This window comes from Leptospira ellinghausenii, assembly GCF_003114815.1.
Classification (GTDB): Bacteria; Spirochaetota; Leptospiria; order Leptospirales; family Leptospiraceae; genus Leptospira_A; species Leptospira_A ellinghausenii.
In genome coordinates, this window is record NZ_BFAZ01000009.1 from 1,095,758 (window position 1) to 1,557,130 (window position 461,373).

A 461,373-nucleotide genomic window follows, 5' to 3' on the forward strand; every position below is an offset into this window, starting at 1 on the left:
GACTTTATTTTATCTAAGTTTCCTTCAAAGGAAAACAAATAGGAAAAATCAAATGAAATGATAGAAGAATCTGGAATATTTCTTTTTTCTAAACTTCTTTGGATCCAGAATGATTTACCAATTCCACGGTCCCCAACGATTAAGATTGGCAATGTGGAGTTAGAAATTTCTAACCATTGTTTTTTGATTTTTTCAATGTCAGAACCTTTCGTAATCCACTCAAGATTGGCCTTATCTTTTCTTAATGACACTCACTGTTCCTTGCAGATATCCATTAAATTCTCTAATTTTATTTACATCTAAAAACTTTTTAGCCTGAGAAGGTTTTACCATCAATGTTTTCGGATAAGAGTAATTTGTTTTCAATAAGTTCGTTTCCGCTGGGACATTTTTAATCCCCCAAGTTGATAATGGATCCAATACAAAAGTTGTTTGGATTAGGTATTCCTTTCCCTTTGATACTTGCACATCATAAGGTAGTTGGATCCAAATGGCTTCTCCTTTTGACTCAACAAGTACCGTTTGGAATCTATCTTTTTCTAACAATTCAGAGTTTGATTCGGTTCTCAATATGGCTTCTAAATCAGTTTTAATTTCTTCCTTTTCCAATACTCGTTTTTCACTGATTTTTTCATACGCCATATAAAGATTATACGGTGAGACTACATCCACTGCTGCTCTTACAAGAGATGCATCATATTTTTTGATATTGTTTTGGTTCCATTGGAATGGAAACTGTAACTCTTCTTGAGATGAATATACATTAAATTGGTTTAAGTATAAGTATTCGTATCCATCTTGCGTTCCAATTTTTTGGTAATCGGTAATACCAACGACTCTGGAATTACTTGCTTTCCCTATTCTCTGCAATTCACGAATGGTCGAAAGATCTGAATGATTCGGAATTAAGATGATTGGTTCGATTTCCATATGACGGAGATCATTGAGAGCCATAATGATAGAACCAGATTTGTCTTTTACACTAGAAGAAAGTAATAGGAACAATTTTCTAGATTCTTTTTTGCCAGTAGAAAACTTTCCTTTTAAACCTTGTAACGCTCCTAAAACAGATTCAGATTGGTTTGATCCTTGCCACCCTGTTTCTTCCATAATTTTTTTAATTTCAGCATGTTCTTTTGTAGGAGGTATGGTAAGAGTCTTATCTTTTTTGACTAAAGTAACACCTAAGTACAAACCATCTTGGTCATACATCGAGTTTAAACTTTTCACTATGTCTTTTTTATAATAGGCGTATGAAGAATGGACATCGATGAATAAATTGATTTCGTAATAGACCGGGTTTTTACTTTTTTTCTCATAATAACGAGGAGGTAAAAATCGAAAACTTTTCTCATTATGTTTTTCATACGCCATAACAAAATTCGAAATTAATTTAGATTGGATGATTTGTTTTGATAGATTTTTACAGTTGAAAATGACCGTTTTAACTAAGATCGGATTACCAAAGTCAATCTGATCCTGGACTACAAAATGAGAATCCCATTCGTTACAATAGGAATTAAAATCCTCATCTTTCAGATCCGCTTCTTCATTCCATTCGGTTTCATTCAGATAATTTTCTATTAGTTTTGGGTCAGTGATTTCAGTAAAAAAATTTCGTTTTAGATAATGTCGCGAAAGGCGGGACAATTCAAAACCAGCCTCTTTTTTTGACCCGAGAACAGGTGGTACTTCTCCCGAAATATAAGCAGGTAGGATAGAAATTTCTTTCGCATAAACATTTTTAGGGAAGAACGCAAAAAAAATAAGCAACGATGCAATAACATGCAAAGATAGGAATCGAGACATAAAATTAGAATTGGTCTATTGTGAGAAAATGTAAATCTTTATCCTACAAGCGAAATTCGTTTTCTTTGATAAAAGATTGACAAGTGTTATGAATCAGATCAAATTCTTCGGAAAAGGAGTAGATTCTTTATGAAGAAATCACTTATCGTATGTGCCTCTCTAATCGCATTTGTTGTATCTTGCGGATCCAATGATGGAGGCAGAAGAGACGCTACGACCGTAGGTAAAAATGGTTGGATTTTTGAAGGTTGGGCTTGTGCCCCAGACGCGGCGGCTGCAAAACGTGGTCAAAGCCCTGCTGAGTACTGCAAAGGAAAAGAAAAAGAGTTCGATTATCTTTACATGAAATTTTCTGCACGTGCATCTGACAAAGCAATCAAAGCGAATTCAGTAGCGATGAAACAATCCACTTGCCGTGAAGCAGCTCGTTTACAAGTTGCTGGTGATGGTTTGAAAAAAATCCTAGGTGAATACTTAGAACAAGCTTCTGGTGTGTCCGATGGTCAATCTACTGGTTCTGTAATCGTATCTGAATCAAAAGGTATTATCAAAGGTGTTGGAGTTTATGACTGCTGCTCTCTAAACAATGAAACAGGAATCTGCGCGAACGTAGGTGAGCCTGAGACTTGGGAAGAATGTCAGTGTGTTGGTTACCTCAGATATGCAGGTGGACAAAAAGCTCTCGAAGCAAAAGCAACTGCTGCTCAGTAACCTGACAATAGCCCTTTGTTACGAAAAAGCCTCCTTTGTGGGAGGCTTTTTTTTTGCCCTGATCCAAATGAATTCCGTGGAAATGGAATTTTTTGGACAAGCAGGTAAACATATCTTCTATTTTATTTTTTCACTTTTGGATCAAAGTAATGTTTATGGATAAACTCTTGTACAACTTTGTGTTCTGAAGCAGCAAGTGGCTTAAAGATGACAGAAGTTGTTTTCCCTGCGGTTCTGTGAACGGTTCCTAAAATTTCTAATGGGTTTTGGTTAAGTGAAAATTGAATTTTGACTTGGTCACCTTCATAAAAAATTGCTGTTGTTTGAAAAGCAAGTCCACCTGTCCCCAAATCAGAAAGGTGTCCAGTCACTGGGCCTGACTTTGTTTTTACCAACTCAACAGTGCATGGAACATCTAATTTCACACGAGCATCTTTTCTTTTTTGTTTTGCTCCGCCATATTTACTGTAACTATCGGAGAATATCGATTGTTTTGAATCAGCCATTTCAGGTTCCTTATACAAGACTTACAAACGTTTCGCAGTTTATACTCTCGTTTTTGATTTCGCTTGTTTCCAAAAATTTTGAGTCCATTTGAACGGATTCTAATCTATTTTTAAATTCATCCACGGAAGTAACTGTTAGCAGTTCTCTTTTTGTGTCTTCCGGGAATCCTGTATTTTCTATATATTTAATGAAATGTTTTCTAAATAAAACCAGCGCATAATCATCATTTGATGGATAAAAGTCCAACATCAAATCGAGGTGTTCAAGTATTACTGATTGAATCTCATTCCATTGTACCAATTCTTTTGGAGTGTTGCCAAAGACCCAAGGATTTCCAATTGCTTTTCTACCAATGAGAACTAAATCAACACCATACTGTTTCTTTTTTTCAATTGCTTCCGCATATGATTTCACATCCCCATTTCCATAAATTGGTACATTGGTACGTGATTTGATTTCACCAATGGCATTCCAATCTGCCAAACCAGTATATGCCATGACCTTTGTCCTACCATGAACAGAGATAGCAGAAACTCCTGAATCTTCTAATACTTTGACTGTTTCTAGATAATTCAAAGAATTAGAATCCCAGCCCAATCGAATTTTTGCAGTAACAGGCAAACTTGTTCTTTTTCGAATCCCTTCGATCATATTTCCCGCTAAACGAACATTTTTCAAAAGACCAGCACCAGATCCATTATGTGATACTTTTGCTACAGAACATCCCATGTTTAAATCGATGATATCTGGTTTTCGTTCGGCTGCAATCTCCGAAGCATAAACAACAGTATCTAGATCAGAACCGAAAATTTGGAAAACAAGAGGCCGTTCCATTTCTTGGTATCGAAACATATCCAAAGACTTTACATTTCCTATTTTAATTTGTTCTGTTGATACAAACTCTGTGTAAGAAAACGCAGAACCAAACCTTCTTGTGATTTGTCGGTAAGGGCTATCGGAAATGCCAGCCATTGGTGATAAAGCTACATCACCTTCGATTGTTACATTCCCAATCTTTACCATATTACAAATTCCTAATTACGATTCCGCTTGGTCCGAATCCGTTTCGCGAACAACCGCAAAATCTTTAACAAAATCTTCATCCTTGGTATTAACAACCTTCACTCCCATAGCAGACCTACCTACCATGGAAATTGTTTTCACTTCGACACGTATCGCCATGCCTGATTGCGTGATCACAAGTAATTCATCTTCTTCTTTTACTGAAGAGATACCAACAGCCCTTCCATTTTTTTCGCCAATTTTGAGGTAAGTCATACCTTTTCCACCGCGGCCTTTGGTAGAGAATTCTTCGAAGTCAGTTCGTTTTCCAAATCCATTTTCTGAAATACAAAATAAATGGGTGTTAGGTTCCACCTTTGTAATTCCTGCAATGGCATCATCATCTTCCAACTTCATAGCTGTAACACCAGATGCTGTTCTTCCTTGGGACCTGAGTTCATTTAAATTCATTCGAATTGCGAGTCCATTTTTACTACCTATAAACACATCGTAATTATTTGGATTGGCGATCACATCAATGAGTTCGTCACCATCTCGAAGTCCAATCGCAATGATCCCTGATTTTTTAGTATTTGTGAATTCATCCAATTGAATTTTTTTCACAAATCCTTCTTTGGTTACCATGAGTAGATACGAGTCATCAAAGTTTCTGAAGGTAAATAACGAAGTAATCGTTTCATCATCATTAAGGTTGATCACAGCCTTTAATGATTTTCCACGAGCTTCTTTTGAACCAATTGGTAGTTCATAGACTTTTAGTAGAAATGCCCTTCCCTTATTGGAAAATAACATCAGATTATCATGAGTCATCGCACTACTTAGTTTTTTAACAAAGTCTTCCCTTTTGGTAGAGATACCTTGGACACCTTTGCCACCTCGTTTTTGACGGCGGAATGTATCCATCGGAAGGCGTTTGATGAACATATCTTCGGAAAGTTGGACAACCACTTCTTCATCTGCAATCAAATCTTCTGCATTAAAAGTAGAAGATTCCAAAGACTCTAAACTGATTTCTGTTGAGCGAGTGTTGCCAAAGGATTGTGATACTTTTCCAAGTTCATCACATATGATTGATTTTACTCTATCTGGTTTTGCTAAAATGTCTTCAAGATCTGCAATGAGAAGTCTCACTTGTTCTAATTCATCAATGATTTTTTGGACTTCTAAAGAAGTTAGTCTTTGAAGTCGCATCTCTAAAATGGCATCAGCTTGTAATTCAGATAAAGCAAACGTAGCCATGAGGGAACTTTGAGCTTCTCTTACATCTTTAGACGCACGAATGATACGAATTACTTCATCGATATTTTCTAAAGCGATCCTGAGTCCTTCTAAGATGTGTGCTCTTTTTTGTGCTTTGTCTAAATCAAATTCAGTTCGCCTAACAACAACTTCGCGTCTATGTTCAGCATATGATTTAAGAATCTCTTTTAAAGAGAAAATTTTGGGACGATTGTCCAAAATCGCAAGCATCGTGATTCCATAACTCACTTGGAGTTGTGTTAACTTAAATAATTGGTTTAGGATTACTTGTGCGTTTGCGTCTTTTTTAACATGAATTTCGACACGAATCCCCTTTCGATCAGAAAGGTCTAAAATTTCAGAAATCCCTTCGATCAGCTTTTCATTCACAAGATCACCGATTTTTTCAAGCAGGTTCTTCTTATTTACCTGATAGGGAATTTCATGAATGACGATGATTTCGCGACCTTTGTTATTTTCAATGATCTCGACTTTGGAACGAATGCGAATGGAACCTTTACCCGTTGCATAGGCTTGGTACAAACCTTCTCCGCCAATGATGATACCACCTGTTGGGAAATCAGGGCCCGGTAAAATCTTCATGAGCTCAGGTAGAGTGATATCTGGATTTTGGATCATCGCAATCACTGCGTTTACAGCCTCTTTCAGGTTATGTGGTGGGATATTGGTTGCCATCCCCACAGCAATACCCGTAGATCCATTGACTAAAATATTAGGAAAATTTGCCGGTAGAACGTCTGGTTGTTGTCTCGTATCATCGAAGTTAGGTGAAAAACTCACTGTATTCTTTTCGATATCTTTGAGTAATTCTTCAGCAAGTTTCGTGAGTCGTGCTTCTGTATAACGATAAGCAGCAGCATTATCGCCATCGACAGATCCAAAGTTCCCTTGACCATCAATCAAAGTTTCTCGCATGGAGAAGGTTTGTGCCATACGAACCATGGTTTCGTAAACAGCGGAGTCTCCGTGAGGGTGATAGTTACCAATCACTTCCCCGACAATTTTTGCTGACTTTACATAAGGTCTATCAGAACGCCAAGCCCTTTCATTCATCGCATGAAGAACACGTCTATGCACAGGTTTTAAACCATCGCGCACATCTGGTAAAGCTCGACCTACGATGACACTCATCGCATAATCAAGGTAAGCTTCCTTCATTTGGTCTTCGATTTCTACCGGAATGACCCTGACTCCAGCTTTTAAGGCACCGGCTACGTCTGGTCTACCGGATAAATTGAGTGCTAAGGTTTTGTTTGATTCGTTTTCTTGGCCGTTTTGTTCGGTCATTTGATTTTCCTAATTCCGATTAAAGATCTAAATTTGCTACTTTGTAAGAGTTCGCTTCAATGAAACGACGACGAGGTGAAACTTCATCACCCATAAGGATATTGAATGTATCTTCTGCTTCCACAAAGTCTTGTAACTTTACTTGTAACATGACTCTTTCTTTAGGATCCATTGTGGTGTCCCAAAGTTGTTCTGGGTTCATCTCTCCAAGTCCTTTGTACCGTTGGATCACAACTTTATCATTTGGTCTGGCTTTTAAGATTTCATCTTTTTCACGGTCTGAATATACATACACCGCTTCTTTACCAAACTTCAATAGATACAAAGGTGGTTGTGCTACATAGAGAGATCCACGTTCAATAATAGGTTTCATATAACGGAAGAAAAACGTTAATAACAAAGTTCGAATGTGAGAACCATCAACGTCGGCATCTGTCATGATGATGATTTTTCGATATCGGAGTTTCTCTACATTAAACTCATCATCACCGATTCCGGTTCCCATAACAGTAATTAATGTCCGGATTTCTTCATTCGAAAGGATTTTATCCAAACGTGCTTTTTCTACGTTCAGAATTTTACCTTTGAGAGGAAGGATCGCTTGTGTATTTCGATCTCGTCCTTGTTTGGCTGATCCACCCGCAGAATCACCCTCCACAAGGAAAAGTTCGCAGTGTTCGGGATCTTTTTCGGAACAGTCAGCAAGTTTCCCTGGAAGGCCACCACCCTCTAATACTGTTTTACGACGAGTGAGGTCTCGTGCTCGTCTTGCAGCTTCTCTTGCTTTCGATGCTAAGATACATTTTTCGAGAATCTTTTTGATGATGGCAGGATTTTCCTCAAAGTAACGATTGAGTCCTTCTCCCGTGATGGTTTGCATTAGACCTTTCACTTCCGCATTCACTAACTTCTCTTTTGTTTGAGAGTTAAACTGAGGTTGCGGAATTTTAATGGAGATGACTGCACAGATTCCTTCTTTGATGTCATCTCCTTGTAAACCATTAGGTTGTTTTTTGAATAAGGTTTGGTCTTTTTTAAGATGGTCGTTTAGGGTTCTAGTAAGAGCAGTTCGGAAACCTTCTAAGTGTGTTCCACCTAAGTTGTTGTTAATGGCATTCGTAAAACAAAAAATATTTTCGCTATACGTGTCGCAATATTGAAGAGCGATTTCTGCCCAAACATTTTCTTTTTCCCCAACAAAGTGTAATACTTTATGTAGCGGGTGTTTGGATTCTGTAATGTATTCCACAAAGGAAACAATTCCACCATCAAACTTAAATTCGTGTTTTGCGATTTCTTCTTTTCTTTGGTCTTCTATGCGAATGAGAAGTCCTTTGTTTAAAAAAGCAATTTCTCTAAACCTTGCAGAAAGAGTATCAAAGGAAAAATCTACAGTGGTAAAAATGGTATCATCTGGTTTAAAACGAACAACTGTTCCACGGTGTGTAGTTTCACCTATGATTTTTACATCTTCGATAGGAACACCTGTTTGGTATTTTTGGTAATGGAGTTTTCCCTCTTGGTGAACTTCCACTTCCAAATAGGTAGAGAGTGCGTTTACAACAGAAACCCCAACCCCGTGTAATCCACCTGAAACTTTGTAAGCATCGTTTTCAAACTTACCACCAGCGTGAAGGATAGTAAGAACCACTTCAATGGTTGACTTACCTTTGTCAGGGTGGATCCCAGTTGGAATCCCTCGTCCATTGTCTCGGACTTCTATGATATTTTCTGGTAAAATACGAACGTCAATTTCAGTACAATGGCCAGCCATTGCTTCGTCGACAGAGTTGTCTACGACCTCATACACCATCTTATGGAGGCCCGACTCATCTTGGGTTCCGATATACATTCCGGGGCGTTTCCGGACCGCCTCTAGACCCTCTAGGATCTTGATTTTTGAGGCTGAATAGGCGTTTTGATCGGTTTGGTTGGACATAGAATTTTAAGATACCCTATAGGAAGTATCCTAGAAACACTCTCGAAGGGCAAGTGAAATCGGGGGGAATTGGTAGGTTTAAGACCTTGGATTTTGGAATTCATTTCCTGTTTTAAAGTGGATTTTTTCCAATAAAACTGGGCTTGTGATTCGATTGATTTTTTGTAAAAGATCCGATTTTTGGAACTCCAATTCTTGTGACACCATCGAGTGACGACAAACAACTGTCAGTTTTTTTCCATCAATGGATTTAGGATAACTCTGTTTGCCAAAAACTTCTCCTACAATGTCGTTCCATTGTAATCGAAGTTTTTTGAGGATTTGGTCTTGGAAAACGGATTCCCTATCGAGACCTAGTTTTTCGAGACTTTGGAAGAGCTCAGAGAGTTCTACTTTTTTCATATTCCAGTGAGCTCCTTCACTTTACCCGATTCGATTTGGTATATTTCTTTATCAACTGTTAGGTTTCCAACATATTCATTGATTCCTTCTAAATCTGTGGTGGTAAAAAATGCCTGTCCACATTCTGAAATCAAATTTACAAAGTATTCCCTTCTTTTCACATCGAGTTCCCTAATGATATCATCTATGAGAAGAACGGGTGCTTCACCAGTAGTATCACGAATCATTTGGAAACAGGCAGTCTTTAAAGCAATGACTGCACTTCGTTTTTGACCTTGGGATCCAAAACCACTTAAATCTTTATCATCAAATCCTATCGGTAAAGTATCACGGTGGTTTCCACAACTTGTGTAACCAATGGCTTTGTCTTTTCTTAAGTTATCGAATAGTTTCTGTCTATGTTCTTCCTTGGAAGTTACATTTGGTTTATAGGTAAGATAAAATGGATCTTTTCCGGAACTTAGTTGTAAAAGATTTTGATGGAAGTAACCTGCTAAAGTTTCGATGGTTTTCGTTCGAATTTCACGAATTTCCGAGTCATGTTCGATGATCGGTTCATCCCAAATTCCAATTTCACGATCACTCGCATTCTCTTTTTTTAAAGCAGCATTTCGTTGTTTTACCAATCGATCATATTCAATGAGTTGTTTTAAATAATAACGATTTGTCGAAGAGATGAAAGCGTCTAAAAATCTGCGCCTTTCTACATTACCATCTTCTATGATGAGTATATCAGGTGGGCTCATTACAATTGAACGAAAGTATCCTACATAGTCGGAGATTTTTTTGAACTCTTCTCCATTCACTTTTAGTTTTTTTCGTTTCGTATGGGAATGTTCAATTCCATATTCAAAAAGATAATCATTCCCTTCTGATTCAAATTCAGCGCGGATGAATGTGTCAGATGTATCCCAACGTAAGAGTTGGTTTTGGTCTGATTCACGAAAACTCTTTAAGTAAGATAAGAGAGATATGGATTCTAGTAAGTTTGTTTTGCCTTCTCCATTGTTTCCAATGAAGAAGACAAGACGAGATCGAAAGGTAAGTTGTGTTTCTTCGTGGTTACGAAAATTCTTAATGTAGATTTTCTTAAGAAACATTAAAGTTTCATTGGCATGATGACAGAAACAAAGTCACTGTCAGAAGGATCCTTAAACAACACAGGAGCACTGGACGTTGTGAATTCCAATATTACTTCAGGGTCATCTACTGCTTTTACCACATCACTTAAATAATCCCCTTTGAACGCAATAGTGATGGCTTCACCATTGTATTCAATTGGCATATTGTGATCAAACATCATGGTTCCTGGATTGGAAGAGCTGATGTTGACATTTCCTTTTGTGAATGCCAAACGAATTTGTTTGGATGGTTCTTCTGCAGAGATCAATGCTTGTTTCAAGAAGGTTAAAAAGTCAGCTTTCACAACACGAACCGATTCCGTTGTTTGTTTTGGAATCACTTGTTCGTAATCAGGGAAGTTTCCATCAATCAGTTTGAAAAGGAGTTCTACGTTTCCAGACGAAACATAAATTTGTTCTTCCACAAAACCAATCTTTGCTGTTTCTTTTCCTTCCATCATTTTAAGCATTTCACGAACTGCTTTATGAGGAATGATCACACCATTTTTGAATGGAAATTGTTTTGGAAACTTGCGAACAATTTTAGACAAACGTCTACCATCTGTTCCTACAACAATGAGATCAGTGTTATCCGGTTTTAAAAATAATCCATTGAATACAAAACGTGTTTCTTCAATTGCCATTGCATAAGAAGTTTTACGAAACATTTCTCGAATCGTTTGACAAGGGAATTCAACCACACTTGAGTCTTCTACTTTCGGAATGGTTTTGATATCTTCTGAATCTATTCCGTTCACTTTGAACTTTGTATCCATTTTTCCAGAAGCATCTGTGATAGTGGTTTCTGAACTTTCAGACTGCTCTGTGGTTGTGAGTAAACTTGTATCAAAGTTTAAATTTTTAAAAATACTAGAAAGTTGTTTTGCTGGAAGGGATGCAGTTCCCTTTTCTCCAATGGTTGATGGAACTGAAGTTTTGATTGCGATCTCTAAATCCGTCGCAGATAAATACACTTCGTTGTCCCCAGTTTGGATTTTTAAATTGGAGAGAGCAGACTTGATCTCTCGAACTGAGATCACTCCATCCACTGAGTTAATTGCTTTTAGGAATTCTGTAGTATTGACAGTGAATTTCATTTTTCCTCTTTTTCTTAATTATATTATATATCTTTATATATATTATGTCGTTTCCGTTGGTTCTGTCAGTATGTCGATAAAGCCTGGAAAGTTCAATTTTTATTGAATTATGTCAGTTTTTTTCCATTTGGCAAGTGTGAATATTTATGTCCCTTTGAACAGTTTATCGGAGAAAGTTGGAACCATAACTCCTAACTATGTCCTATCGACAGTTTATCGACAGGCTATCGCGTTATTAGTCACAGTTTATTGGAAGCTAATCTTGTGTTTGATGGTCTGAAAGAGATCTTCCCAAAGAGGCTCAGATGCCTTTCGTTCTTTGAATTTATCGATCCCATGAATGACTGTCGAATGGGTAGTCGAAAAAATCCGACCAATTTGGGCTTTTGGTACATTTAAAACATCGTGAAGGAGGAGCATACAAAGATGGCGTGGCGGAATGAAGTCAGCTTTTCTACTTTTCCCGAGTAAATCCTTTCTTGCTATATTTGTCCTTTCACATACTAAATCGATGACCATATCCGGACTAAATCCAATTCGTTTTTTATTCGTGAGAAAACGAGCTTCGGCAATTTCTTTGATTTTGTCTTCGGTGAGTAAAAAATACTCATACGCTTTTTTGTACATCACCAAATCATTTACAATTCCAATCAGGGCACGGGAATCACCTTCTAAACGTTCGGCGAGCCAATGGAGTAGTCCGTCACTAGCAGGAATATTGTATTCAGAAAAATTAGATTTTAATAATGACTTTCGAAGTTCCAAATCATGTGATTTGATGTCGGCTTGTAATCCATGCACAAATCGAGATTTGAGCCTTTCATGGAGAGGAAGTTCGTAACTAGGTCGGTCTGATGCGATGACAATTTGTCGTTTACGATCATATAAAAAATTAAAGAGGGCAAAAAACTCTTCTTGGGTTTTTTCTGCTCCTCCATTCAAAAACTGAATGTCATCAAAAAGCAAAACATTATATGACTGGTAACGAATCTTAAACGATTCCAAAGATTCTCGATTGTTTTGTCTGACAGTAAAAATGAATTCATTCAAAAACGAGGTACTATTTACGTACCTAACTGTTTTCCATGGATCCTTCTTTTTGATTTCATTTCCAATTGCGTGGAGTAAATGTGTTTTACCAACACCAACTGGTCCAAACAAATACAGAGGGTTGTATTTTCCAGGTTGTTCCACTACACTTTTTGCGGCAGTGAAAGCAATCCGGTTGGAATCTGAAGTGATATAATTGTTAAAAATATACTCAGGATTTAAATCCGAGTCAGAATCATCAAATTTGGATTGGATGACTTCTTTTAAAACATGCGAAGATGTTTCTGATTCTGTAAGAATGGTTACTTTAAATTTATCTCCAACGACTTGGTAGACAGCGTCTTCAATGAAACTCACATATTTTGTTTCCACATGGCGTTTGATTCCACTCGATGGGGCAGTTAAGTGAACCACTTGGTTCTCCCATTTGTCAAATCGAAGTGGTGCAATGAAATTGGAAAAGTACTTGGGAGGTATCTGTTTCGATATTTCTTCTAAAATTTCTTCCCAACGTTTGTCCAAGTTTCTCCGCCCTAAATGTGAAATCGGGTACTATACTTTTAGCAAGTAGGCAGAATTCAAATGAAAAATCGGGAAACGTTCCAAACTGTTAAAAATAGTAGAACCGAATAAAAAAATTATGTCCCTTATTCTATTTGACAGAATTTCACCACATGTTATGCGTTAGGTGTTCTTTATTCCTTCAGATAGAAGGTGCATTCATTCCATTTAAATTCGATTAAGTTGCAAGTCGTAAGAATAGTTGTGATAATAGAACATATTCTAATGCAGGAATTTCATAATGGAGTTTCAATTTGAAATCGAGGATGGCTTCGATTCTTCCGATATTGGCTTCAAAGTTTTTTTGTCTGTATTCATAGAGTAATAACAAACAAATCATTTCTAAAAAATCAATTCCAGTGAGACCTTCTTTATTCGAACGAAACTCACCTAATTGGTCTCTTATCCAATTTTCCAATTTAAATAATAGAATGGAATCATGGCAATGTTCTCTTACGTTCTCATGCCACTCTTCTAAAAATTCATCCGCAATTTCAAACGGATTGAGGGATCCACCATAATACAATTTTGATTCCGCGATTTCATTCCTTCTGATTTTTTTAATCTCTTCTTGTGGTAGGTAATGAAACGGAATACAAACCGAACGAGATACAATCGTCTGTTTTAAATTGTGAAGGTCATTGACTATGAGAATGAATTTTGTATGAGGTGGTGGTTCTTCTAACGTTTTTAATAAAGTTGTTTCTGCTTCATTGTTGATCCGATTGGCTTCTGGAAATAAAACAATTCGATAATCGGATGTATGTGGTTTATAAGGAATTCTTGCGGATAGTAACCAACGAATCGTAAACTCTTCTGGGTCCTTTTCTTTTCCGATCGCAATATTTTTTCGACGAGGAAATTGAATGTAATCGGGATGAACACCTCTCATAAATTGCCTACAGGAATCACAAATCCCACAAGAGGTTCCTTCTAAACAAAGGATTTGCCTTGCGAATCTTTCTGCTGCAAGCCACTTCCCTACACCATCAGGTCCGTGAAAGATAATGGAACCTGGTATTTTGGAACGGTCTTTTAAAAAAGATTCTATATATGTCAGTGCAACGTCTTGGCCTGACACCTGCTCAAATGAAAACAATGCATCAGCCATTTTTTCTTAATACACCGGAGTCAGCCAATTCATGTAACTTGGTTGTTCACCACGTACGGTTTCAAAAAAGATGGATTGGATTTTTTTAGTGATTGGTCCTATGTTTCCATTTCCGATCACACGTCTGTCCACTTCCTTTACCCAAGCCACTTGCACTCCCGTTCCTGAGAAAAACAATTCGTCAGCAATATAAAGTTCAGATCTTGCGATGTCACGTTCGATGACTTGGTATCCCAAATCTTTTGCGATTTGAATGATACTTCGTCGTGTGATCCCTTCAAGAATAGAAGAAGGAATCGTTGGAGTATGGATCACACCATCACGAACGATGAATAAATTTTCGGCAGAACCCTCTGATACAAAACCTCTTGCATCAAGAAAGATTGCTTCATCCATTCCATTTTGAACTGCTTCTGATTTAGCTAACGCAGAGTTTACATACCCACCACTTACTTTGGATAAAGTTGGGATTTGGTTGTCTGAGAATCGTTGCCAAGAGGACACCATTGTTGTGAGTCCATTTTGTGTATCTAAGTAGTCATCAAGTTTTAAAGCATATACTGTGATGTCTGCTTTAACGTCGTGGAACCGTGGTGAAAGTTGTAATGCTGAAGTATAAATGAAAGGACGTAAGTAAACATTTTGTTTGGCTTCATTTTTTCTGAGAAGCTCCAAGATGATAGATTGGATTTCTTCAGGTGTGATTTTGATTTGAAGTTGCATGATCTTTGTGGAGTTCACAAGTCGTTTGCAATGTTCTGGTAACCGAAACACATAAAGATTTTTTATTGCTTCGTTATAGTAACCTCTGATCCCACCAAAGACACCAGTGCCATATTGGAGAGCGTGGGTTTGGACACTTATTTTTGCGTCTTCTGACGGAACAATTTTGCCTTCAAAGTATGTGTATGGAAATGAATTCTGAGCCATTGAGATTCCTATCCTTCCAATCTTCAGGAGTTTCAAAATTAGAAAATGAATTTTATCTTTTTTTCTCTCGAAGCATACGCAGATGATTTTGATATCGTTCTAGAGAGTAGTCTGAACTCTCCTTATTTTTCATAAGACATAAGAATCGTTACACTAAGAAGACATAATATGAATCCTTCCTTTTATCCCAACCAATTTGATTGTATCGTTGTAGGTGCCGGTCACGCCGGAACCGAAGCCGCTTATATCTCAGCCAAAGCAGGCCTCAAAACTTTACTCATCACAATGAACTTAGATACCATTGGGCAGATGAGTTGTAATCCTGCGATCGGCGGAATTGCCAAAGGCCATATGGTGCGAGAAGTGGATGCCCTTGGTGGTCTTATGGGTCGGGTGATCGATCAAACTGGGATTCAATTTAAAATGTTAAACACTTCAAAAGGTCCTTCTGTGTGGGCACCACGTGCACAAGCAGAGAAAAAACAATACCAACTGATGGTGAAACACCAATTGGAAAAATTAAAACACCTCTCCATCAGGCAAGACACGGTAGAAGATTTAATTGTAGAAGGAAACCAAGTGACTGGTGTCATCACAGGTCGTGGGTTTACGTTCTATACAAACCATGTGATCTTAACCACGGGAACTTTCTTATCAAGTGTGATTCACATTGGAACTTACCAAAAAGAATCAGGAAGGATAGGCGAACCAACCACCAAAGGTTTGTCTCACACACTGGCACGATTTGAATTGCGACTAGGTCGCTTGAAAACAGGAACCCCAGCTCGTGTTCATAAAAACTCCATCAACTTGGATGGACTTGAAATCCAAGACGGTGATGAAAACCCACGTCCGTTTTCTTTCTCCACTAAGAAGATTGATCGCAGACAAATTCCTTGTTACATCACTTACACAAACGACACCACTCATGAACTGATCAAACAAAACTTAGAATACTCACCGATGTACTCGGGTCAGATCAAAAGTGTCGGCCCAAGATATTGTCCTTCGATTGAAGATAAGGTGGTTCGTTTTGCCGAGAGAGACCGACACCAAATCTTTATCGAACCAGAAGGTTATGAAACCAATGAGATGTATCTCAATGGTGTCTCGACAAGTTTACCAGAAGAAGTGCAATGGAAGTTTTTACGAAGCATCAAAGGTTTAGAAGAAGTAGAACTCATGAGACCTGGTTATGCCATTGAATATGATTATGTAGATCCAACTGAACTCAATCCAACTCTCGAAACAAAAAAGGTAAAAGGTCTTTATCATGCAGGCCAGATCAATGGGACCACTGGTTATGAAGAAGCGGCGGCTCAAGGACTCGTTGCAGCTTATAATGTGATTCGCTCTGTGCGAAAAGAAGAACCCATTGTATTCAAACGAAGTGAATCCTATATTGGAGTACTTGTGGATGATCTTGTCTATAAAGGTGTGGAAGATCCCTATCGTATGTTCACAAGCCGAGCCGAATATCGTCTACTACTCAGACAAGACAACGCGGACCAAAGACTCATGCAATACGGATATGAGATGGGTCTTGTAGATGAGTCTTTGTTCAACGAGATGAAAGATCGGTATGCAAGAATCGAAAAGATCAAATCACACCTTTTTGTTTCCGCAATGAAACCATCGGAAGAACTGACGAAGGTACTGGAAGAAAAGCAAATTACAAATTATAAATTTGGCCATTCTCTTGCTTCTTTTTTGAAACGTTCGGATATCAAAATTAAAGACATTGAACCAATTGTTTCTGAACTTTCGATTTTGAATGAAGATGAGAAAGCGGTGTTGGAGATGGAAGTTAAGTATGAAGGGTATTTAAAACGTGAACTGGAAACGATTGAGTACCGTAAGAAGTTTTTAAACTTTCAAATTCCAACCGACTTTGATTATGCAAGTGTAAAAGGTTTGAAGACAGAAGCGATTGTGAAATTGGAAAAACATCGGCCACTCAATTTAGAAACGGCGTTACATATTTCAGGTGTTGATCCATCCGATGTGGATTTACTTCTTTATCATTTGGTCGATCGAAGATAAACGAGAGGAATCTTTTTCATCCAATCGGCTCATCTTTTACGAAACGAGCGTTGATTCTAAACCAAGGAGATTTCCCTTCTTGGTTTTTTTATGCCTAAAGGGACTCACTAGAGTTTTAAGAAAACGTAATCATCAAGAGCAGTTTTGATCAAAGGAGATGCAGAATTGTTTTTAAGATTAAGAATAAGCAAGCCTCTCCTTTTCGATGTGTAATCAAAGAGAACAGATAATTACAAAAGTAAACTTTGCTGTGACTCCGGGTTGGATGATTCAGAATCAATTGAATTTATATTTTAAATTTTAAAATGGATTCTTTGAAGATGAAAGCAAGGTGTTAGACAGGACAACAAGAGATGAATTGTTTTCGAAAACTGTTCCATTTGAGAGGAATGAACAGTTTAGTTTCGAATGACTTTCGCTGGCAAAACTTTTTACCTTGCCAACGAAAATGTATTTCTGGGTGACTTTAAAACTCAGTCATAAACAAGGACATGTGTTTTCTCTAGGATCCAATTGTCTCCCTGTTTCACGTGAAACGAGTGGGATTCTAAACTTCCATCAGCCTTATATTTCAATTTGTGAACTCTACGGTTTTCGCCTTGGAAAAATTCTCTTTCGACTAAGTTTCCTTTCGGATCAAATTTGAAGTGGATTTCACCAAGACCTTTCTTTTTATCGTCTGTTAAAAATTGGATTTGTACATTAGGTCTTTTCGGATCAATTTCAAAACGAAAGGATTCTGTGTCTTTGGTTTCTAAGTTTTTTCCTTCAGCAGCAAAGACGTTCCCATCTCCGTCGCTTTCAATGGAATAAACCATTACGAGTTTTCCTTCTGCATCTTTTACATTCATTTTCTTCAAAGCCCGACCTTTGAATTGGAAGTCCTTACGTTCAACAAGGTGACCACCATTATCATACACTTCTTCGCTGGTTAATAATCCATCTGTGTAGCGAAAAGTAGTCTTACCATCACCCTTCCCTTCTTTGTCTGAATAAGTTTCAGCGATTAATTTTCCATCAGAGTTGTATTCATATTCTGCGACATAAATCACTTGGCCTTCTGCATTACGAACGATCTCTTTGTTTGGAACTTTTTTAACTTTTTTAAAGATGTAGGCATCTTTGTGGGACCATTTGCCTGGAGTGTAACCTAAGATGGGAAAGGATACGATGATGAAAAAAATAAACAATCGAAACATGGAAATGATTTCTCCTACAGGAGACATCGGCGAAATTCTATAAAACGATAATACGATTATGTCAGAAAAAACCATCCAAGAAGAAATCCAATCAATCATCCCAGAACTCTTTCCATTAATCGAACCAGAATTTGATTGGGAGCTTGTTAAAAACTTTTATGAGTTTTTAAAACGAGATAATGAGAAAGGAGGATTCTTTTCCAGAAACGATTCAGAAAAGATTCTAGAGAGACATATTCTGGAATCGATGATCTTTGTTTGGAAATTGAAAACTACAGGATATGTTTCACGTGAAACAAATGTAGCTGATGTCGGAACAGGACCAGGGCTGCCTGGATTTCTATTTGCTCTCTTGAAAAAAGCACCTCACGTCTTCTTGGTAGATTCTCAAAAAAGAAAATTAGCTTTATTGGAGACGGAAGTCGCTTCTGGAGGACTTACTAAAGTTTCAAAACGTATTGAGTTTATCTATGCACGCACGGAAGAGATCAATTCCAATTTCGATGTAGTCACTTCCAGAGCAATGGTTCCCTATCCTTACATCGCTGAAGTCACTACCCGGATGGTGAAACAGAAAGGAATCTTATGTCCCTTTCTTGCACAACCGTATACAGATTTGGACAAAGAAGCAGAGGTTCTTACGAATAACGGATTTATGATGAAAAAAGAAATTCCCATTCCTGAATTAGAGTTTGTTGGAAAGAGACATATCAAAATACTGCAAAAGAATTCACTTCCGAAAAAGGGATACCCCCGCGACTGGAAAGAAATCGTAAAGGAGACAAAAAACAAGAATGGGTAAAATCGTATCGATCAGTAACCAAAAGGGTGGCGTTGGCAAAACAACAACTGCGATCAACTTAGCATCCAATCTTGTTGATCTGGGAAAAAAAGTTCTTCTGCTTGATATAGATCCACAAGGCAATTCTGGATCTGGACTTGGTTTAGAAGTGCAGTCACTGAATAAAACAACCTATGAAGTGATGATTGGAGAGTTATCAGCAAGAGAAGCGATCCAAAAAACCTTTGTTCCAAATCTAGACATCATTCCTTCGAACATCAACCTCTCCGGACTTGAAGTAGACTTTCTTGGGATCGAGAAAAAAGAATTCAAACTCAAAGATGCTCTTGCTTCCATCAAAGAATCTTATGATTATATTTTAATCGATTGTCCTCCTTCTCTTGGGGTCTTAACCATCAATGCACTTTGTGCTTCTCAATCGGTGATGATCACTTTGCAAACAGAGTACTTCGCACTCGAAGGACTTTCACAACTCATGAGAATTATTTCCTTAGTGCAGTCACAATGGAATCCATCTCTTGCACTTGAAGGTGTTCTTCTTACTATGTATGACAAACGAACGAACCTCGCAAACCAAGTTGCAGATGATGTTAGAAACTATTTCAAAGAAAAAGTTTATGAAACTGTCATTCCTCGAAATGTAAAATTATCAGAAGCACCTTCCTTTGGAAAACCAATCAACTATTATGATCCTGATGGCGTTGGTGCAAAAAGTTATAAAAGTTTAGCGGAAGAAATTGTAGGGAGGGCATAAGTAATGGCACTCGGCAAAGGAAAAGTTTTAGGAAGAGGACTTGGTAATTTAATTCCAGTTAATGAGAACAATGTTGAAATTTCTAAGGACGAACAATCAGGACTTCGTGAAATCAAAGTAACTGAAATATCACCAAACCCTCACCAACCTAGAAAACAATTTTCAGACGCATCCATCCAAGAGTTATCCAATACAATTGTTGAACATGGTGTGATCCAACCAATCGTTGTTCAAAAAAATCCATCCGGTTCTGGGTTTCTTTTGGTGGCTGGGGAAAGAAGGTTACGTGCGTGTAAACTGGCTGGTTTTGCAAAAATTCCTGCCATCGTTCGTGATCTTTCCGAAGCAGACATGATGGAACTTGCTCTCATTGAAAATATCCAAAGAGAAAATTTAAATCCAATGGATGAAGCTTATGCTTACCAAGCTATCATCGACAAACGAGGGTTAAAGATAACAGATCTTGCGACTCGTGTGGGAAAAAACAGAGCAACGATTTCCAATTTGATCCGACTCCTTGCATTACCAAAACCTTTACAAGATTGGGTCAAAGAAGGAAAACTTTCGGAAGGACAAGCACGCCCTCTTCTTTCGATTCCGGATGCTAAAAAACAATTTGAAGTCGCACAAAAGGTGATCGCTGAAGGTTGGAATGTTCGCGAGGTTGAAAACTATGTTTCTAATCTTTTGAACCCAGAAAAAAAATCCAGTTCCTCGACCAGTGTATCGGATAAACGTGATGCTAGTATTGTAAAACTAGAAACAAAGTTAAGAAACAAATTTAGTTCCAAGGTGGAAGTGTCCCACAATGAAACCAATGGCAAAGGTAAAATTGTTTTTTCCTATGCCAACCTAAGTGATATGGAAAGAATTTTAGAGCAACTCGGTGTGAAATTGTAATTTCGCTAAACGCTCATACAACTCACTTGTTCGTAAGAGTTCGTCGTGTGTTCCAACGGACTCAATTTCTCCTTCCTTAATCACAACAATTTGATCTGATTTCACAACTGTTGAGAGACGATGTGCAATCATGATAGTTGTCCTTTCCTTCACTAAAAAATCCAAAGCTCTTTGGATCATCTGTTCGGATTCTGAATCAAGTGCTGATGTTGCTTCATCAAGTAGAAGGATTCTTGGATTACGAAGGATGGCTCTTGCGATAGCGATCCTTTGTTTTTGTCCTCCAGATAATCTTGTTCCCAAGTGTCCTAAGTTAGTATCAAAACCATCTGGTAACTGGTTAAAAAATTCCATCACATAAGCATTTTCTGCTGCAGTTTGGATCTCTTCGAAACTAGCAGTTGGTTTTCCATAAGCAATATTCTCTCGGAGTGTTCCACTGAAAAGAATTGGTTGTTGGGGAACAAATCCAATGAGTGATCGTAAGTCTTCTAAATCTAAATCTTTAATATTGATTCCGCCGATGGAAATGGAACCTGAAGTTGGGTCATAAAAACGAAGTATGAGTTCGAATAACGTACTCTTTCCTCCTCCTGATGGTCCAACAAGTGCTGTAGTTTTATTGGCAGGAATTTCTAAATTGATTCCTTTGATGGCCTTTGTTTCGGGACGAGAAGGATACGAAAATGTTAAATCCTTTAAAAGGATCGTAAGTCCATTTTGTTTCTCTGAAACGTTATTTAAAACTGCAGAGTTTTGGTAATGGTATACTTCTGAAATAGGCTTTGGATGAATGGGACCTTTGATTTCCGATTCGGATAACAAGAGTTCCATGAGTCTTTCTGTGGCACCTGCTGCTCTTTGTAAATCACCCAGAACTTCGGAAACGGCTCCGACACTGTTAGCTACCATAATGGCATAAAAGGAAAACGCGATGAGTTCTCCCCCTGTGATTTTTCCTTCGAGGACATCAGTTCCTCCCACCCATAACATAAAACTAATTCCTGTAAGAATGAATAAAATGACAGTCCCGATCAGAAGTGCTCGTTGTCTGATCCTTGCAACAGCAACGGTAAAAGCGTCTTCCACTGTTTTGGAGAATACATCGATATCAACTTTTTGGTGGTGGAAAGATTGTAAGATTTTGATGTTGAGAAGGGATTCACTTACATATGTTCCAATATTTGCAATTTTATCCTGAGTGTTTCGGGAAAGGTTTCTCACTCGTTTTCCGTAGAAAAGAATTGGAAACACAATGAAGGGAACGCTGATAAGGACTATCATCGTAAGTTTTGCGTTGGTGATAAAAAGAAAAATAATCCCACCTACAAACATCAAAATATTTCGGAGGGCAATGGAGGCAGATGACCCAATGACCGTTTGGATGAGAGTGGTGTCGGTTGTAATCCTAGATTGGATTTCCCCGGGAGAGTTGGATTCAAAAAAACTGGGATGGATGAAGATGATGTGTTTGAATACATCAATGCGAATGTCAGAAGCAACTCTTTCACCGATCCATGAAACTGTATAATGGCGAATGTAGGTTCCAATTGCGAGTAGGATTCCAACGAAAATGATGAAGACAAGTGCATAACCTAATTCTTGTTTGGATTTAGCTGAAAATCCTGCATCTACCAAATGGCGTAATCCTTGGCCTAGACCCAAAGTAACTCCCGCTGTGAAAAGGAGTGCAAACGAAGACAGGATCATTTGGATTCGGTATGGTCTTAAATAGGAAAAAGTTTTTGAAAGGACTCGGAGGTTTTTTGACTTAGGTCGGTCAGGTGTTTGCAAAGAATTATCCTTTTAGATCAATGAGTAGACCTCTGATTTCATCTAATTGTTTCAAAATAACAAATGCACTGTTGTTGGGTGAAAACATGGTTTTTGCCAAAAGATCCAATTTTTCATCCACTACCTTCACATAACGAACGTCTTTTTGGTCATTTCGTCCGCGTTGGGCTGCCTGCATCACTTTGTAGTTTTTCTTGAGAATAAGTTCTGCTATTTGTTTGATATGTTTTTTGTAAGATTCGAGGTTTTTGTGATTCGGATCTTTGATCAGGTCTTTTTCCAAATCTGGTAAATCTTTCCAAAGTTCATTCAGTTCTCTTGTTTCTTCTTTTCCAGAAGGAACAATCGACTCTAAAATTTCTAAAAAACTTTGTTTGGCTTCATCGACGGGAGCAAAGGAAGCATTTAGTTTTTCTTTGGAACCTTTTTTTGCCTGAGTCGAGACCGACTTAGGGTTGTTGTTTTGGATGATCATAATCCCGCCTAATGACGAGTGGGGTTAATTGTACATTTCCCATGGAACACTACACCTTCTTCGACGATGAGGCGAGGTGTCACAATGTCCCCTTCTAATCGACAACTTGAAAGTAGTGTTACACGTTCAGTTGCATAAATATTTCCGCGGATTTCTCCACCTGCAACCACAACTCGTGCTTTGATATCAGTATCGACGATTCCGGACTTTCCGATAAGGACCTTTCCTGTAGTTTCGAGAACTCCACGGAATTTTCCATCGATACGGATGAGGCCAGGGAACTTAAATTCACCAGTGAACTCAGCCCCTTCTCCGATGATGCTATTAACTAAAAATTCTTCTTCTGTTGATGGATTCGACATTATTCTTGGATTTGGTTGAGAAACGAAAACGGATTCAACGCTTGGGTACCAACATGTACTTCATAATGAAGGTGGTAAATCGGATTTTCAGGAGATTTTCCTACATATCCAAGAATGTCACCCTTAGAGAGTTTTTCGTTTTTCTTAACACGGATTCGATCTAAATTTGAGTAGATCGTTTTCCAACCAAATCTGTGGGAAATTTTTACATAATATCCAGTCGCTGGTGAGTAACCAGTATCAAACACTAAACCAGGTGCAGTTGCGATGACTTCTGCTCCAGGAAAAGATCCAATATCCAAACCACGATTGATTTCTTCTTTGCCAGTAATCGGTGAAATGTACTTTCCAAAGGGAAACAATACATACCCTTTTGTTGGCCAAATCGATGGTGTGTTTTTGATGATGCTCTTTCTTTTTTTAATGAGTTTGATGATCTCTTCAGAAAGCTCTGATGATAATTTTAAATTATGAATGTCTTCTTTGATGCGAAAGGATTCATCTGTGATGTCAGTTTGAGGTGTTCCTTGGAGTGCAAGGAATTGTCCTGCTTGTCCACCCATCCCTTTGGATACTCGAGATGGATCTCCACCTAATTTGATATAAAGATTGGAGATACGGTCATAATAGTATTGTATGGTTTCGTGAAGAGAGTTTACCTCTTCTTTCATCTTAGATGATTGTCTAATAAAGTCTTTATTGGTTAAATTGAGTTCGGTGAGTTGGTGGATGGATCCACTATGAGATAAAACGTTTACCGCACTGATGACAAGTAAAACAACCATGATACCAATGAAGATAGAAATGGCCTTGTAAGAGATAACAAAGTTGATGGTTTTTCGGTCAGTATGAGGAATGACCATGATGGTCAGTTTTTCACGACCTTTTTTGTCCAAATCTTCGTAACGTTGGGACAACTTAAGCTTCCATTCCTGGACTTTATACCGAAGTCGGTAAAAAATTAAATGTAGTCTTTGTTTTACTTCCACGTTCGTTTTAGACCTACGATGATTTAAACAAAAGTTAATCTACCCACTATATCTTTCGATTGAATTTTCATTTTCATCCAGTGGAAATTACAAATCTTGCTATTTATGGGATATTCGTTGATCGACACACATTGCCACTTAGACATAATTCGAGAACAAGGACAAAGTATCGAAGAAACCCTGGAGAAATCCCGAATCGCAGGAGTAGACCAACTGGTTCAAATCGGTATCGATTTGCCAAGTTCAAACGAAGCAGTTCGTATATCAGAAACGTATTCAACAGATGCACTAAAAATTTCTTATTCGATTGGTTGTCACCCAACGGAAACCCATGAGTTTCCCAATGCTGATCAAATTTTAGATTTAGCCAAATCCCGAATGAACGATCCTAAGTTCGCAGCAATTGGTGAAATTGGTGTGGATCTTTATCATGACGCAAGCACTCGTTCTCAACAAAATGATGTATTGCGAAAGTTTTTGGATTTTTCTTCAGAGTACCAATTGCCCGTTGTCATTCATTCACGAGATGCTTTTTTGGATACGTATGAAGCTTTAAAAGAATATAAGACAAAGGCATTTGGTGTGATCCATTGTTTTACTTACGATTATGAAGCTGCAAAACAATTTGTTGATCTTGGGTATTATATTTCTTTTTCGGGAATTGTTACTTTTAAATCAGCGGTGGAGATCCAAGAAGCTGCTAAAAAAATTCCACTCGAATCCATTTTGATTGAAACAGATGCACCATTTTTATCACCAATGCCTCACCGTGGAAAACGAAATGATTCTTCACATTTGCCTTTTGTATTAGAGAAAATGTATTCATTACGTACAGAACCAAATACAGAAGTAGAAGAACGTATTTATAAAAATTCACTAAAATTTACAGAAAGAAAGGCTTATCATCATGCTTGATATCAATCGTATTGTTCAGAACCCAGAAGAACTACTTTCCACCTTACAAAAACGTGGTGTTGTCTCTACTGACATAGAAGCAAAAATTAAATCTGTTTCTGAAAAACAAAGAAAATTAAAATTAGAAGTGGAAGAACTTCGTGCGGAACGAAACCGCGTTTCTAAAGAAATTGGAATCCAAAAATCACAAGGAAAAGACATTACTGAAATATCGAATTCAATGAAAGGAGTTGGAGAACGCATCAAAGCAATCGAAGAAGAACTTTCAAAAGAAGAAGAATCTTTACATGATCTTAATTTAGGACTACCTAATTTATTAGACCCTTCAGTTCCAGAAGGAAAGTCTGAAGAAGATAACGTCCTAATCAGACAATGGGGTGAAATTAAAAAACACTCTTTTGAGGCAAAAACCCATTTTGATATTGGTGAGAAACTAGGTATTTTTGATTTTGAACGAGGAGTAAAACTTTCTGGTGCCAGATTTTACACCTATCGAGGTTTAGGTGCAAAATTAGAACGTGCCTTAATGAATTTAATGCTCGATACGCACACATCTGAAAATGGATATGAAGAAATGTGGGTTCCTGTTCTTGTAAACGACGAATCCATGACAGCTACTGGCCAACTCCCAAAGTTTGCCGAAGATTTTTATCGATTAGAGAAAGATGGATTGAATCTCATTCCAACAGCCGAGGTGCCTCTCACCAACTATTACCGAGATGAAATCATCCAAGAAAAAGAATTACCTATCTCTGTTTGTGCACACACATCCTGTTTTAGAAGAGAGGCTGGATCCTATGGAAGAGATACACGTGGACTTGTGCGTGTTCACCAATTCCAAAAAGTCGAGCTTGTTAAATTTGTAGAACCAGAAAAGTCAGTGGAAGAACACGAAAAGATGTTAAAAGATGCAGAATCCATTCTGCAAAAATTAAATCTGCCGTATCGTGTGATGTTACTTTGTAGCAAAGATATGTCGAGTGCTTCCTCCAAAACTTATGATATCGAAGTGTGGATGCCTGGACTTGGACGATTTATGGAAATTTCTTCAGTTTCGAACTTCAAAGACTATCAAGCAAGACGAGGAAAAATTCGATACAAGTCAAAGGAAGGAAAAAACCTGCTCGTCCATACTTTGAATGGTTCTGGTCTTGCGATCGGTCGAACACTGGCAGCAGTGATTGAAAATTACCAATTAGAAGATGGAACCTTCCAAATTCCGGATGTCTTAAAACAATATATCCGATAAGAATTTTTGGGCAGATGACCGAGGTGTCAAATGCCCAATCAACTCACTCACCTAAATTTCGATTTTGCGATCAAAAAACATAAATCCATTATAATTAATAAATCTGGTTTTAAACGTAAATCGGTTAATAACTCTGAATGTGGAATGAAACGTATTAGAATTAATTTACCAACGAAGCCATTTAAACGAGCTACAATTAACGCACTATTTTTAATTTTTAAACGAATTACGATTCAATCCCTTCAATTTTTTTATAAACGAAAACTCATCCATTTGACGATAGGTTTATTTCTTACATCTATGATGGCTTCATCAGTATTTGCTCAAACAAGGGAAGGTGAAGATACGTTAGTCGTAAGTCCGATCAAAGGCCCTATCAATTCAGAGTTTCAAGAGTTTGGTCCAACCATGACTCCTGATGCAAAAACTTTATATTTTTATTCGAAACGATCAGAACGCAGTTTTACAGAAATTTTCAAATCGGAACGAAAGAAAGATGGAACATGGGATTTTCCTGAAGAAGTTAGTGTTTTAAATTCACCATTCGATGACCAAAGTCCGTTTATAACTCGCGATGGAAAAATGATCCTTCTTTCATCAAATCGAGATGGATCAATTGAAGTGATGTTAGCAGATGGGAAAGTCGGTATTTCGAGAGATTTGTATGTTTCCAATTGGAACGGAAAAACATGGTCAGTTCCTACTGCTTTACCTTCCCCTATCAATACAGAGGAAATTGAAGAAAATCCGCATTTGTTAGGTGATACTCTCCTATTCACTCGATACCCATTCGGAAAACCAAACTTAGCAAAAATTTATTATAGTCAGTTTAAAAACAATCAGTGGACAAAACCAAAACTTTTGCCTTCACCAATCAATGACCAACATGCAACAATAGCTGCTGCCTTTAACGATGATGGCAAAATACTATTTTTCTCATCCAACCGTCCTGGTGGATTTGGCGGATTTGATTTGTATATGGCAAAAATCGAAGGGGAAAAATTTACGAATGTAGAGAATTTAGGAAGTCCTATTAACTCTTCTGAAGATGAAGCCTATATTGTGTTTCAGCAGGTGAAAAAAACCTTTCTATTCTGCCGGCGAGTGGAAGGAAAATCATTTGATATTTTCACAGCATCCGTTCCTAAACAGGAAAATTTGGTTCAAAAGAAATTAGAAGAGACAAAGAAAATTTCGCTCGATTCAGTCTATTTTGAAAGAGCTTCATCTATTTTGAAACCAGAATCATCAATTCCCTTGGATTCAATTGTAGATTACCTTCATGAGAATTCCGAACAAAAAATGAAAATCATCGGACATACTGACCTAACTGGTAATTTTGAAGACAATATGAATTTGTCTAAAGAAAGAGCTGAATCCGTTAAACAATATTTAGTCTCTAAAGGTGTTGATCCTAACCGGTTGGTGACAGAAGGAAAAGGACCCACACAACCTATGGTGCAGGGAACAGATGAAGCTTCATCGAAAAAAAATCGACGGACAGAATTTGTCTTACTAAATCCTTAATTTTTCCTTGCCGTTTCTCTTTCCAAAAAGAAGGTTAATTGGATGTTCCCTAATTACCTTCGAATTGTTTGGAAAATATTGGTAGCCTTTCTATTTGTCCCAACATTGCTTATGGGACAATCCAGTCCAACTCTGGAAAAAATTAAAAAAACCAAAACATTAACTGTATCCGTTAATGAATTTTACGATCCATTTTATATTGAAAATCCAAATGAAGAGTTTCCTGGACTAGATGTTGAATTGGCTCAAGAATATGCAAAATTTTTAGATGTTGATTTAAAGATTATTCCCTTACGTACATTTGACCAACACGCTCGTATGTTAGAAAAAGGAGATAGCCAAATTGCAATGGCTGGAATCTCTTCTTCAATCAATCGTTTTCGTGATGTTTATTTTACAGATCCATATTTAATTTCGACACCTTCTGCTTTAGTGAACCGTACAGCACTTCCACCTGAACCGGAAGGACAAATTGTGACAGTACAACTTTTTAGAAATTTAAATGATTTAACGAATATTACAGGAATTTCATATTCAGTTTTAGCAAATAGTTCCAACCATCAATTTTTACGTGAAGCATTTCCTAAAGCTCAAGTATTTTCTTATTTCACAAATGAAGCAGCTTTAAACGAATTAAAGAAAAATAACGTAAATGCATTTGTTGCTGATTCATTTTACATCCAAGCACTACTACAAAAAGATTCTTCTCTACGAGCTAATTATTTACCAATCTTAGGTGTAGTGCAAGAAGATCATATAAGTATGGCAATTGCAAAAAGAGACATTGAATTTCTTTATAACCTCAACTTTTTCATTAAGGAACTAAAACGTACGGGCAAAATCCAACAGTTGATTAACAAATACTTTAAATCAAATAAATGGGTAAAAAAAGAGTAATTTGAAAATGTTTACTCGTTTACTGACTGTTTGTATTTTATTTCTACTTCCATTGGGATTCTTATATTCTCAAGAAGAAGAATCTCAAAGAACAATTATGAATTTTAACGGTTCGTTTCGTGTTCGAGCAACGAATGTGGGGCGAGATGTTTTACTTGAACGTAAAACTCCAGTAACACCAATCACTAATTTAGAAAAAGAAAATGCGGAACGATTACAATCGGAACAACAAACAGTTCAAACTGATTTAGAAAGAAGGCAAAAAGGATTACCAAGCCAAATTACACCTCGTAAAGAAGATGTAAGTTATTACGACTCGCGTTTCCTTTATAATATGAGCTTTTCTGCAAACAAATATGTAGAAGGGATCTGGGGGATGCAAGTAGGTGATATTCCGTTTGGAGGTAGAGGCTTAAGGTCAACAGGGCCAGATGGATTCGATCCTGGTTTAGTTGGTCCAGGTTCTGGTGGGGAACGTGGTCGTACTGCTGCTGTTAACGTACAAACTAACTTTTTGTATTTAAATTTTAGAATACCAGAATCAGGATTGTTTATCAAAGTCGGACAACAATTGTTTAGTTCCGCACAAGGCCGCGTTTTATTCTCTACTGGAACCGGAGTTAGTGTTCTAAAAAATTTTCAATTTTTACGGTTATCACTAGAAGGGGGAATCCTTCGTGCTAGAGACCAAAGTTTTTTAGATGTTGATAAAAATGGTTTTGCTGATAAAAATTATCAAAGTTCAAATATCTACTACAATCGTTTAAAATTTGAGTACTTTAGAAATATCAGAAATGAAGTGTATGCATATTTTTTAGACGATAATGATAAATCAGATAATGAAACAGCAAGACTTGCATGGTATGGGTTGCACAATGAATTTAATTTTCAGAAATTTTCATTCATTGTACATGGTATTTTGAATACTGGAACTGTAAAAAAATTAAAACCAATCACTGATTCAAACGATGTAACAATCTATAACACAACTCAAAGGCATTTTGTGAAAGGTGGTATGTATGATTTTCAGTTCACATATCGATGGAATGAATCTTTAAATTTTAACCTTATCGCCTTAGGAACAACAGGACGACCAGGTTACGATGCAAATGGTGAAGAAGCAAACTTAAAGGGAAATGGTTATAGAACTCTTGCACCAGGGTTTTCCATTTCCAACATTGCCACTGACTTCACTGGAGGTTATGCTTTATTCAATGGATCCAGTTTTTCTGGATTGAATGAGTATGGATTGTATTCCAATATCATTGCATTCGGACCATATCAATTTACGTTAGGTTATTACCAACTATGGGCAACAAAATCTCCCGAAATTAAAATAAACCGCGAATTCAGCGAAAGGAATGGGTACCAGACTTCTACTTATATGGGTATGGAATATAATTTCAACATCCGTTATAACGTAACTTCCGATTTCCAAATTATCTTTCGTTCGGGTTATTTTGTCGCAGGAGATGCGTTGTTTGTTTTATTAGATTCAAAATATGGACGTGTTTTACGAGAAGCGTTTATTGTGTTTGAGCACCGGTTTTAAAGGAAATAAAAGACAAATTCTTTTATAACTTATGTTCAATCAAATTTCTTTTCTTAAAATCCTGACTCTTTTTTCGTTAATTTTCGAAACTTTGTTTTTGATCGATCTTTGTTTTCTAGAAGATATCGAAGTAAAAGGAGTAATCCAATATATATCTTTTTCTAAAGTTCGTGAAACTTGTTTTGAATCATTGAAAAATATCCGCCCTATTAATGAACATGCCGTTTATCTGTTTATATTGATTTATATTTCTTTCGTTGGTTATTTCGAAATTGAAAGAAAAGTTAAATTCCAATTTTTTGGGGAAAATTTAGAATTCGAAATTGTAGAATCAAAGTAGATTCAAACTAGTTTGATCCAAAGAATATGTTTATAATGTCAATCGCGACTTGATTGCTTTTCCTAATGTATACTGGTCGGAATATTCCAAAGTACCACCAATAGTTATTCCGTGTGCAATCCTTGTGATTTTGATTTCCATCGGTTTGATCACGGTTGATAAGTAAGAAGCAGTTGCATCACCTTCGAGTGTTGGATTTGTTGCAATGAGAACTTCCTTGATCTCACCAGTATCCAATCGCGACATGAGTTGTTTGATGCGCAATTGTTCTGGTCCAATTCCATCCAAGGGAGAGATTGCTCCATTGAGAACATGATATTTACCTGAGTATTCTTTTGTGTTTTCGATAAAAAAGATATCCTCTGGTTGTTCCACAACACAAAGAATTCCGTTATCCCTTCGATCAGATAAACAAATGGAACAAATTGGTTCCTCAGTAAGTCCTCCACAATCATCACAAAATCGAAGTTTGGTTTTGGCCTCTTCAATATGATGTAACCAAGATTGGAATGTGCTAGGGTCCATTCGTAATATATGAAATCCGATACGAGTGGCACTTTTTTTTCCAATTCCTGGAAGGCTTGAAAAGGCTTGGATTAGTTTTTGGAATTGTGGATCAGACAGGAGGAAACCCTCCATCCTTTTGGATTTGATTGAATACACCTTCAAAATCACTAGGATTAAAACCTAAGACATTTTTCATTTCGTGTGCCATGGTTTCTTTTGCTTTTCGTTGCACTTCGTTAGTTGCAGATAAGATCAAATCTTCTAACATTTTTTTATCATCCGCATTAAACATAATGGGATTGATATTTAAATTTGTAAGAGTTCCATCAGCAGATGCAGTGACTTCTACCATTCCAGCTCCGGCTGATGCAGTGACTCGAATCTGCGCGAGTCGTTTTTGAAGTTCTTCTTGTTTTTCTTTGATGTTTCCCAGTTGCGAAAATGCTTCTCGCATCTGTTTCATTTGGTCAAAAATACCCATACTAACCTTTGGACTTATAAATTTTTAAATTGTTTTGGATCTACTTCCATACCAGAAAATTTTTCTTTTAATAATTTCTCCATATCCTCCGGGTGATTCCCACTTGGACTTGGTTCTTTGGCATTTTGATTCTTATCCATTGTGGGAGAATTCGGAATTTGTGTTTTTATTTCTGGTGTTGGTGATTCTATTTTTGCAATAGGTTGTGTGTTTGTGTTTGGAATTGGTTTTTCCTGAGTGGGAATTGCAGTTTGGCTTTGTTTTTTAACTGGTTCAATCGAATCAGGAATGGTGCTAATGTCCCCCTGTACTAGTTTTGTTAATTCTGAAATTTTTGCTAATAATCCGGAAACACTTGGTTTCTCTCTGTCCAATATTAATTTGCGAAATTGAATTTCCAGATAGACTTTCATCTCATACGAACTTCGAAGTTTCATTAAATTCAATTTTTCGTGTATGGAAAAAATTCTTTCAGCGAGTAAAACTAAAATTTCACGATCAAGTTCGCGGTAGTTTTGTTTGAGTTTTTGTAAGTCTTCTTGGGGAATGTTAATTGATTCGCGATCAGCTAAATTGTCTTTGATGAGAAGTAGTGAATTTAAAAATTCGATAAAATCCCAAATAAATTTACTAAGATCAATACCTGCTTGGAATAAATTTTCCAAAGTTTCGAAAATTTGAGCACTTTGTGAAGTATCTATGAGTTGGTTAAGGAAATCAGTAAAGGTATCAATTCCATGATACCCAATCATTTTTCTTAGTTTAGCTCCTGTTAAATTCCCGTCAGTGAATATAACCGCTTGTTCCATAAAGGATAAGGTATCTCGAACAGACCCATCACCTTTTTTTGCGATCCAAAATAATCCTTCTGAATCATATTTGAGTCCTTCCTTTGTACAAAGTGTTTCGATGTAAGATTGTAAAACCGTTACTGGAACTTTTCGGAAATGAAAGTCTTGGCAACGCGATAAAATAGTTTCAGGGATTTTATGATACTCAGTTGTTGCTAAAATAAAAACTACATGGGCAGGAGGTTCTTCTAATGTTTTGAGAAGCGCATTGAAAGCAGCTCCACTGAGCATGTGTACCTCGTCCAAAATATATACGCGGTACTTTCCCCCCATCGCATTGAATTTTACATTTTCTCTTAATTCACGGATATTATCAACACCACTGTTGGATGCCGCATCAATTTCAAAAACATCATTAGAATTTCCTTTTGTGATTTCTAAACAAGAAGTACATTCATTACAAGGTTCAACACCATCGGGGCGTTCACAGTTGAGCCTTTTTGCAAGGATCCTTGCGATGGTTGTTTTTCCAACACCTCTTGGCCCTATGAAAATATATGCATGTCCAATTTTTTTAGATTTAAATGCGTTTTGTAAAGAACCAACAGCAAGGTCTTGGTAAATCACATCCCGAAAGAACTGTGGTCGGTATTTTCGAAAGAGTACTTGGTGGTTTTCGCTCATTTAATTCTTTGTTTTACTTTCAGTAAGATTTGAATTTTGGATTTCCCTTTGAGTATGAAAATTCATGGCTTGGAAGCAATGAAATAATTTTCAAGAGAGGTGCAATTTTAGGGAGTTGTGGGTGGAAAAAGTGGCGGAGAGACCGGGATTCGAACCCGGGGTGCTTTTGGCACACATGCTTTCCAAGCATGCACAATAGACCACTCTGACATCTCTCCAGTGATTTCTACTGCCTTCCATAAAAAGAAACGGTCTTAGGAATTCTACCTTTTCTCTTTGAAAAAACTAAGAAATTCAAATTTTATTTGCGACTTTGGTATGAGAGTGCATTTTGGAAAATGGTTCAAGAGGTAAATGGATTCTGTTGTGTAAGAGGAAATTCCTTCTCCAGGTTTTGCTGGAACGAAGTATACTACCTCGGGAAGTTTCACTCGTAAAATAGCACCCGCACAGAGTAAACATGGCTCAAGAGCAGTGAGTAAAATATGGTCTGAAAGGTAACGCCCATCGGTAAGAGAAAGTGCAGCTTCGATGGCTAAAATTTCGCTGTGTTTTGTTGGATTTAATGTTTGTTCGACGGAATTAAAAGAAGAAGTCAGAAACTCTCCATCTTTTGTTAAAACTTCAGAATAGGAAGGGATTTCGTTTTTATGTTTGGAAACTTCTATTGAATATCGTTCTAAAAACGATTCATAGATATCCACGCGCGCCCAAGAGGATTTGAACCTCTAACCTTCTGATCCGTAGTCAGATACTCTATCCAGTTGAGCTATGGGCGCAATCAATGCTTGGAGCATTTTTACCCAGTCCGAAAGAACGGGTATCACTATGGTTTTTTGCAAGCGGATGGAGTAAATCAAAAATCCCGCAATTCCTAGATAAAGTAATACGGAAATGAGGTGTAAGGTAGCTGCAAGGTAAAGTCCCACAAAAGGTAGGAGTGATAGGATTTGTGCGAGAACAATCCCTATTAAAAACAAACAAGTATTAACCGCGGAATACAAAGAAAGGGACACAAATTCAGGAAATTGGCGTTTCCAAGTAAAAATGGGAACCCAGGAAAAATACAGAGGTAAGCTCGCAAAGATTTTTGCTGCTTCATCAGTCAGAAGGTAGATTTTAATTTTCTGGATTTTTTCTTTGAATTGGGTGAATTTCATGGCGGTAACAACGGAGACGCAGGGATTCGAACCCTGGGTACGATTGCTCGTACGACGGTTTAGCAAACCGCTCCTTTCGGCCACTCAGGCACGTCTCCAGCGACTCGGAGAAGGTAGGATTCGAACCCACGGTGGGATTACCACGACGGTTTTCAAGACCGCTGCTTTAGACCACTCAGCCACTTCTCCAAGAGTACTTATCCGTTATGTTAAATGCGAGTGCAGTGTCAAATGAATATTCAATGAATGGTCTACAAGAATGGAAAAGTTGCAGATAAAATTAGAAAAGTGGGCGAATGGTGGTTACTGTCTAGCTCACTATGATGGGCATGCTGTGTTTGTAGAAGGTGGGATCCCAGGTGAAACTGTGGACATAACTCTTACCAAACAAGGCAATAAGGAATGGTTTGGTATTGTAGATTCAGTGATTGAATCTTCACCATTAAGGGTTCCCTCTGACTGCCCTGTGTATTTAGAATGTGGCGGGTGTAGTTACCGACACATTTCCTACGAAGAGGAAGTGAAAGTGAAGACTTCCCTATTGGAATTTATGTTCCTGGAATGGATTGGAAAAGTAGAGGTGACAACGGGACCAAGTGTTGGGTATCGCAATAATGTACAATGGCAAGTGGAAGGTGGACAAATTGGTTTTTTTGCAAAAAACACCCACCGGATCATTCCAAATTCTTCCTCTATTTGTAAGAATGTCGATAAACGGTTGTTAATTGAAAATCCAAACGATTTTGCTATTTTTTCCAAACAGAAGCCTAAACAAAACCGATTGCCAAAAATGCAAAAACAAGCGAATTCGCTTTCCTTACGTTTGTCCCAAAATGCAGTTGTGTTGTACGAAAAAGAAGAAACAAAGTTTGAATTTTTGAGTACAAAACTTACGGTGCCTGCAAAAGGCTTTTTTCAAATCAACCAATTCTTAGTGGAATCTTGGATTCAGAAAATTAAGTCCTTGTTACCTAAGGATGCAAATGTTTTGGAACTGTTTTGTGGATGTGGAACCATTGGCATTACCTTACGCGATAGAATCAAATCGCTTTATGGAATCGAATCTCATGAAAAAAGCATTCAATATGCAAATCAAAATGCAAAAGCCAATGGAATCACAACCTATCAATATGCAGTTTTGGATCTTTACCAAAAACATATACCCAAAGATCTTAAAACCTATCCTACATGGATCGTGAATCCACCAAGGGCGGGTTTATCGAAAGGAATCATTGAAACTGCAGAAATGTTAAAACCAAAGGAGATTGTTTATTCCAGCTGTAATCCAAGTACTTTGCGTAGGGATGTAACTTCCCTGAAAGAAATTGGTTATGAAATGGACCATTTGAGTTTGTTTGATTTTTTTCCAAGGACGAATCATTATGAGGTGTTAGTGCGATTACGGAAACGAAAATGAACAACTCATTTTGTTCTCAATGAGTTGTTATCTTTTGATAGAAATGCAAAGGAAAATCTAAGTTTATTTTCCTTTGGTTGTAATCTTAAAAGGTAGGTATGCTGGACAAAAGCCAATTGCTGAAGTCGCAATCATCACTAAACCAATTACGAACAATACAATTGCAGTGGTTCCTTCCACAACACCACCTAAATACAAACCGCCTAACACAAGGCCTACTACAACACGAATGACTCTGTCATATAATCCCATATTTTGAAACATACTAAGTCTCCTTAACCAATCCGACGATTTTTTGGCGAAATTTCTATCTATTTTTTTCTATCCACTCTAAGATAAGTTTGGTGACTTCTTCTCTTTTTTCCCAATGCAGGAAGTGACCAGCATGATCAAATCCAATCTTTCGAAATCCACATGGAAAATCAGATTCATTTAATAGGTGTTCAAATAAATTTTTATGAAAACACCCATCATTCAATCCATAAAGTACTTGGGTGGGAACTGTAATATGTGTATCAAAAATTCCTATGATACTTTCTCTCCCTGATTCTGTGAATAAATCATTCAAGTTTCGGTAATATGCAAGAGCCGAGGAAAGGATCCCTGGATTTTGGAAATTCGATTTGATTTCGGCCAAATGGTCCTGGTTAGGAGTGAATCCTGGTGACCAGTCTTTCCATAAAAAATCAACTAAGGCAAATTGATTCGAACGAATTGTTAATTCAGCTAAATAAGGAATCTGAAAAAGTGCAACATACCAGGAATGAAATGTTTGTAAGGGTGCCCAAATAAAAGAATCTTGAAATGTTTTGAGTAATGGGACTCCCAAACTTGTGATGGATCGAAAACGATTTGGATAGTACATCCCAGCAGCGTAGGCTATGATTGCACCCCAATTGTGTCCCACCAAATGGACAGAATCCCATCTGCGATCATCCATCCATCCTAATACATCATTCACTAAATCAACAACATGTAGTTTGTTCGCATGTGAAATGGTGGATGGTTCATATCCACGCATCACAGGAGCTATACACTGATAACCTTTTTTAGCAATTGATTCCATGATTGGAGAAAATGTTTTATGGTTATCAGGAAAACCATGTAAAAATAAGACAGGGTCACCAGAACCTGTTTCTAATGTGGTAAAGACGGTGGATGAATTTCTAATTTCCGAATGATGCATTGTTTACCAACTTTTCTTTAGATTCTGTTTTTCGGAAAAATTGTAACACAATCTCTCTCGTATCCAAGTCCTTACTTAGGTATCCATATTGTTTTTCATTTTGGTAATAAAATCCGTTAGGCCAAATATGCCCACCACCAGGAATTAAATAACCTTCCACGACTTCATCCCCAGAACAATCGGATACTTTCGAATATTCAATGTCTCGTTTCCAAAAACGATTCATATGACGTTTTTTTGTTTTGATTTCTTCTTTGCAGGGAAAAGCAGAACTCCAATACGAAAGTGAGTCTACAAATGACAAAACTTCTCCAGCAGGAATTCGTTCTGCCTTTGGGCTCATATCTTTTGGTATGGATACAATGCCTCCCGAAAAAGGGACAACATCATCAGAAGTTCCCATGATAAAACCAATTGATTTTATTGGAGGTTTGGGACAAATTTCAGTTAACCCTTTTGATGTAACGGCAGCAACAGAATATCCAGAATGGAACAAATCATTTGCTTCGCATAACAAACGTTGTGTCATAAATCCACCATTGGAAATACCAACAGCATGGATGCGACTTGTATCCACTGGGATTTTTTTATCGAGGAATTGAACCATATCGCGAAAAAATTGTACATCTTTTGTATTTCTTTTGTCAGTGAGAGAATGTGGAATTTTCCTTCCATCATTCCATCGATTCCCATATCCATCGGGATAGACGACAATAAACCCGTATTCTTCTGCTTTTTCCGTCATACGTGAAAGATAAATCATTCCTTCACCACTACCTCCGCCGCCGTGTAAAACAAAAACAACAGGTAACTTGGATTCATTTCTATTTTTTGGAATGTAATATCGGAAATTACGGATGATCCCATCAGAAACTATGGATTCCAAAGTATGGTCCTTCACTGGAACAATCGAAGGAAGAGATTTACAAAAAAAAGAAAATGGAGTTGTTAACATGAATACAATTGAATAAAAAAAGATACGCCTAACAATTCCCATCATATAAATAGGGACTCAAAATATTGAATAGTTTCTGTGACTTTGGAATCTCCCTCAAGCGGATACTTCGGGTGGAATTCTTTATCGATTGTTGGATCGTAGGGACCTGATTTTCCCTCAAAACAAACAGCTACATCTGACAGACAGACCAAACTATGCCAAACTCCTGGTTGTAAATCGATCCCTCGTTTTGGTCCCTGTGAAGATAATTTGTGAAATTCTTTGATACTTCCATCTTCTGAAAAAATTAAAAATCCAATTTCGCCTTCTAGAACAACAAAGGTTTCTGGTTTTGGGTCCGACAAGTGTCTGTGAGGTGAGATGTATGTATTCTTAGATAGAACATTGAGAAACCTTTGGTACACTTCCTTCTGATCATGGAAGTTATGGTTTGTTCGTTTCCGTTCTGTGTTTTGTGCTTTTGAAATGAGGTTTCCGATTAAATCGGAATCAATGATTTGTATTTCCTGCAAGTTGGCCTTCCAATTCTCGTTCGATGAAGGCTAACATATCCGGAACACAAGCCGTACAAGTATCTGCCGCTCCCATCTCACGGGCGACTTCTAGTATAGGGCGATTTGTTTCTTTGACAACATTTAAGATGGTTTCAAAGAAAACTTCTGCACAGTGACACTTGATCATGGTTCTGAGAATCAGTCTCTTGCCCTTTTGCAAGGATGACAAGAATTTTTCCTGCTCTAACGTTGAAATTTTTGCAAACGGAAAAGACAAAGACGAGGGACATAATCTAGAAACAAATCGATTGGAAACACGAAAACCGACCCTTCAATGACTGGGAGAAACTATCTCAATTGTTTTTTGTACAAAACCTCGAGAGTTTTTAATGCATTCGTCCAAGTGAACGATTTGGCATTCTCTTTCCCGAGTTTTCTCAATTCAGAAAGACGAGTTTTGTCGTTGAGAAGGGAAAGAAGTTGGTTGGTAAAGGAAATTGGTTCTTTAGGATCAAACGCTTCAAAACCTACTCCTAACACTTCTGGTAACACCGTCGCATTGGAAGAAAAGACGGGAGTTCCTATCGCTTGTGCCTCCAAAACGGGAAAACCAAACCCTTCAAATAAAGATGGATATACAAACAAGGTTGCTGCTTGGTAAGCTAGAGGTAACTCATCGTATGGCAAATGAGGGAGGAAATAAATTCGGTTTGGATTTTGTTTTTGGAATTCCAATAATTCTTTTGGAATTTCTTTACTAATCCCACCTACCACAAGGGGAAGTATGAGGTGTTTTTTATTCCATAATGATTCCAGTTGTGATAATAAGAATGGAAAATTTTTATGAGATTTGCCGATCCCAACGGTAAAGAGATACTGTTTTGGCAAATTATGTTTTTTTAAAAACACATTCAGTTGTGTCTCTGATCGTTTTGAAAAATTTTTTAAATCAATCCCGTTATAAATAACAGTAATTCGATCCCTTCTAAAACCAAAACATTTGATTAGATCTTCTTTTGTATAATTAGAAACAGTGATAATAGTTTTTGCAAACCACTGAATGGAACGAAAAACAATTTGTAAATACAATCGTTTTACAAAGGAACTATGGGTTTCCTTAAAGTGATAAGGGATTAAGTCATGAATGGTAACGATACATTTACGAAGGAACTTGATTGGAACATTAAAATGGGGAATGTCCAAGACATCCATCTCCGCCATTTTTGGATGACCCAAAAATTCCTTAGGTGAATAAATTTTTGTTTTGTATTCTATGATTTCTGCATGTTTTGGAACTTCATATTTTTTGAGAAGAATAGGATCTCCGAATAGATAAAGTTTGGCGTCCTTTTCAGTTAAAGGCCAAAATTTTAATATATGTTGGATGCGAATTCCTATCCCAGAATTTTCGATCATCCTTGCATCGTAGCCAATTTTTTTTTGCATTTGTTTGATGATTATGTCCTTTCGAATCAAAAAAAGGAAATGTATCTTTTCCTAAGAAGCCAAGTCTAGTCAAATAAGTAGTGAATATTCTGCATTCAAATTTTGAAGGGCAGGTTCACATAGAACTTACTTTCAAAAAGGAATCGGATGGAAAACTTAATCGAAGAAATCCTGAAACAAATTGGTGAAGACCCAAATCGAGAGGGTCTTGTGAAAACGCCCAACCGAGTCAAAAAGGCGTATGACTTTTTAACCAGTGGATACAAAGCGGACATCAACCAATTGGTAAACGGGGCTATTTTTGAAGAGAGTACAACGGGAATGGTGCTTGTTCGTGATATCGAAATGTATTCTTTATGTGAACACCACTTACTTCCTTTTTATGGAAGAGCACATGTTGCATACATTCCAAATAAAAAAATCATTGGGATTAGTAAAATTCCAAGAATTGTCGACGTATTTGCACGTCGGTTACAAGTTCAGGAACGACTTACCGATCAAATTGCACAGGCGATCCAAGAAACTTTGGACCCACTGGGAGTCGGTGTTGTCATCAAAGCAAAACATTTGTGTATGATGATGCGAGGTGTCGAAAAACAAAACTCGGAACTATTCACTTCTAGTTTGCTTGGTGTTTTTAAAACAGATCCTACCACACGAAGCGAATTTTTAGATCTGATCCGAACCGGTTCCCACTAAGTTCATTTTTTAAATTCTTTTTTACGATTCATGCTGGACTTTTTTCTAAAAAAGTTCAGTCTTTTTCCTCTAGAGGGAAACTATGCCGAAAGAAAGAATCGTGGCACCATCCAAAGAATTTGCCAAACTTGCAAATGTTAGCTTAAAAGAATACAAAGCCAAATACAAAGAATCGATTGAAAAACCAGAAAAATTTTGGGCAGAACAAGCGAAACGCCTAACATGGTTTAAAAAATGGACAAAGGTTTTAAAACATGATTTTGCTAAAGCCAAAGCAGAATGGTTTGTCGGTGGAAAACTAAATGTTTCTTATAATTGTTTAGACCGTCACCTTGATTCTCCTCTGAAAAACAAAGCCGCACTGATTTGGGAAGGAGACAATCCAGACGAATCAAAAGTTCTCACATACCATGATTTACACCGAGAGGTGAATCACTTTGCTAATGTTTTAAAAAAGTTCAAAGTGAAAAAAGGGGATCGTGTCCTCATTTACCTTCCTATGATCCCTGAACTTGCCATTAGCACACTTGCTTGTACTCGCATTGGGGCGGTTCACTCCGTCGTATTTGGAGGATTTTCTCCAGAAGCCCTACTTGGTCGTATTGAAGATTGTAAACCTACACTCGTCATTACAGCTGATGGTGGGTACCGCGGTGGCAAACCAATTGAACTGAAAAAAAATGTGGATGTTGCCTTATCAGAAACCAAGTTCCAAGTGAATGATGTCATCGTTGTCAAACGAACTGGAGACGAAGGCAATCTGAATTGGAAAGAGGGCCGTGACCACTGGTACCATTATCTCATGAAAGACCCAGAGGTGAAAAAGGAATGTCCCGCTGTTCCTATGGACTCAGAAGATCCACTCTTCATCCTTTACACTTCAGGTTCCACTGGGAAACCAAAAGGTGTCTTACATACAACCGCAGGATATTTGTTAGGTGCTAATCTTACATTTGCAACTATCTTTGATTATAAAGACACTGATACTTACTGGTGTACGGCAGATATCGGATGGATCACAGGGCACAGTTATATTTTATATGGACCTCTTTCTAATGGAGCAACTTCACTTATGTTTGAAGGGGTTCCAAGTTACCCAGATATGGGTAGATTTTGGGACGTGATCGATAAATATAAAGTTACAGTATTTTATACGGCACCAACGGCCATTCGGGCACTCATGCGAGAAGGACTCGAACCAATCAAAAAACGTTCACTCGCATCACTACGGTTACTTGGTTCGGTGGGTGAACCAATCAATCCAGAAGCCTGGGAATGGTATTATGCCAATATCGGGAAATCAAAATGCCCGATTGTCGATACATGGTGGCAAACAGAAACGGGATCCATCATGATTTCAGGAATCCCTGGAGCGATCCCACAAAAACCTGGTTCGGCCAGTTGGCCCTTTTACGGAATCCAACCAGTCCTTGTGGACAATGAAGGAGTCGAGATCAAAGACAAGGGAGAAATCTCTGGAAATCTTTGTATTGCAAAACCTTGGCCATCGATGATGCGAGGTGTGTATGGAGATTCCAAACGCTTTTTTGATACTTATTTTTCCCAATTCAAAGGGTATTATTTTACGGGAGATGGGGCAAACCGAGACAAAGAAGGTTACTTTCGCATCACAGGAAGAGTTGATGATGTACTGAATGTTTCTGGTCACCGCATAGGTTCAGCAGAAGTAGAAAGTGCCCTTGTCGAACATAAATCCGTGGCAGAAGCTGCTGTGGTTGGTTTCCCACATGATATCAAAGGCCAAGGGATTTATGCCTATGTCACTGTAAAACAAGGGGTTGTGACAAACGACCAATTGAAAAAAGAACTCATTGCCATGGTGGAAAAAATGATTGGGAAAATTGCAAGACCTGACGTGATCCACTGGGCACCAGGACTTCCCAAAACTCGTTCAGGGAAAATCATGCGTAGGATCTTACGAAAAATTGCCAACAACGAATTTGATACGTTAGGTGATATTAGTACACTTGCCGATCCATCTGTTGTACAATCCTTAATTGATGATAAAAAGAAGTATCACAGTTAAGCAGATCATTTCGTAAGAAAGAACTCCTTCCAATTCCTGGATAACTAGTCTGGCTTTGGAAGGAGTTCATTTGATGTCGATTTTAGAATCGAGTGCAAGGTTTCAATATACAAACGTAAATTTTGTGTTAGGAATCTCTGAGTCGGTAACCAGAAATTGGAGATTCGGGTTCCTTGTTTTGAAATTTAAAATACTATAATTCGTTTCCTTTATAAATCTTGTGGTAGTGCCGCAAAAGGGCCCATCACACGAAGGAATTCCGATTCTTCAAATTCCAAATCACGTTCCTTTAGTTTCCTTCGGTATTCATTTGCCTTGGTTTCATTTCGCGAAGAAAACCAATGGATCGCAAAAAGCAAATATTCTCTATTTTTTCGATATGTGGAAACATGGTTTTCAAGATCAGATCCAGTGAGTTGCTTTTGGTTTTGGAAATCTTTGACTAAGGAATCAATTGCTAAGGTGTCACGGTCTTTTCCGAGATTCGCATAACTTTGGCGGATGAGAAATAAAATTTCTTTGGCATCTGAATTTGGATCATTTTTAAGAAGGTTGTAAAATCCTCGCCGAAACAAAGTTAAGGATTCCAAATACCTTTGTTTCTCTTGGAGGTAAACTCCATAACGTGTGAAGTATCTTGTTTCTTTTAAAAAAATTGTAGAAGTCCAAATGTAAGCTTGTTCAAGTGAATCCGAATTTCGACCACGCCTTGCTAGGATCAAAGTTTCATACATACCTTCTTCTCGTGGAAAGTAAACAAGATATCGTAAACTCAAATCATCTGCTTCTTTCCATTTTCTATTTTTGATGTTTTTAAGAAGGCTAGTTTGTAAGGCTTCTTTTTCGGAAACAAAAGTTTTGTCATTTTCCAAATTTTGGATGTACATTTCGTAATCGGATTCCAATCCCAATTGGCGAGAAAGGATAGCGGCCAAATACAATCTGTACTTTGCATTTGGTTTTTGTTCTAAATACAGTTTGGTATAAAAAAGTGCTTCTCTCGGTTTTTTCTCTTTTTCATAAAAATCGGCAATGTACAAAACCAAATCCAATTGGTCTTTTTTCCGTTTGATGGATTCTTCATAAGCATGGATCCCATCAAAAATCTGGCCTAATTTCATGTGGGCCTGGGCAGATAGATTGTAATACCTGTAATCGGGGTCAGGGTTTAATTCTTTTGCTTTGATGAGAAAATCAAAAGCTTTGGCAGGAGTTTCTTGGACAATTTTGTCCTCAGCCATCCGCAGTAGGTCTTCGTAACCATAAAACGCTTTAACGGGATTTAAGGGCTCTGGTTCAGCTAAAATTGAAGGTACAACAAGAAATAGACTTGTTACCAAAACACTAAATTGCCATATTCTCCTAGACCGAAGTATCATCTATGGATTCTCATCGGTCATCTTCTAAAATTTCTTAGAAATACAAATAAACAATCTCAAAGAGGATCTCATGAATGTAGAGTTAATCATTATCGTCATGGCACTGGTCTCCATCGCCACGGCGATTTTCTACGCCGCACGTGTTATACGTATCCAAGTGGGCGCAGAGGGTGGCAACGACAAAGAAACCGCCAAATTAAAAGAAATCTCCGCCGCGATCGCAGAAGGGGCTATGGCCTTCCTTCTCAGAGAATACCGTGTCATTCTGCTTTTTATCAGCTTCATGACGGTTCTCATTTATCTTTTATTAGATAATCCCAACACAGAATTCAATGAAGGAATTTATACTTCGATCGCTTTTGTTTCGGGAGCTCTCATTTCTTGCCTTTCTGGTTTTATCGGGATGAAAATTGCGACTGCTGGAAACGTAAGAACTGCCCAAGCTGCAAAAACTTCTCTTTCAAAAGCCTTCCGAGTCGCATTTGACTCTGGAGCTGTCATGGGTTTTGGACTGATTGGTCTTGCTGTTCTTGGCATGATTGGTTTATTCCTACTTTTCACAGGTTCCAATCCAACTGTTGCAAAACACATCCTCATGGAATCTCTTGCTGGTTTTGGCCTTGGTGGATCATCAGTGGCACTCTTTGGACGTGTGGGTGGTGGTATTTACACAAAAGCTGCAGACGTTGGTGCTGACTTAGTTGGAAAAGTGGAAAAAGGAATCCCGGAAGATGACCCTCGTAACCCTGCAACCATTGCAGATAACGTAGGAGACAACGTGGGTGACATTGCTGGTATGGGTGCTGACCTTTTTGGTTCGGCAGCGGAAGCAACTTGTGCGGCACTTGTAATTGGTGCAACAGCTTCAGCTCTTGCAGATAATAACTCAGCTCTTCTTTATCCTCTTTTGATTTCTGCGATTGGAATTCCAGCTTCACTCATCACAACTTTTTTTGCGCGAGTGAAAGAAGGTGGAAACGTAGAAAAAGCTCTCAAACTCCAACTTTGGATTTCAACATTCATTGTGGCAGGTGCTCTTTACTTCGCTACTGACCTGTTTATGATCGATAGTTTCCAAATCGGCGACAAAACCATCACAAAATGGAATGTATACACTTCAGTCGCATTAGGTTTGTTTGCTGGTATGTTTATCGGTTGGATCACTGAGATTTATACCTCTCACTCGTATAAACCTGTACGTGAAGTTGCAGATGCTTGTGAGACTGGTGCTGCAACCAACATCATTTATGGATTAGCTCTTGGTTACAAATCCACTGTAGTTCCAGTCATTTTACTTGTGATCGTAATTGTGGTTTCCAATATCCTTGCTGGGATGTATGGAATTGCGATTTCTGCAATTGGTATGATCTCTACCATTGCGATTGGCCTTACTATCGATGCTTACGGCCCTGTATCAGATAATGCAGGTGGGATTGCTGAAATGGCAGAACTTGGAAAAGACGTTCGTGACAGAACCGATACTTTGGATGCAGCAGGAAACACAACTGCGGCGGTTGGAAAGGGATTTGCGATTGGATCTGCGGCTCTTACTTCACTTGCTCTATTTGCTGCGTTTATCACAAGAACTCAAAATGCTTCCAAGGAAATGGGAGAGGGAGCAATTGATTTAACATCAATCGAACTCCTTGATCCGCTTGTATTCGGTGGTCTTCTTTTTGGAGCGATGCTTCCTTTTATTTTCTCTGCTATGACCATGAAGTCAGTCGGAAAGGCAGCTCTTGATATGGTAAAAGAAGTACGTCGCCAATTCAAAGAGATCCCTGGACTTATGGAAGGAAAAGCAAAACCAGAGTATGCAAAATGTGTGGATATTTCCACTTCAGCTGCCCTTCGTGAAATGATTCCTCCAGGTCTTCTCGTACTCCTTAGCCCAATAGTTGTGGGTTATTTGTTTGGTGTTAAGTCTCTTGCGGGTTTACTTGCGGGGGCGCTTGTGTCAGGTGTCGTGCTTGCAATCTCTTCTGCTAACTCTGGTGGAGCCTGGGACAACGCGAAAAAATACATCGAAAAAACTGCTGGTGGAAAAGGTTCTGAAAAACACAAAGCAGCGGTTGTCGGTGATACAGTAGGTGATCCGTTTAAAGATACATCTGGACCTGCAATCAACATCCTTATCAAACTGATGGCAATCACATCACTTGTGTTTGCTGAGTTTTTTGTGACAAAAGGTGGAATCGTATTAAATTTCTTTAAATAAGAAAGGAATACATTCAATCAGATCGAAAAGTAATTGTCCTTCTGAATCAAAAGGGCAGTTTCCATTTTGATGATCCAATTTTATTTTAGATGAATTGGATTTCTGGAAAAGCCGGCGTAACATCGTCGGCTTTTTTATTTCATAAAGTTGTAAAACTAAAACTAGTATTGGTTCCTAAGGTAAGTCCAAAGGTGGATTGGATGTTTTGGTTTAAGGTGATTGTATACGTAATCCCAGAAGTGAGTGCACTGGTTGGTGTGAGAGTGATTGTACGATTCGATGATCCACCAGTCAGGCTTGGGCAAGAAGGAGAGCAGGAAATATTTGTATTGAGAGATGTGGGTTCAATGGCTTGGGTCATGATGATGGTGATCGTTGGATTAAGGCTCACACCCGTGGCTCCATTAGCTGGTGTTGTGGATTCAATGGTAAAGGTTGCAGAAGTTTGTGTGACAAGCGGTAACACAAGAATACCCAGTAAGGAAGGTGAAGGTTCCGGCAAACAATGTACGGAAGAAAATACAAATAGAAATAACAATCTGATTCTTTTCCACATGACCATTGGCTCTATCCTTAGTTTCGACTAATTTCCTCTAGTTACCGTACATAGTTTTGCGTAAATCCCGAAGAAATTATAGGTTTCTAATTCAATTGACGTAATTTCTTTGATGTTTCCTTGGCGTTGTGCCATTTCGATTGATGCGTCGCCATAGGCGACAAGTCCTAAATAAGATATCGAACAGGAAAAACCCTCTTTTGTGGCAGTAAGACCTGTTTCCATCATTGAGATCCTTTGGTTTTCATAAAGAAGGCCTTGTGTGCCAAATCCTGAACTGGCACATTGAATGAGAAACATAAGAATGAAGAATTGGAGGAACCGAAAGCCCAAAAATGATCCTTTGTTAAGAGAAAATATACGTGAATGGAAATGGCAATTGTAACGAAATTGAACACATAAATGTGATAGGAAAGAATTAAGATTTTTAGGAATATTGGGTAATAAGAAAATTTTATTTTTGCAATTCTTTGTCCAAAAGATTGGAAAGTTGGTTTTGTAAAAGGATGATATCATCATAAAGTTTTTCGATTTGTTCTTCTTTTTTTCGAATTTTTGAGGACAAAGCATCAAGTGACTTATTCGGTTTTGTGTTCTTTTTGGAGTGAAACTCTTTTAGTTTAGATTCAATTTCTTCGTAAATCAAACCACTCTTTAATTTCTTCGAAAACTCTTTCAGTGAATCAATGTTTTGTTTCATATTCCTGTTACCCGCAAACAAAGTTCTTGGAAAAAGAAATATTGGTTTTTATAGATATGATCCACGCTATGGATTTCTTTTAGCTGGGATCTTTTCGTTACCCATTCGTAACTAGCATTCCCTACACTCACAAGACCAAAATAATTCGTGGTACAGGATTCTACATAGGTATCCCCAGGAACTGGAATTTTCCCAGGCGTATACCATCCAGATTGTCCTTTGTTTTGGAAAACAGTGAAAGATGGATTTCCAATTTGGATACTAAGACAGTTCCCTAATAAAAAAATCCACCCAACACATAGGAATCTCTTCATACGAAATTAGTTGGTGTCAAAAAAGTAAAAATAAGAAAATCGAATCCCGCGGTCCATAGCATTATCTGCTTTTGGCAACACACCAAACATTAGGCTAAAACTAAATGTTCCCATACTCTCCGTATTCATCGAGATACCTGGAAAAAAATTAAAGTAACGTAGGTTTTTATCGGCTGTTTTATCAATCGGTTCTCTGTATTCTAATTCGGTGAAAATGCGAACTGAGTCTGCAATGCCGAAGGAAGGTGCGATACCAACTTGGTAATACCGTTTGAATTCATCTAATTTTGATTCACGTCCGTGTTTGTTTGTTTCTGTTTGGAAACGAAGTTCGGTCATGATTTGGAAAATTCCATATTTATAACCAAGTCCAAAATTGGGGCGAATCAAATAATATTCAGGGTTTTCATGTTCTCTAAATAAAGAATTTCTTTTTTTATCGTAAATACGGAGACCACCACCAATTAAAAATTGAGAATTTCCAGCATCAAAAATTTTACCATATTTGAGACCCACATTGTATCTGTCCCAAGTAACTTCTTTGGTTGTATCCGTTTGTGAATATTCAGTCCTTCCTACTGAGGAAATCACTGAAAAAGAATCACTAAACTTATATTCACCTTCGACACTTACGTTTTTGTTAATCTCTTTTACTTGGTTGTAATCCTTGTCCCAGTAACTTAAGTTTCCTCTCACTTTAGAATACACGGCAACAGGTTCTATCTGAAGAGGATGTGCAAATCCTTTATTATTAAACTGTGAAAATACACTCGAAACAAAACTGAAAAATAAAATTAGAAATAAATATATCTGTTTCATGGTTATAATCCTATATTAGTGACTGGGTAAATTAATCTCGCCAATTTATCTGCTAGAAGAGTATACCCTAAATTATTTGCATGAATACAATCTAACATCAATTCGGCTCTTGAAGCTGGTTTCCCACCCAAAGTATTTCTTAAGTCAACATAAATAAGTGAAGGTTCTTCTCTTGTGATATCAACAAGTAAGTTGTTAAAAGCATCAAGCTGAGTGGAAGTAAATACACCTGCATCAGGAACAATCAATCCAATTCGATCAAATTTAGATTTACAACCTTCATCAGAACCTGCAATGACTGGCGTCATATATGGATTTGGATAATCATACCCATGTATGATCCACTTGATTGGTGGACCACCAAAACGCGAGATTTTATATGCATTACCAGTAATGATGAGTTGTTTTAAATTAGCTTTGAAGGTTGCAAATCTTTGAGCTTGGACAGTGTTGATATTTCCTATGTATTCGTTTAGATTTGCCTGGATATCATTTCCACCTAGTGAAAGTAATACTACTTTCATATCGGCACCACCTTGGTCGATCACTTGGAACTGGAGTCCTTGGCTGACTACTTGTTGTAGAGTTTTTCCACCCAAAGTTGCACCCGCAAATTTATAATTATATCGATTTTCCAATTGAGGTCTTAAGGTTTCGACGAATGGGAATCCTAATAAAAGGTCGGTCCAACTATCACCAATGATTCCGGTTTTTGCTGGTGTTTCTCCATTACAAATTGCAAGGGTAGTACAGAGTAAATTTGTTTCAAAATCATTTACTGGATCCTTTTTTTTGTCGCAGTGTATGAGAAATACTGTGACCCCAATTAAAAATATGAATCTAAGCTTTTTCATAATTATTTTTCTTCCTTCCAGATATGGTCCATGATATAAGCGCAAGAGAGGTCGCCGGTCAGATTTACTGAAGTTCTACACATATCCAAAAAGCGGTCAACACCAAAAAGAATTGTGATACCTTCTATGGGTATATGGAACGTATACAGGATAGAAGAAAGAATTACGAGACCTACTCCAGGAGTGGCTGCTGTTCCTATGGAAGCTGCTGTCACCGTTCCAACTAACAAAAATAAATCTATTGAACTTAATTCAATTTGGTACACCTGACTTAAAAATACAGTCGCTACCGCTTGGTATAGGGCTGTTCCATCCATATTGATTGTGGCCCCCAATGGTAAAACAAAATCAGCTACTGTTTCTTTTAGCTTTAACTTCTCTTTTGCTACTTTGAGTGAATAGGGCAAAACAGAACTCGAACTCGATGTGGAAAAACCCAAAATGGGGATCTCACGAATTAAATAAAAAAAATGAATTGGGTTTTTTTTTGTAAAAACGAACACCATCAATCCATAAAATAACAAAATCAAAAATAGTCCAACTAACACAGTCAAAATGTAAGTAATCAAACCCATCACTAGAGTAAAACCTATTTGAACCATTGCATAACTCATCAGTCCCAATACAGCGAGAGGAGCAAGTTTCATTGCCAAAGAAACTACCCATAGGCAAAAACTTTCTAAGGAATGACAAAACGCTTTGAGGGCTGTTCCAGATTCTTTGGATGTTAGAAAAAAAATTCCTAACATCATTCCCAAAAATACGATCGATAACATTTGTTGTTTCGACCAAACATTAATTATGTTTTTCGGAATGATATTTGTTATGATTTCAGGAATCGATTCTTCTTTATCCTTCGATACATTGGTCGTGATGGAATCTGTGGTTGATTGATTTTGAATTTTGTTTTGGATTTGGTTCCCAGGTTTGGAAACCAAAGTGAGCGTAATCCCAATGCTTACCGAAATTATGGTTGTGAAGATAAAATAAATAAGGGTTTTACTTCCTAAATTCCAAAGGTCTTTCAGATTTTTTAGACTAGAAACTCCTAAAGCTATGGAAACAATCACAAGTGGAATCATGATCATTTGTAATAAGTTTAAAAATATATCACCTGGAAGTTTAAGCCATGGTAAATAGGGAATTATCGATTCTTTAGAAACGATTCCGGATTCAGGATTTAAACTAATTCCTAAAGATAAACCTAACACTAAAGCGATGAGAATTTGTTTCCAAAAGGCAATTTTGGGAAGTGACATTCCCAAATTTTTTCCTTTTGAAATTCTATGTAAATGAATTTAAATGCAGATATAAGTTTGGAAAAGTTGGATCCTGTGGAAAATTTTAGCTCCATTTTTAATTTTGCGCATTTCTACAGTGTATTCATCCTTTGCCCTCTGGATTTCCTTCATTGTTTTATGAAGCACTGCTTTTTTTTCAGGTCGGTTGTCCCATTTGTAAGCAGCTTCTTGGCGCATTAATTTTTCTTCCAATTGTCGAATCGTTTTTTGATGAGATAGTTCTACTTTGTATTCTTCCTTTTGGAAAATGGAGAGTGTTTCTTTACGTAAGATTTCTTTTTTGTTCTCTGCTTCAGATTCTACGATGGGATAACATTGAATAAATGCTTCTTCGAGTTTGGAAAGGGCGATTTCCTTTTCAGGTACGTATGTTTTGCCCTCCATCCATTCTTTGGGTTTGTCAGTGAATACAACAGATCTCTTTTTTTTCAAATCGTATTCAATGAAAAATAAATCCTTTCGTTTGAGTGAAAAATCAAACTCTACTTGGAAGACAAAAAGGATTTTTTGATTGAGATCTTTGGAGTATAAGTATTTTTTCTTACGACCAACATCACTTTGAGTTAAAAGTTCTGTTACCTTCTCTACAAATGGATGACCAAATGCCATAAACTCCAAAGAATCATTGGTAAGTGCTAAATCAGAATCAAAAGTTGCTTTTTTAACTTTTCCTTCTAAATTTTTATACTCATAAGCTCCTTTGCTAACGGCCGTTAAGGAACCAGGTAGTTGGTTTTGGAAAAATTTCGATCCTTCGGAAACCACTTCTTCTAAGTGACTATTGTTCCATTCTCTTTCTTCAAGAGTGTGATCATAATAATCTTTTAAATTAAAATCCAATACCTTCGGTGTAACAAGGGCATTCAGTTTTTCAAAACCTTTTTGAGCAACCTGGATACGAAGGTCAAATTCGGTTTCTAATTCTTCTTTAGTTTTTGTACCTGTGATAAATTTCATCAAACTAGAGTTAAAATCTAATTCTTCTTCGATTGTACCGAGTAAATCATCGGAAGCACCAATGGATTCTTCAAACAAACGGATTTTGTTGGTTAATACTTCTAAAATTCGTTCAGCTACTGTGTCTTTGGATGCGAAGTTAAAGATATACACATTGTCTTTTTGGCCAAAACGATGGATCCTACCGATTCTTTGTTCAATTTTTAAAGGACTCCAAGGAAGATCGTAATTAAAAAGTATGTTTGCGAATTGTAAATTACGCCCCTCTCCACCAGCTTCTGTACAGATTAAAATTTCGTAGTCTTCTTTGAATTTTTGGATGGCGACTTCTTTTTCGTCCATACTCAGTGAACCATGGAATGGTGAAACTTTAAAGTCTGGTTCCAATACTGATTGTAAATGGTCTTGTGTGGTTCTAAATTGTGTGAAGATGATAAACTTTTTATGACCTTCTTTTTTCAATCGATAGAGAGTTTCTTTGAGTTTCTGTGTTTTTTTATCTTCTTTGATTTGTTTCCCTAAATGGATCAATCGATTGAGTGTGAATAATTCACGTTTGATCCTTTGGAAACTAGACATCTCTTCGTCTTCCAGTTCTGTGATAAAATCTTCCACACCTTCTGTTTCATCTAAATCCCAATCATCAAGGTTTGTTTCATGTTCCTTCATGTAATGGAATTTGGATTCCAACATAAACTTTCTTTTTTGGAGAGCAGAGAGTAATGCAATGACTGAAGAATCGAGTAATTTTTGGAAAACCACCATTACAAATCCAATGGCACGGTTTTTAGTTCCCATAGCCATATTGTATTCACGTTTTACATACTCAGTGGTTTCATCATAAAACGCCCGTTCAATGGGAGATAAATCGATTCGAACGGTTTTTGCAAATCGTTTGGTAAATCCACCCACTTCCACTTTTCGACGGCGGAGTAATACTTTGGAGATTTTTTCCTTAAGATCCCCTTTTTGGCCAACTACATAATCGTTGATAAACGTGTGATAAGGACCCAAAATATTTGGATCTACCAGATGTAATAGGTAAAATAACTCTTCCAATTTTCCCCGAAATGGTGTGGCAGTGAGAAGGAGTAAACATTCTGTTTTACGAGCAATTTTTTCAGCAAATAGATAACCACGTGTAATTTTAGAATAATCACGTCGGAGCCTATGTGCTTCGTCGAAAACAACAATGTCCCATTTAGTAGCCAAAATTTCTTCTGCATACCTTGGGTTTTTGATAAAGTCGATGGAAGTGATGATTTTATTAAAATTTTTCCAATGATCAGGTCCGTTTGTCACAAAATTACGGCGACGAACAATAGCAAATTCTTCGTTGAATTTGTTTTTCATCTCTTGTTGCCATTGGACAAGGAGAGGTGATGGAGCTACAACTAACACGCGTTTCAATCCGCGTCGAAACATCAATTCTTTAACGGCAAGGCCTGCTTCGATGGTTTTCCCAAGGCCCACTTCATCGGCTAAAATAAAACGAGGTTTTAAACTATTGGCAACGATAAAAGTGGATTCGATTTGGTGAGGAAGTAATCGAGTTCTAGAATTCGATAGTGATGAAAGTTTATTAAAATTATAAGTAAGTTTGAGTTGGCTTGCAGTGAGAGCAAGGTCCATCGCTTTGGGAAATTCTTCCCAAACTCGAAGTGATTCCGGGTATTGGTTTAAAAAATGTAAATTACGATTGGATTTATTGACAGTTCTAAATAATTCTTTGGATTCGAAGAATAATTCTACTGAGGTAGTAGTTTCTTTTGTAACTTTTGCTAGACCTAACTCTGGTTCGTCGATTAAAAACCCATACTCTTTCGATTGTTTTGGTTCAACCGCTGTTTCAAAATCTAAACTTAATTGAGTAGGGATATCCATCAAACTCCTTTCTGATTTCCCCAAAGCACTTTATGAATCTGAAGCGACAAACGACACTTAGGTGGGTTGTCTATTTTTATCCATTCAACTAGTTCTTTGGCATCCACTTCACCGTGGACTGGCGAATACAATATATTTGTCTGTATTTTTTGTTCGCGAATGACTTCGATACTTCTATCAAAGTCGATTCTATCTCGCACAACGAACTTAATTTCGTCAAGTGAATTATGTCTCTTTTCTAAGATCTTGAAATTTTCTGAATCCATACGATTTTCCATCCCGGAACCAGGTAATTTGTAATCCATGGTGTATATAAAAAATGGATCGAGAGAGATTCGTTCACTTCCATTGGTTTCCACACGTGAAGCTGGATAAGGTTTTCCCTTTTGTGTACGGTATGTAAAAATATGTTCTGCAATTGAAATGGATAAATCCCGGTTTTGACCTTCTAAAGGTTCACCACCAGTAAGTAAAATTTGAAATCCATGGTCTTTGTCGAATTGTTCGATTTCTTCTATAATGGAAACAAATGGTTTTGATTCTCCTTGGTTTGGGCCAAGTGCATAGGGAGTGTCACACCACAAGGTCCTTGAATCTGTTTTACCACAACGTAAACTACACCCTGCAAACCGAACAAAAACCGTAGGGATTCCTTGAGAGATTCCCTCCCCAGAAATGGATGAATAAATTTCATGAATTTTTCCGTGCATGGTCGTTTCCCTTCTTGTCAGTTTCTTTGAAATTGTTCTTGCGAAAACATTAATTCGGAATTTGCTTTTGAGGTCATGTTTTTAGAAGCAAAATTGGAATACCCAATCATCCAAGAGAGAGAAATCCAAGAAAACCATCTCTTGTTACGATTTCGAACTCCTGCCAATCCCAAGGTAGAAGATAGAAAACCTCTGGTGATTGGGCTTGCGATTGATAAAAGTTGGTCAATGAAAGGAGAAAAAATGGAAGCAGTCATTGATGCTTCTTGTGCTCTTGTCAATTGGTTAACTAGACATGATGCTGTTTCCATTGTAGCTTATTCTTCCGATGTTCAACTCATCCAACCAGTCACTCACCTAACAGAAAAAGTTTCTGTCACTGATAAAATTCGAAACATTCAGGTGGCAACGTCTACAAATTTAAGTGGTGGATGGTTATCTGCACTTAAGAGTCTTACTCAAACAAAAATTCCCAATGCATACAAACGTGTATTACTATTAACAGATGGAAATCCTACATCAGGACTTAAAGAAAAGGAAGCACTTGTGGGAATAGCAAGTGATCATTTAGCAATGGGAATCTCTACCACAACGATTGGTGTAGGTAATGATTTTAACGAAGAAATGTTGGTGGAAATAGCAAAGGCAGGTGGGGGTAATTTTCATTACATCGACAATCCGGAAAATGCATCAGATATTTTTTTTGAAGAATTTGGTGATATTGGAGCTTTGTATGCACAGGCAATCGATGTAGAACTCCAACTTGCACCTGGTGTTCGTTTGAAACAGGTATTGTCAGAAACAACCCACCAAGTGTTTGAAGAATTTGATGAATTTATAGGGGATGCCAAAACCATATCTCGTCAAAAAATCAATCTACAGTTAGGTGATTTGAGAGCTGATGACCTTCGGAATTTGGTATTACGATTAGAGATTGATGACCGTGTTCATAAAACAGAAACTCCCTTTTGCGAAGTGAATGTTTCTTATTACAATTTATTAAAGCAAAATCATTTAGAGAACGTGAAAGAGTCCTATTCGTTTGAAAGAGGGAATAACCGAGGAAAACAAGACCCTGATGTGCTCGTTGAAATTTTAATTGCAAATGCAACTTTGGGTATCAAAGAAATCACAGAGTTTGTAAAACGAGAACAAATTGAAGACGCCAAAACGATGTTATTTGGTTTAATCCAAGATATCAAAAATAATCTTCATTTTGCACCGAATGCATTGGGTTCATTACTCAACAGATTATTAGTTTTGGAATCCAAAATGGCAACGAAGTCTGATGATTTACATAAACATTTATTCATGAATTCACAAATTTTATCAAAAGGAACTGATAAAATTGATTTAAAAGATGTTGTGGTTCATAACCAAATTTTTGAATACCAGACAGCTGGTGATATTGATTTGTACAAATGCCCTGAGATCAAACAACTGATGGAACAAAAAATTGCAGAAGGTTTCCGATATATGATTATTGATTTTTCCAGAACGTCTCACATCGATTCTTCTGCAATTGGTATGGTAATTCAAATTGTGGGATGGTTACGTAGAAGGGGTGGAGAACTTGTTGTCACAAACATTCGTGATTCTGTGAAAAAAATCTTTGAGATTACGAGGTTGTACAATCACATCCGAGTCGCAGAAAATTTGGCCTCTGCAAAAGAAATTTTACAGAGGATTGTTTATGCAAATGAAGGGGATCAAATCATTTGAATTGATTAGGCTAACCAGCGCTCGGCTTCCTCAATTGCTTCTTTTAATTCACTAACAAGAGTAGGTGCAATGGCAATCCCTTTCTGGGTTGGTTTTAGTTCTCCATTGGGATCTGTATACCAAACTCGAATGTTAAAAAAAGTTTGTCCTTTGTACTCGGAAATCTCCACTCGGATGACTTCCCCTCTTCCTTTGTCAATGTCTCGGATGATACCTGTTTTTGCCATGTTAGTACGTCTCTACAAATAATTGTTCTTTTTCTTCCAGGTCCTTTTTGAATGCTTCGTAGGTAAGTTCAGTGTTACATGCAGACATGATTTCCTGAATCACTCCCTTTTCCATTCCCTTAGGACCGCCACAAATATAAAACTTACCGTTTCCATTCACAGCATTTTTAATGGCTTCAGCATTTTCTTTTGCACGGTGGGTGATATACATCTTTCCACCATCAAAACTGTTTTTCTCTTCACGGCTGATTGCCGTAACAAAATGAAACTCAGGGTGTTCTTTTGCTTTTTCTTCAAAATAATCACGAAGGACAATTTCATCTGAATAAGGTGCACCATAAATTAACCAAAGTTGGCCTTGGAATTGGATAAGTTTTTGGACGAGTAATTCTTCCACCATTCCAAAAAAAGGACTAATCCCTGTTCCTGTCGCAAAAAAGAAAATATCACCTTTAAAATCCGTTTGAGGTAAAAGGAATTTTTTCCCTGCAGGACCAGTCATCGTCACCACATCTCCAGGTTTTAGATCACAGATATAATTGGAACATACCCCTTTATGGACAAGATTTCCATTTTCATCATACACATTGTCACGTTTGACGATGAACTCGATATTGTCTTTGGTTTGGCCAAAACTATAGGATGGAGACGCAATGGAATAGAGACGGACAGTATAACTGGCATCAGCTAGGCCTTTTGCTTGTTTTTCTGGATCTTGGCCTGGAGGAATGATCCCAGCACTTTGCCCAATCATATACGGGTATACAGAATGGTCGATGGCAACTGTGATGCGGTGGACTGCAGCCTCACCTTCCTTGGATTGGCGTTTCCCTTTGCCGAGTTCGGGAGTCAAACGGGTGTTTGCTAAGACTTGGGCTTGGATGGGATTGGATTTTTTGAATAAATTAATCTGAGGGGTAAGCAAAGTCGTCCTCGTAACAGGTGGTTTTACGTCAAGTTTGGCAAGGTTGGGGTTCGGGAAAAGGAGAACTTGGATCTTTGATTTTTCGTCCGAAGAATTATGTCTCTTCCTTGACTCAAAATTTGGATTTTTTAAACTTTAGTCATTCCGGCTCTCCCGCCGATCCTTAAACCAAAGGGAAAACATTTGCATGAGATCGACAGAAGTACAAGAAAAGAAGTCCTATCCATTTCCTAACTCCGTCCTTCACCAAAAATTGGAGAGTTTTACGAATACAATGCTCCAGTCTCTGCAAACTGAAACCAAAACTGAAACCACATGGGCAGTCATTTCCATGACAGGTGAAGTTTTAGTCCGTGGTTCCGAGCACCCTCACATCGACCGTAGTTCCGAGTCCCTTTTTACATTTTAAACTAGGAGTTGTTTATGAATACTTTTTGCGGTAGGACATTTCTATTTCTCCACATAACATTTATTAGTTTATTTTTACTCTTTAACAATCAACCTATACTAGCAGAGTCTTATGGAATGGCAGGTTGTGGACTTGGTTCCATGGTTCCTGTTTGGAAGAATGACATCGGGCAAGTCCTTGCCGCCACAACGAATGTCAGTTTTTCATCTCAAACCTTCGGGATTACTTCAGGTACCTCCAATTGTACAACTGATGGAATTGTGAAACAAGAAATGGCACAGGAAGTATTCATTGCCTATAATGAAGGTGCGTTAGAGTTAGAGACAACAAAAGGAAGTGGTGAAAGGATTAGAGCCATGGCGACACTACTCGGTTGTCCAACTCATGCAAATGAATTGGGTAAATTAATGAAAGAAAATCATTCCTATTTATTTAGTAAGACAGATTTGGAAAATCAATATCGATCGAAGGAAATTTTAACTCGCCTCAAAACACAAATTGCATCCCATTCTAATTTAAAATCTGTTTGTATGCATTAGTCGCGTATCACTCGGGAGATTTCCGAATTATAACGATACGCAGCATCAGATTGGCTTAAAAAACCATAAGCACCAAGTTCAAATAAAAACGATGCTGTGATTCCGTAACCTCCATCTGGAACAGAGTCACACCCTTTTTTGCCGGCTGGGTGGATTTTCCAATCGCGGGTATTAAGATAAGGAAAATCATCAGGGCAAACCACATGGCTATAATTTTTACCATCTGCATGCCTTGCTTCATGTAATAAAACTAGTACCCGATCCAAACGGTTGAGGTTAAAAAACCCCCTTCCCAAAAGAATTTCGCCATCTTGGTACATGGCAACGTAATCCCCGGTGGACCCAAATGTATATTTTTTACTTCGTGATTGGATCCAACGGGAAAGTTTTTTACCCGAAAAAGAAAATTTAAAAAACGATTCGAACTGACTGTGTCGGTTGTAAGTGGTTTTATCGATTTTGATCCGTTTGGGTTCTAATGTTTCTAAATAGGCAAATGTTTCTTTTAAAATTTTGTTCTGTTTTGCATTTAACTTCGATTCATCGGAAAATAAAGGTTGGTTGGAGAAAATATATAAAAAAATGCCTAAGGGTAAGAGGAAAAGCGAACTGAATTTAGAATGTAGCTTGGAGTCCGCCATAGTAAAACCTTGGACGAATAGGATTGTAAGTAAGCTCGTATTGGTCCAAAACATTGTCTACTCCTAAAAATAGTGACATCCTCCCTTCAAAAAATTTTTTCTCCATTCGAACGTTCAGAAGTGTGAATGCTTTTCCATACACCACTTTGTTATTCTCTTCAACACTCTTTGTTTGTTGGTCAATGAGAGCAGTGCTTGTCCCTGCCGTAAAATCATTCGTTGTGCTATAAAAAGGACGTTTATCAAGCCGTTTGGCACGTAGAGCGAATTCCCAACCACCTGGCGCATTCACAAAAAAGTTCATAGTACCTTGGTGGAGGGCACGACCTTCTAAAGGTCTATCCGTTGTTAGGTCCCTTGTATCAGTTTGGTTATATCCAAGTTCTAATGCAAAATACTTTAAAAAACGAACACGTGAACCTGCTTCCACACCTCTTGTATACGCACGTTGTACATTCTTTAATTGGAAGGTGGCAAATTCACTGGTACGAGTACCAAAACTATATTGGATTAGGTCGGTGATATCATTTCGAAACACACTAAGAGATAATGTCCAAAATTTGTAAGGAGTGTATTCGAGATCAGCATTCACTGTGGTTGATTTTTCAGGTCGGAGATTGTCATTTCCTTCGACGGTATAACCAACACCAGGGTTTTCAAAACGTAAGTACAATTCTCGAAACGAAGGTGGTCGAAATCCTTTTCCGTAACTTGCTCGAAACACAAGATTGCTTGTGATATCTACTTTCGTTGCAATTTTAGGAGTGGTTTGCCCGCCAAATTGTGAATCCACATCATGCCTAACTCCAGGAACTAATCGCCAAACAAAACCTTGGCGCCAAACAACCCATTCATCTTGGATAAAAGCAGCACGTCTTGTTCGGTATGCATTCCTTCGTTCCAATCGATCTGTTTGTAATTCTTCAGAAAACGATTCAAAACCAGCTGTGATCATATGATCTTTGTGAACCTCATGATCTATCTGGGCGACACCTTGCGAAGAAAATTCATTGGTAATTTCTTTTACATCGAGCTCATTTGAATTTCTTTGGTCCAATTTGTAATGGTTTTCCCAACGAGAAAAATTACCTCGTAGTGAAACCATATTTCGTTTCCCATACGCATATTCAAGAGCACCTAACGCTAAAAAGTCGTTAGTCATATTGGTACGGTCAAACACACCACCAGTAGCTCTTGAATCTACACCAGCTTGGTTACGATTTAGATAATTGATTCCTGTTTTAACCTTAAATTGCCCATCGGGATTAAAGGTCATGTTCCCTCCAAGATTATTGTCTTGGAAGGAGTTACCTGTGGTTGCAGGTGTTTTTGGATCTAAGTCGTATGCTGCAGATTGATTGAAACCACCAAAAAAATTAGTCGCTACGAAATCATTTTTGAAACCAACATCTGCGATCATGTTTTTTTCGCCTTGGGATCCAAAATTCATTTGGCGGCCATTTCCATAGGAGGTACGGAATTGGTAATGTTCTGGTTTTTCTGCTTGTTTGGTGATGATATTGATCACACCCCCAATGGCATCGGCACCGTATAAGGAGGAAGAACTTCCTTTTACAATTTCAATCCGTTCGATATTTTGCACTTTAAATCGTGTTAAATCGATAGTGTTGTTGAGTCGCCCGGCAACCCGTTGCCCATCCACTAAAAATAATACATACTTAGAATCAAGACCCAACATTTGAACTTGTGATCCACCAAAAAATGGAGTTACATTGATTCCAAGTTGGGTATCTAACACCTCACCTAAGTTCCGCGCACCTGTTTGTTCAATTCGTTTGCGGGAGATCACTTCTGTGGCAACAGCTGAGTCTTTGAGGCGACGTTCTCCACGTGAACCAGTGACAACAATTCCGTTTTTATTATCTAACTCTTTAAATCGATCCTCTTCTGTGTTTTCTTCTGGTTTTGATTCAACAGTTCCAGTTTGTGTTTTTTCTTTACTCAGTTCTTGTCCTGGGTCGGATTTCGTATCTACAGGAGGATTCGGTTGTGGATTTGGTGCTGTAGTCTCTGTGTTAGGTGTTGGTTTTGTTGTTTTTCCATTTATGCGAGTTTGTGCATGGAGTTCTCCTAAAAAGAGTAAAAACAAACATATTATGGGGAATAAAAATTGTAAATTTGTTATCATTAAGGAAGTTTTTTCCAACGAATAGTAGGATAACCTGAAGTTCCCGCATCACTATAATAATTTTCAATATGAACTGCGTATATTGACGCCCCTGTACCAGAACGGATGAGAAAGATATCAGGTTTTGGAGATAAAAAACCAATCGTATAATTATACCATTCAGTGACGAGTGGATTGCCTATGTAAACTGCACCAGCTCCACCAATTCCTTGTGTCGTTGTGGAGATGTCTGTTGTGAAATTTGTACAACCTTGCGAAGTTGCAGAAGTGGAACTAGCGATTCCAAAATCAGTGGTATTACTTTTACACCCACCACCTAGTCCAAACCGATTGGTGTCGCCTGAATTTGTAGCCACCTTATAACGATTAAATGCAATATCCCAAGTGAGTTTGTCTTTGTCTGAAAAAGGAATTTGTTTATTCGCTTCAAATTGGAAATAAATGTAAAAATCTAAATTGGTTGCGTTAAAGCGAGTCGTATAACTCCCATCCCCGTTGGAACGGGAGAAAACGATTTTGTCCAAAGCATTGGGATTTCCAGCATTCACAATGCTCGTGATCAAATTGTTCACAAGCAAATCTTGGTCTGTTAAGGCAGCTTTCTGCCTTGCACATGACACAGATAGAATTAGAATCCCAAATACAAAGTATTTCAAAGTGTTTATAGGTTAGTTACAGTATACGATAAATTTGCAGTTTGTCCTCTGGAAGGAATTGCATAGATGAATATGTAATAATCTCCCGCAGTATTAAATGTGATCGTACCTGAGTTACTCAAAAGGTAAGAATTGGTAAATTCGCTAGAAGCCGAGAGACTAGTAGTTGCAAAACCTGATGTCGTTGAAGTCGTTAATGGACAAGAGGATGATTGGTATACAATTAGGAAGGCACTTCCACCGGAAAATGCGACAGCAGTTGTGTTTTTCGCAGTGAGTTTTAAAGCCGCGTTCTTATGAGCTACAACAGGTACAGTTCCAGTTTGGGAAATTGTCCCTGACCCGTTTGCTGTAATGGCTGTTGTAAATGTGTTGATACTCGCTCTTGGGGGAGCGTTGACTGTACAGTCACCTGCAGAGCTAAAAATAGCAGCGAGTGCCGCAATCGTCACTGTATCTTGGTTATCTTCTTTTTTTTCACACTGGAAGGTGAGTCCACCTAAGAGAGCCAGTAGAAGTAATGTTTTAAACTTTGTAGCTAAGAAATTCATGAGAACCTCGGTCTTTTTTATCCAAACTTCCGTACTGTTATTGAGAATCAATTTCATTTTATAGGGAATGATCTTTTTTTCGAACCATGACAGTACTGTGACAGAAAGAGTCTATTTTCCTTATGTTTGGTCATACGGTACTCACAAACAATGGATCGATGGCTCTCCTGTCGCATACGCGTATGGTTAAAAAAATCTATTGTAAGGAAAAGGATTTTTCGTCTACTATGCCTAGATCATGTCACTGAAACAGATCACAATCTATATAGAAGAATCTGATCATAACTTCTATAATCGGCTGTTACGTGACATAACGAACATTGAAACTTGTCATGTACATAGTTTCCCATCGATCTTAAAAATCAAACCAGGGTCCATCCAAGAATCAGCAGTCTTTTTATTTTGGAATGATTCCAATGCGATGGATAAACAAAAATTTATTTTTGAACATTTTCCTGAGTCTCCTTACATCATTTTATCGCCTAACATTCTTTCTCCTGAAGAACTGTCTCAAGTTGCTCATCCCACATTTTTACATTTAGCGGAACCAATATATTCGGTTGGAACATTAGATTTGGTGCTAAACTTCGCAGAACGCTTGATAGAAGATATGAACCGATCGATTGCCTATGATAAAATTCGCGAAAAGGTTGTGGTTTTAGAAAATGTCTTTGAAGAGTCTTTAGACATTCTAATGCAAATCGACCCAACTACCAAACAAATCATCAATGCGAACAAACAAGCAGTCGTTGTTTTGGAATATGCGTTGGATGAGATTATTGGAAAAGAATTTTCATACTTCATGCCTCCCGTTGAAGTTGATGAAGATGCAGAGTTTGAAGGAAACTTAATCGAAAGTGCTGCACTCAGAACAAAATCAGGTAGATTGATTCCTACTGAGTCTTCTTTCCGTTTGTTTCCAGTGAATGGTAAGATGGCGATATGGGCAACGTTTCGAGATATCACAGAACGAAAACGATCACAAGAACAAGTCAAAAACCAAAAAGCCTTTTATGAATTTATTTTGGATAATTTGGACTCGGATATTGCGGTGTTAAATTCAAATTTTGAATATGAATATACAAACCCAGTATTTTTATCCAATAAAGAAATCCGTAAATGGTTATTCAAAAAAACTGATGTTGATCTTGCTGAAAAATTGGATTTACCTCCAGAGTTTTATGAACGTAGGAAAAAATTTTTAGAAGTCGCTGCGAAAGAAAATGAAATCGTTGAATTCGAAGAACTCATCCAAGATCATAATGATAAAGTTACTTATCTCTTAAGAAAGTACATTCCAATTGATGATTCCGAAACCAAACAAAAACGTTTTATTAGTTTTGGTGTAGATATTACGGAACGTAAATTATCGGAAGAAAGAATTACCTACCTAGCTTATTACGATGCATTAACAGGACTATCGAATCGTACTCTTTTTATTGATCATGCGAACCAGGCGCTTAAAAATCATAAATCAACAGAAACCTTACTAGCGTTTTACTTTTTTGATATCGATAATTTTAAATTCATCAATGATAGTTTGGGTCATACCAAAGGTGATATTTTATTACAAATGGTAGGAGCAAGACTCAAACGAGTGATGACGGAAGTAGATACCGTTGCTCGTTTTGGTGGAGATGAATTTGCGATTTTGAAAGTGGATGTCCCAAATAAAAGTGCGGCCGCTGAATTTGCACAAAAAATTTTAGATATCTTAAGCCAACCGTTTCATATCATGGGAAGGGATTTATTCACCACCATTAGTATGGGAATTGCACTTTCACCCAATGACGGTGTAACTTCCGCCGAGTTATTAAAAAATTCTGACATGGCCATGTACAAAGCAAAAGAATTAGGCCGAAATAATTATAAATTCTATACAAACGAACTCATCTTACGATCCGAAAAACGATTGTACATTGAAAACTCTCTCAGAAAGGCAATTCAGAACGAAGAGTTAATTTTATTTTTCCAACCAAAAATATCTACAATTACAAACCAAGTTTGCGGAGCAGAAGCTCTCATCCGGTGGAAACATCCGGAAAGAGGTTGGGTTCCACCAATTGAATTCATTCCCGTTGCAGAAGATTCGGGTATCATCGAGAGGATTGGGGATTGGGTTTTAGAAGAAGCCTGTCGGTTGAAAAAAACTTGGTGCGAAATGAATTTACCAAGTTTTCCACTCAGCATCAATGTAAGTGGAAAACAACTAGCGCGCGCTAACTGGTCCCACCGAGTTCAAGCTACGATTTTACAATTTGGAATCAATCCAGAAGAAATTGAGTTAGAACTTACCGAAAGTTCGATCATGGAAAATCCGGAAAAAAGTATCGAAGCATTTGAGTATTTATCCGAGCTCGGGATCAAAGTTTCAATTGATGATTTTGGAACTGGTTATAGTTCACTTAGTTATCTCAAAAAAATCAACGCGGATGTGATCAAAATTGATCGATCGTTTGTTGTTGATTTAGAACTCAATGAAGATGATCGAGCTATTTGTAAGGCCATCATCAATATGGCACATTCTTTAGGTTTAGAAGTGATTGCGGAAGGTGTTGAGAACCCTGCTCAAAGGGATTTGTTACATGACTTGGGTTGCCATATGATCCAAGGGTATTTGTATAGCAAACCATTACCTGAGCCAGAATTTGTTGCGTTTGTGCAAAAATTTAACGAATCCGCCAAAACAAAATAGCCGAAATTTGGAGAGATGGTTCGTTATTTTTCTATATTCTTCATAATCATTTTCTTTGTCCAAGCAGTACCAGCTGAATCACGTGAAAATAAAAAGAAATCTCCCAAACATATAACGTCTTCAGGTAATTATTTTGTAAAAAAAGAAGAGAAAAATTTTTCGCTTCTAATGGAAGCTCGCAGGTTTGGCCGTGGTGAGGTAATTTATTTACGATTAACTCCAAAGGATAAAAAATGGATCAATGAATCTTATAAAGTGAGTTGGTTAGGAAAAGATGTCATATTAACAAAACGTGAAAATAGTATGATCGCCTTTTTGCCAATCTCTCCAGATACTCCAGCAGGAGCGATGACCTTAGAGATTGTTTCCAAAATCTTTTTTGTCAAACGTGGCCAAAAACAATACCAAATTATCTTAGAACCAACCAAGTTCCAAGTGATCAAAAAAAACCAACAAATCAAAGTCGATGAAAAGTTTGTCACAAAGGAATTACCGAAGGAAGTATTGGATTTTATCCAAGAATGCAAAAACGCCAAAGAATTAGCATTTTCAAAATCGAGCCAATTACAATTCCAGAAGAATTTTAAAAATCCTTTAGAGTCTATCTACATCACAAGTAAATTCTATGTAAGACGTGATTATAATAACAAACAAGGTCGCCCTCACGGTGGTGTTGATTTTAGAGGGAAAACGGGAACTCCCGTTTATGCCATTCAAGATGGAACAGTTGTATTAGCGCAAAAAACATATTATGAAGGAAATTTTACCATCATCGATCATGGGAATAAAATCTTTTCTTTTTATATGCACCAAGATGAAATCAAAGTGAAAGTGGGTGAACAAGTGAAACAAGGGCAACAAATTGGAACTGTAGGGACTACTGGTATGTCCACAGGCCCTCATTTACATTTAGGTGCAAAAATCAATGGAGTGTTAGTTGATCCACTTTCACTCATTGCATTACAATCAATTTCTGAATCGAATTGATGCCAAAAATTCACGAATGACCGATTCGTGAATTTCTCCTTTTTCTAAATTTTCAGTTATATGCAACAAAAGTTTATCGTGATTATTTGTTTCTATAATCATAAAACCTGTTTTTGAATAACGGGGCCGTAACAAATCATAAAAAGTCCAAAATTTACTGAGTAAGATAAATTCTTCGATTTCCTTTTGTTGGATTTCTTGTAAGTCCTCAATGTCACCTTTACTCACTTGTATTTTTAAAAATTCTGAAAATTCTTGGATCGCTTGTTCTTTTTGAAACCCGACATAATCAGGAAAATAAAAAATCCTTACAAATGGATACCGTTCTGCATCATGATCGCTAAATGATAAGAGACCAGCGATTTGACCTACACCTGTTTTGTTTTCCAAGGTTAAATCATCTGGTTTATAAAAGAACATTCCTTCTGGTAAAGTAAATCCAAATTGAAGTTCTTCATTCCAATGTTCTTTTTCATTGGTGATAACCCAATTGTTTAAGTTTTTTTCTTCTATTTGGTATTTGTTTTTAAAAAGTAAATACGAAGATAAAATTTCAGCACCTTGTAATGCTTTAAATGAAATGAAAGCATTACTCGCTACAAGACAAAACGCAAGTAAAAGCCTTGCATATTCAGTTAATTGTAAGATCCGAATGAAAAATGCGATGATGACAAAAATAAATAAAAATACAGTGCCTGCTTCAAAGATCAACACTTCTGCTAACCAAAGAGCAAAGATAAAGAGGATTAACACTCCAATTTCAATCAATGGATGAAACGTTTCTCTCCAGTACAATTGGATGATATATAAACTTATGTAAGTAATGAGAAGTCCGACGAATAAAGAGACCAAACATAAAACTAACACATAATGCCATGGAAGATGGGATTCATGATAAACGAAAAATGGTACCACCAAAATCGTATACAATACGAGTAAATTTCTTGTGGTGCTAGGTGAGATAAATCGGACAAAGAAACCACTTGCCTGATTTTTGATTTTGTTTAGTATTTGGTTCATGTCAGCGATCACAGACTTCTTTCAAAAAATCCAAAACCAAATTGTTGAAATCCAAACCACGATCAATCAGATCAAAACCAGTTGGGAAAACTTTCAAAAGTTTTGGGATTTATTTTTTACATTAGTCCCTTGGGAAGTTCTCCTTTTACTGATCTTTTCTGTCATCCTCCTTTCTATTTTTAACTCAATCTCTCCTAGTACACCGAAAGCCAATTTGACTGTTTCGGTTGTTTTACTTTCTGCACTTTGGCTATACTTCTGGGGTTTGTTTGCCAAAGAAGTATCCTATAGCAAGGTCATCATTGCTTCATTGTATATCCTCGTACCATTACATGCGATTGGTATGGGTCAATGGCTCTATGGCATCGGCAAGAGGGTGTATTGGAAAAAAAGACGGATTGCTCCCAAACAATGGGATGCAGCTCTCCACCAGGTTTCTCTTGACTACCACGAGCTTATGGGCAAAGCACATGGTTTTCATAATGTGATACAAGAAAATCGAGAATCCATTCAAAAGGAAATCGAACGATTGGAACAATCCTTACAAGGAATGAAAGGACTATTACTCCAAAGGAAATCGGTGGCGACGGAAAACAAAGATACAAACGGGTAATCTGGAATGTTCATTTAGGAAATCTCAACAGGATCATCCGTTGTTTTCGTCGATTTTGGATTCCTAATAGATCCTCACTTTCAAATTGTCCTGCTCATTCCATCGTCAAAAGTTTATTACCACCGATTACTTTTGGATAAAACCCAAGTGGGAGTTGTGTATCATAGTCATGGGCAGGGATGACTTTGAGTCCGGGGTTATCGATTAGAAGCTTATGGACACGGACAATTTCTTCTCCAAGTGTCGGCACATCAAAATCTACAATCCATCTTGCGCCACGAGGTTTGTGTTTGAGATTCACAAAACCTTCTTTCCGCCAAACAATATCACCTGTTAAAAAGTATGTTTCTCCATTTTCAGTATGTAAAAATAAACCAACTGAGCCTTCACTATGTCCTTTCATAGGAACAAAAACAACAGTTCCATCTCCATACCAATCGATACTTTTCGCATAAGAAGCATAAGGTGTATTAGAAAAATTTAGATATTTCCATTTTACCGATTCACCTTCAAATTGTGAAGGAATGTAACCTAGTTCAATCTTTGGATTGTTTAATTCTTCTTTCACACTATGAATGTTTGCATTTGGAAAATCCTTAAGCCCACTGGCATGGTCCCAATGTAGGTGTGAAAAAAATACATCTTCAATCGAATTTATATCAACTTTATTGGATTGTAATTGGGATTTTGTTGTTTCAATCAGTTTGTATTCCATTAATAGTTTTAAGTAAAAAGGAAATACTGTGAACTGTTCTTCGATATTGGTTCCAAGGCCAGTATCAAAAAGAAAATTTCCCTTTGGGTGTTGGATGTAAAAACTGGAATGGGAAACAGTGACCATTTTCAAAATCGATCCACCTTCAATGACAAACCCTTCTAGAGTTTTTGCTTCTCCCGTTTTTAAGATGGAAAATACCAAATTGGATTTACCCTTTGGTTTAGGAATTTGATTTGTGATTGGATTTGAAGATACATCCCATTGGATGTTTTCATTCGGATACCCTAAAAAAAACAACGTAAAACTAACTAATACGATGAAGGTGAGTATCGAGATCGACTTTGGTTTTGATAGATGTTTCATTTATTTCATTTCCTATGATTTGATTGTAACGTTGATTTTGAATTTTAGATAATATAGTTTTTCATTTTAAGTTTTTAGCAAAAGATCTGCGGTTTTTTGAGCCAATCGAAGGGGTTCGGCAGACTTTTGGATTTTCGATAACAGAAGGGCACCTTCCCATAACGAGAGGATGGAAACCGAAAGTGTTTTTGCAACTCGTGAATTGTATCCATTTTGTACCAGATAAGATTCAATTGTTTTTGACCATAAAGCATACACTTCCTTACAAGCATTTGCTACAAGGATCGATTGGTTAGCTGACTCCATTGCTGTCGTGGCAATGGGGCATCCTTTTCTGTATTGGCTTGAAACAATCCGATCTTCCAAAGCAGAGAACACTTGTTTGATGGCATGAGTTGGGCTTTCACTTTTTGAGAGTACTAAATTAAAAAATTCATTTAATTGTTCTCCTGAGTGTAAGATGGCAAGACTTGTCAGTTCATCCTTCCCACCAGGAAAGTGAAAGTACAGTGAACCTTTTGGAGTATCTGTTTCCTTTCCCAATTCGCTAAGGCCTGTTGCTTCATACCCGTTTTCTTCCAAAAGTCCGGCCATGACTTCAATGATCCTTTGTTTGGTAACACTTCCTTTTTTGCCCACAAAACCCATTTGCTATAAAAATAATAGACCGGTCAACATAAAATATTTCTCACATCCAGTGAGAAACAAAATTTGGCAGAATGCGGGAAATTTCTCCCAGAATAAATCTCATTGTTTTTTTCAGAGTCCGCCGATAAACTAAGTAGTACGGATTTCGGGAAGAAGTATGATCAATAAGAAGCCATCGCTCACAGGAAGACAAAAGGCCGCCATCTTTTTGGTTGCGGTTGGAAACGAAGTGGCCTCCGAAATCTTCAAACATCTAAGAGAAGACGAGATCGAACAAATCACGTTCGAAATTGCTCGTTTAGATAAAATCACTCCAGAAGACAAAGAGAAGGTACTCGTTGAGTTCAATGAACTCATGATGGCACAAGAGTTTATCACCAATGGTGGTATTGACTTTGCACGGGGACTACTTGAAAAAGCGCTCGGGAACCAAAAAGCCATTGATATCATCAACCGGCTCACTTCGTCCTTACAAGTTAGGCCGTTTGACTTCATTCGTAGAACAGACCCGGCCCACCTTCTCAACTTTATCCAGGGGGAACACCCTCAGACCATCGCCCTTATTTTATCCTATTTGGATCCGCAAAAAGCATCCAATATCCTTTCGAACCTTCCACACCAAATCCAAGCGGAAGTGGCCAAACGGATTGCAACGATGGACCGTGTGTCACCAGACGTACTCCGTGAAGTAGAACGGGTGTTAGAACGTAAACTCTCTACTCTTGCTTCCGAAGATTATACCTCTGCTGGGGGTATTGACTCTGTTGTGGAAATTTTGAACTTAGTAGACCGCGGAACAGAAAAGACCATCATCGAAGCTTTGGAAGAAGAAGATCCCGAACTTGCCGAAGAGATCAAAAAACGGATGTTCGTATTCGAAGATATCGTTTTACTCGACGACCGTGCGATCCAAAAGGTAATGCGCGAAGTTGATAACACGGATTTGGCGAAAGCACTCAAGTCCGTAGATTCCGAAGTACAAGATAAGATCTTTAAAAACATGTCCAAACGTGCTGCCAACTTACTCCGAGAGGATATGGACTTTATGGGTCCAGTCCGATTGAAAGACGTGGAAGACGCTCAGCAAAAAATTGTAAACATCATTCGAAAACTGGAAGAAGCGGGCGAGATCGTTGTGGCTCGTGCGGGAGAAGACGAACTTGTGGTTTAGTCCACAGGTTTAGTTTCGAAATTTTCTCTAGTTACTTCGGTTGCTAAACTTTCCCCACTTCGGTGGAAATTCAACAAGTGCATCCTTTGTGCTAATTTCACCACGTTCCAATTTTTGATTGAGTGTGATGAGTTTGTGCAAACTTCCCATCGAAAAGGAAAGTTCTGTCACGTCAAAATCATCTAACCGTACTTTGGCATTCCGACAGAAAAGTTTGAGTTCTGATAAGATCAAAGTGACTCTTGCATTGGCATAACGAGCTACAATTTCTTCAAATTCTTCCTCATTAAAAAACTCTCTTTCTAAATCGTAGTCAAATTCATTCCGAATGAGATCAATGAGTGAGAGACCCAGCTCTTTAGAAACCAAAACGACATAATCAAATTTAGAGCGGATCCACTCTTCTGATTCCAATAACTCAATGGCTGATCGTGGAATATTCAATTTTTCTGATAATTGAATGCGTGTGAGATTTCTTCTCTCTCTATAATTTCTGAAATGATTTACTTTTTCCATGAGTTCCCAAAAAAAATTGTAAAAAACCGTTATTTACGTTCTGAAAAGGCTCCAAAAACGTTAAGAACGGTTTGGATGTATAAGATTCGCATGGATAAGGTTGACTTAGTTTTGAAAATTTGCGTTACGCTGAAATTACGCTAAATTTCCTTTCTGGAGCCACCACCGATGTTACCGTAGGTGGTGTGCTCGTTTTTTCCATTCTTTTCCTTTTTGAGACAGGCAAAAGAAGACAAAAAGAAACAATCCATGCAATTCTTCAATCTGCGAATCATTTCAATTTTTTTGTAAAATCGAAACTTTTTTCTTACTTGATGCAATAAAATAAATCAGTGGAATTTTGCAAAAGCAGGTAACCTTTGATGAAATTGATTCTCTCATTTAGTAAACTCTACATGGCCGTGAGTTTTTTTAGTTTGTTGGTTGTGAATTGTGCAACAGTTGAAGCTCCCAATCGTTTGCGTAAAGACATCGACTTACAGGGACACCGTGGTGCACGCGGATTAAAACCGGAAAATACATGGCCTGCGTTTGAAGAAGCAATCAAATATAAAATGGTTACTTTAGAATTAGATACCGTTTTAACAAAAGACAAACGTGTGGTCATCCATCATGATTCTGATACGAATCCTGTTATTTGCCAAAATGTTGATGGAACCCAAATCCAAAAAAAATCATTGTATGATCTTACGCTTGCCGAATTACAAGCATTAGATTGTGGTTCTAAACAAAATCCAAATTTTCCGAAACAAATTCCTGTACCTGGAACAAAACTTTTATCGCTCGAAGAATTTTTTGAATTGGTTTTGAAACATGAAAAGAAATCGAAAGAAGTATTTGAATTTAATATCGAAACCAAATTTCCAGATGATGGATCTGCACCTGATAGTTTAGTCAAAGACCATACTGAAAAACTAATTCAAATTATTGAAAAGTATAAAGTGGTAGATCGTTCGACAATCCAATCATTTGATATGAGAACACTTTCAGTGTCGAAACTAAAGAATCCAAAGATCAAAACAAGTGCATTGTTTGTGCCTACATATTTCCAAGGATTTTTAATGACCATTGGACTTGGGAATGGATATAGAGAGGCAATTCTTGGTTTAGCAAAAGAGAAACAAGCAGATATCATCTCACCATATTTTTTATATATAACACCAAAGTTTGTCAAAACTTCTCATGACAAAGGGATGATGGTGATTCCTTGGACAGTGAATACAGAAAAAGAAATGAATCGTTTGGTAACTTGTGGAGTTGATGGAATTATATCTGATTATCCAGATATGTTAGATAAAGTGGTTCGTAAAAAAAACTAAATCCCCCAAACAACAGTACATAAAGTAGAATAGAGAGAGAGGTAATTTGTTGCCTCTTTTTCGATTCGGAACACTTCTAGGATTCCTCCTTCTTGTGCTGCGGATAAAATACTCCCATCTCCCGTCACATAAAAGAATCCAATCCGTTTTAGGCATGCCTTTCCTTGTTTTAATGTCTGTTTGGGGAGAGGTCTTTCCGAAACAGCAAGGGTATATGATGCATATAGAAGCCCTGTTGGGCCTAAACCTTGTGGTTGGCCTAAATTAGCACAAGAGCTAAAGTAAGATAAGAAGAGAAAATAGACAAAATAAAATTGATTGCTTTTTAGTTTTACGTTCATTCGTTTCCAGAGATCTCAACACATAGATTGGCATACACACCAAGAACAACAAGAGTTGTCCAATTGGTTTCTGTGACAGTTTGGATTTTGGACCTAGATTTTAGAAATTCAAATGATGCATTCCCAAATGAAAATAATCCAAGAATGGAATGGACACAGGAAGTGACTCGTCTTTTGGAAGGTTCTCCTGTACCAAACACTCCGATTTTTGTTTTTGTGAATAAAAATCCTCTTGGACCAAATCCTGGTGATGCACAACTAACAAAAAACAGCTGAAGTAGAATCAACAATAAGAAACTCAATAATATTTTTTTTTGAACCAAAGTTTGATCCTTTATTGAGTCATTAATTCTTTATGTTTGTATTTCATTTGAATGCACTTCTTCTCTGAATCGATTTGTTTTAGTAAGGTTTTTTTAACTGAAGCTGGCAATTTTGGGTGATTGTTTGTGAATTTTTTTAAAATTAACAAAGTTTCATCAGCGCAAAAATCAGGTGATAAACTTTTTGCAAATGCATCCAAGTAGTTTTCATCATCTGTGTGTTGGAACTTATCCAAAGCATCAAAATATTGGTCTAAAAATTGTAGTTGGATGTTCTTTTGGTATTCAGGGAATAAAGAATAAGAAACCACTCTGAGTGTAGAAGATGAAAGGTTACTTGTCTTTGGATTTAATAATACGTGGATCCATTTTTGTTTTACTTCTGGATTCGGTTCTGAAGCTTCTGCCGCTAAACTTGAGTTTACACCTCGACTGGAAGGATCTAATTTTTTTTCACGATCAAGGAAGAACTGAATTTTGTTTCGATCTTTTTCGAGAGAGCTAAGTTTGATGATTATATTCCAACGTAAATCTTGATCGAGTTTTAAGCCTGAAAAACTGAGTTTATTTTCCAAAATATCATACAATCTTTTTTGACTCATTTCGGTATAAGTTGAATCGATGAGTGACAGAAATAAATACCTTTGTTCATCACTTCCCGCTTTAACTTTTTTTAATTCCTCTAAAAGAAAATTTTGTAAGGAATCTAAATCCGTGTTACGTTTGGATTCAGGAAACCAAAATCGACTAGTTAGATATGTATAACCATTATCACTCGCTAACTTGGATAAAATCCATCGTTTGATTTTTGTATCCGTTTCTATTTGGTACAAACGAATGGCACTATCTTTGAATTCATCGAATGTGATGTTTGCAAGTGATACTTGCCTGAAGTAGTCAGTCCATAAGATAAGTTTTCGCATTGGGTCTTTGTCATACTCCAATACAAATTCTAAATTTTGTTTATTAACATCTGTCCATTTCCAAATCACAAAGTCATGGTCTTCTGCATTGAACAATACATAATCAGGGCACGATTTGACTTCCAGAATGGCTTCACTCGATCTACCGGAATAAACAACGGGAAATTGTTCGTATGAAACTTGTTTGTTGGTCTTATCAAAAAAATAGAGACCTAAAATTGTTTTATGATCACGTAGTTTGTTCTCAGGGCCTGGAGCTGCTTGGATAATTTTTCCATATAGATGATTATCTGCACAAACGGTTGTGAGTTCAATTTGATTTGTACCTTTTGTTTCTAACCAATCTTTGGACCATTTTTTCATAGAGAACCCACTCACAAATTCGAGTTCTTTTAAAAAATCGAGTAAGGTAGAATTGGAATAGGAGTATTTTCTTAAATAGTTTTGAACTCCTTTTTGAAAACTTTCTTCTCCTATAAAAAAGACTAATTGTTTGATTACAGAAGCACCTTTTCCATATGTAATGCCATCAAACTGTGTAAATGCTTCTTCGGTATCATTTACCTTTGCTTCTACTGGATGGTTTGTGCTATAACCATCTTCTTCATAAGCCCATTGTTTCATCTTTTCAAAAAAACTAATCCATGTCTCTTGGAATTCGGAATTTTTAGCTTGGGCTAAACTTGCCATATAAGTTGCAAAACTTTCGTTTAACCAGAGTCCATTCCACCATTTCATTGTGACCAAATCCCCAAACCACATATGTGCCATTTCATGTAAAATCACATCTGATAAATTTTCTCTTTGGGAACGTGTCATAGGTGAACGTGAAACAAATCGTTCTGAAAATGTAACGGCCGCTACATTTTCCATAGCTCCAAAATTAAATTCAGGTACAATGACTTGGTCGTATTTTTCGAATGGATATGGAATTCCGAAGTAAGAATTAAAAAAAGCAAATCCTTCTTTTGTAAACGTAAACCAATCTTTTGGTTCTACATATTTCGCGAGAGATTTACGAACAAAAAGGCGAAGGGGAATGGATTCAGTTTTGTCCTCCCAAACTTGGTAAGGACCTGCGTGTAAGGAAAAAACATATGTTGAAATTTTTTTCGATTCAGGGAAAAGGTGTAATACTTCTTCCGGATTTTCCGTTTTGTTTTGTGAAGTGGGAAGAGTTGTGGAGATCACTTTCCAATTTTTTGGTGCTGTCACTTGGAGTTGGAAAGTTGCCTTTAGATCTGGTTGGTCAAAACAAGGAAACATTTTGTTTGCATGAAATGCTTCAAATTGTGAATAGATATACGTTTCTTTATCGTCAGGGTCTAGGAATTTGTGCAGTCCATTCCCAGTTTTAGCATATGGTGTTTCAAAGGAAACAGAAAGTGTATTGTTGCCAATCATCAATCGATTCGAAGGAAGTTGGACTTGTCCTTTTTTATATTCAAAATCAGTAAGAGCTTCACCATTCAATATGATGGATTTGATTTCACCTTGGAAATAATCCAAACGTAAGTCTCTGATTTTTTTTCCAACAAACTCTATGTTTACTTTTCCCGTAAAACTTTCTTTAGGTGAGAGATTGATTTCTAAATTGTATTTTATATTTTCAATGGTTTCGTATCGGTATTCAGCCTCTTGTAAAGTAAGGTGATAGTTTGGTTGGTTGAACTTACAATTGATTAAAAATAGTAAACTTCCAAGAGTAAAAATGCTGAATATTTGTTTCATCGGATTTTCCTTATTATGGTTGAAAATTGCGGTATAAAATGGCCCAGTCCATGGCACTTCGATTTTTCCATTCTGGTTCTGGAAAGTATTTCCCACCAATCGAATTTAAGATGAGTTCCATATATTCTTCCCCTGGATCAAAGTCTTTTGCATTGAGGAAGATTGAACCACCCCATTTTTTTTTGGCTTGGGTATGGCTAAAAACTCCACTTAAATCTTCCAACCTTTCATTGGATAAGGGAATTTTGTACTTAGATGTTAGTTCTAACACAAGGTCTTTTACTTTTTGGATTTGTTCTGGTTGTTTGAGTAATTCTTCAGTGTCTTTTGCGACAATTTCGATTTGGATACAATTGTCATTTGTCCCAGTGGCTGCGGCCGCTCGGTCTTCAATCACATCCACAAGTTGGTAGGCTTTTCCATTGTTATCAACCATGATGGAAGCAGTGAGGTTCCTTGCTTCTAAGGTTCGAAGAGATCGAAAGTAATCTGGTATAGCAGTATAATGTAATACCACACAACTTGGTTTGATTTTCCCACGGAAGGTATACTTCACTCGGTACTCTTCAGGTGTGAAACCTTTGTCTGTTTTCTCTATTTGAGAAAATATGATTTTTTCTGCTTTGGTGATCCCTCGTCCATTGGTTGGATGGAATGATTCCTTCAAAAGGTCTTTGTTTTCTTTTTTTAAAACCCAGCCTGTGACAAATCGATCCTTCCAATCATCCTCTTCATAAAAGGTCCCTCCAATTTCTTTGAGGATTTGATTGAGTGCTAACTCACTTCCGCAAGGAGAAAAATCCACAAAGCCACCAAACCTACGTTTGGCTTGGTTGTGAGTGAAAATTCCCTTTTTGGAGATGATGTCAAAATTGGATTTGGGAATGTACAAAGATTCAGCCAAGTATTGGATGGTTTTTTGTAACACTTCCCTTTGTTTATTTTGGTTATAGAGAGTTTCCTGAGTTCCTTCATAAACAATATGGATGGATTCAGTATCGATCCCAGGTGAGGCGGTCCATTCCCGAGTTAAAAACATCGGGTCACCATAGATGGTACCATTGGAATCGATGTACAAATGGAATAAAAATTGATTCTCCACTGACAATCGAAAGAAATCAGAGAACTTTCGTTTGCCTGAATTGTGTAAGATGATTGCTGAAATTAAGTTTTGGTCTCTTGGTTTTGCTAATTTTTGCCACTGGTCTTTTTTGATCCCTTCTGCTTCTGAGAAAGGAATTAAATTAGGAATTTGGATGGATGCAAAGTTTGGTGTCCTTACAAAAAAACGACTACATCCAGTCGAAATAAGGAAAATGAGTGATATTTTTACAAGATTCTGACACAATGGGTTCAAATCTAACTGAAGGAAATGAGATTTGGAGCCACATACACCATTCCTACTTTCACGAAATCGTTTCTTAAAATTTTCTCTCAAATGTTTTGCCTTAACCGCTGTTTCCATACAGGGTGTGAATTGTGGTCCAGGAGTGAACACTCCCACCCTTAGGGGAATTTCACCAGAACAATACCACAGTTTTCGCAGTTTGCAAGAAGTCTTCTTACAAGACAACCCCATTCCCAATTTTGATCTAGGACTTGCGTTAGATAATTATGTTTATGGTCATCCATATCCAATAGAAACAGAAAGCGTTATACAGCTGTTAGCTAGTGTTCCATCTTCTATTTTAGCAGCAATGGCACTTGATTTTTCTTTTACACCGATTGTCAAACTCCCACCTGAAGAACGTATCAAACGTTTGCTTGAATGGAAACATTCTTCACTTGGAATCAAACGTGGTGTTTATGCCATCCTAAGACAAATTTCATTTTTCCTTCTCAGTTCTGACAAAGAATACCAAAAATTTGTCGGTTACATCCAATAAGGCGGACGATACATGGGAATCTCAATTCATAACGAAAAAATCATCACTCCAAAAAAACACGCAGAAACAATCAAAACCCACCAAATCCAAAATGGAAAATGGGAACTAACTGCGGATGTTGTCATCATCGGATCTGGAGCTGGCGGAGCGGTTGCCGCAAGAGAACTTGCAAAAAATGGATGGAAAGTAATCCTGATTGAAGAAGGTAGTTATTTCACTCCAGCACAATTTAGTTCTGACGAATTTGTATCACAAGCAAGACTCTACCGAGATGCTGGATTTATTGTAACCGAAGAACAGACGTTATCGATTTTACAAGGTAAGTCTATCGGAGGTTCAACAACAGTAAACTGGCAAACATCTCTCTACCCACCTGATTATGTTACCAATGAATGGAACGAACGATTTGGGTGGCAAGGTTATTCGAGAGAAGAAATGGATCCCTATGTTTCAGAAGTACATGAAAGATTAGGTGTCCACGAAGTACCAGATAACTTGATCAATGCGAACAATAATGTATTACGTGTTGGTGGTAAAAAAATAGGATTAACACCGCAAGTTTTAAGAAATAATAATCGTGGCTGTATTGGTCTTGGAAGGTGTGGACTTGGTTGCCCAATCAATGCAAAACAATCTACATTTCTCACTTGGATCCCTGATGCAATAGAAGCGGGAGCTACCGTTGTTTCCAATATGCGTGCGGTTAAAATTCGAGATGGAAAAATGAAAACAGTCGTTGCCGAATTTACACCCGATGCATATGAAAAAGCACCAACTGAAATCATTGAAACGATGGAAATCAAAGCTCCTGTTGTCATTGTGAGTGCCGGTGCTATTGAAGGACCTGCTCTATTACAAAGGAGTGGAATTGGAAATGGATGGGTAGGAAGGAATTTAAAAGTCCACCCAACCTCCACTATTTTTGGTAAATTTGATTCCGAAATCAAAATGTTCCAAGGCCCACCACAATCCATTGTGATTAAGGATGGACATAACCAAAATGGAACTGGTTACGGTTACTGGTTAGAAGCGGCTCCTTACAGGCCAACCCTTGCTTCTTCTTTGGTTCCTTTTTACGGCAAACAACAGTTTGATGTTATGAAAGATTATACAAAGTACAATGCTGGTATTGTTTTAGTTCGTGATGGTGCGGATGGAGAAGCCAATGCAAGTGTGAAGTACAGTTTAGGAAGAAGAAAAGTTTACTTTGAACTCACTCCAACTGATGGAATGAATATGCTAAAAGGATTAAAGGCATTAGCTGAAGTGACTGTGGCTGCTGGAGCAAAAGAATTGATTTTTCCTTTCACACGTTTTACAGAACCATACAAAGTGACAGGAAACGATAACTTTGATTGGATTCTGAAAGAGAGCACAAAACCAGGTGATTTGACAGTTGGATCAGCACACCCACATGGATCCATTCAGTCTGCTAACGACCCAGAGAAGGGAGCAGTTGATTTAAATTTGGAAATTTATGGTCATAAAAACATATTTGTCATGGATGCCTCAGTTTACCCTACAGGACTTTCGGTGAACCCACAAATAACGACCATGAGTATCGTTCTCAGAGCTTCGCGTAACTTAGCTTCACAAAAAGAAGAAAGAACGAAGATCTAACTTTTTTCCAAAAATCCCTTTCATTCCCATGGGTTCCAACTAGTTTGGAATCCGTGCGGAAATATCTTTCCTTAGTTCTCAGTTTTGTCATCTTTCAAACTACAGTATTCGCTATAGACAGCGATGCTATGAAAGAAGGTAAAAAAGCTTTTTCAAAAAAAGCATATGGCGAAGCCATTAAAAAATTTACCAAACATGCCGACTCACACCCGCAAGACGGTGAAGCATACATGTATTTAGGATATATCTATGAATACAAAAAAGATTATCCGAAATCCATTCAAAATTTTCGAAGAGCAGCTGATTTGGATTTGGACAAAGACCAAAGAAAGACAGTACTTCTAAAGTTAGCTTTGTTTTTCAATTACCACCAAGATTGGAATTTATCTGCCACGTATGCATCACGTTACCTTAAGTATGATCCTAAAAATGAAGAAGTTCAAAAAATATATAACCGTGCTGTAGGAAATAAAGGGAATCCTTCTTCCACAACGCATACATACACACAACATACAAAAATTGAACCTAAACACCCAGAACCCAAAAATACTGAAAATAAGAAAGACCTAGTAAAAAAACCTGACGAAAGTATCGAGGGTAAAGAAACTACCAAACCTAGTGAATCTTACGAACAAATTTTAGCAAACCAACCTCATTTAGAAGATGTACGTTGGGATTATGTTTTAGCATTATTTGAAGAAAAAAAATACGAAAAAGCAGAATCGAATTTAAACATATTAATCGAAAAAAATCCAACACGTTCGAGATACCATTACAAAATGGGTATCATAAAGTTAAGATTAGATGATCCTAAATCTGCAATTGATTCCTTTGAAAAAGCTAAAAAAAATCCATTCTCAAAAGATACAAATGTCTTTCTATATTATGTATTTCTAAATGAAGGGATTGCTTATCAAAAATTAGCAGAAATTGAGAAAGCAGAATTATCCTTTCAAGAAGCTTTCAGACAAGTTCAAAAAGACACTCCACTACTTGCACTGGCAAGGTTATACGAACAAAAATCTGATTGGGAAAAATGTATCCAATCATCCGATAAAGCACTATCCTTTAATCCAAATCAAATTGAATCCCACATGTTTCGATTTGTTTGTATGTTTGAAGCCGGAAATAAAACTAAAAAATTTGAAACTAGTTTCGCAAAATATTCTGAATTCATTACAATGAAATTTCCAGATTTATCTCAAACACCTGAAAAGTTTCAAGTTGGGTTTTTAAAATTAGCGAGAAAATATACGGAAAACAATGCTTTTGATACAGCCGAAAGTTATTTTGCCGTTTTGGAAAAAGACCAAACAATTTCCAATGGAAGGGAATACATTTTTTATAGAGGAAGGAATTATTTTTACAGCGGAAAAGTTGATTTAGCAATTCCTTACCTGCAAAAAACAAATGGTTCCTCTGCAGCACACTACCTCTTGGCACGTTGTTTTGCTAAGAAAAATGACATCACCAAAACCAAAGAACAGTTTCAGATGGCAGCGGATTTAAAACCTGAATATTGGACATCTGCAAGTTTAGAAAAAGATTTCAAAGAAGTTTGGAAGGAACAATCGTTTCGTGAATTTATTAACACAAAAGGTGGAAAGGTACCAGGAACGAATCTTTCCACTCCTGGATCAAATTAATAACAAATAGGAAGAACCATTATTCTTCCTTTGAATCCTTCCCTGAAGTTGAATGTGGACTTTTGAATAAGTCCGCACGTAGTTTTTTAAAAGTATCCACCGAAATTTGTCCAGGTGCTTTTGGTTCACCTAATGTCATATAGGTGAAAGATGAATTAAACTTATCACCAAATACTCTTGAAATAATTCCAAGTTCACCCATACAAATTCCGATCATTGTTTGAGTTTTTGATAAAAGTTTGATATCATTTAAAAAGTCAGCAGTTTCTTCAATGTTTTCGGGTGTGATTGCAAACTTATAAATGGGATTCTTTTTTTTGACCGGTTTTGATTTTGCAATGAATTGGTTCATTTCATTTGCCAAAATTGATTTTTTAAAAGAATGGTAAGAATAAATGATTCGATAGTTTAAGGTCTCATAATTTCGAAAAATTGTATCTTCTCTATTCAGTTCGATATCCAAATAATTGGCATTGTCATTGAAATCTTTAATGATGCCTTCAACATCTTCTGGGAATAATTTCACATAGGATCGAACACTACTATCTTCGGCTCTTCTGTATGTAAAAAGCACTGGTAAACCAAGTGCTTTGATTTTCTTTTTCATTTCTTTCTGGATGTAATTTCTAGAGAATAAATCCAATCGAACTTCGATCACATCTACATCTTTTACATCTTTTTTTTGAAGGTGGCGTAATTCATCCTCACCGACAGAGGCTATGATTTTATAAGAATCTGGCATAAAGTTTATAATCCTTTTTGTAATAAATCGTGGAGAGAAATCATCCCAACAAAAATCCCATTTTCATCCACAACAGGAGCAACAGAAATTGGCCTTTCGCGTCCTTCCATTTTGATTAAAACATCATAAGCCTTTTCATTTGGTCGAAAACTATTAGGATTCGAGTTCATCATTTCTTTTGCTGTTACATCAGGAGATAAGGTATGTTTTGTGAGGTATTTACGAATATCATAATCGGTAATCAGTCCTACAAGTTTTGAATTTGAATCCACAACTCCAGTAGCACCAATTCCTTTTTCTGTAATTTCTTTTAAAATAGTTTCTAAGTTTGCATTAATGGGAATAGAGGCATTTCTTTCTCCTTTTCGCATAACATCTGTCAAATATAAGGAAAGTCGTTTTCCTAATCGGCCGGCAGGATGGTACAATGCAAAATCGTCTGCTTTAAATTCTTTTAATTCCATTAAAGCAACAGCAATTGCATCTCCCAGTACAAGGGCAATGGTTGTGCTAGAAGTGGGAGCAAGATCTAATGGACATGCTTCCTTTAAAACAGGAGTGATAATGACAACATCCGATAATTCTGCTAACTTAGATTTGGCGTTTGCAGTGATGCCTACAATTTTTGCTCCGATTTTGCGAAGAGTCGGTAGGATATAATTTAGCTCTTCTGATTCACCACTTTTTCCAATGGCAAGTACCACATCGTCTGGTCCAACAATTCCAGAATCCCCATGTGATGCATCTGTTGGGTGTAAAAAATATGCTGAAGTTCCAGTCGAAGAAAGTGTATGTGAGATTTTTTTGGCAATATCACCAGACTTACCAACGCCAGTGACAATCACTTTTCCTTTTGATTTTAGGATCAGATCGATACAGTCTTTGACTGAAGGGTCTAGTTGTTCACGGAAGTGAACGAGAGATGAAATTTCATCGTCAAGCGCTTGTTTTACTATAGTTAAAGTATCTTTATTTGTCATACAAGTAATTCCTCCCAAGCTAAGTGATCCATATTGATCTCATAAGAGAAAACGGTTTCTACACCAGGAATTCTTAAAACTACAAGAGTTTTGTTTTTTACTTTAAGTATTTCCATGGTTTTACCAGCAAATGAACCATCGATCACTTTCACCATTTTGCCTTTTTGAAATAATAGTTCTCTGTTCATTTTCAAAGATTCCGCATAATCTTTAAGGCCTTGTTCCAAAACATCTAAATCATTTTGTTCCACAATGGCTGGTTGACCTTTATGAAATACAAACTGAACAGATCCAGGTAATTGTAAGACCTTATTTTTATCTCTCCAAAAGACAATCCTTACAAAAATATAGGAAGGTAATATTGGTACTTGGATCCATTTGAATCGATCTGTCCATTTTTTCCGTTCTTTCCGTATTGGTAAGTAGTTTTCGATTTTGTATTTGTTCAGAAGTTCACTGAGTTTTTTCTCTGCACGAGGTTTGGTATAAACAATATACCAAGCAACTTCTTCCGATTGTGGATTAGTCTCTGACATCTAAACGGAACCTAATGGGTAAAACAAATTCTTTGCCTTTGGTGTATTGGAACTTCCAGTCGGAAAGTTGACGACGCACCTGTTGATCAAAAACCGCATACCTACATGCTGTGACCACTGCAATTTTTTCCAAACTGCCGTCTTCTTTTACGGAAAGTCGGTAAACACAATGATCTTCAAGTTTTTGTTCCAATGCCAAACTGGGATAACTAAGACAATTTTGGAATTCAGAGATTTCATCTTCTGTGGTTTTGGTTCCATCATTCTGCGATTGCTTTGGTGTGGTTGATTCCTTACTTTCTCCCAATCCGGTAGAAAAATGAAGTTGGAAAGAGGAAAAATTTCCACCTTCCTTGAGTTTGATGTGAGTAGAATCTATGTCACTTCGGTATTCCATTGCCAAATAAGACAAAAGAATCAATAGATGCACCCCAATGCTAAGGGTGATAGCCTTATATTTGGGTCCATCAAAGAGTAAATGCATTCCAAGTTCATGAAAAACTTTATTGGAGAGAATGCAATCTCCATTTTCATTGTCCGTATATGCCATCAAGTTGGGGAAAAATTTTTCGAGTATCTACCTATGGAGAATCTCACGGAACATCCGTTGGAGTTGTTGTGGATGGAGTGCCAGCGGGACTTCCATTTCCAGAAGAAGAAATCCAAAAAGATCTAACACGTCGAAGACCAGGTCAAAATGATCTGACAACTCCGAGAGATGAAAAAGATCGAATGGTAGTTGAGTCTGGAGTTTTTGAAGGCAAAACCACTGGAAGCCCCATTCTCATGAAGGTAAATAACCAAAATACCATTGGCAGCGATTATGATGAGATGGCACATGTGTTTCGCCCGTCTCACGCTGATTATACTTATTCTGAAAAATATGGCCACCGAGCCCATGTAGGTGGTGGTCGTTCCTCTGTCCGTGAAACCATTGGTCGAGTTGCAGCTGCAGGTCTTGCCCGAGTGATTTTAGAAAACGAATTGGGTATTTCAACCGTTGGATTTGTGGATTCGATTGGTCCAATTGATTCTTTGATTGCAGAGGATGAATACCCAAACTCCAGGGACATCGTTGACCAATTTCCGACACGTTGTCCGAAACCTTCTGCCAATGACGAGATGGAAACTCTCATCCGAAAACTCCGTGATGAAGGAGATTCCGTTGGGGGAGTTGTAAAAGTTGTGGTTCGTAATTTACCTCCAGGACTTGGAGATCCCGTTTATGATAAGTTAGACGCTGATTTAGCCAAAGCCATTTTATCCATTTCTGCTTGTAAAGGTTTTGAAGTTGGTTCTGGATTTTCTGGTACTCGCCAAACAGGTAGTACACACAATGATGAATTTTACATCGAAGAAGGAACAGGAAAAGTCAAAACAAGAACCAATCGTTCCGGTGGAATCCAAGGTGGAATTTCTAACGGAATGGATCTTGTCATTCGAGCAGCTTTTAAACCTACTTCTACAATTAAAAAAGAACAAAAAACAGTGAACGACCAAAACAAAGAAACCATTCTCAAGGCAAAAGGTCGTCATGATCCATGTGTTTTACCAAGGGCGGTTCCGATTGTTGAAGCTGTCGTAAACTTAGTATTAGTTGATGCTTACTTATACCAAAGAGCCTTACAACCAAAATGGTTTATGAAGTATGCGAATTTAAACGCCATTCCAAACCAATAGAGGAAATCGAATCGAATGAATCGCCCAAAAGTTTATAAAATTTTACTCTTAGAAGATGATGAGAGTAGTGCAAAACTATTATTACATACTTTAGAGAGATATAACTTTGATGTGACTCATGTTGTAGATGGAATGTCAGGTCTTACCAAAATCCGAAACAATAGTTATGATTTGATCATCAGTGATGTGAACATGCCTTATTTGGATGGGATCAGTTTTCTCGAAAAAGGAAAGGACATGTTAAAAATGACACCCGTCATCATGTTAACGGCTGTTGGAGAAAAGGACCAAGTGAAACGGGCAGCATTAAGTCATGTCACTGCTTATTTATTAAAACCCATTGCGAACCAAGCTCTCCTCGAAAAAATAGCACTCGTTTTACAACTCAAACCCGAAAACATCATAGATAAAAAGGATTTTCCTTTGCAAATCAATGTGACGGAACTTTCTATTTCGCAGATGCAACTCGACATAAAAGGATGTCCTGGTAAAAAATCCACAGAAGAGATATATGACAGGTTTATGCTTACCTTAGCAGGAAGGGCAAGTTTCACCAATTTGAGAATCAATCTCGATAACGCATTTTTTTATGAAGTCCGTGCCTTACAAATTTTAGATGATTTGATCGCCAAAATTCTAAAACAGACCAATATCAGAGCCAGTTCCCTATTTGTAGATTCCGAATTTTTTAGTAATCACGTCGTGGACTTACAACCATACACGTATCTTTCCGAGGTAAATATAATTTCCAAATGAAGGTTTGACAAAATCAAAAGACCTAAGTCTAATCAAACCTAGGGGGTCTGTTCTTTGGTTAAGATAAAGATAGACGGAGTCGAATACGAAGTCGACGAAAAGAAAAACCTCATTGATGCAACAAAAGAAGTAGGAGTGGAAATTCCCTACTTCTGTTACCACCCAGCTCTGAGCATTGTCGGTATGTGTCGAATGTGTCTCATTGAGATTGAAGGTGTACCGCGTTTACAAGCCGCATGTAATACTCCTGTAAAAGAGGGAATGGGTATCATTACTAAATCCGATCGTGTGAAAGAAGCACGTGCAGGTACCATGGAATTCCTTCTCGCCAATCACCCGTTAGATTGTCCTGTTTGTGATAAAGCAGGAGAATGCCGTTTGCAAGACAATGCTTTTGGTTCTGGATCTGGCCATTCCCGTTTTGAATTTGAAAAACGAAATATCCCTCAAGAAGAAATTGGAACGAACCTCATCATCAATCACAATCGATGTATCGTTTGTTATCGTTGTGTTCGTTTTGAAGAAGAAAAAGTAGGTGAATCTAACTTAGGTCTTTTTGAAAGAGGGAACCATTCAATCATTGGTCTTGCAAAATCAGAACCAATTGATCATAACTACCAAGGTGCGCTTGCAGACATTTGTCCTGTGGGAGCCCTACTCAATAATAAAACACTTTTTAAATCACGTGTTTGGTGGTATAAATCACACAAATCCGTTTGCCATGGTTGTTCCACAGGTTGCAATGTAACAACAAACGTACGAGACAATAAAATGTATCGTTACATGGTACGTGAAAACTTTGATCAAGGAATGTTTTTCCTCTGTGACAAAGGTCGTTTTGATTTGGATTGGATGAACGAAAATCGTTTGTTTAGTTATTTGGAAAATGGAAAAAATTCCACATCACAAGTGGTGGTCTCCAAAATCATTGATCGATTAAAAGAAGCAAAATCCATTGCCGTTCTCGGTGGAGCTCACGAATCCAATGAAACTTTAGAAACATTGAAACAAAATCTAAACTCCCTCTCGCAAGCATTAGGTGGGAAATCCATCCAATGGGAAACTCGTGTGACGGATGCACAAAATAAAGAAACTGAACAAGTAGACTTTTTACTCACAAAAGACAACCACCCGAATACAAAAGGAGCAATAGACTTAGGTCTTACAACTCCTTCTGGAATTAAAGGAATTGTTTCAGCAGTCAAACAAGGTTCAGTGGACTTAGTGATCCTGATCAAAGAATCCATCCCAGATGGCATTGATCCAAGTCAGGTGATTTGTTTTGATACCAATTTGACCGAAGCTGCAATAAACGCGAGTTTATCTGCTCCAATACAAATTTTCTGTGAAGCGCAAGGAAGTTTTACCAACAAAAATGGCCTCAGACAAAACTTTGAGAAGTCAATGAATCCCATCCAAGGGTTGTTAACTTCTGCCGGTGTTGTAGAACTAATTCTGAATACGATGACTAAAAAAATGGAGGCATCCGTTGGGAACCGTTAATGTCGTCAACGTAGCCAAAAAACACCAGTTTTCTTGGTATGAAAAATTTTACTTTTGGTCCATAGGCAAAGGCCTTTGGATCACAATCAAACATTTTGTAAAAGTTGCTTTGTTTAATAAACAGGTAACGATTGAATACCCCGACAAAAAACGTCAGTATTCTACTCGGTTTCGCGGGATGCACTCGATGAAACGAGATGAACAAGGTAGGGAACGTTGTACGGCTTGTTTTTGTTGTATGTGGATTTGCCCTGCTAATGCGATTCACATCGAAGCTGCAGAGGTGACTTCAGAACGCCAACACCTTCACCCAGAAGACAAATATGCCAAAAAATTTGAAATCAATTTACTTCGTTGCATCTTCTGTGGGTTATGCGAAGAGGCTTGTCCGAAAGGAGCAATTTATTTGGATGGAACGGGTGAGATGGCGGCTGACAACCGAGAAGATTTGTTTTTAACCAAAGAAAGAATGATGGAAAAAACAGGTGGTCCCATCCTCGGCCAAAGGAATTAAGATTTCAATTTATCTTCGAAGCAAAAACCCGGACTTGTATGTTCTCATTACATCCGGGTTTCTACTCTAATCATTTCATACCAGTATTTGTGTTTTCTAAATTTTCCACATTCACAAGAGTTTTAGTCAGTCTGAATGTAATTTTGATTCAACATTTACGCGTTCGCATCTCTTTGATTTTTTTCATTTGTTCCTTTGGAATCGGTATTGGATATTTCTCTCCTTTGGTTGCTGAAACCACCATCATTGAAAATGAAGAAGATGAAAAACGTGTTTTAGAAAACCATGCGTTTGAAAAATTGCGCTTCGGTCTTGCCAATCATATCCACTATTACAAAGTCAAAAAAACAAAAAACACCGTTGTCGAACAACGGTCTGGTCGAAAACGATTGTATGATCATAATTTGATTTTACGGTCTATGTTTCGGAATCGAATTCTGCACCACAAGTATGGATCCATTGGACGGCTGTTAGATGGTGCTAGTTTTATCGATTTTGGCAGTGCTATCTTATATGAGGAAGGAGCAGTGACTGTGCGAGATTTATACGAAGACCAGTTCCTCGCTCGTTACATCAAAAAAATTGTGGCAACGGATATCAATGACCCTGAATACGATCACACTCGTTACATCGAAATCCACTTCACGGAACGAGATCCCTTTCCTTTCGCCTTCAATGAAATTCCTTACCGATTGGATGACCCATCTTACATTCGGATATTGACGAAACTCTACACACCAAATGAATTTTCGCCTGTGATCTTTCGGAGTACCAATTCTGGACCTGATTTATTTTACACTGTCGAGGAAATGAAGGAACACTTTCGCTCTGTTTTGGATGCCAATCCGCACCGAACGATTTTGTACTTTTTCAATCGTTACATTTTTTTCCGAACTCCCTGCGAGTCCAAGTTCCAACTCATTGGAACCATCGATGAAAAGGTTGGAGTGAACCATAGTTTCAGCGCCTGGCGGTATGTGGACTGGAATAAACGGGAATTTGCGGAAGCAATCGACCCCAATTTTCGGTACATCCGGATCGCCGATGAACGAAATGAAAGTAAGGCAGACCGGATCGATGCGATGATTTCGGGGTATTCTTGCCAAATCCAAGCGAAAATGAAGTTCTACCGTCACAAATTCACAAAAACTATGACGAAATGATGATTTTTTTACTTTTCTTGTGAGGCGAACTCTGTACGTTTTTCCTAGAACACCCAGAGAGAGGTAAACCCATGGGGAATTCCTATATTATTGATGCTGTCCGAACTCCGAGAGGAAAGGGCAAAAAACGCGGGACACTTGCATCCGTCCATCCACAAGAATTAGCTGCTGCCACATTAAAAGCCATCCAAACCCGAACAGGAATCGATCCAAAAACGGTAGAAGAAGTTGTAATGGGTTGTGTATCCCAAGTTGCTGACCAAGCTGCATGTATCGCACGTTATGCGGTTATGGCGGCTCATTGGCCAAAAGATGTTCCTGGTTATACAGTAAACCGTTTTTGCGGATCTGGATTACAAGCACTCAACAACGTAGCAAACCATGTAGCTTCTGGAGCAATGGAAATTGGTGTTGGTGGTGGAGTTGAATCCATGAGCCGAGTGAAAATGGGTGATGATATGCTTGGTCGTGACTTCAATGTTGGTAACGATAAAATTGCTGCTCACTACAATCTTGTTCCACAAGGGATTTCTGCTGACTTAATTGCTACGAAGTATGATATTTCTCGTGAAGAAGCAGATCGTTTTGCAGAATCTTCACAACAAAAAGCTCATGCAGCAATCCAAAATGGTTATTTCAAGAAATCTGTGATCCCAATTACATTGGATGATGGGACGGTTGTAACAGAAGAAGAGAACCCACGATTGGAATCTGATTATGCATTCCTTTCTGGACTTGGCCCTGTTTTCAAAACAATTGGTGAAAAGGAACTCGATGCAATTGCACTTCGTTCCTACCCAGAAATTAAAAAAATCAATCACATCCATACACTTGGTAACTCATCTGGAATCGTGGATGGTGCTGCTGCGATTTTAGTAACAAATGATGATGGATTGAAAAAATACGGTTTAAAACCTCGTGCAAAAATCCTTGCTACTGTTGCTACTGGTGAAGACCCAACCATTATGTTAACTGGTCCAGTTTCTGCTTCACAAAAAGCATTAAAACAAGCTGGTCTTACAGTAAAAGACATTGATCTTTGGGAAATCAACGAAGCTTTCGCATCTGTAGTGTTATACGTAAAGAAAACACTCGGAATCGATGAATCCAAAATCAATGTGAATGGTGGAGCGATTGCTCTTGGACACCCACTCGGAGCAACTGGTGCAATCCTAACAGGAACTGTTCTTGACGAGTTGGAAAGAAGAGACCTTCGTTACGGACTCATCACTCTTTGTATTGGTGGTGGCATGGGAATTGCGACAATCATCGAACGATTGAAGTAAAATCTATTTAATTTTAGTTCCTTTCAACAGGAAACACATTTGGATCTGAAAATCTGGATCCAAATGTGTTTTATCACTAGCTCCATATCTATTTTCTGCAAAAGTCTTAATAAAAAAACAATACTTTATAAATTCCTAATTTTATTAATTTTCATAACGAAAGTCTAAAATCAAAACTTTTTCCCAATTTTCAAGATCAACCTACAGTTGTTAGATTTTTTTATTCATTAACGTAAAAATTGGTTTACAAATATAATAATTTATGAATCTGATCTACAGATGCGAAAAATTATATTCCTTATGTTTACATTAATTAGGTGTTCTTCTTACGAAAGTTACACTGTACCCGACTTAAAATACACTCAAATTTCACCTGAAAGGAAAATTGCCTTAGTTGGTTTCCTTCCTTATAATTATCTAATGCAAAAAGACCGACAGGGTGAACTTTATCGGTCATCAGCAACTATCGATTATAAAAATTCCATGAAACTGCTTTTTCTCGATGGAAAAGATATTGTTAGTTATGTTTCTAGGAATGGTAATCCAAAAATCACAAGAGACAATTGTTTAGATTTCGTATATTCGTATTTGAACGTTGTAAAAGATTCTGGACAAATGGAACTTCAGAAATTTATAGACTATGAATTAACTCCAGATCTTTCTAAATCAAAATGTATCGTAAAAACTGTAAATGTTGATTTCTACATTCTTGGAATTCCTGGTAAATCTATCAATCCTTGGAGAAATTATGATGAAAGCATCTTTGGATTTTTCAAAAGTGCTTTTTCGGTTTTAACTTTTTTTATTTACCCAACAAAACAAGTCGAACCAGTTAATGCTTCCTTTCATATTTATGATTCAAATTTAAATCTAATCGAAAAATTTGAATATCAAAAACATGTCATAGTAACTACATCTTGGTGGTTTAATTTAAATTTAGATAACAACAGAGTATCTAAAGATATTATATCAAGCATAAGGCAATCACAAGAGAGCATTACTAAAGAGTTTTCGTATGATTTCAACGTAAAATATAAAAAAAAATTTAAGGAACCAATATAAATTTAACGGATGAATAAAATGAGATATAAGATAGGATTACTTTTCTTACTAACTATAGTTTCTCTTCATAACTGCGTTTTAGTGCCAGATTATTCAAAGAACTTTAGAAAATATGAAGTTAAGTCAGTTAAACGTTCAATTTCAGTGACAAAGCCTGAAAGTAGGTTTGAATTTTTTGCAAAAGACTTTTATTATATTTTGGCTGCATATTTAATAGAAGAAAATTTAAAATATTCGGAACTGTTCTCTGAAGTGAAAGAAAAAGATGGCGAATATCTACTTACAGCAGAGAAAATTGAAGATATAGGCTCCGATGATAGCATAGAAGTAACGTATTATATTAAAGTGGAATATTCGCTATATTTAAATAATAAGTTAGTTTTTAAAAATACTTATGAGGGTTCTGCAATATCAGAGCCTTCAGAAAATTTAATGTATGGATTTAGAGCGAGATTGGCAAGAGAAAGAGCACTCCAAGTTACAATGAATAAATTGCTAGATGATTTTGTTAACATGAAAATTTTGAAATAGTATAATGGTCATTAGTTTGTAATTCCTATTCAAGGTATTTGTTTCAAACAAAGCTTAAAGATTTCGCAAAAATTAGAGTTTTTTAAGGAAGGTATTTAAATGTTTAAAAAAAGATCCATTTTATTATTAATTTTATCACTCAATCTGATTTCGTATTGTGCCTCATTTCGAGAGAACAATATTTCTATGGTAAAAGATAGTGATTATAAAGCTAACAAAGCTGAAAAAATAAAAGTCTTTCGTAAATGGAAATATCAATCTAATGGTCCCGATGCGATTCCTAGAGCTGATTTTCATAAAAGCTGGTTTGATAAAGCAATGGTAGATTCTGGATGTTGCATCATTGTTGAAAAGCCAACGGAAGCCACATTGGTTGTCGATGGAATTGCTGCTAACCACATTCATCCGATGAGAGATTTTTTCAATTTATTAAGTGTAGCTACAGCCACAGTTTTACCTTATTGGGCAACAACAAATGTTGATATTCAAGTAACGGTAATGAAAGGAAATAAGAAACACGAATATAAACTAAAAGATTCTTTTACTATGGTACAATGGTTGCCTATGATTTTTGTTTTTCCGTTTACGGGAACCCCAATTAAAAATAGAGACGAACTTTATTTAAATACATATCAAGAACTAGTTGTTCAGATGAAAAAAGATGGAGTCATTTAGAGTCAATTTAAGAGACAACTGAAATGTAAATCCAAAATGAAAGAAAAATGATCATATCTTATTTGCAAATTGGCTTTCAGTATTTTTTCTTAGTTCCCAAAACTCTATAGAAACAGTTTGCATTTAATTTCGCCAAATATGAGTAATGGTATTATGAGCGCAACAGTCACATTGACTGGCATTGTTTGTAACAAATGCCATTTTAAGGTAGCGGAAGTGTTAGATGGATGTCCATCATGCGGAAGTGAATCGATCGAGAAGGTGGAGTTAAAACCAACAGGTCATATCGATTCCTTTACCGTCGTGCATGTTGGGTTTGGTCACATGGCCGAAAGAGCTCCTTATGTTCTTGCGATCGTACAAACGGAAGAAAATGTAAAATTGACAACAGTGATTGAAGGTGTATCCGATTTTGCTTCTGTGAAAATTGGAGATCAAGTTCGTTTGAAAACAATCGACGAAAAAATCGGGCCCATTTTTCAATACTAAGAATAAATTCTATTTAAAAGACAAGATCGCAATAAAGGTAAAGAAAAATATTTCGATTATAACTTGATATCCAAATTCATTTCACAAGAAACTAAAGACTTTCTATGACAAAGAAGATAGTCAAATTGACAGAAGAAGTGATTTCTCTCTTAAAATTTAAGAAAATGGAAAAGTAGAAGTTAAGTTATTTGCATTGGTGTGCTTTACTTCGGGCGTCCATCACCTAAACGCCCAAATCGAATTTTGGAAAAAACGTATATTTTATAAATTCGTTGTTTTAAAAACTTCCATTTTTCCTTTCGGCATCCATTTCTTTTTGGCCTCGCCATCCACCACCCAGTGCTTTATACAAACCTACATTTGCTTCTAAGAGATTGTATTTTAGTTCAAGTGCTTCAACTTGGGCTTCTAAAAAATCTCTTTGGCTAAACAAAACATCGATGTAATCAATTCTACCTGCTTTAAACAAAATATTCGAAATCTCAACGGACTCTCTTAAATTTTGAACCTGTTTATTTTTTGCATCATATTTCTGAGATAAATTTTTGATTTTCAGAATCTGATTTGTTACTTCAGTAAATGCTTTTAGAAGAGAAACTTCATAATTGTAAATGGCTTGGATTTGTAAGTTGTTTGCAGTTGCATAATTTGCTTCAATCGCTTTTCGATTGATGAGTGGTGCGATGATACCTCCACCTAACCCGTATGCTAACGAAACTGGAGTCCCTTTGAAATGTTTTGAATTAAAAGCTTCATATCCAATATTCCCATCAATCTTAAGTGAAGGGTAAAACCTTGCTCTTGCTACTTCAATGTCTAATTTTCGTGATTCTAAAACCAAACTTGCCTGTTTGATATCAGGCCTATTCTCTAAAAGATCAACAGGAACTGATTTTTGAATTTCAGGAAGTGTAATTTCCAAAAAGTCATCAGACTTTCTTGTAATTCTTTCTGGGAAACGTCCTAAAAGAAAATTAAGTCTGTTTTCAGTAATGGCTATTCTTTGGACAATATCATATTTACGAGCCAGGTTTTTTGCTACCTCAGCTTCAAAACGTTTTACAGCCAAGGATGTTGTTCTACCAGCTTCCCTTTGCAATACAACCATATCTTTTACTTTAGAGAGAACGTCTATATAGTTCTCAATTAATGTTAATTGATTATCAAGGGATTTTAGTTCGAAATACGTATCTGAAATTTCTGCTACTAAATTGGTAACAACGTACCGCTTACCTTCAATACTTGCGAGGTAAAGTAGGTAAGCGGATTTCGTTGCATTTCTTAATTTCTTCCAAATGTCAATTTCCCAACTCATTACAAGCCCACCATGAGCAAATAATGTCGGTGAATTGGCGTTAGGTGTGCTAAATCTCTCTTTCTGTTCGAATCCTCCGTCTGCTTGGAGAGATAATTTTGGTAAATATTCCCCTTGCCTTGAAAATACTTCGTTATTCGCGATACTTATTTCTTGTTCTAGTATTGCGAGTTCCTGGTTGTTTTCGATCGCAGTGTCGATTAATGATATCAATTGTGGTTCATTAAAAAACTGGTTCCAAATTTCAGTTTGTAACTTCTGAGCTTTCTCAGAAGATTCCCAATTTTCAAATTGTTCTGGAAGTTTTAAATCTTCCTTATCTCTTTCATAAAGAGCAGGAATACAGGAAACATTCCATAAAACTAAGCATGTGATAACGATTCGTTTCATCTTATTTTTTTCCTTTCCTGGATTTTTTTCGTTCCAATTCAGAAGTTACATACATTCTGTCTGACTCTGAAAGTGGCATGTTGTCTTCATGGTAGATTAGATTTTTGCCTTTTGCGATGTTTGCAAAGATAATGTAGAGTCCAGGCACTACAATGACTCCAAAGACAGTTCCAAATAACATACCACCTAATGCACAGGCACCAATCGTGTGATTGGCAATCGCACCAGGACCAGTTGCTAGAACAAGTGGAATCAATCCAGCTACGAAAGCAAAGGAAGTCATTAAAATAGGTCTAAACCTTGCTTTTGCTCCTTCTAATGCTGCATCAAACACACTCAGTCCTGATTCTTGTCTTTGCCTTGCAAACTCTACGATCAAAACGGCGTTTTTACCGAGTAAACCAATTAACATGATCATCCCGATCTGGGCGTAAATGTCATTGGCAAGACCTAACAATCGTAATAAGAAGAAGGATCCAAAAATTCCTGGTGGGAGTGAAAAAATGACTGAAAAAGGTATGATGAAACTTTCATACTGTGCAGATAACACAAGGTATACGAACACAATTACAATAATGAAAATGAAAATGGCTTCATTTCCGCGAGAGGCTTCATCATAAGAAAGTCCTTCCCAACCTACTTCAAATCCTTTCGGGAGATTTTTGGATACTTCTCTAATGGCATCAATCGCATCGCCGGTAGTGTAACCTTTGCTAGGTAAAACGTTGATTACAGATGATGTATAAGCATTGTATCTTGTGATCTCGTTTGCACCTTGTTTTTGTTCAAGGGACAAAAAGGAAGAATATGGAACCATTTCTCCTTTGTCATTTGGTGTAAATAAACCTAGGATATCGGTTGGTAATCTTCGATATTCAGGTGCAGATTGAACGTATACTTTGAAGAACTGATTGAATCGAATGAATCCTTGTTCATACGTACTACCAACGAGGATGTCCAAGTTGTCCATTGCATCACCAATGTTAACTCCTTTTTGCATCGCAAGTTTTCGATCAAGTTTCACTTCCAATTGCGGAAATTTTGCAGAGTAAAATGAGAAGAGACCCGTTAGTTCCTCACGTTTTTTTAACTCTTCCATAAACTCTACGTGAACTTTATCGAAGGCAGTATAATCACCACTATTGGTTTTATCCAATAATCGAAACATAACTCCACCTGCTGCTCCAAAACCAGGAACCGCTGGTGGTTCAAAGAATTCGATGATGGCACCGAAATTCTTTGTTTTGTGCTCTAATTCTTCCATTACATCATGGACAGAGTTTTTTCTTTGAGACCAATCTTTTAAACTGATGAGACATGTTCCAGCGTTGGATCCTTCCCCTTCCGTTAGGATTTCGTATCCTGCAAGTGATGCCACTGAATCAACACCTTCAATCTTTAAGGCAATCTCTTGGAGTTTTCTTGCGACATCATTTGTTTTTTCAATGGTTGACCCTGGTGGTGTTTGGATCACTGCGTAGATCATACCTTGGTCTTCTCCAGGAACAAACCCTGCAGGAACCAACTGCGATAAGAAAACAAAACCAACCGCAAAGAATAGTAACAATGAAACAATAAATACTTTTGAACCTGAAAATCTGTGCATTAAGTTCACATATTTTTCTGTCATAATTTCAAAGTAAAAATTGAATTTTTCTAAGAAAATATCAATTGGGTTATGAGTTATTTTGTTATGATTATGTGGTTTTAAAATCATCGCCGTTAAAACAGGCGTTAATGTTAAAGCGACAATTCCAGAAAGCACAATTGAAGTGGCCATTGTGATCGCAAATTGACGATAAAAAACCCCAACAGGACCTGGTAAAAAAGTTACTGGCACAAATACTGCTGTCATGAGTAAGGTAATCGCAATCACCGCGCCACTAATTTCGCCTAATACTGCTTTAACGGATAAATACACACTCAAATGGTCATCGGCCATTTTTGCATGAACTGCTTCCACAACAACAATGGCGTCATCCACAACAATACCGATCGCAAGAACCATCGCAAACAAAGTGATTAGGTTAATGGTAAGTCCCAATGCCATCATAAAGGAAAAGGCACCTATGAGGGATACAGGAACTGCTATGATAGGAATTAAAGTTGAGCGCCAATCGCCCAAAAAGATAAATACAACAATCGCCACTAAAATAAAGGCTTCTACTAATGTATGGATTACTTTTTCGATGGCTGCATCGATAAAGTTCGATACATCATAACTTAATTTGTAATCCATTTCTGGTGGAAAAGTTTGTTTTAATTCTTCTAGTTTTGATTTGATATCTTCAATAACAACTTTGGCATTACTTCCTTCCGTTTGTTTGAACATAATCGCAGCTGCAGGATGTCCGTCAACATCGGAGTAAATATTGTAAAACTCACTATCAAGTTCAACCTTGGAAATATCTTTGAGGTAAAGTAATTCACCTCCATTTTTAGCTCGGATGATGATATTCTCATATTGCTGAGGTTCGTTAAACCAACCTTCATATGTAAGAGTGTATTCTAATGATTGTGCTTGTTTTCCAGAACTTTGGCCAAGTCGCCCAGGTCTTGCAATGATACTTTGGTCTTCAATTGCCTTCATCACTTCAGCAGTTGTTACATTATAAGCACGCATTCTATCTGGATTTAACCAAACACGCATTGCATATTGTCTAGTTCCTAAAATCTTTGCTTGTCCGATCCCATGAATCCTTTTTAATTCAGGTAATAGAAACACTGTCGCATAGTTGTATAAAAACTTCTCACTCGCATTTGGATCTTTGCTGTATAAGTTTACATACAATAACATACTTGGTTGGACAGGTTGTACAAATATACCTTCCAAACGTACGAGTTCTGGTACTCGATACATCATTTGGTCTACCCTAGTTTTCACTTGTACTAAGGCATCATTTGGATTTGTTCCAGGATCGAACAAAACTTGTATGATTGCATCTCCAGAACTTGTGGAAGAAGAAATCATATATCTCATTCCAGCAACCCCGTTGATTGCTTGTTCCAATGTTGTAATTGTTGATTGGACTAGTACTTGTGCACTGGCACCTGGAAAGGATAGAGTGATTGTTACCCGAGGAGGGGCAATTTCAGGGAATTGTGAAACAGGTATGTTCTTAATCGAAATTAATCCGACGAACACAACTAATACGGATATAACTATAGCGAGAACGGGTCTCTGGAGAAATTTTGTAAACATACAATATCTCCTAGTGAGCCTGTAACTCGAAACTTTTCATGACGTTCTCACGAGTTTCGATGTTAAATTTCACAGTATCACCATCATGAACTTTACCAAGACCTTCTAAAAGGATGATGTCGCTGTCAGTAATACCAGATTCTACGACAAACAAGTGAGGAATTTCGTGTGAGACTTTTATCTCAGTCGATTTTAACTTACCTTTACTTGATATTGTGTATACATAACGTTTATCTAATACTTCAAAAGTAGCCTTTTGTGGAATGAGTAAGGCTTCCTTTAAATTTTCTTTGATCACAACATTTCCCGTTTCTCCATGACGTAATAATCTTTCTGGATTTGGAAAGGTTGCTCTAAAAGGAATGGTTCCTGTTTCACTATCGAATTCTCCTTCGATCGTGTCAGCGTTTCCTTCTTGATTGAAGTATTCACCATTTGCCATTAAAAATTTAACTTTTAATGGTTTGTCCCCTGATCTGCGGGCATTGGAAAAGTTTAGGTAATCCTTTTCTGAAACATTGAAATATACCCAAAGTTTTGAAATGTCAGAGATTGTAGTTAAAAGAGTTCCTTCTTCCACTAAACTTCCAAGTCGAACTTGGAGTCGATCCGTGATCCCAGAGAATGGAGCAGTTACAGTTGCCAAATTTAAGTGAACTTGCGCTAATTCCATAGCAGCTTTATTTTTTTTCAATCTGGCTTTGATAAGAGATAATTCTGTTTGGGAAACAACGTTTTCTTTGAATAACTTCTCAGTATTCTCATATTCGATTTGTGTTGATTCGTATTCTGCTTTTGCTTTTTCGTATTGTGCAGTAACTAACATAGGCATTACTTGGAAAAGTTTCTGACCTTTTTTTACGATCTTACCTTCATCCATATAGATATGGGTTAAATATCCTTTTTCGAATGCTCTGATTTCGATACGTTGGATTGCTTTCACTTGCGCTACATAGTTTTTATCAATAATTACATCTTGTTTCCATGGATACGTGGCCATGAGTGCGTTTTTATCTTCATGGTTCTTTGTATGACAATTCATTTGAAAAAAAGATGTTAATACAAATACTGTAACCAGTATCTTTGAAGTGAAAGAGTGCTTAAGCCCTTTGAGAAGTTTCATTGTGTCCCCACTTTGTCTAACGTTTGTTAGGCAAAATTTAAAAAATCATCGAACGCAATTTAATTTGGATTGCGATCTTCCGAGAAAAAAATCTTTGTTAAGTGAGGATGGGAGGTGCGCGGTCTTTGACGCTATTTTTGGTTAAAAATGAATTCGGAAAAGAGAATAGGACAGGTTTTAGTTCAGTATCAAATATAAGTGATATATTGAGAAAAAATGCGAAGGAATGATTTAATTCGTTTTCGCGGTGGGAATTAATCTCCGCTTCTTCCTCACTATTTTCACTTACTTCTTTGATGACATAAGAAAAATCATATAAACTACTATGTTTATACGTTTGGTTTTTTTGGTAGCTGTCAAGATGGAATACATAGCCCTCAGTATTAGTACTGATGAATACAAAAGAGAGAAGCAAAATTGCCAATCGACTTATCAATGTATTTACCATCATCAAGCGCATCTAATGCCAGCGAATTCCCAAATCGATTATTGTCAACAGTTTAAGCGAACAGTTCTAAGTCTCATTTAAAACAAAAAAACTGCGGTATTCACGTCAATCTTATCGAAGTGTCGATTGTAGCGGAAATCCTTTCCTCTCATCATTAGACATCGAATGAGAGAAAAAGTAGGAAAGTTTGCAATGCAAAGAAAGGTCTTTTAGCAATTCATGTTATGTGATGAAACCAACTAAGGTACTAAAGTCATTTGGATGTAATTTATTTTGCAAATATGACTGATTCATTTGGGAGCAAAAGTAAATCGCCTGTATCCAATTCCTTTTCTAACTCAAAAGATGCATTTCGATTCTTAGAACTGAATAAAATTTGATTCAGATTCCATTTTCTTGGGTAAGAAACTCGAACTGGTTTGGATGAAAAATTCAAAAAAATATATGTCTCCTCTTTTCCATCCCTCCTTCTGTAGTATAACGCATGTTTATCGTCACTCAAGAGGATTTTTAATTTCCCTTTACGAAGTGATTTACGATCTTTCCGTATTTGAATCAATTTTTTATATGTGAAAAAAAGTGAATTGGGATCTTGTTTTTGAGATTCAACATTGAGAGTATCTGAATCTTCATAGAGGGGAAGCCAAGGTTTGCCAGTTGTAAATCCCGTTGTATCGGAACCATCCCAAGGCATAGGGATTCGTTCCGGATCTCGCCCAGGATGGAAAGGCCAATACCGTTTCCCAACTGGATCTTGGATTTTATTGAATGGAACTTTTTGGCGTTTCATACCAATTTCCTCTCCATAGTATAAGAAAGGAGTTCCACGTAACGTTAACATCATGCAAGCGGCAAGTTTGGCTCGATCCAATGTATCTTCACCCTTTTCGTAACGAGTGATATGCCGTGGAAAATCATGATTGGATAAAGTATAGTTTGGCCAATTATCTTCCCCTAATGCTGATTCAAAGTCCTTAACAATTTGGAAAAATCGTTCCGCCTTCCAAGGTGAAAATAAAAACATAAAATTAAAGGCAAGGTGAAGTTCATCATTACGACCACAGTAAGTTGCAGGAAGTAAAACATTACCAGGGAAATCTTGCATTATCTCTCCAACAAACATACGTTTTTCGGAATAAGAATCTAACAGTTTTCTCATCCTTCTTAAAATTCCATGCATTTCAGGTCTATCACGATCGTATGTATGAACTTGTTTATCGTAAGGCCTTGGACCTTTCATAAAATAAGAAGCATTGTTTCGAAAAAATTCATCTTTTACATATAAGTTGACAACATCTAAACGGAATCCATCCACTCCCATATCGAGCCAATATTTCATCATCCGAAAGATAGCGTCTTCCACATCTGGATTACGCCAATTAAGATCAGGTTGTTCTTTTAAAAAAGAGTGAAAATAATATTCACCAGTACGTTTGTCATATTCCCAACCAGATCCACCAAATGCACCCAACCAATTGTTAGGTGGCCCATTATGGTTTGCTTGTTTCCAAATGTACCAATCTCGTTTTGGACTATTGACAGACGATCTGGATTCAATAAACCATGGGTGAAGGTGGGAGGTATGATTCACTACCAAATCCATGATAATGCGAATCCCTCGTTTATGAGCTTCCTTTAACAAACGTTTGAAAGTTTGAATATCTCCAAATACGGGATCTATTTCTTCATAGTCTGAAATATCATATCCAAAATCAAACATAGGAGAAGGATAAACTGGAGATAACCAAATAGCATCGATACCGAGTGAGTCTTTGGAACCTGCTAAATAATCCAAACGTTGGATGATTCCTTCTAGGTCTCCGATCCCATCCCCATTGGAATCTTGGAAACTACGTGGATAAATTTGATAAATGACTGCTTCTTTCCACCATGCCATATTAAAAACTAATCTCCATGATACCTTGGTTTTCTTTGACTCTTGCTACTGAGAGAATTTTTTCCTTAATTGAAAGGAGTAGACCAGTATCTTCTATTTTTTTACCATTTTTAGTTTGGATGTGAAAGGAGTCATATGCAAAATCAGCACTTGTCGAGATTCTAACAAAGATTACTTCCAATTCTAAATCGATTAAAGTTTTGAGAATACGATACACTAATCCTATTGAATCAGGTACTCTTACTTCTAATACAGAATAAGTATCTGATAAATCATTTGCAAACTTGACAAGTTCTTCGACCATTCCTTCTGGAATTTGTGGTAAGGTTTTCCAAATATTGATAGTGGAAGCCAAATCTTCAATATTCACTTTCCCTTCAATACAATCGGCAAGAGTGGACTCAATTTCGTTTATTTGTGGTTCGGCGATTTCTCCACTTCCGAATTCATCAGTGATTTGCGCTTGTAGAATCAAATGTTCATTTTCACTTCGGAACAACCTTAGGCCTACTAAATTTAACCCAAGACTGGAAATAATTCCTGAAAGATACAGTAACATTCGTTTGTCAGCCTTTGCAAAAAGAGACAATGTAACAAAGGCTGGTTCTTTTTCAGAAAGTAATCGAAATGTGGAACCTGATTGTATCCATTCATGTAAAAATACAAAGTGTTGGTATACTCTGCGTGGGGTATTATAGTTCAAATAAGAACTGGGGCGAATTTGCATCCCAAACGAAACAATTTGTTCTGCTTGTTCAGTTGTAAGTCCTTCTTTTTCGATTAGATAGGATTCAAGAGTATTCTCGATGCGTTCCTGGTTATCGGGACGATTCGTTTTGTTTTGTAAGTATGTCAATGTGGATGTAAATAAAAAATGTAAAATTTCTTTTTTCCAATTGGTAAGAACTGATTGGCCAACTGATTTTGTATCAATGATTGTCATTACATATAACAACCGTAAAGTGTTTTCATTGGAAAATTGTTCTGCAAACGAAGAAATTAGATTTGGGTCATAAATATCTCGTTTGGATGAGAGTTCAGACATGACGATATGTTCTGCGACTAAAAATCGCAAGAGTTCTGTATCTTCTTCTGAAAATCGGAACCTTTCCGCGATGATGAGTGCAAGTTCGGCACCATATTGGCAGTGATCACCTTCTTTTACTTTCCCTGCATCGTGAATCAGGATTGCCAAAGCCAAAATTTCAATTTTTTCGCAAGAATTAAATACGTCTTGGACTTGTGGGTCTTCCCATAAATCAGCAATCAATACATCTAACTCGCGTAATATGAGCAATGTATGTTCATCAACTGTGTATTGGTGGTGGTAACTAAAGAGGGGAAAGTTGGTACAAGCTCCAAATTCAGGAATGAGTTTTCCTAGCACATTACATTCATGCATGAGTGTGAGTGTATGCCCAATACGTTTTTTGTGGCGTAACATCTCCATAAAACAATCCAAAACTGATTTTTGGTTTTTAAAATCATCATCGAGAAAATGTGATGCAAAACGGATTTCGTTTAAATCGATCCGAGATGGTTCCTCTTCGTTTTTTTGTGATTCGCTGAAAAATTGAATGATGTCATCGTATAAAGTATCTGGATTGGAAAGTTCTTTGTGGATCCGTTTTTTATTCAGATTGGTTTTTTCATCCAAGTAGGTTCCAATATAAAAATAAACATCCTTTTGGGCTTTATAAAATTGGCTCATAAAACGTTCTAAGGTTTTAATTTCGTTCTTAGGACCAAATCCTAAAAACTCAGCAACTTCTGCTTGTAAGCCTAAATCTAATCTGTCATTTTTACGGCCACTGATGATATGGAGAGCGGATCTAGTTAAAAGTAAAAAATCATAAGCCGACAGTAAAGTTAAACTATCACCAATTAAATAAAAATCAAAAATCCCACCATCAGCACTATCAGCGAGTGGATTTGTTTTTTCGATCCAATACATTTGTTGGATGTCACGAAGTCCTAATGGATCGTTTTTAATATTGGGTTCTGAAAGTAAAATTGGATTATAAGAATTGATAATTCTTTCTCTGAGATAAGATAGTTTCCATTCATTGTATTCTTTGATGGTTTTTTCAGGAATTTTGCCCAGGAATTCGTTTTTGAATTTTTGGAATAAAACTTCAGATCCTACAAGAAACCGAGCATCAAGTACTGCATGGTAGGTTTCGATTTGGTTTAAGTATAAAAATGATTCTTTGATCGTACGGCAGCTATGACCCACTTCCTTATCATTGTTATATAAGAACGTATTGATTTTGGAAATGATTTCACTTAAGATTTTGTCTGAAAGTTTTCCATCATGAAGGTATAATAAATCAATATCCGAATGAGGTGCAAGTTCCCTTCTTCCATAACCTCCTACGGCAATGAGGCAGAGGTGGTCTTTTATGGGGATTTCGTTTGACACTTCCAAAAAAACTTGTCGTATTGAATCGTCGATCAGGTTACTCAACTGACGGGTAAACAACCTTCCTGAAGAGACTGTTTTGGCTTTTGGAAAGGTCCGTTGCAGTTTTGCCTTGAGTTCTGATTTCATCATGTAAAGATTACCTTATTGGACAACTTTAACATGAATCCGAAGATTAAAATCACAATTCAGTTTATTTTCAGCCATCTTTTGGCTTATCTCCTTGTTTCCATCCCTTACTTTCAATTGGTGATGAAAGATTATTATGAAGGTGAGTCTGCTGTGTTTCCTCTTTTTTTAGTTACATCGAGTGATGGTGCAGCTTGGTCGAGAGCGATGGCTTGGTTATTTCCAACCTTACTCCTCCAAGCACTACTGATTGTGAGTTTTTTACATCTGATTTGGGATTGGTTCCAAAAACAATCTTTCAACAAACAAATGTTTGTTTTGGTATGGATGAGAACCGTTTTAGGTGGACTGGCAGCAATTTCTCCTTCTGTAGGAAGTTTGGAAGGAATGGTATTTATGATTTCTGAAGTGACCCTATCGATCCACATGTATGTTTTATTTGAAATTTTTTTACAATCAATTGTCCAAGCGGGGATTTTCCTTTGGTTAGCGAAACGGTTTTTAATCCTTCAAAGGAAATAGTTTTTTTAAGATAGGTCATTATGGTTACGAATCAAACTTACTTTCGAATCCGTTTTTGGGTAATAATATTTCTTGTTGGATTTAAATTCGCAAATCCTTTGTCAAGCGATGGGTGGGAGTCTTCGATTTGGAAGGAAAAAAACTACCAAAACAAACGAATCTCAAGTGCGGATCCAACAAATGGAAATGATGATTTTATCAAAATTCCAAAAAAATCAACCATCACGATTGCTGAGATCAAAGGGCGAGGGATCATCAAACACATTTGGATGACATTGGCCAGTAAAGACCCTATGGCTAGGAAAAATGTTGTGATTCGTATGTATTGGGACAATCATTCTTATCCTTCCGTAGAAGTTCCGTTAGGTGAATTTTTTGGACAAGGTTGGGGAGAAGAATACATACTCAATTCGTTACCACTTGTCGCAGCACCTAAAAAAGGAAAGTCAATGAACTCATATTTTCCTATGCCATTTGAATCGAGTGCGAAAATTCAAATTGAAAACGAATCGGATGAAGACATTAGTAATTTTTATTTTTACATTGATTATGAAGAATGGAAATCACCTCTCGATTCCCCTTTACGATTCCATGCACAATGGAACAGAAGTATCACAAAACCGAACACTTCGAACCAAAGAGAAAATGAATGGGGATTACTTGGGGAAACTGAAAAAACAAAATTTAACAAAGAAAACTACTTCTCCGTTCTTGAAACCGAAGGAAAAGGCCAATTCATTGGACTTAATTTATATGTGGATTCTCCTACTCCTTTGTGGTATGGCGAAGGAGATGATCTAATCTTTATTGATGGAAACCAAACAAGTGCTACACTAAAAGGAACAGGAACCGAAGATGTGTTTAATACGGCTTGGTCACCAAAAGAAGTGTTTATGCATCCTTATTTTGGATACCCTCGGGTTTCCGATTCAATAGGTTGGTTGGGTAGAACCCATTTGTATCGATTTTGGGTAGAATCCCCCATTCGGTTTGAAAAAAATTTCCTATTCTTATTGGAACATGGTCATGCAAATTCCTTGACCTTAGATTTGATCTCTGTTGCTTATTGGTATCAGAGTCTGAATCCAAAACCAATGAAGGTTTTGCCGAAAAAAGAATTTAGGGTGAACCAACCTGAGATCAATTTTCGTCACATCCATAAATGGCGGGATTCATTCCGAAGTGAAAAAGGAAATGGGGAAATTTGGGGAAATGAATGATTTTAATACAGAAACACTGGCTAAGGAAATTGTTTCCCAATCCATCGATGCAATTGTTGTTTTAGACACAAACCAACAGATATTATTTAGTAACATAGCGTTACAATCGTTAACTGGATATTCAGAAGAAGAATTGTTTGGTAAATCATTTTCTTTTTTATTCCCACCGAATGAAAAAGGAGAACAAACATCAATAGAAGCATTCGTTAGTTCCAACGAAGCACATTACATTGCAGGATTTTTAAAAGAATTAGAACTCATCACAAAACCAAAAGGTACGATTCCCGTGGAAATTCGTGCTTTTACCATCCACCAAGAGAACAAAGAGTATTACGCGGCGATTATCCGAGATGTGAGAGAACGTAGGCGTTTAGAAGAACAAAAAAATGTACTCATCAATAGTTTGAAACGTTTGGCTTATATGGACGAACTTACGATGTTACCAAATCGTCGTTCCTTCTCAGACACCCTCCAAAAAACCATCGCAACCGTCAAACGTCGTAACCGGGAATCGGTGCTTGCGGTAATGGACATAGACCATTTTAAGGTGATCAATGACACCTACGGACATGACATTGGGGATCTGGTACTCAAAAAAATGGCCAATATCTTTGTGGATTGCCTACGGGAAGAGGACACAGTGGGAAGGCTTGGTGGAGAGGAATTTGGGTGTATTTTGCCAGACACCACCACCGAAGGGGCAACCATCGTCCTTGACCGCCTCCGCGAATCGGTCGAAACACACCGCTTTTTTATCTTTGATAACTACTATCTGAACGTCACCTTGAGCATTGGTTACACCAAGGTTCATCCCATCCAAAAACCAGAAGAAGTTCTGAAGTTTGCTGACATCGCCCTCTACCAGGCAAAAAACCACGGCAGAAACCAAATCCAAGTCTATCCCGTTTGAAAAATTTTAGCAGTTTCTTTGAAAGTCTGCTAAAATTCGCAACTTGGATGGACAACGTGCTTGACGAAAAAAACGGAAATTCGTAAACTTTAAGCATAGATTAGCACTCTAATCATCAGAGTGCTAAAGGAAGTGCTTGGAGGCTATGGACCTTTCCCCTAGACATCGTTCCATTTTGAAAGCATTGGTTGAGGAGTTTGTTTCAGACAACAAACCTGTCGGCTCCAAAACCCTTTCTGAAAAGTACGATATCGGACTATCACCAGCCACCATTCGGTCCTGCTTGGCAGAACTCGAGGACATGGGTTACATAGTAGCTCGTCATACTTCGGGTGGTCGGGTGCCAACAGAACGAGGGTATCGGTTGTATGTGGATAGCCTTGTGACTCTTTTTGAGCTCACAATGCGTGAAAAACAAAGGATCCAAGAAGAGTATCTTCGGATGCAATTTCGTTTGGACCAGGTTCTCATTGCAACCTCCAAGGTACTCGCTTCCCTTTCGCAATCGGCAAGTGTGGTTTTAGGTCCGGAAGGATCTCTCGACACATTAAAACATATAGAACTCATCCATGTAAATGGAGGAGAAGTTCTTATGATCCTTGTTATGCGGTCTGGAACTGTGCTGAATCGAAATATATTTTTCGATTTTCACATCTCACAAGAGAGTCTGTACCAAATTTCACGGTATTTGAATGATAACGTCAAAGGATTTGATGTTCATGAAATTCAAAGTAATCTGATCCCTCAGATGATGTTGAAAAAAGAAGGCCCAGAAGGATTTTCTTTGTTCGCTCCATCGATTGCGAGAGCAATGGGAACAGATAGTATGTCTGTTGATAACTTGTATATCGACGGATTAAAAAACTTATATGAAAACTTTAAGGATGAAGAGGAACAATTAGAAAACATCCTGCATCTATTTGATGAAAAACAGTTCCTCAAAGAGTTTTTTAGTGATTATGTTCCGATGGATGGTGTTTATACCATTATCGGAAAAGACGGTAATGAAAAGTTAGGTGGTGTTACCATCATTACAACGAATTATCGTATGGGTGAAAAAAGGATCGGTTCCATGGGAATTATAGGTCCTCAGAGGATGAATTACAATAAGGCATTACCTTTGATTGAATTCACTTCGAAGTTAGTTTCAGAAATGATAACGAAATTGAGTAGGTAGTAGGAGGCGAAATGGCAGAAGAAACGAACGGGTCCCTAGAAGATCAAAATGTGCAAGTGGAAGAAGGGCAAACCATTTCTGACGAAGCCATTGAACAAGCGGTAGAAGGAGCTGAAAAAGAACTCGATAATGCAAAAAAAGAAATCGAATCTTTAAAGGACTCTTGGCTCAGAGAACGTGCGGAGTTTCAAAACTACAAACGTCGAACAGCTAACGATTTGTTAAATGCAAGAAAAGAATCCATCAAGAAGTTTGCGGAAGGACTGACAGGTGCTTTGGATAATTTGGAACGTGTTTCGAATGTTCCTAACCAAACACCTGAAGTGGTTGCTTTTGTGGAAGGTATCAAGATGGTACAAAAGGAATTTTATTCCGTATTGGAAAGAGAAGGAATCAAACGATTGGATCCGAAAGGAATGCCGTTTGACCCTATGCTCATGGAAGCAATTGCTTCCGAAGAAAGTGCAGAGTATACAGAAGAGACTGTTATCGAAACCTACCAAGCTGGTTATTACCACGAAGAAGGTGAAAACAAACAATCGATTCGTCCTGCACGTGTGAGAGTGGGAAAACCACAAAGTTAATATAAGTAAGAAGGAGAAAGACTATGTCTAAGGAAAAAATCATAGGTATCGATTTAGGAACCACTAACTCATGTGTGGCGGTTATGGAAGGTGGAGATCCCGTTGTCATTCAAAACTCTGAAGGGGCAAGAACCACTCCTTCGATCGTTGCTTTTACAGCAAAGGGTGAAACCATTGTTGGACAGTTTGCAAAGAACCAAGCGATCACAAACGCGGTAAATACGATTCGTTCTGCGAAACGTTTTATCGGCCGTCGTTTTAACGAAGCTGGGGATGAAGCAAAAATGGTATCATACAAAGTGATCCGTGCTGGAAATGATGGTGTTAAATTTGAAACCGTATCTGGTGAATTCACTCCACAAGAAATTGCAGCTCGTGTCCTTCAAAAAATGAAAAAAACAGCGGAAGACTTTCTTGGCCATGAAGTAAAAAAAGCAGTCGTAACAGTTCCTGCTTACTTCAATGACGAACAAAGACAAGCAACAAAAGACGCTGGTCGTATTGCTGGACTTGAAGTAGAACGGATCATCAACGAACCAACTGCTGCGGCTCTTGCTTATGGTTTTGATAAGAAAAAAACCAATGCAAAGATCGCTGTATACGACTTAGGTGGTGGAACATTTGACGTTTCTATCCTGGAACTTGGTGACGGTGTATTTGAAGTAAAATCAACTAACGGTGATACTCACCTTGGTGGTGACGACTTTGATAACGTGGTCATGCAGTGGATGATTGATGAATTCAAAAAACAAACTGGAATTGATATTTCTGGAGATAAAAACACAGTACAACGATTGAAAGAAGCTGCTGAAAAAGCTAAAATCGAATTGTCTGGAACATCTTCCACTCAAATCAATCTTCCATTCATCACGGCTGATGCGTCTGGTCCAAAACACTTGGACATGACACTCACCAAAGCAAAGTTTGATGAAATCACAAGATCTCTTGTCGAAAGAACTCGTATTCCATGTATCAATGCATTAAAAGATGCAGGTTTGTCTGCAAGTGAAATCGATGAAGTCATCCTTGTGGGTGGATCTACTCGTATCCCAGCAGTACAAGCTCTTGTAAAAGAGATTTTTGCAAAAGAACCAAACAAATCAGTAAACCCGGATGAAGTAGTCGCAATTGGTGCTGCGATCCAAGGTGGTGTTCTTGCAGGTGATGTAACAGATGTATTGTTACTTGATGTCACTCCACTTTCTCTTGGTATTGAAACTTTAGGTGGTGTGATGACAAAACTCATCGAAAGAAACACAACCATTCCTACAAGAAAGTCACAAGTATTCTCCACTGCGGCAGACAACCAAACAACTGTTTCTGTTCACGTCTTACAAGGGGAACGAGAAATGGCAAGTGCGAACAGAACCCTCGGTCGTTTTGACTTAGTGGGAATTCCGTCAGCACCAAGAGGTGTTCCTCAAATCGAAGTGACATTTGATATTGATGCGAACGGTATCGTTCACGTGTCTGCAAAAGATTTGGGAACTGGCAAAGAACAAAAGATTCGTATTGAATCATCTTCTGGACTCTCTGAAGAAGAAATCAAAAAGATGGTAAAAGATGCAGAAGCTCACGCAGAAGAAGATAAAAAACTTCGCGAGGCTGCTGACACTAAAAACGAATTGGAAGCCATTGTTTACCAATTGGAAAAAACCATCGGTGAATCCGCTGACAAACTCGATGAATCAGAAAAACAAAGAGCTCAAGACGAAATCAAACGCGGCCGTGAAGCAATGGAATCTGGTGACCTCGAACGTATGAAAGCATCGAGAGATTCCATCCAACAAGTTGCGATGCAAATTGGACAAAAAATCTATAGCCAAGCAGGTCCTGAACAAGGAGCTCCTGGAGCAGAAGCTGGTGCAGGTGCAAACCAAGGCGCAAGCGATTCCAATGCAAGTGGCGAGAAGGTAGTCGATGCGGATTACACTGTCGTGGATGAAGACAAAAAATAAATAGAGATAAAGAAGTAAAACTATGAGCGACCGTGGTTACTACGAAGTATTAGGCGTTTCGAAAGGTGCCTCTGATGATGAGATCAAGAGCGCCTATCGTAAGTTAGCCATCAAATATCACCCTGATAAAAATAAGGGTGATAAAGAAGCGGAAGAAAAATTCAAAGAGGCTACTGAAGCCTACGAAGTGTTACGCGATCCGCAAAAACGCCAAGCTTATGACCAATTTGGAAAAGCTGGTGTGAATGCAGGTGCAGGAGGAGGGTATGGAGCGGGAGCTTATACCGACTTCTCTGATATCTTTGGAGACTTCGGTGATATCTTCAGTGAATTTTTCGGAGGCGGAGGTGGTGGTAGCCGCGGTGGTGGTAGAAGGTCTGGTCCTCAAAGGGGATCAGATCTCCGTTATAATTTAGAAGTTAGTTTAGAAGATGCGGCTCTTGGAAAAGAGTACAAAATTGAAATTCCAAGACTCGAAACCTGTGTTGATTGTTCGGGTTCCGGAGCATCCAAAGGATCTTCTCCAACCGTTTGCCCTGATTGTTCAGGCACAGGCCAAGTGAGACGAACCCAAGGATTTTTTAGTGTCACAACAACTTGCCCACGTTGTAAGGGAAAAGGAAAAGTCATTTCCAATCCTTGTAAAACATGTAAGGGCGAGGGTCTAACAGAGAAAAGACGAACCATACATATTAAAATCCCTGCTGGTGTAGAATCGGGAAGCCGACTCAAAGTTTCTGGTGAAGGGGAATCCGGTCCAAACGGTGGCCCAAGTGGTGATTTGTATGTGGTAACACATATCAAAAAACACCCAACGTTTGAACGCCAAGGAAATGACCTCATTGTCCAAAAATCCATTTCTTTATCCATGGCTTGCCTCGGTGGCGAAATCGAAGTGCCTTCGATTGACGGAAAAACCATCCAATTAAAAATCCCTGAAGGGACGGAAAGTGGTCAAATTTTCCGCCTTAAAGGCCATGGAATCCCATACCTAGGTTCTTATGGCAAGGGAGACCAACATGTCATCATCAAAGTCGAAATTCCTAAGAAACTTTCTAAAAAACAGAGAGAACTAATGGAAGAATTTGCCCGTGAGTCCGGCGAAAAGGTTGGTAGCGGGGGAAAATCGAAGTTGTTTTTCCGCTAAACCTTTAAAATATTGAGAGCATCTATGGATAAAAAAGTCCGACTCGGAGTCATTGGTACAGGCCATATGGGTCAGTACCACGTAAACGTTGCCAAACAATTAACCGATGCAGAACTCATCGGGATTTTTGATGCCAATGCGGAACGTGCCACACAAATTGCTGAAAAACACAAAACAAAAGCATTTGGAACGATTGAAGAATTACTGAAAGTTACCGATGCAATCATCATTGCAGCACCCACTTTCTTACATCACAAAATCGCAAAACAGGCGCTTACTGAAAAGAAGCATGTTTTGGTAGAAAAACCCATTTCCCAGACAGTGGAAGAAGCGAAAGAACTCGTAACTTTATCAAAACAAAACAATTTGATTTTGCAAGTAGGTCACGTAGAACGATTTAATGGTGCGGTATTGGAGTTAGGCAAAATTGCAGAACACCCAATCCTCATTGAATCGAGACGGATCGCTCCCTACAATAGTCGGATTACTGATGTCGGTGTGGTTCTCGATATGATGATCCACGATATCGACATTGTTCTTAACTTAGTAAAATCAGATGTAACAGAAGTGAAAGCTGTTGGATCTTCTGTTGTTTCGAATCATGAGGATATTGCAAGTGTGGTTTTAAAATTTGCAAATGGTTGTGTTGCCTCGCTCAATGCTTCTCGCTCTTCTCAGGCAAAAATTAGAACTCTTAACATTTCTCAAAAAGATTCGTATGTATTTTTAGATTTTACAAACCAAGAAATTGAACTGCACAGACAAGCAAGTTCAACCACACAACTGGGAAGTGGAGAAATCAAATACAGACAAGAATCCATTGTGGAAAAAATCTTTGTTCACAAAGATAACCCTCTTAAACAAGAACACGAACACTTTGTAAAATGTATCAAAGGAGAATCCGAACCGATGGTGAAAGGTGATTCCGATATTAAAACATTAGAAGTGGCATATCGTATCTTAGAAGAAATTCACGGCAAAAAATAATGACAGATCATCCTGATTCAACGCGAGGAAAGTTACTCATTTCCAATTCTAGTGTGATTCAGGATTTTTTTCATAAATCCGTTGTCCTGATGGTAGACCATGATGACGACGGGGCCTTTGGTCTGGTTTTAAACAAACCTACTGATCAAACCATGGAATCGCTCATCAAAAACCTACCAGATACAGTTCATTCCAACAAACCGGTGTATGCTGGTGGACCTGTAGACAATTTGTTTGTATCAATTTTGCATAATGGAAAACAAACATCGGATCCAGGTGTAGAAGTGGTTCCAGGGATTTATATGGCACGAAGTTTTGATACAATGTTAGAAGTTTTATCTTCTGACCAAATCCAATTTCGTGTCTTACAAGGCTATGCTGGTTGGTCTTCTGGACAATTAGAAAGTGAATTTGACAGATTGTCTTGGGTTGTTTCTGATTTGGTAGATGATTCTATCGTATTTAAAGAAGATGATTCAGAATCGATTTGGCGAGAAGCTCTTCGAAATAAAGGTGGAATTTACAAATACTTTGTAGACCATACCAAAGATCCTTCCCTTAATTAAAGTATCATCACTCAATCATCATGAAACTTTCTTCTAAAAAAATTGTATTAACCAATGGATCATCTGATTTAGGAAAAGAACTTTTATCAATTTTACTTTCCCAAGGTGCCTTGGTAGTTGTTGGGGATGTTACTCCTGAAGAAATTCCAAGTCATGCAAATTTACAAAAATACAAAATAGATCCATCAAAACCTGATCAGATTGAGAGATTAATTGAATCTGCAATCGAAACATTAGATAAAATAGATGTGTTTATCATCAATTCAGAAGAATTAACATTTGCCGAAGATGATAAGGAAAATTGGAACCAACTAAAACATTTATTCCAAACAAATTCTCTCGGTCCCATTTTTGCGATTCAAAAGTTGACAAACCTTATCTCTGTTGGACTCCATATAATTTCTGTTAGTTCTAATATTTCCATTTATCCCACTCCTGGTTATGGATTGTACGGATCTTCCAAACTCGCTTTTGATTATTTTTGGGATTCTTACCGCAAACAAATTGGCAAATCATTCCAATTCTCACGTGTGTTGGCTGATGTGCCATCCAACTCAAGACCCAACCAACTGGCAAAAAAGGTAGTTCAGTCAATTTTGAAACCAAAACGATCTCGGTATGAATCTTGGAAACTTTGGATTCAGGTTCTTTTTCTTCGAATTTTACCTTTTTCACATTTTTTTCGCAGTTTCTATTATAGATTTCGCTTAAAAGAAGAGAAAAAAAAGAAAAATTCACCTTCTCACTCTACCTTTCCAACAGAAGTTTAATCATTCTGTAGAGATTCTACACACTCCTTTCTTCCTTCCTTCCTCGTTGCTTATTTATTAAGCGTAAATCCAGCCGGTTTTATATTTCTTATGTCGGATAGACCAGATACTCCTGGTTTCCCGACATTTTTTCCATTTGGTACAAATATTGCTACTTAAGTTAGCAGAGGCCAAACCATGTTTATCGCAGACTATAGCGCAAAAAATATCTATGATGAGATGTTTTCCAATGAAGGATTTCCACGTAAAAGTTATGATTTTGTGAAAACAAAAATGGAAAGTTTAGGTGGGATTGAATTACTCAAACGTAGTAGTTCCGCCGAACGTGCATTAATGTCATTAGGGATCACCTTTACGTTGTATGGTGATGGTGGCGAACAAGAACGAATTATGCCCTTTGATGTGATTCCTCGTATTGTTCCAAGTGAGGAATGGATTAGTATTGAAAAAGGATTAAAACAAAGAATCCTTGCTCTGAATTTATTTTTAAATGATATTTATGGCGAACAAAAGATCCTTAAGGATAAAATCATTCCTCGGGACATCATTGAGTCAAGTACAGGTTTTCTCAAACAATGTATAGGTTTAAAACCACCAAAAGACATTTGGATTCATATTACAGGAACTGACCTAGTTCGTGATGGAGCCGGTAAATTTCATGTATTAGAAGATAACCTACGTTGCCCTTCTGGTGTTTCTTATGTATTGGAAAATCGTGAAGTGATGAAACGAACCTTTCCAGAACTTTTTGAAAAATTAACCATTCGACAAGTTTACGATTATCCTTACCACTTACGTTCTATGTTAGAAAATCTAACGGATGTTAGTGATCCGGTAATTGCAGTCTGGACACCGGGTGTATATAACTCAGCATATTATGAACATAGTTTTTTGGCTCAAAAGATGGGTGTATATTTGGTGGAAGGATCAGATCTTGTTGTGGAAAACCATAAGGTATACATGAAAACTACAAAAGGTCTCCGTAAAGTAGATGTCGTGTATCGAAGAATCGATGATACGTTTATGGATCCATCAAGTTTTCGTGAGGATTCTTTACTTGGAGTTAAAGGTATTTTCGAAGCATATAAACGAGGAAATGTTGCCCTTGCCAATGCACCAGGAACTGGTGTAGCAGATGATAAGGTAATTTATTCTTATGTGCCAAAGATCATCAAATATTACTTAGGTGAAGACTCTATCATTCCAAATGTTCCAACGTATTTATGTTCAGAAGATTCTGATCTAAAATATGTATTGGATAATATTCATAACTTAGTTGTCAAAGCGGCAAATGGTGCTGGTGGCTATGGTATGATCATTGGTCCAAAATCTTCTAAACAAGAACAGGAAGATTTTAAGGAATTAATTAAAGCGGATCCAAGAAACTATATCGCTCAACCAGTTTTAAATCTTTCAACAGTTCCCACATTAATTTCAGATAAAATTGAATCGAGACATGTGGATTTAAGACCGTTCATTTTGTACGGTAAAGATATCTATGTAATGCCTGGTGGATTGACACGCGTGGCATTACGTAAAGGTTCTTTAGTTGTGAATTCATCCCAGGGAGGCGGTTCAAAAGACACCTGGGTTTTAGGATAAGGTGTTTTTATGTTAAGCCGAGTTGCTGAATCTGTTTTTTGGATGAATCGTTATATTGAAAGAGCGGAGAACTATTCCCGCTTTATCGATGTCAATCATCAATTGTCTTTGGATTTAAATGAAGAAGTTCCAAACCAGTGGTTACCACTTGTGCATACGACTGGGGATTATGAATTATTTGCCAAAAAATATGCAGAACCTTCTCCCGTAAATGTGATTCGATTTATGACCTTTGAAGAAGAGAATCCAAATTCTATTTTTCAATGTTTATCGAAAGCACGTGAAAATGCCCGCACAATTCGTGAAAACATTTCCACATCAATGTGGGAAGTATTAAATGAATTTTACCTTTATGTAAAAGACTATCGTAAACTCTATTTGGAAACGAATGGAGATCATGGAGATACTTTGTCCATGGGACTTTCGGATTTTTTAAGTACAGTTCGCAAAAGTTGCCAAAGTTTTTATGGATGTTCTGATGCTACGATCTCTCACGATGAAGTTTGGAATTTTGCTTTATTAGGAAGATTTTTAGAACGCGCTGATAAAACCACTCGTATCTTAGATATGAAGTATTTTATCCTTCTTCCATCAGTGCATGATGTAGGATCTACATTGGATTTACTACAGTGGTTATCGTTACTAAAATCTGCAAGCGCACATGAAATGTACAATCGTAGGTATAAAAAAATCGATCCTACTGATATTGCAGAGTTTTTAATCTTAAATGATACTTTCCCAAGATCAATTATCTTTTGTATCCAAGAGATGCAAGAAGCCTTGGAAAAAATTTCGGGATTAAAGGAAGGGTTACCTCGAAATTCTGCTCAAGATGCAACAACAGTTTATTTAAATAGATTACGATCTGAAAATATCAAATCCATTTTTGATAAAGGATTACACGAATATCTGGATGATATTCAAATTGAACTCAATCAAATCGGATCGAAGATTGTAGAACGATTTTTTACCAACTAATTATGAGTATACGAGTTGCCTTAACCCACATCACAACATACCAGTATGATAAATCGATATCACTATCTCCACATGTAATTCGATTACGACCTGCACCGCATACAAAGAATCATATTGTTTCCTATTCTTTAAATATTTTGCCTGAACAAAAATTTTTGAACTGGCAACAAGATCCATTTGGCAACTACCTGGCCCGTTTGGTGTTTCCAGAAAAAACCAATATTTTGCAAGTGGCAGTTGATTTGGTAACCGATTTGAAGGTTATCAATCCATTTGATTTTTTTGTCGAAGAGTATGCAGAAAATTATCCATTTTCATATGACAAAATATTAAAAAAAGAACTCACTCCATATCTCAAACCTAAAAAACCAGGAAAATTTCTATCAGCTTACCTCAAGTCGATCAAAATAGAGAAAAAAAGGGTCGTTGAATTTCTTGTGGCACTGAATGCAAAAGTATACAATGACATCGGTTATGTGATACGGATGGAACCTGGAGTTCAATCCACTGAAGTTACTCTTTCCAAACGAATGGGTTCTTGTCGTGACTCCGCATATTTACTCGTACAGATATTAAGGCATCTTGGACTTGCTGCTCGTTTTGTTTCTGGTTATCTCATCCAATTAAAGGCAGATGTAAAATCATTAGATGGTCCATCAGGTACAGAGGTAGATTTTACAGACCTTCATGCGTGGGCAGAAGTATACTTACCAGGAGCAGGTTGGGTAGGACTTGATCCCACATCAGGGTTATTCACAGGAGAAGGCCATATCCCTCTAGCAGCCACTCCAGAACCTGAATCAGCTGGTCCCATCTATGGATTTGCTGAAAAAGCAAAAATGGAATTTTCATTCTCTATGCACGTGGAACGAGTATTGGAAACTCCTAGAGTCACATTACCTTATTTGGAAGAAGATTGGAATCGTATTCTAAAGTTAGGTGATTCAATTAACAAACGAATCAAAAAGAATGATATTCGATTAACAATTGGTGGCGAACCTACTTTTGTTTCTACGGAAAATAGAGAAGCCCCGGAGTGGAATTTTGATGCTCTTGGGTTTGAAAAGTATTCCAAATCGGAACAACTCATCAAACGATTGGGAAAACATTTTGCAGAAGGAGGATTACTGCAATATGGACAAGGGAAATGGTATCCAGGAGAACCAATTCCAAGGTGGGCAATGATTTCTTATTGGCGCAAAGATAAGGAACCATTATGGACAAACCCTCATTTACTTGCTGATGATCGTTATACAGGATCGGCAAACACCGATGATGCGAGAAAATTTGTTTCGAGTTTAGTCAAATATCTAAATGTATCTTCTAGTTCTGTTTTACCTGCTTATGAAGATAATTTATATTATTTATGGCAAGAATCTAACTTACCAGAAGAGACCGAAACTTTATTGGATAATCTAAATTCATATGATGTTTTGGAAAGAGAACGGATTATAAGAGTTTTAGACCAAGGCCTTCATAAAGAAGTCGGATATGTTTTACCTTTGGATTATGATGCATTTCAAAAGGTTTGGGTATCGGATGAATGGAAATTTCGCAGAAAAAAAATGTTCTTAATTCCTGGTGATTCACCAATTGGATTGCGATTACCATTACAATCATTAGGTGGAAAATCGTATTATACAAATCCTGAGGATCCATTTTCGCCTAAATCACCCCTTCCAAAGGTAAAAGAATTAAGCCAATACCCATTAACTATGACAAACGTAAGTTATCCATGGGGTGGAGTTCACACTCGCACAGCACTTTGTGTAGAACCTAGGAATGGGAATTTAAGAGTATTTTTGCCTCCAATCCAATCCTTAGAAGGTTGGTTACATTTGATTTATGCCATTGAACAAACAGCTTTAGAGACAGATTTACCAATTGTAATTGAAGGATACGAAGCTCCTAAAGATCCAAGGTTAAATCGATTTAAGATCACACCCGATCCAGGTGTGATTGAAGTTAATTTTCATCCTTCGAGTCAGTTTGAAGAAATTGTAGAAAAAACAAAAATTCTATATGAAGAAGCATATCAGTTAAGACTGACTGCTGAAAAATTTTTAATTGATGGTAGGCATTCTGGGACAGGTGGTGGAAATCATATCACGTTAGGTGGTGAGACTGCGAGTGACAGTCCATTTTTAAGAAAACCATCCTTGCTTAGAAGTGTTGTATCTTATTGGCAAAATCATCCAGGGCTTTCCTACTTATTCTCTGGTTTATTCATTGGACCAACCTCACAATCACCGAGAGTTGATGAAGCAAGGAATGATTCATTACATGAATTAAAAATTGCCTTTCAACAAATTGATTCTAGTAAAACAACTCCGCCTTGGTTATTGGATCGATTATTAAGGAATATATTGATCGATGTAACAGGAAATACACATAGAACAGAAATATCGATAGATAAATTATTCGATCCAGGATCTCCAACCGGCCGTCTTGGGTTAATTGAAATGAGAGCATTTGAAATGCCACCTCATTTTCAAATGAGTGTAGTCCAACAAGCTTTTATGATGGCGATCATTTGTAAGTTTTGGGAAGAACCATACTATGGAAATACGATCAATTGGAACACAGAACTGCATGATCGATATATGTTACCTTATTTCGTCTATAGGGATTTTAAAGAAGTTATCTTCGATTTACAAAACCAAGGTTTTTCATTTTTATCAAAAGATTTTGATCCTTTTTTTGAGTTTCGATTTCCTCAATATGGAGTTTGTTACTTAGATGGAATGGAAATTGAATTGAGAATGGCTCTTGAACCCTGGAATGTGTTAGGTGAGGAGAATACTTCTCAAGGAACATCTCGAGGTGTTGATTCAGCCACTGAAAGAGTACAAGTGAAAATAAAAGGATTTCATCCTGAACGTTACAAACTCAGCTGTAATGGTTATGAAGTTCCATTACAGGCAACTTCTGTACAGAATGAGTTTGTTGCAGGTGTTCGTTTTAAAGCTTGGAATCCTGTTTTTACTTTACATCCACAATTGCCATCCCAACAATCATTGGTATTCGATGTTTACGATACTTGGAATCATCGCTCGCTCGGAGGTTGTACTTACCATGTTTCACACCCTGGGGGTTTATCTTACCAAACAATTCCAATTAATGCTTATGAAGCGGAATCCAGAAGGATTTCTCGATTTTGGACTCACGGTCATAAAATAGGAAAAAGTTTGCCACCTGTTCGTTTGGAAAATAAAGCCTTTCCATGTACCTTAGATTTACGTATGGTTACTTCTAAGTAATGATGACTAAAGATCCATATCATCTAATTGATAATTATAAAACCATTCCTGGTGTGTATGATGAGTTGTATGACGCTGATGGTCAAATTCGAAACAAATATAAATTCTTAGTCAAATCTTTCCAAGAGTTAGGACCTGCTGAATTAATCAATCGTAGACGCGATACTGATCGAATCTTAAGAGAAAATGGAGTTACTTATAATCTCTATCAGTCAGAACAAATTGAAGCTAAAGAAAGACCTTGGGAACTCGATTTATTTCCTTTGGTGATGGAAAGTGAAGAGTGGAGAATTTTAGAAAGGGGATTAAACCAAAGAGCAGATTTATTAGATGCCCTTGTCCGTGATGTATATTCGAAAAGAAGGTTGTTATATGAGAAGAAAATTCCGGCAGAAATTTTGTTCAATGAATCATCTTTTTTGCGTGCTTGTGATGGGATGTATGATTCAAATCATTTTTTAGCAAAAAATCCAGCATTATTATTCTTTGTTTGTGATTTGATCCGAGCAGCTGACGGAAATTTTTACGTATTAAATGACAGAGTGCAAGCTCCATCTGGTTCAGGGTATTCATTAGAAAATAGAATTGTTCTGTCTCGAATTTTTCCAAGTATGTATCGAGATGCGATGGTTCATCGTGTTGCAGTTTATTTTCGATCCCTTCGAAAATCCTTAACGCAGTTATCCGGTGTTAGTGGAAAAGAACCAGTTATTGTTTTGTTAACTCCTGGTCCATCCAATGAAACTTATTTTGAACATGCATATCTCGCAGGATATTTGGGTTACACTCTTGTACAAGGTGAAGATTTAACGGTTCGAAAGAATAAAGTGTATATGAAAACCGTTGAAGGGTTACAACAAGTAGATTTGATTTTACGCAGAGTAGATGATGATTTTATGGACCCTCTAGAACTTAAGGGGGATTCTTTATTAGGAGTACCTGGTTTATTAGAATCGGTACGTTCCGGAAATGTAAAAATTGCAAATCCAATCGGAACTGGATTTTTAGAAAATCGTGCGCTATTACCTTTTTATTCTGAGTTGTGTAGATTTTACTTAGGTGAGGATTTATTACTGCCTATGGCACCTACATATTGGTTGGGTAATAAAGAACAATTTCATTTGGTTTTACAAAACCCAGAGAAATATGTTTTTAAAACAGTATCAAGAACTGATGAAGAAACTCCAGTTACCTTTGTTGAACTCAGTGGAGAAAGAAAAGATAGTTTTTTAGAAAAATTAAATCATGCTCCAAAAAGATTCATCGCTCAAGAAATGATTGAATCTGCCACTGTTCCAGTGTTAGGTGATAGTGGGTTTCGTCCTGGCCGTGCCATTATGAGAACTTTTGTATCTTCTTCTGGATCTGGTTACCAAACTATGGCTGGAGGTCTTGTTCGAGTTTCTCCTTCCCTTGATGAATTTTTTATTACAAGCCAACGTGGTGCTTGGAGTAAAGACTTGTGGGTACTGTCCACTGAAACTCAGAAAGAAGAATCATTACTTGTACCTAAATCGGACCAAATCTTGATCTCTCGAAAAAGTTCGGGTGTTCCAAGTAGAGTTGCAGACAATTTGTTTTGGTTAGCACGTTATCTAGAAAGATCAGAAAATCAAACAAGAGTGATACGAGAGGCAGTTTTCAAAATCCTTCAGGTTGAAGATGGATATGAAAAAGAATCTTTAGAAAATATTTTGAAATTGGTAACACATGTTACAAATAGTTATCCAGGCTTTTTAGGTGACGATTCTGGAGAACTTTTTGCAAATCCATTCCCAGAGTTACAACGTTTGACAGTTGATAAAAATATTGTTGGAAGTTTGGGTTTTCACTTAAGGAGTTTGGTGATTGCTTCAAAATCAGTAAGAGATCGTTTGTCAGATGATATGAAAAAAATCCTTCTTCATTTGGAAGATCAATCTTCACATAATATTGAATCATATGACCAAATCATTGATTTCCTCCAAAAAATTATTGTTAACTTATCTTCTCTTACAGGTTTATCATTTGAAAATATGAGTCGTGAAGCAGGTTGGTACTTCTTAAACTTAGGAAGAAGAATTGAACGATCAATTAACATGATTTTGATGTTGCAAGGTATGATCCAATGGAAAAGTTTTGAAGACAAATCTTCCTTTGAGACATTCTTAAGAATCAGTGACATACGCCTCACATACAATCGAAGGTATTCTGGAAAAATTGACCAAGAATCTGTCTTAGACATACTACTGTTTGATACAACCAATCCAAGATCATTGGCTTATCAATTGGAACAGATCAATAGTGATTTACAATTTTTACCAGGTAAAGATAAAAAAATTGTTTATTCAGAAGATAGAGCTGCGTTGCAATTGTATACCCATTTTAAAATGAAGGATATAGCCATATTCTTCGAATCAGAAACTCCATTAACGGCAGTTTCAGTATGGTTAGAAGAGTTACACGGGTATTTAAGACTTTTATCAGATGCACTTTCTTCACGGTACTTCAATTACACAGAAGAACAAACTAGAATTGGTGATACCAATGGCTGATTTTAGAGTGATACATAAAACAAAATACAGTTATGATGATTTAGTCGCTTATTGTCATAACATGGCACATATGTATCCTTTGACAACAAACCATCAGGATTGTTACAGAACTCATGTAACAGTAAATCCTAAACCGGTTGTGTCTTCCTTTCGAAGGGATTATTTTGGAAACCAAGTGTTTTTATTTTCGGTTGAGGACCCACATCGCTTTTTAGAAGTAGTAGTTGAGTCAACTGTAAGAACACATCAAAGTTTTGATTTTGATTTATCAAAATCTACTCCTTGGGAGAGTATTTATGAAATCATCCATGAGTCAACACTTGATGCCGATCTACAAGCAATTGAGTTTCTTCAACCTTCTCCATATATTTCTTCGAAATCAACTTATGCGGATTTTGCTAAATTTCTATTTAGTGAATACAAACCAGTGTATGTCGCGGCTCTTGAACTAACGAGATATATTTTTGAAAATTTTAAATATGATCCAAAGGCAACTAATATTAATACTCCACTAGAACAAGTGTTAATGGAGAAAAAAGGTGTTTGTCAGGACTTTTCTCACCTGATGATTGCCACTTTACGTTCATTAAAAATTCCATGTCGTTATGTAAGCGGGTATTTAGAAACGTTTCCTCCTCCTGGAACTCAAAAATTACAGGGTAGTGATGCAACGCATGCTTGGGTATCCGTGTATTGCCCAACACTCGGTTGGTTGGATTTTGATCCTACGAATGGAAAATTGATTACGGAAGAATACATCATTACAGCAATAGGTCGAGATTATTCAGACGTTTCCCCTCTAAAAGGGATTTTGTTTGGCGGTGGTAAACACAAATTGAAAGTTGAAGTTGATGTGATCCGCGAGCAAATATGAACTTTTTAAAAGAATAATTTGTAAGTTAGAGAATCAGTTTGTTTGAATCGATGGTATGTGATAGAGAGGACGTATTGGGTGGCGGGTCTAGTTCCCCACCCTAATCAGGGCGGGGATACCAATTTCACGCAACTCACCTAAAACTGTTCCCCCCATTCCCCTTCCTTAAAGCCTACCAAATACCATCCGTCTCCAACGACAAACGGCCTTTTCACTAAATTTCCATTTGAGGATAGTTCTTTATAAATTTGGTCTTCGTTAAGTTTTCCCAATTTTTCTTTCCAATTTCCATCGCGGTAATCTTTGCCAGAGGTATTAAAAAGTTTTTTAATATCACCTAAGTATTGTTTTGCTTTCTTTAATTCAGTAACTGAGGGTGGAGTTTCGCGAATGGGAATTTGTTCAAATTCGATTTTTTTGGAATTTAAATATTTGAGTGCATTTCTGCACGTACTACAGCCAGAATATTCGTAAACTTTCAGTTTGGATCGACCCATAGAACCGATTTTCTTACTTACTATTTTTGAGGAAACTTTTTATTGGAACTATGTTGGTCCAAAATAATATCCCTCTCGCTCCCTATACAACATTTCGATTAGGTGGCGAAGCAAAGTATTTTATATCGATTAAAACAATAGAAGATATTAAAAATGCCTTAGTCTATTGCCAAAATCAAAAACTCCCTTATATGATACTAGGCGGTGGATCAAATACAATCATTCGAGATTCTGGATTTGATGGAGTTGTCTTACATATACAAATTCCGGGAATTAGATGTTTAGATGCAAATGAATCATCTGTCATTTATAAAGTAGGTGCTGGGGTCATTTGGGACCAATTTGTTGAATTTGTCGTAAAACAAGGATTAACTGGAATTGAATGCCTATCGGGAATCCCGGGATCTGTTGGAGCTTCACCCATTCAAAATATTGGCGCATACGGCCAAGAAGTAAAAGATACAATCATTTCGATTCAATGTTTAGATGAAGTTGGAAATGAAATAACAATTTCTAATGAAGACTGTAATTTTATCTATCGTAATAGCGAATTCAAATCTGGAAAGTTTCGAAATTGGATTGTATGTTCTGTTACGTTTCAACTTTCAAAACAAAAAGAACCTTGTCTACTTTATCCAGAAGTCAAAAAACAATGGGATGTTTTAATCTCAGAAAGTAAAGAATTCAATACAAATGAAAATTTGCGTATTTTGCAATTAGAATCTCTCAGAAATTTGATTATAGGATTGAGAAAGAAAAAATCCATGGTACTAGATGAAAATGATCCTAACACTCGTTCTGCTGGTTCTTTTTTCACTAACCCAATCTTAGCAGATTCAGAGATTCAGAAATTTTTAATCCAAACTAACAAATTAGGATTCATTGATCCGCCAATTTTTAATGAATCAAATGGAACTAAAAAACTTTCAGCAGCATGGCTCATTGAACATTCTGGAATCAAAAAAGGTGATATTTTTCCAGGTGGAGTGGGTATCTCCACGAACCACTGTTTGGGTCTAATTAATATCAATGGAACCACAAATGCATTATTGGCCATGGCGGAATCGATCCAAAATCGAGTGCTTGAAACTTTTTCCATCCATTTGGAGAGGGAACCAGTCGTAAGACCCTAAAAAAGATTTGGTAATTGTCGATAGTTGCAGAAGGATGGGGAAGGAATGAACTCAAAAGTTAAAAAATACCTGATACTTTCAGGATTAGGTGCTGCTTTACTCTTAGTTTTGGCACTCATCAGTTTTTTCGTCGTGGATGAAATAAAGGGCGGAGCTGTTGGAGACGGTCAAAACAAATACGAACTCATCATTGATTCCGGTGAACCTTCTTCCAGTGTTGTAAGAGAATTAGCGAGTGCTGGAATGATTAAATCTAGCGTATACTTTAATTATCTCATCAAATTTACAAGAGCTGGAAACAAAATCAAACAAGGTGTTTATGACATCAATGATGGAATGAGCTCTCGTAAGATTTTAGATGTCATTATTTCAGGAAAAGTCAAACTCATCACATTCACTGTACCTGAAGGTTATAACAATCGTCAGATAGGTGATCTCTTAGTCACAAAAAAACTTTCTCCATCAAGAGAAGAATTTTTAAAAGTTACTCAAAGCCAAGCATTACTTACGAAATACAATATTCCTGCGAATACTTTAGAAGGTTATTTATTTCCTGAAACATATTCAGTTCCGTTAAATTACCCTCTAGAACGTATCACTGAAATGATGATCAAACGTTTTTATAAAAAATTGGAGAGCATTCCTGAAGCAAAAGGAATAAAACCCGCTGATCTACATTTTAGAGTTGTACTTGCTTCGATTGTGGAAAGAGAAGCAGTGAGAAAAGAAGAAAGACCTATGATGGCTGGTGTATTTCTCACCCGAATTGAAAAAAATATCAATTTAGAATCATGTGCCACCATACAGTATTTATTCGATAAGCCGAAAAAAAGACTATTTGAGTCTGATTTGAAAATAGTATCACCATACAATACATATATGAATGGTGGTTGGCCTCCAGGTCCAATTTCGAACCCAGGTTTACCAGCACTCGAAGCATCCTTTCGACCAATGAAATCTGATAAATTGTTTTTTCTTTTGAAACCAGATGGATCCCATTATTTTTCTTCGACCTTCAAGGAACATTTGGAAGCTAAGAAAAAATTCATCGATGTTTTGTATCAATAGATTCAAAAAGTATAATAAAATGGTAATTCATTAGATTCAATATGGATGAAAACATCGTCGAATTGAATATCGCAATCGGAGGAATTTCCAAAGAACTTTTGGATGTACAAAAGGCTTTGGATGCTTACCGTGAAAAACAATTGCGAAAAGAAGCCATCGATGAAGAAGCAATTGTTTTTGTCACCAAAGCCGAACGTGTGATCGAAAAAGCAGAATCTGGCGAACTACAGTTAACTCCTGACCAAATTCGTAGGATTAAAAGTAATCTCGTTAAAATTCTAAACCGCCTCCAAACTTAATCATTCTTTCATGAAACGTTTACGAAACCTTCACCAGCTTGTCATCCCTCTGTAACAAATAAAGAACATAGTTTCTATTGCTAGAGGGAGAATTTTTGCGAATCCCTTTCCGGGAAGACCCGCTAGCGAAACAAATTCGAATTTTTTCGAAAGAGGAACAAAATGAAAAATTCATTCAAAAAAGGCCTGGTGCTTCTTTTCATCGCGATGATGGGATTCACGATGATCAATTGCCCAGGAAAGAAAAAAGATGATACTGCATTGTTTCTTGGTTTAGCAGCTTTGTTAAACCAGCCAGAATACACTGTAGTCATGACTGGTACTTTAAAAACATCTGGTGGTCTTCCGATCAAAGATGGTAAGGTGACAATTGCAGATTCCAGTGGTATTTTATCTAGTGGCCAATCTGCATTATCTGACTTCACAACTTGTCAAACAAACTCATATGTAGCTGCGGCAGGAGCAGGTGCTCTTGATGGAGAATTTGTAATTAGCTTTAGACTAACCTCTTTAACGGGTAATCTAACTATGTCAGCTGTAGAAGCAGTTGGAGCAGATAATACGACAGCTTGCAGTACAGTAACAAACTTAGCTTCAACAGCTTTTACCAATTCCTTAGGTGACGGAACTTTAGGTGTGAACATAGACTTAAGTAACCGAACCAACGTTAACGCATTTCCCATTACGGCAGCAGGATATTCTATAACTCTTAAATCAGTGAATGTATTCGTAAAAGGCGAATATCCAATTGTTAGCCCAACAGTAGGTGAGAACGTATGTGATGGTCGCAGATTACTTGGTGGTCCTGCGATCAAAACTGGATCCATTTCTGGATCCGAGACGTGGTCTGGTGGAATCCTTCTCCAAGGAACTGTATTCGTAGAATCTGGAGCAACTATCACTGTAACTCCTGGAACAGCGATTTTTGGTCAAAGAGGATCTTCTCTGTTCTTCAAACAAGGTTCAAAATTAGTTTCGAATGGAACTGCTGCCGACCCGATTTGTTGGTCTTCCGCTGCTTCACTTGGATCTCGTTTCCCAGGAGATTGGGGTGGAATTGTTGTTATCGGAACAAGTGGTGCTTCTAGAGCATCGAACACGGAAGGAACCACACCACAAGGATACGGTGGAGCAATTGGGTCTGATGTTGAAAATTTGAATATGTCATATAACATTGTAGAATTTGCAGGGAACGAGGTAGCTCCTGGTGATGAGTTAAACAACTTATCGATTTATGCTTCTAAATCAGTACTAAGTCACGTTCAAGTTCATAGAGGTTTGGATGACGGGGTTGAGGCTTGGGGTGGATCTGGAACATGGTCAAATCTCTTAGCAACTGGTGGTTTGGATGACGACTACGACTTAGATGAAGCTTTCACTGGAACAATGACAAACTTGATTGGCCATAAATACCCATCATCTTGTGGTGGTTCCTTCTCAACCGATCCACATGGATTTGAGATGGATGGAACTGATGCAACTAGTGGTTCTGGCTCTTCATGTTCCTCTGGTTCACTCAATCGATGCACAAATCCAACAATTACAAATGTGACTTTATTAGGCGCAGGTATTGCTGGAGGACAAGGTATGAGATTGAGAGAAGGGTTTGCAGGAACAATCAATAGAGCGATTGTTTTTGGGTTTGCTGATGCTGCGGCAGTGAGCACAACAACTTCTGGAACTTATCCTGCTGTGAGTGGAACGATTTCAAATCTTGCATACGAAAATGGAAAAACAACAGCCATTACTCCAACAGGCTCAACTACGATAACTGTTACTCCGATTACTTCAGATGGATCAACATCTAATTGCGGATTTGGAGATTCTAAACCTGACTATAGAACAATTAGTTCATTATCAGGAACGTATGTGGGTGGTGCTTCTACGGAATGGTACAGAGATTGGGCAGTTTTTAGAGCTCGATAATTAATTTAAAACTTTACCTAGTGGCCTCACTTAAGGTCACTAGGATTTATGATGCGTAATCTTCTTCTATTAATCTCCCTATTCAGTTTTTCTTTTTGTAGCCAAGAAGATTGGCGCGAACAAATGGAAGCTGAAAACAAAAAAGTAATTCTAAGAGTCGAAAAAGACCATCAACTCATTAGAGCAAATGCTTTTAAGGGAAGTGATTGGGTAAAATCTTCAAAAACAAAAGAACTTGCAGTTCAAAATTTTTTACATGAAGTCATTCAAAACAAATCACAAAATGATTATTATGTGAGTTGGGATGAAAAAATGAATATAATTTTTCCAAATATTTTGGGTAAAGGCACTCTTCTTGATACTACTCCATTGCTGGATTATAAAAAAGTTTTGGAAACAAGAGAAACATTCGCAATCACAGAAATTAAAAATCGTATCCAAGGTAAACAATATAGAATCACTTCAATAGATTGGGAAAAACCTAGAATGTATGGAGATATCGTTGGACACAAACCTAAAACAATAAAGATTCAAATTGAAAAACAAGTCATAATTCTTGATCAAATTAAAATGGTCTTCGGAACAAAAGCTGGTTTCAAAGTGGGAGTGATTGGACCTTAGTTTTTGTAATCTGTTTGTAACAATTAGTTCACATAAACGTAACTCAATCTAATCCCCTTTTCATTTACGTACACGTAAATTCTAGAAGCTTGGCTCTGAAGGAATTTATGAAATCAATCAAAACTCTTCTTACCATATCCTTATTGGTTTTTATTTCAATTTTTGGCTTATCTGCTCAAAGTAATGGATCAATCCGAGGAACTATTATTGATTCTGAAAACGGAGAACCTGTTTTTGGTGCGACCATTGTTATACGATCTGAAAAAAATTCGCAAAAACTGACTTTGACGGAAAATACATTTTAGAGATACCTCCTGGCACTTACCAAGTTGAATACCAAATGTATGGTTATGGTCCGCAAAACAGATCTGTTGTTGTAACCGCTGGAAAACCCAGCCAAATGAATGTAACATTTGGTGCACAAGTATTACAAACTGTCGAAGTTAAAGACCGTGCCATCAACGAATCTGATGCAGCTCTTTTGCAGTTACAAAAAAAGTCGGCAACAGTCTCCGATTCAATTGGCGCTGAATCGATTAAAAAATCACCAGATTCATCAGCCAGCGATGTTATAAAACGTGTAACAGGAATTACAATCGTAGGTGGAAAATTCGTTTTTGTTCGAGGATTAGGTGAAAGATATTCGTCAACTTATTTAAATGATGCATACATTCCTTCCACTGAACCAGACAAACGAGTGGTTCCATTGGATTTATTTCCTGCATCATTAATTAAAAATATTCGAGTGATTAAATCTTTTGTTCCAGAAGAGTCAGGTGAATTTTCGGGTGGATTGGTAAAAATTGAGACTAAAGAATACCCCGACCAACTAACTGTTAATTTTGGAATGGGCGTTGGATACAATTCCAACACAACTCGCAATAAATGGTTAACGTTTAAAGGTGGAGATTTTTTTGGTAGACCAACTGCAAACCAAGAACTTCCTTCTGCAGTAAAAGCTGTACCAGATTTTTTACCATTTGAACCAGGATCGCGTTTTGGTGGGCTTAACCCAACGCTTGTTAATGTTGGTGGGGTTACCTTTCCTTCTCAATGGTCACCTGATCAAACAAAAGCACCTTATGATAAAAATTTTAATTTTACTATTGGTAATACATTCAAATTGACTGAATCAGGACAACGCTTGGGCGTAATTTTTGGTACAACTCATTCTGTTGACTACCGATTCAAAAGACAAAAGGATGTACGTTATATTCCTGGTAACCCAGTTAACCTTTCTGTAAAAGATTTAACAACGGTTACACCGTTACAAACACAAGATGCTGATATCTATTTAGAAGAAAGGCTTTTCGGTAATAATTTAAACTTGGCTTATGAACCAACAGCAGGACAACAATTCTTTCTGAAGAATTTTTACTCAGTATCTTCCGAAAAATCAGTAAGAGAATCTGTTGGAACTAACAACATTGACAATTTTCAATTTTTTTCTCAAACAAATGATTTCATCAGTCGCCAACTATTCAATACAAGTTTCGGTGGAAAACATGCTGTCAATTTAGGTTCGATGAATCGACCACATACATTAGATTGGCAAATGAATTATGGGGAAGCTAAACGTGATGAACCAAATTTAACGCAACAAGTATGGAGAAGGCCTCAAACTAGCCCTGTCACAACGATTCCAACGCGACTTGGAAATAACCCAGATGGATCTAGATTTTATTCAACTTCTAATGACACAGTGAGAAGTTTCAGTGTAGCTTACGAAATTCCATTTGATCAGTGGAATGGTTTAAAATCTTCATTTAAATTCGGTGGTTCTGCACTTGATCGATTTAAATCATTTACCTTTCGAGAATTCGGTTCAAAATCCAATATTGGAACAGGAGTGGGTGATCTTTACTTAGTTCCGGGAGAAATCACTTATAATCCTATTGAATTTTTGAGAACTAATAGTTCTGGACTTGCCAACAGAACATTTTCTGAAAGACAAGTGGAGCCTAACGCTTACGACGCATACCAGAAGTTACATTCTTATTTCTCTCAGTTTGATATTCCTCTATTTCCGAAATTTAGATTTATCGGTGGTGCACGTTATGAAGACTCTTACCAAAAAGTAAAAACATTCGTACTCAAAGAACAATTTGATGTGAGAAGGCCTGGATATGGTTGTGATGTAGGATCTGAAGGGGAAAGAATTCTTTTAGTTAAAAATAATATTTGTTCTGCTGATAATAATGGCATTGGAGAGATTAGAACTAAAGACGTTTTACCTAGTGTAAATTTAGTTTATGAATTCCTTCAGGATCAAAATTTACGATTTGGTTATTCACAAACACTAACAAGACCAGATTTTAGAGAAATGTCTCCTTTTGCTTTCACTCCTTATTTTGGTGGTGATAGAATTCGCGGTAATCCAAACCTTCAAAGAACATATATTCATAACTTTGATTTTCGTTATGAATACTTTATGGGTGGCTCAAACTATGTTGGAGCAGGAGCTTTCTTAAAAGATCTATCCAATCCGATTGAATTAATTGGACAACCTGTTGCCGGACAAATTTCACCATTCTTTACTTACGCAAATGCTAGTCGTGCAACCATTCGCGGTGTTGAGTTAGATTTTAGGAGAGAATTTTTCGATAAATTTAGATTTGAGACAAATGTGTTTTTTATCAAATCGCTCGTGAATGTAATTTCGTGGGAACAATATACAGTAGGAAAAGCGGGTATCTTAGATCCAATTGATAGAAGTTTTTCCTATGATCCTACCAACATAAGAAGACCTCTGCAGGGACAATCTGACTTTGTTGCGAATCTTAAATTTGATATTTTCCTAAACAAACTAAAAACGACAACATTAGGATTCTACTACAACTACTTTGGTGATCGAATATTTGTAGTAGGGGCCAATGGAACACCTGATGCATATGAAAGAGGTGTTGGTTTAACTGATATAGTTTTTTCACATAAAATGGATGATAAGTTAGATTTCAAATTCGCTGCAAAAAACGTTACAGACCAAAGATTCAAAATCTATGTTAAAGACGAATTATTAAATGAAGAAAAACTTTTCCGTTCTTATCGAGAAGGCGTTTCCTTTTCGATGTCAATGGCGTATAAGTTTTAATTAACTGATGAACTTAATGCACTTAGAATTATTTGTATTGTATGTAATTTTCCCTAAGTGCATTAAATCTGAAAAACTTGCAATCTATTTGTAAACATTTTCTATCAAATTCATCCACATAACTTGAATTATTATATTGACTTTCCAAATTTCAAAAATTTATTTAGGGAATCTGGAAAATCATATGAAAAAATTTATAACATTATTACTACTTCTTCTCTTTGGATGCAATCCATTTGCAGCAAAACGAGGGTTAAATGATTTCTTGGCAATTGCCATGGGAATTTTGACTTTTTCACAAAATGACGGACATTTACCACCACCTGTAGATATCGTTGCCGAACCAATTCTTTCTTTACCATCAAATACAATCTTTGATTCTCCAGACCTTTCTGTTTTGGTCAGAAATTCTGCGATAGCCACCCCTAGTCAAATTGGAGGATTAAATGTTCCTATTGGAAAAGTATATGATATCGAAATTAATGTTAAATTTACTGACGAAGTTAGCATGTCTTCGATCAAATCAGTTGCATTTGATGAACCAGTTGTTTTGGAATATCAGTATAATAAAAAAGAAATTGAGAACGCAGGATTTCTAGAAGAGTTTCAAGTCTTTTACTTTAGTAAAATCTCAAATCATTGGGAACCCATACGCGATGTTATCGTAGATCATGAGAATGGAAAAATTTATGCAAAAACAGATCATTTTACTCCATTTATTCTCACTGCCGTACCTAAATTAGAAGGCACAGGAGTAATCGCTGCCCCGGCGTGCCTATCTTCTGAAATGCCAATTGCAGGCAGTTCGAGTGCTGTTTGGACACGGATTGACAATCATTTTAAATATTATAAAGATAGAAATTATACGCTGATTCCAAACCAAGACTTCCAAACATTAGGTTTTTCAGGTTCATTTGGAATCGCTACTTGCAATGGAGGTGCAGCAGCCACTGGAACCGATAATTGTGGCCCATTCCCACAACATAAATATTTCAATGGGACAGATTATATTCATTTTACTGCCTCTGAAGATATAAGAGTATACGTTATGTATGATAGTAGAGGTACCCAAGATGCTTCTTGGTTATCGTCCGATTCATGGATGTTAACAGATAAGCAAATTGAATCTACAGATGGTGTCGGTTACTATAAAGTCTATGAAAAACAATTCCTAAAAAATGAACAAGTTCGATTGCACGGAAACAGGCAAGGGATTCCCGTTAGTGCCGGCGTAGAAACTAACTATTGGGTGGTTGTAAAACCTATCAATTTAGATATTAACACTTGTTTAGGTTCAAATACGCTTACTGGTCAAACATATTCAGGTTTTAATGTATCGCTTGCGATTGCGGGTGATAATTCCGCAACTTTTTTATGGAAATATGGACTTCCTAGTGGATATCAGAACATGATCGTTAGGCGTAAAAAAAATTTTCCACCTACTTCTGTAGAAGATGGAGTTGCGCCCAATGTAAATGAAATTGGGGACATAGGATTTCGCGAAACTGGACTAGATTCAAATTCAACCTATTATTATGCTTTTTTTGGTCAAACATCGGAAGGTTCACTCAGTTTGCCCAATATAATCAAAATTGAAACTGAATTGGATTCTGATGCTGATGGCATTACCGATGCAATCGAATCAAATGGAATTTGTTTGTATCGAACTTGGCATGACTTCAATTGTAATTCTAACCCAAATCTAGCAGACACCGATAACGATGGTTTGGATGATTTAACAGAACTGATTAATAATACTAACTTAAATAATAATGATATTACCCCACCTTTAATTATAAAATTTGAATTAATTACGAAATCTGCTACATCATTTCCATATTCAATTTTTTCATTCGAATCAAGTGATGAAATCAATGATAACTATCGATGGACCCTAACAAGTACAAATCAAAAACCCTCTCCTGGTGCACGATGGGTTAAATTTCGGACGGATAAACTTTTGGAGGATCCTTACTTAGCAAATCTCTCTCAAAATTCAAAAGATTACATTCTTTGGATTCGAGACGATTCTGGAAATATATCAAATCCATCTGTTCCCATCACTGTAACGAAAATTGGAACTAACTTACCTAATATATTTGCTACAAGTTTGAATACCAATACGATTAAATTCAGTTATGTTTATCCCTCGATGCCCATTTGGAATATTCTCCCTAATCCAATTTATGAATATTTTCCTCAATTCTTAAATCAACAAACATTTACTTTGGCCAGCGCCGGTGAAACATTAGGAGAGATTCGATTTGGAAAAATACCGTATATAGTTTATGCTAAGTCTTACAATCCATCCATTGGATTGAATATAACTGTAATTAATCTCAGTGGGAATGGAATGCCTTTGCCTATCATCATCCAAAGAGTTCCTATCTCAAACTTTAATGCGTTTACGATTTCGGAAGATGGGCGCAATCTTTATGCACTAAATAGACTAGTTGATGAAGTGCCGAATTATCAACGAATCAATAAATATAGAATTCAATCAGATGGTACATTAGTTTTTGAAACTCGATCGGGTCCTGTAAATCAAATCAAATACGATGGTTTAGTCGCCGGTAAAAATCAAACAATTTACGCCACAAATTTTGATTATGCGAATATTACCAGAGTGAATGGAGAGACATTAGACATGATGCCAGTCACACTTAGATCATATGAAACGCACAATCTGCGCTTTCACCCCAATGGTAAGTTTTGTTACCAAGTGAATCCTGTTCCTTCAGAAGTAACCAAAATAGAAAAATGTTTAGTCAATTCAACCAATGGCGATTTAACTTTGGAAAACAATGTCCTTACGACAAATAACCAATACATGAAATTTGAGATAACACCTGATGGAAATTATATGGTGGTTGTCACTTATGACGATTATGTAACTATGATGTCCTCAATGGTTCTATTTCAAATCGATAAAGATACAGGGAATTTGATCGAAAAAGACCGCCTATCAAATGTAAGTTATAAACCTTATTCCGATTTTAAAATTGATCCAAGCTCTCAATTTATTTTTTTACCTAACAAAGAAAATAAATTGATAACCTATATTTTGGACCAAAATAAAGAAAAAATAATACAAACTACATTACCTTTTTTATCTGAATTAGGAATATACAGTGACATTCAATATTCAGAAAAATCTCCGACTTCTGTGCAAACTAATGTAACTCACCTTAATCAACCAGGTTTTGTTCATGGAGTGAATGATGTAAAATATCCAATTCCATTTACTACATTAACTGGTGCATTTCCATCTGGATCATTGTTGTGGAGAGCTTTTGGTCAACCAATTCGTATCAATATCCAAAATACTGATTTGGGTTATATGTCATGTGGCAAACGAGAATCTAACTATCAAGAATCGATTAGTGTAACAAATAATCTAGGAGAAAATAGAATTCAAAAGATTTCTGGGAATATTTGGAATCGAGAAATTACAATTCAAAACGTAATCTCTGATTTATCTTTTACAGGACAATATAAACTGCAGGATATTTCATCTAATTGTCAACCTTCGTTACCACAAGAATTTGTCAGTGTAAACTTACAGAAAAAAAAATTAACACCCATATTCAAAGACTTGAAATTACCTGTTGGTCAAAAGCCAGATGGAATCAGTTCTTTTACTAGCGTAAATCATTGGGAACTAGCTGGCAACACAATACCAATAACATATTATACCACTCAATGTACGATTCATGAGTATGGCTGTAATTTCATAAAAATCGATAAACCTGCCAAAGTATTCTATTGTGAATGGGTGCACACAAACAAAACGTTCCCTTACTATAGAAGTAAAGCTCAATGTGCCGAAAAAGAAAAAGGAGTTAGGAGATTACATCATTTGACTCTCATTACAAATGTTGATCATTCATTAGAATCAAAATGGAGTTGGGATCAATACCAAGTTTCAGAACCTTAATAAAAACAAATCTTATTCACCAAACCCCGCATAAGTGGGGTTTGGATTTGATCCAGTTCTCTTTATTTCCCCTCTGTATTTACAATAATAGGCAATCCATCTTTCCCGTTTGGTACAAATATCAATTTGTTATTTGGATTTTCCATTGCTTTGAGTTGGATGTATTTAGGAGTTAATGAATCAGATATCATCTTTTGTGCTTTGGCCTGAGCTTCTGCCTCAATTAACACTGCCTTGGCTTTACCATCAGCTGTGATTTGTTGGATTTCAGCATCACGTTTAGCAATGTTGATTTCAAACTTCATCTGCTCTTGTTCTTGTTGTTTTGTGAGTTTACTCTCGATCGCTTTTAATATCGAAGGACTGTATTCAACATCATCAATGATCACATCATCAATTTCGACATGTTTAAATTTCAATTTTTCGGTTAAAGATTTTTTTATCTGCGCGGAAACATTGGGAGTCTCTTTCGATATCGATACCATATTATAAGCTGAGAGTATATTTCGAATTGCTGTTCTGAATTGTGGTTTGACTACCTTATCATAATAATCTCTGCCTATTTCCATCTCTAGTTCATAAATTTCATTTTGAATGGGTCGTATGATGATATTTGCAGTCACAGTGATTGTCAAATCGTCACGAGTCAATACCTCTACCTTTTCTTGGTAACTGCTCCATTGGATTGAGTAAACGTAGACACTGTTCCAAGGCATATAGGTTTGTACACGAGACTCCAAAGGTTTTTGACTTAGACCGGAGCTATAAGGCCTCCACATAAGCCCTACCTCACCTGGGTTGATGATCGATATACAAGAGGTGAATATCATCCCAAGTAACAAAACAGGAACGAACTGGAAACTAAAGAGAAAAATGGATCGACGTTTCATAGTTAAACTATTAGACTAAAACAGATGTTCCAAAACTTATCGAGCCGAATTTTCAAAAAAATCTTTCCATTTCTCATTATTTTTCTAATCGCTGTGGTTGGGAATGGGTGTGTGGAGGATGAAACTGTCATTAAAAATCCTCCTAGTCTGGAATTACGTCTCTTCCATGCGGTTGAAAAAGGGAATATAGAAGAAGTCAAATCATTATTAGCCCAAGGTGTCTCCATCAACGCGAAGGACTCACTTGGAAATTCCTCGCTCATCAAAGCAGTCGATGAAGAAGATTTGGAGTTGGCAAAGTTTTTTATCCAAAAAGGAGCAAACGTAAACCTTCGCAATACGATGGGTGAAACAGCTCTTTACCGAGCCGTGTTTCGTGGTAACTTAGACCTTGTTAAACTTTTAGTAAAAGCAGGAGCTGAGACAAAGGCAAAAACAGTAGGCGGAGTTAGTATTATAGATCTAGCAGAAGAACGTGGAGAAGACGGTATTTTGAAGTATTTAGAAAGTTTAAAGTAATTTTATAATCATTTAATCCGTAATCTTCCAGATGAGAAAGAAAACGATACAACTCTATTCTTCTATCAATATGAGTTGAATCGTTTTATGATGAACTTCAATTCCTATATTGATTCATCTCAACCAGTGTTTCAAATAATATTTTAGTCCCCAATTCCAAATGATCAATGCTCATGTTTTCGTTTTTCCCATGCATTCCATCAATGTCTTCCGCTTTTAACACTGCTGGGATTAGGCCATAGGCTTTGATTCCAATTTTTCTTAAGTAAGAATTGTCTGTTTTTCCAGGCGATAAAAATGGAGTTACTGTACTATTTGGAAATTTATTTACAGATACTGCAGCAAGGGTACGAAAAAATTTAGTCTGAATAGGAGAAATATCAGTTGGGTTGATGTCAGTGAAAGTTATTTCGGCATTGTATTTTGTTGCAATAACCTTAACTTTTTTTGCAAATTCCTCAATGTCAACACCTGGTAAAGTTCGAATATCCAACCTACCAATTGCTTCGCCTGCAATCACATTCTCTCCTCCTTCACCTTCGCTTGTGCGAAATCCTGTAATTGATTTTGTGTTCGTAGTCATAGCTGTTAGATGGCGATTGCTTCTAATTGTTGAATGTAATAGAGGTTTTATTAGTGGATTTCGAGCATTTTTTAAGAAAAAGGATTTTGGAAAGGAACTGATTGTTCCTAACTGATAAAAGAAAGCATCAGTTTCTTCCGTTATACGTATGTCTGAATCCAATTCTCGGATTTCATTAAAAAATTGCATCAAAGCTAATGCAGGGTATTGGTTAGGTGGAGAGGAACCATGTCCGCTTGTTCCAGTGATTTTTGCTCTTAACCAAATATTTCCTTTTTCTGCATATTGGATATTAAAAATTGTTGAACCAGGAATCACAATGTCTCTTGTCGCGACCCCACCCTCATTGATTGCATATTCATAACCTTCAAAAATCTTTTTTTGTTCAGTTGTTATATATTTTCCACCGAGTACAGAGCCTGATTCCTCGTCAGCTAATGCTAAGTACATGGTTTTTCTAGTGCGGGGGATTCCTGAACGTTTTAATTCCAAAAAGGCAACAAGTTCCATTACTGCCATCCCTTTCATATCTATGGCTCCGCGACCCCAAACTCTGCCATCTCGCACACTGCCTGACAGAGGATTCACTTTCCATTCTTTCACATCAAATTCAACTGTATCTAAATGGTTGGCGAGGACAATCCCAGGTTCTGGATTTGGCACAGTCGCTGGAAGTTCTGCAACTAAGTTAGGGCGATTTGGAAATTTGGGATCATAAATCAAACGTGAGCTAATCCCTTCTTTTGTGAGAATCGATTGAATGTATTTTGTAACTTGGATTTCGTTCCCACGTACTGATGGGATTTTTAGAATATCTGTAAGGTATTGAACTGCTTCTTTACGGCGACTTTCCCAATTCACTATTGGATATGATTTTTTAAGCTCGGCATACTGAACCTTTTGTCCAAAGGAACAATCTAAGATAGAAATTAAAATAAACCATACCCAAATATTTGCTTTCATTCGATTCTCCTAAACGCCGTGAGAAAAAAGAGAATCACAATTCTAAAAACTTAAAAGTAAAAAGTGTTTAAATCTTTCTTAGAACTATCCTCACAATACTTGCTTTGCCTCGATGGAAAGGACTTTCATTGAGTTCAGTTTCAAGTGTTTCTTCATACTCAACATTCATTTCTGAAAAATCCATTCTTAGATCTTTTAGTTGGTATAACATATCTGGGTCTTTTGGCCCACCTGATGTATATTTTAATTGTTCAGGAGAAAAACCTTCTAACAGTAAAAGACCACCTGGTTTTAAAGTTCTTACACAATTTCGATGAACAGTTGTTCGTATCGATTTATGAAAATGGCTATAAATCAGTGCCACCATATCCATTTGTTCGGGTGCATAAGGATATGTTAAAGCATCAGAAATTTCATAATGGAAAGTGACATTTTTTTCTTTTGCTAATTGGATAGCTTTTTGCCTTCCCGCTTCTGACTGGTCAAATGCAAACACATCCCAACCAAGACTTGCTGCAAAAACAGCATTCCTTCCCTCTCCTTCACAAGGAAAAAGGATTTTTCCTTTTTTTATATTGGGAAGTCGAGAATGTAAAAACTCATTAGGTTCTTTTCCATAAATATATTCTTCGCTCACATAACGTTCGTTCCAGAAATCTTTGTTATACATACTCACCCAACTTTTGATTTGTGATAGTATCATATACCAAAGATTCAGAATCCAAAATGATTTTTTAATAGAATCGAATTAAATCAGACGATTCTTCTCTCGGTGTATGGAATCGATTCAAATCCGAATCTGCTTTTGGATAACCAATGCTTAAACCCATAATCACTTTTTCTTCTTTCGGTAGACCAAGTGTTTCACGAACCACTTCAGGGAAAGCGCCTAAAGCAGCTTGTGGGCAAGTTCCAAGTCCTTCTTCTCTTGCAAGAAGCAAAACAGATTGAAGGAAACAACCCAAATCAATTCCGACAAAAAAATTGAGATCAAATTTGGATGTGATAAAAACGGCGGTCGGTGCTCCAAAAAAACTAAAATTACGAAGCATAAATTGGTCTCTTGCTTCTTTATCTTTGCGATCAATGCCAGCCACTCCATAAATTTTCATACCCAAATCAAACATTCGTTTTTTGGCATCACTTGGATAAGATTCTGGCCAAGACGTTTCAGGAGTTGGTGCAGATTCTTTTGCTGTTTTTGTCAGTTTTTCTGCCAGTAGCTCTTTCTTGGCTCCACTGACAATATGAACCTTCCAAGGTTGGGAGTTTTTCCAACTGGGACTCCTTAACGATGTTTCGAAAATTCTGTTTAGAATTTCCTCTGGAATCGGTTTAGGATCATACTCTCGGATGCTATGACGAGTGTTCATTGCTTCGGAAACAGATTTTGTTACTTCATGAATGGAGATTAATTCTGGGTTCATCTTTCACCTTCATAAAACATACATACCAGTCGGTATGTATTTGCAAGGATTTTTTCCAGTCCAAATTCTAAATTGGAACAAAAAAATTGAACATACTGGTCGGTGTATTTCTTGATTGGATTTTGTTTATCCTCATTTTAGGACAGAAATGAAGAAGGAACCGACTAAATTACGTCTCTTGGCTGTCAGCCGAAACCTTTTTCTAAAACAAGGGTATTCAGAAACTGGTTTGAACCAAATTGTTGATGAGGCAAAAACGGTGAAGGCAAGTTTGTACCAACATTTTTCGTCAAAGGAAGAGTTGGGTAAAGAAGTTCTCAAAATTTATTCTGACGAAAATTTAAATTTACTCAAAACCTTAATGAAACGAAATCCAAAACCTTTAGACTTCATCAAAGCTTGGGTGCGAATCCTTTCCAGAGAAGCTCGGATGTCACAATTATTTGGATGTGGAATGGCGAATTTTCGTGCCCAAATTAATTCTGACGAAGTTCACATTCGTTCTGAAATTGAAAGGATCGCTAACCAAACGATCGATTGTTTATCTGAATTTCTGCAAAATTCAATCCAAAATGGTTATATTTCAAAGAAGGTGGACCCAAATTCACTCGCAAAACAGTTGTTTATTGTGTATGAAGGGGTATTGCAGAGTTATAGACTGTTAGATGACAAAAAATCATTAGACGAACTATATAAAATCGCCGAAAACCTAATCCCTATTTCAGAATGAAATCTATCGTTTTCCACTCCAGAATTCGATTGATTGTCCTGTTTCTTTTTGTCTCTACAATTGGAACAGTTTCGATTTTTGCAGAAGGAAATTTAGAAGTTTCGATCCAAATTGTAAAATCCAATTCTGGAAAACCAGTTCCAAATGCGGTAGTGATTTCGAAAAAAGGAAAAACAAGTGGTATCTCCAATTCGGAAGGGATCGCCAAACTACAGTTTCCTGAACCAGGTTATTATGAAATAAAGGTTTCCACTGCTGATAGAACCGAATCGTTATTCCGTGAAGTTCGTTTCAAAGGACAAGTGATTCTTGTTTCGATCTCTGAGACAAATCTTTCTGGAATATTGGTGAGTGGTGAAAGGGATAAAACTCCACTCTCTCGGTATGGGCTTGTCCAAGAAGAAATCAAACGTTTACCTGGAGTTTCGGGTGATTCATTAAAAGCCTTACAAACCGTTCCTGGTGTTGTGATTGGTGCACCAGTTGGAATTTTACCATCTGTATTTACCAATATCGGAACCAATTTACTCACAGGAAATCCCTACTCCAATAGTGAAAGAGGAGACTTGTCCTTACGAGGTGGAGGTACCAGACAAAACCAATACTATTTTGATGGATTCCCACTTCCTTATCCTTTCCATTTGGGCAACCAATCCTCTGTATTAAATAACAATTTAATCAAATCATTTGATGTATATACAGGCGCATTTCCAGCAAAGTATGGTTATGCGACTGGTGGGATCATTGCCATTGAAGGTACTGATCGAGTGGATGAGAATAAAACCATCATCAACGTAAATTTATTTTTATCTGATATTTATAACCAAACAAAAGTATTACCTGGTCTTGCTATGATCAGTTCTGGACGAAAAAATTATCCCAACTTAGTGCTTCTCCAAGCATACCCACAAGGGATTCCTGATGATGCCAAATTTGCTGAGTATCATGATTACCAATGGAAATTGATCTGGGATCTTCATTCAGACCATCGAATCACATTCCAAACATTTGGAACAAGGGATAGACAAGCATACACAAAAGCTCAGGCAGATTTAGAAAGAGGGGGTGGAGACCCACGACCACCGACTGGCCTTGACCGAATGTTCCGAACGGATGGTGTGCGATATGTATGGAAGGGAAAATCGTTTCGAAATACATTGTCTTATTCACGTACATGGTTTGATGAATTTTTTGAACTTCGATTCACAAATCCTCTCACAGCAGAAAATATTTTCGGATTACAAAATAGAACCTCTGATACCATCACTTACGTACAAAATGCATTTGAGTGGGAATTATGGGAGGAACACTTAAAATTTGAAGCAGGTGTTCAGGGTCGATTTCGTGAGACAACTTTAAAAGGAGAAAATATTTCGTCTTACAACCGTTTGTTTTATAATATTTTTAACGACTTGTTAAATTCCAATGCAGCATTTCGATCTGTCATCGATGGTGATCGAATTCGTTACCGTGAAAAGTCTGCCTATGCAGAATTCCAATTGAAGTATGGAGGCTTTCGTTTCACTCCTGGTGCACGTGTAGATAATTATTCGGGAAGTAATGAAACTAATTTAGCACCTAGAGTTACTGCCGGTTATGTTTTTGATGCAACGAAAACAAGTATTATGGCTGGGCATGGAATCCATTATAATGCTCCTGTTTCTGTGGAAGCCTTATCAAAAAAATCAGGGAATCCAGATTTATTCATGGAAAGAGCAGAGCATAATTCTCTGGGAATTAGCCAAGATTTTGCAAACAATTGGCAAATTAAAATCGAAGGTTTTCGGAATATATTCCAAAACATCATTGTTCCAGATGCTTATATAGTCGATCCTTATGCTCTCAATAATGATACACGTATCTTTGTAAACGAGACGGCAAAAGTTCTAGCAAACCCAATTACTCCTAAAAATTTGAATTACTCTAACGCTGGTTATGGGTATTCTGAAGGAGTGGAGATTTTTTTAAAGAAAACAAGAGACCCAAGAGAACAATCAGGATTGTTTGGATGGATTTCTTATACCAATTCAGTTACAAAACGAATCAATAACCAATCGAGACTTACAAGTGATGAGACAAGGAATCGAACCTTACAAAACAGTTCTAGAACATTACTAGCACAAACTAAACTTGGTACAAATTATATCAATTATTATGATGATAATAATTTGGAGATCATTTATAATAATGATAAACAAGAATTGTATGACCTCGATAGAACTCATATTCTAAATTTAGTTTTCGGCTATAAATTTAATCCAGAATGGATGATTGGTGGTCGCCTACGTTATTTTTCTGGAACTCCATATACACCCATAACAGGAGCTACACGAGCAAGCCAAGCAGCAACATTTGGACTCAATTTGTATTTTCCTAATTATTCAGGAAATTATAATAGTGATCGTTTTTTACCATTCCACCAATTTGATTTGCGAATTGACCGCATTGAAAACTATTCATGGGGTTATATAAATACTTACATTGAATTTGTGAATTTTTATGGTCGGAGGAACCAAGCAGGTTTTGAATTTGATAATACTAAAAATTACCAACGAAACCAAAATCCAAGCCCCACTTATGATACAGTGAACTCTCCTTACATCGTATCCCAAACACCCAATGGTAAAATGGCCATCATTCCTCTGATCAATATAGGGATGGAGGTAAGATTTTGAAATATTGGTTCATCATCATGATATGTACCATGGCACTTCCATCTTGTTTTGAAAGTGGAAAGGATGTGCAAAATAAGAAGGAAGAAGAACAAACTTGGATTCTAACAACATTGTATTGGCAAAGGAATTCGGGCAATTGTATCAAACTTGATACGAATACAAATTCTAGAACTTGTAGTCGCAGACCATTAGGGATTTGTAATGTGAACCAACTGATTGTGACACAGGCGGAAGTTAATTTTCTCCTGAACGAAACAAAAAACTTACAAAACCGTGTCCCAGATTGCCAAGAATCAATCTTACAATCGGGAATTTTAAATACAAAGGCAACCACAAACGCAAATACCGACAGCTTTAAAACAAGGTATGGATTTACCATAACGGAATCATGTGAAGTTGCTGGTGTTCAACCTGCAGCAGGAACACAACTTGCTAGTTTTGTCCAAATCCAATGGTTGGAATCGGCAAGAGGTAAAATTGCAAAATCAGCAAAAGCGATTGTTGCCAATGGATTTTTGCCCCAATCATCGAGAGATAAGGCTAACAGTTGTTTGCAAATAGAATTTTTAGAATGGGAAAAAGAGTTAGCCCAAGCGAACAACGACAACAAAATCCTGATCGAAATGTTGCTACCTTAAAATTGAAAATCCGCTTTCCTTTCTCTAAGACTCTACCATTTTGACTTTAATCCCAAGGAAATTGTAAATTATGAGTTTGAATCGATACAGCCGCGTTTTAACCCAAGATGAATCTCTCCCAGCATCCCAAGCCATGATCATTGGTTCAGGAGTACCTTATGAAGATTTAAACAAACCTTTTGTTGGAATCGGTAGTACAGGTTTTGACGGGAATCCATGTAACATGCATTTGACAACACTTGCTGCCTTACAAAAAAAAAGTGTCATCGATACAAAACAAATGGTTGGTCTACTCTTCAATACAATTGGTGTGAGTGACGGAATTACTAATGGAAATGATGGGATGCGTTTTTCCCTTCCTTCGAGAGAAATCATTGCAGATTCTATCGAAACAATTTCCGGAGCTCATTTTTATGATGGTCTTATCTTCACAGCTGGTTGTGATAAAAATATGCCAGGAGCCATCATGGCGATGGCTCGCCTCAACCGTCCTTCCATTATGGTATACGGTGGAACCATCAACGGGGGTCATTTCAAAGGTGAAAAATTAAATATTGTATCTGCTTTTGAAGCATACGGTAAAAAAATTAACGGTAAAATTTCAGAAGAAGATTTTAAAGAAGTCATCAAAAATTCATGCCCAGGCCCTGGAGCTTGTGGAGGGATGTACACAGCTAACACTATGGCAACTGCCATTGAAGTTATGGGAATGAGTTTACCATACAGTTCGTCTTCTCCAGCACGAAGTGAAGAAAAAAAGAAAGAATGCCAAGAGATTGGAAAGTATATGTACAAACTTTTGGAAAAAGACATCAAACCTTCTGATATCATCACTCCAAAATCCGTACTCAATGCTTTACGTGTCATCACCATCCTTGGTGGTTCTACAAATGCTGCACTCCATATGATCGCCATTGCACGTACGATGGGAATCAATTTGGACCTCGACCAAATCCAAAAGGTAACCGATACAACACCTCTACTTGCTGACATGAAACCAAGTGGGAAGTATTTGATGGAAGACCTATTTGCTATCGGTGGGACACCTGCCATCATGAAATTTATGCTGAAGGAAGGAATGTTAGATGGTTCTTGTATGACTGTTACAGGAAAAACCATTGCAGAAAATTTGGAATCACTTCCAGACCTTCCAAAAGACCAAGACTTACTCAGACCAGTGAGTAACCCCATTAAAAAAGAAGGCCACATACAAGTGTTATATGGTAACATTGCCAAAAAAGGTGCAGTTGCAAAAATCACTGGCCATGAAGGGGAAATGTTTGAAGGGAAAGCCATTTGTTTTGATTCGGAAGTAGAAGCAAACGAAGGCATCCGAGATGGGAAAGTGAAACCTGGCCATGTAGTTGTGATTCGTTATGTGGGACCAAAAGGGGGACCTGGGATGCCTGAGATGTTAAAACCAACCTCTGCCATCATTGGAGCTGGTCTTGGTGATAATGTAGCCCTCATCACTGATGGAAGGTTTTCTGGGGGAAGCCATGGATTTGTGGTGGGTCATATCACCCCCGAAGCGATGGAAGGTGGCGAAATTGCATTGGTGGAAAACGGTGATGTGATCTCCATTGATGCTCGAACGAACAAATTAGATGTAAAAGTGAGTGCGGAAGAACTAGAAAAACGCCGTGCCAATTGGAAAAAACCACCTTACAGAGTGACGAGTGGTTATTTATGGAAGTACATCCAAATGGTGAAGGATGCAAGTACCGGTTGTTTGACGGACCGGTAATTCAACCGATCCGTTTACCCACAAATTCCTTATTTTGAATTTGTAGGTGTTTCTTCTTTTCCGTTTGCGTGTTTGGCAAACCTACCTTTGCCAACATGGACGGGATCATAAGAATCCCAAGGCCATCCACCAAACTGAGTCTTACGGTAATCATCAAACGCTTGTTGGATTTCCTCTTGTTTGTTCATTACAAATGGTCCGTATTGGACAACCGGTTCTGCAATTGGTTTTCCTTCTAAGATCAGAATCCTTCCAGCTTCCGATCCGTTACGAATTTCGATAGTCTCGTCTGCTTTTAGGTTGTACATATGTTTTCCAGGGACTTGGGTTCCATCGACAACGAGTCCCTCTCCACGGAAATAGTACAGATTGCGATTGTTCTCTTTGGAAGTTGTTGGTATCACAAACTGAACTTCAGGGTCCAAATCCAAAATGTAAATTCCCACTTCGTTTGCTCGGTCTGCTGCCCATGAATTGGGTGGTGGGTCCAATGCTTTGTCACCAAATAGAGAACCTGCGACCGTTTTGATTTTGACCTGTTTATGATTTGAGTCAGATAGAATTTTCACTGGTATATCTTCGTTCCAAAACATTTTAAAATGTGGGTCAACAAACTTATGTTTAGCGGGTAAATTGAGCCAAATTTGGAAAAGTTCAAGTGTGTTTTCTTCTGATTCATTGATGAGTGGAAACATCTCAGAATGTTGGATCCCTGCGCCTGCCGTCATCCACTGCACATCACCATCACCATATCGGCCAGCAGCTCCCTGTGAATCTGCATGGTCAACCAACCCACGCTGAACAACTGTTACGGTTTCGAATCCTCTATGGGGGTGACCAGGAAAACCAGGAATGGTTTCTCCATGATACATCCTCCAACCATCTTTTCCGACAAAGTCCTGTCCAATTTGTCTTCCTTGTAAGGATGCATTGGGTCCAAATTTTCCATTGCCGTTGGGATAAAAATCTTCGTGGTGTACGCAGAACAAAAATGGGTCAGAAGTTGGCCATTGGAAGTCTAGTTTTTGAGCATATAATATGGATTTGTGTTTCATTTTGTCCTATCACAAAAGGGATCACCCTCTAATGATAAGACAAGGAAACGATGTCAAAAGTTTTTAACAAGAGATACATTCACACCAAAAGATCCAAATTCTTTTGAACTTTGTGAAGAATTTAGGTCTGGCACGGAGCTGAGTTCCACAGGAGTTTTTCCTTGGCCTAAATTAAATCCAGTCACTTCCGAAACACTAAAAGAGGACATCTGGTAAAACCCACCATATTTGATTCCCAAAGTATCAAATACTTTCCACACAAGTCCCATCTCCAAAGAAACCGAGGCACCACCAAGACCACGCATTAATCCTTCTTTTGATTGGAATGCCGTTAAATCAGTTTTGGAAACCGGAGAACTAAAAACAACTTGGTTACTTGCATTTAAACTACCTGTGGAAGATGTTTCAATTCCATAACTCAGTAGTTTTAGTTGGCCAGCAAAGATTGTTAAATCACCAATCATATAAAAATTGAGCCAGTCCGTGATGGATGTAGCAAAACCATAATTCATTCCATAGTTTTTTGTTCTAAATTCTACCGAACCCGTTGAGAACGCATAACCTTCAGTTACAGATTGATCTCCTGTTCGTAAAAATGGAAATTTTAATTGGAAGGATTGGAATGGACCTTTCGATGATAATTCTGAATAACTAAAACTCAATTCAGAAGATGTAGAATCAGTTAAATAGTTAATGGGACCTAAACCGATTTTAAATCCAACTTCGTTCACGCCAGATCTAACTTTATCATTTAGGTAAAGGCCATTTGTACTAAAGCTAGTCCTTGAATCGTTGTATTGTTCTCCTTTCGCATAAACAAATCCAATAAAAAAATCTTCTGAAAATTGATGAGAGTATTTAATGCGTGGTGAAATTGTGGAGGTTGGTCTTGATTCCGCACTCTCTGTGATAATACCTGGAGGGTTTAAATTATTTGTTGTGTTGCTGCTGTTGACAAAACTGGAAGCGACACGTGCAGAGTTTAGAATACTAGAGACTGATTGTGGTCCACCTTCTGAAGGAGTTTGCACGAATTCACCAGCAAGTTCTAAGACAGCAAGTCTCGATCCAAAAAACGATTTTTTGGGAGTGGGATTGGCTGGTGGATTTGGTTCTGGTGTTGTTTGGGTAACTGGTTGTGCCACCAGAGGAAGAGAGAAGAATAAAATGAAGATGAGGTGAAAAATCAGTGTACTTCGCATTCTCTCATAAATGAAAATCTAAGAAACTGTATCTATCAAAAAAAAATGAGAATGGCAAGTTGGAGTAAAAAATCTGCAAACATTGGAAATAAATTTCCTTTAGATTGTGTCTTGTCCTAATTCAAAGTAAAACGTTGTCCCTCCTTGTAACACACTTTCGACCCAAATTTTACCACCATGTTGTTCTATAAAATCTTTACTCAAGATGAGACCAAGTCCAGTACCTACTTCTTGTGCTGTTCCAGGTGTTGAAACCTTTTGGTCTAAGCGAAATAAAGAATTGATTTGATCCTTTGACATTCCAATCCCTTCATCTTTAACATAAAAACAAGAGTTTTTAGACTTAGTATCATTCTTTGCTTGAGAAGGATTACATCCAATTTCAATTGTTTGGTTATAATTGCTATACTTGATTGCATTTGAAATTAAATTACGAAAAATTGTTTCGATCATAAAAGAATCAGCAATCAAGTGAAATGTTTTTGGAATCTGATTCTTGAGTGATAAGTTCTTTTTATGAATTGATAATGAAAAAAGATCAATGGTTTTGTGAACTAAATCGTATAAAGAAATCAAAACAGGTTGGAATGTGATCATTCCATTTTGTGTGCTAGCCCAGTGGAGTAAATTTTCCATGAGAGAATAGAGTTTTTCTGACGATTCATTTAAAATTTGTAAGTTAAGTAACCTATCTTCGTTGGATAGTATTGTAATTTTTTCACTTAAATTTTTGGTAAACTCTCTATGGGATCCTAGAGGCCCTCTCAAATCGTGAGCAATGATTGAAAAAAATTTATCTTTCGTCGCATTTAATTCACTCAATTTTAGTGCTGCTTGTTTAAGTTTAGATTCATTTAGTTTATGTTCGGTGATATCACGTGCAATCGCACAATTATATTTTTTGCCATCGTATTCTACTAAGTTAACAGTCACTTCAATAGGAATTGTTTTTCCATCTTTTCGTTTATTGATTGTTTCTAATGTAAAAGATTTTCTCTCTAATATCTCTTGCCAATGTGCATCCCAAATCTCTTTTGTGAAGAGAGGATCAACTTGAAACATTGTCATCGAAAGAAATTCCTCTTTCGAATACCCAAAATTAATGCAAGCCGCGTTGTTAACGAAAATATACTTACCATTTTCATCCAACCACAGGATGGAATCAGATATGGTATCGATCGAAAATTGAGTAAAATGAAGTAAATCGCTAATCTTTGTTTGGTGGTTGTTTTGACTTATTTGAAACTGTTTTAGAGTTTGGTTCTCCTGTTCTAATTTTTGGATCTCAGCGAGGAGGACTTCGAAGGATTTTTGCGAAGTAGGCATACGGAATGACTTAGTTTACAATGATTACAATAAATTGCCAAGAACTATGTAGCCTTCAATTTAAGAATCCTATGCTGGAATTTGACTTGACCAAGTAAAAATGATCAATCTTACTAAACAGCCTCTAGTTATGGCCTGTCTGTATTGTCAAAAAGGTTCAAAAACATTTTCTCGTTTGGAACCTATCGAGGACTTGAGCCAAATTCCAAATTTTCCAATCCATGACATTGTAGGAGAAATACGAAATCCCTTCCGAGAAATTTATGAATGTACCCAGTGCCATCAGTATTGGTGGATCCGGGTAAAAGGGACGGGTGACCCAAGGTCCACCTATCCAGAGTATTACGAACAAACTGCTGAATTAATTGATGACCAACGTTCAGAACTGATACGTTATCCATCAGTAGAATCTCTTTTGCGTTATGGTGGATTAAACTATCCCTATACATTTTTTACTGAAGTTTTGGAAAAAATTGCAGTAACGGAAAAAGATTCACTCAAACAGATATTTTTAGAAAGAACTCAGAATCTACCTAGTTCGGCAAAACTATGGTTACGTACTTGGTTTCAAAAAGAATTTCCAAAAGAATTTTTAGATGAGAAAACAAAAGGTTTTCCATATAAGGCCAATTTACTGCATTCGATGCGAGAAGGAGAAATCATTTTGGTTACTGAGTGGATCACACTCGATCAATTTGTGATCCTTTCTGTTTACGATGATACCTACACTCTCACAGCCTTTCATTTAAATGAAAAAAAAGTCCTATGGAGTAGGCCAGTCAAACGACCTTTTTTGGAAGGTATGTCCATCCCTTATTTGTTCTATCAGTCTGGGTATTTGTGTTATTACCAAGGATTTCAAAAAGGATCAGAATATGATTCCAAACTCAATAGACCGAATGAATTGTTATTATTTGATCTGAATGGAAAATTAGAAATTTCAATTCCACTTGCCTTTCGTTGTTACGACGTACTGTCTACAGAAGAACGTGATGTTTCTGAATACCGAGTGGTTCATAACTTCGCTTTTACCATCATCGATGAAATCCTATACCTCCCTCATGGGAATGAAATCTATATTTACGATCTAAAATCAAAAAACCTGATCCATACCTTAAAATCGCCAAATGGTGATGCCTTTTCTGGTAAAACTTTCCTTACTGAAACAGGAATCATCCTGTTTCACACATGCAAGGGTGTATTTGCAATTAACAATGAGTATGAAATTGTATTCCAATACAGTTCCAAGTTCCATCCAGTTTTCATTGATTCAAATTTAAATTTTTATTATTACTATGCAATCGTAGACAATATCCAAACGGGAGAACAAAAGCGTTTTTCTAAAACAGAAGATTCGGGTATCAACCTTCCTTTCGAATTGGCATCTCTTCCTATAGAATTCAAAAATAGAATATTGATTCCATTTGTTTGGGACAAATCATATTTGTTAGATGAAAATCTCAATATCATAAAGGAATTCGAGTTTACATGTACGGATACCTTAGGTCCCCATTCTTTTAATGTTACAAAATCACCCATTCTCATCGTAGAAGACAAACTTGTTTTTACAAATGATTACCATTCTATCGTTATGATTGATGAGTTGGGAAATGAATTGAGTCATTTTCCAATCCAATCAGAAGTACTCCAATTGTTTAGTTTTGATGGAAGACATACCGTTGTAGTTCTTTCTTGTTATGATGAGTACAGTGACGAGAATCAAATTGATCTCATTTTACTCGGTCAAAATGGAGAACAACTACTACGAAAAATATTTCCAGGTCCAGAAGGATTGAGTGCCAACTTCAATGGATTTCTCATCTTTGCACAACAAAATCTGATTTATTCATACGATATGTTTCAGGAAATTGAGTTAACAAAAAATCCAAAATGAAAATTCAAAATCTTTTTCTACAATGTTTGGTACTTTTGTTCTGCTGTGAATTGTCAGCAAATGAATCCATTGTCAATCTAAGCCAAATACAAGAAAAACCTATTCATTTAGCAAAGTATATGTATGTCTTGGAAGATACCAATCATCAAATTGAATTCCAAGATTTAAAGTTAAATGTTTCCAAATATCCTTTTCATCAAAATCCAAATGCAAAAGAAGCCTTCAACTTTTCGTATTCTAAATCAACTTATTGGCTAAAAGTGAAAATTGTAAATCCATATGATCATGAATATAGTTCTAGTTTGGTTGTGAGTTATCCAAGATTAAAGACATTGGATTTGTATTTTGAAACAAATGAAGGAATGAAATTCATTCCTTCTGGATATGCTGTGGCAGCAATGGATCGACCATATCCTTCTAGAAATTTTGTTTTTCCCATAGTCTTTCCAAGAAATACAACTTCTACGATTTACTTAAAAGTAAAATCTCCAAATGCAATTAACTTACCAATACAACTTTGGAAACAAAAATCCTATGACCGACATGAAATCGATGATCATGTTTTGCAGGCGATTTATTTTGGTATGACACTTGCGATGATCGTGTTTAACCTTTTTGTATTTTTCATTTTAAGAGATATTAGTTATTTATTATATGTTCTGGTTGTATTAAGTTCTGCGATTGCGATTGCAACTCATAATGGAATTGCCTCCGAGTATTTATGGAACAACTCGCCATGGTTAGACCAATATGCCATTAATCTACTGATTTCCGTTGTATTGATTTTGTTCCTGATTTTTATGCGGACATTACTTCAGACTAAAAAAGTTTTACCACGATTTGATCGAGTGAATTGGCTATTAATTTTAATTCAGTTTTTGCTCCCTATAATTTACATAATTAACTTTGATCTGATTATTAAATGGTTAGTTTTAAGTCACACGATTACTTCTTTATGGATTCTTATCATCGGTGTTCTTTGCTCTTTTAAAAGACAACGAATTGCTTATTTTTTCCTTTTAGCCTTTGCTTTTTTATTCCTAGCACTAATCATTTCCACATTAAGAGCATTAGGATACATTCCTACAAATGTATTTACAATGGAAGGTCCACAATATGGATCAGCTGCTGAGATGATGTTACTTGCCTTTGCGTTGGCTGATCGTTACAATTTTATCATTAAAGAAAAAGAAATCGCTGAAAACAATGTCAAAATCAATTTAGAAAAATCCAATTTAGAATTAGAAGAAAAAGTAAAGGAAAGAACATTTAAACTTAACCAAACACTTAGTGTATTAAGAAGAGATCTATTTGTTGCTAAAAAAATTCAGGAAAACTCTATCTCTGTTGATGAAAAATTATTAGAACAACTCAATTTTGTTTTCAAATACCTTCCAGTTTCAGAAGTAGGTGGTGATTTTTTTGATATTACTCATCTTAAGGATTCCCGATTTAGAATTTTGGTAGCAGATGCAACAGGCCATGGAGTACATGCTGCTATGATCACGATGGCGATCAAAGGGTTATATGATCCAATAAAAGAATTCGAACTCACGCCAAGTAAAGTAATGGAAATTTTTAATGAAGAATTTATGGATAATTTTGTTTCATTAAACAGCTTACTGACAGCCATCATCATCGATATCCACTTTGAGGAAAAAACAATTCAATTTGCTTCTGCTGGTCATCCTTCTGCTGTGTTATTACAAAATGGAAAATTGAAACTTTTAGCAAAAACAGGAAGGATGATTGGACTGAAAAAACAAACCCATTATGAAAATATCGAACTTAAATTTGAATCAGGAAACCGATTGTTTATTTTTACAGATGGTGTTTATGAAGCTTTTAATCAAAATGATGAGGAATTTGGCGAAGAGAAACTCCATGCACTTTTTGTGAACACCACTCAATTGTCCTTATCCGAGGTGGAAGAGGAACTATTGAAATCTCTCCAAAATTTTCAGAATGGTCAGGACAGACAGGATGACCTAACCATTTTGGGTTTTGATTTGTAGCTTAAATTTTTAAAAAAAAGGTTTAATATTAAATTATTTTATATCAAATTAGGAGGCTAATCAGTCTATTTTCTAAAGGATCCAATAGGAAATCATATGAGTTTGTTGTTTGAAAAAGCAAAATTAGGAAATTTAGAATTAAAAAATCGTGTCGTAATGGCACCTATGACAAGATCGAGATCAATTGGAAATGTTCCAGGTGAAATCGTAGCGACATACTACGAACAAAGATCAGAAGCAGGACTTATCATTACAGAAGGAACCTCTCCGTCTCCGAATGGTTTAGGTTATGCGAGAATCCCTGGAATTTTTTCAAAAGAACAAACAGATGCATGGAAAGTTGTGACTGACAAAGTTCATAAAAAAGGAAGCAAAATTTTCGTTCAATTGATGCATACTGGTAGAATTGGGCATGAATTCAATTTGCCTAAATCAGCAAAAGTTCTTGCTCCATCTGCCATTATGGCAAAAGGCAAAATGTGGACTGATAGTAATGGAATGGTAGATCATCCAACTCCTAAAGAAATGTCCAAAGACGAAATTCAATCTACGATACAAGAATTTGTTTTAGCATCTAAGAATGCGATCGCTGCAGGATTTGATGGAGTTGAATTACATGCAGCAAACGGATATTTGTTGGAGCAATTTTTACACCCTTCTTCCAATCAAAGAACTGATGAATATGGTGGCTCAATTGAAAATCGTATTCGATTCATTCTTGAAGTGAGCAAAGCAGTTTCTGATGCCATTGGAAAAGAAAAAACTGGAATCAGATTATCTCCTTACGGAGCTTTTAACGATTTATTTCCATTTGAGGAAACTCATGATGAGTATTCTTTATTGTCACAAAAGTTAAATGAACTTGGTATTGTTTACATTCATTTGGTGGATCACTCTTCAATGGGAGCACCAACTGTAGATCCAAAAACTGTTTCAGCAATTAGAAATAATTTTAAACAGACTCTTATTTTAAGTGGAGGGTATGATTCACAACGTGCTGAAGCAGATCTAACATCAGGTAACGCTAATTTGGTGGCATTCGGAAAACCATTTCTTGCAAACCCAGATCTTGTGACTAAATTCCAAAAGAATATACCTCTTGCAAATTTTGATGAAGCCACTTTATATACTCCCGGAGAAAAAGGTTACATCGATTATCCACTTGTCTCCTAATGGATAAAAGCGTTCATTTTTATGGGCGCCTCAATTTGAACTGTAACAGATGCTAAATTCTATGAAGGAACGGGCTCCTACGGGGTCCGCTTTCGCTCCCGTCCAAAGAGGTTTCACCTCATTGGACCTAAAGCCCTCCAGATCCCTGGCGCTATTGGACTCTATGACTTCTTTCCTGTACTGAAATACACACTTTCTCCAATGTCTTAGTCATTTGCAGAATGCAATGTACAGATCTTGAATGAAAATACATTCCTGAAAAATTCTCTCCTTGTTTAATCTGTTATAGTGAATTTAATATCCACTATGTCAGACACACTCATCCAACAAGAAACAAGTAAAGTACACAAAGAAGTCATTGATGCGAATGAAAAATATGCATCGGAATTTGGAAAAAAAGGCGATCTAACGTTACCTCCGGCGAGGAGTTTTACCATCCTTACTTGTATGGATGCAAGACTGGATCCTGCCAAATATGCAGGTCTAGCAGAAGGTGACGCACATGTGATCCGAAATGCAGGTGGTCGAGCGAGTGATGATGCCATTCGTTCCTTGGTGATATCGTATAAGTTATTAGGAACCAAAGAATTTTTTGTCATCCATCATTCAGACTGCGGGATGGAGTTATTCACCGATGCTATCATTCGTAATCTCCTCTCAAAAAGTCTAAACACCGCAACGATTGATTCAAATGGTTGGCGAAATGTAGAAGAATCAGGTGGCTCGGACGAAGCAAAATACATTCCTTTTTTAACCTTTGATCATTTGGAACAAAGTGTCATCGATGATGTCAAAAGAATCCGAAACCATCCTTTGATTCCGAAAAGCATCCCTGTTTACGGATACTATTATGATGTCAAAACAGGAAAATTGATCGAAGTCAAAGAAGCAACAAGGATCGGTAGGGCTGCCTAAACCAGTTTCAATCAAAAAGCGATAATATGAACTTTTCCAAACTAAATTCCTGAGTTTTCGAAATCACCTTCCAGAAAGGAAGGGAATTTGATAGAGAGGACGTATTGGGTGGCGGGTCTAGTTCCCCACCCAAAATCGGGCGGGGATACTCATATCCCAAGTGTACCGAAGCAAAACCCAAGAAATTCCCAAATTTTAGCAATTCCGATTGACGAAATCATCTTAATTTCTTTATTTAACCAAAAGGTTAATTAGCTAAATGGTTAAATTAGAACAAACGGAAGAATCCTTAAATTCTACCTTCCAAGCCCTTGCTGATCCAACGCGTAGAAAAATCCTCATGCAACTTGTCTCTGGCGAAGCGACGGTTTTGCAATTAGCAGAACCATTTCAAATGAGTCTGCCTGGAATTTCAAAACACATCAAGGTATTAGAGAAAGCTGGATTGATTGAAAGAGGAAAATCAGCACAATATCGCCCGTGTCGTATCAAAGCAGAAGCATTAGAAGAAGCTAATTTATGGTTACAACAATATAAAAAGTTATGGGAAGAACGTTTTGATCGTTTGGACCAATACTTGATGGATTTGCAACAAACAAAAGGAAAAGATTAGAATGTACCAACATGAAGCCATTATCACATTAGAAGAAAAAATCGTAAGATTAGAACGCACATTTCGTGCACCATTAAAACTTGTTTGGGAAGTTTGGACAAATCCTCTTCATATAGAAAAATGGTGGGGACCAAAAGGATTCACCAATCCAATTGTGGACTTTGATTTCCAAGTTGGTGGTTCATATAGAATTGTGATGAGATCTCCAGAAGGTATTGATTATCCAGTCAAAGGAAAATTTTTAGAAATAACACCTTATCAAAGTTTTGTGATGAGTGATTTAGTTGATGAACATCCTGATGAATGGGTGAAAGAAGTTCAAAAAATCGCTGGAGTTACCGGTGATCGTTCAATGTTAAATTCAAAGTTACGAGTATTATTTGAAGAAACGAATGGAATAACAAAGGTAATATTGATAACAGAATTCATGTCAAACCAAATCCGCGATGGCTTCGCAAATTCTGGTATGAAAGAAGGATGGTCACAAAGTTTCGAAAAACTAGAAGAAGAAGCATTACCTGAAACCAATGAATTGATAATTGAAAAAAAATTATCACATCCAATTGAAAATGTTTTTGCAGCATTTGCAGATCCAACCAATATAAATCTCTGGTGGGGACCAAATGGTTTTACAACATCAACTGAATTTAGAGAATTTAAAGTAGGTGGTAAATGGATTTATACTATGAAGGCTCCCGATGGAACTATTTATCCAAATTTAGTTCAGTATAAAGAAATTCGAGATTGCGAATATTTAGAATATATTCATGGATCCGGCTCAACTGAAAAGGATGATAATTTCATTGTAAGGATCACCTTTACTGCACTTTCAGAAAATCATACAATTATCAAAATGAAAATGACCTTTCCGAATTCAAGTGTTAGGAATTCAGTAGTTGACTTTGGAGCAATTGAAGGTGCTCACCAAACACTGAGCAGATTGAATCAGTTTTTGGTAACAAAATAATAAGGTTAGCAGGTAAAAAATGACACGCGCTAGTTTATGGGAAGATTTAAAAAATGCATTATCTGGTTCTGAGGAAGATTATACTGAAATCAGTATAAGAAAAGCAATATTTCTATTATCTGTCCCAATGATTTTAGAACTAGTATTAGAATCTGTTTTTGCAGTTGTAGATATTTATTTCGTAGGATCATTAGGAGCATCTGCGGTTGCAACTGTTGGACTCACAGAAACTTACTTATTTCTTCTTTATGCAATTGCAATGGGATTATCTTTTTCAGTGACTGCCATTGTTGCTCGACGCATTGGAGAAAAAGAAAAAGATTTGGCTGGTATTGCCGCAATTCAATCGATTTGGATTGCTATCTTAGCTTCAATTCCATTTTCTATCGCAGGAATTTTTTATTCTAAAGAATTGTTATTGCTAATGGGAGCTGATGAATGGGTCCTAAATGAAGGACATTATTATATGCAATGGATGTTAGGTGGTAATTTCATTGTTATACTATTATTTTTGATCAATGCTGTATTTCGTGGAGCAGGGGATGCCGCCATTTCGATGCGAGTACTTTGGCTTGCAAATGGATTAAATATCATTTTTGATCCAATTTTTATTTTTGGATGTGGACCAATTCCCGCTTTTGGGATAACAGGTGCAGCAATCGCTACCAATATTGGAAGAGGAATTGGTGTCCTATTCCAAATGTGGCTGCTATTTCGAGGTGGAAAACATATCAAAATACTGAAAAGCCATCTTAAAATTGAATGGGAATCGATCCTTGGTATTCTCAAAACTTCATTAGGTGGTATTGGCCAAATGATAGTTGGAATGACTTCTTGGATTTTTATCATGAGAATCTTGTCTGAATTTGGGAGTCAGACCGTCGCTGCGGCAACGATTGCACTTAGAACGATGATGTTTACTTTAATGCCATCTTGGGGGATGTCAAATGCTGTTGCAACTTTGGTAGGGCAAAATCTAGGAGCTGGAAAACCAGACCGAGCCGAACAATCAGTTTGGGTTACTGGCTTATGTAATATGTGTTATTTGGTATTAGTGTCTCTCATTTATTTTTTCTTAAGTGAAAGGATTATTGGGATCTTTACTTCTGATCCTAAAGTAATTATAATCGGATCTGAGTGGTTACGCATTGTGTCTTACTCATATTTTGTTTATGCTTGGTGGATGGCAGCAAGTCAGGCTTTTAATGGAGCTGGTGATACCATGACTCCTACTAAAATTAATGTAATCTTTTTCTGGATCATTCAAATTCCCTTAGCATACACATTGGGAAAATACTTTGAATTTGGTTATCGTGGAGTTTTTTGGGCAATGATGATATCTGAAACATCAGTAGGTATATATACACTCTGGTTATTTACAAAAGGAAAATGGAAAGAAACTAAAGTTTGATCTATCTAAGGAAAGTTTAAAATGAAATCTAATAAACCTGACAATATAGATGAATATATACTTTCGTTTCCAAAGGAAATTCAAAATATATTGAATCATGTCCGAAAAATCATTCGAGAAGAAGCACCTAATGCGAAAGAGGCGATAAAGTATGCAATACCAACTTTTATTCTGGACGGGAATTTAGTCCATTTCGCAGCGTTTAAGAATCACATTGGATTTTATGCATTACCATCCGGAAATAATAAATTCCAAAAGGAAATTTCAAAGTTTAAATCTGGAAAAGGTTCTATTCAATTTCCAATCGCGGAACCTATGCCTGATGAACTGATTCGAAAAATTGTAAGGTTTAGAATCAAAGAAAATGAAACTAAAGAAAAAAAAAACAAAAATTAAATCCAAAGATCATTTTAGGAATATTGTAGGAAGTGAGACCTTCATTGTCAGATATTATTATTTCCTTTTCTAAAGTATGAACTTTTTCTAATTTAATTTTTACAAAACACAGTTTTGGTTTCTGAAATAAGACCTTTATGATAGAGAGGACGTATTGGGTGGCGGGTCTAGTTCCCCTCCCTAAATCGGGTGGGGATACAGAAATCCATTTTGTACGAACAACCTCCCCATAAAAACATATCCATGATTCATCCTGTCCTCACTGCGCTTCGAGGCACGGCGTCGCTCGTCGAAAGCCATCGTGGCTTTCTTTCTGTTTTGTTCGCTTCCTATGGGTCGCTCACAAAACAGCTCGCGCCACTGTTCGAGTTGATTGTTTTGATTAGATTGAATGGATTGTTGAAAGATTGTCATGCGGGCGAAGGGACTCGAACCCTCGCCAGAAGCTTGGAAGGCTGCTGTGCTACCGTTACACCACACCCGCGACGTAAATACATAGTTTTGTCTGAGGGTTAAGGGTCAATGATTTTTGGTTCCAGAATGTATGGGTGGAAGAAAATGAGTCTATGGCCCTCCCTCAAGCGCTCGAAAATTATCGAAAACAATATCGAAAAATCAAACTTTTCCAAGATATTTCATCCGTTCTCCACTGGGACTCAGAAGTAATGATGCCAGAAGAAGGACGAGAGTATCGATCAACTCAAATTGCTGCTGTTGCGGAACTCACCCATGAATGGATGACGGATCCATCTTTTTTGGAGCTCATTCAATCTGCAAAATTAACCACAAAAGAACTTCCAGAATCGGAAAGATCATTATGGAATCGTGAGCTTGAAATTTTGATGGAGGAAAAAGAAAAAGCAGATAAATTGCCATCTGAATTTGTTGCTGAATTTGCAAAATTGACCAATTTAGCGCATGCGGAATGGGCTGAAGCTAAAAAAGAAAGAAACTTTAAATTGTTTTCGGACAGGCTTGAAGAACTAGTTAATTTATCCAAAAAACAAGCGGATTACTTTGGTTATACGACCGAACCATATGACGCCTTATTAGATACTTATGAAAAGGGTGCCCAAGCCAACCAAATTCAAATTTTATTTTCTGACTTAAAAAATTCTCTCATTCCTATTGTTGCAAAAGCACCAAAGTTCGAAAATCCATTCAAAAAACCAATACCAATAACCAAACAAACCAAATTCTGTAATCGACTTCCTTCGATATTAGGACTTACAAAGAAGGAATCAAGATTAGACATTAGTAATCATCCTTTTTCCACAAGTTTAGGAAAAGGGGACAAACGAATCACAACTAGGTATTCTGAAACAGATCCACTAACTTCCATCTTCGGCGTGTTACATGAGACCGGACATTCTTTATATGAGTCTGGATTGTCCACAATGCCAAATTGGCCAAATCCATTAACTGAGTATCTAAGTTTAGGAATTCACGAATCACAAAGTCGATTGTGGGAAAACCAAGTGGGAAGGTCTCTACCTTTTTGGGAATTTATGTATCCCATTTTATTAAATGACTTTGAATTGTCTGAATCAGAACTTCCTTTTCAAGATTTATATAAATATATCAACAGCACGGAAAAATCTAAGATACGAGTGGAAGCAGACCAGGTCACTTATAATCTCCATATCATTTTGCGATTTGAGATTGAAAGAGATTTGATTAATGGTAAAACCAAAGTTAAAGATTTACCAGAAATTTGGAATTCCAAAATGAAAGAAAGTTTTGGAATGACGATTGAAAACGATGCAGAAGGAGTTTTACAAGACATTCATTGGTCTATGGGAGCCTTTGGATATTTTCCAACATATACATTAGGAAATATTTTCAGTGCACAATTTTTTAAAAAATTTACACAAGAATATCCCGATTCGCATAACAAATTTGCTTCGAAAGGTGATTTTTCAGATTTATTATCTTGGTTACGAAAGAACATTCATTCCAAAGGTAAAATCTTAACGATTGAAAATTTAGTTTCAGAAGCTACTGGCGAACCAGCAAATGCGAAGTATCTTATTTCATATTTAGAAGAAAAAATAAAGGAAGTTTCAATTTCCAATTAATTGAATCAAAGGAATCACTATGTCTGGATCAGAACAAGTATTAGAAAAACTCAGTCAACTTTCGTATTTTGATAATTTAGCATTATACTATTTGTGTAATGAAACTCCACCTCAAACATTGGCATTGGCTTTTTTACAAATGGACGAAAAGATTGCTGGATCAATGTTAGGTGTTTTAGATTTACAACGAAGAAAATATGTTCATGAACTTATGGCGTTACAAAAAGATAGTACCGAAGAGTCAAAAAAATCCGCCGCAGAAGGACTGTTACTCATTGCCGACGGACTTATTTCTAGAAATTTAATTAGCAAACAAGGTCACTATTTTTTCGGAACAAAAAAATAATACATCCCAAGTCCTAAACAATACCAACCAGCCAGAAAACTCACTCCTCCAAAAGGAGTGATGGCACCAAGAATTTTAAGTCCTGTAATTGCTAAGGTATATAAACTAAAAGAAAAAATTAGAATTCCTACCAAAAACATCCAAATCGATATTCTAAGATATTTTTTTGTTTTCTCGGATGTCTCATTTTGTTCAGAAAATATTAACATCAAAAATACGAAAAGAGCTGTAATGCTATGGTAAAAATGGTATTTATTTCCAGTTTCAAAAGTGATCATAAGATCCGGTGGTATGATTTTTTTCAGACCATGTGCCCCAAAGGCACCAATCGCCACTCCTAAAAACCCAGATAAACAAATGAGTAAGATTAAAACTAAATCGGATTGCTTCTTGACAAGTTTCATATTCGATACTTCCTATTGCCTATGACTTCAGATCTATCCGGAAAGAATACTAAATTTGTTCGAGTTTGGCGACAACTCAATGTGGACGATGTAAAAAAACAATTACTCTATATCGATGATCTTTACGGAACTTGTGGAAATTGCAAAAAACTTGGACTCAATTATCTCAAGGATAAAAAATGCCCTGAATGTGGAATTACTTTTAAATATCTAGCAACTAAATTGAGTAAGGTGGCAGATATTTCCAAAATTTTGAGTAGAATTGAAAAAGAAGGATTGGAACTTACACTGATTGAAAGAGAAGATTTTGAAAGATCAAGTGCCTCAGATGCAGCACGTGATCTTTTTAAATCGTAAAATATTTTAACTAGAACTTAAAAGACCAACCAAATTGAGCTGTTTTATTATGAGCAGCGGTGTCTTCCCAAGCATCAAATGCTCGCACAACTCTCGTTACTGCCATTGCAGCAAAAATTCCAACAGCGTTTGGTGATTCCCAAACATTTCCTGGTCCTTTTGCATTCAACATATGATCATAAATATTCTTTTTCGGTAAATTCTCTTGTGCATATAAGTATGCACCACCTACCAAAATCAAATCACATAAGAAATAAATACTCATACTAACAAATGTATCGCGATTTGTGAATAAAGGAGAATTCCAGGAATTGTAACCAACAGAGGCCATAGGTGTAATTAAATTTAATCCTTGGGAAACAATATGATATTTTTCAGTCAGTGGAAGCGCTGATTCGTGAGGGGGTTTTTGTAATAACTCTTGTTCCAAAATTTGTTTCCACATTTTTTCCTGTCCCCTTCTAGGAGACTCGATACGGATAATGGAATCGGGGGATGTTTTCCCAACTTTTCCTACATAGATGTTAAAGTCATATGGATTACTCCAACGATTTCTGTATCGATACATAAAACCTTGGGTTTTTTCATCTGCGTAAAAATCTGGATCTAACTTGTTGAGAAGTGCTAACAGACGAATATTTACATCATCCGGCCCACCTAATACTTCAACAGTTTCCCCTGCAAAAATTGATGTAGGAGAGAAGCATAAAAGAAATAAAAGTAACGATATTTGCGTTATGCGAATATTTAATTTTGATTTTAAAAAATTCATGATTGGACCACTGGTAATTGAAGATAAGCATTGACTAAACCTAAAGAATTGTATGTGGCATGGCAAGCCATCGCAATCCAAAGATTTCCCGTTTTAATGTACAAGTAACCAAAAAACATTCCTACACCACAAATGATGAAAGGAATGGCAATGGAAGTACCTTCTCCATAATGTAACCAACCGAATAATAAGGATACAATGAGTAAACCTTCTTGGGTTAATCCTTTATCAATGAAGGCTTTTAGCAAAAAACCTCTAAAGAAGATTTCTTCCAAAATTCCTGTAATGATACCTACAACATATATTCCCCATGCAAGTAGGTAACCATTTCCATGAATGGATTCGTATAATTTTTTTGCAAAAACACCTGATTCTAATGGAACCGATAATTTCTCTAGAATCACACCAAAAACAACCACAACAAAAAAACAAATGAAACCATTCGATATGCCACGTAATAAAATTGGAATTGAAAGTTCATCCTGTAAATTTGTGACAGGGATTTGTAATACTTTTTTGTATAATAAATAACCAAGCCCCACATAACACAAAAACCATGGAACTGAGTGTCCTAATAAGTAATATGGTTTTTCAGAAAAAACAATCTCATAGAATTCGCTAAGTAATACGTTTGGATTTTCGGTAATTTCTTTCTGAAATTGGTCTTTGATCGGACTTACTACTTTTTGGTATTCCGCCAAAAGTCCTGAAAAATCTAACTTACCTTCAGAGTATTCTTCATAGAGAGGAAGGATTTGTTCTTCTGGAATCCTTTGGTTTAAGACCGAGTGGTTTACAAACGCCAAAAAGAATACGGAATAAAAAAAGGAACATACATAGACGAGACCCAAAGAGTAGGCAGTGAGCCGAAAGATCTCAAAAAATCGATTCTGCATCTGCCTTACAGTTCCTCAATTTCGGCAAGAATCGTCATCGTTTTTTTGAGAAATGGACGATAATCATTTTAGAAGATTATGTCTAATCGCCTTGTTTTACTGAAATGGACTGTGATTTGGATCGGTTTTGGAGCCGTGACGAATCTATTTCCTGGTCCTCTCACATTGGCCAACCTAGAATATTCAAATCCATCATTAAAAAACCTTCGTTCCGAAATCAAAGAAAACCTGAGAATTTCAAAATCAGGCACTAAAAAAGAAATCCTCATCCCACTCAAATATTACGAATACAAGGTGCAAAAGGAAGACAACTTTTTCAAAATCATGGCGCGAACAGGTATGGATTTAGAAACCTTATCCTCCGTTAACGAACTCAGTTCCCCTCATGATTTATCACAAGGTATGATCCTTGAAATTCCAAATATGCGCGGAACATTCCATCCAGAAGAAACGGATGGTAGTGACAAAACAAAATCGATTCTAGCAGAAAAATACCAAATTGATGCAAACAAATTGCAATATGATTCCGAACGAGGTAAGTGGTTTTTACCTGGTATCTCAATGGGGAAATCAGAAAAATCTTTCTTTTACGGATTTGGATTCCAGTTCCCGCTAACAGCCGCTATCATCTCCTCAAATTTTGGAAAACGATTAGATCCTTTTACTAAAAAAGAAACTTTTCACGGTGGTTTGGATATGGCCGCCAAACAAGGATCAGATGTATTTTCTTCAATGGATGGAGAAGTTAGTTTTGTTGGTGCTCAAGGTGGATATGGTAATCTAATTATTATTAAACATATTTTAGGTTACGAAACTAGATACGGACATCTATTGAACTTTGCTGTAAAACATGGACAAAGAGTCAAAAAAGGCGAAAAAATTGGGGAAGTAGGTCAAACAGGTAGAGCGACCGGTCCACATTTACATTTTGAAATTAGAAGAAATTCAAAAAGAGAAAGACCTATTTTTCGATCTCATTAAAAAAAGATTTTACGATCTATCTTGATTGTGTTACTTCTTGGATTCAATGGACTTTGAAATTCCCCAAGAAGTTGAAACACTTCGTAAAAACATCCAATCTTTTATAACAGAAGAAATCATTCCTCTGGAAAAACATTATGATTATGAAAAAGGTCGAATGCCAGAAGATATCAACCAACAAGCACGCGCTAAAGTAAAATCGGCTGGGTTTTGGACACCTCATCTTCCCAAATCAGAAGGTGGATTAGGTTTAGATTTAATTGGAACCTGTATTATTTTTAGTGAACTTGGTCGTTCTCCTATTGCTCCTTATATTTTTAATTGTGATGCGCCTGATGAAGGAAATATGCATTTGTTATCCCTTGCAGCATCTGAAAAACAAAAAGAATTAATTTTACATCCACTCATCAAAGGGGAACTTCGCACTGGATTTGCAATGACTGAACCTTCACCAGGTGCCGGTTCTGATCCCACTTCTTTGCAAACCAATGCTGAAAAACAAGGTGATAAATACATTCTAAATGGACGTAAGTGGTATTGTACTGGCGCAAATGGAGCGAAGTATCTCATCGTAATGGCGAAAGTCAATGGAAGTTTTCGCAAAACAACGATGTTTCTTGTACCAACTGATGCCAAAGGATATACAATGGTTCGAGAGATTGAACTAATGGGATCCCACGGACCAGGTGGGCATTGTGAACTCAATTTTGAAAATGTAGAAGTTCCTGAAGATATGATTTTAGGTAGAGTCGGCGAGGGTTTTCGCTTATCACAAGAACGATTGGGTCCAGCTCGTCTCACCCATTGTATGAGATGGACTGGGATGGCAAGAAGAGCTCTTTCAATTGCGCGAAGTTATGCGAAAGAAAGAGAAGTTTTTAGTGCACGGATTGCCGATCACCAAGGAATCCAGTGGATGTTTGCAGAACGTGCTACTGAGATAGAGATGGCATTCTTATTAACATTGAAGGCAGCTTGGTTATTAAAAATGGGTAAGGATGCAAGACAGGAAACTTCCATGGCAAAATGGAAAGTGAGTGAGTCGTTGTGTAATACAATTGATATGGCGATCCAAATATGTGGTGGAAAGGGATATTCAAGAGACTTACCACTTGAATTGTTTTATCGAGATGCGCGCGCAGCAAGAATTGCAGATGGCCCTTCCGAAGTTCATAAAATGGTCATTGGTCGCAATTACGTATCGGAAAAATGGGATTTTTAAAGATTCATGGATATTAAAGAACTGCAAGAGAAGGTAGAACTTCACCTTACATCCATATGGAAAGAGCCAGTTAGGATAACTGAAATTTTTCATCTAAGTGGAGGAGCTTGCCAAGATAATTATGCTTTGGATATACAATCCAAATCTTCCAATAAATCACTTGTTCTTCGCACAGATAAGGGGGGAAGTTTACTCTCATCTTTATCGAAACGGGATGAATTTAAAGTAGCGGAACTAGTTTACAATGCAGGAGTCAAAACTCCAACACCTGTATATTTAGAAGAACAAACTTCTATCATAGGCACACCTTTTTTTCTAATGGAAAAAATTGCTGGAAAAGCAACAGGTCGTTACATCACAAAAGATAAAGAATTAGATTCCTATCGTAAAACCAAAATGGTTTCTGATTTAGCATCGAATCTTGCAAAACTTCATACAGTAGTTCCCGAATCTGTAAAAGAAGAAGAGCTAAAACAGAAACTCAAATTAGTCACGATAGAAAATTACATTAGCCAAGCAATTGCAGATTTAAGACAGTCCTTAGACGATTTACCGGAAGCTCATCCTGCAATTGAATTATGCCTCAATTGGATGGAGTCACATGCACCAAATATTGATAAAATTGTATTAGTTCATGGTGATTTTCGCACTGGAAACTTTATGATGAATGCAGAAGGTCTTCAAGGAATCTTAGATTTTGAATTTGCCCACTTTGGAGATCGACACGAAGATATCGCTTGGTTGTGTATGCGTGATTGGAGGTTTGGTCGTCTTAATAAAGAAGTAGGTGGATTCGGCGATCGAAAGGATTTTTATAAAGAATACGAACTTACCTCTGGTATCGAGGTTGATCCATATAAAGTATCCTATTGGGAAATCATGGGAAATGTTAGATGGGCAATCGGAAGTGCACAACAGGCTGAAAGGCATATGTCTGGCAAAGATAAAGGAATCGAGCTTGCTTCGATCGGAAGAAGGACGGCTGAAATGGAATGGGAAGCAATGCGTCTCATAGAGGAATTAGAAAATGCAGTATAGACCTGATACAAAAGAACTACTTGCTGCCATTCAAGATTTTATGATGAAAGAATTATTACCCAAACTAGAAGGTGATGATTTATTATCATATAAAACACTAGTTTCTTGGAATATGTTAGGTGTCATAGCAAGGGAAATTGAAAATTCAGAATATACCAATCTCTGGTCGGAAATTTTGAATCAGAAATTATTAATCTCAGAATTGGAATCCAGATACAATTTAGAAAGTTTTCAAAAACTATCCAAAAAAGAAAAATACCGAGTTTTATATAATTGGAATCAAAGTTTAGCCCAAAGCATTCGAAACCAATCGAATTCAAAAACTAATTCCTCTAAAATTGATACATCTCCAAAAGGAAAAGTATGGAATTTGGTAAAATTTCAATTAAAAGAAAACTTATCTGTTTCCAATCCGAGGTTCCAAGTATAGATGTCCTATTTATATTTAGTTCGACATGGTCAAGCTGATCGACTTGGAAAAAATTATGATCAACTAACAGAGCTAGGTTGGAAACAAGCAAATCTTTTAGGTGAATATTTTAAACTCCAAAGAATTGAATTTGATTCCGTATATACGGGAACATTAAACAGGCAAAAACAAACTGCAGAAGGAATCATTAAAAGTTTTACCAACGATCAATTTTGTATCCCAGATCCCATTGAAAATTCTGCTTGGGATGAATTTGATTCTAGGATGTGGTTAGGTATTGCTGCCAAAATCCGAAATGCGAATCCATCATTTGCAAAATTATATGAATCATATAAAAATGCATGGGAAGATGGAAAAGAGGAAACTAGGCATTATTTTCAGGAGCTCATACAACTAGTATTAGCTGATTGGGTGAATGGAGTTTGGGGTTCTATAGAACCATATACGTTTGAAGAATATGTTGAAAAGGTATCAAAAGGTCCACTCCAAATCCCTGTTGATGTAAAAAGTACCCTTGTTATTTCTTCAAGTACTCCCATCGCCATTATGATGGGACTTTCCTGCAAAATGAATTATAAAGAATTTCCTATATTTATGAAATCAATTTTAAATTCTTCTTTAAGTGTGTTTCATCGGGAAAACAATCATTGGGAACCTGTTAGTTGGAATGGAACTCCCCACTTGCAAAATCCAGATTTGATTACAATTGTTTAAGAATGAAAATTGATTTACGGTTGGGTAAAGGAAGACAATAATTTAACTCGATTTTTAGCTTTTTGTCCCCAACCGGATCTTGGATAATTTTTGTATAAATGATCCATGGCAGCTAGTTCTTCTTCATTTGTTTTGCTATAACGAACTGAAATTTTTGGTTCTTCTTGGAATTTAAAATCAACTGTTACATGAAAACTTCCCATAAACACAACAGTACCAGGTTGTAAATCCACTCTTGATTTCCGAATCTCTTCTGGATCAAAATCAATATCGATTTTATTTGCTTGTTTAGTGCTACTAAAAGCAAAATCCGAGGCACCACGATTGAGTAAGTGGACAGCATCAAAAATTTCGTATTGGCCTTCTTTTAGGTTTTGAAAGTAATAATAATGTTCTGAACTTTCGCTATATTCGATTGATTTTTCACCTTTTCTTAAGGTTACTTTTTGGAACCTTGGGTCAATCAATTCATCTAGTATCATTTCATCTTTAACAATCGTCATATGGACAATTATCAAACTACTTTGAGAATTTTTAGGGCCAAAACTTGAACACTCGGGAAATAAATAGGTAACCAAAAGTAAGATTAAAAACTTACGAAAAATTCCCGAAGAAAACGATTCCCATTTTGAGGTTTGTTGTTTATTCGAGAATAAATCGTTTTCAGAATTGCGATCAATTGGATTTGTATTTTCCGAGTTTGAGCTCATATCAAAATAGGTCCTTAGCCCATTGGGTATTGAATTTTTTTGGATACAGCATTAATTTCGGATAATATTTCTTCAGATAAAATGACATCTGTAGCTTTTAATGATTCTTCCAGTTGTTCCACTGTATTCGCACCAATAATTGTAGAGGCAACAAAATCATGTTGTTTACTCCAAGCAACAGACATCACAGTTGAACTCATTCCATATCTGTTGGCAATTTCCATCAATTCTTTAGTGGAGGCTAACGTTTGTTCGTTTAAGAATCGGTTAGACATTCGTTTTTGTCTTTCCCCTTCTACCATATACCGTACAAATCGTGCCCCTTCCGGTTTTGTTGGACCATTGTATTTACCAGTCAAAACTCCACCAGCTAATGGGGAATATGGGAGTAGAGAGACTCCTTCCTTTCTGCAAACTTGAGCTAACTCATCTTCAAACCTACGATTGAGTATAGAAAAATTGTTTTGAATTGAATCGTAACGAATCAAATTGTATTTGTCCGAAGTCCATAAACTTTTCATAAGTCCAAAGGATGTTTCATTTGAACATCCAGCATATCGAATTTTGCCTTCTTCTTTCAATTCGGTGAGTGCTTCCATTGTTTCGTCATATGCAACATCATGATCAGGCCAATGCGTTTGGTACAAATCAATAGTTTCAACACCTAATCTTTGTAAGGAACCTTCAATGGCACGTCGAATGTGATATTTATCGAGAGCAGTTTTTCCTTCGCGTAAAGGTGGACTGAACCAACCGTGGCCGGGCCCCGCCACTTTACTTGCGATAATAATTCCATCTCTCGGTTTTGTTTTTATCCATTTACCGAAAATTTCTTCTGTTCTATGTACCCAAGATTTTTGAGGTGGTACAGGATAAATTTCAGCTGTATCATAAAAATCAATCCCAGAATCATAAGCTTTGTCTAAAATTCTAAACGCCTCATCTTCGTTACATGAGGAACCAAAAGTCATGGTTCCCATACAAATTTCAGAAACCACCATACCTGATTTGCCAAGTCTTCGTTTTTTCATGTTATTTTTTGATTAAAAAAGTTTTAAATTGGTTTTTAGGATCACTCCATTCAATGACATGATCCTTTACCTTTGCCTTTGTAGGTCCTCGTTGCATTGCACGGTATAAATCTTCAATAAAAAGTTTATCACCTTCGACAACTGCTTCCACTTCCCCATTCGGTAAGTTTTGAGTATAACCTTTGAGTCTCATTTCTTGGGCTTTTTGTAGGATATAATAACGAAATCCAACACCCTGTACGGTTCCCCGTATTATAATTCTAGCTCTTGCTTCTTCTGATTTTCCCAAAGATTGTCTCCTACAATTACCTTACTTTGATTTAACATTCTCTGCAATGTAATTTTGAATCGCAGATTTAAAAAGAGGAACAAACTTTTCATAAACAGGGCGTTTAAAATCAATGACAACTTGGATTGTGTCCTCGATCTCCATATGGATTACAGTCAAAAACTCTTGTTCATGATGAACCAAATCACATTCTTCTAATTCCCCATCCCAATAAAACAAAATCCATCGTTGTAATTGACCACGAAACTTTTGTAGATGAGAATTGAGTCCTAAAGAGTTGGGAAAATCATATGGAATCCAATCAGGGTATTCAGTCACATAAATTGCTTTTTTGATTCCAAGTTCTTCATATAATTCTCGTTTTGCGGCTTCTAAATAATCTTCTTCTTCATCGATTCCTCCTTGAGGAAATTGCCAAGAACCTGGAAATTGAATCCGTTCTCCCACAATTACTTTACCCAAAGAGTTAAATACTACCATTCCTACATTTTTTCGGTAGGGTTTGTTTGTCATAATTGTTAGAATGTCCCTTTCATCCATTTTCGCAAGAAATTCCTTAATTTTTTGTTTCTTGGGAAATCCTTAGTTTCAATCTTGGGATTAGGAGATAGTATGAAGATCATTTTGGTTCGTCACGGTGAGGCAGAAAACTCCACCCCTACCATTTCCGATTCACAACGAGAACTAACCGATAAAGGAAGAAGTGACATTCACAAAATCGGTAAATTTATTAAAAACTCATCTTTATCCGTCAAACAAGTCTATTATAGCCCATATACCAGAACCAAACACACTGCCGAAATTCTTTCCGAAGAATTAAAGTACAATGGTGAAATGGTCGCATCCGACGATTTAGCAGCAGGTAGAGGTTGTACAGACATTATATCTTGTTTGGTGAATTTTAGTAATTCCGATACTGTTTTGTTAGTTGGTCATAATCCAGATATAACTTACTTCGCTGCCAAATTACTTGGGAATTCTAGTGTAGCTGAAAATTTAGTTTTCCAACCAGGGTCCACAATTGCCATCAATGTTGCCCGCGAAAAATTTGACCACGGCCAAATCATTTGGGCGATTTCTCCCGATAATTTAGGTACGGAATCCTAAGTTACGTCTTCCGTTTGTAAGGCTTGACCAAGTGGATCTATTCAGGTTTTTGGATTTCATAACACGGGGTGTAGCGCAGCGGTAGCGCACTTGTCTGGGGGGCAAGGGGTCGCCGGTTCAAATCCGGTCACTCCGATGGTTGGTTATCTTTTTGTGCAAAAAACCCAGCAGGTTTGAGCACAAACCTGCCGGTAGAAAATTCAGGATGGTGAGATGAAAAAATAAAACTTAAGAAGGTTTGTGATCGTTGGTTTCTTTTACCTTGTCTAGATACTTCACAACATTGTCTTTGAGTTCTTCGAATCGAACAATTCCCCAAGCAACTCCCATTTTCACTTTTAGGGCTTTATCACTTGTGTCACTTTCCCCTTGTTCTTTCAATTTTTGAAAGTTGGTTTCGAATTGGCTTTTTTTCTCGTTCAGGTCCACAACGAGTTTCTCCCAAACTTCTTTGGAAGTTTTAACAGCACCAATTCCAGCGTTCACGATATCTTGTAGTTTGTTTTCCACGTTGCTCATCGGAGAGGACTCCTTCTGGATTCCATTATTTTGCACTGCACAATAATGTCGAGAAAGAAATTGATAGTGGAATCTGAATTCTTACGGTAAACTACCTACATGCGTTTGACCCCATTTCGGCACTTTTTCCTCATTTTTTCAATTTTGGTCTCCCTTTTCAATTGTGGAGGCCAAATCCAAGAAAAACCAATCGTTGGTTGTGAACGAATCACAGGTACACCAGGCCCAGAAGACTTCGATATCATCCGAGAGTCCTCAAGCGTAATTGTTTCCTCTCATGAAAGAAGAAATGGACTAAAGGATATTGGTGCTTTGTTCGAAATTTCATTTTCGGATCCCAAACAGAAATTATTAGCCAAAAAAGTAGAAACAAATTACCCAGAGAATTTTAGACCACATGGAATTAGTTATGCGAAAGTGAAAGGAGTGGATACACTTGCTGTCATTTCGCACACACTCCAAGAAGATATTCCACATACAATTGAAATATTCGAACGTTCAAAGGCAGGAAAATGGACTCATACGAAAACATTAAGTGATCCATCTCTTACAAGTCCAAATGATTTATTCATGAATGAATCAGGTGAAATTTTTACATCCAATGACAATGGAACAAGCCAAACATTTCGCAAGTATTGGGATATGATCATTCGTAGTGGTCGAGCTGATGTATCCTATTACGATGGAAAAACATTCCAATCCTTGGGAGTTCCTGTGATGTTAGGAAATGGAATTTACATTCGTAAACAAGGCAAACAAGAGTTATTGTATCGATCTGTATTTTCGGAAAAAGTAATACGAGTCTACGAAGTAAATCGTGTGGATGGCAAAATGAATTTGAAGTATTTAGAATCCATTCCGATTGGTGCAGGTCCTGATAATATTTTAGAAGATGATAATGGTATGTTATGGCTTGCAGCGCATGATTCCCCTTATAAATTCATTCGCCATGTGATGAACCGAAACAATTTAGCTCCCACTCGTGTGTTTAAAATCAATCCAGCGACAAAAGAAGTCACTGAGATTTATGCAAACGAAGGTTCGGAAATTTCTGCTGGAAGTACAGGTCTTGTTTATAAAGACAAACTACTCATTTCACAAGTGTTTGAAGATTTCCTTTTGGTTTGTCCAAAACCATAAAGAAATGAAAAAAAATCGCAAAGGCCATGACAAGTTTTGCCATCTGGTTTTGCAACAGTGACAGCGAATGCGAGTCGTGAACAAAAGAATGAAATCTTTTTATCAATGAATTTGGCTAGGAGCACTTCCAACTAAAGAACGACCTACAAAGGCACAAGCGATGGCGTCCCAAGAATCGTCGTGGCCTTTTAGGTCTTTAAAACCCAAAATCATTTGGATCGCCGCCCGAACTTCTTTTTTGGTGGCGTTCCCTTTGGCAGAAATTCCCTTTTTGATTTGCGTGGCTGTTAATGACACCATGGGAATTTGATTTTCGCCTAAGGTGAGTAAAATCACACCTCGAGATTCTGAAACTTTCATTCCAGTTGTTGTGTTTTGTACGAAAAACAGTTCTTCCACAGCTGCCCATTCAGGTTTGTGTTCGGTAAGAATGGCTTGGAGTTCTTTTCGGATTTGCAGTAAATTATTAGGAGAAGGGGTTTTGGGTGCCACTTCAATTGTCCCGTAGCCCAAAAGTGTCGGGTTGCGGCGTAGTCCCTCAGGGAAGGACAAGATGGCATAGCCCACGCGGTGGGACCCTGGATCAATTCCGATAATTTTCAATTATTTCTTTCCTAAAATCTATCTTCGGGACAGTTTTCTCCAACCCAAGGCAAAACCTAGTCTAAAAATGAAAATGACAGGGTACTTTCCTTCCGTATAGTGGAAGAAAACCACCCGCAGGAACGTTAAACACATGACCGCAACGGCAGTGAAACTCGAAAAATCCCAGGCGGAGAAGGCATTGAACGCCCAAGCCGCCCTCCTCAATGAAGTTACGAAACGACTCGCACAGAAAAATTCCGACAACGGTAAAGTTTCCATTAGCAAAATGGACAAAACGCAACATGTGTTTTACCAACTTGCTTGGATGACAGCACAACAACGTGTAGCTGAAAACTTCATCGTATATGCTTGGGACGCTTCCAAAGGAACTGGTGAATTGGAACAGAAAATGGCGCTCACATTTGTGGCGGAAACTGTTTCTAACATTCGTTCTGAACTTGCAGCGCGTCCTGCAGAATATGAATTAACGTATCAGGAATTATTCTCCAAATTGTTTTCCGATGAAATCAATGCGTTTGTAGAAGCTGCATCGAAAATGGAAAACTACGAAGCCATCGTGGACAAAATCGTTGATCTTGGACATTTTGGTGCTTACGGACTTTCTGAAGACCACGAAAATTTCCGTGGAATTTTCAAAGACTTTGCTGAGAACGTTGTTGTACCTCATGCAGAACATGTTCATAGACATGATGATTTGATCCCACAAGAGATCATCAATGGCCTTCGCGACATGGGATGTTTTGGTCTTTGTATTCCAGAACAGTTTGGTGGAATCCAACCAAATGATCGCCCTGACAACATCTCCATGTTAGTTGTGACAGAAGAACTTTCCCGAGGATCACTCGGAGCAGCAGGTTCCCTCATCACTCGTCCTGAAATTATGTCCAAGGCTCTCCTCAAAGGGGGAACTGAAGAACAAAAAAACAAATGGTTACCACTTCTTGCATCTGGTGACAAATTTGCAGGGATCATGGTAACAGAACCTAACTACGGTTCTGATGTTGCCGGAGTTTCCGTAACAGCAAAAGAAGTAGAAGGTGGATTTGTCATCAACGGTGTGAAAACTTGGTGTACATTTGCAGGGTATGCAAACTTACTTCTCATCCTTTGCCGGACAGAGTCTGATCCTAGTCTCAAACATAGAGGACTTTCGATCCTTCTAGCTGAAAAACCATCCTTTGAAGGACATGAGTTCAGCTACAAACAAGAAGGTGGTGGGTCCATCCAAGGAAAAGCAATTGGAACAATTGGTTACCGAGGAATGCACTCTTACGAAGTATCTTTTGAAGACTACTTTGTACCTAAGGAAAACCTACTTGGTGGTGATGCTGGTCGTGGAAAAGGTTTTTACTTCCAAATGGAAGGATTTGCTGGTGGAAGGATCCAAACTGCAGCTCGTGCCAACGGTGTGATGCAAGCAGCTCTTGAAGCAGCACTTCGATACTCCCAAGAACGTAAAGTATTCGCAAAACCAATTTACGATTATACTTTAACTAAGTTTAAAATTGCAAAGATGGCAATGATCACTCAAGCCACTCGCCAATACACAAACTATGTAGCAACCTTACTCGATGACCACAAAGGCCAAATGGAAGCAACACTTGTAAAATTGTATGCATCCAAAATAGCTGAGTGGGTGACTCGTGAAGCAATGCAAATTCATGGTGGTATGGGTTATGCGGAAGAATATCCAGTTTCACGTTATTTCGTGGATGCTCGTGTATTCTCTATCTTTGAAGGTGCGGAAGAAGTAATGGCTCTTCGCGTTGTAGCGAAAGACCTTCTTGACCAAGCACTCGCTTCTTAAAAAGAGAATCTTCTTTACCGAAAGGAATTTCCCTTCGGTAAAGAATCACTCAAACATTTGTCGAAATGTCATAAAACATACGACAACTACTGCTAAAAAGCCTGAACTTTCAGGCTTTTTTTATACCTATAGCAAAAACAAATCGGATAAAAAACTTTCTCTGATTTGAAAAGAAGTCTAAGGTATTACCAAAATCTTATTTCTGTTATATGAAGTTACATTTTGTATTTTACATTATAATTCTGTTTGTTTTGAACGTAATGTGCAAAACGCCAATGCCAGAACTCAGTTCGGAAGCAAAACTTTCGAAGAATAAATCAATTTCCATCCGTTGGACAACAATGGATCCCATCCTCGCAAAGGTATTTCCTGAAGTATTTCCTGTTCCACCTGCAATTCTCATTGATGACCAAGTGAACGTTGCAGATTTAACGACTGTTCCACTGCCTCCTCCTGATCCAAACCAGTTGCCTAAAATTCCCCAAAAAAAACCACATAATCCCAACGAACTTCCACGATGGGATCGAGGATTTGAATTAACCAATATAAATAATTTAACTCTTGTAATTCGAAGCGAAAGCCAAAGACCTTTCAAAAGTATTGGGATTAGTTTATTAGCTCTTACGATGATCTACTATGGAACAATGGAAACAGAAGCGGAGTTAGTTTGGACTTCCGGTGAAACAAATTTACATCGAATTTCTTTTTTATCTACCTATGAAACGATATGGGCACCTATGCCATTTTATATTGGTACTGGATCAAGTGTCATCGCTCCCATGTTAAACTCAAATCGATATCCTTCCAATTTACAAAAATTCTGTATCCAAGAAAAACCTACCAAACTCCGCGAGTCTTTGGAGCAAACTCATTTTGAAAATTGTAAAGAGTATGAATTATTTTTAAGGAGATTGTTTTTACAAAATTATGAAGTGATTCATTTGCAACTGACAGAATGGGAAAAAAGAAACCAAGATTGGTTCCAACCATAATCATTAAAGTTCAATTGATACATATGAGACTTACAAAAATAGTCATCCCAATTTTTTTACTTTGTATTTTCTTCCTTCCTTTTCGATTTCTTAGTTCAATATCTATTCCGAAAGAAAATTGGAATATTGTTTTGTATGGAGGGATTTTTACAACAACAGATCTAATCCCAATTGTTTTTCGGCAAAAAACAGACTATAAAGAATCCTACATAGGTACCATTGGTGTTAGTCGGCCGTTGGATTATCGAATTCGTTGGTTTGATTTTTTATGGGAAACAAATGTTACCAAACATTTTGGGGAAATGAACCATTGGGAAACAAATGCTTTTTACATTGTCAAAATCAATCGAATTTATGATTCTCCCATCAGTCTCTCTCTCGGTGAAGGTATGTCATTGGCATCCGAAAACCCAAGATTGGAAAATAAAGCAAAAGGTTATTATTTAGAAACAGGTCTCCAAAAAGATGCAATTGAATCCAGAGCACTTCTCAATTATATGATGGTAGAGGTGAGTTCCTACCTTCCTTTGGAACGAAAAACAGAAGTTTTTTTAAGAATCCACCACCGTTCTGGAATCTTTGGTTTGTATTGTCCACCAGACCCTAATTGTGGTTCGAATTTTGTTTCCTATGGTTTCAGAACTGCCTTTTAGTTTAAGTTAGGCGAAGGATTTCAAAAGAGGATATCATGTATCTTCTGCATTAAATTAGTGAACCTACCAATTCAATTTGATTCCAATGCGGATGTTTTTACTGAGACCGAAGGTGTAAGTGGCTTTGGTTTTAATCTGTTGGGAACACCAAACACGTTTATCCCACGAATCCATTATATCATTTTGAATTCGTAGGATAACTTTCATTTTTTGTTACTAAAAATTAATTTGTAGGATTTGTTACTGGTTCTTTAATCCAATCATATTTTGCTTCTTTGTGTTTTCCCTGTTCGACCAATGATTTTAAGTTTAATAGAGTTTCGTAGGGAGTGTCTGTTAGTACCAGGTTGATGACTGATTGTGGTACAGATCCACCTGGCTCAAAATGAGCTTGGTACTCAATTTTGAGTTTCCCATTGGCTAAGGGAGTTAGTTTCCAATACCCTTCAAACGCTGGCATCCGTGTCACACCAGAAGGTGCAGATTTTGCATTTGAATCCAATCGTTTCATCTTCATTGTAGTTGTTAGAGTTTTATCATTTTGATCAAAACTACGATCCATAATGACATCTCGGTCATTGACAGGCCATGGTGCTCCATTCCTTAGATATACAGATGATTTTTTTTCGGATCCAGAAAGAACTGTTAGCTCTTTGCATTGGTGGTATAAGTTTTTACAAGATTGTGGATCTACTAGTAAGGCAATCACTTGGGAAATCGAAGCATCAACTTCTGTTTTACCTAAAAACTCTTCGATATTGGAGCCAGCAACTGGCCTTGTTAGAACTTGGATTCCTTTTTTACGTTTTGATTCTGACCACTCTGGTGTTTGAGCCAAGAGTGGAAACAATTGAACGAATAGGAAACATCCTAGTATGAATTTGAAAACTGTTTGTTTTTGGATCATGGTTACCTGCCTATTTGTGAATGAATGATTGGTCTAACTGTTTCAGCAAAGAATAATGAGGTTGAAGAAGGTGGTAACAAACTCAATCCATTTTTTCTACCAATATTATTTACTGCTAAGATCGCCATGTAATTTCGATTTCGATCCAACCAAGGGTAAAAACCATTGATTCCTATACTATGGGAAATCAAGTCCTTATCACATTCTGCGGGAACATCCGTAACCGTACAAAATCTCCAATTTCCCAATCCATATTGCCATCGGTATCCAAACGCAGAAAATTGTGAATATCCAATCTTTGCTCCATTGTATTGGTCAGACAATATCTCTGTAACTGACGTTGTAGATAAAAAATTTGTTATATTTCCACCAGAGGAATTTTTAGCAGTTCCATTGGTCAAAAGTGCGTTCAACATACGTGCATAATGTTCCGGAGAAATGGACAATCCATATGCCCCAGATAAACTTCCATCAGTATCGGTACCCCCTCTAGAATTCCCTCGCCAAATTGCTTGGCTTGCATCCCAACCAAGAGGAGTTAGGATCAATTGAGTGTAAATTGTGTCCCAAGTTTTGTTACAAGCAACTTCTAACATACGTTGTGCGACTGCCATGTGATTGGAATTGTATTGGTATAAGGCTCCAGGAGTTCCTGTCGATTGGTCTCTAATCTCGTTTACACAAGTATCTTTTTGGGTAGAAGTTGCTCCAACTGGTAAGGTAGAGATACAAGTAGCTTGTCCAGATCCATTACCACCCCCTGCATTCAATCCAGAAGTAAAAGAAAGTAATTGGCGTAAGGTGACATTTGCATATGTTCCTGTCCAACCCAATACTTGTGCTGTTGTACGAGATAAGGAAATTGCCCCACCGACAGCACCATTATTACAAGTACCAGTTGTTACTGTCCCGCATTGTGCATAAGTACCACTATTTGTGTTACAATCTATAACTCTCATTGCTGTAATTGCGGTGACCCATTTGGATCCGGAAGCAATTGGTTTGTATGTATTATAATCTAAAGTTGACTGCCTTGCATAAATCCTTGTACCATTTTGATCAAATACTTGGAAACTTGCACCTTCATCTGTTGTTCTTGCGTATTGGTCAAAACAAGAATCCAAACTAAAACAAGATCCAAAGATTCCAGCGATTAATGTTGCTTGTGTATCTTGGTCAGTAGAAACGGGCTTTTGGCATTGAAACAAAAACAAAGATATACTTGTGAAGGCGATTCCAATTAATTTTTTATGATTCATATTGATACCTCGTTAAAATGAAATCGGTTCGATTGTGATAATTTTTCCTGTTTTCTTTAATTCACAGGATGCGAACTCAGGAAGTAAGTAAGCATCTCTTATCACTCCCCCAGCAGTTGTTAGGCCATCATAGATACTTCCCAAAACTAATGCGCCTTTGGTACGAATATCCGATTCACACTGCAGAACCGAAGATTCCAGAAATGACTCTTTATCCTCAATTTTGGAAATGTATGAGTACAAAATTTTTGCTAAGAAACCATTTATGATGAGAAGTGGCGAGATTGGTCCTTGTCCACCTTTCATTCCTGATTGGGCTAACCAAAAAGAGGAAGCAGTTGATTCCGCTTCGAAAATCGCATCGGATATTCTTTTTTTGGCTTCAGATCCTTTTACGGCACCATAAGTGGGAATACCAATCCCTTCTGTTAGCATACAATTTGTCAAAAAGACAAAGAAAAGAATGGAAAGAATGAATTGTTTCATAAAAAAGGGTACCTCATACCAAAATGAAAAGATGGGAACAAACTAACCTTCAGGCTTTGGTTCGCATTCCTGAACCTGAACTCATGGTCGAACCAAATCAGGTAGATTCGTATGCAAATGCTGGATTTGAAACAGCGCATTCGATGATCATTAAACATTTTCAAAACAGACTTCCTCTTAAATTTTCGCCACGTTCGGTGTTAGATTTAGGATGTGGACCAGGAGATATGTCTTCTCGCTTATTCCCATTATTTCCAAATGCCGAATTCACTTACTTAGATGGTTCCAAATTAATGTTAAATTATTGTCAGAAGCGTCTTTTTACGTTAATTGGTGAAAAAAGAAACAATAAATTGTTTTTTAAAAACGAACTTATTCAGGAGTTTGTTCCCGAATCCAGTTTTGAACTAGTGTTCTCAAACTCACTTCTCCATCACATCCACAATCCATTTGAGTTTTGGTCTGCGATCCAGCGCTCCATTGATGACGATAGTTTTATCTTTGTTTGCGATTTATTACGTCCCAACTCAAGAACAGAAGCATACCAACTAGTAGAACGTTATGCGAAAGATGAACCAGAGGTTTTAAAAACAGATTTTCTAAATAGTTTGTTTGCCGCCTTTCGAATTGAAGAAGTAACTGATATGATTGATTCTATTCGAATGAGCCATAAGTTAAATGTAGAAATCATATCAGATCGACATTGGATTTGTTATTCGAAACCAAGATGATTTACTCAAAGAGAAATCAGTTCTGTGGAATCAAATAACCAATCACTAACTTTTCCAGGAATGGTTCCTTTGCAATAGGGACACACACTAGAATCAATTTCTGGCAATGGTGCTCCACAATGATTACAAGATTCCTCAGAAAATCCCAATTTTTTTGATCTTTCATTGAGTAACACCAAATGGACTTTAGAACGTCGGTGTTCTGGAATTAATCCTTTTTTCCTTGAACCACTCCAACGGATTTCACAGGTCATCTTCTGAGGTTTGGAATTTAAATCCAATTTGACCATATGGCAAGATCCAATCACGGGAGAGTGAATTGGTGCGTTTCCTGGACCAGACAATCGTTTGTAAGATTCATCTAGTGAATCTCGCTTTAAAATCTCGCTATTTGGGCATGATTGGTAATGAATGTACTTCCAAAAAACAGCACTAGCTCTATCTTCTAATAACTGTTTTGCGATCATATTCTTTAAATCTAATTCATTTTTTGAATTTGTTTCTTCCCATTCAACCACTTGAGTAATTTCTGTTAACACCCAATCTGCTTCGCCAGAATTGTAAATTCCTCCACAGTATTCACATTTATTTGTAGAATGAGAAAACTTAGCAGTCGCTCCACAACTTGGACATAAATTATGGATTAAGTCAATATTTGGTTTTGTTTGTGTCGTTATCTTTCTTGTATAGGAATGTATTTCTTCATAAACACTGAATTTTTCTTTGTTCAATTGGTTTTGAATTTCTAACTCGGAAGTTTGTTTTGGAAAGGTTTTATCTTTGGTTTTGCATTTTATTTTTAAATGTAATGTTAGATAATCAGACTCCATCGACATTTCAATGATTTCAAGAGAAACAACACTGAATCCTTTCATGCGATTGATTTCACTATCGATTGTATTCATCAATTGCAATTGGATGGAAAATCTTTGGAATACTGAAGCAGAGAGAAAATTCCTTACAGATTCCATATCTCCTTTGTCCCAGGCAAAAACAGTTTTTTCAGTAATCAAAATCACTTTCTTTTCAAAGAGAACCAAATCAAAATAGGGATCAATTTTTTGGATTTGTAAAATGTTAAAGTTCTCTTTTTGTTTTTTGTCTGTTTGGTTTTTTCTTCGATTCAAATAAAAAAATCCGATGATAGTAAAACCTAAAAAGAAGATACCTAATGCTACTAAATGTCCCATATGATTCCCAGAACCTGGTGAATGTAGAAACGCATTCAATACTGCATAAAAGATGAGAATTGGATTATAGTTGAAATGTTTATTAGTCTCTTGGAGTCTTATATAAACTTTGTATTGATTTGGAATCGGATGATTCCAATCAAATGAAAATCCATCTGCTTCCCATTTTGGTTCAATAGGTACAATCCAAGAAGATTGGTCCATAACATCTGAGCAATATTCACAATCAGATACTATCATTTCAATTTTACTTGAGTTTGGATCAATATTTGATTCGCTTAACAACTGTATATGAAAAGACTCTAATTCTAAATTTTCCCGATTTTCTAAATTTGTGATTCGTATCCAATGTTCTAAACCTTTGTTTTGGCGATTGGAAGTCTCTCCCAATGTAGAAAATGAAAAATCATACTGTTTTAGGTTGTCTGTAGTAGCAATCTCATCTGATATACTCACAGAAAATAAATGCCAAAAATATGTGGAAACTCCTTTAAATCCATAGGATACTTGAAAGGCAGGAGTCCAAAATTGATTCCAAAATGATTCACCATATTCGCGAAATCGATTTAATCCCAACTGTAATTGTAGGGAATTTTGGTTTGGATTCTCCTTCGGTATTAAAATTCTGGATTGGTAATGATGGGATCCATTTTCATTCAAAGTTACAGTTTCATCTAGTGTATAACTTCTCTTATGCGAATTTTGTGTTTGGGTGACCTTTTGTAATAATTGAGGTAGGTCGATTACATAAAATGTATTTAATTCTACATTTTTCCATGAGTCGCTTTGGATATGAAACTCTTCTACGCTAACAGGTACATCAAATCGTTCGTATTCTGAAAGTGATTCATTAAAGACTTCATTTTGTATCTTTAAATTTTTAGAAAAGGAATTGGGATCCCATTTTAAATCAAATTGAATTGGTTGGGAAGAGTGATTTGTTTTTGTGAATTTCCAATTCACTAGGTGCAATTTCCCCATAGAAATGGTGGTGTCTTTGATATGGTAATGGATGGAAATATCCATTTCAGGATTTTGTTCGTTGTTTGGCCAAAAAATAGTAATGATACCAGAGTTATGCGAAGAATAAACTGTTTCTGGAAAAACTTCTAAATTTGTTATTTCCGCATCTTTTTTGATTATAAAGGAAGGTCTTTTAATTCCAATTTTGGATTGGTTCTTTTTGATTCGAAAGGATTCATTGACATCCGCACTTCCATCTGCATGAAAGTGGATTGAAATTTTATGGTTTGAAGATTCAAAATACGATGTTGCTTCTGGTCCACTGGATGAGGGATACGAAGTACTTGAATGATTTGATTTAGATGAGGAAGAACTGGAGTTATAAGAAGGTTTATAACTCGAATAGGAAGATCGAGTGTTACTCGAACTAGAGGATCGGTATGAATTTCCCATCCCTGGTCTTGCATCGAAGGATGGAATCCAAAAAACAGAGAGGGAAATTATCGTAATGAACTTAAGCAAGGTATTTTTTTTCGACTCTTACTTTATCCATAGAACTAATTTTAAATTCTTTCGCTAAGTCTTCTAAGAATTGGGTTTCTGCTTGGTTCAGTGAACCGTCAGATGCCACAATACATACTGCGTCTTCGAAAAAATTTAGAGCATATTCATCACTGTCGGCTACTACCTTTGAAATGGTTTTCATCGGTAGAGGGTTTTCAAATGTTTTGGAAAGAATCTCTAATACTTGTTTTTTCTGTGATTGGAATCCACTGAGTAGACAATCTGGTTCAAACAGGACATTCACAAGTTCACCAACGATTTCCCCTTCCTTCTTTTTGAATTGGCCATCCGCATTACAGGCGTAGGACCACAAACTCAAAAGTACTTTTGCATATTCAATGTGTAGGTCACTTTCAATATCGAGGGTTTTGTGAATGGATTCAGGGTGACTCTTTTTATTGCCCTTGACTTGTTTCAAATTTTGAACGATTTTCTTAGCCATAACAAACAGGAAGTTTATGGTGAATCTCCCTTCCTTCAACTTCATTTTTTTCCGCTTTTCTTGATTTTTCTCAAAAATAGGCTGAATTGGAAAATCCCGTCAGGAAACTGGAATTAATCTATGTCGAAACACATTTTAGTTACAAGTGCTTTGCCTTACGCAAACGGCTCTATCCACCTAGGTCATATATTGGAAGCTGTCCAAACAGACATTTGGGTGCGATTCCAAAAGTTAATTGGAAATGAATGTTATTTTTTCTGCGCGGATGATACACATGGAACTCCCATCATGATTGCAGCTAAAAAAGCAGGAAAAACCCCTGAGTCCATGATTGAGGAAGTACAGAAGGAACATTATAAAGATCTCACTTCGTTTGGAGTAGAGTATGATAATTATTACACAACTAATTCGGAAGAGAACCGACAGTTCTCGGAATCGATTTATTTAACCCTAAAAAAAAATGGACATATTGTTGCTCGAAACATTGAACAGTCGTATTGCGAACATGACAAAATGTTTTTACCAGACCGTTTTATCAAAGGGACTTGTCCAAAATGTGGAGCAAAAGACCAATACGGTGATTCTTGTGAAGTTTGTGGTACAAGTTACTCACCAAAAGACTTAAAAGATTCCTATTGTTCCATTTGTGGAACCACTCCCGTCTTAAAAGAATCAAAACATTTGTTTTTTAAATTACAAGACTTCCAAAACCAATTAAAAACTTGGATGGAAGAAGGGAACCGTTTGAACGAAGGTGCCCAAAAGAAATTACAAGAATGGTTTACATCTGGGTTACAAGAGTGGGATATCAGCCGTGATGGTCCTTACTTTGGTTTTGCGATCCCAGAAGAAGAAAACAAATACTTTTATGTTTGGTTAGATGCGCCTATTGGATATATGGCTTCCTCTTTAAATCACCTAAAGGATGTGAAAAAATTCAATGAATTTTGGAAAGATGGAAAAGGGGAGATTGTCCATTTTATAGGAAAAGATATTTTGTATTTCCATGGTTTGTTTTGGCCAGCGATGCTTATGGGATCTGGTTACAAAGCTCCGAATCAATTGAATGTACATGGATTCTTAACTGTGAATGGAGAAAAGATGTCCAAGTCTCGAGGAACGTTTATCAATGCTTCCACGTTTGCCAAACATTTGGATATTGAACATTTCCGTTTTTATATGGCCTGTCGACTTGGATCTGGTATGGAAGATGTCGACATCTCCTTTGATGATTTTGTATCCCGTGTGAATTCCGACCTAATTGGAAATTTAGTAAACTTGGTATCAAGAGTTTCTACATCAATTTTAGACAAAATGGATCGTAAACTTGGAAGTTTATCAGTCGAAGGAAAATCCTTAGTTTCTGAATTACTGAGTAAGGAAACTGAAATCAGGGATGCCTACGAATCACGTAACTACTCTAAGGTGATGCGTGAAATCACGGGTCTTGGTGATAAAGTTAACAAATATGTGAATGACTATGCCCCATGGAATTTAATCAAAACAGATGTGGAAAAAGCCAGGGAAGTTGTCACAACTTCTCTCAATTGTGCAAAAATCCTATTCACCTACTTGGCTCCCGTGACACCAAAAATTGCAATAGCAATCAAGGAATTATTCCAAGTTCCAGATTTAAATTTTTTAAATCTGTCGGAAACCATTGAAAACAAAACTCTTGGTCCTTACCAAATGTTATCGAAACGAGTTGAGGAAAAAAATATTTCACTTATGATCTCAGAAACAAAAGAAGCCTTTGAAAAATCAAATCCTAGTCCTTCAAAACAGGAACCAAATAAGTCCAATACAAACGAAACAAGAGTAGGTACAGTTTCCGAGGATGGTTTTATCACGATCGATGAGTTATCCAAAGTCGAATTACGAGTGGGCCTTATCAAAGAAGCAAATCCTGTTGAAGGTGCCGACAAACTTTTGTTTGTAAAAGTAGATTTAGGAGAAAAAGGGATCAAAAACGTATTTGCAGGTATCAAAGCAAGTTATTCAGCTGAAGAGTTAGTTGGTAAAAAAGTAGTTGTTGTTGCTAACTTAAAACCTCGCCAAATGAAATTTGGATTATCGGAAGCGATGTTACTTGCATCAGGTAAAGAAAAAACATTATCTTTATTTGTTCCGGATCGAGATGCAAATCCTGGTGATCTTTTGAAATAGAAAAATGCCAACAAAATCAGAACAAATATTAAGGGAAAAAGAAATCCAAGGGATTAAATTTAGTCTCTATGGAAAAATGATTATATTCAGTCTCCTTACTGTTGGTACTTTCTTTGTTGCTCAATCCCTTTTCGAATTATTTACAATTACATTAATTTCTGTAGGGCTTAATGTAGTTTTGTATATACTTTCAAAATTCTTGAAGAAAGGTAAATTCGTTTCATTTGTTGGTTTGTTTTGTGTGGTGATCGATTTGGTGATCATCACAATTTTACCATTTATTTGGTACAATGCAGTGGGTGGAGAATCCCAAGTTCCAAGAACCTATCTCATTAAAACTTATGTCCATTTTATCATTGCAGGAACACTAATTATCAATGCATTTAGTATTCAACCCATATATCCAATGTTATATGCTTTGGGAGTGGTGATAAGCCAAGCCGGGATTTTAGTTTATGCCCAACAAGACCCTAGGTTTATCAGTACAGAGAGTTTTAAGGAAGCTTTCCTTGGTCCAGCTGCTCATGTAAACAACTACATCATGTCCATGGGAATTATAGGAGTTTTGGGATTCTTTTTGGCTTACCTTACTTATCGTGTTAGGCGAACAGTACTTTCTGCAGTTACAAATGAAGTAAAAATGACACAACTCACTCGTTATTTTTCGCCAAACGTAGTCGAGGAGCTCGAACAAGCAGGGGATGATTTTTTCAAACCTGGTGGTAAGGAATCTACTGTAGCTGTTTTATTCTGTGATATTGCCAATTTTACTCAAATTTCAGAAACGTTGGGTCCTGAAAAAACCATGTCACTTTTATCGGAATACCATAGTTTCATGTTGGAGATTGTATTCCAAAATCATGGAACCCTAGATAAATTTATTGGTGATGGGATGATGGTTACTTTTGGAACTCCGATTCCTTCCAATGAAGATGCAACCAACTCAATAAAAGCTGGAATCGCCATGGTACAAGCATTAGCTGTCTGGAATCAAAAAAGAGAATCCAATGGAGAAAAACCAATTTCCATACGAATTGGGATTCACTATGGTCTCGTGATTGTTGGAAATGTTGGAGTTGAAAAACGGCTAGAATATACAGTGATCGGTGACACAGTCAATGCAGCAAGTCGACTTGAAGCTTTGGGTAAGGAGCTAAAACGTAATTTTTTAATCTCTAGAGAATTATATGACCATTCATCTTTAGAATTCAGACAGACATTAAAAATTAAAACAATGGGTACGCTTTCATTACGTGGTAAGACAAAAACTACTGAAATCTTAGCAATCGAGGTTTAAAAATGATCCAAATTCCAAGTGATAAAGATATTGTGATCCTGACAAAACCTAATTTTTTATCCCACGATGTTTCGGTAAAAGTTTTGAATACAAAACAAACTGTATCTATGATCCAAGATTTTGATTTCGAAAAAAATAAGTTGTTTGTTGATTGTGACGAAGATTGTTTTTTAGAAATTGTTCCTTCTTTGAAATTGTCCACCAAGCGATTGTTATGGGAAGATGGTAAATTATTAGTTAGTCAAATTGAATTAGATACATTATTAAACTCAATGCCTCTACTCTCCCCTTTTTTAGCCCAAGATATGGCAGGTAAAGATTTGATGTTGGCTTGGGGGAAAAAAGAAAGTTTGCTTAGTGCAATTGAATCAGGTTTTGGTACTTATTTTAGTCGTTCTCGGAATGGAAAATGGGTAAAAGGGGAAGAGTCGGGTCATTTGCAAAACCTGAAACAGATTTACCTTCATACGAATCCTGTTTTTGTGCAGTATGTCGCCGATCAGGTGGGTGCTGCCTGCCATACTGGCTATTATTCTTGTTTTTTTCGAGAACTTGGTCAGAATGATACGGTTTCATTCGTCTATTCTAATAAAGTAGGAGAGTAAGTTTGAATCGAATGATCCTCATTGTCATCGTAAGTGTCGCTGTTTTATTCATCATTTTCCAATTGAAGAAAACTTCTGGAATGAACCAATCACAACTCAAAGAAAAAATTGATGCTGGTGCTCTTGTCGTTGATGTGAGAACCGTTGCCGAATTTAATTCCGGCCATTTCCCTACAGCCAAAAATATTCCAATCGATGAATTATCCAAACGAGTGGATGAGTTTGGTGATAAAAACCAAACAATTATCGTTTATTGTGCGTCAGGTGGTAGAAGTGGAAGTGCCAAATCATTTTTAGAATCAATCGGATACAAACAAGTTATCAATGCTGGTGGACTTTCCAATATGCCAAGTCCTTAAATGGGATTTGGGTTGTTTACCAATCCCATGATTAGAACCAAACTACATACGTTTTCGTTTCATATACAATTGTAAGCCGGTGATGGCTTCTTTTTTTACTTTGTTGCCAAGAGCCGGCCACCAACCGAGTAAATATCCAATAGGTCCCATCGCCATTCCTAACCACTTCCACATAGAAAATTGGTCTTTGTGTTGGATGATCTTACCATCTTTAAAGGTAAATTTTGCTTGGATTTTGTTTTGAACGAGTCTACCTGTTTTGCTAAAACTATAATCAGCTTCCCAATTAGCAGAACCCTCTGTATCATTCGCTTTGATATTTGAGAATCGAATGGTTAAATTTTGGCTCCTTTCAAGTAACATGAGCCACATGGCTCCTGCTTCTTTTCCTGTTAATTTTCCAAAAGCAGGGTCTTCAAATTGGATCTCTGGATGGTAAAGGGACACCATGGTCTGTCCATCTTTGTTTTGGAAGGCAGTGTAAAACTTTTGGATTAACTCTTCATTTGCGTTCATTGTGGAAAAGATTATGATTGATTTGAATGCCACATAGCAAGAAAAAAAGTCATGAAACGGATTCTTCTTTTTGCTTTTGGAACAAGTTTTTTGCTGATTGGGCTCGTTGTTTTATTCCTTGCTGTTGGGTATTTCCAAGAACCAAAATTTCACAAAGAAACAAGTGAGTGGCTGAAAGCAGAACCAGAAGACATTTGGAATTATATTACCGATATCAAAGACCTTCCCAATCGCAGAAAGGAAGTGGTAGCGATTAAAATTCTAGAATCAAAACCAGATGGTACGCCCACAAAATGGTTAGAAACACCAGACATGGGTGGGTATATGATATTTGAACTCAAAGAGATGATCCCTAATCGTAAGTGGAAGATTGAACTAACGGATGCCAGTTTTAAGATGCGCGGATCGTGGACTTATCTTCTAGAACCCAAAATTCCTGGAACACTTGTGACCGTGATTGAAGATTCTGAAATCACAAGTATTCCTGTCAGAGGGGCTTATGTACTAGCTGGTCGTGACGCTACCTTAATAAAAGAAATGGAGCTGATCCGAAACCGATTTAGCGGACGTTAGGGGAATCAAAGATTATTTTAATCCTTGGATCCATTCATCCATTCCTTTACATATTTTTCTAACTGTTTCCCCATGGAAAATGATTCCAAGGTGTCCCTGCTCATAATAAGTGGTAACCTTATTTTCTGATTTTAGATCTTTTAGTTCTGTTAAACTTTCTTCTGGAACAATTTTATCAACAGTTCCTACTACACTATAAATTGGCATTGTGAAGTTGTTTAGAAAATTTTCTGTGTAATTGATGCGACCGTCATTCGACCAAAAACTTTGTTCATTCGAGATTTGGCTTTGAAAAAATTGCATGATCACAGATACTGATTCTTCGCAAAACACATCTTCCATAAGGAAATACCATTCAGGTGGAGTAATTTCTTTATATCCCACAAAGTCTTTGATCGTGAGGGATTTGGTTCCAATATTATAACTAAAACTACGTAGGCTTGAATGTAAATTTAAGATCAATTTGAAAAACTTTTTCAAATCAATGGTTTGGATGGTTGCTTGCATGGAAAAACTTGCCATACTCAGAATCATATCCGAAATCATTTTATGAGGGAGCATACTAAACCCACGTTTCAATGTATCCAATCCAATAAAATTGGATTTTAAACTAATATAATTGGGCGAAGTAATTGATACAATTCCTGCAATGTATTCTTCAGGTTGAGGTAAGTTGAACTCTTCTTTGAGTTCTTTGATTTTTTCATAGGAAGAAACGTAAAACCTTGGGATCATTCCTCCCATACTATGTCCAACAACGACAGTTCTTTCACTTGGATAATGCCAACGAATCCATCGTAATACTTCTGGAAAATCGTCTTGAATGTAATTGTCTACGGTCCATCCTTCTTTTTTCCCGTGTTTTGGCATGGTTTGTCGTGATCTTCCTCTCATATCCATCAGGAAAACTCGGTATCCATACTTTAAGGCTAACTCTTTTGCAAGTTTGTCCATTACGGATCGCCTACAAAAAAATCCAGGGATCAAAAGTAAATTTTTTCCAGTATTGTTTAATTTTTCAGGAGTAAAACTTTTTAAGGATACCGCATAACCATCAGTCGTTGGTATGATGAATGAAGCATCCATCCTATATTCAATATTATATTGATGGGATTTGAATATAATTGAGGTTACTGGTTCTTTTTGGTCCTTAGTCGTTGTATAAAAAAGATTTCGAGAGTTAGAAACTGTATCAGCTTTTTCGATATTTTTTTGGGCTATGTAATGGTCGTTTCCGGATTCCATTTCCTTCGCCACAACAAATTCGATGACATCAAAAAGTGAATACAATTGTAAAGTGAGAGGTCTGATTTGTTCTTCGGCAATTGGATCTTTTGTGATCCCCCAAAGTATCCCAATTGGATTTTCATTCACAAAAAGTGGAATCCCAACGGCATGGTTCATGGTTTCAGAAAGAAGGACCTTTTTTTCAGGATGGATTTCTTCTTCTTTGAGGTTGACAAAAGTGACTTCAGGACGAAGTCCTTTATTAAAATCGATAATTGCTTTTCGGATAAAACGTGCGGATTCGTTTCTTGGATCTGCTAAATGAATGGGTCTCGATTTTTTGATGTATTCTTCGATGCCTGGAATTTTCCTTCGTTCTGCGATTTCTTTCAGTTTGAAATGAGTGGCAGTGGCTACAATTTTCATCTCGTCTTGGTCGATGACTTCAAAAATGGAAAAATTGAAAATGGGATCATCGTTAAAATCAACGAGGGATACCATTTTATTGGTGAAGGATTGCCAAATATTTTCCAAAAATTGGAAGGTTGTTTTTGGCACCGGAAAAATGTAAATTTTGTCCGGGCTAACCATGAGATTTTTGTTACTTTCTCTGGAGGAAATTTTGATCAAACGATCTTCCAACGTATTTTCTTCAAGTGCCATTTAGCATCCTTTCTATTTATGTGCCTGTGCGGTACGCTATAACTCTATTTTCGACTTTTCATATGCCTGTGAACTAAAAAATAAAGCTAATATGCAACAATCTGATTTCGAATCCATTTCAAGAGTATCCGTTCCCGATTTAGACTCCATTTTAGGAAAACCATTCCCAATTTTGGATGATGGGTTTGTCAGACTCGTTGATTATATGGGTTCAGATGAATCCATCGTTCAGGCAGCACGCGTTTCGTACGGAAAAGGAACAAAAAAGGTAAATGAAGACCGTGGGCTGATTCGGTATTTAATGCGCCATCGCCACAGCACACCATTTGAAATGTGCGAACTCAAACTACATGTCAGAGTACCAATGGACACTTGGCGCCAATGGATTCGCCATAGAATGGCAAATGTCAATGAATACTCTACGCGTTATTCCGTAGCGATCGATTCGGCTCAAACTACTTTACCAGGTGAGTGGCGAGTACAATCGGTAGGGAACAAACAAGGGAGTGATGGATTTTTAGAATTATCCAAAGGTGACCACCTAACAAAACGAGAAACGGAATTCCAAAAATTTGCAAATGATATTTACAATGAAAGATTGGAATTGGGTGTTGCACGTGAACAAGCAAGAAAAGATCTCCCACTGGCAACATATACAGAAGCTTATTGGAAAATTGACCTACATAATTTACTGCATTTTTTAGCCCTACGAATGGATGACCATGCCCAACTTGAAATCCGGTTATTTGCTAAAACCATCGGTGAACAGATTGTTCAAAAATGGGTACCACATACTTGGGAAGCGTTTGTAGACTATCGATTGAGTGCCCTTCATTTGACAAAATATGATTCCGAGATCATTGCAGCTCTAAACCGTTCAGGAAAAGAAGGAGCACGTAAAAAAGCAATCGAACTAGGAATGTTAGACGAACAAGGTTCTACTGCTAAAAAAAGTAGAGAACGTGAGGAATTAGAGTACAAATTATCACAATTGGGTTTTGCCATCCCTTGGTAATTAGGTTCAAAACCGTTATTTTTGAGAATTTGATTGATAATTTATTTCCCTGTGATTGTTAGAGTGATTATGAGCCTCAAAATCTCTCTAACACTCCTTTTGTTCCTCCTAACGTCGATTTCCCTTTCTGCTGAGGAGTTTGCTGTTGCAACTTTCACACGTGGAAAGGTAAGTTTTTTGCCTGCCTCTGACACTTCTAAACTTTGGAAAACTCTTAAAGTAAACGATGTGTTAAAACCGGGAGATCGGATCAAAACCGGCAATGGATCCAAAGTGGACTTTTTGTACCAAGAGACAGAAATCAGAATCCAACCTAACACAGATTTTACCTTAAAGGAATGGAACTCCGATAAAAAAGTAGCAAAAGCTTTTGTCCAAAACGGTGCTGCTTGGTTTCGTGTGAATGGTTTCAAAAAAGGAAGTTTTGAAGTTTCCACTCCAACAACGACAGCAGGAGTTCGCGGAACTGCATTTGGAGTGTTTTTCGAAGAAAAAGAGAAAAAGGGTTATACTTGTGTTTGTGAAGGACAAGTTAATATCAATGGAATCGATTTTGTGAAAGGGACTGGTGGTGCTAAAAAAGAAGGTGCTACCGAACTTGAAAAAAATGAGTACAAAGAGATGATCACAAAAGACGGAGCAACCGTTTTACTCAATGAAAAAAGAAAACAAATGCCAATGTTAAATCGTTGTCTGCCATGCCACAAACCAATTGGTTGGGAAGATAAAAGTTTTACTCCGGATGAAACCTACGGCAAAAAGTGAAATTTTTTTCTAGGTTTATAATTGTATTTTCCTTCTTCATCTATCCCGTATTAGGTGAAGAAGTAGTTACAACAAAAAAAGAAGAACCTGATGGATACTATGGTTTAAAATTAGGAGCCATCATCACTCCTACTGCTTCAATTCGAATCCGTGACAAAGTTTCTGGTGCAAACGAACTTTCTCCCTCCGATAAAACTGGATTTTCCATGCCGTGGACAATGTTTTCGATTTCCAAAGAATGGGAAGATTTGGGAATCAAAGCAGAATTTTGGGGCGAAATTTTAAGGAATGATGCACTCACAAATGATACATCTGTCGGAACCGGAAACAAATCGAATCCTTATGTATTTTTAGTTAGGCGAGCAAATCTCGCAAAAACGTTTGAACTTGGATCAACGAAACACCAAATTCAATTTGGAATGTTTGAACTTCCGCACATGTTTTCTGTATGGTCAGGAAATTATGATTGGCGGTATTTTGATAAATCACCTTTAGAATCTCTTGGTTTTGCAAAAGACCCAGTAGATTTAGGAATCAATTACATTGGAAAATGGAGATCATTTTCCCTACAGACTGCCGTAGTCAATGGAGAAGGATACAGAGAAGTTCAAAACACAACCAATACTGGTTATGATGTAATCGGAAAAATAGGATGGGATCCAACCTGGACTGAAAATTTAAAAACAGGTATCCACCTGCTCGGTAGAGCATCGAATGCATTTGGTTATGCGAATGATGAATGTAGGGAAGGAAGAACCAAATGTCTTTTAGATGATGGAAATCCAAATACAAAACGCCAAGGACCTGTTTCTTTAAACCAAGAACAAGTCATTGCAATTGAAACCCATCTCCTTTGGAAGGATACGATTAATCTGGGACTTGGTGGGATGTTCAAAAAACATTTAGGTGGAAAGATCGTCGATCGTCTGGCACCCTACCAACAAGGAACGATCATTCCCGAATCAACAGGGAAAGGAGCTTACCTTTGGTTAGGGATTGGAAATGGAACCCTTCGCCTGGTAACGCGGGGTGAAATTGCAACCGGAGGCCCAAACCCTGGACTTAGGGCAACAGAAACGGTCGAACGAGAACCTTGGGTGAGGTTCCAACCTGGTGCCACGGAACCAAGGTATTCTGACCAATCCTATTATATTGGAAAACAAATCTTTGGAGAATGGTTGTTTTCCCCATCAACAAGGTTTGCGATTGGGTATATGGAAGTTCGATCGTATGATACAAAAGGGGAACCGAATAAATGGTATGTAGACAGTACCGGGGAATCGTCAAATCGTGTCGAATATATAGGACAGTTTTCAAAACCCACATCGTTTCCAATATCCGAATATGGAAGATTGGATCGTAGCGTAGTATTGAAAGCGACAACTTCGTTCTAAATTAAAATATATGTTTTCTGAAATCCAATCCTTTATTGAATCGCAATTGTCTTCTGGCAATTTTACTTTATCGACAGCTTTATTTTTAGCCCTCGGTGGATTATTTGCTGGGTTACTTCCTTGTGTGTATCCGTTGTATCCGATCACGGCTGGAATTTTAAAAACAAGAGTCGCCAAACACAAATGGTCTCATCCACTCGTGTATTATTTTGGTTTAGCATTGATGTATGCGATCTTTGGATTGATCGCAGGGGTCAGTGGGGGAGTATTTAATTCCTTTTTACGATTTCCCGAAACTCAATTGGTTTTAGCAATATTGTTATTTGTCTTGGGTTTAAGTGTTGCTGAATTTTTATATTTTCCATTCTTTTCTGGTGATCTAAAAAATTCGGTAAACGTAAATTATGCGAATACATTCTTTTTAGGAATGGGAGCCGGATTATTGTCTTCACCTTGTGTTGGGCCTGTAGTTGTTTCCATACTTGTCCAACTCATCAATTACCAAACAGAAGGATTCAAAATTTTACCGATCCTTTTCACTTCTTTTAAAATGTTTTTATTTGGAATGGGACTAGGGATTCCATTTTTAATGATAGGTGTATTTGGATTGTCACTCCCTAAATCAGGAAAGTGGATGAAATACATACAATGGTCATTGGCTATACTCATCTTCTATTTTTCTTTTACATACCTTGAAAAGGCCTTTGATTTATGGGGATTGGCAAAAGGATTAAGCTCAAAAGTTTTTCTCCTTTGGACCGTTGCTCTTTCGTTTTTGTACCTTCAAAAAAAAGAGGGAACAACCACAGAAAAGATGAAACAATCTCTCTATCAAATTGTATCCATCACTGCTTTACTCATTTTGTTCTTATTTTTGAATCTATCATTATGGAAACAAAACTTCGGAAATGCGATTCCCAATGTCAATTCTTCAAACCAAGAAATGAAGGAAGAACATGGAAATTTGGTTTGGTACCGAAATGAAAGTGATGTAATTAGATTAGCAAACGATAAAAATATGCCAATTTTCATTGATTTTTATGCGGATTGGTGTACGAACTGTAAGGAATTTCAGAAACTTACACTGAGAAACAAAGATTGGAACGAAACCTTTCATAAGGATGTGATTTTATGGAAGGTTTATGATACAGATCCCATATTTGAAACATTTGTCTCAAAGCCAGAGTATCCCGAATTAAAAATTGGATTACCTTTCTTTTTGATTCTTAGTCCAGATGGAAAACTTTTATATAAATCCAACGACTACCTGGATACCAAAGGAATGATTTCGGCTATCCGTAATTTTTACAATAATACTAAGTGATTCATTAAAAGCGAATCAACCATTTTGTGGATGATTCGCATAATATTTGTTTTGTGAATTTATCGAGGGAGTGAGTTAACAGTTTGCAAATATTCATTTGCAATTTCTTTTACAATCTCACCAGCTGGTTTCACTTCTTCAATTTGTGCAACACCTTGGCCAGCTGACCAAATGTCTCTCCAACGTTTGTATTCTTGTTCGATTGCTTTTTCTCCACCAGCATGTCCCGCGGCAATTTTTTTAGGTCCGTCTTCCAGAATATCTGGTGAACGTTCCACTGATTTAGCCAACCAATTGGCAGGAATCCCAGAAATTTTTTCAGTATATACAATCTCATCTGGACTTGAATCAATTAACATTTGTTTGTATTCGTTTTGTGCCCTAGATTCTGGAGTTGCAATAAATCGTGTACCAATATAAACAGCATCGGCCCCAAGAGAAAGAGCTGCAGCCATTTGTGAACCATTGGATATAGCTCCTGCGGCAATTACAGGAAGTCCTGTTTCTTTTTTTAAGTAAGGAATGAGAGCAAACGGGGTGATTGCACCTGCATGGCCACCTGCTCCTTGTGAAACAGCGATGAGTGCGTCAGCACCTGATTTTGCGACAATGTTTGCGTGTTTGAGAGTTGTCACATCACAAAATAAAGCGGAGCCATTTGCTTTGATTTCTTTAGCGATTGTCCTAGGTGTTCCTAAGCTTGTGATGATTAACTCTACTTTTAAATCCATCACCACTTCAAATTGTTTTGCCCAATTTGGATTATGTTCCTTATGTAAAATTAGATTCACGCCAATTGGTTTTTTTGTTTTAGAACGAATTTCCAGAATTCCTTCGCGTAATTGTTCTGGAGTTCTGTAATTAAGAGATGGGAAACACCCAATACCTCCAGCTTCTGAAACGGCAACTACTAACTCCGGATAGGAGACAAGGAACATGGGTGCGGCAATGATCGGTAGATCAATTTTTAGCATTTCGCTAATTTTTGTTTTGATTTTCATAAATCTCCTGTTATACGATTATGGTTGGGTTGGTTTTGGCGTTAGGTTGGGAAGTTCTGACGGATACCTTCCAGATCTTGGAATGCAACTCATTGCAAATCCCTGGATGATGTAACAGATTGAATCTTGCGATATGCATTTAAGCGATTTCTGGTATTCCAGGCCATCAATCTCTGTGGCTATCGAATAACATTCCATTTTGTCTTCCATGAAGAGTTGTTGGGGTGATTTGTTTTCTTGTGCCAATAGAGCAGTAAGAGACAATAAGAGTAGAGGGAGTAGATAAAAAAATGATTGGAATCGTGTGCGATTCATTGAACGTAATCCTGCTTTTCCTATAGGAACCGAAAATTGAAAGAAGTCAAACCATATATATCCATTCTGGTTCCGATTCAATTTGTTCTTTTTTTCCTTCTGATTTTTTCCATCCAAAATTGCTTTGACCTTCATTCCGAAAGCAAACAAGAAATCCAATTACAACAATCTATTTATCTGATTGATCGGTACTATTATTGGTCTTCGGAAGAAATTTTTGACCCAGAAACAATCCAAGAATCAAAATGGATACCGATTTCTGATAAAACATTAGGCTTTAAGAAAAGGGAAAAAGAATATTTATATATCAAATTTAGTGATCAGTTCATACGACAACTTCAAAGCCCAATACTATTTGCAGAGATTGCTTTAGAAACCTTTAAAGTTTTCCAAGGTAAAGAGAATGTTTATATTTCAAAAGAATTTGATTTTATATTTCCACATTTGATTCCACTTAGTCCTGAACCAAAAGGATTTATTTACATTCAATTCCAGTCTCGATATAAAAATTTTATAGGATTGGACCGCGACGTAATTTTTAAAAATCATACAAAAGCCTTGATTGATTTGTTTATGGAGAATCTTTCTAAAACTTTTTTTTCCCCCATATTGTTAGTGTTATCTTTTATATTCATGGGTTTTTATTTCTTGCGCAGAAAAGAATTGATTTTTTTAAATTTTTCAATTCTTCTTTTGTCCGCTTCGCTCATTGAAGTCTTAAATGGATTTGTTGGATTTTCATTACGTCAGTATGCTTTCTATTTAGTTCCGATAACATTTATCAATTTCACTTTTTTCCCTTTTGCTTTTCTGTTATTTTTGATTTCAGTATTTCCTCCTTTTTTTAAGAAAGTTTTTAAGTTCATCGCGATTCTACATATCTTTGTTTTTTTAACTTCTATCGTTCGAAATTATGATTTAGGAGTCTCATTTCTAAATAGTGAGGAAGATTATAATTGGATTGTTGTATTGGAAGCAATCGTTGCCATCTTATCTTCTATCTATGTATTTTTGAAAGGGAATCGACAAATAAGGGAAATTATCTTAGGTATCCTAGTCATTGTATCTGCCGGACTTCATGATACACTTGTGGATTTGGAAATTTTGCATTACCAAATTCGATTCATTCACTATGGTTTTTTTCTAATGTTGGGATTTTTTGGTTATTATGTGTTCAAACATTATTGGGAATTGTTGCATTCAATCAATCGAATGAACACCGAACTACGAACAAAAAATAAAGAACTCCAACGATTGATACAAATTGATAAAGATTTAGCCTTAGCACATGCCTTACAAAAATCACTATTGTCTTCCAAATACAATGAGGACGATAAAATTCGTATCATTGGTTTTTCACAAAATTTGGAATCTGTCGGGGGAGATTATTTTGATCATACAAAAGATAGTATGGGCAATTGGGCTTTTTTAATCGCAGATGTGTCTGGTCATGGAATTTCTTCTGCAATGGTAGCTGCCATGTCTAAAATGGCATTTGTAGGCGCAGGCCCCTATTTACAATTTCCAGCAAGGGTATTTCACCTGATGAATCGACACTTGGTTGGAAAAACAAAAAATCTCTTCATTACCGCTTCTTATCTTTTTATCGATACAGAATCATATACAGCTACATTTAGCAATGCTGGACATCCTAGTTTTTACCTAATTCGAAACACTGAAAAAGATGTGATACAACTGACAGCAAAGGGAAAACCTTTGGGTCTTTTTTCCCAACAATCATATGCAGAGGATACAGTAGGGATCAAACCAAAGGATAAAATATTACTCTACACAGATGGGATTTTTGACTTACTAAATGAATATGGAGAAAGTTTTGGTGAAGATAGGCTCAAATCATTGTTATGGGAATATCGTTACTACAACATCCAAGATTTATCGAGTATCTTACAAGATTCCTTATTTCGTTTTTCCAATGGTTGGAAACACCAAATGGATGATTTAAGTTTTTTACTCATAGAAATCAAATAGTTAATTCCTTAGATTTTTTACTGGCTAAAGCTCTGGATTAATGATGAAACGAATGGGATTCCCTTTTTTTTCTTCTAACGCATGTAGGTACTCATTTGTATCTTCCAATTTGTGAATTCCGCTGATGGACTTTGTCAGATTTAGCTTTTTATCTTTATAAAGTTGGATGAGTTCAGGGATGGCCCTTCTATCTGAACCATAGGAACCTGTAATTCGGATTTGTCTTTCAATGAGAAAAAATGGCATAGGAATTTCGAGTTTGTTTCTACCGATGCCTACTAAGACAATCCTTCCTCCACGATTCATTGCACGGACAGAACTTTCAATATTTGGCATAAAACCTGTAAAATCACATAATAGGTCAATCCCACCGGACTTTTCTTTTAGGACCTTTCCCACTTGCATATTTTTTTCAACTAATATGAGTTCGTCGGCACCATATGATTTTGCATTTTCTAAACTTCCACTATCAATATCAATTGCAAAAATTTTACCTGCTCCAAGAGCTTTTGCTATCGCAACTGCATGGATTCCAAGTCCACCGCAACCAATGATTGCAACAGATTCACCAGCCTTAAGTTCTCCTTGGTATTTAATTGCATGGTAAGGAGTGGAGACAGCATCAGCTAGGATTGCACCTTCAGCAAAGGGAATTTCGTCAGGCAAAACATGTAAGTATCTTTCTTCTGTTTGGATGTATTCTGCAAAACCACCTCTTTGGTTAAAGCCAATCACTCCAATATGTTCACAAAGATTTTCTCTCCCTGCCAAACAATGTTTACATTTTCCACAGGAGGTACCTGCACTCACAACAACTCGGTCACCTACTTTTAATTTTGTGATTTGTTCACCGATTTCAGTAACGACACCTGAAGTTTCATGACCAGGAACACAGGGAGTATAAGTGGCCTTCATTTTTCCATGCAAAATGAGATGAATATCCGAGCCACATATCCCACAAGCCTTTACCTTCACTTTCACTTGGTTTGGTAATAATCGTGGTAATTCTAATTCTTGGATCTCTAAGGATTTAGATCCTTGTGGTAAAACAGCTGCTTTCATAACATAATTCCGTCAAGTTCAGATAAGAACTCACTTGTATCGGATTCGTTCAATTGTTCCAATGTAAGTTCTATGATATCGTTTAAGTAATATTTCAAATTTTTGTATTCCAACAAAAACAGTTTTAAGTTTGTTTTTTCATCATCAGAGAGACGATTTTCCATATTCAATTTACAAAGTGCCAAAACTCCGAATGCAGATTTGAGTTCATCTTGATTTGATGCAATGGTAAACAATTCTCGGATGTCAAGTTCGGCAAAAGTAGGGAGTAAATCGGATATCAATTCCATAGCACCAATCGGAATGGTGCGGTCCAAAGATTTGACATAATTCAATAGGACACGGTAACTCTTTGAATCTCCAACATAGGATAAAAGATAAACCATACCCGAAAGTAGAACCTTATGGTAACCCCAGGAAAGCCTTCCTGAGTCCGCTTCACGGATAATTTGGTAAATCATGGCCCAAACGTTTTTATCGTTATTGGCTGCCAATTTCATCAATTCTAAGAGGCGATTTTCCCAGACTGGTTGGTCCATCTCCATTTTTAATTGGTCAATGGCTTCTAAGGGAGAAATGGGTAATGATCCTAACTTTTGCACAGTTTCCTCTCGACATAATTCTAGAATATGAGACGTATATGTCTTTTCTTTTTTATCATGCTAATGTTTTCTCTGTACGGCCGAAACTAGTTGCATAGATGAAACGTTTTTCGGTAATACTACTGCTTCTCTTCATTGCAATGGGAGAGACAACGCCGGACCAATCTAGTTCTAAAGCGACTCAGTTAATTCGTGTTAGCTACGGACTTAAGGATAACTACGAGTTTCTACGCATTTTAAATTCAACTATCAGTAATCGTGGGACAGAAGACCAAAAAAAATACTTCAAACGATGCGTACAACACCACATAGAGTCCGAAATCCTTCATTTACAAATGGATTTGGGAAATTCATACGCAGAACTACGTAGAACGCAAGGTTTACTCATACAATTGTACATTAATGTTTTGGAAGACGAAATTGAAGACTTAGAAATTGAGTTAGGAAGACTGGCTCGACTTGCCAATGGAAAAGAAAAAACAGAGAGCAAATTATATTTGAGATTAGGTTATCGCGAAATCGCAGTTGCGAAACAAAAATTAATCATTGGAAAAAACATTCGTCCTTATTTGTATTTGATGAAATTACAGGAGTTGGCGTTTTCCTTAAAATCATTAAAACAAGCAGAGAAGTACATTGTTTTACTAGGATTGTTACACGACTCTGTTGACGAATTCGATAAAGAAAGCCGATCTTTCGAAGCAATGGTCAATGAAGTAATACGAATCATTGTAAATGACAAAGAGAAGTATTTGCGATTATTGTACGATAGCCATTTTGATTCATATGGATCTCTCAATTATTACGAACAAATTTGGAAACAACCTGATTTACATGAACTAGCATCAGGAATTCCAAATTTTGATCCTGCTTACTTTCGAAATCCAGAAGAAGCAAAAATTCCTACCTTCAAATAGTTATGCGATCATTCATTTGGGAATTTCCATTAACCGCTGGTTTTGCCTTATTTTTATTCTTATTGTATCCAATTGTTTCCATTTTTATGCCAAACTTGGTAACGGAATATTTCATTGCAACCCCAGGAGAATTCGAGCCACTCAATTGGATATTATCCACTTTTTTTCACGGATCTGGAGCCCATCTGTTATCCAATTTATTTTTCCTTTTATTACTTGGTAGGGTTGTTGAGAAACGAGTTGGTAAAAAAAGATGGTTGCTGTTTTATTTTATGGCTGGATTCCTTTCAGTGTTAGGCGATGGAATTGTGCGAGGTTTCATTTTAGGAGATAAAACACCTATTGTTGGTGCGAGTGGTTCTATTTCTGGTCTCGCTTCTGCGGCTACTTTGTTATCACCATTTAGATTTCCAATTTCCAAAACCAAAACGATTCCATTTCCAGTATTTTTGTTTGGTTGGATGATGGTTTACTCAGATGTGACCAATGTTTTTGCGAGAGATAATGTGGCTCATTGGGCACACTTAGGTGGTTTTTTCTCAGTATTTGTGACAAGTTATTTATTAGGGGAAAAAGAAAGGCAAGAAATCAGACAAGGCTTTCTTCTCAACTTTACCTTTTTTACATTGACTATCATTCTTCTATTTTTTATCAACAATAGGTAATGAATCTAAAATTTAGAGCAAAGGATTATCTCTCCAGTGACTCCTTTGAATCGGCTGAATACGAATACATAGGCAATCAAAAAGACGGATGGGAAATCAAACGAAATGGTGAACCCTACCTCCAATTAGGTCCAGGCTACATTCCATTAAAAACTATCTCATGTGGTGTTTGTTCCACCGATATCGATCGGAGATTTTTACCATTTCCTCTCCCACAAATCATCGGGCATGAGGTATTAGCAGAAGGACTCGAAGAAAACCAAGGCAAACAATTCGTTGTTGAGATCAACGACACTTACGAAGCCCGAGGTGATAAAGAACCAGATTTATTTTGTAAGGAAGGAATTCCAACACACTCACCTGAACGAAGGGTTTTAGGGATCGATCGATTGCCTGGTGGTTTTGGACCTTACATCCTTGCTCCGATAAACGCAGCTATCAATTTAGAAGGAGTTTCTCCAAAAGCGGCTGTCCTTATGGAACCATTTGCTGCCGCCTTACAAGCCATCATCGCTTCTCCTCCGAAAAAAGGAGACCATGTGGCCGTTTTAGGTCCTAGACGATTGGGGAGTTTAATCCTTGCTGCACTTTCATCCTACCGCAAATCCAATCAATCAGATTTTCGCATAACAGCAATCACTCGCCATGATCACTTGGTCAAATTATCGAAAGAAATGGGTGCCGATGAAGTTATAGATCTTCGCATCACAAATGTAGAAAATCTCAAAAACAAATTTGACATCGTATATGATACAACATCTACTCCGTCGGGATTTGAATCTGCCATACAGATCGCAAAAAGAGAAGTTCACTTGAAAACTACCAATGGCCAACCTATGGCAGGGATAAATCATTTAACAGAACTTGTGGTAGATGAATTGTCCATCCTCCCATTTTCAGAGCAAAATACAAAATTCCATTGGCAAAAAGAGACAAGAACAAACAAAAATATTTTTGTTTTCGAGAATGTTTCGGAAGAGATCAAAACCAAATTGAAACAAGATTTTAATGTTTATGTAGGGAATGAAAAAACCGCTGAAACTATTTTATCTTCCAAAGAATTTTTAGATCATTTGCCAAGATTTGATGTCGTAGTTGTCTCAAACCCGAACGAAATTGGATTTGCCATCCGACCAAATCCTAATCATGAAAATTCATTGGTACGACCACGAGGGGCGATCCTTGTAGATACTACCAATACCAAATTATGGCCTGCCGTTCAAAGTTTGGTAGGCGAATTTTTTAAAGAGGGAAAAGAGATTCATAGTTCCCGTTGTGGTGATTTCCATATGGCGATATCATTGTTACGAGAGAATCCAGAAATTACAAAATCATTAGAGACAAACTTAATTTCACATCGATACCCTGCTGATAAATTGGAAGAAGCATATAACAAAGCAAAAGATCCATCTAGTGTAAAGGTAGTTGTTGATTTCCAATAACCATATGACTTCAGAAAAAAATATTAAAACATCTCTCGGGCCAACTCTTCATCAAATTGATGAGGGATTATGGGAAATTGACTTAACCAATCTTCGTATTTTTTTTGGACTTTCAATACTGTCACGGACTATTGGTGAGGAGATTGGGAACTTATTACAATCGTTACCTGGTGATTTAGCATTCACATATAAAATTAATCCGAATATCAATCACGAATTAGTGGATATGCATATCCAACATGTTCAAGTATTTGCAAGAGCTGGAATTTTAAAAGATTGGGTATTATTCAGAGAAGAATTTGAAGAAAATTTACGATTTGTATTTGGATCTTTCCAACAACAATCGATCGCAAAAAAAATACACCCAGAGTTTTATGGTGAAGATCCAAATAGAAATTCAACTATAGCATTATTATTCCCATTTGATACTGATTTCATTCATCCATCAGGATATTATATACTGATGGAAAGAGTACAAAGCCAAAGCCGAATTGGAGATTTTTTCCTCCGTATAACGATTGATTCACGAGAAGATGGATGTTTAAATTTAAAAAATATCCCTCACGAGGTGGTAAGTGATGTACATTCTAGAACATATATTGCTGGTGCATCGAAGATAAGTGAATCCTTAAGTAATGGAATTATCAATGTTGCTCAAAAAGGAGAAACTTTTTACGAAGAAGAAAATAGTCATTTTAGTAAGGTATTTTCGCAGATCGAAAAAACACCTCTGGGGAAATTATCCAATATAAATTTTTATTGGGAAGAACAGTATCGTAATTTGATTTTAAGCTCAGATCCAAGTGTTTCATTATCTATCTTAAAAAAACTCTTTTTACTTTTAGAAGATTCATCAGCATCTAAAAAAATAAAAGAAGGGAACACCTTAAGAGCAATCATTGGAAAAACATCAATTTATGTAGATCTGTCTAGACTCGACAGAGTATTAAACTTTAGTTTTAATCAGAAAAGGACATTAGTCGATCCTAATTTCTATCTAAAAAGAATGCCTATACTTGAAACCATTGCCAATGGGAAAGATCACAAATTTTCATTTGAAGGTATTCATATATTTTTGATTCACCACATTACCTCTGAAATCATTTCCTTGATTGAAACATTCAGACGATTAAAGGCGAATTCATTAAATGTTGCTTTTGTTAAGTATGGTGGAAATATTCCACCAGTTTACTTAGATATTTTATTAGATATTCCGACAGAAACATTTTATATGGCGGGTTTGGAATTTAAACTCACGAAAAATAATACACCCTATTATGGAGTATCACCTCTTTACAGCGATTTTGATATTCATGCAAATTTTCGGCATAAATTGGAAGAAGCTAAGTTAGGATTTTTCGATGCTATGCGAAGATTGTCTACCTATTTGTTTCTAAATCAATTATTGCAACTTGTTGAGAAGAAGGAAAAAATCATTCTGATAGAAGACGGTGGTTATGTTGCCCCAGTACTCAATGAATTTGCATTAAATGATGTTACATTGAGAGAGGTCCTTTCTGAATTTTGGGTCGAAGCTAAAAACAAAGCATTACTTGATAGAAAATTTTCGGAGATTCTAAATGAACATGTGATTGGATCTGTCGAACATACAAGAAATGGATTCGACAGACTCACTAAAATTAGAGAGGAGAGAAAATCACTTGTTTTACCTGCTTACTCAATTGCAGTTTCAAAGGAAAAAACTTTGGAAGAATCCAAAGAAGTAGCACGTTCCATTATTAACGCAATAGAGAATACTTTGCATGGAATTGGTAAAGTTTTATCTAAAAGAAAAATACTCATCCTTGGAGCAAAAGGTAATATTGGTGGATTTTTAAAGAAATATCTAATCGGCGGTTCATTACATGAATCAAACTTAAATCTATTGGAAGTTGATCGTAAATTTGAAATAGAATCAACGTTTGTAAAAAAATCTTTTCATACAATTGCTGAGACAGAATTTTCTAAGATTGATTTAGTCATTGGTGTGACTGGTGAATCTATTTTAGAACCTAAGCACTTTGAAACTTGGATATTGGAGAGTGAACACAAACAACTGTTCTTAGCTTCAGGTTCGACAAAAACAATTGAGTTTGCAAACTTCATTCAATGGACAAATGAATTAAATACGATCGAAAAACCTAAATTAAAAGATAAAAATCTTTTCATTACATTCCAACGTATCTTGGATCCACAGTCACAAATGGATTTAGGTTCCAAAATTATTTTTAAAATTTCAGAAATGAACTTAGAAAAAGAAATATACTTAATCAGTGATGGAAGTCCTGTTAACTTTTTATTTTTTGGTGTACCAACAGAATCTATGGATCCGATCATTTCACAACTAGCAAGTGTAACTTTAGGAATGGTAAATCAATACAAGACAAAAAAACTTCCATCTCCAGAGTTATATGCAGTTGATCATCAAATTGATGTTTGGGGAAATTTATTGTGAGTAAACACGGTTTTTTTCAAATTACCCAAAAACTCTTTTTAAGAGATGGAAATTCTCTATTAGTATTACGTGATCAAAAATCTGGTCACGGTGACCTCCCTGGCGGAAGGATGAATGAAGATGAATTTTTTGAAGACTGGATGGATAGTGTTTATCGAGAAATTAAGGAAGAATTGGGTGAGAATATTAAAATTGAGGTTAACCCAAAGCCAATTTTTGTTCATAAACATATGGTTAATGAAGGAAATTTCCCTTGTATCATTATCGCATATGAGGCTAAATTAATACAAGGGAACGTTCAATTATCAGATGAACATGATTATATGGAATGGGTAGACATTCATTCATTTGATCCAAAAAAACTTTTTTCGGAGTATATGTTGGATGCTGTCCAACTTTATTTAAATCAATATGCATAATCTTTATGTACCTCCTTATAAAATTTTATTATTTATCGTTCTTTTTGGAATTGGATATGGTTCTGCAACTTTTATAAAAGAACATGATATGAATCTTCCATCTCCAATGTTAGAAGTACCAAAATCTGACTTTAGTTTTAACTTTGATTTCAAATTCAATTTTGATTTTGATTTTAATTTTAGCAAACCTGAAGTTGATGAAGAAATACAAAAGCCTGAAAAATCATGGAATGATGTGACCATTCAAACGAATGGAACAGATCGCAAGTATGGTAATTTAGTTGGAATTCAGTTAGTATTAAAACCAGAAGATTACGTAAAAGAGGAATGGTGGCGAGAAAGAATTGAAGAAACTTTAATAAAAGGAAAATCTTCTGGAATTTTTGATCGCAAAACTATCGTTATCTTTCCGGAACATTTGGGCTCTGGCCTTGTTTTTCTAAATGAAAAATCTAGATTCTTATCTTCTGACACATTGGAAGAAGCTCTCAAAACAAAAGGTGAAAATTTTACCATTAAAGATTTATTATTTTCCAAAGCTGAATTGATGTCAGAAGTGTATGTCAGAACATTTTCGAATTTAGCAAAAGAATTTAATGTACCCATTTTAGGTGGGACTATTGTACTTCCAAATCCAAAAATTGTAAAAGGCAATCTGGTATTAGATCCAAATGGCCCGCTTTACAATGTTGCAATTCCATTTTCTGCAGATGGAAAACTGATGGAACCAATTGTGAAAAAATCCATTCTTACAGAAGATGAACTTAAAGTATATTCTGCTGGAGAATCTAACCAAGATCGTATTTGGATTGTTCCTGGTTGGAAAGTAGCCATTTTTATTGGGCAAGATGTTTTCGATGCTAGTTTGTATAGTCGCCTAACAGGAAAGGCTATTGATGGATTAATTTCTCCATCCGCTGTGTTTCCGAATATGAAGTGGTCAGATAAAGATTTATCGGATTCGAATATTTGGAAACAAGAGGGTATGCCAAAATACATCAAATCGACAAGAGCACAAGACCTGGTCCAAGTGTTTCTATCTGGGCATTTATTTGAAAATCACTGGAATGGAAAAACTTTCAATTTGAGAGATTTTACTTTTGAAGACCAAGTGATTTCGGTAGAAAGCCCTACAATCTTAAATTTGTACTTTTAAAAATAGATTCGTAATCGATAAAATTAGAGATTTTAATTTTGGCTTTTCCATTAAAATCCGTTTGACATGGCACCGAATTCACAAAAAATTTTCAGAGTTATGCCACAGAAGTCCCTTCCTAAAAACGAATTCTACGTAAAATGCCCATTGTATGCAAAAGGCCTTTCTGTATGTCCAAGTTCGAAGGATCGTTTACAATCAGATGATTTGAGTCGATTGACTTCTCATTGTGTTCAGGATTTATATAAGGCTTGTGATATTTTTTCCGCTAAAAAAGAGAAAGAACAAGCGGCTTAACCGTCGTTGAGTTTCCTCACTTTTTTAAAATATTCATAAACTTTCCAGTCTTCTTCGCTAAACGTTAAATCATCTAACACAAGTTCACCACGAATACTCTCGTATACGATTTTATCTCCAGCCACTCCCCATAACCGATCTAAAAAAAATGGAAAATGTTCCTTTTTTCCCGTTACTTTCCATTTCATCGGTTGGTTAGGTTCATTTTGGTTTGTAGTGATGAATTCATCCTTACCTGTAAGACGCCACGAATAGGCTTCTCTTGTCACAATAGGAATTCCTCGATTGATAGAAGGAGATCTTCCTTGTTGGTAGTTGATTTCCTTTAAATATAAGTCTCCAATTTTCCCACCAACTACATATCCTGAATTGCCATTGTTATAATAAAATTTTGGTAGGACGATATCCTTTGAGAGAAGAGAAACTTTTTTTAATTCAATATTTAGAAAGAAAAGATGATAAGCTCCACCTACACCGGACCAAACTAAGTATTCATTTCCGATAGGAGATATATGATATTGTATTTTTAATTTTGGATAAGGAGAAGGAAACAAATCACTGGTTAGGAATTTTTCAGGTTTTGAATTTTTCCCAGTTTTTTCGACGAAGAGCTGATTTTCAAAAAAATAAAATATTAAATCGCCTGAATTCGAAATTGCCATACCTGTTTTACATGGAATATGAACGATAGATTCATGTTCTAATGAAGAATCCATTGTTGAATATCCAAATAATGCACAACCGCCATATTGTTTTAATGGATATTGAATAACAACATAATTCCCATTAGCTGATAATTGAATGGAATCTGGTCTTAGTTTTAGTTCAATTGAATTCCGATTATCATTCACTAAGTCTCTGAAGTAGAGTGTTTTGTTTTCGGTCCATACGATTTTGGTTCGGTCTTCTGATAATGCAAAGAGGCGAGGTTGGTTTGGTTTATTTTTGGAAAGAATTTCTGCGTTAGACCGATTGGCTGACAAACGGTCCTGCAATAAGACCAATGCCTTTTCGTATTTTTCTTTTGAGATTAGGTCTTCAATTTCGGAAACTAAAGATTCGTGTTTTGATTGGCAATAACTGAAATTTAAAAAAGTAAGAATTAAGATGAAATGAAATTTCACTGAGACTCCAACATTTCCCGGATTTCATCCGAGTGAATTTCCTTCGAGAAAAGTTCCATCGCTGTTTTCCCAACTCTTTTTGTATCATAATAGGCAAATGTACCAGTGACTACAGCCCCACCAATGGGTACCCAACGTGCAAACTGTTTTCGAATGATCGACTTAGAAATCATAATTCCTAATTTTTCGAGTACTGTTTGAAATACTCTAACGGTTGTTGGGCGAATTAAAATTTTAAAACTTGATTCCTCGATAATTTTGCGAAAAACGTGAGCTCCTCCATGTTTGAATAAACAATAAAGAAGAAGTTCTTTTGTCACTTGAACTTCCTTTCCATATAGAGCTGCAATGTCCATGATGAGATGGCCTTGGATCCGGTAGACCATTAAGAGTTCTGGTAGAATGCTGAGTATTCCCAGAGGGCCTGGGGGGAGGGAACAGGTAGCACTTATGAGTCCCGATTTAAAAGAAGCATTCTGCACAAGCTCATTCAATAATTCTTCGGGAGGTTGGATTGTGGGAGCATAGGGACTACGATAATCCTCAAAACCTGCAAATAATTCGATGAGGCCTTCTAAAAATCCATTGGATTTGCCCTGAGATGGTAGTTCGTTCACGGGTTTCTTAAATCCTCGTTAGATTTTGGTTTATCAAAAACAGGCATTCTGTATCCTTTCCATAGACATGATAGATAGATTGAAAAAAATTCAAGAAAAATACCTGCGTATCGAGGATGAGCTCGCCAAGGCAACCGCTTCGGATACTTTGAAGAATCTATCGAAAGAAAGATCTCGCCTAACGCCCGTATATACAAAAGCAGATGAATATCTAAGAATTACGAAAGACTGCCAAGATGCAAAATCATTATTAGAATCCGAAAATGATCCAGATATGCATTCTATGCTAAAATCAGAGATTGAGGAAGGGGAAAAAAAATTAGAGGAACTTGCAAAAGAACTCGAAATTATGTTATTACCTCCCGATCCAAATTCTGGAAAAAGTATCCTTGTCGAAATCCGTGCTGGAACGGGTGGAGAAGAGTCGGGATTGTTTTGTGCAGATTTGTTTCGTATGTATAACAAATATGCAGATAAAAAAGGCCTACGTGCAGAAATCATTGATATGAGCCCGACGGGGATTGGTGGTTATAAAGAAATTGTATTTTCATTGGATGACGATAGGGCATATGATTTATTTAAATTTGAATCAGGAACACACCGTGTGCAACGGATTCCCGAAACAGAATCAGGTGGAAGGATTCATACCTCTGCTGTAACTGTTGCGATTCTTCCTGAAGCAGAAGAGAAAGAAGTTGAAATTAGAGATAGTGACCTTCGAATCGACGTTTATCGGTCGTCAGGTGCTGGTGGTCAGCACGTTAACACAACAGATTCTGCTGTAAGGATCACACATATTCCAACAGGAATTGTAGTCGCTTCCCAGGAAGAACGTTCTCAAATTAAAAACCGTGATAAAGCAATGCGAGTTTTGAGAGCAAGGATTGTCGACCAAATGGCTGAGACCGCCAAACAAAGTGCAGATGCGTTAAAAAAAGCACAGGTCGGATCGGGTGATAGGTCAGAACGAATTAGGACGTATAATTTTCCACAGGGACGTTGCACGGATCATAGGATTGGATTTACGAGTCATAATCTACCCGCAATAATGGAAGGGGATTTGGATGAATTAATCGATGCGTTAATCCAAGAAGATCGGTCTAAAAGATTAGCGGAAGCCAAGGCATAAAAAAAGTTTTTTTCTGACAGATTTCGATTGAATGATCTTCCTTGGTTGTTATTCCTTATGGTAGGGTGATGGTTTCATGAAATTTGGACAGTATGGATTAGTTACATTCCTGATTCTCGGTTTGATTTTTGGGAATTGTAATCCGGTCAAAAAGAATGATCCATTCAGTGATAATTTAATTTTACTCCTTTTAATCAATTCTCTTCTCAATGCTAGGGAAGTGGATTGTACTTTCTCTTCTGCTGATACAGATCCCTTTTATTCAGACCAATGGCATCTGCAAAACCTTGGACAATTTGGTGGAACCCCTGGCGAAGATGCACGGGTCAAAACGGTTTGGGACCAAGGTTATTCTGGAAACCAAGTGATCGTAAGTGTTGTCGATGATGGTTTGGACATTCGACATGAAGATTTAAGTGCAAACATCTCTGTCACGACTCGTGGCTTAAATATGTTTAACAATACTTTCAATCCCTCCCATTCTTACTCCAATAGTTTTCATGGTTCAGCAGTCGGAGGAGTGATTGGTGCGAGAGGAGGCAATGCAGTTGGACTTCGGGGTGCCGCTCCATGTTCCAAATTGGTTGGCGTCAATATTTTAGAAAAATCAACGATTTATACTTCCGATGAATACCGCGCGATGGTCAACGAATCAGGAAGAGTCTACATCTCTAACAATAGTTGGGGATCACCGGATGTCTATGGTTGGTTATGGCCATCTAGTAGTTTATGGCAACAAGGGATCAATGAGGGCGTAACTCTCGGTCGCGGGGGAAAGGGTACAGTTTACCTTTGGGCAGCGGGGAATGGCGCCAATGGTGGAACTGTCGCATCACCTGTATTAGTTGATAACGCAAACTATGATGGGCAAGCAAATTATTATGGAGTTATGGCCATAGGTGGAATTGGGGAAAATGGAAAAAAAGCAGCCTACTCTGAGTCAGGTGCGAATCTATGGGTTGTTGCCCACACACAAGGGAACAATACAACTGCTTACACAACAGCAATTTCAACAACGGATGCCACTGGAGTTTATGGATTAAATGCGGGTGGTACTTCTGGAGATTATATAAATTCAAGTTATACGAAAAAATTCAATGGAACTTCTTCTGCGACTCCATTAGCAGCGGGAGTGATTGCATTACTTCTCAGCAAAAATCCCAATCTAACTTGGAGAGACGTACGCGAGTTAGTTGCTTATTCGGCCAGACAAAATGATCCTTCTGATCCTGATTGGACAACAAATGCAGCAGGCTTAAATATCAACCATAAATATGGATTTGGTGCCATTGATGCCCAACAATTACTCGTCCGTTCTAATTCTTGGTCTCCTATCGGCGCGGCACTGAAAACAGAAACAATGAATTCTATCTCACCTGGTACTTCGATTCCAGACAATGATTTAGTAACTGGTGCCAATGCGTCATATTCAGTTTCCTCATCCATTTCTTATATAGAATTTGTTGATGTTGAATTTACAACGAATCACACATACTTTCCAGAATTAAAAATCACAATTACCTCACCTAGCGGAACTGTGAGTGTTCTTTCAGAAGTGCATGCATGTCGTAATCCATCTAATAATTCGGGATGTACTTCCGGTAACACGTCCATAGCTAACATGACTGGTTCCTCCACCTATCGTTTTGGCTTAACTCGTTTGCTCGGTGAAAATCCTAATGGAAGTTGGACAATTCGAGCTTATGACGGAGCAACCGGTGATACGGGAACCATCCAGTCTGTACGATTGAAAATTTACGGTAGGTAATCCATGAAATCAGAAAATAGTAATTCCTTCAATCGATTCCAAAATTCATTGGTGTTTACAATGATTTGTTTTGCCTACAGTTCATTGTTTTTATGGGAACCATTAATCGCAAAAGAACCACCAAACCAAATTACGTTTACTGAAGGTGGAATTCAAAAAACATTTTATAGAAATTCAAATTTGGAAGCAGAATTCATCGAACCAAGCCAAGCGAATTCTTCGCAAAACAAAAGTTTGGGTAATGTTAAGGTAAAGGGTGGTTGGAATTTAAGGCAAGTTGGGAAACCTTTATTGAGTCAGCAACAAGGCAAATCAAACATTCCAACAAAAGTTACCGAAGTTTACAATACAGGTGTAGGATATGGTCCTAATATTGTTTTACCAGGAATCATTATTGTTACATTCAAAAATGACCAATCCAATGAATCAATTTCCAAGTTAGCCCAAAAATATAAGATTGTGTTCTTACAACAATTTACTCCCCGTATTGTTAGTTTCCAAACAGAACCAGGTTATCTTTCCGTCGAGATCGCAAATGAATTGTTAAGTGAAGGAATTGTTTCAGAAGCATACCCTGAAACTGCAGTCGAAAAAGTCTTAAAATAGACAATGAGTTCGGAATTTTAAATTCTCAAAGTGCTAAGTAAAAATAAATGAGTTTTAGTATTTCTAATTTCTTTACGGGTTTAGATAAGTAAGAAGTGATTCCAGCTAAAAAACTTTTACTGATAGCTTCTTTTTGTACGTTTGCTGAAATTGCAATGATAGGAACCATAAGAAGCGGATCTACATTTTGTTTTTGTTCATAATTTCTAATTTCCGTTGTCGCTTCGAGTCCATCCATCTCAGGCATTTGCATATCCATTAAAATGATATCAAATTTTTCATTTTGAAATTTTTCTAAGGCATCCTTTCCATTTTTAGCAATCATCAATTCAATCGGATACTTTCGTAAAAAAGTTTTAATGATAAAAACATTCTCCTCAGAGTCCTCTGCTAATAGAATCTTACATTTAGGAAAGTTCTCTGGATCTGGTAACTCTAAGTCTAACCAATGTTGATGGATATTGGATTCTCTATGAACTAATCTTTCATACGGGATATGTATTGAAAATTTTGATCCTTTTCCAAGTTCACTTTCGACGAAAATTTCACCTTTCATCATTAATATTAATTTCTTTGTGATTGTAAGACCAAGACCTGTTCCACCATATTTTCTTGTAGTAGAACTATCCACTTGGGTGAAACTTTCGAATATTGAATGTAACTTTTCATTTGGTATACCAATTCCTGTATCCTCTACATCCAATATTAATACTTTATTACTGTTGCTTAAAGAAGCATTAACACTAATACTTCCATTTTCTGTAAATTTCATGGCGTTTCCAATTAAATTGATTAAAATTTGTTGGATACGAGTAGAATCACCTTTTATAGTTTCAGAAATATTTTCACTCACAGTATAATTGATTCTAATACCTTTTGCTTTTGCTTTCATTAAGAAAAGGGATATAGTTTCTTTTAATAAATCTCGAATTGAAAATTCTATGGATTCAATCTCTAACTTACCTGATTCAATTCTAGATAAATCAAGTATGTCATTGATGATATTGTATAATGCCTTTCCTGAATTTCGAAGGACAGTAAGATACTCAACTTGTTCTTCAGATAGATTTGTTTCGGCTAAAGTATCTGCCATTCCTAAAATTGCATTGAGAGGAGTCCTAATTTCATGACTCATAGAAGCTAAGAAATCTGTCTTAGCTTGTGATGCTTTTTTTGCATCAATTTCTCTTTCCTTTGCAATCACCATTTGTTCTCTTAATAATTTCTCTCTAGTTACTTGTTGAGAAACATCTGAGATTTGGATCATACAAAATGAATTAGATTCATCTTCAATAGAAATTGGAATGATGTGTAAGTATTGATAAATCCTTTCATTTTTGAACATCTTTTGTTCATTTTCGTATAAGGGGAATGGATATGGATTTAAAGTGTGTGTAAGTATGGAATACTGCGAAAATTGTATACATTGTTCAATTGATTTAAGAGTTCTTGTTCCAACTAACTCTGGAAATGCGTCAAATATTAATTTGTTTTCGAGATCTTGTTCTGAAAGATTGGAACTTTTTAGAAACCATTGATTTGCGATTACGATTTCATAGTTTTGATTTAAAATCAGAATTCCTATTCCTGATTTTTTTACAATTGTTAATAAGTGTTTTTCGGTTAAAGAACTCACTACTTTAACTTTTCAATCAATACTCTAGATAAATTTTTGATGCTGTCAAAATTTAAAATGAAAAATATATAACCTTTAATTTCTTTACCTTTTAACTGATAGTCAATGAACACTAATAAGATAGAATTATCTTCATTGGAATTTGGATTTCGATTTAATAATAATTCCTCGTATTTCCCAGAAAAAAATTCAGGTATTTGCGTTTCAATTTTGTAATTGGACATTTTTGCCAAATTAGACAAAATTGCATTTAGAATGATATTACCAATTTCACTAAGTGCATCTTTTTCAAATTGTGAAACTTCATTGAGTGCTACATAGTCTTTCATCATCATTTTCACAATTTCTAAACTAGCACTTTTATGGAATAATAGAAATGCAGATCCGTTTCCAATATCACCAACAAACTTTTGTTCGACAGTGCAAACGTCTTTGTTCGCTAAATTTTCAAAGTTTTTTGCTTCTGATTCGGTAATTAGTTTTAAACTAGGAACTGTTAATAAAATTTCATCAGAGATCATTTCACTCATCAATTTTGCAGCTCCACCTAAGCTGATATTGAAAAGTTCACATAATGAATCTCTTTCTAACTCTGTTAAGTGGTTCATATTTTTTCCAACAATGGGATGATTTTCTCAGGAGTAACAGGCTTTTCGACGAAATCTATTCCCAAATTTTTGGCTCGATTTTTGATTGCATCTTGGATGTTTGCGGTAATTAAAACTATTTTTGAATTCGGGTAGTTGGATTTTAAATTCTCAGCTAAATCTAAGCCAGATAATGTACCAGGCATATTCTGGTCCAAACTGAATAAATCAATGTCTAGATGGTCTGGTAAAATGGATTTTGCCTTATCTGCTGACTCAGCTTCTAATATTTCCCAATTGGGGTGATTTTCGGAAATGATTTTCCGAATCATTAATCGGGTGACTGTGCTATCGTCAACTATAAGTGCTTTTTTTTGTGACATATGGATTGCCTTAATTTCAAACTAGTTTTAGATAAGCATGAATACACTTAGTCGACGAAATTTTCTTAAGTAAGCCATCCATGCGTTCTAAATACTTTATATTTTTATTTTTTTACATTTTTGTCTTTTGTAAGTCGAACCAAAAAATATGCGAAGGGGAAAATTGCCGAAATGGTAAACACTCAGTTTCGTATGAAAATGGCGACTTTTTTGAGGGCGAATTCTTTGAGGATACCAAACATGGGTTTGGAATTTATCGATATGCTAATGGAGATGTCTTTGAGGGTGAATATAAATTTGGTTATAAAGAAGGATTAGGATCTTATCGTTATACCAATGGGGATCAGTTCAAAGGAAATTATTTCAAAGGCAAAAGAGATGGGATTGGTAAATATATCTTTGCAGATGGATTCATTTTGGAAGGAACATGGTCGCAAAATGAATTAAATGGAAAATGTAAAATCACAAACGCAAAAGGTAGTTTGGTGCTAGAAGGATACTGGCACCAAAATCATTATATTGGTTTTAAACCAAAAGAAGGATCAAACGATACGATCAAAATTTCGGATCCCGAGTGATTCGTAAATTTTGCGTGTGGCCTTAGATTTGTTGAGTGTATACATATGAATGCCTGCAATTTTGTGATCTAACAAATCACGGACTTGTTCAGTTGCCCAATGGATCCCAACATTTTCTGCATAGGTATCGTCTTCCGCACGTGACAATGACTTCAATAATTTTGCAGGAAAATTAGTACCAAGGGATAATTCAGCCATTCGTGCCATTCCTTTCCTGGAAGTAATTGGCATGATACCCGCGATAATTGGAACTTTGATTCCGGCAATCTCACATCGTTCTACAAAATCGTAAAAATAATCATTATTAAAAAACAATTGTGTGCAGATATAGTCAGCACCTTGGTCAACTTTCCATTTTAAGTATTCAATTTCTTTTAAACGATTGGGAGTGGAAGGATGACCTTCTGGAAATCCAGCAACTCCAATCCCCATATTTGGATAATTCCCTTTGATGAATCCTACCAATTCTCCGGCGTATTCGAATCCATTTTCTGTTTTTTGAAATTCATTTTGGCCCTTTGGTGGATCACCACGAAGAGCCATGATGTTGTGAATTCCACTTTTTTGATATCGTTTTAGGATCTCACCAATTTCTTCTTTGGTGGAACCAACACATGTGAGATGGCTAACAATTGTTAAACCAGTCTCCTCTTGTAATTTGACGACTAAATCGTGAGTTAGGTCACGAGTCGATCCACCCGCACCATACGTGACACTCACATAAGCAGGGTTCATTTGAGATAGTTCTTGGATATTTCGGAACAAATCCTCAGATGCTTCCTCATTTTTGGGAGGGAAAAATTCGAAGCTGATCGTAGTTTGTTTTTTGCCGAGGATCTCAGAAATGTGCATAAAACCTATCCTCTAAACAGGAATATTTTTCTCAAGCCCCTTGTTGGCAAGTAACCAACCTTTTGACGCTTTTGTTTTTACGGCAAGCCAGAGTGAAAACTTAGGAAAGAGAGCCGGCATAATCACGATAGTAGACCTGAGATAAGAAGGGACAAGGACTTCACCAGGATTTTTCACTATCGCCTTACAGATTGCTTTTGCAACTTGGTCTGGTTCAATAACAGGAGTAAAAAAGGAAGGTTTGACACCTTCTATCATTCTAGTTTTTGCCATTGATGGACAAATCCAACTAACACCGATTTGAGTTTCGTATAATTCCATTTTTAAGGCTTGAGAGAAACCAACCATTGCATGTTTGGTTGCGGAATAAGTGACAGTTCCTTCTGTTCCAAACTTACCTGCTATACTTGCTAGATTAATGATACATGCTTCTTTTTGTTCTCTGAGAATTGGCAAAGATTCATAAACCAACTTCATTGGTCCATGAACATTGATTTGTAAGGCTTTTTCCCAAACAGAAAAATCTTTTCCTTCGAAGGGACCACTCGGAGCAATCCCTGCATTGTTAATCAAAACTTGGAAACTGAGTTTATTCTTTCTGATTTTTTTAATGAGATTTCCGATATCTTCTTCTTTGGAAAGATCACAAACATAACCATAAAATTTTCTTCCAGACGTTTCCACTTTCTTTTGGATCTCTTTCAATAGGGATTGGTTGATATCAACTCCGATTATATCGTTTCCCTCGTTTGCCAATCTTTCTGCTGTTAGAGCACCAATTCCCATTCCACAGCCTGTAATCAAAATCGTATTTCCAGATAATTTCATACCATCACTCTAATCCATTTTTTAGTTTCGTCAATCGGAATCATATAGGAAATAGACTCAAATGCAATATCGACTTTTAAAACCTGAACTAGGTCATAGATTACAGTCTGTAAATTCTACAAACGAATGGATCCGAAATCCAGAGGTTCCTTTCGGATCTTGGGTGATAGCAGAGGAACAGACTGCAGGAAAAGGACGAGGCCAAAATATATGGCAGTCGTTAGGCGAAGAACCATTGATATTCTCTGGAAAAATCAGACTTTCAGCCGCGGAAATTTCTTTGCCTTTACTTTCGATTTTTATATCTTCTGCATTACTCAAAACAATTCTCCATTTTTTTCCTGAACGAGAAGAAGATACAACAATCAAATGGCCAAATGATATTTATAAAAACGAAAAGAAAGTAGCTGGAATTTTAGTACAATCTGAGTTTATCAATGGTGTTTATGACGTTGTGATCGGAATAGGACTCAACTTTTTTGGACAATCCGTACCTGAGGATTTAAAGGAGAAAGCTACCTTTTTATGTGATTCTCAAATAGGAGAAGGTGACTTAGAAAGATTTGTAAATCATTTGGTCATAGGAATCAACCAAGCTGTGATCACACTCCTTGACCAAAGCCAAGTTTTAAAAGATTTAGTATGGATCGAAGATCATTCTCTATTAAAGAACAAGGTCATTGAAACGGAATGGGATGAAAGAATCGTAAGAGGTCGAGTTTTGGGAATTGATGAATTTGGATTCCTTCTTATTATGACTGAAACTGGCCAAAAGATTGAGCTTATGGACACTTCACCAAAATTTCGGATGATATAAATGTCAGAATCACCACTATTATTAGTTATCGATGTTGGAAATACTAACACAGTATTTGGAGTTTTTCGTGAAGGTCAAGAAACACCTGATTTTCACAAAAGAACTGTTACGCGAAGAGATCGAACTTCGGATGAATTAGGTCTATTTCTGAAGGGATTTTTGACCCAAGAGAATGTAAAAGCAGACCGCGTCAAAAAAGCAATTTATTCTAGTGTTGTCCCTTCACTCAATCCGATCGTAGAAAGAATGTTAGAGGATTGGTTTGATGTAAATCCACTCCGTGTTTATTACCAAATGAATTTAAACTTTGGAATCAGTTACCCTCGACCTTTTGAAATTGGTGCGGATCGACTTGTCAATGCTGCTTATTGTGCTAAAACCTATCCTGGAAAAAAGGCCATCTTGGTTGATTTGGGAACGGCGACTACATTTTGTGTGATTAACGAAAAACCAGAATACATAGGTGGTGTGATTGCACCTGGATTAAAAATATCCATGGATGCCTTAACGAGAAACACAGCCCAACTTCCTCCTATTGTATTTGGTTCTCCTTCTCGTGTATTGGGTGAATCAACTGTAGAATCAATCCAAGCAGGTTTTTTCTTTGGGTGGATTGGCCTTCTGAAAGAAATCGTAAGAGCCATCAAGGAAGAACATCCTGGTGATTATGTAGTAGTGGGAACCGGTGGCCTTGTGACAACAATCCATGCTTCGCATAACCAGGTATTTGATGAAATTGATCCAATGATGACTCTCAAAGGATTAAAAATTTTAGCCGATTTAAATTCCTAAGATTTTTTTTCGATATAACTCACCCATAATTTCATAACCAATTTGGTTTGGATGAATTGGGTCTGAGACCGGATACAATGGAACATCACCCTGGTAGGATTCAAAAAATGTTTCTACATCGATTGTATCGACATTTTGTTTTTGAGATTTGATTTGCCGAAGTGTTTCATTGTTGGTGCGTATAGTTTCCCGTATCGATGCCAAATTTGTTCTTGGAATTAAGGTAAGATACACTATCGAATTTTGAGAGTTTTGCAAAAAATCAATCAATGAACGTGTGCGAGTTTCATAACCAGAGGTTCCATAAACCATCGCATCGTTTGTTCCTAATTCTAAGATCCAAATCTGAGTTGGAATCTCATTCAATCGATTTTTATTTTGTAACCAATCTTCGGTAGAGTAACCAGCGACGGAAAGATCTGTAACTGTAAATTCACTTGGCAATTTTTGTTTCAGTCCAAATCCGTTAGACCATTGTGCGAGCGAATCCCCAACAATTGTGATTTTACGATTCAATGCATTGGCTCCTAATAAAGACAAATATTGTTGCGAAGGTTTATCTGAATGGTAACAAAATTGGAAACTAATCGGAAAAACCAAGAAACATAGAATATGTTTTAAATTCGTCCGATTCATTTTCTAGTATATATGATTGTTTTGTAATGTAACCAATGATTGGATGGAACCGGTATATCCCATTCTTTCCGAATCCAATTCCCCTGTTTTAAATATTCCTTTATGGTTTCATTGATAAGATTTTCATCATAAAAAATAAAACTATCACGAGAGTGAATCGTTTTGATATAAGTAGCTGATGGAAGTTCCAGCTCACCAGGAATAAATTCTAAAATATCCAAATCAGGACGTTTGGATTTGAGATAAAAATAAGGATCTGGTAAACTTTGAAGGTAAAGTGTTTTTGAATTTGTTAAACTTTTTTCAATCTTTTGAAAATGCAAAGTTTGGATTTCATTTGTATCTGACTTTGCCCAATGGATCGTAACTATGAAAACCATGGCAAATAAGGATACCAAGATTCCAACATATGGAAGTTTGTTGAAGATAGATTTTTCTTGGAGTAATAATGCCATTCCAAATGCTAAAGGGAAAAGACTATGGTATACATACCAACCTTCAGAAGAAGTATACAAGGCTACAAAAACAGACAAAATCCAAACCCAAAATAAATACCATGAATTCATTTGTTTTGTACTGTTTTGGAAATGTCTGAAAGTAAAAAAACTTAAGCATGTTAATTGTAAACAAATGATCAGCAATCTGATTTTAGGAAATCCAAATCCAAAAGAAAAAATCTTCAGTTTATCAATGAGTGTAAAAGTTTTTAGAAGGTTTTGTTTTCTCGTAAGTTGAGCACCAAACTGAATTTGAAACCATTCCCAATTCGGATGAATATAATAAATCCAACCCAATATTGGTAAAACTCCACCTAACAAAAACCAGATTATTTTTTTGAAACCAAAATTTTGATAAATTAAGTAAAGAGTGATGAGTCCAAAAGAAGCACCAATGGGATGGGATAAAGCTGAAAACGACAACATCACACCTGCGAATAAAGGATTCCAATTGGATTTACTTTTGTTTGTTGCAAAGAGTAAACTTAGGATAAAAAAACATGCAGTGAGGGCTTCCATCCGAGCGACGGTACCAAACCGAAACACTAGGGGTTCCCAAAGTACACTTGCGAAGGCAATTTGAGCTGCCATCTCTGAAAAGGAAAGTCTCTTTAATAAATTGTAAAATCCAAATGAAGTTAAGTAAACAATACAAACATTCGCTATGCGAAGAGTGATTAACGTATCAGGAAAAATAGATAATGTAAAACCAGAAAATAATAAATAACCAGGTGGCATCCATAAAGTTTTGGATTCCATTCCTGGTATGAGTCCAGAGAGGACCTCTGTTTTTAAATGTCCTGAATTCGCAAATGAGATGGCTGGAGAATAAAATAAAACTTCATCCGGCCATACAACTGGTAAGGTACCTAAGCTGATACCAACTTGGAAACAGTAGAGAAGGGAGATGAATAAAAACGAGGCGTAAGCCACGTTCGTTCTACTTTGAGAGAGAGTTAACGGCTTCTTGTTCCGTTTCGAAAACTTCAAACAGATCGAGTAGTTCCACAACATCAAAAACCTTTTTTACAGGTGGAGTGATGCAACAGAGTTTGAGTTTTCTTCCTTGTTTGTCGAGTTCTCGAACCATACCAACAAAGATACGAATCCCAGAAGAGGAGATATAGGAAATAAGCTCCAGGTTGATGATGATGTCACCTTCCCCGTTTTGCACGTCATCAGCTAATTTTGCCTCAACCTCATCAGAATGTGTAATGTCTAAACGACCATTGAGGTGAACGAGTGTGTGCTTTCCGATTTTTTTGGTTTTTATTTCCAAAGCGAGCCTACTTGGAGACTAGAATCTTTGAAAACACCAAAGGTTCAAGAAATTTTTACGCTGCTTGGTTTCTGTTTCTAGTAAAAAGTCGAGGGTCGTTGTGCTCTGCCTCTGGAATATGCAACATAATCCTCTGACGAGTGGAACGAGACGTCCTATGGCCTAAAAATTCTTGGATTTCCCAAACGGGGAAACCCTTTTGGTACAAATCAAGAGCAATTACATCTCTCAAAAACGGAATATGGATTTCTCTGGAAATGAGACGGCTTGCATTTTTGAGAATTTTTTGTATGGTGCGTGTTCGCAAAACTCCGTCTCTTCCTGGGAATAGATAATCATTCGGTAAAAACTCACACGAATACCGATAGAGTTCGATTGCAAAATTGGGTTCGAGAAAGATATTACGCCTACGAAGACGACCACCGTTCTTTAAATGGAAACGATTCATTTCTGAATTAAAATCTGCGATCTTCAGATGGATGAGTTCAGGTAAAGATAAACCCGTACATACTAAAAATTTGATGATCAAATAGTGTAGATGGTTTCGGCACCTAAGTTTGTTGAGTAAATTTCGGACTTCTGTTTGGTCTAATAGAGAGTTTTCAATTTTACAAACATCAACAGTAAGAATGTGTGGGAGTAAGGTTGGTAGTTTCAAATTAGTATTTAGCATATTTTTCTTGTGGAATGTATCAGAGTCTAACAATCCTTGCAATTAAATTGTCACCAAACTGTAGTTTTGGATCGCTATTTTTGAAGAAATAAATTTCCTAGTTCATGTTTTTGCACGATGTATTTTTCTGCTTGATTCCATTGTAAAAAACGATTTTATCATTGGGAGAAACGATAAAGGATCAAAACAAATGGACTCGCTGGAACTCAAAACAAATGACCCGGAACTACAACTGACAAAAGAAGACATTCAAAAAGTTGAGGAATTAACCGGACAAATTAAACTCAATAATCCAAATGACATAGTTTCTTATGGATCCTCTGCCCAATCTAAGGTATCTGATTTTGCGGACAAAGTTTTAGCTGAAATTAAAACCAAGGATGCTGGTTATGCGGGAGATTTATTAAATCAATTATTATTTAAAATCAAAGATTTGGATATGGATAGTTTTGCGGGAGAGGGAAGTACTCTTTCTAAAATTCCATTGATAGGTGGTTTATTTGATGTTTCTCGAAAATTTTTAGCAAAGTTTGAAGATCTAGAATCTCAAATTGGAAAAATTGTCGATGAACTGCATTCAGCAAGAACCAATCTCACAAAAGACATAACTCTATTGCAGGCGTTATACGAGAAGAACTTAGAATATTTCAAAGAAATTCAAATCTACATTGCCGCAGGTGACAAAAAGATACAAGAGTTACGCGACAAAATACTTCCTGAAATGTTGGAAAAGGCAAAGGCTCAAGGTGATACCTTAGCTTCCCAACAGTACCAAGATATGGTACAAATGGTGGATCGTTTTGAGAAAAAAATTCATGATCTAAAACTCACCAGAATCCTTTCACTTCAAACAGGACCACAAATCCGATTGATCCAAAGTGGAAACCAAGTATTAGTTGAAAAAATCCAGAGTTCGATATTAAATACAATCCCACTTTGGAAAAATCAAATTGTGATCGCTCTTGGTTTGATGCGCCAAAGAAAAGCCTTGGAAGCACAAAAACAAGTTTCACAAACCACAAATGATTTAATTCAAAAAAATGCTGAGATGTTAAAGTCAGGTACCGTTGAGATTGCAAAAGAATCGGAAAAAGGAATCATTGAAATCGAAACACTCAAAAATGTGAACCAAAAATTGATCGAAACGATTACCGAAACCTTAAAAATCCAGGAAGACGGTCGTCAAAAACGAAAATTGGCGGAACAAGAAATGATCAAAATCGAATCCGATATCAAACAAAAACTTTTGGAATCTAAATAGAATGACAGACATACAATTGGAACAAGACCAAGAAGAAAAAAAGTGGGCCAGACGGGCCCATATCTCTACTTTACTCACGTATCCAATGGCATTATTGCCATTCCCCTTCTATTTTTCCTCACTTGGAGCAATGATTTATCCATTTGTGATGTGGTTATCTCGTGGTAAATCATCCTATTCCGCAAAACAATCATTAGAAGCAATTTATCTCCAAGCACTTCTATCTCTTGGATATTTTGGCTTTGGAACCAAGTTCGGTGATGACCGAGTATTACTAGTGTTTTCCTACGTATTTATGGCTTTTTTACATGTTGTTTTTTTAGGAATTGCCATATTTCGAACAACAATAGGAAAACCACACCATTATCCATTTAGCTTTTTTCCATTACTATTTTCCTCTCACCAAACAAAGGAAAATTGGAATGAGTTAAAGAAAAAATTTGAAGATAAAGTAGAATTTTCAGAATATAAAACTCAAATGGAAAAGTTGGATTCCTTTCGAATATCAACTGAAAAAGATGCAAAATCACTTACTGATACAAACCTACAAAGTTTGTGTAATGAGTATTTGCATTCACTTTCAGATTTACGAGTGAAACTAGCAGAAGATCCCCTTTCGTATCGGAAAGCAAAACAATTCTTAAACTATTTTCCAGAAACTGTTTCCAAAATTCTGAGCCAATACATCAGAGTGAATCAAAATTCAAATACACCTGATGCGGAAAAAAGAAAAACAGAACTCAATTCCTTGTTAAGTGAAGTGATCAAAACCACTGAACAAGTTCGAAATAAATTGAAAGCAGATGAAACCCTAAATTTAGATGTTGAGATCACCGCTATGAAGAAAAACATCGAATTTGGTGGGTATTAATGCATTCTGAATTACTTGATAGATCCTATCATTTTCTAAATTTTTTACCGAATGTTGCGGACTTCCTTGTAGAGAAACACAAGGAATCAAATTTAAAAGTAGATGAAAAAAGTTTATACAACCTAGTTACTGAAGCAGATCTTAAAGCAGAATCGATGATTCTAGAGGAGATCCAAAAAAATTTCCCCTTGGATGGAATTTTAGCTGAAGAACGGGGTGCCATCGACGGTAGTTCAGGATATACATGGGTAATCGATCCTTTGGATGGAACGACAAATTATACTCATGGTTTACCTCTCTATGGTGTTTCCGTTGGAGTTGTAGAAACAGAAACAATGGCACCTGTTATAGGTATGGTTTTTTTTCCTGAACTCAATACATATTATCATGCAATTAAAGGACAAGGTGCCTTTCGCGAAAAAAAACAAATTCAAGTATCCCAAACAAAGTCGATGAAAGACTCTCTTTTTGTAACAGGTTTTCCGTATGATAGAAATTTATCATTGGATACACTCATGCAATATTACAAATCGATTCTTCAAAAATCTAGAGGAATCCGACGAACAGGTGCCGCAACATTAGACTTATGTTGGTTAGCCGAAGGTAAAGTTGAAGGTTATTACGAACTTGGTTTAAAACCTTGGGATATGGCAGCAGCAGGACTCATCGTCATGGAAGCAAAAGGAAAATTAACTTCTATGGATGGTAATGATTTTTCAATCATGATCCCGAGTTTACTAGCAAGTAACGGATTTGTTCACGAGTATTTGTTAGCAGAATTTGAAGGGCAAATCAACCGAGTAGTTTATTGACCATTTGGTTGAGTTTTGTTTTAATCACTTCCTTTGAAAAATTAGCGAGTACATACTTTCTACCATTTTTTCCTAGTCGATCTTTCAGATTTTCATTTTCTAAAAGGTATTCCAACATCCTTTGGAATGAAACTTTATCCGAATAATACAATCCACCTTGACTTCGAATACAATGGCCTTTCATTACCGATGAGTTAGCATTTATAAGAACAGGTTTTTCTTGGAGCCACGATTCCATAATAGAGATAGAAAAACTTTCATAAGCAGATGGATTTATCAAAAGATATGATTTTTGAATTTCAGAAATTTTTTCTTCTTCTGATACATATCCTGAAAATAGAATTTCTTTTTCCTTTGAAATATCCATTGAAAACACTGAACCTAAACATTTGAGATTCACATCCGTTCGATGAGTAAGGTTTTTCCACTCAGTATAGTCTTGGAATAATTCAGGATATCCCTTCGCAGGTTCAATACGACCGATTGTCAATAGTTGGATTGTATTACTTTTAGAGAACGAACGTTGATTTGAATTAAAGTGATCTTCGACATAAGTTCCAATTAAAAAGTAATCCTTTGCTCTTTGGTTGGTATAAGATTCGTAAACTGCTAATTCTTCAGGGGCATTAAAACTGTAAACATAGTGATTTAAATATGTTTGTTTATAAATCGGCAATCGGAACGGAGGTTCCGCATGGAAAGTCGGAACAATCACAAAGGGAATTCTAAGCAAAGGAATGCTCATAACTACTGGATAATATAAATATCCAATGAGTATGATTAAATCATATTCAAATTGATTTTTTGATATATAGTCAATTAAGTCGGGAGAATAGGGACCTTGTTCTTTTATAAAATTCATTTGGTCTTTCATTGCGACCGTTTCACCTGCGACCAAACATTGATTTAGTATTTTATTCATGTAATCAATATTTCGTTTTTTTCTCACTTCAAAACGAAGAACATTGTATCGGTTTTCGATTGTTAATCCTGTTTTAAATTCATTTTCCCAAGTAACATAATTTTTTGCAGAGGTTGTACAAACTGTTACATCATGTAATTCTGATAATATTTCTACATAATCAAAGGCTAATTTTTCTGCACCACCTGATGCGTTTTGTAAAAATCTAGGTGTAATGAATAGTATTTTTGACATAGTTAACTTTTGATTACTTCTAACAAAGGTAAAATGCTGGTAGATTTTAAATATGCATCAAGCCTTACGTTTTGATGATAAATTAGGCTATTTCGATATTCAATATTGGTAAAAATTTTGCTAATATCTTTTGTTAATTGGTCAAAGTTCTTATTTTCAAAAAGTATTCCAGAATTTCCAAGTGTTTCTGGAACAGCACCAGCTGCGTAAGCGACTACAGGCATTTGAAAATGCATTGCTTCCAATAATGGAACACAAAATCCTTCATGTTCGCTCATAGATAAAAACAAGTTACTTTCTTGGTAAATTTGTTTCACCATATTTTCATCGACATAAGAAATGATTTTTACTTCATTCTGTAAGTCGAGTTGTGAAATCATAAAATTGAGTTCATCTAAATAGGATTGTTGGTCAGGGTTACAAAAACCTAACATACGTAGCGAAAACTGATTTCCGAAATTTGATTTCCAAGCTCTCGCAAAACGAATTAAATCATCCTGGCATTTGTTAGGTGCAATTCTACCTACAAATAAGAAAGATGGAAATTGAAATGTTTTGAATTTTGATTCAATGTGATTGTGGTCCCATTTTTGAAAATTTAGATGTAGTGGAAAATGTTTTGCGTGATTAAAACCTAAATGTATGAGTTCACTCAAATTAAAATTGGATACAGCAAAAGAATGTTGAAAATTTTCTCGAATGATCTCCAGGTCTTCTCTACCTTTTCTCAGTAGATAACTGAAACGTAGGTCATATGGTTCAAAAAAATTCTCTGGCGTTACGTTATGATAAATTAGAATTTTTTTATTTGGATATTGTAACAAAAAATCTAATACTTTAGAATGTATGGAATGATGGTAAACAATAACATCGTTTGCATGAATTTTCACTTTCGCAATTTTTTCTGCAAACTTACGGTCACTTGATAATACATTTTCAGCGTAGATATTTCCTTGGTAACCTTCCTTAGCCAAAAGACGTTTGATCTCTAACATTTCCTGAGAAATTGCATCACCTAACTGAAATCCTGCGGAAAACTGATGAATGTTCATTTGATACCACTTTTTAAAATGCCCGAGATCACAGTCGAAAATGGATATTCATTGTAATACTTTAATGCAGAAAATTGATTTTGAATGATTTCATTATATTGTTCTTTTTGGAGTAGGATATCTTTCATGGTTTGCATAAGTGATGGAAAGTTTTTTTCAAAAAATAGTTTTCCCCCCTTACGCATCGTATCCGGTACAGCACCTGCTGCATAAGCGAAGACAGGAATACCAGATCCAAAGGCTTCCAAGATAGGCAGACAAAATCCTTCATGTTCACTCATGGATACAAAAACACTGGTTTGATTTAGGATGGAGAGTACTTCAGAATCAGTTTTTCCCATCAAAAATTGTACCTTATCTTCGAGTTGGTACTTTCTCACGATATCTTTTAATCGATCGAAATAACCATCAAATGCTCCTATAATGGATCCGATACAATAACACTCTGCCTCTGGAAATTCCTTTAACCATTCAGATGTAAAACTGATTAAGTCTTCCCATTTTTTTTGAGGTGAATATCTACCAACAAAAGCCAAAGAGAATTTGTTTTTGGAATGTTTATCAGATTTTGGAAATATTTGGTACCTTTTACATATTGGTAAAATATATGGATTTCGAAAATTGTAACTACTTAATGTTTCAAAATTAAACTGAGAATCACACCATACTGAGTCACAAAAAATTGATAAACTTGCTAGTTCTAAATAAGAGAGTGATTCAAACTTTTCCATTGCATGAAAAATATCTTCTGTTGTCGTATGTTCATAAAATCGTGAAGGGGTTACATTATGAAATCTTAATATTTTAATGCCAGGTAAGTTCTGAAATAATGTGTACTGGTAACCAGAACCACCATAATGGAGAATATGGATATCTTCGGAGTGGGTTGGATAGTTAAATGAATCCACTAAGTGAAACTCACTAACCAGTGATTTTCCCTTTCTCGGTAATCTAGTGATAAAATGTGTTTTATAACCTAAATTTTGAAATACTTCAGATAAACCGATAGCATCATTTCCGACACCATCCGAATCTTTCAGTTCATCTAAATGTTGAAAAACATTCATTTTAGAATTTTGTATATCGGAATACCTTTGTATCTTCTGTTACAGATAGATCTCTTAAGGAATTAAATCCTAATGTGTTTAAATAATTTGGTAACAATTCCAAATTGATTTCCGATATTTGTACGTCTCTAAATGGTCGATTATTAAATTCGGGTTGGATGGAAACAGAAAAATATAAATGGTTTCCTTTGTTTAATAAATAAGAAATTTCAGCAAAAATCCTTTCAATGAAATATGTTGGAAACCTATTTAAAGGTAAATAAACTAAAACATCAAAATTTTGCATTTTAAGTTGTGATAAAGGAAATATTGACTCGAGATAATGGATGTTATGCGAAATTTTGCTTTTGATCAATTGATATTGGTCTGAGTTTGAAGTAATCGATTGGAATGGGATTTTTTGAATTGATAATTGTTTAAGGATTTCACCCCATTCTGGAAACAAAATTAAAACTTGTTTGGAACTTTTTAAATCATCTACGGTAAGATTCCAATTTGGATTGATGCCAGCGTCTACAAAAAAGGATTCGGTTGCCCAACTAAAATTAGGCGACTTAGTTTGATTCGAGTTTAATAAATGATCTCGGTAAAAACCGTCAAATCTTCTTTCAATGAGTTCCATTCTTTTCCCTAAACGTACCAATTCATGGAGTACAGAGAAAAAAGCGCGGATTCGATTTTCAGAAAGTTTTTTATCAATCTGGCTGTATACAGAAATGATTCGATTGATGATAAATTTAATCGGACCACGAATGTACCAAAACTTCGGATTGGAAAACTTGGGACTCGAGATTCCTTTTTCAAATAAATGTGCGGTTCCCGCTGGGTCAAATTTTCGAAAACCAAGAGGGGATTCCGGTTTGTAACTGATTTTTGTGAGTTCCGACCAATGGATCTGGTGGTTTGGGTCCAATGGAATTTTTGATTCTAATGATTCTACAATTTCTTGTACATTAATCTGTGGGTCTCTGATTTCGACAAAGGGGGAGGGATTGAATTTCTTTTTGTCTTCCACAGTTTTCTTTCTTTTGTTGAGAGGATTTGAAAAATTGGAAGAATGGCAACTAAATCTTAGGGTCAGATCAGAAAATTCCCTTATATATGAGAAAAAAACAAACTTTAGTCACCGGAGCCAGTGGATTTGTGGGAAGTTATCTACTTCCAGCACTGAATTCCCACGGCAATTATGAAATCCATTGTTTTGAAGGTGATATACGAGACCGGGATTGTGTTTCAGACCAATTGAAGAAAATCCAACCGGATATTTTGATCCATTTAGCGGCCCAAGCTTTTGTTCCCAATGCGATTGCTAATCCATGGGAGACAGAAGAAATCAATGTGGGTGGAACTTTAAATCTATTAGAAACCCTCCATCGTTTGCAAAAACCATGTAAGATGTTGTACATTTCCTCAGCAGATGTTTATGGGAAACAAAACGTAGGTGTACTACCACTGAAAGAATCATTACTTCCAAAACCTGTAAATCCTTATGCAGGTAGTAAATTAGCAGCAGAATCCTACTGTCGTCAATATGCGGAATATAGTCCTTATGTTTCCGTTGTGATTGCTCGCCCATTCAATCATATCGGGGTTGGTCAACGAAAAGAATTTGTGATACCTAACTTCTGTACTCAAATTATCGAAGCAAAACACCAAGGTAAAAAAATGATTTCAGTAGGTGATTTAGAACCTACTCGTGATTTTTCCCATGTGAAAGATATCGTAGATGGTTATTTGACTTTGATCGAAAAAGGAGAATCAGGCGAAATCTACAATATATGTTCTGGTGAGGAACATAGCATCCGTTCCATGGTCGAAGAGTTGGTAAAATACTCTGGCGAATCGATTCAATTCTCTGTAGATGACAGTAGAGTTAGAGTATCTGAAACTTCCAGAGTATATGGTGACAACACAAAATTAAAAACATTGGGTTGGACCAACAAACACAGTATAAACGAAACGCTTAAAGAAATTTATGATCATTTGGAATCAGAATTTTTAAAATCCAAACAAGCAGTTTGAACTTCTTTCCAAATACTATCCGAAACTACTTTTTTAATTGTTCCTTTTTTACCTTTTTGAATGAGGGATTCTAAGGTTTTCATTCTTTCAGTCGTTGCAGGGTGTGTGCTTAGAAAATCTGTAATCTGATTTGTAGTTGATTTTTCATCTTTTGCATTGGAAACCTCTTCGTTGTCTTCGGAATCAGATTCCCCTTTCTCTAACTTTTCCATTCTTTTGAAAAAACGAAGTAATCCATCAGTTGACATGTTTTGAGATTTTAAATATTCGATGGAAGACTTATCTGCTTCCGTTTCAAAATCTCTTGAAAATTTTAAAACTAATATAGTGGAACCTATTTCAGTAAAGGTTTCTAAAAATTCCATATTTCCAAGTCCAGGACCTACCACCAAACTGATTGCTAGTGATGTTCCACCTGCTTTTACCAAATTGCGCATATGATGTCGTTTTTCCACATGTGCTATCTCATGAGCTAAAACACCTATTACTTCCTCTTGTGAATCAGCATCATTTAACAAACCAGAGAAAAAGTAAATTTTACCATTTGATAATGCGAAAGCATTAGGGATTGTCGAACTTAGGACTGAAATTTCGAATTTGTGTTTACTATCTTTTGGTACAATTTTTTTTAATGCTTCGGAGAAAAAACGATCGGTTGCCTTGGTATCACATTTTTGAAACTGTGCTTCCATTTTCAATTCTACCGAATCCCCTAAAGATTTGTCCATTGAGAGAGGAATAAAATTCGTAACAAACTCCAATCCTTTAAAGTAAAAAAAGCCAACAATTGTCACAATGAGTAAAGATAGAATCCCAAGGACAATTGGATTCATTTCTCGAATGGAATAAAACAAAGCACTTGCATGGCTTTGGGATTTTTTGTTTTGGATCCAAATTTTTTCCAATAATTTGGTTTCTTCTTTCGTACAAAAAATTTCTAGTATAGGGCTTTCTTTCCTTTCATCAGGAAGGAGGATCAGCTTACAACCCTTATGCGTCTGCGAAAATTCTGCGAACTGTGATATGGTTAATTTATGATGAGTGTCAAATGACGTAAATTGAATGGTCTGGCCATGGACAAGAACGGTCCCTTCTTCAGGAACCGCCGAGACACCATTGAAATATCGTGATGTAAATGTTTGATTTTGAAACAATGTTTATGATAGGAAGGCTTCTAAAGTTTCTGCAAGTGCTTCCAAACCTTCCGCGGTAGCATTTGCCTGTGTATCTGGTTGGGCAGAAATTGTAGAGAAGTCAACTTCAGCTTCTAAACTTACTGATTCGATAAAAAGTTTAGTCAATCGAACCACAGCCCAAGCAAATCCAATACCTAGTGTGAATAGAATGATCAAATATGCGATCAGAAAATTGACAAAAATCTTTCCACCAGTGATATCAGATCTAAATTTTTTACCTTGGAAACTAGTTCGATTCCAGATATAGTTTTGCACATCAGCTAAAAACCATGAGTAATATATACCAAGTGTGACTATGCTTAGCAAAAATCCCTTCAAATACAAAAAGAAAATTTCCTTACCATCTGCTGAGAAACCAAAATTGGTATTTCCATAACGAGTTTTGCTTTGGATATATGCTTCTTTTTCAGCAAAAAACCAAGGGTAATATATTCCTAAAGTAACGATTGTCAGTAGAATCCCTTTCCCATAAAGTATTGCAACTTCTAAGATTTTTCCATCAAAACCGAATCGAAGGTTACGATAACCTGTACGTGATGTTATGTATTTTCGGCCACCAACAATGATGATAGGAACTAATGCTAAAATTACTCCAATGTAAAGTACGATACCAACTATCGTTGCGAAGTAAGGGACAGGGATTTTATTGGCAATCCAGAGGATGATCATGATTGCGATGTATAATACGATAAAAATTCCTGCAGCTTTCAAAAAGCCGATGAAACGTTCTTTTCCTGTTCCGTGAAACGAAAAACGTTCTCCAGCCCATTCCAAATTCTCAGCCATAAACTTTTGTACGTTTGTGCGAGCCCAAAAGCTATAGATCCCCAAAGTCACTACCGTGAGAAACATATTCTTCAAAAATAAAATGAAGAGTTGTCCGCCAGTGGCGTGGTATTGTAGTCTTGTGTTGTTCATTGATTTCCCCGATGGATAATAGTGTGCAGAGTATCCACTATGTTCAAAAAGGGTAAAGAAAAATATTTCCAAATGATTCGAAATACAGATTATACGGTTGAACAGAATTCACTATTTTTATAATTTCATAGAACTGGAACCTTTGGGGGTCAGTCTATTTGTATAGAATGCGTACATCTTTTCCCTTTTTCCTGATCTTTGTCACGATAACGACTTTGTGGTCAGACCCGAGGCAGGAATTACCTCCAACACTTGGAGACTTAAAAGGCCAAGATAAATCCGTAAGGCAACCACCTGATCGAAAAGACAAAAAAGGTTGTTGTAAAATCAAATACCCCGCTGGAGGGTATGACTTCTTTCTGGCGACGGAAGAAGATTGTCGTGCGAGTTTGTATTTTGACAGGTTTCTGGGAGAAAACAATACACTATGCTTTCGTTGGGAAGGGGATTAGAGATAGCCGAATTTATGGGTGTGCGTGAACAAGTTTTACAAACATTAGTCAAGATATTTCCAACTTACGATGCCTCTCTTGCCATTGCTGGCGGTGGGTGTAAGGCTTTTTATGCACTTGGTGTTGGGAAAACATTACGTGAGTGGGGAGTTCGTTTTACCGAATTATCGGGTGTCTCGGCGGGAGCTGCTATGGCACTTTGTATCCTCTCACAAACAGAAGAAGAGTCTGTCGAATACTTCGAAGAAATCACCAAACGGAATTCTCGTAATTTTCATTTTTCCAATTTACTCAGAGGGGAATCAACTTTCCCTCATGAAGACATGTATAGACGCACCATTCGATTTGGAATGCGTTTTGACCGCGTGTTAGAATCGGGTGCAAAAATTTGGATCCATTCCGTGAAAGCCCACCCGAAAGAGGATTCACTCAAAAATAAATTTCGTTTAGCAAGGTTGATTTCAGAAACAGGAAGAGCCTTTATTCTAGATGATAGAGATAGGTCAGAAGGGATTCCAGCAAATCGGACCGCAGAAATCATTAAAAAATGGAATATGGAAGATGTTGATTTCACAGAGAAAGACTTTGTGAATCCGGAAACCATTGAACAATTTATACTAAATTCTTCATCCATTCCGCCGATTGTGGACTTTCAGTCAGTAGGCAATGAATATTACCTAGATGGTGGGCTCACAAATAATATGATGATCGAATCATTTGCACCAAAAGCAAAAATCATTGGAATCCATTATGAGCCAAATACCATTGTAGGTAAGGATCCAGATTTACTTGCCCGCACTTTCCTCATCACACCATCCAAACCACTTCCCATCACATCTTTTGATTATACCAATCCAAGAGGTGTTCGAGAGACCTATGAATTAGGAAAGGCGGACGCGTTGGCCAAAAAATCAGAAATTATCAATTATTTAAAAAAGGACTGAATAGAGTCTAGGCCTTTTTCCAAAATTTCTTCTTCCGTAACAAGAGAAATTACAACAATGCATCTGTTATGCGAAAATCCGTACCAAGAACCTGGATGTAATAAAACGCCAGTATTGAATAAAATTTCTCCAACAATTTTCTCATCTTTTTTATCGAAATTTAGCTCGAGTAAAAAGTACCAACCTGCTTCTATTGGGTGAACTTTTTTACAGTAGGAAAATTGGCTCACAAAATCTTTACAGATTGAATAGTTTCGCATAATTCGTGTTCGAATTCGATTTTGAACCATAGTTTTCCATGGTAACAATTCATTCGTTGCCAGTTGGACCAAAGAATTTACCGAAAGGTAAGTATCTGAAATGAAGCTGAGTTTTTTCTGGATTTCTGTTTTGATTGGTTCAGGAGAAAGATTGAGGATCCATGCTAATTTGGTTTGAGGCAAAGCTAACATTTTGGAAAAACCATGGCAAACAAAAAGTGGGAAATTTGGATTTGAGGGAAGGTGATGTGGTTCTCCAAAAAAATCATATGATTCAAACACTTCGTCAACAATCACTGGGATTTGAAAGCCAAATGATTCCCATTTTTTCCAGAAGGTTTCCGTCGTTTTGGATCCTGTTGGATTCGAAGGACTTACCAAAACAATCAGTTTAGTTTTGGTACTGATTGAATTCGCAATCGTTTCTGCATCGTAAACCCAAGAACCATCAATTTGATTTTCTTTTAATTCATAATGCACTTCCTTTAAATTTTCCAATCCAATCAGAAAACTAAATAATGGATACCCTGGATTAGGGGTTAATACTTCATCTCCTGGATTTGTGAGTAATTTAAATAGATAAGAATATGCTTCCGATGTACTCGCTGTTAAATGAAAACTAGAAGCATTTACTTGGATTCCACGATTTAGATAGAGGGAACTAATTTCATTGCGAGTTGATTCTAAACCTTCTGCTATTGGATCATAAATACTAGCATTCAAATTAGAAAGTATGTGAGTTAAAACGGAAGGTGGAAACTCTAATCCCATTTCAGTAAGATTAGAATTTCCTAAATCTATGATTGGTTTTCCTGCCTTTATTCTTTCAGTTTTGAATTGGTAAATCGAATTCTCTGTGTTTAGATCACCAAGTAAACCAAATCGATCCGAAAAGTGGAAGTGCTCTTTGGTCAAATCATCCAACTTTATTCAATGATTTTGCAATTTTACGAATGATGATTCTTGGAGTGATCCTAACGGATTCTGCCAACAAAAAGTTAATGAATCCTGGAATTTTCACTACACGTTTTGCAAACAAAGCCTTTAAACCGATTTCAACAACATCTTGTGAATTCATTGCCAAAAAAGATGATTTGACTAACTTACTTCCCGACATATTCGCTCTTTCGAAGAATTCTGTTCGTGTGGGACCAGGACAAAGACATGAAACTGTTATTCCGTAATCACTTACTTCTTCAGCAAGTCCTTCGCTTAACGATAGTACGTATGCTTTTGTAGCATAATAATTTGTCATAAGTGGGCCTGGTTGAAAAGCAGCTGTGGATGCTACATTTAAAATAAAACCTTCTTTACTTGTTACCATGTCTTGTAAAAACAAATGGCATAATTCTGCGAGAGTTGTCACATTCAGTTGGATCATTTTAGATTCTTCTGAAAAAGAATTTTTGTGAAATTCGCCATTGAGTCCATAACCAGCATTGTTAATCAGGCAATTGACATTTATTTTTAATTTTTTGACAGCTTTATAAACTTTTTCCGCAGCATTTGGTAGAGATAAATCTTCAGCGATGACAACTCCTTCCACTCCATACTTTTGTTTGAGTTCACTAGCAAGGCTTTTGAGCCTGTCAGCACTCCTTGCTACCAAAATTGGAGTATAACCTTTTTTTGCCAATGAGTGGGCAAAATCTTTTCCGAGTCCTGTCGATGCACCTGTAATTAAAGCATATTTCATAAGGGAAATTTATTTCAATTTCGAAAACTTGGCAATTCTTAAATAATTTGTTTTGGCAATTTTGACTACCTGGTCAATATTCGTATTATGAGCCAACCTCTTACCCATCCGCTTCATACCATCCAAAAAGAAAGAGCCATAATTTTTATTTTAGCTGCACTCCAATTTTTGCACATACTCGATTTTGTTATTATGATGCCACTTGGACCTGTTTTTATGCAGAGTTTCAAAATTGATTCCGCTGCTTTTGGATTACTTGTATCCTCTTATTCAATCAGTGCTGGTGTTTTTGGTTTAGTTGGAGCCTTGTTTTTAGATTCCTTTGATCGTAAAATGAGTTTACTTGTATTATTTTTTGGTTTTTCTTTTGGAACTTTATTATGTGCGGTAGCTCCTAACTATTCATTTTTCCTTTTTGCAAGGATCATTGCAGGAGGATTTGGAGGGATGATTGGAGCAACGGTGTTATCTATCATTGGAGATATCATTCCAGTGTTTAGACGAGGAACTGCAACTGGAGTGGTGATGAGTTCCTTTTCTGTTGCCTCTGTGATTGGAATTCCAATTGGATTATCCTTAGCCAATCAGTATGGATGGCATTTTCCGTTTTTATCTTTAGCAATTGCAGGATTTTTGATTTTGCCGATAGGATACAAGGTATTACCAGCTATCCGATACCATCTAGACTCTGATGAACATCCAAAACAATCTCAGTTTAAGTCACTCAAAGAAGTTCTCCTTAAAAAAGACCATATGGCACCTTTTATTTTTATGGTTTTTCTAATGTTTGGTGGATTTACTATTATCCCTTTTTTAAGTCCATTTTTGGTATCTAATGTTGGTTTGGCGGTAGATGAATTGCCATATATATATTTTTTTGGTGGTTTATTTACTTTTTTTACAAGTCGTCTGATTGGAAAACTTGCTGATCGTTTTGGAAAGTTAAAAGTATATCAAATCATATCAATATTGGCTATTATTCCCATCGTATTAGTTGTTACTTTAACAAAAACTTCTCTGCCTATCGTTCTCGTCATCACAACTGTATTTATGATTTTAGTTTCAGGAAGAATGGTGCCTGCATTTGCGATGGTAACATCTGCTGTTGAACCACGAATTCGTGGGAGTTTTATGTCAGTGAATTCTGCCATTCAACAGATTGCTTCAGGAGCTGCATCTTTCGTCGCAGGATTGATTTTAGTGCAAACATCTGACCAACAGTTTTTGAATTATGAGTTGGTTGGAATGATTTCTGTTTTCAGTTTATTGTTTAGTGTTTACCTGGCAAAAAATATTAAAATTGCAGGTTAGAAAATTAAACGAAACTAGCAAAAGTTAGATTATACTATAATTCTAATTTTCCAGTTTCAAGAAAATCGATGATCATACGTTTTTGAGCAGGTGTGATCATCTTTTTTTCCAAAAGTTGATTTAGTATTTCTTCAGCGGTTCCTATTTCAATACCACTTAATTCAGAGAAAATATATTGAAAGTATTTATCAATTCTGTGGTCAGAAATATAGGATGTGAGTTTGGAACTTGTTTCTAAAATCAAATTTTGACGACGCACCAATTCTTCCATAGTCGATAAAATAATGGATACTTCGGGATCCTCTGCAAATAATTGCATCATATGATCGTAAATTTTGGGAGATTGTAGAGGAAGTTCATAAATTGAATCTCCTAAGGCGGTGTATAACGATTTTTCTTCTTCATAATCCAAACCAGTATATTTATTTAAGTTTGATACCACTTCGGATGGAAGGATAGTCAGAAATTGACAGGCATATTCTGGTTCTTTCAAGTAACGGACAAAATATTGAATCAAATCACAAATTCTTAAATAACTAACAAAAGTCCAATATTTGAAACTTCGAATATCAAACATATGTTTTATCGTCTTTTCTCGTTTTAGAGATTCGCGAAGATTCATATAATTTTCAAAATCAACTTTAAATAAATAACTTAAAGTATGATTGGAAAATGATTCTATGATTTCGCGTACTAAAGTTGGCTCACCTATGTATAAAAAATAAGTGATTAGTTCAAGGTTGTCTTTGTTGGTCCAAAGAAATTTTTCTAAATTTTTTGCAGGAATTTGTGAAAATGCGGAAAAGCCGATTTTGAAAGTTACTTTATCTTGCAAAAATGCTTCTAGTTTGTTTTTGGCTATACAATCTTCGTCTGCGTCTTGTTTAGCGAATGAATGCCTGCAACTTGGAGGGCAGGCTTCATATAGTGATGTTCCTAAAAAGCATTTTGGCATGAATTATTGCATCAACTCTCCACAATCTCTCATTTCAGGAGCATATGGATTTTTTACTTCTTTCCCAGTCATTAACCATGATTTATCAACCATTGGACAATAAAATCGATTGTACTTCAATTGATTTGGTACCTCGGCTTTCATTTGAATCAATATTTCTTGGATTTTGGAAATTTTTTCATAACTAGATTCTAAATCACTCTCATTTGATGGTATGTTGGTTACAATCTGGTCTGCCCAAGATTTTAATTTTGGATGGCCACTTGTACCTAAACTTTGAACTGATTCGGAAAATTCTTTCCAAGCCGGCTTTGGATTTTCTTTCAAATATTCTTCTAGGATTGTTTGGTTTTTCGAAAAAACTGTTTCTACAAGTTTTTCATGGTTTGGAGAGAAGGGAACGACATCTTCTTTGCAGGATTGGGCGAAAATGGCTAAAATGAGGAGTGAAATCCGTAATACTTTCATAATTTGATTCTTTTTTCCTATCTTGGAATTGGAATTCAAATTTTACAGGCGAGTTTGTTGGAAGGAAATTGCTTTTTTCTCGACAAAGCCGCTTTTTCAAGCATGATGACAGAAAAGTTCACGAAGGTGTAATTCCATTATGATTATTGTAGAAGGCATTGGCCACGTCAGTATCCCCGTCTCCCAACTCGACACCTCTATCGATTTTTACCGGGACATTTTTGACTTCGAAGTGGAGACAAAGAAGGCTACTGAGGCAATTCTTTCTCTCGATTCGTTCCGAATTCGTTTGGTGAAAGCAGAGGTTTCAGATCGATCCCTTCCTATCCTTAGTTTTGTGATGGATGTGGATGATTTTACAGAAGCAATCAGCGAATTAGAAGAAAAGAATGTAAAGATTATCAAGGGACCTGAGGGAACCGATTCTGGAGAAAGCCTTACTTTTGCTGATCCAAGTCAAAATTTAATCGAGATTTTTTACTCTAACTAAAACCTGTTGCTTTTTTAATCTTTTATTCGTAACATCCTCTTGGTATGTCGCAAGAGTTTCGAGGGGATGATCACGAGATCCAATTCATTGCTGATTTTAAGAAAGGTTATGTATACTTTCTAAATAATTTCCAAAACATCGTTGGAAGTTTTTTACAATTCCTAAGCACAGGGCTCACCGAAGCAAACAAACGTGAGATCTTACCTTTCCGAAAAACTCTCGACCAAGAACTAGACAAATCACAAAAAAAAATAAAAGAAATCATCTTTAACTTAGATGAAAAACATCTATTTGCTCAAGTAAGGAAAGATTACTCTCGGTATTTTTCACGTCACATGGAAGATACCAATCGCGATGACTTCATTCAGTTCCATTTAATCTTTGAGATGTTGAGATATTTCCTTATCGAAACCAAAGAAGGTTGGGAAAAACTAAAAGCTGCTGTTCAAAGTAACCAATTTGCTGATTTAGAATTTCAAAATAACGGACTACTAAACTATCGAATCCTTCCTGCTCTTGAAAAATTATTTCAATTAGAAATTTTACTCAAACGTATGAGTTTTATATTACAAATTGATAATCCGAATTGTTTAACAGAATTCAAACCTACAAAACCAAAATACCGAGATAAAGGAACTTACCGTCTTTCCTCCGTTTTTGAAGAATCTTTATATGATAAACCAAAAGAATTAGATCCTGAAGATTCTGGAATTGAATACAAAGCTGATGAAGTCATAAACAGTCATCAGGAAAAAGTGAAAGATAATTGGAAGACGATCAAACAAAAAAACAAAACAGAAGGAGAACTCAATTATATCCAAGCATATGGAAAGTATACTTGGAACTCAGACCAACATTATTTTTTTAGATATGAATTGGATAAATATATTGCGGAAAAATCATTATTTAAAAATGCAATTAGTTTAGATTCTCATTTAGGTGCAGACGAACAAGTGTTACGTTCTGAATTAATTCGTTCCATGACAAGTCTTGAAAAAAAAAGTAAGTCAGCTGAAGATTTCGAACTCGAATACCAAACTTTCTTAAAACAGTTTTTTACTTTTTGTGAAAATATCATTCTGATGAATATGATGTTACCCACTCAATTTAAATATGTTTTTTTGTTTCATTTAGGTCCATCTCACTTTTATATGATTGCCAAAAAGTTTCTTATGGAAGTGAACACTGGTTATATCCATGCCAGAGGGAATGATGGTAAAAAAGTGATCCGTGTGATTCCAAGTGAATATGTAAAAAAACATGTAATCGATTATTGGAACGAAGTGATTTTGCCAAATGTAGGTGAAGAAAAAAATAACTTAGCCTTACTTAAAAAAATTACAGAAATGATTGAAGAGAAATATAAAGAAATTTCTAGATTAGTGATCAAAAATTACGACGACCTTGATCCGGAAATCAAAGCATCAAAAACAAGAGAAACAATTTTTAGAGAGTATATGAATGAGTGGATGGGAGCTGCGAATCTCATCGTATTCAAACGATTTGTGAAGAATAAATCCTACTAAAGAACTAAGCTACAGGTTGCAGATTCTGCTGTAACGTAAAACTGCGTTGCAACTCCTGCAGGAAAGGGAATGATGGGGTTGTTCTGAAGTACATAATCGGTAGCTTTGCAAGAACGACTAAACACTCGAACAGTGACTACACTGTCACAACCTATCGTTAAGTTTCGAGTACTTAACAATGTATCTGTTCTATAGGCTTTTGTCTCATTTCCATCATATTCAACAGAAATTCCTTGTCCTTGTTTGAGTTCGATTTCGGGGCCATATGCTTTATTGGTCACTGCATAACAGTCCACAAAGAATTCAGTGCCAGAACAGTTCACTCCCTCTTTCGAATTTGGCAAACAAGATCCACCTGATTTTGAAACCGTTATATAACCTGAATATGTACCATCTGGCACTTTTGTGTAAAGTTCTGTACCAAGATTTAATGTTATGGATGCAAGTGTATCGTTGAAACGAACCACGGGATCAATTCCAAAATTTTCACCTTTGATCACAACTTCCGTCGCACTATACGTTGCATTGGAATTGTTTTGAGCTGGAGTTCCAATTTGAGGGGTCACCGATGAAATGACAGGTGCAGAGGTTAATAAAGCAGCCAACGGATCTTCTGAAGACGACTTCACGCAGGAAAAACTGTTTCCAATCACTAACGAGAATCCGATTGTGTATAAAATCCTTCTCATGGTACCCACTTCCATTATCGGATATTTTTTAGAAGATTCATTTCTATTTTTTACCACACAGGAAATTCTATGAACACTGTCTCCATCCAAACGATCGATACTTATGTAGCATTTATTGAACTGAACAGACCCGAAGCAAAAAATGCAATTTCAGTTCAATTTTTGGAAGAGTTACACCAAGCAATCAAAGTCGTTCAGAAGGAAAAATTTCGTGCTCTTGTCATTATGGGTGTAGGAGATGCGTTTTGTTCTGGTGCTGACTTAAAAGAACGAAAAAACATGTCTGAACCGGAGGTTAAAAAATTTCTTCGCCATATCAATGTTTGTTTTTCTGAATTGGCAAACTTATTTATCCCAACAATTGCCGCCATTAATGGCTTTGCTTTTGGAGGTGGACTGGAATTGGCTTTATCGTGTGATATTCGTTATGCGAGTGAATCTGCTGTCATGGGCCTTACAGAAACAAAATTAGGAATCATTCCAGGAGCTGGTGGTACACAAAGATTATCAAGAATTGTAGGGGAATCAACCGCAATGGAGTGGATTTTTTCTGGAAAAAAATTCTCCAGCGCAGAGGCTCTGAGCCGAGGATTGGTCTCTAAAGTCGTGAATCCCTTGGATTTGAAGGATTCTTCTCTTGCCTTAGCAAGGGAGATTGCGGAATCTGCACCTATAGCTGTTTCTGCATCCAAAAAGGCAATACGGCAAGGAAATTCATTGCCGATGGAATCAGCCTTGCAGTGGGAACAATTATGTTATTCTGAAACGTTAACAACAAACGATAGGTTAGAGGCCTTACAGGCATTTGCAGAAAAAAGAAAACCTATGTTTAAGGGAGAATGAACTTTGATTTTAACTGGTAAAGAAATTTTAAAACGATTAGGTTCTGATATTAAAATTGAACCATATGATGAAAAACTCTTAAACCCAAACTCATATAATTTAAGACTTCACGAGGATTTGTTAGTTTATTCTGAATTTCCTTTGGATATGAAAAAACCAAATCCGGTACAAACTCTAAAGATACCAGAAGAAGGATTGTTATTGGAACCTGGAAAACTTTATTTAGGAAGGACCATCGAGTTTACTGAAACACATAATTTAGTACCAATGTTAGAGGGTAGATCTTCTATTGGAAGGCTTGGAATGTTTGTACATATCACAGCTGGGTTTGGTGACGTTGGTTTTAAAGGATTTTGGACATTAGAAATCCAAGTTACCCATCCATTACGTGTTTACGCTGGAGTCCAAATTTGTCAGATTTTTTATCATACCGTTGAAGGGGAAATCAGCGAATACAAATCAGGGAAGTACCAAGCAAACCAAGGCATCCAACCTTCATTGTTGTATAAAGACTTTGAGAAAAAGTAAAAACTTTTGGTGAAAATCATTTACCTGCCAGCCAATTCGGTCGGCAGGTTTTGTATCATTTCAATTATTTTTTAGTCTTAAAGGTACAATCCCATTTAGGATCATCTAAGTTTAAACCACCGAGTTTCACCCAATTGTTCGTTTTTCCGATAAACGTAATGGAACAGAGTGTTCCTTTTAGATCCAATCGGTTTCCACCTTCTAGAGAAGTGAATTTTCCACAGTATGTTTTTCCATCGCGTGGATTGTAGATACGGCCGTTTTTATAAACACCTTCACCAACATAATCAAAACCAGTGATGAAAACCATACCTAAATTCGGACGAGTTCTTAACTTTGGATCTTCATTATTGTGATCTAAGTAAGGAGTGCCTGGGACACCTTTGTCTTTATCTTTCTCAGGGTAAGCGTTATCTTTGATACAAACTGTTTTTCCACAGTATTTATCCCCACACTTGAAAATTTCGATGACCGAATCTTTCTCTGGTGGAAGGTATCTTCCCAATGCAACATCAGCATTTTGAGCAAATAATGTAGTACTAGATAGAAGTACAACTGCCCATACACTTAATACAATTCTTAAATTCATACAGATCCTTATTCTAAAAAATGGATTCGCTTATTTTGTCAGATTTTCGTATGTATGGCAAGCTGGTTTTTTAAAATTTTATACAATTGAATCTAAGAAAATGCAGAGTGTTCTGAATACAAAAAGAGCCAAAATGTTGAAATTCATTTTAGCTCTTTTCCAATTTCTAAACTTTAAAAAAAAAATTTAGAATCTATGTCTATGGAAAACATAGCTCTAACCTCAATTAATTGAGGCTAGTTGCTTTTTCTAATAATTTAGAAAGTTTGACCACGTTTTTATTGGTTGGATCGATTGACTGTGCCCTTGTGACATAGGTAAGAGCTCTGTCTACATTTCCCAACAATCGACTAACGTCTGCAAGGTTGATTAAGTTTTGGAAATTTTCAGGGTCATATTTTAATGCTTCTTGTGCTGCTTTTAGAGCACGTTCATAATTCCCTAATTTTTTCTCTGACATCGCAAGGTAATACCAATATTCGCCAGAACCTTCGTTCTCTTTTAAAAACTCAGTCAAAACTTTTGCAGCAATATCGTATTCTTTTCCCTTATAACTGACCAGTCCTAAGAATTTATTGAGTTTCTGGTTATAAGGATCGGCGAGAAATGCTTTTTTCATGACGGTAATGGCACGTTCAATTTCACCATTTTGGTAAAGTGCCTTTCCTTCTTCAAAAGCCCCAGCAGTTGTAAGTGCTTCATCCCAATCATCACCTGGTGTATCGAAAAAATCATCTATTGGTTGGTTGGCGATTTCGTCTTTTGGCGGTGTATGATGGATCGGTGATTTTTCACTTTTGAAGACCACACTCAACATAGAGATATCGTCTGTGATATCTCCTGCATTTTTCACTAGTCTTTCGACTTCATAAATATCACCATCAGCTTCTTCTACAAAACGTAAAACCATGGTTTCATCTTCATTGATGGTTCTTACATCTTCATCAGGAGTTAAATCGATATCATCGCGACCATCGGAACCAAGGATGAGTTGGTCCCCTGGTAATAATTGGAAAGACTGCACTTCAAATGCATATTCAGAATCAAGTCCAAGTTTTCTAAGTTTTAATTCACTTTCAATGAAACTTGCTTTGCCATCTCGGTATAAAATACTGTAAGGGTGTTCCGCATTAAAATACCAAACCTTTCCCGTTTCGTCATCAATGAGCATCACGGTAGCAGAAATTACCATCGTTCCACTAAATGATTTGAAGACAGCATTCACTTCTTCGTAAACATCTGTTAGCCATTCTTCCGGTGTACGGTTTAAAATTCGTTTGTTACCAGCGGAACGTGCCATAATGGAATTCATCACAACACCCATAACGAGTGATCCACCAGCACCTTGCATGGATTTACCCATTGCATCCCCATTCATCACCATGGTAAAACGGCGGAAATCATCAGGTTTTCCTAATTTTAAGTTTCCTGTGATACAAATATCACCACCTAAGTCTCCCGTTTTGTTACGGAATTCAAAAGTTTTCTTTTGGTGCACAAAAAAATCACAACGAATGTTCTCCGATTTGTTAGCATTGAAGAACAATGGTTTTGCGAGAAGTGAAGTTAGGAAGTAGTCTCCATCTTGTTGAACTTTTAACCGATGGATCTCATCCATTTTTTCTTGGAGTTCTTTTGTTCTTTCTTTTACTTTTTCTTCCAAGTTTTCTGCATAATCTTGGAGTTCTCTTCTGGCGTCTCGAATGGAAGATACCATTCCGTTAAATGATTCGGCTAAATATCCAATTTCGTCATTAACTTTGATAGGCACTTCAACTTCTAAATTTCCTTGGTTTACCTTTTCTACCCCAGCAAGTAGAGCATAAAGTGGATTCACAAGGGCAGATCGAAAGAACAATGGAAAAATGACTAATAAAACGATCATTACGATTGCAAGGATCACGAGTTCTAATTTAGCCGATTTATGCATGTAATTTCTGTAATCGCGGTAGTTAAAACCTACTTCCAGATTGATTTTCTTTTTTGCATCGTAGGTCATATAAGCCACGTAATGCGAAAGTCCATCCAAATCTTTACGGTAGTGACGAGTTAAATCTGGCTTAAAATAACGGAAAAATTTTAACATTTCCACTTTTAAGTCACGGCCAGAAATTTCTTTTCCATCCCATTTACATTCATTTACGTGTTTGAGGATTGAGTCTCGGAATGTATCAACATTTTTGACTTTTTCGATGTATTTGACACCTTCTTCGCAGAAGTTATCTGGATCGATGTCTACCAATTTATTGGTATTAATGAATGTACGTTTGTTTAATTTTTCAATGAGTTTAGAGACTTCGGTTTTGAGTTCGTTGCCCTCTAGATCTGGATTATCACCTAAAAAATGAGTGATGGCATCTTTGTAACCAGCAAAGTAATATGGTGTTTTTGATAATAAAGAAGTAAGGGAATTTCGGTAATCGGAATCTCCTAAAGAAACAACTTCATTGTAAAGTGCAGTATTGTATAAATCTGCTTGGACGAGTGGAAGGTCCAGGGTAACGTTGGAAGGTAAGTACGCTTTTTTAAGATTTTGTCCATTGGAATCGTATTCAATCATAAAGACGATGTCCTTTGATCTTTCTCCACCTTCCGCTACACGTAAGGCTTTTTGGATGGCGGTATTATCAAAGGAAAGTTCCTTTTCTTGGTCCACCAAATAAGAGAATGCTTGCATGATGAGAAGGATGGTTACAAACGAAATCCCAACAATTTTTACCATAAAAGTGGTACGTTCTGTACTATTGTTGATGAAAGTAATCGTGATGATAAAGAATGAGAATGTGAAAGTTAATACTATTGCTGTCAGATAAGTAGATCTTTCCATTGCTCCATCACGACTCATAACATTAGTTATGTTTGGAACTACCGCGGCAATCAAACCTGCAATCATAATGATTAGGAGGGTGCTACGTTTGTCTTTTTCTACATTTAATAATCTATAACATGGTAATCCGATGAAATTGAAAAAAGAATAACCAGCGATGAATAAACTTAAAATTCGGCTGGCACCCTCTGAATTAAAATCCCAATGGTGAGCCGTAAAATGGTATTTCCTTTCCCCTTGGGAAACACTTACTAGAAACCATAACACAACTACAACTGCAATTACGTAAGAGATTACTTGGATAATGTTTGCAGCTTTATAATCTCTATTGTCGGGGAAACGAAAGAAGTATTGTCCAAAATGGATGATACCAAAAATGATAATTCCACCTGTTATCCAACGATGGTAAGAAGCAATCGGATGGTAGTAAAAGGCACCTAGTAAGTATCCAAGCTGGAAAAGTGCTAAAAATAAACATGCTAAAGCTAAGTGTTTGGTTGCGACAGTTTTGTCTTTTAGTGAAAAGAAAAATGTTGCCAAGACCGCAAGGAGGACAGTGACAATTAAACTACCGAATGTATAATAATTTGTTAGTATGTGGTCAACGGATAATGTGCTTTCCATAGGGTCTTCTAGATGTTAATTTAATACGAAATCGTAACAGGCGGATATGTGAAATCAATTCATTTTCCGCCGTCTCCGAGCAAATCAGGACTGTACTTTTTTGCTCGGAGGAAAGGGGAAATGTCTAACGGGTAACGATGAAACAATCAATTCCGTCGTATTTTAATTTTGATTTGAGGGATTCTGCCTTCGCACGGTCTGAAAAATCACCAACTTGAACTACATATTTGCCATCTCTCGGTGTGACAAAGACTGTTTGGTTGTATTCAGACTTAATGGTCTCTTGGTACTTGATAGCTCGTTCTTTTTCCTGGAAAACACCAACTTGAACAGTGAATCCTTTGCCACTTACCAATGGTTTTGGTGAACCTGGTTTGACAGGGGTGAGTTTTTCTGGTTTTGAAGGAGCATCATCTAAAAGGTCAGAATCATCCAAGTCATCTGCCAATTCATCCTCCCCTTTTTTTAAAACCTTAATCCCAACTTTGGTGACACCTTTGTCTTTAAATTCTAAGATTTCTGCAGTTTTCTCAGATACATCCACTATCCTTTCATCTACAAAGGGTCCTCTATCGTTAATCCGTACCACAGCTTCTTTTTGGTTCTCTAAGTTTTGGATTTTAACGACTGTTCCAATGGGTAATGTTCTATGAGCCCCAGTCATTTTCATTCTGTCAAAAGGTTCACCACTCGCAGTCGGTCTACCTTGGAATTTTTGTCCATACCAAGAAGAAAGACCAACTTCATCAAACTGAGTCGTCGGTTTTTTGGTTGGTAATTCAGCTTGTGGTGAAGTAGTGCTAGGTTTGGACTTTGCATCTAAATCATCCATGATTGACCTTGCAACAGGGTCATTGGAACCAGCTGGTTTGGATTTTTGTGAACGTTCAAAAAATATATCTTCTGGATCACCGGAAGCACTATAATCCCGTCTCGTAGCATCTGCAGTACTGCAGGATACGAACCACAATAGAATGGTAATGAGTATGAGCCTTTGCATATTTTTCCCCTTTCTCTGGACTCTTGTGTGTACCTTTCGGTTGGTTTTTCCATTCTCGTGATAAAATTTCTATGGGGAGAATCGATTCTGAATCGATAATCGCTCTGTATGGCACAGGAAATCCAGACTCTATTCAATGAAGCAGTGCGTTTGGAGCGGAATGGTGAATGGGACCGTGCCGAAACCCAATACAAATCTTTATTAGAAAAAGATCCAAATTACCATCTAGCCTTACAAAACCTAGGTGTCATTTACGCGAAACAAGGCAAACACGCAGATGCGATTCCTCTTTTTTCAAAAGCATACAAATTACATGCGAATGTTAAAAACAGTTACAATCTGGCTGTTTCTCTTTATAAACACAACGAAACTGAAAAAGCGATTAGTTTCTTAAAACAAACTTTATCTTTTGAAAAGAAGTTTATTTCAGCTCATTTATTACTCGCCCAAGCATACCAGAAATTGGGAAACGATGAGAAAACTGAAGTGTATTTGAACAATGTCATCAAAATTGAACCTAACCATAAATCAGCTTTAGGAGGGCTTGCGATGTTTTATTACGAAAGGAATCGTTTTCCAGAAAGTTTAAAAATGATTGAGCGTTATTTGATTTTATATCCAGGTAATGCTCAGTTAAAAATCATCCAATCCGAAATTTTGGCCAAACAAGGGAACTATAAAGCATCTGCAAATTTACTAACAACTATGGTAAAAGAAGATGTTGGGTTCACACATTTTAATGAAAGTTTACAGTCTGCTTGGCAAGAAGAAGACCAAATGGCAAAAGAAAGTTTGGAAAGAATCCAATCTAAAGCCAAAAAGAAATTAAAAGAATTTAAAACGAAATTAGAACTATCAAAAGAAAATCCAGAAGAATTTTCACCCCCTGATCCGCAAGAGGCCTTGGATTTAAGTTTGTTGTATCTTTTCAATGGAAACCCAGAAAAAGCGATGCAGTATTTAGTATTTGCGCAAAAGATGAAGGAAAACGCAGATTCAGACGGTACTTCCTAAATTGAAACCTTCCATTTATTTTTCTTTTGCCATTTTTTTGATTTTTGGATTGGAAAATTGTCGTTATCCAATCGCCAAACAAGATGTACTCGAATCAGATACCTTATTTTTAGAATCTACCGATCCAAAAGCAAAAGAATGTAATGAAGAGGGAATTCGTTTCACAAAGACCATTCAGCTAGATTCTGCAGCTGCCACTTGGGACAATTGTATACTATCAAATCCTAATGACGTATCTTTACACCTTAATCGATTACGGTTTTATTTTCTATTAGATGAATATGAAGTTCTAAAACAGAAGGTAACCAAAGAGTCACCTTCTCGTAGTTCGGTAACTTACCAATCAATTTTAAAAGAATTAGAACTTCGATTACGATTGGAAGAAAAAGTGATCCTTTTGGATGCACTCTCGCGTGTCAAAGGTTGGGAGTTATTTGCTTATGAAGAACTTGCCAATTATTATCTACAAGTGGGAAATTTTCAATTTGCAGAAGGTTATTTTAACCAAATTTTAGAAGTTGTACCGTTTCATGAAAATGCTTTGTATGGAATGGCAGACATTCAAGTCCACAAAGGGAATTGGTATAGTTTACTTGATTATGCAAAATCATTAGAAGTCTCTGCTAAAAAAAACAAAGAATACCATTTTTACTTTTTAAAAGGTAATTATGAATTGGGGCGGTATGAGATCGCACTCAAGTGGGCTGAATCAGCTTCTACAAATGAAAAATCAGATATCAATTTTTTGGAACTTTGGAGAGATACACTTCTAGTTTTAAAAGACAATCCAAAATGGGATACCTTGTTACCTTATTATCGAAAAGCGAAGGAAAAAGGATATTCAGTCCCTGAATCAGTTTTTTTCCCAACCTTATCGAAAGAAGGGAAAGATGTTCGAAAAGCAATTCGTTCTGGAAGAAGTTAAACTAAAAACAATTTTCTATTCATAATCATTGATTTTAAAGGCAAGAATGAATTCATGATTTAGGATTGGATTTATTCATTTTCTTGGCATAAATTCCAAATTTTTTCTGCTTGCCTCAACTTAAGGACGTTATGCGTTCGAATGAATGAAATTTTATTTTTTAACAAATGGAGTTCACATGCGAGGGTTGCAAATTCTCGGTCTTCAACAGGTAAGTTTCCTAATACATTTCCTAAAAAAGATTTTCTGGAAACACTCACCATAAGCTGAGGGAATTCTAATTTTAAGATTTCGAGGTCTTGCAAAACTCGAAAGGAAACCATTGGGTCATCACTTAGAAAAAATCCCATTCCAGGATCATAAAAAATTGCAGACTCCTCGATTCCTAGAGAACATAACTCATTCCTTCTATCTCTGAAGAAAATTTGAATTTTTTTAATTACTTTTTCAGGTGATAATGTAGAATTTACTTTCGCAATATTTTTGTTATGCGAATGCATGATGATAAATTTTAAATCAGGGTATTTTTGGCTATATGGTTTTAAAAAATCGCGGTCACCTACATAGGTAAATCCTGTGATGTCATTAAGGCAACGAACACCAGCTTCAATTGCTTTTTTTTGGACTTCGGGACGGAAGCTATCCAAACTGATTCGAACACCTTTGGGAACAAAGTAACGTATCACTGGTTCCACACGGTTCCATTCTTCCTCTTCTGTGACCAAACTTGCAGCTATATTTGATGATTGCCCTGAAACATCCAACCAATCGGCACCTTCTTGTAAGAGTTGTGTACCTTTTTTAATTGCCTCATCTGGATTTAAATACTTCCCTCCATCACTGAAAGAGTCAGTTGTTATGTTTAGGATTCCGAAGATTTCAGCCATGATTGTGAAGATTCCCTATGTACCTCTCACTTAAAGCCATATTTTTCCCTTGGCAGAAAATTCCGATCAGCCGATACATAGGAGAGACGGCAGATGAAAAAATTCCTTGTTTCCTTACTGATTTCGGTGTTTCCAATCCTCGGCCAACCACTTCCGAAAGTGAAGGACGTAAGGTTTTACCCACCTCTCAATACCCAAAATGTGGAATACAATCCAATTGTATCACCAACTGGCAGGTATTTGGTCTTCCAATCCAACAGACCTGGTGGAGAAGGAGGAATGGACCTTTGGATTTCTGAAAACTTAAGTTTTCCTGACCGAATGAAATTGCCAGTCTGGTCAGCTCCTAAAAATTTCAGAGAATTGAATACAACCAATTTTGAAGGAATGTTTTCGATTCTATTTGATGAAGAGGAAAAACCATACGAATTATACTTCACTTCAGTTCGAGATAAAACACAAAAAGATGTCAAAAAAAACCGAGAAGGTTATGACGGATTAAATATTTATTATACAAAGATCAATCAAAGAACAGGTCTTTGGTCAGTACCCACTCATGTGAATGAAATCAATTCAAATTTTGAAGATAAAATGCCCGCAGTCTCACCTGATGGATGTTCGGTTGTTTTTTCATCCAATCGTCCGGGTGGACTTGGTGGATTTGATTTATGGATTTCAAAACGGGAACCAATTACAAAAGACACAGAAAAAAATCCAGATAAACCAAAAATCAGATGTAGAGATGGTATTTGGCAAAAACCTATTTCACTTGGTCCCGTGATCAACACAAGCGAAGACGAAATCAGTCCCAACTTTCATTGGGATGGGCTTAGATTGTATTTTAGTTCCAACCGTGGCGATAAAAATAGAAAATTCAGTTTTTATTTTAGCGAATTGAACGAAGCCAATGGGCAATTTGAACCCCCTAAATTATTAGGCAATCCATTTAATACCAACCAACCACTGTCAGGCGAATCGACAGGTTTTCCTTTTGATACACCTTCTGATTATTCTACTTATAGCCTTTGGGAAGAAAGTGACAATGAGGGAATATCTGTGACGTATGACGATCTTTGGTTTTACTTTGCATCCAATCGACCTGGTGGTGAAGGTCAATTTGATATTTATCGTACAATGGTTCCAGAGGATTTGAGAAGGACCTATGACTTTGTATTTCGCGGTCTGGTCTTAGATGGATCCGAAGCCATTATGATTGGTTTAGACTCAACCTTAAAAATTTACGATGATACAAAACCAATCCAAGTGATCACATCAAAACGAATCGGTGGGGATCTTTCTTTAGAAGATGCAGAAAACTTTCGTACTACAATTAAAACAGGAAAACTCTACCGAGTGGAAGTCTCTTCACCTGGATTCCATCCAACAGAAATTTTACTCGATCTCCGCGGCAATTTGGGAAAAGACAAAGAACAATATTCACAAATCATTTTGCAGCCAATACGACCTATTAAAGACAACCGTCCTGACAAAACCATTCAAGGGATCCGATTTGTAGTAAAAGATAAAAAAACAGATTTAGTCATACCAAATGCAATTTGTTTTTATTTTGATGATTTGACACGTAAGGGAAAATCTTTATCGGCCACAGATGGTCATTTCGATTTAGACCAAACACCTACGATGGACTTTGAGATCTTAGCTCGTGCCAAAGGGTTTAAAGAAGAAACCTTTTTGTTTTCAAAAGATAAAATCCAAGAGATGTCAGGTAAAGAGACAGTTTTGTACCTTCGAAATATAAAAGACTTTGATGATTTGTACAACACAATTATTTATTTCCCGTTCAACGAACGAACATTGAGCGATGAGGATAAGAAAAAATTGGATCTTTTGGCGGACTTCCTTATCCAACATAAAAATGAAAAAGTTGAAATTGGTGGGCATACCGACAATATAGGGAATAAAGAATACAACATCAATCTAAGTGAAGATCGAGCTCTCTCTGTTTATCAGTATTTGCGTTTGAAAGGTGTACCAAAAGAACGAATGAAAGTGCAAGCTTATCATTATTCGCAACCAATTTCAGACAATGAAACAGAAGAAGGAAGATCTCGCAATAGACGTGTGAATTTTAAGAAGATAGACTAAAATGATCAATCGAGTCAAAATCCATTTCGACCAAGAACGCGAGTATGTTCCTTTAGAAGCCGTCCGTGTTTTGCCTGAATTTTTCAAACAGATGATGGCTGGAAATGGATTGTTTCTCAAAGGTTACGATTCCCCAGTGAAAGTGAAATTTAAAGGGGAACGTCCTGATGGAGCACATATCTGGGAATTGGAAACAATGCCAGAAATGATTGAGACCATTTTTACAATCCAAGCAACTCCAAGCTTTCATGTAGAAATCGATTACGAAATCCAAAATCAAAAAGATAATCTTTTACTTGGAAAGGCAATTGATCGTCGACAAACGTATACGACTCGCCAAGATTCTCGTAATGAAAAAGTAAGAGGGAATGTTGTTGCTTCCAATTTTTTAATTGCAAAAACAAATATCGATTTTTCTAAATTAACTGGCGTTAGTTCGCAAGTCATTCTTTCTGACATACAAAAAACCGTTCTTAGGAACTATCCTCAGTCGAAAGTGGTTTTTATTTCATCTTCAACACATAGTGATGAAATAGATTTAATGAAGGAACATAAAAAACCAATTTTTGTTTTGGATACAGAAACATTCGAATCATACAATTCGGATGAGGTATTTGACCCTAAAAAAACTTTTGAAGATGAGTTTTTACTCGATGATAAAGTAAATGAATATAAGAAGAAAAAAATAGGATCGTATATTTATTATCCGTTATTCATTCAAATGAAAGAAATGCATTTTTTTGCATACCTCTCTTTAGAAACCGAAAGAACAAGAATCCCAAGTGAAGTTTTGGATTTGTTTAAAGAGGTTGAACGTACGTTTCAAGAAAGAATTATGGATTCAAATACCCATATTCTTGATATCAAACAAAACGTTTTGAACGTTTCTCGGGGTGGAGTAGCCTTGGAAATCAGTGATATGGAAATTGTAAAAGCACTGAAAGTGAAACCTTCGTTTACCTTGGACATCAATTTTAAATTACAAGCACCAATTCGGATGGCAGTGGAATTACGCCATTTGGAAGAAGTGAATGATTTTTACCGTTTAGGCGGTAGGATCACTGGTGTGAGCGGAGACAAAAAAGCCAAAGAGATTTACCATAGTCTCATTGATTTTTTTAATTAAACTTCGTGGTTCGATAGGAGCCAACATTGAAAGAACAGAAATTAACTACAGAAAATTATAAAGGAACTCGGGATTTTTATCCTGAGGATATGCGCCTTCGAAATTATCTCTTTTCCGTCATGAAAGACGTGGTAAGGTCTTATGGATACGAAGAGTATGACGGCCCTATGGTCGAATCTTTAGATTTATACCGAGCAAAAACTGGTGAAGAAATCGTAGGGAAACAAATTTATAACTTTATCGATAAAGGTGATCGCGAAGTTGCCATAAGACCAGAAATGACTCCAACTGTTGCAAGAATGGTGGCAAAAAAATTACGTGAGTTACCAAGGCCAATTCGTTGGTTTTCCATTCCTAATTTATGGCGTTATGAACAACCAGGCCATGGACGTCTCAGGGAACATTGGCAATTAAACGTTGATATGTTTGGTGTTGCAACGAGTCGTGCAGAGTTAGAAATTTTGTCCCTTGCCTGTGACATCCTCTTTGCATTTGGTGCTCCTCGAAATAGTTTCAAAGTTACCATTTCTCATAGATCATTACTCGATGAATTTTTGTTAGATGGATTAAAAGTAAGTCCAAACCAAGCACATGAAGTTTCAAAAATTTTGGACAAAAAAAACAAAATAACACAAGAGGAATACATCACTCTAGTTTCCAAAACAATACCAAATGATAGTTCTGCTGTTTCAAAAATTGATTTGTTTTTAAATTCAACAGTAGAGACACTCAATCATATCCCTGGAATCAAAGAAGTAACTTTGAGTGCAATCCAAGGATTGTTTCAAGAGATTAAGATGATTGGTTTAGAAGACATTGTACATTTTGATCCTTCTGTAGTAAGGGGATTCGATTATTATACAGGATTTATTTTCGAAATCTTCGATTCATCTCCACAAAATAAACGTTCCTTGTATGGTGGTGGAAGGTATGATAATCTCATTGGATTATTTTCCAATGAAGAGTTAACAGGGATTGGTTTTGGATTAGGGGATGTAACCTTACAAAACTTTTTAACAGTTCATAATCTATTGCCTAGTTTTAAGAATGATGCAACTGTCTACATTCCTCTGTTAGATGATTCCTCCTTTGCAGAAAATCACAATTTTGCTAAACAATTGCGAAAAGAAAAGATCAATGTTGAAGTTTCGTTACTATCTCAAAAGATGGGAAAACAACTTTCTTATGCGGAAAAAAAAGGATATAGATGGATTTTGCTCCGTGGTGAGGACGAAATCAAGGCTGGTACTGTCACATTGAAAGACATGGCAACTAGAGACCAATTTACATTTAGTTTCTCAGAAGCACTTCAGAAGATAAAAGAAGAGCTTTTGAAATGAATTGGATTAGCAGTGTAGATTTAAAGTTATCCACTTGGATACAAAAACACTTACATCATAAAAACCTTAGTTGGATTTTATCTCGAATCAATCGAGGAGAGATGTTTGCATTGGTTTTATTGCCACTTATGTTTTTAAGTGAAATATACAAACCAGTTTATATTAGTTTGCCATTTGTTTTAGTTTTTACATATATGACTGATCGTTTGGTTTTGGTTTTAAAGAAGTATTTTGCCAGAAAACGTCCACTAGTGAGTGTTATGGGAAAAGTGGATTCAAATCCAGATATGAAACATTCGTTTCCATCTGCTCATAGTGCAAATTCAATTGTTGTTTCAACAATACTTGTTTTCGCATTTCGAGAAACACCCTATTTCTTTTTGTTTAGTTTATTTGCAGGAGTGGGAAGGTTGATCACCTTACACCACTTTGTAAGTGATATTATTGGAGGATGGGTCATAGGTTTTTTGATTGGACTTTTAGCAGTAATAATCCATTTCTTTTTATGGCCTTATTTGGTAACTTTATGAAATACATTGGATACTTTTTATCATTCATCGTAGTTTATTCATTTTATTTTCCCTTTAAGATTTTGCCATACCAATGGTGTCTTTCATATGGGATGTTTTTAACTAATTTAATTTATCAATTTGATAAAAAACATAGAAAAGTCGCCGCAGAAAATATTCGTTTCGCATTTCCTGATTATTCAGAGGATCAGATTTTAAATTTGGTCAAAGCTCATTATCGTCATTTGGGAATTTTACTTGCACACACTCTATGGGCACCTCGTATGACGCGCGCTTGGTTGGATAAATATCTTGTAGTAGATGAATCTAGCTTAAAAATAGAAGAAGATACCAAAAGAGAAGGTGTAGGAGTTATTTTAATTTCCGGACATTTTGGTACATGGGAAATTTTAGTTCAGTTTTTGGGAATCAGAATGAAGGGTGGTGGTATTTATAAAAAAGTAAGAAATCCATTTGTTGATACCTTACTGAAACGGATGCGATCTAAAAATGGAGTTGTTTTAGTTCCTGTTGAAGAATCCACACAAGTCATCAAACTTCTTAAACAAGGGTACTGGATTGGATTTGGTGCAGACCAAAACGCTGGTAAAGCAGGCATTTTTGTTCCATTCATGAATCGACAAGCCTCTACGTTTGTAGGTCCAGCACTCATGGCATATCTCACTGGTGCCAAAATGTTATATTATTCTGTGTTAGCTGGTGAAAATGGTAAAGTAATTGTTAGAGTAAAAGACCTTGGTTTAGTTGATAAAAAGTTATATCCTAAAAAGGATGATGTGATACGTCATTATACAGAACTTTGGACTAAAACTTTAGAGGAAGAGGTAAAGTTATTCCCTGAGCAATACTTTTGGGTACATCGTAGATGGAGAACCCAACCCCAACAGATCGATTCGAACACAAATTCAAACTAGGCAATTAGATTTAGATTTTTAGGAACTGTAGATTTGGATTCATTCGATCCAAATTTAGAAATTGATAAAAGACTATCTTTGAATTGAAGGCAAGAGAACAGGAAAAGGCCAGAAACATTTCTGGCCTTTTTTTGATTACTCTCCTAAAAGAGCGAGTGTTGGTTTGTGTCGGATAGAACCATTTTCAGCTATCATACATGCATTGATGATTTCATCTTCTAAGTTAATATTAAATTGTTTTTCTTTGTTCACAAACAGTTTGAGAAAGTTCACAATGTTCTTTGCATACATTTTACTTGCATCCATTGGTTGTGTACTTTGTAGGTTTGAATTTCCAATGATTGTGATACCTTTGTATACAATGGTTTTATCATTTTCTGTCAATTCACAATTTCCACCGTTTACTGCTGCAAGATCCACAATGACAGAACCTTGTCTCATTTTATCGACCATCTCTTTTGTGATCAGAAGAGGTGCACGTTTTCCAGGAATGAGAGCTGTAGTAATGATTATATCTGCTTTTTCTGCAAACTTTGCAATTGCTTCTTTTTGACGTCTTTGGTAGTCTTCCGATTGTTCTACCGCATAACCACCAGTATTGGATGCATCTGCTGCACCTTCTACTTCCACAAATTTTGCACCAAGTGACATACACTGTTCTTTTACTTCTGGTCGAGTATCAAAAACATCAACAACAGCACCTAAACGACGTGAGGTTGCTATAGCTTGCAAACCTGCAACTCCTGCTCCCAGGATTAATACACGTGCAGGTGTAATTGTACCGGCAGCAGTAGTTAACATTGGAAAAAATCGACTATAGTTAGATGCAGCAAGTAAAACCGCTTTGTAACCAGATACGGTTGCTTGGCTACTGAGTACATCCATAGATTGAGCTCGTGTAATCCTTGGGATTGTATCCATCGAAAAGATTTTGAATGAAGCTGCTGCAATTTCTTTCACTTTTTTAGGGAAAGCCAATGGTGATAATGTAGCGATGTACATTTTATCCTTTCCAATTTTTTTAGCACTCACTTCATCTAATGCATGAATGGAAATTACGATATCGGAGCCAGATAAAATTGAATCTCTCGATTCCACGGTAGCACCAACATCTTTATAGTCTTGGTCTGAGAAAAATGCGCTGTCTCCAGCTGAAGTTTCAATCGCAACACTGAAGCCTAACTTTTTCAATGGATCAATCAGGTCTGGAGTGATTGCAACTCTGTTTTCATACGATGGTTCTTTGATTACGCCTATTTTCATTTTATACTCTTTTGCTAAAATATTCGATGGTTTTTTTTACACCTTCCACGAGTGGAACAGTGGTAGTATAATTCAGTTTTTCTTTCGCCAAACTTAAGTTTGGTTTTCTTCTTGTTGGATCATCTTGCGGAAGTGGTAGGTAAATTATTTTTGATTTACTTCCAGTTTCTTTGATCACTAGTTCTGCTAGTTCTTTGACAGTAAATTCACCGTCGTTGCCTAGATTCACTGGACCCACAAAATTTTCAACGTTCATCATATCAATGATACCTTTTACGAGATCATCTACAAAACAAAAAGACCGAGTTTGGCTTCCATCACCATAAATCGTGATGTCTTCTCCACGTAACGCTTGTACGATAAAATTACTAACAACACGTCCATCATCTGGAATCATTCTTGGGCCATAGGTATTAAAAATGCGAATGACTCGGATTTCAACCCCATGTTGTCTGTGATAATCAAAACACAAAGTTTCTGCCACTCGTTTCCCTTCATCATAACAACTACGAATTCCGATTGTATTCACATTTCCCCAATACGACTCCGTTTGAGGGTGTTCTAGTGGATTGCCATAAACTTCCGAAGTACTTGCTTGTAGGATCCTTGCTTTGACTCGTTTGGCAAGACCCAACATATTCATCATACCTAAAACGTTTGTTTTTACTGTTTTGATGGGGTTACTTTGGTAATGGACAGGCGATGCAGGACATGCCATGTTATAAATTTGATCCACTTCTAATTTGATTGGATCTGTGATGTCGTGACGGATGAGTTCAAAATTTGGATTTGAAAGCAGGTGAGTGAGATTTTCTTTTCTACCAGTGTGAAAATTGTCTAAAACAATGATTTTGTTTCCAGCATTGAGCAGTCTTTCTGCTAAATGAGACCCGATGAACCCAGCTCCCCCCGTTATGAGAATTCTTTTTGCCATTGAGATTCTATATTTGTGAAGTCGGTGTCCTACGCAAATGAAAATTTGCGATATGGACTAACCTTGGTTGTCTTTCGATGGAGGGTCTAAGAAGAAATTTGGAGGCAAAACGATCCCACTTTCTGGATCAACCCCTCGTTTTTCCAACCAAAGTTTGGCTTCGGGTGATAGTTCTCCTGGGAATCGTTCAAATTGTTCCACAGGATCTGGAGAATGGTGGACTTCATCGTGAGAAAGAGAAGTTCGGAGAGACATAAAAATGATCCCAATGCTAAGCAATGACCAAAGTGTTGCGATCAAATATCCCAAAATCAAAACCACTGTTGGAATTTCTTCATTTTGTAAATCTTCAGGTCCAAGGCCTGCCATCCAAAAGGCAAGGATTCCCGCGTCGGTTTCTGCGAGTCGTTCCGCAAAATCAGATAAATCATATAAAGAATACAATGAAATGCTGGTACCTAAAAAAACTAGGGATAGGATCGAAGTAGTTTCGCCTAACATTCCTAAAACTAAAATTCCAACTCCCCAGAAAATACCTGTAAAATAAGCTAGATCACCTAATTTTGAATATAACACGCTGACAGAAATCAAAAACAAACCAAACAAAATCATTGTTTGGCGAGCATGTCGGCCTTGGAATCCCAAACGTAACAAAAATGCTCCAACAATGGATGATCCAATGTATCCTGCAGATACAACTAAGATAAAAGAACCTCGAAAGGATGCAGGAACTGCAATGGTCTCTCCACCCTCATTACCGTGTAGAGCGATTCCTTTCACAACACCACCGCTAAAAAGAGCGGCCGTCGCATGGCAGATTTCGTGAATCAAAACCACAAACTCTTTTAAGTAAGAAGTGAATTGGTGGTCCCAAAACGCGACTAAACTAAGGATGAGCGATAAAAAAATGACAAATTTAACAGGTTTTTCTGCCATCATCGGTTTAAGTATCGGCTAGTTGGGGCTAAAAGAAAGACCAATAAATGTAATATCGTCTGATTGTTCCCGATTTCCTCTGAATTGTGTCATTCTTTGGTCGAGGAATGAGGGAAGTTCTTTGACCGTTTTGTCTGCATTATAATGCAAAAAATCAATAAGAGTGTCCTCTCCGAATATTTCATCGCGTTCACTAAAGGCTTCTGTAATCCCATCCGAATATAAAAATAGTTTCGTTCCTGGTAAAAGTTTTAATTCTTGAACATGGTAATCAGTTTCCAAAATACCTAACACTCGTTGGGTTTTAGAATGTAATTTGATTTGCCCATCAGCACGCATTTCTATCAAGGAAAGATGTCCTGCATTTACATATTTAAATACATTTTCTGTGGAGTCGAATATTCCACCAAGCAAGGTCATAAATTCATTCCCTTTGTATCTCGCACGAAAAAAGGAATTAATTTCTCGGAATAATCCTTCCAGCGAAGTACCATTTCTAAGTTGTTCTCTCACAATACCTTTAATGGCACTCACTAAAAATCCAGTTCCAAGTCCATGACCAGCAACATCACCTAACAAAACAATCATTTTGGTATTAGAAATAGGGATGATATCTAAGTAATCTCCTGAAATACCAACAGCGGGTTTTGATATATAACCGTAATCAATACCTTTTACTTCACTTGGTAGGATCAATCGTAAGGTGTTGTCGACAATGGAAGCTGTTTGTATATCTCTTACAATTTTACGTTTTTGAATTTCATCTTCCAATAAACTATAGTTTTCAAGTAACATTCCTGAAATTTTCACAACTTCATTAATGAATTTTAATTCTCCAATGGAAAAATATTTTTTATCTAATTTTTCTCCGATTAAAATCATAGCTTGGATATTCTTTTTGTTTGAGGAAGAATCATAGGCTGGAAATGCCAATTGAACATGTAATCCTTTCAGAAAATTATAAAGTGTTTCTCTAAGTCCTATTCCATATTCTAAATGTGAGGTGACAGTGACACGATCAGTACTTTTGAAATAATTCCAAATCTCTGATTGTGGGGAGATTCTCATAAAATCAATATTTCTGAGATCAGTATTTGCAAATTGATCACCTGGAATAAGGATGATTAAATTAGAAACATTTACCGTTTCCTTAACAGTTTTGTTAATCGTGAGAATTGTTTTTCTCATTGATAATGGCGAAGATAACAATGCAGTGATTTTATTGATACCGGCACTGAGTTTTGGATTTTTCTCAAAAAACCAATAGTCGAAAAATTCCTTCACTTTAAGTTTCAGCGGAATTAAATATGCTGTTACTAAAAATAAAAAGATAAAATTAAAAACCCATCTATCTTTTAAGTAACGGATGGGTAAAAGATAATCTAAAACAAAAATAGATCCAACATATGTTCCTAAAATAATAGCTACTAAAATTAAAGTAATAATACTCGGTGTAAAGATTACAAACGATGGAACAAAAGTGTAACGATATGTACCATAGAAAAAACTGAGTATAAATAATAAGTATGTAAATATAAAGAAAGATCGGTGAACATAAAACCAAGGATAACCATCAAAAAATAAAATACTTGTAGGTAAGGCTACATAGATGACAATAGAAAATACTAACACCAACCGTTTTAGAAGTGCTTCTTCTTGAGGTTTTGATCGTATTAACTCAACGACATTTGCAATGATATTTATCGATCCAAATAAAACAGTTATTGCATGTGCAACAATTCCTATTCGTTCAATCAGAATTAAATCATACTTCTCTTGTGATGCAATCATTGCCATAATGAAAGATATCAACACTTGTGGTAATAACCATTTTGAATTAATTTCTTTCCCTCGAAGGCGATAGATTAAATGGTATTGTAAAAAACTTCCTAAATATAAGGTTAATATGAATAAAAATATGGAATTTTTGAAAGCGAGTACAAATACATTGGATAAAATAATTAATCCAAAATTAAAGAAAAATCCAAATATTAATGCATCTCTGGTTGAATAATAAAAATAAACAGCAATTGCTAGACTAAAAAATGCTAAAAATAAATCAGAAAAAAATACACCTAGAACATCTGTTTTGCGAATATTCTTTAATTTAAATTCTTCTTCGTAAATTTCTCCCTGTGAGTTTTTAAGTTTTAACGTATAGGAATCTATACCAGACAAGTCACCAATGGATTCAAACCTTTCCAAATCGGAAGTGACAATTGAATTTCCCCAATGGGCCCTATTGTCTTCACCAATATTAACAATCAATCCTGATGGGTAATAATAAAAGGGAAGTTTTTTTGAACTATTTTGAATTCCAATAAACGAAAAAAACAGGATAAGGAAAAATAGTAAAGAGGAGAGGATTGTGATTGCCAGTTCTCTCATTGGACTTCCAGCTCTTTAAAATTAAATTTTAATACAGGTTCTCCACGCTGTTGTATGATGATGGGGCCTTTGTCCATACTAATCATATTTTTCCAACCCATACTCGCCACAACTTCTTCCGAATTTCTGATAATCTTAAATTGTTTTCCTTCTTGAATGATATAAAGTTCAGAATAACCAATTTTACCTATGATCATTTCATAGTTTTCTTTCCAGTCTAACTTTTGAAAGGTGGATTGGATGAGTGTTTTAATATCAGAAAAACCCTTCAGTAATTTTAATCTAGATTGTGAGTATACCACTCCTAAAATATAAGAAAGAATAATGCCAATATGTTGGTATGATTTTCCTGCATTTAAAATGACAAAAAACCAACTACCATCCTCTACTTGAAAAAATTCTATTAAGTTTCGATTGGTTCGTTTAAAAGGTATAATCTCCCAACCAAGAATATTCGGAATTGTTCCTGTTTCTAATAAATTTTGTACACGTACAGCATACTCCGCTTCTTTTTGGTACTTTTTATTTTCAGAGATGTGATAAGAGAGGATATGATTATGAATTGTAAGTGCGGATTGACCTGCTAATAAGGACAAACTGTGACTGGCGTCTGAATTTGGAATATTGGATACTGCAATGAATCCAAATAATTTTTCTCGAAAGATAAATGGATAAATATAATTGGCATGTAATTCCATGAAGTCATTGTTAATGTTTTCATTTGAGAATGTATTTGCAACGGATGCTCCATTACGATTTGCTAATAAAAACGATTGAAAACTCGATTTTACTAAAATGTCTTTTGTTGGACTTAATTTTTTTTGTCTTCCACGAAAGTAGGAGTGAAAAGCAAAGGTTCCATTTTGAGTTAAAACTGCCATCGTACCGGATTGACTGCCAGTAATTTTCACCATATCGGGAAAAACATTTTTAATCAACGCATCGAAATTAAATCGTTTGATGGCTTGGCGATAAGACTCTGCGTCTTCAGTCAAATATTCTGACAAAAACTTTGTTCGCATATACCTTGCTAATCGTTCAATCAATGGCAGATATAAAATTAGAGCAAAAGCACTTGTCAAAAGAAGTGCTAATTCCAATCGATATGACATGGTTTCAGGTATCTGAACTAAAATGATGAAATAAGAAACATACACTAATAAAATAAAAACAGATCGAGTGAATAAGTTTGTAACCGAAAGTTTTAATTGGTAACTTGACGGTAAAAAAAATTTCAATGTATTTCTTATTTTATTTAAACTCATGTTGTGTAATAGGCATTTTCTTGGATGTATCCTTCCGTAAAGTCACAACTCCAAAAAGTTTTTTGAAAGTTACCAGTATTGAGTTCAACCGTAATGAAAATTTCTTCATTTGATTTTAAATATTCGGCTAACTTTGATTTGGTCTCATTACTTGCACCTTTAACGGAAATCCCACCCAATTGGATTTCTAAGTGATCATATGGAATTGGTTCGTCAAAAACTTTACCAATTGCCATGATGAAACGTCCCCAGTTTGGATCCCCTCCGTAAATAGCGGTTTTGACGAGAGGTGAGTTTAAAATTGATTTTCCAATCTTTGTAACTTGGAGATCGTCTCTTCCATTTTTAACAGTCAGTTCAATTAATTTACTCGCACCCTCACCATCTCTTGCAATTTTTTTCGAAAGTTCTGTGGCTATGTCTTTTAACATAGATTCAAAATCCTGATCGGGGATGATTCCTAGTTTACCAGAGCACATTAATACAACGGTATCACTCGTGGAAGTATCCGAATCGATAGTGATACAGTTGTAAGTTCGATCCACAACACGTTTTAGAATTCCTTTTAGATCTTTCGACTCAGGTAAAAAATCGCATAGGATATAGGATAACATCGTCGCCATATTAGGTTCGATCATACCTGCACCTTTTGCAATTCCGTACATCACACCTTCATTTCCGTTATGTGAATATGTTCGATAGGAAATTTTTTTCTTTGTATCTGTCGTCATTATGGCTTCAGCTACTTCATCTAAATTTCCAGGTTTTAAGTTTTCTTTGGCAGTTGTGCAGGCAGTTAAAATTTTTTCGATAGGAAGAGGAACACCAATCACTCCCGTGGACGAAGGCAAAATATCTTCTTTGGTTATCCCCAATGATTTGGCTAAGGTTTCACAAATTTGATAGGAGTCCTTGATTCCTTTTTCACCAGTAGCCACATTGGAATTTTTGGAATTGATGACGATGGCTTGTAAGTATCCATCTTTGATATGATCACGGCCAACATAAATGGGAGCTCCAGGAAAATTATTCCGAGTGAATACCGCAGCCGCAGAACAGCGAACCTCAGAATAAATCACAGCAAAATCTAAACTTGTATCTTTGATTCCAATATTTTTGCCAAAGGAGTAAAATCCCAAAGGATACTTCATAATTACCTACCGGATACCAATATTCTATCCAGGGACTTCTCTTACGAGAATCTATTTTTTAGGAAAAACAAAGGAGAAAATGGATCCACCTTTTGGGTTGGGAGACACAGAAACTTCACCAGAATGTAACCTTGCAATGTGTTTTACAATGGAAAGTCCAAGGCCAGTCCCACCCTCTTTTCGCGAGCGGTTGGTATCAACTCTGAAAAAACGTTCAAAAATCCTTTCTGCGTCTTCAGAAGAAATACCAATTCCTTGGTCGATAACTTGGATCACATTCTGTTCTTCAGTGGTGGAAACTTTGACAATGACACTGGAACCTTCTGGGCTATAGGCAGATGCGTTTGATATCAAATTTACAAGTAAATCTTCCAATAACAATCGATCCGCTCGAACCTTTAGATCAAATGGAATGTCGAGAACCAAGTTTTGTTTTTTCTGAGAATAAATCACTCCAAGAGATTCCGAAACATTTTTGACCAATTCTAAAATAGAAACATCTGTAAGATTTAAAACTGTTTTGTGGTTTTCCAATCTTGAAACTGTTAACATGTCTTCTACAATTCGTATGAGCCGATCTGTGTTTCGAAGAATTGCATCCAAAAATTTTCGTTCGTTCGAATCAGGTGGAAGTTTTAGTTTATATTCTAAAGTTTCCGCATAACCTTTGATAGATGTAATTGGGGTTTTTAATTCGTGGGATGCGTTTTGGAAGAATTGTTCTCTTATCAATTGATTTTGTCTGTCTTCCGTAATATCGGATATCACTCCAATATATAATTGAACCATGGCATCTGATTTAATAGGATAAATTCTAGCTGTGTAAAAATGAAGTCCATCCTGGAATTCAGTTTTTCCTTCTTTTCCAGATTTAATTTTATCGGTGATAAAATTAAGCAGTTCTTTGTTTTTGATTGAGGGTATAAATTCTTTGAATTGCGAATTTTTCTCAATTAAGGTTTCTGCAATATTTCGATTCAAAAATAGAAATTTATGATTTCTATCAATTGCAAAAACACCCTCTTTTAAATTTTGAAGTAAGTAATTAAATTTTTCCTTTTCAACGGTAAGATCTAAAAATTGAACTTTAAGTCGCCTCGCCATTTCATTGATAGAAGATGCAAGTGTTGCCAATTCCCGAATGTCAGGTGATGACAATTCAACACCAAAATCACCTGCATTGATTTCTTTTGTTTTTTTCTCAACCGTTGCAAGTGGGTCTGTGATTCGCATTGCAATGTTTGTTGAAATATAAAAAGTCCCAAATATGGCAATGAGTACAAAACCAAATAGGATAAGTGGTCTTACGGCTGGGACAACCAAATCATAAATATAAAATACACCCAATGCAAGGGTCAAAAGTACAAGTAAAAGACCCCAATTGAGAAGGAGAAGTGTTGAAAAAAAACTACGCATCTCGGAATCGATAACCGACTCCGCGGATCGTTTCGAGTCGTTCTTTTTCTGAGAGTAGTTTATCTCTTAATCGTTTGATATTCACATCTACTGTTCGATCGGTGACAAAAACGTCTTTACCCCAAATTCTATCTAAAAGTTTGTCTCGTGAAAAGGCAACTCCTGGATTTCCAGCAAACAGCTGTAATAATTTAAATTCGATTAACGTTAGGTCAATCTCGGTTCCTTCGACAAAAACTTTGTGAGCAGTTGGATTGATTTGGATTTTTCCAGTGGTGATTGTCCCCTGTACTTCTTGGCTCGGATCTGTTGTCCTTCTTGTAACAGTTCGTACTCGTGCTACCAGTTCTCTAATATTAAAAGGTTTACGGATATAATCATCTGCACCTAACTCAAGTCCCAGTACCACATCGGTTTCGCCTGTTTTTGCAGTGACCATTAGGATTGGGATTTGTGGGTACTTTTCTTTGATCCTTCTACAGAGATCCATTCCACCGATACCAGGTAACATTAAATCTAAGATAATGCCATCAGGGAGATTTTTTTCTAAACGAGGGAGGACTTCCATTCCATTATGGCAAACTTCCGTTTGGAATCCTTCTTCTTCCAAATGAAATTGGATGAGGCCGGCAATGTCTTCTTCGTCATCTACGATCAATATTTTCATGAATTGCCTTTAAAATAGCAGTGATTCATTACAAAAAGAATACAAAATGATGACAAAAAATCGATTCCCGATCATTTACCAAGCATTTGGTTGATGTCTCGGATCGCTTTTCGTTGGCGAAGAAGTATCAACCCTAAAAATCCAGTGAACAATAGGAAAGCCAGTACATAGACCCAGAGTAACGATCTTAATCGCGCTTGTTCTTTTTCGATCGCTTGGATTTCTTCTAAATGTGAGATGAGAAAGTAAAAATGATCTGCTTTTGGATAGGATTTTTTCACTTCCAACCGTAAATCGGAGACAAGAACCTTTGCTTCTTCTTTGGAAAGAGATTCCACTAAACGGATCGACTTGTCTAGGTCCATGTTCAAAAAATCTTCTGCTGATGGGAGTGGTTCTGCAGACAATGTGGATACGAATAAAAATAAGAAGGAAAATAAAAGACCTTTCACAAACGTTTAAACCTCTTCAAATCCAAGTTTCTCTTTCCATGCATTCAGAAAAGGAATTCTTGTGTTGAGGAGTAAAAAGCCAAGCACTAAGGAATAAAAACAAAAAAACAAACTCGAACTGATGAGGAGAGGGAGTAAATAAATGGAACTCTCATCTTGTTGGATGGAAAAAAGCATCGTTCCGAACGGAATCAGTAATAACAAAAAGGAAACAAAGAGAGAAGAGAATAAAAACTTAAGAGGCAAAATTTGGCTTAACACTCTGACTCTGATGATAGAAGGAACTTCCATGTGTTTTAAAAATGGATCTGGCTCAGAGAAAATACCTTCGGGAAAAATAATCCTTTTATCCTTCAATTTCATGAGACCACCATTTTCTTAAAAGTTCCTTACCCCGTGAGATATGACTTTTTATTGTGTTCAGTTTGATATTGAGATCGTTCGCAATTTCCTTCAAAGGTTTGTTCTCAAAATAATGCAAATGGATCGGCAGTTGGTATGATTTGGGGAGTTTTGCGATGAGTGAATGTAATGTGAGCTGAGTTTCTTCTTTGTCCAAAATTTCGGCAACTGAAGGTTTGGATTTGTCTGCAACAGTTGATACGTCTTCTGTCCAATCAGTGATGAGATGAGATTTCTTTTTGTTAACTTTAGTTAAGCGAAATTTTGCAATTTGAAACAACCATGTAGAAAATTGAGCTTCTCCACGGAATTGACTTAAGGATTCGTAGGCTTTGAGAAAAACTTCTTGGGTGAAATCCTCTGCTTCCTCTTCCGATAAAAAAGCTTTGCGTGCTTGAGAAAATACCATCCCCTGGTACCGTTTCATCAGTACTTCAAATTGAGAAACATCTCCATGTAAAACCAACTGGATGGAATTCCAGTCTTCGTCGTTACATTTCCGTTTGGTCTCTGTTAACGGCTCAGTTTGTAAAAGGTCAAGAGACCGAGTCCAATTGCGAATGGGATTAACCCTCCTAACATCGCCATAGAACGACCTAAGACGAGTATAAATACAAACGATAACGTAAATCCAGTGAATGTCAACAAAAGACCTAGTAAAAAAGAATACAATCTGATGTCAAAACTCCAAGGTTTGTACTGACCTGACTGGATCAGTGCCATTTTCTGTTTATGCCACCATTGGAACAAAAAAAACAAAAATGTGGTCCCAAAAATGATCCCAATATGGGGAACTAAATACAAAGCCAGTCGGTAAGGATCAGAACCACCTTGGTTTTGAATTTCTCTTAATAGTGTAACGATTGTTTCATACTGCTCGGGTGTCATGAAACAGCTTCTCCAATTAAATTTGATGCGTATGTACTAAGAAGAGACATACCTTCTGATTTGTCACATTGGAAAATTTGTAATCCAATATTCGTGGTATCATTGTCTCCTTTTTTTAGACTTCGTAAACTTCCAAAAAATGTGTAAGGAGAAGAGTTGATTTTTAATTGGAAAGAAACTGGTGAACCTACGGGTCTTCCATCGATATTTGTTCCTTTTGGAAGAGTCATTCCAATCCCACGTCCATCTTGGCTAATGTCTCTAACGGGCGTTGTGCGAATGATTGTTTCCCAATCTTTTGCATAGGCAAATTCAAGTTGGAAAACAAATTCTTCCGCTTTTTGGTCTAAAAAGTTAAGTAAGGGGCCAATCCCTTCTGGTCCTTCGATATTCGATTGTAAAACCGGGTTTCCTAAGTCTGGTAAATTACTGATGATTTCAAAGTACCCTAAGAGTACCTTACCATTGGCAAAAAATGGGAAAATTAGTGTAGATTTTGTATTGCTGAGCAATAACGAATCCAAATAGGAACGGACGTAAATTTCACTCAATTTTTTGGGACTATAAAATCCTCGATCGGTATAAAAAATTCTTCGATTCGCATCACGGACGTAATATGGAGCTTTGGATGTAGCGAGGGCTTCCATAAGCTGGGTGTCCGCTGCATAATAAAAACCGATTTGGACTCTTTTGATAAAATAACCAAAATTCGTTAGCACTTGTTCTAGGTGGATTTGCCACTGGTTCAATGTTTGGTTGATGATCGAGGTTTTTCCGTAAATGGAAATCACTGTGCCTAAATCTGCGGTTTGTGCCATCTTCAAATCATAAGCAGAAATATCTTCGATCGATGCTCGTTTTGCGGAACGTTCCAAAGGTTCGATTAAAATTTCGTATACTTGTAACAAATCGTCTTGGTATGGGTTCACTGGTTTCACCCGAAGTTCCACACGATTTTCCTTTAGGACACAAACCAAAGATTTTGGTTTTGAGACCATGGGTTCCGTCGTTTCAATTGTGATGTGAACGGATTTTAAGATATCATTGACCGCAACTGGATTGGTAAGCGTGAATTTTTGATTGGTGTCACGGTCTTGAAGAACCGTAGTTGTCAGTTTGGAAACTATCCCTAAAAGTGTCCTTTGGTCAGTCAGTCTATATTTTTTCATGGTCTAATGAGTATGATACGTAAAATCCTAATTTTCGCCATAGTTTTTCCATCCTTTTTGCCTCTTTTGGCAGAAAAACCTAAATACCAATATTTTGGTAAGGCATATGAACTAAACACAGGAAAGTATATTTATTCGGATAATCATAAAGAATATTATAATAATGGAAAACACACTCACTCCGAAATCCAATACAAAGATGCGAATGGAAAAGTATTTGGTTCCAAACACATTGAGTTTGATCAAAATTCGGAAGTACCAACCTTTAAAACCGTTGATGATAGAGATGGTTATACGGAAGGAGCCGATGTAAAAGGAAAATCAGTTCGCCTATTTTTTAAACGTAAAAAAGAAGATCCTCTTTCTGAGAAAACATATACTCCCAAATCTCCTGCAGTGATGGACGGAGGATTCGATTATTTTGTAAGGAACAATTGGGAACCATTGTCTAGAGGAGAGAGAATGTCTTTTCACTTCATCGCTCCCGTACAACTTGATGATTATAAATTTGCAGTTTTAAAAACCAAAGATGGTGAGTGGAAAGGAAGACCGGCTCTTTATCTCAGATTAGAAATCGATAACTTTCTTTTGAAACAAGTTGTGAAACCATTCCTTTTGGTTTATGATGTGCAAACTCGTCGGATCTTACAATTCGAAGGTCTTTCTAATATCAATGACGAAAATGGAAAAAGTTTGAAAGTGAAAATTGTTTATGATTATCCAAAGGATGTATTGGAACCTTGACAAAAAGGAGTTTCGACCAATTTTTTAAAAACCCTCGGCATTGGAGGGAAGATTTGGTTGCGGTCGGTGGTGATTTCTCCGTTGATCGGCTGTTATACGCCTACACACATGGCATTTTTCCTTGGTCTGAGGATCCTATTCGTTGGTATTGTTTGGATCCTCGTGCCATTTTTGACATTCATCGAGTTCATTTTTCTAAAACCGTTCTTCGCAAAGTAAGGCAAAAAAAATTTCGTATCAGTTTTAATGAAGCATTCCCGATTGTCATGCAAGCGTGTTCTTATCGGGAAAAGGATAACACCTGGATCACTCCTGGTTTTATCGATGGTTATTTGGAACTCCACAAAAAAGGTTGGGCGCATTCAGTGGAAGTATGGAATGCTGAAAATGTTTTAGTGGGTGGAGTGTATGGAGTTGCGATCGGCAAGTTTTTTGCTGGGGAAAGTATGTTTTCCTTTGAATCTGATGCAGGAAAAATTGGCCTCTTTCATTTGTTTGCAAAACTGAAAGAATCAAATTTTGAGTTATTTGACACCCAACAGCTCAACCACGTGACTTGGCAATTGGGCGCTTATGAAATTCCCAAACTCTCTTATTTGGATCGATTGGAACGTGCAATCAAAGATATGGTTCCTTGGGTCATTCCACTTTCACACGACTGATTTCATCTAAATCTACTTTCCAAAGTTTTTGTAATTCTTCTGTTACCCCTTCCCATTCTTTTTCTCCAATCATCGGTGCTTTGAATGGATCGAAGTTTGGATGGTTCTCAAAGAACTTTGTAATCTCCATTTGTTTCATCGTAGTTCGGTAAATCTCAGCTTCTTGGATTTCTGTTTCTGGATTTTTTTCCCCTTGGATGAAGAAAGGTTTGGAAAGGCTAAGTGACAATAAATCAAAATGGTGAAGGTTCAATACATATCCAATGCGTAATAAAACCAAACTATGGTATTCGGTCATCACCTTGCGGTACTCAGATGGATCATTGAATGTTAAAGCACTGTTACTACCATATGTGATATGAACTTCGTTCTGTTTGTCTTTGTTAAGCGATGATTCGATGTTTTTAAATTCTGTTCCCAGTATCTTTGGCAAAATTGTTTCCGCAAAAGGAATGAGGGAACTTGTGTTTTGATCACGTAAGGAAGTGATTTCTTCTTTCGTGATTTCTCTCGGGCGACAACCCGAGAGCAAAACAAGAGTTATCATCAAATTGAGAACTAGATTCATCTTAATTTTGTTTTGACTTAATTTTGGCAAATTCAACATCAATACGTCCCGTTAACATTTTGAAGTACATCATCCAATCAGAAACAAAGGAATAAATCGGGTAAGTAAATGTTGCAGGGCGATTTTTTTCGACAAAGAAATGTCCGATCCATGCAAAGAAATACCCACTAACAAGTGCCAAACCTAAGATATACAACTTAGCAGTTGCGATAAATCCTAAAATACAACCTAAAGCAAGACTTGAGCCTACAAAATGTAACGCACGGTTAAACGGATGGCTATGTTCTTCTAAATAGAATGGGAAAAAATCTTTGAGTGTTTTGTACTTCTTTTCCATAAATTGGTCCTTTCTCTAAACCTTAGTCGATCTTTTCACTTTGCCAACACAAAAATCATTCCAAATATTAGAGTTTGTCCCTAGTTTTTGAAACTATATTCGAGAATTCAGATATGATTTTAAAATAGAGTTGCACGTTAGTGGGTACAAACTAATGTGCATTAACATTTAGAATCTAACAGAGAGTTAAATTTAGCAAAAAGTAGGAGAATGTATGAAGCCTAAATCGATTAAACCGGATGAGTTAAACAAGATTTTTTCCGAACTAAAAAAAGGAGAGGAGTCTGCCATCGGAAGTTATTTGGTAAAAGGAGTTCGTCTTCAAATCAGTAAATACAATTTATCAGGTGCCGAACGAGTTCAATTGTTATACAAAAGAAGAAGAGCACAAGGTTTGTGTATTGTATGCGGAAAAAAAGTCACAAAGAAAAATCCATCGACAGATCAACTTTATAGACTCTGTGAGGAACACCGCAATAAGATTGATAAAGGTTCTAAGTAATCTATTCTTTGGTAGAGTTTCCCGCCTTTCGATGCGGGAGCTCCTGCCAGACTGCTTCTTTTTCCTCATCGGTCATACTGGACCAAGCCCCGATTTCTTCGATTGTTCGGTAACAACCAGCACAAAACCCAGATTCTGGATCCATCATACAGATTTTAATACATGGTGATTTTCGAGACATAGACCTGAAAATAGTAAATTTTTATAAATTTTCCTAAGCTAGTTTGGGAATCCGTCGATCCTTCCCATAAGGGAAAAGGAATTCGCATGTTGGATTGGGTAGAATCACTTAGAAGTTTATTTACTACAGAAATAGACTGTTACAAGCGCCTTTTGGATTTGGAAGGCAAAAAAAGAAATGCCATCCACCAAGCGGACGGCAAATCACTCGAGTCCTTTGTCAAAGAAAGTTATCATATCATGGTAGAAGCATCGGAATTGGAACGAATTCGGATGAAAACTATAGAAGATGTCTATGAAAAGGAAAAGTTTCAAAAAGACGAATCTTCCATCACACTCACTCATTTTTTAAACCAAATGGACCGCGAGTCCAATTTTAAACTCAAAACCTTTGCGTTAGAATTAAAGAAGGTAGTGGCAGATTTAAAAGACGCTATCATCACCAATGACAAACTGTTACGAACCAGAAAAGAATTTTTACAAGCAACTGTTGACTCACTTCAAGAGTTATCCCGTGAAAAGGTGTATACCTCTCACAAACAACCAACAAGGCGTGGGCAGAGCCAAAAAGGCGCGATCATTTTGAACGCGACTGCCTAGGAGAATCGTATGGGATCAACATTCCAAGGTATAGAAATCGGAAAACGAGGACTTTCGGTCCACCAACAGGCTATCCAAACCACAGGTCATAATATTTCCAACGCGGATAACAAACATTATGCGCGTCAACGAGTTGTCATGAACAGTATGGATCCGATTTATGATCCTGCCTTCAATCGTGCAGAAGTTCCTGGCCAAATTGGCCAAGGGGTAAAAATTTCTGAGATTGAACGAGTTCGTGATAATTTTATTGATGATCGCATCATAGATTCCTCTTCCTTAAAAGAATATTGGGGCAAAAAAAATGATTATTTGTACCAAGTAGAAACAGTTTTTAATGAACCAACGGGAACCACACTTAGGTCCATGATGGATCAGTTTTGGTCTTCATGGGAAGACCTTTCGAACTATCCAGAAGAGACTGCTCACCGTGCCGTCGTACAAGAAAAAGCAGAAGCACTTGGATCACGAATGGAAGATGTGTACAGAAAACTTTCTCTTCTCCGTGACCAATCGAATCGGGAAATTGAAGCAAAAGTAAACCATCTCAATACTGTTTCCGAAAACATAAAATCTCTAAACGAAAAAATCACAAAATCACAAGCATTAGGTGATAATCCCAATGACCTTTTGGATAGACGTGATGAACTTTTACAAGAATTAGCTGGTATGGCCGATATCACCATCGGACGTAGTGATGAAGATGAACTTATGGTTTTTATTGGCCAACAAATCCTCATCCAAGGGCAAAAGGTTCATAAAATCGATTTGGTAGGAAATCCAAACAATGATGGACTACTTGATTTAAAATGGTCTGAAACTGGAGATACAGTCCTTCTCCGAAAGGGAAGTATCCAAGCTCTATATGAAATCCGAGATCGGATCCTTGTCGAAAAAATCAATGCTGTAGATGCACTTGCCATCAACGCCATGGATGTGATCAACGAAATCCATAAAGATGGGTTTGGTCTGAATGGCAAAACCAATGTGAACTTCTTTGAACAAAGGGCACTTGCCACGAATACATTCGGAGAAATTGATACTGATGGGGATGGACTCAACGATAAAACAGCAGTGTTTCGTGTGACAGGTCGCACTTCACTCGATCCTGATCGCCCCATTGGAATCTCAGGGACAATGCGATTTTTAAAAGCAAGTCCAGGTGGCGAAACGGAGATCCTAGTACCATATTCCAAAGATGATACCTTAAATGCAGTCATCAAACGAATCAATCGTTCGGAAACTGGTATTGTAGCTTACATGTCGCATGACAACCAATTGGCGCTAAAAGCCACAACAAACCCAAACGATAAAAAAGAAAACTTTATGATCCGCCACTTGGAAGATTCTGGAGAACTCCTGGTAGGTCTCACTGGAATTTTGACTGCCTCAGGAATATCGGGATCCTTTGATTACCGTAAAATTGGTGAGATCAATAAGTTCCAATCCAATGCCCAAGACATCACACTCACACCGATGTACCACCCATCTTCTTTTTTTAAGATGTCTGACGATGTGAGAAATAACCCTGCAAACATTGCAGCTGGTCGGGGTAAGGATGTGAATGGTTCCGGTGATTACAATTCACCAAACGGTCAAAAAGACGGATCCAATGCACTTCTGATAGCAGCGGCCCTTCGCGAAAAACCAGTGATGTTTGATTATTCCAAAACAACGGATGATTTTTACAACTCACTGATTTCAAGACTGGGAACCGAAGCTCGTGAAGCAAAACAAGAGTATACTACTCAAAACGAACTTATGGTGGAACTAGAAAACATGCGGCAGTCGGTAATGGGTGTGAACTTAGATGAGGAGATGGCCAATATGGTTCAGTTCCAACAATCTTATAATGCCTCGGCTCGGATGATCTCCACACTCAATGAAATGTTAGATACCATCATCAATAGGTTAGGTGTATAATCATGATCAGAATCACTAACATGATGCAAAACAATTCCTTGGTGCGAAATTTAAACCGCCACCAAGTAGCAATGGATGAAACCCAAACACAGCTAGGGACTGGACTAAAAATCCGTAAACCATCGGATGATCCGGGTGCTGCCACAAACCAGATGTATTTTCGATCTCGCCTCAATGAACTTTCCCAATACGAAGAAAACATTGGGGACGGATACCAACGTCTGCAACAGATTGATGGTGTCCTCGATAAGATGGGTGAAATTTTCCAACGGGTACGTGTTTTAACCGTACAAGCGGGGAATGGTATCTACCAAGGGGACAAAGGGTTTGAACTCGAAGTTGCCATTGGAAAAGAAATTGACCAACACTTACGTGCCATTGTAGATCTTGCTAACGCACGTGATGCGACGGGACAACCTTTGTTTGGTGGTCATGTGATTGAAAGACCTCCATTTGAACCAATTGAATCAAAAATTAAGGGATTGCAAGGTCTAGAACTCAAAAACCAATACGTGGGTGTGGAATACCGCGGGGACATTGGCGAACAACTCCGTGAGATTGAAAAAGGGGAATACATCCCTATCACGATCCCAGGGAACAAAGTGTTTTGGGGAACAAACGTAAGTGTCACATCCAAAGTGGATAACTCTGCTTACCAAGCTACTTCTGACCAAAAGTTCAAAATTGATGGAGTAGAAATCCATATCTCTGTGGGTGACACCATTGATGATGTCATTGATAAAATCAATAATGCTCCTTTGGAAGTAAAAGCGAGTAAACTTGCCCAAGATAATATCTCCATTTCTTCCACAGCTCCTCACCAAATTTGGTTAGAAGATGTAGATGGTGGAACTGTGTTACGCGATATCGGACTCATTGAACCAAGTGCCAGTGAACCACCAAATAATTATTCTAAATCAGCAACGGTAACAGGACTTTCTGTTTTTGATACTCTCATCCAACTTCGAAATGATCTCATCCAAAAAGACCAAGAAAGAATTGGTGGTCGCGATTTAGGTGATTTGGACTTAGCTTTAGAAAATATTTTACGCCACCGATCTACTATTGGTGCACGTATGAATCGTTTGGAACAACATGAAGAACGAGTTTCTTATGATAAGATGTACATGACGGAATTACTTGCTAAAAATGAAGGCATTGATTTTCCGGAAACCATTATGAATATGAAGTGGTTAGAAACAATTCATAGTTATGCACTCAATGTTGGATCTAAAATCATCAAACCAACTTTGATGGATTTCCTTAGGTAATTGGGATTAAATGACAGGCACATTAGAAAGATTAGAAACAACAGGAACTAGAATGTCGGTAACGATTCATACAAAACCTTTCGGAACCATCCAAGTGGATTCAAAACAAATTCTTAAATTCCCACAAGGGTTACTTGGATTTGAAGAATTTGATGAATATGCACTGATCGAAGAAAGTGCAGAAAGTCCATTCAAATGGTTACAATCCACAAAAGAGTCAGGTCTTGCATTTATTGTGATCCAACCTGAACTGTTTATGAATCATTACAAACCTGCAATCAGTGACGAAGAGTTACATGATATCGGTTTAACTAGTTGGAAAGATGGCATTATTTTTCTCATTGTTACCATTCCTCATGACAACCCAAAAGGCATGACTGCAAATTTACAAGGGCCAATAATCCTGAACGGAAAAGAAGGAAAAGGAAAACAATGTATTTCTAGAGATGAGAACCATCCAATTCGCAAAAATATAATAGAGTCAATGGAAGAAATGTCTTCCGAAAAGGTTTAGCTCGTGTTAGTTTTAGCAAGGAGAAGTAACCAATCCATTATGATAGGAGATGACATTGAAATTGTCATCGTTGATATCAAAGGGGATCAAGTGAAGATTGGTGTCAAAGCTCCTAAAAATGTTTCTGTACATAGAGCAGAAGTGTACAAAGAAATCCAAGAAGAGAACAAAAAAGCTGCAGGTACAAATATCAAACCTGAAGACTTAGGTAAATTGGGAGACCTATTTAAGAAGAAAACTTAACTTGATCTTTCTCTAATCATAACATTCTCTGGAAACAAACTCCAGGGAGTGAATTTATCTCTTGAAACGAAAAATATTAGTTTGGCTTTTACCTCTTATTATCGTTTGGCTACAACGATTCATCGGCCTCACATCGCGATTTCGCATTTTCAAAAACGAACAATACGAAGAAATTTTTAAAAACAAAAAACCATATATCTATTCTATTTGGCATACGAACGTATTGTACTCTCCCTATCTTCATCGAAATAAAAAAGTAGCTGTCTTGATTTCAGAATCGAAAGACGGAGATTTTATCAACCAAGTAGTTCACCGTTTTGGGAATTCAAGCATTCGAGGCAGTAGTTCCAAAGGTGGATCAAAAGCATTAAAAGCAATGATCCAACATTTAAAAAAAGGATTACCTGCCGCATTCACTCCTGATGGACCAAGAGGACCCGCGTTAATTTTACAACCTGGAATCATTGCAGCTGCACAAGTCACACAAGTTCCCATCGTTCCTTTTCATTATGAATGTTCTCGTCAATGGATTTTGGAAAAAGCGTGGGACAAACATAGGGTTCCAAAACCTTTCACAACCTTTGTTGTCTCTTATGGGGAACCAATTTACGTTCCTCGTGAATTAAACGAGGTGGAATTTGAAAATATGAGATTGAAAGTCGAAGAAGCTATGTTAAAAAATAGAGATAAAGCGATTCAGGAAGCGGAACGAATTCGTACAGGAGATTCCAAATGACAGCAGTATTTGAAGACAAAGTAATCGTCACAACTGAAAACACGAAATACGAAACCAAAATCACAAAAGGCAAACACCATTGGATCGCCGACGAACCAGCGGATAAAGAGGGAACTGATTTAGGGCCGATGCCAACGGAACTACTTGCGTCTTCCTTAGGAGCATGCACTTCGATTACGATTCGAATGTATGCCGACAGAAAAGGGTATTCTTTAGACGCAGTTTCTGTCCAGATAACGATTGATAAACGTTCCCCTGAAGACCACAAATTCATTCGCGAAGTGACTCTCAAAGGTAATTTAAAACCTGAAGAAAGGGACCGATTGTACTCAGTTGCCAATGCCTGCCCCGTTCACAAGATTCTCACTGGGAAAATAGAAATCGAAACTCTTTTACTCCCTTAAACCCACATGGGGATGACAGTGGCAGATCCCCCTGCCCATTCGATCTTTGTGTGAAAATGTTTCCCTTCTCGAATTCTTGGGACTTTTGCTCCATTTACATAAAAAGTCCCACCAGTGTATTCATGTGTTTCCCTTTCTTTGGTTTTGCTAATGGAATGGTGCATATGGCCAGAAAGGACAAGGGGAACTTTTTTCCCAATTGATTTGGCATATTGAATGGCTTCCGTTAAATCGGCATCACCCCAATCACCACCTTCCTTTTTAAATTCAGCACCGTACATCGCATTTTTAGCAGAACCGAGCCCAAAAGGCCCGTTATGCGAAAGGAAGAGTAAATGTTTTTCCTTTGTTCCATCTATTAGGCGTTTGTATGTCTCGATGGAAGTTTCCATATCTGTAACATGATAAGTTTTTTTTAAGTGAGGGGCAAAACTGAGCCCTCCACCCATGGCATGTGGTCGGCCAACGATCAGAGACAAATCCATTTCTTGAGACAAAACAAGTGAACTATATGCAAGGATTGTGATAGGTTTCACACGTTCGGATAGTTTTTGTAACCTCCTACTTTGCCTTAAATGACCTGATTGGATGAGAAGTTTGGAGTGTACAATTTCTCCAATCACGGAGGTGAGACTTGTTCCATCCCAATTTCCAGGAATCATATACGCGCGTTTGGTGAGACCTTGGAAGGAAACCTTTCCTAGTTTTGGATTCCCTCTTAAGTCACCTGTAAAAAATAAAAAGTCATAATCAGACTCATTGAAGTATTCAATGTCTTTTTGGTTCCAATAGCCATGGATGTCTCCAATCAATGCAAATTTCATTTGGGTTGGTTCCTTAATTTTTGTTCCGTATACTTTCTAAGGAAGAACGAATTAATGTTTCCGATTTTCCTCCCACACGGATGAAAGCAGGTGGTTTGCCTATGGGTGCAGAGACTTGTATTTTTCGATTTCCTTCATAGGTTGTGCCTGTCCAAAAATGTGTCCATTTCCCTCGAGGTAAATACACATCTTGTACAATTTCATTCGATTCCACAACAGGAGCGACGAGTAAGTCATCTCCTAAGAAAAACTGGTATTTGTAATTGAGGAGAATTTTGTCCTCTGGTTCCACTATAGCATTGTGTCTTACAACAGGAAGTCCTGTTTTGGATGCTTCATCCACCAAACTTTGGATATATGGTTTTAAGGCAAAATGGATCCTTGCGATTTTGGCAAAGAGTTGGACTGTATCTTCATCTCCAAGTGATTTGGTTCCATCAGGTTTTGTGTAAGTGTAAACTTGCCAGTTTTTTAGAGGTCTGTTCCCTTCATGTGTACGAAACACTGGGGTAAAAGCAGATACTTCTGCCCATCGGAGTAATAATTCTTTTGTGCGGTGGTAGTTTTTTAAAGGATTGGATATGGTTGTGTAACCTCCAATATCACTATGGTTTAACGCATAACCGCTGATACCCGATGTTGTAAGGCCTACGATAGAAGAAGGTAGGCCATCATTAGTTCCAAAACTTACCATTTGGTCTCCTTCCCAAAAAAGTGTGGAATAGGCATTGGAATAACTATACCCAGCTCTTGTAAAAAAGACAATTTTTCCTTCCATCCCTGCTTCTTTGATGGCTTCACGATTGATCCTTGCCCAGTCCACTGGGTAACGGTTGTGATACACTTTTGCATCCACACCGGAGTGAAGTTTGGCATCATAGGGCAACCATTCTCCGAAGTCGGCCATCCACCCAGAAAGACCCATTCCAATTAAATTCTTTTTGATGAGGTCCTTTGTCCATTTCACAGCGAGTGGATTGGTAAGATCAATGAGGTAAGCGGGAAAACCAACCGTTTGGATGAGGTAATCTTCTCCTTTCGCATTTTTAACAAGATACCCTTTTGTTTTTGCTTCTGTAAGAAGGGGATTCGTAAAATCATCACCAGGTTTTTTAGGATCAGTATCAGCTAAGAAAGAATTGATATAACCTAATACCTGCACGTTTTGGTCATTCATCGATTTAACAAATTTTTTAAAATCTGGATAGAGGTTTTCATCGGCATACCAACGCCATTTGAGTTGGTCACCAAAATTGGTAACACGCCTTCCACACCAGTCTTGGATCCAAAGTGCGGTGACGGGGTTACCAGCATCTTTTGCTTGTTTGACGATAGCAGAAACTTTTTCTGTTCCTCCTTGAACACCTAACCAAGTACCATACGCCCACTCTGGGAGTTTGGGAAAACGACCAGTTTTTTGTGTGTAGGTTTCGATGAGTGATTTGGCAGATGTGCCAAGCCATATGGACCCAGAAATGGATTTTTCAGATTGGAAGTCCCAAAATTCAACTTTGGTTTTTTTAGCATGATCAAAATCAAACTTCGCATAACCACTGTTCTCAAAAAAGACCGATCGATTTTCTGAACTGATATAATGGGGGATTGGGGCATAAGTAGTGTAAGCGTTTCCACCAGCTCCTGCAAGTAAATTGGCTCCTGTGGTGATGGGTTGGTCTCCACGACCAATTCCTTGTTCTTCAGTGAAGAAAAATGGTTTTTTTCCTTTGAACTCATCATAAGTGAATTGTTCCCCGAGTCCAAAAAACTTTTCATCTGGTTGAGACGCATACACAAATTGGATTCGATTTAGGTTTTCATCAGAAACAGTGATTTTGAACTCAATTTCAGTATCAGATTTTGCGACAAAGTTGACTTGGTAATTGGAAGAACAATTTTTCCCTGTTAATTTACCAAGGATGGTAATTTTCCCAACTTCTTTTTTGATGGAATCCACAGTTTGTTCGGAACAAGTCCGTTTGATTGACTCTTCAAATTTAAAAGATGCCATTCGGTATTTGGAAATGGTTTCAATTTCCGAAACAGAGAGGAAAGGTTCATCTAACGACAATTTAATGAAGATTTTGTCAAAGGATGTGTTTTTGAGAACAAGCTCAGTTGGTTTTTGGATCCATTGGATTTGTTTGGAAACTTGGAAGGTTTCTTCCTGAATGGGAGTGGGTGTGAGAACATGAGATGCACATTCTAAAAACAAAAAGAAAAAACATAGGGATAAAAAACGAAAAACCATCGGATCCTCCAAGAGCGAGAGCTTAGTGAACCGATGGTCTTAAGTTACGTAAATCTTTTTTTAGACTTTCTTTCGATCGACTCCGCCTACCCTAGGAGCCGAAGCTTGTGCGCCTTGTTTGGCACCAAAAACGGCAACAGCTTGTTTTGGTAAATTGGACTTACGCCATTCAAACCAAGAACCTTGGTAAGTTGTGACATCAATGTATCCTGCCTCTCGTAACATTAGAGCTAACAAACAGGATCTGGCACCATTGTAATCATAAATGACAGTTGGCCTTTCGGGCATAAATGGAAAACCGTTGAGGCGTTTTTTGAAAAGGGAACGTTCAATGAGGTTGGCTTCTCCATCATACAAATTCCTCCAATCCCAAAGGAAAGCTCCTGGCAAACGGCCACAGAGTGTTCCTTCTTCTGGTGCCGTGAGACGAGGAAGGCGACCTTCGTATTCGTCCATGGTCCTTGCATCGAAGATTTGTAATTTAGTAAGATTGCGTTCCATAAAGGCTTTATCAACGACACCTTCAATTGGTTTTGCTTTATCTGCAACAGGAGGTTCGATTTTGAGTTCTCCTTTTGCTTTTTTACCGTTTGCTGGCCACTTTTGACCAAGAACGTAAGCATCTTTGATTCCCATTCCTCGGAGTAAATACACCATACGAGTGGAAAACATCCCCATTCCTTCATCAAAAACAATGATTCTTGTCTTTTTTGATTTTTGAAACTCTTGGACCACTGCAGCCATTGGGCCATATAATTTTTTTTGGGATTCAGGGTCAGAGCCGAATGCTTTTTTGATAAATGGATAGTAGTAGGCACCTTCTAATGTTTCTTCTTCATATGCTGATTGGGAACGACAATCGATGAGGAAGTCACCAGGTTCTATTTCGGTTTTAAGAAAGTTCCAGTTCAAAAAAGTATTCTCCTATTTCTTACATTACTTTTCCCCCCCTCGAATTTTTGAAAGTCTGAAAACCAAAAAAAAAATTCAAAGCTGGTCTGGGACATAATGAGAAAAGAAATCAATTGTTCGAGAGTTGATTCCGAGGGGTATAGAATCCGATACTAAAGATAGTCGGTAAACCATGAATTGGCATGTTTCAATATCATTCTCAGTCATTTTAAGTCTATTTTCGTTAGCCAATCTATCTGCTGACAAAAATCCAAAAGTTCAATCGTTACAATCATTGAACGATGAAATCATTCAATGGAAACAAGGTAAAATTTCAAAAATCTTCCAACAAAAAATTCGAAATCGTAGTGTTTACCACACAAACGAAGAGAATTGCCAACTGGAGCTGGCATCTAAAATCTCCTCGGTAACTTATTACAGACTCAGTTGCCAAGGAAGTGAAGAACCAATTTTTATCGAATTTTTATCTCAGAATAGAAACAATTTACCTAAAGATGAATTTCGTTTAAAGTCTGTTCAACGAATTGGAAAAAAACAATATTTGGAAATCCAAACAGGACTTAAATATGTTGGATCAAACGCATACGAAAGTGCAAAAACTAATTTTGATGATACAGATTTAGATTACCCACAAAAAAAAGTAAATCAGATTCGTAATGAAAAATCTGCCAACATAACCACTTATAAACCAATTCAAAATCCAAACTTGTTTTATTTTCAATCCATTGCAGAAAATCCCAAGAGACGAAAAGAAGTACCTTCCAATTTAGAAATCTTTTTTGATTCTTCTTGTCCGCTGGAATTTGTAGAAAAAGACCAAAGTTTTTATTGGGATCAGACAGTTTCTTATGTTTTTCGCATCACATGCGTTAAAGATTCCGTCTATCGATTGATACGTGCCCCCTCTGCACCTTCAGGTGAATTGATGGTTTCGAATACCATTTGGAAAGATCCAAAACCAGGAGAACGAGTCTTAGGGAAGGCTCTCCTAAAAAAAATTTCAGAAACTCAAATCATTTGGGAGAAAGTAATTCTGTATTATGAATAAAATCATCTTAATTTGTCTCAGCTTATTTTTATGGAGTGAGACAGTATTTTCACAAACTGAATCAGAACCTGCAGTGGATTCAATATTTCGTTCCGTAGTCCTCATACGGAATGAAGGTTTTAACACTGAGAATAAAACCCAACCATGGATGAAGAAAAATCTTTATACAGGGTTTGGTTCAGGATTGGTATTACCAAACCAAACTATCTTAACCAATGCACATGTAGTTCGTGATGCAAAACGAATTTTAGTGAAGAGTAGTTTCACTAAAAAAGAATACTTAGCAGATGTAAAATTCATTGGTTATGATTGTGACTTGGCATTATTACAAGTGAATGATCCCGATTTTTCGGAACAAACAACATCCTTAAGTCTCTTAGAGGGAATTCCCAATTTAGGATCGGATGTATTGTTATTAGGTTTTCCTAATGGCAATGACAGTTTATCCGTCGAAAAAGGATCCATCTTACGTTTTGAAAAGAATCGGTACACCTATTCTGGGTTAGATTATAGAAATGTATTAAAAATATCAGCAAATATCCAACCTGGGAATTCTGGTGGACCTGCTGTTCAAAATGGAAAGGTTGTTGGCCTCGTATTTCAGATCAGTACATTAGAACAGGGGATTGCGTATTTGATCTCCAATGACATCATCCGTCATTTTTTAGAAGATATTAATGATGGGAAATATGATGGTTTTCCGAATCTAGGATTTACTTTCCAAAATGGAAATCCAAAAAGTTTAAAACAAGCGATGAAAGTTCCTGCTAGTGAAACAGGGATTTTTGTGAATCGAATTTATCCTTCTTCTACATTTTCGAAAGTTTTAAAAGAAAAAGATTTTGTAACTGCAGTGGATGGAATTTCCATTTCAAACGATGGTGAACTCACTTCTTCCAATAAAAAAGAATTCATCATTGATTGGATTGAAGACAAACAATTGAATTCAAAGGTTACGATCAGTTTTTATCGAGCAGGGAAACAAAACCAAGCTGAAGTCAATTTGCAAAAAAACTATGCATTGGAACTCTATCGAGATGGAACGGAAGATTATTTTTTGCAAGCTGGTTTTGTTTTCCAACCAATTACACGATCTTTTTTCCACTCTGAAGATGGTGATTTAGATAGTTCCTTACAATACCACTACAGTTATTTTATCCAAGACCTCCTCTATCGGTATACAACAAGAGATATTGTATTGAGTTACACTTTTAATGATCCGGAAACGTCGAAGTATAAAAAATATAAATACAAAGTTGTAGAGTCGATTAACGGACGAGTTCCAAAAGATTTAAGTGAATTTAAAACCCTTTGGAAAGAAAATAAACGTGGAATGATTGTACTTAAATTTAGAGGAATGGATCTTCCTATTGTATTACGACCTGAATCCATTTACCAAATGAACCAACGAGTTAAAAAAAGATATGGTGCAAATTATGAAGAACTTTAAGTCGATTGTCCTTGTATCATTTTTAATATTGCTAACTTCAAATGTTTTTGCGGAAGAATTCGAAGATAAACGTGTCATTGAAGCAAGGGTAACCTTTCAAAAGATTAGCCACCAAAATCCATGGTTAGTTGGTGAACCATTCAATCGCAAATTAAATATCATACACTTAGGAAAGGGACAATTTTTTGGTGTCACTCTTTCTAAACAAAACCCAGTTTATGCGGAATTTGAATCCTTTGATTATTCCGTACCAAAATTGGCAATCAAAGCTTATGATGGTGAAACTGGATTTATATTATTAGAATCAAAAGGAATGCAGAAATTACCAAAATCTGTAGGTTTGGATTTAAAACTGACAGACAAACATTGTCCCACTGGAAAATCTCGATATGTTTATTTGCCTTTTTCAAAAACTCCAATCAAAGTTTTTATGTTGGATCAGAAAAAAACAGAAGAGTCAGATTTTTTCTTCAAAAATCAATTGTTATGCGGGATTACTATTTCTGATTTTTTGATCCCAACCGAATATGTAGAATTGTTTTTACGATCTGGTGGTAAGTCATTTCCTCACCCAGGATTCTTATTTGATGTGAACCTAACTCCCTCGGAAAAAGAATATTATTCAAAATCAGTTCCAAATCCACTTTTAGTTTCAGAAGTGATTCCTGGAGTTGGGCCTGCTTATAATTTATTCCCTGGAGACTTGGTGACTATGATCAACTCTTTTCCGCTTACGAAAGTAGATGAATGGGACCGTGCTGACAAAATCTTGGATTTGTTATTACGTAAATCCGATGGACATTTGCGAGAATTAGGTGAAACGATCCAACTCAAACTACATCGTAATTTTCAAAGTCTCAGTATTTCTTATGATCTAAGGGCCTATGATTCTAATGATTTTTTAATTCCAGAAGAAGCAAAAGATCGCAGACCATTGTATTTGATTGTAGGGGGATTTTTCTTTACGGAACTTTCCAATGCCTATCTCAAAGAATTTGGTTCGGAATACCGGGTGAAGTCGGAAAAAAAATTAGTATATCTGTCTGATTATTACCAGAAGAAAGTCCACCCAGTGAGGGAAAAAATAGTAATCCTCAGTCGTGTTTTCCCCCTAGAAGGTAACCTAGGATACCAGGACTTCCAAGATTTAGTCTTAGAGAAGGTAAATGGAACTCGCATTAGCTCCCTTAGCCAATTAAAAACTCTATTACAATCAGAAGAGTCCACCTACTACGCGTTTGAATTGTCTGGAGGAAAAATCGCCTTTTTTACAAAAAAGGAGATTCTGGATTTGCAACAAGAGCTTCAGTCTACTTACAAATTGGGACGTTCTTACAACTTGGAAGACTAAAATTCAAAAATAGATTTACAATTGTTAAAGGTAGGACATTCTAACTCACTAAGCCATTCCTTATGAAAATCCTATTTGTTGACGACGAAGAAACAATTCGTGAATTGTTTTGGGAATACTTCAAAGACGAATTTAAAGTTACATTAGCCTCCGACGGGATGGAGGCTCTTGCTATTGCCAACCAAAACACTTTTGATTTAATCATTTCTGATATCAGCTTACCAAAATTAAATGGAATCCAATTCATACAAAAATTAAGGGCCGATGGAAACCAAACTCCCTTTTTAGTCATTACGGGAGACAGTGACATTCAAATTGCTATTGATGTGTTTCGCATGGGAGCCGTTGATTTTTTTCTAAAACCATTCCGAATGGAAGCTCTTCGTTCTCGGATTAAAAAATTTGAAAATGCAGACATTGATCTCACATTACTTTATAATAGTGGTGAGATCACGCAATTCAGTGGTGACTGCAAAATCAAATTAAAACCACAAATTAAAAAGTTAACATCCTATATTGCATTTTTAACCAAACAAATTTTAAATTCTCCACATGCTTCACCTGAAGATTTGATCTCCATAAAAATTGTATTGTATGAATTATTAGCAAATGCAATCGAACATGGAGTTGCAGGTGTGAGTTATGCTGAAAAACAGGAATGTTTAGAGTCTAACCAAGATTATTTTAAGTATGTTGATGAAAGATGTGCGGGTAACAATTCATCCGTTTTTGTAGAATTACTGATGGATGATGTGGGAGTTACAATTGTGATTCGAGATGAAGGGAATGGATTTGCTGTTTCTCAAATTCCCAACCCAATTGAGAATCCAAGTGCCAATTTAGTCAGTGGACGAGGGATTTTTTTAGCAAAAATGAATATTGATTCTATAGTTTATAATGAAAAAGGAAATGAAGTTCGATTTTTTAAAACTTGGAATCGGATTGCTGGAATTGCCAATCAAAACTGAATTCCTAAAGAAACATAAATCCTTACGTATTCTTTGTTAGGTTCTTTTTCGGTAAATGGTTCCGTGATGAGAACTCTATTTTTTCTAGGATCCATTTCTGTATAAGAAAGACTAAATTGGGAAACTAAATTTCCAAAGTCTTTTGCTTGAACACTCAATTTACCAATCACCTCATTTCCTTTTCCTAAAATGGAATCAGATCGGTTTATAAATAGATCACTGCGTATCCAGGAATTCCAATCCCAACCCAACTGAAGTCCAAACATCTGATTTCCTTTGTTTTCAAAATTGGGGTTTGTCGATACTGGACGATCTCGGAACAGAGGTGGATGGACAAAATCTAAGGATTGGTATAGTAAAAAGGAAGAATAACCTCCCATTACTCTTGGTTCGGCGAAACTAGACGCATAACCATTGCTATTTGAATCAATTCTTTCTTTTTCATCTTTTTTGGTGACAAGCCCAGCTAAAGCGAAACTCAATTTTTCATTTTGTGTGTGTAATGAAAAATAACCCAAATACGAATTGGTTGCTATTTTTGACTCAGACCATGGGGAACCAGATGATTTTGATTCTCCTAAAAGCCTGATGGTTGTAAAATCAAACCCCCATGTTTCCAAAAACGGTTTGGACTGGAATTCGATTCCCGAATAAGAATACCTACCTGAGACTTTTTGGCCTGATCCAAGAGTAACGTTTGTATTGTGATTTGGGTCTTCGTATACAAAATGAAATAATCGAAACTCTTCCCAAAAAAGGATTTTTTCTGAGGAGATACGGCCACCATAAATTTCCCTACGGTATCCTGCCCATGGGGGCCCAAACCAATTTTCTAATTCAGGTTTGGCATTTAAACGAATTCCCGTTAGGCGGAAGCCATATTGAGTGTTCAGTGACAAAAAGATGGAATTGGCCATTCCCACAAATACAAATCCATAACGGTCAAGTCGATTGAAACCACGACCAAATTCCATAGACAGTTGGATTTTGGAAATTTCCTTTGTGAAAAGAAAACTAACTTCTGTGTCATATACGGTTCTTACCTCTTTGTTCGTGATGCGAGATTCGCTGAGTATGACACGAGGTGCTACAAAAAATCCAGATGTCCATGTTGATTGGGTGAACGAAAATAATGCTGGAGTAGTCAGAATGCCTTCTGAATGATACCTGTTGGCTTTTTCGGAATCGATTCCACCTTTTTGGGATTGGAATTTGCCTCCTGATACAATGGAAGACTGGAATCCGAATCCATCCTTTTCAGAGGGAATGGGGAGCAAATTTTGGCGTTCTCCCACCTTCACCAATCCAAATTGCCGATTGGCTCTATCATCGTCCCTTACCGAATCAGAATAGGATTGGGCACCAAGGAATTGAAAAAAAGAAAGAATGAGGAAAGAAACAATCCCGATACTAGAAGGGATGAAGAAAATACTTTTGAAATATCGGCATGGATTTCTTCTCATTTTCCCTCTTCTGTTGGTTATTTTCTCTTACAGAGAAGCTGACACTCGTTTTTCCTACGACCTGAGTCGATTTTTTGAAAAAACCGACCATAGTAAAGAAGAGGCAGTCATTGTTTCTTATTTAACACAAAAGGATACATCCAAAATTTCCTTGAGACGTAAAAAGGAATTAGCGAGAGCAATCGTAAGGTTTTCGCAAAAATTACAATTGCCGGATGGTACTTCGTTAGGTGAATATCCACCTGTTCCTTCCTTATTTTTATTAGCTTGGGCAAAAACAAGAACTGAATTACAGCCTATTAATGAGAAAGGGTATGGCATTTTAGCACTTTCAGAATTTTTCGTAAGAGAATTTGAAATGTCATCAGGTGCAAAAATTAATAGGGACTATGACATACAATTGGACTCAATCCAATTTAAGATTGTCATTTTAAAACTCAAAGAGTATTTAGCAGAAGGTAAATCTGTAAAAGACGCATATCAGTTGTTATACAAAAATAATATCGCACCCAATGAATGGGAAATTCTTATCTCAAATTATAAAAAAATCTACGAATACGTTATTTCCGAAAGTAAGCCATAAAATATCCTGTAAGTAATAACCAAGATACAATTTGACCTAAGAATAGAGAAACTGCAGCTCCGTTTGCACCGAAATCAGGGATGATCCAATAGTCAAACAAAGCACCAAATAATAGTCTTAATAAAGCAAGACCTGCGAGCAATCTAGGTAATCCCAAAGCAAATAATGCAGTTCCTAGTGGAGCAAATACCAATTGTAATAAAAAATTGGGATATAGAATTTTAAAAACAGAAATTGAGTTAGTGTACTTTGTACCAAATAACAAAGTTAAAATGGGTTCAGCGAGTAAAATTCCTGGAGCCAAACAGATGGCTATCATTCCGCCTAAAAAAACGGATTTTTTTAGAACAGTTGGGAATTCATCTGTTTCTGCAAGTCTAGCCATTTTTGGATAAATGATAGAGTTAAATGTCGCTAGAATGATGATAAATCCACTAAATAATTGTAAGGCGGTTCCATAGTCGGCAACAATTTCAGGTGGATGGAATTGATTTAAAAAGAAAATTTCCATCCTATCCGATAAAATTGCAAATATGGAAGCTGCGAAAGCCCATAAATTAAAAAGAAGGAGTTTTTTTTCGTTCAATCGGACTTCGGATGGATCTGCTGAAAATGAAATCTCTTCTTTTCCAAAAAAAATAAAAAATAAAAATAAAACAAATATTGGAGCGATACAAAAGATCGCAAGAATATCCATATAAGTTAATGGGTGTTCGTTTGTTTCAGAAAAATAAAAAAGTAAAGCTAATCGAATGATATTTGGAAGGGGATTCCAAAGAGATAATGATCTATATTTTCGATAGGATACAAATAAACTTTCAAAATAAGAAATAAACGATATGATGATTCCGCCAAATAACAAAAGTAAGAGGACTAAATAGTTTTCGTTACTGGTAAAATAAGCAATGATCGTAATGATTGATAAGAATAAAAAAGAATAAAATTTGATTCTAAGAGATGCATTTAAAATGGCACCTGGATTTTCTTTTTTTTCGGCTAAGGGTGAGATGTATTTGATGAGTGCATTGGGTAATCCAAACTCTGCTATCGCAAGTACAACTGGAAGGAATCCTAAAAAGTATTGTAGTTTTCCATTTTCCGCTTTGCTCAACAAATTTACGGAATAAATCATAAACACAAGATTGGTGACTGCTGAAATTGCTTTAGAACTACTAACAAAGAAAGAGTTTTTTAAAACTCCTTCTTTCATAAGTTCGACTTTGAGAAGTTGGAAGATTTTTTTAATTTTTTGCATGTATTAGTTTTGCAAAAACTTTCCTTTTTGAATCTTCTGTAGTACAAGTGGAACTATGCATACCAATGCAAAACCAACCACTAGGTATCGAATGTATCTTAGAAACAAATCATCTTTCCAAATTGTTTTTTTTATCAAAATTCCAGGAATTACATAAAACAATGTTATCACAATTACCAAGATAGAAAGTCTTACAAAAAAAGTTTTCCAAAAAACTGAGAAAACTTCGGAGCCGAATTGAAAATTGATAGTGGGCATACTCCAATTCAAAAATTCTTTTTTGCTAAAACGTGGGTAAAATAAGATTCCAAGCCAAAATCCTCCAAGTGCACCACTTGACATGATCAATCCAACTAAAGTATAATGGTGTTCTTCTGATAGAAAAGGAGAATCTAAGGTAATAGGAGAGAGGGTAATCACAATTCCTAATAATGCTAAAGTACGGTAATGAATCGAATCAATAAAAACTGATTCATTTTTGTTATAATATTTTTTTATTATAAATTGAATTATGATTAAATGTAAAAAACCTACTGCAAATCCCAAAAATACATCACCTAAATAATGAACCTTTACATACATTCTAGTTAGTGGCATTAACAAAATAATGAGAATTGAGACATATCGAAACCAAATATTTTTAAATCTATAAGCTAACATTCCCCAAACGACAGTGGTGGTATAAACATGACCGGAAGGTAATCCGAATGCTTTTTCATCAAACATTTCAGGATATGGAAAAGGTCTCGGACTCTCTAAATAAAATTTCAATAAATACCCCATAATTCCCGAAGTCAGAAGACCTAGAGTTAATTCAAAAGCAAGTTTGGGTCTTATGTATATATAGAGAAATGATATAAGACCAAGGAAAAAACTACTTCCACCCAAATAATGGCAGATGGTCGAAATCGCAAAAAAGATTCCTCCAAGGGATGGGTCCAAGATGTGTAAGGCATCGAGTGGACCTGATGAGAACCATGGGGATGTTTCGGCTAAAAAGAGTTCTTTCATAGGATTTTCCATCTAAGATGAAAATCGAACTTGATTTCATAAAGTTTTATTTTGAAATATGTGATGTTTCTATGGAACCTAACCAAAATCCTGCTGATATTTTAGAAAGTTTGTTTGTGATTCCTCGGGAGGTACCAAAAACCATCCTCCGTAACCTCTTAGAGCTCGTTTATGACGTAAAAGTAGCTGGTTCCGAGAATATTCCTGAATCAGGTGGGGCTCTCATCATCTCCAATCATACCGATTATTTGGACATTCCTGTCCAAGGTGCCTTCGCTGATCGTAAGATTGTTTATTTAGGAAAATATGAACTTTTCCATCCCCAAGAAGAGATTATGGCCATTATCAACCATAAAAACTCACCGTTTCATTACCCACCCCTCAGTCTCACCAAACCTGTGATTGCGATTTTATTGAACTCACTCGGAAGTGTGGTGAAAAAAAATCTAATCAATTGGGGGAGTATGCCCATCATTCGCAATGCCGCGAAAGAGTCAGAAATGGACAAACGAGCTGCGATGGAATACTATGAAAAACTAGAGACTTATATGGTGGACCTCATGAAAGAGGGGGAACTACTTTCCATTTACCCTGAAGGTTCACGTTCCGAAACAGGAGAATTACAATCCTTTCGGGCGATGGCAGCAAAACTAGCGATCCGTGCGGGTGTTCCCATCATACCATCAGGGATTGTGGGTGCGACCAATATGTCCAAACCCAAGGCATTTCTCACTGGGGATGCTTTCAAAACAAAGATTCGGTACCAGATTGGAAAACCCATTCCACCTTCAGAATTTCCGACTGGCCCTGAGAAAAAAGCCGCCAAGGAACTCACCGAAATCTTGGAAAACAAGGTAAGAGAACTGATGAAACAGGCAGAATCCATCCTTTAGTCTCGACTTTTAACGAAAATATGGCATGATCAGAGTAGTTATGTCATTCTCGTCACATTTTCCAATTGAATCCAGGACTATGCTCATAGAACGTTGTTCTCTATGAGCACCGAAATTCTGACATACTCTCCTCAAAACAAAATTCGCTTTGTAACGGCGGCTTCCCTTTTTGACGGACACGATGCTTCCATTAATATCATGCGTAGGATCTTACAACAAAGTGGAGTCGAAGTGATCCACTTGGGCCACAACCGTAGTGTCCAAGAAATTGTCCAATGTGCCATCCAAGAAGATGTCCAAGGAATTGCCATCACCAGTTACCAAGGTGGTCATGTGGAATACTTCCAATATATGATTGATTTGTTAAAAAAAGAAGGTGCAGGCCACATACGGGTGTTTGGTGGTGGTGGTGGAACCATTTTACCTTCTGAAATTCAAATTTTACATCAATACGGTGTCGCTCATATTTATTCACCTGATGAAGGTCGTACCTTAGGACTTCAAGGTATGATTAATGATGTGGTCAAACAATCAGATTTCCCTACTCCATTATCATTTAACGGTGATTTAGCTTCACACATTCAAAAGAAAAACTATTTAGCTTTAGGGCAAGCCATCACACAGATGGAATTTTCTCTTTTACAAGAAAAAACTAAATATTCAATCAATTTGGAATTTCCACCTACTAAAAAAACAATTCCTGTGCTTGGGATTACAGGAACTGGTGGAGCTGGAAAATCATCGTTAACGGATGAACTCGTTCGTCGTTATCTGGACGACTTTCCAAACCAAACCATCGCAATTTTATCGGTAGACCCTTCCAAACGGAAAACAGGTGGCGCACTACTAGGTGATCGTATTCGTATGAATTCGATTTTTAATGAAAGGGTTTACATGCGTTCGTTTGCTACACGAGAAGCAAACATTGCCCTGAACCGTAGTGTCAAAGGGGCTATCCAAATTTTAAAGTCTGCTGGTTATGATCTCATCATTGTGGAAACAGCAGGAATTGGGCAAAGTGATTCTGAAATCACAGAAGTGGCAGATGTTTCTTTGTATGTAATGACACCAGAATATGGTGCTGCCACTCAATTGGAAAAAATTGATATGATCGATTATGCGGATGTCATTGCGATCAATAAATTTGATAAACGTGGTGCCCTTGATGCATTACGAGATGTAAAAAAACAATACCAACGTTCTCGAAATTTATTCAATGATTCCGTCGATAGTATGCCAGTGTTTGGAACTATCGCATCTCAATTCCAAGATGCTGGTACGGATGAATTGTACGCACATTTGATGGGAGTAGTCATTCAAAAATCAAAATTAGATTGGAAATCAAAATACCAAAAAAACCAAGTTGGAAGAGAAGCATCTGTTGTTTTACCTCCAGACCGTGTTCGTTACTTAACAGAAATCAAAGAAGAAATTGATCGAAATGCAGAATGGATCAAAAAAGAATCAGACCTTGCTCGCTCCGCCTACCAACTGAAAGGTGCAATAACCTTACTATCAAAAAAAGGAAAATCAGTTGTAGATTTGGAATCTGAATACCAAACAACTTGGAATTCCTTATCTGTGGATTCGAGAAATACCATAGAAACTTGGTCTGACAAAATTGAATCCTTTCGTAAGGAACAATATTCTTACTTTGTCCGTGGCAAAGAAATCAAAGTTGATAATTATACTGTATCGTTAAGCCATCTTAAGATTCCAAAAATTGCTACTCCACGATTTGTGGATTGGGGTGATATTTTAGAATGGTCTTACCAAGAAAACTTTCCAGGTTTTTTCCCTTACACAGCAGGAGTGTATCCGTATAAACGGAGTGGAGAAGATCCAACTCGTATGTTTGCAGGAGAAGGTGGACCAGAACGAACCAATCGAAGGTTCCATTATTTGAGTTCGGGAATGCCCGCCAAACGTCTGTCAACTGCCTTTGATTCGGTGACATTGTATGGAGAGGATCCAGACATTCGACCTGATATATATGGAAAAATTGGAAACTCTGGTGTCAATGTGGCAACATTAGACGATGCAAAAAAACTGTATTCAGGTTTTGATCTTTGTGATCCTTCTACTTCTGTATCCATGACGATTAACGGACCTGCGCCTATGGTCCTTGCTTTTTTTCTAAATGCAGCTATTGACCAGGCATGTGAAAAGTACATTCGATCGGAAGGAAAAACCGGAGAAGTTACATCCAAAATCAAATCTATATTTGATTCAAAAGGATTACCTGTTCCAAGGTTTGATGGAAACTTACCAGAAACAAATAATGGTTTGGGATTACTCTTACTTGGAGTTACGGGAGATGAAGTCCTTCCAAAAGATACTTATGAAAAATTAAAAAAAGATGCTCTTTCCCAAGTGAGAGGAACTGTTCAAGCAGACATTCTTAAAGAAGACCAAGCCCAAAACACATGTATCTTTTCGACTGAATTTGCGTTAAAAATGATGGGTGATATCCAACACCATTTTATACAAAACCAAGTTCGAAATTTTTATTCCGTTTCCATCAGTGGTTACCACATAGCAGAGGCAGGTGCCAATCCAATCACACAGGTTGCCTTTACTCTTTCAAATGGATTTACTTATGTGGAATATTATCTTAGCCGAGGGATGGACATCAATGACTTTGCTCCAAACTTGTCCTTCTTCTTTTCCAATGGAATTGATCCTGAGTATTCGGTGATTGGTCGTGTGGCTCGTCGGATTTGGGCAAAAGCAATGAAGTTCAAATACAAGGCAAATGAACGTTCACAGATGTTAAAGTATCACATTCAAACGTCAGGAAGGTCACTTCACTCTCAAGAGATTGACTTTAATGATATTAGAACCACATTGCAAGCATTATATGCAATTTATGATAATTGCAATTCTCTTCATACCAATGCTTATGATGAAGCAATTACAACACCTACAGAAGAATCGGTACGACGAGCAGTTGCTATCCAACTTATCATCAATCGTGAGTTAGGTCTTGCTAAAAATGAAAATCCATTACAAGGAGCCTTCATCATTGAAGAACTTACCAATTTAGTTGAAGAGGCAATTCTCGCCGAATTCAATCGATTGACAGAACGTGGAGGAGTGCTCGGTGCAATGGAAAGAATGTACCAAAGGAATAAAATCCAAGAAGAGTCCCTCCACTATGAAACTTTAAAACATACCGGTGAATATCCAATTATCGGAGTGAATACTTTCCTCAATCGAAATGGTTCCCCAACAGTGATTCCTGGGGAAGTGATCCGTTCGACAGATGAGGAGAAACAACAACAAATTGGCAATTTAAAGGCATTTCAAAAAGCAAATATTGGCAAAACGGAATCCGCGATCACAAAATTAAAACAAGTAGCTCGTGCCAAAGAAAATATCTTTCAAGAGTTACTAGAAACGGTGAAAGTGGCGTCTTTAGGGCAGATCTCACATGCGTTGTATGAAGTGGGAGGTCAGTACCGCCGCAATATGTAAAAGGTTGGGGTAGAAAAAATCTACCCTTGGTAATGTTATGATTTCTTGGGATTTGATTAAAAAACACAAATTGGGAATTCCTCTTTTATGGGACATCACAATGGTGTTTGTTGTCCTAGGAAATTTGGCTCTTATCATATTTGATCTGAGTTATTTAAGCTTAAGGCCATTTTATTTTCATAAATTCCCAGAAATCCTTTCCATGTATGACAAACCCATTTTAGGGATTGAACCACATCGAACTACAACAGCTTACACTGATTTGGTGGATGATCTTAAATACCTAACTCAATTACGAGATGATGAGTTTCGAGAAAACCAAAGAAAAAACACGAGAGAAGAAATTTATAAAGTCCTAACAACTCTTAAAACACAAGTTGCCAATGAAAAATTTGATTCACTTTATATGGGTTTTGAAGCGGCACTTCAAATTGATGATATCCAATTACGACGAAAAAAAGTAGAAGAGATTCTTCTTCAATTGAATGACTTCTTTAGTGTGATGGAAGAGACAGATGAAATCACAACTTTAAGTGAACTTTCTGAAAAATATGCTTTTATCAATCGTTTGAGTATTGAGACCAATGAATCAAAAGAAATTTTGTCGATATTCCAGAAAATGGACAAACGAATGTTAGAGATTGTGGAAAACAATCCTTTTGCCATGTCTGGACAAACCCAATTTCTTTTGGATATCCAATCAAAAATTAAAAATGAATACCAAACACATAAAACAAAAGCAAGAGATTTAAAACTAAGACAAGAATTGGACCCAATTTTAAATCGGGATCGAATTCCATCAACAGTTGTTGCTTTTGCATGGTTTTGGAGAGACCAAAATCGATCATTAGAACAGAAAATTGAATTTTTTAATGCAAACTTTCGAGAATACTTTGCACTCAATTATTACCGAGCAATTTCTTCGGATGGAACTCCAGTTAACAACTATTTACTGTTAGATGCACCTTTTTTATTTTTCTTTTTGGCGGAGTTTATACTCAGTTGGTTGTTAGCCATGAAAAACAAAACTTACATAGCTTGGTTTTTGTATCCCATTTACCATTGGTATGACGTTTTGGGACTTATTCCAATCGTAGAATTTCGTTTTTTCCGTTTGGTTCGTGTTTATAAAATTTATTTAATGTTACAAACCAATCAATTCACTAAAATATTGGGAAATGATTTGATTAGCAAAACATTACGTTATTATTCAAATATCATTAAAGAAGAGATTTCTGACATTGTTACGATTCAAATTTTAACAGAAACTCAAAACGAAGTTCGCTCAGGAAATTCTCTTGATCAATTGGTAAATGCCATCGACCAAAACCGAGCAGAGTTAAAAAAAGTAGCCCTTAAAAATATAGCGCAGTCAGCACAAAATCCAAATTTACAAGCGTTGATTCAAAATTTAGTAACAGAAGTCTCGGAAAGAGTATCCGCTAATATGAAACCCATTTCTTTACTTCCAAAAGAAATGCAAGCTAACCTTACAAAACAAATTAGTTTGACCATTTATTCTGCGGTTTCACAAGCAACAGTTGCGATGGCGACTGATCCATCAGGTCGAAAATCCATAGAGAACCTAATTGATTATATGATTGATGAAATGATCCTTGTTGCACAAGACCCAGACATGGTAAAACTCAATACCAATATTTCTGTCGCTCTCATTGAAAACATGAAGAAATCCATTGGAGAGAAAAAATGGCTTAAATCTGAAATTGGAAGTAGTTAAATCCGTTTTTAGATTTTAGAACTGGAACATTTCTTTCATTTTTCGAACAGCGTTTTCACCAAAAAAAATGTCTTGTTTTCTTTCGGAAACTAGATGGAATCAATCCACTTTGGTATTTCTGGTAAAGATATTTCTATCCTTGGCCTTAGGGTCAATTGTAGGAGGAGAAATCATGGCGAATCCAAATCCAGTGGAGACAAAAAATCAAATTGAATCTACGGATGAAAATTCGAATCCATCTACACACTCTACTCAACTGAAAAATAAAAAACTGAATACGAAGACCAATTCGAAATTGTCTTCCGCACTTCCCTCTAAAAAAAGAAACCGAAAAGTAACGATAAAACAAAATGTGAATGTGAAACAGAAAAACGGATCTAAACAGATACCATCACTTCACACAAATTTGAAAAACCATAAGGGAAATTGGAAACCAATGGATTTGGTTTGGGAAGAGACTTCTGGAGCCCTGGCACCCGAATATCGCTATGCAAAACAATTCCATCTGCGGACAGACTCCAAAACAATTCTCTTAACCCGAAAAATTGTGAAGAATGGGAGACTTCAGTTAGAAGAAACGAAAGAAATATCTTCTATTCAATATGAAAAATGGATGAATCGTTTTTTAGAAATGGGTATTTCACAATTCCCATATGAAGAGATTCCTGAAGAACAAATCACTGGGATCAGTTATAATTTTGTAGAATTTCAATTTGGCTCCACCAAATCAAAGTTTTATTATCGATTAGAAGAAATTCACCAACCTGACTGGGTGCAAAAAAAGAACATTATAAAGTATATAGAAAGGATGAAACCATGAATCTGAAAATAAAATCATTAATACTCGGAGTTGTATTTTTCTCATTCCATACAACTTTCGCCGATGAGTTTGACCCAAGTAGTGTCCGTTCGCCTGGTTGTAAACCTGGAACCTTTTCTTGTGGTTACATCCCCAGTCCAAAAGAAGTACAAGATACAATTCCTCTCAAACGCGATTTTAATTCGTTCGAAGACTTACCAAGTTCAATTGACTTATCATCCCAAATGCCTCCTGTAGGAAACCAAGGAAGGCAAAATAGTTGTGTTGCATGGGCTACAGGTTATGCGATCAAATCATATCTATTAAAAAATAAAGGCCAAAGCACTGAGTATGATCCACCTTTTGCTGGTGGAAAAGGAAACTTTGTGTTTTCACCAGCTTTTATTTACAACCAACAAAATGGAGGAGAAGACAAAGGATTATACTATTACAAAACTATGGAATTCTTAAAATCCAATGGTGTTGCACCTTGGAGTAGTATGCCTTATACAGACAAAGATTATTTGGCACAACCAACACAAGAATCTAAACAAGAAGCTCTCAAATATAAAATAAAATCTTTCTCTCGGTTGAATTTCAAAAATCCAGACGAAATCAAGCGCGTATTAGCTGGTAAGAATGTTGTAATGGTCGGTATGATCATCGATGATGCTTTTTATAAATTGAAAGGTGCAACGGTTTATGATGCGAATAGTGGCCAAAGTTATGGTGGCCATGCCATGACAATTGTTGGATATGATGATAATAAAAAATCTAAATCGGGCAAAAAAGGAGCATTTAAACTACAAAACTCATGGGGAACAAACTGGGGTGATAATGGATTTGGATGGGTATCTTATTCGATGTTAGCCAAAGTTGGCCAAGAAACATACGCCATTATAGATGAACCAGCAACACAGAATACACCTACACCAGTTGTGAGTGTCAATCCTGCTAAAAAACCTATTTTAGCTCCGACTGAAATCAAAGTTTCAAAAGGTGACTTTGATAATAAAATTCTACTGACTTGGAAACACCAAGAATCTGCAGTCGCTTACCTAATTCAAAGAAAGGAAGAATCCGATTTTTATGACTTAGCATATTCAGACAAACCAAGTTATACCGACTTATCTGTATCACCAAACTCTACTTATGCGTATCGAATTTTAGCTATTGGAGCTGAAGATGTTTCAGTTGCATCATTAGAAGTAGAGGGATTTACATCGTTGGAACCATCACAAGATGGAAATTTGACCCAAGTTGTTGGACTTAGCGGAGTTGTTTTTGCGAGCGGAAATACAACAAGTGTCCAGCTGGTTTGGTCAGAAATCGATGGTGTCACAAACTATACAATTGCTAAATCAGATTCGACATTTAAATGGAAAACCATTGGGACAAGTAAATCACCAGATTATGTTGATAACTCACCTAAATCAGGAGAAGTGAATTATTACCGTGTAAATGCTGTAATCAATTCCAAACAATCATCAGATTGGAGTGATTCCATTGCCGTTGAAGTAGCAAACCAATCTTCATTACCAAACCAAGTAAGTAAGTTGTCTGCATCAAACGGAGATTATGCAAACAAAATCCAGTTAAATTGGAAAGCTGCTCCTGGAGCTAAAAATTATTTTTTATTTCGATTTGATGAGAATGCAGAACCTTCAGGCCAATTTGAAGTATCGGGTACTTCTTATACAGATTCAGATACAACCATTCAAAATGGAAAATCATTTCTATATACAGTTATTTCTGCAAATGACTTAGGTTATGCGGAACCTAGTGAAGTTGCTTTTGGAAAAACAGACCCTGGATTAACAAAACGTGCAGGTGGTGTAACACTTCCCGCTCCAAAACAATTGATCACAAACCCAGTTGGAAAAGATAAAATGGTTAGTTTGAAGTGGGACTCGGTAAAGGATAGTTTTGAATATTATATCTATCGAAAACCCATCCAAAATGGTAAACCCGGCAATTTGGAATTTGTATCAAGTGTGGAATCTAAAAAGACAAGTTTTTCAGAAGTGTTTCCTGGAAAATCGGGAGATCTCTTCTTATACACAGTGCGATCCAAATCAGAATTTGGTGCTGAATCCAATGATTCTAATTTTGTTTCGGTTTTTTGGAATGAACCAAAATCCGTTGTAAAAAAGAGAGCAATGTCTCTTGAGGAATTGCCAAATCAATTTACTGGAAAATGGACTTCTATGTATTGGAATCCAAAATTAGGCCCACAGAACTTACAGATGGAAATCACTGGTAACGGACAAGATTTTATCGCAAAACTAAAGTTAAATGATAAAGAAATCAAACAATTTTCTGGATTTTGGACACCTGGAAGTAAAATGATCAAAACAAAAGGATTTAGTTTAGAACTTTCCAATCTATTGGAAGGTAATTCGTTAGTTCAGTTCCAATCCATTAAAGAAATTGAAAATGGAATGGAACTGAGTTTCGAAAAAGAAAATTAATCGAGTCAATTCTCTTCTATAAAGGGAATTGTAAATTTTGTTTTTAAATGCTTTGCAAATACAGCCAAAGTGCTTTTAACTCTGTATCTGTTAATTTTGCTAAACTTTGCCAAGGCATTGGAAACTTGATCTCTGATCCATCTGGACGTTTTCCTGTTCGGATGGATTCAATAAAACTAACTTCTGTATAGTGAGAAAGTCCTGCTTTCGTAATGTTTTGTGCTTGTGGCCATTCAGGAGGAGCTCCTTGGATAGGACCACCAACTAACTTCATTCCATGGCATCCAGTGCAAGTAGCAGCAACATACTTACCATATTCTAGCGATACAGTAGGTTTTAAGTTTTGGAGATGATTTGTTTCATGATTGATTTGTTCAGCTGAGACTAATGCAGGAATTTCTCCGATAACAAATAAAAATCTGCCAAGTGGTCCTGGTTTGATTTCTCCTTGTTCTTTGTCCACTGGAGTGGCAAATCGAAGATAAGAAATTAATTTCCCTACATCATCATTCGTCATACCTTGAAAATCAGTGGAAGGCATGAATATGAGTGCACGTCCATTTTTTCCAACTCCATGACGAATTGCGACAGCCAATTCTTCATCAGTTCGATCGTTTAAAATTCCTCCTTTACCAGCCGTTAGGTTTGCACCTGAGATTGTTCCAATTGCGGGGTCATCGATAAATGTTTTTCCACTTCCATCGACGTCATGGCAATCACCACAACCTCGAGATTGGTAGAGGCGTTTGCCTTCTAGAATGTCTTGGTTGGATACAAATTTTGGTACCGGGGTTGGTTTTACGGAGTATGTTTTGCCCATTCGGTTGTTGCTGATGAGATAAACAGCAGTAACAAAAACGGAAAGGAGTAAGATCACCGTTACGAAAAAGATAAAGAGTATTCGAGAAATTTTTTTCATAAGTGGAGGAATTGGATCGTAGTGGGGGAATCGGTCAAGTTGGATTTTGGGGGGAAGTTGCGAATCTGGTCTCCCCGCCCTGATCAATGGGTGGGGTTATCCACCCGCCACCCATTGACGCCAACCTACCATAATTACCTTTTTTGTGCGAGTTTTCCTCACATCTCCAAAAAAAATAACTAACAAATGTTCATGTTTGTAGTTCGTTGTGTTCGCTTTTTAGGTGGGGGTATTGTCAGCGACAATGAGGTGGTTGTATTTGTCTGGTTGGTCTGTCTTTAAGTAATATTCTAAGATGGTTTCAACATCGGCTTCTGATTTCATTTGAAACCACTTGCCTTCTGGGTAGGATACTTGGATCGGACCAAGTTCACAACGATCGAGACATCCCGATTTTTGAACCCGGAACTTATATTCTATCCCTGCTTTCGCCGCTTTTTGTTTTAATAATTTCAGAAGTTCAATGGATCCTTGGTTTCCACAAGACACCCGTTCGCCGGGTGCCCTTTGGTTTTCACAAACAAAAATGTGTTTTTCGTAATACATAGATTTTTTTATTACTTAGGATACGGCGTAGTTTTCCATTGGGATACAAGAACAAACCAAGTTCCGATCACCGTACACATTGTCCACACGTCCTACACTTGGCCAAAATTTCCGTGAACGAAGCCATGGGAGCGGATAAGCAGCACGTTCTCTTGGATACGTATGATTCCAAGCATCACTGATGACCATGTCTGCTGTGTGAGGAGAATTCTTTAGTGGGTTATCTTCTTTGGAAAGAACACCTGACTCAATGTCTTTGATTTCCTGAGCAATCGATAACATGGAATCAATAAAACGGTCTAATTCTTCTTTAGATTCTGACTCAGTTGGTTCTACCATGAGAGTTCCTGGAACAGGGAATGACATGGTAGGAGAGTGAAATCCGTAGTCTATCAAACGTTTTGCGATATCTTCAACTTCGATTCCACTTGTTTTTTTGAAGCCGCGCATATCCAAAATACACTCATGAGCCACAAGACCTTTGTTACCACGGTATAATACTGGGAAGGCAGATTCTAATTTTTTGGCGATGTAGTTGGCATTGAGGATTGCAATTTTTGTAGCATATCGTAGGCCTTCAAAACCCAACATCGCAATGTACGCCCATGAGATCACGATGATAGATGCTGATCCCCATGGAGCTGCAGATACCGCCCACTGGCTGTTATTCGATCCATTTTCGACAAGACTATGTCCTGGTAAAAAAGGAGCTAAGTGTTCAGCAACACCAATCGGACCAACTCCTGGACCACCACCACCATGTGGGATACAGAATGTTTTGTGTAAGTTCAAATGGCAAACATCGGCACCGATATCGCCAGGTCTTGTTAATCCCACCTGTGCGTTCATATTGGCACCATCCATGTAGACTTGACCACCGTTGTCGTGGATGGTTTGGCAAATTTCTTTGATGGAAGCTTCGAAGACACCATGTGTGGAAGGATAGGTTACCATTAGGGCACCTAACTTATCTTTGTATTCAATTGCTTTTTTCTTTAAGTCTTCTACATCAATGTTTCCATTGAGATCACAATTCACTGGGACTACTTTAAATCCTGCCATCACTGCAGATGCAGGGTTTGTACCATGAGCAGAGATTGGGATAAGGCAGATGTCTCTGTGCATATCATTACGGCTTTGGTGGAAGTTACGAATGGCAAGTAAACCAGCGTATTCTCCTTGAGAACCAGCGTTTGGTTGGAGTGATACTTCCGCAAATCCAGTGATTTCACATAACCATTTTTCCAATTGGCTAAAAAGAGTTCGGTATCCTTCTGTTTGGTTTTCGGGAACGAAAGGATGGATGTTCGATAGTTCTGGCCAAGTGACTGGATACATTTCTGTGGAAGCATTGAGTTTCATCGTACAAGAACCTAATGCAATCATCGATGTGGTTAAGGATAAATCCTTTGCTTCGAGTCTACGAATGTAACGTAACATCTCGGTTTCTGTGTGGAAACTATTAAAAACTGGATGAGTTAAGTAAGATGATTTTCTTTCCAGAAGTTCTGGAATTTTCCATTCTTCTTTTGTAGTTAGGTCTTCTAATGGAAAATGAAGGACTTTATTTTCATTGAACACTTCGAGAAGATCTTTGATGTCTTTTGTATTTGTTGTTTCATCTAATGAAATGCTAATGACGTGACCAGAAACTTGTCGAATGTTGATTTCTCTTTCTTCTGCATAGTGGATAATTTCTGCTGATGAGATTTTAGAAAGTTCGACTCGAATGGTATCAAAGTAAGGTTGTGAGATGATTTTGTATCCTAACTTTTCGAGTCCAGTTGCAAGAATGGTTGTCATTCTATGAACACGAGAGGCAATTTGTTTGAGTCCTTTTGGACCATGATACACTGCATACATGGATGAGAGGACTGCGAGTAAAACTTGCGCTGTACAAATGTTAGATGTTGCTTTGTCTCGGCGAATGTGTTGTTCACGTGTTTGTAAACTCAGACGATATCCAGGTTTTCCTTGTGAATCTTTGGAAACACCAATGAGGCGGCCTGGCATATTTCGTTTGTATTCTTCTTTAGTCGCAAAGTAACCAGCATGGGGTCCACCAAAACCAAGTGGCAATCCAAATCGTTGTGTAGTTCCCACAACAACATCTGCATTCATTTCGCCAGGTGATTTTAAAATGGTGAGTGCAAGTAGATCTGCAGCCACAATCGTTTTGGCACCTACTTTATGCAGGCTTTCAATGAATTCACTAAAATCATAAATGGTTCCATCAGTAGATGGGTATTGGACAATCGCTCCAAAAAAATCATTGGAAGGAACCATTTTCTTAAACGATCCCACAACAATGTTGATTCCAAGTGGAATCGCACGAGTGCGTATCACATCTAAGGTTTGTGGGTGAACCGATTGTGAAACAAAGAAAGATTTTCCTTGGTTGTCATCTTTTAACGAAAACAACATATTCATTGCCTCTGCGGCAGCTGTTCCTTCATCAAGGAGTGATGCATTGGCAATTTCCATCCCTGTGAGATCTGTGATCATGGTTTGGAAGTTGATGAGTGCTTCCATCCTTCCTTGTGCAATCTCGGCTTGGTAAGGAGTGTAAGCAGTGTACCAACCTGGATTTTCTAATATGTTCCTTTGGATCACAGGTGGAGTGATACAAGAATAGTATCCAAGTCCCAAATAGGATCTGTAGATTTTGTTTTTGGAAACAATCTTCTTTAAATCTTTTTGAAGGGCATATTCGCCAATTGGTTTTGGTAAATCGAGTTCCTTGCGTAACCGAATGTTTTCGGGAACAGCATCATTAATCAGATCATCCAATTCTTTATAACCAATGGTAGAAAGCATTTCAGAAACAGTTTCTTCAGTCACACCAACATGACGGCGTAAGAATGTGTCACTTGGTTCTAATGTTTCTTCGTAAGGGGAATGGATGGGTGATGAAGGTTTTACGGAACTCACTTGAAAATAACTCCTATTAATCCAATTTGGAAACGTATTCTTTGTATTGAGCGGCGGAGAGTAGGCCTCCTAACTCAGATGTTTGGATGTTCTTTAATTTTACCATCCAAGTATCGAAAGGTTCGGCATTCACAGATTGTGGATTGGAACCAAGAGACGTATTGGTTTCCACTACCTCACCAGAGATAGGGGAATATAAATCTTCTGCTGCTTTTACAGATTCAATCGTTCCTAAACTATCTTTTGCTTTGATTTGTTTTCCAGGTTTTGGAAGGTCGATGAAAACAATGTCACCTAATGCGTTTTGTGCGAAGTCGGTGATTCCTACAAGAGCCACATCTCCCTCTACTTTTACCCATTCATGTTTTTCTGTATAATAATAACCGTCTTTTGCTTGTGTGTCTGCCATGGTTTTTTTCCTTACATCTTTGGTTTAGCGATTGTTTCGGACACTGCCTTGGATGAAGGCACCAGTCTCTACTTTAGCCAATTTCTTCTGCCCACGAATCTCCACAAATACTTCCGTTTGGTTTTTTGTGAATTCGCTCTGAAGATAGGCAAGTCCTAAGGATTCCTTCCGGCTTGGGGAGTGGGTTCCTGAGGTTGATTTGCCAATTTCTTTCCCTTCCCCGGAAAAAATGGGAAAATTTTCGCGTAAAACTCCTGGTTCCATCAATCGGATCCCCACAACTTTTGCTTTTGGGCCATTTTTTTTATCTGCGATGATACGTTCATACCCCAGGTAAGGTTTGGATTTTTCTTTTACGATGAAATTGATTCCAGATTCTACAGGAGTCCACTCTGCGTTCAATTCATGACCATACAATGGATACTTTGCTTCTAAACGGAGTGTATCACGTGCACCAAGACCAACGGGAACAAGCCCAAGGTTTTTTCCGGCTTCTAATAGTTCTTTCCAAAGAGTGACACCCAATTTGTTAGATGTATAGATTTCAAAACCATCTTCACCCGTATAACCAGTGCGAGATACGATTATGGTCTCACCTTTCCAATTCATTTCTGTAAAATGATAATAAAGGATAGAAGATAAATCTATTCCTAAGTAGTTTGAAAAAATTTCATCTGCTTTTGGGCCTTGTAAGGCAATTTGGTGCCAATTTTTGCTATCATCAACTACTGTTACGTTCCCCTTTACATATTTAAGTAAATGTTTGGTAACGGCTTCATAATTGGATGCATTGGAACATATCATATATTTTGTATCATTGAATTTATAAACAGTGATATCATCAACAAGCCCACCATTCTCATTCACAACTGCATTGTATTGCACTTGGCCAGCTTTCATGGAAGAAATAAGATTACATGTGACCGATTCTAAAAATTCCAAAACATCTTTGGCATCTCCGGTGACAAAAATTTCACCCATATGGGATACATCAAAGAGACCTGCGTTCGATCTAGTTGTTAGATGTTCTTGGATGATTCCTGTATACTGAACAGGCATGTCCCATCCGCCAAAAGGAACCATCTTGGCTCCCATTTCTTTATGAATTGAATGTAGGGGTGTTTGTTTTAGTTCCACGGTATTCTCTTATGTAGACTCTTATACCATAGAAAAATGGTTTCATGGTACTGGAATTGAATTTTTTTTAACTCATTATGCAAAGAGAAGCCTACCGCATCGAAAAAACAGGATCCATTCACAACTTACAAAGAAAAAAAGAACTCTTACCTCCAACCGAAGGTGATGAAGTCACGATCGAAGTGAAAGCAATCGGACTAAACTTTGCTGATGTTTTTTCAGTTTATGGTTTGTACTCAGCAACTCCCAAGGGAAGTTTCATTCCTGGATTGGAATTTTCAGGAAAAATCATCAAAATAGGCCCAAATGTTAAGGATTTTGAGGTTGGTGACCAAGTTTTTGGAGTTACTCGGTTTGGTGCTTATACAACTCATCTCAACATTTCTGAGAAAACAATTTTTGCACTTCCAAAGGATTGGAGTATGCAAGATGGAGCTGCATTTGCAGTGCAAGCACTCACTGCATACTATGCACTCGTTCCACTCGCACAAGTAAAAGAAGGTGATCATGTTTTAGTTCATAGTGCTGCAGGTGGTGTTGGAATCATGGCAGGTCATATCATTCAGAAAAAAAAAGCAATTGCGATTGGACTTGTAGGTGATTCTCGTAAGTTTTCGATCTTAAAAGAGGTCGGTTATGAAAAATTTCTCGTTCGATCTCCTAATTTTAAAGATGAAATGAAAAAAATTCTAGATGGAGCACCATTAAAAATCGTTTTAGAATGTTTAGGTGGTCGTTATTTTCAGGACAGTTATGATCTTTTAGCACCAATGGGAAGACTTGTTACGTATGGTAGTGCAAACTTCACACCTTCAAAATCTTTCATCAATTGGTTTTCAATCGTGTATTCATACCTCACAAGACCAAAAATTGATCCATTATCAATGATTTCAGACAATAAATCGGTGATGGGATTCAATTTAATATGGTTGTGGAATGAAATTGATGATCTTCGAAAACATTTTTCGGATTTAATGATGTTATCGTTACCAAAACAAACGATTGGGCATGAGTTTACGTTCGATTCATTGCATGATGCACTCCGTTCGATGCAATCAGGTCATACAATTGGTAAGATTGTTATCAATGTTCCGTAGAATGAGTATTAGCCTGTTTTTTTATTTTGAATAAAAATTCATGCAAAAAATAAAATTTCTTTACATTTAAAATGATCTGATTTAATTATGTCGTATCAATTCACTCTCTGTTTGCCAAGGACAGCCGTGTTTTGAAATCAAAAGATAAGGACGATCACAATGGTTGCTAAAAAGAAAGCCGCAAAAAAGAAAGCCGCTAAGAAAAAAGCTGCAAAGAAAAAATCTAAGAAATAACTTAGATTCGATTCTTCCTTCGAAACTATCGAAGTAAGATTGTGTGAACCCGCAAAACCTGCGGGTTTTTTCATTTATAGAGGGTCAATTCGGAAAAATTTACGCGATAGCCCTTGTAAAACCCCTTCTTGTCATTAAAAATCCAGATTTTCTCTCTGAATTTGATCTTTCAATGCCAATGAATTGAAAATGATCCTTCTTGTTGATCGAATCAAAGAGTGCTTTCATCAGCGATTCAATGTTAGGATGGATCACATTCTTATAACTTTTTCTCGCATGATCCTTTCCCCAAATTTCTAAATGGTCATTGTCAGGCATTTTGAGGATGAGAGAAGGCAAATCATATCGTTTGATGAGGACATTGCAGACTTCTTCAAAACCATACTCTGTGATTGAATTAAAATCAAAAAAAACAAGTAAGTAGAGGATGTTGGTTGGTTCTAATCTGCCATTTTCATCTGAAATTTTTTGGATTCCATCTAAAACTACGTAACGAAGATTCTTTGATTGGATCCATAATTTTTGGTCTTCATGGCGTTTTAGGTTCACTTCTTCCGAAAACCGTTTCTGGAATACGGTAGAGAGGAAAAATCCTGCGGAATTTTGTCTTTCTTCGAGGATTCTTTCTAAAGAAAAGGGTTCAAACTCTAAATTGAAATACTTTGTATACGTCTCTGCCATATCATAATGAGTAACGGACAGATTTTAGAGTTTGATTCGGATTTTTTTAAAAAATTAGAACTAGAATTCTAACATTCGCCTTTCGGAATCATGAAAAAAAGTATAACCTTCTTTTTTCCAAGTCTCCCAAAACTTTTGTGACCCTTCTCTCATAAAACAGATCCGTTCTTCTGTTGCTATAGGTGTTAAAAAAAGAAAGTTTGCACGTTTTCCATTCTCAGTGACCAGTCCGTTCAGTTTTGGCAACACTTCATTCGAACCTTGGTCGAGTTCATCTGTGATATTTCTAAAAACAAACCAATTGAAATCCAAATACAATTGATCAGGATCTTTGCGTGGATTTTGAATCGTATGCGAGTGTCCAAACCAAATGCCTGTATTCCAAGGGAACTTCACCATCTCACCTAAAACATGTTGGATCCATGTTTCTGATTTATCTGGAGAATCTTTTAAGAGTTGGATGGCAAATACAAGTTCAATACGTGAAAAGTTTTCATATTCTTTGTGATAGAGTTCAATACTTGGTTGGTTTTGAACACTCATCCCAATTGTTGAAAAAATTTTTATCCCTGGAAATTCTTTCGGTAAAAAAGAAGCAATTCCAAGTGATGGATACTTTCCTCCATCTGCAGACCAATAGGTCTCGTGTTTTCCAAGTTTGGATTCTAAAAACTCCAACCTTAGTTTTTGTGCTTTTTTCCAATGGTCTTTCTCAGCAACAGATTCCCAGAATTTACGATTCCCTTTAACACGTTCTGCAATCACACCGTTGTTAGGATCACCGAGTGGAGAAGCAGTAGGTGCTTCTTCTTTTGCAAACTTTGAATAACCATGAATGCCTTTAATTCCAGACCAAGAGGGAAGGTACGCTTGTAATTCCTCATCAACAAATAATGCAACTGCATCACCTTCTTCTGACCAAATAAAATGGATTTGGTCTTCCGATAAGGTAGACTGCGCTTTGGGATCAGTGATTTCTGATTGTGTTAACACTGGTGCAAGTCCCAAATCAAAATCTTCTTCCTTTCTTGCATCTGGCGCATCGATTAAGTTACGAACCCAAAGTGTTTTCATCGGCCACTCTGGATTGTTATGTGATTGTAAGTATAAATAAATGGTTCTTCCATCATCTTCTAGGAAGGCAGTGAATGAACCATAAGGATTTGCTTCTTGGTATAAAACTTTTGGGGTGATGGGATTCATTAAAATTTGTGTGGTACCACTTTCTCTTTAAATTTTGCGAGTAGTTTGGAAATGGTTTCATCCATTCCATTTTCAAAGTAAATATCAGGATAATACCCAGAAGCATTCCTAAGCCCAATGAGTTCTGGTTCGTTCCATTGGCGGTATCCTTTTAAAGAGTTCCAAACCTCTGCGGAAGGTGTGGTGTTTTCTTTTTTGGCATCGATGAAAGCTTGTATTGTTCGCGTAGGGGTCATACTATCGTATAGATTCTAATGGATCGAAGGGAATCCAACTAAAATTTTCGACAAAAAGGAATGAAATTTGGTAGAATTCTCGTATGTTGTTCAAAGGCAATCTCAAACTCAATTTCCATATTCTGAAAACACCTTAGGTATATGAATTTATTCCAACAAAATCCAGCGACTAATCTTCTGCCTTTTGACGGAACTTTGTTGTACATCCCAGATTTTTTAGATTCAGAAACGAGCCAAAATTATTTTGAAACCTTTCAAAATTCGATCGAGTGGAAACAAGATGAAGCGATCCTGTATGGCAAACATATCATTACCAAAAGGAGCGTTGCATGGTATGCGGAAAATGGATTTTCGTATCGGTATTCAGGAACAACCAAAAAAGCAATCCCTTGGACTGAAGAACTTCTCAGTTTAAAAGACCAAGTTGAAACAAAAACAAATGAAAAATTCAATTCGTGCCTCTTAAATTTATACCATGATGGAAGAGAGGGAATGGCGTGGCATAGCGATGATGAAACTTCTCTCAAACAAAATTCAACGATTGCTTCTGTGAGTTTGGGTATAGAACGTATTTTTAGATTCAAACATAAGAAAAAAAATACTCTTGTGGAATTGAGATTGGAACCAGGAAGTTTACTCCTTATGAAGGATGAAATCCAAATCCATTGGCTTCATTCTTTACCAAAAACTCTCAAGATTAAACGGCCTAGGATCAATTTAACCTTTCGTCAATTTGGGAATGTTTAAGAGTTTAAATATCCTTGTTTGGATAATAATTCTTTGTAATCATCATCCGATTTCTGATTCCATTGGAGTAATGTTTTGAAAGGATCTCCGCTTAAACCTAATAATTCACAAAAAGCATGTTCTGTTTTTTTACCACTTTCTTTTAAACTTAGAATATTTTCGCGAAATGATTGGTTTGCAAAATTTAAAAATCTATTTTCAACTATCATATGAATCCATGCATATTGTTCGGTTGGTTCAATTGATTGCGCAAATATTTCATAATTAAATTTAGGGGTAGAGAATCGGCAAATTAATGTTACTCGAAGGGAAATTGTTTTTTCAGAAAAGGAATAATTGGGCAAATTTCGAAACTTTGCATAACAGATTTTTTGCAGATGAGAAGGAACATTGAATTTCGCGAGTATATCTACATCACTATTCTTTGTATCAATTCCGATGGGGATTGTTCCAGCGAGAATCGGTTTAAAACCAATTAAGTTTTTTAGAATTTTCCATTTCTCTAAATCCTCCCACAATTCTTGTTGTCTGGGATTTCCCATCCGCAAGTAGTCAGGTAACAAAAACGGATTGGTTTCTAACGATTGCATATTATGTCTCATGTGTCCGATGCCGGCCCCCACCCTAATTGGGTGGTGGAGGTGGGCTTGTGGGTGAAATTTCTTGCCCGAACTCCTACCATAAAATCTAACGCTTGTCTCTTGGGAATTCAAACTTACCTAAAATTTTCAAGAAAACTTCGCAGTTTCACCAATCCTCAACCAAGTATATTAAGTTGAAAGGTTACAACAATCCAGCAGTTTCCATTTGGCTTACATGGTCTATGATCGTATCTTTTAGCGAACGATAGGTGAGTCCTAAATCCGTTTTGCTATATTCATTGCTTAAGTTTAACGGTTGGCCAATATTATTTTTTGTATAACCCCAAGATAAACCAAAAAATGGACCAATCAAATAAACGAGTGCTTTTGGAAGGGTACCAGTTGGAACGGAATATTTGTTTCCAAAATTTTCCTTAATGATTTTTGCAAAACCTAACATAGGTAAAACTTCAGAAGAAGTGATATGTCTTCCTTTTGCATTGGGATTAAATCCTGCTAAGATATGAGCCCTTGCGACATCTCTTACATCCACAAAACCCATTTTTGTATCGGGAACACCCGTGCGAAAAATCCCTTTTAACATGTTTCGCATAAACTCAACACTAGTTCCATCCAAACGTTTGGAAACTGATGGGCCCATTACAAATGAAGGGTTGATGACAACCAAATCCCAACGTGATTGTTTCTTTTGAATTTCCCAAGCTTCTTTTTCAGCTAATGTCTTGGAATAAGCATATGGTTGGTGAGTCAAACTACTTGTTGTATTCCAATGATCTTCTGTAAATGTTTGGTTAGGAACTAACAAAGAATCAATATTGTCGCCATGAATGGCAGCAACACTTGAAGTCAAAACTACTCGTTTAACAGTAGAAATTCGATTACACGATTCGAGAACATTGCGTGTCCCTTGTAATGCTGGTTCAATTAATTGTTTTTTTGCATCTTTGACGCCTGCGACAAAAAAAGGTGATGCAGTATGGATTACCAACTCTGCACCCTCTATGGCTTTATCAAAACTACCGTCCAACATTAAATCAGCTTCAAACAAAGTTAGATTGTCTTTGAACTTTTCTTTTAAGTCCAATAAATGTTGAATTTTTGATGTATCTTTTAAACTTCGAATAGTAGTTTTTACTTTCTTCCCATCTTCTAACAAATATTTCACGATCCAGGAAGCAATGTATCCTGAACCTCCAGTGACAACAACGGGCATTTCTGCATTAATCGATTTCATATTATGATTTAGACTCAATTCCTTCCTTTTTCGAATGTAAATCGAATGAGCTAATATAAAACAAAAATTGGTTTTGTTTGTTTTTGCTTGGCGAGTCCCGATGGGCCGGGCTTTTCCGGAGTCCGCGTTCGCTCCCGTTTCACTTTTCCACAAAGTGGCAAAGTGAAACCAAGTCCTCCAAATCCCTCTCGCAGGTAAACATTGATTCTACGCAAGCATACAAATCACAGTTAAACGAACAAACTACGCCCCGGATCGCAGCGGAAATCCTTTGTGAAACAAAGATTGCAGCGTAGAGCCGGAAATGGCGCCTAAAAAAAAATTATTCGACATGAAATCAATTTCATTTAGAATCATAAGGAATTTCTTGCTATAGGTTACGTATGAATCGATATATCCAACAAAGCTTTTTTATTATTTGTTCACTGATTTTCTTCCAATGTTTAGGGAGCAGAAGGCCTCTTGTGCCTGGGTATGTAGACCCACAAGGAAATACTCGTAATGTAAGCGTTGGCAATCGATATATGGTTGCCACAGGAAACCCGATAGCGACAAAAGCAGCAATCAAAGTATTGGAAGAGGGTGGTAATGCAGTGGATGCTGCTGTTGCAGCCTTATTAGTGTTAAATGTAACAAATGGTGAAGCCGCTAGTTTTCCGTCCGTTGCACCAACTTTGGTTTACGATAAAAAATCGGGGCAAGTAAAAAGTTATATAGGAGCAGGTACAGCTCCAAAAAAAGCAACAATTCAGTGGTTTAAAGAGAAAGGTTATGAGGTGATGCCAAAAAATTCTATATTGTCACAATTGTTACCTGCGTCTCCTGATGTCATCGTACGTTTGTTACAGGATCATGGAACCAAATCCTTTTCCGAATTAGTGGAACCTGCAATTCGAACAGCAGAAGAGGGATTTCCAGCTAACAAAATCCTTGTGAAGAATTTAGATTTACCTTTGTATAAAAGATTGGGTTTCACTATTTTAATGCCTTATAACTCGGAAGTATATTTAGAAAAAAAATGGTGGTATTCCATTCGTGAAGGTGAACTAACAAAACGAAGTGATTTAGCAAATACTTGGAAATTGATGGCAAATGAGGAGAAGTTGGCACTTAAAAAAGGGAATAGCAGAAATCAAGCGCTAGAAGCAGTTAGGAATTATTTTTATAAAGGGCCCATCTCAGATGTGATTGTCAAACTTCATGAAGAAAAGGGTGGTCTGTTTACTAAAGAAGATCTGAAAAATTATTCTGGAGGATGGGAAAAACCAGTTGTAGGTGAGTTCCGTGAATACCAAATTTTAGCAAACCAAACTTGGACACAAGGTCCAGTTGTTCCAATGGTTTTGCAGATGTTAGATGGGGTTGACTTAAAATCAATGGGTCATAATTCTCCTGAATATATACACACTGTCTCACAAGCCATAGAACTTGCCATTGCTGATCGTGAAACATATTTTGGTGATCCAAAGTATGTTGATGTTCCATTGGATGGTTTGTTATCAAAACAGTATGCAAAAATGCGACGTTTACTTTTTCAAAAATCTGCATTTGGGAAAACCCCTCCAAATGGAAATCCTTGGTTGTATTCCAAACAGAAATCCAAGTCCACAATAATTCCATCTAACAATGAAGAGAATCATTCAGTAAGTGAAATCAAATATGGTAAAGATACTACATATATAAGTATCGTTGACTCATTTGGAAATGCAGTCTCTTTAACTCCAAGTGATTTTCCTCAGTCACCAATGGTTCCTGGAACAGGTCTTACACTTGGCATACGGATGACTCAATTTCGTTTGGATCCAAATCATCCATCATCTCTTGTACCTGGCAAACGGCCTCGAATTACACCTAATCCCGGTATGGTTTTAAAAAATGGAAAGTTATGGATGAGTTTTGGAACACCTGGTGGTGATGTACAAAGCCAAGCAATGATTCAGTTCTTTTTAAATGTTGTTGTGTTTGGAATGGACCCTCAAAAAGCAGTAGAAGCTCCAAGGTTTCGTTCCGTGAATTGGCCCGATAGTTTTTCTCCACATGTTTACCGGCCAGGAGGAATCGAATTGGAATCATCATTATACCAAGCGGTTTCCGATTCATTGAAGGAAAAAGGGTATAAGGTTTATGAAAAAGGAAATTTAGATAATGATTTTGGTGCCGTTTGTGCTGTGTTAAATGATGATAAGAACAGACGATTGTTAGGTGTTTCTGACCCAAGAGAAGTATCGTGGGCGGAAGGAAAGTAATATTGGATCGAGCAATCATGAATGGAAAAAATGAAAGAAAATAAGATAGAATTGCTTTTAAGAAAATTGACCAATTTTACTGCATGTACAATTTTTTTGTCGTTTGGAACTGGTTGTGTTTTACAATCTTCTGGGGATTTACGATACTATGAATCGTTTTTCCGACATGAAAATCAAAATACCCCGATTCAGTATGGAAAGGTTAGAGTGACTTTTTTAGGAACCACATCCATCCTGATTGATGATGGAGAAACTCAAATTCTGACGGATGGATTTTTTACGAGACCTTCCCTTTGGAAAACTGCTTTTTCTAAAATTGAATCAGACCAAGAGATCATCCAATCCGTTTTGGACAAGGCAAAGATCCATCGTTTAAAGGGAATTTTTGTCTGCCATTCTCATTACGATCATGTTATGGATGCTCCATTTGTTGCCAAAGCCACCAATGCAAAGTTATATGGGTCTAGTTCTACAATCAATGTAGGAATTGGTGCTGGATTAAACAAAGAAAACTTGGAATTGTTCCAAGTGGGAAAACCAGTAAAACTAGGAAAATTTTCCATTACTGTTTTAGAATCAAAACACACACCTCCATTTCGCATTTTTGGAAAAACAAATGCTACGGATCCAAATTTTCCCAATATCCTATCTCCACTTTCCCAACCAGTAAAGGCAATGGATTATATCGAAGGAGGAACTTTTGATTTTCTCATCCAACATGGAAAACATAAAATCTTAATCAAAAGTAGTACCAATTTTATAACAGGAGCATTTGACCAAATCAATGTGGATGTATTGTTTTTGGGAATCGCACAGTTGTCATTACAACCCGTAAGTTTTCAAGAAACCTATTACAATCAAACGGTACAAAAATTAAAACCAAGTTTGGTAGTTCCCATCCATTGGGATAATTTTTTTCTACCTTTGGCCAAACCATTGGAACCAAATTTGAAATTAGGTGATGATTTTGAATCCAATATGAATATTTTACTACAGAGGACATCCAAAGATCAAATCCAAGTGCAGTTATTACAAGGTTTTGAAAGTATTGATTTGTTTTGAGTGATTGGATAAGGAAATTTTTCTGAACTCTCAATCGAATCATCGACAGTTTTTAACCTAGGTTAAAGAAATTCCATTATCATCCCAACTCTATAGGTTGATTGGATCGGTTTTAAGATCCAATCAAGTATTCAAAAGAAGAGTAGGCCAAAACAATGAATGGATCATTTTTTCAAAATCAAATATCAATCATAAAAAGTTTTTTGTTTTCGTTTTTATTTAAAACAAATCCAGCAAATTTTTTAAACGAATCGAAGAAGGGACTTCGCTTTGTTTTCCTTGTTCCAATCCTTTACTTAAGTGTTTCGAATTCTATGGTTGCAAAGGAAAAAATTCGTCCGAAAATACTCGTGGTCATGAGTGCCGCCAACACTGTTTTGATAGATGGGTACAAAAACCACCCAACGGGTGTATTTCTTGGAGAACTCTATGAACCGATTCAGAAACTAAAAAAAGATGGAGTTGATTTTGTTTTTGCCACCCCAGGCGGTAAAAAAGCGACCATTGATCCGGAAAGTCTGAAGGAAAAGTATTGGGAATCAACAGAGTTAAAAAATGAAGCTCTCCAGTTTGTTTCATCTTCTTCGTCCTTCCAAAATCCTATCCCATTGGAACAAACGATCAAGGAACACAAAATTTATATCGGTTTACTCATACCTGGTGGACAGGGTTTGATGACTGATTTGTTATACGACAGAGATATTCCAAAAATTTTTAAACTATTTCACGAGAACCAACGACCAATTGGGCTCGTATGCCATGCACCAGCCCTCCTCACAACACTAAATCAAAATCCTAACTTTGGAGAATTTATTTTCAAAGGTTATAAAGTGAACTCTGTCACGAAAATGGAAGAGTGGTTTATTGAAACATTTGTTATGAAAGGATCACCCAAGGTAAGAAACATTTCCACGTTATTGGATCAATCGGGCATGGTATATGAATCTTCCTTTTTACCAGGAAGGAGTCATGCGATAAGGGATCGAAATTTAATCACTTCACAAAATCCATTTTCTGGATTTGAATTTACTGAATTGTATGCGAAAGCGATTTTGGAGTATTCAAAAAAGAATTCTTTTTAATCCTACTTAAGGCAACATTTGTAATTCCTAAATAGGCTGATTGGTCTATTTGGGAAATCCGAACGAGGTTTTGTTTGTATTCTGCTATCATCTCCTTATACCTTTGGTTGGCATCGAGTAATAAAAAATCAGCTACACGTTTTTCTTTTTTTAAATATAAGTTCGTAAGGAATTGGATCATATACGTTTTGTAATCTATTTCGGTATCAAAGAAGGTGATCAATTCCTTTGCTGGTAAAATAAAAACTTCTGAAGGTTCAATGGCTATAATAGAATAGGTACTCGGTTTTTTCTGTAAGATGCTCGGAATACTTCCTAGTATGGATCCTTCAAACAAAAAAGATTTAATCCATTCTTTTTTATCATTTTTGTAAACGAGTTTAAAAGCACCTTCCTTCACATAACCGATAGTATCCGAAGTTTGATTTTGTTTGATAAAGATTTCTTTTTTTCGAACCGAAATTCTTTTACCGGAAGCTTCAAATTTTGGTAAAAAGGAATTTTGTTCGGTTTGTTTTTGCATTGAAACTGTTTCAATCCTCATTGTTCAAATTTAGAGGATTTTAGACGAATCGTAAATATTTTAATTTAAAAATAGAGAACCTTCTATATACCCTTGCGGGTATATAGTCTAACGATTAGGAGGGAGAATATGCCAGAGACCTATCCCAAAAGTTTTGAAACCTTACTCCAAACACATGAGAAACCAATCCTTGTGGATTTTTGGGCACCTTGGTGTGGACCATGTAAGATGGTGGCACCAGAACTTGAAAAACTTGCCAAAGATTGGAAAGGGAAAGTTTCCATCATCAAAGTGAATACGGACGAAAAACAAGAGATTGCAAACAGATATGGAATTTCCGGTATCCCTACATTTATCTTATTTAAGAATGGGAAAGAAGTTCATCGTATTTCTGGTGCTATGCGAAGTGAAGAGTTTAAAAAGGTGTTCGGTGGTTTCATTTAGCGAAACTTTTTTACTTGAATCAAACAAAAGAGAATCAGATACTTAGTTTCTGCTGAGGTAATCCTTCTTGAAAAAAGTAATCTTTACTCTTTTGTCATTCGTAATGTTACTCTGTAAAAATGGCCCCGTCGAAACGTCGATTGTTATCGAACGGATCCAAGCAGCATCATCTGCTGATGGAACAAATCCAATCAACGTTTTCATTCCAGGTAAACATTGGAAACCAGAGACTAGTTTGGATGGGATCACTATCTTTTTTTCCAATGGTGCCAAATGGAACCAAGCAGGGAAAACAGATGGGCGTGCTTATTTTAATGAAATCTCCATTGAATGCCAAGAGAAAAAAGGATATGTTTCCTTTTACAAAGATGGAAGTTACGCTACAAACTTTGATTGTTCCAAAGAAACTCCCTTAAAAATCAAATCCAATGGTATCCATGTGATTTATCTTTTGCCCGATGGAGCAAATGGAATCAAAACTGTTTCCTTTTTTAAAAATGGAAAAAAACTCGATGTTTTATACCCAGAACCAATAGAGGGACAAGTTACAGCAAGTAGTACACTGCCTAATTATCCCGCCTATGGTATGTTTGATGGAAGTATCGATTTTGCATGGGTGGAAGGTGTAAAAACGGATGGAGTCGGTGAATCCTTCAAAGTAGAACTCGAGAATCAAATTGATCTAGCTGGAATCGAAATATTCAACGGTTACCAAAGATTAGATGCACTTTTTTATAAAAATGGATCTGTAACGGAATTACTTGTGTCAAATGGAATCGATTCTTTTACGCTTCCGATCGCTGACAAACAAGGTGGGCAAAGGATATTTTTTCCGAAAATCCTTTCTGGAAAAACTTTCACTTTTACCATTCAAAAGGTGAGGACAGGGAAAACTTGGAAAGATACTGTCATTGCAGAGATCATTTTCTTAGGAGAAAATGGAAAACGTTTCACCGTGTTGGACCAAAATGCAAATCAATTCAAAGATGAAATTTTGAAAAAATCAAAAAACACAATTTTGGCAGGTGTTGTTAACAAAGCTTACTTTGCAGACATACCGGAAGGAAGAATGGATTATGTATTTAGATCAAATGGTTCCTTCGTGATTTGGTTAGATGATTTAAAAGAAAAACGTGTGTTAGATGGAAATTGGGTTTTTTTGGAGGCGAATGCCACTGAAGCCAAAATCAAAATTTTTGGACGGGATCATAAAGTGGTAACCCAAAGTTTAGATTCAAACAGCCCATATTCAGAAACCACTGAAGAAAAATCGACAGTGATCTTCGGTGATACTCTACTTGTGAAAAAATCAGGGAACGGCATCCAAATGGTGGGCAAAAAAGTCCAAATTTCGAATTAAATCCATTGTTTGGAAAAGATATTTATTGGTATGGTGTCCAAGCAATTTCCCTTTTAGAAACGGGGGAATTGCATTCACCAGACAGATCTCCTGTTTTTCGGATCGTAGCCTTTCTTTTCTCTGTTTTGGGAGTGAGTGAAGATAACCTTTTTTGCTTTCAAATAGTAACGGTTGTTTGGCTCCTGTTTTGTCTTTATCTCTCTCGTTTCTTTTTAAAGTCACCGATTGACAATTGGAATGTTTTTCCTTCTGCCATGGTATTAGTTTTAGGTTTTTTATACCCGAAACAAGCCTGGGCGCTTGGATTTCTCCTTCTTAGTATCGCTCTCTATCTTTCAAAATCGATCTCAAACCCTATTGTAAGATGGATTGGTTCTGGGATTTTTTTAGTTTTTGCCGCATGGTTTCATACGATGGTTGGCGTACTAGGACTTGGAGTTTGGATTTTATTCCAACTCCCTAGAAAGTACGATTTGATTTTTTTTCTATCTGCTTTGGTTTTACCACTCTTTGTTAAGTCGGAAACAAATGAACGTTTGGTGGTAGATACTAAGACGTTTCCGATCATTGCTGCTTTTGCTATGGTTGGAATTGGAATGGTATGGGACTGGATACGTCTGGTTTTTGGAAAAAATATTCTACTATCCTATGAGCCAATGTACAAAACCATTTCTTTTTTAGGTCTGTTACTTGTTGTACCTATCTTTCATTTTGCCGATATCCAATTTCGAATCTTAATTTCTGTGTTATTGATTGGCTCTCTATTTACTTTAGGTAACCGCAAAGAAGGATTCATCACTCTGATGAGTTTTGTATTATGGGTTACTACCTTAATCCAATACCCACATTTATTTCGTTATCCCTATGAAACTATGTGGAGTCCTGGAGAGAAGGCAGCTTCCATTGCAGACAATGGTTTACTTGTAGCGCACCATGGTTTTTGTGAGTACTACCATTTCCATTTTCGAAAAGACTGTTTGTCATGGGAACCTGACGAAAAAGCAATTCACGAAATGCCATCTGACACTAAGATTTACCGTCTTGTGTATGGAATCAGAATGGAAAACCTAAGAGCGAGTAAGGAGAACGGCGAACGTATCTTTTCTATCATTGAACCTTTAGGTGAGTACCAATTGGTATTAGAAGAAGACTGGAATCATTATATTGATTGGTTGGAAAAAAGAGATTCAAAACTCCTGTTTGTTGCCAAGTCTTGGAAAAATCCCTATCGTAAACGACCTAGTTTTATCCAGAGAAAACAAAATTATGGAATTTAGAATCTGGAATCGTTCTTCATCGGTATTTCCAAAAAAAGTCCACAGAAGTGAACTCCGCTTATTTTTAGGAAAACTCTATTTTCAGTGGAAACGATATTTGCGTTGGTTATGCGAACGAAGTACGTTTGCAACCCATCGTATCCATTCGCAAACATTAGAAATGGATTTTCCGATTTCCATCGTCACTCATCATTCTCCCATTTACCGTAAACTTAAAGATGTACCTATGTACTTACAAGAGAACAAAAAAGTAAATCTCTCGATCGCCATAAGTCAGTTAAATGGAATCATATTAGCACCTGGCGAAGTGTTTTCCTTTTGGTATCTGGTCGGAAAACCTACGAAAAAAAAAGGATACCTACCTGGGATGCAATTGAAAAACGGAGGATTTGTTGAACGAACGGGTGGGGGGCTTTGCCAAATGGCAAATTTAATCTATTGGATGACACTCCACACACCATTAACCGTAAAAGAAAGATGGCGGCATAGTTTTGATATTTTTCCAGATTCCAATCGTACTCTTCCCTTTGGATCTGGTGCTACTTTATCTTATAATTACATTGATTTACAAATCCAAAACACAACAAAACAAGCATTTGTCCTAAACCTTTGGATCGACAAAGATGAATTATTTGGTGAATGGAGAACCGACTTAGAGATTCCGTTTACTTATACAGTTTACGAATCTTACCATGCATTTTGTGCAGAACCTTGGGGTGGTTATACAAGGCGAAATACCATTCGTAGGAAGGTGATTTCAAAAGAGTCAAAAGAATTGATCGAAGATCAATTGGTGACAGAAAACATCGCTTGGATGATGTATGAACCTCTTTTAGAGTCTAAAGGAACCAAAGAGTCAAATCCTGGCTAAAAAGAATTGTTATGGAAATGATTCTCAAAAAAGGGCAAATGGTTTTGCATTTAGAAGAATAATTATGGATATGGAAATAAAATGTAGATGGATCGCTGTTTGTATGAGAATAATCACAATTTTTGTTCTCTTTAATTTCTCGATTGTAGCAGAACCAAAACCAACAACTCTTCTTGTATTCCGAGAGAAGGAATACAGGTCCTCATACCAAAACGATCCAAATCGAAAGTTAATCAATTTAGAAACCATACCTGGGATTCGATTGGATATCAAATATGCAACCACTGATAATTTTACTGGGCAAAAGATTTATAAAGAAGCAAAGGCTTTTGCAAGAAAACCAGTGGCCGAAGCCTTACGAAAGGCCCAAATGGAATTTTTAAAACTTGGGTATTCCATCCAAATTTATGATGCCTATAGACCCTACCGAGCAACTGTTACTTTTTATGAAATCATAAAAGATACCCGATATGTTGCCTCACCTAAAACTGGATCAAAGCATAACAAAGGTTGTGCGATAGATCTTACCTTAGTGGATACAAAGACAAATCAAGAACTCCAAATGCCAACTAAATATGATTCTTTTGAGAGAGCAGCTTGGGCAGAGGCACCTGTTTCAGATCCAATCGCCAAAAAAAATCGAGATACCTTCATCCAAGTATTAACTCAATTTGGATTTCGTGTGAACAGAACAGAGTGGTGGCATTTTGATTTTTTGGAATGTAATGGATTTGAAGTGTTGGACATTCCGTTTGAAGGATTAGAAAATTAGTTTTTGCGGAGAGTTTGATGTACCAAAAGTATTTATTCATTACGTTATTGTTGATGACTGGTTCCTTGTTTTCCCAATCCAAAGGGATCACTTCCTTTGAAGAAAACGGTTTGTTTGGTTTCAAAGACAAAAAAGGAAAAGTGATCATCAAACCTCAATACGAACAAGCCATGGAATTTTCCAAATCGAGTGTCGCCTTTGTCGTTTCGAAAAACAAATGGATTTGTATTGATACAAAAAACAATTTTTTATTGGAAAGTTTTCTCTATGACAATGGCCCTGACTACATTGTTGAATCGCTCGCACGTTATGTGGAAGAGGGAAAGATGGGTTTTCATAATGAACGTTGCCAAAAAGTCATCGAAGCTCAGTATGACTTTGCATATCCTTTCGAAAATGGATATGCGATCGTTTGTAATGGATGTGAGTTGCAACCTGAAGGGGAACACAAACGAATCGTGGGTGGAAAGTACGGAATCATAAACAAAAAAGGTAAGATAGTCCTTCCTATTGAATATGAGGCAATTGGATCGATTGATGCGAAAAGACGTACTGCGGAAGTGAAGAAGGATGGGAAATCAGTGAAGGCGAAATTGAAGTAAGAGTAGGGGAGTTTGAAATTCGTCAAAAATATTTGTAAGGCGAACAATACTAGTTTTGAGAATTAACACATTATACACCTACCGAGATTTGTGAATCTCGATAGGGATAGCAATTCTATTACTGATTATTATTTTGGATTTCTTGCTTTTTCGATTTCGGCGCTGATGCCATCGTATAAAGCATTGATTCCTTTTGTGGCAGAAGCAATATACAAAGCAGTCTTTGCCTTTTCATCTGGTGCTGCTTTCAGGCTCAATGAGATTCTTGCGCCAGCGATTGTAGCGGAAATCCTTTCGCAAGAGCGAAAGATTGGAGCGAAAAGCGCGGTCGTTATGCGATGGTTTAGGTCGCTTCAAACAAGTTCGAGGCGCCGAGAATCATGATTTTAAATGCGGTGACAGGACTGGTAAAAAAAAGGAATAATCCTTTTTGCCCACTTGGATGAAAGCAAAAGATTCAGTGTTGGTTTCTAGATAGATTTTTCCAAAGAACCAACCCATTTTTGTGCTACAACTTTTCATCGAATCGAATTCGATTGGAATGTGAGATGGCTCACTAAAGGCTGGGTTTCGTAACAAATGAAACCTTTTGTTTGTTAAAACGAGTAACCATTTTCCTGCACTATAACGTTTCTGTTTGGTTTCCAGAATGCTAATGGTATAACCTTGGATGATTTCATCTTCTTCTAAGAATTGGTGGAGGATTTTGAATTCTGGTGTGTAGAGGTATAAAATATCAATATTGATGTTGGAAAGGTGAGAGATGAGGGAAAGTATTTGTGATTTGACTGTGTTTTCACTTAACATACAGTAATCCTTGGCATCTGTTTTCCATCACTCTATTGAATTTACGATGATTCTTTGTAAAAAAAATATTTCTCAATCAAACACCCAGAACAATGGAAAGGATTTTACTCCAATCCATTCTCTGCGTGCTGTTAGTTGACTATACTGCGTTAACGACTAAATCTCCACCGGCTTTCACTTCGCCAGCTTCGTTTTTTGCTTCTACGAGTACGGTTACCGTTTTTTTACCATCTTTTTCAAATTTCTTTTTGATGGTTCCCACAATTGTGAGTTTTTCACCTAACTTCGTCATGGCTTTGAAAGTTACACCAAAGTAAGCAATGTCTTTTTGGTCAGCCCAAGAAGTACAAAGTCTGCCTACTTGTGCCATCACATACATTCCATGAGAGATGGTTCCATCGAGTCCTGCTTTTCTTGCGAAATCAGGGTCATTATGGATTGGGTTAAAATCTCCAGATGCTCCCGCATAACGAACTAAATTTGCATGTTCGATCACAGGGATATCGAGTGGAGGAAGAGTTTGACCAACTTCTACTTTATCAAATTGAATTTTTGCCATAGTTTGCCTCCTTGGAATTAATCCTTACGAATGAAAATCGCCATCTCTGCTGAAAGGATAGGATCATCTTTTTCATCATAGATTGTTGTTTTGAAAGTTACAATTTCTGCTCTTCCAACTTTTACGTCGGAGATTTCAGATTGTGCGTACACTTTGCCCGGATAAAGGATTTTGTGGTACGTATATTCTTCTTTCAAGTGAAGGATTTTGGAAAGGTCGATACCGAGTTCTGCCATATCGTTCCAAATCTTTGGGTAACCCCAAAACATGATGACAGTAGGGAAAGTTGGTGGAGCAGGAACATCTGAGTATCCTGCTTTTTTTGCTTCTTCTACGTCAAAATAGATTGGGTTTTTTTCGTTGATGGCGAGGCAAAATTCTTTAATTTTTCCTCGTTCCACTGTGAAATCAAAACGATCTAGTTTTTTTCCAACTATATCTTTTGTTATTGCCATTGGCATTTTCTCCTTAGTGTTTGTCGATCCATGCAACTAACTCTTTTAAGACGATTGCCCTGTCTTTAGGAAGTTCGTTCATGGTTTCATGGTATAAATCATCAAAAAGTCTCATGGTTTTGTCTTTTGAAGCTACACGTTCAAATGCATCCACAGTTCCTTCTGGAAGAGCAATTTGATCTTGTTTTCCATGGAACATATAGATAGGAACTTTTATTTTCTCAGCAGATTCCAATGCAAGTGTGTAACAGTTGAGAAGGTAATCACCGAGATACGTACAAACATTTCCATGTACGAGTGGGTCTTTGACATAAGCATCTACAATTGTTTTATCTCGTGATATGAGGTTTACATTGAGTCCTGTTGGGATGGTGAGTGTTGGTAATGCTTTTGCTAAAAAACCACCAGCTGCTTTCTTAATGTCCATCACAAGATCCGTTTTGACTTTGATAGGAAGGGCACTACAAATGTAAGCATCCAAATCATTTTGGTAATTGTCAGTAGCTGTATAAAGAAAAGTAACAGCAGCACCCATGGAGTGTCCAAGTAAAGTAACTTTACTTACACCTTCGTTTTGTTTTGCGATGTCAATGAGTTGTTTTAAGTCTGCAAAAAAATCAGAAAAATGGGTGATGACACCTCGGCGACCATCAGATTTACCATGGCCTCGGCAGTCGATTAGGTAGATGGCATAATTACGTTCCGCCATTGCTTCTAACAAAAAATTGTAACGTCCGCCGTGTTCCCCAATCCCATGGTGGACAACGAGCACACGTTTGACTCCTGACTTAGGTCGGTAGATCTGGTAATAAATTTTACCACCATCTTTGTTTAGAAAGGTAGACTCCACGCGGGAGTAGGCTTGTTCCCAATTACTCATAGATGTCAAGGATGGACGATGGAAACCTAAAAAGAAACAACTTTTCCTATTCTTAGGAAACCTGTTTTGCAAACTGGTTCCAAATGCGAAAGATCCTAACCTTCGCCCCCATCCTTTGTTTTTGTCTCATTCAGTGTTTGAACAAATCGGAATCCCGTTTCCCAGTGGATTTGGTTTTGGAATTAAAAAATGCTAAGTCCAAATTCAAAATCGGAACAGACAATCGCATCTACCATTGGAAAAAAAATCCAGGTAGGCAAAGTGGTCTTCCCCTTTCTCGAAAATGGGAAAATACCCAGATCACCTTCAATACAAACAAAGAGTTTTTTTTAAACCATTCCCTTGATGCGATTTATTTCCCACCGGGCCAAGAATACCAATTTACCCTTCCAAAAGGCACATACAAATTTACATCACTTGTTGGTTTGTTAGGCGAAAAAGAGTTCCAACCTTCTGTCTCCGGAAAATTGAAATTATATACCCAGTCCCAAATCCTCGAAGAATGGGATTTCTCTGGAACCACTAAAGAACAATGGAATAAAAAGGAAACGGTAGTTACACTCGAAGGTGATTTACGCCTCGTTTGGGAGAGTAAAGATAGTGATTTGTATATCGGCGAACCTTTGTTATATCCAAGTGAATGGTTAGATAAATTGGTTCCTACTCAAAAACCTAAGTCGGTAATCCTCATAGTCATTGATTCTGCAAGGAAGGATTTTATTGGAGCTTACGGTTTTCGCCATTCAGTAACTCCTATCATTGATCAGATGGCAAAAGAATCAGTGTTTTTTGAAAATCCTTTTGCCAATGGAAATTGGACCAAACCTTCCATGATGTCTTTTTTCCATTCTGAATATTCGTCTAATCTTGGTTTGGGGAATTCTTGGTTTTCGACAAAACCATACCAACGAAAAGTATATTATGGCAAAAAAAGGGATAATTTAGCCAAAACCTTTCGGGAGGCCGGTTATTATTCCAAAACCATTATGAATAATGTTTTCTTTTTGGATTATACGACTGTGGGTTTGGATTTGGGGTTTCACAATTCCTACCAAGTAGGGATGGACATTGTGGATACGGAAGTACTCACAAACCATGCGATTGAGTTTGTGACAGAAAAAAAAGACATTCCTTATTTTTTGCATTTTAATTTGAACACACCTCATGCTTCTTATTCACCTCCCCCAGAAGATATGAAGTTTGTCAGAAGTATCATTCCTGATTCGGAATTTTATCGATATGAATCTCCCGTGCAACGTTACTTAGGTGAGATGCATTATACGGACAGAGAAATTGGCAGGTTAATAACAAAATTGAAAGAACTTGGAACCTATGATGAGACCATGATCATTGTGACAGGGGACCACGGGGAACTTTTTAGTCCTGAACATGATTATAGTTACCACTTCATTATGCAAACAAGGTTTGGTCATGGGGAAACTCATTATGACGAAGAAATCAATGTGCCTTATTTTATCAAACTTCCAAAGTCCATTGTGGATAACATTGGAAAGAACACACAAATTCGAATTCCTGGACAGTCTTCTTTGTTATCACTAGCACCTACCATTTTAGGTTTTTTGGATTTATTACCTAAAAATTCGACTTACCAAGGTGTTGATTATGCATCTTGCATTCGAAACTCGACTCCTTGTCCCAAGGAAACCTATATTTATACAGAAGGACGAATGTCAGAATCTGTTAGAACGGATCAGTATAAATACATTCGTAGGTATCCTGGTTTCACGACTGTTAGGCGAACTTCCACAGGTGAACCTCATACCATGGCAGAAGAACTTTACGACTTAAAACAAGATCCTAAGGAGTTACGAAACTTAAGTCTTGAGACAGAAGGGGAAATTCTTCTACAACAAGCAAGAGCGGACTTCCGTAATGAAAATTTTCTCAAACGAAATGGACTTCGGATTTGGATCCCTCCTTGTGAGGAAACAGTCTGTCGTGATACTATGTCCATGAGTGTGCAAGGTTCTGTGTATGATTGGATTGCTCCTCCGACTGTCCAAATCGCTTCTGGTTCTGCAAAAACGATTTCCGTAACAAAAGAATCGAAGGATCTAAAGATTCCCAATGGTTCCAAGGAATCAAAACAGCATTTGCCTGAGGAAATCATTCTGAGGACAGTGAACCCAGAACTCGGTGCCTTCTTCCAATTCACACGGAATGGAAAAACGATCCCTGTTCGTTTTGGAAAGTATGGTTTGGAATTCCAAAAGTCAATGACTCACATCGAAGACTTGATCCTATCGGAACGACAACCTGATGGTTTGTACGCATCACCACTTCCATGGGTTTACAACGATGGTGCTTTCAGTGGGTCAGGTGAGTCGGAAGTACAAAAAGAGATGGGAAAGGAAGTGAAAAAAATATTAGAAACCTGGGGATACATTCACGAATAATTGCTCGTAGGGAATATGGCTTTTTCCTTAGTCTAATTACACAGTTCTATGAAAGATACCTTTATCGCTCCTCGTTTTGAATTTCCTGTTGCTTTGGGATTGGATTTGGGTTTTCCCATTCTCACAAAACTTTTGTTTAACTTGGATGGAGTGGTGATTTCCAAAGATGATGAACTTCGTCTGAAAGAAACAAAAGACAAACGAGTTGTATATCTTTTTAACCAACCCACTGATATGGAATCCATCATCGCTTATCAAGTTGCCAATTCCATTGGAACAAGATTTCATTATATGGCATCACGAAGTATTTTCAATTGGGGATTTGGAATTGTAGGCGAACTCATCAAACGTGTTGGAGCATTTTCTGTTTTACATGGAAGTTCCAATCGGAAGATGATTCGAACCACCAAACAAATATTATCCGAAAATGGCGGAAAACTCGTTATGTATCCTGAAGGGATCATGTCAGGAGAAAATGATAATTTGGTTTCCTTTTTACCGAGTACGGCCCAACTCATTTATTGGGGTTTGGAAGAAGCCAAAAAAAAGGATCCCCATGCGGAACTTTATTTACAACCAACCTTTGTGAAATATAAAATTTCTGGCACAAGAGATTCCATATTAAAAGACATTGAAACATCATTATCACGGATTGAACGTAAGTTAAAGTTGTACCCAGGTGGAAGGACAGTGCTTCGCAGATTTTTGACTGTGGGTCGTGTCATGTTAGAAGAAACGGAATTTGAACTTGGGATCCCAAAATCAGAAATCAATGGAAAGGATTTTGATTATCGATTGGGAAGGGCAAGGCACACTGCATTAAACCTTGCAGGTCAAATTTTACAGATCAAATTCCAAGATTCAGACAATGCCATCCAAAAGATCCGAATATTATTCCATGCTTTGGATCGAATCGATGCGGGGATACCTTTGGAATCTACCCCCAAACACCTAACGGATCAAAATATCCGTAGAGCCAAACAATTGGTTGAGACAGCATATGCATTTCTCATCACCCAACCAAAAAATCTCATCCAATGGCCATCTGCAGAACGCCTCATGGAATGGATATGTAGTTTTGAAAGGCATATATTCGGAAAATCAGAAATGAGAGCAAAAAAAGCGTATGTTTACGCATCACGTTCCATTCCTCTTGCTACTTATTTTGAAAAATACAAAACAAACAAAAAAGATAGTTACCATTTGTTACTTGGTGATATCAGAAAGGAAATGGAAAAACTGATGGAACGTGGGAAAAAGGAAAGTGAACCTTTGGTCCCACCATACTCTGTAGGACTAGATTTACAAATTGGTTAATCGAGAACGAGTGTGATTTCTACCCTTCTGTTTTTATGACGATTTTCTTCTGAGTCGTTTGGAGCAATAGGTAAATCATCAGCATACCCTCGAAAGGAAATTTGTTTTTCATCCATTTTGTAATTATCAACTAATGAATGTAAAACGGACTTTGCTCTTTCTTCTGATAATTTTTGATTGTACTCTTTTTTTCCAATATTGTCGGTGTGACCAGAAACTCTGATTTCTCGATCTGGGTATTTTTTTAAAATTTCTGCAATTTTGGCAACTGCGGATTCTGCATCTGGTTTTAATTTGCTATCATTAAAATCAAATAAAATGGAATCCAATGAAAACACGATCCCATCTTCCGAAGTACGTACTTTTACAGGCAATTGGTCTGCAATTTTGTTTGGGTCTTCACCTTCCGTAACTGGAGTGGATATAGAATTTGGATCTGGATTTTGATTCGTGATCAAAGTTCCTGTTGGCTCTCCCATCCCATTTGGTTTTCCATTCCCTGGACTATAGGCAGGTGTAATCCGAAGTCCGTTTGGTAATCCATCTTTAGTATAACCAACAATCAAATCATTTAAGATATCTTCACGAATGGACTCTTTATCTTTCGCATTCACTTGGTTCCGTAAAAAATAAACTCCTTTGATATGAAAGTTTGCTTCTTGGACTGTGCCATTTGGATAAATGAATGTATAAGAAAGTTTAACTTCTTTGAATTCAGGAACACCTTTGGTTGCATTGAAAAAAACAGTTCCTGTTGCAAAACCAAATATCTTATAAGGAACGTTAGGTGCCATTTTCTCTGATTCAGATTTTGTATAAAAAATAGGGTATGTGTATGTGATTTTTTCACAATTGCCTGAATAGTTCCCTTCTTTCCAGGGAAAAATTCCTTGGAAGGTATATTCGGGTGTGACTTTGACTCGGATACGTTCACTAGAAAAGTCGAAGGACTCTTCTGCTGGTAATTTCCAAACGTCAGATACAGAAACTGCATTTTCAGGGAAGGATGGAAAACTACGAAGGTTGGGCATGATAAATTCGTTTGGTACTTCATAACGACCATTTCGAAAGAGTGTAAAATCTGATAAAAATTCTTTGTCCTTCCAAAAAGGACCTGATGTTTTACCGTACCTCATATAAGTATCAAACCAAGCATTCACCAAACAAGAGTCTTGCGAACATTGTTTTGTTTTCATCACTACCCGGTTTTTATCTTCTCGTTCTACGGTTTTTGTTCCTACACGAAAAAAAACATCATGGTATTCATTTAGTTCCAATACTTGATTGTTGGTCCATTTCCATTGGAACTGGGTTTTTTCAGGCGGGCCTGCAAACAAATCCAAAAATGGCAGGATTGTTACAAAACAAATGAGGATCGATTGGACTTTGGTCTTCACTTTGCAAAGATCGGGGTTTTTTTCGAAAAACTGAGAGGTGTTTTGGAAAAAACAACGGGTTTTTGCGATTGACGGAGGATTGAATTTGGGCTTTACCTGATTTACGATGAAAAACCTTTCTCTGCTTTTTTACATTTTGATTACAATTAATTTTGTCGCATGTAAGGACAAACAAACCCTTAAAGTGGCTGGATCAGAAACCATGAATAGTATGATGCGATTTTTGGGTACTGAATATGAGAAGGTCAATTCAAATGTTCGTGTAACAGTCGAAGGTGGTGGTTCGGAATCTGGAATTGACCGATTACGAAAAGGAGAAATTGATATGGCAGTTTCTTCGCGGGCACTTAACCAAGCTGAGTATGATGATTTACGAAAAACTGGAAACTTGGAAATTGTTCGTCTTGCTTACGATGGTGTGGCACTTGTTGTGAATCCAAACAATCCAGTTTCAAAACTCCACTTGGTCCAAACATCTGATATTTTTTCAGGGAAAATCAAAAACTGGAAAGAAGTGGGAGGCCAAGATGCACCCATTTCCATCGTGATTCGAAATGACAAATCTGGTACACAAGACTACTTTCAAAATCATATTTTAAAAAGAAGGGATTTGGGTGAGAAAGAATTTAATGCCTTCAAATCCAACGTGTTTTCACCCAATGCCAAAATTGTGAAGGACAATGCTGAAATGGCAAAGTACATTCAAGAAAATCCAAATAGCATCGGTTATATGGGAATGGGTTCTGCTCTTGTGGATCACAAAGATAAGTTAAAAGCACTTGAGTATGCAAAAACATCATCAAAAGATGAACCATACGTGACTCCATCCATTCGAAATGTTTATGATCGTAAATACAAACTAGCTCGGGAATTATTTATCATCTATAAAACAGACCAAGGCGATAAAATTGATGCCTTTGTTACGTATCTCACAAGCGAACAAGGGCAGGTGGCAGTATTACAATCAGGGTATCTAAGATCTTCCTTGCCCGAAGTGGAAGTTTCCGCGGAGCCAGTGAAGTAGGGGATAGGGTTATCAAATTAATTTTTTGACCTAGTATACCAAAACTCTATTATTGCTATAATCGGAGATATACATCCGACCTTCCTTGTCAAAATGGACATGGCTTGGTCGATATAAGTTTTGCGCTGTGGGAGAACCCACCCCACAAGCGCCGTTGTTATTATCTGCACCACAATTTAGATTTCCAAATTGGCCAACAACAGCTGACGCAATCATACCAGAGCTCAAGGTAGTTTTTGGATAAACTAGTACGCGGTGTGCATTTAGATCAGCTACAAATAAATTTTCACTTTGGTCTAATGCAACTGCGACAGGATTATTCAATCCGTTATTTGAAGTAGAGGCGACACCTGAAGTAAAGTTAGGTTGGCCATACACCCTAGTCGCAACATTTGAACCTCTTGGATAATAAACCACTCGATTGTTTGATGTATCTGCTATATAAACTCCACCTTCAAAATCGGAGACCACTCCCTGATTTGAATTGAGGCCACCTGAAGATGTGGTTGCTCCATTACTAACAAAATCTGGCTGGCCATAAACTTCTGTTGCTACATTTGAATCTTTTGGGAAATATAACACACGGCTATTCCCTGCATCTGAAACAAAAACACCACCTCTACTATCTAAGTGGATTCCAATCGGGGTGTAGAGATTTGAATTTGAAGTCACTCCACCACCAGGTGTGACAAAGTCGGGAACACCGATCGCACGAAATGGAACTGTGTTTTGATTGGCATAAATTAAGATTCTTCGGTTTACATTTGTATCTGCTATGAATAGATTATTTGCTTCATCTAAAACTAAGCCACGGGGACTGTTTAACGTTGACGCTGCAATTGAACCAAGTGGTGTACATGATAAATTTGTATTTGAGTTTGCCAAATCACAAGTGAATAGTCCATGTTGACCATAAACTCGAGAGGCAGATGTCTGACCGGGTGGATAAAACAAAACTCGATTACCGCTAGAGATATAAACTCCTCCCAAATTGTCAGTGATTACTGTATTTGGTGCTGAGAGATTTTCGGAAGTAACTGGTCCTCCAGAAGAGCAGTCATTTGCAGTTAAATAAGGTAATCCACAATTTAGATTCCCCAATTGTCCAAATACCTTAGTTGCAATCAAGGCACGAATTTGGATACTGATTTGACCTTGAACAACTCCTTTTCGGTAAATTGTATAAATTGTTCTTTCTAAAAGAGTAGTTGGAATACCTACTATGGTACCAGTCATAGGATCTAAAGTTAATCCTTGTGGAAGTTCTTTAGGTATAGTTGTTATGTCCGTTTGTGCACCTAATCTTGGTACGATGGATATTGGTATCGATTGATAAAAAGTAAAATCGGTGTATCTGTATAAATTTCCTGTGTTTACAATCTGAAACTGACAAAATTTTCCTTCAAAACTAGCGGAAATAAAAAGTTGAGAAATGAAATCCTTTGATTTGCTGTCGCAAGGATTCTCAAGTGTAGCTTCTTTACAATTTTGAGAAAAAAAGATAAAAGTTGCCAACAAAATCAATCGAAACATCATATGAAAAATAATGATCAAGTCATATAAGAATATTACAAGATGTTTTTATAGATTTCAATCTATTCTGATAATTTAGTTTGTATCCTAAATGTATTTGGAAATTCTTCTTGGGAGACCTACCTTTCTTTATCGTTTGTTAAAGAGTTGTTTCCACTTGGAAGGTATTTTTAATTCATTTCGACTTAATTGGAAAACAGGAACTGGTGTGCCTACTCCCTTTAAGGTTGCTTTTTGTTTACGATAGTAATAACCATGTTGTTTGACTAAATCTTCTGGCCCTGTTGCATTCCAAACCGATTCGCTTAACCAGACTTCTCCTGATTTTGCAAGTCCTTGGACACGAGCGGCAATGTTAACTGATTGGCCAAAGTAATCTAACCTTTCGTCATTGACGACTGCTAAAGCCGAACCTTCATTTAGGCCTACTTTCAGCCCAATTTCATAACCTTCTTTTTTCCAATCAAAGTTCATCAATTCAATACGTTGCATCATTTCGAGGGCCGCTAATAGTCCTTCTATGGGAGTGGAAAAAGTTGCCATGATAGCATCTCCCATAGTTTTAACAATGGCACCTTTATACTTTCGTACAATCTCTGTTAGGATACGAAAATGTTCCTGCACCAATTTATAAGCAAAGATGTCACCTGCTGTGTCATACATTTCTGTAGAACCTTTTAAGTCTGTGAACATGATCGTAAGTGACTTCACATTTAAGTTTAAATCTGGTGAAAGTTTTTGGATACGAAACAAATCTCGAAAGGATTGGTTATTGAGTAACATCTTTGCTGTGAGAAAATGATGACGAATCGTTGGGAAGGTATTGGCAATTCTTTCAATTTCTTTAGGATTTGGTGTTAATACATTCAGTCCCACAGTAAATCGAGTGCGGTTATGAATGGTAAACTGATGACGACCGACAGGAATGGATATTGCATTTGGTTTCATCCCACTTTCCATTAAGTCAACTAAATACGATTGATTGTTAGTCGGTAAATTTGGATCCACAGAAAATAGGCACATTGTGTTTCTGTCTATACTGACAAATTGAATGAGGTGGCCTTGTAAATCTCCGTAGTTTGCATCAAATGTAAAGGTATAGGAATCGTCCGGGATTAATTTCGTATAGTCTTTGATTGTGGATTGGATCCAGTTTTTTAATTCAGTAGATTTATCAAAATTCTCGGAAAAAAAATAACGAAAGTAGTTTTGAACATCTACAAAAGGATCAATTTGATTATTTTGTAAAGATGGATGGATTTGAAAGGCAACTTCTACTTGGTCATCAAGAAGTGTTGGAACCACAATATTACAAGATACACAATGGAATTCTTTTCCTTCGATTTCATCTAATTTGTGATGGCTGTGAACAATTCCACCACACATTGGACAAATCAAATTATAAGCAAAATCGAATAATCCAACCTTTGCTGCATGTACAAAAAAATCTACTGAATCATTTTCGTCTAACTTGTGATATGTGGCAAATTTGAGTGGGTTCACTCTGAGTAATTTCCAATCATCGGAATGATGAACAAAATTTTCTGCTATTTTTAAAATTTCGTGTTTGATTGTTGGAAACGTTTTGAGTGTATCGAATTTTTGTTTGATGATAGAATCTTTCACTCGGTTCCCTCTAACTTCGCGACGTATGGTAAATTTCTATATTTCCCTTGGTAATCTAATCCATAACCAACTAGGAATTCGTCCTCAATGATAAAACCTGGATAATCCACAATGATATGTGGATTTGCCTTTTTTTGTTTCCAAAAAAGTGCTGCTACTTTTAGATCTTTTGGATTTTGTTTTTGGACTTCTGTGAGCAAATATTCTAATGTTTTTCCAGTATCAACAATGTCCTCAACTAACAAAACTGATTTGTTTTGTACTGATTTTTTGAGTTGTTTGGTGATTTTTAAGTCTCCAGAAGAAGTTCCGTCCCCGTAGGATGACGCAGCCATAAAGTCTACTTCATGTGGGATCAGAATGTCACGACAAAGATCCGCAGTAAAAATGAACCCTCCATTGAGAATTCCAATGACAACCAGGTCTTTGCTTAAAAAATCTCGAGAGATTTCCCGTGCCAATTCTTCAACACGGTGATGGATTCGTTCTTCTGAATAGAGTGGTTTCATTCTTTTCCTATTTGCCCAGGGATCCAGAATACTACTAATTGGCAACTTCCCCAACTAAGATTTTTCCAAGAATCGTCAGAAAAACTGAGTCCAAGAAAGGATGCAGTCGGGAATTTATGGAAGAGAGATTGTTCTTTGTCTCCCAAAACGAGAGCAGAACCAAATGCTTCTAAACTTGGATTGTGTCCCACAAGGCAAACAGAACGAGTGCTAGATGATAATCCATGCAAAACAAACATTAGATCTTCTTTGTCAGCATCATATAAATTTTCCCTGATTTCAGGTTTGGGAAACCGAAGGATTTCCTTACGTAGTGAGGAGTAAGTTTTTAAAGTTCGTTCAGCAGGTGAGACCAAACATTGGTCAAACTCAAATCGACTTTCTTTTAGATAGTCACGTAGTGCTTTTGATTGGATTCGACCTCTCCTGGACAAAGATCGATCTAAGTCCGTATCGTAAGGTTCATCCCATTCAGACTTAGCATGCCTGATTAAATAGATATGTTTCATACGAATAGAGTATTCGAAACAATCCAAAGGGAAATAACGAAATCGCTATTTTTGTATTTCTTTTTCGTATTTGGAAATGAGTTCGTTATTGTTTTTACAGGAAAATTTTGTCCTCATTTGGTTTAAATGGTATTCCACAGTTTTCCTAGATTTTTGGATCCGATCAGCCACTTCGTTTTGCGAAAGTCCTTGGACTAAAAGGTTTAGGATTTCCATTTGGAATGGTGAAAATGGAAGTTGTACTTTACTCACTCCATCAGAAACAAAAGATCCTCCTTTCATCACAAGTTGGATCACTTCCGGGAGTTGTGAGATGGGGTCTGACTTGAGCATGTATCCGTCGGCTTTGGATTTGAGAGCATCTTCCACATACACTCGACTGCCATGCAAAGAGAATATGATCACCTTTGTGGGTTGGTGTTTTTCTTTGATTTCTCGTAAAACATCAATACCATTGCGATCGGGAAGATCAATGTCGAGGACCAACAAATCAATTGGATTTGATTCGATGAATTGAAACAAATCCGCAGCCGTTCGAAATTCTCCGGCAAGGGAAAAGAAAGGATTGGATTTCAGGATAGATATGATTCCTTCAGTGACAACGGAATGGTCTTCTAAGATGGCAATTTTAACGGATTCCACAACCTTATGATTTTCAGAGTCTCCTTCTCATCTATCCAAAAATCTTTTTCTGCCACAGTAAAATTTTGTCGTTATCCCTTAATTTTTGGTTTGGTCCTATTCTTCACCTCTTCCTGCCATTTGGATCTTTCCCCAACCTTACTCGCAAAAGATGGTGTTTTGGATGCCAGGAATCTGAAGTTTGCAGAGGACACAGTGAACCTAATTGGGAAGTGGGAATTTTACTGGAATGAATTTTTAGAACCAAACTCTCCGTCTCCCAACAATCGATCCTATATGCAGGTGGGTGTTCCCTGGTTTTCCCAACACAATGAAGATGGGGAAGAGTATCCAAGTTTTGGTTATGCTACTTATCGACTGACCATTCATTTGCCAGAAGGAGAAACCACTCAAGAACCATACGCTCTACTCGTGCCAGTACTTCATAGTGCTTACAAAATTTATGCAAACGGAACGTTAGTCGCTGAAAATGGAACTATTGGTAAAAATAGTGAAACCCATGTTCCTTCCTTTCATACCAAAATTGTCCCCTTATTAAATTGTAAAGAGAAAGTAGATTTGGTGATCCATATCTCCAATTACTCCCATAAATTTGCAGGGATTCACGGGGTAATTCGTTTTGGAAAATTACAAAATATAATCCAAGTTTGGAACAATTACCATTCTGCTTCTTGTATCATTTTAATTTTTATGGGAATCCTTTCCATTTATCATGCATTAGTGTATCTGATTAATCGATCGGAAAAAAATGCATTAAGAATGTCATTTGTATATTTGGGAATTTTGATTCTAAGTGCTACACTAACAGAAACAAGAATCCTCTTTAACTTTTTTTCAGATCAATACTGTATCCCTTTGTTTCGGTTTTCAAGAATTGGTTTTGTGATCGTTTTGTTTTTTGGAGGAAGTGTTTTATTAAATTTAGCGCAAATGCGTATCTTTAAAAAAATGTTAGTGTTACTGAAAGTATACTCACTTACATTTCTTTTGGTTTCAATATTAACACCTATAAAACATTTAGCTTTAATCAGTTATTATTTTGAATATCTTTCTGCGATTTTTGTTCTGATAGGTTTATTTTCGGTTTCACTTGCATTGTATTTCCAAAGAAAAGAAAGTAAATTGTATTTTTTTAGTTTGTTTCTGGCAGTGTTAGGTGGTGTCATCGACATCATTTTAATTTCCAATCCCAATTTTGGATTTAGGCCAATGGGATTATTTTCTTTGTATTTTTTTATCATTCCACAAACACTTGGTGTGACATTTGGACTCGTTCGTGTTTACAAACGATCTGAGTCTATCTCGAAAGAACTTTACAAAAGAAAGGAAGCTCTTGAGAAAAAAGTAAAAGCCCGTACGGCAGAATTGGAAAAGGCAAACCGATGGAAGGCTAATTTTGTTTCCTTAATTTCGCATGATCTACGTTCGCCACTCAATAGTGTGAACCAAATTTTAGATGTGATCGATTTTAGTTTTAGTGAAACATCAGAAGAGGAAAAAAAGAAATTTTTAGAGATTTGTAAAACAGGTGTGACCCAATCTATAAAAATGTTGGAACAACTTTTGGATGTAAGTCGTTTCGATGCATTTGGAACCAAACTTATGCAAACTCGATTTTCAGTGAATGAGTTGTTAAATGAAATCATTGAATCAGTGGAACCATTGGCAACATTGAAAGGAATTCGAATCCAAAAAGACACACCCATCCAAGCAGAAATCATAGCCGACCGGACTTTGATTGGAGAAGTGTTTAAAAATATTCTAACAAATTCTATCAAATATTCATATCTCAATTCTGAAGTTTGGGTGGGAGTTTCTTTCAAAGGAAAATGGCTTTCTGTTGAAATTCGTGATCGTGGTCTTGGAATGAGTGAGGAACAAATCCATAAATTAACAGGGGAAGAAAATATCAAAAGTACCCCTGGAACAGCTGGCGAACGTGGAACTGGTCTCGGCTTACAATTATGTATGAATATCTTAGAGGCCCATTTTGGAAAACTGAGGATTAAATCAGTTCTTGGCGTAGGTTCCTCATTTGAGATATCGTTATCCAAAAGCACCAAATCCGTGTTACTTGTTGATGATTCGGGTAATTTTAGGTCCGATCTAGCGGAGGTTATGCGAAGGAACCAATGGATTGTAATCGAAGCGGGGAACGGGGAGGAAGCTCTTTCTCATTTGGCAAGGATTACTCCATCACTCATCATTACTGACTTACACATGCCAGGAATGAATGGAATTTCGTTGATTCATGAATGGGAAGGAAAACGAAATCAAAATCAGAAAATACCAATCATTTTGATAAGTTCCGACGCACCTCTTTCTGGCGGAAATTCCTTTCTTGAGGAAGAGGGTTTGGAAACAATCGTATCTGCTTATTTATCGAAAATGTATAAAGCAGAAGATTTGTGCCAACAGATCGAAATGAATTTAGTTTAACAAACGTTCCATGTGATTTTTGATATGTAGAGTATGGGCTACGTCATATTCTTCCTTCGTAAGATCTCCATACGCAAAATGAGGTCGTAAAGATGACTCCGGTGTTTTGGAAAAAAGTTCAATTGCTTGTAACAATCTTTTTGCACCTATTTTGATTTCAGTTGTATTACTAATGTCTTCCGCACCAGGAATTGGTTCTTCTAGGCCATGGTTCATTTTGTTTTTAAAAGCAAAAACGGAAAATGCAATTTTTCCAACAGACCCTCGGAAGAGAGATGATTTCATTTCAGGGTATCCCTTCATTGAAAATTCAATACTTTGTGCGCAGTGCGCAAACATCTTACCAACCGACCAATTCCCTTGTAATTTTAATTCGGTGGGTTTTGTTAGATATGCAGAAACCAGTGTTTTGTAGTCTTCCAAATCTTCTGCTTCTAACCAAGGAGATGTGACATCACTAGTTATATTTTCTTTTTCTTTTCCATCATTTGATTCTCCGAATAATGGAAGTTGTGCGATGCTAATTGTAAGAGCAGTTCGTTTGATAAATTCTTTACGTTTCATATTCATTTTCCTCTGAGTGTGATTGGTTTTTCCGACTTGGAACGTAGTTTCATATTTAAAAATTCTACGATCACGGAAAAACTCATCGCAAAATAGATATATCCTTTCGGTATATGGAACTTTAGTCCTTCACCTAATAGAGCTACACCAATTAAAATCAAAAAACTAAGAGCAAGGATTTTGATGGTAGGGTGTTTGTCTACAAAGTCAGAGATACTCCCACTCGATAATAACATAAATCCAACTGATAATACCACAGCTGTAATCATTATAGTCAGTTGGTCTGTCATTCCAACAGCGGTGATCACTGAATCCAATGAAAAGACAACATCCAAAATTAAAATCTGAAGGATCACTTGGGTGAAAGAAATTTGTTTTTTGGAATCATCACCGACAATTGAGTCACCTTCCAATTTGTGATGGATTTCTGTTGTGGATTTTGCGATGAGAAAAAGTCCACCTAAGATGAGTATGATGTCTCTGCCACTGATTGTTTGTTCAATGATCGTAAATAGTGGAGTGGTGAGTTTCATGATAAACGATAGGGAAAATAAAAGTAAAATTCGAGTTCCCATTGCAAGTATCAATCCAATTTGCCTTGCTTTTTTTTGTTTGGATTTGGGTAACCTGGAGGAAAGGATCGAAATAAAAATAATGTTATCAATGCCCAATACGATTTCCAAGGAAGTTAAGGTGAGTAGGGCAAGCCAAAGTGATGGATCAGAAAGATAAACTATCATAACAAGACCCAAACTGATCTAAGGAAAACTAGAATCAATCGAATTCTTGGGTTTAGAATTTGCTTAGAGTTCATTTCTTCGAAAAAAATACCATCCTTCACATTCTTTAGCGATGCTCACATCCTTCCATGTTTTCAAATTTTCTTTGTTTTCCGTCACCCCCCATTGAAAAGAATCAAAGGATTGATTTTTGAAATCTCCATCCCAAGAGGTATTAGCAATCCAAGGGTAGTACACACCGTCTTTTGTGAAAGGAACGAGAGTCCACTGTTTGTTAGAAAACGCATAACTGTATTTGATGGGCCAGTAGGTGGCGGCACCTGGAATTTTTGGATCAAACTCTGACAAACACTCCATTCGGTGTTTTCGTTTTTCCTCACCTTCTCTCACTTTGGCGACAAGTTCTGAATGTTTTCCGAGATAAAACAAAAAACAAGCAACTGACAACACAATTGGAATTCCAAAACGGAATAAGGGAATCCGTTCCAAAATCCGAGAGCTAAAAAATAAAATTCCAAAAGGTAAAAAATACAGATAACGTATGTTAAGTTCTGTTTCGATGAGGAATAAAAAAAATACAGTGATGAAAGGGGATAAAAACAAAATCAAAGTAAGAAAAAAATCCTTCTTTTGATCCTTTACCAATGAAATGAATAGGTAAAAAATTCCGATCACCAAATACCATTGGAACCACTCCGAGAGGAGAGGATGTTTTGAAACGGATTGTACGAGACCTTGCCAAACTACACTTGGATCTAAGACAATGGAATGGAAGGTAGAATTGAATTTGGAGAATAACTGTAAATTGTTTGTGCCGATGGTTCCAATTCCGAAAAAACGAAGTCCTTTCCCGATGGATTTTGCTAGATACATTCCCAACAAACCGATGCTCAATGGTCCAATGCTTTTCCAGCGTAAATGAAAGACAGCATAACAAATCAAAAAAGGAGCGATGTTGACAAAAAACCAATACTCCGATACCCAAACCATGGTCATGAGGAATAAAAATGGAAACCAAACCTTACCATTTGTTTGTTTCCATTGTTCCAATAAAACCAATGTCCATGTTGCAAAAAATAAGATCATGGCATGGAACCCTGGTAAATAAAATTGCCCTAATAAATTGGGGTCGTAACCTGCGAAAACCAAAAACCCAAGAGCCACTAAGTAGGAGTATCGTTTTGGCATTCCTAGTTGTTTGGCAAAAGTAAAGGGCAAAACAAAGGAAATAAATCCAAAAACTAAATGGAACCCATACAGAGAGGGAACTATAGGAAATAACAAAATTCCGATGAGAATCTCTGGAAAAAGATAGGTACAAGGGGGAAGGTTCCAACCACGAATGCCACCAAAACCCCCAGTCCAAAAATCCCGCGCAAACAAATACGGATATAAAACATCACTATCTGTTCCTTCTCCCAAATGGTTTTCATACACAACATCATAGAACAGATGAAAGCTGGCAAAGAGAACCAAAAGGAAAAGGATTGGTTTTAGGATTCGCATCAATAACTAGGGCATTTTCGTTCAAAGATTTTAAATCGTTCTGGAAACTCTAGTTCCACAACAATTCGTTTGTCTGTCACAAAAGGATGAGGGAAATCTAATTTTTTGGCAAAGAGAAGAAGTCCGTATTGTGTGTAATCTTTTGCTGACCTTGAGTACAAACTGTCCCCAACCACCGGGCATCCTATTTTTGCCATATGAACACGGATTTGGTGGGTACGACCTGTCTCAAGTCCTAGTTTCATCAAACTAAACTTTCTCCCTGTTTGGGTTTGGACAATTTTTTCTGTTTTGTAATGTGTGATAGCCATTCTTCCATCTTCTCTAACACACATCTTCACTCGTTCTACAGGATGGCGGCCAATCGGCATTTGAATCGTGCCTTCGGCTTCTACGGGTGCTTGTAATACCCAAGCATAGTACGTTTTATCCACAAGACGATCTTGGAAGAGTTTAGACAATGCTGCATGTGCTCTGTCTGTTTTGGCAATGATGAGAACCCCTTCTGTTGGTTTGTCCAATCGATGGACAATACCTGGACGGCGTTCACCACCAGTACCAGATAAGTTCTTAAATTGGTGGAGGAGTCCATTCACAAGAGAAGGCGAATCGTCACCAGGCCCACTGTGGCAAGCGATCCCCGCTTTTTTATGGATCACCATAAACTCTTCTTCATCATACAAAACAGGGATATCCATTGGGATGGGTTCCAATCGAGATGGTGGTCTTGCGATGACATCCACCACATACTCTTCTCCTAAAGTCACCTTATAGCCGTTTTTATGGACAACTTGGTCCTTTGTTTTGTTTGTTACAAAGCCAGAATCGATCCATTTTTGAACGGTAGAACGGCTAAGATCGTCTCCAGCGTTGTCTTTTAGGAAAACGTCTAAGCGACTTTGGTCATAATCTTCGGAAACAGTTACAAATATTTGCATTTTCGGTTGTTATCTAATGAAAAGAACTAAACTATGGAAACATTAAGGTAGGTCAACTGATGAAAAAAGGATTTTTTTTAAGCCTCATCCTCCTCGTAGGTCTTTCTATTTCATTCACGAACTGTTCGTCTTCTGAAGAAAAAGAAACTCCAAAAGAAACGTCCACAACTACGGACAACACAACTGCAGTTTCTTCCAGAGATCTCAATGGAGCTCTTTTGGACGAAATCAACGTAGCACTCAAAGACTACCGTTACCCAGATGGCGTTCGTCGCAGAGGATTTAGCTACAAACAAGCTGACATCCAAGCAGAAGATTTCAAAACTTGGGCAAAAGACAATGTTGCTTACATCAAAGACGCTCTTGCAAAACTTCCTGACAGTTATGCAATCGAAATCACTGGTCACGCAGATGCTTCTGGTCCAGAAGAAGCGGAAGGTGCTAAAAAAGGAAACGGTTACTACTCACAAATCCGTTCTGATGCTGTAAAAGCAGCACTTGTAAAACAAGGGATCCCTGCAGAAAGAATTGTCACAAAAGCAGCTGGTTCTTCTAAACCAATTTCTGGTTTTGATGAAAAAGACGCGATCAACCGTCGTGTGACATTCCAAGTTGTTTCTAAATAAGAAATTCTATTTTCTTACCTAGAGACCTTTCTCTAAATGAAGCCCACCATTTGGTGGGTTTTTTTATGTCCGGAAAATGGGTTTGGATCAATTGAATGGGTTGTTAAAAATTTCGGGCGCCTCGCAATGGTTATGCGAATCAAAATTTTACGATCACCGACCGCGCTATCCGCTCCAATCTTTCCCTCAAGGGAAAGGATTTCCGCTTCTATCGCTGGCGCTGGGGGAATAAAACATAAATGTCAGACGCAAGATTATTTTGGATCAAAAAGGGATATGAATTCGTTTCCATCTATGGTTTTGAGAAATTAAAAATCGAAAAACTAGCAAGAGTCATGGAAAAACCAAAATCCTCATTCTATTATTTATTTGTCGATTTGGAAAACTATACAAAACATTTGTTGGATTTTCATTTTCAACAATGCCTCCATATCTCTCAAAAAGAGTCTCTATGTGAAACCATTGACCCCGGTTTAGTCGAAATTTTAACTGAACATAAAATAGATCTTTTGTTCAATAAACAATTGAGAATCCATCGTCAGAATCCAAACTTTAATGAAGTGATCATCAAAACAGATGAAATTGTCATCATTCCATTTTTAAATATTTGGAAGAATGATTTAAAATTAGAAATGTCTGAGTCTCAATGGAATGGATTATTCTCGTTAGCCTTGGAAAATTTTTATCTTCAAATTCATATTGAGATTTTAACAGAGATTTGGCTTAGAGAATATTTTTCTAATTTAAAATCTGTAATATTGAATATCGCTGGGAAATAATCACTGTACGAGACCGTACAGTGATTATCTCAAGTATCATAAATATTCGATTGAGATTTTTCTGAAATTTTTCCTATTTAGTTTATAAATTTAAATTGAAAGGATTTTTATGACTCTTGAATTTCAAAAATTTTATCTTAAGGTAACAGCTGTCGTCATCGCCTTGTTTGCTCCTGTATTCTTTTTGGGGACTATGCCGGAAACCTCTGAGCTTGCTAGACTAACATTGGATTTGTTGAGTTGGCCAATTGATGGAAAGACAACTTATTCATCGCCCGATACAAGGTTTTTATCTGCCTTAACCGGTGGATTTTTATTAGGATGGGGAGTGAATGTATGGATGTTGACTCATTTCGTTTATGATAAAGCTCCAAATGAAGTGAGAATTTCTGTTCTAATTGGTTTGATTTCATGGTTTTTTTTAGACAGTGCAGGATCAATTGCATCAGGTAATATCTCGAATGCAATATTCAATGTTTTAGTATTGTTAGTTGCAGTCGGCCCTTTATGGGTATCCGCTAAAAAGTAATTCGATTTGTCTTCTTTTCGAATATTAGCGAAGAGAAGGCTTAATCTCCGAATGAATTTTGGAAATTAAATGAACCAAATTTTCAAAAATTAATTTCATGATTTTCATTCTTAATCCATAGTTTCAATATGTTTCAGTCAATCGAAGAATACATTGAGTCTTTACCGGAAGGCAAAAAAGAATCCTTTCTCAAATTGCGAAGTGTCGTGAAAAAAAATCTGCCAAAAGGATTTGAAGAGACCTTCCAATACAATATGATTGGGTATGTAGTTCCAAAAAAAATCTATCCTGCTGGATACCATGCCAACCCAGAACTTGCCCTACCGTTTCTCTACATTGCTTTGCAGAAAAGTGGACTTGCTTTGTATCATATGGGGATTTATGCGGATCCAACTCTATTAAAATGGTTCCAAGCGGAATACCCGAAACAATCTCATTCCAAATTGGATATGGGGAAAAGTTGCATTCGGTTCAAAAAATCGGAAGACATCCCTTGGAAACTCATTGGTGAACTTTTACAAAAGATGAACCCCAAAGATTGGATCACCTTATATGAAGCCAATCTCAACGGGAAAAAACCGAGGGAAGACAAAACGAAAAAGAAGATGGCGAAGAAAGTAGCTTCTAAAAAGAAAAATTTAAATCAATAAGATGATAACTATTCTTTTGATTTGGTAAGGTAATGATTTAAACCTACTGTAGCATTATGTTTAAAAAATTGAGACATTAATTTGGAATCGAAATTGGCATTGGATTGAACCAGATTTCGAATGAGCTAGTCAATGCACCGAAGCAGTTTTTAGAATTAAAAAGCGCCGGACATTTTCCTTATGAAGAACCAGGTGTAAGTATGTTAAAAGAATCTGTAACAAAATTTATATTATATTTAAATCCAAAATGAGAATCATATTATTTCCCTTTTTAACTCAAAAAGGATTGGCAATTGTGATCCTTGTAATGGTGTTCTCGTCATGTACTTAATTTTTAAATATTTAATTACGGCAGCTCTTGTTGTCTTCATCTCGGAAGTCGCCAAACGAAACGACCGATTAGGAAGTTTGATAGCTTAACTTCCTTTTGTAAAAATTTTAACACTTGTTTGGTTAATAATGGAAAATGTACCAAATCAAAAAATATCGAATCATGCATATTATACTTTTTGGTTTGTGATTCCCACCTTACCAATGTTTTTAATATTTCCTCGACTCAATCAATGGGTTGGATTCTGGACTTCCTTATTTGTAAGTATTTTATTGACAATATTTCTATTTTATTTGTTCCAAATGATTTTGAGTCGTTTTGGCATCCATTTGTTTGATTAAAACTTTTGATTTTCAAAACTTTTTATAAACTTACAAATCTTATCGTTTTGTCTAAAGATTATGAAAGTTGAATATTTTACAAAGTGGGAAAAAGACTCCCATTTAATCATCACTCGATTGACTGGTTTTGTAACAGAATTGGATGTTAAGGAATGGGAACTTGGATTAAACCAAGTGTTTCAAGATTTACCGAAAGGAACCAAGTTTAAAATGTTTGTCAATTTACATGGTCTAAACCCTAGTTCTGTAACTGCACATAAAGCCTATCGAAGTGTAATTCCACTTTTGCTTAGTCAGTATGGATGGAGGATTGGGTATTTGGATTTGTTTGAAGAGGCAAATGATTTGACTACTTCAAAAACAAATGATAGCGAATGTTATGCGGCTGTACATTGCCACCAAGACGGTTATAAAATCCAAGAGTATGAAAGAAGATTTGGAAAGGGAAATGAACATTTTTATGAAGATCCCGTATTCTCTGAAGCTTGGATTCGTAGCTATGAATACCCAACATTTGTTTCTTCTTGAAACGAATGGAAACAACCACAAAAATTGATAGAAATCAAACGAATTCCTCGGATATCTTTTGATTTGGATCAAAAAATCCATCTGAATTGAGGAACTAAAAATGAAACTAAATGTATTGATGCCGACTAACTTCAAAATTGCCTACCGAAAAGAAATCCAAAACTATAAGGATAGTTTGTCGCAAAACAATGAATTGGCTGCATGGAGATATTTGGAAAGAGCACATATCATTGGACAATATTATCCAGTTCCTCATACAGGAAGCCATTTCCGAATGTTTCTTTTCGGGATTCGGAAAGGAGACCTCAAAGAAATTTATGGTCAATTCATTCGTATGGTCTTTGGTTGGATTGGTAGTTTGTTCAACCGAATTCCTGTTGGAAATACGGGAAGTGCATCAGTGCCTATATTTGCACCCATGCCAATTCCTGATGACTTACGATCCCTTCTTCACAATGCAGATACTGAAGCAAAAGGACTTTCTGGATTCAAAGAATAATTGTTTCGAATCACAATCGTTTTACTTTTCTGCGATAAGTAAAAATAAAGAAGCATCTTGGTTCATAAAAACTTTTTTTTCTTCTAAGATGACTTTTGCGTTAACTGTATGGTATCCGATTGTTTTTAAGATGGATTCCAAATCTTCAAGTAGGAATCCATTATGAATTTTTGAATGGGATACTTTTTCATTTTTACAGAAATCTACAATGAATAATTTTCCATTGGGTTTTAAATGGTCATATAGAAATTTTAATATCGATTGAGTATCTGGTATATGTAGAAGTACCAAAGACAAAAGGATATTGTCTACAAGGAAAGACTTGTCCAGAGCCATATCGGAAGGGGACATCGTTTTAGCATTTTTAATTCCTTGCGATTTGATTTTGAAATTTGCCACATCCAACATAGGAAGGGAGTCATCACACAAGATGACTTGTTTGTAATTGGAACACAATGGTATACCCAAAAGTCCAGTCCCACATCCAAAATCTAATAATGAACTTTCATTTGTATTGTGAAGAAAAGGTACTAATTTATCTAAAATTCGTTTCGCCAATTGGATACGATCATCGGTATCGTATAGTTTGGCCATTTGATCAAAAACATTTGTTTCCATATTGATTCTGTTTAGACTTGCATTTGTTTCTTGTTGAATTCTTGGAATACAACATTTCTCTAAAAACTCACCATCATTCCCAAATACATTCCATACAAACGATCAAAGTTTTCTGATTTTTTAGGTAAATTGATTTCCCAATCGCCTGAGAAGGAAGTGTTTTGTGAACCTAAGTTTTCTGTGCTCCGACTGAATTGGACTTCGTTGTAATGTAGATACGAAAACTTTGACATGATCATATTATAACCTACAAAGAATTTCATATTGGAATGGAATGAATAGGAGAGAGATCCATCCCATTCATAACCTCTAAAGATTCCTTCTGTGCCGGCAGTGGACAAAGAATATTGGAAACGGTCTTCCATTATATTAGGTTGTTTGAAAAATCGAGTGCCTTGTGTATAAAATAAATCTATTGTTAGGTGGAATGCCAGATCTTGGGTGAGTTGGTAGACCGTTTGGACAGAGGCTTGCGGGCCATACGTAAAAAAATATTCTTTGAAGGTACCTTGTCCTAAATAATTTCCATAGAGGTAGCGGTTGATATTCCGAACCCCACCTCCCAGATACAATTTCCAGTCTTTTGAGGGTAATAATGTTTGGTATAGGTTTAGTTCAAATTCTGATCTTGCCATGGGAGAAAGATAAAATCGGGATAGGTTTCCTCCCTGGGCCGATTGTTGGAAAAGTAGAGTGTTTGCGTTGACAATTTCAATTTCAAAATACGAAAGATCCACTTTGAATCCTTTCTCTACGTTTTCATAACTAAATACAAAGGGAATGAGAACCTTTCCATTTTCTTTGAGCGTTGTACTGGAACGGTTGGGAACAATGGATTCATTTTTATCTGTGAGGGAGGTGTATTCGTAAGGAAGGTATTGGTAGGTTTGTCTTTTTAAGAGTAAACTCCATTCTGATTTTTTGTTATTTCCATCGAGTAAGGGAGGTTCCTTTTCCCTTCCTTCTGCAAAAACCATTGAAGAGACAGAAACAAGGATTAGATACATTAAGTTCTGTTTCATTTTTCCTTGTTATAGACTCAATTTGGAAAATGAAAACGATTTTTTCCCTTCCTCTTTTTCTCTTTCTCCTTGGTGTTTCTAACAGTGGTCGCAAAAATTCATTTACGAAACTAGGAATCCCGCAAAATTAGAAGTTATAAATAGAGGTTTCCATGCCAGATTTTTTTTACGCCGACCCTTTCCCTTTAAAAGAAGACACCACTGAATACAAATTATTAACTAAAGATTTTGTAAGCACTGTCCCCTTTGGTGATAAAGAAATTCTAAAAGTGGAACCAGAAGGCCTTACCTTTCTTGCAGAAAAAGCAATGGAAGATGTTTCTTTTTATCTAAGAACAGCACACCTGGAAAAAGTTCGCAAAATTTTAGACGACCCGGAAGCAACACCAAATGATCGTTTTGTGGCAATGGCTCTCCTTAAAAATGCAGTGATTGCGGCAGACAAACAACTTCCGTCCTGCCAAGATACAGGAACAGGTATTGTTATGGCAAAAAAAGGGGAGTATGTCATCACTGGGGGTGACGACGCAGAAGCACTCTCTCGCGGAATTTATAATACCTATGTCAATCGTAACCTTCGTTATTCGCAGGTAGTCCCGTTAACTATGTATGAAGAAGTGAATTCTGGATCCAACTTACCTGCTCAAATTGATATTTACGCAACTCCAGGTGATAAGTATAGTTTTCTCTTTTTAGCAAAAGGTGGTGGATCAGCTAACAAAACGTACTTATTCCAAGAAACAAAGGCATTACTCAATCCAACATCTCTCGAAAAATTTATAGCTGATAAAGTATCAAACTTAGGTACTGCAGCTTGCCCTCCGTATCATATAGCAGTTGTCATTGGCGGCACCTCTGCTGAAGCAAATTTGAAGACCGTAAAACTTGCATCAGCTGGTTATTTGGATCATTTACCGACAAAGGGAGACAAATTTGGATCAGCTTTCCGAGACATTGAATTAGAAGAAAAAATGCTCGCTGCTGCTCAGAAATCAGGAATTGGAGCTCAGTTTGGTGGAAAGTATTTGGCACATGATTTTAAGGTGATCCGTTTGCCACGGCATGGTGCTTCTTGTCCTGTGGGACTTGGAGTGAGTTGTAGTGCGGATCGAAACATCAAAGCAAAAATTACAAAAGATGGAATCTATTTAGAAAAACTAGAATACGACCCTGCAAAATTTTTACCTACCATTGATGAAGTCGATTCCAGTGCCGAATCAGTGCATATTGATTTAAACCAACCCATGCCTGAAATTTTAAAAGTTCTCTCAAAATATCCAGTTAAAACGCGTGTTATGTTGTCTGGTCGTCTTGTTGTGGCACGTGATATTGCTCACGCGAAACTAAAAGAAAAGTTAGATAAGGGTGAACCACTTCCAGAGTATTTTAAAAACCATCCAGTGTATTATGCAGGTCCAGCAAAAACTCCAGAAGGGATGCCGTCAGGTTCCTTCGGTCCAACGACTGCCGGTCGTATGGATAGTTATGTGCCTGTGTTTCAAGAAAAAGGTTTTTCGATGATCACTCTTGCGAAAGGAAATCGATCAAAGGTAGTGACCGATAGCTGCAAAAAAAATGGAGGATTTTATCTTGGATCCATCGGTGGTCCTGCGGCATTACTCGCAAAAGAAAACATCAAAAAAGTAGAAGTATTGGATTTTCCTGAATTAGGAATGGAAGCAGTTTGGTCCATTGATGTGGAAAATTTTCCTGCCTTCATCGTTGTTGATGATAAGGGAAATGACTTCTTTCAGATGTTAAATTAATTGTGCGAGTAACCAATCGATGAGCTGGTCGGATTCAAACAAAATGAAAGTATTTCAGACAATTAATCGATTCAAAAATGTTTTGATCTTACTTTCTTCTATTTTTCTTTTGTATGGATCCGATCTTTCATCTAAAATTGAGACAACAAATTGTCCCAAAAATTATACATGCCTTACGACATTTATTTCGCCTGGCTCCATTTTATATGCACGTGAATTGGATTTATCTGTCATATGGAATGCTCGCCCTTCTGCATTTGACCAAGTGACGGTTTTTGCTGATGGGAGTGGTAAAATATTCGAAGTAGAAGTTGCAGAAAATGTTTTTTATTACCGTGTCCTTTGGAAAGGTAAAGAAATTTTGGTCAGTCGTTTTGCACTAGATTTGAGCAAAAGCCTTCGAACATTGGACATCAAAAATGTTTCATTATTAAAAGAACCAACACCGGATGCAATTATCTTAGCAAACCTACCTAAAAATCTTGTTTTAGATGTGATCGAGAATACACATCCTTTACCGAAAAAACTAGGGTATGTAAAAGTCAAATATAATGATCAAATTGGTTGGGTGAAACGTACCTCACTCAGTGATGATGAGTTTGATATTCGTTATTACCAAGTCAGTTTAGAAACTCTTGTAAAACCTTATACATTTTTGGCAAAAGAAGATGATTTTAAAACCGAATTAACGATTATAGGTAAGGATTTTTTTGTCACCAAATGCAAGATAGGTGATACCGATTGTAGTGCGACTACTCGAATGGGAGAATCTAGTTTTGGTATGCCAGAAGAAGCTGTATACTTTGATCTCAATTTGAGTGATGGGAAACAATATGTTTGCGAAATGCGAAGGGTAGACTTTGTAAGTGAATTACAGAGAGTCATCCAAGAAGAAATCACAGAAGAGGAATTGGATCCTTTTATCAATTGTAGTCCCAAGGAAGAAGAAACGGAACAAACGGATCCAGAAGAAGTAAATGAAGCAGACTGATGTATTATTAAATTTTCAACTTATTATCGACTATCCATAACTCTGAATACTTAAATTTATAATCGATTCATTATCATATATTTCTGACTTTAATATCCTAATTACATGTGTAAAACAATCAAACAGAAAGTAAAATTCAAAGCTTCTCCTGAAACGATCTACGAATATATTTCAGATTCAAAAAAGCTGACTAATCTTACAGGTGAAATCGCAATCATCGGCCAAAAAGTTGGTAGCTCTTTTTCGATCATGAAAGGAAAGGTGACCGGTATCATAGTTGATTTTTTACCAGCAAAACGAATGGTTCAGGCATGGCGAAGGTTAGATTTTCCAGAAGGAATTTTTTCTATGGCTTCTTTTACACTTAGAGAAACTCCAGATTGCGGAACGGAACTTATCTTAACCCATCGAGGTGTACCAAAGGAGTTAATTCCTGAAGTTGAACAAGACTGGAAAGGGAATTTTTGGGATAAAATTCACAAAGAGATTCAATCTAAAAAATCAATTCCAGGGTCTTAAAGTTTCCTTATTTAGTTTTAAGAGAGGTTAGTATCGATAATATTTTTATCATTCGGTTCATACCATCTCATTTGGTTTTACCCAAGTATCAAACTCTTCTGCCGTCAAAAATCCTAATTGGATCCCTGCTTCTTTTAAGGACAGGTTTTCAACATAAGCAAGTTTTGCAATTTTAGCTGCTTTGTCGTAACCAATATGTGGATTCAGTGCTGTGACTAACATCAGTGAGTTGTCTAAATTGGATTGTATTTTGGATTCATTTGCCTCTATTCCATCAACACAATGTTTGGCGAAAGAGAGACTTGCATCTGATAGTAACCGTATTGAATTTAGGACATTGAAGATAATCAGTGGTTTGAATACATTGAGTTCAAAATTTCCAGAAGCACCTCCTATGTTCACAGCGACATCATTTCCAATCACTTGTGCACAAACCATAGTCAATGCTTCGGACTGTGTTGGATTTACCTTCCCAGGCATGATGGAAGATCCAGGTTCGTTTTCGGGAATTTTAATTTCACCAATCCCAGATCTTGGTCCAGAAGACAACCAACGAATGTCGTTTGCGATTTTCATCAAAGACGCAGCGATGGTTTTTAAAATGCCACTCACCTCCACTAACGAATCGTTGGCGGCAAGTGCTTCAAATTTATTAGGAGCTGATGAAAAAGGAATTCCTGTTTCATTTGCCAAGGTTTTTGCCATTTTGGAGGAGAAGTTTGGATGAGTATTTAGGCCAGTTCCCACAGCAGTCCCACCGAGAGCAATTCTGTAAAGTGAAGGTAATACACGGTGGATACGATCTAAACTATAAGTCAATTGTTGTGTATACCCAGAAAATTCCTGCCCTAGCGTAAGAGGGGTTGCATCTTGTAAATGAGTCCTTCCTATTTTAATGATGTGTTGGAATTTTTCAGATTTTTCTTTGAGTTTCGATTCTAAGAATTTTAGATTTGGTACAAGGTGATGGATTATCATTTCTGCAGAAGCAATATGCATGGCAGTTGGAAAGACATCATTGGAACTTTGCCCTTTGTTCACATCATCATTAGGATGGATGGGTGATTTGGAGCCAAGTGGACTTCCAAACATTTCATTCGCACGATTCGCAATCACTTCATTGGCATTCATATTGGTTTGTGTCCCAGAGCCAGTTTGCCAAACAGAAAGGGGGAAATGATCGTCTAACAAACCTTCAATGACTTCTGTTGCGGCTTTTACGATTAGCTTTGATTTTGATTCCTCTAATAGTCCAAGTTCAGTATTTATGATAGCTGCGTGTTTTTTGATTAGTCCCAAAGCACGAATCATCTCTCTTGGAAACTTGTCTTTCCCAATTTGAAAGTATTGAAGGGAACGTTCAGTTTGGGCTCCCCAATACCGAGAATTCGTTACTTCGATTTCTCCCATAGAGTCGGTTTCGATTCTTGATTTCATAACCCACCTGTTTTTCATTAGACAAATATCTAGTATAGAGTATAAAAAGCATTCCAAGTAATTCTTATGGAAATTTATCTTACCTTATATTCATTAGGAAGACTAGGATCTGCTATTTTTGCGATCTTAATTTTTCTCTTTTTAACACGGCGATGGAAAAAGAACGATTCTGGGACTCATTGGTTTACATTCTACTTTCTATTTCTGATTTTATTTAATATAGGTTATATTTTTGGTTATTCCTTTTTTTCTGAAATTGGATCATTTGGTTGGGTATTCGCATGTTTTTTTGCCTTTGCTGCCGTTGCAAGGTTACAAATTGCATATACATTTCCAACTGAATTTGCAGCGAAAGAAAGGAAGTGGGTCCTATGGATAGGATTACTTCTAAGTTCCATTGCCTTTGTCGATTATCTAATTCATTTTAGAAGTATCGTTCATTTTCAATTTTCAATTCATAGTTATGGCAGTCGATATTCTTCATTTTTGGTTCCATTTGTTGGTTTTATATCATATTTTCTTAGTATCATAGTGAGCTTTAGGAGAATTGTAAAAAAAATAACAACGCTCAAAAGAACAAAGAGATCATTTCAATTTCGAAAATCTTTTTTCGATCGAGAAATTTTAATCACAATCAGTTTGATTGTGATAACTTTTTTTGAATTTTTTTTAACTAGTTTCTATTTTCTTGGATATGTTCAATATATCTCGACTTCGATTCTAGCCGAAGTAATGAATTTGGGAATTCTATTCATTTTCTCTAGTTACGCACTTGTTTATACGAGCTCAACGGTAGGCAGGACTGGATTTATACCTAGACTTCTTGGTTTCATTTTAGTTTTTCTTATTTTCTTTTCTACATTGGTATCAAGATATTATGAGAGAAAGAGTTTAGAATTATACAAACAAACCTTAGAATCTGGGATAAACCCAATTCCAAAAATTATAATTTCCAAGTTGGATTTTGATAAATATAAAATTGGGAAAGTATCGGATTATTATTTTGATGGAATATTTTATTTTGTAAAATTAGAGAATCATTTATATTTTGCAGTTTTTAATCCACATAGCCATGAATTTTTAATTTATGATTATTTAGTATATAGACAATTTTTACATCAATTATTATTACCTTCTTTTTATTTTCAATTCTTTGCAATGATTTTTGTGATTACAGTTTTTCCAATTGTATTCAAAATCAGTTTTGTATTCCCTTTAAATCAGTTAATAAAAGATATACAATTCGAACTTTTAAGAGATAAAAAATTTAAAAATAATCATTCAGAAGAAGACAGGTTTGAATTAACCAATTTAAAGAATGCTTTCCTTCGAATTGGTGATATGATACGTAACGCAAAAAAGGAATTAGAAGAAGTATCTAAACCGCTTGATGTCATTGAAATTTATATCAATGAAAATCCAAAAGAAATAAAGATTGGGAATCACACTTTAATTTATAAAAGTAATTCTTTTGATAAAACCATTCATGAAGTTTACCAAGCCAGTCGATACCCACATCCTGTCACGATTACAGGTGAGACAGGCTGTGGAAAAGAGTTAGTAGCCAAATTAATCCATCAGTCGAGCGAATATAAAGAAGGACCATTTCTTGCCATTAATTGTGCAACACTCCCAGAGTCATTGTGGGAGGCTGAAATTTTTGGTGCAAAAAAAGGATCATATACGGATTCAAAAGCTGATAGAAAAGGTAGGATTGAAGAGGCATCAGGGGGATCAATTTTTTTTGATGAGATTGGTGAGATGCCAATTTCTATCCAAGCCAAAATGCTTCGTTTACTCCAAGAAAATAAGTTTGTACCAATTGGCGCCAATGTGGAACAAAACGTTCAATGCCGCTTCATTTTTGCAACAAATCAAAATTTAGATGAGTTAGTGAAAAAGAAATTATTTCGAGAAGATCTATTGTACAGGATTAAAGTATTCCATATTCATTTAATTCCATTAAGAGAAAGACTAGAAGATATACCGCATTTGTTGCATTTTTTTATTTCCCGATTTCAGGCAAAGTTCAATCGTATCGAACCAAAATTCACTGATGAAGCAATGAGTCAGATTTTAAGTTATCATTGGCCAGGGAATATAAGAGAACTCGAAAATTTTGTGACAAGAATCATGTCTCAATCATCAAAAGACGTATTACAACCTTCCGACATTTTGCAATTCTTAACACATGGAACTCAGAATGCGTTTCTAATTCGAACAACCGAAAATCCATTCTTACGAATCGGTTTAGAAGAAGAGATAAAAGATCTGACAAAGAACCGTATTTTCCAAGCCTTGAAAGAAGAAAATGGAAACATCACAAGGGCTGCCGAAAGATTGGATTTGAAAAGAACTACTCTGCTCTACAAAATGAAAGAGTTAGGAATCGTAGATAAGAAGTCAAATTTTTGACAATCGTCAAAAATTTGCCGTCAAGAAACTGACAAATTTCGATTTTCCGAGGTCAAAATTCCTCGAAATACCCTTGTTTCGTATAAAATAACACAAATATCCCACTTGGTACACAAATTGCTCTTAGCTTTTTGTCTGGTAAATGCCAGAAAAACAAGGAGTTGGGAATGAAAAAATTAGGATTTTTCTTCTGCACGTTTCTCGTGATCCAATCAGGAGTATTTGCGGAAAAGGTAATCTATACACATGGGATGAGTTTGGTTGAGTCTCATGAACTCTGCCAGGACACTAGGATTGGCCAATCAAAATGTAATGTTTGGAAAGGCATTACTCCTGTCGGTGATTATGTATTAGTTGGTTATGATGGCCGACGAGATCCATTACTTGCGGAACCAACATCTGGGACAGTTCGTTTGTTACAGATGTTGAATAAGTATTGTAGAAGGGACCAGGGACAAAGTTGTCGATTGGTGAATGAGTCGTTAGGTGGATTTACTGCCGCTGCTACGATTTCCAAATACAATCAAAATGGTATCTACAATATTTTATATGCAACTCAATTGGTTTCTGCGGAAGGTGGATCAGAGGTGGCAAGTTTAGGAGACACAGCTATTCAAATTTTACGCGCTGTATTCGGAATTACTTCCGGCCCAATTGACAACCTAGCTGATTCAAGAGATGCAATCCAAGCACTCGTGGTAACCAAAGCACGTTCTAGTTATGATCATAATAGAAACAATGGAACCATCTTTTATCATGTTGCCGCGACGAAGTCAATTTTTATAGCGGAACCATTTTTGCCCGGAAAGGATGATTCACTAGTCGCAATGCATAGTTCTTGTGGTTACCGTAAAGCGGGAGCATTTTCTAAATGTATGGGTGAAAAGGTAAAATCTTGTGATCTATGTTTTTGGGAGAGAGCAGAATATATAACAGCATGGGATGGTCACAAAATGCATCCAATGATCCCAATCTCAGGTCTTAATATCGGACATATGCAAGGCCACGACGATGTAAGATACCAAAATCCAATAAATTAAATATAAAAAAAGTATAACTGTCTAGTTTGAATGAACTAGACGGTGAGGATTCAAACTCTATGAAAAACATTAAAAAATTTTCTTTTGCTATCATTCTTTTGGTTATACTACTCTCATTCAGCAAATTTATAGCATCTGAATTTTTCGAGAATAAAAATTCAATTTACAAATCCTATGTTGATTTGACCAAGGATCCGTCATTACAAATGTTAAAGAATGATTCAAGTATCAATGCTTACTCATACAATGAGGCAGAAGGGCATGCAGTAAATATTGAACAAGTAATTGAAGATTATTTAGTATGGTCAGAATACCCACCTGATAGTCGTCCACTTTCAGAATCACATACTGATATTTTAAATCCAATCCAGATTCCAGTGACAAATCAAAGTTTACCAATCGTCGAAAATGGAAAAGTGATTGATTCAGGTTATTCTTGTATCTTCCAACCTGAACACCATACGGTCACAGAATCATTAACAATGAGAGTTTTTCTAAGCTGTAACCGAACTGGTAAAATTGAAAAAGAAAGAATAAAATTAGTATCGAGTGAACTCGTTGGAAAAGCAGGGAATCAATCCATTTTTCCGCCTTCCATTGATGGAAATGATAGTGGAAATGAAGGCGATAGTAAAGCAGGTGATTTGATTTATACCTATCGTTTTATCCCTAGGTTTACGGACTGGGGGGATTTTTATTTAACAACGAAATTTCAAATTTCATCTGATCCAAAAAATCAAATCCATACATTAACCCATCATTTTTTCTCTTCTCCTGTTGCCCCTGCCAAGTTCACAGGAAAATTTGATGACTATATAAAAGATGGTTCTTTATCCATTGATTTTGAATTAAACGTTGTCGAAAAAGGTCGATATACAATAGAAGCCAATTTATTAACGAATGATGATGAACCAATCGTGTATGCCCGTAAGGATCAAAAGTTAGAAATAGGAAAACAAAAAGTAACTTTATTATTCTTTGGAAAAGCAATTGTGAAACGGAGAGAATCTGGTCCTTATAAAATCACTTTTTTGAGAGGAGAATTAAATACCGACGTAATTCAGGAAGATTTACTCTTAAAATCACCATCAGAAGTAGATCGAATTTTAAAATCGATTCATGATGATAGACCTAAAAAAAAGATAATTCCGTATTACACTGGCTCAATCGAAACCAAATCATATTCTTTATCTGAATTTAGCGAAAAAAGTTATGACTCAGAAGAAAAAAGGAATCGGTTGAGCGAGTTAAATCTCATTAAAGATAAAATGGTCCCTTAGCTTGGTTGGTAAAATGCTAAATAAGCAGCAAAAAGTCCCATAATGGGGAATACAAACCATAGGATTTTTGCATATTTTGCATTTTTATATGCTAAAGTCAGTAGACCACCAAACGCAAGCCAGATGACAATCTTCAAGATGATCCAAACTGGAAGAGCTGAGTGAGAAATATCCCGGAATTTCATGAGTCCAAAACCAGCAACAAGCAACAAAAGTAAACCAACTCCGTGAGAGATCGCAACAATGGCTTTGAATTTGTTTTCTGACTTTTTTCCACCATTGATGGAATAAAGGGTTACTCCACCTAATGACAAAAATAAAAGAAACATTCCGAAAATATGAATTAGTTTATACGCCTCGTATGACACAAATGACTCCTTGTAACTCTCACAATTCTTTCAAAACTTAGTTTTCCTTGCGAGATTTTTCTAAGTTCTTGGGGAAGAAAAAGAACTAGGAATTCCCAGTGGCAAACAGATAGTTTGGAAGTTATGGAGACAGATCCAGGCTATCGTCCACTCATACCACCCAATCAAAATACTTTGTTACTATTAAGAGGTATTCCGGGTTCTGGGAAATCAACACTTGCCAATCAAATCGCAAAAACAAACGGTGCTCCCATATTTTCAATCGATTCCTATTTTGAAAATGATAAGGGTGAATACCATTTTGATTATACCAAAAACCATTTGGCGTATAAGGATTGTGAATCAAAAACAAAGGATGCTTTGGAACAAGGAGTTCCCTTTGTCATTGTTGATAATACATTTACATTAGAATGGGAAATGAAACCTTACGAAGATTTGGCGAAAAAGTATGGGTATTTGTATTCTGTTGTCACAGTCGAAAATCGACATGGCGGAAAAAACAACCATCAAATTCCAGAGGAACAAATCGAGAAAATGAAAGCTAAGTATAAGGTGGTTTTATAGTATGATTTATTTTTCGAAAAACTTCACACCTGATAATCCTCTGAATTCATTGTCTTGTGTCCATAAAGTTGCCTTATGTAACTTGGCTGTTACAAACATGATGCTATCCGCAATTGGGATCGACTTATCAACACTGAGTTTTGCTGCTTAAACAGCAATATTAGAATCCAATTGGATAACCTTTCCTAATTGCATGTGAGCAACCACTTTGAAGGCTAGGTCTTCTCCTTTTTCTTTGTAAACCTTTTAGAAAATTTCAATTAAAGACAAACTTGGGACTAGTAAAGATTCTGTTTTTTCAATAGCTTCTGCATATAAATTGGCCCGATTTGTTCCAGTGAAATACTCCAACCATCCAGAAGAATCGACTACATTCAAACTCGATCTCCATCTCTATCAATGGTTTGACTCCAATTTGTTCTCTAAATTATTTAGGAATCACAACTTGGAATTTCGGTGAAACAGTAACTTTTCCCATATCGATACCTCTACCGTAATACTAGAATATGATCGATCAAGTTTCAATAGGATTCAATCACACTTAAATGAAACTCAACAAGGAAAATTTTGCCTCTAATGGAACCGAATCCTTGTGAAAATTAGTAATAATTCAGATTAAAAGGGGAATTCGATTAAGTGGTAAAAAAATGGTTAAGTTGGTATTGAATATTTGATTTAAAAAACCAAAAGGATAAAAAAAAACCGCCGTCCAACCTAAGTTAAACGACGGCTTTTAGACAAACTTGGATTATCTCCAGTTGTTAGTCTTAGGTTTTGCGATGTTAACTTTCATCTCACGGTTAAGGATGTTTTTTCCGTTAAGATCTTTGATCGCGTTGTCAGCTTCTTTTCCGTCTTTCATTTCGATGAATCCGAAACCTTTAGAACGACCAGAATACTGATCAGTGATGATTTTTGCAGAAGTTACTGCACCGTGTGCTGAAAAAAGCTCATTGAGTTTTCCTTCAGTCATATCGTAAGAAAGGTTGCCAACATAAATGTTTACTGACATAGTTTTTGTCCTGTTTGTTAAAGTTGACTCGGGAATTCTAGATTTACAATCGTCGGGACCCTATTAGGGATTTTTGGTAAGAACTCCAGAAAAATGCAGGGAAAAACTTGGGAAAGCTACCAGCGTGCAAGCTTGAAAGGACTACTTCGGCGGTGAAAATCAACAATACTCTGAATCTTCTGTCAGTGTAATTACCCTTTCTAAAAAAAGCAATCTGAAAGAAGACTCAGAGGGAAAATAACGAAGGATTTCGTTTTTAGTGGTGGTGGTGTCCACCTGGGCCATGTACGTGTCCGTGTTGTTTTTCTTCTTCGGTTGCTTCGCGAATGGATTTGATGGTGACATCAAAATGAAGGGTTTCGCCAGCTAACGGGTGATTGCCGTTCAATATCACATCTGCATCTCTTACTTCTTGGAGATATAGAATCATTCTACCTTCTGGAGTATCTGTTTGGAATTCCATACCAACTTCTAATTCCGCTTCAGGTGGAAGTTCTGTTTTGGGAACTTGGAAAATGAGTGCTTCGTTATATGTCCCATAACCTTCTTCAGGTGGTACAGTGACATTTTTTGAATCACCATTCACAAGACCTTCTAATTCTTTTTCCAGTCCAGGGATGATATTTTGCCAGCCGTGGAGGTATAATAGCGGTTCATCTGATTGGTCCAGAGTTTCTCCCTGGGCGTTCTTTAGGTGATAGGAAAATCCTACAACCATTCCTTTGCTGATCGTTTTTGACATATTGATTACACTCTACGTACGGAAAAAAATACGGCAACCGAATAAAAGGTTGGTACCATATTGTAATCAAAGAAATTGAACCCTGGAAATATCAATATCTATGAATTGGCCGTTACTCATTCAAGTTTTAGGCGGGCTCGGGGTTTTCATCTATGGGATGAAATTACTCAGTGAGTCCTTACAACGTGTGGCAGGAGATAGACTTCGTTCCTTTCTCTCTTCCATGACACGAAATCGTGTGTCTGCTGTTTTCAGCGGATTATTCATTACCTCAACCATTCAATCTAGTTCAGCGACCACTGTCCTTGTTGTTGGTTTTGTCAATGCTGGTTTGATTTCTCTGGCACAAGCCATTGGTGTCATCATGGGAGCCAATATTGGTACTACGATCACAGCATGGATTGTTTCCTTTTTGGGATTCAAATTTAACATTGCATCCTTCGCTTTACCAGCCATTGCCGCAGGAGTTGTGCTTAACTTCTCGAGAAAAGAAAGTCGATCGGGTTGGGGAAGTTTTCTCATCGGATTTGGATTTTTATTTTTGGGGTTGGACTACTTAAAATCTTCGGTACCTGATAGTGCAAAAGACCCAGAGAGTTTTGTTTTCTTACAACAATTCACAAACATGGGATTTAATTCGATCTTGTTGTTTGTTTTGATTGGAGCTTTGTTAACAATTGTTATCCAATCTTCTTCTGCTTCCACAACAATCACCATTACTCTCGCATTTTCCGGTTATATTCCAATTGATGCAGCCTATGGTATGATCCTTGGTGAAAACATCGGAACAACCATCACCGCCAATTTAGCGGCCATTCCAGGGAATCGAAATGCCAAAAAAGCGGCTCTAGCACATACATTGTTCAATGTGTTTGGTGTGTTATGGGCTCTGCTTTTCTTTAAAATTTTCACAGGAATCGTTGATGATTTGATTCCTGGTGATCCACTCACGGATAAAGAATCTACAAGATTTCACATTTCTTTATTCCATACAATGTTTAACATCACTAACACTCTCATTCTCATTTGGTTTGTGAATACCATTTCCAAAGTAGTGAGTGCGATCGTAGATGGTCTTGCATCCAAAACTGGAAAAGAAAAAGATTCCATTCGATTGTTGCAAGCAGGAACTGTGAAAACAACAGAACTTGCAATGGTAGAACTCGTAGAATTCACGAAAAAAATCATTCGTGATACATATGATTTCCTCCGATTGACCGAACAAATTTTACTCCAACCGTATGATGCTGCAAGGATCGGACAAGTTCTCAAAAAAGAAGAAGAACTCGATCAAGTGAGAACCGAAGTGTTAACTTACTTGAACCAAGTCCAAGAATCAGGGATCACTGGTAATTACGCAAAAGATGTATTAGGGATTATGGAAAGAGTGAAAGCTGTGGAAGAGATGGGAGATAATTTTGCATCAATCGCAAGAAAAATCCGTAAATCACACAGACAAAAAGTTTCTTTCGACAAAAACTTTGCAAACTCTGTAAAAGACCAAATGGACTTACTCAAACACCATTACGACATCTTACTTGTGAACTTGGAACAAAGTGAAACATTTGATATCCTTGGGAATCCACAAGTGCGTAACCAAAGTCGTGAGTATCGTTTCCAAATGATTCGATCTATCAAAAAGAATGAATCCAAAGTGAAGAAGAAAAAGTACCAGAAAAAAGACAATCTGTTACCTGCCCTTCTTTACCGAGATATTTCCAGAAACTTAGATAATATTTCAAGGTTACTCAATGCAGCCATTTATGCGGACGTTTAGTCCGTATATTTGTTTCATTTAAGTAATTTCAAATAGAAGAAATGTAATATCGTCGTCTGCGGGACCTTCTTTGTTTCGCAGGCGGATGTGTTCATCAATCCCACCATACAAAGATTCAACAGATTCTGCTTTTCTTTTCAATAACCAATCCAGAAGTGCGTCTTCTCCAGAGTCACCATTTTCCCAAAGGTCCCAAATCCCATCCGTGAATAATAACAATTTGTCTCCTTTTTGGATGGAATGAACTTCATCTGAATACAATCCTTCTTTTGAAAAACCAATGAGTTTTCCTTTGGGTCGAATTACATCGATGGACTTGGAATTTTCATTAAACTTATATAAGGCGGGGTGTCCTGCATTTGCCACTTTTAAAACTTTTTGATCTAAATCGATAAAAATGGCACTTGCCGTTAAAAATTGGTTTTTGTAATTCCCTGCAAGGGCTTGGTTGATACTTTCTAACACTTTTCCTGGTTTGTTTGCAAATGCTAAAGTTTGCATATAGGCAATTTTTAACATGGCAGCTTCAATTGCTGCCGGAACTCCATGACCCGTAACATCGGCAATGAGACCGCAGATTTGTTGTTTTCCATACACTGTTAAGTCATAAAAATCCCCACCAACCAGGGATGCAGGAAAATAACCTGTTTTGATCGAAAGGCCTGGGAATTTAGGTAAAATTTGTGGTAAGGTTGATTCTTGGAGTTTTTGAGCGAGTTTTAACTCCTTACCATAAGCAATTAACTTTTGTTTGTTGATTTCGGCTTTTAATTGGATCCTTTCTTTTTCTTTTTGAACAACAGAAATCCTATCACCAAGTCCAAATGCCATAAGCAAAACTTCAATTGCTGTTGCCGCTTGGAAGGCATTTTCAGTAAAAATATTTACAGGAAAAAATCCCATGTACTTTAATACAGTGGTCAGTCCACCAATGATTAACATAAAGTACCCGAAAAAATAAAAACGAGCTGGTGGAAATTTTTTTACAAACGAAACATAATAAGATACAAATAGAGCATAAAACGCTAAGAAGGAAGATAACAAATCACCAAATTGGTTTAGTTCACGGTAAGGTAAAAACGGTAATAACAATAAACATACCATTGGAATAACCGAGAGTCCCATAAAACCTAGATACAATCGAGGAGCATTCTCCTTTAAATTCATGAAGGTAATACTCATTGGAAAACAAGAAAGTAAGAATAAAAAATATAAAAAGTTATGAGCATTATAAACTAATTCAGGTGAATTCTGAAAAAATAAAACTGGTAATAAACCTTGAAGCGAAAGTTGGAATAAAATTGCTGCAAAGATCAAATAATTTACATAAAAAATATATGCCTTATCTCTTACCATAAAATAGACAAACAAGTTATATAAACTCATCACGCAAACGATTCCAAAAAACATTCCCTGCAAAAGGATATCCAATGATTCGTAGGAATCAAAATGTTTTTCCTCAGCAACCATAAGTGGAACCGATACCGAACTATCTGTTTTGATTCCTACATAATAGGTGACTGTTTCACTTGGTAACAATTCGGTTTCAAAGCTAAATCCTCGGTAATCTTTGTCACGATTCTGAAACGGAAACTTTCGACCTTGGATGTTTTGGTTAACTTCACCTGATTCACGTAAGGCGAAAAATTGAACCTGGTCAAGAAGGGGATATTTGATAAATGTGATGGTACGTTTGTTGTGATTTAAATCATTACGAAGTATAAAACAAAACCAATATTGTTTGGATGTGTTTCCGAAATTGGGAACAACTCCATCAGCAGATGTAACAAGATTTAATTTGAATAAAGATTTAACTTCTGTTAGGTTTGATGTTGGGGATTCAGTGGAAGTAAAACTTAAGTAGTGTGAAAGATCAGTTGGTTTTCCTTGGTTTGTCGAAATCGGAAAAACTTTTGCATTAGGACAGGAACTATCTTGTGCCCAAAGTACTGTATGAAAGAGACATAACAGAATAAGTGTGAGTGTCTGTTTCATACGGGAAGGTCACTAGTATAAGACGATGACCTTCCTTTGTAAATCTGTTTGTAAGGAAAAAATACGAATTATGCAGTTGCTACTGAGATTCCTGCTAAATTTCGCAGGGCATCGTATGCTTTTTCTTTTTGTTCTACTTTGGTTTTGTTCACTGCTTTTCGAATGATCACATCCCATTGTTTCTCTGGGTGTTCCATTTTCATGTTCTCTAGCAGTTCCAAAATGTTTTCATCATCGGATGCATTGAAAATTTCATCTGAATCGTAACGGAACATTCCAAAAAGGGCATCAATGTAGTCACCTACACTCATTGCTTCCTTCTCACCAGTTTGGATTTTTTTCTTTTCTGCTTTTCGCAGTTCTCTTTCTCTGCGTTCCAGTTCTGTGCGTTTCATCGTAAGGGCCTCTAGCTTGGTTGCATTTGGTTCCAAGACCATCTTTTCAAAGGGCAAGACTGGGAACACTCAATTTGTCCAAAAATTGTCTCGATTTTTGGACTAAGGACAAAAGATTGGGGTAGATGGTCTCCATTCGTTGGATTTCTGGGCTTTTGACCTTAGTACTAACTACCCAATTTTTCTTTTTGGGGAGTGGTTTACTCGGGTATTGTTTGGAATCGAACTCCAAAATTTGTAAATGTAACCACGGATCTAAAAAGGAAAAACATTCCAATTCCGAAGACCAATTGTTCCTCGACAAACAAAGTGTAAACCTCAGTGCCTCGTATGATCCCAATCATTCTCACACTAAGGAATTGGCATTAAAACCAAATTGCCATGATGCCAAAAATGGTGAGGCGCACCTTTGTTCTTGTGAAAAAAAGAAAAAAGATGCGATGTCTCTTCGTATGCACCACCAAACAATGGACAGACCAAATTTTACATTTGTATTAACGGTTCCAATTCTGTTTTCTTATCTTGTTTTTGAGTCTCCTTCCACTCTAGAGGATGGAAAATTACCTACCTTACTTCGACCACCACGTAATACCTAGGGAAATCATTTCCACAATTTAATTCCTGTAGTCCGAATTTGGCTACACATAAAGTAAAATATAATATTAGAATATTAGGTATTTATGAAATTATTAAAAACAATTCTCGTTTCTCTCTTTCTTTTTGGTTTTGTATCTTGTAATATGGTCTCAGAACCAAACGATAACCAAACCCTGGCGTTACTCGCGTTATCATTGCCACAGCCTGTAAACTTAAATTTTGAAGCGCTGGCAAATGGACAAACTTTGGTGACAAACGCAGATGTAACTGCTGACAGTCGCGCTGTCCGATTTCGAGATTTTCGATTTTATGTATCGGAAGTAAAAATGGTTCGTGCTGATGGTTCCACGGCAGATGTGACACTTTTAGCGGACAATGTTTGGCAATCAAATGGAGTCACATTGGTTGATTTAGAAACAACGCAAACTACTGAGACCAATTCTAAGGTAACTGGCACTGTCGCAGCAGGAAGTTATACTGGAATAAAATTTACAGTGGGAGTACCTGAATCATTAAACCATTTAGACAGAACAACTCAAATCTCTCCTCTAAATAACGGTGCAATGTACTGGTCATGGACTGGCGGGTATAAACATGCAAAAATCGAGTTTAGTTTGAATACACAATCAAACTGGACAAGTTTACATCTTGGTTCAACAAGTTGCAGCGGAGCACCCAATTATGGGAATTGTGCAAATAAATATAGAGCAAATATTACATTAAGTGGATTAACAAATCAAAATAACCAAACGGTTTCAATGAGTCTTGATCAATTAATCAAAGATCATGTTCCAGGTGCAGCCAATGTCTCCTGTATGCCTGGAGGAGCAGACACTAATTGTCAACCATTGATTCGTTCATTTGGATTAAATGCTACAAGTGGTGCAATGGATAGTTCCATCTCGCAAAGAGTCTTTAGTTTAAAGTAAAAATGATAGAAAGAGTTGGTATGGAATGAATACCAACTCACAATGATTAGGTATCAAATAATGAAGTCTAAATTTTTAATTTTATGTTTTGCAATGAGTGTTTTCTCCCATTGTAATGTATTGCCTTTTCAGAAAAAAGAATCCAACGACAATATGCTTTTGGCGGCCATTGGAATTTTGGCAACTGCCTCGGATTGGGTTTGGGACTTACCACCTGGTTTTCCCGTACCTAATGTACCTTCAGACAACCCGATGTCTCGTGCAAAGGTCGAACTGGGAAGGCATTTGTTTAATGAAAAAATACTTTCAGGTGATGAGAGTATGTCTTGTGGGAGTTGCCATATCCAATCCCTAGCCTTCGCTGATGGAAAGGATTTTCCTACAGGGATTACCAACGTCGCTCATCCTAGAAATTCACAACATTTATCCAATGTTGCCTATATGCCTCGATTGACATGGAGTAACCCACGGATGACGAGTTTAGAAATCCAGGCACGTGCACCTATGTTTGGTGAGTCTCCGATTGAACTTGGACTTTCTTCGAATGTTTTTTTGGATAAACTGAGAGCCAAATCGATTTACCAAACTTTATTTCGGAATGCCTATGGAAATGCAGAGAGTGCTGTGAATGAACAGAACGTACGATTTGCCATTGCGAGTTTCCAAAGGTCATTGATTTCAGGGAATTCAAAGTATGATCAATATGCTTTTCGGAATAATAAATCTGCTTTAAATGCGTCTGAAATCCGAGGGATGAATCTTTTTAATGGAGAAGTGGCAGAGTGTTTCCATTGCCACGGAGGGTTTAATTTTACGGATACTTCCTTTCATGGTGGGGCAAAAGAGGAATTCTTTTACCATAGTAATGGAATCCATGATGATGCCTATTATGCTGGACAACCTAGCAATAAACGAGGGTTATTCGATCTAACGGGAATTTCCTCTGATACGGGAAAATTCCGTGCACCTTCACTTCGTAATATTGGTGTCACTTACCCATACATGCATGATGGAAGTTTTATGTGTGATAATGCAAATAATCCTAATATCACCAGTGGTAAAACCAAAACAGATTGTGCAAGGGATGCTTTGACCAAAGTAGTAGACCATTATCGCAGTGGCGGACAAAACCATACTGCCAAAGATTCCACATTGATTCGAGCTTTTACCATTACCAATTCCCAAAGAGACGATATGGTAAACTTCTTATTAGCACTAACAGATGATGAGTTTTTGACAAACCCAAAATTTGCGAGTCCATTTTGAAAGTACCTAACATGAAAAATCAAATGGCCCTGATCTTGTGTTTGGGTCTAGTCTCTCAATGTACATTTGGTTCTGTTGGTGATCGGGAAGAAGAAAAATTAGTCATCCTCCAAAACCTAATTTTTTTCAGTAACAACCAAACGATTCCTATTGGAACCAATTTGCGAAGTTATGATGACCAAGCTGACGATAACATCAACCAGTTTAGCCTGACAAGCCCTTCGCCAACATCTTTCAATATTTCAATTCAAAGTAGTACTTACATCAATTGGGAAACGGGTAGCTACCGGATCAACCCACCAAGCCAGATACTAGGGGTTTCAACCACAAGTTCTGAAAGGAGTACTGCTGTTGCCAAAACGCATACACCGTATACGGTTCCCTTGGATTTGCCAGCAGACGATTTGTATGGAAAAACCTATCCATTTCTAAATGCAGGTACCATTTCCAATATCACCCAGTTCAATAGCACAATGGAAACAGGGGCAAGTTTTTTGTTTTCGAATACAAAGGTAACCAATATGCCTCTTGGAGTCGTTGCCCTTGCCAATGTTAGTTGGGAAGAGATTTATATAAGAATGGATATAACTGGGGGGACTACTAAATCAGTTACCATTCTTTTACCCCAAGGCTCTAAAACTATCACACCGAAATGCAAAATCCCCATCAAGAATGGCAGGAGTGGGAATATTGAAATTCTATTTTCCTTGTCATCATTATTTCAAGATAGAACGGTTTCAGGTACTCCTATTCGATTTTTAGAGACACTAAGTGGTAAGTTTGAGAATCCAGTTGTTATTTCTAAGGTTTCCAATGTGGATCTTTACAATATCCTTCAACAGAACCTACAAGCAGAAGACATTGTATTTAGTTTTCCTGGTTGTTTTCCAGGAGTCGAAAGATGAAACAGATTGTCATTGGATTCCTTTTGATTTTTGTAACAGTTGGAAATTTGTTTCCACATCACACGGGTTCGTCGGATAGTCCGAATGCAACTGCAAGGTTTGTCGATCCATTTACTGGGAAACGAGAAAAACCAACCAACTATCTGGTGATGACCCAAGACTATTACCAATCTACACGTGAGAATAGTCACCTGTTCACAACCACTGCGTTTGCGGAGTTGAATTTTTTTGATGGTCGGTTTGCCTTGAATGCATCCGTTCCTTGGAATTATTACCAACAAAGAGGAAGAGAAGATGCAGCAAGGATTGGAAAAACCTATTTAGGTTTTAAATACCAGCCGTTTTTTGATTTGGACAAACCGTACTTTTTTGTGATCGAAGGATCTGTTGGATTTCCAAGTGGTCCTGATACGGATCGGTTCACGGGAGGAAATTATTACACTGGAACTGGATTTATCAAACTAGGATACCTGTATGAAAAATGGTCGTTTGTGACTAAGATCGGTGGACTGAATCCACTTTCGAGACCCCAACCGAGTAACTTACAAGACAATGATGGGATCCCGTTTTATTTACGAAGACCATCGGCTACTCCGCCAGAACCAGAGTATGAATTTAAAAAAACAACTTTGATCTCCGCGTATGTGACGTATTATTTGATGCCCGAGATTTCGCTCTTTTCTGGAATTTTGTATCGGAATCCGTACAACGGAGTTGATTATTCCAAAGAAAAAGATAAAGCCAATCCTTCTTATTTTACAGAAGCTAGTGCTGGGTTTTCTTGGAATTTTTCAGAAAAATACAACATGAGTTTGGCATACCGTTATCCGTTACAACGAGATCGAGAGTATAGATTGTACCAGTCGGCATGGACCTTTGCCTTCTCAATGGAGTGGGGAAGCGATTGACATTTCATGCCTTTTTTAAAACGTTCTAAGAAACTGTATAAATCTTAATCGTAAAAGGTAATCTATGAGCAACGTAGAAATCGTACCAGTAGGGGAACTACCTCCTATTGGAGTCGTGCCAAAAAAAATGCACGCACAGGTCATTCGCCCGGAACGTTACGGCGAACCGAAAACTTCTTTTCAATCAGAAGTCATTGATGTTCCGGAGATCGGTCCCAACGAAGTTCTCGTAGCCACTATGGCTGCTGGGGTGAACTATAATAACGTTTGGGCGGCCTTAGGTTACCCTGTAGATGTCATTGCTGCACGGAATAAAAAAGGTGAACCTGAAAAATTCCACATCGGTGGATCTGATGCCTCTGGTATCGTGTACAAAGTTGGTTCTGAAGTTAAAAATGTAAAAGTGGGTGATGAAGTAGTTGTCCATTGTGCGATGTGGGATCCAAAAGATCCATGGGTTCTTTCTGGTAAAGACCCAATGTATGCACCCTCACAAATCATTTGGGGTTATGAATCAAACTGGGGATCTTTTGCACAATTTTGTAAAGTACAAGATCACCAATGCCTTCCTCGTCCTCAACACCTAACATGGGAAGCTTCCGCAGCATATATGTTAGTTGCTGCAACTGCTTACAGAATGTTACACCACTGGAAACCAAATGATGTAAAACCTGGTGATGTAGTTTTAATTTGGGGTGGAGCTGGTGGACTTGGTGCCATGGCAATCCAAATTGTAAAAGCTGCTGGTGGAATTCCAATCGCTGTGGTTTCCTCAGATGATAAAATTGAATTCTGTAAAAACTTAGGTGCAACTGGTGTGATCAACCGTAACAAGTTCAAACATTGGGGTGGACTCACTTCTGATATCAACAAACCAGAAGCATTCGTTGAGTGGACCAAACAAGCTCGTGAGTTTGGTAAAGCGATTTGGGACATTGCTGGAAAAGGCAAAAACCCTCAAATCGTTTTTGAACACCCAGGTGAAACTACACTTCCAACTTCCGTATTTGTTTGTGAAACAGGAGGTATGGTTGTCATCTGCGCAGGAACCACAGGTTTCAATGCAACAGCTGACCTTCGTTATCTTTGGATGAGACAAAAACGTCTGCAAGGTTCACACTTCGCTAACGACGACAACTGTCGTGACCTCAACCAATTGGTGATTGATAAAAAAGTGGATCCAGTTCTAGCTCAAACCTTTACATTTGACCAAACTGGTGAGTGCCACCAATTGATGCGTGAAAACAAACACCCAGCAGGAAACATGTCGATCCTCGTTGGTGCAAAAACGACAGGTTTAGGAAAGAAGTAGTTCTAATCTGAGATTGTAATTAGAGTAGATTTCCCCGCCCGTATCGAACTGGGTGGGGTTATCCACCCGCCACCCAATGACTCCTTCTACCACACAACTCCCGTTTTGTGAAATCGAATTCTAATATTCAAAATTTTCCTTTCAAAAAGTTCATATTTGAACAAAGCAGGTATCTATGTTCCCAAGAATCAATCTCATCACCCTTGGAGTTTCTGACTTAAACAGAGCAGTTCATTTTTATGAAATGGGCCTAGGTTGGAAAAAATCGAAAGAGAGCAATGAAAATGTTGCATTTTTTCAAATTGGAGCTTTGGTCTTTGGTTTGTTTGGGGAAAAGGATTTGGCAAATGACATTGGAATCCCTTTTCAAAATAGACAAGAGTATTCTGGCCTGACATTAGCTCAAAATGTAGAAAGTGAAGCCGAAGTAGATCGAATCATTGACGTAGTGCGTAAGTTAGGTGCAACGATCCTAAAGGAACCTCAAAAAGTGTTTTGGGGTGGATATAGTGCTTATTTCAAAGATTTGGATGGTCACATATTTGAAGTTGCTTACAATCCATTTTTCCCTCTCAATGAAAAGGGAGAAATTGAATTAAAGCAATAACGTGTGTTAGTGATATGATTAGCAAAAACATATTAGCAAATCATTCAAAATCGAATCCATATTGAGTGAAGGAAACAACGGAAAGGATAGTAAATTTTATGAAACAAGCTGAGATCAAACAATTTGGACTAGAAAATTTAAAAATAATTGAGACCCCTGAACCTAAAATTGTTGGTCCGACAGATGTTTTAGTACGATTGTATGCAGCTTCCTTAAATTACAGAGATTCACTTGTTGTCGAAGGAAAATACAATCCAAAATTTCCGTTGCCACTTGTTCCATGTAGTGATGGTGCAGGTGAAGTGTTACAAATTGGTTCACAAGTCACAGAATGGAATGTGGGAGACAAAGTCCTGCTTACCTTTGCTCCTAAGTGGATCTCTAAAGAAGCAACACATGCAGAAATTCGACACACGATTGGCGGACCCTTGCCGGGTACTTTGCGTGAATTAGCAGTTGTACCGGAAACAGGTCTTGTTAGAATGCCGAATCATCTCAGTTATGAAGAAGCGGCCACCTTACCTTGCGCTGCTCTCACTGCATGGTCAGGGCTTTTCCAATATAGCCAACTCAAACCGGGTGAATTTGTAGTTGTACAAGGAACAGGTGGAGTTTCCATCTTTGCTCTACAGTTTGCAAAAATGGCAGGTGCCAAAGTTATCCTCACTTCCTCAAGTGAAGAAAAATTACAAAGAGGAAAAGATTTAGGTGCAGATTTTCTAATCAATTATAAAGAAACCAAAGATTGGGGAAAAGAAATAAGACGTATTACAGGCAAAGTGGGAGCTGATCACATCATCGAAGTAGGGGGAGCTGGGACACTCGAGCAATCAATTGCCGCCTGTCGTCCGTTTGGTGTCATCCATTTGATTGGGATTTTGGCTGGTCGATCGGGAGAGTTGAACTTATTACCTGCAGTGATGAACAATTTAAAGATCCAAGGTTTAGTCGTTGGAGGTAGAAAAGCGTTCATGGAAATGAACCAAGCCATCGAACAATCCGGACTAAAGCCAATTGTAGACAAAGTGTTTCCATTCGAACAGTCTGTGGAAGCGATTCAATACTTACGATCAGGTTCCCATTTTGGGAAAATTGTGATTTCAATTTAATCTAGAAATTTTTCCTAAAATCGATTCACTTTCAATGTCAAGAGCTGTCACAGACATTTGTATTTCAATCAATGCTAATAGTAGTGAAACGATCATAAAAAATAAAGATACTGAAAAGAATATCCAAGCTACCAAGTTGTAAAAAGGAATCATCCCTAAGGAACAAGTGCAGAGGATTAAACTCAAAATTCCTGCACTCTGAGAGTATAAAATAAGTGAAATTCGAAAGCGTAAATTTTGAATTTGTTTGATCAGAACTTCAGATTTGGATGTTTCATATTCTGCCAAGAGTTGTCTTGCTAAACTGGCTAACCCAAAAAATCGATTGGTAAATCCTAACATGAGAAGTGAAATTGCGGGAAACAACAATCCTGGTATATTGTAGGTTAAATTATCCAAGTGATTCCGTAAGAGTTCAGTTTGTAGCGTTAATAGAAAGGTTAATGGTAAGGTTTACCGCTAGTGTAAATTCATCTCACACCAACTGATACCAAAGTAGGATTGGGGCCGATGCGATCGACCCAAACAGATGATTTGTGACTACTCTTCGGCAAACAAATTGTTTAATGAGTCAATGAGAGTGTCTACTTCCACTCCATATCCCATACAAACTTGTTCAATTGTTTCCACTTCATTGATGGAACAGTGGGAACATCCACCTAAGTGGTAACTTGAGAAAACAAGCCCCGCTTCCGGATGGATGGCAATTGCTTCGCCTACGGTCATTTCTTTAAAAAAGCGTGGTTTTGTTGATTCAGTCATCTTCTTTGAGCCCTCGAGAGGAAATTACTATACAAATATTGGACTACGCTCTATTCGTCAATGGAATGTTTACCCAGGAAAACGGGAAATTTTATGTCCGTATTGAAGGTCGGTTTGAGTCCGCCCATTTCCTCTACCAGTACTTTGCCGATGGCACTGACGAGCCAATCCACGGCCATTCCTGGAAAGTAGAAGTGTTTTTAGAAGGAAAAACGAACATCCGACCAGATGGAATTTCTTTCGATTTTTTAACGGCACGAAACAAACTGATGGAACTGGTTCATTCCATCGACCATCTCCTCATCAACGACCACCCCGATTTCAAAGGGATCAACCCCACTTCGGAAAATGTAGCACGTTGGTTTTATTCTGGTTTGAAGAAGGAAGTAAAGGAATCAGAGGGAAAAATTCGTAGGATTGTCATCCATGAAGGACCAGAAAATTTAGCTTTTTTTGAACCAGAAACATAGTTTCACTTACACGAAAAGTGAAACTATGCAAATGTCATTGATGCATTTTGGATTTAAAATGCACCCTCTCCAAAACTTTTTGAAAACTCCACTGTAAAATTAACCGAATCAAAGTCAAGTTTGGCACTTGACCTTCTTCCTAGAGCAGTCATAAGAAGGGTAGTCTGATTGTCTAAGGTAGTCATATAATATTGATTAAATTTTATATTGATATTGTCTCTCGTATAACCCCATTTAGTTGCAAACCATGTTGAATATCGGAATACGATATCAAATTTATCCTGAACACCAGAGTATAAAAAATCAGATTGAACATTTAATGGAGCATACAGTAAACCCGCTGTCGAAGGAATAAAATTGAGTGATGTTCTACTTAAGTCCCCACCCATATGATAATACATTCGACCCAAATGAATTTCAAACCATCGAAGAGGTTTAATTTCGATATGAATCCCAGGCACCCAACCTTTTGTTCTAAGTTGTGATTCAGCACTTGGACTAGAATAAAAGATACTATTGTCAAGTTTGTATAAATTTAAATAGTCCGATCGAAAATCTTGTTTGATATTTGCATCTCGGATCGAAACACCAATACTCAAAAATTTAAACACTGGATGGAAATAACCAACACCAACTCTTTTTTGGAATTCTCTGAATTTCATGATGTCTCTATAGTCACCACCATCCTTCACAGTTCGATTCTCTGCAAAAAATCGAAATTTATCTTTATATCGATATTCGAATTCAAGTTGCCCTAAATCTAAATCTCCGTTATATAATGGTGTTAACTGGTAAATTCTACTTTGTCCAAATAAAATACTATCAGTTGTCTCCAATCTCCTTTCTGGAATTTGGCCCCTTGCTGCACCCAAAACATAACGAAAATAAAATCGATGATTATCAGGATCAATTAATTGTGGTTTTTCATGGATATTGTCTGTTTCCCTTGCTTGTAGATTAGTAAATCCACTTACAATGAACAATGACAATACAATTGCTAAAAATAAATATCGTTGGGATAAATTCAAATTATTCACCCCAGACGATAATACATTCTCTATAAAACAACACACCAAGAATTGAAAGTGACTCCCTATCAACTAATGCAACTTTCTGGATGTTTCCATTTCTGGCGGCTTCTTCAATTGAGTTTCCAGCACCATAGTAGAAAAAATTGATGATATAACCTGATAAAGAACAAGATTTTCCGAATTTTAAAATTTTTGCCGAAGTTAGATTGTTTCCGGTTGAGTCACCTATCATATGTTGTGTGGAATATTGATAGATAAAAGCAGGGAATGGACCTGACTGACAATGGGTAAAAAAAGAAAGAATAAAGATTATAAGTATAGATTTGATAAAATTCATTTTATTCGCCTACTACGAAAGTACAATAATTACGGATGAGCCCGCTAAACAAACTAAAGGTGGAATGATCTATTGTTGCTATTTTGGTAATTCCATTTTTGAAAGCAATGCTACCAGCTCCCGCATCTCCATAGGTAACTAAATACAACACAGTGTATTGGCAACCTTTGGCTTCTTTATCCGCTTTAACATTATTTTCTGGATTGAATGTACCAGGAAATTGGGTCTCTGTTACAATATAGCCATGGGTAGGGCCGACTGCACATCCTGTAAAAAATAGGGAAAAAAATAAAATGATAACGAAAAATAGAATATTATGTCTTTTTAATGAATTCATTAATTTGAACCTTTTACGATCGTACAAAATTGGTGGTAAATAAATCCGGCAAAAACACCCGAATTTTCATAATCGACGAAGGCAACTTTTTGAATGTTTCCATTCTTTTTAGCTGCTTCAATCCTTGAATTACCAAAAGAGAACAAACCAAGGTAAGAATTACTACAAGCTCGACCTTCTGCTTTTGGTTCCACACCAATGCCAATAGGCCCTGGGGTGGTGTTGCGGTGGTAAAAAAATCCACCTTTCCACATGGGAGCAGTTGTTGCATATTCCCGTGACGGGTTTGTATTTCCGTTGGCCGAAGTTTCGTATAACAAGTTAAAGCCAGTACACTTGCACAGAAATAAACAATTTACCAAAAAAAAGATTTTAAATTTCAAATGGAACTCCATTTCGCTTTATTTTAATTACAAACAAACAAATGTTCGCGGAAAAAAGCAATCCAATACTAACCACCTAACAAATTTTATGAAACAATTTATAGTTTCATAAAATTTCTGATCTATTTCAATTTATTGCATATCATACGTTTTTTTTTGAAATTTTTTTGTTCTATATTAGATTGCAATTCCCGGGGCTAATTTTAAGTTTCGGTAGAACCAGTACCTACGATGCCTACCACCGAGATCAAACATAGTTTAGGTCACATCCTCCTTGTTGAGGATGAAGCGATTTTGGCGGTCTCACAGGCAGAATTTCTTAAAATCAAAGGTTATTCGGTGCAACATGTTTCCAATTCTTTGGATGCAATTGATTGCATAACATCAGAGGAAAAAGTTAATCTGATACTAATGGATATTAATTTGTCTGATGAATTAGATGGAATCCAACTAGCCAAAAAAATATTAGAAATCAAAGAAGTGCCAATTTTATTTTTGAGCGGATATTCGGACCAAAAGATTTTGAATCGAGTTGCTGATTTAAAACATTACGGCTTTATTCCCAAAATTACGAGTCCAGACATTATAGAATGTATGATCAAGTCTGCGCTAAAACTTCATGCAGCAGAACAAAGTTTGGCATTCCGAGAAAAAGAACTTAGGATTACGTTTGAAGCAATGGGTGATGGTCTCATTGTTTTAACTCCTGAAGGACAAATCAGGGAAATTAACCAAAAAGCTTTAGATATGTTAGGATACCATAAGAACGAATTGATGAATAAGGATTTGTCTTCGTTTTTATTTTTGGTTCAAGCGGAATCACGTATGCGTGTATCTTATTCATTTGATAATGAAAATGATCAATTTTTAGAATCAAAAAGAAGAAATAATTTAATCATCATTTCAAGTAAAGGCCGAGAAACAAACGTTACAGAAACAATTTCTCCAATTTTAGATTCTAATAAAAATTTAAATGGAATTGTCATCGTTTTTAGAGAAAATCCAGAGTCTCCAGTACTTGTTCCACCCAAAGATAGTGAGAGTCTCTATGCAAAAGTGTTCCAACTCAGTCCGATTGCCATGGCTATCTCTACGATTAAAGATGGAACCTATCTTGATATCAACCCTGCGATGGAATCTATTTTTCGATTTGAAAAATCGCAGGTGATTGGTCGTAAAGCTGATGATTTTAAAGCCTGGAGTAACCCTGTTCAAATTGAGAAACTAAACGAAATTTATCGAGAAAATGGTCGTTTGTCAGGGGAAAGAATGTCGGTCCATCACTCTGACGGAGTCCATCATGAAGTTCTTGTTTTTAGCCAAGGAATTGAAATTGCTGGGGAACGATTTGTACTTTGGTTTAATCTAGATGTCACCAAAATTTTAGATATCGAAGGTAAGTTAGCAAAATCTCTCGAAGAAAAAGATGTTCTATTAAAAGAATTACAACACCGAGTGAAAAATACATTGGCGATTATTTCTGGATTACTCAATCTAGAATCTTTTAAAGTTGAAAATGAACTCGCAAAACAATCCTTTTTAAATGCACAGTCTCGGATTATGTCGATGTCAAAGGTATATGAAAATTTATACCAATCAGAAGACTTGGAATCTGTTGATCTTCGTAAATACATTGAAGACTTAGTTTACAGTTTGCATGATATTTTTGTTTTGAATCCAAGTAAAATTCGTTTTGATGTGAAACTGGAAGACATTCGATTAGATTTAAAACGTACTCTGCCATTAGGTTTGATTTTAAATGAACTTTTGACAAATGCATTAAAGTATGCATATCCAAATGATAAAGGTGGAGATATTAGAATCCATTTGTCCATTTCCAATCAAAACGTGGTGTTAGCAGTTGGAGATGATGGAGTTGGATTACCAGAATCAGTCAATATTGAAAAAGGAAATCATTTCGGTTATGAGCTCATCCGAAGTTTGACATCTCAACTCAAAGGTGTTTTTTCTTCGGTTTCCAAAAAAGGAGAAGGTTTGAACATCATCATATCTTTTCCATTACACAACAAAGAATAATTGATTCCTTTTTGCGTAAGTTCGATTTGAATTCTTCTTTGTTCTAGAAACTCATCTGTGCCTTTGTTTTCTACCGCGGATTGTTCCAATGAAGACGAGACGGACTTGTTTGATCGTTTGTAATTTTAACTTTCTCATCTCTGAGTGTGCATCATCCTCTAAATCCAAATAATCAGATGCCATTTGGAAACAGATACTCACAATAAGCTCCGAAGCAAATATTGTATCATCCATCGAAATCAATTTGGGCATCCGCATATCTTTGGCCAATTCACGGGCAATTCTGCGCATGGCTTCTCGAATGTTCTCGCGAATTTTACGATTCCCACCTGTCCTTTCCCTGGCAATGAACCGAAACAAGGATCGGTTATGGGTTACGTAGTCAAAAAAATACCCTATGGTGAGTTGAAGTGCCGAACGATAGGCTCCCTTGTTTCTGGCATCACCGACAATGAGTTGGATCCTTTCCCCGCATTCTTCCACTAAATGCAGCCCTAATTCTTCCATGGACTTAAAGTGGCGGTAGAAGGCTGCCGGAACAATTCCAGCATGTGCTGTGACCTCTCGTAGGCTCAAATCACCCAATCCTTTCTCTTCTCCCATCAATTGTAGGGCACTTTCCAGGAGTTGGGAGTGGGTTTTTTGCTTCTGAGTGTCGCGTTTGTTCATAAGTGGGTGCTAAACTGAGTAAACGATTGTTCACTTTTTTTTGAAAAGCAAGGAAAAATTGCCTCTTTTGGGTTGACATATTGAACGTTGTAAGTTAACACTATTAGATAACTCCGTGAACACGTGTTCACTTAAAAGCGAAAAAGAGGCGAAAATGAAAACATTTCCTTTTATCTACAACCAACCGAAGGAATTTCTAAACTTCCTTCAACCGAAAGAGTGGGCAGATTTTTTCCTAGGCGAATTGAATCCTAGGTTTTCTGTCACGACAACAAAAGCAAAAGTAATCGACATCAAAGAAGAAACAGCTGATGCAAAAACTTTTGTCTTAAAACCAAACTGGTTATGGAAAGGTTTTTTATCAGGCCAACACGTTCCGGTGACAGTTGAAATCGCTGGAAGAAGAGTTACTCGGTTTTACTCTTTGTCTTCTCATCCAAATGAAAAATATTTACAAATCACTGTTAAACGCCAAAAGGGTGGTTTGGTATCAAACTTTTTGAATCAAAACACTAAAAAGGGAGATGTTTTAGACTTAGGAGAGGCTTCAGGCGAATTTGTTCTCTCCAAAGAACTTCCAAAAGAATTACTTTTATTAGCAGGTGGAAGTGGAATCACTCCTATCCATTCGATTTTAAAAGACTTACAAGCGTTAAACTATAACGGCAAAGTTACACTATTGTATTTTGTTCGTTCGGTAGACGATATCATTCTAAAATCATCAATTGATTTGATAGAAAAAAATAATCAATGGTTAACCGTACAATACATACTTTCTGATGTTCCAAAGGAAGGTTTTGTTTCTGGTTTCTTAACAAAAGAAATTTTGGATCAGTATGTTCCGAATCTAAAATCGACATCTGTTTATGTTTGTGGTCCATCACCAATGCAAACAAAGGCACTTTCGCTATTGGAAGGTTTACCTGTAAAATCCGAACTATTTCTCTTACCTGGTCAAAATCTTACAAATGTGAAAAAAGAGGGAACCGTAGATGTATACTTGTCTCTTAGTCACAAAACCATCCAAGTGAAAGGTGAACGTTCCATCCTTGATGAACTCGAAGAACAAGGAATTTACCCTCAAAGTGGATGTCGTATGGGGATTTGCCATACATGTGTATGTAAAAAACAGGCTGGTGCCGTAACAGATTTATCAAACGGTGAAAAATCACAGTTAGGTGAAGAAAATATTCAAATCTGTGTGTCACGTGCTGAATCCAATTTGGAACTCGAACTTTAAATTAAGATAATTAGGAAAAGAATTTATCATAGGATAATAAAATGAGAACGATTAGCAAAAAATTAAACAAAGAAGAAATAGAAGCATTTGGAAAAGAAGTTGATTCACTTCGAGAAGAAGTGATGGCAAAAGTAGGAAAGGAAGATGCAGATCACATCCGATTTATCTATAAAACATACAGATACACTGAAGTTTTAGGAAGAGGATTGATTCACTTTAGTTTCGAACCAATTTCCTTTGTGGCTGGAACATTGTTGTTATCAATTTCCAAAATCATCAATAATATGGAGTTAGGTCATAACGTTCTACATGGACAATATGATTGGATGAACGATCCAAAGTTTAATTCCAGAACCTTTGAGTGGGATATCGTTTGTAATGCACACCAATGGAAGTTTTACCATAATTATATGCACCATACTTATACCAATGTTTTGAACAAAGATCATGACTATGGGTATAATTTTACAAGATTAACGGAAGGTCAAAAGTGGAAACCGGTCCACCTAACACAACCATTTACAAATTTATTTTTAGCATTAAATTTCCAATGGGGAATCGGCGCGCATGGTTACCGAGTTGAATACTTAGAAACTCCAAAAAAGTTAAGAAAGAAAAAAACTTTGAAAGATTACAAAGCAGTTTTCTTTAAAAAAATTGAACTTCAAATGTTGAAAGATTATATTTTGTTTCCTGCACTTGCTGGTTTAAATTTTCCAAAAGTTATCTTAGGAAATTTATTAGCAAACTTAATCAGAAACCTTTGGACTTACGCTGTGATTTTTTGCGGACATTTTACTGAAAACGCAGAATCCTTTACCACTGAAGAAATAGCAGGTGAGACAAAAGCACAATGGTATTTAAGACAATTGAAAGGTTCTTCTAATCTTGAAGGAAATAATTTGTTTTATACGATGACTGGCCATTTGAGCCACCAGATCGAACACCATATGTTTCCTGATATGCCAGCAAAACGTTATCGTGAAGTTGCACCAAGATTAAAAGAAATTTGTGCAAAGTATGGACAACACTATAACACTGGAAGTTTTGTGAAACAATTTGGATCTGTATGGAAACGAATCATTGCTTATTCATTCCCTGATCACATTGCAAATAAAGTTATGGGGAAACGTAAGAAGTATTTAGAACCTTCCATCGTTTTAAGCCAACCAAGTTTCCAAGTTTCTCTTCCAACTGAAGAGAAAACAGTATCACTCACTTAATCTGAACAATCTTTTGGTCTTCCTCCCCGTCGCAATGGAGGAAGACCTTCCCTTTCCTTTCTCGAGGGCCCTCTGTCATGGAGGGCCCTTTTTTTTTATACTGATTTTAATTTGATATGGTTTGATGTAAGAATCGCATAACTATCGTTATGAAATTCTTTGCACCATTTTGTTCGAAGTTCTTTTCGAGATTTGGATTTGTTTTTACTTCGTTCCATAAGGTATCCGATAACCACTCGAGCAGCTGATTCCACTACTTCAAAACTATATGCTTCTTTTGTTCCTTGGTCTTGGATCAATTTGAAAGTATCAACAACGGATTCAAAAAGATTACGTATCTCAGAAAGTGAATTGTTTCCTTCTGAACCTTTTGCTAAATGGTCTAAATACGCCCGAAAGGTTCCCGTTCCACTCATCCCAGAAGTAATACCACCTATTGCCGCATTTACTTGGATTTGTGTAGTTCCGTCATAAATATTTGTAATCCTTGCGTCGCGATACAATCGAGAAAGATCATAATCTTCTGTATAACCAGCCCCACCTAATACTTGTAAGCCGTCATAAACTAAATCATTGCACATTTCTGAGTTATAATACTTGGAAATTGGTGTGAGTGTGTTCGCAACTTTCTCCCAAAACTTGGCTGTTTTACTTTCTTCTGCTGAAACTTCTCGGCCATCTTCATACCAATAATATTTATCAACAGAATAGGCAGCTTCCACCATGAGACAACGCATTCCAGCGAGTTCTCTTTCCATACGATCTAACATTCTTTTTACGGCTGGGATTTCATAAATTGCCTTTCCAAATTGAATTCGTTCGTTAGCATACTTCAATGCTTCTTCATATGCTGCTGTTACAATTCCAGTTCCTTGAGAAGAAACACTGAGTCGAGCTCCGTTTAACATTCCCATTACGTATTTTACAAGACCAAAACCTTCTTTTCCAACTAAATGGCCTTTGCTATTTTCAAATACCGTTTCGCAAGTGGCAGATGCTTTGATCCCTAATTTTTTTTCGATCCCTTGGATTTGGTAATCTTTGTTTTCAACTATAAAAAAAGACAAACCTCTTGCTCCACTTTCTTGGGTACCTGTTCTTGCTAGGGTAAGAGTAATTCCTGGACTTCCATTGATACCACAAGCTACCGTTTGAAAACGTTTGGTACCATTGAGTAACCATTCTTCTCCTTTTTTTACTGCCTTTGTTGTGATATTGGGTAAGTCGGAACCAAAGTCAGGTTCTGATAACCCCATCGTGACCGTATAGTTACCTGAAATGAGTTTTGGAATCCATTCCTGTTTCATCTCCTCTGATGCACATACTTCTAAGATTGCTGCAAGTCCCATACTACCAACGGCAATGGTGATGGAACTATCAGATCGGTACATGATCTCTGCGATCATCGCTTTGATGATACTTGGTACTCCGAGTCCGCCATATTTACGTTTAAAGGCAGCTGGTCCAAGTCCAGCATCATGATACATTTGGATGACATCAACCATCTCCTTCGGATGGGTCACATCTCCATTTTCAAATTTTAAGCCTTTTGCATCAACTGTAGAGGCAACTTGTGAAACATACATTCCACTAATTTCACCACAAGATTTTAGTATCTCTTCATAATAAGCGATTGCTTCTTCGACAGATGTCGGAGCCATTTCTAATCTGGCATTTTTTGTAGATTCATAAAGTTTCGCATCGGAGAACTGATTTTCGTAAATGGGTACAATTTCATTCCAATCAATTAATTCATAGAAATGTTCTTTTAAGTCTTCGTTACTTTGGAAGTAATTATTTTGGATCATTTTTTATCCTCAGGTCAAAAAGATAAAACGAAGCAAGGTCTTGCGATAAAAAAAATCCAACTAACAAAAAAATATCATTTTTCTACAATTTGTGAACCGATCGGTTCTCTGAGAAAATAAATAAAGTAGACCGATCGGTTTCTTGAAAGTAGGTTTGATTTTCGAAAATAGTAAATCGAAAGTAAAAAAATAGACTCAAATGGAAAAGAATCCGATTACTTTTATTTGAGAATCCCGAAAGCGACAAATTTATATAAAATTATGCGTAGAACAAGATAAAAATTCTACTTTCAACACCTCAGTTTCTATCTAAGAATGGAAAAGTTGATCTTTGGATTCTAAGCCATTTCAAAGATCAAAAGGAGATTTATGAAACTGTTCCTTTCCATATTAACAATGATGTTTGCATTCCAGTGTAGTTCACTACCGACTTCTGAACTGCCAGTCAAATCAACTGTCACTTTGAGTCCGCTAGAATATAAATTGGATGGCAAGACATACGAAGGGTTTATGGCTGTTGATTCAAGTATCACTGGCAAACGACCTGGAATTCTCGTGATTCACGAGTGGTGGGGGGTCAATGAGTATCCAAAACAAAGAGCAAAACAATTAGCAGATTTAGGTTATGTTGCTTTTGTTATGGACGTATATGGAAAAGGGATTCTCGCGAAAGACCATGTGGAAGCGGGAAAACTATCAAGTGCAAATGGTGATCCAAAAGTTCTCCTTAAAAAAATCTATAAAGCAATCGAAATTTTAAAATCAAATCCAAATGTTGATTCTACTAAAATTGGCGCGATTGGATATTGTTTTGGTGGAGGAGGTGTCATTGAACTTGCATTAGATGGTGCTGATCTTAAAGGTGGAGTTGTTTCTTTTCATGGGATGTTAGGAAGCAAAAATTTAGCAACTGGTGTTAAAAAAATTAAAAGTAAAGTTTTAGTTCACCATGGAGCGGATGATCCTTTTATACCTAAAAATGTTGTAGAAACGTTTGTAAAAACAATTACCGAAGCAAAAGCTCCAGTAACGTTTGTTTCACATCCAGGTGCGGTACATGGTTTCACTCGACCAGGTGCTGAAAAACATGGATTACCTGGCCTAGCTTATAACGAAAAAGCAGATTATGCTTCTTTCGAAAGTATGAAAGACTTTTTCGCAAAAAACTTTAAATAAACAATCGGTAAAACGAAAAGGGTTAATCCACTCGCAGTGATTAGCCCTCCTATCACTACTGTTGCCAAAGGTCTTTGTACTTCGGCACCTGGTGAGGTACTAATTGCCATTGGAATAAATCCAATGGAAGCAAGTAGCGCTGTTGTCAGAACCGGACGAAGCCTAGAGATCGCTGCTTCTTTAATAGCATCTTCCAATTTTTTACCATGATGCCCAAGTGATTTGATAAAACTAATTAACACTAAACCATTTAGGACTGCGATACCAAATAGAGCTATGAATCCAACACCAGCAGAGATACTGAATGGTAGATTTCTTAAATACAATGCCAAAATTCCACCAGTAATGGCGAACGGAACATTGAGAAAAATGATAAACGCTGACATTACTTCGCTAAACGCAAAGTATAAAATTAAAAATATAATCAATAGTGTGATTGGAACCACAACTAACAAAGTATTGGTTGCCGATTCAAATTTTTCAAATTCTCCACCTAAAATAAAATGATAACCCGCAGGAAATTTTATTTTATCAGCTAATACATTTTTTACTTTTCCTACCGTTGAAACCATATCACTCCCTCTGATATTAAATTGCACTAATGCGTAACGGTTTTGGTTTTGATGGTAAATTTGAACTGGTCCATCTTCAATCTTAATATCTGCCAATTCATGGAATGGAGCAAATTGATTCTGTCCGACATTTACAGGAATGTTTTTAATTTGTTCAGGATCAGATTTGATATCTGTTTTCACTACAATATCAAATCGTTTCATACCTTCATAAACGATCCCAGCTGGTACACCAGATGAAAATGATTCAGTGATGCGATTGATATCTGTAATACTTAAGTTGTATCGAGCCAATTTTTCTCGGTTGGGTTTTATCCTGAGATACTCCAAACCATATAATTGTTCGATCCTTAAATCCGCCACACCTTCGATGTTTTTAATATTGGATGAGATATCTTCTGCGATCGATTTTAGTTTTACCAAATCATCACCAAAAACCTTAATTCCAACATCTGCTCGAATCCCAGCCATGATTTCATTATTTCTCATTTCAATAGGTTGTGATAAACCATAAGCAACTTGTGGTGAAACTTGTTGGATGATCTTCTCTAACTTGTTTTCAATATCTGCTTTTGATTGTTTCCATTCGGATCTTGGTTTCATGTCCAAATACATATCCGTTTTTTCGACCCCCATTGGTTCGATCGCAAGTTCAGGAGAACCAGTCCTTGATACAATTTCTGTAATTTCAGGAATCCCTTTTAGGATTGCAGATTCAATTTTTGTAGATGAAGCTAATGATTCAGTTAATGTAGTGGAGGGGTATCGACTAATCTCGATGAGTAGGTTTCCTTCATCAAGTTTAGGTAAAAATTCTCCGCCTAATCGAAAGAAGAGAAAAATTGAGACAATAAAAATAATGATCGTAGAATACATGACTTTATTTGTATCTTTAAAGCAATATTCAAGTTTCGGAATATACCAGTTTTGAATTTTTTGGAAAAAGGCAGTTTTTGAGTCTTCTTTAATGTCTGAATGTAAAAAGAAGGATGCTAAAACTGGTATAATTGTGAGTGTAAGGATAAAGGAACCAATCAATGCAAATAATACTGTAGTTGCCATTGGTATAAACATTTTACCTTCTGTACCACTGAGTGTAAGAATAGGTATATAAACGATTCCAATGATAATTTCACCGTAAATTGTTGCTTTCCTAACTTCAATGGTTGCTTCAAGAATTGTATCCTTTTTTTCGATTGGTGTTAACGATCTTTTTAGTTCCTTTACTTTTAATCCTAATCTTCTATGTGAGTTTTCAATTAGAATGACTGCACCATCGACAATTAATCCAAAATCAATTGCCCCCATAGACATTAAGTTGGCAGGTAAATCCCTTACGAACATTAAGGAAATCGCAATGAGCATCGCCAGTGGAATGACGGAGGCGATAACGAGTCCAGATCGAAAGTCACCTATCATTAAAAACAATATAATGATAACAAGTAGTGCTCCTTCCGAAAGATTCCAGACAATTGTTTTTAATGTGTTAGATACCATGATGGAACGATCATAATACGGTTTTATTTTCATCCCTGTTGGTAATGTTTTTTCAATTTGAGTTATTTTTTCTTTTACAGATTTTGTTACTTCTAAGGAATTTTCTCCGAGTAACATCAAAGTTACGGCACCCACTACCTCGGATTTTCCAGAAGAAGTAGCTGCACCTTTTCGTAATCGTGGGCCTTCGACAATCTTTGCAACGGTATTCAAATAGATGGGAAAACCATCTTTCATTTTACCGATTTGTATTTTTTCAAAATCTGCGATTGTTTTTAAAAGCCCATCACTCCCAATGATAAGTTGTTCATTTGATTTTTCAATATAACCACTACCCGTTGATAGGTTATTTGTTTGGATTGCAGTGATAATTTGGTTGAAAGAAATTCCCAAAGAAGCTGCTTTAAATGAATCAACTATGACTTGGTATTGTTTTGTTTTGCCTCCAAAACTATTCACTTCCACGATACCTGGAACTGTCTTTAAGGCGGGATTGATATACCAATTTAAATAGGTTGTTAACTCCATTTGACTATGGAATTGGCTTTCGATTGTAAATTGAAATACTTCTCCTAATCCTGTTGTAATGGGTCCTATTACTGGTTTACCATAAATAGCTGGAATGTTTTCAGATGCTTCAGTTAGTTTTTCACTAACCAATTGCCTACTTTTCCATAAGTCTGTTCCATCTGCAAAAACTGCGGTTACCAAAGAAAATCCGTATCTAGAAACAGATCGAACTTCTGTTAAGTTTGGAATTCCAGTGATTGCACGTTCCACAGGTAAGGTAATGTATTGTTCGATTTCTAGAGTAGATAAAGAAGGAGATGTTGTAATGATTTGAACTTGCACATTTGTTATATCAGGAACAGCATCGACTTTTAAATGTTTTAGTGAAAAAAAACCACCAAATACTAGTAAGATGGTACATAGGATGATTAAAAGGCGATTTTGAAGTGAAAAAGATACAATTTTAGTTAAAAATTCCATATCATTCACCTCCTCCAAATGTATCTTTGAACAAAATTGCTTTTAATTCAAAGGCACCATTTGTGACGACCTTGTCTCCTTCTTTGAGTCCAGAGATTACTTCGACCATTTTGTCATTTGTACTACCGGTTGAAACTTCTAGCCATTGGTAAGTTTCCGGTTTGTTTTCTATAAAAACATATTTAGAATCTTGGTACGATTGAATTGCAGTTTCGGGAATTTGAATTCCTGTCCTTTCGTTCACACTTAGGATTGCCCTTCCAAACAATCCAATTTTTGCTTTTTTGTTTTGGTTTTTGAAAACTACACGTGCATGAACTGTTCGAGATTCGGGATCTACTTTTTCACCAATGTGTTCTAATTTTCCATAAAAGTTTAATTCAGGATAAGCATTCAAAATAACATCTGCCGGTATCCCTTCTGATAAATATTTTAAATCATTTTCATATATTTTTGCTTGGAACCAAAGATTGGTAAGATTGGCAATGGTGGTTAGAATCTGATTTCCTGCCACAATAGAACCTGGAACTGCATTTCTTGATAAAGCTAGTCCAGACCTTGGTGCATAAACAAGGTATTGTCCTGTGGAACTATTATCGATGTTTAAGCCGTTCGCACGTAGATTTTCTTCAGCTGAATTTTTCTCTGATTCAATCACTCGTAAATTTGCTTCCGCATCAATTTGTTCTTGTTTAGCAGCTAAATTCATTTTTACGAGTGAACTAATTCTTGTTAAGTTTTGTTCGGCTGCATTGTATTTAGATTTTGCAACGAGATAAGTAGATCTAAGTTTTGCAAGTTCTGGAGAATCAATGGTTGCTAGTTTTTGTCCTTTTTGAATGGTATCACCTTCAACAAAATACACACTTGTGACTCTACCAGAAATTCTGGCGGGAACATCCATTATGTCATCTGGGACTGCTTCTGTTTCTCCTATCAGTTCTATATTTGAGTGAATTTTTTTTAGAGAAACTAATTCGACTTCAATCGAAATTGCATCTCGTTGTTCCTTTGTTAAATGAAGAAAATTTTTGTTTGTGGTAATTTCTGGAACAATTGTTTTGTTACGACTGCTTTGCCAAAAATAGATAACACCGATTAAAATAAGGATAGAAAAAATGATGAGTTTAAAATTAATTTTCATGGTCGAACTTCCATTGAATTTGTTGGTAATCCAAGCACTCGTATCAACTCAAGTTGCGATACTTCGTATTCTGATTTGGTGCTTAGATAATTTAGTTTAGTTTGTAATAAGATTCTTTGTTGGTTGATTGCATCGATAATTTTTATTTTACCGAATCTGATGGCTTCTTGTAGATTATTTAGATCGGATTCCGCTCTTTCTAGTTTGTTTTCATCATAAAGTTTTACTTCATCGGTGAGTGTGATAAAATTTGTAAGCGCAAACAATACTTCTTGTTTGATATTTCTAGATACAGATTCTTTCAATTCTTTTGAGCTATCGATTTTGGAAGAAGAGATGATCGATTCGCCCTCATAATCTCTCCAGACGATCAGAGGAATCGTTAACATCCCGCCTACGACTCGTTCATTAAAGCCATCGTTTTGTGCAAAAGCACCCAAACTCACATTTGGAATTTTTTGTTTTCTAACTTCGTTATGTCGGAGTAACGCTAGTTCGATTTCTTTTTCCGTAAGAAAAATTTCTGGTCTATATTGGTATGCTATTTTCACCAACTCAGATTTATCTTTAGGTAAATCGTTAGGTAGTTTCCACTGGAATGCATTTAATTGCGTTAACTCAAATGGAAAACCAAGCAAAACTTCTAATTCAGACTTTGCATTTTCGTATTGCCTTTGTGAAAAATTCCAAATTTTGAAAATACGGATTTCTTCTGCTTCAGATAAGGATTCATCAATTCCAGGTGAAAGTCCTTCGTTGATTCTAGCTTTGGAAACTTTTTTAAGTTCTTTTACCAAATTTAAACTATACAAACTGTTTTCCTTTTCCAAAAAAAGGTATCGAAATCGTGTTAGTTTTTTTAATGCTTCAAATTCTAAAAGTCGTTTAACGGATTCTAGTCGATATACTTGTGCTCTAAATTCTTCATCGGCGATTTTAATGGCAATTTCTCTTTTCCCATTGGTGTAAATTTCCTGATTTACCATAACTTGAAAGTTATTGGCCGTAGAAAGAGTGGATCCTGTGATTGGTCCCGCTGTGTCTCCCTTTCTATTGGCCACATAACCAGAAAAAGTTGGATTTGATGGAAAATAATAGGAGGCGATTTTTTTCCTTCCGGAAATTTCCTTCAGTTTAATTTCCTCGATTCGAAAATCAGGATGGCGATTGACGATACAAATACTCAATTCTAACATTGAGTTTTGATTTTGACATGAATTCCCAAGACTTTCTTGGGATTCGATTTTTGAATTAAAAATTGTAGACATCAATAGAAATATTGAAAGCCAATTCAATTTAATATTCTTTATAATTGAAGAATAAAACATGGAACCTCCCACGTAGATAACGCAAGTAAACGGATGTGCGAAAGAACTAGGTTATCTGTTGTCTTGGAGGTCTGAAAAGATAAGATAGAGTAGAAAAATTGGGAATAGGAAATTCATTCAGTTCAAAATATACTTTATGTAGATTGATTAGAATATATGAAAGATATAGATTTGAAGTGATAGAAACTATAGAATTACAAGGGCAAGAAAAACAAACATGTTCGGAATGTTCTGCATCATCGCCAAGATCGTGACCCGGATCGATGCCAAGCGTATGGTCTAAAAAAGCGTAGGGACACCCACTTTCAGGAGTACCTAAAGATCCACAATTCACCTCATTGTCGACAATCCTTTGGTACATAAAATTGGCTGAAAACACCAATACAAAACAAAATAGAAAACTTTGTTTGAGTGCGTTTTTTTGCCAACCGAAGAGTTTCATACAATTATTGAAAGTTTGGAATCTCCTTTGCAGTTTGCAATAACTTATCTACGATTTCAGGGACACAAAGTGGTGAGACGTGACTCGAATCTGTATACAAACGACAATTGGTATTCCCTCTATTCAGAGATATACGACGAATATTTTTGGAATTTTTCTCAATTAATTGTTCGGAAATCGAATCGAATAAATTTCCGCCGGTGATCGATTTTCTACGTTCCTTATAATAGGGATGTACTTGTGGTTCCCAGATAACGGTGGGAATGTTATTTTCTTCAGCAAGATCAATAATTCTTTTAAAAAATCCAACTTCAGTCTCTGAAATCAAGAAGTTGTTAAGCAATAATTGTTCTTGAGATTTACTGTAATTTACAATTCGTTCTTCATATTCTTTTGGAGTAAAATTATCGATTTCAATTCCCGTATTATTAGGGTTAAATGGTCTTTTTTTATTTAAGTAGGAAGAAAGTGCAATGAAATATGTATCATCCGCTGCTCTTTCCCCTTTTATTAAATTTGAAATTCCTTGGATAGGACGTATGTGATAATTATAAGAGACAAATAACAATCTACTTAATACATCTAATTTATATTTAGCATTAAATACAGGGAAAATATCAATTAATTCTCGCTCTGTTAACATTAACTCTTTCCACTTCGTTTTGTAAGAGTAAACATTATTCTCGTTTAACATTTCTTCTGAGAATTCTATAAATAATAAATTTGGTTTAAATCCACCATCTACCATTGATTTAAGTAAAAGGTAGTATAAAAAATATTCAGAAGCTTTTAGAGCAAGTCGTGTTTCAAAATAGATTGGTTTATTGTAAGTACTTTTGTTTACAGGAATATTTTCCCATTCATGGAATATATCTGATCGGGAGGATCCAGTAACTACTGTTACATTAAATTTTTCGGATTGTAACCGCTTATTTTCTTCCCAAACTTTCGGAAATCCAACGAGAATATTTTGTCCAGATTTATAAGGTCTTCTAGCAGCTTCACGGAAATCAGGGATACAGGCAATCTTATCAACAGTGAAAATAAAAAGTATTAAAAGTAATGGATAAAAGTAAATTTTCTTTAGTGTCATATTTAATCTCAGAATTGGAAATAGATAAAGGTTTCAGTAGCGGCTTCAATCTTTACTAAAGCAAAATAAACTAGAATAGTACAGAATGGTATCAACCAAACTATATAAGGATCTAATTTATCTTTAAAATAATTTTTATATTCAACGAATTGTATTACATAACTACCAATCATAAGTCCCCAAAAATCGGGTTTATAAATAATTTTTCCTTTAAGATTGATAACGGAAGACCAAAAAGTTGATATTTTTTCTAGAGTATCGATTCTGAAAAATGTAGCTAGAACTGAAAAGATTGTAAAAATCCAAATAACAGCCATGACTTTTTTTAACGGTGTCATATTGCTTCTATTAGGTTTACCAAAAGCAAACCTTTCGATGGATAGAAAAATTCCGTGGAAAAAACCCCAAAGAAAAAAGGTGTAAGTATTTCCATGCCACAAACCTGACAATGACATCACAATGATTGTGTTTATATTATATCTCAATTCTGTAACGCGGTTTCCTCCCAATGGTATGTAGAGGTAATCTCTGATCCATGTTGAAAGTGTATAATGCCATCGGCTCCATAACTCAGCAAAACTAACGGATAAAAACGGGGATCGGAAATTTTCAGGAATTTCATATCCTAACAAAAATGCAGATCCTCTTGCTAAGTCTGTGTATCCTGAAAAATCACCATAAACTTGGAATGAAAAGGCAAACGTTGATAAAAAAATTGATACCCCATCATATTCTCCTGGATTGGCATAAACAGGATTGATCAATTTTGCGATTTGATCCGCGATGAGTACTTTTTTGATAAGACCTGATAGTATATGAAAGATCCCACGTTGAACAAAATCTAAAGTAAGTTTTGCGTGGTCGATTTGGTCATAAAAATCGTCATGGCGCATGATGGGTCCGGCAATCAGTTGCGGGAAAAATAGAATAAATAATAAAAAATTAATGAAAGGTGATTCTGTAAATTTACCTCTCCAAGCATCAACGAGGTAAGCAATCATTTGAAATGTATAGAAACTGATTGCTAAAGGTAAAACAAATTCTGATAAGGATTGGAAAAAGGGAATTGTTAATTCCCCTTCCGACATTAGATATTTTAAATAGGTTAATATATATTTAAAAAAACATAAATTTAATAAATTTATGGATACTCCAATGATAAGGAAAATTTTCCTCTTTGTTTTTAGAATTCCAATCACACAAAGGTGGGTGATAATGATAAAAAGTACGAAGTGTATTAAAAACGAACCACTCCAATATCCATAAAATAATAATGAAAAAACGATTAGGATATATTTGCGAAACCGAGAAGGTGAAATCCAATAAGTGATATAACAAGCTATAAAGAAAAAGAAATAATCAATCGAATTGAACAGCATTTTCCCTAGAATTTCTCGAATATTTTTTTCTACTACTCATTTATGGAACATACTTGCCTTAATATTGAAATTGGACAAGATCAGTTCTCAAGATGTCGCAAAATCCTCTATGGACTCCCGTTTCTCATTCGAACAATCTCAACAAGTTCCAAAATCTTATCGAAACAAAATTGGGGAAATCCTTTCCTGATTATGTTTCCTTCCATCAATTTTCTATCGATGAATCGCAGATTTTTTGGAAAGTATGGTTACAAGAATCAGGACTGATTCTAAAAACACCGGCAATCCAAACTTTTGTGAAGGGGAAACAGTTTTCTGAAACAAAATGGTTTCCTGGTGCTACTTTCAATTTTGCTGAAAATTTACTGGAGAGAGGGAATCCAAAACAAGAAGCGATCGTTTTTTACGGTGAAGATGGAGGTGTACAAAGGTTAACGTTTCAAGAATTAAAATTAGAGGTCATTAAATTACGAAAACACTTACTTTCGTTAGGAATTCAAAAAGGAGACCGGGTTGTAGGAATTGTGCCTAATGCTCCCATTTCTACCATTGGCATGTTGGCAACAGCATCGTTAGGTGCTATTTGGTCTAGTGCTTCGCCTGATTTCGGAGTCAAAGGGATATTGGATCGATTTGAACAAATTTACCCAAAGGTAGTGATTTCTGTGGAATCCTATTCGTTTAAGGGAAAAGAAATTTCGATCATTGAAAAATTGGAAGAGATCACCCAAACTTTATCTTCCGCAAAAAATTCCGAATTCAAAGAAACAATTTTATATGAATTTATGAATCCTATCAAAGATTTTGGTAAGATTAAGAATCCGATTCGTTACCAAGATTTATCACAAGCATTGGATGAATCAATTGATTACGTTCCTATCAGTTTTTCTGATCCAGTTTACATCATGTTTTCATCAGGAACAACTGGTCTTCCAAAATGCATTGTCCAAGGAGGGGGAGTATTACTCAATCATACCAAAGAACTGGCGTTACATTGTAATGTATCAGAAGCGGATCGGTTTTTTTATTATACAACCTGTGGTTGGATGATGTGGAATTGGTCTCAATCTGTATTGGCATTGGGTGCAACCTTGTACCAGTTTGATGGGAATCCATTTTATCCCAATTGGGAAACCCTTTGGAGTATGGCAGAAAAAGAATCCATTCAAATTTTTGGAACCAGTGCCAAGTACTTATCTGTATTAGAAGAAGAAGGAATTTCAGTAAAATCGAAATACTCACTACCAGATTTAAAGGTGATTCTTTCGACAGGTTCCCCCTTACCTGTTTCTGGATTTCAGTATGTATATGAAAATATCAAAACAGATGTTCAATTATCTTCCATCTCAGGTGGAACAGATTTAAATGGATGTTTTGCTTTGGGAAACCCAAGTTTACCTGTGTATGCTGGTCAAATTCAATGTAAAGGTTTGGGAATGGATGTCCAAGTATTTGACAGTATGGGAAGATCTGTCACTGGAGAAAAGGGCGAATTGGTTTGCCTAACTCCATTCCCTTCTATGCCTTTATACTTTTGGAATGATGAATCTGGTGCTAAATACAAAGCAGCCTATTTTGAAACCTATGATAATATATGGTGTCATGGTGACTTTGCTTCCATCACTCCAGAGAATGGTGTTATCATCTATGGAAGATCAGATGCTACACTGAATCCTGGAGGAGTTCGTATCGGAACTGCTGACATCTATTCCGTTGTTTCTAAAATACAAGAAATTAAGGATTCGGTGATCATTGGCCAAGACTACAAAGATGATGTGAGAGTTGTCTTGTTTGTTGTTCTCGCAGATGGAATTGAATTGGATGATCGTTTAGTTAAAAAAATCAAAGAACAAATCAAAAATGAAACTTCGCCTAGGCACGTTCCTTCTATCATCTTAACAGTACCAGAAATTCCTTATACGATCAATGGCAAAAAGGTAGAAATTGCTGTGAAACAAACTGTTGCTGGTATCGAAGTAAAAAATAAAAATGCTTTGGCAAATCCGAATGCACTTGATTTTTTCAAAGATAGAAATGAGCTAATGCAATGAATGGTTCTAAAATCCGTCTTTCACTCATTTTTGGAATTGTCCTTTTTACATTCCCAATTAGTGCGCAAGTTGAAAAATGGAAAACCTGCCTAAGGACACATTGTATCTCCTTCCATTTACCATCGAATTGGTATTTAACCAACCGAAAGTCAAATGGGAGTTCAACTAAGTTTGATCATTTTCGAACCAGTCCATTAAAGGAAGAGTCGGGCAGAGAAATCATTCCAGCGATTGTGATCCTTTTTAAAGAATCAGAAAAACAACAATATCTCGATCCAATTCTTTTTCATTTAGAATCCAAACGATATATTCTTGTTTCAAATGTAAAAGAATATTATAATTTACAAAAATTAACGGAAATTAAAAACAAAGAAGTTTATCAATTTCTTGGAATGGTTGGAAGTTTTAAAGACAAAGAAGATACAATCGTCCAACATTATATCACCTCCACTTCAGGAGAATTTGGATTTGTAATCATAGTAACTTGTTTTGAATCAGTTTACCCTCGGATCGAAAAAGATATCAAAATATTCCTAAATTCATTGGCTTACGAAAAAAGAGTTTCACCGTGGAACTTTGTTACTGTAAGTGAACAATTGATGAAAGCAAAACAAATGGAGGCAAATGCAGATACTCGTCTTAAGACTAAAAAAATTGAGGAAATATCTATTGCATTGGGCGAGTTAGATGATGCTTGTGAGTTGGGATCCATGTCTGCTTGTGAATTATTTTCAAATTTAATGAATGTTGGACGTTGAAGATTCGTTTCAATTGAAAGGTTAACGGTTATTCTTTTGCATTTTTAGAATGTACTCAGCTAAGGCATCAATTTCATTTTTTCGCATATGTGAATATGCTTTCATATAAGTTCCAGGTATTCCATTTTTGATGCTGTTTGCAATGGATTCTTTGGAGGAACCATTCAAATAGGTTGTACGATCTTGGAAATTAGGAATTCGGGTTTCTCTTAGTAGATGTGTCCGTGTACCTCTTCCATTTCCTTCGGGTCCATGGCAAGAGATACATCCATTTTGAATGTACATTGCCTCGGGTAAAGGGACGGTGGTTGCTTTCGGTGGAGGTGGTTCTTTGGTTATCGAATCATTTTCTGAATTACAACCAAAAAGAATCATACAAAAAATGAGTCTGATACAAACATACCGGTATTGATATCGTCCCATCTTCAATCGCAATACACCGAAGCAGCAGACAAATCAATATTATATTTTTGAGATAAGTAACAGAAAACAATGGTACGACCTGGATTGGATAAACTCACATTGTAATAGAGAACTTCGCTAATATTTCCAGAGAAAAAATTACCAGGACTAGAGTTAGAACCTAAATAAAGATTATTTTGTGAATATGTTTTACTTGGATCTGTTGGGATACCAATCGCATATCCACTTGAATACATACCAAAGGATACTCCATTTAATTGTTCTGCTGCAATTAGATAGGGAAAGTTTGTATAGGGAAATTGGATGTTACTAGAGCCAACAATTCCATCCGATGGTTTTGCCATTCGAATATTGTCTCCATCAAAATAGTATGAGACACCAGGTGTTGCTGATTCAAAAAATGTATCATTGGCGTTGGCTGTTCTTGATAAGGCGATGAAAAAAGTGGAACTATTGGATGGAATGTTTGCCGCACTACCGCGGAACAAATACTCAGAATTGCCAGCGTTAAAATTTACAGTAGGTTTATTATTGAAACCTGTATTATTATAGGTTGGAGATGCACCTCCTGTGAAAAAAGAAGCCGCGTTTCCACTTCTGTCATGCCAAGTGGTGATAGGTGAAAAATTGGATTGATTTGAAAAACTATCGGCACTTAGGTGAAGTTTTAAACTGCTAGTTGCCGGATTTGCATTCCAAGTAATCACTTGTTTTGGATCATATCCTGATAATGCTTGGATTTCCATGATCGTTAAAGCACGGTTATATACCAGAACTTCATCCAATTGACCATTAAATCCATTGATTAAATCAGATCGAATTCCAATCGTAAAAACATTGGGATTTGTATCCCAAGTATTTTTGGTTTGGCTGATGAGTTTGGCTCCATTATGGTAAATAGAGGCAACATAACTTCCAGCTGGACCTTCAAACACACCACAAAGGTGATGCCAGACATTTTCATGGTTATAATAAAATTCTTCTACATCGTTTAGATAACCTGAAAAAAAGTATTTTGAACTAGTATTACCAGCACCTAACGCAATCATGCGATCAGTGGAATTGGGCCCAATGCTAACCATTGTCCCGGAATTGAGTGCCGCTGATTTGTATTGCACACAAATCGTTCTTGGTTGGGAATTTTTTGGTAATGATGAGGTTGTAGTGGTTACATTTAGGTAAGTACTTCCGTTTGTATTCAAAGCGGAAATTCCATTTCCATATTTGTCGGAAACAAGAGTTGCTCCTATACTTGTGGTTGGATTTCCGAACCCACTTACATCATCAAAATTTTTATTAAAATCGTAACGAGCAACTAAACCATTGGGGATTTGTGCTGAGAGTGTTCGGACTTCCTTTTGAGAGAGTGCTTTTGCATAAATTTTAATCTCATCTACTTTTCCCCCAAACATATGGCCTGGAAACGAAGCCATTCGACCAACATATAATCCTGTTCCTGTTGTTGTATTGATAGACGAACCAATGTTCACTGGTCCACTAATTTCCACTCCATCAACATATAACCAACCATTGTTACCGTCAAATGTACCACAAATATGAGTCCAACGATTTAATGGCAGTGTATAGGATGGATACAATTCTCCCCCGCCGAGACCACCAAACCGAAGTTTTAAGTCACCAGTAGGTGATGCTCTGTATACATTTAGAATGAATTCAGTGGAGGGACCTGCACCTCCATATGTGATGAGAGGGGCATTGTCTCCCATATTCGGATAGGTTTCTAGGTTTACCCATACACAGATACTCCTTGGTTGTGTTCCATGTGGTAAACCCTGTTCCGAGCCGAGTAAGTATCCACCAGAAGATGCAGAAATCCTGACTGCGGAATTATTTGTTTTGTTGATTCCAGTTGAATAGTTTGTCAAGGGACCAAAAAAAGACAAACTTCCGCCAAGAGGTCCCTTGGAAGTAGAGTCTCCTGCAAATTGGTATTGAGCTGCCAATTGGATTGGTCGAGAAGCATAGGAATTTCCAACCAAGGTATTGTCTGCATTTTTTGCTAAGTCACTTACCTCTGCTTCATTGAGTTCCCTGTTGTAGAAACGCAAATCGGCAAGTCTCCCTGGGAAGAAAAAGGAACCAGCTGAGGAAACACCAATTGTCAAATTTCCTGAAACGGGATTTGTACTTAAGGTTTTTTCAAACACTAAGTTTCCGTTAAAATATACTTTGTATAAATCGTTACTATCAATAGTTAATGCAACATGGGTCCATAAGTTAGGTATAACTGTTACATTTGTAGAATCAGGGAGCATACCACCGCGGTAGATTGCTAATTGGTCTTTTGCATCTATAAACAATCCATGGCCATTGGTTGTAAAATCACCATTATAAAAAATTACTTTTCCGATTCCAGAGTTTGTTCCATCCCATAAAATCCATCCAGCCATTGTGACTTTATTTACCGACGAACTTGGAGAAGGTGCTGTTCCTGCATTCCCTATGGAAGTGCTCGCTGAACCATTTAATTCATTAAATCTACCATTTCCAAACGTAGGGCTTCCGATTGAAGTAATTGTTTGGTTATTGACAAAATTGTAATTTGAACCGTTTAAAGGATAATAAGATTGTAAACTTTCTGACTTTAAGGTTCGAAGCGCATTTACAGTTCCAAAAACAATCACATCACCAAGGTTGGAAATGTATTTTGGTGATTGTATGGATGCTGATACACCAACTCCATTTAAAAGTCCAGTGTTTCCGGAACCAGCAATTGTGATCACTTCTCCAGTGCCACTATGTACCCTTCGGATCAAATGATTCCCATAATCTGCCACATACAAAAAGATGCCATCGGAAGTAATCCCGTGTGGTAAATTGAAGGAAGCATCAGTTCCAACGGCATCAATGTATCCATTGGTTGAATTTCCACATAGAATCGTTGTAACACCAGTAACTTTGTGGGTTTTTGTGATGTTGTAAGTTCCTAAATTGGTAGCGTATAAGTAATCACCGATGATGGTGAGTCCCTCAGGAAAACTGATATCCCCACCCGTGACGAGGGTTGATACCTCACGCGTACTTAACTTGATGACACGTATTGCTGAATTATTTCGATCGGCGATGTACAGTTTATTATCATCAATCACAATGCCAGCAGGAGATGCAAATCTGGCGGCAAGTGGATCTGTTGAATCAAGATTTGCATTTGCCGGTGAAACCACAGTATCATCACCTGCAAAAGTCTCCGCATAACCAGAGCTAATTAAAACACGTTTGATACGATTACCCAAGGTTTCTGTCACATACAAATATGTTCCATCTGTTGTGATTCCTTTTGGTAAATTGAATGTTCCAGTTATGCCTGATCCAGGAGTATTTCCTGCGGTACCACTTCCCACTAGTGAGGAAACGGTATTGGTCATTGGATTGTATACACGAATTTTATGATTACCAGAATCTACGATAAAACCTTTTGTTCCATCATAAGTAATGCCACTGATGTCATTAAAACTGGATGCTGGAGCAGGGCCATCACTTGATCCACTGCCTGCTACACCCGCTGCCGTTGTAACATCTCCTTTATAATAATGGATTTGGACAGGTGCTTGTTTTTTTAAGCCAATTGCATTTCCATATCGGTAACCTGCTACACAATTCACTGTAACATTTGTGATGTTGGCACCTAACATAGTTCCTTGGATGTTTGATTGAACGGCACAAACAAATCCTGGTGGTTCTTGGGTGATTTGGATTTCATAACCGGTTCCACTGGCTATGGGTGTCGCAAAGGAAATGGGAGTGGAAGTTGCACCTGCAGGAACATTGATAGTATCAACACCATTGGTAACAGTTAGGCCTGAGGGTAAAGTTACAGAACTAGTAACGTTTCCACTCATGTTGTATTGATTTACAGAACATGAAATTGCGATGTTAGTAATCGCTGTATTGGAAACTGTACCATTTGCATTTGTGATATTACAAGTTTGCCAAGGATTTTGTGGACCTGATAAGACAGAGACCGTAAAATTTGTACCTGTAGGTAATGCCGTGTTGAATGTAAACGTTCCATTACTTGCAATGATTAAATCATCACCACCATTATTCTGTAAAACAAAAGTATTAGTTCCAAAGGGTGTCGTGAGAGTACTAATTGTTCCACCAACTGTATAAACATTTGGTTGGTAATTGGTACTCAAAACATCACTCTGAGCATAAGTCACTTTACACATTCTTGCTTTTACATTTTGAGAAACACCAGGTGTTGGAAAAATATAATTCCCAAGGACACCCGTATTACATGTGTTGAGTGAAGGGCCACAATCTGGATCCGTAGGGACAGCCACCGCTGAAGTATGGCAAACCCATGTGGAACCTGTAGTTGTACTTGAAAAACTTACATTTTGGCCAGAGTCCAGAAAGGATCCAGTCGCCAAACTTGGAGTTGGTGTCGCGACTTTGAGTGTATAGGAAGCAGTGACAACTTGTGATTCCACCCAACCCACCTTACAATGGATCGCTTTGATCACTGCTTGGTTGTTATCGGATATCATGACTGTGGATGTTGTTATTGTTCCTGTGGCACAGGTTGGATCCGCTTGGGCTCCATTGCCAATTGTGTAACGATACTCCGATCCTGGGATCAAACTGGAAATGGTAACAGTCCCATCATCGTTAAATAGAGAACCACTAAGAGGAGAAAAACTGGGAAGTGTCAAACTACAATTGATTACAACGTTGGACATATTCGACACAATCCCTGAATGAGTTGCTCCTGCGGTAATCGTACAAGTTTGGTTAGGTGGATTTGTAAAAACGACAATCTGATAATCCACACCACCTGGAATGGTACTTGGGAATGTGAAATTTGTGACACCTGGGTTAATGCTGATCGATTGGGTAGGAAAAGCAGGAGATCCTCCCGTTTGCACCAAATCTAAAGTCACTGGTCCACCTAATACACTTGTTGTTGTACCCCCAGGACTTGAAACTGAACCACTGACTAAAAATGCATTGCTACAATTGACAGCAAAGTTTGTAGGTCCGTTTCCTACTGTTACTGTACTAGACGATAATGTACAAACTCCAGAAGTGATGACTCCTCCTGGGTTATCAACGGTTACAGTAAAATTTCCACCACTTAAATAGGTTCCTGGGAAGGCGAAAGTCCCATCGGCAGTGACATTAATTGTATTGGAACCATCTAATGTCAGTTTTAGTTCATTTCCTACTGTGAGTGTACCTAAAATTCCAATGACTTGGGCACTGACAGCATAAGAATTGGTTGTACAATTGATGCTTGCGGATATGGGTGACGCAACCATCGTACCATTTGTGACAACAGGTGTTGTTATGGAACAAGTTTGGCTAGGGTTAGTCGGTTGGCTTATGATACTAAAATTATAAGTCTCACCCACAGGAAGTGGTGGAAATGAAAAACTTCCACTATTGACATTGATGACATCAGTCCCAACACCAGTTACATTTTGTAATTGTAATCCATTCCCAGAAAGTCCAGTTGCCGTTCCACTGATGAGATACAATGCACTCCCACAAACTACCTGTATCCCTTCAATGTTTCCATTGAGTACTGTTCCTTGGCCTGAAGAGACGATACAATTTTGAATGGGGGAACTTGGAGGTGTTTTGACTGTTACTTTATAATTGGCACCAGAATTTATTTTTTTAGTGAAGGTATACGTGCCATTTGTACTGATATCCATCACCTCACCGTTGTTTTCGATTTGTAATCCAGTTCCGAGTAAACCAGAGACTTGAAAACTAACAGAATAAGATAGGGTATTTGCTTGGAGAAACCGTAATGTTGTAAACGTTTCGAGTAAGGAACGATTGATTGTAGGAAACGAACATCCAAAGGTAGGAAGCAAAAATAAGGATATGATGAATTTCTGAAGGAATCTTTTTCCAATGATCCAATCATTCCGATCTAACAATTTCATTTCTAAAGAAGAGTAACAACTGAGAGGTGATTTCGTCTAGAGAAAATCTAAATTTTTAGAAAATAGACGCTGTTTCCAACAAAGAAAAACTGATTTGGATGATAGACCTATCGCATCCACATTAAGATTCATTCTCATTCGAATGAGAACCAAGTTCAATGCGTACATACAAAGTTTGGAAATTTATTTTTAGTGAATGTTCTTGGTTTTTTCTCGCAATTCACTTGATTTTGTTTAATCTATGTTTCCAAGTAGACCTTTTGATTTTAAAAATTCTGGATTGTAAATTTTGGACTGGTATTTGGTTCCTGTGTCACATAACACGGTCACGATGGTGTGCCCTGGTCCCAATTGTTTCGCAATTTGGTAAGCAGCTGCCAAATTGATCCCCACACTACCTCCCATAAACAAACCATCCTCTCGGAGTACTTTTTGTAAGATATTGAGTGCTTCCTTGTCATGGATACGAACCGCGTCATCGGCTGGCATTCCTTCCATATTTTTTGTGATCCTTCCTTGGCCAATTCCTTCTGTGATAGAAGCACCTTCAATGGTAATGGTCCCTGTTTTGACATATGAATACACGCCAGAACCATGTGGGTCACAAACGATACATTTGACGTTTGGATTTTTGGACTTAAGATACAAAGCGGTTCCAGCATACGTACCACCGGTTCCGATAGATGTGGTCCACACATCAATTTTACCCTGTGTTTGGTTCCAAATTTCAGGACCCGTGGTTTCAAAATGTGCGTTTCGATTGGCAAGGTTATCAAATTGGTTCGCCCAAAGTGAATTGGGTGTTTCCTTTGCAATTTGTTCTGAGACTCGTACATAATTTCCCGGATTGGAATAAGGAACTGCTGGAACCAAAATCAACTCAGCGCCTAACGTATGTAACATATCAATTTTTTCTTTCGATTGGGTTTCTGGGATGACAATGATGGTTTTATATCCTTTTGCATTACAGATATGAGTGAGTCCAATACCTGTATTCCCAGCTGTACCTTCCACAACCGTTCCCCCTTTTTTGAGAAGGCCTTTTTTTTCTGCATCTTCAATGATGTACAAAGCTGCTCGGTCTTTGACAGAACCACCTGGGTTTAGGAATTCCGCTTTGCCGAGAATTTCACATCCAGTTTCTTCACTTAATGAATGGATACGTATGAGGGTTGTATTTCCAATTGTGCCAATAAATCCATTTCTAATATCTGTTTTCATGAGAATACACTTGACTCCTTATCATTAGACATCAATTTCCAAGTTTATGTACAAGTCCCTTCGTCAGTGGTTTGCACCAGCACCCGCGATCCCACAAAAATCGAAAGAAGAAATTTTAACTCTTTATCCAAAACTAAGGTTTCAAGTATTGGAGTCGACTTTCATCGGTTATACGGTATACTATTTAACACGTAATAATTTTTCTCCCGTTTCGAAAGAAATTGGGGAAGCATTGTCTTATTCCAAATCTGATTTGGGTGACATCTTAGCTGTAACTGCCATCACTTATGGAATTGGAAAATTTTTTATGGGGGCATTGTCAGATCGTTCCAATCCTAAAAAATTTATGGCAGTTGGATTATTACTCACTGCCATTTTAAATTTTTCATTTGGATTTGCGAATCATTATTGGATCCACTTATTTTTGTGGGGAGCCAACGGCCTGGTTCAAGGTATGGGTTGGCCTCCATGTGGTCGCTCCTTGGGGCATTGGTATTCCGTGAGGGAAAGGGGTACTACGTTTGCATTTTGGAATATTGCACATAATATCGGAGGAGGGATTGTTGGAGTTGTTGCTTCTCATTCTGCTGCAAAATTTGGTTGGCAATATGCTTTTTTTGTTCCGGGTGTGATTGCCATACTCGGAAGTGTTTATTTATACTTTCGACTTGTGGACACACCGCAGTCTGAAGGACTTCCACCCATAGAAGAGTATAGAAATGATTATCCACCTGAAGAAAAAGAGAATCATGAAGAAGAGTTAACCACCAAGCAACTGATTGTTGAACAAGTTTTATTAAATAAATATATTTGGTTATTTGCTATCATCAATTTTTTTGTTTATATCATCCGGTATAGTTTAATTGATTGGGGTCCAACATATTTAAAGGAAACAAAAGGTGCGGATTTACTTGGTGGAGGATATTCCACTTTGATTTTAGAATTCGGTGGAATTGGATCTACAATTCTGATGGGATGGGTTTCCGACAAGTTTGATGGAAGAAGGGGAATGGTCAGTTTACTTTGTATCATTCCTATCTTCTTTGCATTTTTAGGAATTTTATTCAATCCTCCAGGAAATATCTGGATCGACTACGTTCTGTTTGGTTTGATTGGACTATTCATTTACCCTCCAGTGATGTTGTTAGGTGTAGCAGGAATGGATTTTACATCCAAAAAAGCAGTTGGTACAGCAGCTGGATTTATTGGGTTATTTGGATCACTCGGACGCACCGCACAAGGGAAAGGAATTGCTGTTTTATCAACAAATTATTCCTGGGAAGTTGCCCTCGGAGCAATTCTTGTTTCCACTCTCATTGCCATTTTCCTTTTGATTTTTAGTTGGAATCTGCGTCCCAGAGGTTAAATCAATTGACGAACGAATTGTTTGGAATTCAATTTACGTGTTATGAATCTAGGCAAAAAAATCTCAATCGGAATCATTGGAATCATCGCTGTCCCACTTGTTTTGGCAATATTTTTACCATCAAGTTACCAAGTGGAAAGGACAATTGACATTACAAAACCAGCAAGTGATGTATTTGCATTCATTCGTTTGTTAAAGAACCAAGACCAATATAGTGTATGGGCAAAACGTGATCCCGATATGAAAAAGATTTTTAGAGGGGAAGACGGAACAGTTGGTTTTGTGTCCCGATGGGAAAGCCAAGTGAAAGACGTTGGTGTCGGTGAACAAGAGATTAAGATGATCAATGTTGAAACGTTAGAGATGCAAACTGAATTACGATTTTTTGAACCGTTTGAAGGAACTGAAAGAAGTTATATGAAAGTTTCTTCTTTAGATCCAAAAAAATCAAAAGTAATTTGGGGTTTTGATGGATCTATGCCTTATCCATTTAATTTGATGTTACTTTTTATGAATTTTGAAGAAATGATTGGAAATGATTTTGAAGAAGGTCTTTCCAATTTAAAACAAGTATTAGAAAAATAAGGTTTATTTCCCCTTTGAACAAACAAAATATCTATTGGCAACTCTACCAAGAGGATCCCATCATCAAACCAGGATTTCCATCTCCGATTCTGGCAGATCCTAGTTTTTTATTTCCTGAATCTTGCCCTGATGGTCTGTGGCATTTATTTGCGCATAACATCTTCGGTGTGTTAGAGTATGTTTCCGAGGATGGTATCCATTGGAAAAAAAAGAAATCCATTGTTCGTAATGCAATGCGTCCTTTTATCTACTCTGAAGATGGAACTTATTATTTGTATTATGAAAAATACAAATTTTTACATGTCCTCATGTCTTGGTTTCCGTATCGTAAATGGAAATCAAAAATTGAAGTGAAAACGAGCAAAGATTTAGTCCATTGGTCAGCTTCAAAAACTGTTATCGTGCCAAAATTTCCATTTCATAAAGATCCAAACTTTGGTGAATCTGTTAGTAATCCTTGTCTTGTGAAATTTGGAAATAAGTACAGGATGTACTTTTCATCATCACTAGTGATGATTCCTGATTGTGGTTTTTGTGAACCAAAGTACATTACGGTTGCTGAAGCCAGTTCCCCACTAGGCCCATTTTCGTATTTTTCAGATCCGATTTTATCACCTAACGATATGGATCCATTTTGTAATTTGGGTGCCGGTTCCATTAAAGTGATCCCTTGGAAAGGCAGATACTTAGGGTTTCAAAATGGTATTTTTTGGAATCCCGTTAGGAAGGAATCTTGTTCGGCAATTCTATTTTTACAAAGTGAAGATGGAATCAATTTTGAACGAATCAACAACACACCAATCCTTGGTCCTACTGGGCGCGGTTGGAAGGCAAGCCATGTCTATGCATGTGATGTGAAGTATTCCGAAGCTGAAAATATTTTTATTCTCTACTTTAATGCAAGAGATAAAGCACATTGGACAAAGGGAAAAGAAGCGATTGGATTGTTTGTTGGGAAGGTGGAAGAAACAAAAGAAAATCTCAAATCTAAATCTACGTCCAAATCAAAAAAACAAGGGAGTCGTTCCCTTAAAAACAAACCGAAAGAGAAAGCGAAAGTGACTACGAAAAAGATTCCATCAAAACCCAAAACAAAGAAGTCTAAATCCAAATGACAAAATCACTGATCGGACATTCAAAAGACCTAGGAGATAATTTTATCATTCGTCGTGTTCTTCCTGCCTTAGAAAAAAGGTCAGTGGGACCCTTTGTTTTTTTTGATCACTTTGGACCTGTACCTGTTGTCACTGGTGAAGAACTTGTTGTCCGAGCCCATCCACATATTGGACTTGCTACCATTACCTTTTTGTATGATGGAGTGATCACACACCGAGATAGTTTAGAAGTAGAGATGGACATTCGGCCCAATGAAACCAATTGGATGGTTGCAGGGTCTGGTATTGTTCATAGTGAACGATCTAAATTTGATCCTAAATATGAAGTATTAGAAGGAATACAAACTTGGATAGCACTCCCTAAAGAGAAAGAACAAATATCCCCAAGTTTCCAACACCTTTCTGAAGCAGAAATCCCCGTGATGAAACAAAAAGGACTTACTTTTCGTTTGTTAGGTGGTAAATTTTTGGATTTAGAATCATCAGCCGTAGTTCATTCACCACTTTTTTATGCTGACATCGATGTAAAAATAGATGCTGGCCAAATAGAGTGGCAACTTTCTTCTGAAGAAGAAGCTGGCTTGTACATAGCGAGAGGTGCCATCGAATCAGAGGGGGAATCTTATACGGTTGGAAGTATGGTTTTATTTGAAAAAGGAATGAAAGTATCCTTTAAAGCAAAACAAAACAGTCGTTTGATGTTACTTGGAGGGGAACCTTTGAAGGAAAAACGGCATTTGTATTGGAACTTTGTCGCAACTAGCCAGGAATTGATTGATTCTGCTAAGGAAAGATGGGCAAAGGATGAATTTCCAAAAGTTCCAAACGAAACAGATCGGATTCCTTTACCCAACTAAATTTTATTTTTTATTTTAAAGCATCTGCTGCTTTTTTGTATTCGTCAGCTTCTGCACGGAATTCTTTTGCAAGATTCAAACAATGTTCTTTGAATTTTGCTTCGGATACTGCTTTCCCACCTTTATTGCCAGCCATCTTTTCGTGGCGTTTTGCATTTTCTTCTTTTTCTTTTGCCATTGCATTTAGGTAAGAACGTGCAGCTTGTTTACTTTCTGGGGAATTTGCCTCTTTTATCATCAAATTCTCTAATTCAGACAACGCAAAAAGCGAAGTGGAAGCTAACACGAGTAAAATGGAAATAAGTTTTTTCATAGAACCTCTCTACACTCCATTATACCAAATGAATCAAAAAGTCAATAGGTCTTGTTATTGATATTTTACAGTATCGGTTCCACTGGACATAAAAGCAAGTTTTGTCCCAGGGGTTACACTTGCATGAATTGTCTCAGAAAATCCGGAAGCAGTCACAAAAAATGTTTCTCCAGTTCCAACTGTACGATTTAGTTCTGGAAAATAAATGGATCCAGAAACAGTGAAAAAAATTCCAAAACAAACTGGATCAGATAACGGGGCAAAGGTGAAGTTTTGAGCTTGGTTGAATTCCCAAGATTCAAGCCTGAATTTATCATTGGAAGTGAATAAAAATCTAGGGAAAGGATGGTAACCTATTAGTTCTTTTTTTAGTTTTTCGTCACCATTCGATTTTGAAAAATTCAATACTGAGAATGCTTTTTCTAAATGTAATTCTCTTGGTTTACCATCGTCCCCAATTCTTCCGTAATCATAAACTCGGTAAGTAGAGTCAGAGGATTGTTGCACTTCTAAAAGTAAAACTCCACCACCTATCGCGTGTATGGTTCCTGGATTTAAAAGGAATACATCACCAGGTTTTACTTTCCATTTTTTGAGAACAGATTCTCCTAAATTTTCTTTAACAAGTGCTTCATATTCATTTCGGTTTGTATGAATGTCAAATCCTACAACCAGTTCTGCCCCAGGATCTGCTGATAAAACATACCAACATTCTTTTTTACCATTGGACTGTGGATCATATTTGAGCGCATAATCATCGTTTGGGTGAACTTGGACAGACAGTTTTTCTTTTGCATCAATGACTTTTACGAGTAGGGGTAAACCTGAATTGGAAAATGGTTTTCCTAAAACTTCGTTGGGTGCTTTTTGAATGAGTTCGGTTAACGGAAGATTTGGAAATTCTGGATTTTGGATCTTGGAAACATCGGAACCATAAACGGAAACTTCCCATGATTCTCCAATCAATCCTTCTGGGATACTTCGTCCCATTTTTGATTCCAATTTCCTGCCACCCCAAATTTTTTCTTTATAAATAGGGGATAGAAATACGATTTTTGGAATCCTCTCCATTGGTTTCCTTTTTAGACAGCGGTCTTTGTCCGTAAAGGGATATTTTTATGGATGAGAAGTTTCACCCGTAGGATTTTTTTCTTAAAATGTGTGAAGGAATCGGGACGAAATTTGGAAAGATCAAATTCAAAGATTTTGGATGGGAGAAGAGTCGAAACTGGAAATTCTACATTTAGTTTTCGGTACCCTTTATAACTACCACGGCCATTGCATGCAGAACAATGTGGGTCACTGCCCATACAATCACGACATACAATCCGAACGGTAAGTGGGATCACGGCAATCACAGGACGTACAGTTTCCGATTCTTTTAAATCAATCACCAAATCATAATCAATGCCCGTAACCTTCCTACGATCTTTATTGCGAAACCCTTTTCTCATAAGCCCACGTTTAGCAAGGTCAATGATCCCTGTTGTAAACCGTACACGGGACACTGGTAAAACAATTGGATGTTCTTCTAGTTTTCGTTTTAAAAATGCTTTTGCATAATTCTTTTTGAACTCATCATCATACTGTTTTCTTGAATCTCCAGTAAGAGTTTGGTAGGCAAAATAAATGGTTTGGAACTTGGCATAAGATCCAGAGATGGGATTGTCGGGGTGGTAAAGTTTTGCGAGACGACGGAAAGAAGATTTAATCTCTTCCGTCGTAGCTCCAAAGGGGATTTCTAATGCTTCGTATAGATTGGTGTTTTGCGGTGGCATTAATTAACAAATCCCACCTAAATTCAACTACGGCTCTTCGAAATCTCCACTCACAGAGATTTCCATTACGGATTCAGAAACCATTTTAGTTTCGAGTTTTCCTTTTGCTTGGATGTAACGATCAATGTTTCTTGCTACTTCACGAAGCCTGTCACGGTAAGCGGTTGCCAATCGAATTCTTTCCCATGGGCTTTGGATTTTTTCCAATTCATAATTGAGAGTGTTGTCGTCAGCGTTTGTAACAGTTCGTACGGAAAGGATTAGTCCTTTCACTCCGCCAGCTGTACTGTTTTTGAGTTCGCGGTAGGTTGTAACTGGGTCTTTTCCTTTCTCTGTTAATGACTTACGGGACCAAAAGGAAAGTTCATCAAGGGAAAAACCACCACCTTCAGCACCACCGCCACCTTTCAGTTTCATTACAAAACGGCTGTGCATCACATAACGTGGCTCATAAGGTAAGTGGATTTCACGTGCACTGGAAACTTGACCATAACGACTGTCTTTGATTTTTTTCTCAAAGCTAAGGAACTTGATCTTTTCATTGATCATGGCGTGGTAATCATCCACTTCCTTACCGATACGATCGATTTTTTGTTGTTGTTTGGCATTATATGGGATGAGAGCGATGCTTCCATCTGGATTCAATTTGTGGGAATCTGCTTGGCTCACAGGTTCATTTTTTTCATCCGCGGCAAAAAGACCAACGGTGAAGAGGAAGGTAAAAATTAAGACAAACGAGGTACGCATAAGAACTCCCAGATAGTAAACTCTATATCTATTTTCGACTTTTGAAATGAAATTATTAATTTGTTAAAAATAAGGTTGAACAAAAAACGTAAAAACAGGAGGCTAGCGGTAGGTCTCCCATGGAAATAAATCTGAAAAAGAATGCAGACGCTTTTGTGATCAGCATTTCCGGAAGTTTGGACATTTACACTTCCTTGGATTTTAAAAACTTCCTAGAAACCAATATCCCAAACCAACCTTCAAACAACCTCCACGTCATCATCAATTTAGAGAAATTGAACTACATCGACTCTTCTGGGATTGGAATGCTCATCAAACAGCTGAATTATGTCCAAGAATTGCAAGGGAAGTTCTCCATTGCCAATATGAAACCGGCAATTGAGAAGGTATTTAAGGTAGCAGGGCTTACCAGTTACTTCCAAACCATTGGGGAAGACGAATACCGCGAAAAATACGCGGTATAATCAATCCTTTTCGTCCAAACGGTTTTCGACAACAAACGCATCCCAAATCCCCCAAAAACGGCCGACAGAGTTTTGACTCGGCACTAAATCTACGTAAATTTTGCCATCTGGGTATTCAGAAGGTTCTAATGGGATTTCGACAGGATTCTGGAAACCCTTCGTACGTTCTGTCAGGATGGCACGTTTGGGTTTTCCGTTCACAAAAATTTGTAATTTTCTAGGTTTGAACTTTGATCCCCTCAGTGGTTTGTACATCGTTAAGTCCAAATACAGGTACACTGTGGATTTTGTATCACTTGGTTTTTCTAATAAAAAACGAAGTCCCGACTCGGGCACCATCCGGCAAATGGAATCTTGTAATCCCAAGTAGGGACCATCCGGTTCTAATTCATACGATTGGTAGATGGCCCATGTTTTCAACTCGGGGAAGGTAGAAATGTCTTCTGGTAATAATCCTTCCTCCAATCCAAATTCTTGTTTGGGAATTTTCGAATCATCTGCGAAGAGTGCACCACTCGTTGATAAAAAGATTGCCGTAAAGAGAAGGATTCGTAGTTTCAATGGTAGCACCTATTCCAAGTATCGGATTACGAGACAAGTCCCCCTTTGAAAATTATTCGCTCTTTAGAATCGATCCAAAATGAATTCCAACAAGGCTCTTCTTTGACACTTGGAAATTTCGACGGAATCCATGTGGGCCACCAAACACTTTTGTTACGGACAGTGGAAAAAGCCAAGGAACTTGGAATCCCTTCGGTTGTGGTTACTTATTATCCAAACCCGGCAGTTGTGCTTGGGAAAAAACCAAATTTTAAATACCTCTCCTCAGAAAAAGAAAAAGAGGAACTCATTCGCGGGTTCGGGATTGATTACCTCATCGTTTTAGATTTTACCATCTCACTCTCGAAGATGTCTGCAGAAAACTTTTTAGAAAAAATTATGATCCAAACTTTACATGCCAAACACATTGTGATTGGTTATAACCATTTTTTTGGAGCTGAAAGAAGGGGAGATTTTACACTTCTTGATTTTCATAAGGCTAATTATGGTTATGCGGTTGAGTTAAGAGAAGCAGTTTTAAAAAAAGACAGTAAAATTTCATCCTCTCTCATCCGAGGTTTTCTCGACAAAGGAGAAATGGAAGAAGCAAAGATCTTACTCGGACGAAATTATCATATCTCTGGAACCGTGGTGGAAGGTTCCAAACGTGGGCGTACCATTGGATTTCCAACGGCAAACCTCCAAGTTCCAAGTGATAAACTTTTACCATCGGTGGGTGTGTATGCTTGTTTTGTGAAGTTTGATGGAAAAGATCACAAAGGAATGGTAAACATTGGATTTAATCCCACCTTTGACGGATTAGGTTTACATGTAGAAGTAAACATCTTTGATTTTGAAGGAAATTTATATGGACAAGAAATTGAATTGGAAATGGTAAAAAAAATCCGAGAGGAACAAAAGTTTGATGGGATTGATGCTTTAAAAAATCAACTGACCAAAGACAAAGAAATAAGTTTGTCTATTTTGGCACTTCGATAAACTCATAACTCAGTGTGGTTTAGGTCGGTAAAAGTTATAGGTTGATGACGTGGTATATTTTTCCTTTCCGTTTGATTTTACCAGCAATTGATTTGTGATTGGATTCCTTTTCTAAGATGGCATCGAGAGAGGTTTTGGAAATGGCCCAGTCTTCTTTTAATTCATCAAAATAAAAAGCACATTCCTTTTTCTCTCCATTTTTCATTAGGATGACATGTTTCTCTTTGGATTCCCCTTCTTCCATGAGGATAAATCCAGGGCCAGGAAACATAGGAATTAATTTGTCTTTGATTTTGATTTGTTTTTTGAAAGCAGGGATATTACGTAAAACTCGGTATGGTTTTTTCGGTAGAAGGAAATGTACCCCTTCTAACACATAACAGACGAAGGTTAGTTTTCCACTGTTATGGTTTTTGAGATTTCCTTTTAATGAAATCTGACTATTTTCTTGTGGGATTTCTTTTTTTTCCACCATATGGTGGGCAATTTTGGAAATTCGGTTTTTTAAAGCAGAATCTAAAAATTCAATTTTGTCTTCGGATTTGATTTTATCTAAGATGTGGTAAAGGGAATCAAATTCTTTTTGTTTGTATTCATTTTTGATTTTGAATTTGAGAATTTCAGCACTAAGGCGTTTGCTTCGTTGTAAAAAATAGGGAGACTCATTTGATTCCGAACATTGGATGAGTTTATCAGACAAACTCACTAATTTGGAAATTTGTTCGTTTACTTGCCGTTCCAAACCTTCTAAATGGATAAGTTCTTCTTCCAACTTCACTTTGGTTTGGAAGAACTCATCTGCATCCAGAATTTTTTTGGTAGGTTTCATTCGAAATCTTAGTTCGCAAACTTACGTTTTTTAATCGATAAAATGATTCCAACAGCAGTCATTGCCATCACTAAGTGGGATCCACCATAACTCATAAATGTAAGTGGAACACCTGTTACTGGGAGGAGTCCTATCACAATTCCTACATTGATGGCGATATGAAAAAAAATCATCGCAACAATCCCCGCTGCAAGGAGAGATCCAAACCTGTCCTTACTTTCAAAACTGATTTGTAAGCCACGCAAGGGAATTGACATCAAAAAGAATAGTAACAAGACACTTCCAAAAAAACCAGTTTGTTCTGCCCAAGAAGCAAAGATAAAGTCAGTTCCTGATTCGGGAACATGGGGGATTCGTCCTTCTGTCATCTCTCCGTGGAAGAGACCTTTTCCAAAAACTTTCCCTGAACCTACAGCAGGTTTCGAGGCACGGAGTTGGTACCCTGCTCCTTGTTTGAATTGGTCTGGGTTTAAAAATGCAGTGAGTCGGATCACTTGGTTTTCCCGGAAAGGAATGGATTTGTGAACGGCTATGGCAGATAAAACAGAAAGCCCAAGGATACCAATGGTGATGTAATAATTTCTAAGATGTCGCGAACCTCGAGCAATCCGTATAAAAATCATCACAAGGCTAATGAGTGTTAACGTACCACCGAGACCAAACATAAAAGCTTCATTGGATAAAATTTTATATCCAATACTTGCGTATTCATCTTTTACGATCTCTGCTGCTTCGCGTATCATTTGTAAGTTTTTCGGATTTTCAATTCCAGGAAGAGTGAGTCCAGATACTTTTTTTCCATCTAGAATCAGCCAAATTTTTCCTTGGAGTTGGTTCACAAGTGATACTAGTTCTGTTTTGTTGTCTTTACGTAGTAAGTCAATGAGAGGTTGTATAAGTGTAAGTTGTGAGTAGGCTAAGTACATAGGAACCATGAGGGAAATTCCACCAAAGGTAAGAAGTGATCCAACATGCAGGATATCAGCACCACCCAAGTACAACATGGTAAATAACATTGGTAAAAAGGAAACAGCAGTTCCAAAGTCTGGTTGTAAAATGATGAATAACATCGGCACCAAACAAATGATAAATGGAATGATCAAAACTGTAATTTTGTGCATCTCCTTTTCTTTCATCACTAAGTACTGGCCAAGTAAAATGACCGTTGCCAATTTTGAAAATTCAGAAGCTTGGAGAGTAATTGGACCCAGTTTTAACCAAGACCTTGCACCACGACCAGATGGTAGGTAACCAATTCCGGGGATGAGTGTTATGATCAGAAGAAAAATGGAAAATAGATAAATGAAGAGAGCATAGGAACCAATCAATTGGTAATTGATCCTCGACATAAACCACATTGCAATGAGACCCACAAACACAAAGGAAAATTGTTTGTACCAACGACCAAGTCCATCAGCTGTATTTGCTTCCTGTGTGTAAAGAGTGAGGACTCCCGCCATCGCAACTAACACAACGGAGAATATTAAAAAATAATCGAGTTTTTCTGTATTACGATCAGCCATTAAAATGCCTCTTGTTCGACTGGTGCTTCTTCTTCCATGGTTTTGGCACGGGACCTATCAGTTCGTGGGAAAGATCCAGGTGGGAAAGCTGCTTTAAAAACTTCCCTTGCCGCAGGAGCCGCAGATGCTGCACCACCAACCCCATACTCAACGAATGCAGCAACTAATATCTGTTTTTCGACAGGTGCGTTCACTGGTGCATACCCAATGAACCAAGCGTGGTTTGAGGACGATGCTCCTCTACGTCTTGTTTGTGCCGTTCCTGTTTTACCTGCAATCTCTGGTAAAGTTGGTGAATTGAGAACACCTGATGCAGTTCCAGAATATCCAACCAAATACAATCCCTCTTTTAATGCTTCTACAGTGGATTTTTTGAGTGGAATATCACGTAAAATGGTTGGTTCTGTTTTTTGGATGAGAGAGTTGTCAAGTGGGCTTCTAATTTCGGACACTACGTACGGTTTGTATATTTTTCCATTGTTTACCACTGCCATATAAAACAATGCCATCTCAATCGGTGTGACCGAAATAAATCCTTGTCCGATGGATAAGTTTACTGTATCTCCATCAAACCATTTGTTGCCATAGGTTCTTTTTTTCCAATCGGAACTTGGGATAAAACCAGTGGCTTCTCCTGGTAGGTCAATTCCTGTTTTTTTATCTAAACCAAATAACCGAGAGTAGGCGAGAATTGGTTCAGCACCTAATTTATAACCAAGTTGGTAGAAATACACTGAGTTTGATTTTTCAAGTGCTTGTGCTAAATTAAGATCCCCATGGTTTTTTTTGTCCCAGTTGTAAAACACTTGGTCTGGAACCCCTTTGAAGGTAGACTTTAAGGTAAAACTTGCTGGGCAAGAAAAGGTTTGTTTGGGATCAAAATTGATTTTGTGTTCACTCTCCATGGCAGCAAGTCCCACCAAGGTTTTAAAAGTGGATGCCGGAGGGAATCTGGATTGGATGGCTAAATTCAAAAACCCACCATTATTTGTGACTCGAGTGAAGTGATTAGAACGTTCGAGTTTGTTTTTCCCAGACAAAATATTTGGATCATAAGAAGGGTTGGAAGCCATGGCTAAAACTTCACCAGTAGTTGCTTTAATCGCAAGGACTGTCCCCCTAACACCCTTTAGTGCTTTGTAAGCAGCAATTTGCATGTCTCTATCAATTGTTAGGATTAAGTTGTTACCTGGGACTGAGTGTTCGATGACACGTTCTTCCTCGATGTTTCCTTCTGTATTTCGTTTCTGGATGCGAAATCCGTCTTGGCCACGGAGAGTTGTGTCATAAAGGGATTCAATTCCCCCTTTTCCAATCAATTGGTAAGTTTTGATTTCTTTTTCTTGTAAGTCACTTGTTGTTGGTTTTCCCACATAACCGGTCACATGCGAAAGAGCAGGTCCCATGTGATACACCCTAGCAGGTGAGGAAACTAAATACACATAACGATTTATATTGTCTAAAACTAAAATTCGTTCTTGTTGTTCCCTTGAAATCCCTTCAAGTAATACAAAAGGTTCTCTTGATCGGATTTTTTTAATCAATCGTGATTCTTGTAATTCTTTTTCGTAATAAACAATTGGAATCGAAAGTGCTTCACAAAATTTGTAGATGAACTCTTTTACTTTTTTAGCATCGTTTTTGAGTAAACTTGTATTCAAAATCACATCAAGAGATGCGGAATTGGATACAAGAGGTTGGCTTGTTTCTGGTGTTAAAAAGTTTCGATCAAAAATATTACCACGATCTGCAGGTATGGATTCACTTCTGCGAACAAATCGTTCGGCTTTAAGAGAGTTTTCACTCCCTTGAACAATCTGTAAGTTGAACAATTGTAAAATATACGCAGTTAACGTAAATACAATCATCCCTGTAAAAAAGTACAATCGTTTACGGAAACTTGCTTCTAAACGAAACTCAGATGCCGACTGGCTCATTGCCGTACCTCATCTCCATCCAATCGATATGCCCAAGAGAATAAAAAGAATAATGCAGGTCCTAAAAAAGCATTATAGAGAGAAACATACAAAAAGGAATAACTATGGTTTGAGTGAAAGAACATTAGGAATAACAAATATGTGATGAGTCTTGATACAAAGGTAAGTCCCAAAACATAAATTGTGACGGAGATGTAGTTTTCTGTATAAGAACTTCTTAGGCCTTTTCCTACGATATAACCAATGATTGCATAGGAAAAAGAATGAAGGCCAATTTTGTAATACACAATATTGTCTCCGCCAATTTCACCACCAAGTGCAGTATCGGTGAGAAGGCCTCCGAAAAATCCTAACCAAAGACCATACATAGGTCCTTTTCTGAGTGCAAAGAACACAACAAAAATGACCATAAAATCAGGACGGATTGCATTACCTAATTCGAATACATTGGAGCCATTTAGAAAATGAGCGAGTAACATTCCTATGATGATAAATAATTTATCTAAAATCATGGATTCACCTCCTTAGGTCCTTCCAAGTTTTGGGGAGAAGGAGGTGGTTCTGATGGCGAAGTAGGATTAGAGTTTGGATTCGTACGTCCTGTGTTTGGTGTACCGAATGCACTAGGGTTTCCAAAACCTTGGGTTCCTTGTTTTTTCTCTTTTTTATTATAATCCTTTTCTTTAGGGAAATCAATTTCACCAAAGTATGGACCTTCAATTTGAATTGTTTTTTCAGCAGGCCACTCTTCTCGCCATTTTTCAGGTAATTTTTTCAAGACAATCACATGTAATAATTTATCAAATTCAACAAACGGACGTAAGATGGCAGTTTTAAAGGAACCGTTCCTTGGCCCTTCTTCGATGATGGTACCTACTGGAATGCCAGGAGGGAAAACTCCCGATCCACCAGAACTAAATACGGCCTTTCCAATTTTACTAAATCCTTCTGTAAACATGGTGTTTGCCGAAGTTGGTGGAGGGTTTGGTCCCATTGGAAAATTGCCAATAGCTTTTGGATCAATCACAATCCCTGAATCAATATAGTCTAACAAAACATCTGTTCCGCGACCACTGTTTCCATTGAGTGATGCCCATAAATTGGTTCCAGGGATGGAGACTCCCATTGAAAAATTGGAATTGATGATGGGTTGAATGACAGCAGATCCTTTTGAGACAGCGATGATTTTACCAACAAGGGCTTCAGTGAATTTGCCTTTTTCGTCTAACGCACGTGCTACAACTGGCATATAAGGTTTGATCCCGGATTCGGATCCTTTGTTGATGATGATGGTACGATAAATGGCATTCAAACGAACACTGAGAACTTCTGCACGAACAGATGGATATTCGGATCTGAGAGGAAAGTTTAACTCTTGTCTGAGGATTGCATTTTCGGCTTTGAGGCGTTCTACGTCTTTGGAGAGTTGTCGGTATTCTTCCATCACGTTCAAACAAGAATCACGCTCTTCGCGTACCCGTTCAAAGGACTCGAGTTTATTATAACTACTTTTGATCAGGGATCCAAAGGAATCAAAGGACCCAGAAAAAAAGTCGCCTACACCCTGAAAGCTGGCAATCCCTCTTACCATGAAGTTGCCGTTCCAAATTAGGGAAGTAAAGGAAAACAGGAATACGAAAAGTAGGGAAAACAATTCGTCATTTTGATTGATGCGATTCCACTTCATGGACTTATGTCACATTAATTTTCGAGGAAAGAATATTTCAAGCGAGAATCGGAATTGGTCCGTTTTTCATTCATTAAGATTCTGGCCTTTGGTTTGGGCGGAAGTAGAAGGTGGAACTGGTCTCCATTTGCACACTGCCATGGATGGATTGGAAACCTTTGGGTTCCCTGTACACCGTAATCTTGGTATGGTTCGGTGCGCCCTTGTTTCGTTTGGTTGGACTGAACCTGATTCTGACGTCAGTGAGTCCAGGGTCGACCACTTGTGCTAAGTAAGAATCCTTTCCCCAATGGACGAGAACAAACTCTCGGACCCCAAAGATTGGTGATTTTTCGCGGGCAGTTCCCAAAAATTTGGCCACGAGGGATAAGAAGGTTTGTTCTTCATTTTGGTCGAGTTGTGAAACAAATTGTAAGAGGTGGGCTCGTAAGTATTCTTTCGCATGATTGTGTGCGAGGATCACACGGTGGTGTCTGTCCAATTGGTTGTAGAAGGTTTGGAGGAGGGAACGTTCCACTTGGTTACAACCTGCGCGGAAGGCTAGGCGGTCGAGGCGTTTACGATGCATTTGGATGAGTTCATACCGGTGGGTGAAGTAGGCACTGATCCGAAAGGCAAAGTAAAAAAATAAGATGAGACCTACCAGTTCTAGGAGAACTAATTCTGGATTTCCCTTCCAGATCCAAACTGGTTTATCCGAAAACATTGATTGTTAGACGAAAGAGAATCCAATGAACATCAAGGTAACTTGATTCTTGGTTTGAATCTTCAATGTTTGATTGGGGCATACTGATCAATGGATATGCTTGGATTCTCAATCTTTGATTTTAGGGTGTACTCGTTTGCAATTTGAGTCAATGGAATTGGTCCGCTAGAATATCTACTTTGGATGATGCTGAACTCTGAACCTGGTTGTCGTTTACCAACTTCTTGGATCATTTCGAGGAACGATTTATCTTCAAAGGCAAATATATTTTTACCCGACAGATACAAATCGGATAGACTCATGAGAGCTCCCATATCTCGGACAAAAACAAGTTCAGTTTTATTTTGTTTTAATAACGTGTAGTTTAAATCATAACCCTTATAGATTAAAAAGGAAAAATTGAAACTCATGATGAAAGTGACAATACTCCAACTATAAAGAAGGCCGAATCCGATTTTTTTGTTTAACGTACCCAGATGAACCGTGTGGAAAATTAAAATGACTAAAATGGGATATAAAAAATAGGCAAATCGTAATCCTAAATAATAAGTTGCCGATGTGGGTGAAACAAGTATTAAGATGGGAAGAGCCCAAAGGAATGTATACAGAAATTTAATTTCAGACCTTTCCTTTTGATAACGATGGAATCGGAACTGAAACAAAGCAAATACCAAAATAGGCAATTGAAACAATAGTGGGTTAAAGTAAAATGGAGAATAAAAAAATAGATTTCGAATGAGGCCTAAACTTCTCTCTCCAAACGAAACATAGTGTATGGGATCAAATGCTTTTATCCCAAGTGGATGGTGTACCAATACTTGATTGAGTATCAAAATAGGAAGAATACTGGAAACAATTCCAAAGATTGCAATCATCACTTGGCTCATGGGTTCTCTGATACGATCCACTGAAAGATTGTAAATAGCCAATGGATACACCAATAAATTCACACATGTTTCTGGTCTGAATAAAAAGAGAAGACCAATGAAAAATCCACTCATCCAAATTTGTAGTTTGTTAGGTTTTAATAATAACCTATAAATAGCAAAGAGGAATATAAAACCTGTCAGTATATGTTCTTCTAAATCAAAAACAGATGTTCCGTAGGAAGTTCCAAATCGAATGAGGACCATCGAAAGCAAAATTTTCCAAAAATCTAACCTGAGGATTTTTCCAATTTGATACATCCAGTATAGCATGAAAGCAACAAGTATGTGTTGGAAAACTACGATTCCGATTTGCCCACTGAAAATAGTTGGTAAATACATAATATAAGAAAGTGCGAATGGAAATAGATAATAACAGGAACCGTTTTGAACTGTGAACACTCCTGATTTTTTTATCTGAGAAAAATTAGGATCAAATTCTTTCCCAGGATAGGAACAGGTAATATCTCTAAAATTTTTAGCTTTTAAATCTTGGATTTGGATCCATTTAAATCCAGCATCACCATAAAAATGGAAATCAAATCCGTAAAATGTTTGCGGATCGACTTCCATTTTTAATTCGATCAGATTTTTTTTATGAATTTTATGGATTTGGAAGATTCCCAAGCAAAATGAAAAAAAAGTGGAAAAAACAATGAGCAAAAGAACAATTTTTTTTTCATTCATGGATCGGAATGTCATGATCGTAGTACAATTGTCTTAGTTCTGAGTTTCATTTTTATGATCAGTTGAAACTTAAATTTATTATCTTTGGATCTGCAATTCATTTTATTCCATCTTTTCGTTTTATGGTTTTACGATTCTTGGGAATACTGAATTACAAATTCCAACTAAAAGTATTTCTCTTTTAGTTGGATAGGCAAAAAAACTACATTTCAATCATGGAAGAGCAAATACAGGTGCAGGTTTGATATCGCAACTTAAACCGACTGTCACAAAATTATCTAATACGAGACCGAATGCATAGATTTGAGTTACACATTTGTCTACGCCGTCCTTTAGATAGTATTTATTATCTTCTAGTCCAGCAGCGATTGGAATCAGAGCCCCATTTAATAAGTTGGCTAATAAGGATGCAGAAGTGTAACTGAATGAAGAAGAGGAAGATGAGGACGAAGTTGACCTAAAATAGAGAGTGTCAATTTGTGTCCCTGCGCTTATCAGTTTTTCGAGTGCTTCTTTGCCAGTGATGTTTTTAGAACTGAGACCGCCAATCACTGGTTGGTTGCAACAAATCAAAAATCCAAAAATTGAGATTAGAAAAAGTTTTGATGTTAGGTTTTTCATATATGCAAACATTTTGATATAAGATATATTCTGTCAAAAGAAAAATACCACAAAATACGAGTCAGGTGATAAAATAGAACGGCCACCTAACTCGAAAGTAAAGTCTATGAAGATCAGGCGAAAAGATGCATAAAAAAATAGTTAGTTTTGGTATATTTAACATGAAAACCATAGTATGATGCGGAATATAAGTTAAGCTAGAAATTCAAAAGAGGTTATGGAGTCAATATCTTTTGGTTTGTAATTGAGAATGTTTCCAGATTCTGAAACTTTCGGCAACTGTAGGTTAGGAGGTGGGATCAGACAATCAAAGATCAATTGCGGATGCAATTCAAATGCATTCATAACCGAAAAAATCATGTTAAATGCTACAATTTCTCCCGTTTTTGGGATTTACATCCACCTATCACCTACCACCCACTCAACCCAACCACCTGTGGTAGACCTGTCGAACCATATGTAACAGTATCTTCCTTGGTGACAAATTTATTTGTTTGTCAGAATTGAACTGATCATTAACACTAGTTCTATGAAAATTAAATTGAATATTCTTCTTTCTATATTTTGTTTGTTTTGCATGCTTTTGACAGGAAATTGTGCAACTTACATGAAGTATGCTATGCAAGGAAACCAAGATTTGAATGTGATTGGACCAGAAGACAGTCATATTTTTCTTGATGATGAAAAGATTGGTGAATCCTTTATCATTAAAGATGTTGGGTTTCCCAAAAAAGATGTTGTAGAAAAAAAGACAGTACGGATCGAAAAAACTGGATATGCACCGCAAGTAATCGAATTAAAAAAGGGAACAAATAAATGGATCTGGGGAAACTTTTTGTTTTTACTCGGAGCTCCCATTGGATTTGGAATTGATTATCTAGCAGGTGTTTTTAATAGTTTTACTCCACTCAATATTAAAGCAGATTTAATCCGTGATGAAAAATACAAAGTTGATTTAAATTCACCAACTCAAAAAAAATACAAAGCTGTTCTCGATGAGTCATCAAAAATTCCGGTAGTGATTACATATTCGAATCTTAGTGCAGTTAATATTGAGAAATTGGATGAGAAAGGAAATGTAATTCCCAATGCCAACGATGAATACACAAGTATTTTTCAAAACCAATCCAATGTAAAAACATTAAGTCCCGGTACCTACCGAATCAAGGGTGTGTATCAAACTTCTAGACGAAGTGGAAATACGATCACAACCTATACGGCAAAAAAAGGTGGAGAAATGATTCTTACCATCCCTGGCGGAGGAGCTGGCGCATTTTGCGGACTCATCGATAAAGAGAAAAAGGCGACATCCTTTCGTTTCATCCATATCAATGAACCGAGTGCCAAATCTTTAGAAGGATTTTTGCCAAGGGCTCAGCTTTCCAATCGCATCGCTGGTAGTTGTGATGGAATCTTTGGACTCCAAGACCTACTCGCTCAGTAATACTAACTTACGATGGCGTACATTCTGGCTCCTAGCAGGATGTATGTCTCTAGAAGGTGCATTGATTCGATTTTAAAAAATCGCAATTTCGATCCAAAACGTATTTCAAAATTGCTTATGATTGGATACGTAAGGAGAGAAGTATGAATCCAATGATAAAAACAGCAGGGATCAACCAAATCGGTATCATTACCGAAAAACTGATAGAATCGAAGGAGTTTTTCCAAAAATGGCTTGGGTGGCGAGTTAAATTTGAATCGGAATGGTTTCTTCTTTTGTCACATCCCGAAAAAGAAGACAGAGAGATTGCGTTTATGTTGCCTAACCAAACAGTCGTAAGGAAGTCTTATTTTCAGAAACCATATATTGGTCAAGGGATTTGGCTTATCATCGAATCAGAAGAGATTGAGACACTTTATGCGCAAATGGTGAAAGCTGGAGCGCCAATTGATCTTCCAATCACTAAAGAAGAATGGGGCGATTTACATTTTACAATGATCGATCCTAATGGAATCGGTCTTGACTTCGTGCAAATGAGAAGCTAAACTTTTGTGGATTGATTTCCAAGAAAGATTCATTCTTATATCCAATCTGGGAAAAATTAGAATCTAATCTTTCCAAAGAATTTGCACTAAACGAATTAGCCTTTTTTTCTACCTATTCTCCTTGGCATTTTCATCGATTGTTTTCTCGATTTCAGTCGGAAAATGTTAAGGACTATGTTAGGCGACTGCGTTTAGAAAAAGCTGCCTTTGAAATCAAAACCACCTCATATCCGATTTTAGAGATTGCTTTAGAAACTGGATATACTAGCCAAGAGGCATTTACAAAAGCTTTCCGAAAGACCTTGGGAATTACTCCAGCCGCCTATAGAAAGAAATTCCAAACAAAACAAAGGAAATTTGATGGTTTACAAACATTAAAAATATTTGGGATTGAAAGAAAAGATATCAGTATAAAAAAGATCTCTTCGTTCCATCTGCTTTACAAACGACATATCGGACCATACGAAGAGATGCCTGGATTTCCTAAGGATTTAACTTTTATACAACCATTTGAACAATATTTTTCCAAGCACAATCAAGACGCCAAAGATCAAAAATGGATTGGCATTTCGCAGGACGACCCAGACATCACCGATCCAAATAAAATCAGATTTGATATTGGGATTCCTGTTTCTTCTCATACACAATGTCCTAACGGATTAGGGCTACAAATTGTACAGGGTGGCGAAAGGCTTCAAATTCGAGTTCGCCTGGCATATGAGAAACTTCCAAGAGTTTATGATGCAGTCATTAACGAATTTTTTCCACATTTTTACAGACGTTTGGCGAATGATGCTCCCTTTGAAGTTTATTTGAAACGGGAACCAAAAGAAACTCCCATTACAGACCTTTATTTTGCGCTGAGAGATTGATCCGAATCTTTCTGAACACATCCAAAACATTGAACTTGGTTCAAATAATATCTCTGGTTCGGGAATTAATTATTTGACACTCGTTCAAAAAAGACACCAAAATGTCTTAATTGTTCAGATTATGTGAAAAATGTTCCGATTCGGAGGAAATATGAACACAAAAAAAACATTCGGTTTGGTGCTCGCTTTGGTATTTGCAGGATCTTTGTCCGCGCAAACACAAAGCCAGATGTTCCAAAAGGTTGGTGTGATTGGGGATTCCTTGAGCCAAGGATTCTTCGGTGTGACCGTTGAGAAAAAAACACAAGATTGGGCTTACCCAGTACTCGTATCAAAACAAGCAGGCGCCTCGGTATCTTACAATGTTCTGAAAGGACCATTCGTTAACTTAGAGGATGTCCTTAAATGGGACTGCGGTGTTTTTTGTATTGCGGAAAGTATCATTGGGGGAAATCAGTCTACCGTTTCCCTGCCAACTCATGCTGGTATCACTGGTGCGGAGTACACAACTGTTCTCAGAACTTCTGGTCAATGTGAAGACATCACTGCCACCAAACAAGAGAAAGAATGGTATTGGAAAGAATGGTATTGGTACACTTACCGTTGGGTGACTGTTGCTGATTGTAAGGAACCAGATAAGTTTCACCGATTCGGTTTACGTGATGCGGGTACACAAGCACAAGTCATGGAAAAAGTAAAACCAACTTTCCTTTTTGGTTCTGCTGGTGCTAACCACGTTCTTTGTACTGCACTTCATACTTCTACCGATTGTTTGGACGAAACACGATTCAAAAGAGACATTCGTGAATTTTTCCGTAGAATGGCTGCGATGGGAAGTTTGCAAGGTGGAGTAATCTTTACTGTTCCAAATGTAACAGCAATTGCCTTCCTTGAAAGTTACAAAGATCCAAACGGTAGAGCAAACTATTCTGGACTCAAAGCATTTTTTAGAAATTCAGTTTCTGATCCGAACCAAGTATTGGATGCAAACGAAATAACAACCATTTCCAATTTCTTAAACATGTTGAACAATGAAATCAAAGCACAAGGAGCAACAATGCGTTTTGCAGTGGCTGACTTACGTGTGATCTTTGATGACATCAAAGAAAACGGAAGACCCATTCAAAGTGCTTCTGGATGGTCTCCAGGTAGTGCACGTGCTAACTGGCCAGTTCCCAACCAACCAGGTGTATTTGGTCTTGACGGAGTTCACCCGAACATGTATGGTCACTCATTGTTTGCAAACGAGTTAATCAAAGCGATAAACACTCGTTATGGATTTACTATCCCACAAGTGAGTGAATACACTGCTTGGTATTACGATACACTGAACAGAAATCCAATTGATTTGAAAAAATTCTTAACTGAGAACATTTTTGGTCAGGCAATTTCTTGGGTAGTGTCTATCTTTACATAAGAGATTAGAAAGATAGGTAAACGGCCAGTTGGATTCGGCGTTAGCTGAGAGTCCTTTGGTCGTTTGCTTAGAAAAGAATCGATTGTATCAAAATACACTTTTTTATCCTTCCTTTCAAAATAACCTTTTAACCAGAGATCAATGATCTTGATCTAGCAGCGGTTTGAAACTGAATCAAATCAAAACCAAATTTGTAAATGAAATATCCAAAAACTGGAAGCACCTCCTCTGATATTCCCTTCAATAGAAGAAAAAATTTAAGTAACAATCTTTAGATCTGAATTTGGAATTTAAAAATGATTCGTCATATATACATACGGAGTCATCATATGAAGAAGTTTTTTTTGTTATTATCTTTACTGTTTACTGGGTGTCTTTCAGTCCCTGAAGGTGTTTGTACCGTGAAGGGCTTTGAGCTTGAGAGGTATCTTGGGAAGTGGTACGAAATAGCAAGGCTTGACCACTCTTTTGAAAGGGGGCTTGTGGATGTCACCGCTGAATATGCAAAACGCGACGATGGCGGAGTAAAAGTCATTAACCGTGGATATGATAAGCAAAAACTGGAATGGAAAGAAATTGAAGGAAAAGCCTTCTTTCAGGATACGCCTGATAAGGGTTTACTAAAAGTTTCCTTCTTTGGGCCGTTTTACGGGACCTACAATATTGTTGAACTTGATAAAACAAATTACGGTTATGCCCTTGTTTGTGGTCCCGACAGATCATATCTCTGGATCATGGCAAGGACTCCAGAGATTTCGAAAAAAATCACCGACGACCTTATGGCTAAGGCATCCGCTCTTGGTTTTGATACTTCCAAGCTGATTTTTGTAGAGCATTCCAGAAAGTAAGAATACAATGAATCCCTTTATGAGAGCTTTGTGAACGAACAATAGAGAAATTAATTTTGTTCAACTTCCCGCGCCTGTGATTGGAAAGGGAAAAAGAATTGTATAGATTCAAGGTAATTACTATTTCCCGACTTGCTTATGAAATGACAAAGGGTATGTTGATAATTAATTCACATCCCTTCCCTGAATCCGATATGACTGAAAATGTTCCCTTCAATTCATCGACAAGTAATTTAACGAATTTGATTCCAAATCCGTTTCCAACTTCCCCCGCTGTCCCTATGGTTGAATTTACATTGTCTGATAATACATTATTGATTTGTTCTGTTGTCTTTCCAATTCCAAAGTCTTTGACTCGTATGACAGCTGTTTGCGTTTCTGAATTCATGCTATCATAATGAATCTGTATTTCAGTTTTCATCGGTGAAAACTTAATTGAATTCGAAACTAGGTTTCCTATCATTTGAAAGAATTTATTCTTAGGAATTTTCCTTTTACATAAATTGGGATTTATGTTTACTCTGATGGTAACTTGTTTCGTTTGCGCCTGTGCATGAAATTAACTTAACAATTGTTCGGCAAATTCCTTTATCGTGATATTATTGTTCAAGTTACCTTCATCCGTAAATTCGCTCATAAGATCATTCGCCAAATTCAATACGGAATCACTACTTTCCTTCATCAATTTCATGTTAGAAAAATATTCTGTCATGTATAAATCATCTTCTTGTTAGAGGATGATATCGGCTAATCCCGAAATACCACCGATGGGGCTACGAATGTCATGAGCTAACATTTTATAATGTCTCAATAATTTGAGATTCTTTTCTGTCTTTAGATGAATGGTGTTTTTGTGTTTGATACGCTCCGTCACCTCTTTAGCGATGATTTCTAAAAGTATGATTTTATCTGGAGAAATTGAATTATCCTTTGTATCGATTACGCAGATGGAACCTACATTGTATCCTTATAAATCAATTGGAATTCCGTAATAGTATTTAAAGTAAGGACTTTGAGTGACAAATCCTTTTTCTTTGAACCTTGGGTCCGACTTTAAGTCTTTCACCTCTAGATGTGAAACGCACCAATCAGATTGATATGGGAAATGCGTGTTCCTGTGATCCCTGCAGCCAATTCCGTAAGCCCATTAAATTCCTCTTTTAAGGAAACATAATCTAAGCTTAATTCTGCTAAATGGAGTAAGCGAGCGATTTCCTTTTCGGGAATGGTTTGCATGGATTGATTCACGTTTCAAAATAAACCAAAGAAACTTGGAAATAAATTATTAAAATTCTGATTTTAGATTTCATTTGGATTTGACATTTCAATGATTTTCATCGAATTTATTGAATGATTCAAATAATCACAGTATTTTTTCTTAAAAAATACTGTGATGTTTATCTCTTAATTGCTTTTCCAATCTGAAACGCCAATTTCGTCTTGGCAAAATTCAGATTAGATTGTTTGTATTTTCATCGATCAAACCTAAGCTATCTTGTAAGTCTAATTGTCTTACTTTTTAAGAACCAACGATCATAAAAGGACTCAACGATGGATATAAAATCAATCATTGAAAGAGCTGTAGATGAATCCATAAGTGCTATCGCGATTTCAGATCCACTTGGAAAGATTGTTTTTGTTAACAATGCATTTCTACGTTATTTGGGTTATACATCTAAAGAAGAAGTGTTAGGTAAATTTGCAAACGAGTTTTGGATACCCTCTGATGATCAAAAAAATTTGATCGATTCCCTTACAAAAACTGGTTCTTATATCGGAGAACTTGAAGCAATAAAAAAAAACAAATCAATATTGAAAGGTGTAGCCCAATTTAGCATTTCAAAATCTATATCTGATGAGATTCAATACATTATATTTAGCTTTTTAGAAAGTTCACATCACAAAAGTATATCCGATTCGATTCACGAAACAGAAAATTATTATTCGCAGATACTGGATTCAATTTCTGATCTTATTTTCTGTAAAGACTCTAATTTCAAAATAACCTATGTGAACAAGGCATCCGCAGATTACTTTGGTATCAAAAAATCTGATCTTATAGGCACATATGATATTTCTGAAAACAAACAAGAATTCATTGAAGAATATCACAAAATAGATTCATTTGTTTTCCAAGATGGCAAACAAGTTACCATAGAAAAAGAACCTCATTTAGGTAAAGATGGTTTCGTTCGTTATTTTAATACCGTCAAAACTCCGATCCGAAATCAATATGGAACTATAAACGAACTTGTTGCCGTTGCAAGAGATATCACCGATTCTGAAGATATATTAGGAAAATTAAAATTAATCACAGAGATCACATCGGATTATATCTATACGGCAAAAATCATTGAAGGTGAAATCATTGCAGATTGGAGCTCAGGGAATCTCTCAAAAATTGTAGGCTATTCAGTTGAGGATATTCTAAATATTGGGGGATGGATCAAAATCATTCATCCGGATGACTTAGGTATTGTTGGAAATCGGGTTTCTGAAATTCTCCAAGGTCAGGTAGGTGTTTCAGAATACAGAGTTTTAGCAAAAAGCGGTGAAGTAGTTTGGATTCGAGATTATAGCAAGCCATTGTATGACGAGTTTGGTAAAGTATCCAAATTGATTGGAGCATCTAAAAATATTACGATTGAAAAGGAAGTTGAAACAAAGCTCAAAGAGAGTAACGAACGATTTAAAGCTTCTTTAGAAGCATCTCTTGAATCAATTTATTTTTTATCTGTTGTGAAAGACAATCATGGAACGATTATCGATTTCATTTTCAATGAAATGAATGAGAAAGGTTCAAAAAACTTAGGAGTCCCAAAAGAAGAACTAATTGGAAAAAGAATTTGTGAATTATATCCTATCAATTTAGAAAACGGGTTTTTTGAGCAGTATAAAGAAGTTTTTCTGACAAAACAACCACTAGAACAAGACTATACAATTCCCGATGGATACTATACGCCAGGTTATTTTCATCACATCGTTTTGCCTACTACAGATGGGATTGTAATTTACAATCGAAATATATCAGACATTGTCGCAAAAAATAAAGAACTTGAATCGCTGGTTCAAGTTACAAATAGGCAGAATGAAAGGTTGCGAGAGTATACCTATATCACTTCTCATAACCTTAGAGCACCGATTGCAAATATACTTAGTTTGTGTAATTTACTGAAAGATGATCCTGGTGATCAACTTTTAGTTCAGATGATCGAATCTTCCGCACAACAGTTGGATCACATGATGAAAAATTTAAATGAATTGCTAACAATTGAGAAAGATTCTAATTCGCTAGTAAAAAAAGAAATACAAGTTCAAAAAGAAATTCAAAATCTACTTTTGTTATATGTTTCTGATAAATCGCATCATACTAAAATTGATGTAATCATTCCAAACGACTTATTTCTTCATACAATACCGGTTTATTTTGAAAGCATCATTAATAATGTTTTATCCAATGCATTTAAATATATATCTGATAAAAGTATTGGGTATATCCGAATCGAAGCTAAAGAATCGGGAGAGTTTGTCATACTGATGATCACCGATAATGGAATTGGAATTGATTTGGAAAAATATCGAAACAAAATGTTTAAAATGAATTCTCGGTTCCATCCTAATATAGAAGGGAAGGGCATGGGTCTTTTTCTAACAAAATACCAAATCGAATCTTTGGGTGGTAAAATTGAAGTAGAGAGTCAAGTTGGAAAAGGCACGAGTTTTCAACTCTACTTTCCGAAAATGTAAAGAGTTAGTGTTTGAAATGGTGCAGAAAACTTTTATTATTTCATCAGAAGCACAAACGGATAGTGTAATAAAATCAAATCAGAAATTTTCCATTTAATCCGTTAAATCCACTTCTTCGAATGCCTCTGTTTGGTGGCGGAACATCCAAAGTTTACTTCCTGCATAAAAATTGATAAATCCATCTCTCATTTCAAATTGAGAAATTCGCCTGAGGAGTAAATTTTGTTCGTATTGCATCTCGGTTGGGAGGTCTATCACAACAATTCGACGTGTTGTGATGATGGTCACTTTGTCATAGAGGTTGGCAAAGGCACTGAGAGATTCTTGTTCGAGGCTGATGGTTTCCCAATGGTTCGTATAACTGTTGTATAGGTAGAGTTTGCGGTCACTTGCTACTAGGGCCGCTTTGTGACCCATCGCAACTTGGTAACGTTCTTCGCCAAAGATATGGCCCTTTTCCCATTCGGTACTTGAATTACTCACACCTAACAAGTTTTTTTGAGAGACGATGATACAAAGGTCACCGAAACATTTGGAATAACGAATGTGTTCCCCTCTTGTGGAATATGAGACTTCTGAAGAATCGGATAAAAATGCCTTAAAAGACAAATGGCCTTCCACAAAGTTAATGGTTGTTTGGAGATAAGGGTATGCTGTTTTATCGGTAGGCCAATTGGAAAATGCTGTGACATCTTGTTTTACAGGAACGGAAGGAACATGTAGATCCGGGTGTGGTCTTTGCGGTGGCCTCGGACGATTTTGGCCCACTGTGTCGATGTAGTAAATGTCTCCATCAAATTGATCGGGATTCGCAAAAAGAGAGGGAATGAATCCGATCGAAACGGAAATCCCGATCAGGACAAAAACTATTTTTAGAGTCTGTTTTGAATGCGACCAAGAGAACATAAACTTAGGTTTCCTTCCCGAAGAATCTTCATTAAATGGTATCTTCCGACAACCATTTCTCTGTCTTAGACGGAGAATAGTTCTGCAAATGAGTGAGTAAGTCTTCGGTCTCCCTTAGGACAATCACGAGATCCATATTTTCCTTTTTTAAAAAACCAGAATCCACCATCGTATGGAACATTTGGACAAGTGAGTCATAAAACCCATTCCAATTCAATAATACAATGGGTTTGTTGTGAAGTCCCAGCTGTGACCAAGTGACCACTTCAAAAAACTCTTCCATGGTTCCAAAACCACCAGGTAACACAAGAAAAGCATCAGAACGTTCAAACATAATTTGTTTCCTTTCGTGCATCGATTCCACTTGGATGAGCTCTGAAAGTCCCAAATGTTCGATTTCCTTTCGTTTCAGAAACGTTGGGATCACACCAATGACCTTACCATGGTTCTCCAAACATCCGTTCGCCACAGCTCCCATTAGTCCCACACTCGCACCACCATACACAATTCCCATTTGGTGTTTTGCAAGAATTTCACCCAAATGGTAAGCTTCCTTGTGATAATAAGGGTCCAGGCCAGAAGAGGAACCACAGTAAATTGCGATGTTTTTTATCAGAGCCATCTGAAAGACAATATGTAAGTTCCATAGGAATTGCAAAGTGAAAACTGTATTTTAGAATCTGAAACTGGGAAAGGAGTAAGATTATTTATTAAAACCGTAAAATGCTTTAGTCATAAATTCCCATTCAGGTGTGGCAAAAAATTCTCCTTGCGGTAAGGCAAACCAAGGGGAATTGGTTGTATCATTTTTTAAGATATGCATTTCCTGAGAAGGCATATAACTCTGTGCTAACAAAAATAAGGTGTTTCCCTCTTTTGATTGGGCCTTGTCTACAACCATCACAACATGCCCTGGTGAACCTGCTTGTATCCATACATCCCCTGGTTCCAAATCTTGGAGTTGTTTTTTCTTAAGTTCTGATTTGAGTGAGATGGTTCCCGCATAATTATATATAAATTGTAAATAGGATTCGAACACATCGCGGTTTGTTCCTTTTTTTGCGAATCCTACTTTCCAACTGGTTTTATTTCCCTTCACAACCACTCGGTCACCTTTTGCAAATCTAGAAAAAGGAACTGACATTCCATTGCTGATGGTAAATGTGATTTTCTCCCATTCCTTTCGCGAATACAAATACTCTGCACGAAGTTTCATCACCGCATCGGCACATTGGATGAGGTCTGTTCCCAGTAAGGGAAAATCTAACACAGCTTCATGGACTTGATTTTGTTTTTTAGTTCCATTGAACAAAAACACAGGGCTTCCTTTTGGTTTTAAAGGAAAGTTTTGCAGGTAAGTGGAAAAACTTTCTTTTGGATAACTTATTCGACTGTATCCGTTAGGTGGTTGGAAACGTTCTTGTATGGATTCCGAAAAAATAGATGAAATCAGAAGAAAGAAGATAGAAAAACAGATTCCAAATCTCAACGAGTTACCACCAGTTTGATTGATTCTTCCAACCATGCTTCTTTTGCCTCTGCAAAGGAAACAGTTTTTGTGACAATTTTTTCCGGTGTAAACATTCCATTTTGGATCTCAGGGTAAAGTGCTTTCATGGAATCGAGTGATTCCACTCTGCCGATATGGATTTCCGCACCTTGGTTGTACATCTCCAAATAAGGAATTTCAAAACGATTGGTCCAAAAGATCGATGCCGAACTGAGGATGGCATTTTTTCCCATGGATCGAGTGGCAAATTCCCAACCTTCTTTTGTGGCAGATGCGTCACAAACCAAATCGAACTTATCACTTGGTTTTGGGAACGTAGTTACATGTGTCACAGGGATTCCAAGTGATGTGGCAAGTTCGATCCTACTGCGATCCGTGTCCACATACAATACTTCCGCTTTTTTTGTTTGGTGGAGGTAAAGAGCTGTGTACAGTCCAATGCTCCCCGCATTCCCGCCAACGACTAGAGTTTTTGGATCTTTTTTTCGCTCTAAAAATCGACCTGCTAACTTCCAAACTTCGGCAATGTTATCACTGAGACTCGCAATGCCAACAGGGTTAATCTTAGGATCCACGGGAAGTAACATTTGTTTTGCGTAAGGAACTTTGATGAGTTCCGATATGGCACCACCTACATTGTGAGCACCAGGTGGCATTCCATAGGCTGAAGTATAAGGAACTGTTTCACATGAATTGGTATGTATCGATAAACACGTTGGACATGTACCACAGGAGATTTGGAAAGGAATTGCAACCACTGATCCAATTTGGAATTGTCCACTGAGTTCGTCCGATAGAGATTTGATACGACCAACAAACTCGTGTCCTACGGGGAAAGGTGCACGGAATAATGTTTCTCCTCGTACGATGGGTAAATCCAAATCACAACGAGCAATGGCGATGGGTTCTACAAGTGCTTGGTTTTCACCTGTGATAGTAGGGGTTTCTACTTCTTCCCATTCAAGGATCCCTTTTTTCCGAAAGACGAGTCGTAACATATGAAGCTCCGTATACCGAACGGTCTACCTTTGACCTTGTCTCAAAATTTGGCAACTAAAATTGTTGGAACCAGTTTGGCAATTTTGGCATCTCTGTTTCTTCCCAAGTCCAGTCACCAAGGACAGTGACAATTGGTGATTGGGTTTGTAGTGCTTTTGTGAGACCTCGTGTAAGGTCTTCTCTCGCAGTGGGTCTGTAAGGAGTGCCAAATTGGCTTTGAAAGGATTCTTTTTCGTGTTCCCAAGCATAAGAAAGGAAAAAATCCATAAACTTCTCGTTAGATGTTTCAAATTTGTTTTTAAGTTGCAGAAGGTCAGGGTGGTTTGTTTTTTTCATCGTCCTTTGTAATACGATGGATATACCTCTTACACTTTTAGAAAAAAATGTCCCTGCTCTCACAATACGTCGTTTTGATGGATTCTCCAATGCCCAGAGATCGGCCTTGTACTTTGCAATTCCCATGGATCCATAGAATGCAAGAGTATGGCTTAGCCAATAAAACGCTGAATAGGCGACAGTGAGTTCCGGTGCAAATTCCTTTTCCAAACTCACCATGGGATCCAAACAAATTCCTAAGGTATTGATTATTTGTTCGTTTGTACTTTCTTCAATGGGAAAACCAACCTCACCAAGTGCCGGTGTGTAAATGAGAGCCTTAATCTGTTTGGATCTTCCATGTTTTTCAAAATCATCTAAGATGGAATTTGTAAGCCCAGGTTCTGCTCGTTTTCCAAATAAGGTCAGATTTGCATTCGACACAGGTTCATTTGTTGTTGTGGATGTAATGATAAAGGCATTTGGGTCTGAGATACGGATGGCTTGGATGGCACTTTGTCCCGCTTCCCCCGAACCACCTATTATTAAATATTGATTTTGTCCCATGAATCCCTACCTGAATGTTTTAAAGGCTCTAATTTTCGATTGATCATGGTAAAGTCTCTTAGATTCTTTATCGGAACAAGCGAAATATGAAAACGATTCTATCCTGCTCCAATTGTCTTAGTGGTCATTCCATTTCCTCATCCAAACTGGAAGGCAAAAAAGGAAAATACCGATGTAAAAAATGTTCCATTTGGAACCATTTTGATTTCCGAAAGAACCTCACTGGAGAAAGATCCGACTCACTCGTGTTATTTGATCTCAATTTTATTGGTCAAATTCCCAACCATACCCTTCAAGGACAAATTTTTGGAAGGTATACGACAAACTTTGTATCGGAGTGGTCAAATGAAGAATTAGTTTTTTTGAAAGACGAAGAGGGAAACGATGATGATGTTCGGATTTCCTTATCTGGACTTCCTGAAATTGTTCGTTTAAAAAATTTTGATTATGACATCACAACAACGACTCCTTCCAAAACTCTCAGTATCATCATCAATCATAATGTAAACACTTCTCCCGTTAGACTTTCCTTAACGGTAGAAAATTATGACCATGCACTTGTGAATGGAAAATTGTATTTAGCAATTTCTGATGAGTGGAATACCTTTTTACATGGTAGTTTTACTGCTACTCATGTTTATAAAATTGAGTTTGATGAATATGGCGTAGCAAACAAAGAACTTCCCGATTTTATCTCAATTTATTTAGCATCCAAAATTTATGCGTTGTCTGGAAATATTTTATTATTACAAAAACATTATCCATCCTTAACAGAAAAGGAAAAAGATGAATTACTCACACTTGTGATGTACCATTGGCCCGAAAACCAAACAACAATTTCGGAAGTACATTTCAAAGAAGCAAACATCCAATCAAAATTCCAGCTCACACAGCGAAAACTGAACGAAACATTTATTTTTTTAATCTCCAACCAATTAAAACCAAATGCAAACCATTGGCACATCATTCATGATGTTGTTTGCCATTCAGAGTCCGAACCAATCTTTATTCCCATTCTCAAATCAAAATTTCCCGAAGAATACCACCAAAACTTAGGAAATCAATTAGAATCAAAAAATGAAGACAAAACTTTAGATTGGTTAGATGAAGATGACGTTTATTTATTGGATTCTTTTGTAAGAACGGTTGGATCCTTAGATTATATCATCAAAGATTCCATTCGCAATCCTCTTGGATTTACGTTATTACAAGAGGCATTTGTAAGATCTAAATTCAAATCATGTATGCGTTTATTGGAAAGAGGGGCAAACCCCAATATTTTAGATGCAAACGGAGAATCTGCCATCTTCAAATTATGCCAAGACAACAAACTACGTTTGCAAGAGAAAACAACACTCATGGATGAACTCATCAAACGTGGTGCTCAGGTAAACTTACAATCGGTAAATGGAATGTCACCTCTCCATTGGTGTTCTGTTTTTGGAGAACCAAGTTTAGCAAAACGACTCATCCAAGCAGGTGTTGACATTCACATAACGGATCAAATTGGAAGTACAGCTCTACACGAAGCTTGTAAATTTGGAAATTCTTCTGTCCTTGCTTTATTACTAGAATCGGGAGCTAAGGCGAATGGGAAAACCTTAGAGGAAAAAACGGGACGTGATTTAGCTTTTGAAAATTTAGAAATTGCCGAATTGGAATCAGACGAAGAGAAAAAGAACCGTTACCAAAGGGTTCTTTCTCTCCTTGATGTGTACGGTGGTTAGAATCCAAATCGTTTTGTTTTGATCACCTTAACTACTAAATACAATACGAGCCCCGCTGGCCCATAATAGAAAGTGAGGAAATGAATGGGAACAAGATACAGTCGATGGATTCCATTTAATTTTCCATCTTCTGCTTCCCAAGTTCCTATAAACAAATCAAACGATAGGTAGTGCACCCATCCAGCTAACAGGAATTCATCGTTTGTAAATAGAGAACGTACCGATTCCAAACTCGAAAAATTCCCTTCTGCCTTTCCAAATCCTAGAGATAGGGAAAAAATGTATAACCCTCCCAGAAATAGACCAGAAATCAGAACTCGTAGGTATGGTATCACCTTATTTTGGTTTGGTGTAAGGATTAATACAATCCACGATAGAAGTGCAATGGAATTGGCAATCGTAAACATAAGAGATGGGTTCATGTGGTTACCTTTTTCACAGAGAATTTTGGAGAGGAAAATAGACGAATGAAGAGTGTAGTCAGAACTAAAACAATCAGCCCATAACTACCAGTAAAAAAACGATGAAAACCAAAAATCGAGTAACCCATCAATGTTTGAACCACCATCAGTCCATTCATCATGAGTAAAAAAACTCCAATCAATCGAATGATCATCCTATGTTCTTTCCTTTCTGCGAGTGGCATAAGAAAAGCAGCCAATACAAAGAAGACCTGCATCACATGCATTCCGAAAAAATGAGGGACTCGCATGTCACCAATCACTGTACTCCAACCAAAAAAATAGAGGCCTTGTCCCGCTTCCCCCTTTCCAAAGTTATGTGATCCACTTGTTTGGTAAATTCCTTGTTTCATTAGATCCAATTGTTCAGGGCGTGGAGTAGTCATAAAGAATCCAATGATCATTCCAAAACCAGCGATGAAAAGACCCCAAAGTAGGCTTTCCTTCACAGCCTTTGGAATCTGTTTTTGTTTGAGGATGGGCAGGATCATTCCTAAATGGAAAAGCCAAAATATGGAAATACTGGTTCCCATAAGAGAAAACACTATTTGGTTCCAAGCATTGGTAACATTAAAGTGGCTATTTTCTCCTCTGGCTGCTTGCGCTGTGATGAGGATAATTTCAATGGCAGAGGTGATGGTGAGTGCAATTTGAGTGTTTCGATTAAACCTCCAATTTGCCAAAAATCGTTCCAAAACCCAAAGGGTTGAAAACGAATAGATCCCCAAGGATAAAGTAAACTTGATCGGTTTGATCCAAAGATTCACCCCCAAAAGGGTTCTTGTATCTAATAAAAGCAGGGGAATCATGGTTATCGTGAGCACTGCCATTGAGATTCCATTCCAAAAAAGTGGTTGTCTTTTGATGTTGGTGTATTCCATAATGTAGACAGTGTAAACCTAGATGTAGGCTCTGTCAACATAAAAAGTATACATTGTAAACATTTTATGAAACCATTCAAAAAACAAACAACACCTAAAAAAACGAAAACTCCCACCCCTAAACCTTCTATGTCCCCAACAGCAGGTTACCACCACGGGAATTTACGAGAAGAGGTTTTGGAACACTCTCGGAAGGTTTTGGAAAAAACAGGAGTTTCGTCGCTTAGCCTTAGGGACATTGCTTCTGATTTGGGTGTGAGCCATACGGCTCCCTACCGGCATTTTCCCAAAAAAATGGACCTGCTGCAAGCATTAGTCGCTGAAGGTTTTCGAGAACTGGCACTTGCGATGAAACGTGCTTGGGACAGTTCAGAGGATCCGCTAACAAAAGTCCGAATAGCTGGAGAAGAATACATTTACTTATTACTCAATAATCCACGTAGAACAGAACTTATGTTTGGTGGTGAAATTTATGTTTCTGGAGATCCATTGTCAGATGATTTACGAGAATGTGGAAATGAAGCATACATGGGTATGTTTCGAATTGTTGAATATGGACAAAACCAATTGGTTTTAAAAAAATCAGTACCAACAGCAACACTCATGATGAGTTTTTGGAGTGGTGTCCATGGATTTGCCGTATTGAATGAACGGAAATGGAAATCGATCCAATCTTCTGAGGAAGAAAAAAAGTCCTTTCAAAAGGAAGTTTTACAGATTTTGGAAATTATGATTGAAGGGACACGTCTGTAAAGTAAACAATTCGGCTTGTGATGATGGTGGAATCACCTTCTGTTTCTAAAGTAACTTCCATTTCCACAGGATAATCTTTTAATACCATAATGAGACCGATCCCCGAACGACTGGACTCCGGGTCATTGGATTCTATCTTTTGAAAGTACAATTTCTCTAAGTCTTTTGCCGAGAAAATTTCTTTTAAACTTGTTTCATAAGCAGACACATTCGATTCATTTGTTTTGTTTCGGACTAACATTTCAAAAGATTTCCCCCGATGGATCAGAGAAATTTCAATATCTGCTTTTTTATCATATGAATACTTGGCTGCATTTTCCAAAAGTTCGTTAAATACAGTGGAGATCGAATTGACAATCTCTGAATTTTTCATGTCCATCGAATCGGTTGGTACATTGGGTAAAAACGAAAACCCGTAGAAATAACCAATAAAATCGGAAAGAATTCCAATACGGCGCCAGTAACGCATCAAATCCAATGGTTTTAAATGGATTTCAATGATGGACTCTGGTTCTTTTTCAGAAAAAGCAGTGTGAGTTAGATTGCCATATTTTCGCATATTCGTAGTTCAACTAAGAAATGTAGCGGAATTACTTCAATGCCGCAAGCGCTTTTTCTAATGCATTTTGCATTAATCGGCGTTCTTCGGGGTTTGTGCTGAGTTTGTCAAAGTGTAATGGTTTGAGAAGGAAACCTTTTCCATCAAATTTTAAGAATGGATTGTCCTTTTTATCTTTTTCATCTTTGAGTCCAATCACCTGAAACGTTTCAATAGGAGTATGTACACCTTTTACAACAATTTCTCCCTTGGGAATGGTATCGATGTATTCGTCTATCAGTGATTTGGTTGCATTTGAAATCAATATTTCTCCTGCCTCGGATGCATGTTCCAAACGAGAAGCAACATTCACAGGACCACCAATGATCGTATAATCCATTCGTTCGTTGGTTCCAAAATTACCAACCGTCACATAACCTGTATTGATTCCGATTCTACAGGTTAAGTTGTGGTTGATACCTGATTTTCTCCAATACTCGTCTAACGCAGGCAAACTATCACGCATCTCAATTGCCATTCTGACACAGTTTAGTGCATGAGCTTTGTCATTTTCAAATGTTGGTGCCCCAAAAAAAATCATTATGGCATCGCCAATGAATTTGTCGATGGTCCCGCCATATTTAATCGCGATGCTTGACATAACATCAAGGTATTGGTTGAGGCAATCAGAAAGGATTTCCGGTTCAATTGAATCTGTAATGGTAGTAAAACCAACAATGTCAGAGAAAAAGATGGTGAGTTTTCGTCTTTGGTGGGAAATTGATGTTTCTACTTCTGCACCCGTAATCATCTCGTACAATTGAGGGGAGAGGTAACGACGCATACGATCCAAATACATTTGGATCTTTTTGTTATTTTCTAAGAGTTCGTTTTCGATTTCTGTAGAATGATCAATAATGTTTTGGTAAAGAACTTCCAACTCTGCATATTTGGCTCGTTCCTCTTCCAAAACTTTTTCATTCTCCATAATGTCTTAGCCTCGTTTTCTCATGATCATGATTGTGATGTCATCGTATACATCCATTCCATCAATGAATACATAGATGTCTTGGAAGATAGCTGCTAAAATTTCATCCGTTGAAGGAAGGTCCGCATGTTTTTCCAAGGATTCAATCAACCGATGGGATCCGAACTGTTCTCGTTTTGGATTTTCTGCTTCTGTTGCACCATCTGTATAAAGTAAGATGATATCCTTTGGTTGTAAAGGAATGGGTTTTTCATGAATGAATTCATCAATGGATTCTGTTAAACCAACTAACATTCCATTGTCGACAGTATCGATGATTTCTGTTTTTTTCGTAGCATGGCGGTATACCATAATGGTTTCGTGTTGGCCAGCTGTTGTAAACACTCCGTTTTTGTAAGAAAATAAAGAGAGTGTTAGGTTACGAATGTCATTCATCCTCATGTGGATGTTAGAAAACAAAATGGAGTTGATGGACCGAAGTGATTCACGTAAAGAAATGACTTTGGATCGTAACGTTGTGATAAATGCGGACTGTGTCATGAGCATCACCACACCAGAAGCAAGACCATGGTCTGTTACGTCTCCAATACCAATGTATACCGTTCCATCTTCATGGTGGACAACATCATAATAGTCCCCACCCACTTCATTGGCTGAGTCCATTCGAGCGGAAATTTCTAACTCACCGATTTGTTTTAATTCCTCATTACGGGGAAGTACCATGGCTTGGATTTGCCTTGCTACGTCTAATTCCATACCGAGGCGCATGTTCTCTTCGAGGATGGCTTGTTTTTCTGTATTAAAAATTAAGTCAGCTTGTTCTTGCGTGGTTCGGGATGTGTTGAGGATGGCGTATAAAATCAAACCACCTGTAACGACCATATAAAGTAAGATGAGAAAAATTCCCATCGGTACGGCACTGACAAGAAAGAAGGAACTGTTTTCTTCTAAGAAGTTTGGTTTGAGATACTCTGACAACTCCATGAGTTTTGCATTGAGGTCTGTCATCTCAGGATAAAAATAAATGGTGAGCGATGCATACTCAACAATGAGCACAACCACTGCAAAGATGATAGTCTTAGTATTATTACGTATGGATGCAAGAGCGATGAGGATGAAGAAGACATAAATCATCGGTGCTGCATACACAAGACTTGGGTTTTTTTGGGAGTAAGCCGTATACCCTGTAACAAATGTAAGGAGAGTGATCTCTAAAAAAGAAGAAGAGAATTTAAATATATTGAGATATTTACCCGACTTCTTTAATGAATATAGAACAACGAAGTTGTAACAGAGTAAAACTAAGATGGCAGAGATTTGGTAATAAAACTCTACAGGAGGACGACCCGAAAGTAGTCCGAGAGTGGCAAAGATAACCAAAAACCCCAGGAAAAAAAATCGGAATTTTGTGGCGAAGGTTTCGGCCCTAAATTCCCCCTGGAAGGCAATCTCTTTAAGTTGTTTCTTGTAGTAGTCCGAGAGGACGAAGCGATTTTCGTTGGAAGAGGATTGCGGCATAGAGTAAAGGTTTCTTTCTTTATATTTCGTTCTAGAGAATGCGGAAAATTAACTGATAACGTCATACATTTTGCATAAATTGCAAATGATTTTTCAAATTTTTAAGGAGGACGGCGCGTATGAGTCATATCAAAGTCCATTTAGCAACAACGGAAGAAGATCGTAATAAAATTTACCACCTCCGCTACGACATATATGTTCAAGAAATGAACAGGGTCCAGGAATATGCGGACCATACCACCAAAATGATCAAAGAACCGTTTGATGAAACGGGCCATCTTTTCCTCGCTGAAACGGAAGAGGGTGAGATCATCGGCACCGTTCGTATCAACTTTCGACGAGATGGAAGTTTGGAATGCGAAGACTTATATGAAATGGATCTTTTCCGCCCCTTTTACCCAGACAAAGTATCCATGTCGACCAAACTGATGGTCAAACGCGAATACCGTCATACAGCTGCCGCGAGTATGCTGTGTATGAAGATTTATGAACATGCGAGGGAAAATGGGATCGTCATCGATTTTATTGATACCAATCCACATTTGGTGCGGTTGTACAACCAAGTTGGATACCGGATGTACAAAAAAAACATCCACCACCCTGAATATGGCATTGTGATTCCCATGGTATTCTTGTTAGACGACAATGAATACTTAAAACAAATTCATTCACCATTCCTTCGTTTGGCGAAGAGATTCCCAGCTGGAACCGAACTTGCTCATTTGTTTGAAACCAAGTTCCCTGAATACAAAGACATTCGGCCTCTCTTCTCAATGGAAGGAGATGAGGTTTGGCAAAATATCGTTCATGATATGATGCTTCCTCCGAGCCAGTTTCTCTCGTTTTTACGAGGGTTTACGGAGGAAGAATCTAAAAAACTTCTCTCAATGCTCGATCTCATTGATTACGAAGATGGTGATGTTGTGTTCCACCAAAACCAAGAAAGCCAAGGTTTGTTTTGTGTATTGGATGGAAGTGTGGAAGTTGTGGTGACAAGGGAAGATGGAATTCGATCTACCATTTCCATCTTAAACCAAGGTGAGATTTTTGGGGAACTTGGTTTTGTAGCGAAGTCCAATCGAAATGCTGATATCATTGTAAGAGATCATGCGAAACTTCTCATCCTCACACCCAATGAATTTCAAAAATTAGAAATCCAAAGTCCTACGTTAGCGGTAAAATTATTGACCAACCTGTTTGTGATTTTAGCGCAAAGATTTAACGAAATGTCCCGCCGCATGCTCGAATTTAGAAGGTTGTACGAGATGGGCGGTAATTCGAGGTAAAATGGTAAAACGTTTGTGGTTTAGGAAATTTCCAAAACCACTTGGTCCCAAAGTTTTTTGAAGTTAGAGAGAGATTTTGACTGCCAAGAAACGTTGAGAGATCCTTGGATTTTGATTTGGTAAGTTGCACTTTTTCTAGAATCAATAATGAACATGGAAAGGGTAGTGATCCCCGAACTGTTCACAAATTGTAGTTCACGAAAGTCCATCGTGAGAAGTGCCCCTTGGCATTGTTTGGCAACATCTCTTAAAAATAATTTGATAGGTTCATAAGCGGGTAAGTTCTGCAAGCGGATGGATCCAGTGAATTTGACAGTCTTAGTGGCTTCGTCGTATTGAATATTGTAATCTAAGTCTTTGATTTCCATGAAGCTTCGCCTATTATATCTCTTCTACGTTGATAATTGCTCTTACCGTGATTTCATGAGTATCGGCATCGATCTCAGTGAAACTATAACCAAATCGAACTGGATAGTCTTTTAACATCATGAGAAGACCAAGTCCAGACTTGGTATCTCCATCTTCTTTGGTTTCGAGTGTAGAAAAATACATCTCCTCCACGTTTTCTGATATGAGTTTGTTCACAAAAAGCTCAAAACTATCTCTTAAGGTTTTTGACGCCACATTTAAAACATCAATTCTTAAAAGATTTCCATATTGTTTTAATTCTACGTTGATTCTGCCTTCTCTTGCTTTAGAGAATTTAGAGGCATTTTCTAAAAGTTCATTGATGATCGTGGAAAGTGAATTGGCTTTGGTTTCACTTGCTTCGTAACAATAGGAATAAAATCCTGCAACGAAATTGGCTGTGAGACCACATCGGCGCCAATAGGTGGTCATATCGATCGGTTGGAATACCAATCTCAGTTGGCCATCCGCAGGCAAATTCTCTGGAATGATGTGGTATTCACCGATGATGATGGGTGCCTTTTGGTTCAATTTTGCCTCCGTTTATTTTTGGTACAAATGTGTTTCTAATTTGATCGTGAATTTCACACGATTGGACATGTATTCGGATTGTAATTTGGAATATAAATCCTGCATCCCATCTGGATGTCCCATAAAAGACATCATAGACCATCCTGTCATCATGCCCAAATGAATTTTTGGGTATTCGACTGTCGGTTTGTCATCATTACCATCATTGGATGCGATGAAGTCTGTTCGATGTTTCAATTGGAATCCCAAAGATTCCATCATTCCCGGAATTTTTTCCATCACAAACCTGTCAGCAGGGTGGATGGTAGCATGTTTGGCAACCATATCCAAAAGGACCTGTGGGCCTGTGAAGGTTTTGTCATTCGGACAATGGATCAGAACCTTTCCGCCAGGTTTTAACACTCGGTAGAATTCCTTTAGTGCCTTTTCAGGTTCTTTTATGTGGATGAGAACCATCGAATTAAAAATAAAATCAAAATGATTGTCCGGGTAATCCAACGAGCGAACATCAGAGACCTTCCAGTCTACTTTTGGATACACCAATTTACAATATTGAACCATATCTTCGGAGATGTCACAAGCAGACCATTTGAGGTTTGGATTTTTCTTCATGAGAAAACTGGTGAGTACCCCTGGACCCGCTCCTGCATCCAGAGCCGTACCCACTTCTTTTTCGTATTCGATGGAATCTAAATATGGCTCAAGCAAGAGCTTCAGGAGGTTGGCCTGTGCCGATAACCTGGGCATCTCATCCTGAATGGATATTTTTTGTGTATAAAGGTTTTCGCTCAAAGTGAATACGCCAGAGGAGTGGTTCTAAAAAAAGAACTCTTTTTCAAAATAGGTCAACTGAAATACGAACTATTTTGAACTGTTTTTTACAAATGGTTCAGGACTGTGAACCCATCTGACATAATGGTGAGTGGATTATTGGACTTCGCGTGCAACTACTCCATCGATATCACTTCCATTATAACTGCCTGGTGGCCAAGGGAAATTGGTACTGGTTGCTGGGTTGACGACATTACTTGCCGATGTGATTTTTACGAATTTAAATCCATTCGTTTTGATATCATTGGCAGCAGTTGTGTCACAACTCACATCGTTTGGATCATTTGGATCTAAATTATCCAAATCAAATCCATCCCCGCCACCCAATAAAAAGCCACCTCCAGCATCACTGAATAAATCCTCGTTTGACAAGGGATTGGTGGTCATATTGTAATAAACGGGTCTTAGGCCACCAAACTTTGTCCAGCTGGTTAATAAATTGATATTTCCAGCCGTATAACTCGGATTAAAACCACAATAGATGGATCCATCTCGGGAGACTTGGATCACAGAAGGATCCATAGCATAGGTATTGGTATCTCCCGAAATGCGAAAACTATTATCATAGATAATAAAATCAATGGAATCTGGGACATTTTTGACAGTTCTGCCACCCCAACTGAGGACCATTGAAGCGCCGGCTCCAGTGGTCTCCAAAGCATAAACATCGAGTGATCCCGCAAGTTCACCAGCACCACAAACTCCATTGATGGCTTTTTTCGGATCAGAAAATCCAGAGACATTGGCTGAGGCACTGACAACAGTATTCGCAAGGAATATGTCGGAAGGGAGTGTTGATTTAGGACAAACAGAAGCATTGGCACTTGCACCAAGTAAAGGAATGAGTGCCGCAAGAGTTTCCTCCGATGAGGAAGGAGACGGTTTGCAATGGAAAATCCACAAACAGGAGAAAATGAGGAGGAAATGAATTAGTTTTGTTTTCATCTTGGTTGTGGTGTCTAGTCCTATAGTATCATTTAATTGTGCAGTTTATTGAATCTACAATCAATTGCGAAAGGTACACGATCTGGCACATCTCTTCAAACTAAAATAGATTCAATACTTGAGGTCGATTATAATTTTCGATCGTAACGTGAGAAAGCTGAAGCTCCACATCCAGAACTCCCAGGGTTTGTCTTAGTTGTGGTATCAGTTTGTGCTTTTGCTTCTGCGTAAGATTTACCAAATGCAACGGTACATAACCAGTAGGAATTTTCTTTTGCTGTGTTTTTAAAGAAAAACACTTTGTTATACTTTCCTTTATTTGTGTCACCAGCGAAACAACCTCCATTATTTTCTGGGTTTTGAGTGATGAAACTTCCTTCAGAATTATTAAATTCAATTATGATATAACAGCTCGAGTATCCACCAAATGCTGAACTATCATCCAATTGAACTCCTTTTAGGCCAAATTTTGCACTAAAGGTTGTTAGTGTATCTAGTGTTGTTCCATTACCTGTAAAACTATTCCAAACTCCATTGAGAGCAAAATCTTTACTTGATTCTGCAACTTGTCCAGCAACAAGACCGAGTATTAGATTTTTTTCTGATTCAGATTCCGGAACTTGTTTTTCCATTTGGCAAAAGGAAAAGGAAAAGGAGAAGAGTAGCCCAATGAGGACTGTTGTTTGTAAGTGTGTTTGTTTCATAAAAGTTTCCTAAATTTAAAAAATTTTTAGGGAACTCCGAGCCAGTGAAAGACAATGAGTGATTCCTTGGGAGTGATCCTCCAAAAGGAAAAGTTATCGTTGTAAATCTTGTTTCGGGTGCCCCGATGCCTTCGGGGCCCCTTTCCTCCAAATGGTGGGCATTTGGATTCAGCGTGTAAAGTTCCATTTCCGCGAGGAATTCTTTACGGGGAAGATCTGGCTCACCAAACAGTTATTTGGATTACAGTTGCGGGTCAGCACAGGATTTACACCTGTTTCCTCCCTGAAGGTATTTTCCAGGTTTTTGCGAAGGCAGGGAATGTCAAATTTTAAATCCAGGATTTCTATTAACATACTTCGTACAATTTGAAACAGAAATGTATTCAAATTGTAGGCAAAGAATTTGTGAATCCTTTGCAACCAAATTGGAATTTTAGACACATATCAATTAAGAGGAAAAGATATGTTTTATTATGTCGGAAGGTCTATTGGTTTTGTATTGATGTGGATTGTGGTGAAACCCATGAGATTCAAATACGGAAACAAAAAAGTAGAAATTCAGAACGACTTCATTTTACGCCAGTTAAATGGCAAATCTATGATTCTGATTTCAAATCATATCAAACCGCGAAATAAATTTTTAAAAATAATTACAATGCCTTATGATGCATTTGTCATTCGTGGAGTTCTCAAACGATATGGAATTTATACAACTGCGTTAACAAGTTATGATTCAGGAATGGGCAATAAAGGCAGAAAGTCAAAATGGCTTAAACGAAAAGAACAAATTGTCAAAGGGATTGTTAAATCAATCGACTTGATTCCCTTAAACCGAAATGAATCGGACCCTGTGACAATCAAAGATTTCCAGAGAAGGATTAAAAAAGGGAATTTGGGGATTGGAATTTTTCCAGAAGGATCTTGGTACCGAGGGTTTCGTAAATCTCGAAAATTATTTCCTGGAATGGTTGTACTGAGTAAACGTTATAATTTGCCTATTGTACCTTTGTATTTAGATGCATACAATTTAAACAAACCAATTCGGTTAACAGTTGGAAATCCTGTCTGGCAAGTGAATGACAATAATGAAACAATGGGATTTATCAAAACGGAACTGATAAGACTCAACCAAGTTGGAAAAAATCAAATCATTCAAACAGAAGTCGACCATAATAGTTTGGACTCTGATGAAGAAGGGATGGAAGTATCACCTAGCATTAGCTAGGTTGGTTTTTTGCTAAGCAATTTCTGAAAGTAGGAAATTCCTTCCTCGATCGGATTTCCTGCTCCTTTTCTTTTTCGGAGCATACCTGTCATATCCAATACAATCACACCATACATCCAACTCCACATCAACCTTGCAATGGCAGGGTATTCGTTTTTAGGGTATGGAATTTCGCCAGAATCAAAACCAATTCTAACTGTTTCTAAAAAAAACCGATAACTTTTGGGAAGTTGCGGGAATGCCTTTCTATGAACTCCGCCATAGTCGGTAACAAACATCACTTTGTGAAGTTCGCGGTTGTTACTGGCAAAATGGAAATAGGCACGTGCAATCGCGGCCAATTGGTCAAACGCAGATCCCGTTTTGACATCAGCACTTGCTTTTTTTAACATCGAGAGAAGCTCATCCTCTCCCGTTCGGATCAAATCTTGGACAAGGTCAATTTGGCTTTCGTAATAAGAATAGGGGCTTGCTACACTACAACCGAGCCGGTTCGCAATTTTACGCATGGAAAGCCCATCGAGTCCTTCTTCCTTTAAAATGAGGAGGGATACATCTCTAATTTCCTCTCTGGAGAGGCTATTGCGAATCCTTCTTTGTTTGTGGTGGGCTTCCAACATGGACGAATCTCAGTTTTGCTTCCATGCTATGATAATCCAGCTAAAAATCGAACGTTTTTCCTAAAATGCAGCATTGATCTGGGCATAGACCATGTAGGCTTCTCTTGCGAGTTGGTTTTTTGCCTGTAAATAGTTTTGGTTCCATTCAAAGGATTGTGTGGTGCGATTGTATTGGATTTTGCTATTTCTGTAATTTTTAACTGCATCACCAGCTTCCAAGTAACCTACACCTAACCAGAGTGAAACAAAATCATTGATTTGTCCGTGCCAAGTCAGATCCAATTCTGTATAAATCCTTTTGCCTAAAGCATAGGGAGAAGAATACGATTGATTCGAGAAATTTTCTGTACTTCCTTTTTCAAACGACACAGGGGTTGGATTTTTTTCACCGATCGTGGAAGAAGAGTTTGGTGCACCACTGATTGCATACCATGCATCTTGTTTTTCTGCCTTATCATTTTGGAAATAGGTGATTTGGAATTCACCATAACCTTCCGTTGAGTAGGTTACACTCACAGATTTAGAATATAAATTTTGAGCATTGATATTTTCAGAAATTCCAGCCACGTTATTAAAATAAGGAATCACTCCAAATCTTGGATTTGCCAATGTTTGGAAGGTGGAGACGGAAGCATCCGATCTATTTTTATCACCTGAAGCAAATAAAACCTGTCCACCTAACCTTAGTTTCTTAAAGAATGTATAACCAGTTTGGAAAACATGCATTTGTCCTGTATATTTTTCTCTTTCTGTTCGGGCATTATCCCATTCATTCGGAAGGTATTCTTTTAAGTAAGGATCTTGGATTCTCCGTCCAGAAGTTCCTGATTGGAATGCTGATTCCCAAGTAAAGTCCCAAGACTTACCTTCTGGCAAAAAATTACCTTTAGTGCGATTTGTAATTCGAAATCCAGTTGTGATCAGATTTTGGTTTTGGCGGCTACGATTTGATGCCAAGGGATCGTCTTGCGAAGATTCGGGTAGACCCGTAACTACATTTGTCGTATTTTTTTTCCATTTTCGAACAATACCTAAACTATAAAAATCGAATGTCACCCAGTCAGGAATCGTATAACTATTATAAGTTCCCAACAGTGTTGTGTCCGTTCCATTTGCAGCTGAATTGAGTTTTGGATCATTGGCAGAGACAACCCCATTGGGTCCACTCTGTGTCCAATAGGGTCTAGCCATTAAAAAATGGATTTTGGCATTTTCAAATTGGAACATGAGTCTGGCGCCATCAAAGGATAACCCATTCACTGTCCAGTTACCACCACCAATCAATCTTTGGTCTCCATAGGACCAAATTTGCCTTCCAATCTGGAATTTGGATTGGAATGGTAATTTGTTGAGTAATATAAATGCTTCTCTAACGCTCGTTTGGTTGACTGAGACTGCATTTGTTTGGTTTCGGGAATAAATATCCGCGGTATTATTGAAAAAATTGGCTCGAATGTCACCAGTTGATGCAGGTGACTCTCCTCCCCAAACCCTTGCATCTTGTAAAGTCACCTTGGCTTGGACATACGGACTTGGATCAAATATAAAGTACAAAGATGAGGTTTGTAGGGTTCGGTCAACATAACCTTTGTCAGAAGCATTAAAATCTAAATTATAACGGCTCTCTTGGCGCGGGCGAAGGTACAATCCAAATCGTAATACATCATTCAACCAAAATTGGGAAGAATTGGCAGAATGTTTGGATAACGTAGGTTCCACAAACATATGCCGATTGAATTCAGGATCTAATCCTTTCTCTTTCATGGGAGAAATATAAGGTTTTGATGGAGTTTCTTTTTCGGGAACTTTTTCTTCTACAGGTTCTGAAAAGAGGAATCCACTAGAAAAGACCAAAATGAAACCAAATAAGATAACTCTTTTTTTTTGGTGTAGCATTTTGATCTCTCCTAAAGAATTGTTTGGTGAATTTAACTCTTTGTTATAATCCTTTCAATAAATAAAAATAAACTGGTATACCTATGATGATATTGATTGGGAAAACAATCGATAAGGCAACTGTTAAGTAAATACTCGGGCTTGCTTCTGGAATTGAATCTTTCATCGCAGCAGGAACTGCAATATAAGAAGCAGATGCACAAAGAACAACAAACATTAATGCATCACCGATTGGCATCTGAATGATTTTTGTCAAAAAGATCGCGATCACAACATTGATAAACATGATGATGACTGTTGATCCAACTAAGAAAAAACCAACTTTTTTTAACTCGCGCATTTGTTTAGCGGCATCGATTCCTTTGTCCAAAAGGAAAAATGTAAGAAGTCCTTTGAAGATATCTTCTGTAAACGGTTTTGTCGTATTCCATCCAGACTCACCTGACAGATATCCTACGATTAATGCACCAATTAAGATATAGACAGATGAACTAAAAAAAGCTTCATGTAGCAATTGTTTCCATTGGATTTTTTCACTAGGATTTCCGTTTTGTTTTTTCTTACCAAGGCGATCGATGATAACAGCGATGACAATGGCAGGTGATTCCATAAGTGCCATTCCAGCAACAATGAAACCTTGGTATTCAAATCCGTAACTATGTAAAAAGGCTCCCGCTGTTACAAACGTTACAGCACTGATCGAACCAAAACTTCCAGCAAGTGCTGCAGAATTGGCATGGTCTAATTTCAAGCGAAAGATGAAGTATGAATATACGGGAACAAAACATGCCATAAACATACATGCAATGAGTGTAAGTAAATGTTCTTCCGCGAAAGGTGATTTAAATAATTCGTGCCCACCTTTAAATCCAATGGAGAATAATAAGTATAAGGATAGAAATTTTGAAACTCCTTCTGTTATGCGGAGATCCGATTTAAAGAATACAACACCCATTCCTAAAAAGAAAAATAGTACGGGTGGGTTTAAAATATTATTCAGAGCGTTGTGCAAATCCATTTTTGTCCCTCTTTTTCTCCATGATTTTAGACACCCAATTTGTCCAATATCATAAAACTGGACAAAAAATACTTTCATTTCGAAATTCATCAGCCTTGAATTCGCTTTCTTGCTTATGATTTATTTGCACATTGGTGAAATCCATGCGCATTCTATTTCGGGTTTACTTCTCCTTAGTCATTCTACTAGGAATGGAAGGATGTTTATGGAAACCGGAAGCATTTTACGGAACAAATATCAGTCATGCAGTAGAATTTTTGGCACCTGTAAAAGGTGAATTACCTACTCTCTGTACCAAAAACTCAATCCAAACTTTGAAACAAATGTTTTGGATCCAAAATGAATCAATGGATTCATTAAGAAGCAAACGGGCGCTAAATGGCCAATGGCTCCATTTTCAATTGAAAAATGAAATGGATATGGTTTCCGATTTCAGCATTCTCATCCAATGGATCAACATTCCCACCGCTGAAATCTGTTCGGAAAACCAAAAAGGGGAATTTTCCAATACATACAATGGTTATGTTTGGGAAAACTGGCATGGACTTTTGTCACCTTTCCCACATTTTAATGTTTCGTTAAATCCAGGTGAAACTCGCGATTTTTATCTTTTCCTAGTATCAAATGAGAATCTAAATTTTCCCATTAGAACAATATCCAATTCAAGTTATCGTTTCATCGTTCTCTTTCGATTTCTAACCTTTTTGTTTTTTTTGATGGTCGGGATTGTTTCTATCGGTTGGGCAATTTCTGAATTCATCAAATCAAAAGAAAAAATTTACCTTCTGATCCTTATTCATTTTTTATTATTTTTCTTTTTAGTTTACTCTGTACATGGAAAGGAGTTGTCTTCTCTTTTGGGGAATGGAAACAATCTTTTCACACATTCATACTACTTATTGTTATCAATTAATCACTTTGTATTCTTTTTGTATCTCTACAGTTTTGTTAAATTTACAAACGAAAGTTTAAGACATCCAATTTTCTTTTGGTTGTTTGCCATCTCTGGAATCTTATACCTTCTTGTTCCCATTTTCCCAAGAATGTATGATTATAGAATTTTTATCCTACTCACCATCTTTGGGTCCGCAGCTTATTTTTTACGTAGCACCCATATGATGCTCTTCACAAACCAAATTGATGAAGAAAAAAGTTATTTTTTCGGTTGGGCTTTCTTTTTGTTTTTATTGTTTCTAAAAACTTTATTCCATTTTGATTTTTATCCTTACCAAGCTTTTTTCATTTATGCTGCTGTGTTTTACCTTCCATTTTTGACAGCTGGTAGTTTCTTATTTTTAAGAAACTATGAAAAACGCGATAAGACAAAAACAAGATTTCGAACATTCACAAATAAAATTGATACGAAAGAATATAAAACAAAATTAGAATCATTATTAGAATCAGACAAAATTTTTCTGGATGTTGACTGCAATGAAGAGATGATAGCGGGCCGTTTGGGGCTAACCTATCACCAATTAAGCGAGTTGATTAATATTGAGTATCAATTTAATTTTCCAACTCTGCTAAACTTATACAAAATTAAGGAAGCAAAAAGAATTCTAATCGAAAAACCAGAATTAAACGTCGCTACAGTTGGAAAACTGGCCGGTTTTGGTTCGAGATCCGCATTTTATTTAGAATTTAAAAAACAATGCGGAGTGAATCCCAATCAATTCAGAAAGTCTTCGTCTCATCATAAAAAAGATAAAACATAATTAGGAACTCTCGAATGAACAAAGATAAACCAAAAGATTGGTTACCTGAACTAAAAGAAAACTGGAGATCGGACATTGTGTCCGGATTTGTTGTTTTTCTCATTGCACTCCCACTTTGTTTAGGAATTTCTCTCGCTTCTGGTGCACCACCTATGGCTGGAATTTTTTCTGGAATTGTAGGAGGTATCTTTGTCTCTTTTATAAGTGGATCTCATCTTACAATCAATGGACCTGCTGCTGGACTCATTGCAGTAGTCTTAAATTCGATTTTTGTTATGGGTGGTGGAGATGCCAAATTGGGATTTGAGATCACTTTGGCAGCAATTGTACTCGCAGGATTGATTCAGGTACTTTTGGGAATCCTAAAAGCAGGGAATCTCACAATTTATTTCCCGATTTCCGTTGTACATGGAATGATGGCGGCCATCGGAATCATCATCATTTCAAAACAGTTTTATGTTGCTCTTGGAATTTCACCAAATGCCAAAACTATTTTAGGACTTCTATTTGAGATACCTTCAAGCTTCGTACATTTGAATCCTGAAGTAGCTATGATTGGCATTTCTGCAATTGTGATCATAGCCATGCTTACAAAAATACAAAATCCTTATTTTAAAAAACTACCTGCACCACTGGTCGCTGTGTTAGTTGGAATTGTTTTGGGTTTTGTTTTTGAATTAGCAGATGAACATTCTTATACTTTATTAAATCAAACATACCAAATTGGTCCTGAAAAATTAGTAAATTTACCAAACCATATCTATGAAGGATTGAGTTTCCCAAACTTTTCCCGTTGGAAAGAAGGAAACTTTTGGGTTATGGTAGTGACGATCGCTTTGATAGCAAGTATTGAATCCTTACTCACAGCAACTGCAGTTGATAATACGGATCCCTACCGAAGAAAATCAAATATGGACCAAGAACTTGTCGCAAAAGGGATTGGAAACTTTTTTTTAGGATGGATTGGTGGTTTACCCATTATCGCTGAAGTGGTAAGATCTTCTGCAAATATTGAAAATGGTGCCAAAACAAGATGGTCCAATTTTTTTCATGGTTTGTTTTTATTGTTATTCATTCTACTCCTTCCTGGTCTCATACATAGAATCCCATTAGCATCACTTGCTGGTATTTTAATCATGGTTGGATTAAAACTGGCATCACCTCATGTTTTTAAAGAAACATATAAAAAAGGTTGGGACCAAATTGTCATCTTTTTGGTAACTGTTGTGATCACAATCGTAGAAGACCTATTAGTTGGTGTGTTCTGTGGTATCATTACTGCAATATTAATTCAAATGTACTTTGGAGTCAAATTTCGTTATATTTTCATTGCTGATATTAAAATCGAATCAAACGACAAAATGCACACTCTATATGTTAAACATGCTCTTCTGTTTTCCAATATGATTTCCTTAAAACTAATTCTTCGGAAAATATCTTTTGGGGAAAGGATCGATGTAAAATTTGATGAAAATGTAAAGATGATTGGTTTTTCCGCAATTGAATTTTTGCAGAGTTTTAAACGCGATTATGAAGAACGTGGTGGGCAAGTAAATTTGATAGGATTTGAAGATTTAAAACCAATATCAGCTTATTACGGTGCCACACGTATTCATAAGTAGTAAAAAAATTCTTGTAACTTTTTTTTCCTAAACCAATCTCCTTGCATGCAAAGGTTATTGGTTTTTTTCCTTTTGGTTCTGCCTATCTTCCTTTTTTCGAAGGATGTCCCTCGGTTAAAATCTAGAGTTATGGATGAAACTTGGACACTCCATTCTGAATCTATTTCAGCAATCGAAAAACAATTAAGTGATCATGAAAAAAAAACATCCAATCAAATTGTTATATTTGTTACTCCTTCCTTAGAAGGAGAAAATTTAGAAGAATACTCCCTTAAAGTAGCCGAAACTTGGAAACTTGGACAAAAAGGAAAGGATAATGGAGTTTTGCTCATTGTTGCCCTTGAAGACAGAAAACTAAGAATCGAAGTTGGTTATGGATTAGAAGGTGTTTTAACTGATATTTTGTGCCATCATATCATAGAAAATGAAATCAAACCTGCCTTCAAAAAGGGAGAATATGATCTCGGGATACAAAATGGTGTAAATGCGATCATGAAAACAATTGAAGGAGAATACACAATACCTGAAAAAGAAGACTTTTCTCATCTTGGATCACTTTCTTTTTTGGGTGAAATAGCTCCTGAAGGTCCAGAGATGCCAATTGGATTAAAAATTTTTGTATCGATTTTTGTATTAACTGTGCTTGGCGTTTTTACGTACTTTGCAGCTAACGCTCCTTATGTTGGATGGTTCATTTATTTCTTTTTGTTTCCATTTTGGAGTATTTTTCCAACTGCAATTCATGGAGCAAATATCGGAGCCATTGTATTCCTAACATACGCAATAGGAGTTGGCCTTTATAAACTATATCACCTTTTGACACCAAATGGAAGAAAACGGATGCGAAATAATAGTTTCGCAAGTGAGTCACGAGGTGGAGGTGGTCGGAGCAGTGGCTGGTCAAGTGGAGGAAGTTCTGGTGGATTTAGCGGCGGAGGCGGAAGTTTTGGTGGAGGAGGAAGTTCCGGTAGTTGGTAGTTCAAATTGTAAAAAAATCCATACCGTTAAAGATTTTGTCATGCTGATGGGAACTTTTTCCATCATAAATGGGCTTAGCACAAACCAAAATCTTTTTTCAGGATTTCGCGATTAAATTGGATTGAAATAACGGAAGCATTATTACAAACAGCCAAACAAACATTAAATGATTCTAGATTAAAAATCTGTTTTGAGTTAAAGTCGGCTTATTCACAAACATTGTATGCAAAATAACTTTACCAATTATCATTATAAATCAAAGAAAGACGCATTAAAAATAGGGACTTGGTTAAACTTCGAAATGAGGTTGGTCGGGAACACGGTAGTAAGGGAATTATACGAAGGGAAAAATCCAGTTGGAACTTACTTAAAAATCAATCGAGTATCGTTTCGAGTCATAGGTCAATTGCCTGAAAAAGGTTCTACTGGTTTTCGTGACCAAGATGATGTTGTATTAGTTCCGCTTAACACTGCCATGCGACAATTATTAAACAAAGATTCCGTTGACAATTTAGAGATGGAATTGGATCAAAATGAATCTTCTGAAAATTTTATATCTCAAATTAAAAGTTTTTTACATGAAAGGCATGGAACGAACGAATCGATGGGAAATATCTACCAAATTATGAGTTTGGCAGATATCCAATCGGCAGTTTCTGAAACCAATCAAACTATGTCTGCCTTACTCATTGCTCTGGCTACTGTTTCTTTATTAGTTGGGGGAATTGGTATTATGAATAGTATGTTAGTTTCTGTAAAAGAAAGGACAAAGAAAATTGGTTTAAGAAAAGCTTTAGGAGCAAGAGAATCTGATATACGCATTCAATTTTTAATTGAATCAACTTTGACAAGTCTGACTGGAGAATTTGTCGGTTTAGTTTTTGGGATATTCACAGTGTATTTTTTACAGGAATCTTTCGGCTGGACAATTGTTTTATCCTTTCCTTCTATTGGTTTTGCCTTTTTATTCTCAATAACGATCGGAATTATATTCGGTTGGTGGCCATCTGAATATGCTGCTAAACTGAGTCCCATTGTTGCATTAAGATCTGAATGAATACCGTCATCAATCCCAGAAAAATTCCTCAACAAAAACGTTCAAAAGAACGATATCAGAAAATCGTTGATACTGCTATACAGCTATTAGGTGAAGTGGGATATGATGTTTTAACTACGGATTTGATTGCAGAAAAAAGTGGAATATCAGTTGGTTCAATTTATCAATTTTTTCCGAATAAAGAATCCATTATATATTCACATGCTGAGAATTCGTATTTAATTATGCATGATTTGTTCTTTGAAAAAGTTACCAAAGAATTGAAGAAGATCAAAAAGTTCACTCCTGAATTTGTCGATTTTACATTGTTTGCGTTTGAACAAACATTAAATGAAGTGAAAGGTTATCGATTGATCCATTCGATTTTATACACGAATGAAGCATTGTTACATTTAGATATTGAAAGTAACGAGAGGTTTGCAAAATCCTTAGCCGAAAAAGTGATAATGGTACTGTTTCCAAAAGTGAACAAAAAACGTTCGTTTTATATCTCACTCATGATTGTTGAGGCGGTTGATTCTGTTATCAAAATTGTACATCGAACCAAAAAACCTTCTGAGAAAAAACAAGTTTTGGCGGAACTAAAAACCTTACTTTTAGTATATTTTTCAACTTTTCAATGATTTAACATTGACAAAGTTTTAACACAATTCTAAAATTCTCCAAATGTGAGGAATTCCTCATGTTTCGGGAATAACTATGGAAAAAACCAAAAAGATATTGATAGGGATCTTAATGGCAATGTTCTTAACCTTCGGTTTGAATTTTTGCAATTCGGAAGATCCGGCAAACTCGGCTTTTGTTCATGTGACGATGATGGACAATGCCTTTCATCCTCCAGTGATTCGCACCTACAAGGGTGGGAAAATTCGTTTCGTGAACGAAGGAAATAATCCTCATAACGCTATTTCCATTAATAAAGATTGGTCTACAGAAACCAGTTTTGGCAACTTAGCAATGTTTCGCGGGGCACATACAGATGTGTTTTTTCCGGAAGAGGGTGTGTTCCCATATTTTTGTTCCTTTCATGCATCTCCTGATGGAAAGATTGGAATGACGGGTGTTGCTGTCATTGGTAATGCTAGTTACAATCCACAGGCGAATACTTCAAAATCAAAAATTTCAAAAACATGGACAGGAGTTACAAGAAAAGTTCCTTCTCAATATAAAACAATTCAAAACGCTGTTGATGCTGCATCTCCTGGAGATTTGATTTTAGTAGCAAATGGAATTTATAAAGAAGAAGTCACCGTAACGACACCATCCATCACCATTCGAGGAGAAGATAGAAACCTAACCATTATCGATGGTGAATTCCTTCGAGGAAATGGTATCATGGTTGTTGGAGCAGATGGTGTTGCGGTTGAGAATATCACAACTAGAAACGCTACACTAAATGGAGTATATTGGACTGGAGTAAAAGGATATAGAGGTTCTTATATTACTGCTTACAATAACGGTGATTATGGTGTGTATGCATTTGATTCTGTTGATGGTCTCATTGAACATTCCTTTGCATCTGGTTCTCCTGATTCAGGTTTTTATATTGGTCAGTGTAATCCGTGTAATGCGATCATAAACGATGTAATTTCTGAGAATAATGCCTTAGGATATTCAGGAACAAATTCAAGTGGTAATATATATCTTTTGTCTTCCATTTGGAGAAAAAACCAACTAGGGATTGGCCCGAATACATTAGATCGTGAATTATTACCTCCACAAAAACAAATGGTTGTGAAGAAAAATATTGTTTATGATAACAATAATAAAAATGCACCATCTAAAAAATTGGAGTATCCTTCCATAGGGAATGGTATCGCACTCCTTGGTGCTTTGGAAAATGTGGTCGAAGGCAATTTAGTTTTTAATCATAATAATTATGGAATTCTTGTTACGATGAACATTGATGAAAACATTTGGATTTCTAATAATAATATCGTTAGAAATAATCAAGTTTACCATTCCGGTCGAGGAGACATTGCCCTTAGTGGTCCCGTTAATGTTGGGAATTGTTTTGAAGGAAATTCTTATGGAGTATCAAGTCCTCCATTTTTGGAATCCTTACAATCATGTTCAGGAATTCGATACCCACATATAGGTGATATGTCTTCTAGTATTGGACTCCTTGCTTTGTTTGTACAAGCAAACTTAAAGGAGTTTGTATTAGGTTCCTATAAAAACCAACCAATACCACCTGCACAATCCAACATGCCAAAAGAATTTTTGGCAAAGGTTGTTCCTGCTCATGATGTTTTTGAAACGAATAAGGGACTCATCGAGACAGCAGAGTTACCTAAGATGGATCAAAAAGATTTTGAAGCACAGACTAACAAGATGTATACTTCTGGATGGAGAGTTCACTACCCTGGAACTCTTAAAACATGGTACTTTCACATCATGGGATACCTATTGCCATTTGCAATTTTTGCTGCTTGGACAGGTCTTGCTATGTTAGACAGATTTTCCATTGTTGGTGCGAAAGTAGATAAGTACTTTTGGTTGATATTACTTTTACCTTTTATAGGATCGTTGGTTTATTTATTCTCCAAAGATTCAAAAATTTCTCCGGTAGTCAGAAATACTGTCGTATTCGGTGGGATTCTATTGTTTTTAACTATACTGGCTTACGCTGGTTATGCGATGACTGCGGTGACAGAACCGTCTATAACTTAATAGGAGTTTTTTATGGAAACAAATTTTGCAAATCCAGGTTTTTGGACTTATTTTATCGGATCGTATGCGTATTACTTGCCATTCGTTTTAACAATGGTTTGGGCTCCTCTAGCTTTGTTTGGTTTATCGAAACAGAAGGATATGACAACAATCAAACAAATGATTTGGTCACTTGTGATTTTGGTTGTTCCAGTGATTGGTCCTGCTTTGTATTTACTCTTTATCGATACAGAATATGAGAAAAAATTCAAACAGATTGCAGTAGGTGGTGGACTGGCAGTATTTGCAATTGTTTGGGCATTAAGTTTAGTCTCTCACATTTAAAGTAGGATTGAAGACTATGGATCGGAAAAGTTTTTTAACTACAATTGGATTTGGTGTGATGGGTTTTGTGGGATCAATTTTTGGTTCCATAGGCTTTAACTCTAAAAAATCCAATGAGTTATGTGCACCTTCTGATCCATCTTCTTCTACAAATTTTGGGATCGTAACTACCCCGAGTGTCAGTGATAATTATCAAAATTCCATAGGTGCTGCAGGTAGTTTACGTGGAACAAATACGTATGGGAGTATGGCACACCCACCTTTTTTTATCAAAGAAGATTATACTGAACGTTTTTACTTTCCACCTAACTATAGTAATGGTAAGATTAAAACAAAGGATTTTAATCTAAATCTTTTTCCATTGAGTGTTAATATTGCCCATAATGTAAATTACCAAGCATGGACATTCGATGGAATTGTACCAGGTCCAATCTTACGTGCCAATTTAGGGGATAATCTACGAATCCACGTAAAAAATTCAAGTCCCGACCCACACTCACTTCATTTTCATGGTACGCATGATCCAATGGAAGATGGTTGGGAACCAATTCCTGCTTTTGGAGAACGAACCTATACCATTGAAGCGGGTCCGATAGGATTACACCCATACCATTGTCATGTGCCACCTCTCATGGTACACACCGCGAAAGGTTTGTATGGTGCTTTATTAGTTGATCCTCCTGCCAAACGAAAACCAGCTCATGAATTTGTATTAACTTTTTCTGGATGGGATACCAAGGGTCAAGGAAAGAATGATTTTTATACTTGGAATGGAATTGCTGGGATTTATGATCGATACCCAATGAAAGTTCCTGTTGGAGAAAGAGTTCGGTTTTATATACAGAATATGATGGAAAGAGAGCCTGTAATGACTTTCCATTTGCATGCACAAACCTTTGATATCATTAGAAGTTTAGGTTCCACTGTTCCTGATGGCCATTCTGATGTGGTAACAATCGGACAGACAGAACGAGTTGTGATCGAATTTGTTCTTAAGAAGAAGGGTCGGTATATGTTTCATCCTCACCAAACTCATATGGCTGAAAATGGAGGAATGGGTTGGATCGTTGCCGTTTAAGTATGATTAGACTGATCTGTTTTATTTTTATTTTTTTCATTAGTTTTGGATGCCAATCAAAAAATGAACTGAATCAGGAAGTATGGAATCGATTAGGTTTTGTTCTTCCCAATGGCCTCAGTCTAAACCCACAATTTTGGTCTGAAAAAAAGTCGGTCTTATACTTTGGATTTTCACATTGTCCAGATATGTGCCCACTAACATTGACAAATTTTGGTAGGGCCTCATTGATATTGGGGGAACGTGCTAAAGACTTTCAATTTGTATTTATTACATTGGATCCTGAAAGAGACTCTCCGACTACCTTAGAAAAATATGTAAAAAACTTTCCCAGTAAAAACTTAACTGCACTATCTCCGAATGTTGAAAGTTTAGAGACCTTGACAAAAATATTTGGAATTGTGAAAGAAAAGGTGGGCGAAGGAAATTCTTACAGGATTGATCATTCCAATTTCATTTATGTATTGGATCAGAATCAGAAAACCATCAAAACTTTTCCAGGCGGGGTATCTGCAAATGCGCTCGCAACAGAACTTAGGAAGATATCTGAACTTTAGAAGTTAATATGATTTCGATTTCTGTTCTTGTCCCTTCTGGGTAATTTTTTGTGATTTCAAAGTTAAAGTCAGTGTAAAGATTTTTGAGTCTTTCTTTTATGTTTCCTAAAGAACGACTCATCAACTTTTGTTTGTCTGATAATAAATCATCTGAAATTCCTGTTCCATTATCATACACAACAAAACTAAACACTGAATCTTTGATCATCTTTGCATGAATGAATAATTGAAATTGTACAGCTGACGAACTTCTAAATCCGTGTTTAAATGAATTTTCAATGATTGGCTGTAATAACAAAGGAGGTAAAATAACGGAAGAAAAATCTCCAGTTTTTTTAAAGTCTATTTGAATTGTGTCATAAAATCTAAGTTTTTGTAAGTGTAAGTAGTCTTCTAAAAAATTCCATTCCTCTTCGAATGGAATCCAATCTCTTTCCGTTCTGTCAGAAATAAAGCGGTAATTATTGGCAAGGCTCATGATCGCATCACCAATGAGTTCTGGTTTGATTTTGTGTAATGCATGAATTGTATTCAGTGAATTAAACAAATAATGTGGATTCATTTTTGTTTGTAGTGTTTTTAACTGACTTTCTTTTAGAGTCTTTTCAGCTTTTAGTAAATCTTCTTTGTAGAGTAAGGCTTTTTGCCTGTCATTAAACAATGTTCTTTCCAAAGCAAATCCTTGTGAGATCACTCCAAACAAAACTCCCCAAAAAACAATTCCTGAAGGCGAAGTATCATTGTATTTGATTGCTAAAAATATTTCTAAAATCACTAAGAATAAAGTAATACTAAAACCAATGAAGTGACCAAATGCTTCCTTACTTCCTTTTTTCCAAGCTTCATAAGTGATAAAAATTGGACCCAAGATATTTATCAAATTGAATAAGATAAAAAAACTGCGAGTGCTGATGAGAAATGAATGTGAAATATCAGAGAATGGAAGGGAAAACACTAATATAGTTGTTAGTGAACAAATAAATACATCAATGTAGATTAAATAATCTAAAACTTTAAAAGATCCACTTCCAAACAATCTTCTAACACCAGATAACATTGGTATAAATACAAAATTGGAAGAAATAATAGATAAAACATATAATGTTTGGGTATTGGTAAATAGGTAACGTATAAATTCGTTTGAAGTTAGTCCTAAAATTCCAAAACATAAGGAAAAGGAAGAAAAATCTAGCAGTATGTTGTACTGTTTTTTGAATTCAATAAAATAGACTAAAGCACAAATGATTCCTATCATCATAAAAAACGAATGGAAAAAGATGGTGGTTAAATTTTTTAATGCGATCTCTCGGTAAAGAGCCGTTTGTTTTCCGATTAAATTTTCAATAATCGTGATGGAAAATAAAATTCCCTTTTTATGAAATAATCGTAAATAATAATATTGTGATTTATCTTTTGGAATTTTTACCCAGGAAAACTTAGATTGGAAAATATTTGGTAAGTACTTTGTATCCGTAAATTCTCCGTATTTAAAAATAGAATCACCAAATTCATTAAAAATTTCAATATTTAATCCTGCATGTTCCAGTAGGAAGTGTAGTTCTTCATTTTCAATAGTTGAAAATGCTTTGGATCTTAGCCAAATGTATTCTGAATCTGTAATTCGTTTGAATTCCTCATCATTGATCCA

General features: G+C 36.9%; 438 protein-coding genes, 6 tRNA genes and 3 pseudogenes (2 of these 447 only partly in view). 217 read left to right on the forward strand and 230 right to left on the reverse strand.

Features of this window, described 5'->3' with window-relative positions:
• Window positions 1-251 carry the start of a helix-turn-helix domain-containing protein gene (locus DI076_RS13675; protein WP_108960351.1) on the reverse strand. 637 nt of this gene lie to the left of the window's left edge, so 251 of the gene's 888 nt are visible here — the first part of the coding sequence; the start codon lies at window positions 249-251; its stop codon lies off the left edge, out of view.
• Window positions 232-1,809 carry an LIC10012 family protein gene (locus DI076_RS13680; RefSeq protein WP_108960352.1) on the reverse strand — a complete coding sequence of 526 codons (1,578 nt, stop codon included), beginning with the start codon at window positions 1,807-1,809 and terminating at the stop codon, window positions 232-234. Before DI076_RS13680 ends, DI076_RS13675 begins: the two co-directional genes overlap by 20 nt.
• 129 nt (window positions 1,810-1,938) lie before the next feature.
• Between DI076_RS13680 and DI076_RS13685 the strand changes: the two genes are divergently transcribed.
• A complete protein-coding gene (locus tag DI076_RS13685) occupies window positions 1,939-2,520 on the forward strand; it encodes a lipoprotein LipL21 (RefSeq protein ID WP_100716127.1) in 582 nt (193 codons plus the stop codon).
• Window positions 2,521-2,642: 122 nt separating this feature from the next.
• Here DI076_RS13685 and DI076_RS13690 read toward each other — a convergent pair whose 3' ends face one another.
• From DI076_RS13690 to DI076_RS13735, 10 genes are all read right to left on the reverse strand, one after another.
• A complete protein-coding gene (locus DI076_RS13690; RefSeq protein WP_100716261.1) occupies window positions 2,643-3,026 on the reverse strand; it encodes a PilZ domain-containing protein in 384 nt (127 codons plus the stop codon).
• 10 nt (window positions 3,027-3,036) lie between these two features.
• Complete coding sequence (locus tag DI076_RS13695; protein WP_108960353.1) at window positions 3,037-4,050, reverse strand: tRNA dihydrouridine synthase; 1,014 nt, start codon at window positions 4,048-4,050, stop codon at window positions 3,037-3,039.
• 15 nt (window positions 4,051-4,065) lie between these two features.
• Window positions 4,066-6,597 carry a DNA gyrase subunit A gene (gyrA, locus tag DI076_RS13700; protein WP_108960354.1) on the reverse strand — a complete coding sequence of 844 codons (2,532 nt, stop codon included), beginning with the start codon at window positions 6,595-6,597 and terminating at the stop codon, window positions 4,066-4,068.
• A gap of 19 nt (window positions 6,598-6,616) precedes the next feature.
• Window positions 6,617-8,536, reverse strand: a complete 1,920-nt coding sequence (gyrB, locus tag DI076_RS13705) for a DNA topoisomerase (ATP-hydrolyzing) subunit B (protein ID WP_108960355.1) — start codon at window positions 8,534-8,536, stop codon at window positions 6,617-6,619.
• A gap of 78 nt (window positions 8,537-8,614) precedes the next feature.
• Window positions 8,615-8,938 carry a DciA family protein gene (locus DI076_RS13710; RefSeq protein WP_108960356.1) on the reverse strand — a complete coding sequence of 108 codons (324 nt, stop codon included), beginning with the start codon at window positions 8,936-8,938 and terminating at the stop codon, window positions 8,615-8,617.
• Window positions 8,935-10,038 (reverse strand): DNA replication/repair protein RecF, encoded by a 1,104-nt coding sequence (recF, locus tag DI076_RS13715; RefSeq protein WP_108960357.1) that lies wholly within the window; start codon window positions 10,036-10,038, stop codon window positions 8,935-8,937. The genes DI076_RS13710 and recF overlap by 4 nt, the downstream gene beginning before the upstream one ends.
• The gene (dnaN, locus tag DI076_RS13720; protein ID WP_108960358.1) at window positions 10,038-11,156 is read right to left on the reverse strand and encodes a DNA polymerase III subunit beta; all 1,119 of its coding nucleotides are present in this window, start codon (window positions 11,154-11,156) and stop codon (window positions 10,038-10,040) included. The genes recF and dnaN overlap by 1 nt, the downstream gene beginning before the upstream one ends.
• Window positions 11,157-11,402: 246 nt before the next feature.
• On the reverse strand, window positions 11,403-12,728 hold the full coding sequence (dnaA, locus tag DI076_RS13725; protein WP_108960359.1) for a chromosomal replication initiator protein DnaA: 1,326 nt from the start codon (window positions 12,726-12,728) through the stop codon (window positions 11,403-11,405).
• Between the two features lie 217 nt (window positions 12,729-12,945).
• Window positions 12,946-13,878: a DNA polymerase III delta subunit-related protein gene (locus DI076_RS13730; protein WP_108960360.1), complete on the reverse strand. Its 933-nt coding sequence runs from the start codon at window positions 13,876-13,878 to the stop codon at window positions 12,946-12,948.
• A gap of 6 nt (window positions 13,879-13,884) precedes the next feature.
• Window positions 13,885-14,808 (reverse strand): branched-chain amino acid transaminase, encoded by a 924-nt coding sequence (locus DI076_RS13735; RefSeq protein WP_108960361.1) that lies wholly within the window; start codon window positions 14,806-14,808, stop codon window positions 13,885-13,887.
• Window positions 14,809-14,976: 168 nt separating this feature from the next.
• Here DI076_RS13735 and mnmG point away from each other — a divergent pair, with 168 nt between their 5' ends.
• Window positions 14,977-16,851, forward strand: a complete 1,875-nt coding sequence (gene mnmG, locus DI076_RS13740) for a tRNA uridine-5-carboxymethylaminomethyl(34) synthesis enzyme MnmG (RefSeq protein WP_108960362.1) — start codon at window positions 14,977-14,979, stop codon at window positions 16,849-16,851.
• Window positions 16,852-17,324: 473 nt separating this feature from the next.
• On the opposite strand, the gene DI076_RS13745 is transcribed toward mnmG, so the two are convergent.
• The gene (locus tag DI076_RS13745) at window positions 17,325-18,050 is read right to left on the reverse strand and encodes a hypothetical protein (protein ID WP_108960973.1); all 726 of its coding nucleotides are present in this window, start codon (window positions 18,048-18,050) and stop codon (window positions 17,325-17,327) included.
• A gap of 58 nt (window positions 18,051-18,108) precedes the next feature.
• Between DI076_RS13745 and DI076_RS13750 the strand changes: the two genes are divergently transcribed.
• Genes DI076_RS13750 through DI076_RS13760 form a run of 3 tightly spaced genes read left to right on the forward strand, consistent with a single transcriptional unit; the run spans window position 18,109 to window position 20,506 of the window.
• Window positions 18,109-18,852, forward strand: coding sequence for an RsmG family class I SAM-dependent methyltransferase (locus DI076_RS13750; RefSeq protein ID WP_108960363.1), 744 nt, complete (start codon window positions 18,109-18,111; stop codon window positions 18,850-18,852).
• Window positions 18,845-19,606, forward strand: coding sequence for a ParA family protein (locus DI076_RS13755; protein WP_108960364.1), 762 nt, complete (start codon window positions 18,845-18,847; stop codon window positions 19,604-19,606). Before DI076_RS13750 ends, DI076_RS13755 begins: the two co-directional genes overlap by 8 nt.
• 3 nt (window positions 19,607-19,609) lie before the next feature.
• On the forward strand, window positions 19,610-20,506 hold the full coding sequence (locus DI076_RS13760; RefSeq protein WP_108960365.1) for a ParB/RepB/Spo0J family partition protein: 897 nt from the start codon (window positions 19,610-19,612) through the stop codon (window positions 20,504-20,506).
• Here DI076_RS13760 and DI076_RS13765 read toward each other — a convergent pair.
• The 4 genes from DI076_RS13765 to DI076_RS13780 are packed head-to-tail and all read right to left on the reverse strand — an operon-like array spanning window position 20,480 to window position 24,126.
• Complete coding sequence (locus DI076_RS13765) at window positions 20,480-22,300, reverse strand: ABC transporter transmembrane domain-containing protein (protein WP_108960366.1); 1,821 nt, start codon at window positions 22,298-22,300, stop codon at window positions 20,480-20,482. The two genes, DI076_RS13760 and DI076_RS13765, sit on opposite strands and share 27 nt — an antisense overlap.
• Before the next feature lie 4 nt (window positions 22,301-22,304).
• Window positions 22,305-22,775, reverse strand: coding sequence for a YaaR family protein (locus tag DI076_RS13770; protein ID WP_108960367.1), 471 nt, complete (start codon window positions 22,773-22,775; stop codon window positions 22,305-22,307).
• 8 nt (window positions 22,776-22,783) lie between these two features.
• Window positions 22,784-23,137, reverse strand: a complete 354-nt coding sequence (locus DI076_RS13775; protein WP_012390385.1) for a bactofilin family protein — start codon at window positions 23,135-23,137, stop codon at window positions 22,784-22,786.
• The gene (locus DI076_RS13780; RefSeq protein ID WP_100725620.1) at window positions 23,137-24,126 is read right to left on the reverse strand and encodes a M23 family metallopeptidase; all 990 of its coding nucleotides are present in this window, start codon (window positions 24,124-24,126) and stop codon (window positions 23,137-23,139) included. Before DI076_RS13780 ends, DI076_RS13775 begins: the two co-directional genes overlap by 1 nt.
• A gap of 105 nt (window positions 24,127-24,231) precedes the next feature.
• Between DI076_RS13780 and DI076_RS13785 the strand changes: the two genes are divergently transcribed.
• From DI076_RS13785 to DI076_RS13805, 5 genes are all read left to right on the forward strand, one after another.
• Window positions 24,232-25,041, forward strand: a complete 810-nt coding sequence (locus DI076_RS13785) for a TatD family hydrolase (protein WP_174705056.1) — start codon at window positions 24,232-24,234, stop codon at window positions 25,039-25,041.
• Window positions 25,034-26,290, forward strand: a complete 1,257-nt coding sequence (gene serS, locus DI076_RS13790) for a serine--tRNA ligase (RefSeq protein WP_108960369.1) — start codon at window positions 25,034-25,036, stop codon at window positions 26,288-26,290. Before DI076_RS13785 ends, serS begins: the two co-directional genes overlap by 8 nt.
• 300 nt (window positions 26,291-26,590) lie before the next feature.
• Entirely contained in the window at window positions 26,591-27,817 is a 1,227-nt protein-coding gene (locus DI076_RS13795) for an OmpA family protein (RefSeq protein WP_439957315.1), read from the forward strand.
• Window positions 27,818-27,859: 42 nt separating this feature from the next.
• Window positions 27,860-28,714 (forward strand): substrate-binding periplasmic protein, encoded by an 855-nt coding sequence (locus DI076_RS13800; RefSeq protein WP_108960370.1) that lies wholly within the window; start codon window positions 27,860-27,862, stop codon window positions 28,712-28,714.
• A gap of 7 nt (window positions 28,715-28,721) precedes the next feature.
• The gene (locus DI076_RS13805) at window positions 28,722-30,266 is read left to right on the forward strand and encodes an alginate export family protein (protein WP_108960371.1); all 1,545 of its coding nucleotides are present in this window, start codon (window positions 28,722-28,724) and stop codon (window positions 30,264-30,266) included.
• 370 nt (window positions 30,267-30,636) lie between these two features.
• Here the strand turns inward: DI076_RS13805 and recR are convergent, their stop codons facing one another.
• From recR to DI076_RS13850, 8 genes are all read right to left on the reverse strand, one after another.
• On the reverse strand, window positions 30,637-31,245 hold the full coding sequence (gene recR / locus DI076_RS13815) for a recombination mediator RecR (RefSeq protein ID WP_108960373.1): 609 nt from the start codon (window positions 31,243-31,245) through the stop codon (window positions 30,637-30,639).
• A complete protein-coding gene (locus DI076_RS13820; RefSeq protein WP_174705084.1) occupies window positions 31,223-31,588 on the reverse strand; it encodes a YbaB/EbfC family nucleoid-associated protein in 366 nt (121 codons plus the stop codon). The genes recR and DI076_RS13820 overlap by 23 nt, the downstream gene beginning before the upstream one ends.
• 20 nt (window positions 31,589-31,608) lie before the next feature.
• A complete protein-coding gene (dnaX, locus tag DI076_RS13825) occupies window positions 31,609-33,069 on the reverse strand; it encodes a DNA polymerase III subunit gamma/tau (protein WP_108960374.1) in 1,461 nt (486 codons plus the stop codon).
• Window positions 33,070-33,200: 131 nt separating this feature from the next.
• A tRNA-Ser gene (locus DI076_RS13830) sits at window positions 33,201-33,287 on the reverse strand.
• Between the two features lie 45 nt (window positions 33,288-33,332).
• The gene (locus tag DI076_RS13835) at window positions 33,333-33,773 is read right to left on the reverse strand and encodes a nucleoside deaminase (RefSeq protein WP_108960375.1); all 441 of its coding nucleotides are present in this window, start codon (window positions 33,771-33,773) and stop codon (window positions 33,333-33,335) included.
• 1 nt (window position 33,774) lies between these two features.
• A tRNA-Arg gene (locus DI076_RS13840) sits at window positions 33,775-33,848 on the reverse strand.
• A 392-nt stretch (window positions 33,849-34,240) separates the two neighbouring features.
• A tRNA-Ser gene (locus tag DI076_RS13845) sits at window positions 34,241-34,327 on the reverse strand.
• Window positions 34,328-34,334: 7 nt separating this feature from the next.
• Window positions 34,335-34,418: transfer RNA gene (locus DI076_RS13850), tRNA-Ser, on the reverse strand.
• Between the two features lie 70 nt (window positions 34,419-34,488).
• Here DI076_RS13850 and DI076_RS13855 point away from each other — a divergent pair.
• Window positions 34,489-35,646 (forward strand): class I SAM-dependent RNA methyltransferase, encoded by a 1,158-nt coding sequence (locus DI076_RS13855; protein WP_108960376.1) that lies wholly within the window; start codon window positions 34,489-34,491, stop codon window positions 35,644-35,646.
• Window positions 35,647-35,709: 63 nt separating this feature from the next.
• Here the strand turns inward: DI076_RS13855 and DI076_RS13860 are convergent, their stop codons facing one another.
• From DI076_RS13860 to DI076_RS13885, 6 genes are all read right to left on the reverse strand, one after another.
• Window positions 35,710-35,910 carry a YgaP family membrane protein gene (locus DI076_RS13860; RefSeq protein ID WP_108960377.1) on the reverse strand — a complete coding sequence of 67 codons (201 nt, stop codon included), beginning with the start codon at window positions 35,908-35,910 and terminating at the stop codon, window positions 35,710-35,712.
• 43 nt (window positions 35,911-35,953) lie between these two features.
• Complete coding sequence (locus tag DI076_RS13865; protein WP_108960378.1) at window positions 35,954-36,832, reverse strand: alpha/beta fold hydrolase; 879 nt, start codon at window positions 36,830-36,832, stop codon at window positions 35,954-35,956.
• Window positions 36,813-37,832: a CE1 family esterase gene (locus tag DI076_RS13870; protein ID WP_108960379.1), complete on the reverse strand. Its 1,020-nt coding sequence runs from the start codon at window positions 37,830-37,832 to the stop codon at window positions 36,813-36,815. Before DI076_RS13870 ends, DI076_RS13865 begins: the two co-directional genes overlap by 20 nt.
• Complete coding sequence (locus tag DI076_RS13875; RefSeq protein WP_108960380.1) at window positions 37,829-38,302, reverse strand: WbuC family cupin fold metalloprotein; 474 nt, start codon at window positions 38,300-38,302, stop codon at window positions 37,829-37,831. Before DI076_RS13875 ends, DI076_RS13870 begins: the two co-directional genes overlap by 4 nt.
• Entirely contained in the window at window positions 38,280-38,471 is a 192-nt protein-coding gene (locus DI076_RS13880; RefSeq protein WP_108960975.1) for a (2Fe-2S)-binding protein, read from the reverse strand. The genes DI076_RS13875 and DI076_RS13880 overlap by 23 nt, the downstream gene beginning before the upstream one ends.
• Window positions 38,472-38,632: 161 nt before the next feature.
• On the reverse strand, window positions 38,633-39,730 hold the full coding sequence (locus tag DI076_RS13885) for a glycosyltransferase family 4 protein (protein ID WP_108960976.1): 1,098 nt from the start codon (window positions 39,728-39,730) through the stop codon (window positions 38,633-38,635).
• A 147-nt stretch (window positions 39,731-39,877) separates the two neighbouring features.
• Between DI076_RS13885 and folE the strand changes: the two genes are divergently transcribed.
• Both folE and acs read left to right on the forward strand, forming a co-directional pair.
• The gene (gene folE, locus DI076_RS13890) at window positions 39,878-40,429 is read left to right on the forward strand and encodes a GTP cyclohydrolase I FolE (protein WP_108960381.1); all 552 of its coding nucleotides are present in this window, start codon (window positions 39,878-39,880) and stop codon (window positions 40,427-40,429) included.
• A gap of 82 nt (window positions 40,430-40,511) precedes the next feature.
• Complete coding sequence (gene acs / locus DI076_RS13895) at window positions 40,512-42,476, forward strand: acetate--CoA ligase (protein WP_108960382.1); 1,965 nt, start codon at window positions 40,512-40,514, stop codon at window positions 42,474-42,476.
• Window positions 42,477-42,685: 209 nt separating this feature from the next.
• On the opposite strand, the gene DI076_RS13900 is transcribed toward acs, so the two are convergent.
• Window positions 42,686-43,855: a tetratricopeptide repeat protein gene (locus DI076_RS13900; RefSeq protein ID WP_108960383.1), complete on the reverse strand. Its 1,170-nt coding sequence runs from the start codon at window positions 43,853-43,855 to the stop codon at window positions 42,686-42,688.
• A 70-nt stretch (window positions 43,856-43,925) separates the two neighbouring features.
• Here DI076_RS13900 and DI076_RS13905 point away from each other — a divergent pair, with 70 nt between their 5' ends.
• Window positions 43,926-46,073 carry a sodium-translocating pyrophosphatase gene (locus tag DI076_RS13905; protein WP_108960384.1) on the forward strand — a complete coding sequence of 716 codons (2,148 nt, stop codon included), beginning with the start codon at window positions 43,926-43,928 and terminating at the stop codon, window positions 46,071-46,073.
• 139 nt (window positions 46,074-46,212) lie between these two features.
• Here the strand turns inward: DI076_RS13905 and DI076_RS13910 are convergent, their stop codons facing one another.
• The 9 genes from DI076_RS13910 to DI076_RS13945 all read right to left on the reverse strand — a co-directional run bounded on the left by DI076_RS13910 (window position 46,213) and on the right by DI076_RS13945 (window position 54,168).
• Window positions 46,213-46,635, reverse strand: a complete 423-nt coding sequence (locus DI076_RS13910; RefSeq protein ID WP_108960385.1) for an Ig-like domain-containing domain — start codon at window positions 46,633-46,635, stop codon at window positions 46,213-46,215.
• A gap of 21 nt (window positions 46,636-46,656) precedes the next feature.
• Complete coding sequence (locus DI076_RS20350) at window positions 46,657-46,962, reverse strand: TRL-like family protein (protein ID WP_245918436.1); 306 nt, start codon at window positions 46,960-46,962, stop codon at window positions 46,657-46,659.
• Between the two features lie 121 nt (window positions 46,963-47,083).
• Window positions 47,084-47,329: a hypothetical protein gene (locus DI076_RS20075; RefSeq protein ID WP_135358391.1), complete on the reverse strand. Its 246-nt coding sequence runs from the start codon at window positions 47,327-47,329 to the stop codon at window positions 47,084-47,086.
• Complete coding sequence (locus tag DI076_RS13920) at window positions 47,326-47,643, reverse strand: TRL-like family protein (RefSeq protein WP_108960387.1); 318 nt, start codon at window positions 47,641-47,643, stop codon at window positions 47,326-47,328. The genes DI076_RS20075 and DI076_RS13920 overlap by 4 nt, the downstream gene beginning before the upstream one ends.
• A 6-nt stretch (window positions 47,644-47,649) precedes the next feature.
• Entirely contained in the window at window positions 47,650-48,462 is an 813-nt protein-coding gene (locus tag DI076_RS13925) for a hypothetical protein (protein ID WP_108960388.1), read from the reverse strand.
• A gap of 2 nt (window positions 48,463-48,464) precedes the next feature.
• A complete protein-coding gene (locus DI076_RS13930) occupies window positions 48,465-49,316 on the reverse strand; it encodes an SGNH/GDSL hydrolase family protein (RefSeq protein ID WP_108960389.1) in 852 nt (283 codons plus the stop codon).
• Between the two features lie 2 nt (window positions 49,317-49,318).
• A complete protein-coding gene (locus tag DI076_RS13935; RefSeq protein ID WP_108960390.1) occupies window positions 49,319-50,575 on the reverse strand; it encodes a dicarboxylate/amino acid:cation symporter in 1,257 nt (418 codons plus the stop codon).
• A gap of 39 nt (window positions 50,576-50,614) precedes the next feature.
• Entirely contained in the window at window positions 50,615-53,458 is a 2,844-nt protein-coding gene (locus DI076_RS13940; RefSeq protein WP_108960391.1) for a DEAD/DEAH box helicase, read from the reverse strand.
• Window positions 53,458-54,168 carry a 7-carboxy-7-deazaguanine synthase QueE gene (locus tag DI076_RS13945; RefSeq protein WP_108960392.1) on the reverse strand — a complete coding sequence of 237 codons (711 nt, stop codon included), beginning with the start codon at window positions 54,166-54,168 and terminating at the stop codon, window positions 53,458-53,460. Before DI076_RS13945 ends, DI076_RS13940 begins: the two co-directional genes overlap by 1 nt.
• 75 nt (window positions 54,169-54,243) lie before the next feature.
• On the opposite strand from DI076_RS13945, the gene DI076_RS13950 reads away from it, so the two are divergent.
• Window positions 54,244-55,890, forward strand: a complete 1,647-nt coding sequence (locus DI076_RS13950; protein ID WP_174705057.1) for an anti-sigma factor antagonist — start codon at window positions 54,244-54,246, stop codon at window positions 55,888-55,890.
• 5 nt (window positions 55,891-55,895) lie between these two features.
• Here the strand turns inward: DI076_RS13950 and DI076_RS13955 are convergent, their stop codons facing one another.
• Window positions 55,896-56,117 carry a transcriptional coactivator p15/PC4 family protein gene (locus DI076_RS13955; RefSeq protein ID WP_100716083.1) on the reverse strand — a complete coding sequence of 74 codons (222 nt, stop codon included), beginning with the start codon at window positions 56,115-56,117 and terminating at the stop codon, window positions 55,896-55,898.
• A gap of 1 nt (window position 56,118) precedes the next feature.
• The gene (locus DI076_RS13960; protein ID WP_108960393.1) at window positions 56,119-57,042 is read right to left on the reverse strand and encodes an FAD-binding oxidoreductase; all 924 of its coding nucleotides are present in this window, start codon (window positions 57,040-57,042) and stop codon (window positions 56,119-56,121) included.
• A gap of 187 nt (window positions 57,043-57,229) precedes the next feature.
• Between DI076_RS13960 and DI076_RS13970 the strand changes: the two genes are divergently transcribed.
• Window positions 57,230-57,451: a hypothetical protein gene (locus DI076_RS13970; protein WP_108960394.1), complete on the forward strand. Its 222-nt coding sequence runs from the start codon at window positions 57,230-57,232 to the stop codon at window positions 57,449-57,451.
• A gap of 14 nt (window positions 57,452-57,465) precedes the next feature.
• Complete coding sequence (locus DI076_RS13975; protein WP_108960395.1) at window positions 57,466-57,990, forward strand: DUF3015 domain-containing protein; 525 nt, start codon at window positions 57,466-57,468, stop codon at window positions 57,988-57,990.
• On the opposite strand, the gene DI076_RS13980 is transcribed toward DI076_RS13975, so the two are convergent.
• From DI076_RS13980 to DI076_RS13995, 4 genes are read right to left on the reverse strand one after another with little or no spacing between them, the layout of a single operon-like run.
• Window positions 57,987-58,631 (reverse strand): hypothetical protein, encoded by a 645-nt coding sequence (locus tag DI076_RS13980; RefSeq protein ID WP_108960396.1) that lies wholly within the window; start codon window positions 58,629-58,631, stop codon window positions 57,987-57,989. The two genes, DI076_RS13975 and DI076_RS13980, sit on opposite strands and share 4 nt — an antisense overlap.
• A complete protein-coding gene (locus tag DI076_RS13985) occupies window positions 58,606-60,780 on the reverse strand; it encodes a TonB-dependent receptor plug domain-containing protein (protein ID WP_108960397.1) in 2,175 nt (724 codons plus the stop codon). The genes DI076_RS13980 and DI076_RS13985 overlap by 26 nt, the downstream gene beginning before the upstream one ends.
• A complete protein-coding gene (locus tag DI076_RS13990; RefSeq protein WP_108960398.1) occupies window positions 60,780-61,436 on the reverse strand; it encodes an HmuY family protein in 657 nt (218 codons plus the stop codon). The genes DI076_RS13985 and DI076_RS13990 overlap by 1 nt, the downstream gene beginning before the upstream one ends.
• 5 nt (window positions 61,437-61,441) lie before the next feature.
• A complete protein-coding gene (locus DI076_RS13995) occupies window positions 61,442-61,987 on the reverse strand; it encodes an LIC20153 family lipoprotein (RefSeq protein ID WP_167396533.1) in 546 nt (181 codons plus the stop codon).
• A 238-nt stretch (window positions 61,988-62,225) separates the two neighbouring features.
• On the opposite strand from DI076_RS13995, the gene DI076_RS14000 reads away from it, so the two are divergent.
• Together DI076_RS14000 and DI076_RS14005 are read left to right on the forward strand one after the other, a co-directional pair.
• Window positions 62,226-64,682 (forward strand): sensor domain-containing protein, encoded by a 2,457-nt coding sequence (locus tag DI076_RS14000; RefSeq protein ID WP_108960400.1) that lies wholly within the window; start codon window positions 62,226-62,228, stop codon window positions 64,680-64,682.
• A gap of 15 nt (window positions 64,683-64,697) precedes the next feature.
• Window positions 64,698-65,669: a M23 family metallopeptidase gene (locus DI076_RS14005; protein WP_108960401.1), complete on the forward strand. Its 972-nt coding sequence runs from the start codon at window positions 64,698-64,700 to the stop codon at window positions 65,667-65,669.
• Here the strand turns inward: DI076_RS14005 and DI076_RS14010 are convergent.
• Window positions 65,649-66,689, reverse strand: coding sequence for a hypothetical protein (locus DI076_RS14010; protein WP_108960402.1), 1,041 nt, complete (start codon window positions 66,687-66,689; stop codon window positions 65,649-65,651). The genes DI076_RS14005 and DI076_RS14010 overlap by 21 nt on opposite strands.
• Here DI076_RS14010 and DI076_RS14015 point away from each other — a divergent pair.
• The gene (locus DI076_RS14015; protein ID WP_108960978.1) at window positions 66,688-67,302 is read left to right on the forward strand and encodes a hypothetical protein; all 615 of its coding nucleotides are present in this window, start codon (window positions 66,688-66,690) and stop codon (window positions 67,300-67,302) included. The two genes, DI076_RS14010 and DI076_RS14015, sit on opposite strands and share 2 nt — an antisense overlap.
• 94 nt (window positions 67,303-67,396) lie before the next feature.
• On the opposite strand, the gene DI076_RS14020 is transcribed toward DI076_RS14015, so the two are convergent.
• Together DI076_RS14020 and DI076_RS14025 are read right to left on the reverse strand one after the other, a co-directional pair.
• Complete coding sequence (locus DI076_RS14020; protein WP_108960403.1) at window positions 67,397-68,383, reverse strand: MBL fold metallo-hydrolase; 987 nt, start codon at window positions 68,381-68,383, stop codon at window positions 67,397-67,399.
• 66 nt (window positions 68,384-68,449) lie between these two features.
• Window positions 68,450-69,022: a TetR/AcrR family transcriptional regulator gene (locus DI076_RS14025; protein WP_108960979.1), complete on the reverse strand. Its 573-nt coding sequence runs from the start codon at window positions 69,020-69,022 to the stop codon at window positions 68,450-68,452.
• Between the two features lie 166 nt (window positions 69,023-69,188).
• On the opposite strand from DI076_RS14025, the gene fliG reads away from it, so the two are divergent.
• Entirely contained in the window at window positions 69,189-70,202 is a 1,014-nt protein-coding gene (gene fliG, locus DI076_RS14030) for a flagellar motor switch protein FliG (RefSeq protein WP_004785217.1), read from the forward strand.
• A 27-nt stretch (window positions 70,203-70,229) separates the two neighbouring features.
• Here the strand turns inward: fliG and DI076_RS14035 are convergent, their stop codons facing one another.
• Window positions 70,230-70,718 carry a helix-turn-helix domain-containing protein gene (locus tag DI076_RS14035; RefSeq protein ID WP_108960404.1) on the reverse strand — a complete coding sequence of 163 codons (489 nt, stop codon included), beginning with the start codon at window positions 70,716-70,718 and terminating at the stop codon, window positions 70,230-70,232.
• 395 nt (window positions 70,719-71,113) lie between these two features.
• On the opposite strand from DI076_RS14035, the gene DI076_RS14045 reads away from it, so the two are divergent.
• Window positions 71,114-72,037: a glycerophosphodiester phosphodiesterase gene (locus tag DI076_RS14045; protein ID WP_245918507.1), complete on the forward strand. Its 924-nt coding sequence runs from the start codon at window positions 71,114-71,116 to the stop codon at window positions 72,035-72,037.
• Here DI076_RS14045 and DI076_RS14050 read toward each other — a convergent pair.
• Genes DI076_RS14050 through DI076_RS14065 form a run of 4 tightly spaced genes read right to left on the reverse strand, consistent with a single transcriptional unit; the run spans window position 72,034 to window position 76,703 of the window.
• Window positions 72,034-72,378, reverse strand: a complete 345-nt coding sequence (locus DI076_RS14050) for a TRL domain-containing protein (RefSeq protein ID WP_108960407.1) — start codon at window positions 72,376-72,378, stop codon at window positions 72,034-72,036. The two genes, DI076_RS14045 and DI076_RS14050, sit on opposite strands and share 4 nt — an antisense overlap.
• A complete protein-coding gene (locus DI076_RS14055) occupies window positions 72,375-72,701 on the reverse strand; it encodes a TRL-like family protein (protein WP_245918437.1) in 327 nt (108 codons plus the stop codon). Before DI076_RS14055 ends, DI076_RS14050 begins: the two co-directional genes overlap by 4 nt.
• Before the next feature lie 11 nt (window positions 72,702-72,712).
• A complete protein-coding gene (gene pepN, locus DI076_RS14060) occupies window positions 72,713-75,355 on the reverse strand; it encodes an aminopeptidase N (protein ID WP_108960408.1) in 2,643 nt (880 codons plus the stop codon).
• A gap of 13 nt (window positions 75,356-75,368) precedes the next feature.
• A complete protein-coding gene (locus tag DI076_RS14065) occupies window positions 75,369-76,703 on the reverse strand; it encodes a peptidoglycan recognition protein family protein (RefSeq protein ID WP_245918438.1) in 1,335 nt (444 codons plus the stop codon).
• A gap of 31 nt (window positions 76,704-76,734) precedes the next feature.
• On the opposite strand from DI076_RS14065, the gene DI076_RS14070 reads away from it, so the two are divergent.
• Genes DI076_RS14070 through DI076_RS14080 form a run of 3 tightly spaced genes read left to right on the forward strand, consistent with a single transcriptional unit; the run spans window position 76,735 to window position 80,507 of the window.
• Entirely contained in the window at window positions 76,735-77,241 is a 507-nt protein-coding gene (locus tag DI076_RS14070) for a hypothetical protein (RefSeq protein WP_174705058.1), read from the forward strand.
• Window positions 77,242-77,253: 12 nt separating this feature from the next.
• Window positions 77,254-78,861: a GMC family oxidoreductase N-terminal domain-containing protein gene (locus DI076_RS14075; protein WP_108960409.1), complete on the forward strand. Its 1,608-nt coding sequence runs from the start codon at window positions 77,254-77,256 to the stop codon at window positions 78,859-78,861.
• Window positions 78,862-78,905: 44 nt separating this feature from the next.
• A complete protein-coding gene (locus DI076_RS14080) occupies window positions 78,906-80,507 on the forward strand; it encodes a tetratricopeptide repeat protein (protein WP_108960410.1) in 1,602 nt (533 codons plus the stop codon).
• Window positions 80,508-80,526: 19 nt separating this feature from the next.
• Here DI076_RS14080 and DI076_RS14085 read toward each other — a convergent pair whose 3' ends face one another.
• The 4 genes from DI076_RS14085 to DI076_RS14100 are packed head-to-tail and all read right to left on the reverse strand — an operon-like array spanning window position 80,527 to window position 83,315.
• The gene (locus DI076_RS14085) at window positions 80,527-81,249 is read right to left on the reverse strand and encodes a type I 3-dehydroquinate dehydratase (protein ID WP_100721508.1); all 723 of its coding nucleotides are present in this window, start codon (window positions 81,247-81,249) and stop codon (window positions 80,527-80,529) included.
• 5 nt (window positions 81,250-81,254) lie between these two features.
• Window positions 81,255-82,229: a KpsF/GutQ family sugar-phosphate isomerase gene (locus DI076_RS14090; RefSeq protein WP_108960411.1), complete on the reverse strand. Its 975-nt coding sequence runs from the start codon at window positions 82,227-82,229 to the stop codon at window positions 81,255-81,257.
• Window positions 82,226-82,765 (reverse strand): UpxY family transcription antiterminator, encoded by a 540-nt coding sequence (locus tag DI076_RS14095; RefSeq protein ID WP_108960412.1) that lies wholly within the window; start codon window positions 82,763-82,765, stop codon window positions 82,226-82,228. Before DI076_RS14095 ends, DI076_RS14090 begins: the two co-directional genes overlap by 4 nt.
• On the reverse strand, window positions 82,752-83,315 hold the full coding sequence (locus tag DI076_RS14100) for an LIC_10042 family TonB-like protein (RefSeq protein ID WP_108960413.1): 564 nt from the start codon (window positions 83,313-83,315) through the stop codon (window positions 82,752-82,754). Before DI076_RS14100 ends, DI076_RS14095 begins: the two co-directional genes overlap by 14 nt.
• Here DI076_RS14100 and aroC point away from each other — a divergent pair.
• The 10 genes from aroC (at window position 83,309) to DI076_RS14150 (ending at window position 92,424) form a co-directional block, all read left to right on the forward strand.
• Window positions 83,309-84,445 carry a chorismate synthase gene (gene aroC, locus DI076_RS14105; protein WP_108960414.1) on the forward strand — a complete coding sequence of 379 codons (1,137 nt, stop codon included), beginning with the start codon at window positions 83,309-83,311 and terminating at the stop codon, window positions 84,443-84,445. The genes DI076_RS14100 and aroC overlap by 7 nt on opposite strands.
• 15 nt (window positions 84,446-84,460) lie before the next feature.
• A complete protein-coding gene (locus tag DI076_RS14110; RefSeq protein ID WP_108960415.1) occupies window positions 84,461-85,201 on the forward strand; it encodes a response regulator in 741 nt (246 codons plus the stop codon).
• 54 nt (window positions 85,202-85,255) lie between these two features.
• Entirely contained in the window at window positions 85,256-86,704 is a 1,449-nt protein-coding gene (locus DI076_RS14115) for an NADH-quinone oxidoreductase subunit G (protein WP_108960416.1), read from the forward strand.
• On the forward strand, window positions 86,691-87,218 hold the full coding sequence (locus DI076_RS14120; RefSeq protein WP_108960417.1) for a NuoI/complex I 23 kDa subunit family protein: 528 nt from the start codon (window positions 86,691-86,693) through the stop codon (window positions 87,216-87,218). Before DI076_RS14115 ends, DI076_RS14120 begins: the two co-directional genes overlap by 14 nt.
• A gap of 140 nt (window positions 87,219-87,358) precedes the next feature.
• The gene (locus tag DI076_RS14125; RefSeq protein ID WP_245918509.1) at window positions 87,359-88,381 is read left to right on the forward strand and encodes a hypothetical protein; all 1,023 of its coding nucleotides are present in this window, start codon (window positions 87,359-87,361) and stop codon (window positions 88,379-88,381) included.
• Window positions 88,382-88,452: 71 nt separating this feature from the next.
• Window positions 88,453-89,667, forward strand: a complete 1,215-nt coding sequence (locus tag DI076_RS14130; protein ID WP_108960419.1) for an acetyl-CoA C-acetyltransferase — start codon at window positions 88,453-88,455, stop codon at window positions 89,665-89,667.
• A 300-nt stretch (window positions 89,668-89,967) separates the two neighbouring features.
• Window positions 89,968-90,729, forward strand: coding sequence for an Lp29 family lipoprotein (locus DI076_RS14135; protein ID WP_245918439.1), 762 nt, complete (start codon window positions 89,968-89,970; stop codon window positions 90,727-90,729).
• A gap of 18 nt (window positions 90,730-90,747) precedes the next feature.
• Window positions 90,748-91,260, forward strand: coding sequence for a hypothetical protein (locus DI076_RS14140; RefSeq protein ID WP_245918440.1), 513 nt, complete (start codon window positions 90,748-90,750; stop codon window positions 91,258-91,260).
• Window positions 91,261-91,359: 99 nt separating this feature from the next.
• Window positions 91,360-91,935 (forward strand): hypothetical protein, encoded by a 576-nt coding sequence (locus DI076_RS14145; protein ID WP_108960421.1) that lies wholly within the window; start codon window positions 91,360-91,362, stop codon window positions 91,933-91,935.
• 153 nt (window positions 91,936-92,088) lie between these two features.
• Window positions 92,089-92,424, forward strand: a complete 336-nt coding sequence (locus DI076_RS14150) for a Zn-ribbon domain-containing OB-fold protein (RefSeq protein ID WP_108960983.1) — start codon at window positions 92,089-92,091, stop codon at window positions 92,422-92,424.
• Window positions 92,425-92,701: 277 nt separating this feature from the next.
• Here DI076_RS14150 and DI076_RS14155 read toward each other — a convergent pair whose 3' ends face one another.
• From DI076_RS14155 to DI076_RS14180, 6 genes are all read right to left on the reverse strand, one after another.
• Entirely contained in the window at window positions 92,702-94,129 is a 1,428-nt protein-coding gene (locus tag DI076_RS14155) for a TolC family protein (RefSeq protein ID WP_108960422.1), read from the reverse strand.
• Between the two features lies 1 nt (window position 94,130).
• Window positions 94,131-97,331: an efflux RND transporter permease subunit gene (locus DI076_RS14160; protein ID WP_108960423.1), complete on the reverse strand. Its 3,201-nt coding sequence runs from the start codon at window positions 97,329-97,331 to the stop codon at window positions 94,131-94,133.
• A 10-nt stretch (window positions 97,332-97,341) separates the two neighbouring features.
• Complete coding sequence (locus DI076_RS14165) at window positions 97,342-98,454, reverse strand: efflux RND transporter periplasmic adaptor subunit (protein WP_108960424.1); 1,113 nt, start codon at window positions 98,452-98,454, stop codon at window positions 97,342-97,344.
• 97 nt (window positions 98,455-98,551) lie between these two features.
• On the reverse strand, window positions 98,552-98,914 hold the full coding sequence (locus tag DI076_RS14170; protein WP_108960425.1) for a hypothetical protein: 363 nt from the start codon (window positions 98,912-98,914) through the stop codon (window positions 98,552-98,554).
• A gap of 256 nt (window positions 98,915-99,170) precedes the next feature.
• A complete protein-coding gene (locus tag DI076_RS14175; protein WP_108960426.1) occupies window positions 99,171-100,799 on the reverse strand; it encodes a glycoside hydrolase family 13 protein in 1,629 nt (542 codons plus the stop codon).
• A 1-nt stretch (window position 100,800) separates the two neighbouring features.
• Window positions 100,801-103,353: a [protein-PII] uridylyltransferase family protein gene (locus DI076_RS14180; RefSeq protein WP_108960427.1), complete on the reverse strand. Its 2,553-nt coding sequence runs from the start codon at window positions 103,351-103,353 to the stop codon at window positions 100,801-100,803.
• 30 nt (window positions 103,354-103,383) lie between these two features.
• On the opposite strand from DI076_RS14180, the gene DI076_RS14185 reads away from it, so the two are divergent.
• The 15 genes from DI076_RS14185 (at window position 103,384) to DI076_RS14255 (ending at window position 122,439) form a co-directional block, all read left to right on the forward strand.
• Entirely contained in the window at window positions 103,384-103,872 is a 489-nt protein-coding gene (locus DI076_RS14185) for a hypothetical protein (RefSeq protein WP_108960428.1), read from the forward strand.
• Window positions 103,873-103,892: 20 nt separating this feature from the next.
• Complete coding sequence (locus tag DI076_RS14190) at window positions 103,893-105,092, forward strand: glycoside hydrolase family 172 protein (RefSeq protein WP_245918441.1); 1,200 nt, start codon at window positions 103,893-103,895, stop codon at window positions 105,090-105,092.
• Window positions 105,085-106,002 (forward strand): sensor domain-containing diguanylate cyclase, encoded by a 918-nt coding sequence (locus tag DI076_RS14195; RefSeq protein ID WP_108960984.1) that lies wholly within the window; start codon window positions 105,085-105,087, stop codon window positions 106,000-106,002. The genes DI076_RS14190 and DI076_RS14195 overlap by 8 nt, the downstream gene beginning before the upstream one ends.
• A gap of 145 nt (window positions 106,003-106,147) precedes the next feature.
• Window positions 106,148-107,179: a heat-inducible transcriptional repressor HrcA gene (gene hrcA / locus DI076_RS14200; RefSeq protein WP_108960429.1), complete on the forward strand. Its 1,032-nt coding sequence runs from the start codon at window positions 106,148-106,150 to the stop codon at window positions 107,177-107,179.
• A gap of 11 nt (window positions 107,180-107,190) precedes the next feature.
• Complete coding sequence (gene grpE / locus DI076_RS14205; RefSeq protein ID WP_108960430.1) at window positions 107,191-107,763, forward strand: nucleotide exchange factor GrpE; 573 nt, start codon at window positions 107,191-107,193, stop codon at window positions 107,761-107,763.
• Window positions 107,764-107,786: 23 nt separating this feature from the next.
• Window positions 107,787-109,721: a molecular chaperone DnaK gene (gene dnaK / locus DI076_RS14210; RefSeq protein WP_108960431.1), complete on the forward strand. Its 1,935-nt coding sequence runs from the start codon at window positions 107,787-107,789 to the stop codon at window positions 109,719-109,721.
• A gap of 22 nt (window positions 109,722-109,743) precedes the next feature.
• Window positions 109,744-110,868, forward strand: a complete 1,125-nt coding sequence (gene dnaJ, locus DI076_RS14215; protein ID WP_108960432.1) for a molecular chaperone DnaJ — start codon at window positions 109,744-109,746, stop codon at window positions 110,866-110,868.
• Between the two features lie 24 nt (window positions 110,869-110,892).
• On the forward strand, window positions 110,893-111,855 hold the full coding sequence (locus DI076_RS14220) for a Gfo/Idh/MocA family protein (RefSeq protein ID WP_108960433.1): 963 nt from the start codon (window positions 110,893-110,895) through the stop codon (window positions 111,853-111,855).
• Window positions 111,855-112,421 (forward strand): YqgE/AlgH family protein, encoded by a 567-nt coding sequence (locus DI076_RS14225; RefSeq protein WP_108960434.1) that lies wholly within the window; start codon window positions 111,855-111,857, stop codon window positions 112,419-112,421. Before DI076_RS14220 ends, DI076_RS14225 begins: the two co-directional genes overlap by 1 nt.
• Window positions 112,422-112,441: 20 nt before the next feature.
• Window positions 112,442-113,191, forward strand: a complete 750-nt coding sequence (locus tag DI076_RS14230) for an SDR family NAD(P)-dependent oxidoreductase (RefSeq protein ID WP_108960435.1) — start codon at window positions 112,442-112,444, stop codon at window positions 113,189-113,191.
• Window positions 113,192-113,368: 177 nt separating this feature from the next.
• The gene (locus DI076_RS14235; protein WP_108960436.1) at window positions 113,369-114,793 is read left to right on the forward strand and encodes a circularly permuted type 2 ATP-grasp protein; all 1,425 of its coding nucleotides are present in this window, start codon (window positions 113,369-113,371) and stop codon (window positions 114,791-114,793) included.
• Window positions 114,794-114,802: 9 nt separating this feature from the next.
• On the forward strand, window positions 114,803-115,771 hold the full coding sequence (locus DI076_RS14240; RefSeq protein ID WP_108960437.1) for an alpha-E domain-containing protein: 969 nt from the start codon (window positions 114,803-114,805) through the stop codon (window positions 115,769-115,771).
• A gap of 2 nt (window positions 115,772-115,773) precedes the next feature.
• Window positions 115,774-119,031 carry a transglutaminase family protein gene (locus DI076_RS14245; RefSeq protein WP_108960438.1) on the forward strand — a complete coding sequence of 1,086 codons (3,258 nt, stop codon included), beginning with the start codon at window positions 115,774-115,776 and terminating at the stop codon, window positions 119,029-119,031.
• Window positions 119,031-121,565 (forward strand): circularly permuted type 2 ATP-grasp protein, encoded by a 2,535-nt coding sequence (locus DI076_RS14250; RefSeq protein ID WP_108960439.1) that lies wholly within the window; start codon window positions 119,031-119,033, stop codon window positions 121,563-121,565. Before DI076_RS14245 ends, DI076_RS14250 begins: the two co-directional genes overlap by 1 nt.
• Window positions 121,558-122,439: a transglutaminase family protein gene (locus tag DI076_RS14255; RefSeq protein WP_108960440.1), complete on the forward strand. Its 882-nt coding sequence runs from the start codon at window positions 121,558-121,560 to the stop codon at window positions 122,437-122,439. Before DI076_RS14250 ends, DI076_RS14255 begins: the two co-directional genes overlap by 8 nt.
• A gap of 137 nt (window positions 122,440-122,576) precedes the next feature.
• On the opposite strand, the gene DI076_RS14260 is transcribed toward DI076_RS14255, so the two are convergent.
• The gene (locus DI076_RS14260; protein ID WP_108960441.1) at window positions 122,577-122,936 is read right to left on the reverse strand and encodes a Spx/MgsR family RNA polymerase-binding regulatory protein; all 360 of its coding nucleotides are present in this window, start codon (window positions 122,934-122,936) and stop codon (window positions 122,577-122,579) included.
• A gap of 50 nt (window positions 122,937-122,986) precedes the next feature.
• On the opposite strand from DI076_RS14260, the gene DI076_RS14265 reads away from it, so the two are divergent.
• The 7 genes and pseudogenes from DI076_RS14265 (at window position 122,987) to DI076_RS14295 (ending at window position 135,011) form a co-directional block, all read left to right on the forward strand.
• A complete protein-coding gene (locus DI076_RS14265; RefSeq protein ID WP_108960442.1) occupies window positions 122,987-124,069 on the forward strand; it encodes a UDP-N-acetylmuramate dehydrogenase in 1,083 nt (360 codons plus the stop codon).
• Window positions 124,070-124,114: 45 nt separating this feature from the next.
• Window positions 124,115-125,137 carry an endolytic transglycosylase MltG gene (mltG, locus tag DI076_RS14270; RefSeq protein ID WP_108960443.1) on the forward strand — a complete coding sequence of 341 codons (1,023 nt, stop codon included), beginning with the start codon at window positions 124,115-124,117 and terminating at the stop codon, window positions 125,135-125,137.
• Between the two features lie 41 nt (window positions 125,138-125,178).
• Window positions 125,179-125,436: a hypothetical protein gene (locus tag DI076_RS14275; protein WP_108960444.1), complete on the forward strand. Its 258-nt coding sequence runs from the start codon at window positions 125,179-125,181 to the stop codon at window positions 125,434-125,436.
• Window positions 125,437-125,598: 162 nt separating this feature from the next.
• Window positions 125,599-127,362, forward strand: coding sequence for a beta-helix domain-containing protein (locus tag DI076_RS14280; protein WP_108960445.1), 1,764 nt, complete (start codon window positions 125,599-125,601; stop codon window positions 127,360-127,362).
• Window positions 127,363-127,410: 48 nt separating this feature from the next.
• The gene (locus DI076_RS14285) at window positions 127,411-127,983 is read left to right on the forward strand and encodes a hypothetical protein (protein WP_245918442.1); all 573 of its coding nucleotides are present in this window, start codon (window positions 127,411-127,413) and stop codon (window positions 127,981-127,983) included.
• Between the two features lie 107 nt (window positions 127,984-128,090).
• Window positions 128,091-131,074 (forward strand): annotated as a pseudogene (locus DI076_RS14290) (TonB-dependent receptor).
• Between the two features lie 184 nt (window positions 131,075-131,258).
• Complete coding sequence (locus DI076_RS14295; protein WP_108960986.1) at window positions 131,259-135,011, forward strand: beta-propeller fold lactonase family protein; 3,753 nt, start codon at window positions 131,259-131,261, stop codon at window positions 135,009-135,011.
• 62 nt (window positions 135,012-135,073) lie between these two features.
• On the opposite strand, the gene DI076_RS14300 is transcribed toward DI076_RS14295, so the two are convergent.
• Window positions 135,074-135,901, reverse strand: coding sequence for a prohibitin family protein (locus tag DI076_RS14300; protein ID WP_174705059.1), 828 nt, complete (start codon window positions 135,899-135,901; stop codon window positions 135,074-135,076).
• 24 nt (window positions 135,902-135,925) lie between these two features.
• Here DI076_RS14300 and DI076_RS14305 point away from each other — a divergent pair, with 24 nt between their 5' ends.
• On the forward strand, window positions 135,926-136,420 hold the full coding sequence (locus DI076_RS14305) for an ankyrin repeat domain-containing protein (protein WP_108960447.1): 495 nt from the start codon (window positions 135,926-135,928) through the stop codon (window positions 136,418-136,420).
• A 97-nt stretch (window positions 136,421-136,517) separates the two neighbouring features.
• Here DI076_RS14305 and DI076_RS14310 read toward each other — a convergent pair whose 3' ends face one another.
• The 3 genes from DI076_RS14310 to DI076_RS14320 all read right to left on the reverse strand — a co-directional run bounded on the left by DI076_RS14310 (window position 136,518) and on the right by DI076_RS14320 (window position 139,393).
• On the reverse strand, window positions 136,518-137,966 hold the full coding sequence (locus DI076_RS14310) for a M20/M25/M40 family metallo-hydrolase (protein ID WP_108960448.1): 1,449 nt from the start codon (window positions 137,964-137,966) through the stop codon (window positions 136,518-136,520).
• 67 nt (window positions 137,967-138,033) lie between these two features.
• Window positions 138,034-138,669: a class I SAM-dependent methyltransferase gene (locus DI076_RS14315; RefSeq protein WP_245918443.1), complete on the reverse strand. Its 636-nt coding sequence runs from the start codon at window positions 138,667-138,669 to the stop codon at window positions 138,034-138,036.
• A 31-nt stretch (window positions 138,670-138,700) separates the two neighbouring features.
• Window positions 138,701-139,393: a nitroreductase gene (locus tag DI076_RS14320; protein ID WP_108960449.1), complete on the reverse strand. Its 693-nt coding sequence runs from the start codon at window positions 139,391-139,393 to the stop codon at window positions 138,701-138,703.
• 148 nt (window positions 139,394-139,541) lie between these two features.
• Between DI076_RS14320 and DI076_RS14325 the strand changes: the two genes are divergently transcribed.
• The 4 genes from DI076_RS14325 (at window position 139,542) to ilvD (ending at window position 145,183) form a co-directional block, all read left to right on the forward strand.
• Window positions 139,542-140,123 carry a TetR/AcrR family transcriptional regulator gene (locus DI076_RS14325; RefSeq protein WP_108960450.1) on the forward strand — a complete coding sequence of 194 codons (582 nt, stop codon included), beginning with the start codon at window positions 139,542-139,544 and terminating at the stop codon, window positions 140,121-140,123.
• Entirely contained in the window at window positions 140,120-142,798 is a 2,679-nt protein-coding gene (locus DI076_RS14330) for a TonB-dependent receptor (RefSeq protein ID WP_108960451.1), read from the forward strand. The genes DI076_RS14325 and DI076_RS14330 overlap by 4 nt, the downstream gene beginning before the upstream one ends.
• A complete protein-coding gene (locus DI076_RS14335) occupies window positions 142,795-143,436 on the forward strand; it encodes a hypothetical protein (protein ID WP_369689768.1) in 642 nt (213 codons plus the stop codon). The genes DI076_RS14330 and DI076_RS14335 overlap by 4 nt, the downstream gene beginning before the upstream one ends.
• 70 nt (window positions 143,437-143,506) lie before the next feature.
• Window positions 143,507-145,183, forward strand: a complete 1,677-nt coding sequence (gene ilvD / locus DI076_RS14340; protein WP_108960452.1) for a dihydroxy-acid dehydratase — start codon at window positions 143,507-143,509, stop codon at window positions 145,181-145,183.
• A gap of 29 nt (window positions 145,184-145,212) precedes the next feature.
• Here ilvD and DI076_RS14345 read toward each other — a convergent pair whose 3' ends face one another.
• The 3 genes from DI076_RS14345 to DI076_RS14355 all read right to left on the reverse strand — a co-directional run bounded on the left by DI076_RS14345 (window position 145,213) and on the right by DI076_RS14355 (window position 148,766).
• On the reverse strand, window positions 145,213-146,238 hold the full coding sequence (locus DI076_RS14345; RefSeq protein WP_108960453.1) for a pirin family protein: 1,026 nt from the start codon (window positions 146,236-146,238) through the stop codon (window positions 145,213-145,215).
• Between the two features lie 53 nt (window positions 146,239-146,291).
• Window positions 146,292-147,440 carry a hypothetical protein gene (locus tag DI076_RS14350; RefSeq protein WP_108960454.1) on the reverse strand — a complete coding sequence of 383 codons (1,149 nt, stop codon included), beginning with the start codon at window positions 147,438-147,440 and terminating at the stop codon, window positions 146,292-146,294.
• Window positions 147,441-147,539: 99 nt separating this feature from the next.
• Window positions 147,540-148,766, reverse strand: a complete 1,227-nt coding sequence (locus DI076_RS14355; protein WP_108960455.1) for a PAS domain-containing sensor histidine kinase — start codon at window positions 148,764-148,766, stop codon at window positions 147,540-147,542.
• 193 nt (window positions 148,767-148,959) lie between these two features.
• On the opposite strand from DI076_RS14355, the gene DI076_RS14360 reads away from it, so the two are divergent.
• The 8 genes from DI076_RS14360 (at window position 148,960) to DI076_RS14395 (ending at window position 158,150) form a co-directional block, all read left to right on the forward strand.
• Window positions 148,960-150,660 carry a hypothetical protein gene (locus tag DI076_RS14360; RefSeq protein WP_369689769.1) on the forward strand — a complete coding sequence of 567 codons (1,701 nt, stop codon included), beginning with the start codon at window positions 148,960-148,962 and terminating at the stop codon, window positions 150,658-150,660.
• Entirely contained in the window at window positions 150,657-152,675 is a 2,019-nt protein-coding gene (locus DI076_RS14365; protein ID WP_108960456.1) for a 7TM diverse intracellular signaling domain-containing protein, read from the forward strand. Before DI076_RS14360 ends, DI076_RS14365 begins: the two co-directional genes overlap by 4 nt.
• Window positions 152,676-152,771: 96 nt before the next feature.
• Window positions 152,772-153,848 carry an alkene reductase gene (locus tag DI076_RS14370; protein ID WP_108960457.1) on the forward strand — a complete coding sequence of 359 codons (1,077 nt, stop codon included), beginning with the start codon at window positions 152,772-152,774 and terminating at the stop codon, window positions 153,846-153,848.
• Between the two features lie 306 nt (window positions 153,849-154,154).
• Window positions 154,155-154,763 (forward strand): beta-class carbonic anhydrase, encoded by a 609-nt coding sequence (locus DI076_RS14375; RefSeq protein ID WP_108960458.1) that lies wholly within the window; start codon window positions 154,155-154,157, stop codon window positions 154,761-154,763.
• Window positions 154,764-155,022: 259 nt separating this feature from the next.
• Window positions 155,023-155,376, forward strand: coding sequence for an ArsR/SmtB family transcription factor (locus DI076_RS14380; RefSeq protein WP_108960459.1), 354 nt, complete (start codon window positions 155,023-155,025; stop codon window positions 155,374-155,376).
• 1 nt (window position 155,377) lies between these two features.
• A complete protein-coding gene (locus tag DI076_RS14385; RefSeq protein ID WP_108960460.1) occupies window positions 155,378-156,343 on the forward strand; it encodes an SRPBCC family protein in 966 nt (321 codons plus the stop codon).
• Window positions 156,344-156,362: 19 nt separating this feature from the next.
• On the forward strand, window positions 156,363-157,754 hold the full coding sequence (locus DI076_RS14390) for an MATE family efflux transporter (RefSeq protein ID WP_108960461.1): 1,392 nt from the start codon (window positions 156,363-156,365) through the stop codon (window positions 157,752-157,754).
• A 21-nt stretch (window positions 157,755-157,775) separates the two neighbouring features.
• Window positions 157,776-158,150 carry an iron chaperone gene (locus DI076_RS14395; RefSeq protein WP_108960462.1) on the forward strand — a complete coding sequence of 125 codons (375 nt, stop codon included), beginning with the start codon at window positions 157,776-157,778 and terminating at the stop codon, window positions 158,148-158,150.
• 413 nt (window positions 158,151-158,563) lie between these two features.
• Here the strand turns inward: DI076_RS14395 and DI076_RS14405 are convergent.
• Window positions 158,564-158,634 (reverse strand) — tRNA-Gly (locus DI076_RS14405).
• An 82-nt stretch (window positions 158,635-158,716) separates the two neighbouring features.
• Between DI076_RS14405 and DI076_RS14410 the strand changes: the two genes are divergently transcribed.
• Both DI076_RS14410 and DI076_RS14415 read left to right on the forward strand, forming a co-directional pair.
• The gene (locus tag DI076_RS14410) at window positions 158,717-160,228 is read left to right on the forward strand and encodes a carboxypeptidase M32 (RefSeq protein ID WP_108960464.1); all 1,512 of its coding nucleotides are present in this window, start codon (window positions 158,717-158,719) and stop codon (window positions 160,226-160,228) included.
• 19 nt (window positions 160,229-160,247) lie between these two features.
• Window positions 160,248-160,574 carry a hypothetical protein gene (locus DI076_RS14415; RefSeq protein ID WP_108960465.1) on the forward strand — a complete coding sequence of 109 codons (327 nt, stop codon included), beginning with the start codon at window positions 160,248-160,250 and terminating at the stop codon, window positions 160,572-160,574.
• Here the strand turns inward: DI076_RS14415 and DI076_RS14420 are convergent.
• Window positions 160,550-160,978: a DUF423 domain-containing protein gene (locus tag DI076_RS14420; RefSeq protein ID WP_108960466.1), complete on the reverse strand. Its 429-nt coding sequence runs from the start codon at window positions 160,976-160,978 to the stop codon at window positions 160,550-160,552. The genes DI076_RS14415 and DI076_RS14420 overlap by 25 nt on opposite strands.
• Before the next feature lie 21 nt (window positions 160,979-160,999).
• On the opposite strand from DI076_RS14420, the gene DI076_RS14425 reads away from it, so the two are divergent.
• Entirely contained in the window at window positions 161,000-161,335 is a 336-nt protein-coding gene (locus tag DI076_RS14425; protein ID WP_108960467.1) for a hypothetical protein, read from the forward strand.
• 10 nt (window positions 161,336-161,345) lie between these two features.
• On the opposite strand, the gene DI076_RS14430 is transcribed toward DI076_RS14425, so the two are convergent.
• Both DI076_RS14430 and DI076_RS14435 read right to left on the reverse strand, forming a co-directional pair.
• Window positions 161,346-162,107, reverse strand: coding sequence for a hypothetical protein (locus tag DI076_RS14430; protein WP_108960468.1), 762 nt, complete (start codon window positions 162,105-162,107; stop codon window positions 161,346-161,348).
• Entirely contained in the window at window positions 162,104-163,003 is a 900-nt protein-coding gene (locus DI076_RS14435; RefSeq protein WP_108960469.1) for a CPBP family intramembrane glutamic endopeptidase, read from the reverse strand. Before DI076_RS14435 ends, DI076_RS14430 begins: the two co-directional genes overlap by 4 nt.
• A gap of 78 nt (window positions 163,004-163,081) precedes the next feature.
• Here DI076_RS14435 and DI076_RS14440 point away from each other — a divergent pair, with 78 nt between their 5' ends.
• The 5 genes from DI076_RS14440 to DI076_RS14460 are packed head-to-tail and all read left to right on the forward strand — an operon-like array spanning window position 163,082 to window position 167,388.
• Window positions 163,082-163,984 carry a peptidoglycan DD-metalloendopeptidase family protein gene (locus DI076_RS14440; RefSeq protein WP_108960470.1) on the forward strand — a complete coding sequence of 301 codons (903 nt, stop codon included), beginning with the start codon at window positions 163,082-163,084 and terminating at the stop codon, window positions 163,982-163,984.
• Between the two features lie 46 nt (window positions 163,985-164,030).
• Window positions 164,031-165,206 carry an acyl-CoA dehydrogenase family protein gene (locus tag DI076_RS14445; RefSeq protein ID WP_108960471.1) on the forward strand — a complete coding sequence of 392 codons (1,176 nt, stop codon included), beginning with the start codon at window positions 164,031-164,033 and terminating at the stop codon, window positions 165,204-165,206.
• Between the two features lie 6 nt (window positions 165,207-165,212).
• Window positions 165,213-166,244, forward strand: coding sequence for a phosphotransferase family protein (locus DI076_RS14450; RefSeq protein ID WP_108960472.1), 1,032 nt, complete (start codon window positions 165,213-165,215; stop codon window positions 166,242-166,244).
• On the forward strand, window positions 166,234-166,674 hold the full coding sequence (locus DI076_RS14455) for a hypothetical protein (RefSeq protein ID WP_108960473.1): 441 nt from the start codon (window positions 166,234-166,236) through the stop codon (window positions 166,672-166,674). Before DI076_RS14450 ends, DI076_RS14455 begins: the two co-directional genes overlap by 11 nt.
• Complete coding sequence (locus tag DI076_RS14460; RefSeq protein WP_108960474.1) at window positions 166,675-167,388, forward strand: histidine phosphatase family protein; 714 nt, start codon at window positions 166,675-166,677, stop codon at window positions 167,386-167,388.
• A 14-nt stretch (window positions 167,389-167,402) separates the two neighbouring features.
• On the opposite strand, the gene DI076_RS14465 is transcribed toward DI076_RS14460, so the two are convergent.
• From DI076_RS14465 to DI076_RS14480, 4 genes are read right to left on the reverse strand one after another with little or no spacing between them, the layout of a single operon-like run.
• Window positions 167,403-168,098, reverse strand: a complete 696-nt coding sequence (locus tag DI076_RS14465) for a hypothetical protein (protein ID WP_108960475.1) — start codon at window positions 168,096-168,098, stop codon at window positions 167,403-167,405.
• A 14-nt stretch (window positions 168,099-168,112) separates the two neighbouring features.
• Window positions 168,113-169,129 (reverse strand): aldo/keto reductase, encoded by a 1,017-nt coding sequence (locus DI076_RS14470; RefSeq protein WP_108960476.1) that lies wholly within the window; start codon window positions 169,127-169,129, stop codon window positions 168,113-168,115.
• Between the two features lies 1 nt (window position 169,130).
• Window positions 169,131-169,418 (reverse strand): acylphosphatase, encoded by a 288-nt coding sequence (locus tag DI076_RS14475; protein WP_108960477.1) that lies wholly within the window; start codon window positions 169,416-169,418, stop codon window positions 169,131-169,133.
• Window positions 169,419-169,439: 21 nt separating this feature from the next.
• A complete protein-coding gene (locus DI076_RS14480; RefSeq protein ID WP_108960478.1) occupies window positions 169,440-169,958 on the reverse strand; it encodes an RNA pyrophosphohydrolase in 519 nt (172 codons plus the stop codon).
• Window positions 169,959-170,030: 72 nt separating this feature from the next.
• On the opposite strand from DI076_RS14480, the gene sixA reads away from it, so the two are divergent.
• Both sixA and DI076_RS14490 read left to right on the forward strand, forming a co-directional pair.
• Window positions 170,031-170,525 (forward strand): phosphohistidine phosphatase SixA, encoded by a 495-nt coding sequence (sixA, locus tag DI076_RS14485; RefSeq protein WP_100725965.1) that lies wholly within the window; start codon window positions 170,031-170,033, stop codon window positions 170,523-170,525.
• Between the two features lie 64 nt (window positions 170,526-170,589).
• Window positions 170,590-170,661 (forward strand) — tRNA-Pro (locus DI076_RS14490).
• Between the two features lie 92 nt (window positions 170,662-170,753).
• Here the strand turns inward: DI076_RS14490 and DI076_RS14495 are convergent.
• Complete coding sequence (locus tag DI076_RS14495) at window positions 170,754-171,044, reverse strand: LIMLP_16025 family protein (RefSeq protein WP_100725966.1); 291 nt, start codon at window positions 171,042-171,044, stop codon at window positions 170,754-170,756.
• Window positions 171,045-171,143: 99 nt separating this feature from the next.
• On the opposite strand from DI076_RS14495, the gene DI076_RS14500 reads away from it, so the two are divergent.
• Window positions 171,144-172,184 (forward strand): arylesterase, encoded by a 1,041-nt coding sequence (locus DI076_RS14500; protein ID WP_108960479.1) that lies wholly within the window; start codon window positions 171,144-171,146, stop codon window positions 172,182-172,184.
• 102 nt (window positions 172,185-172,286) lie between these two features.
• Here the strand turns inward: DI076_RS14500 and DI076_RS14510 are convergent, their stop codons facing one another.
• The gene (locus DI076_RS14510) at window positions 172,287-172,787 is read right to left on the reverse strand and encodes a crossover junction endodeoxyribonuclease RuvC (protein WP_108960480.1); all 501 of its coding nucleotides are present in this window, start codon (window positions 172,785-172,787) and stop codon (window positions 172,287-172,289) included.
• Between the two features lie 133 nt (window positions 172,788-172,920).
• Here DI076_RS14510 and DI076_RS14515 point away from each other — a divergent pair, with 133 nt between their 5' ends.
• The 3 genes from DI076_RS14515 (at window position 172,921) to DI076_RS14525 (ending at window position 176,242) form a co-directional block, all read left to right on the forward strand.
• Window positions 172,921-174,597, forward strand: a complete 1,677-nt coding sequence (locus DI076_RS14515; RefSeq protein WP_108960481.1) for an acyl-CoA dehydrogenase family protein — start codon at window positions 172,921-172,923, stop codon at window positions 174,595-174,597.
• Window positions 174,598-174,872: 275 nt separating this feature from the next.
• Window positions 174,873-175,589 carry a hypothetical protein gene (locus DI076_RS14520; RefSeq protein ID WP_245918444.1) on the forward strand — a complete coding sequence of 239 codons (717 nt, stop codon included), beginning with the start codon at window positions 174,873-174,875 and terminating at the stop codon, window positions 175,587-175,589.
• 23 nt (window positions 175,590-175,612) lie between these two features.
• On the forward strand, window positions 175,613-176,242 hold the full coding sequence (locus tag DI076_RS14525) for a hypothetical protein (RefSeq protein ID WP_108960991.1): 630 nt from the start codon (window positions 175,613-175,615) through the stop codon (window positions 176,240-176,242).
• 63 nt (window positions 176,243-176,305) lie between these two features.
• Here the strand turns inward: DI076_RS14525 and DI076_RS20165 are convergent, their stop codons facing one another.
• From DI076_RS20165 to DI076_RS14540, 4 genes are read right to left on the reverse strand one after another with little or no spacing between them, the layout of a single operon-like run.
• Window positions 176,306-176,449: a hypothetical protein gene (locus tag DI076_RS20165; protein ID WP_167396534.1), complete on the reverse strand. Its 144-nt coding sequence runs from the start codon at window positions 176,447-176,449 to the stop codon at window positions 176,306-176,308.
• Window positions 176,450-176,465: 16 nt separating this feature from the next.
• Entirely contained in the window at window positions 176,466-177,149 is a 684-nt protein-coding gene (locus DI076_RS14530) for an START domain-containing protein (protein WP_108960483.1), read from the reverse strand.
• Window positions 177,150-177,151: 2 nt separating this feature from the next.
• Entirely contained in the window at window positions 177,152-178,408 is a 1,257-nt protein-coding gene (locus DI076_RS14535) for a serine hydrolase domain-containing protein (RefSeq protein WP_108960484.1), read from the reverse strand.
• A gap of 12 nt (window positions 178,409-178,420) precedes the next feature.
• The gene (locus DI076_RS14540) at window positions 178,421-178,894 is read right to left on the reverse strand and encodes a TIGR04452 family lipoprotein (RefSeq protein ID WP_108960485.1); all 474 of its coding nucleotides are present in this window, start codon (window positions 178,892-178,894) and stop codon (window positions 178,421-178,423) included.
• 23 nt (window positions 178,895-178,917) lie between these two features.
• Here DI076_RS14540 and DI076_RS14545 point away from each other — a divergent pair, with 23 nt between their 5' ends.
• Window positions 178,918-179,625: a class I SAM-dependent methyltransferase gene (locus tag DI076_RS14545; protein WP_108960486.1), complete on the forward strand. Its 708-nt coding sequence runs from the start codon at window positions 178,918-178,920 to the stop codon at window positions 179,623-179,625.
• Between the two features lie 5 nt (window positions 179,626-179,630).
• Here DI076_RS14545 and DI076_RS14550 read toward each other — a convergent pair whose 3' ends face one another.
• Window positions 179,631-182,300 carry a TIM44-like domain-containing protein gene (locus tag DI076_RS14550; RefSeq protein WP_108960487.1) on the reverse strand — a complete coding sequence of 890 codons (2,670 nt, stop codon included), beginning with the start codon at window positions 182,298-182,300 and terminating at the stop codon, window positions 179,631-179,633.
• Window positions 182,293-182,784 (reverse strand): tellurite resistance TerB family protein, encoded by a 492-nt coding sequence (locus DI076_RS14555; protein WP_439957299.1) that lies wholly within the window; start codon window positions 182,782-182,784, stop codon window positions 182,293-182,295. The genes DI076_RS14550 and DI076_RS14555 overlap by 8 nt, the downstream gene beginning before the upstream one ends.
• Before the next feature lie 120 nt (window positions 182,785-182,904).
• Between DI076_RS14555 and metG the strand changes: the two genes are divergently transcribed.
• From metG to DI076_RS14575, 4 genes are read left to right on the forward strand one after another with little or no spacing between them, the layout of a single operon-like run.
• Window positions 182,905-184,950 carry a methionine--tRNA ligase gene (metG, locus tag DI076_RS14560; RefSeq protein ID WP_108960489.1) on the forward strand — a complete coding sequence of 682 codons (2,046 nt, stop codon included), beginning with the start codon at window positions 182,905-182,907 and terminating at the stop codon, window positions 184,948-184,950.
• Window positions 184,951-184,954: 4 nt separating this feature from the next.
• The gene (locus tag DI076_RS14565; RefSeq protein ID WP_108960490.1) at window positions 184,955-186,247 is read left to right on the forward strand and encodes an adenylate/guanylate cyclase domain-containing protein; all 1,293 of its coding nucleotides are present in this window, start codon (window positions 184,955-184,957) and stop codon (window positions 186,245-186,247) included.
• A gap of 2 nt (window positions 186,248-186,249) precedes the next feature.
• Window positions 186,250-186,852 carry a phosphoribosyl-AMP cyclohydrolase gene (locus tag DI076_RS14570; protein WP_108960491.1) on the forward strand — a complete coding sequence of 201 codons (603 nt, stop codon included), beginning with the start codon at window positions 186,250-186,252 and terminating at the stop codon, window positions 186,850-186,852.
• A gap of 2 nt (window positions 186,853-186,854) precedes the next feature.
• Window positions 186,855-187,211 carry a rhodanese-like domain-containing protein gene (locus DI076_RS14575; protein WP_108960492.1) on the forward strand — a complete coding sequence of 119 codons (357 nt, stop codon included), beginning with the start codon at window positions 186,855-186,857 and terminating at the stop codon, window positions 187,209-187,211.
• Window positions 187,212-187,253: 42 nt separating this feature from the next.
• Here the strand turns inward: DI076_RS14575 and DI076_RS14580 are convergent, their stop codons facing one another.
• Window positions 187,254-187,727, reverse strand: coding sequence for a nuclear transport factor 2 family protein (locus tag DI076_RS14580; RefSeq protein ID WP_108960992.1), 474 nt, complete (start codon window positions 187,725-187,727; stop codon window positions 187,254-187,256).
• A 51-nt stretch (window positions 187,728-187,778) separates the two neighbouring features.
• Here DI076_RS14580 and DI076_RS14585 point away from each other — a divergent pair, with 51 nt between their 5' ends.
• Window positions 187,779-188,300, forward strand: a complete 522-nt coding sequence (locus DI076_RS14585; protein ID WP_108960493.1) for an SRPBCC family protein — start codon at window positions 187,779-187,781, stop codon at window positions 188,298-188,300.
• A 12-nt stretch (window positions 188,301-188,312) separates the two neighbouring features.
• Here DI076_RS14585 and DI076_RS14590 read toward each other — a convergent pair whose 3' ends face one another.
• Window positions 188,313-190,190: an alpha/beta fold hydrolase gene (locus tag DI076_RS14590; RefSeq protein ID WP_108960494.1), complete on the reverse strand. Its 1,878-nt coding sequence runs from the start codon at window positions 190,188-190,190 to the stop codon at window positions 188,313-188,315.
• Between the two features lie 91 nt (window positions 190,191-190,281).
• Here DI076_RS14590 and thyX point away from each other — a divergent pair, with 91 nt between their 5' ends.
• From thyX to DI076_RS14610, 4 genes are all read left to right on the forward strand, one after another.
• Complete coding sequence (gene thyX, locus DI076_RS14595; RefSeq protein ID WP_108960495.1) at window positions 190,282-191,205, forward strand: FAD-dependent thymidylate synthase; 924 nt, start codon at window positions 190,282-190,284, stop codon at window positions 191,203-191,205.
• A 69-nt stretch (window positions 191,206-191,274) separates the two neighbouring features.
• A complete protein-coding gene (locus DI076_RS14600) occupies window positions 191,275-191,970 on the forward strand; it encodes a FecR family protein (RefSeq protein ID WP_174705060.1) in 696 nt (231 codons plus the stop codon).
• Window positions 191,967-193,364 (forward strand): hypothetical protein, encoded by a 1,398-nt coding sequence (locus DI076_RS14605; protein ID WP_108960496.1) that lies wholly within the window; start codon window positions 191,967-191,969, stop codon window positions 193,362-193,364. Before DI076_RS14600 ends, DI076_RS14605 begins: the two co-directional genes overlap by 4 nt.
• A gap of 10 nt (window positions 193,365-193,374) precedes the next feature.
• On the forward strand, window positions 193,375-194,688 hold the full coding sequence (locus DI076_RS14610; RefSeq protein WP_108960497.1) for a protein-disulfide reductase DsbD family protein: 1,314 nt from the start codon (window positions 193,375-193,377) through the stop codon (window positions 194,686-194,688).
• 59 nt (window positions 194,689-194,747) lie between these two features.
• Here DI076_RS14610 and DI076_RS14615 read toward each other — a convergent pair whose 3' ends face one another.
• Together DI076_RS14615 and DI076_RS14620 are read right to left on the reverse strand one after the other, a co-directional pair.
• The gene (locus DI076_RS14615; RefSeq protein ID WP_108960498.1) at window positions 194,748-195,689 is read right to left on the reverse strand and encodes an NAD(P)H-dependent flavin oxidoreductase; all 942 of its coding nucleotides are present in this window, start codon (window positions 195,687-195,689) and stop codon (window positions 194,748-194,750) included.
• A gap of 18 nt (window positions 195,690-195,707) precedes the next feature.
• Window positions 195,708-196,004: a hypothetical protein gene (locus DI076_RS14620; protein ID WP_108960499.1), complete on the reverse strand. Its 297-nt coding sequence runs from the start codon at window positions 196,002-196,004 to the stop codon at window positions 195,708-195,710.
• A gap of 36 nt (window positions 196,005-196,040) precedes the next feature.
• On the opposite strand from DI076_RS14620, the gene DI076_RS14625 reads away from it, so the two are divergent.
• Window positions 196,041-197,993, forward strand: coding sequence for a PP2C family protein-serine/threonine phosphatase (locus tag DI076_RS14625; protein ID WP_108960500.1), 1,953 nt, complete (start codon window positions 196,041-196,043; stop codon window positions 197,991-197,993).
• A gap of 24 nt (window positions 197,994-198,017) precedes the next feature.
• Here the strand turns inward: DI076_RS14625 and DI076_RS14630 are convergent, their stop codons facing one another.
• Both DI076_RS14630 and DI076_RS14635 read right to left on the reverse strand, forming a co-directional pair.
• Window positions 198,018-199,055 carry a zinc-binding dehydrogenase gene (locus DI076_RS14630; RefSeq protein WP_108960501.1) on the reverse strand — a complete coding sequence of 346 codons (1,038 nt, stop codon included), beginning with the start codon at window positions 199,053-199,055 and terminating at the stop codon, window positions 198,018-198,020.
• Window positions 199,052-199,600 (reverse strand): hypothetical protein, encoded by a 549-nt coding sequence (locus DI076_RS14635; protein ID WP_245918512.1) that lies wholly within the window; start codon window positions 199,598-199,600, stop codon window positions 199,052-199,054. Before DI076_RS14635 ends, DI076_RS14630 begins: the two co-directional genes overlap by 4 nt.
• Before the next feature lie 155 nt (window positions 199,601-199,755).
• Between DI076_RS14635 and DI076_RS14640 the strand changes: the two genes are divergently transcribed.
• The 7 genes from DI076_RS14640 (at window position 199,756) to DI076_RS14670 (ending at window position 207,008) form a co-directional block, all read left to right on the forward strand.
• On the forward strand, window positions 199,756-200,574 hold the full coding sequence (locus DI076_RS14640; protein ID WP_108960503.1) for an adhesin OmpL37 family surface protein: 819 nt from the start codon (window positions 199,756-199,758) through the stop codon (window positions 200,572-200,574).
• 2 nt (window positions 200,575-200,576) lie between these two features.
• Window positions 200,577-201,239 (forward strand): rhomboid family intramembrane serine protease, encoded by a 663-nt coding sequence (locus tag DI076_RS14645; RefSeq protein WP_108960504.1) that lies wholly within the window; start codon window positions 200,577-200,579, stop codon window positions 201,237-201,239.
• Window positions 201,239-202,681: an MDR/zinc-dependent alcohol dehydrogenase-like family protein gene (locus tag DI076_RS14650; RefSeq protein WP_108960505.1), complete on the forward strand. Its 1,443-nt coding sequence runs from the start codon at window positions 201,239-201,241 to the stop codon at window positions 202,679-202,681. The genes DI076_RS14645 and DI076_RS14650 overlap by 1 nt, the downstream gene beginning before the upstream one ends.
• Window positions 202,682-202,685: 4 nt before the next feature.
• Window positions 202,686-205,136, forward strand: coding sequence for a hypothetical protein (locus DI076_RS14655; protein WP_108960994.1), 2,451 nt, complete (start codon window positions 202,686-202,688; stop codon window positions 205,134-205,136).
• Entirely contained in the window at window positions 205,133-205,555 is a 423-nt protein-coding gene (locus tag DI076_RS14660) for an NUDIX domain-containing protein (RefSeq protein WP_108960995.1), read from the forward strand. The genes DI076_RS14655 and DI076_RS14660 overlap by 4 nt, the downstream gene beginning before the upstream one ends.
• Window positions 205,548-206,711, forward strand: a complete 1,164-nt coding sequence (locus tag DI076_RS14665) for a carbon-nitrogen hydrolase family protein (RefSeq protein WP_108960506.1) — start codon at window positions 205,548-205,550, stop codon at window positions 206,709-206,711. Before DI076_RS14660 ends, DI076_RS14665 begins: the two co-directional genes overlap by 8 nt.
• Window positions 206,712-206,810: 99 nt before the next feature.
• Window positions 206,811-207,008, forward strand: coding sequence for a hypothetical protein (locus DI076_RS14670; RefSeq protein ID WP_108960996.1), 198 nt, complete (start codon window positions 206,811-206,813; stop codon window positions 207,006-207,008).
• Here DI076_RS14670 and DI076_RS14675 read toward each other — a convergent pair.
• Window positions 207,005-208,132: a hypothetical protein gene (locus DI076_RS14675; RefSeq protein ID WP_108960507.1), complete on the reverse strand. Its 1,128-nt coding sequence runs from the start codon at window positions 208,130-208,132 to the stop codon at window positions 207,005-207,007. The two genes, DI076_RS14670 and DI076_RS14675, sit on opposite strands and share 4 nt — an antisense overlap.
• Complete coding sequence (locus DI076_RS14680; protein ID WP_108960508.1) at window positions 208,129-208,749, reverse strand: hypothetical protein; 621 nt, start codon at window positions 208,747-208,749, stop codon at window positions 208,129-208,131. Before DI076_RS14680 ends, DI076_RS14675 begins: the two co-directional genes overlap by 4 nt.
• A gap of 67 nt (window positions 208,750-208,816) precedes the next feature.
• On the opposite strand from DI076_RS14680, the gene prfA reads away from it, so the two are divergent.
• From prfA to DI076_RS14695, 3 genes are all read left to right on the forward strand, one after another.
• Window positions 208,817-209,878 (forward strand): peptide chain release factor 1, encoded by a 1,062-nt coding sequence (gene prfA / locus DI076_RS14685; protein WP_108960509.1) that lies wholly within the window; start codon window positions 208,817-208,819, stop codon window positions 209,876-209,878.
• Between the two features lie 76 nt (window positions 209,879-209,954).
• Complete coding sequence (locus DI076_RS14690; RefSeq protein ID WP_108960510.1) at window positions 209,955-211,646, forward strand: S8 family serine peptidase; 1,692 nt, start codon at window positions 209,955-209,957, stop codon at window positions 211,644-211,646.
• A 3-nt stretch (window positions 211,647-211,649) separates the two neighbouring features.
• Entirely contained in the window at window positions 211,650-212,252 is a 603-nt protein-coding gene (locus DI076_RS14695; RefSeq protein WP_245918447.1) for a hypothetical protein, read from the forward strand.
• 25 nt (window positions 212,253-212,277) lie between these two features.
• On the opposite strand, the gene DI076_RS14700 is transcribed toward DI076_RS14695, so the two are convergent.
• Genes DI076_RS14700 through DI076_RS14710 form a run of 3 tightly spaced genes read right to left on the reverse strand, consistent with a single transcriptional unit; the run spans window position 212,278 to window position 214,858 of the window.
• Window positions 212,278-213,888 (reverse strand): ATP-binding protein, encoded by a 1,611-nt coding sequence (locus DI076_RS14700; protein ID WP_108960511.1) that lies wholly within the window; start codon window positions 213,886-213,888, stop codon window positions 212,278-212,280.
• Window positions 213,888-214,496 carry a chemotaxis protein CheX gene (locus DI076_RS14705; RefSeq protein WP_108960512.1) on the reverse strand — a complete coding sequence of 203 codons (609 nt, stop codon included), beginning with the start codon at window positions 214,494-214,496 and terminating at the stop codon, window positions 213,888-213,890. Before DI076_RS14705 ends, DI076_RS14700 begins: the two co-directional genes overlap by 1 nt.
• Window positions 214,493-214,858, reverse strand: a complete 366-nt coding sequence (locus DI076_RS14710; protein ID WP_108960513.1) for a response regulator — start codon at window positions 214,856-214,858, stop codon at window positions 214,493-214,495. Before DI076_RS14710 ends, DI076_RS14705 begins: the two co-directional genes overlap by 4 nt.
• Before the next feature lie 80 nt (window positions 214,859-214,938).
• Between DI076_RS14710 and DI076_RS14715 the strand changes: the two genes are divergently transcribed.
• On the forward strand, window positions 214,939-215,436 hold the full coding sequence (locus tag DI076_RS14715) for an MORN repeat-containing protein (RefSeq protein ID WP_108960514.1): 498 nt from the start codon (window positions 214,939-214,941) through the stop codon (window positions 215,434-215,436).
• Here DI076_RS14715 and metF read toward each other — a convergent pair.
• Window positions 215,401-216,288, reverse strand: coding sequence for a methylenetetrahydrofolate reductase [NAD(P)H] (gene metF, locus DI076_RS14720; protein ID WP_108960515.1), 888 nt, complete (start codon window positions 216,286-216,288; stop codon window positions 215,401-215,403). The genes DI076_RS14715 and metF overlap by 36 nt on opposite strands.
• 12 nt (window positions 216,289-216,300) lie before the next feature.
• Entirely contained in the window at window positions 216,301-217,116 is an 816-nt protein-coding gene (locus tag DI076_RS14725) for an SDR family NAD(P)-dependent oxidoreductase (RefSeq protein WP_108960516.1), read from the reverse strand.
• A 61-nt stretch (window positions 217,117-217,177) separates the two neighbouring features.
• Here DI076_RS14725 and DI076_RS14730 point away from each other — a divergent pair, with 61 nt between their 5' ends.
• Both DI076_RS14730 and DI076_RS14735 read left to right on the forward strand, forming a co-directional pair.
• Entirely contained in the window at window positions 217,178-217,933 is a 756-nt protein-coding gene (locus tag DI076_RS14730; RefSeq protein ID WP_108960517.1) for a biotin--[acetyl-CoA-carboxylase] ligase, read from the forward strand.
• Window positions 217,934-218,725 carry a type III pantothenate kinase gene (locus DI076_RS14735; protein ID WP_108960518.1) on the forward strand — a complete coding sequence of 264 codons (792 nt, stop codon included), beginning with the start codon at window positions 217,934-217,936 and terminating at the stop codon, window positions 218,723-218,725.
• Here the strand turns inward: DI076_RS14735 and DI076_RS14740 are convergent.
• Genes DI076_RS14740 through DI076_RS14755 form a run of 4 tightly spaced genes read right to left on the reverse strand, consistent with a single transcriptional unit; the run spans window position 218,714 to window position 221,810 of the window.
• A complete protein-coding gene (locus DI076_RS14740) occupies window positions 218,714-219,361 on the reverse strand; it encodes an SGNH/GDSL hydrolase family protein (protein WP_245918448.1) in 648 nt (215 codons plus the stop codon). The genes DI076_RS14735 and DI076_RS14740 overlap by 12 nt on opposite strands.
• Window positions 219,358-220,791 carry an ArnT family glycosyltransferase gene (locus DI076_RS14745; protein ID WP_108960519.1) on the reverse strand — a complete coding sequence of 478 codons (1,434 nt, stop codon included), beginning with the start codon at window positions 220,789-220,791 and terminating at the stop codon, window positions 219,358-219,360. The genes DI076_RS14740 and DI076_RS14745 overlap by 4 nt, the downstream gene beginning before the upstream one ends.
• A 7-nt stretch (window positions 220,792-220,798) precedes the next feature.
• Window positions 220,799-221,137 (reverse strand): STAS domain-containing protein, encoded by a 339-nt coding sequence (locus tag DI076_RS14750; RefSeq protein WP_002975971.1) that lies wholly within the window; start codon window positions 221,135-221,137, stop codon window positions 220,799-220,801.
• 55 nt (window positions 221,138-221,192) lie between these two features.
• Window positions 221,193-221,810: a tyrosine-type recombinase/integrase gene (locus DI076_RS14755; RefSeq protein ID WP_108960520.1), complete on the reverse strand. Its 618-nt coding sequence runs from the start codon at window positions 221,808-221,810 to the stop codon at window positions 221,193-221,195.
• A gap of 190 nt (window positions 221,811-222,000) precedes the next feature.
• On the opposite strand from DI076_RS14755, the gene DI076_RS14760 reads away from it, so the two are divergent.
• Genes DI076_RS14760 through DI076_RS14770 form a run of 3 tightly spaced genes read left to right on the forward strand, consistent with a single transcriptional unit; the run spans window position 222,001 to window position 224,754 of the window.
• Window positions 222,001-223,071, forward strand: a complete 1,071-nt coding sequence (locus DI076_RS14760) for a toxic anion resistance protein (protein WP_108960521.1) — start codon at window positions 222,001-222,003, stop codon at window positions 223,069-223,071.
• Window position 223,072: 1 nt separating this feature from the next.
• Window positions 223,073-223,942, forward strand: a complete 870-nt coding sequence (locus tag DI076_RS14765) for a DUF4870 domain-containing protein (protein WP_108960522.1) — start codon at window positions 223,073-223,075, stop codon at window positions 223,940-223,942.
• Window positions 223,942-224,754 (forward strand): inositol monophosphatase family protein, encoded by an 813-nt coding sequence (locus DI076_RS14770; protein ID WP_108960523.1) that lies wholly within the window; start codon window positions 223,942-223,944, stop codon window positions 224,752-224,754. The genes DI076_RS14765 and DI076_RS14770 overlap by 1 nt, the downstream gene beginning before the upstream one ends.
• Here the strand turns inward: DI076_RS14770 and DI076_RS14775 are convergent.
• Genes DI076_RS14775 through DI076_RS14790 form a run of 4 tightly spaced genes read right to left on the reverse strand, consistent with a single transcriptional unit; the run spans window position 224,735 to window position 229,044 of the window.
• The gene (locus tag DI076_RS14775; RefSeq protein ID WP_108960524.1) at window positions 224,735-225,910 is read right to left on the reverse strand and encodes a glycosyltransferase family 4 protein; all 1,176 of its coding nucleotides are present in this window, start codon (window positions 225,908-225,910) and stop codon (window positions 224,735-224,737) included. The two genes, DI076_RS14770 and DI076_RS14775, sit on opposite strands and share 20 nt — an antisense overlap.
• Window positions 225,911-225,912: 2 nt before the next feature.
• Window positions 225,913-226,962, reverse strand: a complete 1,050-nt coding sequence (locus DI076_RS14780) for a glycosyltransferase family 4 protein (protein WP_108960525.1) — start codon at window positions 226,960-226,962, stop codon at window positions 225,913-225,915.
• A complete protein-coding gene (locus DI076_RS14785) occupies window positions 226,959-228,029 on the reverse strand; it encodes a glycosyltransferase family 4 protein (protein ID WP_108960526.1) in 1,071 nt (356 codons plus the stop codon). Before DI076_RS14785 ends, DI076_RS14780 begins: the two co-directional genes overlap by 4 nt.
• 1 nt (window position 228,030) lies before the next feature.
• Window positions 228,031-229,044 (reverse strand): LIC_10202 family protein, encoded by a 1,014-nt coding sequence (locus tag DI076_RS14790; protein WP_108960527.1) that lies wholly within the window; start codon window positions 229,042-229,044, stop codon window positions 228,031-228,033.
• Window positions 229,045-229,130: 86 nt separating this feature from the next.
• Here DI076_RS14790 and DI076_RS14795 point away from each other — a divergent pair, with 86 nt between their 5' ends.
• The gene (locus tag DI076_RS14795) at window positions 229,131-230,051 is read left to right on the forward strand and encodes a GDP-mannose 4,6-dehydratase (protein ID WP_108960528.1); all 921 of its coding nucleotides are present in this window, start codon (window positions 229,131-229,133) and stop codon (window positions 230,049-230,051) included.
• On the opposite strand, the gene DI076_RS14800 is transcribed toward DI076_RS14795, so the two are convergent.
• Both DI076_RS14800 and DI076_RS14805 read right to left on the reverse strand, forming a co-directional pair.
• The gene (locus tag DI076_RS14800) at window positions 230,009-230,956 is read right to left on the reverse strand and encodes a M48 family metallopeptidase (protein WP_245918449.1); all 948 of its coding nucleotides are present in this window, start codon (window positions 230,954-230,956) and stop codon (window positions 230,009-230,011) included. The two genes, DI076_RS14795 and DI076_RS14800, sit on opposite strands and share 43 nt — an antisense overlap.
• A gap of 252 nt (window positions 230,957-231,208) precedes the next feature.
• Window positions 231,209-232,165 (reverse strand): YjgN family protein, encoded by a 957-nt coding sequence (locus DI076_RS14805; protein WP_108960999.1) that lies wholly within the window; start codon window positions 232,163-232,165, stop codon window positions 231,209-231,211.
• A gap of 215 nt (window positions 232,166-232,380) precedes the next feature.
• Between DI076_RS14805 and DI076_RS14810 the strand changes: the two genes are divergently transcribed.
• Entirely contained in the window at window positions 232,381-232,617 is a 237-nt protein-coding gene (locus DI076_RS14810; RefSeq protein ID WP_245918450.1) for an LIC_11321 family protein, read from the forward strand.
• A complete protein-coding gene (locus DI076_RS14815; protein ID WP_108960531.1) occupies window positions 232,593-233,561 on the forward strand; it encodes a patatin-like phospholipase family protein in 969 nt (322 codons plus the stop codon). The genes DI076_RS14810 and DI076_RS14815 overlap by 25 nt, the downstream gene beginning before the upstream one ends.
• Here the strand turns inward: DI076_RS14815 and DI076_RS14820 are convergent.
• Together DI076_RS14820 and DI076_RS14825 are read right to left on the reverse strand one after the other, a co-directional pair.
• On the reverse strand, window positions 233,543-234,736 hold the full coding sequence (locus tag DI076_RS14820) for a pyridoxal phosphate-dependent aminotransferase (RefSeq protein WP_108960532.1): 1,194 nt from the start codon (window positions 234,734-234,736) through the stop codon (window positions 233,543-233,545). The two genes, DI076_RS14815 and DI076_RS14820, sit on opposite strands and share 19 nt — an antisense overlap.
• A 1-nt stretch (window position 234,737) precedes the next feature.
• Window positions 234,738-235,517 carry an SDR family NAD(P)-dependent oxidoreductase gene (locus DI076_RS14825; protein ID WP_108960533.1) on the reverse strand — a complete coding sequence of 260 codons (780 nt, stop codon included), beginning with the start codon at window positions 235,515-235,517 and terminating at the stop codon, window positions 234,738-234,740.
• An 87-nt stretch (window positions 235,518-235,604) separates the two neighbouring features.
• On the opposite strand from DI076_RS14825, the gene DI076_RS14830 reads away from it, so the two are divergent.
• Window positions 235,605-236,828: an MFS transporter gene (locus tag DI076_RS14830; protein ID WP_108960534.1), complete on the forward strand. Its 1,224-nt coding sequence runs from the start codon at window positions 235,605-235,607 to the stop codon at window positions 236,826-236,828.
• A gap of 34 nt (window positions 236,829-236,862) precedes the next feature.
• On the opposite strand, the gene DI076_RS14835 is transcribed toward DI076_RS14830, so the two are convergent.
• Together DI076_RS14835 and DI076_RS14840 are read right to left on the reverse strand one after the other, a co-directional pair.
• Entirely contained in the window at window positions 236,863-237,783 is a 921-nt protein-coding gene (locus tag DI076_RS14835; protein ID WP_108960535.1) for a hypothetical protein, read from the reverse strand.
• A gap of 3 nt (window positions 237,784-237,786) precedes the next feature.
• Window positions 237,787-238,251, reverse strand: a complete 465-nt coding sequence (locus DI076_RS14840; RefSeq protein ID WP_245918451.1) for a hypothetical protein — start codon at window positions 238,249-238,251, stop codon at window positions 237,787-237,789.
• 139 nt (window positions 238,252-238,390) lie between these two features.
• Between DI076_RS14840 and DI076_RS14845 the strand changes: the two genes are divergently transcribed.
• Together DI076_RS14845 and DI076_RS14850 are read left to right on the forward strand one after the other, a co-directional pair.
• Window positions 238,391-238,741: a VOC family protein gene (locus tag DI076_RS14845; RefSeq protein ID WP_012390172.1), complete on the forward strand. Its 351-nt coding sequence runs from the start codon at window positions 238,391-238,393 to the stop codon at window positions 238,739-238,741.
• A gap of 44 nt (window positions 238,742-238,785) precedes the next feature.
• Window positions 238,786-240,267: a hypothetical protein gene (locus DI076_RS14850; RefSeq protein WP_108960537.1), complete on the forward strand. Its 1,482-nt coding sequence runs from the start codon at window positions 238,786-238,788 to the stop codon at window positions 240,265-240,267.
• Here the strand turns inward: DI076_RS14850 and DI076_RS14855 are convergent.
• Window positions 240,264-240,956, reverse strand: coding sequence for an LIC10067 family putative lipoprotein (locus tag DI076_RS14855; RefSeq protein ID WP_108960538.1), 693 nt, complete (start codon window positions 240,954-240,956; stop codon window positions 240,264-240,266). The genes DI076_RS14850 and DI076_RS14855 overlap by 4 nt on opposite strands.
• Before the next feature lie 69 nt (window positions 240,957-241,025).
• Here DI076_RS14855 and DI076_RS14860 point away from each other — a divergent pair, with 69 nt between their 5' ends.
• Both DI076_RS14860 and dcd read left to right on the forward strand, forming a co-directional pair.
• Window positions 241,026-241,799 (forward strand): enoyl-CoA hydratase-related protein, encoded by a 774-nt coding sequence (locus DI076_RS14860; RefSeq protein WP_108960539.1) that lies wholly within the window; start codon window positions 241,026-241,028, stop codon window positions 241,797-241,799.
• 3 nt (window positions 241,800-241,802) lie between these two features.
• Window positions 241,803-242,327, forward strand: a complete 525-nt coding sequence (gene dcd / locus DI076_RS14865; RefSeq protein WP_108960540.1) for a dCTP deaminase — start codon at window positions 241,803-241,805, stop codon at window positions 242,325-242,327.
• 64 nt (window positions 242,328-242,391) lie between these two features.
• Here dcd and DI076_RS14870 read toward each other — a convergent pair whose 3' ends face one another.
• From DI076_RS14870 to mpl36, 3 genes are all read right to left on the reverse strand, one after another.
• Complete coding sequence (locus DI076_RS14870) at window positions 242,392-242,916, reverse strand: DUF2147 domain-containing protein (RefSeq protein ID WP_108960541.1); 525 nt, start codon at window positions 242,914-242,916, stop codon at window positions 242,392-242,394.
• 226 nt (window positions 242,917-243,142) lie between these two features.
• On the reverse strand, window positions 243,143-246,367 hold the full coding sequence (locus tag DI076_RS14875; protein ID WP_108960542.1) for a SpoIIE family protein phosphatase: 3,225 nt from the start codon (window positions 246,365-246,367) through the stop codon (window positions 243,143-243,145).
• Window positions 246,368-246,491: 124 nt separating this feature from the next.
• A complete protein-coding gene (gene mpl36 / locus DI076_RS14880; RefSeq protein ID WP_108960543.1) occupies window positions 246,492-247,367 on the reverse strand; it encodes an RlpA family plasminogen-binding lipoprotein MPL36 in 876 nt (291 codons plus the stop codon).
• 108 nt (window positions 247,368-247,475) lie between these two features.
• On the opposite strand from mpl36, the gene DI076_RS14885 reads away from it, so the two are divergent.
• Window positions 247,476-248,381: a tetratricopeptide repeat protein gene (locus DI076_RS14885; RefSeq protein ID WP_108960544.1), complete on the forward strand. Its 906-nt coding sequence runs from the start codon at window positions 247,476-247,478 to the stop codon at window positions 248,379-248,381.
• Window position 248,382: 1 nt separating this feature from the next.
• A complete protein-coding gene (locus DI076_RS14890) occupies window positions 248,383-249,306 on the forward strand; it encodes a tetratricopeptide repeat protein (protein WP_108960545.1) in 924 nt (307 codons plus the stop codon).
• Window positions 249,307-249,377: 71 nt separating this feature from the next.
• Here the strand turns inward: DI076_RS14890 and folP are convergent, their stop codons facing one another.
• The gene (gene folP / locus DI076_RS14895; protein ID WP_108960546.1) at window positions 249,378-250,193 is read right to left on the reverse strand and encodes a dihydropteroate synthase; all 816 of its coding nucleotides are present in this window, start codon (window positions 250,191-250,193) and stop codon (window positions 249,378-249,380) included.
• Window positions 250,194-250,286: 93 nt separating this feature from the next.
• Between folP and DI076_RS14900 the strand changes: the two genes are divergently transcribed.
• From DI076_RS14900 to DI076_RS14920, 5 genes are read left to right on the forward strand one after another with little or no spacing between them, the layout of a single operon-like run.
• Complete coding sequence (locus DI076_RS14900) at window positions 250,287-252,299, forward strand: OmpA family protein (protein WP_108960547.1); 2,013 nt, start codon at window positions 250,287-250,289, stop codon at window positions 252,297-252,299.
• A 1-nt stretch (window position 252,300) separates the two neighbouring features.
• Complete coding sequence (locus DI076_RS14905; protein WP_108960548.1) at window positions 252,301-253,425, forward strand: DUF1577 domain-containing protein; 1,125 nt, start codon at window positions 252,301-252,303, stop codon at window positions 253,423-253,425.
• 26 nt (window positions 253,426-253,451) lie between these two features.
• Window positions 253,452-254,765: a histidine--tRNA ligase gene (hisS, locus tag DI076_RS14910; protein ID WP_108960549.1), complete on the forward strand. Its 1,314-nt coding sequence runs from the start codon at window positions 253,452-253,454 to the stop codon at window positions 254,763-254,765.
• Window positions 254,762-255,295, forward strand: coding sequence for a phosphatase PAP2 family protein (locus DI076_RS14915; RefSeq protein WP_108960550.1), 534 nt, complete (start codon window positions 254,762-254,764; stop codon window positions 255,293-255,295). Before hisS ends, DI076_RS14915 begins: the two co-directional genes overlap by 4 nt.
• On the forward strand, window positions 255,292-256,209 hold the full coding sequence (locus DI076_RS14920; protein ID WP_108960551.1) for a lysophospholipid acyltransferase family protein: 918 nt from the start codon (window positions 255,292-255,294) through the stop codon (window positions 256,207-256,209). Before DI076_RS14915 ends, DI076_RS14920 begins: the two co-directional genes overlap by 4 nt.
• A gap of 135 nt (window positions 256,210-256,344) precedes the next feature.
• On the opposite strand, the gene DI076_RS14925 is transcribed toward DI076_RS14920, so the two are convergent.
• From DI076_RS14925 to DI076_RS14985, 13 genes are all read right to left on the reverse strand, one after another.
• On the reverse strand, window positions 256,345-257,472 hold the full coding sequence (locus DI076_RS14925; protein ID WP_108960552.1) for a Re/Si-specific NAD(P)(+) transhydrogenase subunit alpha: 1,128 nt from the start codon (window positions 257,470-257,472) through the stop codon (window positions 256,345-256,347).
• A 1-nt stretch (window position 257,473) separates the two neighbouring features.
• Window positions 257,474-258,406 (reverse strand): UDP-glucuronic acid decarboxylase family protein, encoded by a 933-nt coding sequence (locus tag DI076_RS14930; RefSeq protein WP_108960553.1) that lies wholly within the window; start codon window positions 258,404-258,406, stop codon window positions 257,474-257,476.
• A gap of 57 nt (window positions 258,407-258,463) precedes the next feature.
• Window positions 258,464-259,345, reverse strand: coding sequence for a M50 family metallopeptidase (locus DI076_RS14935; RefSeq protein WP_108960554.1), 882 nt, complete (start codon window positions 259,343-259,345; stop codon window positions 258,464-258,466).
• A gap of 15 nt (window positions 259,346-259,360) precedes the next feature.
• The gene (locus DI076_RS14940) at window positions 259,361-261,730 is read right to left on the reverse strand and encodes a PP2C family protein-serine/threonine phosphatase (protein WP_108960555.1); all 2,370 of its coding nucleotides are present in this window, start codon (window positions 261,728-261,730) and stop codon (window positions 259,361-259,363) included.
• Window positions 261,727-262,995: a hypothetical protein gene (locus tag DI076_RS14945; protein ID WP_108960556.1), complete on the reverse strand. Its 1,269-nt coding sequence runs from the start codon at window positions 262,993-262,995 to the stop codon at window positions 261,727-261,729. Before DI076_RS14945 ends, DI076_RS14940 begins: the two co-directional genes overlap by 4 nt.
• Window positions 262,992-264,146 carry a bifunctional glutamate N-acetyltransferase/amino-acid acetyltransferase ArgJ gene (gene argJ, locus DI076_RS14950; RefSeq protein WP_108960557.1) on the reverse strand — a complete coding sequence of 385 codons (1,155 nt, stop codon included), beginning with the start codon at window positions 264,144-264,146 and terminating at the stop codon, window positions 262,992-262,994. The genes DI076_RS14945 and argJ overlap by 4 nt, the downstream gene beginning before the upstream one ends.
• Window positions 264,147-264,197: 51 nt before the next feature.
• On the reverse strand, window positions 264,198-265,562 hold the full coding sequence (locus tag DI076_RS14955; RefSeq protein WP_108960558.1) for a HAMP domain-containing sensor histidine kinase: 1,365 nt from the start codon (window positions 265,560-265,562) through the stop codon (window positions 264,198-264,200).
• Window positions 265,555-266,229 carry a response regulator gene (locus tag DI076_RS14960; RefSeq protein ID WP_108960559.1) on the reverse strand — a complete coding sequence of 225 codons (675 nt, stop codon included), beginning with the start codon at window positions 266,227-266,229 and terminating at the stop codon, window positions 265,555-265,557. The genes DI076_RS14955 and DI076_RS14960 overlap by 8 nt, the downstream gene beginning before the upstream one ends.
• Window positions 266,230-266,300: 71 nt before the next feature.
• Window positions 266,301-266,681: a hypothetical protein gene (locus tag DI076_RS14965; RefSeq protein WP_108960560.1), complete on the reverse strand. Its 381-nt coding sequence runs from the start codon at window positions 266,679-266,681 to the stop codon at window positions 266,301-266,303.
• A gap of 6 nt (window positions 266,682-266,687) precedes the next feature.
• Window positions 266,688-267,044, reverse strand: a complete 357-nt coding sequence (locus DI076_RS14970; protein ID WP_108960561.1) for a hypothetical protein — start codon at window positions 267,042-267,044, stop codon at window positions 266,688-266,690.
• Entirely contained in the window at window positions 267,028-267,510 is a 483-nt protein-coding gene (locus DI076_RS14975) for an RNA polymerase sigma factor (protein ID WP_108961000.1), read from the reverse strand. The genes DI076_RS14970 and DI076_RS14975 overlap by 17 nt, the downstream gene beginning before the upstream one ends.
• Before the next feature lie 86 nt (window positions 267,511-267,596).
• Window positions 267,597-267,971: a hypothetical protein gene (locus DI076_RS14980; protein WP_100716893.1), complete on the reverse strand. Its 375-nt coding sequence runs from the start codon at window positions 267,969-267,971 to the stop codon at window positions 267,597-267,599.
• A complete protein-coding gene (locus DI076_RS14985; RefSeq protein ID WP_108960562.1) occupies window positions 267,968-269,140 on the reverse strand; it encodes a hypothetical protein in 1,173 nt (390 codons plus the stop codon). Before DI076_RS14985 ends, DI076_RS14980 begins: the two co-directional genes overlap by 4 nt.
• Window positions 269,141-269,152: 12 nt before the next feature.
• On the opposite strand from DI076_RS14985, the gene DI076_RS14990 reads away from it, so the two are divergent.
• Complete coding sequence (locus DI076_RS14990; protein WP_108960563.1) at window positions 269,153-269,884, forward strand: hypothetical protein; 732 nt, start codon at window positions 269,153-269,155, stop codon at window positions 269,882-269,884.
• Window positions 269,881-270,546 (forward strand): leucyl/phenylalanyl-tRNA--protein transferase, encoded by a 666-nt coding sequence (gene aat, locus DI076_RS14995; RefSeq protein WP_108960564.1) that lies wholly within the window; start codon window positions 269,881-269,883, stop codon window positions 270,544-270,546. Before DI076_RS14990 ends, aat begins: the two co-directional genes overlap by 4 nt.
• On the opposite strand, the gene DI076_RS15000 is transcribed toward aat, so the two are convergent.
• Window positions 270,524-271,114, reverse strand: a complete 591-nt coding sequence (locus tag DI076_RS15000; protein WP_108961001.1) for a hypothetical protein — start codon at window positions 271,112-271,114, stop codon at window positions 270,524-270,526. The two genes, aat and DI076_RS15000, sit on opposite strands and share 23 nt — an antisense overlap.
• Before the next feature lies 1 nt (window position 271,115).
• The gene (locus DI076_RS15005) at window positions 271,116-271,451 is read right to left on the reverse strand and encodes an Mpo1-like protein (protein ID WP_100716889.1); all 336 of its coding nucleotides are present in this window, start codon (window positions 271,449-271,451) and stop codon (window positions 271,116-271,118) included.
• A gap of 214 nt (window positions 271,452-271,665) precedes the next feature.
• Between DI076_RS15005 and DI076_RS15010 the strand changes: the two genes are divergently transcribed.
• Window positions 271,666-271,953: an LIC10235 family protein gene (locus DI076_RS15010; RefSeq protein ID WP_108960565.1), complete on the forward strand. Its 288-nt coding sequence runs from the start codon at window positions 271,666-271,668 to the stop codon at window positions 271,951-271,953.
• A 1-nt stretch (window position 271,954) separates the two neighbouring features.
• Here DI076_RS15010 and DI076_RS15015 read toward each other — a convergent pair whose 3' ends face one another.
• Window positions 271,955-272,134, reverse strand: a complete 180-nt coding sequence (locus tag DI076_RS15015) for a DUF1289 domain-containing protein (protein ID WP_108960566.1) — start codon at window positions 272,132-272,134, stop codon at window positions 271,955-271,957.
• 86 nt (window positions 272,135-272,220) lie between these two features.
• On the opposite strand from DI076_RS15015, the gene flgN reads away from it, so the two are divergent.
• The 7 genes from flgN (at window position 272,221) to DI076_RS15050 (ending at window position 277,824) form a co-directional block, all read left to right on the forward strand.
• On the forward strand, window positions 272,221-272,733 hold the full coding sequence (flgN, locus tag DI076_RS15020; RefSeq protein ID WP_100725800.1) for a flagellar export chaperone FlgN: 513 nt from the start codon (window positions 272,221-272,223) through the stop codon (window positions 272,731-272,733).
• Between the two features lie 9 nt (window positions 272,734-272,742).
• The gene (gene flgK, locus DI076_RS15025; protein ID WP_108960567.1) at window positions 272,743-274,656 is read left to right on the forward strand and encodes a flagellar hook-associated protein FlgK; all 1,914 of its coding nucleotides are present in this window, start codon (window positions 272,743-272,745) and stop codon (window positions 274,654-274,656) included.
• Window positions 274,657-274,661: 5 nt separating this feature from the next.
• The gene (locus tag DI076_RS15030) at window positions 274,662-275,927 is read left to right on the forward strand and encodes a flagellar hook-associated protein 3 (protein ID WP_245918515.1); all 1,266 of its coding nucleotides are present in this window, start codon (window positions 274,662-274,664) and stop codon (window positions 275,925-275,927) included.
• A 52-nt stretch (window positions 275,928-275,979) separates the two neighbouring features.
• On the forward strand, window positions 275,980-276,441 hold the full coding sequence (gene fliW / locus DI076_RS15035) for a flagellar assembly protein FliW (protein ID WP_174705089.1): 462 nt from the start codon (window positions 275,980-275,982) through the stop codon (window positions 276,439-276,441).
• A 3-nt stretch (window positions 276,442-276,444) separates the two neighbouring features.
• Window positions 276,445-276,684 carry a carbon storage regulator CsrA gene (gene csrA, locus DI076_RS15040; RefSeq protein ID WP_012390131.1) on the forward strand — a complete coding sequence of 80 codons (240 nt, stop codon included), beginning with the start codon at window positions 276,445-276,447 and terminating at the stop codon, window positions 276,682-276,684.
• Window positions 276,685-276,745: 61 nt separating this feature from the next.
• On the forward strand, window positions 276,746-277,420 hold the full coding sequence (locus tag DI076_RS15045; protein WP_108960569.1) for a lysophospholipid acyltransferase family protein: 675 nt from the start codon (window positions 276,746-276,748) through the stop codon (window positions 277,418-277,420).
• Window positions 277,417-277,824 (forward strand): OsmC family protein, encoded by a 408-nt coding sequence (locus DI076_RS15050; RefSeq protein ID WP_108960570.1) that lies wholly within the window; start codon window positions 277,417-277,419, stop codon window positions 277,822-277,824. The genes DI076_RS15045 and DI076_RS15050 overlap by 4 nt, the downstream gene beginning before the upstream one ends.
• Here DI076_RS15050 and DI076_RS15055 read toward each other — a convergent pair.
• The 3 genes from DI076_RS15055 to DI076_RS15065 are packed head-to-tail and all read right to left on the reverse strand — an operon-like array spanning window position 277,821 to window position 281,808.
• Entirely contained in the window at window positions 277,821-278,648 is an 828-nt protein-coding gene (locus DI076_RS15055; protein WP_108960571.1) for a metallophosphoesterase, read from the reverse strand. The two genes, DI076_RS15050 and DI076_RS15055, sit on opposite strands and share 4 nt — an antisense overlap.
• 13 nt (window positions 278,649-278,661) lie before the next feature.
• Window positions 278,662-280,896, reverse strand: a complete 2,235-nt coding sequence (locus tag DI076_RS15060) for an alpha-glucosidase (RefSeq protein WP_108960572.1) — start codon at window positions 280,894-280,896, stop codon at window positions 278,662-278,664.
• Window positions 280,897-280,956: 60 nt separating this feature from the next.
• Window positions 280,957-281,808 (reverse strand): sulfurtransferase, encoded by an 852-nt coding sequence (locus DI076_RS15065; RefSeq protein ID WP_108960573.1) that lies wholly within the window; start codon window positions 281,806-281,808, stop codon window positions 280,957-280,959.
• Window positions 281,809-281,980: 172 nt separating this feature from the next.
• Here DI076_RS15065 and DI076_RS15070 point away from each other — a divergent pair, with 172 nt between their 5' ends.
• From DI076_RS15070 to DI076_RS15085, 4 genes are all read left to right on the forward strand, one after another.
• The gene (locus tag DI076_RS15070) at window positions 281,981-282,856 is read left to right on the forward strand and encodes an LIC11113 family protein (protein ID WP_108960574.1); all 876 of its coding nucleotides are present in this window, start codon (window positions 281,981-281,983) and stop codon (window positions 282,854-282,856) included.
• Window positions 282,849-284,306, forward strand: coding sequence for a S1C family serine protease (locus DI076_RS15075; protein WP_108960575.1), 1,458 nt, complete (start codon window positions 282,849-282,851; stop codon window positions 284,304-284,306). Before DI076_RS15070 ends, DI076_RS15075 begins: the two co-directional genes overlap by 8 nt.
• Entirely contained in the window at window positions 284,293-285,657 is a 1,365-nt protein-coding gene (locus DI076_RS15080; RefSeq protein ID WP_108961002.1) for a PDZ domain-containing protein, read from the forward strand. The genes DI076_RS15075 and DI076_RS15080 overlap by 14 nt, the downstream gene beginning before the upstream one ends.
• A 62-nt stretch (window positions 285,658-285,719) precedes the next feature.
• A complete protein-coding gene (locus DI076_RS15085) occupies window positions 285,720-286,625 on the forward strand; it encodes an ATP-binding protein (protein ID WP_108960576.1) in 906 nt (301 codons plus the stop codon).
• Here the strand turns inward: DI076_RS15085 and DI076_RS15090 are convergent.
• On the reverse strand, window positions 286,616-288,088 hold the full coding sequence (locus DI076_RS15090) for a hypothetical protein (RefSeq protein WP_174705062.1): 1,473 nt from the start codon (window positions 288,086-288,088) through the stop codon (window positions 286,616-286,618). The two genes, DI076_RS15085 and DI076_RS15090, sit on opposite strands and share 10 nt — an antisense overlap.
• Between DI076_RS15090 and DI076_RS15095 the strand changes: the two genes are divergently transcribed.
• On the forward strand, window positions 288,045-288,671 hold the full coding sequence (locus DI076_RS15095; protein WP_108960577.1) for a hypothetical protein: 627 nt from the start codon (window positions 288,045-288,047) through the stop codon (window positions 288,669-288,671). The genes DI076_RS15090 and DI076_RS15095 overlap by 44 nt on opposite strands.
• On the opposite strand, the gene DI076_RS15100 is transcribed toward DI076_RS15095, so the two are convergent.
• Window positions 288,649-289,926: an oligosaccharide flippase family protein gene (locus DI076_RS15100; RefSeq protein WP_108960578.1), complete on the reverse strand. Its 1,278-nt coding sequence runs from the start codon at window positions 289,924-289,926 to the stop codon at window positions 288,649-288,651. The genes DI076_RS15095 and DI076_RS15100 overlap by 23 nt on opposite strands.
• A 3-nt stretch (window positions 289,927-289,929) precedes the next feature.
• A complete protein-coding gene (locus DI076_RS15105) occupies window positions 289,930-290,937 on the reverse strand; it encodes a phosphatase PAP2 family protein (protein ID WP_108960579.1) in 1,008 nt (335 codons plus the stop codon).
• A gap of 71 nt (window positions 290,938-291,008) precedes the next feature.
• On the opposite strand from DI076_RS15105, the gene DI076_RS15110 reads away from it, so the two are divergent.
• The 5 genes from DI076_RS15110 to DI076_RS15130 all read left to right on the forward strand — a co-directional run bounded on the left by DI076_RS15110 (window position 291,009) and on the right by DI076_RS15130 (window position 300,315).
• Window positions 291,009-291,830, forward strand: coding sequence for a lysophospholipid acyltransferase family protein (locus DI076_RS15110; protein ID WP_174705090.1), 822 nt, complete (start codon window positions 291,009-291,011; stop codon window positions 291,828-291,830).
• A gap of 102 nt (window positions 291,831-291,932) precedes the next feature.
• Entirely contained in the window at window positions 291,933-295,307 is a 3,375-nt protein-coding gene (locus DI076_RS15115) for a methylmalonyl-CoA mutase family protein (protein WP_108960581.1), read from the forward strand.
• A 37-nt stretch (window positions 295,308-295,344) separates the two neighbouring features.
• Window positions 295,345-297,045, forward strand: coding sequence for a hypothetical protein (locus DI076_RS15120; RefSeq protein WP_108960582.1), 1,701 nt, complete (start codon window positions 295,345-295,347; stop codon window positions 297,043-297,045).
• A 172-nt stretch (window positions 297,046-297,217) separates the two neighbouring features.
• Entirely contained in the window at window positions 297,218-297,865 is a 648-nt protein-coding gene (locus DI076_RS20355; protein WP_245918454.1) for a hypothetical protein, read from the forward strand.
• The gene (locus tag DI076_RS15130; protein ID WP_108960583.1) at window positions 297,862-300,315 is read left to right on the forward strand and encodes a C1 family peptidase; all 2,454 of its coding nucleotides are present in this window, start codon (window positions 297,862-297,864) and stop codon (window positions 300,313-300,315) included. The genes DI076_RS20355 and DI076_RS15130 overlap by 4 nt, the downstream gene beginning before the upstream one ends.
• Before the next feature lie 43 nt (window positions 300,316-300,358).
• Here the strand turns inward: DI076_RS15130 and DI076_RS15135 are convergent, their stop codons facing one another.
• From DI076_RS15135 to gcvT, 5 genes are all read right to left on the reverse strand, one after another.
• A complete protein-coding gene (locus tag DI076_RS15135; protein WP_167396547.1) occupies window positions 300,359-301,135 on the reverse strand; it encodes a c-type cytochrome in 777 nt (258 codons plus the stop codon).
• Between the two features lie 318 nt (window positions 301,136-301,453).
• On the reverse strand, window positions 301,454-301,780 hold the full coding sequence (locus DI076_RS15140; RefSeq protein ID WP_108960584.1) for a (2Fe-2S) ferredoxin domain-containing protein: 327 nt from the start codon (window positions 301,778-301,780) through the stop codon (window positions 301,454-301,456).
• 15 nt (window positions 301,781-301,795) lie between these two features.
• Window positions 301,796-304,711 (reverse strand): aminomethyl-transferring glycine dehydrogenase, encoded by a 2,916-nt coding sequence (gcvP, locus tag DI076_RS15145; RefSeq protein ID WP_108960585.1) that lies wholly within the window; start codon window positions 304,709-304,711, stop codon window positions 301,796-301,798.
• A 16-nt stretch (window positions 304,712-304,727) separates the two neighbouring features.
• Window positions 304,728-305,120 (reverse strand): glycine cleavage system protein GcvH, encoded by a 393-nt coding sequence (gene gcvH, locus DI076_RS15150; protein ID WP_108960586.1) that lies wholly within the window; start codon window positions 305,118-305,120, stop codon window positions 304,728-304,730.
• Between the two features lie 24 nt (window positions 305,121-305,144).
• Window positions 305,145-306,257, reverse strand: a complete 1,113-nt coding sequence (gene gcvT, locus DI076_RS15155; protein ID WP_108960587.1) for a glycine cleavage system aminomethyltransferase GcvT — start codon at window positions 306,255-306,257, stop codon at window positions 305,145-305,147.
• A gap of 77 nt (window positions 306,258-306,334) precedes the next feature.
• Between gcvT and DI076_RS15160 the strand changes: the two genes are divergently transcribed.
• The gene (locus tag DI076_RS15160) at window positions 306,335-307,354 is read left to right on the forward strand and encodes a synaptic vesicle VAT-1 family membrane protein (protein WP_108960588.1); all 1,020 of its coding nucleotides are present in this window, start codon (window positions 306,335-306,337) and stop codon (window positions 307,352-307,354) included.
• 137 nt (window positions 307,355-307,491) lie between these two features.
• On the opposite strand, the gene DI076_RS20170 is transcribed toward DI076_RS15160, so the two are convergent.
• The 4 genes from DI076_RS20170 to DI076_RS15175 are packed head-to-tail and all read right to left on the reverse strand — an operon-like array spanning window position 307,492 to window position 309,708.
• Entirely contained in the window at window positions 307,492-307,662 is a 171-nt protein-coding gene (locus tag DI076_RS20170; RefSeq protein WP_165779507.1) for a hypothetical protein, read from the reverse strand.
• A gap of 25 nt (window positions 307,663-307,687) precedes the next feature.
• Window positions 307,688-308,269, reverse strand: a complete 582-nt coding sequence (locus tag DI076_RS15165) for a hypothetical protein (RefSeq protein WP_108960589.1) — start codon at window positions 308,267-308,269, stop codon at window positions 307,688-307,690.
• A 60-nt stretch (window positions 308,270-308,329) separates the two neighbouring features.
• Window positions 308,330-309,472 (reverse strand): suppressor of fused domain protein, encoded by a 1,143-nt coding sequence (locus DI076_RS15170; protein ID WP_108960590.1) that lies wholly within the window; start codon window positions 309,470-309,472, stop codon window positions 308,330-308,332.
• Window positions 309,472-309,708: a hypothetical protein gene (locus tag DI076_RS15175; RefSeq protein ID WP_108960591.1), complete on the reverse strand. Its 237-nt coding sequence runs from the start codon at window positions 309,706-309,708 to the stop codon at window positions 309,472-309,474. Before DI076_RS15175 ends, DI076_RS15170 begins: the two co-directional genes overlap by 1 nt.
• A gap of 141 nt (window positions 309,709-309,849) precedes the next feature.
• Here DI076_RS15175 and DI076_RS15180 point away from each other — a divergent pair, with 141 nt between their 5' ends.
• Window positions 309,850-310,455 carry an alpha-ketoglutarate-dependent dioxygenase AlkB family protein gene (locus DI076_RS15180; RefSeq protein WP_108960592.1) on the forward strand — a complete coding sequence of 202 codons (606 nt, stop codon included), beginning with the start codon at window positions 309,850-309,852 and terminating at the stop codon, window positions 310,453-310,455.
• On the opposite strand, the gene DI076_RS15185 is transcribed toward DI076_RS15180, so the two are convergent.
• Window positions 310,452-311,045 (reverse strand): DUF4269 domain-containing protein, encoded by a 594-nt coding sequence (locus DI076_RS15185; protein WP_108960593.1) that lies wholly within the window; start codon window positions 311,043-311,045, stop codon window positions 310,452-310,454. The genes DI076_RS15180 and DI076_RS15185 overlap by 4 nt on opposite strands.
• 193 nt (window positions 311,046-311,238) lie before the next feature.
• A complete protein-coding gene (locus DI076_RS15195) occupies window positions 311,239-312,291 on the reverse strand; it encodes an SDR family oxidoreductase (protein ID WP_108961006.1) in 1,053 nt (350 codons plus the stop codon).
• Window positions 312,292-312,674: 383 nt separating this feature from the next.
• On the opposite strand from DI076_RS15195, the gene DI076_RS15200 reads away from it, so the two are divergent.
• From DI076_RS15200 to DI076_RS15210, 3 genes are all read left to right on the forward strand, one after another.
• On the forward strand, window positions 312,675-314,537 hold the full coding sequence (locus DI076_RS15200; protein ID WP_108960595.1) for a gamma-glutamyltransferase family protein: 1,863 nt from the start codon (window positions 312,675-312,677) through the stop codon (window positions 314,535-314,537).
• Between the two features lie 30 nt (window positions 314,538-314,567).
• The gene (locus DI076_RS15205; protein WP_439957302.1) at window positions 314,568-315,599 is read left to right on the forward strand and encodes an MBL fold metallo-hydrolase; all 1,032 of its coding nucleotides are present in this window, start codon (window positions 314,568-314,570) and stop codon (window positions 315,597-315,599) included.
• 155 nt (window positions 315,600-315,754) lie between these two features.
• Entirely contained in the window at window positions 315,755-316,681 is a 927-nt protein-coding gene (locus tag DI076_RS15210) for a type 1 glutamine amidotransferase domain-containing protein (protein WP_245918456.1), read from the forward strand.
• On the opposite strand, the gene DI076_RS15215 is transcribed toward DI076_RS15210, so the two are convergent.
• Entirely contained in the window at window positions 316,626-317,204 is a 579-nt protein-coding gene (locus tag DI076_RS15215; protein WP_167396536.1) for a Crp/Fnr family transcriptional regulator, read from the reverse strand. The genes DI076_RS15210 and DI076_RS15215 overlap by 56 nt on opposite strands.
• Window positions 317,205-317,333: 129 nt before the next feature.
• On the opposite strand from DI076_RS15215, the gene trxA reads away from it, so the two are divergent.
• The 6 genes from trxA (at window position 317,334) to DI076_RS15245 (ending at window position 322,530) form a co-directional block, all read left to right on the forward strand.
• Window positions 317,334-317,648 carry a thioredoxin gene (gene trxA, locus DI076_RS15220; RefSeq protein WP_108960598.1) on the forward strand — a complete coding sequence of 105 codons (315 nt, stop codon included), beginning with the start codon at window positions 317,334-317,336 and terminating at the stop codon, window positions 317,646-317,648.
• 67 nt (window positions 317,649-317,715) lie between these two features.
• Complete coding sequence (locus DI076_RS15225; protein ID WP_108960599.1) at window positions 317,716-319,008, forward strand: NADase-type glycan-binding domain-containing protein; 1,293 nt, start codon at window positions 317,716-317,718, stop codon at window positions 319,006-319,008.
• A gap of 5 nt (window positions 319,009-319,013) precedes the next feature.
• On the forward strand, window positions 319,014-320,285 hold the full coding sequence (locus DI076_RS15230) for a hypothetical protein (RefSeq protein ID WP_108960600.1): 1,272 nt from the start codon (window positions 319,014-319,016) through the stop codon (window positions 320,283-320,285).
• The gene (locus DI076_RS15235; RefSeq protein ID WP_108960601.1) at window positions 320,275-321,156 is read left to right on the forward strand and encodes a VanW family protein; all 882 of its coding nucleotides are present in this window, start codon (window positions 320,275-320,277) and stop codon (window positions 321,154-321,156) included. Before DI076_RS15230 ends, DI076_RS15235 begins: the two co-directional genes overlap by 11 nt.
• 103 nt (window positions 321,157-321,259) lie before the next feature.
• Complete coding sequence (locus DI076_RS15240; RefSeq protein WP_108960602.1) at window positions 321,260-321,928, forward strand: M15 family metallopeptidase; 669 nt, start codon at window positions 321,260-321,262, stop codon at window positions 321,926-321,928.
• A gap of 17 nt (window positions 321,929-321,945) precedes the next feature.
• Window positions 321,946-322,530, forward strand: coding sequence for a WG repeat-containing protein (locus DI076_RS15245; RefSeq protein WP_108960603.1), 585 nt, complete (start codon window positions 321,946-321,948; stop codon window positions 322,528-322,530).
• A 128-nt stretch (window positions 322,531-322,658) separates the two neighbouring features.
• Here the strand turns inward: DI076_RS15245 and DI076_RS20445 are convergent, their stop codons facing one another.
• The 5 genes from DI076_RS20445 to DI076_RS15265 all read right to left on the reverse strand — a co-directional run bounded on the left by DI076_RS20445 (window position 322,659) and on the right by DI076_RS15265 (window position 325,231).
• Window positions 322,659-322,787, reverse strand: a complete 129-nt coding sequence (locus tag DI076_RS20445) for a hypothetical protein (RefSeq protein ID WP_282432605.1) — start codon at window positions 322,785-322,787, stop codon at window positions 322,659-322,661.
• Between the two features lie 121 nt (window positions 322,788-322,908).
• Complete coding sequence (locus tag DI076_RS15250) at window positions 322,909-323,337, reverse strand: PH domain-containing protein (RefSeq protein ID WP_108960604.1); 429 nt, start codon at window positions 323,335-323,337, stop codon at window positions 322,909-322,911.
• A gap of 139 nt (window positions 323,338-323,476) precedes the next feature.
• Window positions 323,477-323,896 (reverse strand): MaoC/PaaZ C-terminal domain-containing protein, encoded by a 420-nt coding sequence (locus tag DI076_RS15255; RefSeq protein WP_100725826.1) that lies wholly within the window; start codon window positions 323,894-323,896, stop codon window positions 323,477-323,479.
• A gap of 17 nt (window positions 323,897-323,913) precedes the next feature.
• Window positions 323,914-324,351 carry an FAS1-like dehydratase domain-containing protein gene (locus DI076_RS15260; protein WP_015676961.1) on the reverse strand — a complete coding sequence of 146 codons (438 nt, stop codon included), beginning with the start codon at window positions 324,349-324,351 and terminating at the stop codon, window positions 323,914-323,916.
• 13 nt (window positions 324,352-324,364) lie between these two features.
• Entirely contained in the window at window positions 324,365-325,231 is an 867-nt protein-coding gene (locus DI076_RS15265) for an alpha/beta hydrolase (protein ID WP_108961008.1), read from the reverse strand.
• Window positions 325,232-325,314: 83 nt separating this feature from the next.
• Between DI076_RS15265 and DI076_RS15270 the strand changes: the two genes are divergently transcribed.
• Window positions 325,315-327,648 (forward strand): sulfatase family protein, encoded by a 2,334-nt coding sequence (locus tag DI076_RS15270; protein ID WP_108960605.1) that lies wholly within the window; start codon window positions 325,315-325,317, stop codon window positions 327,646-327,648.
• Between the two features lie 48 nt (window positions 327,649-327,696).
• Window positions 327,697-328,965: a lysophospholipid acyltransferase family protein gene (locus DI076_RS15275; RefSeq protein ID WP_108960606.1), complete on the forward strand. Its 1,269-nt coding sequence runs from the start codon at window positions 327,697-327,699 to the stop codon at window positions 328,963-328,965.
• Here the strand turns inward: DI076_RS15275 and DI076_RS15280 are convergent.
• The gene (locus DI076_RS15280) at window positions 328,962-330,362 is read right to left on the reverse strand and encodes an OmpA family protein (protein WP_108960607.1); all 1,401 of its coding nucleotides are present in this window, start codon (window positions 330,360-330,362) and stop codon (window positions 328,962-328,964) included. The genes DI076_RS15275 and DI076_RS15280 overlap by 4 nt on opposite strands.
• A gap of 106 nt (window positions 330,363-330,468) precedes the next feature.
• Between DI076_RS15280 and DI076_RS15285 the strand changes: the two genes are divergently transcribed.
• Window positions 330,469-331,386, forward strand: a complete 918-nt coding sequence (locus tag DI076_RS15285; RefSeq protein WP_108960608.1) for a phosphate ABC transporter substrate-binding protein — start codon at window positions 330,469-330,471, stop codon at window positions 331,384-331,386.
• Between the two features lie 30 nt (window positions 331,387-331,416).
• On the opposite strand, the gene DI076_RS15290 is transcribed toward DI076_RS15285, so the two are convergent.
• From DI076_RS15290 to DI076_RS15310, 5 genes are all read right to left on the reverse strand, one after another.
• Complete coding sequence (locus DI076_RS15290) at window positions 331,417-332,940, reverse strand: NHL repeat-containing protein (protein WP_245918457.1); 1,524 nt, start codon at window positions 332,938-332,940, stop codon at window positions 331,417-331,419.
• 108 nt (window positions 332,941-333,048) lie between these two features.
• Window positions 333,049-334,545, reverse strand: coding sequence for an adenylate/guanylate cyclase domain-containing protein (locus DI076_RS15295; RefSeq protein WP_108960609.1), 1,497 nt, complete (start codon window positions 334,543-334,545; stop codon window positions 333,049-333,051).
• Window positions 334,542-335,054 carry a hypoxanthine phosphoribosyltransferase gene (gene hpt / locus DI076_RS15300; protein WP_108960610.1) on the reverse strand — a complete coding sequence of 171 codons (513 nt, stop codon included), beginning with the start codon at window positions 335,052-335,054 and terminating at the stop codon, window positions 334,542-334,544. The genes DI076_RS15295 and hpt overlap by 4 nt, the downstream gene beginning before the upstream one ends.
• Complete coding sequence (locus DI076_RS15305) at window positions 335,051-335,563, reverse strand: SixA phosphatase family protein (RefSeq protein WP_108960611.1); 513 nt, start codon at window positions 335,561-335,563, stop codon at window positions 335,051-335,053. The genes hpt and DI076_RS15305 overlap by 4 nt, the downstream gene beginning before the upstream one ends.
• Window positions 335,564-335,608: 45 nt before the next feature.
• Window positions 335,609-336,205: a response regulator transcription factor gene (locus tag DI076_RS15310; RefSeq protein ID WP_108960612.1), complete on the reverse strand. Its 597-nt coding sequence runs from the start codon at window positions 336,203-336,205 to the stop codon at window positions 335,609-335,611.
• Between the two features lie 6 nt (window positions 336,206-336,211).
• On the opposite strand from DI076_RS15310, the gene DI076_RS15315 reads away from it, so the two are divergent.
• Complete coding sequence (locus tag DI076_RS15315; RefSeq protein WP_108960613.1) at window positions 336,212-338,644, forward strand: ATP-binding response regulator; 2,433 nt, start codon at window positions 336,212-336,214, stop codon at window positions 338,642-338,644.
• On the opposite strand, the gene DI076_RS15320 is transcribed toward DI076_RS15315, so the two are convergent.
• From DI076_RS15320 to DI076_RS15335, 4 genes are all read right to left on the reverse strand, one after another.
• Window positions 338,636-339,208: a DUF1569 domain-containing protein gene (locus tag DI076_RS15320; RefSeq protein ID WP_108960614.1), complete on the reverse strand. Its 573-nt coding sequence runs from the start codon at window positions 339,206-339,208 to the stop codon at window positions 338,636-338,638. The two genes, DI076_RS15315 and DI076_RS15320, sit on opposite strands and share 9 nt — an antisense overlap.
• Before the next feature lie 2 nt (window positions 339,209-339,210).
• Window positions 339,211-339,948: a TerC family protein gene (locus DI076_RS15325; protein WP_108960615.1), complete on the reverse strand. Its 738-nt coding sequence runs from the start codon at window positions 339,946-339,948 to the stop codon at window positions 339,211-339,213.
• Window positions 339,949-340,011: 63 nt separating this feature from the next.
• Window positions 340,012-341,454, reverse strand: a complete 1,443-nt coding sequence (locus DI076_RS15330; protein WP_108960616.1) for a hypothetical protein — start codon at window positions 341,452-341,454, stop codon at window positions 340,012-340,014.
• Window positions 341,454-342,392 (reverse strand): RluA family pseudouridine synthase, encoded by a 939-nt coding sequence (locus DI076_RS15335; protein ID WP_108960617.1) that lies wholly within the window; start codon window positions 342,390-342,392, stop codon window positions 341,454-341,456. Before DI076_RS15335 ends, DI076_RS15330 begins: the two co-directional genes overlap by 1 nt.
• 56 nt (window positions 342,393-342,448) lie before the next feature.
• Between DI076_RS15335 and loa22 the strand changes: the two genes are divergently transcribed.
• The 8 genes and pseudogenes from loa22 to DI076_RS15370 all read left to right on the forward strand — a co-directional run bounded on the left by loa22 (window position 342,449) and on the right by DI076_RS15370 (window position 346,675).
• A complete protein-coding gene (gene loa22 / locus DI076_RS15340; protein WP_174705092.1) occupies window positions 342,449-343,018 on the forward strand; it encodes an OmpA family outer membrane lipoprotein Loa22 in 570 nt (189 codons plus the stop codon).
• 239 nt (window positions 343,019-343,257) lie between these two features.
• Entirely contained in the window at window positions 343,258-343,797 is a 540-nt protein-coding gene (locus DI076_RS15345) for a TetR/AcrR family transcriptional regulator (RefSeq protein ID WP_108960619.1), read from the forward strand.
• Window positions 343,798-343,906: 109 nt separating this feature from the next.
• On the forward strand, window positions 343,907-344,326 hold the full coding sequence (locus DI076_RS15350) for a hypothetical protein (protein WP_108960620.1): 420 nt from the start codon (window positions 343,907-343,909) through the stop codon (window positions 344,324-344,326).
• Between the two features lie 128 nt (window positions 344,327-344,454).
• Window positions 344,455-344,976: a DUF1801 domain-containing protein gene (locus DI076_RS15355; RefSeq protein WP_108960621.1), complete on the forward strand. Its 522-nt coding sequence runs from the start codon at window positions 344,455-344,457 to the stop codon at window positions 344,974-344,976.
• Between the two features lie 104 nt (window positions 344,977-345,080).
• Window positions 345,081-345,227, forward strand: coding sequence for a hypothetical protein (locus DI076_RS20175; protein WP_167396537.1), 147 nt, complete (start codon window positions 345,081-345,083; stop codon window positions 345,225-345,227).
• A 70-nt stretch (window positions 345,228-345,297) separates the two neighbouring features.
• Window positions 345,298-345,648: pseudogene (locus tag DI076_RS20475) on the forward strand (DUF3147 family protein).
• A gap of 60 nt (window positions 345,649-345,708) precedes the next feature.
• Window positions 345,709-346,176 (forward strand): hypothetical protein, encoded by a 468-nt coding sequence (locus DI076_RS15365; RefSeq protein ID WP_108960622.1) that lies wholly within the window; start codon window positions 345,709-345,711, stop codon window positions 346,174-346,176.
• A gap of 100 nt (window positions 346,177-346,276) precedes the next feature.
• Window positions 346,277-346,675, forward strand: a complete 399-nt coding sequence (locus DI076_RS15370; protein ID WP_108960623.1) for a DUF3703 domain-containing protein — start codon at window positions 346,277-346,279, stop codon at window positions 346,673-346,675.
• A 21-nt stretch (window positions 346,676-346,696) separates the two neighbouring features.
• Here DI076_RS15370 and DI076_RS15375 read toward each other — a convergent pair whose 3' ends face one another.
• Both DI076_RS15375 and DI076_RS15380 read right to left on the reverse strand, forming a co-directional pair.
• Window positions 346,697-347,293: a class I SAM-dependent methyltransferase gene (locus tag DI076_RS15375; protein ID WP_108960624.1), complete on the reverse strand. Its 597-nt coding sequence runs from the start codon at window positions 347,291-347,293 to the stop codon at window positions 346,697-346,699.
• 59 nt (window positions 347,294-347,352) lie between these two features.
• Window positions 347,353-348,315: an LA_2444/LA_4059 family outer membrane protein gene (locus tag DI076_RS15380; protein WP_108960625.1), complete on the reverse strand. Its 963-nt coding sequence runs from the start codon at window positions 348,313-348,315 to the stop codon at window positions 347,353-347,355.
• Between the two features lie 152 nt (window positions 348,316-348,467).
• Here DI076_RS15380 and DI076_RS15385 point away from each other — a divergent pair, with 152 nt between their 5' ends.
• The 3 genes from DI076_RS15385 to DI076_RS15395 all read left to right on the forward strand — a co-directional run bounded on the left by DI076_RS15385 (window position 348,468) and on the right by DI076_RS15395 (window position 351,591).
• Window positions 348,468-350,081, forward strand: a complete 1,614-nt coding sequence (locus DI076_RS15385; protein ID WP_108960626.1) for a fumarate hydratase — start codon at window positions 348,468-348,470, stop codon at window positions 350,079-350,081.
• A gap of 43 nt (window positions 350,082-350,124) precedes the next feature.
• Complete coding sequence (locus DI076_RS15390; protein WP_108960627.1) at window positions 350,125-351,072, forward strand: hypothetical protein; 948 nt, start codon at window positions 350,125-350,127, stop codon at window positions 351,070-351,072.
• Window positions 351,073-351,177: 105 nt separating this feature from the next.
• A complete protein-coding gene (locus DI076_RS15395; protein WP_108960628.1) occupies window positions 351,178-351,591 on the forward strand; it encodes an SRPBCC domain-containing protein in 414 nt (137 codons plus the stop codon).
• Between the two features lie 57 nt (window positions 351,592-351,648).
• On the opposite strand, the gene fumC is transcribed toward DI076_RS15395, so the two are convergent.
• Window positions 351,649-353,028, reverse strand: a complete 1,380-nt coding sequence (gene fumC, locus DI076_RS15400) for a class II fumarate hydratase (RefSeq protein ID WP_108961010.1) — start codon at window positions 353,026-353,028, stop codon at window positions 351,649-351,651.
• A gap of 66 nt (window positions 353,029-353,094) precedes the next feature.
• On the opposite strand from fumC, the gene DI076_RS15405 reads away from it, so the two are divergent.
• From DI076_RS15405 to DI076_RS15415, 3 genes are all read left to right on the forward strand, one after another.
• Entirely contained in the window at window positions 353,095-355,443 is a 2,349-nt protein-coding gene (locus DI076_RS15405; protein WP_108960629.1) for a sigma-54 interaction domain-containing protein, read from the forward strand.
• 167 nt (window positions 355,444-355,610) lie between these two features.
• Entirely contained in the window at window positions 355,611-356,483 is an 873-nt protein-coding gene (locus tag DI076_RS15410; RefSeq protein WP_108960630.1) for a hypothetical protein, read from the forward strand.
• Window positions 356,484-356,689: 206 nt separating this feature from the next.
• Complete coding sequence (locus DI076_RS15415) at window positions 356,690-357,763, forward strand: DUF4785 family immunoglobulin-like domain-containing protein (protein ID WP_135358393.1); 1,074 nt, start codon at window positions 356,690-356,692, stop codon at window positions 357,761-357,763.
• On the opposite strand, the gene DI076_RS15420 is transcribed toward DI076_RS15415, so the two are convergent.
• Entirely contained in the window at window positions 357,760-358,092 is a 333-nt protein-coding gene (locus DI076_RS15420) for a DUF2878 family protein (protein ID WP_174705093.1), read from the reverse strand. The genes DI076_RS15415 and DI076_RS15420 overlap by 4 nt on opposite strands.
• A gap of 162 nt (window positions 358,093-358,254) precedes the next feature.
• On the opposite strand from DI076_RS15420, the gene DI076_RS15425 reads away from it, so the two are divergent.
• Window positions 358,255-358,695 carry an ATP-binding protein gene (locus DI076_RS15425; protein WP_108960633.1) on the forward strand — a complete coding sequence of 147 codons (441 nt, stop codon included), beginning with the start codon at window positions 358,255-358,257 and terminating at the stop codon, window positions 358,693-358,695.
• 6 nt (window positions 358,696-358,701) lie between these two features.
• Here DI076_RS15425 and DI076_RS15430 read toward each other — a convergent pair.
• The 3 genes and pseudogenes from DI076_RS15430 to DI076_RS15440 form a co-directional block, all read right to left on the reverse strand.
• Window positions 358,702-359,073: pseudogene (locus DI076_RS15430) on the reverse strand (type II toxin-antitoxin system VapC family toxin).
• A 370-nt stretch (window positions 359,074-359,443) separates the two neighbouring features.
• The gene (rbp, locus tag DI076_RS15435; protein WP_100716815.1) at window positions 359,444-359,707 is read right to left on the reverse strand and encodes an RNA-binding regulator; all 264 of its coding nucleotides are present in this window, start codon (window positions 359,705-359,707) and stop codon (window positions 359,444-359,446) included.
• 256 nt (window positions 359,708-359,963) lie between these two features.
• Complete coding sequence (locus DI076_RS15440; RefSeq protein WP_108960634.1) at window positions 359,964-360,455, reverse strand: FKBP-type peptidyl-prolyl cis-trans isomerase; 492 nt, start codon at window positions 360,453-360,455, stop codon at window positions 359,964-359,966.
• Window positions 360,456-360,549: 94 nt separating this feature from the next.
• Here DI076_RS15440 and DI076_RS15445 point away from each other — a divergent pair, with 94 nt between their 5' ends.
• Window positions 360,550-362,226: a Na/Pi cotransporter family protein gene (locus DI076_RS15445; RefSeq protein ID WP_108960635.1), complete on the forward strand. Its 1,677-nt coding sequence runs from the start codon at window positions 360,550-360,552 to the stop codon at window positions 362,224-362,226.
• Window positions 362,227-362,244: 18 nt separating this feature from the next.
• Here the strand turns inward: DI076_RS15445 and DI076_RS15450 are convergent, their stop codons facing one another.
• Together DI076_RS15450 and DI076_RS15455 are read right to left on the reverse strand one after the other, a co-directional pair.
• The gene (locus DI076_RS15450) at window positions 362,245-364,221 is read right to left on the reverse strand and encodes a 7TM diverse intracellular signaling domain-containing protein (RefSeq protein WP_108960636.1); all 1,977 of its coding nucleotides are present in this window, start codon (window positions 364,219-364,221) and stop codon (window positions 362,245-362,247) included.
• A 68-nt stretch (window positions 364,222-364,289) separates the two neighbouring features.
• Window positions 364,290-364,616 (reverse strand): LB_289 family protein, encoded by a 327-nt coding sequence (locus DI076_RS15455; protein ID WP_108961011.1) that lies wholly within the window; start codon window positions 364,614-364,616, stop codon window positions 364,290-364,292.
• Window positions 364,617-364,741: 125 nt separating this feature from the next.
• On the opposite strand from DI076_RS15455, the gene DI076_RS15465 reads away from it, so the two are divergent.
• The 8 genes from DI076_RS15465 (at window position 364,742) to DI076_RS15500 (ending at window position 372,249) form a co-directional block, all read left to right on the forward strand.
• Window positions 364,742-365,212 carry an LIC_11090 family protein gene (locus tag DI076_RS15465; RefSeq protein WP_108960638.1) on the forward strand — a complete coding sequence of 157 codons (471 nt, stop codon included), beginning with the start codon at window positions 364,742-364,744 and terminating at the stop codon, window positions 365,210-365,212.
• Between the two features lie 84 nt (window positions 365,213-365,296).
• Window positions 365,297-366,142 carry an MbnP family copper-binding protein gene (locus tag DI076_RS15470; RefSeq protein ID WP_108960639.1) on the forward strand — a complete coding sequence of 282 codons (846 nt, stop codon included), beginning with the start codon at window positions 365,297-365,299 and terminating at the stop codon, window positions 366,140-366,142.
• 60 nt (window positions 366,143-366,202) lie between these two features.
• On the forward strand, window positions 366,203-367,408 hold the full coding sequence (locus DI076_RS15475) for an MbnH family di-heme enzyme (protein ID WP_108960640.1): 1,206 nt from the start codon (window positions 366,203-366,205) through the stop codon (window positions 367,406-367,408).
• 11 nt (window positions 367,409-367,419) lie between these two features.
• Window positions 367,420-368,313: a hypothetical protein gene (locus DI076_RS15480; protein ID WP_108960641.1), complete on the forward strand. Its 894-nt coding sequence runs from the start codon at window positions 367,420-367,422 to the stop codon at window positions 368,311-368,313.
• Entirely contained in the window at window positions 368,310-369,221 is a 912-nt protein-coding gene (locus tag DI076_RS15485) for an LIC11086 family outer membrane transporter (protein WP_108960642.1), read from the forward strand. The genes DI076_RS15480 and DI076_RS15485 overlap by 4 nt, the downstream gene beginning before the upstream one ends.
• A gap of 64 nt (window positions 369,222-369,285) precedes the next feature.
• Complete coding sequence (gene ccrA / locus DI076_RS15490) at window positions 369,286-370,533, forward strand: crotonyl-CoA carboxylase/reductase (protein WP_100716806.1); 1,248 nt, start codon at window positions 369,286-369,288, stop codon at window positions 370,531-370,533.
• Between the two features lie 175 nt (window positions 370,534-370,708).
• On the forward strand, window positions 370,709-371,140 hold the full coding sequence (locus DI076_RS15495; RefSeq protein WP_108960643.1) for a VOC family protein: 432 nt from the start codon (window positions 370,709-370,711) through the stop codon (window positions 371,138-371,140).
• Between the two features lie 98 nt (window positions 371,141-371,238).
• On the forward strand, window positions 371,239-372,249 hold the full coding sequence (locus DI076_RS15500; protein ID WP_108960644.1) for a zinc-dependent alcohol dehydrogenase family protein: 1,011 nt from the start codon (window positions 371,239-371,241) through the stop codon (window positions 372,247-372,249).
• Here the strand turns inward: DI076_RS15500 and DI076_RS15505 are convergent.
• The gene (locus tag DI076_RS15505; RefSeq protein ID WP_108960645.1) at window positions 372,241-372,648 is read right to left on the reverse strand and encodes a DUF2721 domain-containing protein; all 408 of its coding nucleotides are present in this window, start codon (window positions 372,646-372,648) and stop codon (window positions 372,241-372,243) included. The two genes, DI076_RS15500 and DI076_RS15505, sit on opposite strands and share 9 nt — an antisense overlap.
• 141 nt (window positions 372,649-372,789) lie before the next feature.
• Window positions 372,790-373,011 (reverse strand): DUF1858 domain-containing protein, encoded by a 222-nt coding sequence (locus DI076_RS15510; protein WP_012390037.1) that lies wholly within the window; start codon window positions 373,009-373,011, stop codon window positions 372,790-372,792.
• Window positions 373,012-373,076: 65 nt separating this feature from the next.
• On the opposite strand from DI076_RS15510, the gene DI076_RS15515 reads away from it, so the two are divergent.
• Window positions 373,077-373,481: a 6-carboxytetrahydropterin synthase gene (locus DI076_RS15515; RefSeq protein ID WP_108961012.1), complete on the forward strand. Its 405-nt coding sequence runs from the start codon at window positions 373,077-373,079 to the stop codon at window positions 373,479-373,481.
• 53 nt (window positions 373,482-373,534) lie between these two features.
• Here the strand turns inward: DI076_RS15515 and DI076_RS15520 are convergent, their stop codons facing one another.
• Genes DI076_RS15520 through lsa14 form a run of 4 tightly spaced genes read right to left on the reverse strand, consistent with a single transcriptional unit; the run spans window position 373,535 to window position 375,569 of the window.
• Complete coding sequence (locus DI076_RS15520) at window positions 373,535-374,509, reverse strand: hypothetical protein (RefSeq protein WP_245918459.1); 975 nt, start codon at window positions 374,507-374,509, stop codon at window positions 373,535-373,537.
• A gap of 1 nt (window position 374,510) precedes the next feature.
• Entirely contained in the window at window positions 374,511-374,849 is a 339-nt protein-coding gene (locus tag DI076_RS15525; protein ID WP_108960647.1) for a TRL-like family protein, read from the reverse strand.
• 1 nt (window position 374,850) lies between these two features.
• Window positions 374,851-375,186, reverse strand: coding sequence for a TRL-like family protein (locus DI076_RS15530; RefSeq protein ID WP_108960648.1), 336 nt, complete (start codon window positions 375,184-375,186; stop codon window positions 374,851-374,853).
• Complete coding sequence (lsa14, locus tag DI076_RS15535; RefSeq protein ID WP_245918460.1) at window positions 375,186-375,569, reverse strand: adhesin Lsa14; 384 nt, start codon at window positions 375,567-375,569, stop codon at window positions 375,186-375,188. The genes DI076_RS15530 and lsa14 overlap by 1 nt, the downstream gene beginning before the upstream one ends.
• A 231-nt stretch (window positions 375,570-375,800) precedes the next feature.
• Here lsa14 and DI076_RS15540 point away from each other — a divergent pair, with 231 nt between their 5' ends.
• Window positions 375,801-377,606, forward strand: a complete 1,806-nt coding sequence (locus tag DI076_RS15540; protein ID WP_108960649.1) for a PAS domain S-box protein — start codon at window positions 375,801-375,803, stop codon at window positions 377,604-377,606.
• A gap of 51 nt (window positions 377,607-377,657) precedes the next feature.
• Here DI076_RS15540 and DI076_RS15545 read toward each other — a convergent pair whose 3' ends face one another.
• Window positions 377,658-378,275: a TetR family transcriptional regulator gene (locus tag DI076_RS15545; protein ID WP_108960650.1), complete on the reverse strand. Its 618-nt coding sequence runs from the start codon at window positions 378,273-378,275 to the stop codon at window positions 377,658-377,660.
• Between the two features lie 154 nt (window positions 378,276-378,429).
• Here DI076_RS15545 and DI076_RS15550 point away from each other — a divergent pair, with 154 nt between their 5' ends.
• Together DI076_RS15550 and DI076_RS15555 are read left to right on the forward strand one after the other, a co-directional pair.
• Window positions 378,430-379,515, forward strand: a complete 1,086-nt coding sequence (locus DI076_RS15550; protein ID WP_108960651.1) for a flavin reductase family protein — start codon at window positions 378,430-378,432, stop codon at window positions 379,513-379,515.
• Window positions 379,516-379,556: 41 nt separating this feature from the next.
• On the forward strand, window positions 379,557-380,738 hold the full coding sequence (locus DI076_RS15555) for a fatty acid desaturase family protein (RefSeq protein ID WP_108960652.1): 1,182 nt from the start codon (window positions 379,557-379,559) through the stop codon (window positions 380,736-380,738).
• Between the two features lie 95 nt (window positions 380,739-380,833).
• On the opposite strand, the gene DI076_RS15560 is transcribed toward DI076_RS15555, so the two are convergent.
• Complete coding sequence (locus DI076_RS15560; RefSeq protein WP_108960653.1) at window positions 380,834-382,546, reverse strand: acyl-CoA dehydrogenase family protein; 1,713 nt, start codon at window positions 382,544-382,546, stop codon at window positions 380,834-380,836.
• A gap of 369 nt (window positions 382,547-382,915) precedes the next feature.
• Here DI076_RS15560 and DI076_RS15565 point away from each other — a divergent pair, with 369 nt between their 5' ends.
• Window positions 382,916-383,722: a dienelactone hydrolase family protein gene (locus tag DI076_RS15565; protein WP_108960654.1), complete on the forward strand. Its 807-nt coding sequence runs from the start codon at window positions 382,916-382,918 to the stop codon at window positions 383,720-383,722.
• Here the strand turns inward: DI076_RS15565 and DI076_RS15570 are convergent.
• The 6 genes from DI076_RS15570 to DI076_RS15595 all read right to left on the reverse strand — a co-directional run bounded on the left by DI076_RS15570 (window position 383,671) and on the right by DI076_RS15595 (window position 392,167).
• Complete coding sequence (locus tag DI076_RS15570; RefSeq protein ID WP_108960655.1) at window positions 383,671-386,781, reverse strand: efflux RND transporter permease subunit; 3,111 nt, start codon at window positions 386,779-386,781, stop codon at window positions 383,671-383,673. The genes DI076_RS15565 and DI076_RS15570 overlap by 52 nt on opposite strands.
• 1 nt (window position 386,782) lies before the next feature.
• On the reverse strand, window positions 386,783-387,925 hold the full coding sequence (locus DI076_RS15575) for an efflux RND transporter periplasmic adaptor subunit (protein WP_108960656.1): 1,143 nt from the start codon (window positions 387,923-387,925) through the stop codon (window positions 386,783-386,785).
• Window positions 387,922-389,121 (reverse strand): TolC family protein, encoded by a 1,200-nt coding sequence (locus DI076_RS15580; protein ID WP_245918462.1) that lies wholly within the window; start codon window positions 389,119-389,121, stop codon window positions 387,922-387,924. Before DI076_RS15580 ends, DI076_RS15575 begins: the two co-directional genes overlap by 4 nt.
• A gap of 178 nt (window positions 389,122-389,299) precedes the next feature.
• A complete protein-coding gene (locus DI076_RS15585; RefSeq protein WP_108960658.1) occupies window positions 389,300-389,695 on the reverse strand; it encodes a hypothetical protein in 396 nt (131 codons plus the stop codon).
• Between the two features lie 4 nt (window positions 389,696-389,699).
• Window positions 389,700-390,788 carry a DUF1574 family protein gene (locus DI076_RS15590; protein ID WP_108960659.1) on the reverse strand — a complete coding sequence of 363 codons (1,089 nt, stop codon included), beginning with the start codon at window positions 390,786-390,788 and terminating at the stop codon, window positions 389,700-389,702.
• 8 nt (window positions 390,789-390,796) lie between these two features.
• Window positions 390,797-392,167, reverse strand: coding sequence for an MBOAT family O-acyltransferase (locus DI076_RS15595; protein ID WP_108960660.1), 1,371 nt, complete (start codon window positions 392,165-392,167; stop codon window positions 390,797-390,799).
• Between the two features lie 92 nt (window positions 392,168-392,259).
• Between DI076_RS15595 and DI076_RS15600 the strand changes: the two genes are divergently transcribed.
• Window positions 392,260-394,218: an acetoacetate--CoA ligase gene (locus DI076_RS15600; RefSeq protein ID WP_108960661.1), complete on the forward strand. Its 1,959-nt coding sequence runs from the start codon at window positions 392,260-392,262 to the stop codon at window positions 394,216-394,218.
• On the forward strand, window positions 394,215-394,976 hold the full coding sequence (locus tag DI076_RS15605) for a hypothetical protein (RefSeq protein ID WP_108960662.1): 762 nt from the start codon (window positions 394,215-394,217) through the stop codon (window positions 394,974-394,976). The genes DI076_RS15600 and DI076_RS15605 overlap by 4 nt, the downstream gene beginning before the upstream one ends.
• A 21-nt stretch (window positions 394,977-394,997) precedes the next feature.
• On the opposite strand, the gene DI076_RS15610 is transcribed toward DI076_RS15605, so the two are convergent.
• The 3 genes from DI076_RS15610 to DI076_RS15620 all read right to left on the reverse strand — a co-directional run bounded on the left by DI076_RS15610 (window position 394,998) and on the right by DI076_RS15620 (window position 402,541).
• Window positions 394,998-395,399 (reverse strand): c-type cytochrome, encoded by a 402-nt coding sequence (locus DI076_RS15610; protein WP_245918463.1) that lies wholly within the window; start codon window positions 395,397-395,399, stop codon window positions 394,998-395,000.
• Window positions 395,400-395,401: 2 nt separating this feature from the next.
• Window positions 395,402-401,314, reverse strand: a complete 5,913-nt coding sequence (locus tag DI076_RS15615; RefSeq protein ID WP_245918464.1) for a LamG-like jellyroll fold domain-containing protein — start codon at window positions 401,312-401,314, stop codon at window positions 395,402-395,404.
• A gap of 240 nt (window positions 401,315-401,554) precedes the next feature.
• A complete protein-coding gene (locus DI076_RS15620) occupies window positions 401,555-402,541 on the reverse strand; it encodes a cysteine synthase A (protein ID WP_108960664.1) in 987 nt (328 codons plus the stop codon).
• Window positions 402,542-402,587: 46 nt separating this feature from the next.
• Here DI076_RS15620 and DI076_RS15625 point away from each other — a divergent pair, with 46 nt between their 5' ends.
• The 4 genes from DI076_RS15625 to DI076_RS15640 are packed head-to-tail and all read left to right on the forward strand — an operon-like array spanning window position 402,588 to window position 406,464.
• Window positions 402,588-403,907 carry an MFS transporter gene (locus DI076_RS15625; RefSeq protein ID WP_108960665.1) on the forward strand — a complete coding sequence of 440 codons (1,320 nt, stop codon included), beginning with the start codon at window positions 402,588-402,590 and terminating at the stop codon, window positions 403,905-403,907.
• Window positions 403,908-403,949: 42 nt separating this feature from the next.
• Complete coding sequence (locus DI076_RS15630) at window positions 403,950-404,492, forward strand: SRPBCC family protein (RefSeq protein WP_108960666.1); 543 nt, start codon at window positions 403,950-403,952, stop codon at window positions 404,490-404,492.
• Between the two features lie 14 nt (window positions 404,493-404,506).
• Window positions 404,507-405,607 (forward strand): family 43 glycosylhydrolase, encoded by a 1,101-nt coding sequence (locus tag DI076_RS15635; protein ID WP_108960667.1) that lies wholly within the window; start codon window positions 404,507-404,509, stop codon window positions 405,605-405,607.
• Complete coding sequence (locus DI076_RS15640) at window positions 405,604-406,464, forward strand: pirin family protein (protein WP_108960668.1); 861 nt, start codon at window positions 405,604-405,606, stop codon at window positions 406,462-406,464. Before DI076_RS15635 ends, DI076_RS15640 begins: the two co-directional genes overlap by 4 nt.
• A 10-nt stretch (window positions 406,465-406,474) precedes the next feature.
• On the opposite strand, the gene DI076_RS15645 is transcribed toward DI076_RS15640, so the two are convergent.
• From DI076_RS15645 to DI076_RS15660, 4 genes are read right to left on the reverse strand one after another with little or no spacing between them, the layout of a single operon-like run.
• Complete coding sequence (locus tag DI076_RS15645) at window positions 406,475-406,777, reverse strand: LIC_10421 family protein (protein WP_245918465.1); 303 nt, start codon at window positions 406,775-406,777, stop codon at window positions 406,475-406,477.
• Window positions 406,778-406,831: 54 nt separating this feature from the next.
• Entirely contained in the window at window positions 406,832-407,848 is a 1,017-nt protein-coding gene (locus DI076_RS15650; protein ID WP_108960669.1) for a type I phosphomannose isomerase catalytic subunit, read from the reverse strand.
• Window positions 407,849-407,859: 11 nt separating this feature from the next.
• Window positions 407,860-408,555: a DnaJ domain-containing protein gene (locus tag DI076_RS15655; protein ID WP_108960670.1), complete on the reverse strand. Its 696-nt coding sequence runs from the start codon at window positions 408,553-408,555 to the stop codon at window positions 407,860-407,862.
• Between the two features lie 27 nt (window positions 408,556-408,582).
• Entirely contained in the window at window positions 408,583-409,302 is a 720-nt protein-coding gene (locus DI076_RS15660) for an LIC_12936 family protein (RefSeq protein ID WP_108960671.1), read from the reverse strand.
• 119 nt (window positions 409,303-409,421) lie between these two features.
• On the opposite strand from DI076_RS15660, the gene DI076_RS15665 reads away from it, so the two are divergent.
• A complete protein-coding gene (locus DI076_RS15665) occupies window positions 409,422-409,766 on the forward strand; it encodes an STAS domain-containing protein (protein WP_108960672.1) in 345 nt (114 codons plus the stop codon).
• On the opposite strand, the gene DI076_RS15670 is transcribed toward DI076_RS15665, so the two are convergent.
• The gene (locus DI076_RS15670; RefSeq protein ID WP_245918466.1) at window positions 409,767-410,336 is read right to left on the reverse strand and encodes an LIC10729 family protein; all 570 of its coding nucleotides are present in this window, start codon (window positions 410,334-410,336) and stop codon (window positions 409,767-409,769) included.
• Window positions 410,337-410,372: 36 nt separating this feature from the next.
• Here DI076_RS15670 and DI076_RS15675 point away from each other — a divergent pair, with 36 nt between their 5' ends.
• Complete coding sequence (locus DI076_RS15675; protein ID WP_108960674.1) at window positions 410,373-411,305, forward strand: bifunctional riboflavin kinase/FAD synthetase; 933 nt, start codon at window positions 410,373-410,375, stop codon at window positions 411,303-411,305.
• A gap of 34 nt (window positions 411,306-411,339) precedes the next feature.
• Here DI076_RS15675 and DI076_RS15680 read toward each other — a convergent pair whose 3' ends face one another.
• From DI076_RS15680 to DI076_RS15715, 8 genes are all read right to left on the reverse strand, one after another.
• On the reverse strand, window positions 411,340-412,134 hold the full coding sequence (locus DI076_RS15680) for a hypothetical protein (RefSeq protein ID WP_108960675.1): 795 nt from the start codon (window positions 412,132-412,134) through the stop codon (window positions 411,340-411,342).
• Window positions 412,135-412,142: 8 nt separating this feature from the next.
• Window positions 412,143-413,657 (reverse strand): rod shape-determining protein RodA, encoded by a 1,515-nt coding sequence (gene rodA, locus DI076_RS15685; RefSeq protein WP_108960676.1) that lies wholly within the window; start codon window positions 413,655-413,657, stop codon window positions 412,143-412,145.
• Window positions 413,657-415,594, reverse strand: a complete 1,938-nt coding sequence (gene mrdA, locus DI076_RS15690; RefSeq protein WP_108960677.1) for a penicillin-binding protein 2 — start codon at window positions 415,592-415,594, stop codon at window positions 413,657-413,659. Before mrdA ends, rodA begins: the two co-directional genes overlap by 1 nt.
• Complete coding sequence (gene mreD / locus DI076_RS15695; protein ID WP_108960678.1) at window positions 415,591-416,106, reverse strand: rod shape-determining protein MreD; 516 nt, start codon at window positions 416,104-416,106, stop codon at window positions 415,591-415,593. Before mreD ends, mrdA begins: the two co-directional genes overlap by 4 nt.
• Window positions 416,103-417,281, reverse strand: coding sequence for a rod shape-determining protein MreC (mreC, locus tag DI076_RS15700; RefSeq protein WP_108960679.1), 1,179 nt, complete (start codon window positions 417,279-417,281; stop codon window positions 416,103-416,105). The genes mreD and mreC overlap by 4 nt, the downstream gene beginning before the upstream one ends.
• A gap of 73 nt (window positions 417,282-417,354) precedes the next feature.
• Complete coding sequence (locus tag DI076_RS15705; RefSeq protein WP_108960680.1) at window positions 417,355-417,987, reverse strand: HAD family hydrolase; 633 nt, start codon at window positions 417,985-417,987, stop codon at window positions 417,355-417,357.
• A 62-nt stretch (window positions 417,988-418,049) separates the two neighbouring features.
• Entirely contained in the window at window positions 418,050-419,486 is a 1,437-nt protein-coding gene (locus DI076_RS15710) for a hypothetical protein (protein ID WP_135358394.1), read from the reverse strand.
• Between the two features lie 327 nt (window positions 419,487-419,813).
• Window positions 419,814-420,233 (reverse strand): TIGR04452 family lipoprotein, encoded by a 420-nt coding sequence (locus DI076_RS15715; protein ID WP_245918467.1) that lies wholly within the window; start codon window positions 420,231-420,233, stop codon window positions 419,814-419,816.
• 595 nt (window positions 420,234-420,828) lie between these two features.
• On the opposite strand from DI076_RS15715, the gene DI076_RS15725 reads away from it, so the two are divergent.
• The 5 genes from DI076_RS15725 to DI076_RS15745 all read left to right on the forward strand — a co-directional run bounded on the left by DI076_RS15725 (window position 420,829) and on the right by DI076_RS15745 (window position 425,347).
• A complete protein-coding gene (locus tag DI076_RS15725) occupies window positions 420,829-421,665 on the forward strand; it encodes an LEPBI_I2678 family protein (protein ID WP_108960684.1) in 837 nt (278 codons plus the stop codon).
• Between the two features lie 143 nt (window positions 421,666-421,808).
• Window positions 421,809-422,210 (forward strand): VOC family protein, encoded by a 402-nt coding sequence (locus DI076_RS15730; RefSeq protein ID WP_245918468.1) that lies wholly within the window; start codon window positions 421,809-421,811, stop codon window positions 422,208-422,210.
• Between the two features lie 11 nt (window positions 422,211-422,221).
• Window positions 422,222-423,082, forward strand: a complete 861-nt coding sequence (locus DI076_RS15735; RefSeq protein ID WP_108960685.1) for an AraC family transcriptional regulator — start codon at window positions 422,222-422,224, stop codon at window positions 423,080-423,082.
• Window positions 423,083-423,233: 151 nt separating this feature from the next.
• The gene (locus tag DI076_RS15740) at window positions 423,234-424,499 is read left to right on the forward strand and encodes a hypothetical protein (RefSeq protein ID WP_108960686.1); all 1,266 of its coding nucleotides are present in this window, start codon (window positions 423,234-423,236) and stop codon (window positions 424,497-424,499) included.
• Window positions 424,500-424,828: 329 nt separating this feature from the next.
• Window positions 424,829-425,347 carry a lipocalin family protein gene (locus tag DI076_RS15745; protein ID WP_108961016.1) on the forward strand — a complete coding sequence of 173 codons (519 nt, stop codon included), beginning with the start codon at window positions 424,829-424,831 and terminating at the stop codon, window positions 425,345-425,347.
• Window positions 425,348-425,483: 136 nt separating this feature from the next.
• On the opposite strand, the gene DI076_RS15750 is transcribed toward DI076_RS15745, so the two are convergent.
• Window positions 425,484-425,810 carry an ATP-binding protein gene (locus tag DI076_RS15750; RefSeq protein WP_108960687.1) on the reverse strand — a complete coding sequence of 109 codons (327 nt, stop codon included), beginning with the start codon at window positions 425,808-425,810 and terminating at the stop codon, window positions 425,484-425,486.
• A gap of 605 nt (window positions 425,811-426,415) precedes the next feature.
• Window positions 426,416-426,595 carry a hypothetical protein gene (locus DI076_RS20180; protein ID WP_167396538.1) on the reverse strand — a complete coding sequence of 60 codons (180 nt, stop codon included), beginning with the start codon at window positions 426,593-426,595 and terminating at the stop codon, window positions 426,416-426,418.
• 303 nt (window positions 426,596-426,898) lie between these two features.
• Here DI076_RS20180 and DI076_RS15755 point away from each other — a divergent pair, with 303 nt between their 5' ends.
• Window positions 426,899-429,094, forward strand: coding sequence for a PAS domain S-box protein (locus tag DI076_RS15755; RefSeq protein WP_108960688.1), 2,196 nt, complete (start codon window positions 426,899-426,901; stop codon window positions 429,092-429,094).
• 93 nt (window positions 429,095-429,187) lie between these two features.
• On the opposite strand, the gene DI076_RS15760 is transcribed toward DI076_RS15755, so the two are convergent.
• From DI076_RS15760 to DI076_RS15780, 5 genes are all read right to left on the reverse strand, one after another.
• A complete protein-coding gene (locus tag DI076_RS15760; RefSeq protein ID WP_108960689.1) occupies window positions 429,188-430,000 on the reverse strand; it encodes a hypothetical protein in 813 nt (270 codons plus the stop codon).
• Window positions 430,001-430,031: 31 nt separating this feature from the next.
• Window positions 430,032-430,622 carry an LOG family protein gene (locus tag DI076_RS15765; RefSeq protein WP_108960690.1) on the reverse strand — a complete coding sequence of 197 codons (591 nt, stop codon included), beginning with the start codon at window positions 430,620-430,622 and terminating at the stop codon, window positions 430,032-430,034.
• Window positions 430,623-430,703: 81 nt separating this feature from the next.
• Entirely contained in the window at window positions 430,704-431,489 is a 786-nt protein-coding gene (locus DI076_RS15770) for a DUF4846 domain-containing protein (protein WP_245918470.1), read from the reverse strand.
• Window positions 431,486-432,508: a zinc-dependent alcohol dehydrogenase gene (locus DI076_RS15775; protein WP_108960692.1), complete on the reverse strand. Its 1,023-nt coding sequence runs from the start codon at window positions 432,506-432,508 to the stop codon at window positions 431,486-431,488. The genes DI076_RS15770 and DI076_RS15775 overlap by 4 nt, the downstream gene beginning before the upstream one ends.
• A 55-nt stretch (window positions 432,509-432,563) precedes the next feature.
• On the reverse strand, window positions 432,564-433,391 hold the full coding sequence (locus DI076_RS15780) for a hypothetical protein (RefSeq protein WP_108960693.1): 828 nt from the start codon (window positions 433,389-433,391) through the stop codon (window positions 432,564-432,566).
• Between the two features lie 86 nt (window positions 433,392-433,477).
• Here DI076_RS15780 and DI076_RS15785 point away from each other — a divergent pair, with 86 nt between their 5' ends.
• On the forward strand, window positions 433,478-435,118 hold the full coding sequence (locus DI076_RS15785; protein WP_108960694.1) for an ankyrin repeat domain-containing protein: 1,641 nt from the start codon (window positions 433,478-433,480) through the stop codon (window positions 435,116-435,118).
• Here the strand turns inward: DI076_RS15785 and DI076_RS15790 are convergent.
• Window positions 435,115-435,540, reverse strand: coding sequence for an ABA4-like family protein (locus DI076_RS15790; protein WP_108960695.1), 426 nt, complete (start codon window positions 435,538-435,540; stop codon window positions 435,115-435,117). The two genes, DI076_RS15785 and DI076_RS15790, sit on opposite strands and share 4 nt — an antisense overlap.
• The gene (locus DI076_RS15795) at window positions 435,537-436,460 is read right to left on the reverse strand and encodes a hypothetical protein (RefSeq protein ID WP_108960696.1); all 924 of its coding nucleotides are present in this window, start codon (window positions 436,458-436,460) and stop codon (window positions 435,537-435,539) included. Before DI076_RS15795 ends, DI076_RS15790 begins: the two co-directional genes overlap by 4 nt.
• Window positions 436,461-436,526: 66 nt before the next feature.
• Here DI076_RS15795 and DI076_RS15800 point away from each other — a divergent pair, with 66 nt between their 5' ends.
• A complete protein-coding gene (locus tag DI076_RS15800; RefSeq protein WP_108960697.1) occupies window positions 436,527-437,213 on the forward strand; it encodes a TetR/AcrR family transcriptional regulator in 687 nt (228 codons plus the stop codon).
• Here DI076_RS15800 and DI076_RS15805 read toward each other — a convergent pair.
• From DI076_RS15805 to DI076_RS15815, 3 genes are read right to left on the reverse strand one after another with little or no spacing between them, the layout of a single operon-like run.
• Window positions 437,188-437,772 (reverse strand): DUF6272 family protein, encoded by a 585-nt coding sequence (locus DI076_RS15805; protein ID WP_108960698.1) that lies wholly within the window; start codon window positions 437,770-437,772, stop codon window positions 437,188-437,190. The two genes, DI076_RS15800 and DI076_RS15805, sit on opposite strands and share 26 nt — an antisense overlap.
• A gap of 31 nt (window positions 437,773-437,803) precedes the next feature.
• A complete protein-coding gene (locus tag DI076_RS15810) occupies window positions 437,804-438,739 on the reverse strand; it encodes an adenylate/guanylate cyclase domain-containing protein (protein WP_108960699.1) in 936 nt (311 codons plus the stop codon).
• Between the two features lie 6 nt (window positions 438,740-438,745).
• A complete protein-coding gene (locus tag DI076_RS15815; protein WP_245918471.1) occupies window positions 438,746-440,119 on the reverse strand; it encodes a PP2C family protein-serine/threonine phosphatase in 1,374 nt (457 codons plus the stop codon).
• 257 nt (window positions 440,120-440,376) lie between these two features.
• On the opposite strand from DI076_RS15815, the gene DI076_RS15820 reads away from it, so the two are divergent.
• Entirely contained in the window at window positions 440,377-441,543 is a 1,167-nt protein-coding gene (locus DI076_RS15820; protein ID WP_108960701.1) for a GNAT family N-acetyltransferase, read from the forward strand.
• A 20-nt stretch (window positions 441,544-441,563) separates the two neighbouring features.
• On the opposite strand, the gene DI076_RS15825 is transcribed toward DI076_RS15820, so the two are convergent.
• The 5 genes from DI076_RS15825 to DI076_RS15845 form a co-directional block, all read right to left on the reverse strand.
• Window positions 441,564-441,911 (reverse strand): slr1659 superfamily regulator, encoded by a 348-nt coding sequence (locus DI076_RS15825; RefSeq protein WP_100725912.1) that lies wholly within the window; start codon window positions 441,909-441,911, stop codon window positions 441,564-441,566.
• Between the two features lie 13 nt (window positions 441,912-441,924).
• The gene (locus DI076_RS15830; protein ID WP_108960702.1) at window positions 441,925-442,482 is read right to left on the reverse strand and encodes a slr1658 superfamily regulator; all 558 of its coding nucleotides are present in this window, start codon (window positions 442,480-442,482) and stop codon (window positions 441,925-441,927) included.
• 12 nt (window positions 442,483-442,494) lie between these two features.
• The gene (locus tag DI076_RS15835; protein WP_245918472.1) at window positions 442,495-443,190 is read right to left on the reverse strand and encodes a class I SAM-dependent methyltransferase; all 696 of its coding nucleotides are present in this window, start codon (window positions 443,188-443,190) and stop codon (window positions 442,495-442,497) included.
• Window positions 443,191-443,409: 219 nt separating this feature from the next.
• Window positions 443,410-444,258 (reverse strand): LIC_13355 family lipoprotein, encoded by an 849-nt coding sequence (locus tag DI076_RS15840; RefSeq protein WP_108960704.1) that lies wholly within the window; start codon window positions 444,256-444,258, stop codon window positions 443,410-443,412.
• A gap of 128 nt (window positions 444,259-444,386) precedes the next feature.
• Window positions 444,387-444,962 carry a hypothetical protein gene (locus DI076_RS15845; RefSeq protein WP_135358395.1) on the reverse strand — a complete coding sequence of 192 codons (576 nt, stop codon included), beginning with the start codon at window positions 444,960-444,962 and terminating at the stop codon, window positions 444,387-444,389.
• Between the two features lie 463 nt (window positions 444,963-445,425).
• Here DI076_RS15845 and DI076_RS15850 point away from each other — a divergent pair, with 463 nt between their 5' ends.
• Window positions 445,426-446,187, forward strand: a complete 762-nt coding sequence (locus tag DI076_RS15850) for a lysophospholipid acyltransferase family protein (RefSeq protein WP_108960706.1) — start codon at window positions 445,426-445,428, stop codon at window positions 446,185-446,187.
• Here DI076_RS15850 and DI076_RS15855 read toward each other — a convergent pair.
• Genes DI076_RS15855 through DI076_RS15865 form a run of 3 tightly spaced genes read right to left on the reverse strand, consistent with a single transcriptional unit; the run spans window position 446,184 to window position 449,721 of the window.
• Window positions 446,184-446,807, reverse strand: a complete 624-nt coding sequence (locus DI076_RS15855) for a TetR/AcrR family transcriptional regulator (RefSeq protein WP_108960707.1) — start codon at window positions 446,805-446,807, stop codon at window positions 446,184-446,186. The genes DI076_RS15850 and DI076_RS15855 overlap by 4 nt on opposite strands.
• Before the next feature lie 60 nt (window positions 446,808-446,867).
• On the reverse strand, window positions 446,868-448,703 hold the full coding sequence (locus DI076_RS15860; protein WP_108960708.1) for an alginate export family protein: 1,836 nt from the start codon (window positions 448,701-448,703) through the stop codon (window positions 446,868-446,870).
• A gap of 43 nt (window positions 448,704-448,746) precedes the next feature.
• Entirely contained in the window at window positions 448,747-449,721 is a 975-nt protein-coding gene (locus DI076_RS15865; protein WP_108961017.1) for a sodium-dependent bicarbonate transport family permease, read from the reverse strand.
• A 143-nt stretch (window positions 449,722-449,864) separates the two neighbouring features.
• Here DI076_RS15865 and DI076_RS15870 point away from each other — a divergent pair, with 143 nt between their 5' ends.
• The 9 genes from DI076_RS15870 (at window position 449,865) to DI076_RS15915 (ending at window position 459,725) form a co-directional block, all read left to right on the forward strand.
• Entirely contained in the window at window positions 449,865-451,436 is a 1,572-nt protein-coding gene (locus tag DI076_RS15870; protein WP_108960709.1) for an AraC family transcriptional regulator, read from the forward strand.
• Between the two features lie 14 nt (window positions 451,437-451,450).
• Window positions 451,451-453,058 carry a SulP family inorganic anion transporter gene (locus tag DI076_RS15875; RefSeq protein ID WP_108960710.1) on the forward strand — a complete coding sequence of 536 codons (1,608 nt, stop codon included), beginning with the start codon at window positions 451,451-451,453 and terminating at the stop codon, window positions 453,056-453,058.
• 129 nt (window positions 453,059-453,187) lie between these two features.
• Complete coding sequence (locus DI076_RS15880; protein ID WP_245918473.1) at window positions 453,188-454,036, forward strand: TPM domain-containing protein; 849 nt, start codon at window positions 453,188-453,190, stop codon at window positions 454,034-454,036.
• A 223-nt stretch (window positions 454,037-454,259) separates the two neighbouring features.
• On the forward strand, window positions 454,260-455,093 hold the full coding sequence (locus DI076_RS15890) for an ABC transporter permease (RefSeq protein ID WP_245918474.1): 834 nt from the start codon (window positions 454,260-454,262) through the stop codon (window positions 455,091-455,093).
• The gene (locus tag DI076_RS15895; protein ID WP_108960712.1) at window positions 455,090-455,716 is read left to right on the forward strand and encodes a TetR/AcrR family transcriptional regulator; all 627 of its coding nucleotides are present in this window, start codon (window positions 455,090-455,092) and stop codon (window positions 455,714-455,716) included. The genes DI076_RS15890 and DI076_RS15895 overlap by 4 nt, the downstream gene beginning before the upstream one ends.
• Window positions 455,717-455,792: 76 nt before the next feature.
• Window positions 455,793-457,766 carry a right-handed parallel beta-helix repeat-containing protein gene (locus DI076_RS15900; RefSeq protein WP_108960713.1) on the forward strand — a complete coding sequence of 658 codons (1,974 nt, stop codon included), beginning with the start codon at window positions 455,793-455,795 and terminating at the stop codon, window positions 457,764-457,766.
• Between the two features lie 12 nt (window positions 457,767-457,778).
• The gene (locus tag DI076_RS15905) at window positions 457,779-458,090 is read left to right on the forward strand and encodes a PLDc N-terminal domain-containing protein (RefSeq protein ID WP_108960714.1); all 312 of its coding nucleotides are present in this window, start codon (window positions 457,779-457,781) and stop codon (window positions 458,088-458,090) included.
• Window positions 458,091-458,106: 16 nt separating this feature from the next.
• Window positions 458,107-459,168 carry a multicopper oxidase domain-containing protein gene (locus DI076_RS15910; protein WP_108960715.1) on the forward strand — a complete coding sequence of 354 codons (1,062 nt, stop codon included), beginning with the start codon at window positions 458,107-458,109 and terminating at the stop codon, window positions 459,166-459,168.
• On the forward strand, window positions 459,150-459,725 hold the full coding sequence (locus tag DI076_RS15915; RefSeq protein WP_439957305.1) for an SCO family protein: 576 nt from the start codon (window positions 459,150-459,152) through the stop codon (window positions 459,723-459,725). The genes DI076_RS15910 and DI076_RS15915 overlap by 19 nt, the downstream gene beginning before the upstream one ends.
• Here the strand turns inward: DI076_RS15915 and DI076_RS15920 are convergent.
• Window positions 459,703-461,373, reverse strand: the 3' portion of a protein-coding gene (locus tag DI076_RS15920) for a sensor histidine kinase (RefSeq protein WP_108960717.1). Its footprint extends 243 nt past the window's final position; only the last 1,671 of its 1,914 coding nucleotides appear in the window; its start codon lies off the right edge, out of view; the stop codon is at window positions 459,703-459,705. The genes DI076_RS15915 and DI076_RS15920 overlap by 23 nt on opposite strands.

Coding starts and splice junctions, on each gene's coding strand:
- DI076_RS13680 (WP_108960352.1), bottom strand. CDS start 1,809: ATGTCTCGATTCCTATCTTTGCATGTTATTGCATCGTTGCTTATTTTT.
- DI076_RS13685 (WP_100716127.1), top strand. CDS start 1,939: ATGAAGAAATCACTTATCGTATGTGCCTCTCTAATCGCATTTGTTGTA.
- DI076_RS13690 (WP_100716261.1), bottom strand. CDS start 3,026: ATGGCTGATTCAAAACAATCGATATTCTCCGATAGTTACAGTAAATAT.
- DI076_RS13695 (WP_108960353.1), bottom strand. CDS start 4,050: ATGGTAAAGATTGGGAATGTAACAATCGAAGGTGATGTAGCTTTATCA.
- gyrA (WP_108960354.1), bottom strand. CDS start 6,597: ATGACCGAACAAAACGGCCAAGAAAACGAATCAAACAAAACCTTAGCA.
- gyrB (WP_108960355.1), bottom strand. CDS start 8,536: ATGTCCAACCAAACCGATCAAAACGCCTATTCAGCCTCAAAAATCAAG.
- DI076_RS13710 (WP_108960356.1), bottom strand. CDS start 8,938: ATGAAAAAAGTAGAACTCTCTGAGCTCTTCCAAAGTCTCGAAAAACTA.
- recF (WP_108960357.1), bottom strand. CDS start 10,038: ATGTTTCTTAAGAAAATCTACATTAAGAATTTTCGTAACCACGAAGAA.
- dnaN (WP_108960358.1), bottom strand. CDS start 11,156: ATGAAATTCACTGTCAATACTACAGAATTCCTAAAAGCAATTAACTCA.
- DI076_RS13730 (WP_108960360.1), bottom strand. CDS start 13,878: ATGGCTGATGCATTGTTTTCATTTGAGCAGGTGTCAGGCCAAGACGTT.
- DI076_RS13735 (WP_108960361.1), bottom strand. CDS start 14,808: ATGGCTCAGAATTCATTTCCATACACATACTTTGAAGGCAAAATTGTT.
- mnmG (WP_108960362.1), top strand. CDS start 14,977: ATGAATCCTTCCTTTTATCCCAACCAATTTGATTGTATCGTTGTAGGT.
- DI076_RS13745 (WP_108960973.1), bottom strand. CDS start 18,050: ATGTTTCGATTGTTTATTTTTTTCATCATCGTATCCTTTCCCATCTTA.
- DI076_RS13750 (WP_108960363.1), top strand. CDS start 18,109: ATGTCAGAAAAAACCATCCAAGAAGAAATCCAATCAATCATCCCAGAA.
- DI076_RS13755 (WP_108960364.1), top strand. CDS start 18,845: ATGGGTAAAATCGTATCGATCAGTAACCAAAAGGGTGGCGTTGGCAAA.
- DI076_RS13760 (WP_108960365.1), top strand. CDS start 19,610: ATGGCACTCGGCAAAGGAAAAGTTTTAGGAAGAGGACTTGGTAATTTA.
- DI076_RS13770 (WP_108960367.1), bottom strand. CDS start 22,775: ATGATCATCCAAAACAACAACCCTAAGTCGGTCTCGACTCAGGCAAAA.
- DI076_RS13775 (WP_012390385.1), bottom strand. CDS start 23,137: ATGTCGAATCCATCAACAGAAGAAGAATTTTTAGTTAATAGCATCATC.
- DI076_RS13785 (WP_174705056.1), top strand. CDS start 24,232: ATGGGATATTCGTTGATCGACACACATTGCCACTTAGACATAATTCGA.
- serS (WP_108960369.1), top strand. CDS start 25,034: ATGCTTGATATCAATCGTATTGTTCAGAACCCAGAAGAACTACTTTCC.
- DI076_RS13795 (WP_439957315.1), top strand. CDS start 26,591: ATGATGGCTTCATCAGTATTTGCTCAAACAAGGGAAGGTGAAGATACG.
- DI076_RS13800 (WP_108960370.1), top strand. CDS start 27,860: ATGTTCCCTAATTACCTTCGAATTGTTTGGAAAATATTGGTAGCCTTT.
- DI076_RS13805 (WP_108960371.1), top strand. CDS start 28,722: ATGTTTACTCGTTTACTGACTGTTTGTATTTTATTTCTACTTCCATTG.
- recR (WP_108960373.1), bottom strand. CDS start 31,245: ATGGAGGGTTTCCTCCTGTCTGATCCACAATTCCAAAAACTAATCCAA.
- dnaX (WP_108960374.1), bottom strand. CDS start 33,069: ATGAGCGAAAACCACCAAGTACTCTTTCGAAAATACCGACCACAGTTC.
- DI076_RS13855 (WP_108960376.1), top strand. CDS start 34,489: ATGGAAAAGTTGCAGATAAAATTAGAAAAGTGGGCGAATGGTGGTTAC.
- DI076_RS13860 (WP_108960377.1), bottom strand. CDS start 35,910: ATGTTTCAAAATATGGGATTATATGACAGAGTCATTCGTGTTGTAGTA.
- DI076_RS13865 (WP_108960378.1), bottom strand. CDS start 36,832: ATGCATCATTCGGAAATTAGAAATTCATCCACCGTCTTTACCACATTA.
- DI076_RS13870 (WP_108960379.1), bottom strand. CDS start 37,832: ATGATGGGAATTGTTAGGCGTATCTTTTTTTATTCAATTGTATTCATG.
- DI076_RS13880 (WP_108960975.1), bottom strand. CDS start 38,471: ATGATCAAGTGTCACTGTGCAGAAGTTTTCTTTGAAACCATCTTAAAT.
- DI076_RS13885 (WP_108960976.1), bottom strand. CDS start 39,730: ATGCAAAAAAAAATTGGCTACGATGCAAGGATGATCGAAAATTCTGGG.
- folE (WP_108960381.1), top strand. CDS start 39,878: ATGGAAAACTTAATCGAAGAAATCCTGAAACAAATTGGTGAAGACCCA.
- acs (WP_108960382.1), top strand. CDS start 40,512: ATGCCGAAAGAAAGAATCGTGGCACCATCCAAAGAATTTGCCAAACTT.
- DI076_RS13900 (WP_108960383.1), bottom strand. CDS start 43,855: ATGATACTTCGGTCTAGGAGAATATGGCAATTTAGTGTTTTGGTAACA.
- DI076_RS13905 (WP_108960384.1), top strand. CDS start 43,926: ATGAATGTAGAGTTAATCATTATCGTCATGGCACTGGTCTCCATCGCC.
- DI076_RS13910 (WP_108960385.1), bottom strand. CDS start 46,635: ATGGTCATGTGGAAAAGAATCAGATTGTTATTTCTATTTGTATTTTCT.
- DI076_RS20075 (WP_135358391.1), bottom strand. CDS start 47,329: ATGAAACAAAACATTGATTCACTGAAAGAGTTTTCGAAGAAATTAAAG.
- DI076_RS13920 (WP_108960387.1), bottom strand. CDS start 47,643: ATGAAGAGATTCCTATGTGTTGGGTGGATTTTTTTATTAGGGAACTGT.
- DI076_RS13925 (WP_108960388.1), bottom strand. CDS start 48,462: ATGAAACAGATATATTTATTTCTAATTTTATTTTTCAGTTTTGTTTCG.
- DI076_RS13930 (WP_108960389.1), bottom strand. CDS start 49,316: ATGAAAAAGCTTAGATTCATATTTTTAATTGGGGTCACAGTATTTCTC.
- DI076_RS13935 (WP_108960390.1), bottom strand. CDS start 50,575: ATGTCACTTCCCAAAATTGCCTTTTGGAAACAAATTCTCATCGCTTTA.
- DI076_RS13940 (WP_108960391.1), bottom strand. CDS start 53,458: ATGGATATCCCTACTCAATTAAGTTTAGATTTTGAAACAGCGGTTGAA.
- DI076_RS13945 (WP_108960392.1), bottom strand. CDS start 54,168: ATGCACGGAAAAATTCATGAAATTTATTCATCCATTTCTGGGGAGGGA.
- DI076_RS13950 (WP_174705057.1), top strand. CDS start 54,244: ATGTTTTTAGAAGCAAAATTGGAATACCCAATCATCCAAGAGAGAGAA.
- DI076_RS13955 (WP_100716083.1), bottom strand. CDS start 56,117: ATGGCAAAAACAGGTATCATCCGAGACATTGACAAAGGAAGAGGGGAA.
- DI076_RS13970 (WP_108960394.1), top strand. CDS start 57,230: ATGAGATCGACAGAAGTACAAGAAAAGAAGTCCTATCCATTTCCTAAC.
- DI076_RS13975 (WP_108960395.1), top strand. CDS start 57,466: ATGAATACTTTTTGCGGTAGGACATTTCTATTTCTCCACATAACATTT.
- DI076_RS13980 (WP_108960396.1), bottom strand. CDS start 58,631: ATGGCGGACTCCAAGCTACATTCTAAATTCAGTTCGCTTTTCCTCTTA.
- DI076_RS13985 (WP_108960397.1), bottom strand. CDS start 60,780: ATGATAACAAATTTACAATTTTTATTCCCCATAATATGTTTGTTTTTA.
- DI076_RS13995 (WP_167396533.1), bottom strand. CDS start 61,987: ATGAATTTCTTAGCTACAAAGTTTAAAACATTACTTCTACTGGCTCTC.
- DI076_RS14000 (WP_108960400.1), top strand. CDS start 62,226: ATGTCACTGAAACAGATCACAATCTATATAGAAGAATCTGATCATAAC.
- DI076_RS14005 (WP_108960401.1), top strand. CDS start 64,698: ATGGTTCGTTATTTTTCTATATTCTTCATAATCATTTTCTTTGTCCAA.
- DI076_RS14015 (WP_108960978.1), top strand. CDS start 66,688: ATGTCAGCGATCACAGACTTCTTTCAAAAAATCCAAAACCAAATTGTT.
- DI076_RS14010 (WP_108960402.1), bottom strand. CDS start 66,689: ATGAACCAAATACTAAACAAAATCAAAAATCAGGCAAGTGGTTTCTTT.
- DI076_RS14020 (WP_108960403.1), bottom strand. CDS start 68,383: ATGAAACATCTATCAAAACCAAAGTCGATCTCGATACTCACCTTCATC.
- fliG (WP_004785217.1), top strand. CDS start 69,189: ATGATCAATAAGAAGCCATCGCTCACAGGAAGACAAAAGGCCGCCATC.
- DI076_RS14035 (WP_108960404.1), bottom strand. CDS start 70,718: ATGGAAAAAGTAAATCATTTCAGAAATTATAGAGAGAGAAGAAATCTC.
- DI076_RS14045 (WP_245918507.1), top strand. CDS start 71,114: ATGGCCGTGAGTTTTTTTAGTTTGTTGGTTGTGAATTGTGCAACAGTT.
- DI076_RS14050 (WP_108960407.1), bottom strand. CDS start 72,378: ATGAACGTAAAACTAAAAAGCAATCAATTTTATTTTGTCTATTTTCTC.
- pepN (WP_108960408.1), bottom strand. CDS start 75,355: ATGAAACAAATATTCAGCATTTTTACTCTTGGAAGTTTACTATTTTTA.
- DI076_RS14075 (WP_108960409.1), top strand. CDS start 77,254: ATGGGAATCTCAATTCATAACGAAAAAATCATCACTCCAAAAAAACAC.
- DI076_RS14085 (WP_100721508.1), bottom strand. CDS start 81,249: ATGCCAGATTCTTATAAAATCATAGCCTCTGTCGGTGAGGATGAATTA.
- DI076_RS14090 (WP_108960411.1), bottom strand. CDS start 82,229: ATGACAAATAAAGATACTTTAACTATAGTAAAACAAGCGCTTGACGAT.
- DI076_RS14095 (WP_108960412.1), bottom strand. CDS start 82,765: ATGTCAGAGACTAATCCACAATCGGAAGAAGTTGCTTGGTATATTGTT.
- aroC (WP_108960414.1), top strand. CDS start 83,309: ATGCCATCAAGTTGGGGAAAAATTTTTCGAGTATCTACCTATGGAGAA.
- DI076_RS14100 (WP_108960413.1), bottom strand. CDS start 83,315: ATGGCATATACGGACAATGAAAATGGAGATTGCATTCTCTCCAATAAA.
- DI076_RS14110 (WP_108960415.1), top strand. CDS start 84,461: ATGAATCGCCCAAAAGTTTATAAAATTTTACTCTTAGAAGATGATGAG.
- DI076_RS14130 (WP_108960419.1), top strand. CDS start 88,453: ATGGGGAATTCCTATATTATTGATGCTGTCCGAACTCCGAGAGGAAAG.
- DI076_RS14135 (WP_245918439.1), top strand. CDS start 89,968: ATGTTTACATTAATTAGGTGTTCTTCTTACGAAAGTTACACTGTACCC.
- DI076_RS14140 (WP_245918440.1), top strand. CDS start 90,748: ATGAGATATAAGATAGGATTACTTTTCTTACTAACTATAGTTTCTCTT.
- DI076_RS14145 (WP_108960421.1), top strand. CDS start 91,360: ATGTTTAAAAAAAGATCCATTTTATTATTAATTTTATCACTCAATCTG.
- DI076_RS14150 (WP_108960983.1), top strand. CDS start 92,089: ATGAGCGCAACAGTCACATTGACTGGCATTGTTTGTAACAAATGCCAT.
- DI076_RS14155 (WP_108960422.1), bottom strand. CDS start 94,129: ATGAAACGAATCGTTATCACATGCTTAGTTTTATGGAATGTTTCCTGT.
- DI076_RS14160 (WP_108960423.1), bottom strand. CDS start 97,331: ATGTTTACAAAATTTCTCCAGAGACCCGTTCTCGCTATAGTTATATCC.
- DI076_RS14165 (WP_108960424.1), bottom strand. CDS start 98,454: ATGAAACTTCTCAAAGGGCTTAAGCACTCTTTCACTTCAAAGATACTG.
- DI076_RS14170 (WP_108960425.1), bottom strand. CDS start 98,914: ATGCGCTTGATGATGGTAAATACATTGATAAGTCGATTGGCAATTTTG.
- DI076_RS14175 (WP_108960426.1), bottom strand. CDS start 100,799: ATGGCATGGTGGAAAGAAGCAGTCATTTATCAAATTTATCCACGTAGT.
- DI076_RS14180 (WP_108960427.1), bottom strand. CDS start 103,353: ATGATGAAATCAGAACTCAAGGCAAAACTGCAACGGACCTTTCCAAAA.
- DI076_RS14185 (WP_108960428.1), top strand. CDS start 103,384: ATGAATCCGAAGATTAAAATCACAATTCAGTTTATTTTCAGCCATCTT.
- DI076_RS14190 (WP_245918441.1), top strand. CDS start 103,893: ATGGTTACGAATCAAACTTACTTTCGAATCCGTTTTTGGGTAATAATA.
- DI076_RS14195 (WP_108960984.1), top strand. CDS start 105,085: ATGAATGATTTTAATACAGAAACACTGGCTAAGGAAATTGTTTCCCAA.
- hrcA (WP_108960429.1), top strand. CDS start 106,148: ATGGACCTTTCCCCTAGACATCGTTCCATTTTGAAAGCATTGGTTGAG.
- grpE (WP_108960430.1), top strand. CDS start 107,191: ATGGCAGAAGAAACGAACGGGTCCCTAGAAGATCAAAATGTGCAAGTG.
- dnaK (WP_108960431.1), top strand. CDS start 107,787: ATGTCTAAGGAAAAAATCATAGGTATCGATTTAGGAACCACTAACTCA.
- dnaJ (WP_108960432.1), top strand. CDS start 109,744: ATGAGCGACCGTGGTTACTACGAAGTATTAGGCGTTTCGAAAGGTGCC.
- DI076_RS14220 (WP_108960433.1), top strand. CDS start 110,893: ATGGATAAAAAAGTCCGACTCGGAGTCATTGGTACAGGCCATATGGGT.
- DI076_RS14225 (WP_108960434.1), top strand. CDS start 111,855: ATGACAGATCATCCTGATTCAACGCGAGGAAAGTTACTCATTTCCAAT.
- DI076_RS14230 (WP_108960435.1), top strand. CDS start 112,442: ATGAAACTTTCTTCTAAAAAAATTGTATTAACCAATGGATCATCTGAT.
- DI076_RS14235 (WP_108960436.1), top strand. CDS start 113,369: ATGTTTATCGCAGACTATAGCGCAAAAAATATCTATGATGAGATGTTT.
- DI076_RS14240 (WP_108960437.1), top strand. CDS start 114,803: ATGTTAAGCCGAGTTGCTGAATCTGTTTTTTGGATGAATCGTTATATT.
- DI076_RS14245 (WP_108960438.1), top strand. CDS start 115,774: ATGAGTATACGAGTTGCCTTAACCCACATCACAACATACCAGTATGAT.
- DI076_RS14250 (WP_108960439.1), top strand. CDS start 119,031: ATGATGACTAAAGATCCATATCATCTAATTGATAATTATAAAACCATT.
- DI076_RS14255 (WP_108960440.1), top strand. CDS start 121,558: ATGGCTGATTTTAGAGTGATACATAAAACAAAATACAGTTATGATGAT.
- DI076_RS14260 (WP_108960441.1), bottom strand. CDS start 122,936: ATGGGTCGATCCAAACTGAAAGTTTACGAATATTCTGGCTGTAGTACG.
- DI076_RS14265 (WP_108960442.1), top strand. CDS start 122,987: ATGTTGGTCCAAAATAATATCCCTCTCGCTCCCTATACAACATTTCGA.
- mltG (WP_108960443.1), top strand. CDS start 124,115: ATGAACTCAAAAGTTAAAAAATACCTGATACTTTCAGGATTAGGTGCT.
- DI076_RS14275 (WP_108960444.1), top strand. CDS start 125,179: ATGGATGAAAACATCGTCGAATTGAATATCGCAATCGGAGGAATTTCC.
- DI076_RS14280 (WP_108960445.1), top strand. CDS start 125,599: ATGAAAAATTCATTCAAAAAAGGCCTGGTGCTTCTTTTCATCGCGATG.
- DI076_RS14285 (WP_245918442.1), top strand. CDS start 127,411: ATGATGCGTAATCTTCTTCTATTAATCTCCCTATTCAGTTTTTCTTTT.
- DI076_RS14295 (WP_108960986.1), top strand. CDS start 131,259: ATGAAAAAATTTATAACATTATTACTACTTCTTCTCTTTGGATGCAAT.
- DI076_RS14300 (WP_174705059.1), bottom strand. CDS start 135,901: ATGAAACGTCGATCCATTTTTCTCTTTAGTTTCCAGTTCGTTCCTGTT.
- DI076_RS14305 (WP_108960447.1), top strand. CDS start 135,926: ATGTTCCAAAACTTATCGAGCCGAATTTTCAAAAAAATCTTTCCATTT.
- DI076_RS14310 (WP_108960448.1), bottom strand. CDS start 137,966: ATGAAAGCAAATATTTGGGTATGGTTTATTTTAATTTCTATCTTAGAT.
- DI076_RS14315 (WP_245918443.1), bottom strand. CDS start 138,669: ATGATACTATCACAAATCAAAAGTTGGGTGAGTATGTATAACAAAGAT.
- DI076_RS14320 (WP_108960449.1), bottom strand. CDS start 139,393: ATGAACCCAGAATTAATCTCCATTCATGAAGTAACAAAATCTGTTTCC.
- DI076_RS14325 (WP_108960450.1), top strand. CDS start 139,542: ATGAAGAAGGAACCGACTAAATTACGTCTCTTGGCTGTCAGCCGAAAC.
- DI076_RS14330 (WP_108960451.1), top strand. CDS start 140,120: ATGAAATCTATCGTTTTCCACTCCAGAATTCGATTGATTGTCCTGTTT.
- ilvD (WP_108960452.1), top strand. CDS start 143,507: ATGAGTTTGAATCGATACAGCCGCGTTTTAACCCAAGATGAATCTCTC.
- DI076_RS14345 (WP_108960453.1), bottom strand. CDS start 146,238: ATGAAACACAAATCCATATTATATGCTCAAAAACTAGACTTCCAATGG.
- DI076_RS14350 (WP_108960454.1), bottom strand. CDS start 147,440: ATGCGAAGTACACTGATTTTTCACCTCATCTTCATTTTATTCTTCTCT.
- DI076_RS14355 (WP_108960455.1), bottom strand. CDS start 148,766: ATGCCTACTTCGCAAAAATCCTTCGAAGTCCTCCTCGCTGAGATCCAA.
- DI076_RS14365 (WP_108960456.1), top strand. CDS start 150,657: ATGAAAATTCAAAATCTTTTTCTACAATGTTTGGTACTTTTGTTCTGC.
- DI076_RS14370 (WP_108960457.1), top strand. CDS start 152,772: ATGAGTTTGTTGTTTGAAAAAGCAAAATTAGGAAATTTAGAATTAAAA.
- DI076_RS14375 (WP_108960458.1), top strand. CDS start 154,155: ATGTCAGACACACTCATCCAACAAGAAACAAGTAAAGTACACAAAGAA.
- DI076_RS14380 (WP_108960459.1), top strand. CDS start 155,023: ATGGTTAAATTAGAACAAACGGAAGAATCCTTAAATTCTACCTTCCAA.
- DI076_RS14385 (WP_108960460.1), top strand. CDS start 155,378: ATGTACCAACATGAAGCCATTATCACATTAGAAGAAAAAATCGTAAGA.
- DI076_RS14390 (WP_108960461.1), top strand. CDS start 156,363: ATGACACGCGCTAGTTTATGGGAAGATTTAAAAAATGCATTATCTGGT.
- DI076_RS14395 (WP_108960462.1), top strand. CDS start 157,776: ATGAAATCTAATAAACCTGACAATATAGATGAATATATACTTTCGTTT.
- DI076_RS14410 (WP_108960464.1), top strand. CDS start 158,717: ATGGCCCTCCCTCAAGCGCTCGAAAATTATCGAAAACAATATCGAAAA.
- DI076_RS14415 (WP_108960465.1), top strand. CDS start 160,248: ATGTCTGGATCAGAACAAGTATTAGAAAAACTCAGTCAACTTTCGTAT.
- DI076_RS14420 (WP_108960466.1), bottom strand. CDS start 160,978: ATGAAACTTGTCAAGAAGCAATCCGATTTAGTTTTAATCTTACTCATT.
- DI076_RS14425 (WP_108960467.1), top strand. CDS start 161,000: ATGACTTCAGATCTATCCGGAAAGAATACTAAATTTGTTCGAGTTTGG.
- DI076_RS14430 (WP_108960468.1), bottom strand. CDS start 162,107: ATGAATTTTTTAAAATCAAAATTAAATATTCGCATAACGCAAATATCG.
- DI076_RS14435 (WP_108960469.1), bottom strand. CDS start 163,003: ATGCAGAATCGATTTTTTGAGATCTTTCGGCTCACTGCCTACTCTTTG.
- DI076_RS14440 (WP_108960470.1), top strand. CDS start 163,082: ATGTCTAATCGCCTTGTTTTACTGAAATGGACTGTGATTTGGATCGGT.
- DI076_RS14445 (WP_108960471.1), top strand. CDS start 164,031: ATGGACTTTGAAATTCCCCAAGAAGTTGAAACACTTCGTAAAAACATC.
- DI076_RS14450 (WP_108960472.1), top strand. CDS start 165,213: ATGGATATTAAAGAACTGCAAGAGAAGGTAGAACTTCACCTTACATCC.
- DI076_RS14455 (WP_108960473.1), top strand. CDS start 166,234: ATGCAGTATAGACCTGATACAAAAGAACTACTTGCTGCCATTCAAGAT.
- DI076_RS14460 (WP_108960474.1), top strand. CDS start 166,675: ATGTCCTATTTATATTTAGTTCGACATGGTCAAGCTGATCGACTTGGA.
- DI076_RS14465 (WP_108960475.1), bottom strand. CDS start 168,098: ATGAGCTCAAACTCGGAAAATACAAATCCAATTGATCGCAATTCTGAA.
- DI076_RS14470 (WP_108960476.1), bottom strand. CDS start 169,129: ATGAAAAAACGAAGACTTGGCAAATCAGGTATGGTGGTTTCTGAAATT.
- DI076_RS14480 (WP_108960478.1), bottom strand. CDS start 169,958: ATGGATGAAAGGGACATTCTAACAATTATGACAAACAAACCCTACCGA.
- sixA (WP_100725965.1), top strand. CDS start 170,031: ATGAAGATCATTTTGGTTCGTCACGGTGAGGCAGAAAACTCCACCCCT.
- DI076_RS14495 (WP_100725966.1), bottom strand. CDS start 171,044: ATGAGCAACGTGGAAAACAAACTACAAGATATCGTGAACGCTGGAATT.
- DI076_RS14500 (WP_108960479.1), top strand. CDS start 171,144: ATGCGTTTGACCCCATTTCGGCACTTTTTCCTCATTTTTTCAATTTTG.
- DI076_RS14515 (WP_108960481.1), top strand. CDS start 172,921: ATGACCGCAACGGCAGTGAAACTCGAAAAATCCCAGGCGGAGAAGGCA.
- DI076_RS14520 (WP_245918444.1), top strand. CDS start 174,873: ATGCCAGAACTCAGTTCGGAAGCAAAACTTTCGAAGAATAAATCAATT.
- DI076_RS14525 (WP_108960991.1), top strand. CDS start 175,613: ATGAGACTTACAAAAATAGTCATCCCAATTTTTTTACTTTGTATTTTC.
- DI076_RS20165 (WP_167396534.1), bottom strand. CDS start 176,449: ATGAAAGTTATCCTACGAATTCAAAATGATATAATGGATTCGTGGGAT.
- DI076_RS14530 (WP_108960483.1), bottom strand. CDS start 177,149: ATGATCCAAAAACAAACAGTTTTCAAATTCATACTAGGATGTTTCCTA.
- DI076_RS14535 (WP_108960484.1), bottom strand. CDS start 178,408: ATGAATCATAAAAAATTAATTGGAATCGCCTTCACAAGTATATCTTTG.
- DI076_RS14540 (WP_108960485.1), bottom strand. CDS start 178,894: ATGAAACAATTCATTCTTTCCATTCTTTTCTTTGTCTTTTTGACAAAT.
- DI076_RS14545 (WP_108960486.1), top strand. CDS start 178,918: ATGAAAAGATGGGAACAAACTAACCTTCAGGCTTTGGTTCGCATTCCT.
- DI076_RS14555 (WP_439957299.1), bottom strand. CDS start 182,784: ATGGCTAAGAAAATCGTTCAAAATTTGAAACAAGTCAAGGGCAATAAA.
- metG (WP_108960489.1), top strand. CDS start 182,905: ATGTCGAAACACATTTTAGTTACAAGTGCTTTGCCTTACGCAAACGGC.
- DI076_RS14565 (WP_108960490.1), top strand. CDS start 184,955: ATGCCAACAAAATCAGAACAAATATTAAGGGAAAAAGAAATCCAAGGG.
- DI076_RS14570 (WP_108960491.1), top strand. CDS start 186,250: ATGATCCAAATTCCAAGTGATAAAGATATTGTGATCCTGACAAAACCT.
- DI076_RS14580 (WP_108960992.1), bottom strand. CDS start 187,727: ATGAACGCAAATGAAGAGTTAATCCAAAAGTTTTACACTGCCTTCCAA.
- DI076_RS14585 (WP_108960493.1), top strand. CDS start 187,779: ATGAAACGGATTCTTCTTTTTGCTTTTGGAACAAGTTTTTTGCTGATT.
- DI076_RS14590 (WP_108960494.1), bottom strand. CDS start 190,190: ATGGCACTTGAAGAAAATACGTTGGAAGATCGTTTGATCAAAATTTCC.
- thyX (WP_108960495.1), top strand. CDS start 190,282: ATGCAACAATCTGATTTCGAATCCATTTCAAGAGTATCCGTTCCCGAT.
- DI076_RS14600 (WP_174705060.1), top strand. CDS start 191,275: ATGAGCCTCAAAATCTCTCTAACACTCCTTTTGTTCCTCCTAACGTCG.
- DI076_RS14610 (WP_108960497.1), top strand. CDS start 193,375: ATGTTTTCTGAAATCCAATCCTTTATTGAATCGCAATTGTCTTCTGGC.
- DI076_RS14615 (WP_108960498.1), bottom strand. CDS start 195,689: ATGAAAATCAAAACAAAAATTAGCGAAATGCTAAAAATTGATCTACCG.
- DI076_RS14620 (WP_108960499.1), bottom strand. CDS start 196,004: ATGAATCGCACACGATTCCAATCATTTTTTTATCTACTCCCTCTACTC.
- DI076_RS14630 (WP_108960501.1), bottom strand. CDS start 199,055: ATGAAAGCAGCTGTTTTACCACAAGGATCTAAATCCTTAGAGATCCAA.
- DI076_RS14635 (WP_245918512.1), bottom strand. CDS start 199,600: ATGGAGATGGACCAACCAGTCTGGGAAAATCGCCTCTTAGAATTGATG.
- DI076_RS14640 (WP_108960503.1), top strand. CDS start 199,756: ATGAAACGTTTTTCGGTAATACTACTGCTTCTCTTCATTGCAATGGGA.
- DI076_RS14645 (WP_108960504.1), top strand. CDS start 200,577: ATGCGATCATTCATTTGGGAATTTCCATTAACCGCTGGTTTTGCCTTA.
- DI076_RS14650 (WP_108960505.1), top strand. CDS start 201,239: ATGAATCTAAAATTTAGAGCAAAGGATTATCTCTCCAGTGACTCCTTT.
- DI076_RS14655 (WP_108960994.1), top strand. CDS start 202,686: ATGACTTCAGAAAAAAATATTAAAACATCTCTCGGGCCAACTCTTCAT.
- DI076_RS14665 (WP_108960506.1), top strand. CDS start 205,548: ATGCATAATCTTTATGTACCTCCTTATAAAATTTTATTATTTATCGTT.
- DI076_RS14670 (WP_108960996.1), top strand. CDS start 206,811: ATGCCACAGAAGTCCCTTCCTAAAAACGAATTCTACGTAAAATGCCCA.
- prfA (WP_108960509.1), top strand. CDS start 208,817: ATGATAGATAGATTGAAAAAAATTCAAGAAAAATACCTGCGTATCGAG.
- DI076_RS14690 (WP_108960510.1), top strand. CDS start 209,955: ATGAAATTTGGACAGTATGGATTAGTTACATTCCTGATTCTCGGTTTG.
- DI076_RS14695 (WP_245918447.1), top strand. CDS start 211,650: ATGAAATCAGAAAATAGTAATTCCTTCAATCGATTCCAAAATTCATTG.
- DI076_RS14705 (WP_108960512.1), bottom strand. CDS start 214,496: ATGAACCACTTAACAGAGTTAGAAAGAGATTCATTATGTGAACTTTTC.
- DI076_RS14710 (WP_108960513.1), bottom strand. CDS start 214,858: ATGTCACAAAAAAAAGCACTTATAGTTGACGATAGCACAGTCACCCGA.
- DI076_RS14715 (WP_108960514.1), top strand. CDS start 214,939: ATGCGTTCTAAATACTTTATATTTTTATTTTTTTACATTTTTGTCTTT.
- metF (WP_108960515.1), bottom strand. CDS start 216,288: ATGCACATTTCTGAGATCCTCGGCAAAAAACAAACTACGATCAGCTTC.
- DI076_RS14725 (WP_108960516.1), bottom strand. CDS start 217,116: ATGAAATTATCTGGAAATACGATTTTGATTACAGGCTGTGGAATGGGA.
- DI076_RS14730 (WP_108960517.1), top strand. CDS start 217,178: ATGCAATATCGACTTTTAAAACCTGAACTAGGTCATAGATTACAGTCT.
- DI076_RS14735 (WP_108960518.1), top strand. CDS start 217,934: ATGTCAGAATCACCACTATTATTAGTTATCGATGTTGGAAATACTAAC.
- DI076_RS14740 (WP_245918448.1), bottom strand. CDS start 219,361: ATGAATCGGACGAATTTAAAACATATTCTATGTTTCTTGGTTTTTCCG.
- DI076_RS14755 (WP_108960520.1), bottom strand. CDS start 221,810: ATGCTAAATACTAATTTGAAACTACCAACCTTACTCCCACACATTCTT.
- DI076_RS14760 (WP_108960521.1), top strand. CDS start 222,001: ATGGACTCGCTGGAACTCAAAACAAATGACCCGGAACTACAACTGACA.
- DI076_RS14765 (WP_108960522.1), top strand. CDS start 223,073: ATGACAGACATACAATTGGAACAAGACCAAGAAGAAAAAAAGTGGGCC.
- DI076_RS14770 (WP_108960523.1), top strand. CDS start 223,942: ATGCATTCTGAATTACTTGATAGATCCTATCATTTTCTAAATTTTTTA.
- DI076_RS14775 (WP_108960524.1), bottom strand. CDS start 225,910: ATGTCAAAAATACTATTCATTACACCTAGATTTTTACAAAACGCATCA.
- DI076_RS14780 (WP_108960525.1), bottom strand. CDS start 226,962: ATGAACATTCATCAGTTTTCCGCAGGATTTCAGTTAGGTGATGCAATT.
- DI076_RS14785 (WP_108960526.1), bottom strand. CDS start 228,029: ATGAATGTTTTTCAACATTTAGATGAACTGAAAGATTCGGATGGTGTC.
- DI076_RS14795 (WP_108960528.1), top strand. CDS start 229,131: ATGAGAAAAAAACAAACTTTAGTCACCGGAGCCAGTGGATTTGTGGGA.
- DI076_RS14805 (WP_108960999.1), bottom strand. CDS start 232,165: ATGAACAACACAAGACTACAATACCACGCCACTGGCGGACAACTCTTC.
- DI076_RS14815 (WP_108960531.1), top strand. CDS start 232,593: ATGCTTTCGTTGGGAAGGGGATTAGAGATAGCCGAATTTATGGGTGTG.
- DI076_RS14825 (WP_108960533.1), bottom strand. CDS start 235,517: ATGAAATATGCTTTAATTACAGGTGCATCGACAGGACTCGGAAAAGAT.
- DI076_RS14830 (WP_108960534.1), top strand. CDS start 235,605: ATGAGCCAACCTCTTACCCATCCGCTTCATACCATCCAAAAAGAAAGA.
- DI076_RS14835 (WP_108960535.1), bottom strand. CDS start 237,783: ATGCCAAAATGCTTTTTAGGAACATCACTATATGAAGCCTGCCCTCCA.
- DI076_RS14840 (WP_245918451.1), bottom strand. CDS start 238,251: ATGAAAGTATTACGGATTTCACTCCTCATTTTAGCCATTTTCGCCCAA.
- DI076_RS14845 (WP_012390172.1), top strand. CDS start 238,391: ATGATTATTGTAGAAGGCATTGGCCACGTCAGTATCCCCGTCTCCCAA.
- DI076_RS14850 (WP_108960537.1), top strand. CDS start 238,786: ATGTCGCAAGAGTTTCGAGGGGATGATCACGAGATCCAATTCATTGCT.
- DI076_RS14855 (WP_108960538.1), bottom strand. CDS start 240,956: ATGAGAAGGATTTTATACACAATCGGATTCTCGTTAGTGATTGGAAAC.
- DI076_RS14860 (WP_108960539.1), top strand. CDS start 241,026: ATGAACACTGTCTCCATCCAAACGATCGATACTTATGTAGCATTTATT.
- DI076_RS14870 (WP_108960541.1), bottom strand. CDS start 242,916: ATGAATTTAAGAATTGTATTAAGTGTATGGGCAGTTGTACTTCTATCT.
- DI076_RS14875 (WP_108960542.1), bottom strand. CDS start 246,367: ATGGAAAGCACATTATCCGTTGACCACATACTAACAAATTATTATACA.
- mpl36 (WP_108960543.1), bottom strand. CDS start 247,367: ATGCAAAGGCTCATACTCATTACCATTCTATTGTGGTTCGTATCCTGC.
- DI076_RS14885 (WP_108960544.1), top strand. CDS start 247,476: ATGGCACAGGAAATCCAGACTCTATTCAATGAAGCAGTGCGTTTGGAG.
- folP (WP_108960546.1), bottom strand. CDS start 250,193: ATGGCTGAAATCTTCGGAATCCTAAACATAACAACTGACTCTTTCAGT.
- DI076_RS14900 (WP_108960547.1), top strand. CDS start 250,287: ATGAAAAAATTCCTTGTTTCCTTACTGATTTCGGTGTTTCCAATCCTC.
- DI076_RS14905 (WP_108960548.1), top strand. CDS start 252,301: ATGATCAATCGAGTCAAAATCCATTTCGACCAAGAACGCGAGTATGTT.
- DI076_RS14915 (WP_108960550.1), top strand. CDS start 254,762: ATGAATTGGATTAGCAGTGTAGATTTAAAGTTATCCACTTGGATACAA.
- DI076_RS14920 (WP_108960551.1), top strand. CDS start 255,292: ATGAAATACATTGGATACTTTTTATCATTCATCGTAGTTTATTCATTT.
- DI076_RS14925 (WP_108960552.1), bottom strand. CDS start 257,472: ATGAAAATAGGCGTAATCAAAGAACCATCGTATGAAAACAGAGTTGCA.
- DI076_RS14930 (WP_108960553.1), bottom strand. CDS start 258,406: ATGGCAAAAAGAATTCTCATAACGGGGGGAGCTGGGTTCATCGGGTCT.
- DI076_RS14935 (WP_108960554.1), bottom strand. CDS start 259,345: ATGATGGCAGAAAAACCTGTTAAATTTGTCATTTTTTTATCGCTCATC.
- DI076_RS14940 (WP_108960555.1), bottom strand. CDS start 261,730: ATGAGAGAACTGGCAATCACAATCCTCTCCTCTTTACTATTTTTCCTT.
- DI076_RS14945 (WP_108960556.1), bottom strand. CDS start 262,995: ATGAGTTTAAATAAAATAAGAAATACATTGAAATTTTTTTTACCGTCA.
- argJ (WP_108960557.1), bottom strand. CDS start 264,146: ATGAAGTATCCTTTGGGATTTTACTCCTTTGGCAAAAATATTGGAATC.
- DI076_RS14955 (WP_108960558.1), bottom strand. CDS start 265,562: ATGCGTAGTTTTTTTTCAACACTTCTCCTTCTCAATTGGGGTCTTTTA.
- DI076_RS14960 (WP_108960559.1), bottom strand. CDS start 266,229: ATGAAAATATTGATCGTAGATGACGAAGAAGACATTGCCGGCCTCATC.
- DI076_RS14970 (WP_108960561.1), bottom strand. CDS start 267,044: ATGAAATTGAAGGATAAAAGGATTATTTTTCCCGAAGGTATTTTCTCT.
- DI076_RS14975 (WP_108961000.1), bottom strand. CDS start 267,510: ATGAAACGGTACCAGGGGATGGTATTTTCTCAAGCACGCAAAGCTTTT.
- DI076_RS14980 (WP_100716893.1), bottom strand. CDS start 267,971: ATGACACCCGAGCAGTATGAAACAATCGTTACACTATTAAGAGAAATT.
- DI076_RS14985 (WP_108960562.1), bottom strand. CDS start 269,140: ATGAAAAAATATAGACTGACTGACCAAAGGACACTTTTAGGGATAGTT.
- DI076_RS14990 (WP_108960563.1), top strand. CDS start 269,153: ATGATACGTAAAATCCTAATTTTCGCCATAGTTTTTCCATCCTTTTTG.
- DI076_RS15000 (WP_108961001.1), bottom strand. CDS start 271,114: ATGAATCTAGTTCTCAATTTGATGATAACTCTTGTTTTGCTCTCGGGT.
- DI076_RS15005 (WP_100716889.1), bottom strand. CDS start 271,451: ATGGAAAAGAAGTACAAAACACTCAAAGATTTTTTCCCATTCTATTTA.
- DI076_RS15010 (WP_108960565.1), top strand. CDS start 271,666: ATGAAGCCTAAATCGATTAAACCGGATGAGTTAAACAAGATTTTTTCC.
- DI076_RS15015 (WP_108960566.1), bottom strand. CDS start 272,134: ATGTCTCGAAAATCACCATGTATTAAAATCTGTATGATGGATCCAGAA.
- flgN (WP_100725800.1), top strand. CDS start 272,221: ATGTTGGATTGGGTAGAATCACTTAGAAGTTTATTTACTACAGAAATA.
- flgK (WP_108960567.1), top strand. CDS start 272,743: ATGGGATCAACATTCCAAGGTATAGAAATCGGAAAACGAGGACTTTCG.
- fliW (WP_174705089.1), top strand. CDS start 275,980: ATGTCGGTAACGATTCATACAAAACCTTTCGGAACCATCCAAGTGGAT.
- DI076_RS15050 (WP_108960570.1), top strand. CDS start 277,417: ATGACAGCAGTATTTGAAGACAAAGTAATCGTCACAACTGAAAACACG.
- DI076_RS15055 (WP_108960571.1), bottom strand. CDS start 278,648: ATGAAATTTGCATTGATTGGAGACATCCATGGCTATTGGAACCAAAAA.
- DI076_RS15060 (WP_108960572.1), bottom strand. CDS start 280,896: ATGGTTTTTCGTTTTTTATCCCTATGTTTTTTCTTTTTGTTTTTAGAA.
- DI076_RS15070 (WP_108960574.1), top strand. CDS start 281,981: ATGAATTGGCATGTTTCAATATCATTCTCAGTCATTTTAAGTCTATTT.
- DI076_RS15075 (WP_108960575.1), top strand. CDS start 282,849: ATGAATAAAATCATCTTAATTTGTCTCAGCTTATTTTTATGGAGTGAG.
- DI076_RS15080 (WP_108961002.1), top strand. CDS start 284,293: ATGAAGAACTTTAAGTCGATTGTCCTTGTATCATTTTTAATATTGCTA.
- DI076_RS15085 (WP_108960576.1), top strand. CDS start 285,720: ATGAAAATCCTATTTGTTGACGACGAAGAAACAATTCGTGAATTGTTT.
- DI076_RS15095 (WP_108960577.1), top strand. CDS start 288,045: ATGAAGAAAATACTTTTGAAATATCGGCATGGATTTCTTCTCATTTTC.
- DI076_RS15090 (WP_174705062.1), bottom strand. CDS start 288,088: ATGAGAAGAAATCCATGCCGATATTTCAAAAGTATTTTCTTCATCCCT.
- DI076_RS15100 (WP_108960578.1), bottom strand. CDS start 289,926: ATGCAAAAAATTAAAAAAATCTTCCAACTTCTCAAAGTCGAACTTATG.
- DI076_RS15105 (WP_108960579.1), bottom strand. CDS start 290,937: ATGAAAGAACTCTTTTTAGCCGAAACATCCCCATGGTTCTCATCAGGT.
- DI076_RS15110 (WP_174705090.1), top strand. CDS start 291,009: ATGGAACCTAACCAAAATCCTGCTGATATTTTAGAAAGTTTGTTTGTG.
- DI076_RS15115 (WP_108960581.1), top strand. CDS start 291,933: ATGAGCACCGAAATTCTGACATACTCTCCTCAAAACAAAATTCGCTTT.
- DI076_RS15120 (WP_108960582.1), top strand. CDS start 295,345: ATGATTTCTTGGGATTTGATTAAAAAACACAAATTGGGAATTCCTCTT.
- DI076_RS20355 (WP_245918454.1), top strand. CDS start 297,218: ATGGCGAATCCAAATCCAGTGGAGACAAAAAATCAAATTGAATCTACG.
- DI076_RS15130 (WP_108960583.1), top strand. CDS start 297,862: ATGAATCTGAAAATAAAATCATTAATACTCGGAGTTGTATTTTTCTCA.
- DI076_RS15135 (WP_167396547.1), bottom strand. CDS start 301,135: ATGGGCAAAACATACTCCGTAAAACCAACCCCGGTACCAAAATTTGTA.
- DI076_RS15140 (WP_108960584.1), bottom strand. CDS start 301,780: ATGTATTACGAAAAACACATTTTTGTTTGTGAAAACCAAAGGGCACCC.
- gcvH (WP_108960586.1), bottom strand. CDS start 305,120: ATGGCAGACACACAAGCAAAAGACGGTTATTATTATACAGAAAAACAT.
- DI076_RS15160 (WP_108960588.1), top strand. CDS start 306,335: ATGCAAAGAGAAGCCTACCGCATCGAAAAAACAGGATCCATTCACAAC.
- DI076_RS20170 (WP_165779507.1), bottom strand. CDS start 307,662: ATGAAAAAACCCGCAGGTTTTGCGGGTTCACACAATCTTACTTCGATA.
- DI076_RS15165 (WP_108960589.1), bottom strand. CDS start 308,269: ATGGCAGAGACGTATACAAAGTATTTCAATTTAGAGTTTGAACCCTTT.
- DI076_RS15170 (WP_108960590.1), bottom strand. CDS start 309,472: ATGAATCCCATCACCCCAAAAGTTTTATACCAAGAAGCAAATCCTTAT.
- DI076_RS15175 (WP_108960591.1), bottom strand. CDS start 309,708: ATGACCCCTACGCGAACAATACAAGCTTTCATCGATGCCAAAAAAGAA.
- DI076_RS15180 (WP_108960592.1), top strand. CDS start 309,850: ATGAATTTATTCCAACAAAATCCAGCGACTAATCTTCTGCCTTTTGAC.
- DI076_RS15185 (WP_108960593.1), bottom strand. CDS start 311,045: ATGCAATCGTTAGAAACCAATCCGTTTTTGTTACCTGACTACTTGCGG.
- DI076_RS15195 (WP_108961006.1), bottom strand. CDS start 312,291: ATGAAATCGATTAATGCAGAAATGCCCGTTGTTGTCACTGGAGGTTCA.
- DI076_RS15200 (WP_108960595.1), top strand. CDS start 312,675: ATGAATCGATATATCCAACAAAGCTTTTTTATTATTTGTTCACTGATT.
- DI076_RS15205 (WP_439957302.1), top strand. CDS start 314,568: ATGAAAGAAAATAAGATAGAATTGCTTTTAAGAAAATTGACCAATTTT.
- DI076_RS15210 (WP_245918456.1), top strand. CDS start 315,755: ATGAATGGATCATTTTTTCAAAATCAAATATCAATCATAAAAAGTTTT.
- DI076_RS15215 (WP_167396536.1), bottom strand. CDS start 317,204: ATGCAAAAACAAACCGAACAAAATTCCTTTTTACCAAAATTTGAAGCT.
- trxA (WP_108960598.1), top strand. CDS start 317,334: ATGCCAGAGACCTATCCCAAAAGTTTTGAAACCTTACTCCAAACACAT.
- DI076_RS15235 (WP_108960601.1), top strand. CDS start 320,275: ATGGAATTTAGAATCTGGAATCGTTCTTCATCGGTATTTCCAAAAAAA.
- DI076_RS15240 (WP_108960602.1), top strand. CDS start 321,260: ATGAGAATAATCACAATTTTTGTTCTCTTTAATTTCTCGATTGTAGCA.
- DI076_RS15245 (WP_108960603.1), top strand. CDS start 321,946: ATGTACCAAAAGTATTTATTCATTACGTTATTGTTGATGACTGGTTCC.
- DI076_RS15250 (WP_108960604.1), bottom strand. CDS start 323,337: ATGTTAAGTGAAAACACAGTCAAATCACAAATACTTTCCCTCATCTCT.
- DI076_RS15255 (WP_100725826.1), bottom strand. CDS start 323,896: ATGGCAAAAATTCAATTTGATAAAGTAGAAGTTGGTCAAACTCTTCCT.
- DI076_RS15260 (WP_015676961.1), bottom strand. CDS start 324,351: ATGGCAATAACAAAAGATATAGTTGGAAAAAAACTAGATCGTTTTGAT.
- DI076_RS15265 (WP_108961008.1), bottom strand. CDS start 325,231: ATGAGTAATTGGGAACAAGCCTACTCCCGCGTGGAGTCTACCTTTCTA.
- DI076_RS15270 (WP_108960605.1), top strand. CDS start 325,315: ATGCGAAAGATCCTAACCTTCGCCCCCATCCTTTGTTTTTGTCTCATT.
- DI076_RS15275 (WP_108960606.1), top strand. CDS start 327,697: ATGAAAGATACCTTTATCGCTCCTCGTTTTGAATTTCCTGTTGCTTTG.
- DI076_RS15285 (WP_108960608.1), top strand. CDS start 330,469: ATGAAAAACCTTTCTCTGCTTTTTTACATTTTGATTACAATTAATTTT.
- hpt (WP_108960610.1), bottom strand. CDS start 335,054: ATGAAACCACTCTATTCAGAAGAACGAATCCATCACCGTGTTGAAGAA.
- DI076_RS15305 (WP_108960611.1), bottom strand. CDS start 335,563: ATGAAACATATCTATTTAATCAGGCATGCTAAGTCTGAATGGGATGAA.
- DI076_RS15315 (WP_108960613.1), top strand. CDS start 336,212: ATGATTTTCAGAGTCTCCTTCTCATCTATCCAAAAATCTTTTTCTGCC.
- DI076_RS15320 (WP_108960614.1), bottom strand. CDS start 339,208: ATGAAACGTAAAGAATTTATCAAACGAACTGCTCTTACAATTAGCATC.
- DI076_RS15325 (WP_108960615.1), bottom strand. CDS start 339,948: ATGATAGTTTATCTTTCTGATCCATCACTTTGGCTTGCCCTACTCACC.
- DI076_RS15330 (WP_108960616.1), bottom strand. CDS start 341,454: ATGCGAATCCTAAAACCAATCCTTTTCCTTTTGGTTCTCTTTGCCAGC.
- DI076_RS15335 (WP_108960617.1), bottom strand. CDS start 342,392: ATGCAAATATTTGTAACTGTTTCCGAAGATTATGACCAAAGTCGCTTA.
- DI076_RS15345 (WP_108960619.1), top strand. CDS start 343,258: ATGTCAGACGCAAGATTATTTTGGATCAAAAAGGGATATGAATTCGTT.
- DI076_RS15350 (WP_108960620.1), top strand. CDS start 343,907: ATGACTCTTGAATTTCAAAAATTTTATCTTAAGGTAACAGCTGTCGTC.
- DI076_RS15355 (WP_108960621.1), top strand. CDS start 344,455: ATGTTTCAGTCAATCGAAGAATACATTGAGTCTTTACCGGAAGGCAAA.
- DI076_RS15365 (WP_108960622.1), top strand. CDS start 345,709: ATGAAAGTTGAATATTTTACAAAGTGGGAAAAAGACTCCCATTTAATC.
- DI076_RS15370 (WP_108960623.1), top strand. CDS start 346,277: ATGAAACTAAATGTATTGATGCCGACTAACTTCAAAATTGCCTACCGA.
- DI076_RS15375 (WP_108960624.1), bottom strand. CDS start 347,293: ATGGAAACAAATGTTTTTGATCAAATGGCCAAACTATACGATACCGAT.
- DI076_RS15380 (WP_108960625.1), bottom strand. CDS start 348,315: ATGAAACAGAACTTAATGTATCTAATCCTTGTTTCTGTCTCTTCAATG.
- DI076_RS15385 (WP_108960626.1), top strand. CDS start 348,468: ATGCCAGATTTTTTTTACGCCGACCCTTTCCCTTTAAAAGAAGACACC.
- DI076_RS15390 (WP_108960627.1), top strand. CDS start 350,125: ATGAAAGTATTTCAGACAATTAATCGATTCAAAAATGTTTTGATCTTA.
- DI076_RS15395 (WP_108960628.1), top strand. CDS start 351,178: ATGTGTAAAACAATCAAACAGAAAGTAAAATTCAAAGCTTCTCCTGAA.
- fumC (WP_108961010.1), bottom strand. CDS start 353,028: ATGAAATCAAGAATCGAAACCGACTCTATGGGAGAAATCGAAGTAACG.
- DI076_RS15405 (WP_108960629.1), top strand. CDS start 353,095: ATGGAAATTTATCTTACCTTATATTCATTAGGAAGACTAGGATCTGCT.
- DI076_RS15410 (WP_108960630.1), top strand. CDS start 355,611: ATGAAAAAATTAGGATTTTTCTTCTGCACGTTTCTCGTGATCCAATCA.
- DI076_RS15415 (WP_135358393.1), top strand. CDS start 356,690: ATGTTAAAGAATGATTCAAGTATCAATGCTTACTCATACAATGAGGCA.
- DI076_RS15420 (WP_174705093.1), bottom strand. CDS start 358,092: ATGTTTCTTTTATTTTTGTCATTAGGTGGAGTAACCCTTTATTCCATC.
- DI076_RS15425 (WP_108960633.1), top strand. CDS start 358,255: ATGGAGACAGATCCAGGCTATCGTCCACTCATACCACCCAATCAAAAT.
- rbp (WP_100716815.1), bottom strand. CDS start 359,707: ATGTCAGTAAACATTTATGTTGGCAACCTTTCTTACGATATGACTGAA.
- DI076_RS15445 (WP_108960635.1), top strand. CDS start 360,550: ATGAATTGGCCGTTACTCATTCAAGTTTTAGGCGGGCTCGGGGTTTTC.
- DI076_RS15450 (WP_108960636.1), bottom strand. CDS start 364,221: ATGAAACAGACACTCACACTTATTCTGTTATGTCTCTTTCATACAGTA.
- DI076_RS15455 (WP_108961011.1), bottom strand. CDS start 364,616: ATGAAACGCACAGAACTGGAACGCAGAGAAAGAGAACTGCGAAAAGCA.
- DI076_RS15465 (WP_108960638.1), top strand. CDS start 364,742: ATGGTCTCCATTCGTTGGATTTCTGGGCTTTTGACCTTAGTACTAACT.
- DI076_RS15470 (WP_108960639.1), top strand. CDS start 365,297: ATGAAATTATTAAAAACAATTCTCGTTTCTCTCTTTCTTTTTGGTTTT.
- DI076_RS15475 (WP_108960640.1), top strand. CDS start 366,203: ATGAAGTCTAAATTTTTAATTTTATGTTTTGCAATGAGTGTTTTCTCC.
- DI076_RS15480 (WP_108960641.1), top strand. CDS start 367,420: ATGAAAAATCAAATGGCCCTGATCTTGTGTTTGGGTCTAGTCTCTCAA.
- DI076_RS15485 (WP_108960642.1), top strand. CDS start 368,310: ATGAAACAGATTGTCATTGGATTCCTTTTGATTTTTGTAACAGTTGGA.
- ccrA (WP_100716806.1), top strand. CDS start 369,286: ATGAGCAACGTAGAAATCGTACCAGTAGGGGAACTACCTCCTATTGGA.
- DI076_RS15495 (WP_108960643.1), top strand. CDS start 370,709: ATGTTCCCAAGAATCAATCTCATCACCCTTGGAGTTTCTGACTTAAAC.
- DI076_RS15500 (WP_108960644.1), top strand. CDS start 371,239: ATGAAACAAGCTGAGATCAAACAATTTGGACTAGAAAATTTAAAAATA.
- DI076_RS15510 (WP_012390037.1), bottom strand. CDS start 373,011: ATGACTGAATCAACAAAACCACGCTTTTTTAAAGAAATGACCGTAGGC.
- DI076_RS15515 (WP_108961012.1), top strand. CDS start 373,077: ATGTTTACCCAGGAAAACGGGAAATTTTATGTCCGTATTGAAGGTCGG.
- DI076_RS15525 (WP_108960647.1), bottom strand. CDS start 374,849: ATGAATTTTATCAAATCTATACTTATAATCTTTATTCTTTCTTTTTTT.
- DI076_RS15530 (WP_108960648.1), bottom strand. CDS start 375,186: ATGAATTCATTAAAAAGACATAATATTCTATTTTTCGTTATCATTTTA.
- DI076_RS15540 (WP_108960649.1), top strand. CDS start 375,801: ATGCCTACCACCGAGATCAAACATAGTTTAGGTCACATCCTCCTTGTT.
- DI076_RS15545 (WP_108960650.1), bottom strand. CDS start 378,275: ATGAACAAACGCGACACTCAGAAGCAAAAAACCCACTCCCAACTCCTG.
- DI076_RS15550 (WP_108960651.1), top strand. CDS start 378,430: ATGAAAACATTTCCTTTTATCTACAACCAACCGAAGGAATTTCTAAAC.
- DI076_RS15555 (WP_108960652.1), top strand. CDS start 379,557: ATGAGAACGATTAGCAAAAAATTAAACAAAGAAGAAATAGAAGCATTT.
- DI076_RS15560 (WP_108960653.1), bottom strand. CDS start 382,546: ATGATCCAAAATAATTACTTCCAAAGTAACGAAGACTTAAAAGAACAT.
- DI076_RS15565 (WP_108960654.1), top strand. CDS start 382,916: ATGAAACTGTTCCTTTCCATATTAACAATGATGTTTGCATTCCAGTGT.
- DI076_RS15570 (WP_108960655.1), bottom strand. CDS start 386,781: ATGGAATTTTTAACTAAAATTGTATCTTTTTCACTTCAAAATCGCCTT.
- DI076_RS15575 (WP_108960656.1), bottom strand. CDS start 387,925: ATGAAAATTAATTTTAAACTCATCATTTTTTCTATCCTTATTTTAATC.
- DI076_RS15580 (WP_245918462.1), bottom strand. CDS start 389,121: ATGTTAGAATTGAGTATTTGTATCGTCAATCGCCATCCTGATTTTCGA.
- DI076_RS15585 (WP_108960658.1), bottom strand. CDS start 389,695: ATGAAACTCTTCGGTTGGCAAAAAAACGCACTCAAACAAAGTTTTCTA.
- DI076_RS15590 (WP_108960659.1), bottom strand. CDS start 390,788: ATGACACTAAAGAAAATTTACTTTTATCCATTACTTTTAATACTTTTT.
- DI076_RS15595 (WP_108960660.1), bottom strand. CDS start 392,167: ATGCTGTTCAATTCGATTGATTATTTCTTTTTCTTTATAGCTTGTTAT.
- DI076_RS15600 (WP_108960661.1), top strand. CDS start 392,260: ATGTCGCAAAATCCTCTATGGACTCCCGTTTCTCATTCGAACAATCTC.
- DI076_RS15605 (WP_108960662.1), top strand. CDS start 394,215: ATGAATGGTTCTAAAATCCGTCTTTCACTCATTTTTGGAATTGTCCTT.
- DI076_RS15610 (WP_245918463.1), bottom strand. CDS start 395,399: ATGGGACGATATCAATACCGGTATGTTTGTATCAGACTCATTTTTTGT.
- DI076_RS15620 (WP_108960664.1), bottom strand. CDS start 402,541: ATGAAAACAGATATTAGAAATGGATTTATTGGCACAATTGGAAATACA.
- DI076_RS15625 (WP_108960665.1), top strand. CDS start 402,588: ATGTACAAGTCCCTTCGTCAGTGGTTTGCACCAGCACCCGCGATCCCA.
- DI076_RS15630 (WP_108960666.1), top strand. CDS start 403,950: ATGAATCTAGGCAAAAAAATCTCAATCGGAATCATTGGAATCATCGCT.
- DI076_RS15640 (WP_108960668.1), top strand. CDS start 405,604: ATGACAAAATCACTGATCGGACATTCAAAAGACCTAGGAGATAATTTT.
- DI076_RS15645 (WP_245918465.1), bottom strand. CDS start 406,777: ATGAAAAAACTTATTTCCATTTTACTCGTGTTAGCTTCCACTTCGCTT.
- DI076_RS15650 (WP_108960669.1), bottom strand. CDS start 407,848: ATGGAGAGGATTCCAAAAATCGTATTTCTATCCCCTATTTATAAAGAA.
- DI076_RS15655 (WP_108960670.1), bottom strand. CDS start 408,555: ATGCCACCGCAAAACACCAATCTATACGAAGCATTAGAAATCCCCTTT.
- DI076_RS15660 (WP_108960671.1), bottom strand. CDS start 409,302: ATGCGTACCTCGTTTGTCTTAATTTTTACCTTCCTCTTCACCGTTGGT.
- DI076_RS15665 (WP_108960672.1), top strand. CDS start 409,422: ATGGAAATAAATCTGAAAAAGAATGCAGACGCTTTTGTGATCAGCATT.
- DI076_RS15680 (WP_108960675.1), bottom strand. CDS start 412,134: ATGAAACCTACCAAAAAAATTCTGGATGCAGATGAGTTCTTCCAAACC.
- rodA (WP_108960676.1), bottom strand. CDS start 413,657: ATGGCTGATCGTAATACAGAAAAACTCGATTATTTTTTAATATTCTCC.
- mrdA (WP_108960677.1), bottom strand. CDS start 415,594: ATGAGCCAGTCGGCATCTGAGTTTCGTTTAGAAGCAAGTTTCCGTAAA.
- mreD (WP_108960678.1), bottom strand. CDS start 416,106: ATGATTTTAGATAAATTATTTATCATCATAGGAATGTTACTCGCTCAT.
- mreC (WP_108960679.1), bottom strand. CDS start 417,281: ATGAAGTGGAATCGCATCAATCAAAATGACGAATTGTTTTCCCTACTT.
- DI076_RS15705 (WP_108960680.1), bottom strand. CDS start 417,987: ATGTTTTCGGATAAACCAGTTTGGATCTGGAAGGGAAATCCAGAATTA.
- DI076_RS15710 (WP_135358394.1), bottom strand. CDS start 419,486: ATGGAAGTCGATCCGCAAACATTTTACGGATTTGATTTCCATTTTTAT.
- DI076_RS15715 (WP_245918467.1), bottom strand. CDS start 420,233: ATGTTTGCATATATGAAAAACCTAACATCAAAACTTTTTCTAATCTCA.
- DI076_RS15725 (WP_108960684.1), top strand. CDS start 420,829: ATGAAGTATGCTATGCAAGGAAACCAAGATTTGAATGTGATTGGACCA.
- DI076_RS15730 (WP_245918468.1), top strand. CDS start 421,809: ATGAATCCAATGATAAAAACAGCAGGGATCAACCAAATCGGTATCATT.
- DI076_RS15740 (WP_108960686.1), top strand. CDS start 423,234: ATGAACACAAAAAAAACATTCGGTTTGGTGCTCGCTTTGGTATTTGCA.
- DI076_RS15745 (WP_108961016.1), top strand. CDS start 424,829: ATGAAGAAGTTTTTTTTGTTATTATCTTTACTGTTTACTGGGTGTCTT.
- DI076_RS15750 (WP_108960687.1), bottom strand. CDS start 425,810: ATGATAGGAAACCTAGTTTCGAATTCAATTAAGTTTTCACCGATGAAA.
- DI076_RS15755 (WP_108960688.1), top strand. CDS start 426,899: ATGGATATAAAATCAATCATTGAAAGAGCTGTAGATGAATCCATAAGT.
- DI076_RS15760 (WP_108960689.1), bottom strand. CDS start 430,000: ATGTTCTCTTGGTCGCATTCAAAACAGACTCTAAAAATAGTTTTTGTC.
- DI076_RS15765 (WP_108960690.1), bottom strand. CDS start 430,622: ATGGCTCTGATAAAAAACATCGCAATTTACTGTGGTTCCTCTTCTGGC.
- DI076_RS15775 (WP_108960692.1), bottom strand. CDS start 432,508: ATGTTACGACTCGTCTTTCGGAAAAAAGGGATCCTTGAATGGGAAGAA.
- DI076_RS15780 (WP_108960693.1), bottom strand. CDS start 433,391: ATGGGACAAAATCAATATTTAATAATAGGTGGTTCGGGGGAAGCGGGA.
- DI076_RS15785 (WP_108960694.1), top strand. CDS start 433,478: ATGAAAACGATTCTATCCTGCTCCAATTGTCTTAGTGGTCATTCCATT.
- DI076_RS15790 (WP_108960695.1), bottom strand. CDS start 435,540: ATGAACCCATCTCTTATGTTTACGATTGCCAATTCCATTGCACTTCTA.
- DI076_RS15795 (WP_108960696.1), bottom strand. CDS start 436,460: ATGGAATACACCAACATCAAAAGACAACCACTTTTTTGGAATGGAATC.
- DI076_RS15800 (WP_108960697.1), top strand. CDS start 436,527: ATGAAACCATTCAAAAAACAAACAACACCTAAAAAAACGAAAACTCCC.
- DI076_RS15805 (WP_108960698.1), bottom strand. CDS start 437,772: ATGCGAAAATATGGCAATCTAACTCACACTGCTTTTTCTGAAAAAGAA.
- DI076_RS15810 (WP_108960699.1), bottom strand. CDS start 438,739: ATGGAGAATGAAAAAGTTTTGGAAGAGGAACGAGCCAAATATGCAGAG.
- DI076_RS15820 (WP_108960701.1), top strand. CDS start 440,377: ATGAGTCATATCAAAGTCCATTTAGCAACAACGGAAGAAGATCGTAAT.
- DI076_RS15825 (WP_100725912.1), bottom strand. CDS start 441,911: ATGGAAATCAAAGACTTAGATTACAATATTCAATACGACGAAGCCACT.
- DI076_RS15840 (WP_108960704.1), bottom strand. CDS start 444,258: ATGAAAACAAAACTAATTCATTTCCTCCTCATTTTCTCCTGTTTGTGG.
- DI076_RS15845 (WP_135358395.1), bottom strand. CDS start 444,962: ATGAAACAAACACACTTACAAACAACAGTCCTCATTGGGCTACTCTTC.
- DI076_RS15850 (WP_108960706.1), top strand. CDS start 445,426: ATGTTTTATTATGTCGGAAGGTCTATTGGTTTTGTATTGATGTGGATT.
- DI076_RS15855 (WP_108960707.1), bottom strand. CDS start 446,807: ATGTTGGAAGCCCACCACAAACAAAGAAGGATTCGCAATAGCCTCTCC.
- DI076_RS15860 (WP_108960708.1), bottom strand. CDS start 448,703: ATGCTACACCAAAAAAAAAGAGTTATCTTATTTGGTTTCATTTTGGTC.
- DI076_RS15865 (WP_108961017.1), bottom strand. CDS start 449,721: ATGGATTTGCACAACGCTCTGAATAATATTTTAAACCCACCCGTACTA.
- DI076_RS15870 (WP_108960709.1), top strand. CDS start 449,865: ATGCGCATTCTATTTCGGGTTTACTTCTCCTTAGTCATTCTACTAGGA.
- DI076_RS15875 (WP_108960710.1), top strand. CDS start 451,451: ATGAACAAAGATAAACCAAAAGATTGGTTACCTGAACTAAAAGAAAAC.
- DI076_RS15880 (WP_245918473.1), top strand. CDS start 453,188: ATGGATGAAACTTGGACACTCCATTCTGAATCTATTTCAGCAATCGAA.
- DI076_RS15890 (WP_245918474.1), top strand. CDS start 454,260: ATGCAAAATAACTTTACCAATTATCATTATAAATCAAAGAAAGACGCA.
- DI076_RS15895 (WP_108960712.1), top strand. CDS start 455,090: ATGAATACCGTCATCAATCCCAGAAAAATTCCTCAACAAAAACGTTCA.
- DI076_RS15900 (WP_108960713.1), top strand. CDS start 455,793: ATGGAAAAAACCAAAAAGATATTGATAGGGATCTTAATGGCAATGTTC.
- DI076_RS15905 (WP_108960714.1), top strand. CDS start 457,779: ATGGAAACAAATTTTGCAAATCCAGGTTTTTGGACTTATTTTATCGGA.
- DI076_RS15910 (WP_108960715.1), top strand. CDS start 458,107: ATGGATCGGAAAAGTTTTTTAACTACAATTGGATTTGGTGTGATGGGT.